This is a genomic window from Pseudomonas putida (assembly GCF_050990305.1).
In the GTDB taxonomy this organism is placed as follows: domain Bacteria; phylum Pseudomonadota; class Gammaproteobacteria; order Pseudomonadales; family Pseudomonadaceae; genus Aquipseudomonas; species Aquipseudomonas putida_AH.
The window spans coordinates 1,149,806-1,604,930 of record NZ_CP158817.1 but is presented as its reverse complement, the minus strand read 5'-3'; the positions used below and the strand labels follow the sequence as shown (position 1 = coordinate 1,604,930).

Annotated in this window: 436 protein-coding genes, 8 tRNA genes, 6 pseudogenes and 1 riboswitch (2 of these 451 cut by a window edge); of the genes and pseudogenes, 190 read left to right on the top strand and 260 right to left on the bottom strand. The window is 59.4% G+C overall.

Annotation, left to right across the window (positions count from 1 at the left end; all coding sequences use genetic code 11):
- A protein-coding gene (locus ABTV22_RS07450; RefSeq protein ID WP_433739252.1) for a DNA internalization-related competence protein ComEC/Rec2 crosses the window boundary here: on the bottom strand, positions 1-1,695 show its 5' portion. 540 nt of this gene lie to the left of the window's left edge; only the first 1,695 of its 2,235 coding nucleotides appear in the window; its start codon is at positions 1,693-1,695; its stop codon lies beyond the left edge, outside the window.
- A gap of 136 nt (positions 1,696-1,831) precedes the next feature.
- On the opposite strand from ABTV22_RS07450, the gene ABTV22_RS07445 reads away from it, so the two are divergent.
- Positions 1,832-2,347, top strand: coding sequence for a DUF2062 domain-containing protein (locus ABTV22_RS07445; protein ID WP_433739251.1), 516 nt, complete (start codon positions 1,832-1,834; stop codon positions 2,345-2,347).
- Positions 2,348-2,510: 163 nt separating this feature from the next.
- On the opposite strand, the gene ABTV22_RS07440 is transcribed toward ABTV22_RS07445, so the two are convergent.
- The 4 genes from ABTV22_RS07440 to ABTV22_RS07425 all read right to left on the bottom strand — a co-directional run bounded on the left by ABTV22_RS07440 (position 2,511) and on the right by ABTV22_RS07425 (position 5,679).
- Positions 2,511-3,290, bottom strand: coding sequence for an ABC transporter permease (locus tag ABTV22_RS07440; RefSeq protein WP_433739250.1), 780 nt, complete (start codon positions 3,288-3,290; stop codon positions 2,511-2,513).
- Positions 3,287-4,219 (bottom strand): ABC transporter ATP-binding protein, encoded by a 933-nt coding sequence (locus ABTV22_RS07435; RefSeq protein ID WP_433739249.1) that lies wholly within the window; start codon positions 4,217-4,219, stop codon positions 3,287-3,289. The genes ABTV22_RS07440 and ABTV22_RS07435 overlap by 4 nt, the downstream gene beginning before the upstream one ends.
- A gap of 133 nt (positions 4,220-4,352) precedes the next feature.
- Positions 4,353-4,976, bottom strand: coding sequence for a glutathione S-transferase family protein (locus ABTV22_RS07430; protein WP_433739248.1), 624 nt, complete (start codon positions 4,974-4,976; stop codon positions 4,353-4,355).
- 43 nt (positions 4,977-5,019) lie between these two features.
- Positions 5,020-5,679, bottom strand: a complete 660-nt coding sequence (locus ABTV22_RS07425; protein ID WP_433739247.1) for a transglutaminase-like domain-containing protein — start codon at positions 5,677-5,679, stop codon at positions 5,020-5,022.
- Between the two features lie 262 nt (positions 5,680-5,941).
- Between ABTV22_RS07425 and ABTV22_RS07420 the strand changes: the two genes are divergently transcribed.
- Together ABTV22_RS07420 and ABTV22_RS07415 are read left to right on the top strand one after the other, a co-directional pair.
- Positions 5,942-8,389 carry an acyl-CoA dehydrogenase gene (locus tag ABTV22_RS07420; RefSeq protein WP_433739246.1) on the top strand — a complete coding sequence of 816 codons (2,448 nt, stop codon included), beginning with the start codon at positions 5,942-5,944 and terminating at the stop codon, positions 8,387-8,389.
- An 83-nt stretch (positions 8,390-8,472) separates the two neighbouring features.
- Complete coding sequence (locus tag ABTV22_RS07415) at positions 8,473-8,880, top strand: PA2817 family protein (protein ID WP_433739245.1); 408 nt, start codon at positions 8,473-8,475, stop codon at positions 8,878-8,880.
- A 169-nt stretch (positions 8,881-9,049) separates the two neighbouring features.
- Here the strand turns inward: ABTV22_RS07415 and ABTV22_RS07410 are convergent, their stop codons facing one another.
- Positions 9,050-10,048 carry a LysR substrate-binding domain-containing protein gene (locus ABTV22_RS07410; protein ID WP_433739244.1) on the bottom strand — a complete coding sequence of 333 codons (999 nt, stop codon included), beginning with the start codon at positions 10,046-10,048 and terminating at the stop codon, positions 9,050-9,052.
- 91 nt (positions 10,049-10,139) lie between these two features.
- On the opposite strand from ABTV22_RS07410, the gene ABTV22_RS07405 reads away from it, so the two are divergent.
- The 3 genes from ABTV22_RS07405 to ABTV22_RS07395 all read left to right on the top strand — a co-directional run bounded on the left by ABTV22_RS07405 (position 10,140) and on the right by ABTV22_RS07395 (position 12,270).
- The gene (locus ABTV22_RS07405; protein ID WP_433739243.1) at positions 10,140-10,766 is read left to right on the top strand and encodes an alanyl-tRNA editing protein; all 627 of its coding nucleotides are present in this window, start codon (positions 10,140-10,142) and stop codon (positions 10,764-10,766) included.
- Positions 10,767-10,859: 93 nt separating this feature from the next.
- Entirely contained in the window at positions 10,860-11,630 is a 771-nt protein-coding gene (locus tag ABTV22_RS07400; RefSeq protein WP_433739242.1) for a 2OG-Fe(II) oxygenase, read from the top strand.
- 1 nt (position 11,631) lies between these two features.
- Positions 11,632-12,270 carry a LysE family translocator gene (locus ABTV22_RS07395; RefSeq protein ID WP_433739241.1) on the top strand — a complete coding sequence of 213 codons (639 nt, stop codon included), beginning with the start codon at positions 11,632-11,634 and terminating at the stop codon, positions 12,268-12,270.
- Between the two features lie 117 nt (positions 12,271-12,387).
- Here ABTV22_RS07395 and ABTV22_RS07390 read toward each other — a convergent pair.
- From ABTV22_RS07390 to ABTV22_RS07375, 4 genes are all read right to left on the bottom strand, one after another.
- Positions 12,388-12,463, bottom strand: a tRNA-Gly gene (locus tag ABTV22_RS07390).
- A gap of 3 nt (positions 12,464-12,466) precedes the next feature.
- Positions 12,467-12,542: transfer RNA gene (locus tag ABTV22_RS07385), tRNA-Glu, on the bottom strand.
- Between the two features lie 104 nt (positions 12,543-12,646).
- Positions 12,647-12,722, bottom strand: a tRNA-Gly gene (locus ABTV22_RS07380).
- Positions 12,723-12,724: 2 nt separating this feature from the next.
- Positions 12,725-12,800, bottom strand: a tRNA-Glu gene (locus ABTV22_RS07375).
- A gap of 385 nt (positions 12,801-13,185) precedes the next feature.
- Here ABTV22_RS07375 and ABTV22_RS07370 point away from each other — a divergent pair.
- Positions 13,186-13,944: a hypothetical protein gene (locus tag ABTV22_RS07370; RefSeq protein ID WP_433739240.1), complete on the top strand. Its 759-nt coding sequence runs from the start codon at positions 13,186-13,188 to the stop codon at positions 13,942-13,944.
- 142 nt (positions 13,945-14,086) lie between these two features.
- Here the strand turns inward: ABTV22_RS07370 and ABTV22_RS07365 are convergent, their stop codons facing one another.
- The 4 genes and pseudogenes from ABTV22_RS07365 to ABTV22_RS07350 all read right to left on the bottom strand — a co-directional run bounded on the left by ABTV22_RS07365 (position 14,087) and on the right by ABTV22_RS07350 (position 18,536).
- A complete protein-coding gene (locus ABTV22_RS07365; protein WP_433741329.1) occupies positions 14,087-14,791 on the bottom strand; it encodes a methyl-accepting chemotaxis protein in 705 nt (234 codons plus the stop codon).
- Positions 14,792-14,995: 204 nt separating this feature from the next.
- A pseudogene (locus ABTV22_RS07360) lies at positions 14,996-15,172 on the bottom strand (HAMP domain-containing protein); the annotation flags it as partial.
- 970 nt (positions 15,173-16,142) lie between these two features.
- Positions 16,143-17,510, bottom strand: coding sequence for a PLP-dependent aminotransferase family protein (locus tag ABTV22_RS07355; protein WP_433739239.1), 1,368 nt, complete (start codon positions 17,508-17,510; stop codon positions 16,143-16,145).
- Positions 17,511-17,774: 264 nt separating this feature from the next.
- Positions 17,775-18,536: an SDR family oxidoreductase gene (locus ABTV22_RS07350; protein WP_433739238.1), complete on the bottom strand. Its 762-nt coding sequence runs from the start codon at positions 18,534-18,536 to the stop codon at positions 17,775-17,777.
- Between the two features lie 236 nt (positions 18,537-18,772).
- Between ABTV22_RS07350 and ABTV22_RS07345 the strand changes: the two genes are divergently transcribed.
- The gene (locus ABTV22_RS07345) at positions 18,773-19,777 is read left to right on the top strand and encodes an NADP-dependent oxidoreductase (protein ID WP_433739237.1); all 1,005 of its coding nucleotides are present in this window, start codon (positions 18,773-18,775) and stop codon (positions 19,775-19,777) included.
- Positions 19,778-19,873: 96 nt separating this feature from the next.
- On the opposite strand, the gene pyrF is transcribed toward ABTV22_RS07345, so the two are convergent.
- The gene (gene pyrF, locus ABTV22_RS07340) at positions 19,874-20,572 is read right to left on the bottom strand and encodes an orotidine-5'-phosphate decarboxylase (protein WP_162279042.1); all 699 of its coding nucleotides are present in this window, start codon (positions 20,570-20,572) and stop codon (positions 19,874-19,876) included.
- Between the two features lie 293 nt (positions 20,573-20,865).
- Here pyrF and ABTV22_RS07335 point away from each other — a divergent pair, with 293 nt between their 5' ends.
- From ABTV22_RS07335 to xopAW, 3 genes are all read left to right on the top strand, one after another.
- Positions 20,866-21,624 (top strand): response regulator, encoded by a 759-nt coding sequence (locus tag ABTV22_RS07335; RefSeq protein ID WP_433739236.1) that lies wholly within the window; start codon positions 20,866-20,868, stop codon positions 21,622-21,624.
- Complete coding sequence (locus ABTV22_RS07330; RefSeq protein WP_433739235.1) at positions 21,624-22,682, top strand: sensor histidine kinase; 1,059 nt, start codon at positions 21,624-21,626, stop codon at positions 22,680-22,682. Before ABTV22_RS07335 ends, ABTV22_RS07330 begins: the two co-directional genes overlap by 1 nt.
- A gap of 138 nt (positions 22,683-22,820) precedes the next feature.
- On the top strand, positions 22,821-23,489 hold the full coding sequence (xopAW, locus tag ABTV22_RS07325) for a XopAW family type III secretion system calcium-binding effector (protein WP_433739234.1): 669 nt from the start codon (positions 22,821-22,823) through the stop codon (positions 23,487-23,489).
- Between the two features lie 149 nt (positions 23,490-23,638).
- On the opposite strand, the gene ABTV22_RS07320 is transcribed toward xopAW, so the two are convergent.
- The 3 genes from ABTV22_RS07320 to aceK all read right to left on the bottom strand — a co-directional run bounded on the left by ABTV22_RS07320 (position 23,639) and on the right by aceK (position 30,871).
- On the bottom strand, positions 23,639-24,760 hold the full coding sequence (locus ABTV22_RS07320) for a beta-ketoacyl-ACP synthase III (RefSeq protein WP_433739233.1): 1,122 nt from the start codon (positions 24,758-24,760) through the stop codon (positions 23,639-23,641).
- A gap of 323 nt (positions 24,761-25,083) precedes the next feature.
- Positions 25,084-28,995, bottom strand: coding sequence for an ATP-dependent RNA helicase HrpA (gene hrpA, locus ABTV22_RS07315; protein ID WP_433741327.1), 3,912 nt, complete (start codon positions 28,993-28,995; stop codon positions 25,084-25,086).
- Positions 28,996-29,161: 166 nt separating this feature from the next.
- Positions 29,162-30,871: a bifunctional isocitrate dehydrogenase kinase/phosphatase gene (aceK, locus tag ABTV22_RS07310; RefSeq protein ID WP_433739232.1), complete on the bottom strand. Its 1,710-nt coding sequence runs from the start codon at positions 30,869-30,871 to the stop codon at positions 29,162-29,164.
- A 179-nt stretch (positions 30,872-31,050) separates the two neighbouring features.
- Here aceK and ABTV22_RS07305 point away from each other — a divergent pair, with 179 nt between their 5' ends.
- On the top strand, positions 31,051-31,938 hold the full coding sequence (locus tag ABTV22_RS07305; protein ID WP_433739231.1) for a DMT family transporter: 888 nt from the start codon (positions 31,051-31,053) through the stop codon (positions 31,936-31,938).
- 131 nt (positions 31,939-32,069) lie between these two features.
- Here ABTV22_RS07305 and ABTV22_RS07300 read toward each other — a convergent pair whose 3' ends face one another.
- From ABTV22_RS07300 to ABTV22_RS07270, 7 genes are all read right to left on the bottom strand, one after another.
- Positions 32,070-33,650 carry an aldehyde dehydrogenase (NADP(+)) gene (locus ABTV22_RS07300; protein WP_433739230.1) on the bottom strand — a complete coding sequence of 527 codons (1,581 nt, stop codon included), beginning with the start codon at positions 33,648-33,650 and terminating at the stop codon, positions 32,070-32,072.
- 127 nt (positions 33,651-33,777) lie between these two features.
- A complete protein-coding gene (gene araD1, locus ABTV22_RS07295) occupies positions 33,778-34,773 on the bottom strand; it encodes an AraD1 family protein (RefSeq protein WP_433739229.1) in 996 nt (331 codons plus the stop codon).
- A gap of 191 nt (positions 34,774-34,964) precedes the next feature.
- On the bottom strand, positions 34,965-36,140 hold the full coding sequence (locus tag ABTV22_RS07290; RefSeq protein ID WP_015096352.1) for an L-rhamnonate dehydratase: 1,176 nt from the start codon (positions 36,138-36,140) through the stop codon (positions 34,965-34,967).
- Positions 36,141-36,173: 33 nt separating this feature from the next.
- Positions 36,174-37,493, bottom strand: coding sequence for an MFS transporter (locus ABTV22_RS07285; protein ID WP_433739228.1), 1,320 nt, complete (start codon positions 37,491-37,493; stop codon positions 36,174-36,176).
- A gap of 1,645 nt (positions 37,494-39,138) precedes the next feature.
- Complete coding sequence (locus ABTV22_RS07280; protein WP_433739227.1) at positions 39,139-40,143, bottom strand: 4-hydroxythreonine-4-phosphate dehydrogenase PdxA; 1,005 nt, start codon at positions 40,141-40,143, stop codon at positions 39,139-39,141.
- On the bottom strand, positions 40,140-41,096 hold the full coding sequence (locus tag ABTV22_RS07275; RefSeq protein ID WP_433739226.1) for an amidohydrolase family protein: 957 nt from the start codon (positions 41,094-41,096) through the stop codon (positions 40,140-40,142). Before ABTV22_RS07275 ends, ABTV22_RS07280 begins: the two co-directional genes overlap by 4 nt.
- A complete protein-coding gene (locus ABTV22_RS07270; RefSeq protein ID WP_433739225.1) occupies positions 41,089-42,429 on the bottom strand; it encodes an MFS transporter in 1,341 nt (446 codons plus the stop codon). The genes ABTV22_RS07275 and ABTV22_RS07270 overlap by 8 nt, the downstream gene beginning before the upstream one ends.
- Before the next feature lie 489 nt (positions 42,430-42,918).
- Between ABTV22_RS07270 and ABTV22_RS07265 the strand changes: the two genes are divergently transcribed.
- From ABTV22_RS07265 to ABTV22_RS07250, 4 genes are all read left to right on the top strand, one after another.
- The gene (locus tag ABTV22_RS07265) at positions 42,919-43,935 is read left to right on the top strand and encodes a Bug family tripartite tricarboxylate transporter substrate binding protein (protein ID WP_433739224.1); all 1,017 of its coding nucleotides are present in this window, start codon (positions 42,919-42,921) and stop codon (positions 43,933-43,935) included.
- A gap of 53 nt (positions 43,936-43,988) precedes the next feature.
- On the top strand, positions 43,989-44,522 hold the full coding sequence (locus ABTV22_RS07260) for a tripartite tricarboxylate transporter TctB family protein (RefSeq protein WP_433739223.1): 534 nt from the start codon (positions 43,989-43,991) through the stop codon (positions 44,520-44,522).
- Positions 44,519-46,048, top strand: a complete 1,530-nt coding sequence (locus ABTV22_RS07255; RefSeq protein ID WP_433739222.1) for a tripartite tricarboxylate transporter permease — start codon at positions 44,519-44,521, stop codon at positions 46,046-46,048. Before ABTV22_RS07260 ends, ABTV22_RS07255 begins: the two co-directional genes overlap by 4 nt.
- A 69-nt stretch (positions 46,049-46,117) precedes the next feature.
- The gene (locus ABTV22_RS07250; protein WP_433739221.1) at positions 46,118-47,074 is read left to right on the top strand and encodes a LysR family transcriptional regulator; all 957 of its coding nucleotides are present in this window, start codon (positions 46,118-46,120) and stop codon (positions 47,072-47,074) included.
- 114 nt (positions 47,075-47,188) lie between these two features.
- Here ABTV22_RS07250 and ABTV22_RS07245 read toward each other — a convergent pair whose 3' ends face one another.
- The 3 genes from ABTV22_RS07245 to cysK all read right to left on the bottom strand — a co-directional run bounded on the left by ABTV22_RS07245 (position 47,189) and on the right by cysK (position 50,669).
- The gene (locus tag ABTV22_RS07245) at positions 47,189-48,052 is read right to left on the bottom strand and encodes a DMT family transporter (protein ID WP_433739220.1); all 864 of its coding nucleotides are present in this window, start codon (positions 48,050-48,052) and stop codon (positions 47,189-47,191) included.
- A gap of 476 nt (positions 48,053-48,528) precedes the next feature.
- Complete coding sequence (locus ABTV22_RS07240) at positions 48,529-49,467, bottom strand: aspartyl/asparaginyl beta-hydroxylase domain-containing protein (protein ID WP_433739219.1); 939 nt, start codon at positions 49,465-49,467, stop codon at positions 48,529-48,531.
- 227 nt (positions 49,468-49,694) lie between these two features.
- Positions 49,695-50,669 carry a cysteine synthase A gene (gene cysK / locus ABTV22_RS07235; RefSeq protein WP_433739218.1) on the bottom strand — a complete coding sequence of 325 codons (975 nt, stop codon included), beginning with the start codon at positions 50,667-50,669 and terminating at the stop codon, positions 49,695-49,697.
- Between the two features lie 128 nt (positions 50,670-50,797).
- On the opposite strand from cysK, the gene ABTV22_RS07230 reads away from it, so the two are divergent.
- A complete protein-coding gene (locus tag ABTV22_RS07230) occupies positions 50,798-51,874 on the top strand; it encodes a DUF748 domain-containing protein (RefSeq protein ID WP_433739217.1) in 1,077 nt (358 codons plus the stop codon).
- Here ABTV22_RS07230 and ABTV22_RS07225 read toward each other — a convergent pair.
- Both ABTV22_RS07225 and ABTV22_RS07220 read right to left on the bottom strand, forming a co-directional pair.
- Positions 51,871-52,371 carry a DUF2442 domain-containing protein gene (locus ABTV22_RS07225; protein WP_433739216.1) on the bottom strand — a complete coding sequence of 167 codons (501 nt, stop codon included), beginning with the start codon at positions 52,369-52,371 and terminating at the stop codon, positions 51,871-51,873. The genes ABTV22_RS07230 and ABTV22_RS07225 overlap by 4 nt on opposite strands.
- Positions 52,359-52,589, bottom strand: a complete 231-nt coding sequence (locus ABTV22_RS07220; protein ID WP_433739215.1) for a DUF4160 domain-containing protein — start codon at positions 52,587-52,589, stop codon at positions 52,359-52,361. Before ABTV22_RS07220 ends, ABTV22_RS07225 begins: the two co-directional genes overlap by 13 nt.
- A 203-nt stretch (positions 52,590-52,792) precedes the next feature.
- Between ABTV22_RS07220 and ABTV22_RS07215 the strand changes: the two genes are divergently transcribed.
- Positions 52,793-53,638 (top strand): AAA family ATPase, encoded by an 846-nt coding sequence (locus ABTV22_RS07215; RefSeq protein WP_433739214.1) that lies wholly within the window; start codon positions 52,793-52,795, stop codon positions 53,636-53,638.
- A gap of 13 nt (positions 53,639-53,651) precedes the next feature.
- Complete coding sequence (locus tag ABTV22_RS07210) at positions 53,652-54,830, top strand: vWA domain-containing protein (RefSeq protein ID WP_433739213.1); 1,179 nt, start codon at positions 53,652-53,654, stop codon at positions 54,828-54,830.
- A 101-nt stretch (positions 54,831-54,931) separates the two neighbouring features.
- Here ABTV22_RS07210 and ABTV22_RS07205 read toward each other — a convergent pair.
- The 5 genes and pseudogenes from ABTV22_RS07205 to ABTV22_RS07185 all read right to left on the bottom strand — a co-directional run.
- Positions 54,932-55,084: pseudogene (locus ABTV22_RS07205) on the bottom strand (biotin-dependent carboxyltransferase family protein); the annotation flags it as partial.
- Positions 55,085-55,157: 73 nt separating this feature from the next.
- On the bottom strand, positions 55,158-56,084 hold the full coding sequence (locus ABTV22_RS07200) for a biotin-dependent carboxyltransferase family protein (RefSeq protein ID WP_433739212.1): 927 nt from the start codon (positions 56,082-56,084) through the stop codon (positions 55,158-55,160).
- Positions 56,081-56,785: a 5-oxoprolinase subunit PxpB gene (gene pxpB / locus ABTV22_RS07195; protein ID WP_433739211.1), complete on the bottom strand. Its 705-nt coding sequence runs from the start codon at positions 56,783-56,785 to the stop codon at positions 56,081-56,083. Before pxpB ends, ABTV22_RS07200 begins: the two co-directional genes overlap by 4 nt.
- Positions 56,782-57,534 carry a 5-oxoprolinase subunit PxpA gene (locus ABTV22_RS07190; protein WP_433739210.1) on the bottom strand — a complete coding sequence of 251 codons (753 nt, stop codon included), beginning with the start codon at positions 57,532-57,534 and terminating at the stop codon, positions 56,782-56,784. Before ABTV22_RS07190 ends, pxpB begins: the two co-directional genes overlap by 4 nt.
- 74 nt (positions 57,535-57,608) lie before the next feature.
- A complete protein-coding gene (locus ABTV22_RS07185; RefSeq protein WP_433739209.1) occupies positions 57,609-58,895 on the bottom strand; it encodes an MFS transporter in 1,287 nt (428 codons plus the stop codon).
- 146 nt (positions 58,896-59,041) lie between these two features.
- Between ABTV22_RS07185 and ABTV22_RS07180 the strand changes: the two genes are divergently transcribed.
- The gene (locus ABTV22_RS07180) at positions 59,042-59,956 is read left to right on the top strand and encodes a LysR family transcriptional regulator (RefSeq protein ID WP_433739208.1); all 915 of its coding nucleotides are present in this window, start codon (positions 59,042-59,044) and stop codon (positions 59,954-59,956) included.
- Positions 59,957-60,040: 84 nt separating this feature from the next.
- Here ABTV22_RS07180 and ABTV22_RS07175 read toward each other — a convergent pair whose 3' ends face one another.
- The 3 genes from ABTV22_RS07175 to ABTV22_RS07165 are packed head-to-tail and all read right to left on the bottom strand — an operon-like array spanning position 60,041 to position 61,903.
- A complete protein-coding gene (locus tag ABTV22_RS07175) occupies positions 60,041-60,583 on the bottom strand; it encodes a DUF2937 family protein (protein ID WP_433739207.1) in 543 nt (180 codons plus the stop codon).
- Positions 60,584-60,596: 13 nt separating this feature from the next.
- Entirely contained in the window at positions 60,597-61,373 is a 777-nt protein-coding gene (locus ABTV22_RS07170; RefSeq protein WP_433739206.1) for a class II glutamine amidotransferase, read from the bottom strand.
- Positions 61,374-61,405: 32 nt separating this feature from the next.
- Positions 61,406-61,903, bottom strand: coding sequence for an MFS transporter (locus ABTV22_RS07165; protein WP_433739205.1), 498 nt, complete (start codon positions 61,901-61,903; stop codon positions 61,406-61,408).
- Positions 61,904-62,107: 204 nt separating this feature from the next.
- Here ABTV22_RS07165 and ABTV22_RS07160 point away from each other — a divergent pair, with 204 nt between their 5' ends.
- Complete coding sequence (locus ABTV22_RS07160; RefSeq protein ID WP_433739204.1) at positions 62,108-64,162, top strand: S9 family peptidase; 2,055 nt, start codon at positions 62,108-62,110, stop codon at positions 64,160-64,162.
- A 189-nt stretch (positions 64,163-64,351) separates the two neighbouring features.
- Complete coding sequence (locus ABTV22_RS07155) at positions 64,352-64,825, top strand: cyclic nucleotide-binding domain-containing protein (protein WP_433739203.1); 474 nt, start codon at positions 64,352-64,354, stop codon at positions 64,823-64,825.
- On the opposite strand, the gene ABTV22_RS07150 is transcribed toward ABTV22_RS07155, so the two are convergent.
- Positions 64,822-65,112, bottom strand: a complete 291-nt coding sequence (locus tag ABTV22_RS07150) for a hypothetical protein (RefSeq protein WP_433739202.1) — start codon at positions 65,110-65,112, stop codon at positions 64,822-64,824. The genes ABTV22_RS07155 and ABTV22_RS07150 overlap by 4 nt on opposite strands.
- Before the next feature lie 95 nt (positions 65,113-65,207).
- On the opposite strand from ABTV22_RS07150, the gene ABTV22_RS07145 reads away from it, so the two are divergent.
- From ABTV22_RS07145 to ABTV22_RS07130, 4 genes are all read left to right on the top strand, one after another.
- Positions 65,208-65,894 carry a spermidine synthase gene (locus ABTV22_RS07145; RefSeq protein ID WP_433739201.1) on the top strand — a complete coding sequence of 229 codons (687 nt, stop codon included), beginning with the start codon at positions 65,208-65,210 and terminating at the stop codon, positions 65,892-65,894.
- A gap of 49 nt (positions 65,895-65,943) precedes the next feature.
- A complete protein-coding gene (locus ABTV22_RS07140; RefSeq protein WP_007944009.1) occupies positions 65,944-66,315 on the top strand; it encodes a YajD family HNH nuclease in 372 nt (123 codons plus the stop codon).
- Between the two features lie 183 nt (positions 66,316-66,498).
- Positions 66,499-66,969 (top strand): RNA methyltransferase, encoded by a 471-nt coding sequence (locus ABTV22_RS07135; RefSeq protein ID WP_046816778.1) that lies wholly within the window; start codon positions 66,499-66,501, stop codon positions 66,967-66,969.
- 84 nt (positions 66,970-67,053) lie between these two features.
- Positions 67,054-67,431: a YgaP family membrane protein gene (locus ABTV22_RS07130; protein WP_433739200.1), complete on the top strand. Its 378-nt coding sequence runs from the start codon at positions 67,054-67,056 to the stop codon at positions 67,429-67,431.
- A gap of 121 nt (positions 67,432-67,552) precedes the next feature.
- Here ABTV22_RS07130 and ABTV22_RS07125 read toward each other — a convergent pair whose 3' ends face one another.
- Together ABTV22_RS07125 and ABTV22_RS07120 are read right to left on the bottom strand one after the other, a co-directional pair.
- On the bottom strand, positions 67,553-68,782 hold the full coding sequence (locus tag ABTV22_RS07125; RefSeq protein WP_433739199.1) for a hypothetical protein: 1,230 nt from the start codon (positions 68,780-68,782) through the stop codon (positions 67,553-67,555).
- A 143-nt stretch (positions 68,783-68,925) separates the two neighbouring features.
- Entirely contained in the window at positions 68,926-69,375 is a 450-nt protein-coding gene (locus tag ABTV22_RS07120) for a YcgN family cysteine cluster protein (protein ID WP_433739198.1), read from the bottom strand.
- Positions 69,376-69,655: 280 nt separating this feature from the next.
- Here ABTV22_RS07120 and ABTV22_RS07115 point away from each other — a divergent pair, with 280 nt between their 5' ends.
- The gene (locus ABTV22_RS07115; RefSeq protein ID WP_433739197.1) at positions 69,656-70,249 is read left to right on the top strand and encodes a nitroreductase family protein; all 594 of its coding nucleotides are present in this window, start codon (positions 69,656-69,658) and stop codon (positions 70,247-70,249) included.
- Positions 70,250-70,360: 111 nt separating this feature from the next.
- On the opposite strand, the gene ABTV22_RS07110 is transcribed toward ABTV22_RS07115, so the two are convergent.
- The 13 genes from ABTV22_RS07110 to dapA form a co-directional block, all read right to left on the bottom strand.
- A complete protein-coding gene (locus ABTV22_RS07110; protein WP_433739196.1) occupies positions 70,361-71,293 on the bottom strand; it encodes a D-2-hydroxyacid dehydrogenase in 933 nt (310 codons plus the stop codon).
- 120 nt (positions 71,294-71,413) lie between these two features.
- On the bottom strand, positions 71,414-71,707 hold the full coding sequence (locus ABTV22_RS07105; RefSeq protein WP_433739195.1) for a YcgL domain-containing protein: 294 nt from the start codon (positions 71,705-71,707) through the stop codon (positions 71,414-71,416).
- Complete coding sequence (gene rnd, locus ABTV22_RS07100) at positions 71,704-72,837, bottom strand: ribonuclease D (RefSeq protein WP_433739194.1); 1,134 nt, start codon at positions 72,835-72,837, stop codon at positions 71,704-71,706. The genes ABTV22_RS07105 and rnd overlap by 4 nt, the downstream gene beginning before the upstream one ends.
- Positions 72,838-72,960: 123 nt before the next feature.
- Entirely contained in the window at positions 72,961-73,623 is a 663-nt protein-coding gene (locus ABTV22_RS07095; RefSeq protein WP_433739193.1) for a class I SAM-dependent methyltransferase, read from the bottom strand.
- 72 nt (positions 73,624-73,695) lie between these two features.
- On the bottom strand, positions 73,696-75,345 hold the full coding sequence (locus ABTV22_RS07090; RefSeq protein ID WP_433739192.1) for a phosphoethanolamine transferase: 1,650 nt from the start codon (positions 75,343-75,345) through the stop codon (positions 73,696-73,698).
- 223 nt (positions 75,346-75,568) lie between these two features.
- On the bottom strand, positions 75,569-75,934 hold the full coding sequence (locus tag ABTV22_RS07085; RefSeq protein ID WP_433739191.1) for a 5-carboxymethyl-2-hydroxymuconate Delta-isomerase: 366 nt from the start codon (positions 75,932-75,934) through the stop codon (positions 75,569-75,571).
- Between the two features lie 57 nt (positions 75,935-75,991).
- Positions 75,992-76,918 (bottom strand): LysR substrate-binding domain-containing protein, encoded by a 927-nt coding sequence (locus ABTV22_RS07080; RefSeq protein WP_433739190.1) that lies wholly within the window; start codon positions 76,916-76,918, stop codon positions 75,992-75,994.
- Between the two features lie 179 nt (positions 76,919-77,097).
- Entirely contained in the window at positions 77,098-77,289 is a 192-nt protein-coding gene (locus tag ABTV22_RS07075; protein ID WP_433739189.1) for a YegP family protein, read from the bottom strand.
- A gap of 398 nt (positions 77,290-77,687) precedes the next feature.
- A tRNA-Ser gene (locus ABTV22_RS07070) sits at positions 77,688-77,777 on the bottom strand.
- An 84-nt stretch (positions 77,778-77,861) separates the two neighbouring features.
- The gene (gene purC, locus ABTV22_RS07065) at positions 77,862-78,575 is read right to left on the bottom strand and encodes a phosphoribosylaminoimidazolesuccinocarboxamide synthase (RefSeq protein ID WP_433739188.1); all 714 of its coding nucleotides are present in this window, start codon (positions 78,573-78,575) and stop codon (positions 77,862-77,864) included.
- 28 nt (positions 78,576-78,603) lie between these two features.
- Positions 78,604-79,362 (bottom strand): MBL fold metallo-hydrolase, encoded by a 759-nt coding sequence (locus ABTV22_RS07060; RefSeq protein ID WP_433739187.1) that lies wholly within the window; start codon positions 79,360-79,362, stop codon positions 78,604-78,606.
- 4 nt (positions 79,363-79,366) lie between these two features.
- A complete protein-coding gene (bamC, locus tag ABTV22_RS07055) occupies positions 79,367-80,482 on the bottom strand; it encodes an outer membrane protein assembly factor BamC (protein WP_433739186.1) in 1,116 nt (371 codons plus the stop codon).
- Positions 80,483-80,499: 17 nt separating this feature from the next.
- Complete coding sequence (dapA, locus tag ABTV22_RS07050) at positions 80,500-81,378, bottom strand: 4-hydroxy-tetrahydrodipicolinate synthase (RefSeq protein ID WP_433739185.1); 879 nt, start codon at positions 81,376-81,378, stop codon at positions 80,500-80,502.
- A 327-nt stretch (positions 81,379-81,705) separates the two neighbouring features.
- Here dapA and ABTV22_RS07045 point away from each other — a divergent pair, with 327 nt between their 5' ends.
- Positions 81,706-82,266 (top strand): glycine cleavage system protein R, encoded by a 561-nt coding sequence (locus ABTV22_RS07045; RefSeq protein ID WP_056856013.1) that lies wholly within the window; start codon positions 81,706-81,708, stop codon positions 82,264-82,266.
- A gap of 10 nt (positions 82,267-82,276) precedes the next feature.
- A complete protein-coding gene (locus tag ABTV22_RS07040; protein ID WP_433739184.1) occupies positions 82,277-82,750 on the top strand; it encodes a peroxiredoxin in 474 nt (157 codons plus the stop codon).
- A gap of 120 nt (positions 82,751-82,870) precedes the next feature.
- On the opposite strand, the gene ABTV22_RS07035 is transcribed toward ABTV22_RS07040, so the two are convergent.
- Positions 82,871-83,941, bottom strand: a complete 1,071-nt coding sequence (locus ABTV22_RS07035; protein WP_433739183.1) for an AI-2E family transporter — start codon at positions 83,939-83,941, stop codon at positions 82,871-82,873.
- A 31-nt stretch (positions 83,942-83,972) separates the two neighbouring features.
- Positions 83,973-84,212 (bottom strand): sulfurtransferase TusA family protein, encoded by a 240-nt coding sequence (locus tag ABTV22_RS07030; protein ID WP_433739182.1) that lies wholly within the window; start codon positions 84,210-84,212, stop codon positions 83,973-83,975.
- 100 nt (positions 84,213-84,312) lie between these two features.
- Here ABTV22_RS07030 and ABTV22_RS07025 point away from each other — a divergent pair, with 100 nt between their 5' ends.
- Positions 84,313-85,746 (top strand): M48 family metalloprotease, encoded by a 1,434-nt coding sequence (locus tag ABTV22_RS07025; protein ID WP_433739181.1) that lies wholly within the window; start codon positions 84,313-84,315, stop codon positions 85,744-85,746.
- Positions 85,747-85,815: 69 nt separating this feature from the next.
- On the opposite strand, the gene ABTV22_RS07020 is transcribed toward ABTV22_RS07025, so the two are convergent.
- The 4 genes from ABTV22_RS07020 to rpoE all read right to left on the bottom strand — a co-directional run bounded on the left by ABTV22_RS07020 (position 85,816) and on the right by rpoE (position 89,593).
- Positions 85,816-87,243, bottom strand: a complete 1,428-nt coding sequence (locus ABTV22_RS07020; RefSeq protein WP_433739180.1) for a DegQ family serine endoprotease — start codon at positions 87,241-87,243, stop codon at positions 85,816-85,818.
- 178 nt (positions 87,244-87,421) lie between these two features.
- Positions 87,422-88,384, bottom strand: coding sequence for a MucB/RseB C-terminal domain-containing protein (locus ABTV22_RS07015; protein ID WP_433739179.1), 963 nt, complete (start codon positions 88,382-88,384; stop codon positions 87,422-87,424).
- A gap of 8 nt (positions 88,385-88,392) precedes the next feature.
- A complete protein-coding gene (locus ABTV22_RS07010) occupies positions 88,393-88,980 on the bottom strand; it encodes a sigma-E factor negative regulatory protein (protein WP_433739178.1) in 588 nt (195 codons plus the stop codon).
- 31 nt (positions 88,981-89,011) lie between these two features.
- Positions 89,012-89,593, bottom strand: a complete 582-nt coding sequence (gene rpoE / locus ABTV22_RS07005) for an RNA polymerase sigma factor RpoE (protein WP_003172477.1) — start codon at positions 89,591-89,593, stop codon at positions 89,012-89,014.
- 557 nt (positions 89,594-90,150) lie between these two features.
- Between rpoE and nadB the strand changes: the two genes are divergently transcribed.
- Complete coding sequence (gene nadB, locus ABTV22_RS07000; protein ID WP_433739177.1) at positions 90,151-91,767, top strand: L-aspartate oxidase; 1,617 nt, start codon at positions 90,151-90,153, stop codon at positions 91,765-91,767.
- Here nadB and ABTV22_RS06995 read toward each other — a convergent pair.
- Both ABTV22_RS06995 and ABTV22_RS06990 read right to left on the bottom strand, forming a co-directional pair.
- Positions 91,736-92,188 (bottom strand): protein YgfX, encoded by a 453-nt coding sequence (locus ABTV22_RS06995; RefSeq protein ID WP_433739176.1) that lies wholly within the window; start codon positions 92,186-92,188, stop codon positions 91,736-91,738. The two genes, nadB and ABTV22_RS06995, sit on opposite strands and share 32 nt — an antisense overlap.
- The gene (locus tag ABTV22_RS06990; protein ID WP_007930227.1) at positions 92,172-92,426 is read right to left on the bottom strand and encodes a succinate dehydrogenase assembly factor 2; all 255 of its coding nucleotides are present in this window, start codon (positions 92,424-92,426) and stop codon (positions 92,172-92,174) included. The genes ABTV22_RS06995 and ABTV22_RS06990 overlap by 17 nt, the downstream gene beginning before the upstream one ends.
- A 149-nt stretch (positions 92,427-92,575) precedes the next feature.
- On the opposite strand from ABTV22_RS06990, the gene ABTV22_RS06985 reads away from it, so the two are divergent.
- Together ABTV22_RS06985 and ABTV22_RS06980 are read left to right on the top strand one after the other, a co-directional pair.
- On the top strand, positions 92,576-93,517 hold the full coding sequence (locus ABTV22_RS06985; protein ID WP_433739175.1) for a YgfZ/GcvT domain-containing protein: 942 nt from the start codon (positions 92,576-92,578) through the stop codon (positions 93,515-93,517).
- Between the two features lie 36 nt (positions 93,518-93,553).
- The gene (locus ABTV22_RS06980) at positions 93,554-94,375 is read left to right on the top strand and encodes an HDOD domain-containing protein (protein ID WP_433739174.1); all 822 of its coding nucleotides are present in this window, start codon (positions 93,554-93,556) and stop codon (positions 94,373-94,375) included.
- Positions 94,376-94,518: 143 nt separating this feature from the next.
- Here ABTV22_RS06980 and ABTV22_RS06975 read toward each other — a convergent pair whose 3' ends face one another.
- Positions 94,519-95,907, bottom strand: a complete 1,389-nt coding sequence (locus tag ABTV22_RS06975; RefSeq protein WP_433739173.1) for a sensor histidine kinase — start codon at positions 95,905-95,907, stop codon at positions 94,519-94,521.
- Positions 95,900-96,571, bottom strand: coding sequence for a response regulator (locus ABTV22_RS06970; protein WP_175390297.1), 672 nt, complete (start codon positions 96,569-96,571; stop codon positions 95,900-95,902). The genes ABTV22_RS06975 and ABTV22_RS06970 overlap by 8 nt, the downstream gene beginning before the upstream one ends.
- Positions 96,572-96,809: 238 nt before the next feature.
- Between ABTV22_RS06970 and ABTV22_RS06965 the strand changes: the two genes are divergently transcribed.
- The 5 genes from ABTV22_RS06965 to ABTV22_RS06945 are packed head-to-tail and all read left to right on the top strand — an operon-like array spanning position 96,810 to position 102,182.
- Complete coding sequence (locus ABTV22_RS06965) at positions 96,810-98,102, top strand: OprD family porin (RefSeq protein ID WP_433739172.1); 1,293 nt, start codon at positions 96,810-96,812, stop codon at positions 98,100-98,102.
- A 39-nt stretch (positions 98,103-98,141) separates the two neighbouring features.
- Positions 98,142-99,122: a Bug family tripartite tricarboxylate transporter substrate binding protein gene (locus tag ABTV22_RS06960; RefSeq protein WP_433739171.1), complete on the top strand. Its 981-nt coding sequence runs from the start codon at positions 98,142-98,144 to the stop codon at positions 99,120-99,122.
- Positions 99,123-99,180: 58 nt separating this feature from the next.
- Positions 99,181-99,639, top strand: a complete 459-nt coding sequence (locus ABTV22_RS06955; RefSeq protein WP_433739170.1) for a tripartite tricarboxylate transporter TctB family protein — start codon at positions 99,181-99,183, stop codon at positions 99,637-99,639.
- 1 nt (position 99,640) lies between these two features.
- Positions 99,641-101,155 (top strand): tripartite tricarboxylate transporter permease, encoded by a 1,515-nt coding sequence (locus ABTV22_RS06950; protein WP_433739169.1) that lies wholly within the window; start codon positions 99,641-99,643, stop codon positions 101,153-101,155.
- Positions 101,148-102,182 (top strand): AbrB family transcriptional regulator, encoded by a 1,035-nt coding sequence (locus ABTV22_RS06945; RefSeq protein ID WP_433739168.1) that lies wholly within the window; start codon positions 101,148-101,150, stop codon positions 102,180-102,182. Before ABTV22_RS06950 ends, ABTV22_RS06945 begins: the two co-directional genes overlap by 8 nt.
- Before the next feature lie 102 nt (positions 102,183-102,284).
- On the opposite strand, the gene ung is transcribed toward ABTV22_RS06945, so the two are convergent.
- Entirely contained in the window at positions 102,285-102,977 is a 693-nt protein-coding gene (gene ung / locus ABTV22_RS06940; RefSeq protein ID WP_433739167.1) for a uracil-DNA glycosylase, read from the bottom strand.
- 132 nt (positions 102,978-103,109) lie between these two features.
- Between ung and ABTV22_RS06935 the strand changes: the two genes are divergently transcribed.
- The gene (locus ABTV22_RS06935) at positions 103,110-104,222 is read left to right on the top strand and encodes an enoyl-CoA hydratase/isomerase family protein (RefSeq protein ID WP_433739166.1); all 1,113 of its coding nucleotides are present in this window, start codon (positions 103,110-103,112) and stop codon (positions 104,220-104,222) included.
- A gap of 56 nt (positions 104,223-104,278) precedes the next feature.
- Here the strand turns inward: ABTV22_RS06935 and ABTV22_RS06930 are convergent, their stop codons facing one another.
- Positions 104,279-104,740, bottom strand: coding sequence for a hypothetical protein (locus ABTV22_RS06930; protein ID WP_433741325.1), 462 nt, complete (start codon positions 104,738-104,740; stop codon positions 104,279-104,281).
- A 167-nt stretch (positions 104,741-104,907) separates the two neighbouring features.
- Complete coding sequence (locus ABTV22_RS06925; RefSeq protein WP_433739165.1) at positions 104,908-105,156, bottom strand: hypothetical protein; 249 nt, start codon at positions 105,154-105,156, stop codon at positions 104,908-104,910.
- Between the two features lie 277 nt (positions 105,157-105,433).
- A riboswitch (guanidine-I (ykkC/yxkD leader) is annotated at positions 105,434-105,534 on the top strand.
- Positions 105,535-105,595: 61 nt separating this feature from the next.
- On the opposite strand from ABTV22_RS06925, the gene ABTV22_RS06920 reads away from it, so the two are divergent.
- The 15 genes from ABTV22_RS06920 (at position 105,596) to ABTV22_RS06850 (ending at position 121,273) form a co-directional block, all read left to right on the top strand.
- Positions 105,596-106,663: a putative urea ABC transporter substrate-binding protein gene (locus ABTV22_RS06920; protein ID WP_433739164.1), complete on the top strand. Its 1,068-nt coding sequence runs from the start codon at positions 105,596-105,598 to the stop codon at positions 106,661-106,663.
- A gap of 15 nt (positions 106,664-106,678) precedes the next feature.
- A complete protein-coding gene (locus tag ABTV22_RS06915) occupies positions 106,679-107,494 on the top strand; it encodes an ABC transporter permease (protein ID WP_433739163.1) in 816 nt (271 codons plus the stop codon).
- The gene (locus ABTV22_RS06910) at positions 107,491-108,279 is read left to right on the top strand and encodes an ABC transporter ATP-binding protein (RefSeq protein ID WP_433739162.1); all 789 of its coding nucleotides are present in this window, start codon (positions 107,491-107,493) and stop codon (positions 108,277-108,279) included. The genes ABTV22_RS06915 and ABTV22_RS06910 overlap by 4 nt, the downstream gene beginning before the upstream one ends.
- A gap of 12 nt (positions 108,280-108,291) precedes the next feature.
- Positions 108,292-109,017 carry an urea amidolyase associated protein UAAP1 gene (locus ABTV22_RS06905; protein WP_433739161.1) on the top strand — a complete coding sequence of 242 codons (726 nt, stop codon included), beginning with the start codon at positions 108,292-108,294 and terminating at the stop codon, positions 109,015-109,017.
- A gap of 11 nt (positions 109,018-109,028) precedes the next feature.
- Positions 109,029-109,670 carry an urea amidolyase associated protein UAAP2 gene (locus ABTV22_RS06900; protein WP_433739160.1) on the top strand — a complete coding sequence of 214 codons (642 nt, stop codon included), beginning with the start codon at positions 109,029-109,031 and terminating at the stop codon, positions 109,668-109,670.
- Between the two features lie 268 nt (positions 109,671-109,938).
- Positions 109,939-113,571, top strand: coding sequence for an urea carboxylase (uca, locus tag ABTV22_RS06895; RefSeq protein ID WP_433739159.1), 3,633 nt, complete (start codon positions 109,939-109,941; stop codon positions 113,569-113,571).
- A gap of 24 nt (positions 113,572-113,595) precedes the next feature.
- Positions 113,596-115,368, top strand: a complete 1,773-nt coding sequence (gene atzF, locus ABTV22_RS06890; protein ID WP_433739158.1) for an allophanate hydrolase — start codon at positions 113,596-113,598, stop codon at positions 115,366-115,368.
- A gap of 194 nt (positions 115,369-115,562) precedes the next feature.
- Positions 115,563-117,068, top strand: coding sequence for a sensor domain-containing diguanylate cyclase (locus ABTV22_RS06885; RefSeq protein WP_433739157.1), 1,506 nt, complete (start codon positions 115,563-115,565; stop codon positions 117,066-117,068).
- Positions 117,055-117,273 (top strand): cysteine-rich CWC family protein, encoded by a 219-nt coding sequence (locus ABTV22_RS06880; protein ID WP_433739156.1) that lies wholly within the window; start codon positions 117,055-117,057, stop codon positions 117,271-117,273. Before ABTV22_RS06885 ends, ABTV22_RS06880 begins: the two co-directional genes overlap by 14 nt.
- A 34-nt stretch (positions 117,274-117,307) precedes the next feature.
- Positions 117,308-118,000 carry a pseudouridine synthase gene (locus tag ABTV22_RS06875; RefSeq protein WP_433739155.1) on the top strand — a complete coding sequence of 231 codons (693 nt, stop codon included), beginning with the start codon at positions 117,308-117,310 and terminating at the stop codon, positions 117,998-118,000.
- A gap of 313 nt (positions 118,001-118,313) precedes the next feature.
- The gene (locus tag ABTV22_RS06870) at positions 118,314-119,198 is read left to right on the top strand and encodes an alpha/beta fold hydrolase (RefSeq protein WP_433739154.1); all 885 of its coding nucleotides are present in this window, start codon (positions 118,314-118,316) and stop codon (positions 119,196-119,198) included.
- 179 nt (positions 119,199-119,377) lie between these two features.
- Positions 119,378-119,451 (top strand) — tRNA-Gly (locus ABTV22_RS06865).
- A gap of 432 nt (positions 119,452-119,883) precedes the next feature.
- On the top strand, positions 119,884-120,063 hold the full coding sequence (locus ABTV22_RS06860) for a type II toxin-antitoxin system HicA family toxin (protein WP_433739153.1): 180 nt from the start codon (positions 119,884-119,886) through the stop codon (positions 120,061-120,063).
- A gap of 37 nt (positions 120,064-120,100) precedes the next feature.
- Positions 120,101-120,508, top strand: a complete 408-nt coding sequence (locus ABTV22_RS06855) for a type II toxin-antitoxin system HicB family antitoxin (protein WP_433739152.1) — start codon at positions 120,101-120,103, stop codon at positions 120,506-120,508.
- 36 nt (positions 120,509-120,544) lie between these two features.
- Complete coding sequence (locus tag ABTV22_RS06850) at positions 120,545-121,273, top strand: class I SAM-dependent methyltransferase (RefSeq protein WP_433739151.1); 729 nt, start codon at positions 120,545-120,547, stop codon at positions 121,271-121,273.
- 15 nt (positions 121,274-121,288) lie between these two features.
- Here ABTV22_RS06850 and tam read toward each other — a convergent pair whose 3' ends face one another.
- The gene (tam, locus tag ABTV22_RS06845) at positions 121,289-122,059 is read right to left on the bottom strand and encodes a trans-aconitate 2-methyltransferase (RefSeq protein WP_433739150.1); all 771 of its coding nucleotides are present in this window, start codon (positions 122,057-122,059) and stop codon (positions 121,289-121,291) included.
- Positions 122,060-122,188: 129 nt separating this feature from the next.
- Between tam and ABTV22_RS06840 the strand changes: the two genes are divergently transcribed.
- On the top strand, positions 122,189-122,599 hold the full coding sequence (locus ABTV22_RS06840; RefSeq protein WP_433739149.1) for a low affinity iron permease family protein: 411 nt from the start codon (positions 122,189-122,191) through the stop codon (positions 122,597-122,599).
- 45 nt (positions 122,600-122,644) lie between these two features.
- On the opposite strand, the gene ABTV22_RS06835 is transcribed toward ABTV22_RS06840, so the two are convergent.
- The 5 genes from ABTV22_RS06835 to ABTV22_RS06815 form a co-directional block, all read right to left on the bottom strand.
- Positions 122,645-123,148 (bottom strand): DUF4142 domain-containing protein, encoded by a 504-nt coding sequence (locus tag ABTV22_RS06835; protein ID WP_433739148.1) that lies wholly within the window; start codon positions 123,146-123,148, stop codon positions 122,645-122,647.
- Between the two features lie 199 nt (positions 123,149-123,347).
- Entirely contained in the window at positions 123,348-123,512 is a 165-nt protein-coding gene (locus tag ABTV22_RS06830) for a KGG domain-containing protein (protein WP_433739147.1), read from the bottom strand.
- A gap of 117 nt (positions 123,513-123,629) precedes the next feature.
- Positions 123,630-124,976 (bottom strand): diguanylate cyclase domain-containing protein, encoded by a 1,347-nt coding sequence (locus ABTV22_RS06825; protein ID WP_433739146.1) that lies wholly within the window; start codon positions 124,974-124,976, stop codon positions 123,630-123,632.
- Positions 124,977-125,063: 87 nt separating this feature from the next.
- Positions 125,064-125,702, bottom strand: a complete 639-nt coding sequence (locus ABTV22_RS06820) for a LysE family translocator (RefSeq protein WP_433739145.1) — start codon at positions 125,700-125,702, stop codon at positions 125,064-125,066.
- Between the two features lie 87 nt (positions 125,703-125,789).
- Positions 125,790-126,692: a LysR family transcriptional regulator gene (locus ABTV22_RS06815; RefSeq protein WP_433739144.1), complete on the bottom strand. Its 903-nt coding sequence runs from the start codon at positions 126,690-126,692 to the stop codon at positions 125,790-125,792.
- Positions 126,693-126,769: 77 nt separating this feature from the next.
- Here ABTV22_RS06815 and ABTV22_RS06810 point away from each other — a divergent pair, with 77 nt between their 5' ends.
- Complete coding sequence (locus ABTV22_RS06810; RefSeq protein WP_433739143.1) at positions 126,770-127,258, top strand: DMT family transporter; 489 nt, start codon at positions 126,770-126,772, stop codon at positions 127,256-127,258.
- A gap of 78 nt (positions 127,259-127,336) precedes the next feature.
- Here ABTV22_RS06810 and ABTV22_RS06805 read toward each other — a convergent pair whose 3' ends face one another.
- From ABTV22_RS06805 to ABTV22_RS06790, 4 genes are all read right to left on the bottom strand, one after another.
- Entirely contained in the window at positions 127,337-128,668 is a 1,332-nt protein-coding gene (locus ABTV22_RS06805) for an MFS transporter (protein ID WP_433739142.1), read from the bottom strand.
- Between the two features lie 176 nt (positions 128,669-128,844).
- Positions 128,845-129,771 (bottom strand): hydroxymethylglutaryl-CoA lyase, encoded by a 927-nt coding sequence (locus ABTV22_RS06800; protein ID WP_433739141.1) that lies wholly within the window; start codon positions 129,769-129,771, stop codon positions 128,845-128,847.
- Positions 129,768-130,961 (bottom strand): CaiB/BaiF CoA transferase family protein, encoded by a 1,194-nt coding sequence (locus tag ABTV22_RS06795; protein WP_433739140.1) that lies wholly within the window; start codon positions 130,959-130,961, stop codon positions 129,768-129,770. The genes ABTV22_RS06800 and ABTV22_RS06795 overlap by 4 nt, the downstream gene beginning before the upstream one ends.
- 229 nt (positions 130,962-131,190) lie before the next feature.
- Complete coding sequence (locus tag ABTV22_RS06790) at positions 131,191-132,099, bottom strand: LysR family transcriptional regulator (RefSeq protein WP_433739139.1); 909 nt, start codon at positions 132,097-132,099, stop codon at positions 131,191-131,193.
- A 133-nt stretch (positions 132,100-132,232) separates the two neighbouring features.
- Between ABTV22_RS06790 and ABTV22_RS06785 the strand changes: the two genes are divergently transcribed.
- A complete protein-coding gene (locus tag ABTV22_RS06785; RefSeq protein ID WP_433739138.1) occupies positions 132,233-133,252 on the top strand; it encodes a DUF4917 family protein in 1,020 nt (339 codons plus the stop codon).
- Positions 133,253-133,367: 115 nt separating this feature from the next.
- On the opposite strand, the gene ABTV22_RS06780 is transcribed toward ABTV22_RS06785, so the two are convergent.
- The 3 genes from ABTV22_RS06780 to ABTV22_RS06770 all read right to left on the bottom strand — a co-directional run bounded on the left by ABTV22_RS06780 (position 133,368) and on the right by ABTV22_RS06770 (position 134,782).
- Complete coding sequence (locus tag ABTV22_RS06780; protein ID WP_433739137.1) at positions 133,368-133,712, bottom strand: YegP family protein; 345 nt, start codon at positions 133,710-133,712, stop codon at positions 133,368-133,370.
- Positions 133,713-133,880: 168 nt separating this feature from the next.
- Complete coding sequence (locus ABTV22_RS06775; RefSeq protein ID WP_433739136.1) at positions 133,881-134,186, bottom strand: ribbon-helix-helix domain-containing protein; 306 nt, start codon at positions 134,184-134,186, stop codon at positions 133,881-133,883.
- A 14-nt stretch (positions 134,187-134,200) separates the two neighbouring features.
- A complete protein-coding gene (locus ABTV22_RS06770) occupies positions 134,201-134,782 on the bottom strand; it encodes a DJ-1/PfpI family protein (RefSeq protein WP_433739135.1) in 582 nt (193 codons plus the stop codon).
- A 273-nt stretch (positions 134,783-135,055) separates the two neighbouring features.
- Here ABTV22_RS06770 and ABTV22_RS06765 point away from each other — a divergent pair, with 273 nt between their 5' ends.
- On the top strand, positions 135,056-135,946 hold the full coding sequence (locus tag ABTV22_RS06765) for a DMT family transporter (protein WP_433739134.1): 891 nt from the start codon (positions 135,056-135,058) through the stop codon (positions 135,944-135,946).
- Between the two features lie 78 nt (positions 135,947-136,024).
- Here ABTV22_RS06765 and ABTV22_RS06760 read toward each other — a convergent pair whose 3' ends face one another.
- The 4 genes from ABTV22_RS06760 to ABTV22_RS06745 all read right to left on the bottom strand — a co-directional run bounded on the left by ABTV22_RS06760 (position 136,025) and on the right by ABTV22_RS06745 (position 139,561).
- Positions 136,025-137,239, bottom strand: a complete 1,215-nt coding sequence (locus ABTV22_RS06760; RefSeq protein WP_433739133.1) for a class I SAM-dependent methyltransferase — start codon at positions 137,237-137,239, stop codon at positions 136,025-136,027.
- 201 nt (positions 137,240-137,440) lie between these two features.
- A complete protein-coding gene (locus tag ABTV22_RS06755) occupies positions 137,441-138,058 on the bottom strand; it encodes a TPM domain-containing protein (RefSeq protein WP_433739132.1) in 618 nt (205 codons plus the stop codon).
- Positions 138,059-138,088: 30 nt separating this feature from the next.
- On the bottom strand, positions 138,089-138,850 hold the full coding sequence (locus ABTV22_RS06750) for a TPM domain-containing protein (RefSeq protein WP_433739131.1): 762 nt from the start codon (positions 138,848-138,850) through the stop codon (positions 138,089-138,091).
- Positions 138,851-138,955: 105 nt separating this feature from the next.
- Positions 138,956-139,561 carry a LemA family protein gene (locus ABTV22_RS06745; RefSeq protein WP_433739130.1) on the bottom strand — a complete coding sequence of 202 codons (606 nt, stop codon included), beginning with the start codon at positions 139,559-139,561 and terminating at the stop codon, positions 138,956-138,958.
- Positions 139,562-139,808: 247 nt separating this feature from the next.
- Here ABTV22_RS06745 and bglX point away from each other — a divergent pair, with 247 nt between their 5' ends.
- Positions 139,809-142,100: a beta-glucosidase BglX gene (gene bglX / locus ABTV22_RS06740; protein WP_433739129.1), complete on the top strand. Its 2,292-nt coding sequence runs from the start codon at positions 139,809-139,811 to the stop codon at positions 142,098-142,100.
- Positions 142,101-142,239: 139 nt separating this feature from the next.
- On the opposite strand, the gene ABTV22_RS06735 is transcribed toward bglX, so the two are convergent.
- The 9 genes from ABTV22_RS06735 to ABTV22_RS06695 all read right to left on the bottom strand — a co-directional run bounded on the left by ABTV22_RS06735 (position 142,240) and on the right by ABTV22_RS06695 (position 151,824).
- A complete protein-coding gene (locus tag ABTV22_RS06735; protein ID WP_433739128.1) occupies positions 142,240-143,397 on the bottom strand; it encodes a phospholipase D-like domain-containing protein in 1,158 nt (385 codons plus the stop codon).
- Between the two features lies 1 nt (position 143,398).
- The gene (locus ABTV22_RS06730; RefSeq protein WP_433739127.1) at positions 143,399-143,989 is read right to left on the bottom strand and encodes a YceI family protein; all 591 of its coding nucleotides are present in this window, start codon (positions 143,987-143,989) and stop codon (positions 143,399-143,401) included.
- 238 nt (positions 143,990-144,227) lie between these two features.
- Entirely contained in the window at positions 144,228-144,998 is a 771-nt protein-coding gene (locus ABTV22_RS06725) for an IclR family transcriptional regulator (protein WP_433739126.1), read from the bottom strand.
- Between the two features lie 81 nt (positions 144,999-145,079).
- Positions 145,080-146,504, bottom strand: a complete 1,425-nt coding sequence (locus ABTV22_RS06720) for an amidase (protein WP_433741323.1) — start codon at positions 146,502-146,504, stop codon at positions 145,080-145,082.
- A 20-nt stretch (positions 146,505-146,524) separates the two neighbouring features.
- On the bottom strand, positions 146,525-147,835 hold the full coding sequence (locus ABTV22_RS06715; protein ID WP_433739125.1) for a citrate-proton symporter: 1,311 nt from the start codon (positions 147,833-147,835) through the stop codon (positions 146,525-146,527).
- Between the two features lie 81 nt (positions 147,836-147,916).
- Positions 147,917-149,092, bottom strand: coding sequence for a M20 aminoacylase family protein (locus tag ABTV22_RS06710; protein WP_433739124.1), 1,176 nt, complete (start codon positions 149,090-149,092; stop codon positions 147,917-147,919).
- Positions 149,093-149,375: 283 nt separating this feature from the next.
- Positions 149,376-149,687, bottom strand: a complete 312-nt coding sequence (locus ABTV22_RS06705) for an amidase (protein ID WP_433739123.1) — start codon at positions 149,685-149,687, stop codon at positions 149,376-149,378.
- Entirely contained in the window at positions 149,684-150,778 is a 1,095-nt protein-coding gene (locus ABTV22_RS06700) for a serine hydrolase domain-containing protein (protein ID WP_433739122.1), read from the bottom strand. The genes ABTV22_RS06705 and ABTV22_RS06700 overlap by 4 nt, the downstream gene beginning before the upstream one ends.
- A 167-nt stretch (positions 150,779-150,945) precedes the next feature.
- Entirely contained in the window at positions 150,946-151,824 is an 879-nt protein-coding gene (locus ABTV22_RS06695; RefSeq protein WP_433739121.1) for an acyl-CoA dehydrogenase, read from the bottom strand.
- Positions 151,825-151,979: 155 nt separating this feature from the next.
- Between ABTV22_RS06695 and olsB the strand changes: the two genes are divergently transcribed.
- Together olsB and ABTV22_RS06685 are read left to right on the top strand one after the other, a co-directional pair.
- Positions 151,980-152,735: an L-ornithine N(alpha)-acyltransferase gene (gene olsB / locus ABTV22_RS06690; protein ID WP_433739120.1), complete on the top strand. Its 756-nt coding sequence runs from the start codon at positions 151,980-151,982 to the stop codon at positions 152,733-152,735.
- Positions 152,735-153,529, top strand: a complete 795-nt coding sequence (locus ABTV22_RS06685; protein ID WP_433739119.1) for a lysophospholipid acyltransferase family protein — start codon at positions 152,735-152,737, stop codon at positions 153,527-153,529. Before olsB ends, ABTV22_RS06685 begins: the two co-directional genes overlap by 1 nt.
- Positions 153,530-153,661: 132 nt before the next feature.
- On the opposite strand, the gene ABTV22_RS06680 is transcribed toward ABTV22_RS06685, so the two are convergent.
- Positions 153,662-154,249, bottom strand: a complete 588-nt coding sequence (locus tag ABTV22_RS06680; RefSeq protein WP_433739118.1) for an ACP phosphodiesterase — start codon at positions 154,247-154,249, stop codon at positions 153,662-153,664.
- Between the two features lie 171 nt (positions 154,250-154,420).
- Between ABTV22_RS06680 and ABTV22_RS06675 the strand changes: the two genes are divergently transcribed.
- The 3 genes from ABTV22_RS06675 to ABTV22_RS06665 are packed head-to-tail and all read left to right on the top strand — an operon-like array spanning position 154,421 to position 156,995.
- The gene (locus ABTV22_RS06675) at positions 154,421-154,723 is read left to right on the top strand and encodes an ArsR/SmtB family transcription factor (RefSeq protein ID WP_046029399.1); all 303 of its coding nucleotides are present in this window, start codon (positions 154,421-154,423) and stop codon (positions 154,721-154,723) included.
- Between the two features lie 34 nt (positions 154,724-154,757).
- Positions 154,758-155,924, top strand: coding sequence for an MFS transporter (locus tag ABTV22_RS06670; RefSeq protein ID WP_433739117.1), 1,167 nt, complete (start codon positions 154,758-154,760; stop codon positions 155,922-155,924).
- A gap of 21 nt (positions 155,925-155,945) precedes the next feature.
- Positions 155,946-156,995, top strand: a complete 1,050-nt coding sequence (locus ABTV22_RS06665; RefSeq protein WP_433739116.1) for an alkene reductase — start codon at positions 155,946-155,948, stop codon at positions 156,993-156,995.
- 819 nt (positions 156,996-157,814) lie between these two features.
- Here the strand turns inward: ABTV22_RS06665 and ABTV22_RS06660 are convergent.
- Positions 157,815-158,447 (bottom strand): TetR family transcriptional regulator, encoded by a 633-nt coding sequence (locus tag ABTV22_RS06660; RefSeq protein WP_433739115.1) that lies wholly within the window; start codon positions 158,445-158,447, stop codon positions 157,815-157,817.
- A 267-nt stretch (positions 158,448-158,714) separates the two neighbouring features.
- Between ABTV22_RS06660 and ABTV22_RS06655 the strand changes: the two genes are divergently transcribed.
- The 4 genes from ABTV22_RS06655 (at position 158,715) to ABTV22_RS06640 (ending at position 166,186) form a co-directional block, all read left to right on the top strand.
- Entirely contained in the window at positions 158,715-159,872 is a 1,158-nt protein-coding gene (locus tag ABTV22_RS06655) for an efflux RND transporter periplasmic adaptor subunit (RefSeq protein WP_433739114.1), read from the top strand.
- A gap of 3 nt (positions 159,873-159,875) precedes the next feature.
- Entirely contained in the window at positions 159,876-163,037 is a 3,162-nt protein-coding gene (gene emhB, locus ABTV22_RS06650; RefSeq protein WP_433739113.1) for an efflux RND transporter permease subunit EmhB, read from the top strand.
- The gene (emhC, locus tag ABTV22_RS06645; protein ID WP_433739112.1) at positions 163,037-164,497 is read left to right on the top strand and encodes an efflux RND transporter outer membrane subunit EmhC; all 1,461 of its coding nucleotides are present in this window, start codon (positions 163,037-163,039) and stop codon (positions 164,495-164,497) included. The genes emhB and emhC overlap by 1 nt, the downstream gene beginning before the upstream one ends.
- Before the next feature lie 429 nt (positions 164,498-164,926).
- Positions 164,927-166,186: an OprD family porin gene (locus tag ABTV22_RS06640; RefSeq protein WP_433739111.1), complete on the top strand. Its 1,260-nt coding sequence runs from the start codon at positions 164,927-164,929 to the stop codon at positions 166,184-166,186.
- Positions 166,187-166,426: 240 nt separating this feature from the next.
- Here the strand turns inward: ABTV22_RS06640 and pcaC are convergent, their stop codons facing one another.
- The 9 genes from pcaC to pcaR form a co-directional block, all read right to left on the bottom strand.
- Positions 166,427-166,819: a 4-carboxymuconolactone decarboxylase gene (gene pcaC / locus ABTV22_RS06635; RefSeq protein WP_110966777.1), complete on the bottom strand. Its 393-nt coding sequence runs from the start codon at positions 166,817-166,819 to the stop codon at positions 166,427-166,429.
- Positions 166,820-166,829: 10 nt separating this feature from the next.
- Positions 166,830-167,621 carry a 3-oxoadipate enol-lactonase gene (pcaD, locus tag ABTV22_RS06630; RefSeq protein WP_433739110.1) on the bottom strand — a complete coding sequence of 264 codons (792 nt, stop codon included), beginning with the start codon at positions 167,619-167,621 and terminating at the stop codon, positions 166,830-166,832.
- A gap of 11 nt (positions 167,622-167,632) precedes the next feature.
- Positions 167,633-168,997: a 3-carboxy-cis,cis-muconate cycloisomerase gene (locus ABTV22_RS06625; protein ID WP_433739109.1), complete on the bottom strand. Its 1,365-nt coding sequence runs from the start codon at positions 168,995-168,997 to the stop codon at positions 167,633-167,635.
- Positions 168,998-169,041: 44 nt separating this feature from the next.
- The gene (locus ABTV22_RS06620) at positions 169,042-170,346 is read right to left on the bottom strand and encodes an MFS family transporter (protein WP_433739108.1); all 1,305 of its coding nucleotides are present in this window, start codon (positions 170,344-170,346) and stop codon (positions 169,042-169,044) included.
- A 223-nt stretch (positions 170,347-170,569) separates the two neighbouring features.
- Positions 170,570-171,775, bottom strand: coding sequence for a 3-oxoadipyl-CoA thiolase (gene pcaF, locus ABTV22_RS06615; RefSeq protein ID WP_433739107.1), 1,206 nt, complete (start codon positions 171,773-171,775; stop codon positions 170,570-170,572).
- The gene (locus tag ABTV22_RS06610) at positions 171,772-172,551 is read right to left on the bottom strand and encodes a CoA-transferase subunit beta (RefSeq protein ID WP_433739106.1); all 780 of its coding nucleotides are present in this window, start codon (positions 172,549-172,551) and stop codon (positions 171,772-171,774) included. Before ABTV22_RS06610 ends, pcaF begins: the two co-directional genes overlap by 4 nt.
- A complete protein-coding gene (locus ABTV22_RS06605) occupies positions 172,551-173,408 on the bottom strand; it encodes a CoA transferase subunit A (protein ID WP_433739105.1) in 858 nt (285 codons plus the stop codon). The genes ABTV22_RS06610 and ABTV22_RS06605 overlap by 1 nt, the downstream gene beginning before the upstream one ends.
- Positions 173,409-173,702: 294 nt before the next feature.
- Complete coding sequence (locus tag ABTV22_RS06600) at positions 173,703-175,049, bottom strand: MFS transporter (RefSeq protein ID WP_433739104.1); 1,347 nt, start codon at positions 175,047-175,049, stop codon at positions 173,703-173,705.
- 124 nt (positions 175,050-175,173) lie between these two features.
- Positions 175,174-176,016, bottom strand: a complete 843-nt coding sequence (pcaR, locus tag ABTV22_RS06595) for a pca regulon transcriptional regulator PcaR (RefSeq protein ID WP_338585136.1) — start codon at positions 176,014-176,016, stop codon at positions 175,174-175,176.
- A gap of 699 nt (positions 176,017-176,715) precedes the next feature.
- Between pcaR and ABTV22_RS06590 the strand changes: the two genes are divergently transcribed.
- Both ABTV22_RS06590 and ABTV22_RS06585 read left to right on the top strand, forming a co-directional pair.
- Positions 176,716-176,916, top strand: coding sequence for a hypothetical protein (locus ABTV22_RS06590; RefSeq protein WP_008056863.1), 201 nt, complete (start codon positions 176,716-176,718; stop codon positions 176,914-176,916).
- 378 nt (positions 176,917-177,294) lie between these two features.
- Positions 177,295-178,770: an inorganic phosphate transporter gene (locus ABTV22_RS06585; protein ID WP_433739103.1), complete on the top strand. Its 1,476-nt coding sequence runs from the start codon at positions 177,295-177,297 to the stop codon at positions 178,768-178,770.
- A 272-nt stretch (positions 178,771-179,042) separates the two neighbouring features.
- Here the strand turns inward: ABTV22_RS06585 and ccoM are convergent, their stop codons facing one another.
- The 3 genes from ccoM to ABTV22_RS06570 all read right to left on the bottom strand — a co-directional run bounded on the left by ccoM (position 179,043) and on the right by ABTV22_RS06570 (position 179,914).
- Positions 179,043-179,153 (bottom strand): cytochrome c oxidase subunit CcoM, encoded by a 111-nt coding sequence (ccoM, locus tag ABTV22_RS06580; protein WP_433739102.1) that lies wholly within the window; start codon positions 179,151-179,153, stop codon positions 179,043-179,045.
- A 157-nt stretch (positions 179,154-179,310) separates the two neighbouring features.
- Positions 179,311-179,472: a hypothetical protein gene (locus tag ABTV22_RS06575; RefSeq protein ID WP_008016476.1), complete on the bottom strand. Its 162-nt coding sequence runs from the start codon at positions 179,470-179,472 to the stop codon at positions 179,311-179,313.
- 100 nt (positions 179,473-179,572) lie between these two features.
- Complete coding sequence (locus ABTV22_RS06570; RefSeq protein ID WP_433739101.1) at positions 179,573-179,914, bottom strand: aspartate-semialdehyde dehydrogenase; 342 nt, start codon at positions 179,912-179,914, stop codon at positions 179,573-179,575.
- A gap of 218 nt (positions 179,915-180,132) precedes the next feature.
- Here ABTV22_RS06570 and rapA point away from each other — a divergent pair, with 218 nt between their 5' ends.
- Entirely contained in the window at positions 180,133-182,979 is a 2,847-nt protein-coding gene (gene rapA, locus ABTV22_RS06565) for an RNA polymerase-associated protein RapA (protein WP_433739100.1), read from the top strand.
- Positions 182,980-183,114: 135 nt separating this feature from the next.
- Here rapA and ABTV22_RS06560 read toward each other — a convergent pair whose 3' ends face one another.
- Positions 183,115-184,464 (bottom strand): spinster family MFS transporter, encoded by a 1,350-nt coding sequence (locus tag ABTV22_RS06560; RefSeq protein WP_433739099.1) that lies wholly within the window; start codon positions 184,462-184,464, stop codon positions 183,115-183,117.
- 290 nt (positions 184,465-184,754) lie between these two features.
- Between ABTV22_RS06560 and ABTV22_RS06555 the strand changes: the two genes are divergently transcribed.
- Together ABTV22_RS06555 and ABTV22_RS06550 are read left to right on the top strand one after the other, a co-directional pair.
- Positions 184,755-185,120 carry a YkgJ family cysteine cluster protein gene (locus tag ABTV22_RS06555; protein WP_433739098.1) on the top strand — a complete coding sequence of 122 codons (366 nt, stop codon included), beginning with the start codon at positions 184,755-184,757 and terminating at the stop codon, positions 185,118-185,120.
- Between the two features lie 146 nt (positions 185,121-185,266).
- On the top strand, positions 185,267-187,483 hold the full coding sequence (locus tag ABTV22_RS06550) for a putative bifunctional diguanylate cyclase/phosphodiesterase (protein ID WP_433741321.1): 2,217 nt from the start codon (positions 185,267-185,269) through the stop codon (positions 187,481-187,483).
- Here ABTV22_RS06550 and ABTV22_RS06545 read toward each other — a convergent pair.
- Positions 187,440-188,336 (bottom strand): NAD(P)-dependent oxidoreductase, encoded by an 897-nt coding sequence (locus ABTV22_RS06545; protein WP_433739097.1) that lies wholly within the window; start codon positions 188,334-188,336, stop codon positions 187,440-187,442. The two genes, ABTV22_RS06550 and ABTV22_RS06545, sit on opposite strands and share 44 nt — an antisense overlap.
- 197 nt (positions 188,337-188,533) lie before the next feature.
- On the opposite strand from ABTV22_RS06545, the gene ABTV22_RS06540 reads away from it, so the two are divergent.
- A complete protein-coding gene (locus ABTV22_RS06540; protein ID WP_433739096.1) occupies positions 188,534-190,729 on the top strand; it encodes a hypothetical protein in 2,196 nt (731 codons plus the stop codon).
- Positions 190,730-191,039: 310 nt separating this feature from the next.
- On the opposite strand, the gene ABTV22_RS06535 is transcribed toward ABTV22_RS06540, so the two are convergent.
- Positions 191,040-191,345 (bottom strand): DUF2288 domain-containing protein, encoded by a 306-nt coding sequence (locus ABTV22_RS06535; RefSeq protein WP_433739095.1) that lies wholly within the window; start codon positions 191,343-191,345, stop codon positions 191,040-191,042.
- 349 nt (positions 191,346-191,694) lie between these two features.
- Between ABTV22_RS06535 and ABTV22_RS06530 the strand changes: the two genes are divergently transcribed.
- The 5 genes from ABTV22_RS06530 to ABTV22_RS06510 all read left to right on the top strand — a co-directional run bounded on the left by ABTV22_RS06530 (position 191,695) and on the right by ABTV22_RS06510 (position 196,698).
- Entirely contained in the window at positions 191,695-192,822 is a 1,128-nt protein-coding gene (locus tag ABTV22_RS06530; RefSeq protein WP_433739094.1) for a branched-chain amino acid ABC transporter substrate-binding protein, read from the top strand.
- A 233-nt stretch (positions 192,823-193,055) separates the two neighbouring features.
- Entirely contained in the window at positions 193,056-193,979 is a 924-nt protein-coding gene (livH, locus tag ABTV22_RS06525; RefSeq protein ID WP_175390687.1) for a high-affinity branched-chain amino acid ABC transporter permease LivH, read from the top strand.
- Positions 193,976-195,232 carry a high-affinity branched-chain amino acid ABC transporter permease LivM gene (locus ABTV22_RS06520; RefSeq protein WP_433739093.1) on the top strand — a complete coding sequence of 419 codons (1,257 nt, stop codon included), beginning with the start codon at positions 193,976-193,978 and terminating at the stop codon, positions 195,230-195,232. The genes livH and ABTV22_RS06520 overlap by 4 nt, the downstream gene beginning before the upstream one ends.
- Positions 195,229-195,996 (top strand): high-affinity branched-chain amino acid ABC transporter ATP-binding protein LivG, encoded by a 768-nt coding sequence (livG, locus tag ABTV22_RS06515; protein WP_433739092.1) that lies wholly within the window; start codon positions 195,229-195,231, stop codon positions 195,994-195,996. Before ABTV22_RS06520 ends, livG begins: the two co-directional genes overlap by 4 nt.
- Positions 195,997-196,698, top strand: coding sequence for an ABC transporter ATP-binding protein (locus ABTV22_RS06510; RefSeq protein WP_015093834.1), 702 nt, complete (start codon positions 195,997-195,999; stop codon positions 196,696-196,698). It abuts the gene before it with no gap.
- Between the two features lie 161 nt (positions 196,699-196,859).
- Here ABTV22_RS06510 and ABTV22_RS06505 read toward each other — a convergent pair whose 3' ends face one another.
- Positions 196,860-197,768 (bottom strand): LysR family transcriptional regulator, encoded by a 909-nt coding sequence (locus ABTV22_RS06505; RefSeq protein WP_433739091.1) that lies wholly within the window; start codon positions 197,766-197,768, stop codon positions 196,860-196,862.
- 105 nt (positions 197,769-197,873) lie between these two features.
- Here ABTV22_RS06505 and ABTV22_RS06500 point away from each other — a divergent pair, with 105 nt between their 5' ends.
- The 3 genes from ABTV22_RS06500 (at position 197,874) to ABTV22_RS06490 (ending at position 201,181) form a co-directional block, all read left to right on the top strand.
- Entirely contained in the window at positions 197,874-198,473 is a 600-nt protein-coding gene (locus ABTV22_RS06500; RefSeq protein ID WP_433739090.1) for a short chain dehydrogenase, read from the top strand.
- Positions 198,474-198,806: 333 nt separating this feature from the next.
- On the top strand, positions 198,807-199,472 hold the full coding sequence (locus tag ABTV22_RS06495) for a COG3650 family protein (RefSeq protein WP_433739089.1): 666 nt from the start codon (positions 198,807-198,809) through the stop codon (positions 199,470-199,472).
- A 95-nt stretch (positions 199,473-199,567) separates the two neighbouring features.
- The gene (locus ABTV22_RS06490; protein WP_433739088.1) at positions 199,568-201,181 is read left to right on the top strand and encodes an NAD(P)/FAD-dependent oxidoreductase; all 1,614 of its coding nucleotides are present in this window, start codon (positions 199,568-199,570) and stop codon (positions 201,179-201,181) included.
- Between the two features lie 132 nt (positions 201,182-201,313).
- On the opposite strand, the gene ABTV22_RS06485 is transcribed toward ABTV22_RS06490, so the two are convergent.
- Positions 201,314-202,408 (bottom strand): PLP-dependent cysteine synthase family protein, encoded by a 1,095-nt coding sequence (locus ABTV22_RS06485; protein WP_433739087.1) that lies wholly within the window; start codon positions 202,406-202,408, stop codon positions 201,314-201,316.
- A gap of 235 nt (positions 202,409-202,643) precedes the next feature.
- Here ABTV22_RS06485 and nhaA point away from each other — a divergent pair, with 235 nt between their 5' ends.
- The 3 genes from nhaA (at position 202,644) to ABTV22_RS06470 (ending at position 205,356) form a co-directional block, all read left to right on the top strand.
- Positions 202,644-203,846, top strand: a complete 1,203-nt coding sequence (gene nhaA / locus ABTV22_RS06480) for a Na+/H+ antiporter NhaA (RefSeq protein ID WP_433739086.1) — start codon at positions 202,644-202,646, stop codon at positions 203,844-203,846.
- Between the two features lie 101 nt (positions 203,847-203,947).
- Entirely contained in the window at positions 203,948-205,129 is a 1,182-nt protein-coding gene (locus ABTV22_RS06475; protein WP_433739085.1) for a colicin E3/pyocin S6 family cytotoxin, read from the top strand.
- The gene (locus ABTV22_RS06470; RefSeq protein ID WP_433739084.1) at positions 205,126-205,356 is read left to right on the top strand and encodes a DUF7683 domain-containing protein; all 231 of its coding nucleotides are present in this window, start codon (positions 205,126-205,128) and stop codon (positions 205,354-205,356) included. The genes ABTV22_RS06475 and ABTV22_RS06470 overlap by 4 nt, the downstream gene beginning before the upstream one ends.
- Positions 205,357-205,431: 75 nt before the next feature.
- Here ABTV22_RS06470 and ABTV22_RS06465 read toward each other — a convergent pair whose 3' ends face one another.
- Positions 205,432-205,896 carry a glycine zipper 2TM domain-containing protein gene (locus ABTV22_RS06465; RefSeq protein WP_433739083.1) on the bottom strand — a complete coding sequence of 155 codons (465 nt, stop codon included), beginning with the start codon at positions 205,894-205,896 and terminating at the stop codon, positions 205,432-205,434.
- Positions 205,897-206,063: 167 nt separating this feature from the next.
- Between ABTV22_RS06465 and ABTV22_RS06460 the strand changes: the two genes are divergently transcribed.
- Positions 206,064-206,300, top strand: a complete 237-nt coding sequence (locus tag ABTV22_RS06460; RefSeq protein WP_433739082.1) for a hypothetical protein — start codon at positions 206,064-206,066, stop codon at positions 206,298-206,300.
- 5 nt (positions 206,301-206,305) lie between these two features.
- On the opposite strand, the gene pdxH is transcribed toward ABTV22_RS06460, so the two are convergent.
- The 5 genes from pdxH to dinG all read right to left on the bottom strand — a co-directional run bounded on the left by pdxH (position 206,306) and on the right by dinG (position 214,206).
- Positions 206,306-206,953 (bottom strand): pyridoxamine 5'-phosphate oxidase, encoded by a 648-nt coding sequence (gene pdxH / locus ABTV22_RS06455; protein WP_433739081.1) that lies wholly within the window; start codon positions 206,951-206,953, stop codon positions 206,306-206,308.
- Between the two features lie 24 nt (positions 206,954-206,977).
- Positions 206,978-207,970, bottom strand: coding sequence for an OmpA family protein (locus ABTV22_RS06450; protein ID WP_433739080.1), 993 nt, complete (start codon positions 207,968-207,970; stop codon positions 206,978-206,980).
- A 114-nt stretch (positions 207,971-208,084) separates the two neighbouring features.
- Positions 208,085-209,230, bottom strand: a complete 1,146-nt coding sequence (locus tag ABTV22_RS06445; protein ID WP_433739079.1) for a serine hydrolase domain-containing protein — start codon at positions 209,228-209,230, stop codon at positions 208,085-208,087.
- Between the two features lie 225 nt (positions 209,231-209,455).
- Positions 209,456-211,966, bottom strand: coding sequence for a beta-agarase (locus tag ABTV22_RS06440; RefSeq protein WP_433739078.1), 2,511 nt, complete (start codon positions 211,964-211,966; stop codon positions 209,456-209,458).
- Between the two features lie 95 nt (positions 211,967-212,061).
- Positions 212,062-214,206 (bottom strand): ATP-dependent DNA helicase DinG, encoded by a 2,145-nt coding sequence (dinG, locus tag ABTV22_RS06435; RefSeq protein WP_433739077.1) that lies wholly within the window; start codon positions 214,204-214,206, stop codon positions 212,062-212,064.
- Positions 214,207-214,305: 99 nt separating this feature from the next.
- Here dinG and ABTV22_RS06430 point away from each other — a divergent pair, with 99 nt between their 5' ends.
- Positions 214,306-214,770, top strand: a complete 465-nt coding sequence (locus tag ABTV22_RS06430; RefSeq protein ID WP_433739076.1) for a CopD family protein — start codon at positions 214,306-214,308, stop codon at positions 214,768-214,770.
- A 149-nt stretch (positions 214,771-214,919) separates the two neighbouring features.
- On the opposite strand, the gene ABTV22_RS06425 is transcribed toward ABTV22_RS06430, so the two are convergent.
- The 4 genes from ABTV22_RS06425 to ABTV22_RS06410 form a co-directional block, all read right to left on the bottom strand.
- Entirely contained in the window at positions 214,920-215,678 is a 759-nt protein-coding gene (locus ABTV22_RS06425; RefSeq protein WP_433739075.1) for a collagen-like triple helix repeat-containing protein, read from the bottom strand.
- Positions 215,671-215,949: a DUF1145 domain-containing protein gene (locus tag ABTV22_RS06420; protein ID WP_433739074.1), complete on the bottom strand. Its 279-nt coding sequence runs from the start codon at positions 215,947-215,949 to the stop codon at positions 215,671-215,673. Before ABTV22_RS06420 ends, ABTV22_RS06425 begins: the two co-directional genes overlap by 8 nt.
- 147 nt (positions 215,950-216,096) lie before the next feature.
- Positions 216,097-216,810 (bottom strand): OmpA family protein, encoded by a 714-nt coding sequence (locus tag ABTV22_RS06415; RefSeq protein WP_433739073.1) that lies wholly within the window; start codon positions 216,808-216,810, stop codon positions 216,097-216,099.
- A 90-nt stretch (positions 216,811-216,900) separates the two neighbouring features.
- A complete protein-coding gene (locus ABTV22_RS06410) occupies positions 216,901-217,596 on the bottom strand; it encodes an OmpA family protein (protein ID WP_433739072.1) in 696 nt (231 codons plus the stop codon).
- Positions 217,597-217,786: 190 nt separating this feature from the next.
- On the opposite strand from ABTV22_RS06410, the gene ABTV22_RS06405 reads away from it, so the two are divergent.
- The 4 genes from ABTV22_RS06405 (at position 217,787) to ABTV22_RS06390 (ending at position 219,568) form a co-directional block, all read left to right on the top strand.
- The gene (locus tag ABTV22_RS06405; RefSeq protein WP_433739071.1) at positions 217,787-218,284 is read left to right on the top strand and encodes a DUF6231 family protein; all 498 of its coding nucleotides are present in this window, start codon (positions 217,787-217,789) and stop codon (positions 218,282-218,284) included.
- Between the two features lie 4 nt (positions 218,285-218,288).
- Positions 218,289-218,765, top strand: a complete 477-nt coding sequence (locus ABTV22_RS06400; protein ID WP_433739070.1) for a YchJ family protein — start codon at positions 218,289-218,291, stop codon at positions 218,763-218,765.
- Positions 218,766-218,876: 111 nt separating this feature from the next.
- Positions 218,877-219,362 (top strand): LEA type 2 family protein, encoded by a 486-nt coding sequence (locus ABTV22_RS06395; protein WP_433739069.1) that lies wholly within the window; start codon positions 218,877-218,879, stop codon positions 219,360-219,362.
- A gap of 5 nt (positions 219,363-219,367) precedes the next feature.
- Positions 219,368-219,568: an SEC-C metal-binding domain-containing protein gene (locus ABTV22_RS06390; RefSeq protein WP_175379911.1), complete on the top strand. Its 201-nt coding sequence runs from the start codon at positions 219,368-219,370 to the stop codon at positions 219,566-219,568.
- Between the two features lie 132 nt (positions 219,569-219,700).
- Here ABTV22_RS06390 and ABTV22_RS06385 read toward each other — a convergent pair whose 3' ends face one another.
- The gene (locus ABTV22_RS06385; protein ID WP_433739068.1) at positions 219,701-220,252 is read right to left on the bottom strand and encodes a cysteine hydrolase family protein; all 552 of its coding nucleotides are present in this window, start codon (positions 220,250-220,252) and stop codon (positions 219,701-219,703) included.
- Positions 220,253-220,475: 223 nt separating this feature from the next.
- Here ABTV22_RS06385 and ABTV22_RS06380 point away from each other — a divergent pair, with 223 nt between their 5' ends.
- The 6 genes from ABTV22_RS06380 to ABTV22_RS06355 all read left to right on the top strand — a co-directional run bounded on the left by ABTV22_RS06380 (position 220,476) and on the right by ABTV22_RS06355 (position 227,410).
- Positions 220,476-222,926, top strand: a complete 2,451-nt coding sequence (locus ABTV22_RS06380) for a penicillin acylase family protein (protein WP_433739067.1) — start codon at positions 220,476-220,478, stop codon at positions 222,924-222,926.
- A gap of 282 nt (positions 222,927-223,208) precedes the next feature.
- Positions 223,209-223,991, top strand: coding sequence for a transporter substrate-binding domain-containing protein (locus ABTV22_RS06375; RefSeq protein WP_110966728.1), 783 nt, complete (start codon positions 223,209-223,211; stop codon positions 223,989-223,991).
- A gap of 56 nt (positions 223,992-224,047) precedes the next feature.
- Complete coding sequence (locus ABTV22_RS06370; RefSeq protein ID WP_433739066.1) at positions 224,048-224,776, top strand: ABC transporter permease; 729 nt, start codon at positions 224,048-224,050, stop codon at positions 224,774-224,776.
- Positions 224,773-225,483, top strand: a complete 711-nt coding sequence (locus ABTV22_RS06365) for an ABC transporter permease (protein WP_433739065.1) — start codon at positions 224,773-224,775, stop codon at positions 225,481-225,483. The genes ABTV22_RS06370 and ABTV22_RS06365 overlap by 4 nt, the downstream gene beginning before the upstream one ends.
- Positions 225,484-225,495: 12 nt before the next feature.
- Positions 225,496-226,632 (top strand): succinylglutamate desuccinylase/aspartoacylase family protein, encoded by a 1,137-nt coding sequence (locus ABTV22_RS06360; protein WP_433739064.1) that lies wholly within the window; start codon positions 225,496-225,498, stop codon positions 226,630-226,632.
- A gap of 13 nt (positions 226,633-226,645) precedes the next feature.
- The gene (locus tag ABTV22_RS06355) at positions 226,646-227,410 is read left to right on the top strand and encodes an ABC transporter ATP-binding protein (protein ID WP_433739063.1); all 765 of its coding nucleotides are present in this window, start codon (positions 226,646-226,648) and stop codon (positions 227,408-227,410) included.
- A gap of 116 nt (positions 227,411-227,526) precedes the next feature.
- Here the strand turns inward: ABTV22_RS06355 and ABTV22_RS06350 are convergent, their stop codons facing one another.
- Positions 227,527-227,736 (bottom strand): hypothetical protein, encoded by a 210-nt coding sequence (locus ABTV22_RS06350; protein ID WP_033058968.1) that lies wholly within the window; start codon positions 227,734-227,736, stop codon positions 227,527-227,529.
- A gap of 107 nt (positions 227,737-227,843) precedes the next feature.
- The gene (gene dcd, locus ABTV22_RS06345; RefSeq protein ID WP_007940589.1) at positions 227,844-228,410 is read right to left on the bottom strand and encodes a dCTP deaminase; all 567 of its coding nucleotides are present in this window, start codon (positions 228,408-228,410) and stop codon (positions 227,844-227,846) included.
- A gap of 353 nt (positions 228,411-228,763) precedes the next feature.
- Here dcd and ABTV22_RS06340 point away from each other — a divergent pair, with 353 nt between their 5' ends.
- Positions 228,764-228,973 carry a cold-shock protein gene (locus ABTV22_RS06340; protein WP_002554837.1) on the top strand — a complete coding sequence of 70 codons (210 nt, stop codon included), beginning with the start codon at positions 228,764-228,766 and terminating at the stop codon, positions 228,971-228,973.
- A 211-nt stretch (positions 228,974-229,184) separates the two neighbouring features.
- On the opposite strand, the gene ABTV22_RS06335 is transcribed toward ABTV22_RS06340, so the two are convergent.
- Positions 229,185-230,192 carry a DUF481 domain-containing protein gene (locus ABTV22_RS06335; RefSeq protein WP_433739062.1) on the bottom strand — a complete coding sequence of 336 codons (1,008 nt, stop codon included), beginning with the start codon at positions 230,190-230,192 and terminating at the stop codon, positions 229,185-229,187.
- Between the two features lie 177 nt (positions 230,193-230,369).
- On the opposite strand from ABTV22_RS06335, the gene ABTV22_RS06330 reads away from it, so the two are divergent.
- From ABTV22_RS06330 to ABTV22_RS06315, 4 genes are all read left to right on the top strand, one after another.
- Positions 230,370-230,723: an MGMT family protein gene (locus tag ABTV22_RS06330; RefSeq protein ID WP_433739061.1), complete on the top strand. Its 354-nt coding sequence runs from the start codon at positions 230,370-230,372 to the stop codon at positions 230,721-230,723.
- Between the two features lie 44 nt (positions 230,724-230,767).
- Complete coding sequence (locus ABTV22_RS06325) at positions 230,768-232,327, top strand: AmpG family muropeptide MFS transporter (RefSeq protein ID WP_433739060.1); 1,560 nt, start codon at positions 230,768-230,770, stop codon at positions 232,325-232,327.
- 142 nt (positions 232,328-232,469) lie between these two features.
- Entirely contained in the window at positions 232,470-234,185 is a 1,716-nt protein-coding gene (locus ABTV22_RS06320) for a proline--tRNA ligase (RefSeq protein WP_433739059.1), read from the top strand.
- Between the two features lie 17 nt (positions 234,186-234,202).
- Positions 234,203-235,156 (top strand): hypothetical protein, encoded by a 954-nt coding sequence (locus ABTV22_RS06315; RefSeq protein ID WP_433739058.1) that lies wholly within the window; start codon positions 234,203-234,205, stop codon positions 235,154-235,156.
- A gap of 94 nt (positions 235,157-235,250) precedes the next feature.
- Here the strand turns inward: ABTV22_RS06315 and dinB are convergent, their stop codons facing one another.
- Complete coding sequence (gene dinB / locus ABTV22_RS06310; protein WP_433739057.1) at positions 235,251-236,312, bottom strand: DNA polymerase IV; 1,062 nt, start codon at positions 236,310-236,312, stop codon at positions 235,251-235,253.
- 300 nt (positions 236,313-236,612) lie between these two features.
- Here dinB and ABTV22_RS06305 point away from each other — a divergent pair.
- The 4 genes from ABTV22_RS06305 to ABTV22_RS06290 all read left to right on the top strand — a co-directional run bounded on the left by ABTV22_RS06305 (position 236,613) and on the right by ABTV22_RS06290 (position 241,182).
- Positions 236,613-236,689 (top strand) — tRNA-Met (locus ABTV22_RS06305).
- Between the two features lie 218 nt (positions 236,690-236,907).
- Positions 236,908-236,984: transfer RNA gene (locus tag ABTV22_RS06300), tRNA-Met, on the top strand.
- Between the two features lie 257 nt (positions 236,985-237,241).
- A complete protein-coding gene (mprF, locus tag ABTV22_RS06295; protein WP_433739056.1) occupies positions 237,242-239,884 on the top strand; it encodes a bifunctional lysylphosphatidylglycerol flippase/synthetase MprF in 2,643 nt (880 codons plus the stop codon).
- Positions 239,884-241,182 carry an AcvB/VirJ family lysyl-phosphatidylglycerol hydrolase gene (locus ABTV22_RS06290; protein ID WP_433739055.1) on the top strand — a complete coding sequence of 433 codons (1,299 nt, stop codon included), beginning with the start codon at positions 239,884-239,886 and terminating at the stop codon, positions 241,180-241,182. Before mprF ends, ABTV22_RS06290 begins: the two co-directional genes overlap by 1 nt.
- A 181-nt stretch (positions 241,183-241,363) precedes the next feature.
- Here the strand turns inward: ABTV22_RS06290 and ABTV22_RS06285 are convergent, their stop codons facing one another.
- Positions 241,364-243,265, bottom strand: a complete 1,902-nt coding sequence (locus ABTV22_RS06285) for a potassium transporter Kup (RefSeq protein ID WP_433739054.1) — start codon at positions 243,263-243,265, stop codon at positions 241,364-241,366.
- Between the two features lie 288 nt (positions 243,266-243,553).
- Between ABTV22_RS06285 and rimO the strand changes: the two genes are divergently transcribed.
- The 6 genes from rimO to tsaA all read left to right on the top strand — a co-directional run bounded on the left by rimO (position 243,554) and on the right by tsaA (position 248,718).
- On the top strand, positions 243,554-244,891 hold the full coding sequence (gene rimO, locus ABTV22_RS06280) for a 30S ribosomal protein S12 methylthiotransferase RimO (RefSeq protein WP_110966713.1): 1,338 nt from the start codon (positions 243,554-243,556) through the stop codon (positions 244,889-244,891).
- 112 nt (positions 244,892-245,003) lie between these two features.
- Positions 245,004-245,477: a GNAT family N-acetyltransferase gene (locus tag ABTV22_RS06275; protein WP_433739053.1), complete on the top strand. Its 474-nt coding sequence runs from the start codon at positions 245,004-245,006 to the stop codon at positions 245,475-245,477.
- A gap of 155 nt (positions 245,478-245,632) precedes the next feature.
- Entirely contained in the window at positions 245,633-246,343 is a 711-nt protein-coding gene (locus tag ABTV22_RS06270; protein ID WP_433739052.1) for an rRNA pseudouridine synthase, read from the top strand.
- A gap of 75 nt (positions 246,344-246,418) precedes the next feature.
- Positions 246,419-246,889, top strand: coding sequence for a DUF1456 family protein (locus ABTV22_RS06265; RefSeq protein ID WP_433739051.1), 471 nt, complete (start codon positions 246,419-246,421; stop codon positions 246,887-246,889).
- A 189-nt stretch (positions 246,890-247,078) separates the two neighbouring features.
- Positions 247,079-247,849: an SDR family oxidoreductase gene (locus ABTV22_RS06260; protein ID WP_433739050.1), complete on the top strand. Its 771-nt coding sequence runs from the start codon at positions 247,079-247,081 to the stop codon at positions 247,847-247,849.
- A gap of 167 nt (positions 247,850-248,016) precedes the next feature.
- Positions 248,017-248,718: a tRNA (N6-threonylcarbamoyladenosine(37)-N6)-methyltransferase TrmO gene (tsaA, locus tag ABTV22_RS06255; RefSeq protein WP_433739049.1), complete on the top strand. Its 702-nt coding sequence runs from the start codon at positions 248,017-248,019 to the stop codon at positions 248,716-248,718.
- A gap of 158 nt (positions 248,719-248,876) precedes the next feature.
- On the opposite strand, the gene fpr is transcribed toward tsaA, so the two are convergent.
- Complete coding sequence (gene fpr, locus ABTV22_RS06250) at positions 248,877-249,656, bottom strand: ferredoxin-NADP reductase (RefSeq protein ID WP_003443014.1); 780 nt, start codon at positions 249,654-249,656, stop codon at positions 248,877-248,879.
- Positions 249,657-249,789: 133 nt separating this feature from the next.
- Between fpr and ABTV22_RS06245 the strand changes: the two genes are divergently transcribed.
- Entirely contained in the window at positions 249,790-250,716 is a 927-nt protein-coding gene (locus tag ABTV22_RS06245) for a LysR family transcriptional regulator (protein WP_433739048.1), read from the top strand.
- Here ABTV22_RS06245 and ABTV22_RS06240 read toward each other — a convergent pair.
- From ABTV22_RS06240 to ABTV22_RS06230, 3 genes are all read right to left on the bottom strand, one after another.
- Complete coding sequence (locus ABTV22_RS06240; RefSeq protein ID WP_095197038.1) at positions 250,713-251,075, bottom strand: diacylglycerol kinase; 363 nt, start codon at positions 251,073-251,075, stop codon at positions 250,713-250,715. The genes ABTV22_RS06245 and ABTV22_RS06240 overlap by 4 nt on opposite strands.
- Positions 251,076-251,151: 76 nt before the next feature.
- Positions 251,152-251,802: a response regulator transcription factor ErdR gene (erdR, locus tag ABTV22_RS06235; protein WP_433739047.1), complete on the bottom strand. Its 651-nt coding sequence runs from the start codon at positions 251,800-251,802 to the stop codon at positions 251,152-251,154.
- Positions 251,803-251,992: 190 nt separating this feature from the next.
- Complete coding sequence (locus ABTV22_RS06230) at positions 251,993-252,736, bottom strand: tRNA-uridine aminocarboxypropyltransferase (RefSeq protein ID WP_433739046.1); 744 nt, start codon at positions 252,734-252,736, stop codon at positions 251,993-251,995.
- A 186-nt stretch (positions 252,737-252,922) separates the two neighbouring features.
- Between ABTV22_RS06230 and ABTV22_RS06225 the strand changes: the two genes are divergently transcribed.
- Positions 252,923-253,348, top strand: a complete 426-nt coding sequence (locus ABTV22_RS06225) for a PA3611 family quorum-sensing-regulated virulence factor (protein ID WP_433739045.1) — start codon at positions 252,923-252,925, stop codon at positions 253,346-253,348.
- Here the strand turns inward: ABTV22_RS06225 and ABTV22_RS06220 are convergent, their stop codons facing one another.
- Positions 253,349-253,549, bottom strand: a complete 201-nt coding sequence (locus ABTV22_RS06220) for a hypothetical protein (RefSeq protein WP_433739044.1) — start codon at positions 253,547-253,549, stop codon at positions 253,349-253,351. It abuts the gene before it with no gap.
- Positions 253,550-254,030: 481 nt separating this feature from the next.
- Between ABTV22_RS06220 and ABTV22_RS06215 the strand changes: the two genes are divergently transcribed.
- Positions 254,031-255,149: a TIGR00730 family Rossman fold protein gene (locus ABTV22_RS06215; RefSeq protein ID WP_433739043.1), complete on the top strand. Its 1,119-nt coding sequence runs from the start codon at positions 254,031-254,033 to the stop codon at positions 255,147-255,149.
- Between the two features lie 44 nt (positions 255,150-255,193).
- Here the strand turns inward: ABTV22_RS06215 and recX are convergent, their stop codons facing one another.
- From recX to ABTV22_RS06185, 6 genes are all read right to left on the bottom strand, one after another.
- Positions 255,194-255,661, bottom strand: a complete 468-nt coding sequence (recX, locus tag ABTV22_RS06210; protein WP_433739042.1) for a recombination regulator RecX — start codon at positions 255,659-255,661, stop codon at positions 255,194-255,196.
- An 8-nt stretch (positions 255,662-255,669) separates the two neighbouring features.
- Complete coding sequence (gene recA, locus ABTV22_RS06205) at positions 255,670-256,728, bottom strand: recombinase RecA (protein ID WP_433739041.1); 1,059 nt, start codon at positions 256,726-256,728, stop codon at positions 255,670-255,672.
- Positions 256,729-256,811: 83 nt separating this feature from the next.
- On the bottom strand, positions 256,812-257,312 hold the full coding sequence (locus tag ABTV22_RS06200) for a CinA family protein (protein ID WP_433739040.1): 501 nt from the start codon (positions 257,310-257,312) through the stop codon (positions 256,812-256,814).
- Positions 257,313-257,504: 192 nt separating this feature from the next.
- Positions 257,505-258,068: a glycoside hydrolase family 19 protein gene (locus ABTV22_RS06195; RefSeq protein ID WP_433739039.1), complete on the bottom strand. Its 564-nt coding sequence runs from the start codon at positions 258,066-258,068 to the stop codon at positions 257,505-257,507.
- A 149-nt stretch (positions 258,069-258,217) separates the two neighbouring features.
- Positions 258,218-258,565: a phage holin family protein gene (locus tag ABTV22_RS06190; RefSeq protein WP_433739038.1), complete on the bottom strand. Its 348-nt coding sequence runs from the start codon at positions 258,563-258,565 to the stop codon at positions 258,218-258,220.
- Between the two features lie 519 nt (positions 258,566-259,084).
- Positions 259,085-259,819 (bottom strand): LexA family transcriptional regulator, encoded by a 735-nt coding sequence (locus ABTV22_RS06185; protein ID WP_433741319.1) that lies wholly within the window; start codon positions 259,817-259,819, stop codon positions 259,085-259,087.
- Between the two features lie 199 nt (positions 259,820-260,018).
- Here ABTV22_RS06185 and mutS point away from each other — a divergent pair, with 199 nt between their 5' ends.
- Both mutS and fdxA read left to right on the top strand, forming a co-directional pair.
- Positions 260,019-262,598 (top strand): DNA mismatch repair protein MutS, encoded by a 2,580-nt coding sequence (mutS, locus tag ABTV22_RS06180; RefSeq protein ID WP_433739037.1) that lies wholly within the window; start codon positions 260,019-260,021, stop codon positions 262,596-262,598.
- A 142-nt stretch (positions 262,599-262,740) separates the two neighbouring features.
- Positions 262,741-263,064 carry a ferredoxin FdxA gene (fdxA, locus tag ABTV22_RS06175; protein WP_433739036.1) on the top strand — a complete coding sequence of 108 codons (324 nt, stop codon included), beginning with the start codon at positions 262,741-262,743 and terminating at the stop codon, positions 263,062-263,064.
- A gap of 570 nt (positions 263,065-263,634) precedes the next feature.
- Here the strand turns inward: fdxA and rpoS are convergent.
- From rpoS to ABTV22_RS06135, 8 genes are all read right to left on the bottom strand, one after another.
- Complete coding sequence (gene rpoS, locus ABTV22_RS06170) at positions 263,635-264,642, bottom strand: RNA polymerase sigma factor RpoS (protein WP_175389008.1); 1,008 nt, start codon at positions 264,640-264,642, stop codon at positions 263,635-263,637.
- Positions 264,643-264,746: 104 nt separating this feature from the next.
- The gene (locus ABTV22_RS06165; RefSeq protein WP_433739035.1) at positions 264,747-265,604 is read right to left on the bottom strand and encodes a peptidoglycan DD-metalloendopeptidase family protein; all 858 of its coding nucleotides are present in this window, start codon (positions 265,602-265,604) and stop codon (positions 264,747-264,749) included.
- Between the two features lie 211 nt (positions 265,605-265,815).
- Positions 265,816-266,451 carry a protein-L-isoaspartate(D-aspartate) O-methyltransferase gene (locus ABTV22_RS06160; RefSeq protein WP_433741317.1) on the bottom strand — a complete coding sequence of 212 codons (636 nt, stop codon included), beginning with the start codon at positions 266,449-266,451 and terminating at the stop codon, positions 265,816-265,818.
- Positions 266,452-266,492: 41 nt separating this feature from the next.
- The gene (gene surE / locus ABTV22_RS06155) at positions 266,493-267,242 is read right to left on the bottom strand and encodes a 5'/3'-nucleotidase SurE (RefSeq protein WP_175389006.1); all 750 of its coding nucleotides are present in this window, start codon (positions 267,240-267,242) and stop codon (positions 266,493-266,495) included.
- On the bottom strand, positions 267,230-268,288 hold the full coding sequence (truD, locus tag ABTV22_RS06150) for a tRNA pseudouridine(13) synthase TruD (RefSeq protein WP_433739034.1): 1,059 nt from the start codon (positions 268,286-268,288) through the stop codon (positions 267,230-267,232). The genes surE and truD overlap by 13 nt, the downstream gene beginning before the upstream one ends.
- Positions 268,285-268,758, bottom strand: coding sequence for a 2-C-methyl-D-erythritol 2,4-cyclodiphosphate synthase (gene ispF / locus ABTV22_RS06145; RefSeq protein ID WP_111281392.1), 474 nt, complete (start codon positions 268,756-268,758; stop codon positions 268,285-268,287). The genes truD and ispF overlap by 4 nt, the downstream gene beginning before the upstream one ends.
- A gap of 43 nt (positions 268,759-268,801) precedes the next feature.
- Positions 268,802-269,647 (bottom strand): S-formylglutathione hydrolase, encoded by an 846-nt coding sequence (gene fghA / locus ABTV22_RS06140; protein ID WP_433739033.1) that lies wholly within the window; start codon positions 269,645-269,647, stop codon positions 268,802-268,804.
- Between the two features lie 8 nt (positions 269,648-269,655).
- Positions 269,656-270,768 carry an S-(hydroxymethyl)glutathione dehydrogenase/class III alcohol dehydrogenase gene (locus ABTV22_RS06135; protein ID WP_096513151.1) on the bottom strand — a complete coding sequence of 371 codons (1,113 nt, stop codon included), beginning with the start codon at positions 270,766-270,768 and terminating at the stop codon, positions 269,656-269,658.
- A gap of 107 nt (positions 270,769-270,875) precedes the next feature.
- On the opposite strand from ABTV22_RS06135, the gene ABTV22_RS06130 reads away from it, so the two are divergent.
- Positions 270,876-271,772 (top strand): LysR substrate-binding domain-containing protein, encoded by an 897-nt coding sequence (locus ABTV22_RS06130; RefSeq protein ID WP_433739032.1) that lies wholly within the window; start codon positions 270,876-270,878, stop codon positions 271,770-271,772.
- Between the two features lie 78 nt (positions 271,773-271,850).
- On the opposite strand, the gene ispD is transcribed toward ABTV22_RS06130, so the two are convergent.
- The 23 genes from ispD to rpsB all read right to left on the bottom strand — a co-directional run bounded on the left by ispD (position 271,851) and on the right by rpsB (position 297,953).
- Positions 271,851-272,558 (bottom strand): 2-C-methyl-D-erythritol 4-phosphate cytidylyltransferase, encoded by a 708-nt coding sequence (gene ispD / locus ABTV22_RS06125; RefSeq protein WP_433739031.1) that lies wholly within the window; start codon positions 272,556-272,558, stop codon positions 271,851-271,853.
- On the bottom strand, positions 272,555-272,833 hold the full coding sequence (gene ftsB / locus ABTV22_RS06120) for a cell division protein FtsB (RefSeq protein ID WP_007996937.1): 279 nt from the start codon (positions 272,831-272,833) through the stop codon (positions 272,555-272,557). The genes ispD and ftsB overlap by 4 nt, the downstream gene beginning before the upstream one ends.
- A 171-nt stretch (positions 272,834-273,004) precedes the next feature.
- On the bottom strand, positions 273,005-274,294 hold the full coding sequence (gene eno / locus ABTV22_RS06115) for a phosphopyruvate hydratase (protein ID WP_095197077.1): 1,290 nt from the start codon (positions 274,292-274,294) through the stop codon (positions 273,005-273,007).
- A 163-nt stretch (positions 274,295-274,457) separates the two neighbouring features.
- Positions 274,458-275,303 carry a 3-deoxy-8-phosphooctulonate synthase gene (kdsA, locus tag ABTV22_RS06110; RefSeq protein ID WP_433739030.1) on the bottom strand — a complete coding sequence of 282 codons (846 nt, stop codon included), beginning with the start codon at positions 275,301-275,303 and terminating at the stop codon, positions 274,458-274,460.
- Positions 275,304-275,308: 5 nt separating this feature from the next.
- Entirely contained in the window at positions 275,309-276,940 is a 1,632-nt protein-coding gene (locus ABTV22_RS06105) for a CTP synthase (protein WP_110966666.1), read from the bottom strand.
- Positions 276,941-277,214: 274 nt separating this feature from the next.
- A complete protein-coding gene (gene tilS, locus ABTV22_RS06100; protein WP_433739029.1) occupies positions 277,215-278,528 on the bottom strand; it encodes a tRNA lysidine(34) synthetase TilS in 1,314 nt (437 codons plus the stop codon).
- Between the two features lie 124 nt (positions 278,529-278,652).
- Positions 278,653-279,600: an acetyl-CoA carboxylase carboxyltransferase subunit alpha gene (locus tag ABTV22_RS06095; protein WP_433739028.1), complete on the bottom strand. Its 948-nt coding sequence runs from the start codon at positions 279,598-279,600 to the stop codon at positions 278,653-278,655.
- A gap of 139 nt (positions 279,601-279,739) precedes the next feature.
- A complete protein-coding gene (gene dnaE / locus ABTV22_RS06090; RefSeq protein ID WP_433739027.1) occupies positions 279,740-283,261 on the bottom strand; it encodes a DNA polymerase III subunit alpha in 3,522 nt (1,173 codons plus the stop codon).
- Between the two features lie 74 nt (positions 283,262-283,335).
- Positions 283,336-283,962 (bottom strand): ribonuclease HII, encoded by a 627-nt coding sequence (gene rnhB, locus ABTV22_RS06085; RefSeq protein ID WP_433741315.1) that lies wholly within the window; start codon positions 283,960-283,962, stop codon positions 283,336-283,338.
- Positions 283,963-283,973: 11 nt separating this feature from the next.
- Entirely contained in the window at positions 283,974-285,104 is a 1,131-nt protein-coding gene (gene lpxB, locus ABTV22_RS06080; protein ID WP_433739026.1) for a lipid-A-disaccharide synthase, read from the bottom strand.
- Positions 285,105-285,106: 2 nt separating this feature from the next.
- Positions 285,107-285,883 (bottom strand): acyl-ACP--UDP-N-acetylglucosamine O-acyltransferase, encoded by a 777-nt coding sequence (gene lpxA, locus ABTV22_RS06075; protein ID WP_433739025.1) that lies wholly within the window; start codon positions 285,881-285,883, stop codon positions 285,107-285,109.
- Complete coding sequence (gene fabZ, locus ABTV22_RS06070; protein ID WP_110966659.1) at positions 285,880-286,320, bottom strand: 3-hydroxyacyl-ACP dehydratase FabZ; 441 nt, start codon at positions 286,318-286,320, stop codon at positions 285,880-285,882. The genes lpxA and fabZ overlap by 4 nt, the downstream gene beginning before the upstream one ends.
- A 108-nt stretch (positions 286,321-286,428) precedes the next feature.
- Positions 286,429-287,484: a UDP-3-O-(3-hydroxymyristoyl)glucosamine N-acyltransferase gene (gene lpxD, locus ABTV22_RS06065; protein WP_433739024.1), complete on the bottom strand. Its 1,056-nt coding sequence runs from the start codon at positions 287,482-287,484 to the stop codon at positions 286,429-286,431.
- 3 nt (positions 287,485-287,487) lie between these two features.
- A complete protein-coding gene (locus ABTV22_RS06060) occupies positions 287,488-287,991 on the bottom strand; it encodes an OmpH family outer membrane protein (protein WP_433739023.1) in 504 nt (167 codons plus the stop codon).
- A gap of 45 nt (positions 287,992-288,036) precedes the next feature.
- Entirely contained in the window at positions 288,037-290,412 is a 2,376-nt protein-coding gene (gene bamA, locus ABTV22_RS06055; RefSeq protein WP_433739022.1) for an outer membrane protein assembly factor BamA, read from the bottom strand.
- Between the two features lie 72 nt (positions 290,413-290,484).
- Positions 290,485-291,837, bottom strand: a complete 1,353-nt coding sequence (rseP, locus tag ABTV22_RS06050) for a sigma E protease regulator RseP (protein WP_433739021.1) — start codon at positions 291,835-291,837, stop codon at positions 290,485-290,487.
- Between the two features lie 52 nt (positions 291,838-291,889).
- Positions 291,890-293,080: a 1-deoxy-D-xylulose-5-phosphate reductoisomerase gene (ispC, locus tag ABTV22_RS06045; RefSeq protein ID WP_433739020.1), complete on the bottom strand. Its 1,191-nt coding sequence runs from the start codon at positions 293,078-293,080 to the stop codon at positions 291,890-291,892.
- Positions 293,077-293,883, bottom strand: coding sequence for a phosphatidate cytidylyltransferase (locus tag ABTV22_RS06040; protein WP_433739019.1), 807 nt, complete (start codon positions 293,881-293,883; stop codon positions 293,077-293,079). The genes ispC and ABTV22_RS06040 overlap by 4 nt, the downstream gene beginning before the upstream one ends.
- Positions 293,883-294,638 (bottom strand): polyprenyl diphosphate synthase, encoded by a 756-nt coding sequence (gene uppS / locus ABTV22_RS06035; protein WP_433739018.1) that lies wholly within the window; start codon positions 294,636-294,638, stop codon positions 293,883-293,885. The genes ABTV22_RS06040 and uppS overlap by 1 nt, the downstream gene beginning before the upstream one ends.
- Before the next feature lie 13 nt (positions 294,639-294,651).
- Positions 294,652-295,209: a ribosome recycling factor gene (gene frr, locus ABTV22_RS06030; protein ID WP_433739017.1), complete on the bottom strand. Its 558-nt coding sequence runs from the start codon at positions 295,207-295,209 to the stop codon at positions 294,652-294,654.
- On the bottom strand, positions 295,206-295,949 hold the full coding sequence (gene pyrH / locus ABTV22_RS06025) for a UMP kinase (RefSeq protein ID WP_003222124.1): 744 nt from the start codon (positions 295,947-295,949) through the stop codon (positions 295,206-295,208). Before pyrH ends, frr begins: the two co-directional genes overlap by 4 nt.
- 212 nt (positions 295,950-296,161) lie before the next feature.
- Positions 296,162-297,025 carry a translation elongation factor Ts gene (gene tsf / locus ABTV22_RS06020; RefSeq protein ID WP_433739016.1) on the bottom strand — a complete coding sequence of 288 codons (864 nt, stop codon included), beginning with the start codon at positions 297,023-297,025 and terminating at the stop codon, positions 296,162-296,164.
- Between the two features lie 190 nt (positions 297,026-297,215).
- Positions 297,216-297,953, bottom strand: coding sequence for a 30S ribosomal protein S2 (rpsB, locus tag ABTV22_RS06015; protein ID WP_433739015.1), 738 nt, complete (start codon positions 297,951-297,953; stop codon positions 297,216-297,218).
- Positions 297,954-298,324: 371 nt separating this feature from the next.
- Here rpsB and map point away from each other — a divergent pair, with 371 nt between their 5' ends.
- The 3 genes from map to dapC all read left to right on the top strand — a co-directional run bounded on the left by map (position 298,325) and on the right by dapC (position 303,213).
- A complete protein-coding gene (gene map, locus ABTV22_RS06010) occupies positions 298,325-299,107 on the top strand; it encodes a type I methionyl aminopeptidase (RefSeq protein WP_433739014.1) in 783 nt (260 codons plus the stop codon).
- Positions 299,108-299,152: 45 nt separating this feature from the next.
- Positions 299,153-301,855, top strand: coding sequence for a [protein-PII] uridylyltransferase (locus ABTV22_RS06005; protein WP_433739013.1), 2,703 nt, complete (start codon positions 299,153-299,155; stop codon positions 301,853-301,855).
- 158 nt (positions 301,856-302,013) lie between these two features.
- A complete protein-coding gene (dapC, locus tag ABTV22_RS06000) occupies positions 302,014-303,213 on the top strand; it encodes a succinyldiaminopimelate transaminase (protein WP_433739012.1) in 1,200 nt (399 codons plus the stop codon).
- Positions 303,214-303,311: 98 nt separating this feature from the next.
- Here dapC and ABTV22_RS05995 read toward each other — a convergent pair whose 3' ends face one another.
- Positions 303,312-304,943: a Na+/H+ antiporter gene (locus ABTV22_RS05995; protein WP_433739011.1), complete on the bottom strand. Its 1,632-nt coding sequence runs from the start codon at positions 304,941-304,943 to the stop codon at positions 303,312-303,314.
- 758 nt (positions 304,944-305,701) lie between these two features.
- On the opposite strand from ABTV22_RS05995, the gene ABTV22_RS05990 reads away from it, so the two are divergent.
- Positions 305,702-306,046: a hypothetical protein gene (locus ABTV22_RS05990; RefSeq protein ID WP_433739010.1), complete on the top strand. Its 345-nt coding sequence runs from the start codon at positions 305,702-305,704 to the stop codon at positions 306,044-306,046.
- A 9-nt stretch (positions 306,047-306,055) separates the two neighbouring features.
- Here ABTV22_RS05990 and ABTV22_RS05985 read toward each other — a convergent pair whose 3' ends face one another.
- From ABTV22_RS05985 to ABTV22_RS05800, 38 genes are all read right to left on the bottom strand, one after another.
- Positions 306,056-306,607, bottom strand: a complete 552-nt coding sequence (locus tag ABTV22_RS05985) for a glycoside hydrolase family 19 protein (protein ID WP_433739009.1) — start codon at positions 306,605-306,607, stop codon at positions 306,056-306,058.
- A 57-nt stretch (positions 306,608-306,664) separates the two neighbouring features.
- Entirely contained in the window at positions 306,665-306,994 is a 330-nt protein-coding gene (locus tag ABTV22_RS05980; protein ID WP_433741313.1) for a phage tail protein, read from the bottom strand.
- 386 nt (positions 306,995-307,380) lie between these two features.
- Positions 307,381-308,331, bottom strand: a complete 951-nt coding sequence (locus ABTV22_RS05975) for a phage tail protein (RefSeq protein ID WP_433739008.1) — start codon at positions 308,329-308,331, stop codon at positions 307,381-307,383.
- Positions 308,332-308,355: 24 nt separating this feature from the next.
- Positions 308,356-309,015, bottom strand: a complete 660-nt coding sequence (locus tag ABTV22_RS05970; protein WP_433739007.1) for a hypothetical protein — start codon at positions 309,013-309,015, stop codon at positions 308,356-308,358.
- Positions 309,012-309,365, bottom strand: a complete 354-nt coding sequence (locus ABTV22_RS05965; RefSeq protein WP_433739006.1) for a hypothetical protein — start codon at positions 309,363-309,365, stop codon at positions 309,012-309,014. Before ABTV22_RS05965 ends, ABTV22_RS05970 begins: the two co-directional genes overlap by 4 nt.
- The gene (locus ABTV22_RS05960; protein WP_433739005.1) at positions 309,362-312,928 is read right to left on the bottom strand and encodes a host specificity protein J; all 3,567 of its coding nucleotides are present in this window, start codon (positions 312,926-312,928) and stop codon (positions 309,362-309,364) included. The genes ABTV22_RS05965 and ABTV22_RS05960 overlap by 4 nt, the downstream gene beginning before the upstream one ends.
- A gap of 57 nt (positions 312,929-312,985) precedes the next feature.
- A complete protein-coding gene (locus ABTV22_RS05955; protein ID WP_433739004.1) occupies positions 312,986-313,588 on the bottom strand; it encodes a tail assembly protein in 603 nt (200 codons plus the stop codon).
- Between the two features lie 52 nt (positions 313,589-313,640).
- Positions 313,641-314,063 carry a hypothetical protein gene (locus tag ABTV22_RS05950; RefSeq protein ID WP_433739003.1) on the bottom strand — a complete coding sequence of 141 codons (423 nt, stop codon included), beginning with the start codon at positions 314,061-314,063 and terminating at the stop codon, positions 313,641-313,643.
- Between the two features lie 33 nt (positions 314,064-314,096).
- Positions 314,097-314,852 (bottom strand): C40 family peptidase, encoded by a 756-nt coding sequence (locus ABTV22_RS05945; RefSeq protein ID WP_433739002.1) that lies wholly within the window; start codon positions 314,850-314,852, stop codon positions 314,097-314,099.
- A 2-nt stretch (positions 314,853-314,854) separates the two neighbouring features.
- The gene (locus ABTV22_RS05940; protein ID WP_433739001.1) at positions 314,855-315,604 is read right to left on the bottom strand and encodes a phage minor tail protein L; all 750 of its coding nucleotides are present in this window, start codon (positions 315,602-315,604) and stop codon (positions 314,855-314,857) included.
- A 9-nt stretch (positions 315,605-315,613) separates the two neighbouring features.
- Positions 315,614-315,952 (bottom strand): phage tail protein, encoded by a 339-nt coding sequence (locus ABTV22_RS05935; protein WP_433739000.1) that lies wholly within the window; start codon positions 315,950-315,952, stop codon positions 315,614-315,616.
- A complete protein-coding gene (locus ABTV22_RS05930; RefSeq protein WP_433738999.1) occupies positions 315,942-318,632 on the bottom strand; it encodes a phage tail tape measure protein in 2,691 nt (896 codons plus the stop codon). The genes ABTV22_RS05935 and ABTV22_RS05930 overlap by 11 nt, the downstream gene beginning before the upstream one ends.
- Positions 318,633-318,657: 25 nt before the next feature.
- Positions 318,658-318,912 carry a phage tail assembly protein T gene (locus ABTV22_RS05925; protein WP_433738998.1) on the bottom strand — a complete coding sequence of 85 codons (255 nt, stop codon included), beginning with the start codon at positions 318,910-318,912 and terminating at the stop codon, positions 318,658-318,660.
- Between the two features lie 29 nt (positions 318,913-318,941).
- The gene (locus ABTV22_RS05920; RefSeq protein WP_433738997.1) at positions 318,942-319,289 is read right to left on the bottom strand and encodes a phage tail assembly chaperone family protein, TAC; all 348 of its coding nucleotides are present in this window, start codon (positions 319,287-319,289) and stop codon (positions 318,942-318,944) included.
- 9 nt (positions 319,290-319,298) lie between these two features.
- Complete coding sequence (locus tag ABTV22_RS05915) at positions 319,299-319,790, bottom strand: phage tail tube protein (RefSeq protein ID WP_433738996.1); 492 nt, start codon at positions 319,788-319,790, stop codon at positions 319,299-319,301.
- Between the two features lie 57 nt (positions 319,791-319,847).
- Entirely contained in the window at positions 319,848-320,216 is a 369-nt protein-coding gene (locus ABTV22_RS05910; RefSeq protein ID WP_433738995.1) for a DUF3168 domain-containing protein, read from the bottom strand.
- Positions 320,216-320,710, bottom strand: coding sequence for an HK97-gp10 family putative phage morphogenesis protein (locus ABTV22_RS05905; RefSeq protein WP_433738994.1), 495 nt, complete (start codon positions 320,708-320,710; stop codon positions 320,216-320,218). Before ABTV22_RS05905 ends, ABTV22_RS05910 begins: the two co-directional genes overlap by 1 nt.
- Positions 320,703-321,041, bottom strand: coding sequence for a phage head closure protein (locus ABTV22_RS05900; RefSeq protein WP_433738993.1), 339 nt, complete (start codon positions 321,039-321,041; stop codon positions 320,703-320,705). Before ABTV22_RS05900 ends, ABTV22_RS05905 begins: the two co-directional genes overlap by 8 nt.
- The gene (locus ABTV22_RS05895; protein WP_433738992.1) at positions 321,038-321,370 is read right to left on the bottom strand and encodes a head-tail connector protein; all 333 of its coding nucleotides are present in this window, start codon (positions 321,368-321,370) and stop codon (positions 321,038-321,040) included. Before ABTV22_RS05895 ends, ABTV22_RS05900 begins: the two co-directional genes overlap by 4 nt.
- Positions 321,367-321,759: a hypothetical protein gene (locus tag ABTV22_RS05890; protein WP_433738991.1), complete on the bottom strand. Its 393-nt coding sequence runs from the start codon at positions 321,757-321,759 to the stop codon at positions 321,367-321,369. The genes ABTV22_RS05895 and ABTV22_RS05890 overlap by 4 nt, the downstream gene beginning before the upstream one ends.
- Positions 321,760-321,796: 37 nt before the next feature.
- Positions 321,797-322,963 carry a phage major capsid protein gene (locus ABTV22_RS05885; protein WP_433738990.1) on the bottom strand — a complete coding sequence of 389 codons (1,167 nt, stop codon included), beginning with the start codon at positions 322,961-322,963 and terminating at the stop codon, positions 321,797-321,799.
- 3 nt (positions 322,964-322,966) lie between these two features.
- Entirely contained in the window at positions 322,967-323,629 is a 663-nt protein-coding gene (locus ABTV22_RS05880; protein ID WP_433738989.1) for an HK97 family phage prohead protease, read from the bottom strand.
- An 18-nt stretch (positions 323,630-323,647) separates the two neighbouring features.
- Positions 323,648-324,919, bottom strand: a complete 1,272-nt coding sequence (locus tag ABTV22_RS05875; protein ID WP_433738988.1) for a phage portal protein — start codon at positions 324,917-324,919, stop codon at positions 323,648-323,650.
- Positions 324,919-326,640 (bottom strand): terminase large subunit, encoded by a 1,722-nt coding sequence (locus tag ABTV22_RS05870; RefSeq protein ID WP_433738987.1) that lies wholly within the window; start codon positions 326,638-326,640, stop codon positions 324,919-324,921. Before ABTV22_RS05870 ends, ABTV22_RS05875 begins: the two co-directional genes overlap by 1 nt.
- Positions 326,641-327,126 carry a phage terminase small subunit P27 family gene (locus ABTV22_RS05865; RefSeq protein WP_433738986.1) on the bottom strand — a complete coding sequence of 162 codons (486 nt, stop codon included), beginning with the start codon at positions 327,124-327,126 and terminating at the stop codon, positions 326,641-326,643. It abuts the gene before it with no gap.
- Between the two features lie 142 nt (positions 327,127-327,268).
- On the bottom strand, positions 327,269-327,661 hold the full coding sequence (locus ABTV22_RS05860; RefSeq protein ID WP_433738985.1) for an HNH endonuclease: 393 nt from the start codon (positions 327,659-327,661) through the stop codon (positions 327,269-327,271).
- Positions 327,652-327,831 (bottom strand): hypothetical protein, encoded by a 180-nt coding sequence (locus ABTV22_RS05855; RefSeq protein WP_433738984.1) that lies wholly within the window; start codon positions 327,829-327,831, stop codon positions 327,652-327,654. Before ABTV22_RS05855 ends, ABTV22_RS05860 begins: the two co-directional genes overlap by 10 nt.
- Before the next feature lie 71 nt (positions 327,832-327,902).
- Positions 327,903-328,145, bottom strand: coding sequence for an Rz1-like lysis system protein LysC (lysC, locus tag ABTV22_RS05850; protein WP_433738983.1), 243 nt, complete (start codon positions 328,143-328,145; stop codon positions 327,903-327,905).
- Positions 328,051-328,440, bottom strand: coding sequence for a hypothetical protein (locus tag ABTV22_RS05845; protein ID WP_433738982.1), 390 nt, complete (start codon positions 328,438-328,440; stop codon positions 328,051-328,053). The genes lysC and ABTV22_RS05845 overlap by 95 nt, the downstream gene beginning before the upstream one ends.
- Positions 328,437-328,754 carry a phage holin, lambda family gene (locus tag ABTV22_RS05840; RefSeq protein ID WP_433738981.1) on the bottom strand — a complete coding sequence of 106 codons (318 nt, stop codon included), beginning with the start codon at positions 328,752-328,754 and terminating at the stop codon, positions 328,437-328,439. Before ABTV22_RS05840 ends, ABTV22_RS05845 begins: the two co-directional genes overlap by 4 nt.
- A 173-nt stretch (positions 328,755-328,927) precedes the next feature.
- Positions 328,928-329,491 carry a hypothetical protein gene (locus tag ABTV22_RS05835; protein ID WP_433738980.1) on the bottom strand — a complete coding sequence of 188 codons (564 nt, stop codon included), beginning with the start codon at positions 329,489-329,491 and terminating at the stop codon, positions 328,928-328,930.
- 3 nt (positions 329,492-329,494) lie between these two features.
- Positions 329,495-329,716 carry a hypothetical protein gene (locus ABTV22_RS05830; protein WP_433738979.1) on the bottom strand — a complete coding sequence of 74 codons (222 nt, stop codon included), beginning with the start codon at positions 329,714-329,716 and terminating at the stop codon, positions 329,495-329,497.
- Between the two features lie 95 nt (positions 329,717-329,811).
- Positions 329,812-331,092, bottom strand: coding sequence for a tyrosine-type recombinase/integrase (locus tag ABTV22_RS05825; RefSeq protein ID WP_433738978.1), 1,281 nt, complete (start codon positions 331,090-331,092; stop codon positions 329,812-329,814).
- A complete protein-coding gene (locus ABTV22_RS05820) occupies positions 331,089-331,520 on the bottom strand; it encodes a VRR-NUC domain-containing protein (RefSeq protein WP_433738977.1) in 432 nt (143 codons plus the stop codon). Before ABTV22_RS05820 ends, ABTV22_RS05825 begins: the two co-directional genes overlap by 4 nt.
- Before the next feature lie 192 nt (positions 331,521-331,712).
- Positions 331,713-332,516 carry a replication protein P gene (locus ABTV22_RS05815; RefSeq protein WP_433738976.1) on the bottom strand — a complete coding sequence of 268 codons (804 nt, stop codon included), beginning with the start codon at positions 332,514-332,516 and terminating at the stop codon, positions 331,713-331,715.
- The gene (locus tag ABTV22_RS05810; RefSeq protein WP_433738975.1) at positions 332,513-333,262 is read right to left on the bottom strand and encodes a DnaT-like ssDNA-binding domain-containing protein; all 750 of its coding nucleotides are present in this window, start codon (positions 333,260-333,262) and stop codon (positions 332,513-332,515) included. Before ABTV22_RS05810 ends, ABTV22_RS05815 begins: the two co-directional genes overlap by 4 nt.
- Positions 333,262-333,969, bottom strand: a complete 708-nt coding sequence (locus ABTV22_RS05805; protein ID WP_433738974.1) for a phage antirepressor KilAC domain-containing protein — start codon at positions 333,967-333,969, stop codon at positions 333,262-333,264. The genes ABTV22_RS05810 and ABTV22_RS05805 overlap by 1 nt, the downstream gene beginning before the upstream one ends.
- A gap of 406 nt (positions 333,970-334,375) precedes the next feature.
- Entirely contained in the window at positions 334,376-334,636 is a 261-nt protein-coding gene (locus ABTV22_RS05800) for a hypothetical protein (protein ID WP_433738973.1), read from the bottom strand.
- 112 nt (positions 334,637-334,748) lie between these two features.
- Between ABTV22_RS05800 and ABTV22_RS05795 the strand changes: the two genes are divergently transcribed.
- A complete protein-coding gene (locus ABTV22_RS05795; protein WP_433741311.1) occupies positions 334,749-335,597 on the top strand; it encodes a S24 family peptidase in 849 nt (282 codons plus the stop codon).
- 51 nt (positions 335,598-335,648) lie between these two features.
- Here the strand turns inward: ABTV22_RS05795 and ABTV22_RS05790 are convergent, their stop codons facing one another.
- Positions 335,649-335,969, bottom strand: a complete 321-nt coding sequence (locus tag ABTV22_RS05790; RefSeq protein ID WP_433738972.1) for a DUF1654 domain-containing protein — start codon at positions 335,967-335,969, stop codon at positions 335,649-335,651.
- A gap of 473 nt (positions 335,970-336,442) precedes the next feature.
- On the opposite strand from ABTV22_RS05790, the gene ABTV22_RS05785 reads away from it, so the two are divergent.
- The 8 genes from ABTV22_RS05785 to ABTV22_RS05750 all read left to right on the top strand — a co-directional run bounded on the left by ABTV22_RS05785 (position 336,443) and on the right by ABTV22_RS05750 (position 340,431).
- A complete protein-coding gene (locus ABTV22_RS05785; RefSeq protein WP_093219601.1) occupies positions 336,443-336,826 on the top strand; it encodes a response regulator transcription factor in 384 nt (127 codons plus the stop codon).
- A gap of 314 nt (positions 336,827-337,140) precedes the next feature.
- Complete coding sequence (locus tag ABTV22_RS05780) at positions 337,141-337,422, top strand: hypothetical protein (RefSeq protein WP_433738971.1); 282 nt, start codon at positions 337,141-337,143, stop codon at positions 337,420-337,422.
- On the top strand, positions 337,419-337,652 hold the full coding sequence (locus tag ABTV22_RS05775) for a hypothetical protein (protein ID WP_433738970.1): 234 nt from the start codon (positions 337,419-337,421) through the stop codon (positions 337,650-337,652). The genes ABTV22_RS05780 and ABTV22_RS05775 overlap by 4 nt, the downstream gene beginning before the upstream one ends.
- Positions 337,649-338,110: a hypothetical protein gene (locus tag ABTV22_RS05770; protein WP_433738969.1), complete on the top strand. Its 462-nt coding sequence runs from the start codon at positions 337,649-337,651 to the stop codon at positions 338,108-338,110. Before ABTV22_RS05775 ends, ABTV22_RS05770 begins: the two co-directional genes overlap by 4 nt.
- Positions 338,111-338,191: 81 nt before the next feature.
- Positions 338,192-338,509, top strand: a complete 318-nt coding sequence (locus ABTV22_RS05765; RefSeq protein WP_433738968.1) for a hypothetical protein — start codon at positions 338,192-338,194, stop codon at positions 338,507-338,509.
- A complete protein-coding gene (locus ABTV22_RS05760; protein ID WP_433738967.1) occupies positions 338,499-338,717 on the top strand; it encodes a LexA family protein in 219 nt (72 codons plus the stop codon). Before ABTV22_RS05765 ends, ABTV22_RS05760 begins: the two co-directional genes overlap by 11 nt.
- Positions 338,718-338,774: 57 nt before the next feature.
- Positions 338,775-339,782 carry a nucleoid-associated protein YejK gene (gene yejK, locus ABTV22_RS05755; protein ID WP_433738966.1) on the top strand — a complete coding sequence of 336 codons (1,008 nt, stop codon included), beginning with the start codon at positions 338,775-338,777 and terminating at the stop codon, positions 339,780-339,782.
- A gap of 55 nt (positions 339,783-339,837) precedes the next feature.
- The gene (locus ABTV22_RS05750) at positions 339,838-340,431 is read left to right on the top strand and encodes a hypothetical protein (RefSeq protein WP_433738965.1); all 594 of its coding nucleotides are present in this window, start codon (positions 339,838-339,840) and stop codon (positions 340,429-340,431) included.
- A gap of 54 nt (positions 340,432-340,485) precedes the next feature.
- Here the strand turns inward: ABTV22_RS05750 and ABTV22_RS05745 are convergent, their stop codons facing one another.
- On the bottom strand, positions 340,486-341,247 hold the full coding sequence (locus tag ABTV22_RS05745; protein ID WP_433738964.1) for a hypothetical protein: 762 nt from the start codon (positions 341,245-341,247) through the stop codon (positions 340,486-340,488).
- A 106-nt stretch (positions 341,248-341,353) separates the two neighbouring features.
- On the opposite strand from ABTV22_RS05745, the gene ABTV22_RS05740 reads away from it, so the two are divergent.
- The 13 genes from ABTV22_RS05740 (at position 341,354) to ABTV22_RS05680 (ending at position 348,954) form a co-directional block, all read left to right on the top strand.
- The gene (locus ABTV22_RS05740; RefSeq protein WP_433738963.1) at positions 341,354-341,674 is read left to right on the top strand and encodes a hypothetical protein; all 321 of its coding nucleotides are present in this window, start codon (positions 341,354-341,356) and stop codon (positions 341,672-341,674) included.
- The gene (locus ABTV22_RS05735) at positions 341,671-342,069 is read left to right on the top strand and encodes a hypothetical protein (protein WP_433738962.1); all 399 of its coding nucleotides are present in this window, start codon (positions 341,671-341,673) and stop codon (positions 342,067-342,069) included. Before ABTV22_RS05740 ends, ABTV22_RS05735 begins: the two co-directional genes overlap by 4 nt.
- Positions 342,066-342,362 carry a hypothetical protein gene (locus ABTV22_RS05730; protein WP_433738961.1) on the top strand — a complete coding sequence of 99 codons (297 nt, stop codon included), beginning with the start codon at positions 342,066-342,068 and terminating at the stop codon, positions 342,360-342,362. Before ABTV22_RS05735 ends, ABTV22_RS05730 begins: the two co-directional genes overlap by 4 nt.
- Positions 342,363-342,448: 86 nt before the next feature.
- Positions 342,449-343,105, top strand: a complete 657-nt coding sequence (locus tag ABTV22_RS05725; protein WP_433738960.1) for a hypothetical protein — start codon at positions 342,449-342,451, stop codon at positions 343,103-343,105.
- Positions 343,102-343,329, top strand: a complete 228-nt coding sequence (locus ABTV22_RS05720; protein WP_433738959.1) for a hypothetical protein — start codon at positions 343,102-343,104, stop codon at positions 343,327-343,329. The genes ABTV22_RS05725 and ABTV22_RS05720 overlap by 4 nt, the downstream gene beginning before the upstream one ends.
- Before the next feature lie 49 nt (positions 343,330-343,378).
- On the top strand, positions 343,379-343,624 hold the full coding sequence (locus tag ABTV22_RS05715; RefSeq protein ID WP_433738958.1) for a hypothetical protein: 246 nt from the start codon (positions 343,379-343,381) through the stop codon (positions 343,622-343,624).
- Positions 343,621-344,346, top strand: a complete 726-nt coding sequence (locus ABTV22_RS05710; RefSeq protein ID WP_433738957.1) for a hypothetical protein — start codon at positions 343,621-343,623, stop codon at positions 344,344-344,346. Before ABTV22_RS05715 ends, ABTV22_RS05710 begins: the two co-directional genes overlap by 4 nt.
- Positions 344,347-344,384: 38 nt before the next feature.
- Positions 344,385-344,627 carry an excisionase gene (locus ABTV22_RS05705; protein ID WP_057975987.1) on the top strand — a complete coding sequence of 81 codons (243 nt, stop codon included), beginning with the start codon at positions 344,385-344,387 and terminating at the stop codon, positions 344,625-344,627.
- Positions 344,608-345,711: a phage integrase Arm DNA-binding domain-containing protein gene (locus ABTV22_RS05700; protein WP_433738956.1), complete on the top strand. Its 1,104-nt coding sequence runs from the start codon at positions 344,608-344,610 to the stop codon at positions 345,709-345,711. The genes ABTV22_RS05705 and ABTV22_RS05700 overlap by 20 nt, the downstream gene beginning before the upstream one ends.
- A 50-nt stretch (positions 345,712-345,761) precedes the next feature.
- The gene (locus ABTV22_RS05695; protein ID WP_433738955.1) at positions 345,762-346,124 is read left to right on the top strand and encodes an ArsC family reductase; all 363 of its coding nucleotides are present in this window, start codon (positions 345,762-345,764) and stop codon (positions 346,122-346,124) included.
- 32 nt (positions 346,125-346,156) lie between these two features.
- On the top strand, positions 346,157-347,191 hold the full coding sequence (dapD, locus tag ABTV22_RS05690) for a 2,3,4,5-tetrahydropyridine-2,6-dicarboxylate N-succinyltransferase (protein WP_433738954.1): 1,035 nt from the start codon (positions 346,157-346,159) through the stop codon (positions 347,189-347,191).
- 156 nt (positions 347,192-347,347) lie between these two features.
- A complete protein-coding gene (locus ABTV22_RS05685; protein WP_433738953.1) occupies positions 347,348-348,553 on the top strand; it encodes an aminotransferase class V-fold PLP-dependent enzyme in 1,206 nt (401 codons plus the stop codon).
- Entirely contained in the window at positions 348,550-348,954 is a 405-nt protein-coding gene (locus tag ABTV22_RS05680) for a SufE family protein (RefSeq protein ID WP_433738952.1), read from the top strand. Before ABTV22_RS05685 ends, ABTV22_RS05680 begins: the two co-directional genes overlap by 4 nt.
- A gap of 90 nt (positions 348,955-349,044) precedes the next feature.
- On the opposite strand, the gene tcdA is transcribed toward ABTV22_RS05680, so the two are convergent.
- Positions 349,045-349,857, bottom strand: coding sequence for a tRNA cyclic N6-threonylcarbamoyladenosine(37) synthase TcdA (gene tcdA / locus ABTV22_RS05675; protein ID WP_433738951.1), 813 nt, complete (start codon positions 349,855-349,857; stop codon positions 349,045-349,047).
- Positions 349,858-350,234: 377 nt separating this feature from the next.
- Between tcdA and ABTV22_RS05670 the strand changes: the two genes are divergently transcribed.
- From ABTV22_RS05670 to ABTV22_RS05655, 4 genes are all read left to right on the top strand, one after another.
- Entirely contained in the window at positions 350,235-352,826 is a 2,592-nt protein-coding gene (locus ABTV22_RS05670) for a glycosyltransferase (RefSeq protein WP_433738950.1), read from the top strand.
- 201 nt (positions 352,827-353,027) lie between these two features.
- Entirely contained in the window at positions 353,028-354,179 is a 1,152-nt protein-coding gene (gene dapE / locus ABTV22_RS05665; protein ID WP_433738949.1) for a succinyl-diaminopimelate desuccinylase, read from the top strand.
- Positions 354,179-354,988 (top strand): putative RNA methyltransferase, encoded by an 810-nt coding sequence (locus tag ABTV22_RS05660; protein WP_433738948.1) that lies wholly within the window; start codon positions 354,179-354,181, stop codon positions 354,986-354,988. Before dapE ends, ABTV22_RS05660 begins: the two co-directional genes overlap by 1 nt.
- A gap of 84 nt (positions 354,989-355,072) precedes the next feature.
- Positions 355,073-355,450 carry a hypothetical protein gene (locus ABTV22_RS05655; protein ID WP_433738947.1) on the top strand — a complete coding sequence of 126 codons (378 nt, stop codon included), beginning with the start codon at positions 355,073-355,075 and terminating at the stop codon, positions 355,448-355,450.
- Positions 355,451-355,487: 37 nt separating this feature from the next.
- On the opposite strand, the gene ABTV22_RS05650 is transcribed toward ABTV22_RS05655, so the two are convergent.
- Positions 355,488-355,697: a cold shock domain-containing protein gene (locus tag ABTV22_RS05650; protein ID WP_110966634.1), complete on the bottom strand. Its 210-nt coding sequence runs from the start codon at positions 355,695-355,697 to the stop codon at positions 355,488-355,490.
- 234 nt (positions 355,698-355,931) lie between these two features.
- Here ABTV22_RS05650 and plsB point away from each other — a divergent pair, with 234 nt between their 5' ends.
- The 3 genes from plsB (at position 355,932) to ABTV22_RS05635 (ending at position 359,664) form a co-directional block, all read left to right on the top strand.
- Positions 355,932-358,433, top strand: coding sequence for a glycerol-3-phosphate 1-O-acyltransferase PlsB (gene plsB / locus ABTV22_RS05645; RefSeq protein ID WP_433738946.1), 2,502 nt, complete (start codon positions 355,932-355,934; stop codon positions 358,431-358,433).
- A gap of 120 nt (positions 358,434-358,553) precedes the next feature.
- Positions 358,554-358,952 carry a YbaY family lipoprotein gene (locus tag ABTV22_RS05640; RefSeq protein ID WP_433738945.1) on the top strand — a complete coding sequence of 133 codons (399 nt, stop codon included), beginning with the start codon at positions 358,554-358,556 and terminating at the stop codon, positions 358,950-358,952.
- 22 nt (positions 358,953-358,974) lie between these two features.
- Positions 358,975-359,664, top strand: coding sequence for a DUF4197 domain-containing protein (locus ABTV22_RS05635; protein WP_433738944.1), 690 nt, complete (start codon positions 358,975-358,977; stop codon positions 359,662-359,664).
- Between the two features lie 137 nt (positions 359,665-359,801).
- Here ABTV22_RS05635 and ABTV22_RS05630 read toward each other — a convergent pair.
- The 3 genes and pseudogenes from ABTV22_RS05630 to ABTV22_RS05620 form a co-directional block, all read right to left on the bottom strand.
- Positions 359,802-359,942: pseudogene (locus ABTV22_RS05630) on the bottom strand (DUF6124 family protein); the annotation flags it as partial.
- A gap of 820 nt (positions 359,943-360,762) precedes the next feature.
- On the bottom strand, positions 360,763-363,828 hold the full coding sequence (locus ABTV22_RS05625; RefSeq protein ID WP_433738943.1) for an efflux RND transporter permease subunit: 3,066 nt from the start codon (positions 363,826-363,828) through the stop codon (positions 360,763-360,765).
- A gap of 6 nt (positions 363,829-363,834) precedes the next feature.
- Complete coding sequence (locus tag ABTV22_RS05620) at positions 363,835-364,935, bottom strand: efflux RND transporter periplasmic adaptor subunit (protein ID WP_433738942.1); 1,101 nt, start codon at positions 364,933-364,935, stop codon at positions 363,835-363,837.
- A gap of 93 nt (positions 364,936-365,028) precedes the next feature.
- Here ABTV22_RS05620 and ABTV22_RS05615 point away from each other — a divergent pair, with 93 nt between their 5' ends.
- The gene (locus ABTV22_RS05615; protein WP_433738941.1) at positions 365,029-365,664 is read left to right on the top strand and encodes a TetR/AcrR family transcriptional regulator; all 636 of its coding nucleotides are present in this window, start codon (positions 365,029-365,031) and stop codon (positions 365,662-365,664) included.
- Between the two features lie 93 nt (positions 365,665-365,757).
- On the opposite strand, the gene ABTV22_RS05610 is transcribed toward ABTV22_RS05615, so the two are convergent.
- Complete coding sequence (locus ABTV22_RS05610) at positions 365,758-366,540, bottom strand: class I SAM-dependent methyltransferase (RefSeq protein ID WP_433738940.1); 783 nt, start codon at positions 366,538-366,540, stop codon at positions 365,758-365,760.
- Positions 366,541-366,633: 93 nt separating this feature from the next.
- Here ABTV22_RS05610 and ABTV22_RS05605 point away from each other — a divergent pair, with 93 nt between their 5' ends.
- Positions 366,634-367,254, top strand: coding sequence for an energy transducer TonB (locus ABTV22_RS05605; RefSeq protein ID WP_433738939.1), 621 nt, complete (start codon positions 366,634-366,636; stop codon positions 367,252-367,254).
- Between the two features lie 18 nt (positions 367,255-367,272).
- Here the strand turns inward: ABTV22_RS05605 and ABTV22_RS05600 are convergent, their stop codons facing one another.
- The 6 genes from ABTV22_RS05600 to ppc form a co-directional block, all read right to left on the bottom strand.
- A complete protein-coding gene (locus ABTV22_RS05600) occupies positions 367,273-368,094 on the bottom strand; it encodes an isocitrate lyase/PEP mutase family protein (protein ID WP_433738938.1) in 822 nt (273 codons plus the stop codon).
- A 35-nt stretch (positions 368,095-368,129) separates the two neighbouring features.
- Positions 368,130-368,990 carry a DUF72 domain-containing protein gene (locus ABTV22_RS05595; RefSeq protein WP_433738937.1) on the bottom strand — a complete coding sequence of 287 codons (861 nt, stop codon included), beginning with the start codon at positions 368,988-368,990 and terminating at the stop codon, positions 368,130-368,132.
- The gene (locus ABTV22_RS05590; protein ID WP_433738936.1) at positions 368,990-369,298 is read right to left on the bottom strand and encodes a hypothetical protein; all 309 of its coding nucleotides are present in this window, start codon (positions 369,296-369,298) and stop codon (positions 368,990-368,992) included. The genes ABTV22_RS05595 and ABTV22_RS05590 overlap by 1 nt, the downstream gene beginning before the upstream one ends.
- A gap of 252 nt (positions 369,299-369,550) precedes the next feature.
- Positions 369,551-370,225, bottom strand: coding sequence for a tRNA (adenosine(37)-N6)-threonylcarbamoyltransferase complex dimerization subunit type 1 TsaB (gene tsaB / locus ABTV22_RS05585; protein WP_433738935.1), 675 nt, complete (start codon positions 370,223-370,225; stop codon positions 369,551-369,553).
- A gap of 108 nt (positions 370,226-370,333) precedes the next feature.
- Positions 370,334-370,981 (bottom strand): adenylate kinase, encoded by a 648-nt coding sequence (gene adk / locus ABTV22_RS05580; RefSeq protein ID WP_433738934.1) that lies wholly within the window; start codon positions 370,979-370,981, stop codon positions 370,334-370,336.
- A 287-nt stretch (positions 370,982-371,268) separates the two neighbouring features.
- The gene (ppc, locus tag ABTV22_RS05575; protein WP_433738933.1) at positions 371,269-373,905 is read right to left on the bottom strand and encodes a phosphoenolpyruvate carboxylase; all 2,637 of its coding nucleotides are present in this window, start codon (positions 373,903-373,905) and stop codon (positions 371,269-371,271) included.
- Positions 373,906-374,119: 214 nt separating this feature from the next.
- On the opposite strand from ppc, the gene ABTV22_RS05570 reads away from it, so the two are divergent.
- The 3 genes from ABTV22_RS05570 to ABTV22_RS05560 all read left to right on the top strand — a co-directional run bounded on the left by ABTV22_RS05570 (position 374,120) and on the right by ABTV22_RS05560 (position 376,037).
- Positions 374,120-374,464 (top strand): pilin assembly protein, encoded by a 345-nt coding sequence (locus ABTV22_RS05570; protein WP_433738932.1) that lies wholly within the window; start codon positions 374,120-374,122, stop codon positions 374,462-374,464.
- Between the two features lie 316 nt (positions 374,465-374,780).
- A complete protein-coding gene (locus tag ABTV22_RS05565; protein WP_433738931.1) occupies positions 374,781-375,194 on the top strand; it encodes a DUF4398 domain-containing protein in 414 nt (137 codons plus the stop codon).
- A 48-nt stretch (positions 375,195-375,242) separates the two neighbouring features.
- Positions 375,243-376,037: an OmpA family protein gene (locus ABTV22_RS05560; RefSeq protein WP_433741309.1), complete on the top strand. Its 795-nt coding sequence runs from the start codon at positions 375,243-375,245 to the stop codon at positions 376,035-376,037.
- Between the two features lie 111 nt (positions 376,038-376,148).
- Here the strand turns inward: ABTV22_RS05560 and ABTV22_RS05555 are convergent, their stop codons facing one another.
- The 16 genes from ABTV22_RS05555 to ABTV22_RS05480 all read right to left on the bottom strand — a co-directional run bounded on the left by ABTV22_RS05555 (position 376,149) and on the right by ABTV22_RS05480 (position 392,748).
- Complete coding sequence (locus ABTV22_RS05555) at positions 376,149-376,478, bottom strand: hypothetical protein (protein ID WP_433738930.1); 330 nt, start codon at positions 376,476-376,478, stop codon at positions 376,149-376,151.
- On the bottom strand, positions 376,475-377,389 hold the full coding sequence (locus ABTV22_RS05550; protein ID WP_433738929.1) for an alpha/beta hydrolase: 915 nt from the start codon (positions 377,387-377,389) through the stop codon (positions 376,475-376,477). Before ABTV22_RS05550 ends, ABTV22_RS05555 begins: the two co-directional genes overlap by 4 nt.
- A gap of 147 nt (positions 377,390-377,536) precedes the next feature.
- Complete coding sequence (locus ABTV22_RS05545; protein WP_433738928.1) at positions 377,537-378,814, bottom strand: flavohemoglobin expression-modulating QEGLA motif protein; 1,278 nt, start codon at positions 378,812-378,814, stop codon at positions 377,537-377,539.
- A 25-nt stretch (positions 378,815-378,839) separates the two neighbouring features.
- Positions 378,840-379,394, bottom strand: a complete 555-nt coding sequence (locus ABTV22_RS05540) for a hypothetical protein (protein WP_433738927.1) — start codon at positions 379,392-379,394, stop codon at positions 378,840-378,842.
- 131 nt (positions 379,395-379,525) lie between these two features.
- Positions 379,526-380,230 (bottom strand): TetR/AcrR family transcriptional regulator, encoded by a 705-nt coding sequence (locus ABTV22_RS05535; protein ID WP_433741307.1) that lies wholly within the window; start codon positions 380,228-380,230, stop codon positions 379,526-379,528.
- A gap of 115 nt (positions 380,231-380,345) precedes the next feature.
- Entirely contained in the window at positions 380,346-381,848 is a 1,503-nt protein-coding gene (gene lysS, locus ABTV22_RS05530) for a lysine--tRNA ligase (RefSeq protein ID WP_433738926.1), read from the bottom strand.
- A gap of 95 nt (positions 381,849-381,943) precedes the next feature.
- A protein-coding gene (gene prfB / locus ABTV22_RS05525) for a peptide chain release factor 2 (RefSeq protein ID WP_109790603.1) occupies positions 381,944-383,039 on the bottom strand; the annotation gives its coding sequence in 2 pieces (ribosomal slippage) (positions 381,944-382,966 and positions 382,968-383,039; 1,095 coding nt in all).
- Complete coding sequence (locus ABTV22_RS05520; protein WP_433741552.1) at positions 382,965-383,207, bottom strand: hypothetical protein; 243 nt, start codon at positions 383,205-383,207, stop codon at positions 382,965-382,967. Before ABTV22_RS05520 ends, prfB begins: the two co-directional genes overlap by 75 nt.
- Before the next feature lie 45 nt (positions 383,208-383,252).
- Complete coding sequence (locus tag ABTV22_RS05515) at positions 383,253-384,254, bottom strand: diguanylate cyclase (protein WP_433738925.1); 1,002 nt, start codon at positions 384,252-384,254, stop codon at positions 383,253-383,255.
- 47 nt (positions 384,255-384,301) lie between these two features.
- Positions 384,302-385,312, bottom strand: coding sequence for a chemotaxis response regulator protein-glutamate methylesterase (locus tag ABTV22_RS05510; protein ID WP_433738924.1), 1,011 nt, complete (start codon positions 385,310-385,312; stop codon positions 384,302-384,304).
- Entirely contained in the window at positions 385,309-387,627 is a 2,319-nt protein-coding gene (locus ABTV22_RS05505; RefSeq protein WP_433738923.1) for a hybrid sensor histidine kinase/response regulator, read from the bottom strand. The genes ABTV22_RS05510 and ABTV22_RS05505 overlap by 4 nt, the downstream gene beginning before the upstream one ends.
- The gene (locus ABTV22_RS05500) at positions 387,624-388,307 is read right to left on the bottom strand and encodes a chemotaxis protein CheW (protein WP_433738922.1); all 684 of its coding nucleotides are present in this window, start codon (positions 388,305-388,307) and stop codon (positions 387,624-387,626) included. The genes ABTV22_RS05505 and ABTV22_RS05500 overlap by 4 nt, the downstream gene beginning before the upstream one ends.
- On the bottom strand, positions 388,304-389,581 hold the full coding sequence (locus ABTV22_RS05495) for a CheR family methyltransferase (RefSeq protein ID WP_433738921.1): 1,278 nt from the start codon (positions 389,579-389,581) through the stop codon (positions 388,304-388,306). Before ABTV22_RS05495 ends, ABTV22_RS05500 begins: the two co-directional genes overlap by 4 nt.
- The gene (locus ABTV22_RS05490; protein WP_433738920.1) at positions 389,578-390,114 is read right to left on the bottom strand and encodes a chemotaxis protein CheW; all 537 of its coding nucleotides are present in this window, start codon (positions 390,112-390,114) and stop codon (positions 389,578-389,580) included. The genes ABTV22_RS05495 and ABTV22_RS05490 overlap by 4 nt, the downstream gene beginning before the upstream one ends.
- Positions 390,114-391,736, bottom strand: a complete 1,623-nt coding sequence (locus tag ABTV22_RS05485) for a methyl-accepting chemotaxis protein (protein WP_433738919.1) — start codon at positions 391,734-391,736, stop codon at positions 390,114-390,116. Before ABTV22_RS05485 ends, ABTV22_RS05490 begins: the two co-directional genes overlap by 1 nt.
- Positions 391,737-392,067: 331 nt before the next feature.
- On the bottom strand, positions 392,068-392,748 hold the full coding sequence (locus ABTV22_RS05480; RefSeq protein WP_433738918.1) for a tellurite resistance TerB family protein: 681 nt from the start codon (positions 392,746-392,748) through the stop codon (positions 392,068-392,070).
- 205 nt (positions 392,749-392,953) lie between these two features.
- Here ABTV22_RS05480 and ABTV22_RS05475 point away from each other — a divergent pair, with 205 nt between their 5' ends.
- The 8 genes from ABTV22_RS05475 (at position 392,954) to ABTV22_RS05440 (ending at position 402,955) form a co-directional block, all read left to right on the top strand.
- Positions 392,954-393,868, top strand: a complete 915-nt coding sequence (locus ABTV22_RS05475; RefSeq protein WP_433738917.1) for a LysR family transcriptional regulator — start codon at positions 392,954-392,956, stop codon at positions 393,866-393,868.
- Positions 393,869-393,969: 101 nt separating this feature from the next.
- On the top strand, positions 393,970-395,457 hold the full coding sequence (locus tag ABTV22_RS05470; RefSeq protein ID WP_433738916.1) for a gamma-aminobutyraldehyde dehydrogenase: 1,488 nt from the start codon (positions 393,970-393,972) through the stop codon (positions 395,455-395,457).
- 83 nt (positions 395,458-395,540) lie between these two features.
- Entirely contained in the window at positions 395,541-396,692 is a 1,152-nt protein-coding gene (gene ydcS, locus ABTV22_RS05465) for a putative ABC transporter substrate-binding protein YdcS (RefSeq protein WP_433738915.1), read from the top strand.
- Positions 396,693-396,862: 170 nt separating this feature from the next.
- On the top strand, positions 396,863-397,900 hold the full coding sequence (locus tag ABTV22_RS05460; protein ID WP_433738914.1) for an ABC transporter ATP-binding protein: 1,038 nt from the start codon (positions 396,863-396,865) through the stop codon (positions 397,898-397,900).
- 1 nt (position 397,901) lies between these two features.
- Positions 397,902-398,849, top strand: a complete 948-nt coding sequence (locus ABTV22_RS05455; RefSeq protein ID WP_433738913.1) for an ABC transporter permease — start codon at positions 397,902-397,904, stop codon at positions 398,847-398,849.
- Positions 398,839-399,648, top strand: coding sequence for an ABC transporter permease (locus tag ABTV22_RS05450; RefSeq protein WP_110966596.1), 810 nt, complete (start codon positions 398,839-398,841; stop codon positions 399,646-399,648). The genes ABTV22_RS05455 and ABTV22_RS05450 overlap by 11 nt, the downstream gene beginning before the upstream one ends.
- A 163-nt stretch (positions 399,649-399,811) precedes the next feature.
- Positions 399,812-401,236 carry a gamma-aminobutyraldehyde dehydrogenase gene (locus ABTV22_RS05445; protein WP_433738912.1) on the top strand — a complete coding sequence of 475 codons (1,425 nt, stop codon included), beginning with the start codon at positions 399,812-399,814 and terminating at the stop codon, positions 401,234-401,236.
- Between the two features lie 234 nt (positions 401,237-401,470).
- Entirely contained in the window at positions 401,471-402,955 is a 1,485-nt protein-coding gene (locus tag ABTV22_RS05440) for an APC family permease (protein ID WP_433738911.1), read from the top strand.
- A 220-nt stretch (positions 402,956-403,175) separates the two neighbouring features.
- Here ABTV22_RS05440 and ABTV22_RS05435 read toward each other — a convergent pair whose 3' ends face one another.
- Both ABTV22_RS05435 and ABTV22_RS05430 read right to left on the bottom strand, forming a co-directional pair.
- Positions 403,176-403,577: a type II toxin-antitoxin system VapC family toxin gene (locus ABTV22_RS05435; protein ID WP_433738910.1), complete on the bottom strand. Its 402-nt coding sequence runs from the start codon at positions 403,575-403,577 to the stop codon at positions 403,176-403,178.
- Positions 403,577-403,819: an AbrB/MazE/SpoVT family DNA-binding domain-containing protein gene (locus ABTV22_RS05430; RefSeq protein WP_433738909.1), complete on the bottom strand. Its 243-nt coding sequence runs from the start codon at positions 403,817-403,819 to the stop codon at positions 403,577-403,579. The genes ABTV22_RS05435 and ABTV22_RS05430 overlap by 1 nt, the downstream gene beginning before the upstream one ends.
- A gap of 510 nt (positions 403,820-404,329) precedes the next feature.
- Between ABTV22_RS05430 and ABTV22_RS05425 the strand changes: the two genes are divergently transcribed.
- Positions 404,330-404,842 carry a BRO-N domain-containing protein gene (locus ABTV22_RS05425; protein WP_433738908.1) on the top strand — a complete coding sequence of 171 codons (513 nt, stop codon included), beginning with the start codon at positions 404,330-404,332 and terminating at the stop codon, positions 404,840-404,842.
- A gap of 128 nt (positions 404,843-404,970) precedes the next feature.
- Here ABTV22_RS05425 and ABTV22_RS05420 read toward each other — a convergent pair whose 3' ends face one another.
- Positions 404,971-405,156: a hypothetical protein gene (locus tag ABTV22_RS05420; protein WP_433738907.1), complete on the bottom strand. Its 186-nt coding sequence runs from the start codon at positions 405,154-405,156 to the stop codon at positions 404,971-404,973.
- A gap of 414 nt (positions 405,157-405,570) precedes the next feature.
- Between ABTV22_RS05420 and ABTV22_RS05415 the strand changes: the two genes are divergently transcribed.
- From ABTV22_RS05415 to ABTV22_RS05380, 8 genes and pseudogenes are all read left to right on the top strand, one after another.
- A complete protein-coding gene (locus ABTV22_RS05415) occupies positions 405,571-407,196 on the top strand; it encodes a glucan biosynthesis protein D (RefSeq protein WP_433738906.1) in 1,626 nt (541 codons plus the stop codon).
- Positions 407,197-407,472: 276 nt separating this feature from the next.
- Complete coding sequence (locus ABTV22_RS05410) at positions 407,473-408,387, top strand: glutamate/aspartate ABC transporter substrate-binding protein (RefSeq protein WP_433738905.1); 915 nt, start codon at positions 407,473-407,475, stop codon at positions 408,385-408,387.
- Between the two features lie 188 nt (positions 408,388-408,575).
- The gene (locus ABTV22_RS05405; protein ID WP_433738904.1) at positions 408,576-409,322 is read left to right on the top strand and encodes an amino acid ABC transporter permease; all 747 of its coding nucleotides are present in this window, start codon (positions 408,576-408,578) and stop codon (positions 409,320-409,322) included.
- Positions 409,322-409,993 carry an amino acid ABC transporter permease gene (locus ABTV22_RS05400; protein WP_433741306.1) on the top strand — a complete coding sequence of 224 codons (672 nt, stop codon included), beginning with the start codon at positions 409,322-409,324 and terminating at the stop codon, positions 409,991-409,993. The genes ABTV22_RS05405 and ABTV22_RS05400 overlap by 1 nt, the downstream gene beginning before the upstream one ends.
- Positions 409,990-410,724: an amino acid ABC transporter ATP-binding protein gene (locus ABTV22_RS05395; RefSeq protein ID WP_433738903.1), complete on the top strand. Its 735-nt coding sequence runs from the start codon at positions 409,990-409,992 to the stop codon at positions 410,722-410,724. Before ABTV22_RS05400 ends, ABTV22_RS05395 begins: the two co-directional genes overlap by 4 nt.
- 149 nt (positions 410,725-410,873) lie before the next feature.
- Positions 410,874-412,775: a sensor histidine kinase gene (locus ABTV22_RS05390; RefSeq protein ID WP_433738902.1), complete on the top strand. Its 1,902-nt coding sequence runs from the start codon at positions 410,874-410,876 to the stop codon at positions 412,773-412,775.
- Between the two features lie 44 nt (positions 412,776-412,819).
- Positions 412,820-414,100 carry a sigma-54-dependent transcriptional regulator gene (locus ABTV22_RS05385; protein ID WP_433741304.1) on the top strand — a complete coding sequence of 427 codons (1,281 nt, stop codon included), beginning with the start codon at positions 412,820-412,822 and terminating at the stop codon, positions 414,098-414,100.
- A gap of 8 nt (positions 414,101-414,108) precedes the next feature.
- Positions 414,109-414,437, top strand: a pseudogene (locus ABTV22_RS05380) (GlpM family protein).
- 93 nt (positions 414,438-414,530) lie between these two features.
- Here the strand turns inward: ABTV22_RS05380 and ABTV22_RS05375 are convergent.
- The 5 genes from ABTV22_RS05375 to metE all read right to left on the bottom strand — a co-directional run bounded on the left by ABTV22_RS05375 (position 414,531) and on the right by metE (position 420,605).
- On the bottom strand, positions 414,531-415,436 hold the full coding sequence (locus ABTV22_RS05375; protein WP_433738901.1) for a hypothetical protein: 906 nt from the start codon (positions 415,434-415,436) through the stop codon (positions 414,531-414,533).
- A complete protein-coding gene (locus ABTV22_RS05370; RefSeq protein ID WP_433738900.1) occupies positions 415,433-416,128 on the bottom strand; it encodes a hypothetical protein in 696 nt (231 codons plus the stop codon). The genes ABTV22_RS05375 and ABTV22_RS05370 overlap by 4 nt, the downstream gene beginning before the upstream one ends.
- Before the next feature lie 99 nt (positions 416,129-416,227).
- A complete protein-coding gene (locus ABTV22_RS05365) occupies positions 416,228-416,893 on the bottom strand; it encodes a DsbA family oxidoreductase (protein ID WP_433738899.1) in 666 nt (221 codons plus the stop codon).
- Between the two features lie 156 nt (positions 416,894-417,049).
- Entirely contained in the window at positions 417,050-418,081 is a 1,032-nt protein-coding gene (locus ABTV22_RS05360) for an alpha/beta fold hydrolase (protein WP_433738898.1), read from the bottom strand.
- Between the two features lie 211 nt (positions 418,082-418,292).
- Positions 418,293-420,605 (bottom strand): 5-methyltetrahydropteroyltriglutamate--homocysteine S-methyltransferase, encoded by a 2,313-nt coding sequence (gene metE / locus ABTV22_RS05355; protein WP_433738897.1) that lies wholly within the window; start codon positions 420,603-420,605, stop codon positions 418,293-418,295.
- 110 nt (positions 420,606-420,715) lie between these two features.
- On the opposite strand from metE, the gene metR reads away from it, so the two are divergent.
- Positions 420,716-421,633 carry a transcriptional regulator MetR gene (gene metR, locus ABTV22_RS05350; protein WP_433738896.1) on the top strand — a complete coding sequence of 306 codons (918 nt, stop codon included), beginning with the start codon at positions 420,716-420,718 and terminating at the stop codon, positions 421,631-421,633.
- Between the two features lie 120 nt (positions 421,634-421,753).
- On the opposite strand, the gene ABTV22_RS05345 is transcribed toward metR, so the two are convergent.
- From ABTV22_RS05345 to ABTV22_RS05335, 3 genes are read right to left on the bottom strand one after another with little or no spacing between them, the layout of a single operon-like run.
- Positions 421,754-422,251 (bottom strand): N-acetyltransferase family protein, encoded by a 498-nt coding sequence (locus ABTV22_RS05345; protein ID WP_433738895.1) that lies wholly within the window; start codon positions 422,249-422,251, stop codon positions 421,754-421,756.
- Between the two features lie 2 nt (positions 422,252-422,253).
- Positions 422,254-422,892: a LysE family translocator gene (locus ABTV22_RS05340; protein WP_433738894.1), complete on the bottom strand. Its 639-nt coding sequence runs from the start codon at positions 422,890-422,892 to the stop codon at positions 422,254-422,256.
- Between the two features lie 37 nt (positions 422,893-422,929).
- On the bottom strand, positions 422,930-423,355 hold the full coding sequence (locus tag ABTV22_RS05335) for an NUDIX hydrolase (protein ID WP_433738893.1): 426 nt from the start codon (positions 423,353-423,355) through the stop codon (positions 422,930-422,932).
- A 186-nt stretch (positions 423,356-423,541) separates the two neighbouring features.
- On the opposite strand from ABTV22_RS05335, the pseudogene ABTV22_RS05330 reads away from it, so the two are divergent.
- Both ABTV22_RS05330 and ABTV22_RS05325 read left to right on the top strand, forming a co-directional pair.
- A pseudogene (locus ABTV22_RS05330) lies at positions 423,542-423,685 on the top strand (helix-turn-helix transcriptional regulator); the annotation flags it as partial.
- Between the two features lie 170 nt (positions 423,686-423,855).
- Positions 423,856-425,475: an FMN-binding glutamate synthase family protein gene (locus ABTV22_RS05325; RefSeq protein ID WP_433738892.1), complete on the top strand. Its 1,620-nt coding sequence runs from the start codon at positions 423,856-423,858 to the stop codon at positions 425,473-425,475.
- A gap of 68 nt (positions 425,476-425,543) precedes the next feature.
- Here the strand turns inward: ABTV22_RS05325 and ABTV22_RS05320 are convergent, their stop codons facing one another.
- From ABTV22_RS05320 to ABTV22_RS05310, 3 genes are read right to left on the bottom strand one after another with little or no spacing between them, the layout of a single operon-like run.
- On the bottom strand, positions 425,544-427,052 hold the full coding sequence (locus ABTV22_RS05320) for a glucosyltransferase domain-containing protein (protein WP_433738891.1): 1,509 nt from the start codon (positions 427,050-427,052) through the stop codon (positions 425,544-425,546).
- A 1-nt stretch (position 427,053) separates the two neighbouring features.
- On the bottom strand, positions 427,054-427,995 hold the full coding sequence (locus ABTV22_RS05315; RefSeq protein ID WP_433738890.1) for a glycosyltransferase family 2 protein: 942 nt from the start codon (positions 427,993-427,995) through the stop codon (positions 427,054-427,056).
- Positions 427,992-428,366 carry a GtrA family protein gene (locus tag ABTV22_RS05310; protein ID WP_433738889.1) on the bottom strand — a complete coding sequence of 125 codons (375 nt, stop codon included), beginning with the start codon at positions 428,364-428,366 and terminating at the stop codon, positions 427,992-427,994. Before ABTV22_RS05310 ends, ABTV22_RS05315 begins: the two co-directional genes overlap by 4 nt.
- A gap of 243 nt (positions 428,367-428,609) precedes the next feature.
- Between ABTV22_RS05310 and ABTV22_RS05305 the strand changes: the two genes are divergently transcribed.
- The 3 genes and pseudogenes from ABTV22_RS05305 (at position 428,610) to ABTV22_RS05295 (ending at position 433,966) form a co-directional block, all read left to right on the top strand.
- Entirely contained in the window at positions 428,610-429,734 is a 1,125-nt protein-coding gene (locus ABTV22_RS05305; protein ID WP_433738888.1) for an OpgC family protein, read from the top strand.
- Between the two features lie 306 nt (positions 429,735-430,040).
- Positions 430,041-430,499, top strand: a pseudogene (locus tag ABTV22_RS05300) (REP-associated tyrosine transposase).
- Between the two features lie 353 nt (positions 430,500-430,852).
- Complete coding sequence (locus tag ABTV22_RS05295) at positions 430,853-433,966, top strand: transglycosylase domain-containing protein (protein WP_433738887.1); 3,114 nt, start codon at positions 430,853-430,855, stop codon at positions 433,964-433,966.
- Between the two features lie 43 nt (positions 433,967-434,009).
- On the opposite strand, the gene ABTV22_RS05290 is transcribed toward ABTV22_RS05295, so the two are convergent.
- From ABTV22_RS05290 to ABTV22_RS05270, 5 genes are all read right to left on the bottom strand, one after another.
- Positions 434,010-435,254, bottom strand: coding sequence for a hypothetical protein (locus tag ABTV22_RS05290; protein WP_433738886.1), 1,245 nt, complete (start codon positions 435,252-435,254; stop codon positions 434,010-434,012).
- A gap of 104 nt (positions 435,255-435,358) precedes the next feature.
- Complete coding sequence (locus tag ABTV22_RS05285) at positions 435,359-435,847, bottom strand: CS1 type fimbrial major subunit (protein ID WP_433738885.1); 489 nt, start codon at positions 435,845-435,847, stop codon at positions 435,359-435,361.
- A gap of 53 nt (positions 435,848-435,900) precedes the next feature.
- Entirely contained in the window at positions 435,901-436,641 is a 741-nt protein-coding gene (locus ABTV22_RS05280) for a molecular chaperone (RefSeq protein ID WP_433738884.1), read from the bottom strand.
- Positions 436,642-436,711: 70 nt separating this feature from the next.
- Complete coding sequence (locus ABTV22_RS05275; protein WP_433738883.1) at positions 436,712-439,234, bottom strand: CS1-pili formation C-terminal domain-containing protein; 2,523 nt, start codon at positions 439,232-439,234, stop codon at positions 436,712-436,714.
- Between the two features lie 119 nt (positions 439,235-439,353).
- A complete protein-coding gene (locus ABTV22_RS05270) occupies positions 439,354-439,857 on the bottom strand; it encodes a CS1 type fimbrial major subunit (RefSeq protein WP_433738882.1) in 504 nt (167 codons plus the stop codon).
- 513 nt (positions 439,858-440,370) lie between these two features.
- Between ABTV22_RS05270 and ABTV22_RS05265 the strand changes: the two genes are divergently transcribed.
- Both ABTV22_RS05265 and ABTV22_RS05260 read left to right on the top strand, forming a co-directional pair.
- Entirely contained in the window at positions 440,371-440,946 is a 576-nt protein-coding gene (locus tag ABTV22_RS05265) for a PadR family transcriptional regulator (RefSeq protein WP_433738881.1), read from the top strand.
- Complete coding sequence (locus ABTV22_RS05260) at positions 440,943-441,734, top strand: siderophore-interacting protein (RefSeq protein WP_433738880.1); 792 nt, start codon at positions 440,943-440,945, stop codon at positions 441,732-441,734. Before ABTV22_RS05265 ends, ABTV22_RS05260 begins: the two co-directional genes overlap by 4 nt.
- Positions 441,735-441,817: 83 nt before the next feature.
- On the opposite strand, the gene ABTV22_RS05255 is transcribed toward ABTV22_RS05260, so the two are convergent.
- Both ABTV22_RS05255 and ABTV22_RS05250 read right to left on the bottom strand, forming a co-directional pair.
- Positions 441,818-442,453: a Pr6Pr family membrane protein gene (locus tag ABTV22_RS05255; RefSeq protein WP_433738879.1), complete on the bottom strand. Its 636-nt coding sequence runs from the start codon at positions 442,451-442,453 to the stop codon at positions 441,818-441,820.
- A gap of 2 nt (positions 442,454-442,455) precedes the next feature.
- Positions 442,456-442,686 carry a VF530 family DNA-binding protein gene (locus tag ABTV22_RS05250; protein ID WP_433738878.1) on the bottom strand — a complete coding sequence of 77 codons (231 nt, stop codon included), beginning with the start codon at positions 442,684-442,686 and terminating at the stop codon, positions 442,456-442,458.
- Between the two features lie 356 nt (positions 442,687-443,042).
- On the opposite strand from ABTV22_RS05250, the gene ABTV22_RS05245 reads away from it, so the two are divergent.
- The 9 genes from ABTV22_RS05245 to cmoA form a co-directional block, all read left to right on the top strand.
- On the top strand, positions 443,043-444,425 hold the full coding sequence (locus ABTV22_RS05245) for a carbohydrate porin (protein WP_433738877.1): 1,383 nt from the start codon (positions 443,043-443,045) through the stop codon (positions 444,423-444,425).
- A gap of 204 nt (positions 444,426-444,629) precedes the next feature.
- Positions 444,630-447,038: a glucose/quinate/shikimate family membrane-bound PQQ-dependent dehydrogenase gene (locus ABTV22_RS05240; RefSeq protein WP_433738876.1), complete on the top strand. Its 2,409-nt coding sequence runs from the start codon at positions 444,630-444,632 to the stop codon at positions 447,036-447,038.
- Between the two features lie 214 nt (positions 447,039-447,252).
- Positions 447,253-448,479 carry a hydroxymethylglutaryl-CoA reductase gene (locus ABTV22_RS05235; protein WP_433738875.1) on the top strand — a complete coding sequence of 409 codons (1,227 nt, stop codon included), beginning with the start codon at positions 447,253-447,255 and terminating at the stop codon, positions 448,477-448,479.
- 45 nt (positions 448,480-448,524) lie between these two features.
- The gene (locus ABTV22_RS05230) at positions 448,525-449,541 is read left to right on the top strand and encodes a mevalonate kinase family protein (RefSeq protein ID WP_433738874.1); all 1,017 of its coding nucleotides are present in this window, start codon (positions 448,525-448,527) and stop codon (positions 449,539-449,541) included.
- Positions 449,538-450,539: a diphosphomevalonate decarboxylase gene (mvaD, locus tag ABTV22_RS05225; RefSeq protein ID WP_433738873.1), complete on the top strand. Its 1,002-nt coding sequence runs from the start codon at positions 449,538-449,540 to the stop codon at positions 450,537-450,539. Before ABTV22_RS05230 ends, mvaD begins: the two co-directional genes overlap by 4 nt.
- Before the next feature lie 161 nt (positions 450,540-450,700).
- A complete protein-coding gene (lon, locus tag ABTV22_RS05220; RefSeq protein ID WP_433738872.1) occupies positions 450,701-453,118 on the top strand; it encodes an endopeptidase La in 2,418 nt (805 codons plus the stop codon).
- A 199-nt stretch (positions 453,119-453,317) separates the two neighbouring features.
- On the top strand, positions 453,318-453,710 hold the full coding sequence (locus ABTV22_RS05215) for a protease inhibitor I42 family protein (RefSeq protein ID WP_433738871.1): 393 nt from the start codon (positions 453,318-453,320) through the stop codon (positions 453,708-453,710).
- A gap of 2 nt (positions 453,711-453,712) precedes the next feature.
- Positions 453,713-454,354 (top strand): lysoplasmalogenase, encoded by a 642-nt coding sequence (locus tag ABTV22_RS05210; protein WP_433738870.1) that lies wholly within the window; start codon positions 453,713-453,715, stop codon positions 454,352-454,354.
- Between the two features lie 163 nt (positions 454,355-454,517).
- On the top strand, positions 454,518-455,125 hold the 5' portion of the coding sequence (gene cmoA, locus ABTV22_RS05205; protein ID WP_433738869.1) for a carboxy-S-adenosyl-L-methionine synthase CmoA. Its footprint extends 136 nt past the window's final position; 608 of the gene's 744 nt are visible here — the first part of the coding sequence; its start codon is at positions 454,518-454,520; its stop codon lies off the right edge, out of view.

Below are 455,125 nucleotides of genomic sequence, written 5' to 3'. Positions count from 1 at the left end.
TTTGGCCACCGATCGAGCCCCGCCGGCATGATCGGCATGGGCATGACTGATCAGCATAAGGTCCAGATCTTTCACGCCCAGTTTGCGCAAGGTCGGCAGCACCACGCGCTCACCAAGGTCAATTTCGCCAAAACGCGGGCCAGTGTCATACAACAGCGTGTGATGACGCGTTCGCACCAGGATCGCCAGGCCTTGGCCGACATCCAGCTGCCAAATATCGGCGACCCCTTGCGGCACCTCGCAGCGCGGTGGAAAAACCAGCAACAGCAGCATCGGCCATCCCAGCGGGCGCAATGGCACGCCTCGCGGCAGCAAAAGCAGAAAGGCTCCCAGGGCGCCGAAACCCCATACCCACAGCGGGATCGCCACGGGCACCCACGCCGGAACCCGGCCAGCCGCCCATCCCAGCACCTTGAACAGTCCATCGATCAAGCCGCCCGCCAGCCACAGCAAACCTTCGCCGATGTCAGGCACCGGCAACAAAAGTGTCCCGAGCAACGCGGGTGGCAGCACCGCCAGGCTGATCCAGGGCACAGCCAGCAAGTTGACGAGTGGCCCACTGACACTGATCGGCAGCCCCAAGACCAGCAATATTGGCCCCAGACCAATTGCGATCAACCACTGTGCGCGGGTCCAGGTTTGCCACCATCGCCAGGGACCCAATCGACCACTGAAGGTAAAAATCAGCACCGCCACAGCAGCAAAGGACAACCAGAACCCCGGTTGCAGGCTGGCCAGCGGATCCAGTAACAAAACGCCATTAAGCGCCAGCAGCAGCGGCCACCAGGCGCCAAGATGACGAAATCGCAGGCGCCATAACAGCACCAGGCCGATCATCAGGCAGGCGCGCCGCACCGGCACCTCGAAGCCGGCCAATAACCCGTAACCGAGAGCAGCGGCGAACGCCAGGCCGCAGGCCCATGGGAGCCAGGGCAAACGGCTTGGCCAGAGGCCATACCGGGCAAGGCCGGCGATCAGCATGTACACCAATCCCGCCAGCAAGCCGACGTGCTGTCCGGAAATTACCAACAGATGCACGGTGCCGGTGTCCTGCAACACCTGCCAGTCTTCGCGGCTGAGCCCGGCACCGTCGCCGAGCACCAACGCCGCCAGTGCGCCCGATCGCCCCTGTGCATCCACGGCCAGCAACGTCTGGCGAATGCCGTCACGCCAAGCCCCGCTTGCCTCGGAAAGCCGCTCGCCATGCTTGACGGTCCCGGTCGCACCAATGCGCTGCGCGAGCAACCAGGCGTCGTAATCAAAGGCATGGGGATTGAGCAACCCTGAGGGACGCTTCAACTTGACCGCCAGTCGCCAACGCTCACCGCTGTTCACCGACGGTCCGTCGTACCAGGCCAGGCGCATGAGGCGTGGCACCTTTGCGTGCCGCGACCCACCATCTGCCAATTCGAATCGCACCACGGCTTCGCCCTGCTGGGGCAGTCCCGTTACCCGCCCCTCGATCCAACGCGTCTCGCCATCCAGGCCTGGCGCCAACCGATCATCCAGCGCCCACTGCGCCTGCAGGCAGGCCCAACTCAAACCGAACAGAAAAAACGCCACCGGGTACGTCTTGAATGGCAGCAACAGCACACCCACGACCGGCAACAATAACCACAATCCGACCGGCGGCAACGCCGGTAAAAAACGCAGGGTCAGCAAACCCAGCGCCAATGCCACCATCCCTGTGCGCATACGCCCGTCCTTGAGAGTTCCGTCTCTAGGAGTAGCCGGTCGATCGCACGAGCGCCGTTAACAATTGTCACAAAGTCTGAATGGGCGCTTCATGGAATCCAGACATACTTGCCGCCTTGACCGACCGAGAAGCCTTATGCCCCGGCGCTTATTCAAACGTTACATGCCAGACCCGACCAGTATCAGGGAACACAAATCCTTACGATTCCTCGGCACGCTGCTGCATGACCCAAACCTTTGGCACCTCAACCGTCACTCGGTCGCCCGCGCCATGGCCGTTGGCCTGTTCGCGGCATTCCTGCCGATTCCGATGCAAATGCTGGTCGCCGCTTTCCTCGCCATCGTCGTGCGCGGCAACATGCCGATTGCTGTCAGCCTGGTCTGGCTGACCAACCCGATCACCATGCCCGCCGTGTTCTTTTGCACTTATCAGGCGGGCGCCTGGTTAATGGACGTTCCCGCTCGCCAATTGCCGGACGAGTTGACCTGGGAATGGATCAGCGGCGAGCTGTCGACCTTGTGGCAGCCGTTTTTGCTGGGGTCCGTGGTGACCGGGCTGGCGCTAGGCGCATTAGCCTATTGCCTGGTGATGATGTATTGGCGCTGGTGGGTTGCTCGGCAATGGAAGCGGCGCAAGCAGCGCCGGATGTGAGCATGCAAAACGGCCTCCGATTGGAGGCCGTTTTTTATGGTACATGCACACCTGTAGGAGCAAAGCTTGCTCGCGATTGCGGTGTATCAGGCGACATCATTGAAGACTGGACTGCCGTCATCGCGAGCAAGCTTTGCTCCTACAGGGCAATGCAACAGTGATCTTATGTGCGCATCCCCCGCCCACTCACCAGCAACCGTGCGCAACCGAAGTACAGAATCACCGTCGCCACCAACATGAACGTAATCGCAATGCTGATGCGGATATCCGACACGCCAAGGATCCCGTAACGAAACGCATTGACCATGTGCAGCACCGGGTTGGCCAGCGAGACGGTCTGCCAGAACGGCGGCAGCAACGTAATCGAGTAAAACACCCCGCCCAGGTAGGTCAACGGTGTGAGCACGAAAGTCGGAATGATCGAGATGTCATCGAAGTTGCGCGCGAACACCGCGTTGATGAAGCCCAGCAGCGAGAAGATCGTCGCCGTCAGCACCACCACCAGCAGGGTCACGCCCAGGTGATGCACCTGCAAATGGGTGAAGAACAGCGACAGCAGGGTCACGATGATCCCGACCATCAATCCGCGCAGCACACCACCCAAGGTGTAGCCGATCAGAATGGTGTGCGGCGAGACCGGCGACACCATCAGCTCTTCGATGGAACGCTGAAATTTGCTGCCGAAGAAACTCGACACCACGTTGCCGTAGGAGTTGGTGATCACCGACATCATGATCAACCCTGGCACGATGTATTCCATGTAGGTGAAGCCACCCATGTCACCGATCTGCCGACCGATCAGGTTACCGAAGATCACGAAATACAGAACCATGGTGATGGCCGGCGGCAGCAGGGTCTGCGGCCAGATCCGGGTAAAGCGCCGGATTTCACGGTAAACGATGGTGTTCAGGGCGACAAGGTTGGGGCGAAACTCGGAACTCATACCGCCACCTTCGACAGATTTTTCTCCACCAGGGACACGAACAACTCCTCGAGGCGATTGGTTTTGTTGCGCAGGCTCAGCACTTCGATGTTCTGCTGGGCAAGCTGAGTGAAGAGCGCGGTGATGCCCATGCTTTTGTCTACCTGGACTTCCAGGGTGTGAGCATCGAGCAATCGCGAGGGATAGCCGATCAGTTGCGGCGGTACGCTCAGGCTGTTTTTCAGATCCAGCAGGAAGGTCTCGACATGCAACTGGCTGAGCAACTGCTTCATGCTGGTGTTTTCGACGATGGTGCCGTGGTCGATGATGCCGATGTTGCGGCACAACTGTTCAGCCTCTTCCAGGTAATGCGTGGTGAGGATGATGGTGATGCCTTTCTGGTTCAGCTCGGTAAGGAAGGTCCACATCGAGCGACGCAGTTCGATGTCCACACCGGCAGTCGGCTCGTCGAGGATCAGCAGGCGCGGTTGGTGAACCAGCGCACGGGCGATCATCAGTCGGCGCTTCATGCCGCCGGACAACGAACGTGACGGTACATCACGCTTGTCCCACAGCCCTAGCTGGGTCAGGTATTGCTCGGCGCGTTCCTTGGCGACTTTCGCCGGAATGCCGTAGTAACCGGCTTGGGTCACGACGATGTCGAAAGTCTTTTCAAACTGGTTGAAGTTGAATTCCTGGGGCACCACGCCGATGGAGCGCTTGAGCGCCGCCGGGTTCTTGTCCAGGTCGTGACCGAAGATATTCACCGTGCCGCTGGTCTTGTTCACCAGGGTCGAAAGAATGCCGATGGTCGTGGATTTGCCGGCGCCGTTCGGGCCGAGCAAGGCGAAAAAGTCACCTTCGGCGACGTCCAGATCGATACCACTCAAGGCCTGGAAACCGTTGCCGTAGGTTTTGGTTAGCTGCCGGATGGACAGAGCGGAACTCATATCGGATTTACGCACCAAGAAGGAAAGAAAAAGATAGATAAGGGCGGGCGGCGAGCAACACAACCACAGCGCGCTGGCACAATGGTGCTTGTCGCCGCCACACAAGTACAGTCAAGTGTGTCGATAGTGAGTATTAAGTCAACGCGGTCATGACCGCCTTGCGATACGCCGGACGCTGTTTCAGTCGTGCATACCAGGCCTCAAGATGAGGCTGCGATGCGCGCTCGATCGGCATCTCGAACCAGGCATAAATGAAACTGCCCAAGGGAATGTCGCCCATGCCGATTTGATCCCCGGACAGGTACGGCTGTGTCGCCAACGCTTGATCGGCCATGGCCAGCAGCGCCTCACACTCTTTGATCGCCGCCTTGATGGCGGGCCAGTCCTGCTGCTCTGCCGGGGTACGCAAGACGCCCCAGAACACGGTGCGGAAAGGACCGGCAAAACTGGAAGTGGTCCAGTCCATCCACTTGTCAGCGCTGGCTCGTGCGTGCAAATCCGACGGATACCAAGTGCTATCCGCAGCATGTTTGGTCAGCAGGTAGCGAACGATGGCGTTGGATTCCCACAACACGAAACCGTCGTCTTCAATCACCGGCACACGACCATTAGGGTTCATGGCCCGGTATTCGGGCGTATCGACGACACCAAATGCACCACCGGCATCGATGGCTTCATAGGCCAAGCCAAGTTCCTCGGCGGCCCACAACGGCTTTCTGACATTCGATGAATTCTTCCGACCCCAGATCCTCAGCATGACCGCCTCTCGATTGATGAATGCGCAGGCAGCATACGCCGGATCAGGCGCGACTCAAATCGCTCTGCATGTCCCCCAGCAGCGGTTGCTGATGCTCGCCGAACAGATGCGGATAGCACTTGCGCAGGTGCTCGAAGAAGAACGCTTCGGGTACATCGGTGAACTGCCCGTGATCGATCAGGTACTCCATCAATTTCTCGCCGTCGCGATTGAAGGAATGGAAAACGCTGTCGTTGATCCCGTCGAACTCCAGGGGCGCGACATTGAACAAATCGCACAAGCCCTGGTTGAACGCCGGCGTGGCTTTGACCCAGCGACCGTTCAGATACAACTCGGTGTAACCGTGCATGGCGAACACGTCGCTCTTGAGCAATTCAAGCAATCGCGGCGTCGACAAATGATTGCGCACATCCGCCAGGCCGATCCGCGCCGGGATCCCGCAATGCCGTGCCGCACCAGCCAGCAACGTGGACTTTGGCACGCAATAACTCTCCCCGGCCGCCAGCGCATAACTGCCGCGCAAGGTCTGCGGATCCAGGCTGAAGGTATACGGGTTGTAGCGCACCGCCTCGCGCACGGCGTAATAAAGATGGACCGCCTGCTCGATCGGCTCGCGGCGACTGCCACGATGCTTTTCGGCGAACTCCACCACCGAGGGATGGTCACTATCGATGAAGCGGCCGGGGCTCAGATACTCGTGCATGCGAGCAATCTCCATGCTGGTAATGTTCAGGGCAAGCCCCGAGTCTAGCGAGAGGTTCAGCACAGAGTTAACGACGTTTCGGCCAAACATGGGCGCTTTGTCGCCCGCTCAATGAACGATTCTTCACGGTCTGTCGCGCTTGAGGCCTACAAAATCATCCAGGGTCTCCCACGATTCGAGCACACCGCTCTGACCCGCCTGTTTCGCGGATGCCGTCTAAGCTCTGTGGGTTGGTTCGCCCTGGTTTCACGGAGGATTAAATATGCTGCTGTTGTGGATACTGGTTCTGGTTGTCGGGATAGCTTATTTAGCCCACCGTCGCATCGCGCCACTGCCCGCCCTGGGCATTGTGGCTGTCTACCTGCTGGCAATGGGTGCCTTCGGTCACGCACCGGGTGGGTTGTTGTTGATTTTCTGGGTGTTGGTCGCCGCCGTGGCTGCACCGTTGCTATTGCCTGATCTGCGTCGCAAATTTTTCAGCGCGCCAATGTTCAACTGGTTCCAGAAAACCCTGCCACCCATGTCGCAAACCGAACGCGACGCCATCGAAGCCGGCACCGTGTGGTGGGACGGCGAACTATTCAGTGGCCGTCCGGACTGGAACAAACTGCTGTCCTACCCCAAGGCGCAATTGAGTGAAGAGGAACAGGCCTTCATCGACGGCCCCACCGAAGAACTCTGTGCGATGGTCAGCGACTGGCAACTCGGTCAGACCATGGATTTACCGGCCGAGGCCTGGACGTATATCAAGGACAACGGCTTCTTCGCCCTGATCATTCCCAAGGAGTTTGGCGGCAAAGGCTTCTCGGCCTACGCCCACTCGCAAGTGGCGATGAAACTGGCGAGCCACAGCGGCGACCTCGCCTCCACCGTGATGGTCCCCAACTCCCTGGGCCCCGCCGAACTGCTGCTGCACTACGGCACCGATGAACAACGCAATCATTACTTGCCGCGCCTGGCGCGAGGCGACGATATCCCTTGCTTCGCCCTGACCGGTCCACTGGCCGGCTCCGACGCCGGCGGCATGCCAGACACGGGGGTGATCTGCAAAGGTCAATGGGAAGGCCAGGAAACCCTCGGCCTGCGCCTGAATTGGGAAAAGCGTTACATCACCCTGGGTCCAGTCGCCACCCTGCTCGGCCTGGCGTTCAAGGCCTACGACCCGGACCATCTGCTGGGCGAACAGGAAGACCTGGGCATCAGCCTGGCACTGGTTCCAACCGATACCCCCGGCGTGGTCATCGGTCGACGCCACCTGCCTCTGGGCGCGGCATTCATGAACGGCCCGAACTCAGGCAAGGACGTATTCATTCCGCTGGAGTTCTTGATCGGCGGACAGGAAATGCTCGGTAAGGGCTGGATGATGCTGATGAATTGCCTGTCGGTGGGTCGTTCGATCTCCCTCCCGGCGGTGGGCACCGGCATGGCCAAGTTCACCAGCCTGGTGACTGGCCAGTACGCGCAGATCCGCGAGCAGTTCAACGTGCCGATTGCAGCCTTCGAAGGCATTCAGGAAGCCATGGCCCGCATCGGTGGCAACGCCTGGATGATGGACGCCGCACGGATGTTGACCGCCAACGCGGTGGACCTCGGAGAAAAACCTTCGGTGCTGTCAGCGATTTTGAAGTATCAGCTCACCGAACGCGGCCGCGAGTGCATCAGTCATGCGATGGATGTGCATGGTGGCAAGGCGATCATCATGGGGCCGAAAAACTATCTCGGGCGCATGTGGCAAGGCGCGCCCATCTGCATCACCGTGGAAGGCGCGAACATTCTCTCGCGCAACCTGATGATCTTCGGCCAGGGCGCGATTCGCTGCCATCCCTTCGTACTCAAGGAAATGGCACTGGCCACCCGCGAGGACAAGGACCAGGCTTTGGCCGAGTTTGACACTCTGTTGCTCAAGCACATCGGTTTTGCCGTCGGCAATGCCGCCAGCACACTGGTGCTGAACCTTGGTTTCGGTCATTTGGAACACGAGCCGGGCGACAAGCTCAGCCAGGGTTATTTCCGCGCACTCAACCGTCAGGCGGCCGCGTTCGCACTGCTGGCCGACCTCAGCATGATGCTGCTGGGCGGTGAGCTGAAACGTCGCGAACGCCTGTCGGCACGATTGGGTGATGTGCTGAGCAACATGTACCTGGCCAGCGCCGCGCTCAAACGCTACAACGACCTCGATGCCCCGGAGCACATGGAACCGCTGTTTACCTGGGCCATGGAGGAAAGCCTCGGCCAGGCCGAACGGGCCATGGATGAACTGCTGAACAACTTCCCGAACAAGGTGCTGGGGTGCCTGTTGCGGGTGATCGTGTTCCCGTTCGGTCGCAGGCACAAAGGGCCGTCGGACAAGCTTGGCGCCGAAGTCGCCAAGGTGATCGGCCGTGCGAAAGGCGATCCGGCGCTCGAGGAAGTGCTGCTGGGGTGCTACCGCCCGCAATCGAACGAAGACCCGGTCGGCGTCCTGCAACATGCCTGCAACCTGTTGAACGCTGCACAACCGCTGCAGAAAAAGCTTCATGTGGCGCTCAAGAGTGGCCAGGTCAAACCGGCCGCCGGCGAGCCTGTCATCGATGCCGCATTGGAAGCCGGCGTGTTGCAACCTGTGGAGGCTCAAACCCTGCGTGAGGCAGAAGCGGCACGGCGCAAGGTGATCGACGTCGATGATTTCGACAAAGAAGCGATCGCTCTGACCGATGGCAAGGTCCGCTGATCCAACCAATCCCGTCCAGCATGTAAAAAAGGGCGCAGGGGCTTTATACTCCCGCGCCCGTTTTGCTCTTGAGGACTTATCTCGTGTCCAACATCGTTGCCGATCATCTCGTTTTGCTCGACCACCTGCGCAGCATCCTGGTCGCCGTAGGTGAGGCCGACCAGGTTCCCGAAGAAAGCCATGCCTTGTTCCTGGAGCGCTTTGACGAACTGCGTGCCCTGCTGCCGGTCGATCCGATCGAAAGCCAATACCTGGGCCAGGACATCCTGTGCCAGGTGATCACCCGCTACCCGCAAATCGCCCACCTGGTCCCACGCGACTTGCTGTGGTACTTCGCCGGCGACTGCCTGCACTACATGCCCGATGACGAAATCAACCTGTATCAGGCGCTGGAAGAACGTCGCTTCGAAGCCGAACAGAACGACGAACCTTTCGACTGGAATCAGGAAAAGCAATTGCTGGCGTTGTCGGATCAGGACAGCAAGCACTGATCCACGATCTGTAATGCAAAAGGCCCGCCTGGTAATCCAGGCGGGCCTTTTTGTTGAAGACGCCTTCGCGGGCAAGTCGGGTCGCCGCATCGCTCGCTCCTACAAAAAACACTCCCGGACCTGTAGGAGCGAGCGATGCGGCGACCCGACTTGCCCGCGATGAGGCCCGTCAGAACAACCCATCACTCTCGGGCAGCTCATACTCCGAAACGGCAATATTCACAGCGCTCGACTTGCCTGGCCGGCCCAACGTCGGCTCCTTCTCCAGACACGCCACCAGGTAATCGATCAACACCCGAATCTTGGGGGGCAGGTATCGGGTGGGCGAATGCAGCAACCAAGCGCCTCCGTGGTACGACGCCAGAAAGGTCCAGTCCGGCAGTACTTGCACCATCAACCCCTTCTCCAGGGCCCGACGCGCCGTGAAATACGGCAGGCTGCCAATGCCGATGTGCTGCAAAACGGCGCCGAAACGCACGCCCGTATGATTGGCGGCATATCGCCCGCGTACACCCACCGTGACGGTTTTATTGCCCTTCTTGAACTTCCAGCGCGCATCGCTCGGCGTTTCCCCCAAGTAGATGCAACTGTGATTGAGCAAATCATGGGGATGAGTCGGCGTTCCGTGCTCGGCCAGATACTGCGGTGTCGCGCAGAGCAAATGATCGATGGTCAGCAATTGCCGCCCCACCAGCCCCGGTGGCGGCCGATCGGTAATACGAATCGCCAGATCGACCTGATCGTCGATCAGATCCACCTGACGATCCTCCAGCAACAGCTCCACATCCACTTTCGGATAACGACGCAGAAACTCCGGCATATGCGGGTGAATCACGATTCGGCCTACCGCTTTCGGCACGCTGATTCGCACCACACCCTCGGGTTCATCGGTGAACTGACCACTGATTTCCATCACCGACCGGGCAGCACTGACCATGTCCTGACAGCGCTTGAAGACTTCCTCGCCACCGTCGCTCAAACGCAATTTGCGTGTGGTGCGTTGCAGCAAGCGTATGGCGAGGGCCTTCTCCAGTCGCGAAATGCTGCGGCTGACCGCCGAGGGTGAAGAGCCCAACTGGCGAGCCGCTTCGGAGAAGCTGCCGGTCTCGACAACCTTGACGAATATCGCCATCTCACCCAGCAGCGGCAGTGGTAGATTTATGCTCACAACGCAACAGTCCTTTGAGGTTTGAACGGATTATCACGTAATTCCACGCTCCATATAATAAAAAATGGAAACATCAATACGAGCATGGAATATGACGCTTCGCCTCTTTTTCCATAGTGATGACCTCAAGGCCGATGTGGAAGTCCTGGAATGCACACCCCACGAGAACGAATTCGCCGTGGTGTTGCGCGCAACATTGTTTCACCCTCAGGGTGGAGGGCAGCCCTGTGATACCGGCTGGATCGGCGACAGCCAAGTCATGCGGGTTGTCCAGGATCCAGATCGGATCGTCCACTTTGTCGACCGCCCGATAGCACTCGGCATGACACGGATCCGGGTCGATGAACCGCGTCGCCATTTCAATACACGCATGCATTCCGCCGGCCACCTGATCGGACACTTCGTTCAGGCCATGGGCTGGATGCCGATCAAGGCCCATCACTGGCCGGGCGAAGGACGCGTGCAATTCAAACCTGCGGATTCAGCGCAGGATGTCGAGGCGCACACCCTGCAACACGGCATTCAACAGTGGATTGCCCATGACCTGCCACGCCTGACTTCACTGCGTGAAGGTGCGCGGGAAATTGGTTTCGGCGAGCTGCCCGCTTACGGTTGCGGCGGCACCCATGTACGTAGCCTGAAGGATCTGGGCGCGGTCACGATCGAATCCCTTTCGCACAAAAAAGGGACGCTATCCGTTCACTACCACGTGGACTGAGCACCTTGGGCGATGCCGCCAACGACATCGCCTGACGCGGCAGGCGCCTGCCTTCGCAGGCTTCAATGACTCTCTGACAGATGGACCTGAGACATGATGCTAGACGTCGAGCGTCTCGATGAGACGTGCATAAGAAAGCTGGCCAACGAAGAAGTCCTCGCCATCCGCATCAAAGGCTGGCTGCCTGCGCCTCTGGCGATTCAGATCGGTGACAAGATTCTCGCACCGGGATTCGAAGGCTACATCAATGCGCCCAGTATCGGTCGCATCGGCATGGCGTTTTATGAGGCGGAAAACCAGCCGCTACTGGTCGAAGATTACTTCGAACGTGCCACCCGCAATATCGCGGAACTGCGCAACCGCTGCGCCCCCTATTCGTCGCCGATCGACACTTTGCGTTGCATGCTTGATGAGTCCTGGCCGGCAGGGGCACACCTGGAAATTCTCGACGGTCGCAAGATGTACGTCGGACTGTCCCGGGTGGTAAAGCCCGGCGTGTGCTTTCTCGCCCATCACGACATATTCGCCAAGGATGCGCCGGACAGCCTGCGGGCACGCAGCCTGAATGCACAGTTCGCCTGCAATGTTTACCTGAACATGCCCACTGAAGGCGGCGCCTTGCAGATCTGGGACCACGACATTTCCCCGGAACGGTTCGATGAGATGCGTGGCGACAGCTACGGCATCGAACCCGCCCTGCTCGGCAAGCCAAGCCTGGAGGTTCGCCCGGAGCCCGGCGACTTCATCATGTTCAATTCGCGCCGAATGCACGCAGTGACACCGGGCGTTGCCGATCCACGCTTGAGCCTTTCCTTCTTTGTCGGCTACCGCGACACGGCTTCCCCCCTGACTTTCTGGAGTTAAGATGCTTTCGAATTACCTGGGCGAGTTTCTTGCGCTGGCGACCATCCACTTCCTGGCCGTGGTCGCCCCCGGACCGGACTTCGCCGTGACGATCCGCCAAAGCGTTCGTTTTGGTCGATGGGTGGGAATCTGCACAGCACTGGGAATCGGCGCCGGCATTTCCGTGCATGTGCTGTACACCTTATTAGGCGTCGGTGCGTTGATGCACACGACGCCTTGGCTACTGACCGCAGCCAAGGTGATCGGGGGGGCTTACATCCTGTACCTCGGCATCAGCCTGTTACGCAGCAAACCCAAGCCTGTGCTTGAAGGCGAAAAAGATGTAGATGAACCGAATGGGGAACAAACCCTGATGAAGGCGTTCACCACAGGTTTTTTGACCAATGCCACCAACCCCAAGGCCACCCTGTTTTTTCTGGCGATTTTCACCACACTCATCAGCGCCACCACACCACTCCAGATACAGGCGCTGTACGGCGTTTGGATGTGCTGTGTGAACGCCCTGTGGTTTGTAGTCGTTGCACTGTTCTTTTCAAGCCATAAAGTTCGACTGCTATTCCTGCGCATGGGTCATTGGTTCGAACGCACCATGGGCGTGATCCTGATTCTGTTCGCCGGCCGGTTGATGCTGTCGATGTAAAAACGCCGATCATGCAAAAGGCCCGCTCAGTCTGACTGGCGGGCCTTTTTTCTAATATGGATACAAATCGTGCACAAACAAAAACGCCGCTCTATTGAGCGGCGTTTTCGTTAAATATGGAGCGGGAAACGAGACTCGAACTCGCGACCCCGACCTTGGCAAGGTCGTGCTCTACCAACTGAGCTATTCCCGCAAATGGCGTCCCCTAGGGGACTCGAACCCCTGTTACCGCCGTGAAAGGGCGGTGTCCTAGGCCACTAGACGAAGGGGACACGCTACCCGGAACACATGGTGTGTGTTTCGGTGTCCAGACCCTCATCCGAAGACTTGGTTCTGGTTTCACTCAGCCCTGCCCGAAAGCAACGCTGTTTAAAATTGGAGCGGGAAACGAGACTCGAACTCGCGACCCCGACCTTGGCAAGGTCGTGCTCTACCAACTGAGCTATTCCCGCATTGGCGTCCCCTAGGGGACTCGAACCCCTGTTACCGCCGTGAAAGGGCGGTGTCCTAGGCCACTAGACGAAGGGGACACGCTACAACATTCACTCCCTGCTTCGTTTCGCTGTGTGCTTTACGCTGCAAGTGGCGCGCATTCTATGGATGGTTTGAGAGGTCGTCAACCCCCTGTTATAAATTTTTTTAAATCAATGACTTGGCCCTGCTTTCAGCCCCCATCCGGTTTTTCCGTTGACCGGTGTTTGGCGCCTATATTCTGACGCTCATCAAAACGCTATAGTCCATGCTTTAAATGATGGCCATTTGCTTTGCTGGTGCCAGCATTTATAAAGCAGGGCCGTGGCCGATACAGGCAGTGCCTTGTCGAACCAACCCGTCGAGCAGTGCTAGGCGCCTAAATGCCGGGCCACTACACTCGCACGCGAACCCTATAAAGAGGTCTTACCGGTGACACCACTCATGATCACCCTGCTCGTCGTAGTCGGGATCGCCTTATTGATCGCCATTGGCTACATCAACCATGTGGTGGAGAACAATAAGCTGGAAAGGGCCCGAACCAAGGTTGAACTCAACGATCGCCTGCGTCGTTGCGGAGAGATCACCGAGACCTTCCCCGGCCAATTGATGACACCGGCGCTCAAGCTGTTACTGGCCCGCCTGGAGTTGAACGTCTGCCAGCGCCTGTTGAATCTGGAAAAAACCAGCGCCAACCTCAAGGCACGGATCGCCGAACTGGAAACCCTGGTTGCCCAAGGCGAATCGATCCCGGTCAACAACCCACCCGCGCCAATCCAGACCGAAGCCAAGGCCAAGGACGTGCGCTTTCTGCTCGAAGCCATGCATGGCCAGATCACCCGTGCAGCCCAGGACGGTTTCCTGCCACCCAACGAAGCCAAGCGCTGGATCCGCGAAGTCCGGCATATCCTGGTGCTGCTGCACATCGAATTTTTCAACAACCTCGGCCAGCACTCCCTGCAACAGAACCAGCCAGGCCAGGCACGCCTGGCATTCGAACGCGGCGTGCAATACCTGCGCAAACAGCAGGAGCCACAGGTTTACGCAGAACAGCTCGAATACCTGGAAAAGCTCCTGGCTCGTGCCGACGCACAAGTCATGGACCGCATCGCCCCGGTAGAAGGCGAAATGAATCAATTGACCGAAGGTCTCAAGGACGTCGAGGCGGATGCGGACTGGAAGAAGAAAGTGATCTACGACTGATCACCGGAGCGGTAACGGAAAAGCCACCGAGACCGGTGGTTTTTTTTGACGATTCAAGATCAAAAGATCGCAGCCTTCGGCAGCTCCTACATTGAAATGCGTCCCTGTAGGAGCTGCCGAAGGCTGCGATCTTTTACGGTCACTAAAGCCTGAAATGCCCCACCATCCCCTTCAACTCAACGCCCAACTGTGCCAATTCGATACTCGACGCCGCATTCCCCTGCATCGCCAGGGATGACTGATCGGCGCTGGCACGAATGCTGGTGACACTGCGATTGATCTCCTCGGCCACCGAACTCTGCTCCTCGGCAGCCGCCGCGATCTGCTGGTTCATCTGCTGGATCAACGACACCGCCGCCGCAATACTTCCCAATGCACTTTCGGTTTGCAGGGCGTCGCTGACCGCCAACTTCACCAGTTCGCCACTGTTCTGAATCTGCTGTACCGATGTTTGCGCCGCCGAACGCAAGGCGCTGACCAATCGTTCAATCTCCTCGGTCGACTGCTGGGTCCGCTTGGCCAGCGCACGCACCTCATCGGCCACCACCGCAAACCCCCTGCCCTGCTCGCCCGCCCGTGCAGCCTCGATAGCTGCGTTCAGCGCCAGCAGGTTGGTCTGTTCGGCCACACTTTTAATGACGCTGAGCACGGTGCCGATGTTCTGGATTTCCGCGCTCAGGCTCTCGATGCTCGAACTGGCTGAAGTGGCCGAGTCCGCCAGCTGTTCGATCCGCGCCATGCTTTGGCGCACTACGAGTTGACCGCTTTCCACCTTGCCGTCAGCCGTTTGCGCGGCCACGGCAGCCTCCTCGGCGTTACGCGCGACATCGTGCACGGTGGCGGTCATCTGATTCATCGCCGTGGCGACTTGCTCGGTTTCCTCCTTCTGGCTGCTAACCTCAAGGTTGGTCTGTTCTGTCACCGCCGACAGCGATTGCGCTGAAGTCGCCAGTTGTTCGATGCCCGCCTGCAAACCGCTGACAATATGGCTCAGCCCCGCCCCCATCTGCTGCATGGCCTGCATCAATTGCCCGATCTCGTCTCGACGGGTGACGTCGACCGTTCCGCTCAAATCCCCCGAGGCAATCTGTTGCGCCACGCGAATCACACGGCGCAACGGCCCCACGATCAAACGGGTAATGACCCAGGACGCAATCAATCCGACCAGCAATGCCAGTGCCGAAGAGCCGATGATCAACAACGAGTTCTTTTTCAGTTCTGCCTGCATCGATTGGTCTTCGGCGACATAGGCCTGATCCACCCGCTCCACCACCTGGGCTGCGCGTTGATGCAACTGCTGATAAACGGTTTTTTCCTGCTCCAGAAGACCGGTGTACTCAGCGAGTTTGTCGCTGAAACTGGCGATATGACCCATCACTTCATTGAGGACAGTCTGGTAGCCCTCATCCTTGACGGTGGTTTTCAGCTGCTGTGCCATGTCCAAAGCCTGACTGGCCTGTTCGATCTTGCCCTGTCCAGCGCTGTCGTCGCCCTTGCGGCTCTGATCCAGGCGTACGCGGGCTTCGTTCATCGCCTGCAACATCAAGCGGGACACCTGGCTGACCTGATTGGCCTGCTCGACAAATTGCGCACCGTCCTTGCCCTCGGAATCCTTCAAGGTGTAGGTACCGTCATCGGCAAGACCGGACTGCAGTACATCAAGGTTGTTGGCCACGCTGGACACCGACCAACTGGCCATTTCCAGCGCCAGATCCTTGGCCTGACTGAGCGAGACAAACTCGTCGAACGCTTTGCGATACGCACCGAGAGACTGCTCGACGTCATTCATCACCGGCACGTTGGCCGCCGACTCAGTCTTGAGCCGGTTGGCCAGGGCGATCAGGCCATCCACCCCTTCATGCAGGGCATCGGCAGTTTTCGGATTACCGTGCAAGGCATATTCCTGCTCCAACAAGCGTACCTTCAGTAACCCGCTGTTGAGCGATGACATTTGCTTGAGCCCATCGAAACGATGGCTGATGGTTTGCAGGGACCAGACTCCGATGGCCGCCACCAGGGCAGTCAACAACAGCACCAGCACAAACCCGATACCCAGTTTTTTTGCCATACCGAGGTTGGCGAAACGTCCTTGCACGGCCGAAATCATTGCACTCAGTCCCCTGCCATTGTCTATAGGCGCAGATTCGCAACGGGCCCGTGGCAACACAAGACTCTGGCGCCGGAATAATGGCAAAAAGCTACGTCTGCGTCGTTTTCAGAACGCTTGAGGTCGATTCGCAAGCGGTAGCCTGGAAAAAGGCCCGGGCTCGCGAATCACACGCATAGGCCACATTGATACGCAGCCAATCAGTGGTCGCGCCGGTTGGGCTGAAGACCGTCATTGATGGCAGCGAGACGCCAAAACGCCGAGCCTGTGCTCGCACTTCAGCACAGTCCTGGATCCGCGATCGCGCCCAGAGAAACAAGCCTCCCGCAGTTGTGCCGAACACCTCCCACCCGGCATCTTCGAGCCGCTGCAATACCACCAGGCGATTACGGCTCAAGCGCTGCCGCTGACGTTGCACCATTTGACGGTAGGTGCCATTGGCCAATAGACAAGCCACCACCGCCTCGCAAAATCGCGAGGCGCCCAGGCTGCTGATCATCTTGACCTCAGCCAATCGCGCAATCATCTCGACACTGGCAACGACAAAACCGACCCGCAAAGAGCTACTGAGGGTTTTCGAATAGCTGCCGACATAAATCACCTCCTCATCCAGTGCGGCGAGGCGTTTGCCGGGCCCGTTGTGCAGGTCTGCATAAACATCGTCTTCGATCACCAGCACACCCTGTTCTTTTGCCAGTTGCAGCATCCGCTGCGCCACCTCGGGCACCAGGCTGCAGCCAGTCGGATTGTGGTGGAAGCTGTTGATGAACAATCCTCGAGGACGGTGCTTCAGCAGCAGCGCCTCCAAAGCGGCGAGGTCCGGCCCGCGCGGGGTTCGCGGGACCCCAAGCATTTTGACGCCATGCAGGCTGAGCAGATCGAACAACGCCGGATAACCGGGGCTTTCCACCACCACGCAATCTCCCGGCTTGAACAACGTCCGCACGATCAGGTCCAGCCCCTGACTGGCCCCCGCCGTCGTCAGGATTTGGCAGTCCTCGACGACGATATCCAGCTGTTTCAGGCTCTTGAGGATCTGCTGGCGCAAAGCGGGCAGACCCAACGGCGAGCTGTAGTTGAACAGGCCAGCCATGTCGGTGCGACTGACCTCTCGGATTGCGTACGCCAGATCGTCCGTCTCGCGCCAGCTTTCGGGCAAGCCACCATCACCCAATGGCAACTGATACAAGGCAACGTCCTGTTGCTCAGTGGAGCTCGAAGCCGGGTTGGCCACGACGTAACCGGCGGCATGACGCGACGCCAGCACCCCTTGTGCAACCAGTCGCTCGCAGGCTTCGACGACACAAGACTGACTGAGCAAATTGATGTGCGCGATCTTGCGCACGGAAAGCAAACGCGTGCCGGGGGCTACGTCGTTGCAACGGATCCAGCAGGTTAACGCGTCAACGATTTGTTGTACGACCGGCACCAGGGCCCGTCGATCAATTCTCAATTCCATGAGCAAGCAACTCCTGTTGGTTAGCGCAAACCAGTTAATCACAGGAGCGTTCACCGGGATGTGCGACAACGCCGTCAGGATCCGCGGTTTCAATCGTTTGAAACACAGTGCCAGGCCCCATATCCAGGGCGACAAAAAACCTGTGGGAGCGGGCTTGCTCGCGAAAGCGGAGTATCAGACAACATTGATGTCGACTGACACTCGCACTTCGCGAGCAAGCCCGCTCCCACAGGTTCGGTGTTGTTTACAGATCAGTGGCTAATCTCAGAACGCGGTCACACCGCCATCCACCGCCAGCGAATGCCCGGTGGTAAACGCTGCCCCGTCGCTGCACAGATACAGCACCGCGCTGGCGATTTCCTCGACCTTGCCGATGCGCCCCACTGGGTGCATGGCATTGGCGAATTCACCTTTCTTCGGGTCCGCTTCATAGGCGCGGCGGAACATGTCGGTGTCGATCACCGCCGGGCAAACCGCATTGACCCGGATCTTTTTCTTGGCGTATTCAATGGCCGCCGATTTGGTCAGGCCGATCACCGCATGCTTGGAAGCGGCGTAGATGCTCATTTTCGGCGCAGCGCCGAGACCGGCCACGGAAGCAGTGTTAACGATCGCTCCGCCGCCCTGGGCCAGCAGTAAAGGTAACTGGTACTTCATGCACAGCCAGACGCCTTTGACGTTGACGCCCATGATCGCGTCGAATTCGTCGACAGTGCCTTCGGCCAGCTTGCCTTTCTCGATCTCGATGCCGGCATTGTTGAAGGCATAGTCGAGGCGACCGTAGGTATTGATCACCTCGTCCATCAGGTTTTTCACTTCGTTTTCCACGGTGACGTTGCAGCGTACGAAGGTCGCTTCGCCGCCCGCCGTACGAATCAGCGCCACGGTCCCCTCACCACCCGCCGTGTCCAGGTCGGCCACCACCACCTTCAGGCCTTCGGCGGCGAACGCCTGGGCCGTTGCGCGACCGATACCATTGGCAGCGCCCGTCACTACGGCGACCTGTCCGGAAAACGTCATGCTCATTGTTATGTCCTCAAAGAGAAGATTGCGGGGATGGCTTTTCCCGCAGTCTAGGCACAGCGCCCCATGACACGGCAGCACTATCAGAAGGCCAGTTGGGTGCCCATGAGTTGCAGTGATGGAACTGCCGTACCAACTATCACTGCACTGGATCAACCTGCATTCGCCGCATCAGCCAAACTTGCGGCCTCGTTCATGAAGGTCTATCAACAAGGCTTCATTCATCTTGAGTGCCTGTCATGACTGCCCAGACCAATCGCCAATTCCTGCTCGCCAAACGTCCCATCGGCGCGGCAACCCGCGAGACCTTCACCTATCAGCAAGTACCGGTCGGCGAGCCGGCGGCGGGTCAGATCCTGGTCAAAAATGAATACCTTTCGCTGGACCCGGCCATGCGTGGCTGGATGAACGAGGGCAAGTCCTACATCCCGCCGGTCGGCTTGGGCGAAGTGATGCGCGCCTTGGGCGTGGGAAAAGTCGTGGCGTCGAACAACCCCGGGTTCGCAGTGGGGGACTACGTCAACGGCGCACTGGGCGTGCAGGACTATTTCCTCGGTGAGCCGCGAGGCTTCTACAAGGTCGATCCGAAACTCGCTCCTCTGCCGCGTTACCTCTCCGCATTGGGCATGACCGGCATGACGGCCTACTTCGCCCTGCTCGATGTCGGCGCCCCCAAGGCAGGCGAAACCGTGGTGCTGTCGGGCGCGGCCGGCGCGGTGGGCAGCATTGCCGGGCAGATCGCCAAGATCAAGGGTTGCCGCGTAGTGGGCATTGCCGGGGGCGCCGACAAGTGCAAGTTCCTGATCGATGAGCTGGGTTTCGACGGTGTCATCGACTACAAGAACGAAGACGTCATCGCCGGCCTCAAGCGTGAATGCCCGAAAGGCGTCGATGTGTACTTCGATAACGTCGGTGGCGACATTCTCGACGCGGTGCTCAGCCGCCTGAACATGAAGGCCCGGGTGGTGATTTGCGGCGCCATCAGCCAGTACAACAACAAGGAAGCGGTCAAGGGCCCGGCCAACTATCTGGCGTTGCTGGTCAACCGCGCGCGGATGGAAGGCTTTGTGGTGATGGACTACGCCGCACAATTCGCCGCTGCCGGGCAGGAAATGGCCGGATGGATGGCCAAGGGGCAGCTCAAGAGCAAGGAAGATATCGTCGAAGGGCTGGAGACGTTCCCGGAGACGCTGATGAAGTTGTTCAGCGGGGAAAATTTCGGGAAGTTGGTGTTGAAGGTTTAACGTCGACCTGTAGGAGCCGGCTTGCTGGCGATCACTTCACCTCGGTCTATTTGAAATACCTCGGTGACTGCATCGCCAGCAAGCCGGCTCCTACGTTCAGGCCAGTTCGGCCACTACCGAAGCCAACGCCTGCGCCGGATCGGCCGCCTGGCTGATCGGACGGCCGATCACCAGGTAATCGGAACCGGCATCCAGCGCCTGACGCGGGGTCAGGATACGGCGCTGATCGTCTTGGGCGCTGCCCGCCGGGCGAATCCCCGGGGTCACCAGTTGCAGCGACGGGTGCGCCGATTTCAGGGCCTGGGCTTCCAGTGCCGAGCACACCAAGCCGTCCATCCCGGCTTTTTCCGCCAGGGCTGCCAGGCGCAGCACTTGCTCCTGCGGTTCGATATCCAGACCGATACCGGCCAGATCTTCACGCTCCATGCTAGTCAGCACGGTCACGCCGATCAGCAGCGGTTGCGGGCCGCTACGCTTGTCCAGCACTTCACGGCACGCGGCCATCATGCGCAGGCCACCGGAACAATGCACGTTGACCATCCACACACCCATTTCCGCGGCGGCTTTAACGGCCATGGCGGTGGTATTGGGAATGTCGTGGAACTTGAGGTCCAGGAACACTTCGAAACCTTTGTCGCGCAAGGTGCCGACAATTTCCGACGCACAGCTGGTGAACAGTTCTTTACCGACTTTGACCCGGCACAGCTTCGGGTCCAACTGATCGGCCAGCTTCAGTGCGGCGTCACGGGTGGGGAAATCCAGGGCGACGATGATAGGAGTCTGGCAGGCGGACATGAGTGGGCTCTCAGGCAAGTCGAAATCGGCGCGCATTGTAGCGGAACCGGCGCCGCTGCGGGACCCGATGATCGGTAAATCGTCGAGAACGCTCAGGCAAGCCTAGCTTTTGCGGCCATTGTGTCGAATTCGGTACATTCCCGACACGTCCACAACACCCCTGGCCGCTACCCTCCCCAGCCGCAACATGTCCTTACAGCACTTCCCGCCTCAGGGCCGGACGCCTATGCTGAAGCCACAACCTCGCCGCCTATCTTTGTGGTTGGCAGCCTATACGGCAGATGAACGCACGCATGCACACGACCCACGCACCTCTTAACGACGATCAAAAAGCGCCCGGCGACGACAAGCGCTGGAGCATTCGCGCCCTGATCGTCGACGATGACGTCCCGATCCGCGAATTGATGATCGACTACCTGGCCCGGTTCAACATCCACGCCAGCGGTGTCACCGATGGCGCCGCCATGCGCCTGGCCATGCAGGCAGAGCATTTCGACGTGGTGGTGCTGGACCTGATGCTGCCCGGCGAAGACGGGCTATCGCTGTGCCGCTGGCTGCGCGCCGAATCGGACATCCCGATCCTGATGCTCACCGCCCGCTGCGAACCCACCGACCGGATCATCGGCCTGGAACTGGGTGCCGACGATTACATGGCCAAGCCATTCGAACCCCGAGAGCTGGTGGCGCGCATCCAGACCATTCTGCGTCGAGTCCGCGACGACCGCACCGAACAGCGGGCGAACATCCGCTTTGACAACTGGCGTCTGAACAGCGTGCTGCGCCAGTTGATCGCCGCCGATGGCCTGGTGGTGCCGCTGTCCAACGCCGAATTCCGCCTGCTGTGGGTGTTCATCGAACGGCCGCGACGGGTCCTGAGCCGCGAACAATTGCTAGACGCCGCCCGTGGCCGATCGATCGAAGCCTTTGATCGCAGCATCGACCTGCTGGTGTCGCGCCTGCGGCAGAAACTGGGCGATGACCCCAAAGCTCCCCAACTGATCAAGACCGTGCGCGGTGAAGGCTACCTGTTCGACGCCCGAGATATCGGCTGATGCGCGGGCGCTTCGATACGCTGTTCGGCCGCCTGTTTGGCGTGCTGTTAGTGGCGATTATCCTGGCGCACCTGCTGGCCTTTGCCTGGTTTCATTATTACGGTCCGCCTCCACCGCCACCTCCGCCACCTCCGTCAGGGTTCTCCGAAGGGGTCGACGGTCAACGCCCGCGACCGGATCCGCGCCTGGAAAAACGGCCACCCCGGCCATGGTTCAGCGGACCGCTGGTACCCCTGACCTTTCAATTCATCTCGCTGATCATCGCCGCCTGGTACGGTGCCAAATTGCTGAGCCGGCCTATCCAGCGTCTGAGCGCCGCCGCCGAGCGCCTGAGCGAGAACCTCGACAGCCCGCCGCTGGATGAGTCCGGGCCTCAGGAAGCGCGGATGGCCGCACACACCTTCAATCAAATGCAGCGACGGATCATAGAGCAAGTCAAGCAACGCTCACGGATGCTCGGCGCGGTGTCACACGACCTGCGCACGCCCCTGTCGCGGCTCAAGCTGCGGCTGGAACAGATCGACGACGACAAGTTGCAGGGCCAGATGCGCCAGGATCTGGACGACATGATCAGCATGCTCGACGCCACCCTCACCTACCTGCACGAACAGCGCACCAGTGAGGCACCGCAGTGGATGGATGTGCAGGCGCTGGTGGAGTCCTTGAGCGAAAACGCCCAGGATCAAGGCGCCGATGTCCAGACCCAGGGGCACTGTGCGCCGCTGCAAGTGCAACCGATGGCCTTGCGTTCCTGCATCAATAACCTGCTGGACAATGCCTTGCGGTATGCCGGCCAGGCATCGATCACTCTGGACGACCGGCGCGATCATCTGTTGATCAGGGTCATCGACCGTGGGCTCGGCATCGCGCCGGAGCAACGCGAAGCAGTGTTTGAACCCTTCTTCCGCGTGGAAGGTTCGCGCAATCGCAATTCCGGCGGGGTCGGCCTGGGCATGACCATTGCCCGCGAAGCAGCGGAGCGTATGGGCGGGCAATTGAGCCTGGAAGAAACCCCCGGCGGCGGGTTGACCGCCATCATCCGCCTGCCGCGTACCTGAATGTCCCTCAGGGCACTTGGTTGACCTGATGAAGATGTATTCCAACCGCTACAAAGCCCACATACCCACGACACCTTATCCATTGAGGCTGCATCAGCCGGTACACCCACCGGTTTTGCCTTCCAAGGAGTGAACCCAATGATAGGTAGCGTCAGCAACTATACGAGCTACACCAGCACCAGCAGTGCCACCGCCAATAGCGCCCGTTCGCAGCAGTTTCAGAAAGAACTGCTCGCCAAACTGGACACCAATTCCGACGGCGCGGTGGATCAGGATGAACTCAAGAGTGCGCTGTCGCAGAAAAACGACGACGGCCTGCTGGTCAGCCTGAGCAAGAATTTCACCGACCTGGACAGTGACGGCAGTGGCAGCCTGAGCAGCGACGAGATGGCTGCAATGGCACCCCCGCCGCCACCGCCACAGGATCAGGCGCCGAACACCGAACTTGCTGACACGTTGATCAGCGCTCTGGACGCCGACGGTGATGGCGCCATCAGCAATGATGAGCTGAGCAGCGGCCTGACCAGCGCAGGCAGCAGCGCTAACAGCACGGAAATATTCTCTGCGCTGGACAAAAACCAGGACGGTCTGGTCAGCCAGGACGAACTCGCCGCCAGCCTTGCGCCACCACCACCGCCACAAGGGCCAGGCAACGAACAGTTCAGCAGCCTCGACGCCGGTACCGCGCAGACTTCGGCTCAATCGGTCACAAGCGAAGCCCTGAACAAAATGATCGCCAACCTGAGCAAGCAGTATTCGCTCGACAGCGTGGCAAGCGTGGGCAAGTACTTGAACGTGGCGACCTGACTCCAAAGCTTCGCGCTTACCGATGCTTCAGAAAAATGTGGGAGCGGGCTTGCTCGCGAAGGCGGTGGATCAGTCAATATCGATGTCGACTGATACACCGCCTTCGCGAGCAAGCCCGCTCCCACATGGGTTTTGCGTAAACCTCAGAATTAGCGTTTGCGCAGAATCACGCTGCCAATCGAGTAACCGGCACCGAACGAGCTGAGCACCGCCAGTGAACCGGCTGGCAGGTCATCCTGATTCTTGTGGAAAGCGATTACGGAACCGGCGGAGCTGGTGTTGGCGTAGGTGTCGAGAATCACCGGTGCTTCTTGCTCGGTGGCGTCGCGACCCAGCAGTTTCTTGACGATCAGGTGGTTCATGCTGAGGTTGGCCTGGTGCAGCCAGAAGCGCTTCACATCGCTGACGTTAAGCTGGTTCTCTTCCAAATGCGCACCGATCAGCTCGGCCACCATCGGGCAGACTTCCTTGAATACCTTGCGACCTTCCTGCACGAACAGTTTGTCCCTGGCGCCAATGCCCTCCTCCGCAGCGCGGTTGAGGAAGCCGAAGTTGTTGCGGATGTTGTTGGAAAACTTGGTCAGCAACTTGGTGCTGACGATATCGAACTGATACTTGGACGTGGCTTGGTCAGCGCGTTCGATGATCACCGCGGTGGCGGCATCGCCGAAGATGAAGTGGCTGTCGCGGTCGCGGAAGTTCAGGTGACCGGTGCAGACTTCCGGGTTGACCATCAAGATCGCCCGGGCCTGGCCCAGCTGGACGCTGTTGGCAGCGGCCTGGATGCCGAAGGTCGCCGAAGAACAGGCCACGTTCATGTCGAAACCGAAACCCTGAATGCCCAACGCTTCCTGAACTTCGATGGCAATGGCCGGGTAGGCGCGTTGCAGGTTGGAGCAAGCGACGATCACGCCATCGATATCCGCGGCAGTCCTGCCGGCACGCTGCAACGCTTGTTCAGCGGCGCCAATGGCCATCTGGCAGAGCACCGACCACTCGTCGTTGGAGCGCTCAGGCAGGCGTGGCGCCATGCGTTGCGGGTCGAGGATGCCGTCCTTGTCCATGACAAAGCGGCTCTTGATGCCGGAGGCTTTTTCGATGAACGCTGCGCTGGACTCCGTCAATGCCTCGACTTCACCGCGGGCAATGGCGTCGGCGTTGTCGGCATTGAATTGCGCCACATAGGTATTGAAAGACTGCACCAGCTCTTCGTTGGAAATGCTGTTGGCCGGGGTGTAGAGGCCGGTGCCGCTGATGACGACGTTATGCATGGTCGTGTCTCTAATCTGTTCAGGCAGAAAGCATTGGCACTGTCGTACCAACACGCAAAGGGTCTATTCCCATCCTGGGGACGCAAACCTGGCATCGCTGTAGTCCGACAAGCACCCCGGCCGAAGGCTCTGGGTCGCGAAACCGGCATTTATGGTCGCGAAGTTTGCCATAAACGTTAACTTTTGGCGCCTTTTGCACGATAAGGCGGCCCAACACGATTCCTGTAGGAGCTGCCGAAGGCTGCGATCTTTTGATCTTCATCGTCGAAGCACAGAAAGATCAAAAGATCGCAGCATTCGGCAGCTCCTACATTGGATCGAATTCAGGGCTCTACCTGGCTCCACTGCTTGCTCAGGCGCTTGTCGGAGATCGGCACCTTGGTCCCCAGCTGCTGTGCAAACAGCGACACCCGGTACTCCTCCAGCCACCAGCGATACAGCTCCAGCTGTGGATCGCGCTTGCCTTCCTGAGCGTGTTTGTTGGCGCGGGTCTGGTACTGAGTCCAGAGATTGGCCAATTCGCCACTCCAGACCCGATCCTTCTGCACCTGAGATCCGAGCTTTTCAAAACGCTGCTCGATCGCCTTGAGGTAACGCGGCAGTTCCTTGAACCATTGCATCGGTGTTTCCCGGACAAAGCCCGGATACACCAGTTGGCTGAGCTGCTGCTTGATGTCGTTCAGGGCCACGGCTTGCGCCAGATCGATCTTGCCCTTGAAGCGCTTTTGCAGGCCGTGCCACAGCTTGAGGATTTCCAGGGTCAGCCTGGCCACGCGTTCGGCGTGCTCGGTCCAGGCACCGCGCTTGCGCTCGGCCAGGGACGCCAGCGCGGCGCCGTCACGGGGCAACGGGTCTTCGCCCTCGAGAATGCAGCTGTCGAGGCTGGCCAGCAGAATGTCCTCCACCAGCGCATCGACGCGCCCCATGTCGCGGTACAGCAGGCCCAACTCGGTCAGCCCCGGCAGTTTGCCGCGCAAGAACTTCGCCGACTCCGCCAATTGTTGCATCAGCAAGCGCTGCAAGGCCCGGCGATGCTGGAACTCGGCTTCGGCCGGCGTCGAGAAACGCCCTTCCTTGACCGTGCCGCCCTCCTCCACCAGCGCCGGATAGACAGTCATCGACAGCCCGGCAATCTTCTGCTGGGTTTTCTCGGCCACCGCGGCGAAGACTTTCGGCTCCACCGGTTGCTGGCTTTTCGCGGTTTGCGGCACGGCCAACGCCGCCTGGCTGGCCTCGGCGAAACGCGCCGTCAGTTCAGCCAGATCACGACCTTCACCAAGGAACTTGCCCTGGGCGTCGACGATTTCCAGGTTCATGCGCAGATGGTTTTCCACCTGCTGCGCAGCTTCCGCCCAAGCCTCATCGCTGACCCGTGCACCGGTCATGCGCAGCAACTCACGACCCAACGCCTGGGGCAACGAACCCTCGGCAAACGTCATGCGCTGCAAGGCGGCTTTGACGAAGTCCGGCACCGGCACGAAATTCTTGCGCAAGGCCTTGGGCAGGTTGCGCACCAGGGCAACGCATTTAGCTTCAATGACACCCGGCACCAGCCATTCCAGGCGCTCTGGCGGCAGCATCGGCAACAGCGGCGCCGGCACGCGCAGGGTCACGCCGTCGCGGGGGTGGTTGGGTTCGAAGTGGTAGCTCAGCGCCAGCTCCAGGTCCCCGATGTGCAGGGTGTCAGGGTAATGCTGAGCGGTGACTTCGCTGGCCTCGCGGGCCAGCACGTCTTCTTCACGCATGATCAACAGCCGCGGATCTTTCTGGCTGTTGACCCGATACCAACTGTCGAAGGTCGCGGTCTGATGAATCTCCGCCGGCAGTCGCGCATCGTAGAAGGCGAACAAGGTTTCTTCGTCGGCGAGAATGTCGCGGCGACGGGCCTTGGCTTCCAGCTCATCGAGCTGTTCCAGCAACTGCTTGTTCGCGGTCAGGCATTTGGCCTTGGACTGGATTTCGCCGCGCACCAGCCCTTCGCGGATAAACAGTTCGCGGGAGACCACCGGGTCCACCGGGCCGTAATGCACCGGACGGCGACCAACCACAATCAGCCCGAACAAGGTGATCTGCTCGTAGGCCACCACTTGGCCGCGCTTCTTCTCCCAATGGGGTTCGAAGTGGTTTTTCTTGATCAGGTGCCCGGCCAGCGGTTCGATCCAATCGGCATCGATCTTCGCCACCATGCGCGCATAGAGCTTGGTGGTTTCCACCAGTTCGGCGGTCATCAGCCATTGCGGGCGTTTCTTGCCGATGCCCGACGACGGGTGAATCCAGAAACGCCGCTGACGGGCACCGAGGTAGTCACCCTCTTCGGTCTTCTGGCCGATCTGGCTGAGCAGCCCCACCAGCACCGCCTTGTGCAGTTTCGGGTAATCCGCCGGCTCTTTGTTGAGGCTCAGCTGCATGTCGCGGCAGATCAGGCTCAACTGACGATGGGAGTCACGCCATTCGCGCAGGCGCAGGTAGTTGAGGAAATTCTTGCGGCACCAATTACGCAGCGGATTGGCGGTCAGCGCCTGGCGCTGCTCTTCGAAACCGCGCCACAGATTGACCAGCCCGGCGAAGTCCGAATCGACGTCTTTCCACTGAGCGTGCGCCTGGTCCGCCGCTTGTTTACGCTCCGGCGGACGCTCGCGCGGGTCCTGGATCGACATGGCACTGGCGACGATCAGCACTTCTTGCAAGCTGCCCAACTTCGCCGCTTCCAGCAACATGCGGCCCATGCGCGGGTCCACCGGCAAGCGCGCCAGTTGCCGACCGAGTGGGGTCAGTTGGCTGTTGCGGTCCACTGCCGAGAGTTCTTGCAGCAGGTTGTAACCGTCGCTGATGGCCTTGCCATCCGGCGGCTCGATAAACGGGAACGCGGTGACTTCGCCGAGACGCAGATGCAGCATCTGCAGAATTACTGCCGCGAGGTTGGTGCGCAGAATTTCCGGATCGGTGAATTCCGGGCGGCCAAGAAAATCTTCTTCGCTGTACAGGCGCACGCAAATGCCCGGCTCGACCCGCCCGCATCGACCTTTACGCTGGTTGGCGCTGGCCTGGGAAATCGCTTCGATGGGCAGGCGCTGGACCTTGGCGCGGTAGCTATAGCGACTGATGCGCGCGGTGCCGCTGTCGATCACGTAGCGAATGCCCGGCACGGTCAGCGAGGTTTCCGCGACGTTGGTCGCCAGCACCACGCGACGGCCTGGGTGCGACTGGAAAATCCGTTGCTGTTCGGCCGGCGACAATCGCGCGTACAACGGCAGAATCTCGGTGTGCTTGAGCTGGGCTTTGCGCAGCATCTCGGCGGCGTCGCGGATCTCCCGCTCGCCTGGCAGGAACACCAGCACATCACCAGGGCTGCGGCGTTCGCTGCGTTCATAGGCGGCGATCTCATCGAGGGTGGCGAGAATCGCCTGATCCACGGTCAGGTCGTCTTCGACGCGGTTGCCCTCTTCGTCCTGCTCCAGAGTCAGCGGGCGATACCAGGTCTCCACCGGGAAGGTGCGGCCGGAGACTTCGACAATCGGCGCATCGTCGAAATGTTTGGAGAAGCGCTCCAGATCGATGGTGGCCGAGGTGATGATGACTTTCAGGTCCGGACGACGCGGCAGCAGGGTTTTCAAATAACCCAGCAGAAAATCGATGTTGAGGCTGCGCTCGTGGGCTTCGTCGACGATGATCGTGTCGTAGCGTTCCAGGTAACGGTCGTTCTGGGTTTCCGCCAGCAGGATGCCGTCGGTCATCAACTTGATCAGGGTGTTGGCGTCGCTCTGGTCCTCGAAACGCACCTGATAGCCGACCAGCGCGCCCAATGGCGTGCCCAATTCCTCGGCAACCCGACTCGCCACGCTGCGCGCGGCAATACGGCGCGGCTGGGTGTGGCCGATCAGGCCGTGCTGGCCGCGACCGATTTCCAGGCAGATTTTCGGCAACTGGGTGGTTTTACCCGAGCCAGTCTCGCCAGCGATGATCAGCACCTGATGCTTTTCCAGCGCCTTCTTGATTTCGTCGCGCTTGGCGGCAATCGGCAGGCTGTCGTCGTAACGAATCACTGGCAGGCTGGCCTTGCGCGCCAGCACCTGATCGCAGGACGCCTGCATCCGCGTCACCCACTGGGCAAGCTTGGCCTCGTCGGGCTTCTTGCGCAGCTCAAGCAATTGCCGCCGTAGTCGGTGGCGGTCGGCGAGCATGGCGTGATCGAGGTTTTTCAGCAGTTTGTCGATGGAGGGCGATTCGTCGGTCATCGGGTAGGCAATTCGGTCGTGTAGTGGCGCAAAGGGGCCGATTGTCGCAGATTTGAAGGGCAAACGAGATCCCTTGTAGGAGCCGGCTTGCTGGCGATAGCGGTATGACCGTCAGATTGTCGGTGCCTGTCAGACGGCTATCGCCAGCAAGCCGGCTCCTACGGGCTTACAGCTGCTTCCTCCGATACGGGAATACATCAATCACCTTCCCCGCCCGGATCGCCTCTTGCAAACCCTTCCAGTAATCGGCGTTGTACAGCTCGCCATGCAGCTTATCGAACAACTTGCGTTGCCCGGCATCGGCAAACAGGAACGGCGGAAACTCCTCCGGAAACACGTCCAGCGGCCCGATCGAGTACCAGGGCTCGGAGGCCATTTCGTCCTCGGGGGTACGCGGTGCCGGGATGTGGCGGAAGTTGGCTTCGGTCAGGAAGCAGATTTCGTCGTAGTCGTAGAACACCACGCGCCCGTGGCGGGTGACGCCGAAGTTTTTCAACAGCATGTCGCCGGGAAAGATGTTCGCCGCCGCCAATTGCTTGATCGCCAGGCCGTAATCTTCCAGCGCCTCGTGCACCTGCGCCTCGCTGGCGTTTTCCAGGTACAGGTTCAGCGGCGTCATCCGCCGCTCGGTCCAGCAGTGGCGAATCAGCACTGTGTCGCCTTCCACTGACACGGTCGACGGCGCTACCTCCAGCAGCTCTTCCAGGCACGCCGGGTCGAATTTACCCAGCGGGAAACGGAAGTCGGCGAACTCCTGGGTATCGGCCATGCGCCCGACGCGGTCGACGCTTTTCACCAGGCGATACTTTTCGATCACCGTGGCACGGTCGACGTTTTTCGACGGCGAGAAACGGTCCTTGATGATCTTGAATACGGTGTTGAAGCCCGGCAGGGTGAACACGCTCATCACCATGCCCCGCACGCCGGGGGCCATGATGAACTGGTCGTCGGTGTTGGCCAGGTGATTGATCAGCGCCCGGTAGAACTCGGACTTGCCGTGTTTGTAGAAACCGATCGAGGTGTACAACTCGGCGATGTGCTTGGCCGGCAGGATGCGTTTGAGGAAGCCGATGAACTCCGCCGGCACCGGTACATCCACCATGAAATATGAACGGGTGAACGAGAAGATGATCGACACGTCGGCTTCGTCGGTGATCAGCGCATCGATCTGGATGCCATGACCTTCAAGGTGCAGCAGTGGAATCGCCAGCGGCCACTGCTCATCGGCGGTGTAGATGCGCCCCACCAGGTACGCACCCTTGTTGCGGTAGAGCACCGAGGAAAACAGCTCGACACTCAACTCCGGGTCCTTGCACACCCAATCCGGCAGGTTTTCGCGCAACTGTGCTTCGAGGCGCAGCAGGTCACCGGGCAGGTCGGCGTAGTCCTCGCTGAAACGATAGTCGGCAAAGATGCTCGCCAGCATGCCCGACAACTGGCCCTGGGGTTTGTAGGTACGGGTTTGCGCTGCCCTCGCCCGGCGCAGGCTCGGCCGGGTGGTGTGGATGAACATGCAGCCGTCGCTGATCAGATCGTGGCTGAACAGCCCGCAGAAAATCGAGTTGTACCAGGTCTCGGACAACTCATCGTCGAAGCGCAGGTCGATCAAGGTGATATAGGCGCTCTTGACCAGCGGCCAGCAGCTGACGTCCAGGGTGTCGGCGTCAAACGCCGTGCGCAGGCGCTCCACCGTTTCGCTGACCTTTTCTTCGTACAGATTGATCCGTGCCGCCGACGCCGATTGCGTCTCCTGCCACTTGGCCTGCTCGAATCGGGCTCGGGCACCGTCCGTGATCTGCCGGAAATGCTCGCGGTAATCGTCAAAGCCATCGAGGATCAAGCGGGCGATATCGGCGGCTGGCCATTGCTGCGGCATGGTGAGACCTCTGCGGGAATTCGTGAGCCTTGAGCTTAGCCAGTGAAGCCGGTGCAGGAGAAGCGTAATTTTCCGGACGCCGGGTCAGCGAAGCCGTAAAGGATTAAATGCCCGTTTTTCGGTTGCCATCAATCAGGCGCTCGGCAACACTCTCGTCCCGATCATGCCTGGAGCGCGCCGTGAACCCCGTCGATCTATTCCGATTACTGTCGCTGGCGGCCATTTGGGGAGCGAGTTTCCTGTTCATGCGCATTATCGCCCCGGTGATTGGCACGATCCCCACCGCGTTTTTTCGCGTGTCCATCGCCGCCGTCGGCCTGCTGGTGATTCTCGGGCTGATGCGCGTGCGCTGGGATTTCAAGGGCAAGCTGAAAACCGTGATGCTGTTGGGGGTGATCAACTCAGGGGCTCCCGCGACCCTGTATTCGGTGGCGGCACAGGTGCTGCCGGCCGGTTACTCGGCGATATTCAACGCCACCACGCCCTTGATGGGCGTATTGATCGGCGGCCTGTTCTTCCACGAACGGCTCTCCCCCGCCAAGCTCGGCGGGGTGTTTCTCGGATTGTTCGGCGTCGGCATCCTGACCCGCGCCGGTCCGGTGGCCTTCGACATGGAACTGCTGATGGGCGCCCTCGCCTGCCTGCTCGCCACCACCTGCTACGGTTTCGCCGGCTTCCTTGCTCGCCGCTGGCTGGATCAGGCCGGTGGGCTGGACAGTCGTTTGTCGGCACTGGGCAGCATGCTCGGGGCGACCCTGTTCGTATTGCCATTGTTCGGCTACAGCGTTATCACCCAGCCACCGGCGAGTTGGGGCGGCTGGAACGTCTGGCTGTCGTTGCTGGGGTTGGGCCTGGTGTGCACGGCGTTTGCGTACATCATCTACTTCCGCCTGCTCACCTCGGTCGGGCCGGTGAAATCAATGACCACGACCTTCCTGATTCCGCCATTCGGGGTGTTGTGGGGGGCGTTGTTTCTGGATGAGCCGCTGTCGATGGCGCACATTTATGGCGGGGTGTTGATTGCAGCGGCGTTGTGGTTGGTGTTGAAGCCCGGGGCGGCCAAATAATTTTTGCTAAGGCTGCTGACGCCTTCGCGGGCAAGCCTTGCTCCTACAGGGTTTGTGTCGTTCGCAACAATCGCACACGACACCAAATCCTATAGGAGCAAGGCTTGCCCGCGATGGCGTCAGCTCAAACGCTACAAGGCTGAATCACTCACCTCCCCATCCACCAACCGCCGAATCCCCAGCGGGTTCGCATCCTGCAACGCCTCGGGCAGCAGCGCATCCGGATAGTTCTGGAAGCACACCGGCCGCAGGAAGCGGTCGATGGCCAGGGTGCCAACCGATGTGCCACGCGAATCCGAAGTCGCCGGGTACGGCCCGCCGTGCACCATTGCCTCGCACACTTCGACCCCGGTCGGATAACCGTTGAGCAAAATCCGCCCGACCTTTTCCTGCAGCACCTCCGCCAGCCAGCGGTGCTCAAGTAACTCCTCGGGTTCGCCGATCAGCGTCGCGGTCAATTGCCCACGCAGGCCGTGCAATGCTTCTGCGAGCTGCACCCGATCCTCGACTTCGATGACGATGGTGGTCGGCCCGAACACTTCTTCCTGAAGCAATTCATCGCCCTTGAGCAACAGGCTGACGTCCGCCTTGAACACCTGCGGCTGCGCCTGAGTGCCTTGCTGCGGTTTGCCCGCCAAGTGTGTCAGGCCCGGATGCTCATGCAGTTCACTCAACCCCCGGCTGTAGCTGGCCAGGGCGCCGGCATTGAGCATGGTCTGCGCCGGTTGCTCGTTCATGTTGGCGCAAAACGCTTGGAGAAACTGGCTGAACTGCGGCGAACGCAGACCGATAACCAACCCCGGATTGGTGCAGAACTGACCGCATCCCAGCGTCACCGAACCGGCCAGTTGCGTTGCGATCTGTTCGCCGCGCACCTTCAACGCCTCGGGCAGCAGGAACACGGGGTTGATGCTCGACATCTCGGCGAACACCGGAATCGGCTGGGGCCGGGTCGCGGCCATATGGCTAAGGGCATTCCCACCCTTGAGCGACCCAGTGAAGCCCACGGCCTGAATCGCCGGATGCTTGACCAGCCATTCTCCCACACCACCGCCGAAGATCATGTTGAACACGCCAGCGGGCATTTGCGTACGTTCGGCGGCGCGGATGATCGCGTCCGCCACCCATTCCGCAGTAGCCATATGCCCGCTGTGGGCCTTGAACACCACCGGGCATCCGGCGGCCAGCGCCGACGCTGTATCGCCGCCAGCAGTGGAAAATGCCAGCGGGAAGTTACTGGCGCCGAACACGGCGACAGGTCCCAGCGCGATGCGGTACTGACGTAAATCAGGGCGTGGCAACGGCTGGCGTTCGGGCAAGGCGCGGTCGATCCGAGCACCGTAGAAGTCACCCCGACGCAGCACCTTGGCAAACAGCCGCAACTGACCGCTGGTACGACCGCGCTCACCTTGAATGCGCCCGGCCGGCAACGCGGTTTCACGGCACACGGTGGCGACGAAATCATCGCCCAGCGCGTCGATCTCATCGGCAATAGCATCAAGGAAAGTCGCGCGTTTTTCCGCACTCAGGTTGCGAAAGATCGGGTAGGCCACGGCGGCGGCCTTGGCAGCGGCATCCACTTCGGCTTCGCTGGCCTGGAAGAACCGGGCCGGCAAGGGCTCACCGGTGGTGGCGTCGAGGCTTTGCAGTTGCACGGTGCCGTTGGCGCTGCGACGTCCGCCGATGTAGTTGTGTCCAGGAAATTGAGTCATGGGAGTTCCTTGATTAATTGCCAACCGGGTAGGAGTCGGCTTGCTGGCGATGGCGATTGGGTGCGCGACCTTGATATTGAGGGTGCTATCGCCATTGCAATCGCCAGTAAACCGGCTCCTACAGGGATCACAGTGCACGCACCTGGCCGATGGGCAATGGCTGGGCACTTTCACCGATACCGTTGACCAGCGGCGCACCGAACTCTTCGAGGCTGATCTGGAAGTGATCCCCCGGCTGGGTCCTCACACCGTCGGCAAACGACAGTGTGGCGGTGCCGAAGTAATGCACGTGGACATCGCCGGGGCGCAAAAACTGCGTGTACTTGAAGTGGTGGAATTCGAGGTTGGCGAGGCTGTGACACATGTTGTCTTCGCCGCTGAGAAACTCCTGCTCCCAGATCGTTTCGCCGTTGCGCTTGATGCGGCTGGTGCCCACCAGGTGACTGGGTAACTCACCGACGCGCAACTCCGGGCCGTAGCTGCAACTGCGCAGTTTCGAATGAGCCAGGTACAGGTAGTTGCGACGCTCCATGACATGGTCGGAGAACTCGTTACCCAAGGCAAAGCCAACTCGATACGGCAACCCATCGTCGCCGATCACGTAGAGCCCGGTCAGCTCCGGTTCTTCACCGGCGTCTTCGGCGAACGGGGGCACCGGGAAGTCCGCGCCGGGACGCACGACGATGCTGCCATCACCCTTGTAGAACCACTCCGGTTGCGCACCGACCTGCCCTTGTGCCGGTTTGCCGCCCTCCAGGCCCCATTTGAAAATGCGCATGGTGTCGGTCATGCCGGCTTCGACCGCACCGTCCTGCTGGTGCATCTTGTCCCGGGCCGAGGCACTGCCCAGATGGGTCAGGCCAGTGCCGCTGATCAGGCAATGGGCCGGGTCTTCATGGTCCAGCGGCGGCAGGACCCGACGTTCTTGCAACAATTGCGCATAATCGAGGCTGGCATCGGCGCCACGCTGCGCCACCTCGTCCTGCAGGCTGCGCTTGGCGCGGATCGCTGCCAGTGCCAGTTCGCGGGTGCTGCGGGTGTCATTGAGCACCCGTACCTGCGAGCCATCGACAACGCCCACCTGGCGCTGACCGTTAGTGTTTTCGAATTGAATCAGGCGCATGTCGGCCTCCGCAAAGTCATGGACACAGGGCATTTGGAAAGCACGCGTACCTGTAGGAGCCGGCTTGCTGGCGATTGCGCCAAGTCAGGCCCTGCTCGATTGACTGGACTGGCATGATCGCCAGCAAGCCGGCTCCTACAGGAGTAAGCCTTTCCATCTGGTGTTAAGCGCCCGTAAGCGGCGCTTGCGGGTCACTCGATAATGTTGAAATCGCTCAGGTACTCATCGGAGATTTCCAAGCCCAGACCCGGCTTGTTGTCGTCGAGCTGGATGTAGCCGTTGACCGGCTGCGGCTCGCCCTTGAACACGTAGTAGAAGAGTTCGTTGCCGACCTCGACATCGAACACCGGGAAGAACTCGGCCATCGGCGAAGCGGTGGTGGACATGGTCAGGTGGTAGTTGTGCATCTGTCCGGCATGGGGGATCACCGGCACCGACCAGGCTTCGGCCATGGCGTTGATCTTGCGCGCCGCGGTGATGCCGCCCACGCGGTTGGTGTCGTACTGGATCACGTCGACGGCGCGGCGCTCCAGCAGGTCCTTGAAGCCGTACGAGGTGAATTCGTGCTCGCCGCCGGAGATCGGCATGATCCCCATTTTTTTCAGCTCGATGTAGCCCTCGATGTCATCGGCGATCACCGGCTCTTCCAGCCAGCGCGGTTCGAACTCGGCCAGTTTCGGCAACATGCGCCGGGCGTATTCCAGGGTCCAGCCCATGTAGCATTCGAGCATGATGTCGACGTCGGGGCCGGCCAGTTCACGCAGGGCACGCACTTGTTCGATGTTGCGACGCATGCCCGCCGGGCCGTCCTTCGGACCGTAGCCGAAGCGCATTTTCAGCGCAGTGAAACCCTGGCTCAGATAGCCCTGGGCTTCTTCGAGGAACAGGTCGAGGTTGTCGTTGGCGTAGAGCTTGGAGGCGTAGGTCCAGATCTTTTCCTTGGTGCGTCCGCCCAGCAGCTTGAACACCGGCTTGTTCACGGCCTTGCCCATGATGTCCCAGATCGCGATGTCGATCGCCGAGATCGCCGCCATGCCGATACCTTTGCGGCCCCAGGCATGGCTCTGGCGGTACATTTTCTGCCAGATGTATTCGTTGTCGAACGGGTCTTCGCCGATGGCGATGGGGGCTAGGTAGGTGTCGATGATTTCCTTGGCCACACGGGGCGCCAGCGCGCAGTTACCGATACCGACCAGACCGGTGTCGGTCTCGACTTCCACCACCAGCCAACCGTGGAAACGGAACGAGCCCATGGCGTCGCCGCGTTCGAACAGGATGTCGCTGGCGTTGGTGCAGAAGTGCGCTTGAGGCGGAACGACCTTGCCTTTCCATTCGAAAACGCGGGTACGGATTGCTTTGATTTTCATGAATACAGTTCCTTGCTAACGCTTGGGTAGTGATCAGCCAACCTGAGCCGGTGTGAGCTGCGAGGGGGATGTGTGGGTGGTGCGAAGTCGGGCCAGCAGGATGGCACCCAGGATGCCGACCATGGCCAGGGCGAACATGCCGGCACGGGGGTCTGCGAACGAGGTTTCCATCACGGTTTTCAGGTTTGGCGCAACGAAGCCGCCGAGGTTGCCGAGGGAGTTGATCAGGGCGATCCCGCCGGCTGCGGCGGCACCGCTGAGGTAGCTGGTGGGGATGGTCCAGAACAGTGGCTGCACCGAGACGAAACCGGCAGCGGCGAAGCAGAACGCGAGGACCACCGGCACCATGCTGGTGCCCAGCGCCGACGCGGCGATGCCCAGGGCGGCCATGGTCAGCATGCACACGGCAAGGCGACGGTGCTGGCCAGTGCGGTCGGCATAACGGGTGACGATGCGGGTCACGATCAGCGCACAGATCCACGGGATCGCCGTGATTAGGCCGACGTTTAGACCGACGTGCCCGTCGAGCAAACCGGCAATGCGCGTCGGCAGGTAGAACACCACGCCGTACACACTCATTTGAATCGTGAAATAAGCCACGCAGAATTGCAGCACCCGAGGGTTGCGCAAAGCACTGAGGAAGCCGTGGGGGCTGCTGTGTTTTTTCTGTGCGTCTTCATCCGCCAGGGCTTTTTCCAGCGCCAGCTTTTCTTCGTCGCTCAGCCAGGTGGCCTGGGCCGGACGGTTAACCAGATAGAAGTACGCGGCGATGCCGACCACCGACGCCATCAGACCTTCGACGACGAACAGCCACTGCCAGTTGGTCAGGCCGAATACACCATGGAAATCCAGCAACCAGCCCGACAACGGACTGCCCAACACCAACGCCAGCGGCAGGCCGAAATAGAACAGGCCGAGGGCCTGGCCACGGCTCTGCGCCGGGAACCAGTAGGTGAGATAGAGGATGATCCCCGGGAAGAACCCGGCTTCGGCCACACCGAGCAGGAAGCGCAGCACGTAGAAGGTTTCGGCGTTGTGGGCAAACATCATCGCTGCCGACACCAGCCCCCAGGTGACCATGATCCGGCACAGCCAGACCTTGGCACCGAGGCGGTGCAGCATGTAGTTGCTCGGCACTTCGAAGAACGCGTAGCCGATAAAGAAGATGCTCGCGCCGAAGGCGAAAGCGGCATCGCCCAGCCCGGTGTCGGCCTGCAAGGCGGCCTTGGCGAAGCCGACGTTAGAGCGGTCGATGAAGGCCAGGATGTACATCAGGATCAGGAACGGCAGCAAACGCAGCCGGCTTTTTGAGATGGCACTGGACAGAACCAGGGCGGAATCTGGACGGGTCATGGGTGTGTTCCTTTGCTGCCGGTCTATGCCTTGCGGAAGTGACAAGGCGGGCTTTTTGTAGTTGTCATTCGCCTGATCGCAGCGGCCCGAAGTGGCCGGTTGCGTTCATTCGATGGAGCGACTTTAGCCAGCGCAAAAGGGTCCGGATAATCACTTATGCACATCCATCGATAACCTGGGGTGATAGCAAAATCCGGATATTGGGTAGATCGAGTTATCAGCCACCACCCCTGTAGGAGCCGGCTTGCTGGCGATAACGGTCTACCGGCCACCATAGGGGTGTCTGTCAGCCCGCAATCGCTAGCAAGCCAGCTCCTACAGGGGGGATGTGCGATGGATGTCAGTAGTGGTTGCCACACCACACGTAGGAGCCGGCTTGCTGGCGATAACGGTCTACCGGCCACCATAGGGGTGTCTGTCAGCCCGCAATCGCTAACAAGCCAGCTACAGGGGTGATGTGCAATGGATGTCAGTAGTGGTTGCCACACCACACGTAGGAGCCGGCTTGCTGGCGATAACGGTCTACCGGCCACCATAGGGGTGTCTGTCAGACCGCAATCGCTAACAAGCCAGCTACAGGGGGGATGTGCGATGGATGTCAGTAGTGGTTGCCACACCACACGTAGGAGCCGGCTTGCTGGCGATAACGGTCTACCAGCCACCATAGGGGTGTCTGTCAGACCGCAATCGCTAGCAAGCCAGCTCCTACAGGGGGGATGTGCGATGGATGTCAGTAGTGGTTGCCACACCACACAGTAGGAGCCGACTTGCTGGCGATAACGGTCTACCGGCCACCATATGGGTGTCTGTCAGACCGCAATCGCTAACAAGCCAGCTCCAGGGGGATGTGCGATGGATGTCAGTAGTGGTTGCCACACCACACGTAGGAGCCGGCTTGCTGGCGATAACGGTCTACCGGCCACCATAGGGGTGTCTGTCAGACCGCAATCGCTAACAAGCCAGCTACAGGGGGGATGTGCGATGGATGTCAGTAGTGGTTGCCACACCACACGTAGGAGCCGGCTTGCTGGCGATAACGGTCTACCGGCCACCATAGGGGTGTCTGTCAGACCGCAATCGCCAGCAAGCCAGCTCCTACAGGGGGGATGTGCGATGGGTGTCAGTAGTGATTGCCACACCACACAGTAGGAGCCGGCTTGCTGGCGATAACGGTCTACCGGCCACCATAGGGGTGTCTGTCAGACCGCAATCGCTAACAAGCCAGCTCCAGGGGGATGTGCGATGGATGTCAGTAGTGGTTGCCACACCACACAGTAGGAGCCGGCTTGCTGGCGATAACGGTCTACCGGCCACCATAGGGGTGTCTGTCAGACCGCAATCGCTAACAAGCCAGCTACAGGGGGGATGTGCGATGGATGTCAGTAGTGGTTGCCACACCACACGTAGGAGCCGGCTTGCTGGCGATAACGGTCTACCAGCCACCATAGGGGTGTCTGTCAGACCGCTATCGCTAGCAAGCCAGCTCCTACAGAGGGGATGTGCGATGGATGTCAGTAGTGGTTGCCACACCACACAGTAGGAGCCGGCTTGCTGGCGATAACGGTCTACCGGCCACCATATGGGTGTCTGTCAGACCGCAATCGCCAGCAAGCCAGCTCCTACAGGGGGTGATGTGCGATGGGTGTCAGTAGCTGTTGGCGCCCATCCGGCAGGCGATTTCGAAGGCCTGGCGCGTCGCGCCGACATTGGCCTTGCCCTGCCCCGCAATGTCGAAGGCAGTGCCGTGGGCCGGGGTGGTGATCGGGATCGGCAGGCCGCCCTGTACGGTGACGCCACGGGAGAAGCCCATCAGCTTGATCGCGATCTGCCCCTGGTCGTGATACATAGTCACCACCGCGTCGAAGGCGCTGGCATCGCCCTGGACCTTGAGGAAAATCGTGTCCCCCGGATATGGTCCTTCCGCAGCAATCCCCAGCCCCTGAGCCGTACGCACCGCCGGGCCGATGATGTCCAGCTCCTCACGACCGAACGAGCCGTTATCGCCGTTATGCGGGTTGAGCCCGCAGACACCAATGCGCGGCTTTTCCAGGCCGCTGCGTTTGAGGGCGGTGTCGATCAGTTGAATTGCTTCCACCACACGTTTCTCACTCAACAGGCCCGACACTTCGGACAGCGCCACATGAGAGGTCACCCGCGAAGTCCAGAGGTTGTCGAGTACGTTGAACTCACAGAACGGCCCGTGGAAATCCAGCAGCTCGGCGAACCAATGCAACTCGTCGTTATGGGCCATGCCGGCCATGTGCAGCGAGGTCTTGTTCAGCGGGCCGAACAGCACCGCGTCGGTGGTGCCGGCCTCGGTCAGGCGCAGGGCTTTTTCCAGGGTATCAAGGCTGTAGCGACCGCCAATTACGCTGGCCTCGCTGCGTGGGAATTCACCGATCGCGTCACCGCGAAAATCGTAGAACAACGGCGTGTCATCGGCGAACGACAACTGCTCCAGCGACTCCACCCGGCGATAGGGAAATTCAACCCCGGCAATGCGCATGCCGCGACGCATTTCCGCCTCGTCGGCGATCAGGATCACCTGCGCCTTGCTGCGCACCTCGGGTTCGCCGAGCAGCCGCGCGATCAGTTCCGGGCCGATACCTGCCGGGTCACCCAGGACCATGGCGATGGTGGTTTTTTTCATGCTTCACTCCTCAAGGGTTCAAGCCACGCCCGGTCAATGGCGCAAGGCTCGCAGCGATAGATGCGCTGCGCGTTGCTGTAGAACAGTCGCTCCTGATCGGCCACGGGCAGATCGGCGACGATGGATTTGAAACCGCTGTAGATGTCGTTGAACGAACCGCACAGGCTGTCCACCGGAAAGTTGCTGGCGAACATCGCCCGATGGCTGCCGAACATCGCAATGATCTCGCGCACGATCCAGGCGTTGTCGATGGCACGCCAAGCCCGCCCCGCCTGGCCCAGGCCAGAAATTTTCACCTGCACGTTCGGCCACTGGGCCAGCCGCGCCATTGCCGAGCGCCAGCCGGCCAGGCCCTCGGCGCTGCGGTCGTTGGGCAAACCGGCGTGGTTCAGGATCAGGGTGATACCGGGAAAGTCCCGGGCCAGCCGTTCAGCCTCGGGCAGGTTCCACCAGGGCGTCTGCAAATCGAAATGCAGACCCAGGCCTTCGAGCGCGGCGTAACTGCGCCGCCAGTGCTCGTCGCTCATCAGGCTGCGCACGCGACCGAACTGCTCGGGCGACGTCGCGCCGCCGGGTTTGTGCCGCACGCTGCGCACGCACTTGAAACTCGCCTGCTCGGTCAGCACGGCGATGGCGTCCGGATGATCCAGCCAGGCCTGCGCGACGATTGCATTGGGCACGCCGTAGCGGGCAGCCAATTGCTCGATGAAACGGGTTTCGCCAATTGGGTCCTGCGGGTTCCATTCGGTCTCGACGTACACCGTTTGCACCACTCGATGCTCACCGGCGTCGGCGAAGTAATCCTCGGGAAAATAGCGGCGCTTGATCGCGCTGTAATCACCATAGCGAAACGGGATGTTCGCCTTTGGCGCAAGCCAGGGGTGATCGTTGACGGTCGGGTCCCAGAAGTGATGATGGGCGTCGATGATCGGCCCGCTCCAATGATTACCCATGGCGCACCTCATCAAGACTGATAAACAAGGTTGCAAAGACGAACACCGCCGAGCACGCCGCAAAGAACCCGAGCACCGGGGCAAACCCACCGGACATTTGCAGAATCACGCCAACCAGAATCGGCACCGCGATGCCGCCAGTGCTGCCGGCCATGTTCATTACGCCGCCGATCAGGCCGACCCGCGCCGGGGCCGCCAGCAGCGCCGGGAAACTCCAGTAGAGGCTGCCCCACATCAGGAAAAACGCGGTCATGGCCAACAACGCCACCGCCGCAAAAGGATCGCTCAGGGTCGGCAACAGCAGGAACGCGCCGAGGGCCACCAGGCCGGAAAACGCCAGCAGGCTCTTGACCGCTACACCGCGACTGACGCCCTTGCGAATCAAACCGTCGCAAAGGAAGCCACCGGTCAACGACCCCAGCGCGCCGCAGATGAAAATCACGAAGGTCGCCGCACCTATACCTTTGATATCAAAGCCTCGGGCCTGGGACAGGTAGCTCGGCCCCCAGGTCAGCAGACCGAAGTACACCATCGCCCAACTGGCGCGGCCGATCAGCAAGCCACTGAGCGAACGGGCGGCGATGCCCAAGCCTTTGACCGGTGCACGGGCGGCTTCGGCGGTTGGCGTGGCGCGGCCGGCGTTGATCTTTTCCAGCTCCAGGTCATTGACCTGCGGGTGGCTGGCGGGATCGTCGCGCAGGTAACGCCGCGCCAGCCAGGCCAGGGCCAGCGTTGCGACACCGGCAATCACGAACGCCAGACGCCAGGAATCCAGGGACGCAATCAAGTAGGCGATGATCAACCCGCCCAGCGCCACGCCCAACGGGCTGCCGCTGTCCATCAGTACCGCACCGCGACTGCGTTCGCCGGGCGCCAGCCACAGGGAAATCAGCTTGCCGCCAGACGGGAACAAAGGGGCTTCCGAGGCCCCCAGCGCCACGCGGGCAAACAACAGCGACAAGCCACCGGTGGCAAACGCCGCCAGCACCTGGAACGTGCCCCACAACCCGGTGGACCATCCGATTACCCGGTGCGGGCCGAAGCGATCGATCAGCCAGCCGCCGGGAATCTGCAACAGCGCATAGGCCCAGAAAAAACTGCTGAGGATCAGCCCTTGCAGGCTCGGCGACAGTGAAAACTCATGGGCGATGGTCGGCATGGCGATGGACAGCGACACCCGATCGATCAGGTTGACCATGGTCAGCGCGAAGATGATCGCGAAGATCCGCCAGCGCACATTGCTGGCCTTGAGGGGGGTGGCCTGCGGGATTGCAACGGCGGCGGATGGAGCGTCGGCGCCGGGCAATTGCAGGGAAGCACTGGGACGAGCCATGGTGCGTACCTCTTTTATTATTTTTGTGTAGTTGCAAACGATTAACTGTAGGAGCCGGTTTGCTGGCGATGGCGGTGTGTCAATCAACTTTGAGGGTGCCTGATACACCGCCATCGCCAGCAAACCGGCTCCTACAGGATTGGCGTTTTGCCGCGTTGTTTGCGGCGTCTCTGAGCACTATCGAAGCCCCAGCGATAACCGTCTAATCAAACCTGGAAATAAGGCGATAGCCTCGGGTTATGGCATATCCTGCTTTCAATGGGCTTTCAGCCCGCAAGCACTGTTTCTGCTTGTTACAGCAACGGCTCTATTCCGGGTCATTGCGCTAGCGCTTCAAGCTTCGCATCAAGCAGCTATAACCCCAGGCTATCGGTGTATGTATTGTTTTGACTAGACGCGGCGACGCGGCGTTCCCACACTCGGCCCAGGCTTGCGGCTTTACCGCGCAGACAAGCCACTCATAACAACTACAAAAAACGAGGCCCTTCCATGCGAAATGCATTCGTCCGTCGCACATCCCGTCTGTTTCTTGGTTGCACCCTGCTCACCGCAGGCGCCCTCCCTACCCTCGCGCAGGCTGCCTGGCAGCCTGACAAGAACGTCGAAATCGTCGTCGCCGGTGGTCCTGGCGGTGGCACCGACCAGCTCGGTCGCCTGATCCAGTCGATCATCACCACCCACAAGCTGCTGGACGTCAACACCATCGTCCTCAACAAGGGCGGCGGCAACGGTGCCGAAGCCTTCCTCGACATGAAGATGAACAAGGGCGATGCCGAGAAGCTGGTGATCGGCACCAACAACATCTACCTGCTGCCACTGGTATCCAAACTCGGTTACCAATGGCAGGAACTGACGCCGATTGCCGCCGTGGCCGAGGATGACTTCATTCTCTGGAGCTACAAGGGTGCGCCGTGGAAAGACGCCAAGGGCTTCTATGACGCGGTCAAGGCCGACCCGTCGAACCTGCGCATGGGCGGCAGCCAGTCCAAGGACGTCGACCAGACTCTGACCCTGCTACTGAACCAGACCAACAACAGCAAACTGGTGTACATCCCCTTCAAGAGCGGCAGCGAAGCCGCGACCCAACTGGCCGGCAAGCACATCGCCGCCAACGTCAACAACCCCAGCGAGAGCATCAGCCAGTGGCGTGGCGATCAGGTCGAACCGCTCTGTGTGTTCAGCAAGGAGCGCATGGCCTACACCGAAAAAGTCGCCGGCGACAAAGCCTGGGCCGACGTTCCCACCTGCCACGAACAGGGCCTGGGTATCGATCAATACCGCTTCCCGCGCACCGTGTTCATGCCCGGCGACGTCAGCGCCGAGCAGCGCGCGTTCTACGTCGAGCTGATGCGCAAAGTCACCCAGACCGATGAGTTCAAGGCCTACGTGAAACAGAACGCGCTGGTACCGACCTTCCTCGAAGGTGAGCCGCTGACCGCCTACATCGAGCAGGACACCGCCCGTGTCACGCCGGTGTTCAAGGAAGCCGGCTGGCTGAAAAACTGACGCTGCCACGGCCGCTCGCTCGCGGGCGGCCGTCACCTGCTGGAGATTTTTTCATGTCCCATTCTTCGGATTCACCGGCGCTGGTCGGTACCCGTTGGGTCGAGCTTGGCCTGACGCTGTTCACCACTCTGATCGGCGTGGTGGTGATGTTCGGCAGCCTCGAACAAGGTATCGGCTGGGGCGATGCCGGCCCCGAGCCGGGCTACTTCCCCTTCTACATCGGCCTGTTGTTGAGTGCCGCGAGCGTAGCCAACGGCGTGCTGGCGTTGGTGCGCTGGCAAGCCTTGAGCGTTGCCTTCGTCAGTCGCAGTGCGTTCCGGCAAGTGATGTCGGTGTTCGTACCCATTGCGCTGTTCGTCGGCGCCATGCCGTTCACCGGCATCTACCTCGCCTCGGCAGCGTTCATCGCCTGGTTCATGTGGCGTGACCGGGTGCGAGCCAAACCTTATGGCAAGTGGATGATCGCCAGCGTGTCCTTCGGCGCGGTGCTCGCCAGTTACCTGATTTTCGCGCTGTGGTTCAAGGTCCCACTGGATGCAGGCCCCCTGGGCGACTGGATTGCCCTGGCCGGGAGGCACTTCAAATGAGCGAATTCGATTCCCTGCTGCAAGGCATGAACCTGATCCTTACTCCAGGCCATATCGGCCTGATGGTGGTCGGCGTGCTGCTGGGCATTCTGGTCGGCGTGTTACCCGGCCTCGGCGCCCCCAACGGCGTGGCGTTGCTGTTACCGCTGACGTTCACCATGTCACCGGTGTCGGCGATCATCTTACTGTCGTGCATGTATTGGGGGGCGTTGTTCGGCGGTTCGATCACCTCGATTCTGTTCAACATTCCCGGTGAACCCTCATCGGTGGCAACCACCTTCGACGGCTACCCGATGGCCCGCGAAGGCCGCGCCGCCGAAGCGCTGACTGCCGCGTTCAGTTCGGCGTTGATTGGTGCCCTGTGCGGCGTATTACTGCTGACATTCCTGTCGACCCGCATCGCCGAGTTCGCCATGTCCTTCAGTTCGCCGGAGTTCTTTGCGGTGTACCTGTTGGCGTTTTGTACCTTCATCGGCATGAGCAAGAACCCGCCGCTGAAAACCGTGGTGGCGATGATGATCGGTTTCGCCATGGCGGCGGTGGGCATGGACACGGTGTCCGGCAACCTGCGCCTGACCTTCGACCAGCCGATCCTGATGACGGGCATCAGCTTCGAAGTGGCGGTGATCGGTTTGTTCGGCATCGGCGAAATCCTCTGCACCGTCGAAGAAGGTCTGGTGTTCCGTGGCGAACATGCACGCATTACACCGATGGTGATCTTGCGGACCTGGGCCAAGCTGCCCCGCTACTGGTGGACCATTGTGCGTAGCACCCTGGTGGGCTGCTGGATGGGCATTACCCCCGGCGGGCCGACGGCGGCCTCGTTCATGAGCTACAGCCTGGCCCGTCGCTTCTCGAAGAACCGCGACAACTTCGGCAAGGGCGAAGTCGAAGGCGTGATCGCCCCGGAAACCGCCGACCACGCCGCCGGCACCAGCGCCCTGCTGCCGATGCTGACCCTGGGCATTCCCGGTTCGGCCACGGCGGCGGTGATGCTCGGCGGCCTGATGATCTGGGGCTTGCATCCCGGCCCGACGCTGTTCGTCGAGCAGCATGACTTTGTCTGGGGGCTGATTGCGAGCATGTACCTGGGCAACGTGGTGAGTCTGATCGTGGTGCTGGCCACCGTGCCGCTGTTCGCCTCGATCCTGCGCATTCCGTTCTCGATCATCGCGCCGATCATCATCATGGTCTGTGCCATCGGTGCGTACTCAGTGCACAACTCGTTCTTCGACGTGGTGCTGATGCTGGGCTTCGGTGCGCTGGGCTACCTGTTCAAAAAGCTCGGCTACCCCATCGCACCACTGGTATTGGCGGCGGTGTTGGGCGACAAGGCGGAAGATGCATTCCGTCAGTCGATGCTGTTTTCTGACGGGCACATCGGGATTTTCTGGTCCAACCCACTGGTGGGTAGCCTGACCACGGCGGCACTGCTGATGCTGTTCTGGCCGCTGATTTCCAAAGCCCTGCAATCACTGATGGGGCTGCGCAAATCCCCCGTCGCCAAAGCAAAATCGGTGCTGTGACACAGCAATGCTGGCAACGCCTGACATTTATTGTCAGGCTTGCCGCAGTCTTTCTTGCGAGCGCGGCCCATGACCCGAATTCCTGATGCCCGGATTCCTGATGCTAATGTGATCCACAGTCGCCTGCGTCTGCGCCAACTGCGGCTGATGCTGGCGTTGCAGGAATTCGGCTCGTTGCGCCGCGCTGCCGACCACATCGGCATGACGCAACCGGCGGCCACCAAAATGCTGCATGAGGCCGAGGACTTGCTCGGTGTCGAACTCTTCGAACGCCTGCCCCGGGGCATGCGTTCGACCCCGTTCGGGGAAACCGTCATCTACTACGCGCGCATGGTGTTTGCCGAACTCAGCGGCATGCGTGAGGAGCTGGTGGCGCTGGAGTCCGGCAACCTTGGCCGGGTCGCCGTCGGGGCCATTCCGGCGCTGGCGTCGGGCTTGTTGACCCGCACCATCGCCACTTTGAAACAGAGCCACCCACGCTTGTCCATGAGCATTCAGGTCGATACCAGCGACGTGCTGGTGCAGGCATTGTTGCAGGATCAACTGGATGTGGTGCTCGGGCGAATCCCGGTCGGGGCGCGGGCCGAAGAGTTGCTCTTCGACAGCCTCGGTGAAGAGGCCTTGTGCGTGATTTGTGGTGCGCAGAACCCATTGGCAAATGAAACACAACTGACCTGGGCTGAATTGCAGAATCAGACGTGGGTGCTGCAACAACACCCGAGCCCGATGCGCGCAATCATCAATCAGGTATTCCACAATGCGCGGGTCGATATCCCCAGCAGCATCGTCGAAACCACCTCGATCATGACCTTGCTCTCGTTGATCCAGCAGACCGACATGCTTGGCGTGACGCCGGTGTCGGTGGTCGAGGATTACCCGGGGCGTGATCTATTGGCGGTACTGCCGATCAAGTTTGAAGCACGACTGCCGCCGTACGGGTTGATCACCCGCCGTCATCGCATTCAATCGTCGGCGATGCAGGCGTTCATGAATTCGGTGCGGGCCGAGCATGCGCTAGCCAAATGAAAAAATCCTGTAGGAGCTGTCGAGTGCAACGAGGCTGCGATCTTTTGATTGTTAAATGCAAGATCAAAAGATCGCAGCCTCGTTGCACTCGACAGCTCCTACAGGGGGAAGCGTTTAGGCTGTTTTACGGAATACGAAGACCAAGCCGACGATGATCAACAACATGCCAAGCATGCTCAAGGTCGCCAATCGATTCCCGAAAATCAGGTAGTCCATCACCGCCGTCACCGCCGGCACCAGGTAGAACAGACTGGTGACATTCACCAGATTGCCCCGGGCGATCAAGCGATACAACAGCAAGGTCGCCAGCACCGACACCACCAGCCCCATCCACAACACCGGCAGAATAAAACCGCTGCTGTGCTCGAAATGAAATGGCTGGAACGGCACGAAGATCCCGCAAAGCAACAGTCCGGCCAGGTACTGCACCGGCAGCGTCCCGAGCGGATTGTCGGTGATGCGCTTCTGCATGATCGAGCCGAACGTCATGCTCGCCAGCGCCAGCAAACCGAAAAGCATCCCGGCCAGCGACATTCCGGCCAGGCCGATGCCCTGATAAACCACCATGATCAACCCGGCCAACCCCAGCGTCAGGCCAAACATCCGGCTGGCCGAGCGCTGCCGCTCCATAATCACCACCGTGAGAATCGGCTGCACGCCCATGATGGTCGCCATGACCCCCGGCGTAACTTTCAGGTCCAGGGCCAGCAGATAGAAAATCTGATAAGCCCCCAGCAACACCACCCCGGTGGCCATCGCGTACAGCATCGGTTTACCGCCCTTTGGCAACTTCAGCTTGAGCAACGGCACCAGCAACAACAAACCGCACAAGGCGATGACAAAGCGAATCAGCAGAAAGGCAAAGGGCGCCGCATGGGCCAACCCCCATTTGGAGAAAATCGCCCCGCTGCTCCACAGCAGGACGAACAGGCTCGTGGAAGCCGCCGCGAGCGCGGACTTTTGAGTAAGGACAAACATGAATACCACCTGTAGTCAGGCAAAGAGCCAACTCAGCCGAAGCTGAAATTCAGTAGTTTTTTCAGGCGGGTGCAGGAAATCAGCAGAAAAACGCTGATCAGCCCCGAACGCCAACGCCCGGCGGTGATACGACTGCGTACACCGACGTGCTACTGACAGGTGGAGGGTAATGACTGATCTGCACAGGCTGCTGATTCCCGCACGGCACGACGCCAGCGTTGACCGCTGAATCGACTACCGCGTTGATGTGGGATGCAGGCATGGGCTGATCTTTTGTAGAGGGATGAAAAAGTAAGTTCTGAGACTCACGGTGCGCCGACTATAACCAGCGTTCGACATGGATTGCAATAAGTTGAACGGCCTCCTGTAGGAGCGAGCCTGCTCGCGATGGTCTCAAGGATGCCGCGTTCACCCAGCACGTACGCGTTATCGTTAACGTCCATCGCGAGCAGGCTCGCTCCTACAGAGAATTTGCTTCAACCGAATAGCCAGTAGCCCAATAACGTCAGCACCGCCACTGCCAAAACCGGGCGCATTACACGGTAGGCTTTAGGGTTGCGCCGCTTCCATTGCTTGACCACACCACTGAACTTGTCACTGGAATTCTTGCTCCAGGCATAGGCCCGGTTGATCCCGCCCACCCTTTCCTCATCAAGGTTTTGTGGCGCGGTGGCGCGGCCTAGAAAAGCACTGATCGAGCGGTTGAGGCGAGTCATCAGGCGATTGTTCAGCGGCCGCTCGATATCGCAAAACAGGATAACCCTGGTTTTGTCGGTTTCGTTCTTGACCCAGTGCACATAGGTTTCATCGAACATGACATCTTCACCGTCACGCCAGGCGTAGACCTGACCATCGACGAAGATGCGGCAATCGTCGGAGTTAGGTGTGGACAAACCCAAGTGGTAACGCAGGGAGCCACCAAACGGATCACGGTGCGGATTGAGGTGGCTGCCACCCGGCAACAGCGCAAACATGGCGCCTTTGACATTGGGAATGCTGCTGACCAACTCTACGGTTTTCGGGCACAGAAGTTCGGCCGAAGGCAGCGGTTTGTCGTACCACTTGAGATAGAAACGCTTCCAGCCTTTCTTGAAGAACGAGCCAAATCCGGCATCGTTGTTCTTCTCCGCTGCGCGGATATAACCCTCGTCAAACAGGTGCATCGCTTCGTCGCGAATGACTTGCCAGTTGTCCTTGAGCACGTCCAGTTCGGGGAATTTGCTGCGGTCCAGATAGGGTTTGGAGGGTACACCGGAAAACAGGTACATCAATGCGTTGTAGGGTGCGAACAGGGCCGAATGGTTGACGAACTGCCGCAGGACCGGCAACCGCGCCTTGCCGCGTAAATGCACGTACAGCGTACTGCCGAGAAACAGCAGCAATAGCGAGGCTTTTGCGACAAAGGAAAACGTCATCAACAACTCCTTGGTAATAGACAGTTTGCACAACGCCATCATCCCGACGTCGTTTTCTGCATGATACCCACTGCCAACCCGGGGAAAAACCCGCCTGTCGCAACATTCAGTATTAAAGATTGCGTAATAAAACGCTTCTTAACATGCAATGCCTGAACGCAGGCTGACATGAATCAGCCCGGATGAAGAAGGCATCGCCTTCTCCACCTCCCTCTGTCTGCAAATCGTTACTGCTGATTCTCCTGTTCGGTGAACAGATCGCTGAACAGCATGCTCGACAGGTAACGCTCCCCGGAGTCCGGCAGAATCACCACAATTGTCTTGCCCTGCATTTCCGGGGTTTCGGCCAACCGGGCCGCCACCGCCATCGCCGCACCACAGGAGATGCCGCACAAAATCCCTTCTTCCTGCATCAGACGCAGGGCCATGGCCTTGGATTCCTCGTCGCTGACCAGTTCCACCCGGTCAACCATCGACAGATCCAGGTTCTTCGGTACAAAACCCGCGCCTATACCCTGGATCTTGTGCGGGCTCGGCTTGATCTCCTGACCAGCCAATGCCTGGGTGATTACCGGCGACACCGCCGGTTCCACCGCCACGGAGAGAATCGGTTTGCCCTGGGTATTCTTGATATACCGCGAAACGCCAGTGATGGTTCCACCGGTTCCGACGCCGGCCACCAGCACATCGATAGCGCCGTCGGTGTCGTTCCAGATTTCCGGGCCGGTGGTTTTTTCATGGATGGCAGGGTTGGCCGGGTTATCGAACTGCGCTGGCATGAAGTATCTGGACGGGTCGCTGGCGACGATTTCACCTGCCTTTTCGATCGCGCCCTTCATGCCCTTGGCCGGCTCGGTCAACACCAGTTCTGCCCCCAATGCCTTGAGCACTTTGCGTCGTTCGATGCTCATGGACGACGGCATGGTCAGCATCAGCTTATAGCCCCGGGCGGCAGCGACGAAGGCCAGACCGATACCGGTATTACCAGAGGTCGGCTCGACAATGGTCATGCCAGGCTTGAGTTTGCCGGTGCTTTCGGCGTCCCAGATCATGTTTGCGCCGATGCGGCATTTGACCGAATAACCTGGGTTGCGCCCTTCGATCTTGGCCAGGATGGTCACACCGCGCGGGGCGATACGGTTGATCTGCACCAGCGGCGTGTTGCCGATGGAGTGGGCGTTGTCAGCAAAAATACGACTCATGGCTGGGTCCTTGATACAGCATTCAATAAGCGCACAAAGGTAAGCCTGTTGCCCGTGGGCGTCCAGTCAGGTCGAACGTCCAGTTATCAGCGCAGTCAATGGCTTTAGATTGCCAGAGATTTGCCGCCATGAAACGTCGATACAGCTGGCCGTTATGGACCTTCGCCGGCCTCGTTGCACTGCTGATTGCCTTGCACTTAGCCCTGCCCTGGCTGGTGCGTGACTACCTCAATGACAAATTGGCGAACATGGGTGACTACCGCGGCCAGATCGCGGACGTGGACCTGGCCCTGTGGCGCGGCGCCTACAAAATCAACGGTCTGAAAATCGTCAAGGTCGATGGCAAGGTACCGGTACCTTTCGTCAATGCGCCGTTGATCGACCTTTCAGTCAGTTGGCACTCCCTCTGGCACGACCACGCAGTGGTGGCCAAGGTGCAGTTCATCAATCCCGAAATCAATTTCGTCGACGGCGGCGCCAATAAAAAGAACTCCCAGACAGGCGAAGGCACTGATTGGCGCGCCCAATTGGGAAAACTACTGCCCATCACTTTGAACGAAGTGCGGATCGATGACGGCAAGATCAGCTTTCGCAACTTCAATTCCAATCCCCCCGTGAACATGAATGCCACAAAAATCGACGCCAGCATTTACAACCTGACCAATGTGGTCGACAAAAAAGGCAAACGCGACGCTCGTTTCGAAGGCAAGGCGCTTCTACTGGGGCATGCACCACTTGAAACCAGCGCCACGTTCGACCCGCTGAGCAACTTCGAAGACTTCCAGTTTCGCCTAAGAGCCAGGGACATCGAGCTCAAACGCATGAACGACTTCGCGTCGGCCTATGGCAAGTTCGATTTCAATGCCGGCCATGGTGATGTGGTGATCGAAGCGCAAGCGCAAAAGGCCAAACTGACCGGTTACATCAAACCGCTACTGAGGGACGTCGACGTCTTCAATTGGCAACAGGACGTGGAAAACAAGGACAAGGGAATTTTCCGATCTATTTGGGAAGCCATCGTCGGCGGCTCCGAAACCGTGCTGAAAAACCAGGGCAAAAACCAGTTTGCCACTCGTGTCGAACTCAATGGCAACGTACACCGACAAGATATCAGCGCGTTCCAGGCGTTTTTGCAGATTTTGCGCAATGGTTTCATCGAGGCCTTCAATGCCCGCTATGAACAGCCGAAGCCGGATGCCGGTTAACGTTTGCGCGTGACGGTGTAGCGGCCGGTCTCTTCAGCTGCCCGTGGCGTTCTGGATTGCTGCTGCAGGAAGTCCCAGCCCAAGCAAGCCAGGGCCAGTGAGCGCGGCACGGCTTCTCGACCGCTGCTGTATCGGCTGATGCTACGGGCGCTCACTCCAAGCGCCTCTGCGGCCTGATTCAATGGCAATCCGGTACGAGCGCGCCAGTCGATGAAAATCCGGGTATTTTCGTCCGACGCGTTTTGCGCCAGCGCATCCAGATACAGGGTGTCGGCGCCGATCTGGATATCCTGTTCAGGCCATTCGACACTCCAGCCATCATCGCCCAGTACCGCGCCGTCAAAGGCACTACCCAGGAGTGGTTGTAACCCTGGAAAGGCCAACAGGTCGCGGCTCAGGTCAAGGGTCAGCTGTTGACCATCGATAAACGTCAACGCCAAGTGATAGTCCGGTAACACCCGCACTGCCGATAGCCGCGGTCGCTTCATGGGTAACATCGTTTCCACTCCTCCAGCAATTGCGCCTGATGGGCCCTTACCCATTCCAACGCTTCCCTGATAATCAACGGTGGTGCCTTGCCCACCATCACCTCGATGGTTTCAAGGCTGAGCATGACATCCAGCCCACCACCGGTCAGGTGAACATGGGGTGGCGGATGATCTTTCTCACGCAACTGAATGCGATATGTATCTCGAAATCGATATTTAGTAGACATGCCTCGCAAGCTATCGCCAATATGGCGATAGCTCAATGCTGGCCCAGCGCCGAGACTGAGTCAAGATGTGACGCTCCATTCAGAGACTGAATAAGCCGTCTGCGTTCACAGTCGACCGGGCAGCGCGTTATAGTCGAGGCTGACCATTTATTGCGCCCCGCCCTGCCTCGTTCAGGTCGGCATTTTCGTTCGAGGATTAGCAAATGAAGTTCGAAGGCACCCAGGCCTACGTCGCCACCGATGACCTGAAGCTGGCGGTCAACGCCGCCATCACCCTGGAGCGGCCGTTGCTGGTCAAGGGCGAACCGGGCACCGGCAAGACCATGCTCGCCGAGCAACTGGCCGAATCCTTTGGCGCCAAGCTGATCACCTGGCACATCAAATCCACCACCAAGGCCCATCAAGGCCTCTACGAGTACGACGCCGTCAGCCGTCTGCGCGATTCGCAACTGGGCGTGGACAAGGTCCATGACGTGCGCAACTACCTGAAGAAAGGCAAGCTTTGGGAAGCCTTCGAGTCCGACGAGCGGGTCATTCTGCTGATCGATGAAATCGACAAGGCCGACATCGAGTTCCCCAACGACCTGCTGCAAGAACTCGACAAGATGGAGTTCTACGTTTACGAGATCGACGAGACGATCAAGGCCAAGAAACGCCCGATCATCATCATTACCTCGAACAACGAAAAAGAACTGCCGGACGCCTTCCTGCGCCGCTGCTTCTTCCACTACATCGCCTTCCCCGATCGCACTACCCTGCAGAAAATCGTCGACGTCCACTACCCGGACATCAAGAAAGACCTGGTCAGTGAAGCGCTGGACGTGTTCTTCGACGTGCGCAAGGTGCCGGGCCTGAAGAAGAAGCCCTCGACCTCCGAGCTGGTGGACTGGTTGAAGCTGTTGATGGCCGACAATATTGGCGAAGCGGTGCTGCGTGAACGCGATCCGACCAAGGCCATCCCACCGCTGGCGGGTGCTCTGGTGAAGAACGAACAGGACGTGCAATTGCTCGAGCGTCTGGCATTCATGAGCCGTCGCGGTACTCGCTAAGAGGCTGATCGCCATGTTGCTCAACCTGTTCAATGAAATGCGCGCCGCCAAGGTCCCGGTCTCGGTGCGCGAGCTGCTGGACCTGATCAACGCGCTGAAACAGCGCGTGACCTTCGCCGACATGGACGAGTTTTACTACTTGTCCCGGGCGATCCTGGTGAAGGACGAACGGCATTTCGATAAGTTCGACCGGGCGTTTGGGGCCTACTTCAATGGCCTGGAAAAACTCGACGACCATTTGCAGGCGCTGATTCCGGAAGACTGGCTGCGCAAGGAATTCGAACGCTCCCTGACCGATGAAGAGCGGGCAGCGATCCAGTCCCTCGGTGGCCTGGACAAGCTGATCGAAGAGTTCAAGAAACGCCTGGAAGAACAGAAGGAACGCCACGCCGGCGGTAACAAGTGGATCGGCACTGGTGGTACCAGCCCGTTCGGTTCCGGCGGTTTCAATCCCGAAGGGATTCGAGTCGGCGATGCCGGCAAACGCCAGGGCAGAGCGGTCAAGGTGTGGGACCAGCGCGAGTACAAGAACCTCGATGACTCCGTGGAGCTGGGCACGCGCAACATCAAGGTCGCCCTGCGCCGTCTGCGCAAGTTCGCCCGCCAAGGTGCGGCGGAGGAGCTGGACATCGATGGCACCATCGACCACACCGCCAAGGATGCCGGGCTGCTGAATATCCAAATGCGACCGGAGCGGCGCAACACCGTGAAGTTGTTGCTGCTGTTCGACATCGGCGGCTCGATGGATGCTCATGTGAAAATCTGCGAGGAACTGTTCTCGGCCTGCAAGACCGAGTTCAAGCACCTGGAGTACTTCTACTTCCACAACTTCATTTATGAGTCGGTGTGGAAGAACAACATGCGCCGCACGTCCGAGCGCACCTCAACCATGGACCTGCTGCACAAGTACGGTGCTGACTACAAAGTGATCTTCATCGGTGACGCCGCCATGGCGCCCTACGAAATCACCCAGCCGGGCGGCAGCGTCGAGCATTGGAACGAAGAAGCCGGTTACGTGTGGATGCAGCGTTTCAAGGAGAAGTACAAGAAACTCATCTGGATCAACCCGTACCCGAAAGACACCTGGGGCTATACCTCGTCGACCAACATTGTTCGGGATTTGATCGAGGATCAGATGTATCCGCTGACATTGCGGGGATTAGAGGAAGGGATGCGGTTTCTGTCCAAATAGTCCTCATTGACTGGACTGACGCCATCGCGGGCAAGCCTCGCTCCTACGGGTCGTGTGTAAACCCTGTAGGAGCGAGGCTTGCCCGCGATGCTTTTAACGGTTCAAAACCGCTGCAAATACTCGACCTGCTCCCGATGCGCCACTTCCTGCACCACCGGCCGCAACCGCACCTGCGTCCCCGGCAGGCACTGTGCCAACCGGGCCAGCGCCAACGGCGTCAACGCCCCCAAGCGCGGATAACCGCCAATGCTGACGCCATCGCGGGCAAGCCTCGCTCCTACGGGTCGTGTGTAAATCCTGTAGGAGCGAGGCTTGCCCGCGATGCTTTTAGCGGTTTAAAAACCGCTGCAAATACTCGACCTGCTCCTGATGCGCCACTTCCTGCACCACCGGCCGCAACCGCACCTGCGTCCCCGGCAAGCACTGCGCCAACCGGGCCAGCGCCAACGGCGTCAACGCCCCCAAGCGCGGATAACCGCCAATGGTCTGCCGGTCATTGAGCAACACAATCGGCTGCCCATCCGGTGGCACCTGGACCGCGCCCAGCGGGATACCTTCGGAAATCATCGGCTTGCCCAGGTACTGCAACGCCGTACCCAGCAGGCGAATACCCATCCGGTCGGCGCGACTGTCGAGGCTCCACACGCTGTTGAACGCATCGAACAGGCTTTGCCCGCTGAACTCGCCGATTTGGGCACCCAGCACCAGGTCCAAAGGTGCATTGAGGCTCAAGTCCGGTCGCTGTTGCGCCGTCAACTCTCGCAGCAAAATCACGCAATTGCCCGAATAGCTCAAGCAGGCACCTTTACTCAACGCACGCCCCATGCCATCCAGCCCGCCCAGTTCTTCACGAACCACCGTCGCGCTGCTGCCCAATACCTTGGGTGCATCAAACCCGCCCGGTGCGGCCAGGTAAGCGCGAGCGCCGAGTATCGGCTGGGTGAATTGCAGACGTTGACCTTTGCGCAGCCGGAAACTGCGCCACGGTGCCAGCGCCTCGCCGTCCACCTGTGCGCCCAGATCCGCCCCAGACAGCGCCAGCACGCAATCCTCGTCAGCCACCACGGTGAAACCGCCCAGGGTGATTTCGACGACAGGCGCATCCAGCCCGTTACCCAGCAACCAGTTGGCCCAGGACATCGACCGCCAATCCAGTCCGCCGCCCTGGGTCACACCCAGATGGCGCACGCCGAATCGACCGGCGTCCTGCAACAGGCACAGCGGTGTACTGGCTTCAATCGTCAGTCGGCTCATGCCAGGGCCTCCAGAGGTGTGTCGTCACCGCCCAAATTGATGAACTCGGCATGACCGACCGCTTCGAAACGCACGGTGTCGCCCGGTTGCATCAGGCTGTAGCCATCACGGTTGCGGTCGAACAATTTGGCCGGGGTGCGGCCGATCAGGTTCCAGCCACCCGGCGATACCACCGGATAAGCCGCCGTCTGCCGTTCGGCAATGCCGACACTGCCGGCGGCGACTTTCTTGCGCGGCGTGCTCAGCCGCGGCGCGGCGAGCACTTCTTCCACCAGTCCCATAAAAGCGAATCCTGGGGCGAAGCCCAAGGCGAATACTTGATATTCACGCTCGCTGTGACGGCGGATCACCTCTTCCACCGCCAGTCCACTGCGCTGCGATAGCAGGGTCAACTCCGGGCCGACACTCAAGTCATACCACACCGGCAACACATGACAGGTGCCGCGAGTACGTGCGTTAGGGGACAGGTCAATCAACGCTTCGGCGATCAATTCCCGGGCCTGGGCCGGGTTCAACGCAATCAGGTCGTAATGCACCATCAAGGTCGTGTAGGACGGCACCAGGTCGATCAGGTGTTCGCCGAACGCTGCCCGCAGGCTTTCGCTGGCCGCCAGCATCCAAGGCATGTTGGCCTCGGCGATTTCATCGAACAGGCGCACCATCAGGCAATCGAGCGCCACCACTTCCACCCGCAGCTTCATGACGCGCCCTGCTCATTCAAGGCTTGGCGGATACGTTGCACGGCCGCCACCGAACTGGCGTTATCGCCGTGCACGCACAGGGTGTTGGCCTGCAAATGCAAGGCACTGCCGTCGCTGGCCGTCAGGTGATCACCACGGGCGATGATCAACGCCTGCTCAATGATTTTCTCCGGTTCGTGATGCACCGCCCCCGGCAGGCTTCGCGAAACCAGCCGGCCGGCGCTGTCGTAGGCACGATCGGCAAAAGCTTCGAACCACAGGGTCACGCCGTACTCAGCGCCTAATTGCTGTGCGGCGCTGTTGTCGCGGGTGGCCATCAACATCAACGGCAAGCTACGGTCGTAGGCGGCCACGGCCTGCAGCACCGCACGCAACTGCGCCGGATTGGCCATCATGTCGTTGTACATCGCGCCGTGGGGTTTGACGTAACTGACCCGACCGCCCTGAGCCCGGCAGATGCCGTCGAGGGCGCCGATCTGGTAATGCAGGATGTCCTGGAGTTCCTGGGCGGCGTAGGTCATGGAACGACGGCCGAACCCCACCAAGTCCTGATAGGCCGGATGCGCGCCGATTTGCACGCCGTGACTGAGGGCCAGGCTGACGGTCTTGCGCATGATGCTCGGGTCGCCGGCATGGAAACCGCAGGCGATGTTGGCGCAATCGATAAAGGGCATGACCTCAGCGTCCAGACCCATGTTCCAGTTGCCGAAACTCTCGCCGATGTCGCAGTTCAATAGCAGGCGGCTCACGATGAACACTCCTGTAGGTTTTATTCTTTTTTTGCTGCGGGACATATCCGTAGGACACTCCCGCAGGTTATCAGTTACTGGGCGTCGAGTTGTTTGCCGCGGGTTTCCGGCAGGCTCAGGGCGGCGAGGATAACCACGCCGTAGGACACCGCCGCAAAGGAACCGATACCCACGCTAAGCGGCACGGTCTGGCTGAGCAGGCCGATCAACAGCGGGAACAAGGCCGCCAGCGCCCGACCGATGTTGTAGCAAAAGCCCTGGCCCGAACCGCGAATGCGCGTGGGGAACAACTCCGTCAGGAACGCGCCCATGCCACTGAAAATTCCCGAGGAGAAGAAGCCCAGTGGAAAGCCCAGCCACAGCATCACATCATTACTGACCGGCATCTGGGTGTAGAGCAAGACGATAGTGAACGAACCCACCGCGAACAGGATGAAGTTCTTTTTTCGGCCGAGGATGTCGGTCAAATAAGCGCTGATGACGTAGCCGACGTAGGAACCGATGATCACCATCGCCAGATAACCGCCGGTGCCCAGTACGCTCAATCCGCGCTCGTTCTTCAGGAAGGTCGGCAGCCAGGAGGTGATCGCGTAATAACCACCCAGCGCCCCGGTGGTCAGCAACGAAGCGCGAATCGTGGTGAAGAGCATGCCAGGAGCGAAAATCTCGTAGAACTTCGAGGGATTGCTGGGCGCTTCCTTGGCTTTGGCTTGACGGTAGATTTCCGGGTCTTTGACCAGACGACGGACGAAGATGACGAAAATCGCCGGCACGATGCCGAGAATGAACAGTGCGCGCCAAGCGTCTTCCGGTGGCAGCACCGAGAACAGCAACGCATAGAGGATCGCCGTCAGACCCCAGCCCAATGCCCAGCCGGACTGGACCATGCCCACCGCCTTGCCGCGGTCCTTGGCCCGAATCACTTCACCGATCAGCACTGCACCAGCGGTCCACTCGCCACCAAAGCCGAAACCCATCAGGGTGCGCGCGATCAGCAGTTGTTCGTAGCTCTGGGCAAAACCGCAGAGAAAGGTGAAGAAGGCAAACCACAGCACTGTCAGTTGCAGCGTACGAACGCGGCCGATGCGATCAGAGAGAATTCCTGCGACCCAGCCACCAATGGCCGAGGCGATCAGCGTGCTGGTGTGAATCAGTCCGGCCTGGCCGGTGGTGATGCCCCACATGGCAATCAGGGTCGGCACCACGAAGCTGAGCATCTGGGTATCCATGCCGTCCAGGCCATAGCCAATCTTGCAGCTCCAGAAGGTGCGGCGTTCCTGTTGATTGATGTTGCGATACCAGTCGAAAGGTCCCGGGCGAGCCGTGGCTTTCGGAATGGCGGTCGTGTCGGGCGCACTCATGGCAAATCTCCGCGCTGATTTTATTGGTATTGTTCTGAGCCCCGACGACGCCTATCGTGGGAACCGGATGGCCTGATTCTTGGGCGCACCGCCCTGTCGCGTCCAACTAATAAAACCCCGCCTTAGGCATAAGAAATTTTTATCCCATGAACCTGAAGTTTCTCGAGACCTTTGTCTGGGTCGCCCGACTCAAGAGTTTTCGTCTCACCGCCGACAAGCTTTTCACCACCCAGGCATCGATTTCCAGCCGCATCGCCGTGCTCGAAGGCGAGCTCGGCGTGAAGCTGTTTCTGCGCGACTCCCGAGGCGTGAGCCTGACGCCCGAAGGCTTGAAGGTGCTCGATTACGCCGAGCAGATGATGGACACCATGCAGGCGCTCAAGCAGTCGATCGAAACCCGTTCGAGCAAGGCCGGACGCGTGCGCATTGGCGTGATGGATACGGTCATCCACACCTGGCTGAGCCCGTTGGTCGCGCAGATGACCGATCACTACCCCTTGGTGGAGATCGAGCTGGTTGCCGATACCTCGCTGAACCTCTGCGATCAGCTGCAAAAAGGCTTTCTCGATGTGATCTTGCAAACCGATCTGTTGCGCCAGGAAAGTGTGCGCAGCCTGGAACTGGCCAGCCACCCCATGGGCTGGATCGTCGCCAGCAATTCCCTGTACAACCGTGAGTATTCAGGTGTTGCCGATCTGGCGAACGAGCGGATCATTACCTATTCGAAAAACTCCCATCCGCACCAGGAAGTGCTCGCCCTGATGCAGGCCAACGGCGTGATGGCGCCCAGGCTCAACTGCGTGAATTCAGTGTCGGCGATTACTCGATTGTTACGCGACGGGTTCGGCATCGGAGCCCTGCCGCCAGTGCTGGTGGCCGAGGAGTTGGCGCGCGGAGAATTGACGTTGCTGGCCATCGACCAACGCCCACCGAACCTGCAAGTGGTGGTGTCGTGGCGGGTGGGTGTGGAATGGGTCGAGGAGATTGTGGCGTTGTGTCAGCAGGTGCTGGAGGGGTATGCGCGTCAGGTGGGTGAGCACTACATCGTTTTAAATCGCTGAAAATCAAAAGATCGCAGCCTGCGGCAGCTCCTACATTGGAATGCGATTTCCTGTAGGAGCTGCCGAAGGCTGCGATCTTTTTTCTTAAAGCCCGCGCAAATCCCGCTCTTCGATCGGCCGGCTCTGGCGCAGGCGTTTGCCGCCCAGTACCACCCAGTCGATCAATCGGAACAGGCATTCCAGGCCAAACGACAGCAGCATCGCACCGCTCATGCCCCAGATCATCGCCTCTGGCGTCAACAGGATCTGGTAGCTGTAGCCATTCCAGGTTTCCTTGCGAATGTCCGGATCGGCGGCCAGCACCACTTGCAGGAAGCGGATGTACCACGGGCCCTGCATGGCCTGAAACTGCTTGTCCAACGCCAGTTGACGGGTCAACAGGTTGTTCAGGCTCTCGGCGTCGCTGCGAAAGATCGGGTCTTCGCTGGCTCGGTAGTGGGCCACCAATGCCTGCATGTCACCTTTGAAGAACTGATTGGCCGTGCCTTGAAACCCACTCAACCCGGCCTGCGCTTCAATCAGGTGCGCTTCAACCCGCTTGGCGTAATCGTTGATGAACCCGGGCACCTGGACACCGATCAACAGGCCCGCCGCAAACAACACCAGCCGTAGATAACTGAGCAACATGGGGAATAGATCCTTATTCGGTCCTGCCCTGACTGACGCATTCACCGCGCCGCCACAGGCTCCATTGGCCCGGCTCGTAGCGGGTCCAGGTTTCGTTTTCGGTCAAGGGTTCGGTGGCGATCACCGTGACCACGTCGTTGGGCGTGGTTTCAGCCTGGAAATCGACGATCACATCGACGTCCTTCAAGCGCGCCGGGCCGAAGGGAGCACGACGGGTAATCTGCGCCAGCTTGGTCGAGCAATAGCAGAACAGCCAGTCGCCATCACTGAGCAGGCAGTTGAACACGCCTTTGCTGCGATATTCGGCGCAGGCAGCCACCAGATCTGGCAGCAGTTCTTCGACCTCCACCGGCTCGGGGAACGCTGCACGAACACGGTTGAGCAAATCGCAGAACGCCGCTTCGCTGTCGGTATCTCCAACGGGACGGTAAAAGCTGGCGGTTGGCTGGAAGTTCGCCAATTGGCCGTTATGGGCGAAACACCAGTTGCGGCCCCACAACTCACGGACGAACGGATGGGTGTTGGATAAACAGACTTTGCCGACGTTGGCCTGGCGTATGTGGCCGATCACCACTTCGCTCTTGATCGGGTAGCGTTGCACCAGGTTCGCGACTTCCGACTCGCAACTCGCCGCCGGGTCCTGAAACAGGCGCAAGCCCCGGCCTTCGTAGAACGCGATGCCCCACCCGTCCCGGTGCGGACCGGTGCGCCCGCCACGCTGCATCAGACCAGTGAAGCTGAACACGATATCGGTCGGGACATTGGCGCTCATGCCCAATAACTCACACATGCTTGGACTCTCGCTCGATGGCAGCGGCCAGGTTACAGGCGGGGCTCGACCCGCATACGCTGAGGATTGCTCGGTACAGGCGGACGGCCATAACGATCGTCCCCGGCACCGCCGAACGTATGCACTTCATCCGGTTCGTCAGCAAGGGCCGCGGCTTTCGCGGCGGCGGCTTTTTCCTTGCGCGCCTTGGAAGCACGTTCGATGGGAAAGCGGATCGCCACGAACACCAGATAGATGCCGAAGGCGATCATGCCGTACATGAACAGGTCGGAAATCGCCCGCCATGCGTTATTACCGACCTTGAACAACAGGTCCAGGGCCGTAATGGCGATGGCCGGGGCAACCTTTTCCTTTACCGGGTCGATAATGGTCGGGCTAAACAGCAAAACCGCCATCAGCAACCGCAACGGCTCACGCAGCCAGCGCCACATCCAGCGGGTAATGCGCATCCACACCAACAGGCAGCCCAAAGCGGCAAAGGCGTAGAGGCCCCAAGCGATCAGATAGTCGTTCTCGGTCATGGTGTCCATGGCAAGGCAGGCAAAGAGGCGCTTATGATAACGGCTTTTCGCCCGTCAGGCTGCATCAATGCCTGTGTAGGAGCCGAGCTTGCTCGCGATGAGGCCATAACAGTCAACATTGATGTTGCCTGCCCCGACGCTATCGCGAGCAAGCTCGGCTCCTACAATGACCTCTGTAATGCCCTTATTCCGTACATTGTTCGAGAACCATTCATGTCCTTATCAGCGAACGCCACCCTCCCCCCGATCGCCCAAAAGGCTGAAGGCGCCGACCCGTATGCCTGGCTGCAGGAGCGCGATACCGCTGCCGTGCTCGATTACCTCAAGGCCGAAAACAGCTATCAGGAGGCGCAAACCGCCGATCAGGCCGACTTGCGCGAAACCCTGTTCGAGGAGATCAAGGGCCGGATACTCGAAACCGACCTGTCCCTGCCCTCACCGTGGGGGCCCTACCTGTACTACACCCGCACCACGGCGGGTGATGAATACGCCCGGCACTACCGCTGCCCCCGTCCGGCCGACGACAGCCTGCAACTCGATGAAAGCCGGGAGCAACTGCTGCTCGACCCGAACGTGTTGGCCAACGGCGGTTTCTTTTCCCTCGGCGCCTTCAGCATCAGCCCGGACCACCAGCGCCTGGCCTACAGCATCGACTCCACGGGCGATGAGATCTACACCCTGTTCGTGAAGGAATTGTCCGACGGACGCGTCAGCGAGTTGGAGTTTCAGGACTGCGACGGCAGCATGACCTGGGCCAACGACAGCCTGACCCTGTTTTTCGGCGAGCTGGATGACACCCATCGCCCGCACAAGCTGTTCCGCTATCGCCTGGATGGCACCGCGGCCGAAGAAGTGTTCCATGAGCCGGACGGCCGCTTCTTCATGCATTGCTACCGTTCCAGTTCCGAACAGCAATTGTTGCTGTCCCTGGGCAGCAAGACCACCAGCGAAGTCTGGGTGCTGGATGCCAATCAGCCGCAGCAGGCCTTTACCTGCATCGCGCCCCGGGTCGAGGACCATGAGTACGACGTCGACCACGGCGCGCTCGATGGCCAATGGACCTGGTTCATTCGCACCAACCGCGACGGCATCAATTTCGCCCTGTACACCGCAGCCGATATTGGAGAGGCACCGACCGAGGCCGCCTGGCAGAACCTGATTCCCCATAGCGATACGGTCATGATCGACGGCATGAGTCTGAACGCCGGCGCCATGACCTTGAGCCTGCGTGAAGGCGGTTTGCCGATCATCGAGGTCCATCCACAGGATTTGCCAAGCTACCGGGTGCAACTGCCGGACGCTGCCTACAGCCTGCACGTGCAGAACAGCCTTGAGTTCGTCAGCGAACGGATTCGCCTGCGCTACGAAGCGTTGAACCGTCCGGCGCAGATCCGCCAGCTAGAGTTGGTCAATGGCGAGCAGAAAGTTCTCAAGGAAACCCCGGTACTCGGCCCGTTCGACGCCGATGCCTACATCAGCCAGCGCCTGTGGGCGACCGCGCCTGACGGTACGCAAGTGCCGATCAGCCTTGTCGTCAAACGCGAAGCCATGGGCAAGCCGACGCCCCTGTATTTGTACGGCTACGGTGCCTATGGCGAAAGCCTCGACCCTTGGTTTTCCCACGCACGCCTGAGCCTGCTCGATCGCGGCATGGCGTTCGCCATTGCTCACGTGCGCGGCGGCGGCGAGCTGGGTGAAGCCTGGTATCGCGCTGGCAAGCAGGCGCATAAACACAACACCTTCAGCGACTTCATTGCCTGCGCCGAGCATCTGATCGCCAATGGCTTCACCACCGCGCCACAACTGGCGATCAGCGGTGGCAGTGCCGGTGGCCTGTTGATCGGTGCAGTGCTCAACCAACGACCAGAGCTGTTCGGCGCTGCAATTGCCGAAGTGCCATTCGTCGATGTGCTTAACACCATGCTCGACCCGGATTTGCCACTGACCGTCACCGAATACGACGAATGGGGCAACCCCGAAGAGCCGGACGTCTACGATCGGATCAAGGCTTACGCCCCGTACGAAAACGTCTGCGCACAGGCGTACCCCGCGACACTGGTGATCGCCGGCTACAACGACAGCCGCGTGCAGTACTGGGAGGCGGCCAAGTGGGTGGCCAAATTGCGTGCGACCAAAACCGACAGCAATCCTCTGCTGCTCAAGACCGAACTGGGCGCGGGACATGGCGGAATGAGCGGCCGATATCAGGGATTGCGTGACGTAGCGCTCGAATACGCATTTTTGTTCAAGGTTTTGGGCATTGCGTGAGGAACTTGGCCTGATGTGCAAGTCTTACAACTCACCACAATAACCTTGTAGGAGCGAGGCTTGCCCGCGAAGAGGTCGCAGCATTCAACATCAATGCTGGCTGAGAAATTGCCTTCGCGGGCAAGCCTCGCTCCTACAGGGGCAATGTCAAACCTGCAAAATCAGACACAACAATAAAGATCGCCCGACATGTCAGAACCCACTTATCTGAACAACGAAATTCGCGACTGGCTGATGGATTGCGGCCTGTTCAATCAAATGCTGCCAGCGGACTTCGCCGCAGCCTCGGGCTATTTCAGTATCAGCACCATTGCCCAGGGCGAAGAGATTTTCCATGAGGGCGATGCCGGCAGCTTCATGTGCATCATCCACACCGGTCAGGTGGCCGTGCAAAAGACCACCAGCGATGGCCAGCTGGTGACCATTGCCACCTTGCGCAGTGGCCGCTCCTTCGGGGAGATGGCTGTGCTCGATGGCGAACGCCGTTCGGCCAGTTGCGTGGCGGCGAGCAACTGCCAGTTGCTCAATCTGGGCAAGGACTCGCTGGAAAAGATGCTCAACGACGCGCCGAAAATCGCCGCCAAGATCATCCGAGCACTCGCCGTTTCCCTCTCCAAGCGCCTGCGCATGGCCGACGGGCAACTGTTATCGCAGCAGGTCTAACCGCCGGGCGACTTGACCTTGGGCGGGTTCTGCTCGATCCCCGGCACCGGTTGATCCTTGCTCGGCGGGCTCGGCCTCTCGATAGGAACCAACGGTGGACCGCCGCTGCCGGGCCCGACTTTCGGCAGTGGCGCGGGTGTGATTTGTGGATACGGCGTGGGTGTCGCGGTGCCAGGCGAACCGGGCATCGGTGCGGGACTGACGGGCATGGCCTGCAACTGTTGGGCCTGCACTGCAGTAATCGAGAGCGCGGCCAGGGCAATGACCGTTAGAATGGTGCGCTTCATCAATGGCTCCGTTGGCCTTGTTGTCATTTGCAGGCTACTCCCAACTGTGGGTGTTTGCCTTCCCCCTGCTGCCATTTTCTCCTCAAGTGAGCCCCATGAAACGTTTCGTTCTGCTCGACACCACGCCTATTCCCGAGAACGGCGGTGCCCTGTGCCTGTTCGAATACGGCGAGGATTTCGTCATCAAGATTCAGGGCGGTGACGGAGGGCAACTGATGAATACGCGCATGCACGGCTCCGAAGATGCCCTGGCCGAAATCCCTTGCCGCAAGGTGGCCGGCCGCCCCGGCTCGCGGGTACTGATTGGTGGACTGGGCATGGGCTTCACCCTGGCCTCGGCGCTCAAGCACTTGGGCAAGCAGGCTGAAGTGGTGGTCGCCGAACTGGTTCCGGGCGTGGTTGAGTGGAATCGTGGACCTTTGGGTGAAAAAGCCGGCAACCCATTGCAGGACCCGCGCACCGTCATCCGCCTGGAAGACGTGGCCAACGTGCTACAAGCCGAGCCACAGGGTTTCGACGCGATCATGCTCGATGTCGACAACGGCCCCGAAGGCCTGACCCAGAAGGCCAACAGCTGGCTTTACTCCGCTGGCGGCCTGAGTGCCTGCGCCAAGGCCCTGCGATCAAAAGGCGTGTTGGCGGTCTGGTCAGCCAGCGCAGACAGGCATTTTTCCGACAAACTGAAAAAAGCTGGCTTCAAGGCCGAGGAAGTACAGGTCTTCGCCCACGGCAACAAGGGCACCCGCCACACCATCTGGATTGCCGAGAAGCTCAAGGGCTGAGCTAAACTCTGTTGTAGAACCGTCATTAGTCTTTTACAAAGGTGAACCCATGAGTTCGTCCACCCCAACCAACACGTCGAAGCTGGACCGCATCCTGGCCGACAACCAGCGCGACAAAGAAATGGGCTACCGCGACAAGGCCCTGAAAATGTACCCGCACGTCTGCGGTCGCTGTGCCCGTGAATTCTCCGGCAAGCGCCTGAGCGAACTGACCGTGCACCACCGCGACCACAACCATGACAACAACCCGCAGGACGGTTCGAACTGGGAGCTGTTGTGCCTGTACTGCCATGACAACGAACACTCGCGCTACACCGACCAGCAGTATTTCGGCGAAGGCTCGCTGAGCACGCCGAAGATTGCCAAGGCGACGCATAACCCATTTGCCGCGTTGGCCGGGTTGATGAAGAAAGAAGACTGAAGATTTTCGCTGGACATGCAGGCCTCTTCGCGGGCAAGCCTCGCTCCTACAGGGATTGCGCAAAACCTGTAGGAGCGAGGCTTGCCCGCGATTGCAATCGGCTGAAGACCACCAATCTCAAACTGAACACCCCTCCCCCAATCCCCGTATAATCGCGCTTTTTTCCCGAAAGGCACCCCGCTCGTGGCAGACAAACGGTACAGCTGCATTGGTTTGTATAACCCCAAATCACCGGAGAATGTCGGTTCGGTGATGCGCGCCGCTGGCTGCTATGGCGTGGCGTCGGTGTTCTACACCGGCAAACGCTACGAACGCGCCGCCGACTTCGTCACCGATACCAAGCGCGTCCATTACGATATCCCGCTGATCGGCATCGACGACCTGAAGAAAATCCTGCCCCTGAACTGCGTTCCGGTCGCCGTGGAGCTGGTCGATGGCGCTCGCCCGTTGCCCGAGTACACCCATCCGGACCGTGCGCTGTACATCTTCGGCCCGGAAGACGGCTCGCTGGATAAAGAGATTCGCGATTGGTGCGAAGACGTGGTCTACATTCCGACCACCGGCTGCATGAACCTGGCCGCCACCGTCAATGTGGTGCTGTACGACCGCATGGCCAAGGGCCTCAATACCCGTTCGGGGCCGAAATTCCGCTGAGTTGCGACACATTCAGTGGAACCCGCTGACTGTCCCGGCAGTCAGCTGACTATCCATGACAGAACCGACGCCTGGAGACAGATCATGAGCGAACTCAAACGTGTAGAACGCATCGAATCCACCCCGTTCCAGACTCATGACAACCACAACGTTCAGGGCTGGGAGCGCATAGGCTCACTGGCCGGTGGAGCGGTGATGGTGGGCAAAGGCCTGCGTCGTGGTGGCCTCTTCGGCTTGATTCAAGTGGCCATCGGCGGCGTAGCGCTGGCGCGCGGTATCACGGGCCATAGCTCGGCGAAAAGCCTGCTGGAAAAGAGCCGCCAGGACATGGATAACGTGCGGGCGAAAATCCAGCGCGCCGCTGAAGATTTGAATCGCTTGAAGGCCAATGCTGAAGCGGCGACCAAAACCGCGACGGTCACCGGTAATGACTCGTTGGAATCGCCGAAAGCCGGGGTTTGAGCCGGATAGTTCAGAGGGGCCTCTTCGCGGGCAAGCCTCGCTCCTACAGACGTTGTGTCGACTGCAATATTTGTGAACAACACAACGCCTGTAGGAGCGAGGCTTGCCCGCGAAGGCGATATTACTGAAGCAACTCGGTATCAAGCACTTTGGAGGAATCGCCAATCACGCTTTCCGAGAGCTGCACAAACTCCTTGGTATCCACGCTCCCCAACCGCATCGCCCCGCGTAACACGTCATCCAGCGAACGCTTGTTGCGGGTCTTCAGGCGAATCTCGCGATCCAGCTCCTGCAACAACACCACCGCTTTCGAAATCTGCGCCGGGTTGAGTTGCTCGCCGCGCAAGGTGGTGACTTTCTGCCCTTCCTTCACCAAACGCCCCTGCAAGTTCTGGAAGCGCTCGTCACTCATGCCGCCGGCGCGGCGTATCAGTTCGATGGCGTAATACTGGGCAAAGCCTTCGCTGATCCAGTCACTGCGCTGCCGGTCATTGATCTGCCCGAACAGCTGCGCCAACTCGCGTACCACCGCACTGGTGCCGCTTTCGCTGACCAGCGGCAAGCGGCTGTTCAGGTAAATGGACTCGTGCGCTGCCAGGCTGCCGCGCCACATGGGATCGTTGGCGCCGACGATCAACAGCTTGGTGGGATGGCGAGGAAACACGGCTTGCACTTGCGGCCAGACAAAGGTCAGCAGCGTCAGCACATCCATGCGCCGCATACCTTGGCCCTGAGGCGAGGCCACGGTGACTTCGGTTTCTCCCAGGCGGGTACGACGACTGCCAAGTTGGCCTGCGAGCATCCAGCCAGTGGGCCGATCGAACAATCGGGAGACGTTGTCGATGCGAAACTTGTTCTTGCCGATTCGCGGCCAGGCGGTTTCGACGCTTTTCCAGCCGCTGGGCAATTCGAACTCGAGGCGCGATACCAGCTCGGTGCCGTCCTGTTGGTCAATTTTGGCGGGCGGCACCAGATCGTCACCGCGCAACAACGCCCAAGTCGGGGTCATGCGCGTATCGAAGCTGCCGCTCTTGCGGCCGTGACTGATGCGTACGCGATAGGTCAGGCTGGCCTTGTCGGCGGCTGGGTGCCAGACACCACGGGCCTGTTTGCCCGGTGTCAGTTGCCACTGGCCGTCGGCCTTGAAATCGCTGTAATGGCTGCCGTCGCCAAGGTCGAAATCCAGATAACGAACTGCCGAGCCTTGCGCCAGGGTCAGGCGTACTTCAGCCTGGTCGCTTTGCGGCAACAGCCGCACGTGATAATCCAGATCGACCTTCTTCGCCGCCCACACAGGCGAACTCAGGGTCAGCAATCCTACGACCAACGCTCGCCGCCATCCCACAGCCATACACACTCCTAGTGTGGCGAGCGAGCTTGCTCGCGCTGGGCTGCGTAGCAGCCCCAAATTATTGTGATCACTTGCGACTTTGTGAGTGCTCCGCACTCAAGCGGGAGCGAGCTCCCTCGCCACATAGTCAATAGCAATGACAATTAGCCCGCCCGGAAAATCAGATGATCCTCCCAATCCTCTTCCGACACGCTGCCTTCGGCGAGCATGCGCCCAGACTGGGAAATACGCTCATGATGCACCGCCTCGCGATCACCGCACACCAAGTGATGCCACAGGGGCAGGTCCTTGCCCTCGCTGACCAGACGATAACCGCAGGTCGGCGGCAGCCATTTGAACTCGTCAGCCTTGCCCGGCGTGAGTTGGATGCAGTCCGGCACCGACGCGCGACGGTTCGCGTAATCGCTGCACTGGCAGGTTTTCAGGTCCAGCAACTTACAGGCGATACGGGTGTAATAGACGCTGTTATCGTCTTCATCTTCAAGCTTTTGCAGGCAGCACAGGCCACAACCGTCGCACAGCGATTCCCATTCCTCCTGATCGAGTTGATCGAGGGATTTGCGTATCCAGAACGGTTCGACTTTAGCGGCCATGGTTCAAACATCTGCATCAGGTGGTGAAAAGGCCGCCAGTCTAGTGCCAGCGGCTCTGTGGGCCAAGCACTGGCGACTGCCGGTAGATCGGGGCTTGTCAGTTTTTGCATCGCCAAGTAGCTTTGCCAGTCGCAAGGAGCCAAACCTGCATGCCATTAACGCTCGACCGCGTTGCATTGCGGTGAATCGCCACGGCTCTCGACAAACCTTATCGCCCAGCTCAACTGTGCCCGCAGGTTTCTGACGTCCCTCACGTTCAAACGTAGCAAGGAATCTCTTGATGAGTGCAAATCCACGCATTGCCGATTACGCCATCCACCCTCAGTTCACCGATCGCTGGTCACCTCGCGCCTTCACGGGCGAAAGCATCCCCGAAGAAACCCTGCTGAGCTTCTTCGAAGCCGCGCGCTGGGCACCGTCGGCGTATAACTCGCAGCCATGGCGCTTTCTCTACGCGCGCCGCGACACGCCGAACTGGGAGCGTTACCTGGGCCTGCTGAACGAATTCAACCGCAGCTGGGCGCAACATGCCTCGGCCCTGGTGATCGTAATCTCGAAAACCACCTTCACGGCGCCCGGCGCCAGCGAAGAAACTCCGGCTCTTTGGCACACCTTCGACACCGGTTCGGCCTGGGGTCACTTGGCACTTCAAGCGAGCATCAGCGGCTGGCACACCCATGGCATGGCCGGCTTCGATCAGGAACTGACCCGCAAGACCCTGAATATTCCAGAGGGCTATGCCCTGCACGCCGCCGTGGCGATCGGCAAACTGGGTGACAAGGCGAGCCTGGCCGAGTACCTGCAAGCCCGTGAAGAACCAAGCACGCGTCGTCCATTGAGCGAGTTGGCTACCGAGGGTGATTTCACCCTCTAAACCACTGTAGGAGCCGAGCTTGCTCGCGATGGCGGTGTAACAGTCAACAATGATGTTGAATGTGATGGCCCTATCGCGAGCGAGCTCGGCTCCTACGGGTTCAGCGTAGGTTCAATACCCGCGCTTGAAATCCACTTCCCCGCGCAACCCCTCTCCCGCCTGATACGCCCGCAGGTTCTCGACAAACAGTTTCACCATGAGTGATGGCGAAGTCGGTGCCGAACTGTGGCCGGTCAGCAGCAGCCCCCAGGCGGTCCAGAACGGGTGACGCTGCGGCAATGGCTCCTGACGGCAGACGTCAATCACCGCCCCCGCCAGATGCCCTTCTTTCAGGGCTTCCACCAGATCCGCATCGACCACCGCCACACCGCGACCGACGTTGATGAACAACCCGGTCGGTTTGAACTGCCTGAACAGCGGTGCATTGTAAATATCGTGGGTGTGCGGGGTATTTGGCAGCAGATTGACTACGTAATCCACGTGACCAACCAAACGCGGCAAATCAGCCAGCGAGCCGACTTCGACAAACGGCGCCTGCTCCCGTGATTCACTGGCAATGCCATACAACTCGACACCGAAGGGGGCAAGGAACTGCGCCACCGTCTGGCCGATGTCACCGGTACCGACGATCAGCACCTTGCGACCCGCCAGGCTCTGGCCATGGCGACTGTCCCATTTGCGCTCGACCTGGCTGACCAGCCGCGCCAGCACTTCGCGTTCGTGTCCGAGCATGTAGGTGAGCACGTATTCGGCCATGACCTGACCGAAAATCCCCACCGCGCGGGTCAAGCGATAGTTGCGCGCAAGACCATCGGCAAGCAGCGGTGTGATGCCTGCCCAGGTCGATTGCAGCCACTGTGGCTGGTGGCCCTGTCGAAGCAGGGTCGCCAGCAAGTCGGGTTGGCCGAGCCAGACCGAACATTCGGCGGCCTGACGAGCCAATTCGGCGGAGTCACCGCTGGTCAGCACATCCAGCTCTGGCGCAGCCTCGCGCAGCAGTTGGGCGTACACAGGGTGGTCGTGTTCAGCAATCAGAACGCGCATGCTTCAACCTTTCAAAAAACGCTGCAGACGACCGCCGACGCAAGACTGTTGCATCGGTGCGGCCACCGCCAAAATCATTCCAGTGTTTTCACGAAGGCTCTGAACAGAGCCTGCCTGGCATCAGACCGGGTCGTTGCGTCGCAGCAACTCTTCCGGCAAGTGCTCGATGTACTCTTCTTCGGCCGGCGGCATTTGCAGGTGGTAACCCTGCTTGTCGAGGTTTTCCAGCACGACGGTGATGTCCTCGCGCGACAGCTTGCGCTCGGGGGTGAGCACCAGGTCGAAAGCGTGGATGGCCTTGCCGAAGGCAGCCATCAGCGGCTCCGGCACACGCTCCAGTGCGTCGCTTTTGAGCACATAGAGGTACATCTCGTTTTTCTTCGAACTGCGATAAATGGAGCAAATACGTTTCAAGGCTGTTCTCCGGCGGTGGCCAGGCTGTCGAGCAGTGCCTGGCCCATCAATTCGCGGCGCCAGCCACGCAGCGAATCAGGCAATAGGTAAGGACCATTGGGGAAGCCGCTCTTGAGCAGCGCTTCCAGGGTTTTCTTGCGTAGCATCAGTTCGGGCGCAATGTTCAGGCGCTCAGCCTCGCTCTGGCCAATGGCCTTCATCTGTTTGAGCAAGGCAGCGGCATCCACTGGCAGTGGCTCCGGCACGGCGGGCGGCCATTGATCAGGAGGCACATTGCCCGAGCGCTTGATCAGATCAAGCAGAAATTCACCGTCCTGGCGCACGGTACGCGGGTGCATGTCTTCGATTTTCGCCAATGCTCCGAGATTATCCGGTTGCGTGCGCGCCAGTGGCCACAGCGAATGTTCACGGATGATCCGATTGCGCGGCAGATCACGAGCACGGGCCTGTGTCTCGCGCCAGGCACAGAGCTCACGCAAAACAGCGAGTTGGGCACGGGACAGCTTCCAGGCGAGCTTGGCGTCGCGATAGACCTCATACGGGTCAGTCTCGCGGCGCAGGTTGGCGACCAGCTCGGCGCCGTCTTCCAGCACCCAGGCGTATTTGTCATCGGATAGCTTCGGACGAAGCGCTACGAAAACCTCCGCCAGGTGCACGGCATCTTCGGCGGCATAGCTGATTTGCGTGTCGGAAAGCGGACGTTGCAGCCAGTCGGAACGGGTTTCGCCTTTGGGCAAGTCGATACCGAGCACCTCCTGCACGAGTCGCGAATAGCCCATGGAAAATCCCAGGTTCAGGTAAGCGGCAGCCAGTTGTGTGTCGAACAACGGCGCGGGCAGGCTGCCGGTCAGGCGCAGCAGGACCTCCAGGTCTTCGCTGCAGGCATGGAGGACCTTGACCACCGCCGGGTTTTCCAGCAACGCCGCAAGGGGTTGCCAGTTGTCGATCGTCAGAGGGTCAATCAGGTAGGCGCGCGAGCCATCGCCCACCTGTAGCAGGCCGGCAATCGGATAGAAGGTGTCGACCCGCATGAATTCGGTGTCGAGGGCAACGTATGGCAGCTGCCGCCACTCGGCGCAAAACCGAGCGAGGCTATCGTTGTCGCGAATCCAGTGAATATCGATGGCCACACGGCTCTCCCTTGAAGAATGGCGCGCAGTATATATCGCTACCGGCGATTTCCGCGCATCCACTGAACAAGAGCTTTAGCGAAAATACCTTCTAAACAAAAAGAATAGTCCGACAAATCTGAGTTAACCGACCTTACGCAGCACGTAAACCCGCATTGGCGCGAAGACGGGGAAAAACTCCTGGTGACTGATCACTTGAAAGCCAGCCCGCTTGAACTCGGTTTCCACTTCACACTTGCTCGCCATGGGGCGGCCTGCAAGCCCTTCCGCCTCTGCTTGCCGGGCTTTGAAACGACGTCCGGCCCGTACCGCCACGATCACCGTATCGCGACTGACGCGGTGGAACTCGTCGAGCAACGCCAAACGATGCTCAGGATTGGCGATATGCTGAAACAGTTGCATGCAAAAAATGCAATCCACCGCATTTTCCGGAAGGCCAATGTTGAAGGCTGAACCTTGAAAGGTTCTGATCCGTTTCAACAAATTCTGTGGATGATGGGTTCGGGCATGGTCGAGCATGTCCTGGGAGGGGTCGGACGCCAGAATCACCCGATTCCCATACTCGGCCAGCATTGGCCAGAAACGCCCAACACCGCAGGCGACATCGAGGATCAACCCCGGCTCACCCGCGACCTTGAGCGCATGGCGTACCAGTTGCTCCTCACGCCAAAGTGCCAAACGCCCGGCCAGGTTCTGCTGCCGCGGCTGTAAACAGACGCGGGCGTGTTCCTGCTCGTAGCGCCGAGCAAACTCAAGCTCAACGGCGGTCGGGGACTGGGCAGACATGTTCAATCGCTCTTTGAGATCGCTTGACAGGCCGCAGGTCGGCGGCCGCTGCGTGAAAGAAAATCAGGCACATCATTCCTTGGCCAACACGCCGTCATTCGCCGCGCCACGGCATCCGGCAAACATATCCAGATCCTGGTTGTAGACCTTGCTGTTGACCTCCAGCAGACCCAACATCGAATGGAACAGGTTGTCCTGGCTCAGGGGTTTTTCACGGCTCAGTTGCAGGCAATGGGTGTCCACCGAAAACGACTTCTGATAGCTGTCGGAGAACCAGGCCAGCATCGCCACATGTTTCTGTTGCTCCGGCGCCAGCATGTAAGGCGTGCCATGCAGGAACAGGTTGTATTCGCCCAGGGATTCGCCGTGGTCCGACAGATACAGCATCGCGGTATCAACTTTGTTCTGGTTATTACGCAACAGATCGATCAGTGTCGACAGCACATGGTCGGTATAGACCAGCGTGTTGTCATAACCATTGACGATACTTTCGCGACTGCAATTGTTCAGCGCGTTGCTTTCACATACCGGCGTAAAGCGTTCGTACTCTTTTGGGTAACGCTTGAAGTACTCAGGGCCATGGCTGCCCATCTGGTGCAACACCAGAACCGTGTCTTTATCCAGGTTATCGATAAAGTGCTGCAGGCCTTGCAACAGGATTTCATCGCGGCATTCACTATTGGCGCACAACGCCGGGTCTTTCAAATCACTGACATCGTCAAGGGTCACCCGGTCGCAAGTGCCTTTGCACCCGGACTGGTTGTCACGCCAGATAACATCAAGACCCGCACGCTTGAGCACGTCCAACAGGCCTTCTTCATTTTTTGCCTTACTGGCGTTGTAATCCTTGCGACCCATATTGGAGAACATGCAAGGCACCGATACGGCGGTTTCCGTACCGCAGGAATGCACATTGGTAAATGCGATCAAACCTGCCTCTTTACTGAGCTTTGGCGTGGTATCGCGATCGTAGCCAAGAATGCCGAAGTTCTCGGCCCGGGCACTTTCACCCACCACCAACACGGTCAGGGACTTGCGGCCATGGTTTTGCCAGGCAGGATTTCGCTGAGCGTCCTCACCGACTTTGACAAAGGGTTGGTGCACAGAGGCGACTTGTTCACGCAAGTAACCGAAGGAGGCACCGATGTAGTTGCTCGGCACGACCATCAAGCGCAATTCATGGTGATTGCGAAACAACGACGAAAGCCCTTGATAGTTAACTAGCGCTACGCCGCCAATGACCGCAGCCGACGCCACGCCCACCAGAACTTTACTTAATAGTTCGCGATGCCAGCGACGATAGTTGATCGGAGTTTTCCACAACAACCACGACGGCAAGACGCCCAACAACACAATATAAATAAACAACTTAATCGACAGCAATCCACGCACTTCCGTGGCATTGGTCTCAGCAAAGTTGCGCAGCATCCCGGCATCGATCAACACGCCGTATTGGCTCATGAAGTACGCCACGCCAGCGCTGACCATGAACAAAAGCGTCAGGAGAGGCTTCATCACGGGACGGAACGCCAACAAGGTAAGCACGATGTTGAAGGCCGCCAGGATCATCGCTCCGAATGCCAAGCGCATGACGATGCCTTGGCCATCTGCCGCGGTAATTTCAAACAGGTGTTGCCACAACACTAGATTGAAGGCGGTCAATAGAAAGGCGCTGGCAATCAGTGTCACCCATTCCGGGCGCACGGCTTTAATCTTCAACATTGTGATCGGCTGGTCCTGAAAAGAAGTGCCATCGGCAAATGTGAAAATTTCATTTACCCGTGGCAACACTCACTGTAGGCAGCCGACCATCAATTTTTTGTGAAAAAGAAGCCAACGATTGGTTGGCCTAGTAGATTTCGGTCAAAGCGCCAGATTATTTGACAATGATTCAGCTCGGGTTCAGGACACCGCGACTGATACTCCATCGCGAGCAGGTTCGCTCCTACACACCGATGGCCGTCTTGGTGTAGGACTCACGATCGATGTCGAGGAGCTCTACACACAGTTGGACTTCAACGCCCGCCGGCCATTCACACAGTTCCTTCACTACCGCCAGCAGGCTTTCGGACAGCTGCCGTTTGATCTGCGGCGAACGCCCACTCAACAGCGCCAACTTCACATGCACGAACGCCCGCTCTGCCAATGCAGTGCCGACCTTGAATGTCTCGATCTTCACCGCGCGACTCTTGATATCGAATTCGGCGCCGAACTGGCCAGAACCCACCAACGTGTTATTGAGCCGCATCAACGCCACATCGGCATTCAGACCAGGCAAGTTAGCGGTGTACTCCAGGTGCAGGTGAGGCATGGCATTACTCCTGTGGGTCGGTAAAAAAACTCGTCTATAAACAAAGCGCAGCCCCGCTCATTGGGGCAGCGACAGCAGATTGCGCTCTCCCATGAACGCCTCAAGTCGTGAACGCAACCAGCGCTCGGCGGGATCACTGTCGACATGACTGAGCCAGACCATGGAAAGCTCAAGCGTCGGGGTCTTGAAGGGAAAAGGTTCCTTGTACAAATGCCCGGACGCCGCCATGGCCTCGGCCGTGTAATCCGGCAGGCTGGCAATCAGGTCGGTCCCGGCGAGCAACGCCGGCAACGAACTGTATTGCGGCACCGAAAGCACCACCTGACGCGAACGGCCGATCTGCGCCAGCCATTCATCGGCAAACCCACTGACATTGGCGATATGAGACACCAACACATGGGGCCGCGAACAATACTCGTCGATGGTCAGCGGCGTATCGGATGCATCGGCACGCAGCACACTGGGATAGATATGGCGCAATAATTTGCGCTTGGCATTGGCCGGCAGGCCACGGCTCTGGGAAATACCTACCGTTATATCGCCGGACGCCAACAGATCGGAAATCCGCCAGTGGTCGACATTCTGCACCACGAATACCACCTTCGGTGCTTCCTGGCGCAGCGCGTGCAACAACGGCGGCAGCAGTCCGTACTCGACATCGTCAGACATACCGATGCGAAAGGTCATGGTGCTGCTGCTCGGATCAAAGTCATGGGTCAGGCTCAACGCCACCGACAAGGAGTCCAGCGCTGGCGACAAATGCCGAAAGATCTCTTCGGCCCGCGCTGTCGGCTCCATGCGATGACCGACGCGAATGAACAACGGATCGTTGAACATCGTACGCAAGCGATTGAGCGCCGAACTGATGGTGGGCTGACCAAGAAACAGCTTCTTCGCCACCTTGGTGACATTACGCTCAAGCATCAGCGCTTCAAACACCACCATCAGATTGATGTCGGCCTTGCGTAGTTCGTTGCGATTCATCCATTGCCCCCGCGCCCGTTCACTACCGACAGTTTAGGGACGTGTCGCAATCGACGTCTATGCGACTGAAGGAATGCCTCAAGCATTTTGCGTTTAATGCAAATGCGATCACACGAGGGCTCCCAAAAGACTTCTATGACTAGAAGCTGCTCTGAGCGAGCAGCTTCATCGCTCAAAACCTAGATTTCCTTGATCGGCGTCTGATCGCCAGTTCCTTTGATCAAACTGATTGCATGTACACAATCAGACCTGTTGACGTAAGCCTCGCCACTGGCAATCGTTTCATGATTCCCCGCGCGTAAACGCCAACGCCACTGACCTTTACCGGTCAGAAGGGTGCCACGGGTTTGCCTGTATATCTCAAAATACATTGTTCGCTCCTTGCGATTGCGGGTGATGGCAGATCAGTGATCGGCGAAAAACAGGGTAGTAGAGGATTTTCGTAGCTGGAGTGTTTGAGTGTCAGGGGGTATTTCACCAGGGAAAAACCTGGATCGCCGGGTGCCCAATGGATTCGGGGGTGGTAAATCGCACGACTGGGATCAGTAACTTTTCTTCTGTATTGGCATACTTTTCTTACGCGAGGAGACTGCTGATCCGACATTGCTCGATACAGTATCCCGCTCAAGAACAAAAGCAAAAGATCGCAGCCTTCGGCAGCTCCTACACCGGTTCCTGTAGGAGCTGCCGAAGGCTGCGATCTTTTATTTTCGGGGTGCAAACAAAAAAGCCCCGAAGCTTATTCAGCTACGGGGCTTTTTCTATGTAATGGCGGAGAGATAGGGATTCGAACCCTAGGTACCCGCGAAGGTACAACGGATTTCGAATCCGTCCCATTCGGCCACTCTGGCATCTCTCCAACGGCGCGCATCATAACAACACTTTCGCCGGAAGCGAACCCCCTTTCGCGAAATATTTCTGTGCTATCAGATGCTTGCGTCGATTAAAGCGGTACACCCAGGCGATTGGCCACTTCTTCATAGGCTTCGATGACGTCACCGAGGCCCTGACGGAAGCGGTCCTTGTCCATCTTCTTCTTGGTGTCCTTGTCCCAGAGGCGGCAGCCGTCCGGGCTGAATTCGTCGCCCAGGACGATGGAGCCGTCGCTGAATACGCCGAATTCCAGCTTGAAGTCGACCAGCAGCAAGCCAGCGTCGTCAAACAGTTTGGTCAGCACTTCATTGACCTTGAGCGACAGTTCTTTCATGCGAGCAAGTTGCTCTACGGTGCCCCAACCGAACGCCACAACGTGGGATTCGTTGATGAACGGGTCGCCCTTGGCATCGTCCTTCAGGAACAGCTCGAAGGTGTAAGGGTTGAGCTTCATCCCCTCTTCAACGCCCAAGCGCTTGACCAGGCTACCGGCGGCGTAGTTACGCACGACGCACTCGACCGGGATCATGTCCAGCTTCTTGACCAGGCACTCGTTGTCGCCCAGCAGCTTATCGAATTGGGTCGGTACACCGGCCGCTTCGAGTTTCTGCATGATGAAGGCGTTGAACTTGTTGTTCACCATGCCTTTGCGATCGAGCTGTTCGATACGCTTGCCGTCGAACGCCGAGGTGTCGTTGCGAAACAGCAGGATCAAGCGGTCAGCGTCATCGGTCTTGTAAACCGACTTGGCTTTGCCGCGGTAGAGTTCTTCACGTTTTTCCATGATGGGCTCCGCTTGCTAAGTTGATGGGCTAGGCGATGTGTCGCCAGTCGAGCCCTGAATCTTGATCGGCCAATTGCAGCCAGTCCGGGTCGCACCCAAGGGTGTCGACAAAACATTGCCGGGCCAGCTGCGGCAGGTTGTTCTTGCTGCTCAGATGGGCCAGGACCAGGTGTTGCAGGCCTTGCCAGCCCAACTCGGCCACCAGGAATGCCGCCTGGTGGTTGTTCAAATGTCCCAGTTCGCCGCCTACCCGCTGCTTGAGAAAGTATGGGTAGTGACCACGAGCCAGCATGTCACGGCAATGGTTGGCCTCGATCATCAATGCATCGAGATCCCGATAGCCGTCCAGCACCTTGTTGCAATACGACCCCAGGTCGGTCAGAAGGCCAAAACGCCGCTCACCGTCACTGAACACATATTGCGTCGGCTCCTGCGCATCATGGGCCACGGCAATGACGCCAACGCTCAAATCGCCGATCTGCAGTTGCTCACCGCCCGCCAGAAAGCCTGCGGGTTCGATGGGCTTGCGCATGCCACGCAAGGTCCCGCGACTGAGGTAGACAGGCAGATTGTAGCGCCGAGACAGCAAACCCACGCCATGCACGTGGTCGGCATGTTCGTGGGTTACGAGTATCGCGCTCAGCTGCGCAGGGTCGACACCCAGGCGAAGCAGGCGTTTTTCGGTTTCCCGCAGGGAGAAACCACAATCCACCAATACAAACGTATCAGCGCTGGCTATCAGCGTGCCGTTCCCTTGGCTACCGCTGCCGAGAACGGCAAAACGCATGTGATCAGCCCAGATTGTCCTGAATCACAGCCAACACTTTACGCGCCACGTCAGCCGGCGCCACGGTGTTGATGTTTTTCTCCACGGTCACCTGGACGCTATCACCCACCTTGCTCAGGCGAACCTGATAACGCTCGGCGCGGGCTTCAAGCTCTTCCTTGTTCGGCTTGCTGCCAAACAGGCTGCTGAAGAAACCTGGCTTGTCGTCCTTCTTCTCGGCCTTTTCGGCCAGGTTGATGTAGTACAGGCCCAGGCTGCGGTTGATGTCCTCAACTCGCCATTCGCCCTGTTCCAGCGCACGACCGACGCTCGACCAGGCACGATCCAGGTCGGAACCGACGTTCAGGACAGGGTTACCGCTGCCGTCCACGCTCAGGCTGACACGGCTTGGGGTGTCGAAATCACGGGAAGCCAGCATGGAAACTGAACCGCCCTTCTCCGAGATACGGCTCATGCTCGCGAGCATGTCGTCAACCAGAGCGGCGTCCAGGCCAGTGTTGACCGAACGATTGGCGAAGGCGACGTCATCGGTGCTTCCCGCAGGGCGCTCGGCGCTGACCACATAGACTTCACTGGTGTTGCGCTGCACGCCAGGCTCGATACGTACCCGTACACGAGTCTCGCTATCGGTGCCGACGCCCGCCGCGCTCAGGCGCTTGGCCATGGCTGCCGACAGTTCATCGGAATGCTGCCAGGTCGTGGTGAACTCGCCGGTCTGCGGGCGCTGTTCATCCAGGCGGAAACCGTTGTCCTGGAAGAACTGCACAGCCACGGGCCAGACTTGAGCCGGAGGGTTTTGCGCAAGGATCGAACGCGAATCGCCGCTCTTTTGCAAGGAGTAGGCGCTGGCATCGGCAGCCGCCGTCAGTGGCAGCGGCCGAGGGACAACGTACTCACCCTTCACCGTGTCATCGGCCACGTTGCGCGGGATCGGCAATAGCGGGTCCAGACGCTTTGAGGTCTGGACATCCGGTGGCAGTTGCATCGGTGCAGTTTGTTGCGCGTCCAGGTAATCGCTACCACGGTCACGGAAATAACCTTCCGGGCCCCAGATCCATCCGCAGCCACTGGTGCTGGAGATAATCAAGGCAAGTGCGGAAAGTCCGGCCATTCGCTTCATGCGTTGTACTTCCTCAATTAAACCAGGACGCCGGACAGGCGCATGGCCTGGCGCAGCGGTTCGTGACATTCGGCGCTGAGCCAGGTGAGCGGCAGACGGATACCGTCCGGCATCAAGCCCATTTCGTGCAGCGCAAATTTCACGGGAATAGGGTTGGATTCGATAAACAGGGTTTTATTGAGTGGCATCAGCTTTTCATGAATGGCACGCGCCTTCTCGGCGTCACCGTTCAGGGCAGCGATGCACAGGTCGGCCATCTCGCGCGGAGCGACGTTGGCGGTAACCGAAATATTGCCCTTGCCGCCCAGCAGGATCAGTTCGACTGCGGTGGCGTCGTCACCGGAGATTACCAGGAAGTCGCTGCTGACACCGTCGATGATGGCTTTGGCACGCGACAAGTCGCCGGTGGCTTCCTTGATACCGATGATGTTCTTGACGGTCGACAGACGGATCACAGTCTCAGCCTGCATGTCGCACGCGGTGCGACCTGGCACGTTGTAAAGGATCTGCGGGATGTCGACGGCTTCGGCGATGGCCTTGAAGTGCTGGTACAAGCCTTCCTGGGTCGGCTTGTTGTAGTACGGAGTGACCAGCAGGCACGCATCGGCACCGGCGGTCTTCGCATTGGTCGTCAGCTCGATGGCTTCGCGGGTCGAATTGGCGCCAGTACCGGCGATGACCGGAATGCGGCCATTGACCTGCTTCACTACGCGACGGATGACTTCGATGTGTTCGTTCACATCAAGGGTGGCCGATTCACCTGTGGTGCCGACCGCCACGATGGCGTGGGTGCCGTTTTGCAGGTGAAAGTCCACCAGTTTGCTCAAGCTATCCCAGTCGAGACGACCTTGTGCATCCATGGGAGTGACCAGTGCCACCATACTGCCCGCAATCATGCAACCGCTCCTGCCGGAAAAAGAGAGCCGTAATGGTACTGGCGCCAAGATGCTTGCACAAGCGAAGTACTGCGCTGCCGCCATTCCCCTTGGCGCCGCTTTTCGCTACCCTTCAGACTTTGATCGTTACCGAAAGGCTCGTACATCGGGTTTCAGCCTCCATTTTCGACCTCATAAGCCCATTCCAGCGTTGCCACCGCTTGCTCCTGCCATACTGGAGTACGTTGCAACCTGCGCCTGACGCTTTGCGAGTTCGCATCCGCAGGTTTTCCCCCGGTAAATCGAGCCGACAGAAGTACCGACCGCTCATCGCTTTAGGAATGCTGCATGTCCACCCCCACAGTTCGCGAACAATTCCTTGTCATCAGTGCCCTCGGCGCCAACCCCATGGAGCTGACTAACGTTCTGTGCCGCGCCAGCCATGAAAACCGCTGCGCCGTGGTTACTTCTCGCCTGACCCGTCATGGCGAGTGCAGCGCGCTGGTCCTTGAAGTATCTGGTAGCTGGGACGCCCTGGCGCGCCTGGAAGGCAGCCTGCCCGTATTGGCAAAGCGGCACGCTTTCACCGTCAATGTGGTGCGCAGCGCCGCCCTGGAAAACCGTCCACAGGCGCTGCCTTACGTTGCCTACGTCAGTTCGGCCTACCGCTCGGACATCATCAACGAGCTGTGTCAGTTTTTCATGGACCACAACGTCGAGCTGGAAAACCTGACTTGCGACACGTATCAGGCACCGCAAACCGGCGGCACCATGCTCAATGCCACGTTTACCGTAACCTTGCCTGCCGGCGTACAAATCAGCTGGTTGCGCGATCAGTTCCTCGACTTCGCCGATGCGCTGAACCTGGATGCCCTGATCGAGCCGTGGCGCCCTCAAAACCCAATGTAAGGAAACTTTCATGGCCGTTGCCATCGACCAACCGGTTGCCGACTTCGAAGCTCCCGCCACCAGCGGGCAAACCGTCAACCTGGCGGCGCTCAAGGGCAAACAGGTGGTGATCTACTTCTATCCGAAGGACAGCACGCCAGGCTGCACGACTCAGGGCCAGGGCTTTCGCGATCAGCTTGAAGCCTTTAAAGCAGCCAATACAGAAGTGTTCGGCGTTTCACGGGACAGCCTGAAGTCCCATGAAAACTTCAAAGCCAAGCAAGCGTTCACTTTCGAGCTGATCAGCGACAAGGAAGAAGCGCTTTGCCAACTGTTCGATGTCATCAAGCTGAAGAAGCTTTACGGCAAGGAATACATGGGAGTGGACCGCAGCACGTTCCTGATCGACAAGAATGGCGTGCTGCGCCAGGAATGGCGCGGCGTGAAGGTGCCTGGGCATGTTGATGCAGTTTTGGCAGCTGCTCAGGCCCTGAACAAGGCCTGACCCCAAATTGTAGGAGCCGAGCTTGCTCGCGATGAGGTCCTCACATTCAACATCATTGTTGACTACAAGACCGCCATCGCGAGCAAGCTCGGCTCCTACAGAAGGATGCGATTTTTTTATCTAAAGCAGCGGCGCCACGATCGGTTCCTTGCGCGGCCACGCGTCCAGCACGGCTTTGAACAGGGTCGCCAGGGGAATCGCAAAGAATACACCCCAGAACCCCCACAATCCGCCGAACAACAGCACCGCGCAGATGATCGCTACCGGATGCAGATTGACTGCTTCCGAGAACAGCAACGGCACCAGCACGTTACCGTCCAGGGTCTGGATGATTCCGTACACCGCCATCAAATAGATGAACTGATCGCTCCATCCCCACTGGAACAACGCGATCAGCAGTACCGGCACGGTCACCACCACGGCCCCGACATAGGGCACAACCACCGATACGCCCACCAGCAACGCCAGCAGCGCCGCGTAATTGAGCTCCAGGACGACGAAAGCGACGTAGGTCACCCCGCCGCAAATGAAGATCTCGATGACCTTGCCACGAATGTAGTTGGCGATCTGCCGGTTCATTTCATGGGCGACACGAGTAATCAACGCTCGCTCGCGCGGCAGGTAACCACGCACCCACTGACCGATCATTGCCCGGTCCTTCAAGAAGAAGAACACCAGAATCGGCACCAACACCAGATAGATCATGATGTTGACCAACAGCGGCAGGCTCGACAGCGAGAACGTCAGCGCCCACTGCCCGAATTTGCCGATCTCGCCTCGCGCGACCTCAATGGCCTGCAACACCTGTTCGTCGGACACCAGATGTGGATAGCGCTCCGGTAGCAGTAACAACAGCGATTGCCACTTGGCGAGCATGCCGGGCAACTCGTTGAACAAGGTGATCAACTGATGCCAAAGCAGCGGTACCACGACCACCATGAACACCAGCAACACACCCATGAACAGTGCAAATACCAATCCCACCACTGCCCCGCCAGGCACACGCAGCCGCTCGAGGGTGAGCACCAATCCCTGCATCAGGTACGCCAACACCATCCCGGCCAGCACCGGCGCCAGCATACCGCCCAGCGTCAGCACAGCGGTGAACGCCAGAAATAGCAAAACAGCCAGAACCACAGCTTCTTCATCCGAGAAGTAGCGCTGAATCCAGTCGCGTAACACTTTGAACATCAATAATCCTTAAGAACAAACGCCGCAGGTTTCAGGCTTTTTTCAACCAATAGCGGTACACACCCGCCTCATCTTCTTCACGAAGCAGCGTATGACCGGCCAATCGGGCAAAGGTGCGAAAGTCGCGCTGAGAACCCGCATCGGTGGCGACCACCTTGAGTATCGCGCCACTGGCCATCCGGTTGAGTTCCATCTTGGCCTTGAGCAACGGCAACGGGCAATTCAAGCCACTGGCGTCCAGTTCAACGTCATGGGCTACAGCGTCGGTCATTGCATCACTCCGGTTCAGGTGGTTGAGAGTTGCCTAGAATATCTGGTCGCAAGGCTGGTGTCCGGCTACAGTAAGGTCTTTGTCGACTAAGGCTCTGTGCATGACTTTTTTGCGCCCTACCCTGCTGACGCTCGCTTGCCTGCTCGCCTCACCGGGCTTCGCCGACGACTTGCCGTCACTCGGCGACGCCAGTTCTGCCATTGTCTCGCCGCAACAGGAATATCAGTTGGGCCGCGCGTGGCTGGCGCTCTTGCGCAGCCAGGTGTCGCAGCTCAACGATCCGCAGCTCAAGGATTATGTCGAATCCAGCGTTTACCGACTGGTGGAGACCAGCCAGGTCAATGATCGGCGCCTGGAGTTCATCTTGATCAACAGCCCGCAACTCAACGCCTTCGCAGCGCCGGGCGGAATTGTCGGGGTCAACGGTGGCTTGTTCCTTAACGCCCAGACCGAAGGCGAGTATGCCTCGGTACTGGCTCACGAATTGGCTCACTTGTCACAACGCCACTTCGCCCGTGGCGTCGAAGCCCAGCAGCGCATGCAAGTACCCATGATGGCCGCATTGCTGGCCGGGATTGTGATTGCCGCGGCGGGTGCCGGCGATGCCGGGATCGCGGCCATTGCGGGTACCCAGGCAGCGGCGATCCAGGAACAACGGCGCTTCTCGCGCCAGAACGAACAGGAAGCGGACCGCATCGGCATTCTCAATCTGGAAAAGGCCGGTTACGACCCACGCTCGATGCCCACCATGTTCGAGCGCTTGGGGCGTCAATACCGCTTCGATGCCAAGCCACCGGAGTTCCTGCTGACTCACCCGGTGACTGAATCGCGGATTGCCGACACCCGCAACCGCGCAGAACAAGCTCCACAGGGCGGCATTGAAGACTCGCTGCGTTATCAATTGATTCGCGCACGGGTACAACTGATCTATGAGGAAACCCCTGGATTGGGCGCCAAGCGCTTCCGGGCGCAACTTGATGAGAACCCGAAAAGCGATGTCGCCCGATATGGCCTGGCGATCGCCCAGGTCAAGGGCGGCCAACTGAACGAGGCACGGGAAAATCTCAAGCTACTGCTGGCCAAATCGCCAAACGAGATCATTTACAACCTCGCGCAAATCGATCTGGATATCACCAACAATCGCCTGCCGGACGCACAGTCCCGGGTGGACCGGATGCTGACTCAGTACCCCGGCAACTATCCACTTAACCAGGTACGCGTCGATCTGTTGCTGAAACAGAATCGCACCGCCGATGCCGAAAAAGCACTTGAAGGCTTGCTCAAATCGCGCCCGGACGATCCAGACGTGTGGTATCAGGTGGCTGAAACTCGCGGCCTGTCGGGCAACATCATTGGTTTGCACCAGGCACGCGCAGAGTACTTCGCGTTGGTCGGCGATTATCGCCAGGCCATCCAGCAACTGGATTTCGCCAAGCGGAAGGCTGGCAGCAACTTCCCGCTGTCGTCACGCATCGATGCCCGTCAGCGAGAACTGATGGAACAGGAACGCATGATCAAGGACATGATGGGCTGACCGTTTCATATTTCAGGCACAAAAAAACCGCCTCTTGCGAGGCGGTTTTTTATTGGCCCAACAACTGGATCATTCAGCCAGTTTGAACGTGATGAAGCTGGCACGACCCTGGCGTAGAACCCGCATCGATACCGAACGATTCTTCGGTAGCGCCTTGGCAATGTCAGTGAATTGCTTGGTGGACTCGATGGCCTGATTGTTCAGGTGGGTAATGATGTCACCCGGTTGCAGGCCGATCATCGCAGCAGGTCCGTCTTGAACCTCTTTGATCAGTACGCCGCCTTTGAGGTCGTAGGTTTTCTTCTGTTCGGCAGTCAGCTCAACGACCGAAACTCCGAGACGATTGCTGCTGCTCTCGATGCTCGATTTCGGCAGTGCATCCAGCTCCTGGTCTTCGTCAGGAATGGCTCCAACTGTCAGTTCGACGTTCTTGCGCTTGCCCTCACGGATCACTTCCAGATTGGCCTTGGAGCCAGCTTTCAGCGCACCAACCAGGTGTGGCAGGTCGGCGGACATGACGATCGGTTGACCATTCATGCTCAGGATTACGTCACCCACTTGCAGGCCCCCCTTGGCTGCCGGGCCGTCATCCTGGATCTGGGCGACCAGCGCACCAGCTGGTTTCTCAAGACCGAACGATTCGGCCAGATCCTTGTTCACTTCCTGGATCACCACGCCCAACCAGCCACGACTCACTTTGCCACCGCTTTTCAGCTGGTTCGAAACATCCATGGCCACATCGATCGGAATTGCGAAGGACACGCCCATGAAGCCGCCGGAGCGGGTGTAAATCTGCGAGTTTATCCCGACCACCTCGCCGTTCAGGTTGAACAGCGGTCCACCGGAGTTACCCGGGTTGATCGGCACGTCGGTCTGGATGAACGGCACATAGTTTTCGTTCGGCAGACTGCGACCGACTGCGCTGACGATGCCTTGGGTCACCGTGTGGTCAAAGCCAAAGGGTGAACCGATTGCCACGACCCACTGGCCGGCTTTCAGATCCTGAGACTTGCCGAGCTTCAGGACCGGCAGGTCCTTGCCTTCGATTTTCAGCAACGCCACGTCAGAACGTGGATCGGTACCGATCAGCTTGGCCTTCATTTCACTGCGGTCGGCAAGGCGTACGAGAATCTCGTCGGCATCGGCGATCACGTGATTGTTAGTCAGGATGTAACCATCCGAAGAAATGATGAAACCCGACCCAAGGGATTGAGCTTCACGCTGGCGATCACCGCGAGGCGAGCGAGGTTGTGGCGGCATCCCTCGTTCGAAAAATTCGCGCAGCATCGGCGGCAAGCCTTCGAGATCAGGCATCTGCTGGTTTACTTTACGATCCGGCAGTTTCTGGGTGGTACTGATATTCACCACCGCAGGTGAGGCCTGCTCGACCAGCTGCGTGAAGTCAGGCAACTCGGCCGCTTGTGCAGAGACAGCCTGACCGAGCACCAGCACAGTGGCAAAGATGGAGAGATAGGACTTTAAACGTGGTATCGACATACGGCTCCCGTTACGACGAGCATGGTTAAGCGATATGGATCAAGGAACACCGGGAAAGATACGCCGGTATTTTTGTTCCGGAAACAAAAAACAAGGCCAGAGCCGAGGGGCTCTGACCTATAAAAAATTCCGAGGGTATTTGCAAATTGAAATGTTCACGAAACATTTCGATCTCGGCTCACTGCTTGGTGGCAGCAGCGGCATCCGTTCGCATGGATAACGCTATCCGCTCAGCGGTGCCTGCCGGAATCTCGCCGACCACAGTCACCATCATCTCGCCTTGTGGTGTCGTCAGGCGCCGGGAAACAGCAACGGTTGGTCCAAGCTGAGTGCGGGTATCGGTGAATGCAGCACCATTCAATTGCTCGAGGAATACCGAAAAACGCGCCAAGCCATCGTCATACAGCAAGCTGTTGACTTGGGTTTTTGTCTCGGGATCCTTGCGAGCGGTACTGCTGGTGAGCTCAAAGCCCGGCGGCAGCCAGTCTGAGTGCCAAACCTGTGCCGTTTTGACTGCCGAAGCCTTGTCACTTTCGAGGTTGACTACTTTGCAATCGGCGCCAGGCTGCAAATCCGTGTCGGAAGGCGTATCCACGGTATCGAGTTGCGTGAACTGGAATCGCTCAAGCAGTCGCCCTTTGTCATCGAGCAACAGTGATTTGAGCGGCAAGCCGGTTTCTTTATCCAGATGCAGTTCAAACCCATAGCGGTGTTGATCGCGAGGCGTCAGTGAAACAATCACTGCCGCACGGCCGGCCACACGCGACTTGCCAATAACGGCAAGGTCATACCAATTCTTGAGTTTTTGAGGATCGAGTGGACGAGCTGCAGAGTTCGGAGAGTCGCCCAACCCTGCGATCAGGGTGCCGCTGACGCATTGAGTATGCCCATCAATGCGTACAACCTCCTGCGCCGAACCATCGAGCTGGAGTAGACGCTCGCGGACCTTACCATCCTGGACGCGGTGCCAGATGTTGTGGGTAGAAAAACTACCGTTACGCTCGTAGACGAAAGTACCGCGAAAGCTTTGCTGCTGCTCGGCCTGACCAAGACGGGTCAACCAGTCCTGAGCTTCATCGGCGTGGGCTGGAACAATAATCCAGCCACCAAGCAGAAGCGTAAGTAGAGGTATGGCGCGCATGATCCTCCTTAGCGGTTTTCCAGGCTTGCTGCACGAGCGTAAGGCAGAGCGCTCTCAGAACCTTTCAGTGCAGCCTGCTGAGCATGTTGGCGCAAGTAGCCTGGCAGACGTTGATCGTGCCAGCCTGGCTGACCTTGCAATACGCCGCTGGCCATGGGACCGGTGGCTTCCGAACTCTCATTGTAGCCTGCCAGAACAGCCGGACCCTTTATTTGAGGAGCGACCAGATTCTGCTGGCTGGACTGCTGCGCCAATTCGACACCAGCGATTTCGTCTTGGTTGTACAGACGAACACCCGCCAGCACAGCAACGGTAACCGAAGCAGCAACAGCCAGTCGGCCCAGGCTGCGCCATGGTCCACGGGAGGCCTTTGCCGGCACGGCTTCGTCAGCCAGCGCTGCAGAGACGGCTGCCGCGATATCCAGACGTGGAAGCAGCAGGTCCTTGTGCATCGCTGCCCGAGCGATCTGATAACGAGCCCAGGTTTCACGGGTTTCAACATCGTCGCAGGCACTGAGTACCCGACGCAATTCCAATTCGTCCGCTTCGTTATCCATCACTGCGGACAGCGATTCCTGCAGGGCTTCACGACTCATGGCGTTCCTCTCTTGGCTGTCGCCGCTGTCTTTAGTTTTCCTGCAACAACGGCTGCAGGGCTTTATCGATGGCCTCCCGGGCGCGGAAGATCCGGGAGCGCACGGTGCCCACCGGACATTGCATGACGCTCGCAATGTCCTCGTAACTCAGACCATCGAATTCACGTAAAGTTAACGCCGTACGCAAATCTTCCGGTAGTTGCTGAATGGTTCGATGGACGGTGCCCTCGATCTCATCCCGCAGCAAAGCCCGTTCTGGCGACTCGAGATCCTTGAGGCCATGATCGCCATCGTAGAACTCTGCATCCTCGGAACTGACATCGCTATCCGGCGGCCGACGGCCGCGTGAAACCAGATAGTTTTTCGCCGTATTGATGGCGATGCGGTAAAGCCACGTGTAAAACGCACTATCTCCGCGAAAATTTCCAAGCGCCCGGTACGCCTTGATAAAGGCTTCCTGCGCCACATCCTGGGCTTCATGGGTGTCGTGCACGAAACGCACGATCAACCCGAGAATTTTGTGCTGGTATTTCAGCACTAGCAGATCGAAAGCACGCTTGTCGCCGCGTTGAACGCGTTCGACCAGCTGCTGATCCTCTTCCTGGGTTAGCATGAACACTCCTCGATAAGCTCGGAGGAGGCTTGCATCACTAAACGACCGGGCTTGCAAACATAGACTCGGGCTTTTCGCAAAAGTTCTCCCCCTCCAGGCAAGTTTCCTGCGGGCTCTGATTCGGCACGCACGAAAAGCGCAGCGCGAGATTCCCCGGCTGCGCGAATAATCTTGTCATCGGATTCGCCGACAAGGATCCAATCTCAAATCCTGCTCTGAAGCCGACACTGTCCTTTTAATCAGGCAACCGTCTATTGATCTTGGGCCTTTGGCAAAAGTTCCAAATATTTATAGCTGCGCGAAACCGACATTGTGCAACCGTGAAGGGAAAAAGACTGTTAAATCCGAGATAAAGTGCTGTTGTCACCCTTTCGGTGAAAAAAACATCCGACGAAGCGTCAAGTCTTTTCAGTCACAGTAGTTTCACAATGCCATATAGGCCCGGCTATTGTGCCGCTCCCCCCCTCTATATACTAGTGGGCTGTGCAGTTGCCGACCTTGCCTTCCAGATGTCCAGCGCCTACCCCGACCCGGGTCGCTTTGAGCGGAATCCTGAAATGAGCCAACAGTTTCAACACGATGTTCTGGTAATTGGCAGCGGTGCTGCCGGCTTGAGCCTTGCGCTGACCTTGCCCGATCATTTGCGCATTGCCGTACTGAGCAAAGGCGATCTCGCCAATGGCTCAACTTTCTGGGCCCAGGGGGGAGTTGCTGCCGTCCTGGATGATACCGACACCGTAGAATCCCACGTCGATGACACCCTCAATGCCGGTGGCGGGTTGTGCCATGAAGACGCCGTACGCTTTACCGTCGAGCACAGCAAAGAAGCGATTCAATGGCTGATCGACCAGGGGGTTCCCTTCACCCGTGACGAACAATCCGGCAGCGAAGATGGTGGTTTCGAATTTCACCTGACCCGCGAAGGCGGTCACAGTCATCGCCGCATCATCCATGCTGCCGATGCCACCGGTGCAGCCATTTTCAGAACCCTGCTCACCCAGGCCAAACAACGTCCGAACATCGAGTTGTTGGAACAACGGGTGGCCATCGACCTGATCACGACAAAGCGCCTGGGCCTTGAGGGTGATCGCTGCCTGGGAGCCTATGTACTCAATCGCGGCACTGGCGAAGTCGACACCTATGGCGCCCGCTTCGTGATCCTCGCCTCCGGTGGCGCAGCCAAGGTCTATCTCTACACCAGCAACCCCGATGGCGCCTGCGGTGATGGCATCGCCATGGCCTGGCGTTCCGGCTGCCGGGTGGCAAACCTGGAATTCAACCAGTTTCACCCCACCTGCCTGTATCACCCGCAAGCCAAGAGCTTCCTGATCACCGAAGCCCTGCGCGGCGAAGGTGCACACCTGAAGCTGCCCAACGGCGAACGTTTCATGCCGCGCTTTGACCCAAGGGCCGAACTGGCACCGCGGGATATCGTCGCCCGCGCCATCGACCATGAAATGAAGCGCCTGGGTGTCGACTGCGTTTATCTGGACATCAGCCACAAGTCCGAAGATTTCATCAAGACGCACTTCCCGACTGTGTACGAGCGCTGCCTCGAGTTTTCCATCGACATCACCAAGCAACCGATTCCGGTGGTTCCGGCGGCGCACTACACCTGTGGCGGCGTCATGGTCGACCAGCAGGGTCGCACTGACGTACCCGGGCTCTACGCGATCGGCGAAACCAGTTTCACCGGCCTGCATGGTGCCAATCGCATGGCCAGCAACTCACTGCTGGAGTGTTTTGTTTATGCCCGTTCGGCAGCGACAGACATCATGGAGCAGTTGTCACAGGTTGCAGCGCCCGTCGCCCTGCCCGCCTGGGATGCGAGCCAGGTGACTGACTCCGATGAAGACGTGATCATTGCGCACAACTGGGATGAGTTGCGGCGTTTCATGTGGGACTACGTCGGCATCGTGCGCACCAACAAGCGCCTGCAGCGGGCTCAACACCGGGTTCGCTTGCTGCTTGATGAAATCGATGAGTTCTACAGTAATTACAAGGTCAGCCGGGACTTGATCGAACTGCGCAACCTGGCCCAGGTGGCCGAGCTGATGATCCTGTCAGCCATGGAACGCAAGGAGAGTCGTGGCCTGCATTACACCCTCGATTACCCGAACATGCTGCCGATCGCCCTGGACACTATTCTGGTGCCGCCCACCTACGCCGACTGAACTTGAGCCGGACCCGCAAGCGTCGGTGCAGATCCGCCGCTTGCGAATCCCGGGGCACGCAAACCGCCCTGACCCGTCGCTCACCGCGCATTCGAAAGCGCAGCACCACGACCAATGGCAGCGCCAGGCTGTCCGGCATCAGTTGCACGGGCTGCCATCCCATTGACTGACTCCACAACTGCCAGCCCTCGACATTGCGCCGCAAGCCGCGAAATGCCTGCGGATGGGTCAGCAGTATCTGACGCGGCAGCGCCCAGACGGTATGTAGCAGGCAGCACAAAACACCGAGCACAATGGCCCAGATCGGTAGATTGAGTAAAAACAGCGAACCCAGCGCAAGCACCTGGGCGAAAAGGTACGCCGCCAGCAACAGCCCTGAGGCCTGCCAGCGGCATTCAAACGAATCACTTGGGCTGGACACGATCCAGAATCATGCGAACCATGCGCTGAAGCTCCGGATCTTCCGACTCGGAACGCTCCATGAACCAGCCGAACATGTCCTGATCTTCGCATTCGAGCAGCCTGACATAGCAGGCGCGATCCACATCGTTGAGGTGCGGATAGACCTCTTTCACAAACGGCACCAGCAACACGTCAAGCTCAAGCATGCCCCGGCGGCTGTGCCAGTAGAGGCGATTCAGTTCAACATCTTCGACCATGGAGCGCTCCTCAAATAGGCCGCAAGTATACAGCCCCTCGCCTTATCGAACAGTCGGCTTTGGTCGGTCACCGACGATCCTTTGTGAACTACCCATTTCATGGGCGCCCCCTTATCATGTCCGCCAGACTCTTTACCCTGCGATGACCCATGGCCGATTCTGCTTTTTTCTGCACGCTGTCTCATGAAGGTGTTCTGGCGGTCCGCGGCGCGGACGCCAGCAAGTTCCTGCAAGGACAATTGACCTGCAACCTCAACTACCTGAGCGATTCCCAGGCCAGTCTTGGCGCGCGCTGCACGCAGAAAGGCCGGATGCAATCGAGTTTCCGCATCCTGCTCGAAGGTGACGGTGTGCTCATGGCCATGGCCACCGAGTTGCTGGAACCGCAATTGGCTGACCTGAAAAAGTACGCGGTGTTCTCCAAGTCCAAACTGACCGATGAAAGCGCCGCCTGGGTCCGCTTTGGCGTCGAGCATGGCGATACCGCGCTCGATAGCCTCGGACTTGCATTGCCGGCAGACACCGACAGCGTCGTGCGCCATGAGGGACTGATCGCCGTTCGCGTTTCGCCGGGCCGCGCCGAAATCTGGGTCACTGCCGATCAATCCGCCAACATCAAGGGCAAGCTGTCCGCCCTGCTGGCTGAAGGCGACCTGAATCAATGGCTACTGGGCCAGATCCGTGCAGGGATCGGCCAGGTGATGCCGAACACCCGCGAATTGTTCATTCCGCAAATGCTCAATCTGCAAGCCGTAGGCGGTGTCAGCTTCAAAAAAGGCTGCTATACCGGTCAGGAAATCGTCGCGCGGATGCAGTATCTGGGCAAACTCAAGCGCCGCCTGTATCGCGTGCAACTGGATGCCAGCGAACTGCCTGAACCCGGCACCCAACTGTTTTCCCCAAGCCATGGCAGCTCAATCGGTGAAGTGGTGCTCGCCGCCCGTGCCGAACAGAACATTGAACTGCTGGCGGTGTTGCAAGCCGAAGCGGCGGAGGCCGGTGACATCCATGTCGGCGCGCTCGACGGCCCTGCCCTGTGCTTGCTCGACCTGCCCTATTCACTGGACCGCGACCGCGAAATCCAGCGTTAATCGCTGTATTTTTTTTGCGACACCTAGAGAAACGAAATGAGCGAGCTGGCGGAAAAGGTCCAAAAGGATTTGGTTGAGGCCATCGATAACGATGACCTGGTTCTGCCGACACTACCGGAAGTGGCGTTGCAGATTCGCAAGGCCGCTGAAGACCCTGACATCGGTATCAGTGATCTGAGCAAAGTGATCGGTCGCGATGCGGCGCTGTCGGCGCGGCTGATCAAAGTGGTCAACAGCCCGCTGCTGCGCGCCACCCAGGAAGTCACTGACCTGCATACGGCGATCACACGCCTGGGCATCAATTACAGCAGCAACCTGGCTATCGGCCTGGTGATGGAACAGATTTTCCATGCCCGCTCCGAAGTAGTGGAGCAGAAAATGCGCGATGTATGGCGTAGAAGCCTGGAAATCGCCGGCGTCAGCTATGCGTTGTGCCGTAGCTACACCAAGCTCAAGCCTGATCAGGCAGCCCTTGGTGGATTGGTGCATCAGATCGGTGTCCTGCCGATCCTGACCTACGCCGAAGATCACTATGAATTGCTGTCCGACCCGGTCAGCCTGAACCATGTGATCGAGCACATTCATCCACTGCTGGGCGACAAATTGCTCAGGGTCTGGGAATTTCCGGACATGCTGGTGCAAGTGCCGTTGCTGTATCAAAACTTCAAGCGCCAATCCGAACAGCTCGATTATGTCGATCTGGTGCAGGTGGCCAGCCTGTATTGCCATAAAGACACCGATCACCCGCTCTCGCGCATCGACGCCTCCAGTGTGCCGTCCTTTATCAAGCTCGGGATCGATCCCGACAACAAGGCGATGTGCGCTGACCTGGAGGAAACGCGGTCGATGTTTTATTGATCATTGTGGCGAGGGGATTTAGCGAAACGTCGCACCGCCCCGTTCGGCTGCGAAGCAGTCGTAAATCCAGGCAAATCGGCCTGTCTGCTGGGGCCGCTTCGCAGCCCAACGGGGATAAATCCCCTCGCCACAGGGTGCAGTAGTCACTCCCCGGCAACAAAACTCACCCGCACCTTCAACCCGGCCCGCTCGCCATCGTGCAGGCTGATCTGAGCCAGGTGCGCACGGCAGATCTCGCCGACAATCGCCAGGCCCAAGCCCGACCCCGCCACTTGCTGGTTGCGCCGATAAAAACGCTCGAACACCCGTTCACGTTCGTCGAGGGGAATGCCCGGCCCGTCATCCTCAACTTCCAGCACCGCCGGTGCCGACACCCGCAGAATGACATTGCCGCCCGGTGGCGTGTGGGCCAGGGCGTTATCGACCAGATTGCTCAACAGCTCGTTCAATAAGGTCGGCTCCCCCCGTAGCCAGACCGGCTCGTCGGCCTCCAGCGCCAAAGCCACCCCGCGCTTATAGGCCAGCGGCGCCATCGCCATACCCAGCTCCCGCGCCAACTGACTCAGATCGAGCAACTGCGCACCACCCTCGGCAATCGCCCGCGCGCCATTTTCGACCCGCGCCAGCGAGAGCAATTGATTGGCCAGATGGGTCAGGCGATCAGTGCCCTGAGCCGCGGTTTCCAGGGTGTCGCGCCAAGTCTGCGGCTCGGTCGAGCGCAAGCCCAGTTCCAGTCGCGCTTTGAGTGCCGCCAACGGCGTACGCAGCTCATGGGCGGCATCGGCAATGAACTGCGCCTGACGCTCGAACTGACCGCGCAGGCGCTCGGTAAAGTGATTGAGCGCGCGCACCAGCGGCCACAATTCGTGCTGCACTTCCACCAACGGCAATGCACGCAAATCATCCGGCTGGCGCTCTTCCACCGCCGTGCGCAAGCGCTCCAGCGGGCGCAAGGCCGCACTCACTGCAAACCACACGATCATCAGCGCCCCGACCGCGAGCATTCCCAGACGCAGCAACGTATCTGCCGCCAGGCTGCGGGCCATTCGGACGCGGGCCTCATCGGTTTCTGCTACGCGGATTTCCGCCATGCCATTCATGTTTGGCTCACTGACGGGTTTGAGCAGGCTGACCACGCGAACATTCTGTCCTTGATAGGTCGCGTTGTAGAAACGCGCCAGCGCCGGATAGTCATCGGTACGCGGTGTACCCGGCGGTGGTGGTGGCAGGTTTTCGTACCCGGAAATCAGTTTCTGGTTGATGTCGTTGACCAGATAGAAAATCCGCCCGGCGCTGTCGTAGGCAAAGGTATCGAGCGCAACATAAGGCACATCGGCGCTCAGCGTACCGTCGCGCTGGGTAACGCCAGCGGCGATTGTCCGCGCCGACGCAAGCAAGGTTCGGTCATATGCGGTGTCCGCCGCTTCGCGACCGTTCCAATAAGCACTCAAGCCACTGGCCAACATCAACACCACCAGCAACAGCGCCAGGTTCCACAGCAAGCGCCAGCGCAGGCTGCTGGGCTTATGCATCACGGCTTTCCAGCAAATAACCGAGGCCACGGAAGGTCACGATGGCGACCGGTTGTCCGTCGAGCTTCTTGCGCAAGCGGTGCACGTAGATTTCGATGGCATCGGGGCTGGCCTCTTCGTCGAGACCGAAAACCTGGGAGGCCAGTTGCTCCTTGCTCATCACTCGGCCGGGACGGGCGATCAGGGCTTCGAGCACGGCCTGCTCGCGGGAGGTCAGGGTCAGCAACTCTTCGCCGAGGGTGAAGCGTCGGGTGTCGAGGTCATAGGCCAATACGCCGCAGCGCTGTACACGTTCGCCACCCAGCACGCTGCGGCGCAGCAAGGCCTTGACCCGGGCTTCGAGCTCGGTCAGCTCGAAAGGCTTGGCCAGGTAATCGTCGGCGCCGAGGTTCAGCCCGTGGACCCGATCCTTGACGTCGCTGCGGGCAGTCAGCATCAACACCGGCAGGTTCTTGCCCCGCGCTCGCAGACGCGCCAGCACTTCGAAACCATCCATGCGCGGCAGGCCGACATCGAGTATCGCCATGGCGTACTCCTCACTGCCCAACGCGAGGTCGGCAGCCACGCCATCGTGCAACACGTCCACGGTCAACCCGGTGCTCTTGAGCGCCTGGGCAACACTTTCGGCGAGCTGCAGATGGTCTTCGACGAGCAGAACACGCATGGATCTTTACCTCATTCAGGGATGGTCGACGCCATTCTTTGGCGCGGAGTTTACAGCGGCATCCGCCGCTGTGAAGCCCGAAAAACCGTGAAAGCCCGATGAAAGGTTAGCGAAAGGTTAGCCCGTTACAGTCCTGCCACGGACAGTTTCGACTGCCGTCGCTGCTGCCAGACAGCGATCCGAAAAACGCCTCGAAGCGTTTTCGACCAATAAGAACAATAAACGGAGTAAGTCATCCATGCAGTCCTTGCAGACCCAGGCTATCGCGCCTGCTCGCCTCTCCCGTTTCAGCTACACCGCCCTTGCCAGTGCCACCGCGCTTGCCGGTTTTTCGCCGTTGAGCCAGGCCGATTTCATCAAAGACAGCTCCGCCACTTTCGAAACCCGCAACATGTATTTCAATCGCGACTTTCGCGACGGTACCAGTGCCCAACAATCCAAGCGTGACGAGTGGGCCCAGGGGTTCATGCTCAATCTGAAATCAGGCTACACCGACGGCACCGTGGGGTTCGGTATCGATGCGTTGGGCATGATGGGGGTCAAGCTCGATTCTAGCCCTGACCGCACCGGTACAGGGCTGCTGCCAACCCATGACGACGGACGCGCGGCTGACGAATACTCCAAGCTCGGCCTGACCGGCAAAGTGAAGATCTCCGCCAGCGAATTGAAAATCGGCAGCCTGATTCCGGAACTGCCGATCCTCAAGCCCAACGACGGGCGCATCCTGCCGCAGACCTTTGAAGGCGGCATGCTGACCTCCAAAGAGATCAAGAACCTGACCTTCACCGGCGGGCGCCTGGACAAGGCCAAGGATCGCGACAGCACCGACTTCGAGGACGTTGCCCTCAACAACAAGAACAGCCGCTTCGCCGGAACGGTGGCCGGCGAACACTTCGATTTTGGCGGCGTGGACTACAAGTTCACCGACAAGATCACCGGCAGTTACCACTTTGCGCAGCTCGATGAAGTCTACAACCAGCACTATCTCGGGCTGATAGCTTCGCAGCCGTTCGGCCCCGGCACCTTTGCCAGCGACCTGCGGTTTGCCATCAGTGATGACCAGGGCGAGGCCCGTGGCGGCAAGATCGACAACAAGTCCCTCAACGGTCTAGTGAGTTACGCCTTGAGCGGACACAAGTTCAGCGCCGGCTACCAGCACATGTCCGGCGACAGCGCATTCCCGTATGTGGATGGCACCGACCCGTATCTGGTGAACTTCGTGCAAATCAACGACTTTGCCGGCGCTCAAGAGCGCTCCTGGCAAGCACGTTATGACTTCGACTTCGTCACCCTTGGTGTCCCCGGTTTGAGCTTCATGAGCCGTTACGTAAGCGGTGACAATATCAAGCTCAAGAACGGTGACGAAGGCAAAGAGTGGGAACGCAACACCGAAATCAAATACGTCGTACAAAGCGGTGCCCTCAAGGACGTCGCCGTACGCCTGCGCAATGCCACTTACCGTTCCAATTATTCTGCTCGCGATGCCGATGAAGTGCGTCTGCTGGTGAGCTATAGCGTTGCCCTTTGGTAATTCAGTACGTCCATAACAACAACTCCCAAGGAGACTTGAATGAACCTGTCAATGCGTAAAAAAGTAGTGCTCGCCGCCAGTTGCATGCTGTTTGCGGGTCAATTGATGGCCGAGCCAAAACGCCCCGAATGCATCGCTCCTGCGTCGCCCGGTGGCGGCTTCGACCTGACCTGCAAACTGGCGCAAAGCGCACTGGTCAACGAAAAACTGCTGACCAAACCCATGCGTGTGACCTACATGCCCGGCGGTGTCGGGGCGGTGGCCTACAACGCAGTGGTCGCCCAGCGCCCGGCGGATGCCGGCACTCTCGTGGCTTGGTCCAGCGGCTCGCTGTTGAACCTGGCGCAGGGCAAGTTCGGTCGCTTCGATGAAAACAACGTGCGCTGGCTTGCCGCTGTCGGCACCAGCTATGGCGCTATCGCGGTGAAAAGCGATTCGCCCTACAAGACCCTGGACGATCTGGTACAGGCCCTGAAGAAAGATCCGAGCAAAGTGGTGATCGGTTCCGGCGGCACCGTCGGCAGCCAGGACTGGATGCAGACCGCGTTGATCGCCAAGGCTGCCGGTATCAATCCGCGCGACCTGCGTTACGTAGCCCTCGAAGGTGGCGGTGAAATCGCCACGGCCCTGCTCGGCGGCCACATCCAGGTTGGCAGCACCGACATCTCCGACTCCATGCCGCACATCCAGAGCGGTGACATGCGCCTGCTGGCGGTGTTCTCCGACAAGCGCCTGGACGAGCCGGAAATGAAAGACATTCCAACCGCCAAGGAGCAAGGCTACGACATCGTCTGGCCAGTGGTTCGCGGCTTCTACCTCGGGCCGAAAGTGAGTGACGAAGACTACGCCTGGTGGAAAGACGCCTTCGACAAACTGCTGGCGTCCGAAGACTTCGCCAAGTTGCGCGACCAGCGTGAACTGTTCCCGTTCGCCATGACTGGCCAGGAACTGGACACCTACGTGAAGAAACAAGTCGCCGACTACAAGGTGCTGGCCAAAGAGTTCGGCCTGATTCAGTGATCGCCTCTGTCTAGCGGCCACGGTCCCGTTTCGCGGGACCGTGGCACAGGAGTTCCTCATGCTCTTACAACGCATTTTTGCTTCGGTGCTGCTGCTCGTCTGCCTGGGGCTCGCCCTGATGGCATGGCCGTATCAGGCGGCATTTTCCTACGAACCGGTGGGTCCCAGGGCCTTTCCCCTGCTGATGCTCGGCCTGATGGGCCTGGCGCTGCTGTATATGGTGTTTCGCCCTGCACCGCTCAAACACAGTGAAGATGAACCGCCGCTGGACCGAGAAACCCTGACCAAGATTGGCCTCTGTATCGTGCTGTTGCTGGTGTTCGCCGGCACGTTCGAGCCCCTTGGTTTCATCGCAGCCAGCATCATCACCGGCGTACCGATGGCACGTCTCTATGGTGGCCGCTGGCTCCCAAGTCTGGTGATCATCAGCCTGATGGCTGTCGGTCTCTACCTGCTGTTCGACAAGTTGATGGACGTGCCGCTGCCCCTGGGCCTGCTCGACGTTCTGGAGAACTGATATGGATACGCTTGGCTATTTGGGTCAGGGTTTCGGCGTCGCGCTGAGCCCGTATAACCTGGTGACCGCCTTGTGCGGCACTTTGATCGGCACCGTCGTCGGCCTGTTGCCGGGCCTGGGGCCAATCAACGGCGTGGCATTGCTGATTCCGATTGCTTTCGCACTGGGCCTGCCACCGGAGTCGGCATTGATCCTGCTGGCGGCCGTTTATCTGGGTTGCGAATACGGCGGCCGCATCAGCTCGATTCTGCTGAACATCCCGGGCGAAGCCTCTACCGTTATGACCACCCTCGACGGTTACCCGATGGCCCGCAAAGGCCTGGCCGGTGTCGCGTTGTCACTGTCGGCCTGGAGCTCGTTCATCGGTGCCTTCATCGCCACCTGCGGCATGGTGCTGTTCGCCCCGCTGCTAGCGAAATGGGCAATTGCCTTCGGCCCGGCGGAATACTTCGTGTTGATGGTGTTCGCGATTGTCTGCCTGGGCGGCATGGCCGGTGATCGTCCGCTGAAGACTTTCATTGCCGCACTGATCGGCCTGTTCCTGTCCAGCGTCGGCATTGACGCCAACAGCGGCGTGTACCGCTTCACCGGGGACAACATTCACCTGACCGACGGCATTCAGTTCGTGGTGCTGGTGCTGGGCCTGTTCTCCATCAGCGAGATCCTGCTGTTGCTGGAAAAAACCCATCACGGCCAGGAAGCCGTGAAAGCCACCGGGCGCATGATGTTCAACTTCAAGGAAGCGGCTTCGGTCTTCGTCGTCAACATCCGCTGCGGTGTGCTGGGTTTCATCATGGGCGTATTGCCGGGTGCCGGCGCGACACTCGCCAGTGCCGTGGCCTACATGACTGAAAAACGCATCGCTGGTGCCAGTGGCACGTTCGGTCAAGGCGACAAGCGTGGCCTCGCTGCACCGGAAACCGCCATCGGCGGCGCTGCCTGTGGAGCGCTGGTGCCGATGCTGACCCTCGGCGTTCCAGGCTCGGGCACCACGGCGGTAATGATCGGCGCATTGTCGCTGTACAACATCACTCCCGGCCCACTGCTGTTCCAGGAACAACCGGACATCGTCTGGGGGCTGATCGCTTCGTTGTTCATCGCCAACGTCATGCTGGTGATCCTCAACATTCCGATGATCCGTGTCTTCACCCGCATCCTCGCCGTGCCGAACTGGGCACTGGTGCCGGTGATCGCGATCATTACCGGGATCGGTGTCTACGCCGTGCACGCCACGACGTTCGACCTGTTCCTGATGATCGGTATCGGCATCTTCGGCTACATCCTGCGCAAGCTGGATTTCCCGTTGTCGCCACTGCTGCTGGGCTTCATCCTTGGTGGCCTGATGGAGCAAAACCTGCGTCGCGCGCTGTCGATTTCCAACGGCGCGCTGGAAATCCTGTGGTCGAGCCCGATCACCTTCGGTTGCTGGGTACTGACTGCGATCATGCTGTTGATGCCGATCATCCGCATCTGGCGCAAACGTTCGGTTGCCCGGCGCGCTGTCGCCGATGTCTGATCGAACACCCTTCAAAGCCTGGTGGGGCACCCCCCTGGTCGGCCTGCTGGGCGGTTACCTCGCCAGCCAGGTCGGCTGGCCGCTGCCATGGATGGTCGGCTCGTTACTTGCGATCATCCTGGTGCGCTGCCTGACACCCTGGCAATTGGCGGAAATCCCTGGCGGCCGCAAGTGCGGCCAGTGGATCGTCGGTATCGGTATCGGCCTGCACTTCACTCCAGTAGTGATGGAACAGGTGCTCAGTCACTTCGGTCTGATTTTCTTCGGTGCTTTGGTCACCAGCCTGTCCGCAGTGGTCGGGGTCTGGCTGATGCGACGTACCGGGGAGGATCGAGCCACAGCATTCTTCTCCAGCATGCCTGGCGGCTCCGGGGAGATGGTCAACCTTGGCGCCCGCAATGGCGCGGTGCTCAGCCGTGTCGCGGCGGGGCAAAGCCTGCGAGTGCTGGTGGTGGTGCTCTGTGTGCCGGCAGCCTTCAAGTACCTGTTGGGCGACGGTACGCCAATTTCCCATGCCAGCAGCATCGATTGGCGTTGGCTGGTTATCCTGTTTCCCGCCGGTGCGTTGGCGGCCTGGATCTGGGAACGCCTGCGCCAACCTAACCCTTGGTTGTTCGGGCCGTTGCTGGTCAGTGCGGCAGTGAGCATTGGTTGGGACCTGCACATCGGATTGCCCAACGGTGGCAGCCAGATCGGCCAATGGCTGATCGGCAGCGGTTTGGGCTGCCATTTCAATCGGCAGTTTTTCCGTCGCGCGCCGTCGTTCATGGGCCGGACCTTGATTGGTACGGTGCTGACCATGTTGATTGCGACGGTGGCGGCACTGGGCTTGAGTGCCCTGACCCATCTGGATTTGCGCTCACTGACCTTGGGCATGATGCCCGGTGGTATTGCAGAGATGAGCCTGACGGCGGAAACCCTGCAACTGTCGGTGCCGTTGGTGACAGCGATGCAGGTGATGCGGCTGTTGTTTGTGCTGTTTCTCGCGGAGCCGTTGTTCAAGTACTGGAATCGTAGTCCAGAGTAGGACCGAGTCGACTTCATCGCGGGCAAGCCTCGCTCCTACGGGACATGTGTAATCAACAAACAACACAAATCCCGTAGGAGCGAGGCTCGCCCGCGAAGCTTTTCAGAGAGACGGCAACCGCCACTCGATCGGCGTCTCGCCATTCTGTTCCAGAAACTTGTTGGTCCGGCTGAAATGCCCGCAACCGAGGAAGCCGCGATAAGCCGACAGCGGTGACGGATGCACCGACGTCAGTACCAAATGCTTGGTGGCGTCGATCAGCTTCTGTTTGCTCTGGGCATGGGCGCCCCACAGCATGAACACCAGATGCGGTTGCCGTTGGCTGACCACTTCAATGATCCGGTCCGTGAAAAACTGCCAGCCTTTATCCTTGTGCGCATTGGCGTTGGCGCGCTCGACAGTCATGGTGGTGTTGAGCATCAATACGCCCTGCTCGGCCCAACTCTGCAGGTAGCCGTGGTTGGGAATGTCGATGTTCAGGTCGCGCTTGAGCTCTTTATAGATGTTCACCAGCGACGGCGGTGCCGGCACTCCCGGTTGTACCGAGAAGCACAAGCCATGGGCCTGGCCCGGACCGTGATACGGGTCCTGACCGAGGATGACCACCTTGACCTTGTCCAGTGGCGTGGAGTTGAGAGCGTTGAAGATCATCGGCCCCGGTGGATAGATTTCCTTGCCGGCCGCCCGCTCCTGTTGCAGAAAGTTTCGCAACTCTGCCATGTAGGGCTGGTCGAACTCGGCACGCAGTGCCTCCTTCCAGCTCGGTTCGAGTTTGATACGGTCGTCAGCAGTCATGGTCACATCCGGCAAAAACAATGGGGCGAACCCTAAGAAGGTGCTCCACGCTTGTCAATTGATCTGACACGGATCCGGCACTTTCCCACACAGCGATCATACTTAATCCTCAATTTCCCGAGCGAGGTCACGATGAATCTGCACTTCGAAGAACTCACCGGTACGGACGGTGCCCGCATCGGCATTGCCACCCTGGATGCCGAAAAGTCGCTCAACGCCCTGTCCCTGCCGATGATCAACGCCCTGCGAGACCGACTGGACGCCTGGGCCAAGGAGCCGCAAATCGTCTGCGTCCTGCTGCGCGGCAACGGCGCCAAGGCGTTTTGCGCCGGCGGCGAAGTGCGCAGCCTGGTGCAAGCCTGTCGCGCCCATCCCGGCGAAGTCCCCCCCTTGGCCGCGCACTTTTTCAATTCGGAATATCGTCTGGACTTTCGCCTGCACACCTACCCCAAACCGCTGATCTGCTGGGGCCACGGCTATGTGCTCGGCGGTGGTATGGGCCTGCTGCAAGGGGCAAGCATTCGGATTGTCACACCCAGCAGCCGACTGGCCATGCCGGAGATCAGCATCGGCCTGTACCCGGACGTCGGCGCCAGTTGGTTCCTGTCGCGTCTGCCCGGCAAGCTCGGGTTGTTCCTCGGTTTGACCGGCGCCCATATGAACGGGCGCGACGCCATTGATCTGGATCTGGCGGACCGTTTCCTGCTCGACGAGCAGCAGGAACAGCTGATCGAGGGTCTGTTGCAGTTGAACTGGCAGGAGCAAACGCCGATGCAGCTCAACAGCCTACTCAAGGCCCTGCAGCAGGAAGCCGTCGCGCAGCTGCCTGAAGCCCAGTGGCTGCCACGGCGCCAGCACATCGATGAGCTGCTGGACGTCAGCGATGTGCGCTGTGCCTGGAAAGCAATCAGCGCGCTGCGCGATCACACCGACCTGCTGTTCAGCCGCGCTGCACGAACCCTGAGCGAAGGCTCGCCGCTGACGGCTCATCTGGTGTGGGAGCAAATCATCCGCGCCCGGCACATGTCGCTGGCGCAGGTTTTCCAGATGGAGTACACCCTGAGCCTCAATTGCTGTCGCCATCCGGAGTTCAGCGAAGGGGTGCGGGCGCGATTGATCGATAAGGATCAAAAACCGCACTGGCACTGGCCGGATGTGAACACTGTGCCGGATGCGGTGGTGGAGGCGCATTTCAAAAAGGTTTGGGAAGGCCGGCACCCGCTGGCAGACCTGACGGAATACTGAAAACAACTGTAGGAGCGAGCATGCTCGCTCCTACAGGAAATGGCATTCAGGCCGGGTTAGCGGTGATTACCCTGGCCATTATGATTTCCGTGCCCATTACCGTCGCCTCGACGCTCGTGATTGTCGTTGTGTCCATCTCGATGATCATTGTCCCAGTTGCCACGGTTGTGACCGTCCCAACCATGGTTCTGATGCGCCCGGTAATCGGGCCGTGTTTGATAGTAACGGGACGACGGCTGGTAATAGTGTGGTGTCGGCTGATAAACCCGTGGCTGGTAGTAATACCGCGGCGTCGGTTGGTAATACCTGGCGGGCGGTGAGTAATACCGGCGAGGCGGCGAGTAGTAACTGTCGTTCGTGTAATAACCGCCGCTGGAGTAATAAGCCGGTGCTGGCGAGGTATAGACCTCGGAGCCGTAATAACTGCCGCCTCCCTCGTAATAAGGCTCGCACCCACCCAGGGACAATCCCAACACAGCCATCATTAGAAATCGTCGGAAACTCTTTCGACAGAGCATGGCGGCCTCCTGGACCGCGAGTGAGCCATACCAGCGACGCTGGCAGGCGACAGCTGATAATTCATCGGCTGTCGAAACATCTGACATCAAATTCAGAATCCGGTGCGTCCTGGTAACAAGTTGAAACATCTCGCCGATGAAAGGTTTTTCATCCATTCAACCGCCAATTAATGGTGATACCCCCGATATCCACCGCCGTGATAATGCGAGTGCCCGCTCCAGTGGTAGTAACGATAACCGCCATAAAAGCGCGGGCCGCCGTAGTAATAGCCCGGACCGTAATAGTAGGAATAAGGCGAATAACCGGGATAGGGATAGTAATAAGGCGAGGAATACACATCGTAGCCACCGTCGTAGTAATAGCAGCCGGACAATCCCAAGCCGAGCACAACACCGAACAACAATCGACGAAGCATGGCGGCCTCCTGAAAGACCTACAGCCGACACGGGCCGGCTGATACCACTTTTGACTCGCAATCGGCGATCAAGTGCGACCCAGCGCCAACCTTCGGATCAGCGGCCAACACGGTCCATCGAGGTGCACCCACGCACCATCACGAGGCAAGACAACGTCCGTCTCAAATCCCATCATTCGCGCAACGCCCCAAGCCAGAGCGCTTCGCTCGACTTGGCACGGCTCTCGCTTTAGCAAAGCCGTGCAGGAGTCATCACAGGTTCGCGGCACCACAATTTGCAATGGCTGACTAGGGTTCCGGCGCGCTACGGCGTGCGACTGGTCCGAGAGTTGGCGACCTCCAGTTGAGGTTACACGGCGGGACAAAAGCCCGGGAGACAAGCCACCGTTCGCGGTGCCGCATTGCCTTCTGCCCGCCCTTGATCAACTGGAGAACCACCATGTCCCAGCTTCGTTTACCCGCCCTGGTCGCCGCTGCACTGGCAGCCCTTGTGAGCCTCTCTTCCCACGCCGCACAAAAAGACCATTTCAGCGTCTGCTGGACGATTTATGCCGGCTGGATGCCCTGGGAATATGCTGGCAGCCAGGGCATCGTCGACAAATGGGCGAAGAAGTACGGCATCAAGATCGATGTGGTGCAGCTCAACGACTATGTCGAATCCATCAACCAGTACACCGCCGGCCAGTTCGACGGCTGCACCATGACCAACATGGACGCGCTGACCATTCCGGCAGCCGGTGGCGTCGACAGCACCGCGCTGATCGTCAGCGATTTCTCCAACGGCAACGACGGCATCGTGCTCAAGGGCGAAGGCAAGAAAGTCGCCGACCTCAAGGGCATGGACGTCAATCTGGTGGAGCTGTCGGTCTCCCACTACCTGCTGGCCCGGGCACTGGATTCGGTTGACCTCACCGAGAAAGACCTGAAGGTGGTCAACACCTCCGACGCTGACATCTCGGCGGCCTTCAACACCGATCAGGTCAACGCCGTCACCACCTGGAACCCGATGCTCTCGGACATCAAGGCCAAGCCTGCAGTGACTGAAGTCTTCAACTCCAGCCAGATCCCCGGCGAAATCATGGACATGATGGTGGTCAACTCCCAAACCCTCAAAGACAACCCGGCCCTGGGCAAGGCGCTGACCGGTGCCTGGTTCGAAGTGGTCGAGTTGATGAACGCGAAAAACGCCGCCAGCCAATCCGCGCTGGAACACATGGCCAAGGCTTCGGGCACCGATCTGGCGGGCTTCCAGGCGCAACTGGATACCACCAAGTTGTTTGCCACGCCCAAGGAAGCCCTGGCGTTCAGCACCAGCAAGCAACTGCCGGAAACCATGCGCCGGGTCGCCGAGTTTTCGTTCCAGCACGGCTTGCTCGGTGAAGGCGCCAAGGACACCAGCGCAGTCGGCATGGCCTTCGCCAACGGCGTGACCAGCGGCGACAAGGGCAACCTCAAGCTGCGCTTTGACCCCAGCTACGTGCAAATGGCCGCCGACGCCCAGTTGTAAGAAGAGGACTTGGCCATGCGCCTGATCAATCGCCACCCGGATCGACCGAGTCGCCTGCTACTGGTGATCCTGCCGTTCGCCCTGGTGTTGCTCGCTTACTTCCTGGGCTCGGCCGAGCGGCTGATGGACAACCCCAACGACAAACTTTTGCCCAGTGCCGTGCAGATGACCGATGCGGTGAAACGCCTGGCCTTCGTCGCGGATACCCGCACCGGTGAATACGTGTTGTGGCAAGACACCGCTTCCAGTCTGCAACGCCTGGCCATTGGCCTGGGCATCAGCGCATTGGTCGGGCTGTGCCTGGGCATGGCCGCCGGTACTCTGCCGCTGTTCGGCGCACCGTTGTCGCCCTTGCTCACGGTGCTGTCGATGGTGCCGCCACTGGCGATCTTGCCGATCCTGTTCATCGTGTTCGGTCTCGGTGAGCTATCGAAAGTGATGCTGATCGTGATCGGCATCACTCCGGCGCTCGCTCGTGACCTGGAACAGCGCGCCCGAGAAATTCCCGTGGAGCTACTGATCAAGGCCCAAACCCTCGGTGCCTCGACCTGGACCCTGATGCTGCGGGTGGTGCTGCCGCAATTGCTGCCACGCCTGTTGATCTCGCTTCGGCTGATGCTCGGCTCGGCGTGGTTGTTCCTGATTGCCGCCGAAGCCATCGCCTCTATTGACGGCCTCGGCTACCGGATTTTCCTTGTGCGCCGCTACCTGGCGATGGACGTCATCCTGCCCTACGTGGTGTGGATCACCCTGCTGGCCTGGCTGATGGATTGGGGCCTCAAATACCTGATCCGCCGAGCGTTCCCCTGGTATGAGGGGGCCGCCAAATGAGCTTCATTTGCGTAAAGAACGTCTGGCAGCAATACGCCGATCAGGTGGTACTCGAAGGCCTGAACCTGAGCGTCAATGAAGGTGAGTTCTGCACACTCGTCGGTGCCTCCGGTTGCGGCAAGTCGACCTTCCTGCGCTTGCTGCTCGGCCAGGAAAAAGCCAGTCGCGGCGAGATCCTGCTCGACGGCCAGCCGCTGGCCGGCGAACCGGACGCCAGCCGTGGCGTGGTGTTTCAACGCTACTCGGTGTTCCCGCACCTGAGCGTGCTGGACAACGTCGCCTTGGGCCTCGAATTGCCGCGCTCACCGCTGCTCGGACGTCTGTTTGGCAGCGCAAAAAAAGAGGCCCGCGAACAGGCCTCGATGCTGCTGCACAAAGTCGGCCTCGGTCACTCGCTGGACAAGTACCCGGCGCAGTTGTCCGGCGGCATGCAGCAGCGGCTGGCCATCGCCCAGGCGCTGATCATGAAACCTCGCGTGCTGCTGCTCGACGAACCGTTCGGCGCCCTCGACCCTGGCATCCGCAAGGACATGCACGCCTTGCTGCTGGAACTGTGGCGCGAGACGCAACTGACAGTGTTCATGGTTACCCATGACCTGTCCGAAGGTTTCAGCCTCGGCACTCGCCTGCTGGTGTTCGACAAGGTTCGCCTCGACCCGCACGCCCCCGGCGCTTACGGCGCGCGCATCACCTATGACATCCCCTTGAACAGCGACCGCCGCGTCCAGCGCGCCGCCGTCGACACCCTGCCGGCCCCACTGGCAGGCACGCTTCGTATCGCTTAGAGGAATCTGCACATGACTGATTCGACCCAACTGTTCCCACCCTTCGCCGAAGAAATGCTCCCCGGTGGCGGCCATCGTTCATTCGTGCTCAAGCGCGGCCAGTTGCTGCGCCTGACCGATATCCGTGGCGGCGCCAACGTCAGCTTGACGCTACTCAATGCCAACGAAAAAACCGAACGCCTGAACCTGCCCGACAGCCTCAAGTGCCAGCACACCGCCAAGCTCACAACGGGCCATTGCCTGTATTCGGACATGGGCCGTGTGCTGGCGGCGATCACCGCTGACACCTGCGGCTGGAGCGACAGCCTGGGCGGTGTTCTTTGCGCCGAGGAAGTCGCGGAAAAATACGGCGCCGGGCGTTATCAGGAACTGCGCAACGGTTTTTTCCGCAATGGCACCGACAACCTGCTGGTTGAACTGGGCAAGTGGGGCCTGGGCCTGTCGGACTTACTGATGACCCTCAATCTGTTCAGCCGGGTGAACGTCGACGAGACAGGACGCTTCCACTTCGTTGAAGGCAACTCCAAGGCCGGCGACTACATCGAGCTGTACGCGCCGATGGACACCTTGGTGGTGCTCACCGCCCTGCAACATCCGATGGACCCGGCGCCGGACTATGCGCCGAAACCCTTGAAGCTCAGTTGGATGAACGCCGACCCCAGCGTCGCCGAACACTGCCGCACTTCGCGCCCGGAAAACGAGCGCGGCTTTATCAACACCGACCGTCTGTTCGCCTGAGGATCGCTGCCATGTCACTTGCACTCGCTACCGCTGCCAAGCAACCCGAAGCCGCGATCTACCGCGCCACCATCCCCGCCGGCGAGCCCTGGCTGATGGAGGTCAAGGCCGGCCAGACCCTGCGCATTCTCGATCTGGAAGGCAATCAGGCGGTCGATACGCTGTTCTACAACGTCGCCAACCCGAAGGAACGCTACGACGTGCAGCGCACCCTGCGCCGGCAGAACAGCGTGTACCTGAGCACCGGCAGCGTGCTGTATTCCAACCTCGGCAAGCCGATGCTGACCATCGTCGCCGACACCTGCGGTCGTCACGACACCCTGGGTGGCGCCTGCGCGCAAGAGAGCAATACCGTGCGCTACGCCCTGGAGAAACGCTACATGCACAGCTGCCGCGACAACTACCTGCGCGCCTGCGTCCACGATGGTCGGCTCGGCAAAGGCGACATCGGGCCGAATATCAATTTCTTCATGAACGTGCCGGTCACCGCCGACGGCGGACTGACGTTCGAAGACGGGATTTCCGCGCCGGGCAAATACGTCGATCTGCGCGCCGAGATGGATGTGATCGTGTTGATCTCCAACTGCCCGCAACTGAACAACCCGTGCAACGCCTACAACCCGACCCCTGCGGAGCTTTTGGTATGGAACTGAAAATGAGCCGTTTGCGCCGCTGGTTGTTTGCCCTGTGCCAGGCCCGATCCGGGCAGTGCATTAAATAACCGCCCCTGTAGGAGCTGCCGAAGGCTGCGATCTTTTGATCTTGATCTCCAAAAGATCAATGAAGATCACAAGCAAGGTCAAAAGATCGCAGCCTTCGGCAGCTCCTACAGGAGATCGGTGTCATTTTGTGCACCCGGGACGGCCCAGGTGCAGATCGAAAAACTGCGGGACGGCCCGCATCCCCTTCAGGGGTCATGCCATGTTCGAAAAAGTCCTGATTGCCAACCGTGGGGCCATTGCCTGCCGCATCCTGCGCACCTTGCGTGAACTGCACGTCCAGGGTGTTGCCGTTTACTCCGAAGCCGATGCCGCCAGCCTGCACATCCTGCAAGCCGACGAGGCTCACAGCCTTGGTGAAGGCGCGGCCGCCGGTACTTATCTGGCGGTAGAAAAGATACTCGCCATCGCCAAGTCCAGCGGCGCCACGGCGATCCACCCCGGCTACGGGTTTCTCTCGGAAAACGCCGAGTTTGCCCAAGCCTGTGAAGCAGCGGGTATTGCTTTCATCGGCCCAACGCCGGAGCAACTGCGCGTATTCGGCCTCAAGCACACCGCCCGCGCCTTGGCCAAGCAACACGGCGTGCCGATGCTCGAAGGCACCGAGTTGCTCGACAGTCTCGATGCAGCGTTGATAGCCGGCGAACACGTCGGCTACCCGGTCATGCTCAAAAGCACCGCTGGCGGCGGTGGCATCGGCATGCGCGCGTGCCGCAGCGCAGAGGAGTTGAGTGAGTCCTTCGAAGCGGTCAAACGTCTGGGCCAGAACAACTTCAGCGACGCCGGGGTGTTCATCGAGAAATACATCCAGCGTGCCCGGCATCTGGAAGTCCAGGTGTTCGGCGACGGTCGGGGGGACGTGATCGCCCTCGGCGTGCGCGACTGCTCGGTACAACGGCGCAACCAGAAAGTCCTCGAAGAAACCCCGGCCCCCAACCTGCCAGACGGCATGGCCGATGAGTTGTGCGCAGCGGCGATCAAGTTGGCCAAGGCCGTGAACTATCGCAGCGCCGGCACCGTGGAATTCGTTTTCGACAGCGAAGGTCAGCGCTTCTACTTCCTTGAAGTGAACACCCGTTTGCAGGTGGAGCACGGCGTCACCGAACAGGTGTGGGGCGTAGACCTAGTGCGTTGGATGGTCGAACTGGCGGCCGGCGATCTGCCGCCGTTGAACGCACTGAGCCAGAGCTTGAAAGCCAGCGGCCATGCGATTCAGGCGCGGCTGTATGCCGAAGATCCGGGCCGGGATTTCCAACCGAGCCCCGGCCTGCTCACCGCCGTGAATTTTCCCCTCGCCGATGGCAAGCAGCTGCGCATCGACACCTGGGTCGAAGCCGGTTGCGAGATCCCGCCCTACTTTGACCCGATGATCGCCAAGGTCATCAGTTGGGCACCAACCCGCGAAGCAGCTCGCGCCGATCTGCATCAGGCACTGGGCGACAGCCTGCTTTATGGCGTGGAAACCAACCGTGATTACTTGCGGCAGATTCTGCTGGATACACCGTTCGCCAGCGGCCAGCCGTGGACCCGTTGCCTCGAAAATCTGGTCTATCAGGCCAACACCATTGAAGTGCTCAGTGCGGGCACCCAAACCAGCGTCCAGGACTATCCCGGCCGCCTCGGCTACTGGGCCGTCGGTGTACCGCCTTCCGGGCCAATGGACAGTCGCGCCTTGCGTCTGGGCAATCTTTTACTCGGCAACGAAGAAGGTGCCGCCGCGCTGGAAATCACCATGAGCGGGCCGATGCTGCGCTTCAATTGCGATGGGGTGGTTGCTGTAACGGGCGCAGAAATCCCACTGACGCTCAACGGCGAAACCGTACCGATGAATACGTCTTTGCGGGTGCCGGCAGGCGCAACGTTTAACCTCGGCACAATCGCCGGTGCGGGCGCGCGCAGTTACCTATGCCTGCGCGGCGGCTTGCAAGTGCCGAATTATTTGGGCAGTAAAAGCACCTTCACCCTGGGTCAGTTCGGTGGCCACGGCGGTCGCGCCTTGCGATCCGGCGATGTACTGCATGTGCCGGCCTTGAGCGACCACAGCACAGGTGCGCAACTGCCGCAAACCCAGGCCACCGAACTGCCCGCCGTACGACAAATCCGGGTGATTTATGGCCCCCACGGCGCGCCGGAATACTTCACGGAAAACTACATCGCCACCTTCTTCGCCACGCAATGGGAGGTGCATTTCAACTCCAGCCGCACCGGCGTGCGCCTTATCGGACCGAAGCCGGAATGGGTGCGTGCCGACGGTGGCGAGGCCGGGCTGCATCCGTCGAACATTCACGACAATCCCTACGCGATCGGCGCGGTGGATTTCACTGGGGACATGCCGGTAATCCTCGGCCCGGATGGCCCGAGCCTGGGCGGGTTCGTGTGCCCGGTGACGGTGATCGAAGCGGACCTTTGGCAGCTGGGGCAGCTCAAGGCTGGCGATAAGGTGCAGTTCCACCCCGTCGACCTCAAGACCGCCCGCGCCCTCGCCTGCAAATGGGATACCTGTGGGAGCTGGCTTGCCAGCGATGAGGCCCGACCAGGCACCGCATCACCTTCATCGCTGGCAAGCCAGCTCCCACAGGATCTCATCTCGCCTGTTGTTTTAGAGTTAGGTCAGGGAGACACACATCTGGTGGCGAGGCTTTCGGGCGACACCCACCTGCTCCTCGAAATCGGCGCCCCCGAACTCGATCTCGTCCTGCGCTTCCGCGCCCACGCCCTCATGCAAGCCTTGGAAAGCCAACACCTGCACGGTGTAATCGACCTGACCCCGGGCATCCGTTCGCTGCAAGTGCACTACCAACCCGAGCAACTGCCGCTGGCGGATCTACTGGGCATCGTCGCCGGCCAATGGGACGCCGTGTGCGCCGCCAAAGACCTGCAAGTGCCGTCGCGCATCGTCCATCTGCCGCTGTCCTGGGACGATCCGGCGTGCCAGTTGGCCATCGAGAAGTACATGACCACCGTACGCAAGGACGCGCCCTGGTGCCCGAGTAATCTGGAGTTCATCCGCCGCATCAACGACCTGCCGAACCTCGATGAAGTGCAGCGCACGGTGTTCGACGCCAGCTACCTGGTGATGGGTCTGGGTGACGTCTACCTTGGCGCACCGGTGGCCACGCCTCTCGATCCGCGTCATCGACTGGTCACCACCAAATACAACCCGGCCCGCACCTGGACCGCGGAAAACTCGGTGGGCATTGGTGGCGCCTACATGTGCGTCTACGGCATGGAAGGCCCCGGCGGTTATCAGTTCGTCGGGCGCACCTTGCAGATGTGGAACCGCTATCGCGAGGTCGCGGCGTTCGAGGGCAAACCCTGGCTGCTGCGCTTCTTCGACCAGATCCGTTTCTACCCGGTGAGTGCCGATGAACTGCTGCGCATTCGCCGGGATTTCCCCCTCGGGCGCTTCGAACTGGGCATCGAACACAGTCAGCTTAACCTGGCGGATTACCAGGCGTTTCTGGCAAAGGAAGCCGAGACCATCGCAGCATTTCGCGACCAGCAACAAAGTGCGTTCAACGCCGAGCGCGAGCGCTGGATTGCCAGCGGCCAGGCGCATTTCGACAGTGAGGAACCGACGCCGCAAGCGACTGATGACGCGCCTTTGACGAGTGGTCATCAGAGCATCGACAGCCACATCGCCGGTAACCTCTGGCAGGTCCAGGTGGACGCCGGCGACCGGGTCGAGGCCGGCGATGTGCTGGTGATTCTGGAGTCGATGAAGATGGAAATTCCGCTGCTCGCGCCTCTGGCTGGCGTAGTGCGCGAGATTCGCGTGCAACCGGGCTCATCGGTGCGCGCCGGACAGCGCGTCGTGGTGCTGGAACTCGACTGAACCCATTGGAAAAGGATTAACGCCATGAATCTGCAACTCGATACCCTGCGTGCGGCCTACCGCACCGGCGAGACCACGCCACGCAAACTGCTGCTCGCCTTACGGGAAAAAGCCGCCGCGCTGAATCCGGACTATCACCTATTCATCCATTTGCTCAGCGTCCAGGAACTGGAGCCCTATCTGGCTGCACTCGAGGAGCGCGACATCGACAGCCTGCCGCTGTACGGCGTGCCGTTCGCGATCAAGGACAACATCGACCTGGAGGGCATTCCTACCACCGCGGCCTGCCCGGCATTTGCCTCCATCCCCCAGCGCTCGGCCACAATCGTCGAGCAACTGCTGGCCCTCGGCGCGATTCCATTGGGCAAGACCAACCTCGACCAATTCGCCACCGGTCTCAATGGCAGCCGCTCGCCCTACGGCGCCTGCCCTAACAGCGTGCTGCCGGAATACCCGTCGGGCGGTTCCAGCGCCGGTTCTTCGTTGGCCGTCGCATTGGGCGTGGCAAGTTTTTCATTAGGCACCGATACAGCGGGTTCCGGGCGGGTGCCGGCAGCGTTGAACAATCTGGTCGGGATGAAAGCCACCAAAGGGTTGATCTCCACGGCCGGCGTCATACCGGCCTGCCGCACGCTCGATTGCGTGACCACCTTTACCGCCACCGCCCGGGAGGCCAGTCAGCTGCTCGCGCTCACGGCGCAACTCGATCCGCGGGATGAATACAGCCGTAGCAATCCACTGTGGAATGACGGTTCGGCGTTCGGCGCCGTGCGCTCGTTCCGTTTTGGTGTGCCACGACCGCAAGACCTGGAATTCTTCGGCTGCCCTCAAGGCCCGCTGTTGTTCGCTGACGCCATCGAACACCTGAAAGCGCTGGGCGGCGAAGCGGTGGAGTTGGATCTGTCGCCGTTTCTCGAAGCGGCGCGCTTGTTGTACGAAGGGCCGTGGGTGGCGGAGCGTTACAGCGTGGCCGGCGAATTGATGGAGAAAAACCCCGACGCCGTGTTGCCGGTGATTCGCGCGGTGCTGGCCAAAGCCCCGGCGGTCAGCGGTGTGCAAACCTTCCGCGCCCAATATCGGCTGCAAGCGTTGAAAGCCCTGTGTGATAAATCGCTGGAGAACCTGGACTGTGTGATCACACCGACTATCGGCCGCCCGGTCACGTTGGCTGAGCTGGAGGCTGAACCGGTGCTGCGCAACTCCGAGCTGGGTTACTACACCAACTTCATGAACCTGCTCGACTACGCCGCCATTGCGGTGCCTAGCGGCTTCATGGACAACGGCTTGCCCTGGGGCGTGACGCTGTTTGGCCGGGCGTTCACCGATCAGTATCTGTTGAGCGTGGCCGACCGCTTGCAGCGCCAGCAAGGGTTGACCTCGCCTGCGCCTACGGCGGTCGCTCGCAACGATCGTGCGCGGCTGGTGGTCTGCGGTGCGCATCTGGACGGCCTGGCGCTGAACTGGCAGCTCAAGCAACGCGGCGCCAAGCTCGTGGAAACGACGTTCAGCTCACCCGACTACCAGCTGTATGCCCTGGCCGGTGGCCCGCCGTTTCGTCCGGGCATGGTACGAGTGAAAGATGGCGGCGTGGCCATTGCCGTGGAAGTGTGGGAACTGCCGAGCAGCGAGTTGGGCTCCTTCTTGACCGGCATCCCGGCGCCGCTGGGACTGGGCAAGGTGCAACTGGCGGACGGGCACTGGGAGTGCGGGTTTATTTGTGAGGCGTATGGCTTGGACAACGCCGTCAATATCAGCCATCTCGGGGGCTGGCGGGCCTACCTGAAGTCTCTGGGTTGATCTCACGATTCGCGGGCAAGCCTCACTCCTACGGACTTGCACAGTCCCCGTAGGAGCGAGGCTTGCCCGCGAAGGCGTCACCCCATGTGCCATGCGACCCCTGATCCTTGCCGATTCATCCTACAAATCCCGCAGTTATTTCCTCGCCATAACACTAGAATGCCTGCCATCGGATCATTGCCAATGGAATTGCCATGCCGCTTCGCTCGCCGCTGTACTCTCAACGCTCGTTGGTACTCACGCTGGTTGCATTGCTGGGCGCAGGTTTCCTGGCCACCTCCCTCCTCAGTTACTACGCCTCGCGGGCGTCGATCCGCGACAACATCGTCAACACCGAACTGCCGCTGACATCGGACACCGTCTACTCGGAAATCCAGAAGGACCTGGTCAGACCGATCCTGATTTCCTCGATGATGGCCCGCGATACCTTCATGCGCGACTGGGTGGTCAACGGCGAACGCGACTCCGACCAGATGACCCGCTACCTCAATGAGGTCATGACCCACTACGGCGCCTACACCGCGTTCTTCGTTTCCAACCAGAGCCTGACCTACTACCACGCCAAGGGCGTGCTCAAGCAGGTCAAGGCCACGGAACCGCGGGATACCTGGTACTTTCGCGTGCGCGACATGAAAGATCCCTACGAGATCAACGTTGATCCGGACCTGGCCAACAAAGACAACCTGACCGTCTTCATCAATTACAAGGTCTATGACTACAACGACCGCTTCATCGGTGCGGCAGGCGTCGGGCTGACGGTCGACGCCGTGATCAAACTCATCGACAAATACCAGCAGCGCTACCAGCGCAGCGTGTACTTCGTCGACACCTTCGGGCGCCTGGTGCTGACCGGCGCCGAAGGCGGGCCGGACGGCGCAATGGCCGGGCAAACCCTGGGTGAACTGACTTCCATGAAAAGCCTGGTCAGCCAATTACCCAAACCCCACAGCGGCAGCTACGAATATTCCGGCGAGGGCCAGGGACACTTCCTCAACGTGCGCTTCATTCCGGAATTGAACTGGTACTTGTTCGTCGACAAGCGCGAAGACGGCGACCTCAGTGACATCCGCCGCTCGCTCTACCTCAATCTGCTGATTTGCCTGGTGGTCACCCTGACCGTGCTGGCCCTGCTCAAGCGGGTGATCAACCGCTATCAGAGCCAGATCCAGGCCCAAGCCACTCTCGACAGTCTGACCGAGCTACCCAACCGTCGCGGCTTCGACCTGCTGGCCGCGCAGGCCATGCACGAGGCTCAGCGCGAGCCCAAGCCACTGACCGCGTTGTTGCTGGATCTGGACCACTTCAAGGCCCTGAACGACACCTACGGTCACCTGGCTGGCGATCAGGTGCTGATCGGTTTCGCCCGGGACCTGGAAAGCTGCCTGCGTCATTCCGACATCGTCTGCCGCTGGGGCGGTGAAGAGTTCATCGTACTGCTCAAGGACACCGACGGTGAAACGGGGCTGATGATTGCGGAGAAAATTCGCCAGCATGTGCAAGGGCAGCGTTATGCCTACAACGGCAGCCACTTGCACCTGACGGTCAGCATCGGCCTGACCACCCTGCAAGCCGACGACACCTTGCATACCCTACTGTCGCGGGCCGATCATGCGATGTATCGAGCCAAACAAAGTGGCCGCAACCGAACCTGCGTGGAAATGCCTCACTCCAGTTATGCCTATCCAATTGAGCCAGCCTGACCTCTGCCCAGCCTGCGGCGCACCCAACGACTGCGCCCTGGCCGACCCGCGAACCGCCGACCGGGCGTGCTGGTGCTACGGCGTCAGCATCGATCCCACTGTGCTCGAAGCGTTGCCAGCCGAGCTGCGCAACGCTGCCTGCCTGTGTCCGCGCTGCGCCGAAGTCGAGGCCCAGTTGCAAGCAGCGCCCAAGCCGATCAAGTAAGATGCGCGCCCCTTTCCCCACCGATACTTGAGTCATGCGCGTCGACCGTTTCCTCAGCAACCTGACCCGCTTCAACCGCAAGCAGGTGCGCCTGTTGCTGGTGGAAAAGCGCATAAGGGTTGACGGCAAAGTCGTCAGCGACCCGCATACCGAAGTCCGCGAGTTCAGTCGCGTCGAAGTCGATGATGAGGTCCTGCAGGCCGGCAAGCCACTGCGCCACTTCATGCTGCACAAACCCGCCGGTTGCGTCAGTGCCACCCGCGACCCGCACCACCCCACCGTACTCGACCTGATCCATGAACCGGACAAGGACGAACTGCACATCGCCGGTCGCCTGGATTTCAACACCACCGGGCTGATGCTGATCACCAACGACGGCAGCTGGTCACGTCGCCTGACTCAGCCGCAGACCAAATTGCCGAAGGTCTATTACGTCGAAACCGAGCAGGACATCGGCCCCGAGTACGCCATCAAATTCACCGAAGGCCTGTACTTCGCGTTCGAAGACCTGACCACCCAACCGGCCGGGCTAGAGCTGCTGGGGCCGAAATCGGCGCGCCTGAGCATCGTCGAGGGTCGTTACCACCAGGTGAAGCGCATGTTCGGCTACTTCGACAACAAGGTACTGCGCCTGCACCGCGAGCGCATGGGTCCATTGGTGCTCGACGAAACGTTGAAACCGGGCGAATACCGCCCCCTCAGCGATGAAGAGATCGCCCTGATCTAAGCCGGCGACCGCTCAGCAGAAAGTTGTCGAACAATTTACCAACGGCACTTGCGCAATGATGTGACCCCTGCTTGAATCAGGACGTCGGCCGAAATGTGACCGACGAGTCACAACATACTTCTAAGAAACTTTTTGCCGGTAGGAACCCTTGGGTTCCGGCCTCACCCGGCAAACTGCCCGCCAATAACAATACCCGTCGACCGGACTGCATTGGATCGACATGGGCCAGCAAATTCCCAGGCATATGCCTACCTGTCACAAAGCTCGTGCAATCTCTTTTGCGCGCATACCCGCTTGCCAGGAGTCTTATGACATGAGGCCAGAAATCGCTGTGCTGGATATACAAGGTCAGTACCGGGTTTACACGGAGTTCTATCGCGCAGACGCCGCAGAGAAGACCATTATCTTGGTCAACGGCTCGATGGCCACGACTGCGTCGTTTGCCCAAACCGTGAAAAACCTCTACCCGCATTTCAACGTGGTCTGCTACGACCAGCCCTACGCGGGCAAGTCAAAAGCCCACAACCTGCATGAGAAAATGCTGACCAAGGAAATCGAAGGGCAGATCCTGCTGGAGCTGATCGACCACTTCGCCGCCGAACACGTGCTGTCGTTTTCCTGGGGTGGCGCCGCGACCATGGTCGCGCTGTCGCAACGGCCACGACGCATCGAAAAAGCCGTGGTCAGCTCGTTCTCTCCAGTCATCAACGCCCACATGCTCGATTACCTGGAGCGCGGCGTGGATTACCTCGGCAGCCGTGACGGCGACCGGGTTGGGCATCTGGTCAACGACACCATCGGCAAACACTTGCCGTCGTTGTTCAAGCGTTTCAACTACCGGCATGTCAGCTCGTTGGCCGAGCACGAGTACGGGCAGATGCACTTCCACATCAACGATGTGCTGCACAGCGATCGGCAGTGCTACCTGAACGCGGCGAAGAAAATCAACGTTCCGGTGCTGTTCATGAACGGCGAATGGGACGAGTACACCGCAGCCGAAGACGCCCGGCTGTTCGCCAACCATGTGCAACACGGCACGTTCAGTACCCTGCAAGCCACCGGCCACTTTCTCGACCTGGAGCACAAAGCTGCCTGCCGAGACAGCCGCAACGCACTGATGGGGTTCCTGAAACCGGCACAGCATGCAAGCCGACCGCGTTTTAACTACGTCCAGGACCACCATGCATTGGCCATCTGAAACAGCGTCATCGCGAGCAAGCCCTGCCCTACGGTTGAAACGAATACCTGTAGGCGCGAGGCTTGCCCGCGAACGACCGCAACTCGGTCCATGCTTTGTTTCACCCGCGCCAAAGCCCTCCAGCGCAAAGAAAAACTTCATTTCCATGCGCACATCTGGTACAAAGTCAGCCGCTCCAGGCGGGTGTCGTATAATGGCATTACTCCAGCTTCCCAAGCTGATAACGAGGGTTCGATTCCCTTCACCCGCTCCAATCGAATTTCAGTCTCACGTTGGTTTTTGACGGGGGATGCAGGTAAAGAAAAAACCGGCCTTGATGGCCGGTTTTTTTGTGTCTGGGGGTTTGTCTCCTGGCAGGTAGCGGTAACCTGAAGTTCGTTAGCGTTTTTGTTGAAAACCACGAATTTATTATCAAATTTCATCCCGCATTAGCATTTTCATACCTTCCAGTGCGTAAAAGATGTTGGCCATCTTCGGCTGAGATCTGAGCTATTTCCCCCTTCGTAATCACTCGCAACACACAAGACACCTCAATTCCGCCCTGCGTGAAGCCATCGCTACGGTGCCTTCTAGACTCGATCCCTACACCTAGTGTCATCAAAGCCAGGACGGCATTGGTGGTTATGGTGTTGATTGGAAAATATCAGTAGGTATAGTAACCACAAGCACACCACATGGAGGTGATGTGAATAGCCGATTTTTGATAAGCCAGCTCGTTGCGGACGGTTGGTATCTGGTACGAATCAGAGGCAGCCATCATCACTTCAAGCATCCGACCAAGCCAGGGCTGGTGACTGTCCCTCATCCAAAGAAGGATCTTCGTAAGAAAACGGCAATTAGTATTTTGCAACAGGCGCTGCTCTAACGAGCCAGACGTGCCGAGTCCTCGGAGGACAAAGAACATGCTTTACCCAATTGCGATTTCAATGGGCGACGACGAACACGCCTGGGGTGTGGAAGTCCCCGACATTCCAGGATGCTTTTCCGCAGGAGATGATCTGGATGACGCTATGGCCATGGCCCGAGAAGCTATCGAGGGTCACTTCGAGATTTTGGCCGAAGATGGTTCGCCAATCCCCCCCGCGAATAAAGTGACTCTGCATGCAGCCAACCCCAAGTACGAGGGATGTGCATGGGCACTGGTGGATATCGACGTTACCAAATACTTGGGCAAAGCCCAGAAGCTGAACATCACATTGCCTGGCTACCTGCTGAATCGGATAGATGAGTACGTACTTCACCACCCGGAGGAGAAAAGCCGTTCGGGTTTTCTGGCATCGGCAGCGCTGAAGGTGTTGCAACAGGGCTGATGTCACCTGTAACCCTATTCGATGGATGTCTTCCCTATGTCTCAAAACATCTACGACGACCCCGCATTCTTCCAACGCTACAGCCTGATGGCCCGCTCCATTAATGGCCTCGACGCCGCACCGGAATGGCCCGCATTGAAGGCAATGCTGCCGCCCATGCAAGGTTTGACGGTCGTGGATCTAGGCTGCGGCTACGGCTGGTTTTGCCGCTGGGCCAGTGAACAAGGTGCTCAAAGCGTGCTCGGCCTGGACGTGTCGAAAAAGATGCTCGAGCAGGCGCGCAGTACCACCTCAAATAGAAACATCCGCTACAGACGCGCCGACCTGGAACACCTCGACCTGCCAGCCGACAGTTTCGATCTGGCCTACAGCTCCCTGGCCCTGCACTACATCAAGGACTTGCCAGGGCTCTTCGCCAACCTTCACGCCGCCCTGAAACCCGGCTCGCACTTTGTGTTTTCCATTGAGCACCCGATCTTCATGGCACCGCGCACTCCTGGCTGGATCACCGATGCCGAAGGCCGCAAGAGCTGGCCCGTAGACAGTTATCAACTGGAAGGCGAACGCGTGACCCACTGGTTGGCGGACGGCGTGATCAAGCAACACCGCACCCTTGGCACCTTGCTCAACACCTTGATTGCCACCGGTTTCAGCATCCGGCATGTCAACGAATGGGGTCCAACCGATGCCGAGGTCACGGCGCAGCCGGCGCTGGCCGAAGAGTGGGAGCGACCGATGATGCTGCTGATCAGCGTCCAGCGCTGAGTGTTTCTTTGCGCATCAACGCGTCGCCACCAGAAACAACCGCGGAAACGGCAACAACACCGAACCATCGGCCAACGCCGGATAAGCTTTCTCGATGGCTGCCAAATACTGCTTCAGGTACTGCGCCCGTTCCGCCTCATCCAACGGATCGAGAAACGGCCGCAGTCCGCTGCCCTTGAACCACTCGACCACACCCGACGCACCACCCGCCAACGGATGATGGTAAGTCGTGCGCCACACATCGACGCGGGTGCAGCAAGCCTTGAGGATCGAGTAGTAACCGCTGGCGCTTTCCATTTCAGTTCGCTGGCCGGCAGCGCCAGTCAGTTTGCTCGCCCACGGACCGTCAGCGGCCACGTCACGCATCAACCGGTGCGAAGGCTCATTAAGGTTGTCCGGCATCTGGATCGCCAGGCTGCCACCGGGCGCCAGCTTGTTCACCAGTGACGGCAGCAACGTGGCGTGGTCGGGCACCCACTGCAACACCGCGTTGGCGAAGATCACGTCGAACGGCCCATTGTCGTTCCAGGTGTCGATGTCGGCGATATCGAATTGCACCCCAGGCAAGCGCTTACGTGCGGCGTCGATCATGTCGGCCGAACTGTCCAGCCCTCGCACCGTCGCACCGGCAAAGCGCTCCACCAGCAGCTCGGTTGAGTTACCGGGACCACAACCGATGTCGACCGCCGAGCGCACATCCCCAGCGGGAACAGCCGCCAGCAGATCACGAGCGGGACGGGTGCGTTCATCTTCAAAAGCGACGTATTGCTTGGCGGACCAGCTCATTGCGTTCTCCTGTCATGGATGCGCCAGCATCTTAACCCATGGCCGACAGGTGCTTTTCTCAGAGAAGTAGAATTTTCAACCGTCCGCCATTGTCTGAAATTCAGGCGCCCTCTCATAAGGAACACGGCCATGAAGTTCGCAAAAATCGCACAGAAACTCGCCCTGTGGGCCGGTAGTCCCAAGACGTTCCTGGGGGCGATCCTGCTGATTTTCCTGTGGGGCTTGAGCGGGCCGATTTTCAAGTTCAACGACACCTGGCAACTGATCATCAACACCTCGACCACCATCATCACCTTTCTGATGGTGTTCCTGATCCAGAACACGCAGAACCGCGATACCGACATTTTGCATTTGAAGGTCGATGAATTGCTGCGGGTGACGAAGGATGCACAGAACGCGATGCTGGGGCTGGAGGCGTTGGACCTCAAGGAGCTGGAGGCGCTGAGAAAGCACTATCGTAGCCTGGGCGAGGGCCAGACCATTTCGATTGATGGCACCGTCGTTCAGGAAAAAGGTAAGCACGATTTGAATGAGTGTTGATGGGTACTGCGCAGGTGACCGAAGGTCGCCCGCGCATGCAAACGGCTAGCGACTGGCCTGCAACGCCCTGGCCATTTGCAGGTGATGCTGCAGCTTGGGCAGGGTTTCTTCGGCGAATGCCTTGATTTGCGGCACATCGGTGGTTTGCGCCGTTTGCTCAAGTTGCTCGATGGCCTCCTGAGTGGTTTTGACCTGACTGGCCGCGTAGGCCTCGTCGAAGTTCGCGCCATCCATGACCTCTGGCATCAGGGCCTTGGCTTTATTTTCCACCTCTTCGCGTGGAGCCACCGGCAGATCCAGTTGCTTGGCGATTTTGGCCAAATGCTGATTGGCCGTCGTACGGTCATTGATCACCACGATGGTGTAATCCTTGACCTCCTTGGATTCGGATTTCTGGTGTGCCAGCCGACTGGTTTCAATTTCGGCGACACCCTGGGCCGACGCATCGTTGATGAATTCAACAGGTGTCTGGGCGAAAGCGCTGCCGGCACACAGGCCCAGTAAGGTGACAAAAACGCTGTTGCGAAAACGGGTGGCCACAGGGTTCATGGTCGCGCCCTCCTCTAAAAATTCAAACGGGAGCTTTCACCCCCGCGCTTATATCAAAACCACCGGCTCCGTCATGTTGTGTAGGAGCGAGCTCGCTCGCGATGATCACAAGGGCGCCGCGTTTAGCCAGTCAACACGCGTAATCGTTAACGTCCATCGCGAGCATGCTCGCTCCTACAACAGTTGAGCATTGCATCCATTAGCGGGATTTTTGCCCGCCCTGTCCGCCCTTACGGCTCATATCGGGTTTTGGCTCTTTGTCGACAGTCATGGTGGTGGTTTTCCCACCTTTGCGACCGGCTTCAGACGCCTTGGTTCGATCGTTGGCGAAGTTTCCCGAGTTCGAGTTTCTTGAGTTAGGCATGATTCTCTACCTCTTGGTGATGTTCGCGGCGAGCTGGCGCCCGCATAGTTTCTGAATTTACGCGTGCCAAAAGGTTTAGAAAAATCCGAGCATGCCGCGACGAACGGCAACCGCCATTCAGACCAGACGCAGGTGTTGTGCGCGTTTGGCGGTGTACATCGCCTCGTCGGCGTGCCTGAACAGCTGCTTTTCTTCCGTGCCGTTTTCAGGGTATTGCGCCACGCCGATGCTGGGCTGGATGTGCAGATTGTGCCCATCCAAGCGCAACGGCTGGGCCAGGACCTGACGGATTTTGCCGGCCACCGTGTCGGCATCGCCCGAAGCGTGGATGCTGTGCAACAACACCACGAACTCATCACCGCCAATACGCGCCACCGTGTCGGTTTCGCGCACGCAGCCTTTGAGCCGGTTGGCAACGGTCTGCAACAGCATGTCGCCCACCGCATGTCCGTGGGTGTCGTTGACTTGCTTGAAGCGGTCGAGGTCGACATACAGCAGTGCCATGCGCCCGCCCGCTTCTTGTGCCGATTCCAGCGCAATCTTGAGCCGCTCACGCAGCAATTCGCGGTTGGGCAATTGGGTCAGCTGGTCGTACTGGGCCATGCGTTGCAATCGCGCGTGCAACTGCTTGCGCTCAATCGCCGTCGCAACCTGTGCGCAGACATACTGCAACAGCTCTTTATCCTGCTCGGTGTAGCGCTCACCACCTGGGATGCTTTTGACGATCAGCGCACCGATGGTGCCGTTTTGCGAATTCAGCGGCACACCCAGCCAACAGGGCGAATTCTGCCCTGTCACCAACGCCTCGAATCCGACACAGGGTTGCGTCTGCTCTGGCGTCAACAGAATAGGCATGCCGCTGCGAATGACCTCGGCACACAAGCGCTCGGTCATCGTTCCCGGTTGCTCGGGTTGCTGCTCGTGGTCATCGACGTGATAAGGAAAATTCAGCTGCGCGCAGTGTTCGTCATACAACGCCACGGAAAAATTCAGCGCCGGCAGCCATTCGCCGATGATCAGGTGAACGCGCTTGAACAGCGCCAGCAAGTCTTCAGCCGCATGGGCTGCTTCGGAAATCGCGTACAGCGCCGCCTGGCGGGATTCGGCCTGCTTGCGCTCGGTGATGTCACGGGCCACGGCGATGCGCAATTGGTCGACCTCCGACCAACGTGCAGACCACAGGATGTGTACCACCCGACCATCTTTTCGCAGGTAACGGTTTTCGAAGTTCAGCTTGGGTTCGCCACCCATGATTTCCCGGGCGGCATCGAGGGTGCGCTGACGGTCAGCCGGGTGCACCAGATCGATCATCGGTTGGCCGATCAGTTCGCAAGGGGTGTAACCGAAAATGCGTTCGCAAGCGGCACTGACAAACACGAAGCGACCTTGTTTATCGACCGCACAAACGGCGTCCAGCAAAAGGTCGATGTAGCTCGCCAATGGGGCGGAATTTCTGGTGGTCATGGTGCCGAGAACGTATCCGAACGAAACCGCAATAAGTAACCATCCCTGACCGAAACGTTTGCCACTGATGCAGTCCCGCGATCAGCTTCAAGCCTTGTTCGTCACCAGCCCCGGCAAGGCATGCGCCAGGGCGTTGATGGCGAAACCGATAAACATCACCCCACACAACCGGGTAATCGCCAGCTCATGACGTTGGTACAAGGTGCGCACTCGGCGTGCCCCGACAATGCCGATGAGGATAGCGTAGGCGAAAAGCCCCCCGACGAAACTCAGGAAAATCAGCCACGGCAACATCGACCAGGTCAGCAACTCCGCGCGGCTGGACAATAAGGCTGTGAAGGTAGCCACCGCCACCGGATAAGCCTTCGGGTTGGTCAGGCCAAACAGGATGCCATGCCAGAACGGCTGACGCGCCGGCCCTTGCGGCGCTTCAACACCGCTGCGTCGCGCCCGCACCGCACGCCAACCGAGCCAAAACAGATACAGGCCACTGAGCACGCCCAGCACATCGAACGCGGTGCTGCCGATTTCCCGCGCACCGACAATCACCACCAGCGCCGTGCTGCACCAGATCACATCGCCCAGCAAATGCCCGCAAAGAAAGCCCGCGCCTGCCCGCCGTCCATGGGCCGCGCCAATCCCGAACACCGCCAGCACACCCGGCCCCGGGGTGATGCCATAAATGAAACCCGAGGCTAGAACGGCCATTAGCAGCGATGGGGTCATGAGAAGTCCTTTTGAACCGTTTGGTGAATGGTGGCCAGTCTATATCAGGTTATTGGGCGTTGAATGACTGATCGTCGAAGAACTTCATCAATGCCTTATCCCCTCGCCAATCTTCTGATTCAACCAATTCAACGCCTGATCCCCACCCCGCCGCGTGTGCCACACCAGCACAAAGCTGAACGAGGGAATGTGAAACGGTGGCGGGACAACGATCAGTGACGACTCATCGACATCGCGCAAGGCCCGGGATGCGACGGTGAGGATCAAGTCAGTGCCGCTGATGAGGTCCGGGGCAACATTCCAGTGCGGCAGGCTGATCGCCACTCGACGACGTTCACGCAGAGCGGTTAAAGCGCGTTCGATTTCCGGGGTGCCGCTGCCGCGCATTTCCAGCAGCACGTGGGGGCGGCTCAGGTAAGCGGGCAGATCGAGGTCACCATTGAGCGTGTTGCGGTCCAGCAAACACGCATAGTGCTCCTCGAACAGCGGCGTGCTGCGTAACTCGTTGGGCATTTCCGGAAACACGCCAACGGCAACATCGATGTCACCATTGAGCACGCCTTCGAGCATGCCTTCGCGGCTGGCATGACTGATTTGCAGATCGATACCCGGTGCTTCGCGGCGCAGCTGGCGACTCAAACCCGGCAGGACGATGGCGGCACCGTAGTCGGACATCGCCAGGCGAAAAGTGCGCTTGGCGGTGGCCGGATCAAAGGCGTTTGGCGCCAGCAGCGATTGCACCTGAGCCAGCGCGTCGGCCAGCGGTGCCTTCAGTTCCAGCGCTCGCGGAGTCGGCACCAGGCCGGCGCCGGCTCGCACCAGCAACGGATCACCCAGCAGATCACGCAACCGCGCCAGGGCATGGCTGACCGCCGGCTGACTCAGGTGCAGACGCTCAGCTGCGCGGGTCACGTGCTGTTCACTGAGCAAGGCGTCGAGGATCACCAGCAGGTTGAGGTCGATGCGGCGCAGATCATTCATTTGATGCATGTTCTGGATTACAAAACGGAATTTAAATCTGCGCGATGAATACCCTAGAGTCCAGCAAAACCTGCTGGAGCATGAACATGAATACGCTGCACGGAATCGGTCTTCTTTTACTCGCCGTGTTTGCCGGGGCGGTGGTGCCTTTGCAAAGTGCGATCAACTTCAACCTTGGGCGTGGCTTGGGTCACCCGCTGTGGGCGACGTTGGCGTCGTTGCTGGTGAGCATTGGGGTGTTGCTGCCGATCGTATTGGCGATGCGCTTGCCATTGCCTTCAATGGCATTCATCACCAAGGCCCCTCTGTGGATGTGGGCCGGTGGCGCATTCGGGGTGTGTTTTATTTCATTGGCGGTGGTGCTGCTGCCCAGGCTGGGGGCTTCCGGGTTCCTGGCCCTGTCGCTGGCGGGGCAAGTGGTGGCGTCGCTGGTGCTGGATCACTTTGGATGGTTTGGGCTACTGGAACGGCAAGTCAGCTTGCCGCGAATGGCCGGGGCGTTGTTGTTGGTTGGCGGGGTGGTGTTGATTCAGTTTGGCGACGCGGTGGGGAAAGCGGTGACTGCGACTTCTTGAAGATCAAAAGATCGCAGCCTTCGGCAGCGCCTACAGGGATGCGTGGTCACTATGGGAACTGCCGGGGTCTGCGAAACCTTAAATCTTGTCGAGGGTCCGCAGCTTTTGCGGTAATCCCCACATCAACAGCGCCACGGCGATCAGTGCGCAAACGCCGATGACGTACAGCGCCGGGGTGGTGCTGCCGGTCAGGTCCTTGATCCGTCCGACCATGACCGGGCTGACGATGCCGCCGAACTGGCCCAGAGTGTTGATCACCGCGATCCCGCCCGCCGCACCTGCACCGGCACCAGCAAGCAGTTTTGGCGGTAGGGTCCAGAAGCTCGGGATCGAGGCGATGATGCCGGCGCCGAGCAAGCCCAGGGCTACGATCAAAAAGGTCGTGTGATTGGCAAAGATCCCCGCGCAGAAGAAGCCGATGGCGCCCACCGCGACCAGCCCGGCGACAAACTTGCGTCGCTCGCCCGAAGCATCGGACAAGCGCCCGATCACCACCATGCTGATGGCACCGCAGATGTACGGGATGGCGGTCAGCAGACCGATCATCACCGGGCTTTCGGTACCGGCGCTGCGGATCAGTTGTGGTGCCCAGAAGTTCAGGCCGTAGGACGCTACCTGGATCAGGAAGTAGATCAGACCCAGGGTCAGAAACCCCGGAATCTTCAGCGCCGCGAGCAATGAACCGCCGGATTTGTGTGGTTCATGGTGAGCGATGCGACTGGCCAGCAGCGTCTTCTCCGAGGCGGTCAACCAATGGGCATCTTCGATACGGTCCTTGAGCAGGGTCAGTACCAGCAAACCCAGGCCAATGCACGGCACGCCGCCCAGCAGGAACAACCAGTGCCAACCGCGCATGTCCAGAACACCGTCGAGATGTTGCAACACCAGCCCGGAGAACGGTGCGCCCACCAGACCGGCAAAGGCCGACGATAGGAACAGCATCGAAGTGATGCGCCCGCGATAGTGCTGCGGGAACCACAGCGTCAGGTAGTAGAGCACGCCCGGCGCAAAACCCGCCTCCATCGCACCAATCACGAAGCGCAACACGTAGAACTGCCATTCGCTGTTGACGAAGACCATCAACGCCGTGGCCAGGCCCCAGGACATCATGATCCGGGCGATCCAGCGGCGCGCGCCGACCTTGTACAGCATCATGTTGCTGGGCACTTCGAAGATCACGTAACCGACCACGAACAACCCGGCACCGAGGCCGTAGGCGGTGTCGCTCAGGCTCAGGTCCGTCTGCAGCTGGAACTTGGCGAAGCTGATGTTGATGCGGTCGAAGAACGCGAACAGGTAGCAGACCATGATCAGCGGCATCAGCCGCCAGGCGACCTTGCTGACCAGAGCTTTTTCTTCGTCGTGGCTGACGGCCGGGCTCGCCCCGGCCTCCATTGCATTGAGGCTCATTGCGTTTCTCCAGGCGGACTTCCCTTGGGGTGTCCGATTGTTTTTGTTGTCTGGTTAAGAAGTGCTTTCCTGTAGGAGCCGAGCTTGCTCGCGATGACTGCGTCACATCCGACATAAATATCGACTGGTACACCGCTATCGCGAGCAAGCTCAGCTCCTACAAGGGAGATGTGTGGTCAGGACGGCACGGGGTGCAAATCGCAATTGCGCCCGGCCTTGGCCAGTTGGCCGGGGACTTCGTGACCGAGCAGCGCCGGCAGTCCTCGGGACAATTTCAGCAACAGCGGCAAATCGATGCCGGTGTGAATACCGACTTCATCGCACAGGTTGACCAGGTCTTCGCTGCAGATGTTTCCCGAGGCCCCCGGCGCGAACGGGCAACCACCGAGCCCACCAAGCGCCGCGTCGAAACGCCGTGCACCGGCCTCGTAGGCCGACAGCACATTGCACAGGCCCAGGCCCCGGGTGTTGTGAAAATGCAGGGTCAGGTTCGCCGGCGATACCCGCTGCAAGACTCGCCGCACCAGGCGATCCACCTGACGTGGGTTGGCCATGCCAGTGGTGTCGGCCAGGGTGATGCCCTGGATACCGAGTTCCTGATAAGCCTCGACAATCTCCAGCACGCGGTCCTCATCGATCCTGCCTTCGAATGGGCAGCCAAAGGTGGTGGCGATGCTGGCGTTGAGGCGCACCGTCGAGCCCTGCACGAATTGGACGATTTCGCCGAACGCGGCCAGCGAGTCCTCACAGCGCATGCGCATATTGGCCAGGTTGTGAGTCTGGCTGGCGGACATCACCAGGTTCAACTCATCGGCATTACTATCCAGCGCCCGTTGTGCGCCCTTGAGGTTGGGGATCAATGCGACATAGATCACCCCCGGTTGGCGGTTGATACCCTTGAACACCGACTCGCCATCGCGCAATGCTGGAATGGCCTTGGGCGACACGAACGAGCCGGCTTCGATGCGACTGAATCCAGCCAGGGACAGTTGATCGATCAGGGCGATCTTGTCGACGGTCTCGACCCAGGTCGGCTCTATCTGCAAGCCGTCGCGAGGGGAGACTTCCTGCACGATCAGGCTGCCTGCGTAATCAGTGATCATTGCACCACTCCTTCGACTTTCAGGCGATCGATGTCGGCCTCGGTCAGGCCCAGTTGCGCGAGGATGCCGTCGGTGTGCTGGCCCAGTCCGGGGCCCGACCAGTTCACGCCGCCGGGAGTTTCCGAGAGTTTCGGCACGATGCCGGGCATCTTCACCGTGGCACCGCCCGGCAACTGGGCGTTGAGCAACATGTCACGCGCCTGATAGTGCGGATCGGTAACGATGTCGGCCACCGAATAGATGCGCCCGGCCGGGACTTCGGCGGCTTCCAGGGCCGTCAGCACCTCATCGATCGGCAGGCTGCTGGTCCAGTGGGTGATGGCGGCGTCGAGCAGGTTGCTCTTGGCCGCACGTCCGTCGTTATGGGCGAATTCGGGTGCCTCGGCCAGATCCGACCGGCCGATGGTGTTCATCAAACGACGGTAAATCGGGTCGCTGTTGCCGGCAATGACCACGTAAGCGCCGTCCGCCGTGAGGTAGGTGTTGGACGGTGCGATACCCGGCAAGGCACCGCCGCTGCGTTCACGGACATGACCGAGCATGTCGTACTCCGGCACCAGGCTTTCCATGACGTTGAACACACTTTCGGCCAGCGATACATCGACGATTTGCCCACCGCCTTGCCCGGTCTTGACGCGCAGAAGCGACATCAACGCCCCGATCACCGCGTGCAATGACGCCAGCGAGTCGCCAAGGCTGACCCCCACCCGTGCCGGCGGCGAACCTGGGGTGCCCGTGGTGTAGCGGATGCCGCCCATGGCCTCGCCAATGGCGCCGAACCCCGGACGATCACGGTAAGGGCCGGTCTGGCCATAGCCAGAGATGCGCACCAGGGTCAGGTTAGGGTTGAGGGCGTGCAGCACGTCCCAGCCCAGGCCGAGCTTTTCCAGCGCGCCGGGGCGCAGGTTTTCGATCAGTACATCGGCGCTGGTCGCCAGCTGCTTGACCAGTTCAATGCCTTCAGGGGATTTGAGGTTCAGTGCCAGGGACTTCTTGTTGCGCGATTGCAGGTACCACCACAACGAGGTGCCTTCATGCAGCTTTCGCCATTTGCGCAGGGGATCACCCTGGCCCATGGCTTCGATCTTGATCACCTCGGCGCCGAACTCGGCGAGCATGCGCGCGGCGAATGGCGCTGCGATCAGCGTGCCGATCTCGATCACTTTGATTGCACTCAAGGGGGCAGTCATCGCGGGGTACCTCTTGTTCTTGGAATATGGAGCCAAGGCTAGAGGACGACGGGGAACGGAATCCAACCTTCAGTTGGCAACAAGCGTTCGCGAAATGCGAACGCCCGGCGGGGAAACAGTCGCGACCTCAAGGCCGCCTTCGCGGGCAAGCCTCGCTCCTACAGGCTCAACGTGATCCCTGTAGGAGCGAGGCTTGCCCGCGAAGAGGCCGGCCCGAACAACGAAAATCTCAAACCTGCCCACGCAAATGCTCAAACAACATCCGGCTCACCGGCGACAGCAGTGCCTCATCGCGCACCACCAGAATCAACGCCCGATCCGACCAGTCATCGATCAACGGCACCGCATGCAGCCCCAGCGCCCGACCAAACAACTCATAAGCCCGTTGCGGCAAGACGCCAATGCCCATGTTGGCCTGGATCATCCGACACATGGCATCGAAGCCCGGCACATGGATGCGCACCCGCAATACCCTGCCCGCCTCCCGTGCCGCCGCATGGGTGCGCATGTTGATCGAACTGGCCGCGTGCAGGCCGACGTAATCGCTGTCCAGCGTCTCGGCGAAGGCCAGGCTCGGACGGCTGGCCAACGGATGGTCCGGCAGCATCAGCACCATCAATTTGTCCTGACGGTAGACCACGCTGTGCAGTCCCTTGATGTCGCTGTCGACGGAGCAAATCCCGAGGTCGGCCACCCCATCGAGTACCCCCTGAATCACCCCGGCACTGGGGCGTTCTTCCAGGTCTGTCTTGACCTGCGGATGGCGCTCGGAAAAGTCCCGCAAGTCCTCCGGCAGAAACTGGATGATCGCCGACAGGTTCGCCAGCATCCGCACGTACCCACGCACACCGTGACTGTGCTCGCCCAGCTCCAGGCCCATTTTCTCGACGTTGAACAACATCTGCCGGGCATGGTGCAGTAAGGTTTCACCGGCCGGCGTCAGCGTCATGCCCTTGGCCTGGCGCACAAACAGGCTGATCCCCAACGCCTCTTCCAGCTCCATCAAGCGCTTGCTCGCCGCCGACACCGCAATCGCCTCACGCGAGGCGGCACGGGTCAGGGTGCCTTCTTCGTGGACGGCGACGAACAGTTGCAGGGTGATCAGGTCGAGGCGGCGGATCAGGCTTTTTTGCAGCATCAGGGACTCGGCGATGTCAGTTCGGGCGAAGCCGCAGCATAACGCCCTTCGTCCGGGCTGTGCCGTGGTCCGGGCACTCGGTCGTGATAAAGTCGCCGCCCATCAGACCTTTTGCCTTGAGACCTTAACAGCAATGACCGATTTCCTGGATGTCGACGCCCACCTTGAAGACTGGAACACCTTGCGCAGCAGCGCTGCGTTCGCCGGCCTGCTGGTGGGCAACGGCGCCAGCCGCGCGGTGTGGGACGATTTTGGCTACGACTCGCTGTTCGAAAACGCCCGCACCGTTGAAGAAAAGCCCCTGAGCCCTTCCGAACTGGCCGTGTTCGATGCGATGCAGACACGCAGTATCGAGCAAGTACTGAGCGCTTTGAAGACCACCAGCCGGGTCAACAAGGCCCTGGCCGTCAGCTCCGCCGCCCCGCGCAATCGCTACTACGCGATCAAGGAAGCGCTGATCAATACCGTGCACGCGGTGCACATTCCGTGGCGTCTGGTAGAGGCGTCGACCCTGGCGACGATCAATCGGGAACTGGCCAGTTATCGCACGGTGTTCACCACCAACTACGACCTGCTCAACCACTGGGCGATTCAGCATCAGGCGGACACGATCAGCGACCTGTTCGAGGGCGCCGAACCGTCCTTCGATTTGAGCGCCACCGCCACCGACAAGACCCGCCTACTGTATTTGCACGGCGGGCTGCATCTGGTACGCAACCAGGACGGTACGGCGCGCCGGTTGATGTCGACCGAAGGCACGCTGCTGGGCAATTTCGCCATCAACAACACGATCAAGACCCTCGATGACGTGCCGCTGTTCGTCAACGAAGGGCCGAGTGCGGACAAGCTCAAGACCATCCGCAGCTCGGATTACCTGTCGTTCTGCTACGCGCAGTTGCTAAGCCATGGCGACGGTTTGTGCATTTTTGGCCATGCGTTGGGTGAGCAGGACAGCCATATCGTGCAGGCCTTGCGCCAGGCGCGACCGAAGGTTGTGGCGATCTCGATTTATCCGCGCAGCAAGGCGTTCATTCAACATCAGAAGCGGTTTTACGCGAAGGTGTTCGAGGGGACGGGGGTTGAGTTGCGGTTTTTTGATTCCAAGACCCATGCGTTGGGGAGCACAAAGCTCGCGGTGCCGGTCGAGGTTTAAGGTGCCTCCTGTAGGAGCGAGCATGCTCGCGATGAGGCCATGACATTCCACGCAGATGTTGACTGTCAGACCGCCATCGCGAGCATGCTCGCTCCTACAGGGATAGGTGTTGAGTTCAGAGGACTGGCAGGGTCTTGTCCTTGATCACCTTGGTCGGGCCATTGGCCTTCACGGCGGCAATCCCCTTTTCCATCGCAGCCGCCGAGGAATAGGCCTCGCTGCTGCCAATGATCTCGTGGTTGCCGGCCTTGAGATTGAAATACGGATGGCCATCCTTGGTGGTCTTTCTCTCGTAGCGCTCATCCAGCGGGCTGTTGACCTGAACCGACGCAATGCCTTTGTCGGCCGCGGCGTGGGTGGTATACAGCTCACTGGTCAGAATGGTTTCGGCGTTCGCCGCCTTCAGCACGAACCTGAACTGACCGCTGCTGCTTTTGCTCACTTCATACCATCCGGACATGCTCTTTCTCCTTGGCGATTGAGAGGTTGCGCGCTTCAGAGTAAAGACCAGCCCAGGATTTTTGTCGCCTGTACCGGCCCCATCGCGGGCAAGCCTTGCTCCTACAGTTCAGCGTCGTATGGCCTGTAGGAGCGAGGCTTGCCCGCGATGAAGTCACCACAGTCCCGTCTACTTCACCACTGCCCGCACCACCGCCAGCTCCGGCACCGCCACCCGCCGCTGACTCAGATACCGCGTACAACTCACCCGCAAGAACGAGGCGAAGTTCACCACTTCGCCACGGTAGTCCATGACCTCTTCATACAGCTTGGCGATCAACTGGTTGGTGGTCATGCCATCAACCTCGGCGATTTCGCTGAGGATGTCCCAGAACTGATTCTCCAGCCGCAAGGTGGTTACCACCCCACAGATACGCAGCGAGCGGGAGCGCGATTCGTAGAGGATCGGGTCGGCTTTGACGTAGAGCTCGCACATGGACAGGTTCCTTGTTACAGCGTGATTTTCGTACCCAGCAACCCAAGGAAACCGGCGAGCCAGCTCGGGTGGGCAGGCCAGGCCGGTGCCGTGGCCAGATTGCCTTGTACGTGACCGTCCGTCACCGGAATGTCGATAAACGTCCCGCCGGCCAGACGTACTTCCGGCGCGCAGGCCGGGTAAGCGCTGCACTCGCGGCCTTCCAGAACCTCGGCCGCCGCGAGCAACTGCGCACCGTGGCAGACGGCGGCGATCGGCTTGCCGGCCTTGTCGAAGGCGCGCACCAGCTCCAGGACATTTTCATTCAGGCGCAGGTACTCCGGTGCACGACCGCCGGGAATCAGCACGGCGTCATAATCCTCGGCCTTGACCTTGGCGAAATCGAAGTTAAGGGCGAACAGGTGGCCGGGCTTTTCGCTGTAGGTCTGGTCGCCTTCGAAGTCGTGGATGGCCGTACGCACGGTCTGGCCGGCGCTCTTGTCCGGGCAGACGGCGTGCACCGTATGGCCGACCATCAACAGCGCCTGGAATGGCACCATCACTTCATAGTCTTCGACGTAATCGCCAACCAGCATCAGAATTTTTTTCGCGGCCATGGGTAGGACTCCTCCGGGAAATGCGTAGGCATGCAGGAGTATTCAAGGTAGTCCTTATCCGGAAAGTCGGGTAACAGCCGGCTATTACGGTGTCATCGTTCTTCGCGGGCAAGCCTCGCTCCTACAGGTTCAATTTCCCCGTAGGAGCGAGGCTTGCCCGCGATAGCGTCCTTGAACTGTACGCCTAACTCTTTGCCTAGCTGTAACAGCGCGAAACCTGCGGATTATGGCTAGATGAAGGCTCTTCCAATCACAACAATTCCGGTTGCCATCATGTCCTCCCGCGAAAACACCGGCATGGCCCTGGGCCTGCTCGGCGTCGTCATTTTCAGCCTCACCCTGCCCTTCACGCGCATCGTCGTGCAGGAGCTTCATCCACTGCTCAATGGCCTGGGACGAGCCTTGTTCGCGGCCGTGCCGGCGGCAATTTTGTTGCTGTGGCAGCGTGAAAAATGGCCGAGCTGGAAACAGGTCAAAGGCCTGGCACTGGTGGCGGCTGGGGTGATTCTTGGTTTTCCGGTGTTGTCCGCCTGGGCGATGCAAACCTTGCCGGCGTCCCACGGCGCGCTGGTCAATGGCCTGCAACCGCTGTGCGTGGCCCTGTACGCCGCCTGGCTGTCCCATGAACGCCCATCGAAAGCCTTCTGGGCCTGCGCCGCGCTGGGCAGTGCGCTGGTGCTCGGTTATGCGCTGATCAGCGGCGCCGGCAGCATTCAGGCCGGGGACTTGCTGATGCTCGGGGCGATTGCCGTGGGCGGTCTGGGCTATGCCGAAGGCGGCCGGTTGGCCAAGGAGATGGGCGGCTGGCAAGTCATCTGCTGGGCGCTGGTGCTGTCGACGCCGCTGCTGATCGGCCCGGTGCTGTACCTCGCACTGCAACATCAGGGCGAAGTCTCGGCCAAAACCTGGTGGGCGTTTGGCTACGTCTCGCTGTTTTCGCAGTTCATTGGTTTCTTTGCCTGGTACGCCGGGCTGGCCATGGGCGGCATTGCCCGGGTCAGTCAGATTCAGTTGCTGCAGATCTTCTTCACCATCGCCTTTTCAGCGCTGTTCTTTGGTGAGCACGTCGAGCCGATCACCTGGCTGTTCGCGGCCGGGGTCATCGTGACGGTGATGCTCGGACGCAAGACCGCCGTTCAACCCGCGCGCGTTGCCACGACATGAATCTGTAGGAGCCGGCTTGCTGGCGATAGCGATTGTGAAAACGCAAATCGCCAGCAAGCCGGCTCCTACAGAAGAGGGTTAGAGGTAGCCATCGGAACGCAACAGGGTTTCCAGGCAATGCTCGGTGATGCGGTAGAAATCCTTCAGCTCCTGGATCTTCGCCAACAGCTGAGTCGGATCGACCGGCTCGGCGCGTTTGACCGCCAGGATCATCTTGTTCTTGTTGGTGTGGTCCAGTGAAATGAACTCGAACACTTTGGTCTCGTAACCACAAGCCTCAAGAAACAGCGCGCGCAAACTGTCGGTGACCATTTCCGCCTGCTGGCCCAGGTGCAGGCCGTATTGCAGCATCGGCTTGAGCAGCGCCGGGCTCTGGATTTGCAGGCGGATCTGCTTGTGGCAGCACGGCGAGCACATGATGATCGACGCCCCGGAGCGGATGCCGGTGTGAATGGCGTAGTCGGTGGCGATGTCGCAGGCATGCAGCGCGATCATCACGTCCAGTTCGCTCGGAGCCACACTGCGCACGTCACCACACTTGAACACCAGCCCAGGATGCTCAAGCTTGGCCGCTGCGGCATTGCACAGGCTGACCATGTCTTCACGCAGCTCGACACCGGTCACTTCGCCTTCGGCCTTCAGGGTGTTGCGCAGGTAGTCATGGATGGCGAACGTCAGGTAGCCCTTGCCCGATCCGAAGTCCGCCACCCGCACCGGTTTGTCCAGCGCCAGCGGTGATGACGTCAGCGCATGACTAAACACCTCGATGAACTTATTGATCTGCTTCCACTTGCGCGACATCGCCGGGATCAGCTCATGCTGCTTGTTGGTCACGCCAAGGTCGGCGAGAAACGGCCGACTCAAGTCCAGAAAGCGGTTTTTCTCGCGGTTGTGCTCGGCCGATGGCGCTTCACGCAATTGCTGGGGTTTGCTCTTGAACAGTGAAGACTTGCCCTTTTTGCTGTATTCGAGCTGGGCTTCGTCGGTCAACGACAACAAATGCGCATTTTTGAATGCCGCCGGCAACAGCCCGGCGATGGTCGCCACGCCTTCGGTAACGGGCAGGTTCTTGGTGATATCGCGGGTTTTATAGCGATAAACGAAGGACAGGCATGGCTGCGCCTTGACCGTCACCGGCTTGATGATGATCCGCTGCAGGTCCGCTTCTTCGCCGACGTATTTGGCCAGCACCAGTTTGATGAACGCGCTGCCATCGAGGCTGGTTTGCAGCAGATCGATGAATTGGGCGTGATGATCCGGCGCGGGGCTGGCGGAAGTGGCGGTGACAGACATGGAAAAAACGGCCTCAGGGCGGGGCGGATCGGGAGTGGCGGGTATTTTAGGGGGGATGGCGTTTCAGGACACGCAGTTATTTACGAACGGCGCCATCCCCTGTAGGAGCGAGCCTGCTCGCGATTACGATCTCACATTCGACATCTCTGTTGCCTGACACTCCGCCATCGCGAGCAGGCTCGCTCCTACAGGGGATCAGCATCAGCCCAGGACCACCAACCGATTCGGCAATTCATTGCGCACTTGGGTCACCGGCACATGCACCTTGAGCAATTCGCCACAGGCCTCGACGCAACTGACGAAGCCTTGCAACGTCTGCCCTTGCCGCACTTGCTGGGTAAACGCTGCAACTATCGCGTCCCAGCTCTTGTTGTCGAGTCGACTGGAAATCCCCTCGTCCACCAGAATTTCCACATAGCGCTCCGCCTCGGACACGAAAATCAGGATGCCGGTGCTGCCCACGGTGTGATGCAGGTTTTGCTCGAGGAATTGCCGACGCGCCAGGTTCGAGGCGCGCCAGTGGCGCACCGAGCGCGGGATCAGGTGAGTAGTGATTTTCGGCAGCCGGAACACCAGGCACAGCACAATGAAGCTGATCCATTGCACCAGCAGCAGGCTGTGCAGGGTCAACCAGCCTGTCAGGTAATGCACGATACCCGGCACCACCAGCGCCAGCAGGCTGGCCCACAGCAGCGGGATGTACGCATAGTCGTCGGCGCGAGCTGCGAGCACGGTCACAAGCTCGGCGTCGGTGTCACGCTCAACCCGGGCAATTGCCTCGGCGACTTTGCGTTGTTCGTGTTCAGTCAGTAATGCCATGTCTTGAAATGCCCGTTCATTATTGTTGTATCACCAGCCGCCCGACGAACCGCCGCCCCCGAAACTGCCCCCTCCTCCGCCGAAGCCCCCGCCGCCACCGCCGCCAAAACCTCCACCGCCCAGGCCCCCGCCAAAACCGCCTGAGCCGCCCGATCCGCCACGGCCGGCGGGAAGGATACCGAGCATCTGGCAGACAAACACCGTCAGGATGAATAACAACACCAGAAACACGAACAACGTCGGATGCCGCGAGACGAAATCGGCATTCGGATCACCGCTGGACTCAAACACCGTCGACGGCTCGTCCAGGGGATTACCACCCAACACCACCAGCATCGCTGCCACGCCGTCGCTGATGCCTTTGCTGTAATTGCCCGCCTTAAAGGCCGGGGTGATGACCTGGTGAATGATCACCGAACTCTGGGCGTCGGTCAGTCGATCCTCAAGGCCATAGCCGACTTCAATGCGCAATTTGCGCTCATCACGGGCGACGATCAGCAACGCACCGTTGTTTTTGTCTTTCTGGCCGATGCCCCAGTAGCGCCCCAGTTGATAGCCGAAGTCGGCAATGTCGGTGCCCTGCAAGTCCGGCAAAGTGACCACCACCAACTGTTCACCGGTGGCTTTCTCATGGGCCTGAAGCTGTTGCGTAAGCTGATCGCGCACCGAGGGCTCGATCATCTGGGCGTTATCCACGACCCGCCCGGTCAATGCCGGGAACTTCAATTCGGCATGGACCGCCAGGGCGAACACCCACAGTAACAGCACCAGGCCCAGCTTCATCGCGCGCATGAGCAACCTCATTTATGCGCCGTGTAGGAGCCGGCTCGCTGGCGATTTGCGTTTTCACAATCGCTATCGCCAGCAAGCCGGCTCCTACAGGCGTTTTCATCCAGATCAGAATTTGACCTCGGGTGCCTTTTCCGACCCCGGCGTGGCCTCGAAGGTCTCGCGCATCGGCAGGTTGCTGTACATCACGCTGTGCCACAGGCGACCAGGGAACGTGCGGATCTCGGTGTTGTACTTTTGCACCGCAAGGATGAAATCGCGCCGAGCCACGCTGATCCGGTTTTCGGTGCCTTCAAGCTGCGATTGCAGGGCGAGGAAGTTCTGGTTGGCCTTGAGGTCCGGATAGCGTTCGGACACCACCATCAAGCGGCTCAAGGCGCCACTGAGCTGATCCTGGGCCTGCTGGTACTGCTTGAGCTTCTCCGGATTGTCCAGGGTGGACGCATCGACCTGGATCGACGTGGCCTTGGCCCGGGCCTCGATGACAGCGGTCAGGGTGTCTTGTTCATGGGCGGCATAGCCCTTGACGGTCTCCACCAGGTTGGGAATCAGATCGGCGCGGCGTTGATACTGATTCTGTACCTGCCCCCAAGCGGCCTTGGCCTGTTCATCGAGAGTCGGGATGTTGTTGATGCCACAGGCGGTCAGCAACGTGGCCATCACCAGCAACGTGGCGACTTGCAGCCGCGACCGGTAAGACTGTCTTACATTCATCACAGTGATGCTCCCTTCACATTTCATGGAAAAAACAACCGGCGACCCTCTCGGCTGGCTCTTGGGGCATAATCGGCCGCGCCACTGGATTGCATCGGGGCAATGGGCTAAAAGATGCCCTGCGCAAAAAACGCATCGGGTATTTGGCTGCCGTTTTTCGCAGCAGCCCCCGAACAACAATAGTCGCTCCCTAAATTTTGGCTGGCCGGCATTTGCATCGCCGCTTGGGCCCTTGAGAAAACTATTCATGAAGAAGCTGTGTTTGCTGGGCCTGCTCGTCAGCCTGGCCAGTCATAACGTATTGGCCGCCACGACACCCCCGCCGCTGGAAAACAAGGACGCCTTCATCAGCAACCTGATGAAGCAGATGACCCTCGAAGAAAAAATCGGCCAGTTGCGCCTGATCAGCATTGGCCCGGAAATGCCTCGGGAGCTGATTCGCAAGGAAATCGCGGCCGGTAACATCGGCGGTACGTTCAACTCGATCACCCGCCCGGAAAACCGTCCGATGCAGGACGCGGCCATGCGCAGCCGGCTGAAGATCCCGATGTTCTTCGCCTATGACGTGATCCACGGCCACCGCACCATTTTCCCGATCCCCCTGGCTCTGGCATCGAGCTGGGACATGGACGCCATCGGCCTGTCCGGGCGCATCGCCGCCAAGGAAGCCGCAGCTGACAGTCTCGACCTCACCTTCGCGCCGATGGTCGACATCTCCCGTGACCCACGCTGGGGCCGCACGTCCGAAGGCTTCGGCGAAGACACCTATCTGGTGTCGCGCATTGCCGGAGTGATGGTCAAGGCGTTCCAGGGTACCGGCGCCAACGCCGCCGACAGCATCATGGCCAGCGTCAAGCACTTCGCCCTGTACGGTGCGGTCGAGGGCGGTCGCGACTACAACGTGGTCGACATGAGCCCGGTCAAGATGTACCAGGACTACCTGCCACCGTACCGCGCGGCGATTGACGCCGGTGCCGGTGGGGTGATGGTTGCGCTGAACTCGATCAACGGCGTGCCGGCCACCGCCAACACCTGGCTGATGAACGACCTGCTGCGCAAGGAATGGGGCTTCAAGGGCTTGGCCGTCAGCGATCACGGGGCAATTTTCGAGCTGATCAAGCACGGCGTCGCCTCCGACGGTCGCGAAGCAGCGAAGCTGGCGATCAAGGCCGGTATCCACATGAGCATGAACGACACCTTGTACGGCAAAGAGCTGCCAGGGCTGTTGAAGTCCGGCGAAATCCAGCAGAGCGACATCGACAATGCGGTGCGCGCGGTACTGGACGCCAAGTACGACATGGGCCTGTTCAAGGACCCGTACCTGCGCATCGGCAAGGCCGAGGATGATCCGGCCGACACCTATGCCGATAGCCGCCTGCACCGCACCGAAGCCCGTGACGTGGCACGTCGCGGCCAGGTGTTGCTGAAAAACCAGAACGAAACCCTGCCGCTGAAGAAAACCGCGAAGATCGCCCTGGTCGGCCCGCTGGCCAAGGCGCCGATCGACATGATGGGCAGTTGGGCCGCCGCCGGCAAACCGGCGCAATCGGTGACGCTGTTCGATGGCATGAGCAATGTGATCGGTGACAAGTCGAACCTGATCTATGCCCGTGGCGCCAACATCACCAGTGACAAGCAGATCCTCGGTTACCTCAACTTCCTCAACTTCGATGCCCCGGAAGTGGTGGATGACCCACGTCCGGCCAACGTACTGATCGATGAAGCGGTGAAAGCCGCCAAGGACGCTGACGTGGTGGTCGCTGCCGTGGGCGAGTCCCGTGGCATGTCCCACGAATCGTCGAGCCGTACCGACATCAATATCCCGGAAAACCAGCGTGAGCTGATCCGCGCCCTCAAAGCCACCGGCAAACCGCTGGTGCTGGTGTTGATGAACGGCCGCCCGCTGACCCTGCTCGAAGAGAAAGAACAGGCTGACGCGATCCTGGAGACCTGGTTCACCGGCACCGAAGGCGGCAACGCCATCGCCGACGTGCTGTTCGGCGACTACAACCCATCGGGCAAGCTGCCGATCAGCTTCCCGCGTTCGGTGGGGCAGATTCCGACCTACTACAACCACCTGACCATTGGCCGGCCGTTCACGCCGGGCAAACCGGGCAACTACACCTCGCAGTACTTCGATGACACCACCGGTCCCCTGTTCCCGTTCGGCTACGGCCTGAGCTATACCGACTTCAGCCTGAGCGACATGGCGCTATCGGCGACCACGCTGAACAAGACCGGCAAGCTCGACGCCAGTGTCACCGTGAAGAACACCGGCAAGCGTGACGGTGAAACCGTAGTGCAGTTGTACATCCAGGACGTGGCCGGTTCGATGATCCGCCCGATCAAGGAATTGAAGAACTTCCAGAAAGTGATGCTCAAGGCCGGCGAACAGAAAGTCGTGCACTTCACCATCACCGAGGATGACCTGAAGTTCTACAATGCCCAGCTCAAGTACGCGGCGGAACCGGGCAAGTTCAACGTGCAGATCGGCCTGGACTCCCAGGATGTGACGCAGCAGAGCTTTGAATTGCTGTAACCGTTCAAACACCGCAAAACCTGTGGGAGCGAGCCTGCTCGCGAAGGCGGCCTGACATTCAACAAAGATGTTGAATGTGATGGCCTCTTCGCGAGCAGGCTCGCTCCCACAGTGGTTTGTGGTCTTCAGACGATCGAGATCAGCCGCGCTTATCCAGCAGATTCACCACCAACCGATCCACCCATCCCCAGACCCGCTGCTTGACCCGCTTCCACAGCGGACGGCGGCGCCATTCCTCCAGGCTGACCTCCTGACTCAACGCAAAGTCCCGCTCGAAACTCGCCGCCACTGCCCGGGTCAGTCCAGGGTCCAGCGCTTCGAGATTCGCCTCCAGATTGAACCGCAGGTTCCAGTGATCGAAATTGCACGAGCCGATGCTCACCCAGTCATCGATCAGCACCATCTTCAGATGCAGGAAGCACGGCTGATACTCGAAAATCTGCACCCCGGCCTTGAGCAGGCGCGGGTAGTAGCGATGCCCGGCGTAGCGCACTGAAGGGTGATCAGTGCGTGGCCCGGTCAGCAGCAAGCGCACATCGACGCCTCGGGACGCTGCGCGGCGCAGTGAGCGGCGTACTTTCCAGGTCGGCAGAAAGTACGGCGTGGCCAGCCAGATGCGCCGCTGGCCGCTGTTCAACGCACGCGTCAGCGATTGCAGGATGTCCCGGTGCTGGCGGGCGTCGGCATAGGCCACGCGCCCCATGCCCTCGCCGGTAGAGGGCACGCGGGGCAGGCGCGGCAGGCCGAAATGCGAGGCGGGTTTCCAGGCGCGGCGATGGCGGTTGGCGATCCATTGGCGGTCGAACAGCAGTTGCCAGTCAGTCACCAGCGGGCCGGTGATCTCCACCATCACCTCATGCCACTCGCTGACGTCCTCCCCCGGTGTCCAGAACTCATCGGTGACACCGGTGCCGCCGACCACCGCCATGGTCTGATCCACCAGCAACAGCTTGCGGTGATCACGATAAAAGTTGCCGACCCAGCGCCGCCAACTCAGGCGGTTGTAGAAACGCAGCTCGACCCCGGCGGCCATCAGGCGCTGGCGCAAGGTCAGTGTGAAAGCGAGGCTGCCGTAATCGTCGAACAGGCAACGCACGCGCACACCGCGCTCGGCGGCCTGGACCAGCGCTTGCACCATCGCCTCCGCACAGGCCCCCGCCTCCACCAGATACAGCTCCAGCTCGACTTGCTCCTCGGCGCGGGCAATCGCCACCAGCATGCGTGGGAAAAACTGCGGACCGTCGATTAATAGTTCGAAGTGGTTGCCTTCACGCCAGGGAAAGATCGGGCCGGCCATGTCAGCGCGCCGTGAAGATCAGCACGGCGCCCACGGGCACCGACAGGCTGATGGCCGTCAGACCGGCGACCTTTCGCAGTGCTTCAAGCCCCGGTGCCAGGTCGAAATCTTCGGCATTGATCACCACCGGTTCCAGGGTCACTACTTGAAAGCGCCGGTCATCCAGGCGCGTGGCCAGCAATTGGGCGTTGTAGGTGTGTTGTTTGCCATGCAAGTCGACGGTCAGCGGCAGGCGCAATTCCAGTTGCGCACCAGGGGCGAGGTCGTTGATCGGGCGCAGATCGATTTGCGTGGTGATCAAGGCTTCGGGAAATTTCTCGATCTCGAACAGATCCTTGCGCATGCGCTCATCACGCAAGGGAATGCCGCTGTTGATCGACTCGAGCTCGACTTCCACCTGCGCAAGGCCTTTGGGATCGACCTTGCCATGCAGCACCAAAAAGCGCTGCACTTCGGAAATATTGGCGTTTTTGGTGCTGACCAACGACAGCCGCGAGGACTCGCCGTCCAGATACCAATCGGCCCGGGCCGACAGGCTTGCGCCGGCCAACAGGAGGATGGCGAGGGTTTGAGTGACAGACCGCTTGAACATAAAGACTCTGGGGGCAGATAAACCTGTGCTGAACCTTAACTGGCTTGTCACAAGTTGCAAACTTTCCGTTCCTCCCAACCGGCCTTTGTGGCGAGGGAATTTATCCCCGTTGCGCTGCGAAGCAGTGCTAAAACCTGTAAATGCAGTCTGTCTGTTAAAACTCGTTGCGTGGTTTTGGGAGTGCTTCGCACTCCAGCGGGGATAAATCCCCTCGCCACAAAAGCGCTCATACCACAGATCAGGCCATCACCCGCTGCACATCGCTAATGGTGGCCGCCAGGCTATTGAGATGCAGGCTCAGCACCCGCTCCACCGGCGCCTCGTCCATCGGCCAGTGCAGCGCCATGCTGTCGACCAGACGGCCGTCGGCACGAATCGGCAATGCCACCGCGCGGATCAGGAAGGGCAGGCGCACCGGGTATTCCCAGTGGCCTTCGGTACGCTGGCCGAAGCCCTGATGCAGTGATTGCCCGGTGACGCGATACAGCGATTCATCGCTGATCCGCTCACGGGCCGCCAGGCGCGCGACTTCATGGCTTTGCAGCTCGCCCAGGCAGGCACGGCCCATGGCGGAATGAAACAGGCTGGCATTGTGACCGACGATCTGGCAGTTGTTCGGATAGCGTTTGCGCAACGCCGAAGGGATCGAGCTCTCCATGACCTCGACCCGTTCGCCATCAAAGCACGACAGGTCCGCCACCAGCCCGGTGCGCTCGCTCAGCTCCACCAGCAAGGGCGCTGCGCTTTCCACCAGGCGCCGCTTGAAGCGTTGTTGACTGTCACCAAACAGGCGCTTGGCGCACAGTCGGTATTGCCGGTCGCTCAAGCCGCGATAAACCCAGCCCTGCTCCTGTAAGGTCAGCAACATGCGCGACACCGTGGCTTTGGGCAGGGCAGTCAGATAGTGCAACTGCTCAAGACCCAGCGCCTGATGCTCGCCGAGCAATTCGACGATCGCCAGGGCGCGCTCCACGGATCGTACGCTGCCGGTTTCTGCCTTGCTGTCCATGTGTTCGATCTCCCAATCAGCTCTTGACCAACATAGGCTCCTTTCACAAGTTACAGCAAGTTACAGGCCCATCCCGAACGCTCAAGTCAGTTGCAGACAAGCGGGCGGCCGACGCTTGACCCATTGCGTCAACTGCTCATGGGCATAAGCCAATTGCAACACCGCACGGTCGGCCTGGGCCGGGCCAATGATTTGCAGGCCCATCGGCAGGCCGGCCGGGTTGAATCCCACGGGCACGTTCATCGCCGGCAGACCGGCCAGGGTCGGGCCGATCACCACTTCCATCCAGCGGTGATAGGTGTCCATGTCCCGCCCACCGACGGCACGCGGCCACGGGGTCTGTGCATCAAAAGGGAACACTTGGGCGGTGGGCAGCAGCAGGAAGTCGTAACGCTCGAACAACTCGTTCAAGGCCCGGTACCACTCGCTGCGACTGACCGAAGCCTGATAAACGTCCGCCGCACTCAGGTGCAAGCCGCCCTCGATTTCCCACTGGGCTTCGGGCTTGAGCTGCTGGCGTTTCCGGGGATCGGCATACAACCCGCCCAGGCTCCCTTGCACCAGCCAATGCCGATGTACCAGCCAGGTTTGCCACAAGCGCTCCATCGAAAAATCCGGCTGACAGGCTTCGACCTTGCAACCCAGCGCGGCGAAATCCTGCAGCGACGACTCGCACAGGCTCATCACGCCGGGCTCCATCGGCAGGTAGCCGTTGTAATCGCCGAGCCAGCCGAGCCGGACATCGCTGAAATCCTGCGCCAGCGACTGCTGGAAAATCTCCGGACTGCCGGTCAGCGACAGCGGCACGCGCGGATCGTAGCCGGCCTGGGTGCCAAGCAAACGGGCGACGTCGGTGACGGTGCGGCCCATCGGCCCTTCGGTGGCCAGTTGCTGGACGAACACTTCCGGCGCCGGTCCGTGAGGCACGCGGCCCAGGGACGGACGAAAACCGAAGACATTGTTGAAGGCCGCCGGATTGCGCAGCGAACCCATCATGTCGCTGCCGTCGGCCACCGGCAGCATGCGCAAGGCCAGCGCCACCGCTGCCCCGCCGCTGCTGCCACCGGCAACCCGCGAGTGATCGTAGGCATTGGTGGTGGTGCCGAACACGCTGTTGTAGGTCTGCGAGCCGAGGCCAAACTCCGGGACGTTAGTCTTGCCGATGATGATCGCCCCGCTCTGGCGGACACGCGACACACTGATCGCATCCTGTGCCGGCACTTGTTCGGCGAACAGCGGCGAGCCCATGCTCGTGCGCAAGCCGGCGGTGGCCGCCAGATCCTTGATCGCCTGCGGCATGCCGTGCATCCAGCCGCGGGACTGGCCCTGATCCAGCTGTCGGTCGCAGGCATCGGCCTCGGCCAGCAGTTCCTCTTCCGAACGCAGGGACACCAGCGCATTGACCTGCGGATTGAAGCGCTCGATCTGCGCCAGATACGCCTGCATCACTTCACGGCATGACACGTCCCTGGCGTGAATGGCCCGGGACAACGCAGCGGCGTCCATTTCAACGATCGGATGGATGCTCAAGATTTCACCTCAAGGTTCAGTGCGACAGAGTTTGTTGCTCGCGGCTTCTCCTGCATGCAGTAGGTACCCAACAGCGTCAGCAGGCAAGTGAACAACACGTAGAAGGAAGGGGCCACCGGTGTCGCCAGTACCTTGCTCAGCCAGGTGACGATCAACGGGGCAAAACCGCCGAAGATCATGACCGCAACGTTATAGGCCACCGAGACGCCGGTGGAGCGCACTTCGACCGGGAACTGCTCGGCCAGCGCCGTCGGTGCCGGGCCGAAGAAGCCGCCGATCGCGCTGCACAACAGCAATTGCATCACCAGCAGGCGCTCCACCGATGGAGCTGCCGCGACCCACACGTACAACGGATAGACCATCAGGAAAAACGCCAGGGTGAACGCCATCAGTACCGGGCGGCGGCCAAGTCGATCAGACAGCGCGCCGGACAACGGGATCACCACGGTCATCACCGCCACCGCGAGCATCTGCACCAGCAATACCTGATCCAGCGGCAGGCCGAGGTTCTTGTGGGCAAAGGTCGGCATGTTCACCAGCACCACGTAGAACGACACGGTCGCGCCACAGGCCAGGCCCATGGACACCAGGATCGCCCGCCGATGTTCGCGGATCACTTGCAGCAAACCGGGGCCTGCACCTTTTGCCTGTTTGCGCGCTTGCAGGAACTCCTCCGGCTCTTCCATGTGTTTGCGAATCCACAGACCCACCGGGCCGATCAGCAGACCGATCATGAACGGAACCCGCCAGCCCCAACTGTCCAGCGCCTCGGGCGACAGCAGATGGGTGAACAACGCCACCATTGCCGCACCGGAAAACACCGCCAGGCATTGCCCGACCAATTGCCACGAGCCGTACAGCCCTTTGCGGTGCGCCGGTGCGCTTTCCACCAGGAACGCTGTGGCGCTGGCGTACTCGCCGCCAGTGGCGAAGCCTTGCAGCATCCGCGCGACCACGATCAACAGCGGCGCGCCCATGCCGATGGCCGCGTAATTGGGCGCGAAGGCGATCAAAGCGATGGACACCGTCATCAGGCGAATAATCAGCTGCATCGCGGCCTTGCGCCCTTTTCGGTCCGAATACATGCCCAACAGGATGCCGCCCACCGGGCGCATGAAGAAGCCGACGCCGAAGGTCGCCAGGGCCATCAACAGCGAGGCGTAGTCGTCGTCGGAGGGGAAAAATTGCCGGGCGATAATGCTGGCCAGAAAGCCGTAAACGATGAAGTCATACCACTCCAGCGCATTGCCGATAACGGCGGCGACCACCTGCCGGGTACGCGAAACGCCAGTGCTTGAACTGTGCATGGGGAACTCTCCAGAAACCTGTTGGGTTTTAACGGGCGCGAAGAGGCGCGCCCGGTCCAGCGGCAGTAGAAAGTGGAAAGGTCAGGCCGGCTTGAGCCAGCTCTCGGCCAACGCGCCCCAATACGCAGCGCCGGTCAGCAGGATGTCGTCGTTAAAGTCGTAGGCGGGGTTGTGCACCATCGGCCGCGACACGCCGTTGCCGATGAACAGGTAGGCGCCGGGGCAGCGTTGCAACATCCAGGCGAAGTCTTCGCTGCCCATGAGTTTGGCGGTGTTGCCATCCACGGCGTCTTCGCCAACCAACTCGACCCCGACCTGGCGGGCGAACTCGGTTTCGGCGGCGTGGTTGACCAACACCGGATAGGCCGGGCGGTGTTCGATGCGAGAGGTGCAGCCGAAACTGGTGGCCTGGGTTTCGATGATTGCGCGCACGCGTTCGAGGGTCTGTTCGCGCACTTGGGCATTCAGCGCCCGCAAGCTCAAGCGCAGGATCGCCTGCTGCGGGATGACGTTGGCCGCTTCGCCAGCCTGCAACGCACCGACGGTCACCACCGCCGCCTGCTGCGCATCGATGTTGCGCGCGACCACGGTTTGCAAGGCCATGACTATACTGGCCGCCGCCACCAACGGGTCCACCGCCAGATGCGGCATCGAGCCGTGGCCGCCGACGCCTTCGATCGTGACGTTCAGCAGGTCCTGCGAAGCCATCATCGGCCCTACGCGAAAGCCCAGGTGCCCCGCCGGCAGGCCCGGCATGTTGTGCATGCCGAACAGCGCATCGCAGGGGAAACGTTCGAGCAACCCATCGGCGAGCATCGCCTCGGCACCGCCCTGGCCTTCTTCGGCGGGTTGGAAAATCAGGGTCAGGGTGCCGTCGAACTGGCGGGTCGCCGCCAAATAGCGCGCAGCGCCCAGCAGCATGGTGGTGTGGCCGTCATGCCCGCAGGCGTGCATGCAGCCTTGATGCTGGCTACTGTAGGCCACGCCGGTGTTTTCGATGATCGGCAGTGCATCCATGTCCGCCCGAATCCCCAGCTTGCGCGAACTGCTGCCGTTGCGCAGCACGCCGACCACACCGGTCTTGCCGATGCCGGTGTGCACTTCGTAACCCCATTCTTCAAGCGACTGGGCGACCAGCGCCGAGGTGCGGTTTTCCTCGAAGCCGAGTTCAGGATGAGCATGGATGTCTTGGCGGGTGGCGTGCAGGTCGCTGGCGACGTCGTTGAGCCAGGCAAGAATGTGCTGATGTCGGGTCATGACGATTGTCCTCGGGCCGGGTGTATTCCCGTTCTTTTTGTTCGTGGTGATTTCGCGACACATCAAGGCAGGTCGCGCTCACCGCCAGATAACCGCGAGTCGCGGGCGAGGACAATCGAATCTGGTTCCACGGTGTGGAACCATAGAGCCAGAGGCACCGAAATACCTGTAGGAGCGAGCATGCTCGCGATGGTCGCCAACGATAACGCTGGCGGCCTGACACCCAACGGAGTTGTCGGATTCATCGCGAGCATGCTCGCTCCTACAGGTGTTGTGTGTGGATTCAGGGGTTCAGGCGACAGCCCTGGCGTTCGCCAACCCACACAGCGCTGTTGCTGCGCCCCATGCCGCTGACGGTGATGCGCTTGCTGGCGGTGTCATCGGTAAAGCTGCTGGTGGGCAGCCACTGTTTCACGTAGCTGTGGCAATACCCGGCGTCGTTGTTCATCACATAGCGGCACGAACAATATTCCTTGGCGGTGTAGGCGCTGATGATGTCCGGGAATGCCCACAACGCGACGCGTTCGTGCCAGATCCAGCCGAGCAAGGCGACCAGCAGCAACAGCAAAACTCGACCCAACCATCGACGCATCATGGCTGCACCGTCCCGGCAAACGCCTGGCGCACGAGTTTGAGCAATTCGTTGTGCCCGTAGCTGCCATCGCGATCATCGGCATAACGGACGATCACCAGCTTTTCGCTGGGGATCACGTACATCGCCTGCCCCCAATGGCCCAACGCGGCAAAGGTGTCGGCAGGAGCATCGGGCCAGGGTTGGGCCGCTCCATCCGCAGCGCGATTGAGCCACCAATGGCCGCCTGGCACCGCTTCATCCTGATGGGCCCGGTAATACGCGAACGGCTCGCGGTTGAAGGCGATCCAATCCCTGGGCAGCAACTGCCGCTCGCCCCAGCGACCGTCGCGGGCCATCAACAAGCCGATGCGGGCCAGATCGCGAGCGGTGAGGTAAGCGTAAGACGAGGCGACGAAGGTGCCCGTGGCGTCGGTTTCCCAAGTCGCATGACGAATGCCCAGCGGCTCGAACAACGCAGTCCACGGATAGTCCCCGTAGCGCTGCGGCCCGACGATGTTTTTCAGCGCAGCGGATAATAGATTGCTGTCACCGCTGGAATAACGAAACGCCTGTCCCGGCGCCGCGTAGCTGTCATGGCCGGCGGTGAACGCGGCCATGTCCGTGTGACCGCGGGTATAGAGCATGGCCACCACAGAGGATTTCAGTGGGGCGTATTCATAGTCTTCTTGCCAGTCCAGACCCGAGGCCCAATGCAGCAGATCGGCCACGGTCAGATTCGGGTGTTTTTGCAGCGGTGAATAGTATTTGGCGACCGGGTCCTCAAGCTTGAAACGGCCTTCGCCGTAAGCCACACCGAGCACCGTGGCCAGCAGGCTCTTGCTGATCGACCAGGTCAGGTGTGGGGTGTCGGCGGTGGTCGGACCGGCGTAGCGTTCGTAGATCAACTGGCCGTCGCGGATGACCAGCAAGGCGTCGGTGCGGATGCCCTTGTGAGTGCTGTCATCGCGGGGTGGGAAGGCGTAGGCCTCCAGTGCCTGGAGCGCCGGACCGGTGGTGGCCGGGCCGGTCGACCATTGTTCGGCGGGCCAGTTTTCAGCGTGTGCCGTGAGGCTGAGCAGCAGGATGAAAAGCAGGGACAAGCCTTTGGACATGGCGGGGGCTCTTGGGGATAAACCTGATGAGCCTAGTCGAGGTTGATGACAGTTCCGGGATTTGTGTTGTCTGTGTGGCCGCCTTCGCGGGCGAGCCTCGCTCCTACGGACTCAGCGTCGGTCGGCACTAAACCTGTAGGAGCGAGGCTTGCCCGCGAAGAGGCCCTTCAGATTGCCGCCAGTGCCTTGGCCAACCGTTTGCCCCGCGCGCCCGCCGCCAGGTCCATCACCGCCTGATCGCGCTGCCACATCGCTGCCCACTGTGGCGGACCATCGGCCAGTGCTTGGTTGATCTCAGCCTTGAGCGCCTCGAACTGCGCAAACAACCCACCCAGCAACACATGTCCCGCCGGATTACTCGGCGCCTGCCGGCTGACTTCCGCGCAACCGGCCAGCAGTGCCAACAAGCGCAATTGCAAGGATTGCGGCCAGTCGCAGTCCTGACCGACGCCATACAGCCACGCCGTCATCGCGCTGAGTACACAGGTGTCTTCCAGGGTGCGGAACGGTTTGACGTACGCGTCCCAACCATCCCCCGCCAGCAATTCGCACAGTGCGTTATCCAATAACAATCGGCCGTGGCTGATGTCCGGCATCAACGGGATCGCCGGGAGTTTTTCCACGCGCACGCCCGGTTCACCGGGATAGACCACCGTCAGGCTCAGGCGCGGATCGTCGCCGGGTTGCTCACTGCGGGCAGCCACCAGCAACCAGTCGGCAGCGTCGCCCGCCGTGACGAAATCCTTGCGCCCGCTCAGGCGCAACCCAGTCAGGCGGGTCTGCATGTCGGCCGGTCGCAGGCTGCGCTTTTCGGTCGCGCACAAGGCGCCAAGGCTCGGCGGCGCACTCGGCCACAACATGCGCAACGCCGCCTGGTAGCCCACCAGAAATGCCAGGCCGGGTGTCGCCATCAGACGTCCGCCGGCCACGGCCAACTCGAATGGAGTGACGTTGCCCAACAACTGCAACAGCGTCACGAACCCCTCGCCCAGGTCCGGGTTGGCGGGCAAGCGATCGCGGCGATTCAACAGGGTTTGCCAGGGCATAAGAGGCTCCTTGTGGGCTGTCATACAAGCATCACCAAAGCTTAACGGCGATGACACCGGGGCTACATAGCCTGACTTTGCACAACACGGCTAGACAAAGAAAGTCGATTCGCTGTAGCCCAAAGACGGGTGAGCAGCCCGCACGGAGATTCGCCATGACTCAGATCGCCCGCATCAGCGACACCGGCAACGAACGCCGCCTGCAAGCCGAACGCCTGGTGGGCGCCGAGGCTTTGCAAGAAGCACAGGCCTTGCGTTTCAACGTATTCAGCGGCGAATTCAACGCCAAGCTGAAGGGCGCGGAGTTGGGTCTGGACATGGATGACTATGACATTCACTGCTTCCACATCGGCGTGCGCGACTTGAACACCGGGCGCCTGGTGGCAACCACCCGCCTGCTTGACCACACCGCCGCCAGCAGCCTGGGCAAATTCTACAGCGAAGAAGAATTCAGCCTGCACGGTTTGGTTCACCTGCAAGGCCCGATCCTGGAAATCGGCCGCACCTGCGTCGACCCGGCCTACCGCAACGGCGGCACTATCGCGGTGCTCTGGGGCGAATTGGCGGAAGTGCTGAACCAGGGTGGCTACAGCTACTTGATGGGCTGCGCGAGCATTCCGATGCAGGACGGCGGCATCCAGGCTCACGCGATCATGCAGCGCCTGCGCGAACGCTACCTGTGCACCGAACACCTGCGGGCCGAACCGAAAAAGCCCCTGCCGACCCTGGATATCCCGTCGAACGTCATCGCCGAAATGCCGCCGCTGCTCAAGGCGTATATGCGTCTCGGAGCGAAAATTTGTGGTGAGCCGTGCTGGGACGAAGACTTCCAGGTCGCCGACGTGTTCATCCTGCTCAAGCGCGACGAACTCTGCCCGCGCTACGCCAAGCACTTCAAGGCGGCCGTGTAATGAGTCGGTTGCGCGTGTACGCGCGAATCACACGGGTGTTGCTGGTGGTCGCGCTGGGCCTGTGCATGGCCAGCGTGTTCGGTGTGTTTGAACGCTTGGGTCTTGCTCATTCGATGGTGCGTCGCCAGCGCTGGTCGCGGTTTTTCATGGCACGCCTGAGCAACGCCCTGCCCTTCGACGTGACCGTTCACGGTGAACTGCCGAAGACGCCGATGCTCTGGGTCAGCAACCACGTGTCCTGGACCGACATCCCGCTGCTGGGGATGCTCACGCCGCTGTCATTCCTGTCCAAGGCCGAAGTTCGCACCTGGCCCGTGGCGGGCTGGTTGGCGGCCAAGGCTGGCAGCCTATTTATCCGTCGTGGTTCGGGCGACAGCCAGTTGATCCGCAAACAGATGACCCGCCACCTGCAACAGGAACATCCGCTGCTGATGTTTCCCGAAGGTACCACTACCGACGGTCGCTCGCTGCGTACCTTTCACGGCCGCCTGCTGTCAGCGGCGATTGATTCCGAGGTCAAGCTGCAACCGGTGGCCATCCGTTATGTCCGTGATGGCGAGCCTTGCGCGCTGGCGCCGTTCATTGGTGATGACGATTTGCTGTCGCACTTGATGCGGTTGTTTGCCAATGATCGCGGCGATGTGGAAATTCACCTGCTCAAGCCGATTGCCTGCGAAGGCCGTGAGCGCGCGGCACTGGCGTTCGAAGCGCAGCAGGCGGTGCAGAAGGCGTTGTTTGGTGATGTGGTCAAACCTGCAGAACCACGTCGCGCCGGCGAACTGATCGCCGCCTGACCCCCGTAGGAGCCGGCTTGCTGGCGATCACATCCGTCCAGCCAACGTTGTAGGAGCCGGCTTGCTGGCGATGGCATCCGTCCAGTCAATATTGCAGCGCCTAACCCTTCGCCATCGCCAGCAAGCCGGCTCCTACGGGTTTATGGGGTTTGCTCGGTTCTGTGCGAACGCCTGAAGCTGCGGATAGAACAACCGGAAATCCTCGCTCAACGGCTCATACAACACCCGCAACTCCTGCATCGCGGCCGCCAGTTCCTCTGGTCGGGTCAAGCGCCGCGAAATCCCTCGCAGCACCTGCTCCAGCACTTCGAACTCCCGATAAGAACCCAACCAGTCATTGGCCACCATGTGCGGCGCAATCCTGGCCAGGCGTTCCGGCAATTGTTGTTGGCTAGACAGTACCCGGTACACGTCCGAGGTGAACAGCTCCAATGGCCGGTCCGCGTACAACCGCCAGTCCCGCGCCAGGCAATGGTCGAAAAACACGTCGAGAACGATCCCCGCATAGCGCCTGCGCGTCAGGGAAAACCGCGACAACGAGGCATCTACCAGCGGATGGCGGTCAGTGAATACATCGATGCTGCGATGCAGCTGAATGGCGGTTTCGATCTCCGGCTCGAACTGCCCTTGCAGCCGTCCCTTGACGAAATCGCCATACAGGCTGCCAAGCAATTGACCGGGGCGCTGGCCACCGAGGTGAAGATGTGCGAGATAGTTCATGGGCGCAGCTTAGCACTGCCCCTTCGCATTGTTACACTCAACGTATCGTTATAACTCGATATACCGATTTACTCGGTCATCAGAGCAAAATCATATTGGTATATCGCGAAATACCGATTTAAAGTTCGCTTCATCGCGATATAGCGTTTTACACATCACGAGCCCTCAACCATGAACCTAGACCTCGACGAAATTATAAAAGCCCTGGCACACCCGGTACGGCGAGAAATCCTGCACTGGCTGAAAGACCCGACCGTCGAATTTCCCGATCAGTCTCACAGCAACGAGCACGGCGTTTGCGCCGGGCAGATCGATCAACGTTGCGGCCTATCGCAGTCCACGGTCTCCGCGCACTTGGCGACGCTGCAACGCGCCGGCCTGATCAGCAGCCGCAAAGTCGGCCAGTGGCATTTTTTCAAACGCAACGAGGAAACCATTCAGGAGTTCCTCAAAACATTCAGTAAAGAGCTCTGACCCTTCAAGTCAGCCAGCCGACAAGGAATCAACCATGCCCCTCTCGCTACTTATACTGGCGTTAAGCGCCTTCGCCATCGGCACTACCGAGTTCGTCATCATGGGCCTGCTGCCCAACGTGGCGGCCGACCTCGGTGTGTCGATCCCCGGTGCCGGCTGGCTGGTTACCGGTTATGCGTTGGGCGTGGCCATCGGTGCGCCGTTCATGGCGCTGGCCACCGCCAAACTGCCGCGCAAGGCAGCGTTGGTAACGTTGATGGGCATCTTTATTGTCGGCAACCTGCTCTGTGCGGTGGCCAGTGACTACAACGTGCTGATGTTTGCCCGTGTGGTCACCGCCCTTTGCCACGGTGCCTTCTTTGGTATCGGTTCGGTAGTGGCAGCCGGCCTGGTGCCCGCCAACAAACGAGCCTCGGCCGTGGCCCTGATGTTCACCGGCCTGACCCTGGCCAACGTTCTCGGCGTACCGCTGGGCACCGCGCTCGGTCAAGAAGCCGGCTGGCGCTCAACCTTCTGGGCGGTGACCGTGATCGGCGTGATCGCCCTGTTCGGCCTGATCCGCTTCCTGCCGGCCAAGCGCGATGAAGAAAAACTCAATATGCGCGCTGAACTGCGTGCCCTCAAAGGCGCCGGTATCTGGCTGTCCCTGAGCATGACCGCGATGTTCGCCGCCTCCGTATTCACGTTGTTCACCTACGTTGCGCCGCTGCTGGGTGACGTCACCGGCGTGTCCCCTCGCGGTGTGACCTGGAGCTTGATGCTCATCGGCCTGGGCCTGACCGTCGGCAACATCATCGGCGGCAAGCTGGCCGACAAAGGCCTGGCCGCGACGCTGATCGGTGTGTTCATCGCAATGGCCGTGGTGTCCACGGTGCTGACCTGGACCAGCGTGGCGCTGATCCCGACCGAAATCACCCTGTTCCTCTGGGCCACCGCGTGTTTCGCCGCCGTGCCTGCCCTGCAAGTCAACGTGGTGACCTACGGTAAGGCTGCGCCGAACCTGGTCTCGACCCTGAACATCGGCGCCTTCAACGTCGGCAACGCCCTGGGCGCCTGGGTCGGCGGCAGCGTCATCGCAAACGGCTACGGCCTGACCAGCGTGCCCCTGGCGGCCGCTGCACTGGCGGTCTTCGCCCTGGTCCTGACCCTGATCACTTTCCGTCAGAGCGGTAACCCCGAACTGGCACCTGTTACTAACTGATCTTCACAAGAGAGCTATTTCATGACGACTATTTTCGATCCGATCAAACTGGGCGACCTCGAACTGGCCAACCGCATCATCATGGCCCCGCTGACCCGCTGCCGCGCCGACGAAGGTCGCGTGCCCAACGCGCTGATGGCCGAGTACTACGTGCAACGCGCCTCCGCCGGCCTGATCCTCAGCGAAGCCACCTCGGTCACCCCGATGGGCGTCGGCTACCCGGACACCCCAGGCATCTGGTCCAACGACCAGGTGCGCGGCTGGACAAACGTGACCAAGGCGATCCACGGCGCGGGCGGCAAGATCTTCCTGCAACTGTGGCACGTCGGCCGTGTCTCCCATGAGTCGTACCTGAACGGCGAAAAACCGGTCGCCCCGAGCGCCATCCAGCCTAAAGGTCACGTCAGCCTGGTGCGTCCGCTGTCCGACTTCCCGACGCCACGTGCACTGGAAACCGCTGAAATCGCCGACATCGTCGACGCCTACCGCGTCGGCGCGGAAAACGCCAAGGCCGCCGGCTTCGACGGCGTGGAAATCCACGGCGCCAACGGCTACCTGCTCGACCAATTCCTGCAAAGCAGCACCAACCAGCGCACCGACCAATACGGCGGCTCCCTGGAAAACCGTGCTCGCCTGCTGCTGGAAGTGACCGACGCCGCCATCGAAGTCTGGGGCGCCGGCCGTGTCGGCGTGCACCTGGCACCGCGTGCCGACGCCCATGACATGGGCGACGACAACCTGGCCGAAACCTTCACCTACGTCGCTCGCGAACTGGGCAAACGTGGCATCGCCTTCATCTGCTCGCGCGAGAAAGAAGCCGATGACAGCCTTGGCCCACAGATCAAGGAAGCCTTCGGCGGCCCGTACATCATCAACGAACGCTTCACCAAGGACAGCGCCAACGCCTGGCTGTCGGCTGGCAAGGCTGATGCAGTGGCTTTCGGTATTCCGTTCATTGCCAACCCGGACTTGCCGGCTCGCTTGAAGGCCGATGCGCCGTTGAATGAAGCGCGCCCAGAGTTGTTTTATGGCAAGGGGCCGGTGGGTTACATCGACTATCCGACGTTGTAATCGTTAGCGGTTGAAATGCGAAAGCCCCGGACTCGGAAGAGCCGGGGCTTTTTATTTATCGTGGGCTTGACGCAACTCTTGTAGGAGCGAGCCTGCTCGCGATGGACGACAGAACACCACGGGGTGTCAGGCTGCCAGCGTTATCGTTGACGACCATCGCGAGCAGGCTCGCTCCTACAGTGGATTGAGGTACATCAGCAAGAAATGGGTTGGCTGTCAGGCCGCCATCGCTGGCAAGCCAGCTCCTATAGGGGATGCTGTACACCCGACTGGCTCTTCACCACTCAACAGGCCGAGCGTTAGCTCGCCTGCGAGCTTCTGATTTTGATCTGCCCGCCCCTTCGGGAGGCTGAGTGGAGGCATTTATTCGGGGGAAAGGCGCGTAGCGCCGTGCGGCGAAGCCGCACACATCGAGAGGAGGTGCAGCGAAGCAAACCGGAGGCGATGCCCCCGGATGAATGCCGGAGCGAAGGGACGCCGAGCCTTGGCGAGAGGCCGGACGCCGGGGCGAGACCTTTGCTTCCTTTGGGTCGTTTGCCAAAGGGAGTCGGCCGCCAGGGCGAAACCACCAGCAGCCGTTACCGCAGCAATGGATATGTACTCGGTCAGCAAGAGACAGGTTGGCTGGTAGGCCGCCTTCGCGGGCAAGCCTCGCTCCTACAGAGGGCGACACAAATTCCCTACAAATTACTGAGCTTACTAACTGTCAACATGCCAATCGTAAGTATATAAAAGCACCCTTCTGCGTCCGTGCCTGTGAATAACTGTTCATTTACGGTTTGAGCGATTGACCACGGCAAGCCGATTACGCATGTTGCTTCACTTACGCAGGGCGGGGCTCAGGCGCAGCATGTCCAGCGCGATATCGACCCAATGCTCGGCCTCGGTGTGCAACTGGAAACTGTCGGGGGCAAGCAACCATTGGTACAACAGGCCGTCTATATAAGCATGGATACTGATAGCGGCGCGGTTGGTGTCGAGGTCTTCCGGCAGCTGCCCACGATTCACGGCATTGCGCAGGGTCAGGCCGATGCGCATGTTGCAGTCGAGGCTGGCGGTCTGGCGCTGCTGGCGCAGGTCGCACATTTCATCGGTGAGTTCGCACTTATGAAACAGAATCTCGTTGATGCGCCGGGTCTTGGGATCCAGCGCAACCTCATGAAACAAATGAATCAGCAGACGGCGCATGCACCCCAGCGGGTCGAGTTCGTCTTCGCTCTCGGCAGCTTTGGCCAGTTCATCCAGAGGCTCTTGCAAGGTGTCGAGCATCGCCTGCAACAGATCGGCCTTATTGCTGAAATGCCAGTAGATGGCGCCGCGAGTGACGCCGGCCAGGGTCGCGATGTCCGCCAGCGTGGTACGGGCCACACCCCGCTCGAAAAAGGCTTTTTCAGCCGCTTCGAGAATCTGGTTGCGGGTTTCCTGGGCTTCCTCTTTGGTGCGACGGACCATGGCAGTACAACCTCAATCAGGATGCTTCAGCGATGTCTGAATATCAGCTGAATAAAAGCGGGGCGAGCGTTCTTGGGGCTCGTCCCCGAGCCTACAATTCCAACCTTGCGACGGCATCTGTAACGGCGGGGATACACAGCCAAGGTATTTACAAACAACCGTGAATGTAAGTATATTCCTTAGCAAGCTACTTATCCACCCGATACTCATTTTTTAACTTTCCATCTTTTCTTGTGCGTTTCATGCGCGCCTGACCCGAGGATTTTCATGCAATTCAAGCCAGCTGTTACCGCTCTGGTCGCCGCCGTCGCCCTTGCTGCACTGCTCAGCGGATGCAAAAAGGAAGAAGCGGCACCGGCCGCACCACCGCCTCAGGTCGGCGTCGTCACCCTGCAGCCGCAAACGTTTACGTTGACTTCCGAGCTGCCGGGCCGCACCAGCGCATTCCGCATTGCCGAAGTGCGTCCGCAGGTCAATGGCATCATTCTCAAGCGTCTGTTCAAGGAAGGCGGCGATGTCAAAGCCGGCCAGCAGCTGTACCAGATCGATCCGGCGGTCTATGAAGCGACCCTGAAAAGCGCCGAGGCCAACCTGCGCTCGACCAAATCGATCTCCGACCGCTACCAGCAACTGGTCAACGAGCAGGCCGTGAGCCGCCAGGAATACGACACCGCCGTGGCCAACCGCCTGCAATCGGAAGCCGCACTGCAATCGGCCCAGATCAACGTGCGTTACACCAAGGTCTACGCACCGCTGACCGGCCGCATCGGTCGTTCTTCGGTGACTGAAGGCGCCTTGGTCGCCAACGGCCAGACCGAAGCGATGGCAGTCATTCAGCAACTTGATCCGATCTACGTCGATGTCACGCAGTCCTCCGTGGAACTGCTGCAATTGCGCCGCGAACTGGAAAGCGGTCGCCTGCAAAAGGCCGGCGACAACACCGCAGCGGTCAAGCTGACCCTCGAAGACGGCAGCCCATACAAGCAGGAAGGCAAGCTGGAGTTCTCCGAAGTCTCGGTTGACCAGACCACCGGTTCCGTGACCCTGCGCGCCGTGTTCCCGAACCCTGATCACACCCTGCTGCCGGGCATGTTCGTTCACGCCCAGTTGAAGGCCGGGGTGAACAGCGCCGCGATTCTGGCCCCGCAACAAGGCGTGACTCGCGACCTCAAAGGCTCCCCGACCGCACTGGTCGTCGGTCCCGACAACAAGGTCGAACTGCGCCAGCTCAAGGCCAGTCGCACCGTTGGCAACCAATGGCTGATCGAAGACGGCCTGAAGGCTGGCGACCGCCTGATCACCGAAGGACTGCAATTCGTCAAACCTGGCGTCGAAGTTAACGCCAGAGAGGCGACCAACGTTGACGTTAAGAACCCGGCCCCCGCGAAAGACGCTGCACAGGCTTCCGTAGGCAAAGGGGAGTAAACCATGTCGAAATTCTTTATCGACCGTCCGATTTTCGCCTGGGTAATCGCCCTGGTGATCATGCTGGTCGGGGCACTGTCGATCCTCAGACTGCCAATCAACCAATACCCGAGCATTGCGCCACCAGCGATCGCCATCTCCGTGACCTACCCGGGCGCTTCCGCGCAGACCGTGCAGGACACCGTGGTCCAGGTGATCGAGCAACAACTCAACGGTATCGACAACCTGCGTTATGTGTCTTCGGAAAGTAACTCCGACGGCACCATGACCATCACGGCGACCTTCGAGCAAGGCACCAACTCCGACACCGCGCAGGTCCAGGTACAGAACAAGCTGAACCTGGCCACCCCGCTGCTGCCGCAAGAAGTACAGCAGCAGGGTATCCGCGTGACCAAGGCAGTGAAGAACTTCCTGTTGGTGATCGGCGTCGTATCCCGCGACGGCAGCATGACCAAGGACGACCTGTCCAACTACATCGTGTCCAACATGCAGGACCCGATCTCGCGTACCGCCGGTGTGGGTGACTTCCAGGTGTTCGGTTCCCAGTACGCCATGCGTATCTGGCTCGACCCTGCCAAGTTGAACAACTTCAACCTGACCCCGATCGACGTCAAAACCGCCGTCGCCGCGCAAAACGTGCAGATCTCCTCCGGCCAGCTCGGCGGCCTGCCGGCCCTGCCTGGTACGCAGCTGAACGCGACGATCATCGGCAAGACCCGTCTGCAGACCGCCGAGCAGTTCGACAAGATCCTGCTCAAGGTCAACAAGGACGGTTCCCAGGTTCGCTTGAGCGATGTCGCCAGCGTCGGCCTGGGCGGCGAGAACTACAGCATCAACGCCCAGTTCAACGGCGCACCGGCTTCGGGCCTTGCGGTGAAGCTGGCTAACGGTGCCAACGCACTGGATACCGCCAAAGCCCTGCGCAAGACCATCGAAAGCCTCCAGCCGTTCTTCCCGGAAGGGATGGAAGTGGTGTTCCCGTATGACACCACCCCGGTGGTGACCGAGTCGATCAAGGGTGTAGTTGAAACCCTGGTCGAAGCGATCGTGCTGGTGTTCCTGGTGATGTTCCTGTTCCTGCAAAACTTCCGCGCTACCGTCATCACCACGATGACCGTGCCCGTGGTATTGCTCGGTACGTTCGGCATCCTCGCGGCAGCCGGCTTCAGCATCAACACCCTGACCATGTTCGGTATGGTACTGGCCATCGGCTTGCTGGTGGACGACGCCATCGTTGTGGTGGAAAACGTCGAACGGGTGATGAGCGAGGAAGGCCTGTCACCCAAGGAAGCCACCAAGAAATCCATGGGGCAGATCCAGGGCGCCCTGGTCGGTATCGCTCTGGTGCTTTCGGCGGTATTGCTGCCGATGGCGTTCTTCAGCGGTTCCACCGGTGTGATCTACAAGCAATTCTCGATCACCATCGTCTCGGCCATGGCCCTGTCGGTACTGGTCGCCCTGATCTTCACCCCGGCGCTGTGCGCCACCATGCTCAAGGCGATTCCGAAAGGCGAGCACGGCACACCGAAACGCGGTTTCTTCGGCTGGTTCAACCGCAACTTTGACCGTGGCGTTCGCAGCTACGAGCGTGGCGTGGGCAATATCCTTGCGCGCAAGGCGCCGTACCTGCTGGCGTACATCATCATCATTGTCGGCATGATCTGGCTGTTCACCCGCATTCCAACGGCGTTCCTGCCTGAAGAGGACCAGGGCGTACTGTTCGCCCAAGTGCAAACTCCGGCCGGTTCGACCTCCCAGCGTACCCAAGTGGTCGTGGACGAGATGCGTGAATTCCTGCTGCGCCCAGGCAAGGATGGCGGTGAAGGCGATGCGGTGAACTCGGTGTTTACCGTGACCGGCTTCAACTTCGCCGGCCGTGGCCAAAGCTCCGGTATGGCGTTCATCATGCTCAAGCCATGGCACGAACGGAACGCTGACAACAGCGTGTTCAAAGTGGTGGCCCGTGCGCAGCAGCACTTCTTCACCTTCCGCGATGCGATGGTGTTCGCCTTCGCACCACCGGCGGTACTGGAACTGGGTAACGCCACCGGTTTCGACGTGTTCCTGCAAGACCGCGCCGGTATCGGCCACGAAAAACTGATGCAAGCGCGCAACCAGTTCCTCGGCATGGCCGCACAAAGCAAAGTGCTGTCGCAGGTCCGTCCGAACGGCCTGAACGATGAACCGCAGTTCCAGTTGGAAGTCGATGACGAGAAGGCCAGCGCCCTGGGCGTTACCATCGCCGACATCAACAACACCCTGTCGATTGCCCTGGGCAGTAGCTATGTCAACGACTTCATCGACCGCGGTCGGGTGAAGAAGGTGTATATCCAGGGTCAGCCAGCCTCGCGCATGAGCCCTGAAGACCTGCAAAAGTGGTACGTGCGCAACAGCGCCGGCACCATGGTTCCGTTCTCGGCCTTTGCCAAGGGTGAGTGGATCTACGGCTCGCCGAAACTGGCTCGCTACAACGGCGTAGAAGCGATGGAAATCCTCGGTGCCCCGGCGCCGGGCTACTCCACCGGTGAAGCCATGGCCGAAGTCGAAGCCCTGGCCAAGAAGCTGCCGGCCGGTGTCGGTATTTCCTGGACCGGCCTGTCCTACGAGGAACGTTTGTCCGGCTCCCAGGCGCCTGCGTTGTACGCCCTGTCGCTGCTGATGGTGTTCCTGTGCCTGGCGGCGCTGTATGAAAGCTGGTCGATTCCGATTGCGGTGATGTTGGTGGTGCCGCTGGGGATCATCGGTGCACTGATGGCCACCAGCCTGCGCGGTCTGTCCAACGACGTGTACTTCCAGGTGGGCTTGTTGACGACCATCGGCCTGGCGGCGAAAAACGCCATTCTGATTGTCGAATTTGCAAAGGAGTTGCATGAACAAGGGCGTAGCCTGCGCGACGCGGCGATCGAAGCCTGCCGTATGCGTCTGCGACCGATCATCATGACCTCGCTCGCGTTCGTCCTCGGTGTGGTCCCTCTGGCTATTTCCACCGGCGCAGGTTCGGGTAGCCAGCATGCAATCGGTACCGGTGTGATTGGCGGTATGATCACCGCCACCGTATTGGCGATCTTCTGGGTCCCACTGTTCTTCGTCACCGTATCGTCCATGGGCCAGCGCAAGGTCGCCGACCAGGACGCTGCTTTTGAACCTTCTAAAGAGGCTGGCTAATGAGCAAGTCGCTACTCTCCCTGGCAGTCGCCGCCTTCGTGCTCGGTGGTTGCTCGCTGATACCTGATTATCAGCGACCGGACGCGCCGGTGGCAGATCAATACCCGCAGGGCCTGGCGTATTCGCCGGCCCAGGCGCCGGCTCAGGCCGCCGCAGAGCAAGGCTGGAAGCAGTTTTTCCATGACCCGGCGCTGCAACAGCTGATCCAGGTTGCGTTGGAAAACAACCGTGACCTGCGTGTCGCGGCCCTGAACATCGACGCCTTTGCGGCTCAATACCGCATCCAGCGTGCCGACCTGTACCCGGCCATTTCGGCCAATGGCAGCGGCAGCCGCCAGCGGGTTCCGGATAACTCGTCGCAAAACGGTCAGTCGGGCATCGTCAGCTCCTACTCGGCCACCGTCGGCATCAGCGCCTATGAACTGGACATGTTTGGTCGGGTTCGCAGCCTGAGCGAAGAAGCCCTGCAGAAGTACTTCGCCACCGAAGAAGGCCGGCGCAGCACCCAGATCAGCCTGGTGGCCAGCGTGGCCAATGCCTACCTGACCTGGCAGGCCGACAAGGAACTGTACAAGCTGACCCAGGACACCCTTGCCGCGTTCGAGGAGAGCTACAGGCTCACCTCCCGCAGCAACGAAGTGGGGGTTGCCTCGGCCCTGGACCTGGCGCAGTCGCGCACCTCGGTAGAAAACGCCCGTGCGCAACTGGCCCGCTACACCCGCCAGGTCGCCCAGGATGAAAACAGCCTGGTGCTGTTGCTCGGCACCGGTATCCCGGCCAACTTGCAAGCGGCCCAGCCGCTCAACGATGACTTGCTGAGCGATGTTCCGCCTGGCCTGCCGTCGGACTTGCTGCAGCGTCGTCCGGACATTCTGCAAGCCGAGTACAACCTCAAGGCCGCCAACGCCAACATCGGCGCGGCGCGGGCGGCGTTCTTCCCGAGCATCAGCCTGACCGCCAACGCCGGGACCCTGAGCCCGGACCTGTCGGGCCTGTTCAAGGGCGGTTCGGGCACCTGGCTGTTCCAGCCGCAGATCAACTTGCCTATCTTTAACGCCGGCAGCCTGCGCGCCAGCCTGGATTACTCGAAAATCCAGAAAGACATTGGCGTGGCGAACTACGAGAAGTCCATTCAAACGGCCTTCCAGGAAGTCGCCGACGGCCTGGCCGCCCGCGAGACCTACACCCACCAGTTGCAGGCGCAGCGTGATTTCGTCAGCGCCAACCAGGACTACTACCGCCTGGCCGAACGTCGCTACCGCATCGGTGTCGACAGCAACCTGACCTTCCTCGACGCCCAGCGTCAGTTGTTCAGTGCCCAACAGGCATTGATCACCGACCGTTTGGCTCAGCTGGTCAGCGCGGTGAACCTGTACAAGGCTCTCGGTGGTGGCTGGAACGAACAGACGGCAAAAAACGAGCCGTTGAAAGAAGAAGCGCCGAAGATGCGGTTGTTCTGATAGCGCTGTGAAATCAAAGAGCCCACCGATTGGTGGGCTTTTTGTTGCCAACTGGAAAGGTGTGGTGGCAGGCCTGGCCCCTTCGCGAGCAGGCTCGCTCTCACAACGAACCGCATTCTTCCTGAAGGAACTCAATCAACTGTGGGAGCGAGCCTGCTCGCGAAAAGGCCGCCCCAAACAACATAAAATTCAATCAATCTTATGTTCGATAATCGCCCAAAACCCGCTTTTCTCGATTGAACCATCTAGTACATTCACATCACCATTCGATCCACAAAACCAATAACAACAGGTTCGACACCATGCCCCCGCGCCCTGCCCTGTCCGGCTGATCCCCAGGCTTCATCCAAACCTGTCGACTGCATGTCTGCGCCCTCCCGGCTGCGGCACTACCCCGTTTCACCCCCAAGAATTAGAGAGACCGAGCCCATGACGCCTTCCACCGCACCGTATTTCGTTCCCAGTCTGATCGCCCTGGCCCTGGCAAGCGCAGCTCTGCCCGCCCAAGCCGAGGACTCAGGCTTTGTCGAAGGCGCCAAGGTCAACCTGAACCTGCGCAACTTCTACATCAACCGCAACTTCACCAACCCGACCAAGGCTCAGGGCAAGGCCGAGGAATGGACACAGAGCTTCATCCTCGACGCCAAGTCCGGCTTCACTCAAGGCACCGTCGGCTTCGGTATGGATGTGCTGGGGTTGTACTCGGTGAAACTCGATGGCGGCAAAGGCACCGGCGGGACGCAACTGCTACCGCTGGACAGCGACGGTCGCCCGGCGGACAACTTCGGTCGCACCAACGTGGCGTTCAAGGCGAAGTTGTCGCAGACCGAAGTGAAGGTTGGCGAATGGATGCCGGTGCTGCCGATCCTGCGCTCGGACGATGGCCGTTCCCTGCCGCAAACCTTCCGCGGCGGTCAGATCACTTCGAAAGAGATCAATGGCCTGACGCTTTACGGCGGCCAGTTCCGCCAGAACAGCCCGCGTGACGACAGCAGCATGGATGACATGTCGATGACCGGCAAAGCCGCGTTCACTTCGGACCGCTTCAACTTCCAGGGCGGCGAATACCTGTTCAACGAAAAACGCACTCAGATCGGCCTGTGGAATGCCGAACTCAAGGACATCTACAGCCAGCAGTTCATCAACCTGACCCACAGCCAGCCAATAGGTGACTGGACCTTGGGGGCCAACCTCGGTTTCTTCTATGGCAAGGATGACGGCAGCGCTCGCGCAGGCGATCTGGACAACAAGACGATGTACGGCTTGTTTTCGGCGAAATACGGCGGCAACACCTTTTACGTCGGCCTGCAAAAACTCACCGGCGACAGCCCGTGGATGCGGGTCAACGGCACCAGTGGCGGTACCCTGGCCAACGACAGCTACAACTCCAGCTACGACAATGCCCGGGAAAAATCCTGGCAGGTGCGCCACGACTACAACTTCGTCGCTCTCGGCGTGCCGGGCCTGACCCTGATGAACCGCTACATCAGTGGCGACAACGTACACACCGGCAGCATCACCGACGGCAAGGAATGGGGACGGGAAAGTGAACTGGGCTACACCGTACAAAGCGGTGCGCTGAAGGACCTGAACGTGAAATGGCGCAACTCGACCATGCGTCGGGACTACAGCAACAACGAGTTCGATGAGAACCGGCTGATCATCAGCTACCCGATCAGCCTGTTGTAAACCTCGTCGCCCTCCTGTAGGAGCAAGGCTTGCCCGCGATGGCGTCCGTGTGATCGCCATCGCGGGCAAGCCTTGCTCCTACAGGGATTGTCGGTGAACACAAAACTGATGTTCACACCGAAAACGGTGGGAGCGGCCTTGCTCGCGAAAGCGGCGGGTCAGCCAACCTCGATGTCGACTGATACGACGCCTTCGCGAGCAAGCCCGCTCCCACATTGGATCTTCGGTGTACGCGAAATATCACTCCCGCGACTCAACCCCCAACTCATCCCACACCGATTCCGCCAGGTGGAACGTGGCGTTGGCCGCCGGAATCCCGCAATAAATCGCGCTCTGCATGATCACTTCCTTGATCTCGCCACGGCTAACGCCATTGTTGGCAGCGGCGCGCAGGTGCAGTTTCAGTTCGCCTTCGCGGTTCATGCCGATCAGCATGGCGATGGTGATCAGGCTGCGGGTGTGACGTGGCAGACCCGGACGGGTCCAGATGTCGCCCCAGGCGTGACGCGTGATCATCTCCTGGAACTCGGAGTTGAACTCGGTCAGGGTGCTCAAACTGCGGTCGACGTGAGCATCGCCCAGCACCGCGCGACGGACGTTCATGCCCTCGTCGTAACGTTGTTTCTCGTCCACGGGATTTTCCTCAACGAGCCGTCAAAAAGGCCACTACACGTTCGCTGAAATCAGCGCCGGCCTGGACGTTGGACAGGTGCGCGGCATAGAACTCGGCGTACTCGGCGCCCGGCACATGCTCCTGAATGAAATGCCCACCGGACGGTGGTGTGACCGCGTCTTGAGTCCCGGCGATAACCAGCAGCGGCGCCTTGATCGAGGACAATTGATCACGGAAGTCGGCGTCGCGCACCGCCGCGCAGTTGGCCGCGTAGCCTTCTGGCGAGGTGGCCGCCAGCATGTCGGTGATTTGCTTGGCCGCCGCCGGATTGGCTTCAGAGAAGTCTGGGGTGAACCAGCGGGCAATCGATGCATCGCGCAGGGCGACCATGGCCGCCGGACCGTCGCGCAGCACGGTTTCGATACGTGGGTTCCAGATCGACGGATCGCCGATTTTCGCCGCGGTGTTGCACACGATCAGTTTGTTCAGGCGCTCGCCGGCATTGATGCCCAGCCATTGCCCGATCAGCCCGCCCATGGACAGCCCGCAGAAATGCGCACGTTCGATGTGCAGCGCATCCAGCAGAGCCAGCACGTCGCGGCCCAGTTGTTCGATGCTGTACGGCCCCGGTGTCACCAGCGATTGGCCGTGGCCACGGGTGTCGAAACGCAGCACACGAAAATGCTCGCTGAATGCGGCGATTTGCGCGTCCCACATGTGCAGGTCGGTACCCAGGGAGTTGGACAGCACCAGCACCGGCGCATCCACCGGGCCATCGAGTTGGTAATGCAGTTCGCCATCGGCGAGTTGTACGAAAGCCACAGCAATCTCCTTCAAGCAGTCAATGCAGAATGTTCAGCCACCGCTCGCTCGACCCAGGTACGGGCCTGGCCGAGGTAATGCGCGGGGTCCAGCAGATGATCGAGTTCTTGTGCCGACAGTTCGGCGGTCACTTGTGGCTCGTCGCCGAGCACCGCGCGCAGATGACGCTGCTGCGCCACGGCGCGTTTGCAGCATTGCTCCAGCAGATGATGCGCGGTGTCGCGCCCTACCCGCTGAGCCAGAACAATGCTTACCGCTTCGGCGAGCACCAGGCCCTGAGTCAAATCGAGGTTGCGTGCCATGCGCTCGGCATCCACTTCCAATCCGCCGGCGACCAACAAGGCTTGCTTCAGGCTGCCGGACACCAGGCAACAAATCTCCGGCAGGGTCTCCCATTCGGCATGCCACAAGCCCAAGCTGCGCTCGTGCTCCTGGGGCATGGCACTGAACAGGGTCGAGAGCAGGCCGGGTACGCGGGTCGCCGCGCCGATCAGCACCGCCGCGCCCACCGGGTTGCGCTTGTGCGGCATGGTCGATGACCCGCCCTTGCCCGGCGCCGAGGGTTCGAACACTTCGCCCGCTTCGGTCTGCATCAACAGGCTGATGTCACGGCCGAGTTTGCCAAGACTGCCGGCGATCAACCCCAGAACAGAGCCGAACTCCACCAAACGATCACGCTGGGTGTGCCACGGTTGATCGGGCAACGCCAGCTGCAACTCTTCGGCCAATGCCTGGGCAATCGGCATCGCCTTGTCACCGAGGGCCGCGAGGGTCCCGGAGGCGCCGCCGAATTGCAGCACCAACAGGCGCGGCTTGAGCTCTTGCAAGCGCTGGCGGCTGCGGGTCACCGCACCCAGCCAACCGGCGATCTTCATGCCCAACGTCACCGGTGTCGCATGTTGCAGCCAGGTACGCCCGGCCAGTGGCGTGGCCACATAGCGTTGGGCCTGGGCGGCGAGGGTTTGACCCAACTGCGCCAGATCGTTGTCGATCAGTTTCAGCGCCCGGCGCAATTGCAGCACCAGACCGCTGTCCATCACGTCCTGGCTGGTCGCGCCCAGATGCACATACCGTTCGGCCTCGGCATCGGTTGCCGTGATTTGCTTGCCCAGCGCCTTGACCAGCGGAATCGCCGAATTGCCGGCAATGGCAATCGCCTCACCGAGGGCGGCGAAATCAAAATGCCCGGCCTGACAGGCGGCTTCGATGGGGGCCACGGCGCTCTGCGGAATCAATCCGACCCGCGCCTCGGCCCGGGCCAGCGCCGCTTCGAAGTCGAGCATGGCCTGGACCCGGCCCTGATCGCAGAACACCTCACGCATATCGCGGGCAGTGAAATAGACATCGAACAATTGATTGCCCGGTCGCTGGTTCATAAAAAGTCCCTGGAGACGCGGGCCACTCAGGGCCCGCGTATGGATCAAAGGTCGTGGTGCAGGTATTTGGCTTGTTTCGGCAGGCGCAGGCTGAACAGGAAGGCAATCGCCATCATCACCGTCACGTACCAGTAGAAGGAGTTTTCCATGCCGCCGGCCTTGAGGCTCAGGGCCACGTATTCCGCCGAGCCACCGAAAATCGCGTTCGCCACCGCATACGCCAGGCCGACGCCCAGTGCGCGCACTTCCGGCGGGAACATTTCGGCTTTTACCAGGCCGCTGATCGAGGTGTAGAAACTGACGATCGCCAGGGCCAGGGTGATCAGCACAAAGGCCACAAACGGGCTGCCGACACTTTTCAGGCTCAACAGGATCGGCACGGTGCACAACGTCCCGAGGGCGCCAAACCAGAGCATAGAATTACGCCGGCCGATCTTGTCGGCGAGCATGCCGAACAACGGCTGCATGCACATATAGAGAAAGAGCGCGCCGGTCATGATGTAGCTGGCGGTCTTGGCGGGCATGCCGGCAGTGTTCACCAGGTACTTCTGCATGTACGTGGTGAAGGTGTAGAAAATCAGCGAGCCACCGGCGGTGTAGCCGAGCACCGTGATGAAGGCGGCTTTGTGGTCGCGGAACAACGCGCCGATGCTGCCGGCGTCCTTGTTTTCGCGCATTTCCTTGCTGGTGGTTTCTTTCAGCGAACGACGCAGGTACAGCGAAACCAACGCCGCACACGCACCGACCACGAACGGAATCCGCCAGCCGTAGGCACGCAATTCCTCTTCGGACAGGAACTGCTGCAGGATCACCACCACCAGCACCGCCAGCAATTGTCCACCAATCAGCGTCACGTACTGGAACGAGGCGAAGAAACCGCGCTGGCCCTTGAGGGCAACCTCACTCATATAAGTGGCCGTGGTGCCGTACTCCCCGCCCACGGACAAGCCCTGGAGCAAACGGGCGAACAGCAACAGGATCGGTGCCCAGATGCCGATGCTGCTGTAAGTCGGCAGGCAAGCGATCAGCAACGAGCCGAAGCACATCATCAAGATCGAAATCAGCATCGAGTTCTTACGCCCGTGCCGATCCGCGACACGACCAAAGATCCAGCCGCCGATCGGGCGCATCAGGAACCCGGCGGCAAACACACCCGCCGTATTTACCAACTGAACGGTGGGGTTGTCGGAGGGGAAAAAGGCCGGCGCGAAATAGAGCGCACTGAAGGCGTAGACGTAGAAGTCAAACCACTCGACCAGGTTGCCGGATGAGGCACCGACAATGGCAAAAATCCGTTTTCTGCGCTCTTCGCCGGTATACAGCGCGGGTGTAGCTGTTGGTGTTGTCATTGTTTTTCACTCAATGGGGACAGTGAGAGTCTAGACATACTTTGCAACAGTCCCGTTCCGCAGATGAATCTCAAACACCTATCCCCTGTGGGAGCGGGCTTGCTCGCGAAGGCGGTGTGTCAGCAACATTAATAGCGGCTGACACGCCCTCTTCGCGAGCAAGCCCGCTCCGACAGGAATTGTGGTGTTCTCAATATTCATAGAACACCACCTTCAAACAAGGTCAGACGCGCTCGATCGCCAAAGCCAGACCCTGACCGACACCGACGCACATGGTCGCCAGCCCTTTCTTGCCACCGGTTTTCTCAAGCTGATGCAGCGCGGTCAGGACCAGACGCGCACCGCTCATGCCCAACGGATGGCCCAAGGCAATGGCGCCACCGTTCGGGTTGACCTGAGGCGCATCGTCCGCGATGCCCAGTTCACGCAGCACCGCCAAGCCTTGGCTGGCGAAGGCTTCGTTGAGTTCGATCACGTCGAAATCGCTGACCGCCACACCCAGGCGTTCGGTCAACTTGCGCACCGCAGGGACCGGACCGATGCCCATTACCCGTGGCGCAACACCGGCGCTGGCCATGCCCAGCACTTTGGCACGAGCGGTCAGACCGTGTTTTTTCACCGCTTCGGCCGAAGCCAGGATCAAGGCGGCCGCACCGTCGTTCACGCCCGACGCGTTGCCGGCGGTGACGGTTTTGTCCGGGCCGTTGACCGGTTTGAGTTTGGTCAGGGCTTCCAGGGTGGTGTCGGCGCGCGGATGTTCGTCCTGGCTGACCACAGTCTCACCCTTTTTATGGGCAATGCGCACTTCGACGATTTCCTCGGCGAAGAAGCCGGCGGCCTGGGCGACGGCGGTGCGTTGCTGGCTGCGCAGGGCGAAGGCGTCCTGGTCAGCGCGGGAGACCTTGTAGTCATCGGCCACGTTGTCGGCGGTTTGCGGCATCGCATCCACGCCGTACTGGGCTTTCATCAACGGGTTGATGAAGCGCCAGCCGATGGTGGTGTCTTCCAGCTTCATATTGCGCGAGAACGCAGCATCAGCCTTGCCCATCACGAACGGCGCGCGGGACATCGACTCGACGCCGCCGGCAATCGCCAACTCCATCTCGCCACTGGCGATGGCGCGGAACGCGGTGCCAATGGCATCCATGCCCGAAGCGCAGAGGCGATTGAGGGTCACGCCCGGAATGGTGTCCGGCAGACCGGCCAGCAGCAGCGCCATGCGCGCCACGTTGCGGTTGTCTTCACCGGCCTGGTTTGCGCAGCCGAGGAACACCTCGTCCACGGCTGCCCAGTCCACGCTCGGGTTGCGCTCCATCAGCGCCTTGATTGGCACGGCGGCCAAGTCGTCGGCACGCACCGTCGAAAGGCCGCCGCCGAAGCGGCCGATGGGGGTGCGAATCGCGTCGCAGATATAAACGTCACGCATCACGCTTCTCCAGGGGCTTGGCCGTGGGCTGCAGCGGTACGGGCTTCCAGATCACGCAGCGCGGTCAGCTCGACCTCAGTCGGCTCGGCGGTGACGGCAACACTGTCGGCAAAGCGGATCGGCCAACCGGTGGCAGCGACCACTTGCTCGCGGGTCACGCCCGGGTGCAGTGCGGTGACAACGAATTCGTTGGTGCCGGCTTCTGGTTCCATGGTGCACAGGTCGGTGATGATCCCCACCGGACCTGCGCCTGGCAGACCGAGACGCTTGCGCGAATCGCCGCCTTCACCGTGGCCAACCGAGGTAATGAAGTCGAGCTTGTCGACGAACGAACGCGCCGATTGCTTGAGGATGATCAGCACGCTCTTGGCGGAACCGGCAATCTCCGGTGCACCGCCGGCGCCCGGCAGACGGACTTTCGGCGCGTGATAATCACCGACCACAGTGGTGTTGATGTTGCCGAAACGGTCGACTTGGGCAGCGCCGAGGAAACCGACGTCAATACGACCGCCCTGCAGCCAGTAGCGGAAAATCTCACCGGTTGGCACTACGGTGTCAGCGGTTTCCGCCAGCTCGCCGTCGCCGATCGACAGTGGCAATACGCTCGGCTTGGCACCGATCGGGCCCGACTCGTAGATCAGCACGACATCCGGCGAGGACGTCAGGCGCGCCAGGTTGGCCGCTTTCGATGGCAGGCCAATGCCCACGAAGCACACCGAGCCGTTCTTCAGGCGACGGGCAGCGGCGACGGTCATCATTTCATTGGTGGTGTAAGTCATTACTTCGCCTCCGAAGCGGCGGCCAGTTTGGCCTGGAACTCGCTGAAGTCAGCGCTGCCATGGATGTATTCGTTGATCCACGCGGTGAAGGTGTCACGGTCGCGGGCAATCGGGTCCCAGGCCTGGTAGAAACGGTTGTCACGTTCGGTGTAACCGTGGGCGTAGGACGGATGCGCACCGCCCGGTACATGGCAGACCGCGCTCAAGGCCCAGGTCGGCAGGACGCAAGCGTTCATCGGTGCCTTTAGGTCATCGACGATTTCTTCGACGGTGACGATGCAACGCTTGGCAGCCAGCGCGGCTTCTTTCTGCACACCAAGGATGCCCCACAGCAGCACGTTGCCCTTGCGGTCGGCTTTCTGGGCGTGGATCACGGTGACGTCCGGGCGTACCGAAGGCACGGCGGCCAGCACTTCGCCGGTGAATGGGCAGGTCACGGATTTGATCAGTGGGTTGACCTTCGGCAGGTCGGAACCGGCGTAGGCACGCAGCACCGCGAACGGCAAGCCGGAAGCGCCTGCGACGTAGGCGTTGGCCAGGTCGGCGTGGCTGTGTTCTTCGATTTCCATCGCGTGAGGCCACTGCTTCTCGACTGCATCGCGCAGACGGTGCAGCGAACCAACGCCTGGGTTACCGCCCCAGGAGAAAATCAACTTGCGTGCACAACCGGCACCGATCAACTGGTCGTAGATCAGGTCAGGCGTCATCCGTACCAGGGTCAGGTCTTTTTTACCCTGACGAATGATTTCGTGACCCGCCGCCGTCGGGATCAGGTGAGTGAAGCCTTCGAGCGCAACGGTATCGCCGTCATTCACGAATTGCTTCACCGCGTCGTGCAGCGAAAGAATCTCAGCCATTTGGGGCAGGCTCCCATTTGTTATTAACCAACGTGGTCGAAAAAGGCGCCGATGCGCAGCGCCGGAATGACTGAAGATTAAGCCTGTGAAAAACGCCAAACAATCCGATAATCGACTGAGTGTTCGTTTATCGAACACATTGTTACTTACCTATCGACCCAAAAAGCTTCGCGGGCAAGCCTCGCTCCTACAGGTTTTTTGACGATCGCTCACATGGGAAACGACGAAAAACCGTAGGAGCGTGGCTTGCCCGCGATGAGGCCATCAAACACGCCGATGATTCTGAATTAACTGTCAGGTCGCATCCGCATGACTGACCACACCCTTGATCACCACCGCCGTGGTCGCCAGCGCTGCGGGAATCACCAGCGCCGTCAGCACCTGCTCGAAATTCCAGCCCAACCCCAGCAGGGTTGCGCCCATCCAGGCGCCGAGGATGGCGCCGAAACGGCCGATCCCGAGCATCCACGACACACCCGTGGCACGCCCCTGGGTCGGATAAAACCGCGCGGCCAGCGAGGGCATTGCCGATTGCGCGCCGTTAACACACATGCCGGCCACCAGCACCAACGTCGCGAGCAGTGTGATGCTGCCCAGGCTTTGTCCCACCGCGTAGGCAAACACCCCGGCCAGCAGGTAGAAAATACCGATCACCTTGTGCGGATTGAACCGATCCATGGCCCAACCTACACCCACCGCACTCAACACTCCGCCGAACTGGAACAGCGCGCCGATGAACGCGGCCTGCTCCATGCTCGCGCCACTGTCGCGCATCAGGGTCGGCAGCCAACTGGTCAGCAGGTAAACAATCACCAGGCCCATGAAATAGGTCAGCCACAGCAATAAGGTGCCGACGCTGTAGGTGCCGGAGAAAATCACCGCAAACACGTTGCGCGCCTTCACGGTTTTCTGTTCCGGCACGCTGAAACTGGCGGCCTGGGCAACCATTACCGGGTCGATGGGCGCCAGGGTCTTGCGCACTTTGTCGGTGCCACGGTTACGGACGACAAGGTAGCGCGCCGATTCAGGCAGCCAAAGCAGCAAAACGACGGCCAGGATCAACGGCAAAACCCCGCCGATCAGCAACAGGCTGTGCCAGCCGAATGCCGGAATCAGCTTGGCCGAAATGAATCCGCCACCGGCCATGCCCAGGTTGAAACCGCAAAACATGCTGGTCACCAGCAGGGATTTCTTGCGTTCCGGGGTGTATTCCGACAACAGCGTGGTGGCATTCGGCATCCCGGCGCCCAACCCCAGGCCTGTGAGGAAGCGCAGCACCAGCAACTGTTCGACGTTGGTGCTGTAGGCCGAGGCCAGGCTGAACGCACCAAACAAAAATACGGCCCCGACCAACACGACTTTTCGCCCGAAGCGGTCAGCCAAAGGACCGGAACCCAGGGCGCCGAAGACCATGCCGATCAACGCCGCACTCATCACTGGCCCCAGGCTGGCGCGGTCGATGCCCCAGTCTTGTGACAAAGCCGGGGCGATAAACCCCATGGCTGCGGTGTCGAGGCCATCAAGAAAGACAATCAGGAAGCACAGAATCACTACGCGCCACTGGTAGCGCGAAATGGGTTGAGCATTGATAAAGGACTGCACATCGAGGCAGTTGCCTACTGCGGACTGGGGCTGGTTCATTATTTTTATTCCATGGATCACAGTCGAACGGGGGCCGGCCAACGCCGGCGCAGCCGCGACAGTAATGATCCGGAGGAAACAGCGTCAATTCACCAGAAACGACTCTGTGCGATTATCGAACAGCTTAGGCAAACAGTTGAGCACTGAGGTCGCGACTGGCACTTAACAGGCCAGGCAGGAAGCGCTGCTCCAATTCGTTGCGACTGACCCGCCCTGCATGGGTGCTGACGTTGAGCGCCGCGACCACCTGACCGGAAGCGTCGTACACCGGGACGGCTATGGAACGCAGACCCTGCTCCAGTTCCTGATCGACAATGCACCAGCCTTGTTGACGCACCTCTTGCAGGCATTCGAGCAACGCCTCGGGCGTATGGATAGTGCGACTGGTCTTGGCCTGCAGGTCGGCGTGATCGAGGTATTCGCCCAATGACGTGTCATCCAGGGCGGCCAGCAGAATTCTGCCCATCGACGTGCAATAGGCCGGCAGGCGACCGCCCACCGAGAGGTCGACCGAAATCAGGCGCTGGGTGGTCGCCGAACGGGCGATGTACAAGATGTCATCCCCTTCCAGCGTGGCCATGTTGCAGGCCTCATGCAGTTGCTCACTCATGCGGTCCAGATACGGCTGGGCGGAAACCGCCAGCGGTGTCGACGAGACATAGGCATGGCCGAGGGTCAGGACTTTGGGCAGCAATGAATAGGTGCGACCGTCCGTGGTGGCGTAGCCGAGCTTGATCAGGGTATGCAGGCAACGTCTGACGGCGGCGCGGGGAATTTCCGTACGATGGCTGATTTGCGCGATGGTCAGGTGTCGCTTGCGCTCCTGGAACGCTTGCACGACAGCCAGGCCCCGGGCCAGCGAGGTCATGAAGTCGGGATCACCGGTCATGGCCTGAATCCGCTTGGCGGGCGAAGCGACGATCGGCGGAGCCACGGAGGCGAAGGAGTTGCGCAGTTGATCGTTCATATAAGGCCCTTTTTCCCACACGGATCAGCGACTATTACAAGCGGCATGGGGCCGGCAAACAAGCCCGAGCCACCAGGATCGGGCGATTATCGAACCATTGATCGATAATCGCAATCCACTGCCTGTACCTTCCTGCACGCGCCCTGCGCGCCAAAAAATCGGGCCAAGCCTCCCTCCTTATATGTATTCGCACAGGCCTGAATGCAGATTTAAGGATGGATGTAGTTGACCTAAGTTGTTCGACTTAATGACGCCAGAAAGGCATCGCTGCTAAGTGACATCCAGCAATGCGTTAGTTGACAGTAAAAGTTACGAGTAACAAAACAATCACACACCAATATCTACTTTTAGCCCTTCAACGATAGTGTTCTCTGATTCGCTCGCTATAATACAAATCAGTAGCCAGGCGGTTTTATAGCTGCCGATCCCGCTACCCGGTGGCACGAGACTTCATCGCCATCGCCCTAGGCAAGCGTGCGACGCGGACTGCATTTACATCGCCAACGCGCTCGCCGAAACAGGAATTTGATGCTACGTCAGCTATTGACCTCTGGTGCCGTAGCCGCCTGCAACATGGACGTACTGATCACTCTGCCGTAAACGATGCCTTCATGGGCCTTGTCCTTTCGACGAGCGTGGTCAATACATTGAACGCAGCGCGATTCACCAGAATTTACCTCAACTCAAACAGGTAGCACTGTGACGAAAGACGAACTGCGCGCGGAACTTGAGCGCCAGGAACAACGTTACAAGGAAGTTTACGGCGGGGAAGTCACCACCTACGCCGCCCAACCCGAACCGGAACGTAAACCCTGGCGTAAACGCGCCACCGTTCAGGACCAGGTTTTCAAGCAAGAACTGGAAAAAATGGAAAAGGAACTCAAAGCCGAAGAGCCTTGACCGCTTCGGCTTGCCTTCCTTAAAGGGACTGTGGTTACACCCGTTAAAAGCGGGATGTATCAATGTTGCCTTCTGCGCCCGCTATCAGCGGGCAGCGGCCACCTTGCCCATCTGACAGGGTAAAAAGGCTCATATCTGACTCCCCTTTCAGAAATTTCATACAAGCATTCAGATCGTACCGCCAAACGACTGAAACCCTTGTGGCATCAGTGTTTTCAATGAAATTCAATGACTTGCGCTCCCCGAAAAATCACCGGGGCTGAGGGTACGGCCGCAAAATATTTCATTGAAGAATGTTACCGATGAGCAGCAAGTGCATCGATTGACAGTCTTTTCTGGCATAATCGCGCCCCCTTATGACCGGGTCAGAAAACCTTCATGATCGATTTATTCAGCGGACTGGATGCTTGGGTGCTTGTGAGCCTCTTGCTCGCCCTGGCTTTTGTCCTCGCCTTCGAGTTCATCAATGGATTTCATGACACCGCTAACGCGGTAGCCACTGTTATCTACACCAAAGCGATGCCCCCTCATCTGGCGGTGTTCTTTTCCGGTGTGTTCAATTTCCTCGGCGTGTTGCTCGGTGGCGTTGGCGTGGCGTACGCCATTGTCCACCTGCTGCCGGTAGAGCTGCTGATCAACGTGAATACCGGCCATGGCCTGGCGATGGTGTTCTCGTTGCTCGCTGCAGCCATCACCTGGAACCTGGGCACCTGGTACTTCGGTATCCCCGCCTCCAGCTCCCACACCCTGATCGGCTCGATCCTCGGCGTGGGCCTGGCCAATGCCCTGATCAACGAAATTCCGTTGGCCGATGGGGTGAACTGGCAAAAGGCGATCGATATCGCCGCTTCGCTGGTGTTCTCGCCCATGGCAGGTTTTCTGATTGCCGCACTTATATTGATCGGCCTTAAATGGTGGCGTCCGCTGTCAAAGATGCACAAGACCCCGGAAGAGCGCCGCAAGATCGACGACAAGAAACACCCCCCGTTCTGGAACCGTCTGGTGCTGGTGATCTCGGCCATGGCCGTGAGCTTCGTGCACGGGTCCAACGACGGTCAGAAAGGTATCGGCCTGATCATGCTGGTGCTGATCGGTATCGTGCCGGCGCAGTTCGTTCTCGATTTGAACAGCACCACCTACCAGATCGAGCGTACCCGCGATGCCACCCTGCACTTGAGCCAGTTCTACAAGCGCAATGCCGATTCCCTGGGTGAGTTCCTGGCCCTGGGCAAAAGCGTCGAAGGCGATCTGCCGGAGAAATTCCGTTGCAACCCGCAACAGACCGAACCGACCATCAATGCCTTGCTCGGCACCCTGAAAGGCGTTGCCGATTACCACTCGCTGTCATCGGAAAGCCGCATCGAAGTACGCCGTTACCTGCTGTGCCTGGACGACACGGCGAAGAAAGTCAGCAAATTGCCAATCCTGAGCGCCCGCGAAAAGGCTGACCTGGACAAGCTGCGCAAAGATCTGACCACCACCACCGAATACGCCCCGTTCTGGGTGATTCTGGCGGTCGCCCTGGCTCTCGGCCTGGGTACCATGGTGGGTTGGAAGCGCGTGGTGCTGACCATCGGTGAGAAGATTGGCAAGCAAGGCATGACGTACTCCCAGGGCATGTCGGCCCAGATCACCACCGCCAGCCTGATCGGCATGGCCAACATCTTCAGCCTGCCGGTATCCACCACCCACGTCCTGTCTTCGGGTGTGGCGGGGACCATGGTGGCGAACAAAAGCGGTCTGCAAGGTGGCACCGTCAAAACCATCCTGCTGGCCTGGGTCTTGACCCTGCCCGCCACGGTTGCCCTGTCGGCCGGCCTGTTCTGGCTGGCATCGAAGGCACTGGGTAGCTGATACGCAGTCAAACGAAAAAGGCGCGCTCCGTGAGGACCGCGCCTTTTTTATTGCCGCAATAACCGACGATATCCTCAAACCTGTAGGAGCCGAGCTTGCTCGCGATAGCGGTTTACCATTCGGCATTGATGCTGAACTTTAAATCGCTATCGCGAGCAAGCTCGGCTCCTACAGGTATTTTGTTTACCCAACAAAAATCGCAGGCAAAAAAAAAGGCAACCGAAGTTGCCTAAAATGCCTTGCGTGCTCATTACATCTCGAAGGAACTACGGTTATTTCCGCTTGTGCGAATCCTTCCAGATAAAAAATCCAAACCCGGCGAAGAATACAAACATGAGGCTGACGGTCAGCACTCCGGCGATCACTACGTTGTCGAGAAACATGACGCGTCTCCTGCAGTTGCCTTGTTGCGATGGAGCTAAGTTAACCAATCAGACAGGAGAAAATATTGACCGGGATCAATATTGCCGGGGGTGAGGCGCCGGAATCGGGCACTAAGGAAGGGGAAAACTGACCTGCATCAGTCGATGCAGGTGGGGGTCAACGTTTCTTGGGTTTGTTCTTCGGCTTTTTCTTTGCCTTACCCAACGGCATGGCCTGTTCGAACGCCTGACGCACTTCGTTCAGGCGCTTGTCGTTAAGGTCATGAACACGCTTGGCGCGTTCGGCGTTGAGGTCTATCAGCTTGTCGTCTTGGCTCATGGCGTTCAGTGCATCGTTCGAAAGGAGATTCAGCTGCCGTATCAACCGGCAGGATTGCACTCATAATGCGGTCTGGAGGCGGCGCTGACCAGCCGCGCCCTCAAATCTGGATATCGACCCACAAACCCTGGCGAGGCTGGTCTTCCATCAGCGGCGCCACCGGCACGGTGTTATCGGCATTGAGTTCGGTGCCGGGAATCGCCAGGTGGGCTTCGGGATCTTCATCGGCTTCGCGACGGCGACGCTCGCGCTCCTGCTTTTTGCGTTGTTCCTCACGCAACAGTAGAACGGCCTCTTCGGGGTCGCGATTTTTCAGGTCGATGGTGCTGTCGGTTGAACTCTCCTGCATCGGCACCACCGGCGTGATGTCCGGACGCGGACGGACCGGGTCATGCTGGGAAGTGATGGGCACGGCACTCAAGGGGAGCATCGGTGGCAGCATATTTATTAGTCTCCTGTCTTCAGGCTGTCGGCTGCGGTAATGGCGACTTGAGCCATCGGTCGCAAACTGTGACTCAATTGACACTCGAGGGTGCCGTTGCCCGCGCGCCGTGCATTAGTGGGCTAACGTAAAGCCGAGAGTTTTTCTGAGAGTCTTTTGGCCCTCAAGCCCTCATTCCGTTAAGATAGCCCGCTTTTTCAAGGTGGGAGTCAGGCAGCATGGCGCAGCAGTATCAACCGGGGCAACGCTGGATCAGTGACAGCGAAGCCGAGCTGGGATTGGGCACCGTTCTGGCACAGGACGGCCGCTTGTTGACCGTGCTCTACCCGGCCACTGGCGACACTCGCCAGTACGCGCTACGGAATGCGCCCCTCACCCGTGTGCGATTTTCGCCGGGTGACACCATCACTCACTTCGAAGGCTGGAAGCTGACCGTTCGCGAAGTTGACGACATGGATGGCCTGCTGGTCTACCACGGCCTCAACGCACAAAACGAAGTGGTCACCCTGCCGGAAACTCAACTGTCGAACTTCATCCAGTTCCGCCTGGCCAGCGACCGTCTGTTCGCCGGCCAGATCGACCCGCTGGCCTGGTTCTCCCTGCGCTACCACACTCTGGAACACACCAGCCGCCAGTTGCAGTCCTCGCTCTGGGGCCTGGGTGGCGTACGTGCACAACCGATCGCGCACCAGTTGCACATCGCCCGCGAAGTGGCCGACCGTATCGCGCCACGGGTTCTGCTGGCGGACGAAGTGGGCCTGGGTAAAACCATCGAAGCCGGTCTGGTCATCCATCGCCAGTTGCTCTCAGGCCGCGCCAATCGCGTATTGATCCTGGTACCGGAAAACCTCCAGCACCAGTGGCTGGTGGAGATGCGTCGCCGTTTCAACCTGCAAGTCGCGCTGTTCGACGAAGAACGCTTCATCGAAAGCGATGCCTCCAACCCGTTCGAAGACACCCAGCTCGCACTGGTTGCCCTGGAGTGGCTGGTGGACGACGAAAAAGCCCAGGACGCGCTGTTCGCAGCCGGTTGGGACTTGCTGGTGGTCGACGAAGCGCACCACCTGGTGTGGCACGAAGATCAAGTCAGCCCTGAATACTCGCTGGTCGAACAACTCGCCGAAACCATTCCGGGCGTGCTGTTGTTGACCGCAACCCCGGAACAACTGGGCCAGGACAGCCACTTTGCCCGTCTGCGCCTGCTCGACCCGAACCGTTTTCATGACCTGCACGCCTTCCGCGCCGAAAGCGAAAACTATCGCCCGGTGGCCGAGGCCGTTCAGGAGTTGCTGGATCAAGGGCGCCTGTCGCCACAAGCGCACAAAACCATTCATGGTTTCCTGGGTGACGAAGGCGAAGCCCTACTGACGGCGGTCAACGACGGTGACACCGAAGCCAGCGCTCGCTTGGTGCGTGAACTGCTGGACCGCCACGGCACCGGCCGCGTGCTGTTCCGTAATACCCGTGCTGCCGTGCAAGGTTTCCCGGAGCGTAAACTGCATCCATACCCGCTGCCGTGCCCGGATGAATACCTCGAACTGCCGTTGGGCGACCATGCCGAGCTGTACCCGGAAGTCAGCTTCCAGGCCCAGCCGGACGCCAACGAAGAAGAGCGCTGGTGGAAATTCGACCCTCGCGTCGAATGGCTGATCGACCAGCTGAAAATGCTCAAGCGCACCAAAGTGCTGGTGATCTGCGCCCACGCCGAAACCGCCATGGACCTGGAAGACGCCTTGCGCGTGCGTTCCGGCATTCCGGCCACGGTGTTCCACGAGGGCATGAATATCCTTGAGCGTGACCGCGCTGCCGCCTACTTCGCCGACGAAGAGTTCGGCGCGCAAGTGCTGATCTGCTCGGAAATCGGCAGTGAAGGCCGCAACTTCCAGTTCGCTCATCATCTGGTGCTGTTCGACCTGCCGTCCCACCCGGACCTGCTGGAACAACGTATCGGCCGTCTGGACCGGATCGGCCAGAAGCACACCATCGAATTGCACGTACCGTACCTGGAAACCAGTCCGCAAGAGCGCCTGTTCCAGTGGTACCACGAAGCGTTGAACGCGTTCCTCAACACCTGCCCGACCGGCAACGCCTTGCAGCATCAGTTCGGCCCGCGCCTGCTGCCGCTGCTGGAAGAGGCCGACGACACTGAATGGCAGACGCTGATCGACGAAGCGCGCACCGAGCGTGAGCGCCTGGAAGCCGAACTGCACACCGGCCGCGACCGCTTGCTGGAACTCAACTCCGGCGGCGCCGGCGAAGGCGAAGCCCTGGTTGAAGCGATTCTGGAGCAAGACGACCAGTTCGCCCTGCCGATCTACATGGAAACCCTGTTCGACGCTTTTGGCATCGACAGCGAAGACCATTCGGAAAACGCCCTGATCCTCAAGCCGAGCGAAAAAATGCTCGACGCCAGCTTCCCGCTGGGCGACGACGAAGGCGTGACCATCACCTACGACCGTAACCAGGCGCTGTCGCGTGAAGACATGCAGTTCATTACCTGGGAGCACCCGATGGTACAAGGCGGCATGGACCTGGTGCTGTCCGGTTCCATGGGCAACACCGCCGTGGCGCTGATCAAGAATAAAGCGCTGAAACCTGGCACCGTGTTGCTGGAATTGCTCTACGTCAGCGAAGTGGTCGCGCCGCGCTCGCTGCAACTGGGCCGTTACCTGCCCCCAGCCGCCCTGCGCTGCCTGCTCGACACCAATGGCAATGACCTGTCCGCGCGGGTTGCGTTCGAGACGTTGAACGATCAACTCGAAAGCGTACCGCGCGCCAGCGCCAACAAGTTCATCCAGGCCCAGCGCGATCAGCTGACGCCACGGATCAACGCCGGCGAAGACAAGATCTACCCGCGTCATGCCGAGCGTGTTGCCGAGGCGCAACGTCGCCTGGCGGCCGATACCGATGAAGAACTGGCACGCCTGACCGCATTGCAAGCGGTCAACCCGACCGTACGCGACAGCGAACTGGTGGCCCTGCGTAAACAACGCGAACAAGGCCTGGCAATGCTCGACAAGGCGGCACTGCGACTGGAAGCGATTCGGGTGTTGGTAGCAGGTTAAGTCCCCTGCTCCACCGCTAATAAGAAGGCCCGCGCAATGCGGGCCTTTTTGTTTAAAAAGATCGCAGCCTTCGGCAGCTCCTACAGGTGTGCACAAACCTATGTAGGAGCTGCCGAAGGCTGCGATCTTTTGAAGTTAAGCAGTCACACCCTCAACCTGCGGCTCAACCACAGCCACCAACCCCTCCCTCATCCGCTTCGCATCGCGCACAAAACACCGCGAAGCCAACACCAGAAACACCATGGTGAAAAACAGCGCCACCGGGATCAGGTACATCGCGTCATGCAGGCCCACCGCCTTGAACGCTTCGGTCATCTGCTCCGCCCCTGCCGACAGCATGGCCGTGTGCGCAAAGTGATCGGACAAGGCACCGACCACTACCGGGCCCAGACCACCCCCCAGCAAATATAACCCGGCAAAGAACAGCGCCATGGCCGTCGCCCGCAGGCGCGGTTCGACCACGTCCTGGATCGCTGTGTAAACGCAGGTATAAAAGTTGTAAGCAAACAGCCAGCCCACACTGAACACGGCCACGAACACCCCGATCTCGATCCGCCCCGAATGCAGCGCCCACGCCGTACACACAGTGGAAATGATCAGGCTGAACGCGGCGAACAGCAGGCGACCGTTGGCAACGCGCTGGTGAATCTTGTCCGCGACCCAGCCACCCAGTGTCAAACCGACCAGTCCGGTGACACCCACGATGATCCCGGTGGCCACCGCCGCTTCCTGCAACGGCATCAGGAAATAGCGTTGCAGCATCGGTACCAGGAATGAATTGCAGGCATAGGTGGCGAAGTTGAAACACAAACCGGCCAGCACCAGCCACAGGAAGGTCGGCACCGCCAGGACACGGCGGATCGGCCGGTCGATCTGCTCCTGCGACACCTGCACGCTTTCAGCCGCACCGCGCTTGGGCTCCTTGATGTAGAACATGAAGATCGCCAGGATCAGCCCCGGCACCGCAGCGATGAAGAACGGCGCACGCCAGCTGTCGAACGCCTTGACCATCGCGCCAATGGTGAAGAACGCCAGCAACAGCCCCAGTGGCAGCCCGAGCATGAAGATCCCCATGGCCCGCGCCCGACGGTGAGCCGGAAACAGATCACCGATCAAGGAGTTGGCAGCCGGCGCGTAGCTGGCCTCACCGATGCCGATACCCATGCGCACGATCAGGAAGCTCCAGAAACTGCCCACCATGCCATTGACGGCGGTCAGCCCGCTCCAGGCCGCCAGGCCCCAGCCCATCAGTTTGCTGCGCGAACCGGTATCGGCCATCCGCCCAAGGGGCAGGCCGGCGATCGCGTAGACAATGGTGAATGCGGTACCAATGATCCCCAGCTGAAAGTCGCTCAGATGCCACTCCATGCGGATTGGCTCGATGATGATGGCGGGGATGGTGCGGTCGAAAAAGTTGAACAGATTGGCCAGGAACAACAGGAACAGAATGCGCCAGGCATTCGCCGCTTGGGTCGAGTTCTGCATGGGTCCGTCTCTTTTATTGTTATTGGGGCGTCACTGCCCCCGGAAACGTCAATCTAGACAGGCCCGTCACTGCTGTCTGTAATTATTCGTAAGGCTGATGTCAGCCCATGGCGACGCCTCGCCCTGAGAACTGACAAGAGCCAATATTCATAGGCTCGAGGCGATTGTTTGCACCGCACGTCAACCCGCTGAAAAATACCCTTCGCCCCCCCTTCCCAAGCCGCTGGCGAAGCCTAGAATAGCGGCCTTGTCCTCCCCCTGCTTCCTCACCTTTCCTTAGATAATCGCCCATGTCCGAAGCCAGTCCGTGTCTGAATTGCGGTGCCTGCTGTTCCCATTTTCGCGTGTCGTTTTTTTGGGGTGAATGCGCTTCATCCGGCGGGACAGTGCCCGACGAGTTGGTCGAACAGATTACCCCCAGTCGTGTGGCCATGCTGGGAACCGACCGCAAAAAACCACGCTGTGTCAGCCTGGAGGGGGAAGTAGGCAGCACCGTGAAATGCACGATTTACGACAAGCGTTCGAGCCCCTGCCGAGAATTCGAAGCCTCCTGGGTCGACGGCCAGCACAATTCCGATTGCGATATGGCGCGGGCCGCTTTCGGCTTGGCGCCCCTGGAACCTGCGCCTCAAATGCTTGAGCTGCAAAGCGCCTGATCATTAGCACTATTCGCTATTAGCCTCATGCCAAAATCATTGGGGCTAATGTGCCACTACTCCTTGCACGCCATGCATGCCCTCTATACTCCAAGACATTCAACGGCGCTCCTTGCACCGGTCAGAAACACAACATGGGGCATGCTATGGAGTGGCTTGGTCTGCATTTCATTACCGAGCTTCCAGAGAGTGGGCAGGTCATACTCAACTGCATCCATGACCCTTTTCTGGTGCTACTCGCTTATCTGGTCGCCTGTGCCGGCTGTTTCGCCACACTGGACATGGCCGAGCGGGTAGCGCATGCGGAAAAAACGGTTTCGCGCCGGCTCTGGTGCTGGGTCGGTGCCGGTTGCCTGGCCGGGGGCATCTGGGCCATGCACTTCATCGGCATGTTGGCGTTTCAAGCGCCGATCAATGTGCATTATCATTTGCCGATTACCTTCGTCTCACTATTGATCGTACTGCTCGCATCATGGCTGGCGATGCAGACTCTGAGTCGGCCTACCTTGGACTTTTGGGATTGTTTCAAGGCCTCGATCACGGTCGGCCTGGGCGTTGCCACCATGCATTACGTTGGCATGTCCGCCCTGCGCTCGCAGGCCGTGGTTTTTTACCAACCCTCACTGTTTGCCCTTTCCATCCTGGTTGCGATTGCCGCCAGCCTGGCGACATTGCTGTTGGCCAGCTACCTGCGCAACGGCGCCGGCATGTTCCATCAACTGCTCAAATACAGTGCCAGCCTGGTCTTGGGAACAGGCATCTTCAGCATGCACTTCACCGGCATGGCCGCCTTCAATCTGGTGCTGCCCAACGGCAGTCTCCTGACCCAACCCGGGGAAAACAACCACCTGCAACTGGGCCTGATGGTGGCGATCATGACGCTGCTGATCATCGGCAGCAGCATCAGCGCGGCGCTGGCGGACAAGAAGCTGCAACATAAGGAGCATGACCTGCAGCGGGTCAACTCACTGCTCAGTCAGCTGGATCAGGCTCGCATGTCCCTGCAGCAAGTAGCGCACTTTGATCCGTTGACCAACTTGACCAATCGCCGTGGTTTCAACCAACTGTTCGCCGAAAAACTCATCGAAAAAACCCACTCAGGCGGCATGCTGGCCGTGCTGTTCCTCGATATCGACCACTTCAAGCGCATCAATGACAGTCTCGGTCACGACGCCGGCGACGAATTGCTCAAAGTACTTGCCAACCACATCAAAGGTTCGGTGCGCAGTCACGAAGATGTGGTGGCGCGTTTCGGTGGCGATGAGTTCTGCATGCTCATCAACCTCAACGATCGCGAGGAAGCGCGGCACCTGGCGCAGAGCATCATGTCGAAAATGAAGGAGCCCATAGAACTGGCAGGGCGACGCATGGTCATGACGACCAGCATTGGCATCAGCCTGTTTCCCGAGGACGGCAAAACCTGTGACGAGCTACTGAAAAATGCTGACCTGGCGCTGTATCAGTCCAAGGGCACCGGCCGAAATGGCCTGAACTTCTTCAGTGCCAACCTCAAGGCCCGGGCCACGCTCGAACTGCAACTGGAAGAAGAACTGCGTTACGCACTGCGCGAAGACACCGGTTTGGCGCTCCATTACCAGCCGATCTACGACCTGAAAACCGGTCGGGTCAGCAAACTTGAAGCGTTGATTCGCTGGCAACACCCGGTACATGGACTCCTCGCCCCAGACCGTTTCATCTCCCTCGCCGAGGCCAATGGCCTGATCACTGAACTGGACAACTGGGTATTGCGCAAAGCCTGTGAGGACCTCGGTGAGTTGTCGCGCCAAGGCTACGAAGCGCTGAAGATCGCCGTGAACTGCTCCCCCCTGAGCCTGGCGCGTGCAGAACTGGCCGGTCAAATTGAACAGGCACTACGCAGCACCGGGGTCGCGCCACAACGACTGGAGCTGGAGGTAACCGAGAACGCACTGATGGGCAATATCGCCGAGACGCTGGAACTGCTGCGACAGATTCGGGCCTTGGGCGTGTCGCTGTCGGTCGATGACTTCGGCACCGGTTACTCGTCCTTGGCCTACCTCAAACGCTTGCCGCTCAACACGCTGAAAATAGACCGATCGTTCATTCAGGACATCCCCAACTCCACCCAGGACATGGAAATCGTCCAGGCGATCATCGCCATGGCCCATACCCTGCACCTGGAGGTCGTCACCCAAGGCGTCGAAACCTTCGAGCAATACCAGTTTCTGGAATGCTACGGCTGCGACTTCGTTCAGGGTTACCTGCTCAGCCGTCCGGTACCACTGGATGAACTATGTCCGGTGCTGAACGACATCAACCAGCACAAGCACGCATACCCCCTTACCTCGTTGAGTCTGGTTCACGGTACATCTGCACTAATGTAGACGGGTCTTTTTCCAGAAACCCCTGGGCGCCATGCAGCCGCATCAGCTGTGCCGCCAGCCCACTGATCGGTGTCGCCGAACCCTGCTCGCGGGAAAACTTCACCGCTGTATCCAGATCCTTGAGCAACGTGCGCACATGCCATTTCACCGGTTCGAAGCAGCTTTCGGCCATTTGCGGGGCAAGGATCTGCAAGGGCTTCGAATCGGCAAAGCCGCCCGCCAGCGCCTCGGCGATCAAGCTCGCATCAACTCCGGAACGCTCTGCCAACGCGATCACTTCGGCAATCACCAAAGCATTACAGGCTACGATCATCTGATTGCAGGCCTTGGTTACCTGCCCCGCACCGACAGCGCCCATGTGCGTCACACGCTGGCCAAGGTTGAGCAATATCGGTTTGACGCGCTCAAGATGTGCCGCGTCGCCACCGACCATGATTGCCAGGCTGCCAGCCTGCGCCCCCACCACACCACCGGAAACCGGCGCATCGAGCCAGCCCATGCCAGTTTTTCCGGCAAGCTCTGCCGACATTTCCCGCGTCGCGGTGGGTTCCAGGCTGGAAAAATCCACCAGCAACTGTCCGCTTCTCGCGCCTTCGACCACCCCTTGCGTGCCAAACACTACCTCGCGCACCACCGAGGTATCCGCCAGGCACAACATCACCACGTCGGCGTGCCCGCACAATTGTGCCGGGGTGGTGACCTGGCGGGCACCGGCCTCGACCAGCGGCGCACATTTGGCCGGATTGCGGTTCCACACCGTCAGTGGATAACCCGCCGCCAGCAGGCGCCGACACATCGGCAATCCCATCAGACCAATTCCGGCAAACCCCAACGAAGGTAGCGTTGACATCATTTCGCCTCTTTTTGATTAAAGATCGCCAAATATTGGCCGATTCATCATGACTTAGGAAAGGATTCCCCTGAGTACGTTCAGGCCACGGCGCTGACGCTCGGGCCAAATACGCGCTAATAAAAGACGCGAGTTCTATTCCGTGACGGTTCGACGACAGCGTGTCGCCCGAACAAAACAGCCCAGGTAGATGGCAAACAATGACTTCTAAAAACAATCCGGCCCCTGCGGTATCCGACCTGACCTTGAGCCCTGCGGCCAACAGCCCGGTCTCGTCGAAGCCATTGCTTGCACCACGCCCGCTGGCAACCCAGCAATACCTGTACTTCACAGAAACCAACACCGACCGCATCCTCGACAACCTCGACGGCCTGCGCGACATGGTGTTTCCGCGCCCGCCGCACCTGGAGGGCGACAACGAACAGCACAACGACCAGCAGTTCCCGTCGGTATGCCTGATCGGCCTGGGCCGCTGCGGTTCGAACATCGCCCTGGACGTGGCGGAACTGGTGTACAACGCACGCAAGTTCTACCTCAACGAATTCAACAACGAAGACCGTGTGTCTGCGGACAAGCGCTTTGCCGAAAAAGGCTACAGCCCGGCCCAGTGGATTCGCACCAACTTGCGCCTGATGCCGAACAAGGCCACCAAACCGGTGTTCCTGGTAGAACCGCTGGTGATGCTCGGTGACTTGGACAAAGACATTGCCGGTCGTATCCGCTTCTCGCGCAAGGGTGAAAAAAGCGGTTTCCTGCGCGACTACAGCAAAATGAAAATCATGGACTTGTCAGAAGTCCACGCCGGTGGTGCCGGTAACGCGCCGATTCTCGGCCAATACCTGGCCAAGATCATCCTGAACAAGGACACCCAGCGCTTCTCCAGCCCTGACTGGAAGATGATTCACTCGTACCTGATCGACAGCTGCGGCATCAAGGCCAACCAATCGCGCCTGTACTTCTCGATCTTCAGCGCCGGCGGCGGTACCGGTTCGGGCATGGCGTCGGAGTTTGGCCTGGCGCAACAGCACTCTTACATGAACAAAACGTTCGACACCAAGCCGGTGGACGAGCACGACAGCAAGAGCGGTCATTCCTTCGTCTTCGAACCGATTTTCACCAGCGGCATCTGCGTACTGCCGAACATTTCCGATCACCGCAGTGAAATGTCCGAAGCGCTGCACATCAACGCCGGACGACTGCTGTGTAAATACCTGTCGGAAGAATGGGATTTCTCCTACAACTTCGCCAACGAAGACAGCAGCGAAGCCAGCGTCATGGGGCGAATCCGCCCGTGGAACGCGATGATGCTGATCTCCAACGACATCATGCGTTACGCCGAAGAGAGCGACGACGGCAACATCCAGAACATTGATGTCAATGCCATGGAAAAGCATGCCAACCAGTACATCTCGCAGCAGATCTTCAACATTCTGACGGCGCAGGCGGTCACCACCGACTACGACCAGAACTATTTCCGTCGCGCCGGCATCGACATCGGCGAAACCATTCGCTTGGACGCCAACGACCTGTTCATGAGCCTGGCCGGCCCGGTGGCGATTGCCTACGCCGAATCCGTGGTTCCGGAATCCCCGGTGCCCACCAGCGACAAGTTCAAAGTGTTCGAAAAAGAGCCACAGCGCTTGAACATCGACGACCTGTTCTTCCGCTCCATCGACCTGCCGCACTTCAACAAGGTCACCCAGGCCATCGAGGGCATCAGCCTGCTGCCGATCGAGTCCAAGCGCTATCGCGCGTCGCTGGAGCAGTACAAGAACTCCGGGTTCGACGCGGCGGCCCTGCACGACCTGCACTTCTTCAAGAACTGCTCGTCGGTGGTGTCGATCGTTTCCCTACCGAAGGACTACAAACTGTCCTACATGGACTTGAACCGGTTGAAGACACACCTCAACAACCTGTTCCCCAACACCACGCTCAAGCGCTATGCGCTGGTGATCGGGGCCTCCGCCAACCTGTCGCTGACTACTCTGATCGCCAAGAGTCCGTGCCTGTCGGACGACTTCCTGACGCTGATCGTGGCCTTCATCAAACGCTGTTTCGCCCGCAGCCCTTACCGCTTTGACGAGACCCTGGACAACTCGATGCTGGACTTCATCATCAACGAAGAGTTTGACGAAGACCGGATCGACGACCTGCTCAACGAGTTCGAGAATCCGGCGAAGATCCTCGATACCAACTGGTACGCGATCAAACCGATGTACGAGAAGAAGTACCGCGAGCTGATCAACGACAAGGAAAAATTCGTCTCGATCAACGACATTCGCCTGTCCCGGGATTGCGTGAAGAAAGCGATCAAGTACCTGCGCGAGATCTACCGTCACCGCATTGGCAAGACCAAGGTCATTTCGTTGAATAACCACACGGGCAAGACGTACTAAGGCCGGCGCAAAACCGGGTCGCCGCCAATCGCGAGCAAGCTCGGCTCCTACAGGTTCGGTAGTGCACACAGCATTTGTGTGCGGCACCGCCCCTTGTAGGAGCCGAGCTTGCTCGCGATGGCGCCTGTACATTCAACACAAATCTCAACCCCCAGAAACAATCAAGCAGCCCTCAGGCTGCTCGCTCAACTGTTCCCGTTACGTTTACGTCACCGTGAGGCTGTGGCCTTTCTCTACGGCAACCTGCCATCACGCTACTCGGCTACACACTTTGATCGGACAGCACCGCGCACCAAACAGGTGCGCGCATTCAGACTGCCGCTCTTTCCTGGATCAGGATCCACGGCGAAACGACCACCGCCCACAACTCGGGATCACGTTCGAACAGATCCAGCGCCCGCGTTTCAGACAGCTTGGAGACCTTGTCGGCGGCCAGCCAGGCGGCCACTTTCTCACCTTCGTCGGTAGCCACGGCCTCGGCGACAGCGATCAAATCCAGGCCGGGATCGACCCACAATAGGGCACCCTTGGCGAAGAACGGTTCCAGCTCCTTCCAAGTAATAGATGCGGTTTCTCCAAGCAGCTTGGCATAGAGGGTGCTAGGTTCTTCAGTCATGGGTCCGGTCCGGAAAAGAAATCGACGCAATCATAACGTCGGTGGTCGGGCAGAAAAACCCAGAAGCAATTTGTATAACTGAACGAAAAGCGCAGGAAGGCCAAGGAATGCACGGAGTCCAGCTGTAAGCCCGTCAAAACCACGCCGCAATTCTGTCTTTTTATTTCATAAAAGCGACACCCCTAAGTTTTGCCCCCCGGCGCCAGCTTCACAGGCTGACAATCGGCGCTCTACACTGTACCGGTACAGTTGCCGAGGGGCTTTTCCGGGGAATGTCGTAGATACTGACCCGGTTCTGCTGCCTACGGCGCCAGGACTATAAAAACTACAACAGTAAGAGTGGAGCACTATGACTAAGGCTACTAAGCAGATTTCCAAACTGTTTGCCGCTATGGTTCTGGCCGGGGTTGCCAGCCATTCGTTCGCAGCTGACACCATCAAGATCGGCATCGCCGGCCCTAAAACCGGCCCTGTAGCCCAATACGGCGACATGCAGTTCAGTGGCGCCAAAATGGCCATCGAACAAATCAACGCCAAAGGCGGCGTAGACGGCAAGAAACTCGAAGCCGTTGAATACGATGACGCCTGTGATCCAAAACAAGCGGTAGCGGTCGCGAACAAAGTCGTCAACGACGGCGTCAAGTTCGTGGTCGGCCACCTGTGCTCCAGCTCCACTCAACCGGCTTCGGACATTTACGAAGACGAAGGCGTGATCATGATCACCCCGGCTGCCACCAGCCCGGACATCACCAACCGTGGTTACAAAATGGTGTTCCGCACCATCGGCCTGGACAGCGCCCAAGGCCCTGCCGCCGGTAACTACATTGCCGATCACGTAAAACCAAAAATCGTTGCTGTCCTGCACGACAAGCAGCAATACGGTGAAGGCATCGCCACCGCCGTTAAATCGACTCTTGAGAAGAAAGGCGTGAAAGTCGCCGTGTTCGAAGGCGTCAACGCCGGTGACAAGGACTTCTCCTCGATCATCGCCAAGCTCAAGCAAGCCAACGTCGACTTCGTCTACTACGGCGGCTACCACCCGGAGCTGGGCTTGATCCTGCGTCAATCCCAGGAAAAAGGCCTGAAAGCCAAGTTCATGGGTCCGGAAGGCGTGGGTAACGACTCCATCTCGCAAATCGCCAAGGACGCTTCCGAAGGCCTGCTGGTGACCCTGCCGAAATCCTTCGACCAGGATCCGGCCAACCAAAAACTGGCTGAAGACTTCAAAGCCAAGAAAGAAGACCCAAGCGGCCCGTTCGTGTTCCCGGCCTACTCGGCTGTGGAAGTGATCGCTGAAGGCATCAAGGCTGCCAAGTCTGAAGACACCGCCAAAGTGGCTGAAGCCATCCACGCAGGTACCTTCAAGACGCCTACCGGCGACCTGAGCTTCGACACCAAGGGCGACCTGAAAGACTTCAAGTTCGTGGTTTACGAGTGGCACTTCGGCAAACCAAAAACTGAAGCTTCGCCTCAGTAAGGCGCTGCCTGACTGACTGCCAACAAAGCCCACGGCGTGCCGTGGGCTTTGTTTTACGAACGTATTTGGGCCGCGCTGGCGTGATCCGCTAGTCTCCCCACCTGAAAATCTCAAAACCGTCATCAGCGGTTCGCTGGCAAACCCCGAATTCGAAGTGGATGCAGATCCACGGGGCTCGGGCGGGAAAATGACTCCACCAGTGAAATGCGTATCAGGTTTTTAGGAGCGCTGTAATGCCTGACATCTATCACTTTTTCCAACAGCTGGTTAATGGCATGACCATTGGCAGCACGTATGCCCTGATCGCCATCGGCTATACGATGGTTTACGGCATCATTGGAATGATCAACTTCGCCCACGGCGAGGTGTACATGATCGGCTCCTATGTGGCGTTCATCGCCATTGCCGGGCTGGCCATGCTGGGACTCGACAGTGTTCCGCTGTTGATGACCGCCGCTTTTCTGGCGACCATCGTCGTCACCAGTGCCTACGGCTACAGCATCGAACGGATCGCTTACCGCCCCCTGCGCGGCAGCAACCGTCTGATCCCGCTGATTTCCGCCATCGGCATGTCGATCTTCCTGCAGAACACGGTTCTGCTGGCGCAAGACTCCAAGGACAAATCCATCCCCAACCTGATTCCGGGCAACTTTGCCTTCGGGCCAGGTGGCGCACATGAAGTGCTGATTTCCTACATGCAAATCGTGGTGTTCGTGGTGACCCTGGTCGCCATGCTCGGCCTGACCCTGTTCATCTCCCGCTCTCGCTTGGGTCGCGCCTGCCGCGCCTGCGCCGAAGACATCAAGATGGCCAACCTGCTGGGTATCAACACCAACAACATCATCGCCCTCACCTTCGTCATCGGTGCTGCGCTGGCGGCCATCGCGGCCGTGCTGCTGAGCATGCAATACGGCGTGATCAACCCGAACGCCGGCTTCCTGGTCGGCCTCAAGGCCTTCACCGCAGCGGTACTGGGCGGTATCGGCAGCATCCCGGGTGCCATGCTCGGCGGGCTGGTACTGGGTGTGGCAGAAGCCTTCGGTGCCGATATCTTCGGCGACCAGTACAAGGACGTCGTGGCCTTCGGTCTCTTGGTTTTGGTGTTGTTGTTCCGGCCAACCGGCCTGCTGGGTCGCCCGGAGGTTGAGAAAGTATGACTAGGAATCTTAAACAGGCGTTTTTCAGCGCCTTGCTGGTTTGGGCCGTGGCCTACCCGGTATTGGGTCTGAAGCTGACCATCGTCGGCATCAACCTCGAAGTACACGGCACCAGCACCGCCACCTTGATCACCATCGCCGTGTGTTCGGTGCTGATGTTCCTGCGTGTCCTGTTCGACCAGCAAATCAGTTCGGCCTGGCACTCCTCGCCGCGCATGCCGCTGGTTCCGGCCAAGGCCAGCAACTTCCTGACCCTGCCGACCACCCAGCGCTGGTTGATCATTGCCCTGATCGCGGGTGCCCTGGTATGGCCGTTCTTCGGCTCCCGTGGCGCGGTCGACATCGCGACACTGGTGTTGATCTACGTGATGCTCGGTCTGGGCCTGAACATCGTGGTCGGCCTGGCGGGCCTGCTCGACCTGGGTTATGTCGGCTTCTACGCCGTCGGCGCCTACAGCTACGCGCTGTTGTCGCACTACTACGGTTTGAGTTTCTGGATCTGCCTGCCGATTGCCGGTCTGATGTCGGCCACCTTCGGCTTCCTGCTCGGTTTCCCGGTGCTGCGCCTGCGCGGTGACTACCTGGCGATCGTGACCTTGGGCTTCGGTGAAATCATCCGTCTGTTCCTGCGTAACCTGACCGGCCTTACCGGCGGTCCGAACGGTATCAGCAACATCGAGAAGCCGACGTTCTTCGGTCTGACGTTCGAGCGCAAGGCCGCTGAAGGCATGCAAACGTTCCACGAGTACTTCGGCCTGGAATACAACTCGATCAACAAGGTGATCTTTCTGTACCTGGTTGCATTGCTCCTGGCGCTGCTTGCACTGTTCGTCATCAACCGCCTGCTGCGTATGCCTCTGGGTCGTGCCTGGGAAGCCCTGCGCGAAGACGAGATCGCCTGCCGCGCACTGGGTCTCAACCCGACCGTGATCAAGTTGTCGGCCTTTACCCTGGGCGCCAGCTTCGCCGGTTTCGCCGGCAGCTTCTTTGCCGCCCGCCAGGGCCTGATCACGCCGGAGTCCTTCACCTTCATCGAGTCGGCGATCATCCTCGCCATCGTCGTACTAGGTGGCATGGGCTCGCAACTGGGTGTGATCCTGGCGGCCGTGGTGATGATCCTGCTGCCGGAAATGATGCGTGAGTTCAGTGAGTACCGCATGTTGATGTTCGGTGCCTTGATGGTACTGATGATGATCTGGCGACCTCAGGGTCTGCTGCCCATGCAACGTCCTCACATGGAGCTGCGCAAATGAGCCGCGAGATCCTTAAAGTAGAAAACCTGAGCATGCGCTTCGGCGGCTTGCTGGCGGTCAATGGCGTTGCCTTGAGCGTGAAAGAGAAACAAGTGGTTGCGCTGATCGGCCCCAACGGCGCCGGCAAGACCACCGTGTTCAACTGCCTGACCGGCTTCTACAAGCCGAGCGGCGGCAGCATCAAGCTGGACGGCGAGTCGATCGAAGGCCTGCCAGGGCACAAGATCGCCCTCAAAGGCGTGGTGCGTACCTTCCAGAACGTGCGGTTGTTCAAGGACATGACAGCGGTCGAGAACCTCTTGATCGCCCAGCATCGCCACCTGAACACCAACTTCCTGTCCGGCCTGTTCAAGACCCCGTCGTTCCGTCGAAGCGAGCGCGAGGCCATGGAGTACGCCGAGTACTGGCTGGATAAGGTTCGCCTCAAGGAGTTTGCCAACCGCCCGGCCGGTACCCTGGCCTACGGCCAGCAACGGCGCCTGGAAATTGCTCGCTGCATGATGACCCGTCCGCGGATCCTCATGCTCGACGAACCAGCTGCCGGCCTGAACCCCAAGGAAACCGAAGATCTGAAAGCGCTGATCAGCGTGTTGCGTGAGGAGCACAACGTCACCGTTCTGCTGATCGAACACGACATGAAACTGGTCATGAGCATTTCCGACCACATCGTCGTGATCAACCAGGGCACGCCTCTGGCCGACGGCACGCCGGAACAGATCCGCGACAATCCTGAAGTGATCAAAGCCTACCTGGGGGAAGCGTAAATGCTGCAGTTCGAAAACGTTTCCACCTTCTATGGCAAGATCCAGGCCTTGCACAGCGTCAACGTCGAAGTCCGCCAGGGCGAAATCGTGACCCTGATCGGCGCCAACGGTGCCGGCAAGTCCACGTTGCTGATGACCCTGTGCGGCTCGCCTCGCGCTCACAGCGGCAGCATCCGCTACATGGGTGAGGAACTGGTCGGCCAGGATTCTTCGCAGATCATGCGCAAGAGCATCGCCGTGGTTCCGGAAGGTCGTCGGGTGTTTTCCCGTCTGACCGTGGAAGAAAACCTCTCCATGGGCGGGTTCTTCACCGCGAAGGGCGACTACCAGGAACAGATGGACAAGGTCCTCGGACTTTTCCCACGCCTGAAAGAACGCTTCAACCAGCGCGGCGGCACCATGTCCGGCGGCGAACAGCAAATGCTCGCCATCGGCCGTGCGCTGATGAGCAAGCCCAAGCTGCTGCTGCTCGACGAGCCGTCGCTGGGCCTGGCACCGATCATCATCCAGCAGATCTTCGACATCATCGAACAGCTGCGCAAGGACGGTGTAACGGTGTTCCTGGTCGAACAGAACGCCAACCAGGCGCTAAAAATCGCTGACCGTGCTTACGTACTGGAAAACGGCCGGGTGGTGATGCAAGGCACTGGTGAAGCCCTGCTGACCGACCCGAAAGTACGCGAAGCGTACCTCGGCGGCTAAGCCATTGCGGTAAACAAAAAACGGCCTACGGGCCGTTTTTTGTTTTTAACACCCTCCCCTGTAGGAGCTGCCGCAGGCTGCGATCTTTTGACCTTGCTCTTGAAAATCAAAATCAAAAGATCGCAGCCTGCGGCAGCTCCTACACAGGGGACGGTGTTTCGTTAGAGCCGATCCAGTGCCTCCCCACTGTGCTTGAACCACCCCATCAAATAATCCGCCAACACCTGCGTGCGTTTCGGCAATCCGCCCTGATACGGATGCACCAGGTACATCGGCATGCTCCGGGTCTGATAGTCACGCAGGAGCCAGCGCAATCGTCCGTCGGCTAATTCCGCCGGCAGCAGGTAGGACGGCAAACGGGCAATGCCGGCGCCGGCCAGCGCGGCCTTCTTCAACAGACTGTAATGGTTGCTGGCAAACGGTCCGGAAACTCGCACTCGCAACAATTCATGCTGCTGGTGATACAGCCATTCCTCGCGGCCACTGTAGTGACTGTTGAGCAGGCATCGGTGCTCGGCCAGCGCCTGAGGTGTCTGCGGTTCACCGTATTGCTCTAGATACGCCGGGCTTGCACAGGTCATTTCGTGCCAAGCCAACAGCGGGCGCGCCACCAGTCGCTGATCCATGGACACGTCAGAGCGGATCGCCAAATCGAAACCGTCGCGGGACAGTTCGCGGTATTGGTTGTTGAGCTCCAGCTCAATCTGCACCTCGGGGTACTTGGCGGAGAACTCCAACAGCAAGCCATCGAAGAACGTTTCCCCCAATGACACCGGAACCGTCATACGCACCGGACCGGCCATGTCGTCCTTCAAGCGCGCCAGGGCCTGACGCGCTCGCTCGACTTGTACGACGAGCGCCTGGGCTTGCGGTAACAAGGCTGCGCCCGCCGCAGTCAGGCTCAAGCGTCGCGTGGTGCGCTGCAGCAACACCACGCAAAACTGCGTTTCCAATTGGCTGATGCGCTTGGACAGTTGGCCCTTGCTACAACCGAGCTGCTGCGCCGCCAGGGTAAAACTGCCCGCCTCCACCAATACTGCAAACGCTGCCAGATCATCCATTTCGCTCATGGATTGTTTCCAATAGAAAACCAAAGGTTGCCTATTAGTGCGCTTATCACCAGAAAAAATCACTCTAAACTGAAGCCACATTCAACCCACGGGAGGCACGGCAACATGAAAATTCTTCTGATTGGCGCAGGCGGCACCATTGGTTCAGCCATCGACAAAGAACTGTCCCAACGCCACGAAATCGTCCGCATCGGCCGCAACAGCGGTGATTATCAGGTCGACATCAGCGACAGCGACTCGATTCGCAAACTGTTTGAGCAAACCGGCAAGTTCGATGCGCTGATCTGCGCCGCTGGCAACGTGACCTTCGCCCCCTTGGCTGAAATGACCGAAGAAAGTTTTGCCCTGGGCCTGAAGGACAAGCTGATGGGCCAGGTCAATCTGGTGCTGATCGGTCGCGAATTCGCCAACGATGGCGCATCGTTCACCCTGACCACCGGCGTGCTCAGCCATGACCCGATCCGCAGCGGCGCCTCGGCAGCGTTGGTCAACGGCGCCCTGGACAGCTTCGTCCGTGCCGCGGCCATCGAACTGCCGCGCGGTCTGCGGGTGAACTCGATCAGCCCGAACGTGCTGGTCGAAGCCATGGGTAAATACGCACCGTACTTCCGAGGTTTCAAACCGGTTCCGGCGGCTGATGTGGCATTGGCCTACGCCAAAAGTGTCGAAGGCCTTCAGACGGGTCAGACCTTCCACGTCGGCTAAACCCGAGCCGAACCCCGTAGGAGCAAAGCTTGCTCGCGATGGCGTCCTTGAAATTGCCATCGCGAGCAAGCTTCGCTCCTACGGGTATGTGTGTTTGCCAAAACAGATATGAACACCGTAACCGCTGTCCGGGATGACTTGTTGGCAACAAATACCCCGACATGTAGGAGCGAAGCTTGCTCGCGAAGACGGCAGCCCCGTCGAACATAGTCTGCATGACACACCGCCATCGCGAGCAAGCTTCGCGCCTACGGGGTAATTGACAATAATCTTCAGGGTTGTGATGAACAGTCAGGCTGCGTAACGTGGCGGCACTTGTCAGGAGACCCCAAGATGCGTGTTGCCCGTTCCCTAGTCCTTGTTGCCCTACTCCCCCTGTTCGCGGCCTGCCAATTATTCGACACCTCACGTGAAAGTGCCTCCCACGTGGGTCAGACCCGCATGCAGGGCCAATTGAGTGCTGCCGAAGGCAAGCTGATGTTCCAACCCTGCGGTCAGCAGCAACGTTATGTGGTCAACGACACGGGCGGCACTAGCATCCTGCAGCAGGCCGCGAGCCTGGCCGATGTCCAGGGCAAACTGTTCGCAGACGTGCGCGGCCGGATTGTTTCCGGCGCAGGCGATGGGCAACTCGACCTCGAACAGCTGTACCGCCTCGAGCATTCGGGCAACGCCTGTAACGATCCCGATTTCAAAAAGCTGATCCTGCGTGCGACTGGTCATGAGCCCGAGTGGAGCGTGAGAGTCAGCGGTAAAGGCATGATCATCGACCGCGTCGCCCAACCACCCTTGGCCGTGCCCTATGTCGAAGAGCAACTGGGCGATGGCCGCTTCAACCTCAGCACCGAAGCCAACAATCAACACATCGAACTGTGGGTCGCACCGCAGCGCTGTATCGACAGCAGCACCGGTAGCGTCCAGCACATGAGCGCCGAACTGCGTATCGACGGCCAGGTGCAACGCGGTTGCGGGTATTTCGGCGGTTCGCGCGACGACTGATCGTTTAAGCCTCACGGGACCCGGCCTTTGCGGCTTATAATCGCCGCCTTCAAACGCCCTGGCGCAGTTGTGCGCCCCGCGAACCGGATCCCGTCATGTTACGAATCACCGAACTCAAGCTGCCGATCGACCATCCCGATGAAGACCTGCGCCCTGCCATCGTGCAGCGGCTGGGCATTGCCAGCGATGATCTGCTCGACTTCACCCTGTTCAAGCGCAGCTACGATGCGCGCAAAAAGTCTTCTGAACTGTGCTTCATCTACACCATCGACCTCAGTGTTCGCGACGAGGCCTCGGTGCTGCACAGGTTTGCCGAAGACCGTAACATCAACGTGGCACCGGATGTCAGCTACAAAATGGTTGGCCAGGCGCCAACGGACCTGAGCGCACGGCCGGTTGTCGTCGGTTTTGGCCCGTGCGGCATTTTCGCCGGGCTGCTGCTGGCGCAAATGGGCTTCAAGCCGATCATTCTCGAGCGCGGCCCGGATGTGCGCCAGCGCACCAAGGACACCTGGGGCTTGTGGCGCAAAAGCGTGCTTAATCCCGAGTCCAACGTGCAGTTCGGCGAAGGCGGTGCAGGAACCTTCTCCGACGGCAAGCTCTACAGCCAGATCAAGGACCCGAAATTCCTGGGTCGCAAAGTTCTGCATGAGTTCGTCAAGGCCGGTGCACCGGAAGAAATCCTCTACGTCAGCAAGCCGCACATCGGTACGTTCCGCCTGACCGGCGTCGTGGAAAACATGCGTGAGGAGATTCGCGCCCTGGGCGGTGAAGTGCGCTTCCAGCAGCGGGTCACCGACGTGCTGATCGACGACGGGCAACTGGTCGGCGTCGAACTCCACGGCGGCGAGCAGATCCACTCCAAACACGTGATCCTGGCGCTCGGCCACAGCGCCCGTGACACCTTCCGCATGCTCCACGGCCGTGGTGTGTACATGGAAGCCAAGCCGTTCTCGGTGGGTTTCCGCATCGAGCACCCGCAGTCGCTGATCGACCGCGCGCGCCTGGGCAAGTACGCTGGCCACCCGAAACTGGGCGCCGCCGACTACAAACTGGTGCACCACGCCAAGAACGGCCGCTCGGTGTACAGCTTCTGCATGTGCCCAGGCGGCACCGTGGTGGCGGCGACCTCCGAGCCGAATCGCGTGGTCACCAATGGCATGAGCCAGTACTCGCGTAACGAACGCAACGCCAACTCCGGCATCGTCGTCGGCATTACCCCGGAAGTCGACTATCCGGGCGGCCCGCTGGCCGGTATCGAGTTGCAGGAGCGTCTCGAATCCCACGCCTACGTGCTGGGTGGCAGCAACTATGAGGCGCCGGCGCAACTGGTTGGCGACTTTATCGCTGGCAAGCCGTCCACCGAGTTGGGCAGCGTTGAACCGTCCTACAAGCCAGGTGTTGCCTTGGGTGACCTGGCGCTGGCCTTGCCGGCCTTCGCCATCGAAGCCATTCGCGAAGCCTTGCCGGCATTCGAGAAGCAGATTCGCGGCTACTCGCTGCACGACGCGGTATTGACCGGAATCGAGACCCGCACCTCCTCGCCATTGCGGATCACCCGCAACGAGTCGATGCAGAGCCTGAACGTAAAGGGCCTGTTCCCGGCCGGTGAAGGCGCGGGTTATGCCGGTGGGATTTTGTCGGCGGGTGTCGACGGGATTCGCATAGCCGAGGCCGTGGCACGGGATATCCTGGGCCTGGAAGCCTGACACGCATTCTTTGACTAAACAAAATCCCGTAGGAGCGAGGCTTGCCCGCGAAAAACGATAACGAGGCCATTCAGGCAAATCTCGTCATCGTTTTTCGCGGGCAAGCCTCGCTCCTACGGGGCGTCTTCGACTTCAGATATTGGCCCGCAACACGCTCGCTGGCAGCGCCACGCCTTGCTCGACACTGGCCGCGACTACCGCCATCAACCCGCTCAACTCATACCCCTCGGCCTTGAGCCATTTCTGGTCGTAATACGTCGTGGCATAGCGCTCGCCGCTGTCACACAAGATCGCAACGATCGACCCCGTTTCCCCCGCTTGCGCCATGTGCTGCGCCGCCATCAATGCACCGATCAGGTTAGTCCCGCTCGATCCACCGACATGCCGCCCCAATCGCTCGGCCAAGTAATGCATGGCCGCCAGCGACAAGGCGTCCGGCACTTTGACCATCGCGTCGATGACCTTGGGCAGGAACGATGCCTCCACCCGTGGCCGACCAATGCCCTCGATTCGGGAACCGTGATCCAGACGCAGGCTGGCATCGCCGGTCTGGTAATAATCGAAGAACACCGAACGCTCAGCATCGGCGCACAGCACACGGGTGCAATGCTGGCGATAGCGCACGTAACGCCCCAGGGTGGCCGTGGTACCACCCGTGCCGGGGCTGGAGATCAGCCAGCTCGGCTCCGGGTGTTTTTCGAAACGCATCTGCTGGAAAATCGATTCGGCAATGTTGTTGTTCGCCCGCCAGTCAGTGGCACGTTCGGCGTAGGTGAACTGGTCGATGTAATGCCCGTCGTGCTCCCGCGCCAGGCGCTCGGACTCGGCGTAGATCTGCGTTGGATCATTTACCAGATGAGTCTGGCCACCGTAGAAAGCAATCTGCGCGATCTTCTCTTTGGAGGTACTGGCCGGTATCACGGCAATGAACGGCACCCCCAGCAACCGGGCGAAGTACGCCTCGGAAATTGCCGTCGAACCGCTGGAGGCTTCAATCACCGGAGCACCGGGCTTGAGCCAGCCGTTACACAGCGCGTACAGAAACAATGAACGGGCCAGGCGATGCTTGAGACTGCCGGTGGGGTGGCTGGACTCATCCTTGAAGTACAACTCGATGCCTGGAAAACCCGGCAGCGGCAATGGAATCAAGTGGGTGTCGGCACTGCGCTGGAAGTCCGCTTCGATGATCCGGATGGCTTCGCGGGCCCACTGTCGGTTGTCGCTCATGGTGGTGTTCTCGTTGGATCGGGCAGGAGACGGCTAATCGACAAGCTTAGGAAAAAACCTACATCCCGCACAGGTACAGCTGAGGTTCAATACACCGGACAACTGCTAGGCTCAGGTCCATACGGAAATCGGCTTGTAACGACATATAACAAAAAAGAATATAACTTTTGTTTTAACTTCTAAGGGTACGGGTTAGGGTGTCCGACCTTTTTGAACTCATCGATGGAGAGCGACATTGCCTCTGCGTAGCACTTTCACGCGTTTCTTTCAGTTGGAAGCTGCCAGCGGTCTGTTATTGATCGCCGCGGCCATTCTGGCTTTGATCATCAACAACTCCTCGCTGTCATGGCTGTACAACGGCCTGCTGGACACCCCCGTGGTGGCTCAGGTCGGCGCATTGAAAATCGCCAAGCCGCTGCTGCTGTGGATCAACGACGGCCTGATGGCCCTGTTTTTCCTGCTGATCGGTCTGGAGGTAAAGCGCGAAGTCCTCGACGGACAGTTGTCCAAGCCATCGCAAATCGTCCTGCCCGGTGCGGCGGCCATTGGTGGCATGGTAGTTCCGGCGCTGATCTATTGGTTCCTCAACCGTGACAACCCGCCAGCCCTCAGCGGCTGGGCGATCCCCACCGCCACCGACATCGCTTTCGCGCTGGGTGTATTGGCCCTGCTGGGCAAACGGGTGCCGGTGTCGCTGAAACTGTTCCTGATGACCCTGGCGATCATCGACGACCTCGGCGCGATCATCATCATTGCGATCTTCTACTCCGGCGCGCTGTCGACTCTGTCCCTGGCGCTGGCCGCCGCCTGCATCGCAGCGCTGATCGGAATGAACCGCCTCGGTGTGGTCAAGCTCGGGCCGTACATGATCATCGGCTTGATCCTCTGGGTCTGCGTACTCAAGAGTGGTGTCCACGCCACGCTAGCCGGTGTCACCCTGGCATTCTGCATTCCCTTGCGTACGAAAAACGCCGAACCATCACCGCTGCTGACCCTGGAGCACGCGCTGCATCCTTGGGTGGCCTACGGCATCCTGCCATTGTTCGCCTTCGCCAACGCGGGTCTGTCCCTGAGCGGTGTAACTGTCGAGAGCTTCACCCATTACGTCCCCATGGGCATCGCAGTCGGCCTGCTGCTGGGCAAGACCATCGGTGTGTTCGGTCTGACCTGGCTGGCGGTAAAGTCCGGCATCGCAGCCCTGCCCCAAGGCGCCAACTGGGGCCAGGTGCTGGGCGTGGCAATCCTCTGCGGCATCGGCTTCACCATGAGCCTGTTTGTCGGCTCCCTGGCCTTCGTACCCGGAGACAGCGAATACGCCGGGATGGACCGGATGGGGATTTTGACGGGTTCGATATTGGCGGCACTGATCGGTTATGCGGTGACGGCGGCGGCGAGTCGCAAGAACACGGCCCTGTTGACCATCAGAGAAAACTCCTAGGGTCATTACCGATCCATCCTACAGCCACAAACCGTCCCGCTCGTTAACGTCGCGCAGCCCTGATCCGGGGCTGCCGATGGACGAACTCACAAGGACAGTCAGTGGCTCGCAACAAGCACCTCCCCCTGATTCAAACCCCGCCCTCCGGCGATGGCCATCACGTCAGCTACCGCGCCATGACGGCCGATGAAATGGCCGTGTTCGACGCCCTGCAAGCTGACTACGACGCCATGCTCGCCAGGCAAGAAGCCTTCATGCGCCGTCGTGACGTGGTCGAGGAAAAACAAACCATCACGCCTCACGGTTGCGTCTTCGCCAAGTCCTGCAAGCTGCCGGACGCGATTATCAGCTATGCCAGTCCCTCGGGCATGGTGCCCACCGACAGCCTCAGTGACTACGGCGAAATCGCCTGGCTCGGTGCTCGCGAGGTCGACGATGAAGGGCTGCTGAATCTGCAAACGATCAGCGGCTCGACTGTTGCACTGGGTGTTGGCCGGCTTGCACTGCGCGCTCCGACCCTTGGCGCCGCCGCTGCGCTCGGTACTGCGACAACGGCTGCATTGGCCGGCTTGGTCGCCGTGTTCTGGACGCCCAGCCTCGGTGACAGCGCCCTCTACACCGAAGAGCAACTCCGTGCCCTCAAGCAGGCCCGCTCGCGCATGCGCCTGCAGGTCGAACAACAAGCCGACGGCAGCCTCAAGGGCTACGCGTTCTACACCGGCAAGAACCTTGACTGGGAAATGGTCGATGTCGTGCAGATCGCGAGCCGCGGAAGCCAGTACGTCGCCGATCTCGGTGAAGGTATCGAACTGATCTGGACCCCGGCCGTCGACGGCGCCGACATCCTCGGCATTCCGAAACTGGAAGCCGCTCCGCAAGCGCCGCACATATGGGTTTTCCCGCCGAACAAACACGCTGACGCGATCATCGTGAACCCGATCTACCCGCCGGAGTACAAGGATTTCATTCTGGTGTTTCCGGTGGGGTCGGGGGTTAGGCCGGTTTATGTGGTGGTGAGTGTTTCTGACCACAAATACCATCCAGCACCAGAGGGACTTATTGCTTTCCCCGACGCGACAAAAGCAAAGCGTAAGACCGCAGCGCAAGGTGGCGGGGCCCTAAGAAAGCGATGGAAAAACCCAAGGGGGATAATTTTTGAATGGGATTCTCAGCACGGAACTGTCGAAATGTATAACAAGCGAGGTCACCATCTCGGTGAATATGATCCGAAAACCGGTGAGCAAACCAAATCCGCGGACAGTACTAGAAAGGTGGAACCATGATTTATGTTATTGAGGCTTTCGATAAACAAAGCGAACTCCTCGTATTCGAAGAAGTACTTCCAAACGGGCACGATCAGGAGCTAAAAGAAATCATGGGATGGACAGACATTCAACAAGGATGGGAAGGATATAACCTTACCGCCAAGCAGCTTGAAGCCCTCGAGGGAGTACTGGGAAAGCAAATTCACAACTCGGCCTATTCATTCCAACTCAGTTGTAATGAGTAGATACAGAAACATTTTCATCACAAAAAAACCCCGACCAGTCACCCGGTCGGGGTTTTCTTTTACCCGTATTCCCGCTTAGTGCGAAACGCGGCTCGTACCATCAACCGTGGCAATTCGCACACGCTCGCCAACACGGAACACTTCGTTTTCCTGAACCTGTTGCACGTAGGCGCGCATGCTGCCGTCGTCTTCGCGCACGGTGATTTCGACACCTTGCGTACGGGTCAGGCCTTCTTCGGCCGCCGAGCCTACCAGGCCGCCCGCCACTGCACCGATGACGGCAGCAACGATGCTGCCTTTACCGCCACCGATGGCGCTGCCGCCAACGCCACCCACCGCTGCACCGGCGACACTACCGATCGGGGTCTTGGTGCCTTCGATTTTCACCGGGCGCAATGCTTCGATGGTACCCATGCGGATCGTCTGCACGCGACGCGCTTCGTCACGGGAGTAGGAGTCACCGGTCAAGCTCGATTGGCAGCCAGTGAGCAACATCGCCATCGTGGAAAAGGAAGCAACCAGCAAAACAGACTTACGCATAGCATCAACTCCAAAAGACAGGTAATCATTAAACTGCGCAGCTTGACGCGTGTCACGGCACAGCCGGGATAAATTTGCTTTGATTCAGGCCCTATACAGGGACATCTACGAACTCACCACACCGTAGTGGCAAATGGCGCGATCTGCCTTACTGAGACAGGATTTTCATGGATTATTTTATCATTGCCGTCACTACCGCTGCCGGTCTGTATTTCCACTGGTGGCTATACGTAAGGATCAGGCGCTGGATGGACCGCGATCTGGCGTTAGCGCTGGCGGGGAACGACGAACGCAAAAAAGCGTACATGCTCCAGCAACTGGCGAACGCTCAAGCGCAAAAGATCAAGCGTCGAGACTTGCCGCAATGGCTGGAGGCCGCAGCGGCAAGCTATCTCGAGCGGTAGACTGCTCAGGGTGCCAGACGTTCAAGAATCCAGTCAGCGCCCTGCAAACGATAGTTGAGGCGATCGTGCAGGCGGCTCGAACGGCCCTGCCAGAACTCGATGCGCTCCGGTAGCAAACGATAGCCACCCCAGTGCTCAGGGCAATGTGGCTGACTGTCGCTGAAACGTTGCTCGGTGTCCTTGAGCAGCGCTTCCAGTTCGGCGCGATCGGCGATCACCCGGCTTTGCGGCGATGCCCAGGCCCCCAGGCGGCTGCCCAGCGGGCGAACTTGATAGTAAGCGTCGGACTCTTCAGGGGTGACTTTCACCACCCGCCCTTCGATACGCACCTGGCGCTCCAGGGTGGGCCAGAAGAAGGTCATGGCCGCGCACGGGTTCGCAATCAGCTGCTGGCCCTTGGCACTGTCATAGTTGGTGAAGAACGTGAAACCCGCTGCATCCAGCCCCTTGAGCAGCAGGATGCGGCAATGCGGTCGACCCTCCTGGTCAACCGTGGCCAAGGTCATGGCGTTGGCTTCCACCGGTGCCTGCTCGGTTTTCACCGCATCGGCGAACCATTGATGGAACAGCGCGAATGGCTCGGCCGGGGCTTGCGCCTCGGTCAGGCCATCACGGGTGTAATCGCGACGCATATCAGCCAGAGCCTTGGTCATGGCACATTCCTTTTAGTCAGCAAATCACTTCTTTGTGGTATCGGCGGCGACATTCTTGTCCGCCGCCGCAGCAGCTTTGGCCGGTGCAGTCTTTTTCGCTGGAGTCGCAGTCTTGGCCGGTGCCTTTTTGGCAGGGGCCTTGGCGGCTTTCTTCGCGGGTGCTTGTTTGGCCACCGGCGCGGCGGCCTTCTTCGCGTCGGCTGGCGCTGGAGTCACAGGCTTGGCCGTCGGCTTGACGTCCTGGGCTGCGACCATGTGCACCGGCGCCGGGGCTGGCATGTTGTATTTGCTCAGCAGCGCGACCATGGTGTCTTGCGGCGTCACCAGCAATTCTACCCGGCGGTTCAGTGCGCGCCCTTCGACGCTGTCGTTGGCCGCACGCGGAGCGTCACCGCCCAAACCGCGCAGCATCAGACGATCACGTTGCAGACCGCTGAGACGGAAGATCGCCGCCACGGCCTGTGCACGCTCCTGGCTCAACTTCACGTTGGCCGCTGCGGCGCCCGAGGTATCGCTATGGCCGAGCACCAGCACGGCAGTCTTAGGGTCCGCTTCAAGGATTTTCGCCACCCGGGTGAACGGGCCGAGGGTCACTGGCAGCAGCATGGCCGGACGGTCCGGGTTGAACGAGCCTTCAACTGGCGCAATAACCACCAGCACGTTTTCACGACGTTCCAGTTGCAGATTGCTGTCCTTGATCGCAGTGCGCAAGCGCGGTTCGTAGTCATCGAGCCAGGCCTGGGTCACTTTCGGGTCCGGCATCGGTACGGCCTTGGCAGCGGCTTTGTCGTTGCCGCCGAACGGCCACCACCACTTGCCACCGGACTCGGCATCCGCCTTGGCCACCGGGGCCGTCGTTGCTGGTTTCAAGGGTGCCGGAGCGGGCTCTTTGGCCGCGACTTTGTCGGAGGAACTGAACGGCCACCAGCTGCCGCCGTCCGTATCACTTTTCGGATTCTGTGCGCAACCGGTGATTGCGAAGCACAGTGCCAAGGCGAGGGTTGGTTTGGTTGACATTGGATATCCACAAAAATGAAGTCGAAAAAATATCAGGCCGGTATGCCCGTATAAGCAGATGATTTGAAACTGAAAAGGCTTTCGGGTTCCGGACCTGGGACCTTCGAGCGGGGTTTACAGACAAGTGGCCAGTGCCCGCACAAGCCCTTGTGCGCGCGGATCCATCAAGACGTACGGCCCCAGTGTATTTGTCACAAAACCGAAAGCCACATCATACTCCGGGTCAGCAAAACCGATGGAACCACCGGCACCCGGATGGCCGAACGCTCGCGAGCCAAGACCGTATGTGGCATTAGGCACGTCTGGCTGATCGAGCATGCAGCCCAGGCCGAAACGAGTCCGGGTCAACAAGGTCTTGTCCTCGCCGACACTGTGCTCTCTGGTCAGCTCGTCGAGCATTTCGCTTTCCAGCAGACTGCCATCGAGCAACCCTGCGTAAAACCCGGCCAGGCTGCGGGCGTTGCCGTGGCCATTGGCCGCCGGTTGCTGCATACGCCGCCATTCCGGCTTGTTGGTGCTGGTCAGAACCGACGGCGGGTTGGTAAAGGCGCGGGTGGTCATGGCCGTCGGTTCACGCATGGTCACTTGCAGCAGGCGCTGGGCCGCAGCGTCGCCGACGTTGCCTTTGCCACGGGCGATATGCGCCACGCGATGGAACTCCTCATCGGCCAGGCCGACGTGGAAATCCAGGCCCAAAGGCTTGGCGACCCGGGCCACGATGGATTCACCCGGCCCACGACCGTCGGCCCGACGCAGCAACTCGCCAATCAGCCAGCCATAGGTGATCGCCGCATAGCCGTGGCCTTCACCCGGTGTCCACCAAGGGGCTTCGGCCGCCAAGGCGTTGACCATCGTTTGCCAGTCGTACAGCGCTTCGGGGGCTAGCAATTCACGCAGCGCTGGCAGACCAGCCCGATGGCTGAGCAATTGGCGCAGGGTCACGGACTCTTTGCCGGCCGCCGCGAATTCCGGCCAATAGCGGGCAACCGGGGCATCCAGTTGCAGCTTGCCTTCGGCTACCAGTTGCAGGGCCGTCACGGCAGTGAAGGTTTTGGTGCAGGAGAACAGGTTGGCGATGGTGTCGCTGTGCCAGGCCTCAGCGCCGTCCTTATCGGCGGTGCCGGACCACAGATCAAGCACGGTTTCGCCGCCGATGCGAATGCACAGCGCCGCGCCACGCTCCTGAGGATCGTCGAACAGTGCCGCGAACGCTTCACGCACTGCCTCGAACTTAAGCTCGTAATGACCCTGAATCTGCACCCGCAACTCCCCGGATAAACGCTCTAAAAAGTGGTCCGCATTGTTCCAGCCCTTGAGGAATTTGGGAACAGGGGCGGGCTGGGCGGTCGACCGCCCTCACAATTGATCAGAATTTTTTTGGTGACTGTACAGACGCCTTCGCGGGCAAGCCTCGCTCCCACAAAACTCTACCGAACCTGTAGGAGCGAGGCTTGCCCGCGAAGAACGATGACGCAGTGCTAGATCTTAATGGCCATTACCTGAATGCCCACCCGCATGTCCTGCGCCCTTCCCCGGGCCTTTACCGGCTTCGCCCTGGCGTCCACCTTCGGCGTCATGGCTGGCTTTATCGGCCTCGGCGCTGGCGCTTTTCGCTTCTTTGGCCAATTGATCGACGGTCGCCAGGTTGCTCTTGCGCACGCTGTCGACGAACCCCTGGAAGGGCAGATCGGTAATGCCCACCAAACCGAAATGCCCATTCTCACCATCCAGCAGTCGTCCCGTTACCGGCTGATCGAGGTACTGGAACCAATGCACACCCACTATCGACGGCTCGCTCAGCGCTTGCTTGAGGAAATTTGCGTAGGCCGGGCCTCGGTCTTCCTCCTTCGCCAGTTGCGTCACACCGCCCCAGAAGGGGCCGCGATCGGTCGAGCCGAAGTTGAACTCAGTAATCAGGATTGGCTTGTCGAGGCTGCGCAGTTTGGCGAAGTCATAGCCATCCTGCGGTTGCAGGGTGTACAGGTTAAAACTCAATACATCGCAATACCGGGCGCAGGACTCAACGGCTTCCGGGGTGCTGATGGCAAAGCGACCACCCAGCAACAAATGATTCGGCGCGTGCCACTTGAGCGAGTCGGAAATGGTTTTGAAATAAGTGTCGGCGAAGACTTTCTGGAAGTATTTGAAGTCAGCCTCGATTTCCGGGTGCTCCGCGCTGGGTAGCGGCGGCACGAAGCCCGGATCTTCCATCAACTCCCAGGCTGGCAAATCAATACCCCAGGCTTTGGACAAGCCCTCCTGATTACGGTACTTATCGCGCAGTTGCTTGAGGAAGGCACGTTTGGCCGGTACATCGGTGGTCATTTTCAAGGTGCCGTAGGCCAAGGCATAGCGCGCCTTCGGGTCGTCACCCGGACCGGCCCAGGCCAGCTCGTTATCGGCGTAATAACCGATCAGCCATGGATCGTCACGGTGGTCGCGGGCGGCGATGGCCACGGCGCGTTCGGTGGCCATGGCAAAACGCGGGTCGAACGGGTCTGGCATGCCGCCCCACCAGTCATTACCGGTGCTGATACTGGTGTAGTCGCCGACGATCGACAGCGGCAAGGTGTACGGCATGCGCTCCGAGTCCCCCAACACCGGCGCGCTCCAGTTGCCCAGCGTGTTGAAACCCCAGGCTTGCAGGCGATCAAGGGTCTGGCTGGCCCAGCGTTTTTCATCGAACGGCGCTTTGCAGGGTTCGGCCGATGCTGGCTCGATCGCTTGCGTCGCCGATGCTTGTTCGGCACCCGCCCTGGCCGCTTCGGCGACACCGGATTCGACGGTCGATGGAGCAACCGGCAGTTCGGCCGCCTTCTCTGCCGTTGTCTCTACCGCATCGGCTTTGGCTGCTGCCGCAACGCCGGCCTTGGTTTCGCGGCCCGGCGCACAAGGGTCGCCGTACAGGCGCTGCAGATTAGCGCCGTAGAAGTCATACCAGCGCCCGAAATTGAAGCCGCGTCCTTGGTCGACGCCGTTGCCACCACGGTGATCACCTTCACCGAAATGATTGGCCAGCGGCTCGCCAGCCTTGGGCAGGGATTCGAACATCCATTCGCGACCGGCGATGTAGGTCTGATTGACGTCTGCGGCGACCGTATTGACCCCCAATGAGTAGAACGGATACCCCTGCGGCGTTACCAGGTACCAGCGACCATCGCGTTTTTCCGTGCGAAAAAAACCGCTGCCTTTGAATGCCGGGCCCTGGGTCCAGCCACCGAACTTGTCCAGCGACGACTTCTCGCGCTCGACTAGCCAGGTTTTCAGCTGTGGCTGTTCCTTGGCGGCAGCGGATTTCAATTGTTCGTCATTGGCGATCTTTTCCGGCCATTTGCCCCGAGTCGACTGGCCGTAGGCGTCCACCAGATTGCCGTATACGGCGTGGGTGATCGCTTCGCCGTCCTGTACGCCAAAGCGCTCAAGCAGAATGCTTTGGGCTGCCTTGGGTTGATCCATCCACAGGCTGACCGACACCACCTGGCCACGATCCAGCTCACCGCTGCTGCTGGCCAACAAGACACGCTGGCCATCAACCGTTGTCGGCATCGGCGGCCCGGCCTTCATGCCCTGGCTCAGCGGCGAAGTCGCAACCAGCGGCACCAACAATGTCTGCGCCGGACCTGCCGGCAAGTCGATACGGCTAATCAAGGTCTTGCCGTCGTTACTCTGGATTTGCACATAGAGCGTGATCGCCCAGTTCATCGCGCTCTGAATGCGCAGGCTCATCATGCCGGACTGCGACCAGTCCCAGGCGCCGGTTTGCGGGGTCAGGCGCAAGGTCGGGCGGGCCACCGGATTGAAGGTCACCCGCCGCAGCACTTCGCCTTCAGGCGTTTGCTCGGCGTTGGCTTGCGGCAGGTCGGCGTTCTCGGTGACCACCCGAACCACATCGGCGGGCCGGACAAAATTGAACAGCGTCTGCTGGCCGGCGGGCGCTGCCAGCAACGGGCCAGCGAAGATCAAGGCAAATACGGCAGGCAACGAACGGCGAATCATGAGAACGAAATTCTCCCTAACGACCTCAATGGGCCAGTGGAAAAGCGGTGGCAGAGAGATAGACAACGCGGTGGGCAAATTTGCCCACCGGTACATCAGGAAATTTCACGACGGAAGGGAGGCAACGCATTGAGGATCGCCTTGCCATAGCGCTGGGTCACCAGGCGCCGGTCGAGCAAGGTGATGGTGCCGCGGTCTTCTTCGGTACGCAGCAAGCGCCCGCACGCCTGGACCAGTTTCAGCGAGGCGTCGGGCACGGAGATTTCCATAAATGGATTGCCGCCCCGGGCTTCGATCCACTCCGACAGCGCGGCTTCGACTGGATCATCGGGCACCGAGAAGGGAATCTTGGCGATGACCACGTGCTCGCAATAGGCACCGGGCAAGTCGACCCCTTCGGCGAAGCTCGCCAGGCCGAACAACACGCTCGAATCCCCGCCATCGACCCGCGCCTTGTGCTTGTTCAGGGTTTCCTGCTTCGACAGGTTGCCCTGAATAAACACCTGCTTGCGCCAATCGCGGTCCAGACCATCGAACACGTCCTGCATCTGTTTGCGTGAAGAGAACAACACCAGCGTGCCCCGAGAGCCCTCGACCAGTTCCGGCAGATCGCGAATGATCGCTGCGGTGTGTGCCGCAGCATCGCGGGGATCCGCATTGAGATTCGGCACCCGCAACACACCCGCGTCGGCGTGATGGAACGGGCTTGGCACCACGGCGGTCACGGCTTTTTTCGGCAGACCGGCGCGCATACGGAAACGGTCGAAGGTGCCCAGTGCGGTCAATGTCGCCGAGGTCACCAGGCAGCCATACGCGACGTTCCACAAGTTGCGCCGCAGCATTTCTGCCGCAAGGATCGGGCTGGCATTGACCTCGATATCGAACAGCGAACCGCTTTCGGCCAGGGTCAACCAGCGCGCCATGGGCGGGTTGTCTTCCGGGTCTTCGACGGTGAAGGCGGTCCACAACTCCCAGTTGCCCGAAGAACGGGACAACAGGCTGCCAAACAACGGATACCACTCTTCGGCCTGATTGCTGGCGATACCGATGTTGACCTCGCCATCCATGCCTTCCTTGAGCAAATCGGTCAGGCGGGTGAACAGATCGGTCAGGCGGGCAAAGCCTTTCTTCAGTTCGATACCCATCTCGCGCATGTGCTCGGGGATTACTCCGCCGACGAAACGGTGACGCGGTCGCTCGCGGCCCTCGACGTCTTCGCCAGGTTTGAAATCGGCGATCTGTTCACAAGCGGTAAACATGAACTGCTGCTGGGTCTTGATCTCCCGCGCCAGCTCCGGCACCTGCTCGATCAGCTTGCCCAAATCGCCCGGCAGCGGGTGCTGGGCCAGCAGTTTGGTAAGGTTCTTGGCCGTGGTTTCCAGCCAGTCGGCGGTGGAGCGCAAACGCGTGTAATGAGCGAAGTGGCCGATGGCCTTGTCTGGCAGGTGATGGCCTTCGTCGAACACGTAGATGGTGTCCCGCGGGTCCGGCAGTACCGCGCCGCCGCCCAGCGCCAGATCAGCCAGCACCATGTCGTGGTTGGTGACGATTACGTCGACCTTGCCCATCCCTTCACGAGCCTTGTAGAAGGCGCACTGGCCGAAGTTCGGACAATGGCGGTTGGTGCACTGGCTGTGATCAGTGGTCAAACGTGCCCAGTCGGCATCTTCCAGGGCGTTCGGCCAACTGTCGCGGTCACCGTCCCACTTATTACCGGCGAGTTTCTCGATCATGCTGGTAAACAGCTTCTGACTGGCTTCATCGACCTCGATCTTGAAGCCTTCCTCTTCGAACAGCTGGGCGGTGGCGGTTTGCGCGTGCCCTTCCTGAAGCAACATGTCGAGCTTGGACAGGCACATGTAGCGGCCGCGGCCCTTGGCCAGGGCGAAACTGAAATTCAGCCCGCTGTTGCGCATCAGATCGGGTAAATCCTTGTAGACGATCTGCTCTTGCAAAGCCACGGTGGCCGTGGCGATCACCAGTCGTTTGCCGGCGGCCTTGGCCGTGGGGATCGCCGCCAGGCTATAGGCTACGGTCTTGCCGGTACCGGTACCGGCCTCCACTGCAACAATAGCGGGCTCGCCGCTGCGCCGGCCTTCGTCGTCAGTATCGATGTCACCGAGGACCTTGGCGACTTCGGCGATCATCAGGCGTTGACCGTAGCGCGGCTTGAGGCTCTTGGCTTCGAGAAAACGCGAGTAAGCGCCCTGGATCGTGGTTTTGAGTTCAGTGCTGATCATGGATTGTCGGACGCAAAAAACGCTGGATAAATTTTCAGTAGTTCGGTTCGGCCGCTATCATACCCCGCTAATGAATCCCGCGCAGAACGGAGTACCCCAATGACCGCTTTTAGCCTTGTTTATAGCCTGCATATCCTCGCCGCGCTGGTGTGGGTAGGGGGCATGTTTTTCGCCTGGATGGTCTTGCGCCCCGCGGCGATCAAGGCATTGGAGGGCCCTGCCCGGTTGAAGCTGTGGCTGGAAGTGTTTCAAGGTTTTTTCCGCTGGGTGTGGGGGGCGGTGGTGCTTTTGCCCGTCAGCGGCGTGGTCATGCTGAATTTGCACTTCGCCGGTTTTGAACAGGCACCGCGTTATGTACAAGTGATGATGGGCTTATACGTGGTGATGACCGCGCTGTTTATCCGGATTCAGGCGTTGATGCTGCCCGAATTGCGCACTGCAGTAGAAGCGCAGGATTGGCCAGCGGGGGCTGCGGTGCTGGGACGGATTCGCAAGGTGGTGGGGATTAATTTGCTGGTGGGGTTAGTGGTTGTGGCAATTGCTTCGGTTCGACCAACATTTTAAGGCGCTTGAGCTGACGTCATCGCGGGCAAGCCTTGCTCCTACAAGGTCCATCGTCCGCGATCGACGTAAATCCCGTAGGAGCGTGCGATGCGGCGACCCGACTTGCCCGCGAAAGCAATGGATCAGGCCACACACATTTCATAAACGGCTTACAACCGCTGCACCACCACCGAACCCTCGGCTCCCGCGAGCCCTGGCTGTCCGTCAGCCCCTGGCTTGCCGCTCTTGCCGCCTTCCGTTGTATAAATCAGGCAACCCTTGGCTTTACCCCCCGCTCCCGGCTTGCCACCTGACCCGGCCAGACCTCCGGCTCCACCTGCGACCTGAACCTTGATCTGCTCTGCCGGGTAATCACGCGGCACTGCCAATTTGACCAACGCCCCCGGTGCGCCAGGCTGACCGTCAGTACCGTCGCTGCCATCGGCACCTCGGCCCGCCTGGCCCCAGGTGCAGCCCGGAGCCTGACCATTGGCCCCATCGAGCCCGACAAAACCCGGCGCGCCCGCGCCGCCGCGAGCATCCACCAGCAATTGCGGTGCGCTCAGGGCCTTGATCTGCAGGTTCAGATTGCGCCCGGAGCGGGCGGCTTTCTGGTAAGTGCCCGGCGCGCCGCGGGATGTAATCTGGCTGCCTTGCGACAACTCGGCGCGACTGACCTTCAGCTCCAGCACCTGTTCGCTGGGCACGATCGCGATCCGCGCATCACGTCCCAGGTGCAGTTCGCCCACGGTGACTTCGGTCACGTTCGAAGGAATCAGCAGCGTACCGTAGTCGGCCACCTCAAGGCGCTCCAGTTGCAAGGTACTGGCGGTGTTGGGCAGGCGCATCAGCGAATTGGATTCAACGCTTACCACCTGGGCGCAAGCCAATGGACTGATGAGTGCGGCGAGCAGACAGAATTTACGCATGGGAAGCCTTAGGTGCGGTGGCAGCCGGAATGGTTTGCAGGTGGAAAACGCCGAAAACGATAATCTTCAAGCGATCGAGCCACGGATGGGCGCGACCTCTGAGGCTGCGATAGCACAGCAGCGCTTCGAGAAGATGGAGGGTCGCCAGCAGGCCGCCGGCCAGGTTGACCAGCAGGTGCAGCGGATAGACGAACGGCATGAGCAGATTGGCCAGCACCACCAGCCAGAACAGCAGGGTCAACAGCTTCCCCAGCCCCCATATCACCTTCATACGCCCCCCGATGAGAATTATTCTTTGGGCGCACAGTAACGGCTTCCACGCGGGATATGCCAGAGGGTGGACGAAAATTCTTCATGAAGATCGCCGAATGGCCGTCGAAACGCTGCGAAATTTCGCTCGACGGCTCTATTTCGGGGCTCAGTGATTGATGTGCAATTCCACGCGACGATTTTTCGCGCGCCCTTCCTCTGTTTCGTTGTCGGCCACTGGCTGGGTTTCGCCCCTGCCTTCACTGGTGAGCTTGCTCGGCGCCACGCCCTGGCTCAGCAGGTACTGCGCTACGCTGCTGGCACGTCGTTCCGACAATGCCTGATTGTAGGCATCGGCCCCGACACTGTCGGTATGCCCCACCACCTTGATGCTCGACACGCTGGCGTCCAGCAGCTTGCTCATGATCGAGTCAAGCTGGCTCTGCGCGGCGGGAGTCAGGTCGGATTGATTGAAGCCAAACAGCACGTCATTACTCAACGTGATGACTTCTGGCGCTGCAGGTTCCGCAGGTTTCTCGCTGGCCGGGTATTGCGGCAGCGGGCAGCCATGATGTTCAACTGGAGTGTTGGCCGGGGTGCCGGGGCAACGATCACGACGGTCGAAAACGCCATCGCCGTCTTCATCACCGTCCTGGGCGTAACAAATCAAACCACCGGTCAAAATACCGAGCGCCGCTCCACCGGCCGCCCAACCGCCACTTTCGATAGCGCCCAGGCCTCCGCCGACCAGTCCGCCAATGACGCTGCAGATCGGCCAGTTACTTTGATTGAGGGGGGCAGTGCCATCACTGTGAGTAGCGCAACCGGTCAACAGGCTGCCTAGCAGCAGAACCGGCAAGACGGTCCGTGTGAGATTGCTCATTTTTGAAAGCTCCTGTGTCACCGGCCAATGCCGGTTACACAGGAGTAAAGACCCGCATCCGCGACTGCACAAGCCGCGGACGCGAGGGACTCAGCGCTCGATTTTGATTTCCGTACGACGGTTTTGTGCACGGCCGTCGGCGGTTTTGTTGTCGGCAACCGGCTGGCTTTCACCGGCACCGGAAACAGACACGAAGTTACTGCGCGGCACACCTTGCTGGATGAGGTACTCAACCACAGAGTGAGCGCGTTTATCCGACAGTTTCTGGTTGTAAGTATCACTGCCCACGCTGTCGGTATGACCGGTCACTGTCATCCGAGCGGTTGGGGCTTCCGCTTTCAAGCGAGTGGCAATCTTATCCAGGACCTGTTTGTCAGACGCGGTGAGTGTCGCTTTATCGAACTGGAAGTGAACATCGCGGATGACAATGGTTTCTTCCTTGACTACCGCCGCTTCTTCAACCACAGGAGCAGGTGCTGGTGGTGGGCAACCATCGGCATCGACCCTCACGCCGTGAGGTGTGCCCGGGCACTTGTCACGGCTGTCCGGCACGCCGTCGCCGTCTTCATCGCCATCGCCATGAACCCAGCAATACGCCGCCGCCGTACCGCCTACAAGCAGTGCACCATACCCTGCCCATGACGAACTCTCGGTGGCTCCGAGACCCGCGCCTACGACACCGCCGACCGCTGCACAGGTCGGCCAGTCGGTTTTCTGCAAACCTGCGCAACCAGTCAACACACTGGTTAGCAGAACCAGGGGTAATGCTGTCCGAACTATGCTCATCTAGTTTTCTCCTGAAGGATCGGCTTAGAACCGATTCAGGGAGTAAAGACCGGAGTTTAAAACTCCGCCAGCAATAGGCCATTGCTGTTTTGTCCAGCATGCAGACGCGATCACCACTTTAACGATCAAGCCGCTCTAGGCTCGAAGTTGCAGGCAGGCTAGTCTTGGCACATCTGAGTGAGGATCATCGATGACTGCAGGTATTTCTTCGCGCACGCCACAACAGGCGCTGGCCGCTTTACTGGATCGTTACGCCCCTTCGCGCCTTTTGCTGATTGGCGCGAGTGAGTTCCCCGCGCTTGAGGCCTTCAAGCTCGCGCACCCGGACAGCTGCGTGGCTCACGCCGCCCCCGGGCCGCTGCCTGCCGAACTGGCGGCGCAACGTTTTGATCTCGCGCTGGCGGTCGATTGCCTTGAACATTTGCCCAAGCGCGACGGCCTGAATTTGCTGGGCGGCATCCGCAACCTCAACGCCAGTCGCATCGCAGTACTGGCTGATCTGCCGGCCAGCGGTTGGCAGGAGACGGATTTTTTCTCTCTGGCCCTGCAAGCCAGCGAGCGCTTCCAGCGCGATGACCAGGTATTGACACTGTTTACCTATGATTTGCTTGACTACAAGCAGGTGCCCGACTGGCTCAACTCGCGCTTCTGGGCCAATCCGGAAAACTTCGGGAAATATTGGTGGTAATGCCATGAGTACATCCATTTGCCCTTGCGGCAGCGGCACCCTCCTCGACGCCTGCTGCGGTCATTACCACGCCGGGCACCCGGCCCCTTGTGCCGAAGCCTTGATGCGCTCGCGCTACAGCGCCTACGTGCTCGGCCTGATCGATTATCTGGTGGCGACCACCCTGCCCGCCCAGCAGGCCGGCCTCGATCGCCAGTCGATCAGCGACTGGAGCGCCCAAAGCACCTGGCTGGGTCTTGAGGTGGAGAGCTCTGAAGTGCTGGGTGGGCAGCCTGAGCATGCCTTTGTCACCTTCACTGCGCGTTGGCACGACGGCAGCGGCGAGCACAGCCACCGCGAGCGCTCGTCATTTGTGCAGAATGCCGGTCGCTGGTATTTCATCGACCCCACCGTGCCACTGGATGTAGGGCGCAACGACGCCTGCCCTTGCGCCAGCGGACAGAAGTTCAAGAAGTGCTGTTCGGGGTATTTCGGCAGTTGAGCCAGGGTAAAAAGATCGCAGCCTGCACAGGGGAATACATACACCTGTAGGAGCTGCCGAAGGCTGCGATCTTTTAACGGCTAGACTGGGGTTCAAGGGAGAACCACGACCATGATCATCCGCCGACTCGCATGCTGTTTTATTACGTTGACCTTTTGCCTTGGGCTCGGCGGTTGCGCGTCCTGGTTCAGCAGTGATGAGCCGGACCCGGAAGTCCATCTGGTCAAGGTGGAAGTGGTGCGAGCCAAGCTGTTGGAGCAGCGGTTCGTGCTGCACTTTCGCATCGACAATCGAAGAGACAGTGACCTGACCGTGCGCGGCCTGGAATATCGCATTCACCTGGGTGACATCCTGCTGGCCGAAGGCGAGCATGAACACTGGATCACCGTCGACCCCAAGAGCAGCCGTTTTTACAAGGTACCGATCCGCACCAACCTATGGCCCAAGGTCAAGGGTCTGATCAAACAGCTCAAAGAATCCAAGGATGGCATCCCCTATCGTCTGGAAGGTGAGATGGAAACCGGTTTATTCATCGCGCACTACGTGCACCTGGCGCGTAATGGCGTGATAATCCCCGCCGATCTAATTCCGGAGTAACCCCGATGACCCAGCAACCCCATGTCCATGGCCCAGACTGCAACCACGATCATGACCACCATGATCACGACCATGGCCATGTCCACGGCCCGCACTGCAACCACGCCCCTCAGGAACCGGTGCGCAACGCCCTGAAAGACGTCGGCCGCAACGACCCGTGCCCATGTGGCAACGGCAAGAAATTCAAGAAGTGTCACGGCGCTTGAGGCTTCGGGCTGAAATCATTTTCGCCTGATAGACCGACTTCGCGAGCAAGCCCGCTCCCACATTGGTTTTGTGCACGACACCAACCAAATGTGGGAGCGGGCTTGCTCGCGAAGAGGCCCTCAAAATCACCATCAATTCAGAATCTGCGCCGTACTGACTACCGTCGCATACTCCCCCTGCAGATTCCCCAGCGACATCCCATGAACCTCCTCGGCTGAACGGGCATTTCCAAAGAAATCAGCCTTGTCGAAGGTGAAACAGGCATCCTCCACCACCCAGGTATCAAACCCCAAATTGCCCGCCGTTCGCGCCGTGGACTCCACCGAGTTGTGGGTGGCCACGCCAACGATGATCAACTGCTCGATCCCCGCCCCGCGCAAACGTGCCTCCAGCGTTGTGGAACAAAACGCATCCGGTACCTGTTTTTGAATCAGTTGCTCGCCAGGCAAAGGCTCAAACCGCTCCTGAAACTCCACCCCCGATTGCTGCGGCCAGAACACGGAAGTCTCTGAGCGAGACAAGTGCTGCACATGAAAGATCGGGCGTGCGCTGCGACGCCAATGGCTCAGTAATTCCAGCATTCGCTCCTCGGCCTGAGGATTATTCCGGCGACCGAGTTTGGGGTGCAGGATGCCTTTTTGTTGATCAATGATGATCAGTGCTGCGTTTTGTTTGAGCACCATGCCTGAGTTTCTCCACCAGCCGTGATTGAACATTGAAAAGATCGCAGCCTTCGGCAGCTCCTACATTCGATCGGCGAACTACTTGTAGGAGCTGCCGAAGGCTGCGATCTTTTTCAATTCTCAGACAAATCCTGAAATAACCCCATACCCCGCTTGCACGGCCACCTCCTGCTCACTAACGTAGCGACTTTATCGCGCCACCACCCCCCGCAGGAGCTTTGCCATGGCCTCGCCAGCCCTTACACATTTTCTACCCCGGTTCGGCGTTGCCGCAGCAGTGGCGGGGGTTTTGAGCCTGACCGGCTGTCAGAGCTTCAATGCCCAAGACACCCTCCCGCCGGTTTCCGGCGTGCAGCCGCTCAAGGGGTTGGCACAGAACGTTTCGGTGCGCCGCAATGCGATGGGCATGCCGTTGATCGAAAGCAGCACGTTCCACGACGCGTTGTTCACCCTCGGCTACGTGCATGCCAGCGACCGCATCACACAAATGGTCACCCTGCGCTTGCTAGCCGAGGGACGCCTGGCCGAGATGCACGGTTCAGACCTGCTGGATGCGGACCGCTACATGCGTGCCGTCAATCTGAAGAAAAGTGCCGGCGAACTCTACAAAGCCTCTTCACCACGCCTCAAACGGTTCTTCGAGGTTTATGCCCGCGGGGTCAACGCCTACCTGTTCCGCTATCGCGACAAACTGCCGGCCGACCTCGCGGCCAGTGGCTACAAGCCTGAATACTGGAAACCGGAAGACTCGGCGCTGATTTTCTGCCTGCTGAACTTCAGTCAGTCGGCCAACCTGCCCGAGGAAATTTCCTCACTGGTGCTGGCCCAGACAGTCACTACCGACAAACTCCCGTGGCTGACCCCTTCCGCCCCGGATGAAAAACTGCCGCTGGCCGAAAGCGAAAAGCTGCAGGGCATCAAGCTCACAGGGCAAATACCGGGGCTGACTGAGATCAGCAAGGCCACAGGACAACTCTCTGACCTGAATTTGCTGGGCGCCACGTCGTCGAACAACTGGGCCATCGGTCCGCAGCGCAGCCGCAGCGGCAAAAGCCTGTTGGCCAGCGACAGCCATGGCCCGATGGGTGTGCCGTCAATATTCAGCTATGTGCAGATTCGCACCACGAAATATCAGGCATCCGGCGTGACCATCGCCGGATTGCCAATGATCCTTGGCGGTTTCAACGGCAAAGTTGCCTGGAGCACCACCACGGTCATGGGCGACAACCAGGACCTGTTCCTGGAAAAAATCAAACGCCAGGGTAACGGCCTCGCCTACGAATCCAATGGCAAATGGACGCCTGCGATCGTGCGCAACGAAACCTATTTCGTCAAAGGCCAGCGGCCGATTCGCGAAGCCGTGTACGAAACCCGTCATGGGCCACTGCTCAATAGCGCCCAAGGCCTGGCCCAAGGCAGCGGTTTCGGCCTTGCCTTGCAGACGCCGAACTTCACCGATGACAAAACCCTGGACGCCTTTTTCGACCTGTCCCGCGCGCAGAACGTAGAAAGGGCGTCGGACGCCAGTCGCGAGATCCGCGCCATCGCTTTGAACCTGGTGTTTGCCGATGCCAGCAACATCGGCTGGCAGGTCACCGGTCGCTACCCGAACCGCCGCGAAGGCGAAGGTTTGTTGCCTTCGCCAGGTTGGGACGGTCGCTACGATTGGGACGGTTACGCCGACCCAATGCTGCACCCTTACGATCAGGACCCGGCGCAAGGTTGGCTCGGCACCGCCAACCAGCGTGTCATTCCCCATGGCTACGGCATGCAACTGTCCAACTCCTGGTCGGCGCCGGAACGCGGCGAGCGCCTGGCTGAACTGGCCGGAGCGGGTAAACACGACACCCGCAGCCTGATCGCCATGCAGTACGACCAGACCACCACGTTCGCCGCCAAACTGAAGAAAATGTTCGAAGCTCCGGGCATGGCCCAGCCACTCAAGCAGGCCATCGATGCCTTGCCAGCGGCCGATCGCGACAAGGCACGCGAAGCCTTTACCCGCCTGATGGCATTCGACGGCAAACTCAGCCCGACGTCCGCCGATGCCGCGATCTACGAGCTGTTCCTGCAAGAAAGCACCAAGCAGATATTCCTCGACGAACTGGGCCCGGAAAGCAGTCCGGCGTGGAAAGCCTTTATCGCCAACGGCAAGCTGTCGTACGCCGCACAGGCCGATCATCTGCTGGGTCGCGAAGACAGTCCGTTCTGGGATGACACGCGCACCGCGCAGAAAGAGGACAAACCGACCATCCTCGCCCGCAGCCTGGCCGCGGCGATCAGCGCTGGCGACAGTCAGCTGGGCGGCAGCCACAACACTTGGCAGTGGGGCAAGTTGCACCGCTACGAATGGAAGAACAGCAACGGCCAGACCGTGCGCGGACCGCTGCCGGCCGGTGGCGATCACACCACGCTCAACACCGCGGCGTTCGCCTGGGGCCAGGACTTCAACACGACGCTGGCGCCCGCCATGCGCTTTATCGTCGACTTCGGCCAGGCAGAACCGCTGACAGGGCAACTCGCCACGGGCCAGTCCGGCAACCCGGCCAGCCCGAACTACCTGAACAGCATCGATCCGTGGTTGAAGGGGCAATACATGAGCCTGCCGATGCAACCACAGAACTTTGACAGGGTTTACGGCACCCAGCGCCTGACTCTGACACCGGGTAAATAAGATCAAAAGATCGCAGCCTGCGGCAGCTCCTACATCAACCTCTGTAGGAGCTGCCGCAGGCTGCGATCTTTTAGATTTTCACATCAACCCGATCCACAACAGTGCAGGCTTTTCACGCCGCCCATTTTCGTGCACTAATCGCTTCCGGCAATTTCCCCGACACCATTTAAACGCTTGTTCGTCACTCTGGTTCGGAAATTGCTACTTTCATTAAGTCTTACGCGTACCAGTAACAATAATTCTGCGCCACAAGCGCCCATATTGGTTCTTAGGGATTGAATAATGAAAAAAGCATTGCTGACCCTGTCTGCACTGGCATTGTGCGTAGCTGCTGGCTCTGCGCTGGCGAAGGAATACAAGGAATTGCGTTTCGGCGTTGACCCTTCCTACGCCCCGTTCGAGTCGAAAGCGGCCGACGGCAGCCTGGTAGGCTTCGATATCGATCTGGGCAACGCAATCTGCGCCGAGCTGAAGGTCAAGTGCAAATGGGTCGAAAGCGATTTCGACGGCATGATTCCTGGCCTCAAGGCCAATAAATTCGACGGTGTTATCTCTTCGATGACCGTCACCGAAGCCCGCGAAAAAGTCATCGACTTCTCCAGTGAGCTGTTCTCCGGCCCAACCGCTCTCGTGTACAAGAAAGGCTCCGGCATCACGACCGACACCGCTTCCCTCAAAGGCAAAACCGTCGGTTACGAGCAAGGCACCATTCAGGAAGCCTACGCCAAGGCCATTCTGGACAAGGCCGGTGTGAAAACCCAGGCCTACGCTAACCAGGACCAGGTTTACGCCGACCTGACTTCCGGTCGTCTCGACGCGGGCATCCAAGACATGCTGCAAGCCGAACTGGGCTTCCTGAAGTCGCCACAGGGTGCCGACTTCGAAGTCAGCAAGCCGGTTGATGACCCTCTGTTGCCAGCCAAAACCGCAGTTGGCATTAAGAAAGGTAACACCGAGCTGAAAGCCCTTTTGGATAAAGGTATCAAAGCGTTACACGATGATGGCACCTACGCCACCATTCAGAAGAAGCACTTTGGCGACCTGAACCTGTACAGCGGCAAATAATGCCCGGCGCCCATCTCGCGATGGGCGCTTTTTTCTTCCGATCAGGCTGCTGATTTATGTTCGAAAACCTATTACAAAATCTGGGGCTCTCAGCCTTCAGCCTCAAGGGCTTCGGTCCTTTGCTGATGCAAGGCACCTGGATGACCATCAAATTATCGGCGATGTCGCTGCTGGTGGCCGTGTTGCTCGGTCTGCTCGGTGCCAGTGCCAAGCTGTCAAAAGCCAAACTGCTGCGCGTGCCTGCCCTGTGCTACACCACGCTAATTCGCGGGGTGCCGGACCTGGTTCTGATGCTGCTGATCTTCTACAGCCTGCAAACCTGGCTGACGTCGCTGACTGACTATATGGAATGGGAATACATCGAAATTAACCCATTCAGCGCCGGGGTCATTACCCTGGGCTTCATTTATGGCGCTTATTTCACCGAAACCTTCCGTGGCGCGATTCTCGCGGTACCACGGGGCCAGGTCGAAGCGGCCACCGCCTATGGCCTCAAACGTGGCCAGCGCTTCTGGATCGTGGTGTTCCCACAAATGATGCGTTTTGCCCTGCCAGGTATCGGCAACAACTGGATGGTCATGCTCAAGGCTACCGCGCTGGTATCGATCATCGGTCTCGCCGATCTGGTCAAGGCCGCGCAGGACGCCGGTAAAAGCAGCTATCAACTGTTCTACTTCCTGGTACTCGCCGCCTTGATCTACCTGGTGATCACCAGTGTCTCCAACTTCATCCTGCGCCGACTCGAACGCCGCTACGCCGCCGGCACACGGGAGGCCGTACGATGATCGAACTCCTGCAGGAATACTGGAAACCTTTTCTATACAGCGACGGCCAGAACATCACCGGCCTGGCCATGACCATGTGGCTGCTCAGCGCGTCGATTTTCTTCGGTTTCATTGTCTCGATTCCGCTGTCCATCGCCCGGGTTTCGCCGCACTTCTACATTCGCTGGCCGGTGCAGTTCTACACGTACCTGTTCCGTGGCACACCGCTCTATATCCAGTTGCTGATCTGTTACACCGGGATCTACAGCCTGGCAGCGGTGCGCGCACAACCACTGCTCGACAGTTTTTTCCGCGACGCGATGAACTGCACGATCCTGGCGTTCGCCCTGAATACCTGCGCCTACACCACGGAGATTTTCGCCGGGGCGATCCGCAGCATGGCCCACGGTGAAGTCGAAGCGGCCAAGGCTTACGGCCTGACAGGCTGGAAGCTGTATGCCTACGTGATCATGCCTTCGGCCCTGCGCCGTTCGTTGCCCTACTACAGCAACGAAGTGATTCTGATGCTGCACTCGACCACCGTGGCGTTCACCGCAACTATTCCGGACATTCTGAAAGTCGCTCGGGACGCCAACTCGGCAACCTTCCTGACCTTTCAGTCGTTCGGCATCGCCGCGCTGATCTACCTGACCGTCACCTTTGCGCTAGTCGGCCTGTTCCGTCTTGCCGAACGCCGATGGCTGGCCTTCCTCGGGCCGACCCACTAGGACTTCATACACATGCGCCACCAGATACATGACTTGCTGGCCCCACTGCCGGGGACCGCACGGCAGATCCACAGTTTCCACTTCGGGCCTGCAACAGCGCCTACCGTTACAAGCGCCCGAGGCAAGATCTACATCCAGGCGTCCCTGCATGCCGATGAAATGCCCGGCATGTTGGTGGCCTGGCATCTCAAGCAACGCCTGGCCGAGCTGGAGGTCGCTGGCCGCCTGCGCAGCGAAATCGTCCTGGTCCCGGTCGCCAACCCGGTCGGTCTGGAACAAATACTGATGGACGTGCCACTGGGCCGCTACGAGCTGGAAAGCGGGCAGAACTTCAACCGCTGGTTTGTTGACTTGAGCGAAGAGGTCGGCAACGACATCGAAGGCCAACTCGGCGACGACCCGCAATACAACCTGCAATTGGTCCGCAACAGCTTGCGCCAGGCACTGGCACGACAGACTGCCAGCACCCAGCTGCAATCCCAGCGCCTGACCTTGCAACGGTTGGCCTGCGATGCCGATATGGTGCTGGACCTGCATTGCGACTTCGAAGCAGTTGCGCACTTGTACACCACGCCAGAAGCCTGGCCGCAGGTCGAGCCGCTGGCACGTTACATTGGTGCCGAAGCCAGCCTGCTAGCCACCGATTCCGGTGGTCAATCGTTCGATGAGTGCTTCACCCTGCTCTGGTGGCAATTGAAGGAGCGTTTCGGTGAGCACTTCGATATTCCGCTGGGCAGTTTTTCGGTCACCGTCGAGCTGCGCGGACAGGGCGACGTCAATCACCCGCTGGCCAGCCTCGACTGCCAGGCACTGATCGATTTCCTGATTCACTTTGGCGCGATAGCTGGCGAACCGGCACCTCTGCCCGACCTGCCCTACCCGGCCACGCCGTTGGCCGGCGTCGAACCTGTGGCCACCCCGGTCGGCGGGCTGCTGGTGTTCACAGCGCTACCGGGAGAATACCTGGAGGCCGGGCAACTGATCGCCGAAATCATCGATCCGATCTCTGACCGAGTCACACCGGTCCACTGCACCGCCGCCGGGTTGATGTACGCCCGTTCGCTGCGCCGCATGGCCACTGCTGGCATGGTGATCGCCCACGTCGCGGGCGCCGAAGCCTATCGCAGCGGCTACCTACTTTCGCCTTGAGGATGCTTGTTTCATGTACAAACTGACCATTGAAGGCCTGCATAAAAGCTATGGCGATCATGAGGTGCTCAAAGGCGTTTCGCTCAAGGCCAATACCGGCGACGTCATCAGCCTGATCGGCGCCAGCGGCTCGGGTAAAAGTACCTTTCTGCGCTGCATCAACTTTCTCGAACAACCCAATGACGGCGCCATGAGCCTCGATGGTCAGGCGATCCGCATGGTCAAGGATCGCCACGGCATGCATGTCGCCGATCCCAACGAACTGCAACGGATCCGTACCCGCCTGGCCATGGTGTTCCAGCACTTCAACCTGTGGAGCCACATGACCGTGCTGGAAAACATCACCATGGCACCCATCCGTGTTCTCGGTTGCAGCAAGCAGGAAGCCACGGAGCGTGCCCGCCGCTACCTGGACAAGGTTGGATTGCCCGCGCGAGTGGCCGATCAATACCCGGCCTTCCTCTCCGGCGGTCAGCAACAGCGCGTAGCGATTGCACGGGCGCTGGCCATGGAACCGGAAGTCATGTTGTTCGACGAACCGACTTCGGCGCTGGACCCGGAGCTGGTAGGCGAAGTGCTGAAGGTGATCCAGGGCCTGGCCGAAGAAGGCCGGACCATGATCATGGTGACCCATGAAATGAGCTTCGCCCGCAAAGTGTCGAGCCAGGTGCTGTTCCTGCATCAAGGCCTGGTAGAGGAAGAAGGCGCGCCGGAAGACGTGCTGGGCAATCCGAAGAGTGAGCGTTTGAAGCAGTTCCTGAGCGGTAACCTCAAGTAACACCCAAATATTGTAGGAGCAGAGCTTGCTCGCGATAGCGGAGTGTCAGACACAACGATGTTGAATGTGCCGACATCGCGAGCAAGCTCTGCTCCTACAAAGCCAAATCTCCACTCTCAGGCCACAGGCGCGGGAGGCGGTTCATCCGGCAAAGTCGGCTCACCGGGTTCGCTGGGTTGTTCGTTGGGAGTATCGGGATCAGGCTGGCCAGGGATGCCCCCGGCCATGCTGATGGGCGGGTGTGCCAGCAACGACCAGGCTAAAACGCCAACCTGATTGGGCTCAAGCCTTGCCAGTTCGGCACTTATTCGCGGGTCGATCTTCATAAAGCACTCCTGAGCGATGGCCCGATCCGCCTTGCGCGAATCGGGGCGGTACACTCCATAGAGTGTACGCTCGCCCAGGAATTCCCACGTTTTGTCAGACGGCTGACTCAGGTCCGTGGCAGGGTTACGCCGCGTTGGCCCTGGTACTTGCCGCCGCGATCCTTGTAGGAAACTTCACACTCCTCGTCGGACTCGAGGAACAGCATCTGCGCCACGCCTTCGTTGGCGTAGATCTTCGCTGGCAGGTTGGTGGTGTTGGAAAATTCCAGGGTCACGTGGCCTTCCCACTCCGGCTCGAGCGGGGTGACGTTGACGATGATGCCGCAGCGAGCGTAGGTGCTCTTGCCCAGGCAAATGGTCAATACGTTACGCGGAATACGGAAGTATTCGACGGTGCTGGCCAGGGCGAAGGAGTTCGGCGGGATGATGCAGACGTCGCTGTGGATATCGACGAAACTGCCGGCATCGAAGTTCTTCGGGTCGACGATCGCCGAATTGATGTTGGTGAACACCTTGAAATGATTGGTGCAGCGAACGTCGTAGCCGTAGCTCGACACGCCGTAGGAGATCACACGGCTATCGTCGCTGCCACGCATCTGACGCTCGACGAACGGCTCGATCATGCCGTGTTCCTGCGCCATGCGGCGAATCCACTTGTCCGATTTGATGCTCATGGCGGGTGTCCTGAATAGCGAGGTGGAAAAATCTGTCCGGCATCTTACCGGGGCGCGCTGCCGGGTTCAAAGCGCTGGGCACATTTCTCGACGATCCTGCGAGATTTCTGGACCATCGGAGCAATACGCTGCACCGTCGATCATGAAAACCCAGAAACCTTCGCAAGAAGCATTGGCACGTTTCCGAAAAAGGGTTAAGGTGGCGCCACTGTGCTGCTTGTGTCACTGAGAATCTCTACACGATATGTTGAATTTCGATCCAACCGTCTACAAGAATTTTTCCTGCTCTTTGCACTCAGTCTCGGCCAGGGTTCTTCCTGAGTCGCAGTTATCTTTGTTCAAGGAGTTACACCATGTCTAATCGCCAAACCGGTACCGTTAAGTGGTTCAACGATGAAAAAGGCTTCGGCTTCATCACTCCACAATCCGGTGACGACCTGTTCGTTCACTTCAAAGCTATCCAATCCGACGGCTTCAAAAGCCTGAAAGAAGGCCAACAGGTTTCTTTCATCGCTACCCGCGGTCAGAAAGGCATGCAAGCTGAAGAAGTTCAAGTTATCTAACTTGCACTTGCTTTAGTAAAAAGCCCCGCCCTCAACAGCGGGGCTTTTTTGTGCCTGTGTGTTTTTTGCCGATCGATCATTATCGATTGTGCTGACGCCTTCGCGGGCAAGCCTCGCTCCTACAGTGTTGTGTCGTGCGCGATACCGCGTCTCACACGATACTGTAGGAGCGCGGCTTGCCCGCGAAAGCGATCTTATAGAAGAGCGAGCTTTACCAAGTCACACCAAACCCCGCGGTGTACCGTGTCTTGTCCAGATCCGAATCATCAGTGCCACTGATAATGTCCCGTTCCGCCTTCAGATTGAGCGAAGCCCAGTCCGTCACCTTGTAGCGCAAGCCCATCTCCGCATCCAGCGCGTAATCAGCCACGCCTGACATCGGCTTGCCCACCTCTCCATTGGTGAAGAACTCGACCTTCTTGCCAACCAAATAACGGTTGTAATCCCACTTCATCGCCACGGAATAGAAGTTTTCCTTGCTGCCATCGGCGAATTCATAGTCCGTGCGGTTGACCAGCGACCCAAGGGAAAACGCCCCCAGCTCATCATCCCAGAACTGATAACCAGGGCCCGTACCCACGGTTCGCTGACGAGACAGATCTTCGACCTTGTCGCGCTTGTAGACCAGGCGACCTTGCCAGAACCATTTATCCGTCAGGAAGCGATCGAGGGAATACTCGGCGCGCCAATTGTCCGTGGTGACCACGTCATCCTGGAACTCGCGGTTGTACTCGCCTTCGGCAATGTGTCGCCAACGCCCATGCCGTGCAGTGGTCTTGAAGTCGATGTTGTAATCGTCGGTATCGTTGTCGGCCCGCTGGTAATCCAGAGCCGCGTCGATATTGCCCTTCCACACCAGGTCCTCGACCACCGGCTTGGGCTTGAGGATCTGTTGGACACTTGTCAGCTCCACGGTCTTGGGCGCCTCGCCGTTGGCCAACGTGACCTTGCCATCTTCTGCGGCATGCAGAGACTTGGCCTTCTCGCCGGTGTAGGCATCTTGCTTGACCAGCAACTCCTGATCGCTTTCCAGGGTTTTGACCTGCTTCCAATCGATAGGTACCGCACCGGCGTACTCGGTCTGGATCAGCAACTTGCCTCCATCGAAAAGAACGATCTTGCCGCTCAGCTTGTCACCGTTCTTCAACCAGACGGTATCGGCGAGCAAAGGTGTGGATACACTGATGACAGCGAGGCACAGCAAGGTTCTGGACAACATAAGCAAAAACAAACTCAAGATTGCGAAAAAAAGTCGGCTTGACCCGATCAAATAAGGCCTTAGCTAGGACTGACCCGACTATTTCTATTGAGTTCATTTCTCAACGGGCAATCCACGATTTACTCTACAGACGGTACTGTGAGTCTTTTCAGGGATACTTTTGCAGGAACACCAGACGTGAATGACCCCATCACTGAACCAGAGAGTGCGGCACAAATCCGACGCACGGCGCTCTACCTGACCCTCGCGCAAGTCCCCGAGGGCAAGGTGGTGAGTTATGGTCAATTGGCCGAGCTCGCCGGTCTGGGTCGCGCCGCCCGCTGGGTGGGACGGACACTGAGCCAACTGCCCGGGGACAGCAAATTACCCTGGCACCGCGTACTAGGCGCCGGCGGGCGCCTCAGCCTGCCTGCGGGCAGTCAATCCGGGGACGAACAACGGGCGCGATTGCGCACGGAGGGCATCAGCATCCTGAACAATCGTGTTGATATTCAGCGCCATGGCTGGCGCCCGGTAGAGCACAGCGGTTAGAGTGCGCGCTTTGTTTCCGTATTTCTTGAGGCAGACTCCAGCCCATGCCCCGTAAAACCTGGCGCGCCGCGCTCGCTGCCTATGCCAGCCCCTCGACGCTTGTACTGCTGTTGCTGGGTTTCGCTGCCGGCCTGCCCTACATGCTGGTGTTCTCGACACTTTCGGTCTGGTTGCGCGAAGCCGGTGTCGCTCGCGAAACCATCGGCTATGCCAGCCTGATCGGCCTGGCCTATGCCTTCAAATGGGTCTGGTCACCGCTGCTCGACCAATGGCGCCTGCCATTGCTCGGTAAACTGGGTCGACGACGTTCCTGGCTGGTGCTTTCCCAAGCGCTGGTGATCCTCGGCCTGATCGGCATGGGCTTCTGCGATCCGCAAAAGCACCTGTCCTGGCTGATTGCAATCGCAGTGGTCGTCGCCTTCGCTTCGGCGACGCAGGACATCGCGGTAGACGCCTATCGCCTGGAAATCGCCGAAGACAATCGTCAAGCCGCCCTGGCCGCCAGTTACATGTCCGGCTATCGAATTGCTGCACTGCTGGCGACCGCCGGCGCGCTGTATTTTGCCGAAGGGTTCGGCTCCACCGGTTTCAACTACCAGCATTCCGCATGGGCTGGCACCTACATACTGTTCGGTGTCCTGATGGTTCCGGCGCTGTTGACCAGCCTGTTCATGCGTGAACCGCCTGTCCCGTTGCGCACGCAACTGCAGGCCGGGCGATACAGCTTTGTGCATCAACTGGCGTCGGTGTTCGTATTGATCGTGCTGCTGGTTTCCGTACCGGCTATGTTCACCCAGCTCTACAACACCGACTTTGCCAGCGTGCTGTTCAATGGCGTGAGCCTGCTCGACCTGCTGCTCGAAGACCGTGCATTCCTTCGCGCCATCCTCTACACCACGCTCACCGCCCTGTGCCTGTCTGCCATTGGCCGTCGTGGCCTGGCGCCGGTGCTGACACCGGTCAATGACTTCATTCTGCGTTACCGCTGGCAAGCGCTGCTGCTACTCGGGCTGATCGCCACCTATCGCATGTCCGATACGGTCATGGGCGTGATGGCCAACGTGTTCTACATCGACCAGGGCTTCACCAAGGACCAGATCGCCAGCGTCAGTAAAATCTTCGGCCTGATCATGACCCTGGTCGGCGCCGGCATGGGCGGCCTGCTGATCGTACGTTTCGGCATCCTGCCGATCCTGTTCATCGGCGGCGCGGCGTCGGCCGCCACCAACATATTGTTCCTGCTGTTGGCGGACATGGGGCCTAACCTGCAGATGCTGATTGTCACCATCTCCCTGGACAACTTCAGTTCAGGGCTGGCGACATCGGCATTCGTGGCTTACCTGTCAAGCCTGACCAACCTCAAGTTCTCCGCCACCCAATACGCCCTGCTCAGCTCGATCATGCTACTGCTGCCACGCCTGATCGGCGGTTATTCCGGGGTCATGGTGGAAAAGTTCGGTTATCACAACTTCTTCCTGATCACCGCCCTGCTGGGCGTTCCGACCCTGGTATTGATTGCCTTGCACTGGTTCCAGGAGAACCGTCGCGAGGGTCCGACACCGACGCCGGAACCCGTACCGACCCAGGTCGCGGAAGAGTCGTAGGAAACACTTTCAGGATATTCGGAGGGGGCGCGACGATTTGCGCCCTCCTGCCACACCGCCGACCGCACGCCTGTACGACAGCGGATCTCGCCCGTACAATGCTGCGTCATTTCTCGTCATCAGCAATCGATAACGGCCAACCATGCGCACCAGTCAATTTTTGCTCGCCACACAGAAAGAAACGCCTTCCGACGCGGTCGTGATCAGCCATCAGCTGATGCTGCGCGCCGGCATGATCCGCAAACTCGCCTCGGGCCTGTACACCTGGCTGCCGATGGGCTTGCGGGTAATGCGCAAGGTCGAAGCCGTCGTTCGCGAAGAAATGAACGCCGCCGGCTCGCTCGAAGTGTTGATGCCAAGCACCCAACCGGCTGAGCTGTGGCAGGAATCCGGTCGCTGGGAAGAGTACGGCCCTGAGCTGCTGCGCTTCAAGGATCGCCACGGTCGCGATTTCTGCGCCGGTCCAACCCACGAAGAAGTCATCACCGATCTGATGCGCAATGAGCTGAGCAGCTACAAACAGCTGCCGATCAACCTGTACCAGATCCAGACCAAGTTCCGTGATGAAATCCGCCCACGCTTCGGCTTGATGCGCGGCCGCGAATTCATCATGAAAGACGCCTATTCCTTCCACGCAGACCAGGCCTCGCTGCAAGTCACCTACGACCGCATGCACCAGGCGTACTGCAACGTATTCACCCGCCTGGGCCTGAAATTCCGTCCGGTTGAAGCCGACAACGGCTCCATCGGTGGCGCCGGCTCCCACGAGTTCCATGTACTGGCCGAATCCGGTGAAGACGATATCGTCTTCAGCAACGGTTCCGACTACGCCGCGAACATCGAGAAGGCCGAAGCCGTACCGCGCGAAACCTCCCGCGCCGCGCCGACCGAAGAGCTGCGCCTGGTTGACACGCCAGACACCAAGACCATCGCCGCGCTGGTGGAGAAATTCAATCTACCGATTGAAAAGACCATCAAGACCCTGATCGTGCACGCCGAAGAAGAAGGCAAGCTGATCGCCCTGATCATCCGCGGCGACCACGAACTGAACGAAATCAAGGCCGCCAACCAGCCTGGCGTTGCCAGCCCACTGGTCATGGCCTCTGACGCCGAACTGCGTGACGCCATCGGCGCCGGCGCCGGCTCCCTCGGCCCGCTGAACCTGCCATTGCCAATCATCATCGACCGTTCCGTCGAGCTGATGAGTGACTTCGGCATCGGTGCCAACATCGACGACAAGCACTACTTCGGCGTGAACTGGGAACGTGACCTGCCGATTCCGACCGTTGCCGACCTGCGCAACGTCGTCAGCGGCGACCCAAGCCCGGATGGCAAGGGCACCCTGGAAATCAAGCGCGGCATCGAAGTCGGGCACATCTTCCAGCTGGGCAACAAGTACAGCAAGGCGATGAAGTGCGAAGTGCTGGGCGAGAACGGCAAGCCAGTCACCCTGGAAATGGGTTGCTACGGCATTGGCGTTTCCCGCGTGGTCGCCGCCGCCATCGAGCAGAACAGCGACGAGAAAGGGATCATCTGGAGCGACACCCTGGCGCCTTTCCAAATCGCCCTGGTACCGCTGCGCTACGAAACCGACCTGGTTCGCGAAGCCACTGACAAGCTGTATGCAGAACTGACCGCTGCCGGCTTCGAAGTCCTGCTGGACGATCGCGACAAGAAGACCAGCCCGGGCATCAAGTTCGCGGACATGGAGCTGATCGGCATTCCACACCGGATCGTGGTCAGCGACCGCGGCCTTGCCGAAGGCAATCTGGAATACAAGAGCCGTACCGAAGCCGAGCCGCAAGCGCTGCCGGTTGCTGACGTGCTGTCGTTCCTTCAGGCCCGTATCCGCCGCTGAAACCAGATAGAGACGTCATGTTCAAGCGAAACACCTTAGGCCTCGGTGGTGCTGCCCTGTGCGGCACCCTGCTGGTCAGCGGCTGTGCCAACCACATGTCACAACGCAGCGAGCACGAGGAACGTGTCGAGCGCAAACTGCTCGATCACAGCCTGCAGATCGATGTTGGTGAGCCCAAGGTGCTTGAGCTGCCGCAACGCCGGGTGAAAATCCACGAGCAAAAGACTTTCGAAGTTACCGAGTTCGAAGTCACGCGCCATTACGATCGCTATACGCCCTACCAACCCTGGCGGGAGATCTACGAGATCCCGCTGGGTGCGGTGGCCGTGGTCGCCGGTGTCGGTGCCAACGTGGCCAATGTGTTCGCGCTGGGCAACCTGCCAGACAGCATGACAAAAGACTGGTTCAGCTATGGTTTCGCCGGGCTGAACCCGTTCATGAACGTACAGTCCCACGGTCGTGCGCAGCAGAACCTGGCGGGGATCGACGAAGTCCAGCGCGACAAGCGCACCGAGTACTCGAGCCTGCCGTGGAGCGAGCGCCCGGTCGAGGTCAAGGCCGGCAAGGAGACGTTCGAGCTGAGCACCGACAAAAACGGTGTCTTGCGCCTGAACCTGCTGGACAGCCCGTTCGCCGAACATGACCTCAATCACCTGAGCAAACTTCAGATCAGTGTCGCGGATGCCAAGGATGACGTGCATAGCGATGCGTCCCTGGCGCTGAGCAACACCTTGCGCGGCAAACTGCTCGAAGCCCACGAACTGATCTACGAGGACCTCGAAGACGACGAAGTGAGCCAGTGGGTCCACCGGGTCAAACGTCTGTCGGAACTGGGCCTGGAAGAAGAAGCTACTGAGCTGGAACAGAGCCTGATCGAACTGACCCGAAACGATCCCGAGCTGCAAACCGAATTCCTCAAGTCCTTGACCAAGGATGCCGGGCGTCTGGTGGCGGATCCGGGGCCGAATTGAATAGCTGAAAGATCGCAGCCTTCGGCAGCTCCTACATGGGAATGCGCTCCTTCTGTAGGAGCTGCCGAAGGCTGCGATCTTTTGCTTTAAGGCGTCAACGCTCAAACAACTCCATCTGCTCAAACCCGCCCCGTAAATCCTCCAGCCTCACCCCCACCCCCAACAACCGCACCGGCTTGCCTGCGCGATTGAACGCCTGGGTCAGCAACAACTGATAACTGCCCAAATCCCGCCCTGCTCCGGCCTGCTCAATGGTGGTCTGGGTGAAATCGTGAAACTTCACTTTGACGAATGGCTTCCCCGGCCTATAGCTGCTATCGATTCGTGCCATGCGACCGGCCAGGGTTTCCAGTAGCTCGGGCAACTTATTCAGGCAGCTCACCAGATCCGGCAGGTCGACGTCATAGGTGTTCTCGACGCTGATCGACTGCCGACGGCTGTCGTTATGCACCTGACGCTCATCGATCCCACGCGCCAGGCTCCAGAGTCGCTCTCCAAAGCTGCCGAACTCACGCACCAGCGCCAACTTGTCCCACTCACGCAATTGCGCGCAATCGAGGATGCCGAGCTTGCCCAGCTTGTCGGCGGTGACTTTACCGACCCCGTGCAACTTGCTAACCGGCAACCCACTGACAAAGTCCTCGACCTGATCGGGTGTAATGACGAATAAACCGTTGGGCTTTTTCCAGTCGCTGGCAATCTTGGCGAGAAACTTGTTGGGCGCCACGCCCGCCGAGACGGTGATGTGCAACTGATTCGATACCCGCCGACGGATGTCTTGGGCGATGCGTGTGGCGCTACCTGCGAAATGGGCGCTGTCCGACACATCAAGGTAAGCCTCATCAAGGGATAGGGGCTCAATGATGTCGGTGTAATCGCGAAAGATCGTGTGAATTTCCTTCGACGCTTCCCTGTAGGCATCCATGCGCGGCTTGACGATGGTCAGGTCCGGGCACAACTTCAACGCATGCCCGGAAGACATGGCCGATCGCACGCCATATGCCCGAGCTTCATAATTGCAGGTAGCAATCACACCACGCCGATCCGCCGCCCCACCCACCGCCAGCGGCTTTCCGGCAAGGCGCGGGTCATCACGCATCTCAATGGCGGCGTAGAAACAGTCACAATCAACGTGGATGATTTTTCGCTGGGTCATGTCAACGTGGTATTCAGAATAAAAAATGGCGGTGCGCCCTGCGGGATAAGCAGTATCTCACCGACACCTGTATATAGCACCAGTAGTCTGAATGTTCTTCGTCGAATGTAGGAAACGTGACTGATAAATTTATTTTTTCAATCACAAAACGCTCACCAATAGAGCTTGAAGCCTTGCCACGCGTGCCTTTCAGACCGATCAGCAGCGTCGTATTCAAGCTAAGCGATTGAACCTGAAGAGATTTTATCGACAATTGCGGTTGACAGCCTGTCGATCCTCTGTAGAATGCCGCCACACAGACGCGGGATGGAGCAGTCTGGTAGCTCGTCGGGCTCATAACCCGAAGGTCGTCGGTTCAAATCCGGCTCCCGCAACCAAACATCAAAAAAGGCTACTCGAAAGAGTGGCCTTTTTTGTGCGCGCGTGTTTTACCCAGCCAGCTATTAACCGTCACAGCGCCGGAATGAGAATTCGTTCAGATTCCGAAACTTAGGCCTGGACTGCGACCGTTTGCCGCGCTTGTACGTTTATTTGACCCGACTGGGGATTATCGGTTGACACACCGGCGTATCTCTATAGAATGCCGCCACACAGACGCGGGATGGAGCAGTCTGGTAGCTCGTCGGGCTCATAACCCGAAGGTCGTCGGTTCAAATCCGGCTCCCGCAACCAAACATCAAAAAAGGCTACTCGAAAGAGTGGCCTTTTTTGTACCTGTTGAAAAAGTCCTTTCGCAACAATGATCTGTCACTGTGTCGCAAGCCATTCGTGGCCACCAAAGCGCTGAGTTCAGACTATGCTGAATTGCAGCCTGAGCCATCGCCGACACCCGGTGAGAGGCGTTAATATTTGTGATTATTTTTTTCTACAGGGATTGGTAACTTGGCTGGATACCTCCATCCTGTCGCGCACAATCCAAGAGGTGATTGATGCGCGCCAACTCGTCTGATTCTCAAGACACCGTCACAGCAACACAACCGATCAAGGCTGAGCGGTTGCGTTTGCTTGATCGCGTCAGCAAATACCGTCAGCCCATAGGCCTGGCGGTCACATTGCTGTTGTTTGCGATCGCACTGATTGCCTGTCGCCACCTGCTGAGCGAACTTGACCTGGATGCCCTGCACGACTCGATCCTCGAGGTGCCCAAGCCCGCGTTGCTTGGCGCGCTGGGCGCGACCGTGGCGGGCTTCATCATTTTACTGGGTTACGAATGGTCGGCCAGCCGCTATGCCGGTGTGAAACTCGCACCGCGAACCCTGGCACTGGGCGGCTTCACCGCGTTCGCCATCGGCAATGCCATTGGCCTTTCGATGCTGTCGGGTGGGTCGGTTCGCTATCGCCTCTATGCGCGTCACGGCTTGGGGGCCACTGAAGTCGCCCACATGACGCTGTTTGCCAGCCTCTCCCTCGGCTGCGCCCTGCCACCGCTTGCCGCGCTGGCAACCCTGAGCAACCTGCCAGGGGCTTCTGCAGCGCTGGGGCTCTCCGAAACCGTGCTGGGCGCCATCGCCGCCGTCGTGTTGTTGCTGTTCACTGTGTTGGCGATTGGCATCTACCGCCGACGCCTGCCGGAACAGCCTTATGCCGATAACCTGCTGGTGCAGGTCGGCCGTCGCACCTTGCGTCTGCCGGGGCGTCGCCTGACCTTCCTGCAACTGGTGATTACCGCACTGGACGTGGCTGCCGCCGCGACCGTGCTTTACCTGTTGTTGCCGGAAGCGCCGCCCTTCGGTGCGTTTCTCCTGGTTTATCTGCTGGCACTGGCCGCCGGCGTGCTTAGCCATGTGCCAGGTGGTGTCGGGGTGTTCGAGGCCATTCTGCTCGCTGCCTTTTCCGACACCCTCGGCGCCGCCCCGCTGGCGGCCGCCTTGCTGCTTTATCGTCTGATTTATGTCGTGCTGCCGATGCTGGTGGCGTGCCTGTTGTTGCTGATCAACGAAGGTCAACGCCTGTTCCAGACGCGCCAGACCTTGCGCGCCGCCTCGGGCCTGGCAGCACCGATACTTGCTGTCCTGGTGTTCCTGTCTGGTGTGGTGCTGCTGTTCTCCGGCGCCACTCCGGAAATCGACACCCGCCTGGAGCACATCGGCTTTCTGATTCCCCATCGCCTGGTCGACGCTTCGCACTTTGGCGCCAGCCTGATTGGCGTACTGTGCCTGCTGCTGGCCCAGGGCCTGCGGCGGCGACTGTCGGCGGCGTGGATGCTGACCACCATTCTGTTGCTGGTGGGCGCCCTGCTCTCCCTGCTCAAGGGTTTCGACTGGGAAGAAGCCACCCTGATGACCCTGACCGCCGCGTTGCTGGGGGTATTCCGCACGTCGTTCTATCGCCCCAGCCGTTTGACCGAACTGCCGTTCTCACCGCTTTATCTGGTGGCCAGCCTTTGCGTACTGGCCGCCTCGATGTGGCTGCTGTTGTTCGCCTACCAAGACGTTCCGTACAGCCACCAGCTCTGGTGGCAATTCACCCTCGACGCCGACGCGCCCCGTGGTTTGCGTTCGCTCCTGGGGGCAGTCGTATTGCTGCTGGTGGTGTCCCTGACCTGGCTGCTGCGCACGGCGCGCCCGGTGATTCACTTGCCGACCCCTGATGAGCTGGAGCGTGCGAGCAAGATCCTCATGGCTTCGGCACAACCGGACGGCGGCCTGGCCCTGACCGGTGACAAGGCGTTGCTGTTTCACCCTAACGATGAAGCCTTCCTGATGTACGCCCGACGTGGCCGCAGCCTGGTGGCGCTGTATGATCCTATCGGTCCGGGCCAGCAACGGGCGGAAATGATCTGGCAATTCCGCGACCTGTGCGACATCCACCACGCCCGCCCTGTGTTCTATCAAGTGCGCGCGGAGAACCTGCCGTATTACATGGACATCGGTCTGACCGCGATCAAGCTCGGCGAAGAAGCCCGGGTCGATCTCAAGCGTTTTGATCTCGAAGCCAAAGGCAAAGAGATGAAAGACCTGCGCTACACTTGGAACCGTGGCACCCGCGATGGCCTGTCGCTGGAGATCCATGAACCAGGCCACGCGCCGATGGATGAGCTCAAGGTGATCTCCGACGCCTGGCTGACCGGCAAGAACGTGCGCGAGAAAGGCTTCTCCCTCGGTCGATTCGGCGATGACTACCTCAAGTATTTCCGCATTGCGGTAATCCGTTTCGAAGGGCGCCCGGTGGCGTTCGCCAACCTGCTCGAGACTTACAGCCATGACCTGGCCAGCCTCGATCTGATGCGCGCGCACCCGGAGGCCCCCAAGCTGACCATGGAGTTCATGATGGTCGGCTTGATTCAACATTATAAAAATCATGGATACGCGCGCTTCAGCCTGGGCATGGTGCCATTGTCGGGGTTACAACCCCGTCGCGGTGCACCCTTGACCCAGCGCCTGGGCTCGATGGTATTCCGCCGTGGTGAGCAGCTCTACAACTTCCAAGGCTTGCGCCGCTTCAAAGACAAATTCCAGCCTGACTGGGAACCCCGTTATATGGCCGTGCCCGCCGGACTGGATCCGCTGGTAGCCCTGGCCGACACTGCCGCCCTGATCGCGGGCGGCTTGACTGGATTGGTGAAACGCTGATGATTCAACGCTCCTTGCGCTACGTACTGGGCACGCTGGTTGTGCTGGCCCTGATACTCGGTGGTGGCTACTGGTACCTCAAACGCCCGGCTCCCGAACCGACTCTGGAACAACTGAAGCCGGCCGACGGCACCGTGATGACCCGCGTCATCCCCGGCAATACGCCACGCGCCCAAGTGCTGGTGGCGGTCAACGAAGACCAGAAACTCAGTGACAAGCAATTGCTGACCCTGAGCCGCAGCGGTTCGGCGCAGATCGTTCAGGTGATCCTGCCCAAGGATTGCCTGCTGCAAAGCCGCGCCCTGCAAACGGGCCTGCGTGAGCTCAAAGGCCCGGCAACGCTGGTCAGCGGTATCGGCCCGGGTGCCGTACTGGCGTGGCGCTGGTTGTCCGAACAGAAGAACGACAAGGCCCAGGCCGTTTCGGTGGACCTGGCGCTGGAAAAACCCGGTTGCACCCACCTGTTGCCGAAAAGCGCCGCCCACGGCCACTGGCTGGTGGCCTGGAACGACAACCCGGACGACACCAGCGCCGGCTTCGTACGCGACCAGCCGAATGCCGAAACCAGCATCAGCGACTACGACATCAACCTGCCGCAAGTGCTGAATAACGAACTGCGCAAGCTCCTCGTCGGTGGCGACAAAGCCGCGGGTGGCCTGCAGATTCCAGTGGTCGAAGTGCCCGCCGGCCAAGCCAAGGACACCGTGACGCTGTTCCTGTCCGGTGATGGCGGCTGGCGCGACCTGGACCGCGATGTCGCGGGCGAAATGGCCAAGATCGGCTATCCGGTAGTCGGCATCGACACCCTGCGCTACTACTGGCAGCACAAGAGCCCCGAGCAAAGCGCCCTGGACCTGACCGAACTGATGCAACACTACCGCCAGAAGTGGGGCACCAAACGCTTCATCCTGACCGGCTACTCGTTCGGTGCCGACGTTCTGCCCGCGATCTACAACCGCCTGCCCGAAGCGGAGCAGCAACGGGTCGACGCGATTATCCTGCTGGCCTTCGCCCGCACCGGCAGCTTCGAAATCGAAGTCGAAGGCTGGCTCGGCAACGCTGGCAAGGAAGCCGCTACCGGCCCGGAAATGGCCAAGCTGCCAGCCGCCAAAGTGGTGTGCATCTACGGTGAAGAAGAAACCGACGAGAGCGGCTGCACCGACAAGACAGCGGTGGGCGAAGCCATCAAGCTGCCAGGCGGCCACCACTTCGACGAGAACTACCCGAAACTGGCCCAACGGCTGGTGGATGTGATCGAGAAGCGTCAGGCCAAGGAAGAGGCGACGGCGCAGGAGTGATCTAAACAGCGCTGAAAAAGAAGCCCCCGCAACCTCTGGCTGCGGGGGCTTTTTCATTCAACACCGCCCCCTGTAGGAGCGAGCATGCTCGCGATGGTCGTCAACGATAACGTTGGCTGCCTGAATGCCCGCGGTGCACTCAGGCTCATCACGAGCATGCTCACTCCTACAGGAAGGCGACTTACATCTCCACCTGCGTCCCCAACTCAATCACCCGGTTCAGCGGCAGATTGAAGAAGCGCAGGTTGCCGTTGGCGTTCTGCAACATGAAGGCGAACAGCGCTTCACGCCAGCGGGACATGCCTTCGAGCTTGGAGGCGATGACCGTCTCGCGACTGAGGAAGTACGTGGTGCGCATCGGGCTGAAATCCAGCTGTTCCAGATGGCACAGTTTCAGCGCCTGCGGCACGTCCGGCTCATCGGTGAAACCGAAATGCAGGATCACCCGGAAGAAGCCTTCACCGTAGGAATCGACCTCGAAGCGCCGACTCGGCGGCACCCGCGGGATGTCTTCGTAAACGACAGTCAGCAGCACCACCTGCTCATGCAAGACCTGATTGTGCAGCAGGTTGTGCAACAGCGCGTGAGGCACGGCATCCGGTCGCGCGGTGAGGAACACGGCGGTGCCTTGCACGCGATGTGGCGGTTGCACGGCGATGCTGCTGATGAAAATCGGCAACGGCAGCCCGCCCTCATCGATTCGGTCCACCAGCAACTGCTTACCACGCTTCCAGGTGGTCATCAGCACGAACAGCGCGAGACCGGCGATCACAGGGAATGCGCCACCCTGGACGATTTTCGGCACGTTGGCAGCGAAGTACACGCCATCGACCAGCAGAAACCCGAGACAGACCGGCACCGCGAGCACCGGCGGCCACTTCCACAACAGCAACATCACTGCCGACACCAGGATGCTGGTCATCAGCATGGTACCGGTCACCGCCACCCCGTAGGCCGAAGCCAGGGCACCGGAGGATTCGAACCCCAGCACCAACAGCACCACGCCGACCATCAGCGACCAGTTCACTGCACCGATGTAGATCTGGCCCTGCTCGGCGCTAGACGTGTGACGAATGTGCATGCGCGGAATGTAACCGAGCTGGATCGCCTGACGTGTCAGCGAGAAGGCACCGGAGATCACTGCCTGGGAGGCGATTACCGTGGCCATGGTCGACAGGCCGACCAGGGGAATCAACGCCCAGTTGGGTGCCAGCAGGTAGAACGGGTTTCGCGCGGCTTCCGGATCACCCAGCAGCAGCGCCCCCTGGCCAAAGTAGTTCAGTACAAGCGCCGGCAGCACCAGGATGAACCAGGCACGGGCGATCGGTTTGCGGCCGAAATGGCCCATGTCGGCGTACAGCGCTTCAGCACCGGTCAAGGCCAGCACCACCGCGCCAAGGATCGCCACGCCCATGCCCGGATGCACGATGAAGAAACGCACACCCCACACGGGGTTCACCGCCTTCAATACTTCCGGATGATCGATGATGCCATGAACACCCAGCGCGCCCAGTACCAAGAACCAGGTGACCATGATCGGCCCGAACAGAATGCCGATGCGTGCGGTGCCGTGGCTCTGGATCAGAAACAGTGCGACCAGCACGATCAGTGAAATAGGCACCACCCAGTGATCGATACCCTCAAAGGCCAGGCCCAAACCTTCAATGGCCGACAGCACGGAAATCGCCGGGGTAATCATGCTGTCGCCATAAAACAGCGCCGCGCCGATCAGGCCGCAAACCACCAGCATGGTGCGTAGTTTGGCGTGCCCCGCCGCCGCTCGCCGGGCCAGCGCGGTCAAGGCCATGATCCCGCCTTCGCCCTGGTTATCGGCGCGCAGCACGAACATCATGTACTTGATCGACACGACCCAGATCAGCGACCAGAAGATCAGCGACAAAATCCCCAACACGCCGTCATGGGTGACCGGCACGCCGTAGCCACCGGAGAACACCTCTTTGAGGGTGTACAACGGGCTGGTGCCGATATCGCCATAAACCACTCCGACCGCCGCGACCAGCATGCCGATCGGCTTCGCCGCCGAATGCCCGGCGTCTGCCGCGTGACTACTTGCCTGACCCATCCAACACTCCTGATTCCCAGACCGGCTTCTTCGAACGAAGCACTATGCTTTGTGATGCAGCATGCGCTGTTTTACCTGTTGTTACAGTCGTTTTGTTGACTGCAAAAAATCGGTAAAGCCCAACGGCGCGAAGCATAGCGCAGCACTCGTCGTATTTCCCTGCATAAAGCTGGTCAAGAGCGCTTACCATCGCTAGAATTGCGCACTTTTTGATCAGAGGCGCGAAAAAGCGTCCGTCTGTCGCCTTGCCGTTATCGGCTGGAGGCGTCACAAATACCGAGGTTAGACATGTCCACCACTCCTGCGCCGGCCAATCCAAAAGTTGGCTTCGTATCCCTGGGTTGCCCCAAAGCACTGGTCGACTCCGAGCGCATCCTGACCCAGCTGCGCATGGAAGGCTATGATGTCGTGTCCACCTACCAGGACGCTGATGTCGTGGTGGTCAACACCTGCGGCTTCATCGATTCGGCCAAGGCAGAATCCCTGGAAGTGATCGGCGAAGCCATCAAGGAAAACGGCAAGGTCATCGTGACCGGTTGCATGGGCGTCGAAGAAGGCAACATCCGCGACGTACACCCAAGCGTGTTGGCCGTGACCGGTCCGCAGCAGTACGAGCAAGTGGTCAACGCCGTGCACGAAGTCGTGCCGCCGAAACAGGATCACAACCCGCTGATCGACCTCGTGCCGCCACAAGGTATCAAGCTGACCCCGCGTCACTACGCCTACCTGAAGATTTCCGAAGGCTGCAACCACAGCTGCAGCTTCTGCATCATCCCGTCGATGCGCGGCAAACTGGTCAGCCGCCCGGTGGGCGACGTGCTCGATGAGGCCCAGCGCCTGGTCAAGTCCGGCGTCAAAGAGCTGCTGGTGATTTCCCAGGACACCAGCGCCTACGGTGTCGACGTGAAATACCGCACTGGTTTCTGGAACGGCGCGCCGGTGAAAACCCGCATGACCGAACTCTGCGAAGCTCTAAGCACCTTGGGTGTCTGGGTGCGTCTGCACTACGTTTACCCGTACCCGCACGTCGACGAGCTGATCCCGCTGATGGCCGCCGGCAAGATCCTGCCGTACCTGGACATCCCGTTCCAACACGCCAGCCCGAAAGTGCTGAAGTCGATGAAACGCCCAGCCTTCGAAGACAAGACCCTGGCGCGCATCAAGAACTGGCGCGAGATCTGCCCGGACCTGATCATCCGCTCGACCTTCATCGTTGGCTTCCCTGGCGAAACTGAAGAAGACTTCCAGTACCTGCTCGATTGGCTGACCGAAGCCCAGCTCGACCGCGTCGGCTGCTTCCAGTACTCGCCGGTTGACGGCGCTCCAGCCAACGACCTGGATCTGGAAGTGGTGCCAGACGACGTCAAGCAGGACCGTTGGGAGCGCTTCATGGCGCACCAGCAGGAAATCAGTTCGGCGCGCCTGCAAATGCGCATCGGCCGTGAAATCGAAGTGCTGGTCGATGAAGTCGACGAGCAAGGCGCGGTCGGCCGTTGCTTCTTCGATGCCCCGGAAATTGACGGCAACGTGTTCATCGACAACGGCAGCAACCTCAAGCCGGGCGACAAGGTCTGGTGCAAAGTGACTGACGCCGACGAGTACGACCTCTGGGCCGAACAGATCTAAACCAAAGAAATATGAAAAGCCCCGCTCTCTTGACGAGATGCGGGGCTTTTTTACGGCTATTGTTTCGTGTGGAATGGATTCTCACCTCTCACTACATAAGGGGCAGACGGGCATGCGCCAACATTCGGTTATCCACACACCGAAACTGAGCGACTACGAAGAACTGACACGGGTCTGGGAAGCGTCAGTGCGCGCCACCCATGACTTTCTGCCGGACAGCTACATCGAACTGTTGAAGAATCTGGTGCTGACCCGCTACCTCGACGCGGTGATGTTGATCTGCACCAAAGACTCACGCCAGCGCATCACCGGGTTCGCCGGGGTCGCGGCAGGCAAGATCGAAATGCTCTTCATCGACCCGGATTATCGCGGCCAGGGCCTGGGCAAACAGTTGTTGCGCTATGCCATGGAACACCTCAACGCCGATGAACTGGACGTCAACGAACAGAACCCTCAAGCCCTGGGGTTTTATTTCAAGCAGGGGTTCGAGGTGATCGGCCGTTCGGAAGTTGATGGCATGGGTCAACCGTATCCGTTGCTGCACATGCGTTTTCGCCAGAACCAGCAGCAAACGCAGCACGGCTGACACAACACTGATACCCGTGTAGGAGCTGCCGAAGGCTGCGATCTTTGTTTTTAAGATCAAAAGATCGCAGCCTTCGGCAGCTCCTACAAATGGTTCCGGGATTAACTGGCGCCACGCAGGTACAATGCCCACCCTTTTTTTGTTACGGCCCTGTCATGACTGACCCGATTCGACTCTCCAAACGCCTCATCGAACTTGTCGGCTGTTCCCGTCGGGAGGCTGAGCTGTTCATCGAGGGCGGCTGGGTCACCGTCGACGGCGAAGTCATCGACGAGCCGCAGTTCAAGGTCGGCGACCAGAAAGTCGTACTCGACAAAGACGCCAAGGCGACCGCGCCAGAGCCGGTGACCCTTCTGCTCAACGTGCCCGCCGGCATGGACACGGACACGGCCATGACAAGCCTGAGCGCCGACACCCTGAGCGAAGAGCACCGCTACGGCAAACGTCCGCTGCGTGGTCACTTCCTGCGCCTGACCGCCAGCACCGATCTGCAACCCAATGCCAGCGGTTTGCTGGTGTTCACTCAGGACTGGAAGATCCTGCGCAAACTCACCGCCGATGCCAGCAAGATCGAACAGGAGTATGTGGTTGAGGTCGAAGGTGACATGGTTGAGCATGGCCTCAACCGTTTGCAGCACGGTTTGACGTACAAGGGCAAGGAACTGCCGCCGGTCAAGGCCAGCTGGCAGAACGAAAACCGCCTGCGCTTTGCCATGAAAAACCCGCAACCAGGCGTGATCGCCCTGTTCTGCCAGGCCGTCGGTCTGAAGGTCGTGGCCATTCGCCGCATCCGCATCGGCGGCGTATCCATTGGCAAAGTGCCCCAGGGGCAATGGCGTTACCTGTCCGGCAAAGAGAAGTTCTAAGGCTTTTCACACCGCCACACATTTTGGCGCCGCGCTTGCCTGCGTCGCCCACAGCTGAATATCAGGACTGCACACATGATTCATAACGACGTACTGCGCAGCGTGCGCTACATGCTCGACATCAGCGATAAGAAACTTGTCGAGATCATCAAGCTCGGCGGCATGGACGTGAGCCTGGCAGATGTTGTGTCTTACCTGGACAAGAAAGAGGAAGACGAGGAAGGCTTCGTACGGTGCCCGGACGAAGTCATGGCGCACTTTCTCGACGGCCTGGTGGTCTTCAAGCGTGGCAAGGACGAAAGTCGTCCGCCGATGCCCATCGAAGTGCCGGTGACCAACAACATCATTCTGAAAAAGCTGCGCGTGGCCTTCGAACTCAAGGAAGACGACATGCACGCCATTCTCAAGGCGGCCGAGTTCCCGGTGTCCAAGCCTGAGTTGAGCGCGCTGTTCCGCAAGTTCGGCCACACCAACTACCGCCCGTGCGGCGACCAGTTGCTGCGCAACTTCCTCAAGGGCCTGACCCTGCGCGTACGCCCGCAGTAACCGCCACCGTCCTGTAGGAGCCGGCTTGCTGACGATGGCGCCCTGAAGATCGCCATCGCCAGCAAGCCGGCTCCTACCAGGGATGGAAACTGACCTGCTGTATGAATCCCCATTCCTCGTAAAAATAGTGGCTCCGCTTCCGGCGGCTGACGACTAGGGTGTAGAGACCCTCAGTTCTCAGGACTCGCCATGCATCCCTACTTTTCCCTGCAAGGCCGCACCGCACTGGTGACCGGCGGCACCCGTGGTATCGGCAAAATGATCGCCAAGGCTTACGTTGAGGCGGGCGCTACCGTGTACGTCTGCGCCCGCGATGCCGAAGCCTGCCAGCAAACCGCTGATGAACTCTCGGAGTTTGGACGTTGCCACGGCGTGGCGGCCAACCTGGCCACCGAAGAAGGCGTGCTGCAATTGGCCGCGCGCCTGGGCGAGCAGATCCCCCATCTCGACATCCTGGTCAACAACGCCGGCACCACGTGGGGCGCGCCCTTGGAGAACTACCCGATCAAGGGGTGGGAAAAGGTTATGCAGCTCAACGTGACGTCTGTCTTCAACTGCATACAACAATTCCTGCCACTGCTGCGCAAGGCCGGCTCTGCGGCGAATCCGGCACGGGTCATCAACATCGGCTCGGTGGCCGGAATTTCATCCTTTGGTGAACAGGCGTATGCCTACGGACCGAGCAAAGCGGCCTTGCATCAACTGTCACGGATTCTGGCGCGGGAACTCGTGAGCCAACACATCAACGTCAACGTGATCGCACCGGGACGCTTTGCGAGCAAAATGACCCAACACATCGGCAATGATGAACAGGCATTGGCGCAGGACACAGCGCTGATCCCGATGAAGCGCTGGGGCCGCGAGGAGGAAATGGCAGCGCTGGCGATCAGCCTGGCGAGTACGGCGGGGGCTTACATGACCGGGAATATCATTCCGCTGGATGGGGGGTTCAGTCTCTGAAATCTGCGGCGCGGCCATCGCGGGCAAGCCACGCTCCCACAGGGATCATCTGAGTTCACACCATATGTGTAGAGCGGGCTTGCCCGCGAAGAGGCCAGCACAGGCACAACTGAACCCGGGTCGATCGGGTTATCATGCCCGCCCCTTACCCGCCTCGACCGCCCACCATGACCTACAGCGTCTCCCCCATCGGCTTCGTACGCTCCTGTTTCAAGGAGAAGTTCGCCATCCCTCGTCAACCGCAACTGGCCCCGGCCGCGCGCGGTGTACTGGAATTGGTGGCACCGTTCGATCAAGGCGATGCCGTGCAGGGGCTGGAGCAGGTCAGTCACGTCTGGCTATTGTTTCTGTTTCACCAGGCCCTGGAAGAAAAACCCCGCCTGAAAGTCCGCCCGCCTCGCCTAGGCGGCAACAAATCCATGGGTGTATTTGCCACCCGCGCCACCCACCGCCCCAACGGTATTGGCCAGTCGGTGGTCAAACTGGACAAGGTCGAAGCCAATCGCCTGTGGATCTCCGGCATCGACTTGCTGGACGGCACGCCGATTCTCGATATCAAACCCTACGTGCCTTACGCCGACATCATCGACAGCGCCTCCAATAGCATCGCCAGCGCCGCGCCGCAGCTGATTCCCGTGCAGTGGACCGACAGCGCCCTGCAACAGGCTCACAGGCACGCTCAGCGCCTTGCAGAGCCGTTGGTTGAGCTGATTGAGCAGTGTTTGGCGCAAGATCCGCGCCCGGCTTATCAGACGCCCGTCCCGGAGCGGGAATATGGCGCGCAATTTTGGGATCTGGATGTGCGCTGGCACTATCCCACGCCACATTCGATCCGAGTCCTCGAAGTCATCCCCGTATCCAACCTGTAGGAGCTGCCGCAGGCTGTGATCTTTTGATCTTGCTTTTAAAAATCAAAAGATCGCAGCCTGCGGCAGCTCCTACAAGGGAACATCTCAGACACAAAAAAGCCCCCATTGCCTGATCAGTCAATGGGGGCTTTTCTTTAATGCGATCAAGTGACCTGCGGTTACTTCTCGACGAACGCACGCTCGATCAGGTAGTCACCCGGCTCACGCATCCGTGGCGAAACTTTCAGACCGAAGCTGTTGAGCACTTCGCTGGTCTCGTCGAGCATGCTCGGGCTGCCGCACAGCATGGCGCGGTCGTCCTGCGGATTGATCGGTGGCAGACCGATGTCGCTGAACAGCTTGCCGCTGCGCATCAGGTCGGTCAGGCGACCTTCGTTCTCGAATGGCTCGCGGGTTACGGTCGGGTAGTAGATCAGCTTGTCACGCAGCGCTTCGCCGAAGAACTCGTTCTGCGGCAGGTGCTCGGTGATGAACTCGCGGTAAGCGACTTCGTTGACGTAACGTACGCCGTGGCACAGGATCACTTTTTCGAAACGCTCGTAGGTTTCTGGATCCTGGATGACGCTCATGAACGGCGCCAGGCCAGTACCGGTGCTGAGCAGGTACAGATGTTTGCCAGGCTTCAAATCATCCAGCACCAGTGTGCCGGTAGGCTTCTTGCTGATGATGATCTCGTCGCCTTCCTTCAGGTGCTGCAACTGGGAAGTCAGGGGACCATCAGGCACTTTGATGCTGAAGAACTCGAGATGCTCTTCCCAGTTCGGGCTGGCAATCGAGTAAGCGCGCATAAGCGGGCGGCCGTTGGGCTGTTGCAGGCCGATCATCACGAACTGACCGTTCTCGAAGCGCAGGCCCGGATCACGGGTGCACTTGAAGCTGAACAGAGTGTCGTTCCAGTGATGAACACTGAGGACACGCTCGTGGTTCATGTTGCTCATGTACGGGGACTCCTGGAGATTGTCTGCGCATGCTCCGCACTCTATGAACGGCGCGCAATTGCATCGCATTCTAATAGCAGTGACAATATCTGTTAAATGGATTATTAAGATAAGGGTTATCGGTTATATCGATATGCGATTTACTCTCCGTCAACTTCAAGTATTCGTCGCCGTCGCCCAGCAGGAAAGCGTCTCACGCGCCGCGGGCCTGCTCAATCTGTCGCAATCGGCGGCGAGCACGTCGATCACCGAACTGGAGCGCCAGTCCAGCTGCCAGCTGTTCGACCGCGCCGGGAAACGGCTGAGCCTCAACGCGCTCGGCAAACAGCTGCTACCGCAAGCGGTGGCCATGCTTGATCAGGCCAAGGAAATCGAAGACCTGCTCAATGGCAAGTCCGGCTTCGGCTCATTGGCCGTTGGCGCGACCCTGACCATCGGCAATTACCTGGCAACCCTGTTGATCGGCGGCTTCATGCAGCGCCACCCGGAAAGCCAGGTAAAGCTCCATGTGCAGAACACTGCCAATATTGTGCAGCAAGTAGCCCACTACGAAATTGATCTAGGTCTGATCGAAGGCGATTGCAGCCACCCGGACATTGAAGTGCAGAGCTGGGTCGAAGATGAGCTGGTGGTGTTTTGCGCCCCCCAGCATCCATTGGCCCGACGCGGCACCGCCACCATGGACGAGTTGAGCCACGAAGCCTGGATTCTGCGTGAACAAGGCTCGGGCACGCGGCTGACGTTCGATCAGGCCATGCGCCATCACCATCGCGCGCTGAACATTCGCCTGGAACTGGAGCACACCGAAGCGATCAAGCGCGCGGTGGAGTCCGGTCTTGGGATTGGTTGTATCTCGAGATTGGCGCTACGCGATGCGTTCCGTCGCGGCAGCCTGGTGCCGGTAGAGACGCCGGATCTGGACCTGGCCCGGCAGTTTTACTTCATCTGGCACAAACAGAAGTACCAGACGTCAGCAATGCGTGAGTTTCTCGATCTGTGCCGCGCTTTCACCGCCGGGGTCCAGCGCAGCGACGAGATCGTATTGCCCGCGATTGCTTAAAGCAGGATCACAGCCCACACCAGCGCGATCATGGTCAATGCCACCAGTTGCGCGGCGCTGCCCATGTCTTTGGCATTTTTCGACAGCGGGTGCCGCTCCAGGGAGATGCGGTCGATGGCCGCTTCCACCGCCGAGTTGAGCAACTCGACAATCAAGGCCAACAGGCAGACCGCAATCAGCAACGCCTGCTCGACACGGCTGACATTCAGGAAGAATGACAAGGGGATCAGGATGACGTTGAGCAACACCAATTGCCGGAAAGCGGCTTCGCCGGTAAAAGCGGCACGCAGGCCATCAAAGGAATAGCCGGAGGCATTGAGGATGCGTTTAAGGCCGGTCTGGCCTTTGAAAGGGGACATAGAGTAGGTAACTGACCAAAAAAGAAGTGGGAAAGCTAGATTAACCAAAGTCAAAAAAGCGTGAAGGTGCCAACCCTCAGTGGCTCGAAATTGACTCAAGTTGTTGCAGGAGCAACGCCGCCTGGGTCCGGGTTCGCACATTCAGTTTACGGAAAATCGCGGTCACGTGCGCCTTGATAGTCGCTTCGGACACACCCAATTCGTAGGCAATCTGCTTGTTCAACAACCCCTCGCAGACCATGGTCAAGACACGGAACTGTTGGGGTGTCAGGCTGGCCAGGCCCTCACTGGCCGCCTTGGCTTCATCGGAAACGCTGACCGCTTCGAATGCCTGCGGTGGCCAGTACACGTCGCCATCCAGAACGGCACGCACGGCTTTCTGGATCACACTCAGGTCGCTGGACTTGGGAATGAAACCGCTGGCGCCGAACTCACGGGACTTGACCATCACCGAGGCTTCTTCCTGGGCCGAGACCATCACCACCGGAATCTGCGGATACTGGCCGCGCAACAGCACCAGCCCGGAAAAACCGTAAGCACCCGGCATGTTCAGATCCAGCAGCACCAGATCCCAGTCGGCCTTTTCAGTCAGGCGGACTTCCAGTTCGGCAATGCTCGCCACTTCGACCAAACGGACATCCGGACCAAGACCCAGGGTCAACGCTTGATGCAAGGCAGAACGAAATAGCGGGTGATCATCGGCAATCAGGATTTCGTATGTGGCCATTTTTCAAATGATCCTGTTCTTCAAACAACTCGAGGTGCAGCCACACAGCGGCACCCACAGGGCACGCTCAACACCAATACACACGGCGTATCAAACTTTGGCCGCGCCCCAATCGGCGCCCAGCATGCCCAGCGGAGCCGGGGTGGTCAAGCCACATGGCCAGCACAGTCTTTTGCAGTATGGGCGACAATCAACCCGTGACAGTGGCGGCGTTCGGCACAAAGGGCAGTAACTCTGCATGTGCCGGGGTTTCAACGTTCATGTCCAACTGCCGCTTGGCGTCAAGGTAGTGCTGGCTGAACACATCGAAATAGGCATCCAGTGCCGTTGCTGCTTGCACATCACCCGCCAGATCAAGGCACAGCGCCGCGACTTCTGCGGTACACAGGTGTTCGCTGCGGGTTGATCGACGCAATTGATAGCGGGAGAGTTTTTCGGGCAGCAGGCTGAGGATCGGCAATCCATCGAAATAAGGGCTTTTGCGGAAAATCTTCCGGGCCTCGGTCCAGGTCGCGTCCAACAGGATGAACAGCGGCCGCCGGGCACTGTCCACGGCGACGCTGTTGGTTACACGCTCAGGCTCGACATATTCGCCGGGAAATACCAGGTAGGGCTGCCATTGCGGATCGGACAACAATGCCAGCAATTGCTGATCAACTTCTGTCCTGGACCAGATGAATGCATGGTTATCACGCACCACGTCGGCGATCAGCCAACCGGTGTTGCTCGGCTTGAACACTTCTTTGCCGGTCATGATCAAGCACACCCCGGAGCGAGTCTCGACCTGTGGGCGCCAGGCGCACAGGCAATGGCTCTCGATCACACGGCAGGCACGGCAACGAGGGGCGCGCCAGCCTCGGGCCTGAATCGGCTTGATGCCCTCATCTTCGCGCTGATCGCGCAGGCGGGCTACGGCGTTGGGAGCATGGTTCATCGTGGACAACACCAGCAGACAGGGAAACTCGACACGAATAGCACTCAGGGCAGTAAAGGCCGGCAGTTTACCAGAGCGATTGGCACAAACCTGTACCGTCCAGTCGGGCTCCCCTATAATTCGCCGCCACTGAACGCACAGTCACGTGACGGGTCGAAGCACCAGTCACTGAACCAGGAGAGTTTCATGCTGCGCCTTATCGTTCCCACCGCTGCCATTCTGCTGGCGTCGTCCTTCACTGCTCAAGCTGCGTCCCTGAGTGAGCAGAATCTGAACAGAGAGCTGCAAAACGTCGCCGCACAAAGCAGTGTCGGTACGCCGCGGGCGATCAATGAAGACATTCTTGACCAGGGCTATACCGTCGAAGGCAAGACATTGATCAACCACCTGAGCGTGCAGAGCAGCCACGCCCAGCAGATGCGGGCCGATCCGAAGGCAGTGTACTTTCAGCTTGGCGCCTCCGTGTGCAGAAACGAGGGCTACCGCAAGCTGATGAAGAAGGGCGCGATCATGCGCTACGACTTCACCGAGGTGAAAACCAATCGCGCAGTCGGCTCGGCCAGCTTCCAGGAATCGGACTGCCCGAAAGCCGCACCGGTGAAGAAGAAGTAACTATCGGGATTTGGCGCGTCGCTGTTCATCCTCGGCGCGCAGATCTGCCAACAATGCCTGCAGGTAACGTGAGCGCAGCTCTGACCCTTCCAGACGTCGGCAGCACTCCTCCTCGAGACTCACATGATTGGTCTCGGCTGATGATTTCAGCAATCGATACAGTTGCGTATCGATCTCTATTTCCAGAATGACTCTGGCCATGACTCCCGCCTCCTTGCACCTCGCTCTTGTTGAGCGATAAATCCTTCTACCGCCGGTACCCTGCGTCCTGCCATTGACGCGAAGTTGTCGTTTGTTGCCTGTAATTTAGTAAATCAGAGTGCAGGACGGGTGGCGTGCGTTCAGACGAGCGGTGAAACCACCTTGCAAATCATCAATAAGCGGTTGCCAGGAAAGACTTTGCGGCGCAATGATCAAGCAAGCGCAAATCACTGCGAGGGTCTAGATTTCAGGGTACCCATGTTCATTTTTCAGGGCAGGAAAGGAGCTGCCCGTTACGTGTTGTGTTATGCGAACGTTTCTTTCACCCAAGGGAAAAGCAGAGCCCGTATGGATGACCCGATGACCATTCGGGTCAAGTGATCGCCCAGGCATGGGCTTGGGCAGACAGCGACACAGGAGTGTCGTGGTGTCGACGCTTGTTTTGTCGGGGCCGAGGGTTCTGTGCAGAAGGAGAAGTTGAATGCCTTACCAACCGAATGATCTCCTGAGCCGTCATTTTCAAGAGAGCGGCCACGACCTCATCAGCAAGGTCGAAGAACAACTCAACCTTGTTTCGCCCAACAGCCCGAATATCCCCATCTACCGTGACATGATCCTGACCGTGCTGCGCATGGCCCAGGAAGACCACAACCGCTGGAATGCCAAGATCACCCTGCAGGCCTTGCGCGAACTGGAGCACGCGTTCCGTGTGCTGGAACAGTTCAAGGGCCGGCGCAAAGTCACGGTGTTCGGCTCCGCCCGCACCCCCATAGAACATCCGCTGTATGCGCTGGCCCGCGAGCTTGGTGCCGCGCTGACACGCTCAGACATGATGGTCATTACCGGTGCCGGTGGTGGCATCATGGCCGCGGCCCACGAAGGTGCCGGACGAGACAACAGCTTGGGCTTCAACATCACTCTGCCGTTCGAGCAGCACGCCAACCCCACCGTCAACGGTACGACCAACCTACTGCCCTTCCACTTCTTCTTTACCCGCAAGCTGTTTTTCGTCAAGGAAGCCGATGCACTGGTACTTTGCCCAGGCGGCTTCGGTACTCTGGATGAGGCGCTGGAGGTGCTGACACTGATCCAGACCGGCAAAAGCCCGCTGGTGCCGGTGGTTCTGCTCGATGCTCCGGGTGGCAAATTCTGGCAAGGGGCGTTGGACTTCATCCATCAGCAACTGGAGGAGAATCGCTACATCCTTCCCACTGACATGAAACTGGTCAGGCTGGTCTACAGCGCCGAGGACGCTGTCGAACACATCAACCAGTTCTACAGCAACTTCCACTCCAGCCGCTGGCTCAAGCATCAGTTCTTGATTCGCATGAACCATAAGCTCAGTGACAAGGCGCTCGAACACATGCAAGAGGCATTCGCCGACCTGTGCCTGAGCGACCAATTTCACCAGCATGCCTACAGCGGAGAGGAACACGATGAAGCGCAGTTCAGTCACCTGGCTAGACTGTCCTTCGCGTTCAACGCCCGCGACCATGGCCGGTTGCGAGAGTTGGTGGACTACATCAACCTGCCGGAAAACTGGGCACACACCCAACCCCAGACGCAGCAACGCACGCGGGAGCCCTCAAAGGTTACGTAAGGCAAAAAAAAACGGCCCGCTATCGAAATAGCGAGCCGTTTCAGTCAATCGTCCATTCCCCGACCACTGAACAAGCGGTTGATCATTTCCATGGAGTATCCCCGATACGCCAGGAACCGGCCTTGCTTGGCACGCTCCCGCGCATCTATCGGTAACTGCCCGGAGAACTTGCGTCGCCAGGTGTCTTCCAATTGGGCCTGCCAGTCGATACCGCTCTCGCGCAAGGCGAACTCGATATCACTGCGCTGCAGTCCGCGCTGACTCAGTTCTTCGCGTATACGCAACGGGCCGTAACCAGAACGGGCACGGTAGGAAACGAAGCTTTCGAGGTAACGGGATTCAGAAAGCAAACCCTCTTCCGCCAATCGGTCGAGTGCTGTTTCGATCATTTCGGGGAGAGCGCCGCGCTGACGCAGTTTACGCGTCAGCTCGACTCGACCATGCTCGCGTCGCGCGAGCAGGTCCATTGCGGTTCGCCGCACCGCGACGAGTGTATCGAGTACGGCGGTCATCGGATCAATCAGATATCAGCGTCGACCAGATCGTCTTCGGTTTCTTTGACCGCAGAAGCCTTGGAGTCTGCTACTGCTGCCGGGGACAGCAATTTGTCGCGCAGTTGCTTCTCGAGTGCTGCGGCAACATCCGGGTTATCCGCCAGGTACTTGGCCGAGTTGGCCTTGCCCTGACCGATCTTGGTGCCGTTGTAGGCATACCATGCACCGGACTTCTCGACAAAGCCGTGCAGAACGCCCAGATCGATCATCTCACCATTGAGGTAGATACCCTTGCCGTAAAGAATCTGGAACTCGGCCTGACGGAACGGCGATGCCACCTTGTTCTTCACAACCTTGACACGGGTTTCGCTACCGACGACTTCATCACCTTCTTTCACCGCGCCAGTACGACGGATGTCCAGACGAACCGAGGCGTAGAACTTCAGCGCGTTACCACCGGTGGTGGTTTCCGGGCTGCCGAACATCACACCGATTTTCATACGGATCTGGTTGATGAAGATCACCAGGCAGTTGGCGTTCTTGATGTTACCGGTGATTTTACGCAGCGCCTGGGACATCAGGCGGGCTTGCAGGCCCACATGCATGTCACCCATTTCGCCTTCGATTTCAGCCTTTGGCACCAGCGCTGCCACGGAGTCGACGATGATCACGTCAACCGCGTTGGAACGCACCAGCATGTCGGTGATTTCCAGGGCTTGTTCGCCGGTGTCCGGCTGGGAAACCAGCAGGTCGTCGACGTTGACGCCCAGCTTGCCGGCGTATTCAGGGTCGAGGGCGTGTTCGGCATCGACGAACGCGCAAGTCGCGCCGGCTTTTTGAGCCTGGGCGATCACGGACAAGGTCAGTGTGGTTTTACCGGAAGATTCAGGACCGTAGATTTCAACAATGCGGCCCTTTGGCAGACCGCCAATGCCCAGTGCGATGTCCAGACCCAGAGAGCCAGTGGAGATGGATGGGATCGCCTGACGGTCCTGATCGCCCATACGCATTACGGCACCCTTGCCGAATTGACGTTCGATCTGACCCAGGGCCGCAGCCAAGGCTTTCTTCTTGTTGTCGTCCATTAAAGTCCTCACGTAATCAATAAGGCCTGACGGCCAACACCTGTATAAGTAGCCAGTATTATTCCACAGCGCTGGAGGCTCGCCTACCCCTGATTTGAGATTTCTGCCGCGGTATAGCGCAGCAACCCCTCTAGCGCGGCCTTCACCGTTTGTCGGCGAACCTCGTCGCGATCACCGGCAAAGTGCTGCAACTCGCTATACACCCGCTCACCCACGCCCCAGGCCAGCCAGACCGTGCCGACCGGTTTGCTCGGCGAGCCGCCATCCGGCCCGGCGATACCACTGACCGCCACGGAAAAAAACGCACGGCTTTTGTCCTGTGCGCCCTTGGCCATGGCCTCGACCACCTCGCGACTGACCGCCCCCACCGTAGTGAACAATTCCACCGGGACATTCAGTTGCAGGTTTTTCTGCAAATTGGAGTACGTGACATAGCCGGCTTCGAACCACGCCGAGCTGCCGGGGATACGGGTAATGGCCTCGGCGATCCCGCCACCGGTACAAGACTCGGCCGTGGAGACATGGGCGTTGAGCATCTGCAATTGCCTGCCAAGGTCAGCGGCCAGTTGGGTGATTACTTTCACGGTCATCTCCTGTCGGGGCGGAATAAGACCTACCGTACACGAGCGCATCGCGCTTGCAAGTTACAGGGTCGATCAAAATGTTAGCGGATCAGCGCCCTCACCTATGCCGGACTGCTCTGCCAGCGCTACCGGACCACCTACTGACACGTCCGGTAATGCAACCGAACACAAAAACCGCTTAAGTCGCCAGGATCAGACCGGAGGCTGGCATAACACCGCCCTCGCCCGCGCCCAGAGTTGCAAGCGATCCTGCAGTCCGTTCAGCCCGCCGTTGATACGGCGGGTGATACTGTTGAATTGATCACGATCAGCCAGTGCATTAAGGCCATTCTGTTCCCAGAACCACGCAGCGGATTCGGCCGCCCACTGCGGTTGCTCCAGCAACTCAGGCAACGTCAACAGACGTTCGTCGCCGAAAAGCCCGAGGCTGCATTGGCGATAGTTGTTACGACCAGTGATCTGGATCAGGCCTCGACCGCAATAGCGCTGGCCGTCGCCGTCGGGTTCCGGTGTATTACCCAGACGCGAAGCGAGCGCACCGGTATCGTATTTGCTCAAATATTGATCGCTGCCCAGCTCACGGACGTATTGCAACTGTCCCGATTCGTGGCCCACCTGGGCGAGGAACGCCGTGATGCGCTTGGGTGTATTGATGTTGTGGTGAGTCATGGCGTCGTTGAGGGCGGAAATGAAGACGCCCGCTTGGGAGCGAGCGTTGGGGAAAATCTTGAGTAACTGCTGCTCGGTGAGATGCATCGCTCGCTCCGGCGATAATTAGGTGAGACGAGACTACAGGCCCAACCTGCGAGGATGAGCCATGTAATTGCATCGTGTTATGTCGCCCCCGAAGGCTGGACTATGTGTCAGATGGAGGCGAAGGAACGACAGAAGAGTTGGCGTACTAGCTATTGATCCGGACGAGAGTCAGGTGGCAACACTTCCCCCACGCCAATTCGCTTGGCCGTCCAACGCTCATAAAGGCCAATGGTGACATCAGCGCCGGCCATTGCAGTCAGACAACCGAACGCGCCGGCCACCCAAATAGACATACCGGCGGCATACAGCAACATGAACGCAGAGATCCCACAAATCATGCAGGCTCCGGAACGTAGAGCCAGGCGCCGCAGCAATGACCAACCGCGAGCACCTTCCTTGTCGGCACGCCACATTTCGCCAGATACCCCACCCATCAAGGCGAGCACGAGAGGTAACCAGATTGGCATGTCCAGTAACGCTTGTTGCTCGCTCGTCATGTCACGTGCCTCCCAGGTGATTGAAGAATGATAGGTGTGATCAAACCTTGTCTCTTGAGGGCCTGACGGTAACCCGACATTCCCAAAAGCCCGGTGCAGGCCCGGCTTTTCAGTAATGCAGCCCTTCGCCCTGGGGCGAAATATGTAGTCGACCTTTCGGTGCTATTGGCGCGGTGGGCTCATTCAAATTGTTCTTCCGACCGCGGCCCCCACCCGCCAAATAACTGCTTGTGGTGCTTTACGCTGCACACCCGGGGCAATTGCCTACCCTCTAAACCGTTGAGGCCGGTTCATCGCTGCCTTTTTGGGTGGGACTAAAGAGCTTCGTTTCGAGCCGCTTTGCTGCGTGGCTTGAAACAAAGAGTATGCATTAACGCATATTTAATCAATGCATTAATGCATTTATATAGTCACACAGAATGCGCTAGCGCATGAAACACTTGTAAACAAAGGCGATGACAGCGTTTGCCAGGCGAAAAAAAACCGCCTGCTGGCGGGTTTTATCTGACAGGGGTGAGGTTAACGGGCGTACATGCCCCACCAGAAGACGTGACCGAGGATGACGATTTGTTCTTCCTGCATTTCCTGGAAGCTGTAGTCCTCGTCCGGATGTTCATCGCGGTTGAAGCTGCGCAAACGAATGCCGGTCGGCAAGCGATAAAGCTGCTTCACTCGCAACTGACCATTGTGGTTGATCGCATAAAGATCGCCATCGATGATGTCGCCAATCCCGCACTTGCCGGCATTGACCCCCACGGTGGCGCCGTCGCGCAGCACCGGCAACATGCTGTTGCCCCGCACGGTCACGCATTTTGCCTGATCGAACTGCACCCCGTTATGGCGCAGACTGCGCTTGCCAAAACGCAGGCTAGAGCGCTCGCTTTCTTCGATGACGAATCTTCCTGATCCCGCAGCCAATTCAACCTCGCGAAGAAAGGGGACTGATACTTCGTCGTCATCGATGGGGGTATCGTCATCCCACAGACTTATGTCCTTGAGTTCAGAATGCACTTGATCGCGCCCGCCACCCGCCGTCGGCGCGACGCCTGCTCGGCCGCGCAACTGGTCAGTACTCACGGCGAAGTACTCTGCAATTTTTGAAATGTGTTTATCCGAAGGATCGACAATCTTGCCGCTGAGGATCCGCGAGAGCGTGGATTGAGGCACGCCCGTGCGACGGTGAAGCTCCGTGGGGGAGATCCCGTGTTGATCGAGCAGCGCTCTTAAGACGGTAGAAACATTGCGTTTTTGCATAACGCGCATAGTGCTTGTTCTTCCCGCAGAAAACAAATGCAGTTATGCATGGAAAGCGCATAAAGCAACACCCGCGGACCATATAGCGTTCATGCCTGCGTCCGGCAGACCGCCCATGTTAATCTTGCGCCCATCGCGGAAAAGCCGGGCCGATGCCCCACCTTTGCCCCACACCTTTCAACGAGTTTTCCGATCCCCAATGAATAAAGCCGTTTCCGACCTCTCCTCCCACACGCCGATGATGCAACAGTACTGGCGCCTGAAGAACCAGCACCCGGACCAGTTGATGTTCTACCGCATGGGTGACTTCTACGAGATCTTCTATGAGGACGCGAAGAAGGCTGCCAAGCTGCTGGACATCACCCTGACTGCTCGCGGGCAGTCGGCCGGCCAGGCGATTCCGATGTGCGGGATTCCTTATCACGCTGCCGAAGGCTATCTGGCAAAACTGGTGAAACTCGGCGAGTCGGTGGTGATCTGCGAGCAGGTCGGCGACCCTGCCACCAGCAAAGGCCCGGTCGAACGCCAGGTGGTTCGGATCATCACGCCGGGAACGGTGAGTGACGAGGCGCTGCTGGATGAGCGTCGGGACAACTTGATCGCAGCCGTGCTGGGTGACGAGCGCCTGTTCGGTCTCGCGGTACTGGACATCACCAGTGGCAACTTCAGCGTGCTGGAAATCAAGGGTTGGGAAAACCTGCTGGCTGAGCTGGGGCGGGTCAATCCGGTGGAACTGCTGATACCGGATGACTGGCCGAAAGACTTGCCGGCAGAAAAACGCCGTGGGGTTCGTCGCCGTGCTCCGTGGGATTTCGAGCGTGATTCGGCGCTGAAAAGTCTTTGCCAGCAATTTTCCACCCAGGACCTCAAAGGTTTCGGCTGCGAAAACCTGACCCTGGCTATTGGCGCCGCCGGTTGCCTGCTGGCCTATGCGAAAGAAACCCAGCGCACCGCCCTTCCGCATTTGCGCAGCCTGCGCCATGAACGCCTGGACGATACGGTGGTACTGGACGGTGCGAGTCGTCGCAACCTGGAACTGGACACCAACCTCTCCGGCGGTCGTGACAATACGCTGCAATCAGTCGTGGACCGTTGCCAGACCGCCATGGGCAGCCGCTTGCTGACTCGCTGGCTCAATCGTCCATTGCGAGACCTGAACGTTTTGCTGGCACGCCAGACCTCAATCTCGTGCCTGCTCGACGGTTATCGATTCGAAAGGCTGCAACCCCAACTCAAGGAAATCGGCGACATCGAGCGGATTCTCGCTCGAATCGGCCTGCGCAATGCGCGTCCACGTGATCTCGCTCGCCTGCGCGATGCCCTCGGCGCCTTGCCTGAACTGCAAGTGGCGATGACTGAGCTTGAAGCTCCACACCTGCAACAACTGGCGGTCACTACCAGCACTTACCCGGAACTGGCCGCGCTGCTGGAAAAAGCCATTATCGACAACCCGCCAGCGGTGATCCGCGACGGTGGAGTGTTGAAAACGGGTTACGACAGCGAACTCGACGAACTTCAATCGCTGAGCGAAAACGCCGGGCAGTTCCTGATCGATCTCGAAGCCCGGGAGAAGGCCCGCACTGGCCTGTCGCACCTGAAGGTCGGCTACAACCGCATCCACGGTTACTTCATCGAGTTGCCAAGCAAGCAAGCAGAGTCGGCACCGGCTGATTACATCCGCCGCCAGACCCTCAAGGGCGCCGAGCGCTTCATCACGCCAGAACTCAAAGCGTTCGAAGACAAGGCGTTGTCGGCCAAGAGCCGTGCCCTGGCCCGGGAGAAGATGCTCTACGAAGCGCTGCTCGAAGACCTGATCGCACAATTGCCACCGCTGCAAGACACCGCGTCCGCATTGGCCGAATTGGACGTACTCAGCAACCTGGCCGAGCGTGCGCTCAACCTCGATTTGAACTGCCCGCGTTTTGTCAGCGAACCGTGCATGCGTATCAGCCAGGGCCGTCACCCTGTGGTTGAGCAGGTGCTGACCACGCCATTCGTGGCCAATGACCTGAGCCTTGATGACAACACCCGCATGTTGGTGATCACCGGTCCGAACATGGGCGGTAAATCCACCTACATGCGCCAGACCGCACTGATCGTACTGCTGGCACACATCGGCAGTTTTGTGCCGGCAGCCAGCTGTGAGTTGTCGCTGGTCGACCGGATCTTCACCCGGATCGGCTCCAGTGATGACCTGGCGGGTGGGCGCTCGACCTTCATGGTTGAAATGAGCGAAACCGCCAACATCCTGCACAACGCCACCGAACGCAGCCTGGTGCTGATGGACGAGGTCGGACGCGGCACCAGCACGTTCGACGGTTTGTCCCTGGCCTGGGCGGCGGCAGAACGATTGGCGCATTTGCGCGCCTATACGCTGTTCGCCACCCACTACTTCGAGCTGACAGTGCTGCCGGAAGCCCAACCGCTGGTAGCCAACGTTCACCTCAACGCCACCGAGCACAACGAACGCATCGTGTTCCTGCACCACGTGCTGCCGGGACCTGCCAGCCAGAGCTACGGCCTGGCAGTGGCACAGTTGGCCGGCGTGCCGAGTGAAGTGATCGTGCGCGCCCGTGAACATTTGAGCCGACTGGAAGACACCGCCCTACCCCATGAGGCGCCCAAACCTGCCAAAGGCAAACCGGCCGCGCCACAACAGAGCGATATGTTCGCCAGCCTGCCGCATCCGGTACTCGATGAACTGGCCAAGCTCAATCTGGACGACATGACACCGCGTCGTGCACTCGAAATGCTCTATACACTAAAGACACGGATCTAACGCATAGGCTTGCAAGCTGTTAGAATCTCGCGCGGTTTGGGATGCTGCTGGCTTTTAGCCTGGCCAGCAGACTATCGCTCCCAAACCTTGCGACCCCTACGTGAAGGGGCGCAGCAAGCCGCGCCTGAGGAGAAAATTAGAAATGACCTTCGTCGTCACCGACAACTGCATCAAGTGCAAGTACACCGACTGCGTAGAAGTCTGTCCGGTGGACTGCTTTTACGAAGGCCCGAACTTCCTGGTGATTCACCCGGATGAGTGCATCGACTGCGCACTGTGCGAACCTGAATGCCCTGCCGTGGCCATCTTCTCCGAAGATGAAGTCCCTGCTGGCATGGAAAACTTCATCGCATTGAACCTGGAACTGGCCGAGGTCTGGCCAAACATCACTGAACGCAAGGATCCCCTGCCGGATTCTGCTGACTGGGACGGCAAGCCAGGCAAGATCGAACACCTCGAACGCTGATCACCCCCGCGTTCCCGAAAAAGGCCCCACAAGGGCCTTTTTGCTTTTCAGGATTAAACTCAAAAGATCGCAGCCTTCGGCAGCTCCTACAAGTACAAAACTGTGTAGGAGCTGCCGAAGGCTGCGATCTTTTGTTCTTCCAAAAAAAAGGGGCGGTTTGACCCGCCCACATTTTTTCCCTATTCCCTGTGTTCCTTTTCATCGTCCTGATGAATCGCTTCCTGCGATGTCCTTTCCCCCTCGTCCTTGAAGGGTGTGTCTATCCGTCGACACAAGCCAGATACTAATGCGATCCCCACGGAGAGCAACTGAGTTTCCGGGGCGGAACTGCCTGTCACATGCTTTTAATCTAAAAAATATTACTTATTTTTCATGTAGTTATAGATTCAATTGAGCACTAACAGCGGACTGCCACCCCGTAAAAATAACGAACACTTACGAAAGAGTAAGCCGAGACTTACAACGCACGACGACAAACCCGAGACCGCCTCGCCATCAGGAGACAGCCTTCTTGCGCGCAATAAAAAGCCCCGAACCAGTCGGGGCTTTGTTGCCTGTTACACGAGTCTGTTACTGAAACAGCGACTCGCTGGAAAGGCCGTTTTTCTCCAGGATTTCTCGAAGGCGCTTCAAGCCTTCAACCTGAATCTGCCGGACCCGTTCCCGGGTCAGGCCAATTTCCAGGCCTACGTCCTCAAGGGTACTGCTCTCGTGACCTCGCAGACCGAAGCGGCGCACAACTACTTCGCGCTGCTTGTCAGTCAACTCCGAGAGCCATTGATCAATGCTCTGGGACAGGTCGTCATCCTGCAACAGTTCGCATGGATCGGTTGGGCGATCATCGGTAAGAGTGTCCAGCAGGGTTTTATCCGAATCCGGCCCCAAGGAGACGTCGACCGAAGAAACACGCTCGTTCAAGCCAAGCATACGCTTGACCTCTCCGACTGGTTTTTCCAGCAGATTGGCGATTTCTTCGGGTGAGGGTTCATGGTCGAGTTTTTGCGTCAGCTCCCGAGCAGCCCGCAAGTACACGTTCAGCTCCTTGACCACGTGAATCGGCAACCGGATGGTCCGGGTCTGATTCATGATCGCGCGCTCGATGGTTTGACGAATCCACCAAGTAGCGTAGGTCGAGAAGCGGAAACCGCGCTCAGGGTCGAACTTCTCTACCGCCCGAATCAAGCCGAGGTTGCCCTCTTCGATCAGATCGAGCAGCGACAAGCCACGGTTGACGTAACGCCGGGCGATTTTCACCACCAGCCGCAGGTTACTTTCAATCATGCGTTTGCGCCCGGCCGGATCGCCACTTTGCGACAGGCGTGCAAAATGGACTTCTTCTTCGGGGGACAACAGAGGGGAAAAGCCGATTTCATTGAGGTACAGCTGCGTAGCGTCGAGTGCCCGCGTGTAGTCAATGTACTTGTGCTGCTTTAACGAAGCGGAGTGTCTGGATTTGGCACGAACGGAAGGTGGAGCTGCCCCTTCATCATTCGACATCGAATCCGTATCGATGCCGGTCTCCATCAGGAGAACCTCATCGTCGATGTCAAACTCCGGCACTTCTTTACTGAGAGCCATTGTTATAGTCCTTTGGTGAGTTCGACCTCAAGCTCAAGCGGCGCCTTTATCCTTGGCAACGCTGGAGCCTGTCCCCCCTACGCGGTGGAACAGGCTGGTAGCGATCAACGACGTGGCAGGAATTGCAGCGGATCTACAGGTTTACCTTGGCGGCGAATCTCAAAATGCAGTTTCACCCGGTCTGTACCCGTTGACCCCATTTCGGCAATTGTCTGTCCGACCTTGACCTGCTGCCCCTCCCGAACCAACAACCTGCGGTTATGTCCGTAGGCACTGACGTAGGTTTCGCTGTGTTTGATGATGACTAATTCGCCGTAGCCCCTTAAGCCACTCCCGGCGTATACCACCGTCCCATCAGACGCAGCTAAAACAGGCTGTCCCAAATCTCCGGCGATATCAATTCCTTTATTCAAACTACCGTTTGAAGAGAATTTTCCAATCAAAATGCCACTAGATGGCCATCCCCAGCCGGTCGGGGCCGGGCCAGGAGGAGGCAATGGGGCGGGCGCCGGCTTGCTGGCGACGGACGGTACAACCGCCGGCGAAGTCGTAGTGGCACCGTCTACCGGACGCCGGATGATCGTGGTTTTACTCGACGACGAAGGCGTGGAATTGGACGAACTGACCACCGTTGTCGACGTTGAACCAGTACGGCCATCGAAACGAATCGTCTGACCCGGATGGATCGTGTAGGGCGCAGGAATGTTGTTGCGGGCCGCAAGGGCCTTGTAGTCCCAGCCATAGCGAAAGGCGATCGAGAACAAGGTGTCTTTCGGTCGGACGACGTACTGCCCCGTCGTCACCGCCGGGCGCTGGGCTACGGCATTGTTGCGGTCAACGACGCGTACGTCGCTGGATTTATTGCTGGAACAACCGACCAGCAAGGTGCTCATGACAAGGCCAGTCACCAGGCGCTGAAAGCTCGTTTTACCCATACGCTGCGCAATGACTGTGAGACTCACCCGCCGCTCCCTATGTGGTGGCTGAAAATGTGATTTACCGTGTTTCGGCACGAAATGTCGCCAGTATAACGGGCCGTGCCGGCTTTACCTTTAATGTAGCGAAATGGCGCCGCGCACACGTTTGCTGTTTGGCAAAGGAAGCCGTTTAACCCATCGATGCCGCTGTAAGACAAAGACCATCGAAGAGAATTCAGCGCGTTTAAACAAATGCTCAGGCCAGTGGCCCATTGAGCAACGGGACGAACCGTACCGCTCCTAAAACGCGCCTGGAAAAGCCGTGTTCCTCGCGAATGATCAGCATCAATTGTTGCACTTCACCAGAACCGACCGGAATCACCAGGCGCCCTCCGGGTGCCAGTTGATCGAGCAACGCCTGAGGGACATCGGTCGCCACCGCCGTCACGATAATGCCGTTGTACGGCGCCAGCGCCGGCCACCCCTCCCAGCCATCGCCCCAGCGAAACACCACGTTGCGCAGATTCAACTCGACCAGGCGCTCCTTGGCCCGGTCCTGTAGCACCTTGATACGCTCGACGGAGAATACCCGCTCGACCAATTGCGACAGCACCGCGGTCTGATAACCCGAACCGGTACCGATCTCCATCACCTTGTCCAGGGGACCTGCCTCCAGCAGCAACTCGCTCATGCGGGCCACCATGTAAGGCTGGGAAATCGTCTGGTTATGCCCGATCGGCAGCGCGGTGTCCTCGTAGGCACGATGCGCCAGCGCTTCATCGACGAACAGGTGGCGTGGAGTAGAACGAATGACTTCCAGCACCTTGGCGTTGGACACCCCTTCCTCATACAACCGCTGAATGAGGCGCTCACGAGTCCGTTGCGAGGTCATGCCGATGCCGCGACGCAGCATATCGTCTTGTTCACGAGACATCAGCGCAGCCCCTCCAGCCAGCCATCAAGACTTCTGAAGGCATCATTGAAGGTTCGATCCAACTGCAGCGGCGTAATGGAGACATAGCCTTGCATCACCGCATGAAAATCAGTGCCCGGGCCGCCGTCTTCAGCATCCCCTGCCGCCGCAATCCAGTAGCCGGATTTGCCACGCGGATCGACCACTTTCACCGGCGCGGCAGCACGGGCGCGATGCCCCAGCCGCGTCAGCTGGACGCCGCGGATGTGCTCGAGTGGCAGATTGGGAATGTTCACGTTCAGTACCGTACGCGGTGGCAGTTCGAGGTCAGCATGAGCCTCGACCAACTTACGTGCAAAGTACGCAGCCGTAGGAAGGTTGTCGACTTGTCGTGAGACCAGCGAAAAGGCAAACGCAGGACGTGTCAGGAAACGTCCTTCGAGCGCCGCCGCCACGGTTCCGGAGTACAGAACATCGTCCCCCAGGTTAGCGCCCAGGTTAATCCCGGAAACCACCATGTCAGCTTCACGTTCCAGCAATCCGTTGAGGCCCAGGTGCACGCAATCGGTTGGTGTGCCATTGACACTGATAAAACCATTGGCCAGCGTCTGAGGGTGCAACGGACGGTCGAGCGTCAGCGAGCTGCTGGCGCCGCTTTTGTCCTGGTCAGGGGCGATAACCACGCATTCGGTGTAATCCGCCAGCGCAGCATAAAGCGCGGCGAGACCGGGTGCGGTTACCCCATCGTCGTTAGAAATCAGAATACGCATGGGCTGTCCGTCTGCCCCACCGGCACCAGATCAACAAGCTCGCGCACCAATACGGTGGCGAAGCATCCGGCCGGCAGGACGAATTCCAGTTGCAGAATGTCAGGCTCGGGATAATGCCACGTCAACCCGGCAATGGGCAGCCGCAGGATGCGACGTTCGTGGCTCATACCGGCGTTGATCAACCAATCGCGAAGGTCCGCTTCGCGCGCGGCGATAGCCTGCTCCAATTCATGGACAGCGCCCGTGGCCGGCGAGTCACCTTCACCCCACTGGGGCCCGGTCGGGTGCAGATCGAGAATCGCCAGGCGCGGGTCGTTGCACTCGGCCTCACCGGCCGCAAAGAAGCTGCGGCTATCGGTGAATGCCAGCAGATCACCAACCAGCGCACGCTGCCAGGTGCCATCGGCGACACGCGCGGCCAACACCTGGTTAAACAGAAAACTGCGGGCGGTCGAAAGCAGACGCGAACGCACATTGCGCTGCTCCGGCAAGGCCTTGCGGGCCGCCCAGGCACGGGCGTCGACCACATTGCCACCGTCATGCCCGAAGCGCTGGGCGCCGAAGTAGTTGGGGATACCTTGCTTGGCGATCAGTTGCAGGCGCGCTTCGATAGCCGCCTTGTCACCGGCGAACTGCGTCAGGCGCAAGGTAAAGCCATTGGCCGAATGGGCACCGCGTTGCAACTTGCGTTTGTGCCGGCTGGTCTTGAGGATTTTCAATGTGTCGTTTTCTGCCGCCGACAAGTCGGGGTCCGCCTTGCCCGGCAGTTGTACGCTGAACCACTGGCGGGTCAACGCCTGACGGTCCTTGAGCCCGGCATAACTGACGGTGCGCAGGGACACGCCAGCCGCCTTGGCGATCCGCCGTGCGGCTTCTTCGGTGTTCAGGCCGCGTTTTTCCACCCAGATCCACAGGTGCTCACCGTCGCCGCTCAAGGGGATATCAAGGACTTCGTCGACCTGAAAATCTTCCGCGATGGCTTTCAGCACCGCCGTCCCGAGGGCTTCACCATAGGCCCGTGGGCCAAGTAACTGCAGTTCGTTCATGCGCGCAGCAACAAGGCAACGGAGTGCACGGCAATGCCCTCTTCGCGACCGACAAAGCCGAGCTTTTCGGTGGTAGTAGCTTTTACGTTCACTTGATCCAACTCAACTTGAAGATCGGCGGCAATCAGCGCACGCATCGATTCGATATGCGGGGCCATTTTCGGCGCCTGAGCGACGATGGTGTTGTCGACGTTGCCGACCTTCCAGCCTTTGGCGTGGACCAGTGCGACGACATGACGCAACAGCACACGGCTGTCGGCGCCCTTGAATTGTGGGTCGGTGTCAGGGAAATGCTTGCCGATATCACCCAGCGCTGCCGCGCCGAGCAAGGCATCGCTCAAGGCATGCAGCAAGACATCACCGTCGGAGTGAGCGAGCAGCCCGAAGCTGTGTGCGATACGCACGCCGCCCAGAGTAATGAAATCGCCTTCAGCGAAACGGTGCACATCATAGCCGTGGCCAATACGCATAAAAAAACGCCCCGATTTTTGTCAGGGCGTGATTCTACCTGCATTAGGCGCTTAGAGCGCGTGCGTGATGCTGTAAGTGATCGTCGATGAAGCTGGCGATGAAGAAATAGCTGTGGTCGTAGCCAGGCTGCAGGCGCAAGGTCAGCGGATGACCGGCCAGTTTGGCCGCCTGTTGCAAGGCTTCAGGCTTGAGCTGGTTGGCCAGGAAGTCGTCGCGATCACCCTGATCGACCAGCAGCGGCAGCTTTTCGTCGGCCTCGGCAATCAACACACAGGCATCCCATTCGCGCCATTTCGAGCGGTCTTCGCCCAGATACCGGGTAAACGCCTTCTGCCCCCACGGACAGTCCATCGGATTGTTGATTGGCGAAAACGCCGACACCGACAGATAACGTCCCGGATTGCGCAGGGCACAGACCAGCGCACCGTGGCCACCCATGGAATGACCGCTGATGCCGCGCTTGTCCGAGGCCGGGAAATGGCTTTCGACCAATGCCGGTAATTCCTGCACGACGTAGTCATGCATCCGATAGTGGCGCGACCAAGGTTCCTGGGTGGCATTCAGGTAAAACCCGGCGCCGAGACCGAAGTCCCAGGCACCATCCGGATCACCTGGCACATCGGCGCCACGAGGGCTGGTGTCGGGCGCGACGATGATCAGCCCCAATTCGGCGGCCATGCGCATGGCGCCAGCCTTCTGCATGAAGTTTTCATCGGTGCAGGTCAGGCCCGATAGCCAGTAGAGCACCGGCAGTTTGTTGCCCTGCTCTGCCTGCGGCGGCAGGTAGACGGCAAACACCATGTCGCAGCCGAGCACATCGGAGCGGTGTCGATAGCGCTTGTGCCAGCCACCAAAACTTTTCTGGCAGGAAATATTTTCAAGGCTCATGGCAGACCTCAGAAATGAATGACAGAGCGAATGCTTTTTCCTTCATGCATCAGGTCGAACGCCTTGTTGATATCTTCCAGGCCCATGGTGTGGGTAATGAACGTGTCCAGCGGAATCTCACCGGTTTCAGCCATTTCCACGTAGCTTGGCAATTCGGTACGACCGCGTACGCCACCAAACGCCGAACCGCGCCAGACGCGCCCGGTCACCAGTTGGAACGGACGGGTAGAGATTTCCTGGCCGGCACCGGCCACGCCGATGATCACCGACTCGCCCCAACCCTTGTGGCAGCACTCAAGTGCGGCGCGCATCAGTTGCACGTTGCCGATGCACTCGAAGGAGAAGTCGACGCCGCCGTCAGTCATGTCGACGATGACTTCCTGGATTGGACGGTCGAAATCTTTCGGGTTGACGCAATCGGTTGCACCCAACTGCTTGGCAATCTCGAATTTTGCCGGGTTGATGTCGATGGCGATGATGCGAGCCGCCTTGGCTTTGACGGCGCCGATGACCGCCGAAAGACCAATGCCGCCGAGGCCGAAAATGGCCACGGTGTCACCGGGTTTCACCTTGGCGGTGTTCAGCACTGCACCGATGCCGGTAGTGACGCCACAACCCAGCAAACAGACTTTTTCCAGCGGCGCTTCCTTGGCGATTTTGGCCACGGAAATTTCCGGCAGCACGGTGTACTCGGAGAAGGTCGAGGTGCCCATGTAGTGGAAAATTGGCTGCCCTTTGTAGGCAAAACGCGTCGTGCCGTCCGGCATCAAACCCTTGCCCTGGGTCGCACGAATGGCCTGGCACAGGTTGGTCTTGCCCGACAGGCAGAACTTGCACTGACGGCATTCCGGGGTGTACAGCGGAATCACATGATCGCCCACGGCAACAGAAGTGACGCCTTCGCCGATTGCCTCGACGATCGCCCCGCCCTCGTGACCGAGAATCGACGGGAAAATGCCTTCCGGGTCAGCCCCGGACAGCGTGTAGGCATCGGTATGGCAAACACCGGAAGCCACCACACGCAGCAACACTTCACCCGCCTTGGGCATGGCAACATCCACCTCAACGATTTCCAGCGGTTTCTTGGCCTCGAAGGCAACGGCGGCGCGTGACTTGATCATGGTGATTCTCCAGTGAATGAAATCGAGACAGGGAGTGTAATACAGCCCATAACGGTGAATAATCCGGACAAAAGCAAAACATTATTGCTATGCAGGGATAATCATTGATGTCCGAGAACCGATGGGAAGGTATCGACGAGTTCGTGGCCGTCGCCGAATGCAGCCAATTCACCGCTGCCGCAGAGCGACTGGGGGTTTCCTCCTCCCACATCAGTCGACAAATCGTACGTCTGGAAGAGCGTCTGCAAACCCGCCTGCTCTATCGCAGTACCCGCCGGGTAACGCTCACCGAGGCCGGACAAACCTTTCTGCAACATTGCCAGCGCCTGCAGGATGGTCGCGAAGAAGCGCTTCGAGCGGTGGGTGATCTGACCAGCGAGCCCAAAGGCATGCTGCGCATGACCTGTGCCGTGGCATACGGCGAACGCTTCATCGTACCGTTGGTGACGCGTTTCATGGGGCTGTATCCACAACTGCGAATCGACATCGAATTGAGCAATCGCCAACTCGATCTGGTGCACGAAGGTCTGGACCTGGCGATCCGCCTGGGACGCTTGCAGGATTCGAGACTGGTCGCTACGCGCCTGGCCCCCCGACGCATGTACCTATGTGCTTCACCGTCCTACCTCGAACGTTATGGTCGCCCACACAGCTTGTCGGAGCTGAGCCGTCACAACTGCCTCATCGGCAGCTCGGATCTTTGGCAACTGGAACAGAATGGGCGGGAATATTCGCAGCGGGTCCAGGGAAACTGGCGTTGCAACAGTGGGCAAGCGGTACTGGACGCGGCGCTACAGGGCGTTGGCTTGTGCCAGTTGCCGGACTACTACGTGCTGGAGCATCTGAAAAGCGGCGCGTTGATTTCGCTGCTGGAAGCGCATCAACCACCCAACACGGCCGTTTGGGCGCTGTACCCACAGCAACGGCATCTGTCGCCGAAGGTGCGCAAGCTGGTGGATTACTTGAAGGAGGGGTTGGCTCAAAGGCCGGAGTATAAAATTTAAGATCAAAAGATCGCAGCCTGCGGCAGCTCCTACATTGGAAGGCGATCGACTGTAGGAGCTGCCGCAGGCTGCGATCTTTTAAGGACGATTAGCCCAACGCTGACGCAACCATTCGAGGTCTTCGGGCCGAGTAACCTTGAGGTTATCGGACCGCCCTTCGATCAGACGCGGCGCCATCCCTGCCCACTCCATGGCCGAAGCTTCATCGGTGATGACGACGTCAGCCACCAGGCTGTCCGCCAACGCCCGATGCAAGGCACCGAGGCGAAACATCTGCGGCGTGTAGGCCTGCCAGATCACGCTGCGGTCCACGGTTTCGACGACACGCCCCTGTTTATCGACCCGTTTGAGCGTATCGCGCGCCGGAACCGCCAGCAGTCCACCTACCGGATCATCCGCCAGTTCGGCCAGCAGGTTATCCAGATCGTCACGCCCCAGATTCGGTCGCGCGGCATCGTGAACCAGCACCCAATCTTCATCGCCAGCGCCTTGCGCGTGCAAATGCAACAGCGCGTTCAGCACCGACCCGGATCGCTCGGCACCGCCTTCGACACGGGCAATGCGCGGATCGCTGGCACAGGCCAGGTTCGGCCAGTAGGGATCATCAATAGCAAGACTGACCACCACGCCTTTGAGGCAAGGGTGATCAAGGAAACAGCCAAGGCTGTGTTCGAGAATTGTGCGCCCACCCAGTTGCAGGTACTGCTTGGGGCGGTCTGCGGCCATACGGGCTCCGACGCCCGCGGCAGGAATCACGGCCCAGAAGGCCGGTAGAGACGGGTTCATTGCGCCAACTGGTAAAGAGTTTCACCATCCTTGACCATGCCCAACTCATGGCGAGCCCGTTCTTCAACGGTCTCCATGCCCTTTTTCAACTCACTGACTTCAGCGTCCATCACCCGGTTGCGCTCCAGCAACGCCTGGTTCTCGGCTTGCTGATCAGCAATCTGCTGAGTCAGCTCGGCCACTTGCGCCAGACTGCCATTACCCACCCACAGGCGGTACTGCAGGCCAGCCAGCAGCAGAAGCAAGACGAGGAACAACCAATTGGGACTGCGCATCGAATATCAGGTATCCAGTGAAAAAAGACAGCCACTGCAAAACATGAAGCGACTGATAGCACGAAGCCTGGAAGAACCAGGCCTGTGCTTACAAGACATCAGATTAGTGGCAAAAACGTCGCTTTAGCGATTTTTCGACACAATCCAGTGTCTTTTTTTATCAGCCAGCAATCAACCGCGGAATTCGCCGCGACCGTTGTACTTGGCTTTGCCGTTCAACTGCTCTTCGATACGCAGCAGTTGGTTGTACTTGGAAACGCGGTCGGAACGGCACAGGGAACCGGTCTTGATCTGGCCAGCCGAGGTGCCCACGGCCAAATCGGCAATGGTCGAATCTTCGGTTTCGCCGGAGCGGTGCGAGATCACGGCGGTGTAACCGGCAGCCTTGGCCATCTGGATGGCTTCCAGGGTTTCGGTCAGGGTGCCGATCTGGTTGAACTTGATCAGGATCGAGTTGGCAATCTTCTTGTCGATGCCTTCTTTCAGGATCTTGGTGTTGGTCACGAACAGGTCGTCGCCCACCAGCTGGGTTTTCTCGCCGATCTTGTCGGTGAGGATTTTCCAGCCAGCCCAGTCGGACTCGTCCAGGCCATCTTCGATGGAGATGATCGGGTAACGCTCGGTCAGACCTTTCAGGTAATCGGCGAAACCTTCAGCAGTGAACACCTGGCCTTCGCCGGACAGGTTGTACTTGCCGTCTTCGTAGAATTCGCTCGCGGCGCAGTCCAGGGCCAGGGTCACGTCGGTGCCCAGCTTGTAACCGGCGTTGGCTACGGCCTCGGAGATCACTTTCAAAGCGTCTTCGTTGGAAGCCAGGTTAGGCGCGAAACCACCTTCGTCACCGACAGCGGTGCTCAGGCCACGGGCCTTCAGTACGGCTTTGAGGTGATGGAAAATTTCGGTGCCCATACGCAGACCTTCCGAGAAGGACTTGGCGCCAACCGGCTGAACCATGAACTCCTGGATGTCGACGTTGTTATCGGCGTGCTCGCCACCGTTGATGATGTTCATCATCGGAACCGGCATCGAGTAGACACCCGGGGTGCCATTCAGGTTGGCGATGTGAGCGTACAGCGGCAGGTCCTGGTCCTGAGCGGCTGCCTTGGCCGCAGCCAGGGAAACGGCCAGAATTGCGTTGGCGCCCAGGGAACCTTTGTTTTCAGTGCCGTCCAGCTTGATCATCGCCAGGTCCAGCGCTTTCTGATCGCTTGGATCGGTACCTTTCAACAGGTCGCGGATCGGACCGTTGATGTTGGCAACGGCTTTGAGTACGCCCTTGCCCAGGTAACGGCTCTTGTCGCCATCACGCAGCTCGAGCGCTTCACGCGAGCCAGTGGAAGCACCGGACGGCGCGCAGGCGCTGCCGATGATGCCGTTATCGAGAAGCACATCCGCTTCCACGGTGGGATTGCCACGGGAGTCGAGAACTTCACGACCTTTGATGTCGACGATTTTAGCCATTGTTGTAAACACTCCAAAGTTGACGAAAACGCTGCAGGAGCGCGGCTTGCAGGCGATGGCCCCCTCAAGGACGCCATCGCTGACAAGCCAAGCTCCTACAAGAGCAGTGCGGCCAGCGGGCCAGAGCGATAAATCGAGCGGTAATTTACAGGAGAATTGAGGATTACGCGGTTTCTACCGTCGGAAAACTCTTAACCAGTTCGTCCAGGGCTTTGAGCTGGGCCAGGAATGGCTCCAGTTTATCCAGACGCAAGGCACAAGGGCCGTCGCATTTGGCGTTGTCCGGATCCGGATGGGCCTCCAGGAACAGGCCGGCCAGGGATTGGCTCATGCCAGCTTTCGCCAGATCAAGGACCTGGGCGCGACGTCCACCTGCGGAATCAGCGCGACCGCCCGGCATTTGCAGGGCGTGGGTCACGTCGAAGAACACCGGGTATTCGAACTGCTTCATGATGCCGAAGCCGAGCATGTCGACGACCAGGTTGTTGTAGCCGAAGCTCGAACCGCGCTCGCAGAGAATCAACTGATCGTTACCCGCTTCCACGCATTTGTTCAGGATGTGTTTCATTTCCTGAGGCGCAAGGAACTGGGCTTTCTTGATGTTGATCACCGCGCCGGTCTTCGCCATCGCGACTACCAGGTCGGTCTGGCGCGACAGGAAGGCTGGCAACTGAATGATGTCGCAGACTTCAGCGACGACCGCAGCCTGCTCAGGCTCATGGACGTCGGTGATGATCGGCACGCCAAAGGCTTGCTTGATGTCCTGGAAGATTCGCATGCCCTCTTCCAGGCCGGGGCCACGGTAAGAGGTCACGGAGGAACGGTTGGCCTTGTCAAAGCTGGCCTTGAACACGTAAGGGATACCCAGTTTCTGGGTAACCTTCACGTACTCTTCACAGACCTGCATTGCCATGTCGCGACTTTCCAGCACGTTCATGCCACCGAACAGCACCATTGGCTTGTCGTTGGCAATCTCGATCTCGCCTACACGGATGATCTTCTGCGCCATAAGGTTCAAGCCTTCTTCTGGTGTTGAGCCAAAGCGGCTTTGACGAAACCGCTGAACAACGGGTGACCGTCACGTGGAGTGGAGGTGAACTCAGGGTGGAACTGGCAGGCGACGAACCATGGATGATCCGGCGCTTCTACCACTTCGACCAAGGCACCATCACCGGAACGACCGGAGATTTTCAGACCGGCTTCCATGATTTGCGGCAGCAGGTTGTTGTTCACTTCGTAGCGGTGACGGTGACGCTCGACGATCACGTCCTTGCCGTAGCAATCGTGCACCTTGGAGCCGGCTTCAAGCAGGCATTCCTGAGCGCCAAGACGCATGGTGCCGCCCAGATCCGAAGCTTCGGTACGGACTTCAACCGCGCCAGTGGCGTCTTCCCATTCGGTGATCAGACCCACGACCGGGTGGCCGCTGGCACGATCGAACTCGGTGGAGTTGGCGTCTTTCCAGCCCATGACGTTACGAGCGAACTCGATGACCGCCACTTGCATGCCCAGGCAGATACCCAGGTAAGGAACCTTGTTTTCACGAGCGTATTGAACGGCAGTGATCTTGCCTTCCACGCCACGCAGACCGAAACCACCAGGGACCAGGATCGCGTCGACGCCTTCCAGCAGCGCGGTGCCCTGGTTTTCGATGTCTTCGGAATCGATGTAGCGCAAGTTGACCTTGGTACGGTTGCTGATGCCGGCGTGACTCATCGCTTCGATCAGCGACTTGTAGGCGTCCAACAGCTCCATGTACTTGCCGACCATGGCGATGGTGACTTCGTGCTCGGGATTGAGCTTGGCATCGACGACCTTGTCCCATTCGGACAGGTCGGCACCGCCACATTGCAGGCCGAAACGCTCGACGACGAAATCGTCCAGACCCTGGGCGTGCAGGATGCCCGGGATCTTGTAGATGGTGTCGGCATCTTCCAGACCGATGACGGCACGCTCTTCAACGTTGGTGAATTGCGCGATCTTGCGACGCGAAGAAACATCGATCGGGTGATCGGAGCGGCAAACCAGCACATCTGGCTGCAGGCCGATGGAGCGCAGCTCCTTGACCGAGTGCTGGGTTGGCTTGGTTTTGGTCTCGCCGGCGGTGGCGATGTACGGCACCAGTGTCAGGTGCATCAGCATCGCGCGCTTGGCGCCGACTTCGAAACGCAACTGACGGATGGCTTCGAGGAACGGTTGCGACTCGATGTCACCCACGGTGCCGCCGATCTCGACCATCGCCACGTCGGCATCGCCGGCGCCCTTGATGATGCGGCGCTTGATTTCGTCGGTGATGTGCGGGATTACCTGGATGGTTGCACCCAGGTAATCACCACGGCGCTCTTTGCGCAGCACATGCTCGTAGACGCGGCCGGTGGTGAAGTTGTTGTTCTGGGTCATGGTCGTGCGGATGAACCGCTCGTAATGGCCCAGGTCCAGGTCGGTCTCGGCGCCGTCGTGGGTGACGAACACTTCACCGTGCTGGAACGGGCTCATGGTGCCCGGGTCGACGTTGATGTACGGGTCCAGTTTCAGCATGGTGACCTTAAGTCCCCGCGCCTCCAGGATGGCCGCCAATGATGCCGATGCAATGCCTTTCCCCAATGAAGAAACAACACCGCCCGTGACGAATATGTAGCGCGTCATGAAAAACCCTAGAAGTCTGCGTTAAAGCGGTCCGAGCCGCCGGGGAAAGCGAAGGAAGGCCGAAGCCCCCGATCACCTGCATTAATCACAGTGCACCTTTCAAAAAAACCGCCGCGTTGGGACAGACCGGAAGATGAAACACCGGTACGTTGCTCGCTACACATTTTTTGGAATCGCCCAGCAAAGACTGCTTGGTAATCGGCAACTCCTGCAATTCAGGCGAATCCACAGAAGTTGTATCAAGAAGGGAGCGTAGTCTACCGGAAAGCCCCTTTCAGCTCAAACCTTGATCTTCGCAAGACGGCTGCCAATGCAAATGCCAGCCACCCACCGCACCGCCATCCAGCCCCGCAAGATTAGCCACCGCCAGCAATCGCTCGCCCTGGAACAGCAGCGGCAATCTGCCGCGCACGAACGACGGCACTGCGCGCTCATTAAGCAAGCGCTTCAAATCGCGATGTCCCCGACCCGGTAAATCCATTATTTCTCCCCCTTCACGATAGCGGATCTGCAAAGGGCCATCGGGGATTTGTCCAGACAGTGTAAGCACACCGTTATCGGGCAATGACAGTGGCAACGAGGGTTGAGTCCATACCTCAACAGGGAGTGGACTGCGTAGCCAATTGCCGGATAACCACCAGATTCTCCCTCCCGCCCGATGCAATTGGCCATCCGCCAGCCCCCAGATCGGCCGGGCATCACCGGTGGCATCGCGTAAACTCTCCCAACCCGACCAATGGTCACTGTCCGGCAGGCGTGTCAGCGGTTCAAGCCAGTGCCTGAGGGCGTTGCGCTGACGCGCAGAGGAAAGACTTTCCAGGGTTGCCAACTCCAGCGACGGCAACCCCAACCAATCGAACTCACTGGCGGAGCGTGCCTGGCTCAAGTCGATTTGTGCCAGCTCATCGAGCAATTCCTGGGCTTCACTCAGATGCGCAGCGCTACGCGCCATGGTTGCCAACGCTTGTGGCCAGCGCGAAGTCAAAACGGGGAAGACCTGTTGTCGCAGGTAGTTACGCGAAAATTGTTGATCCTGATTGGAAGGATCTTCGACCCAGCTCAGCTGATGCTCCGCGGCATAGGCTTCCAGCTCCCTGCGGGCAACGTCGAGCAAGGGTCGCAGCATAGTCCCGCCACCCAGCGGACGATGCCATGGCATTCCTGACAAGCCTCTTACCCCGGCTCCGCGCAACAAGCGAAACAGCAGGGTTTCCGCCTGATCGTCCCGGTGTTGGGCAGTCAGCAATACTTCATTGGTTTGAGTGATTTCGCTAAACGCCGCATAACGCGCATCCCGAGCCGCGCGCTCAAGACTCGCGCCGGACTGAACCCGCACGCGAATAACCCGCAGCGGCACCCCAAGCGCTTCACATTGTGCTCGACAATGCTCCGGCCAAGCGTCAGCCGCGACCTGCAAGCCGTGATGCACATGAATGGCGCTCAACGCCGGCAGGGACTGGTTTTTTGCGAGGTGTGCGAGAAGATGCAGGAGGACGGTGGAGTCAAGACCGCCAGAGAAGGCAATGTGCCAAACCTTTGCATTGCGCCAAGGTGACAGCTGCTTGAGCAGTGTTGCGCTGAGAGTCATGAACACACCAAAAACCTGTAGGAGCCGAGCTTGCTCGCGATGAACGATAACGCGGTCGGTCTATTAAACCGAGGCGTCCCAATCGCGGGCAAGCCTTGCGCCTACAGGATGCAGGAGCGCTCGATCAGAGACCGTAGCTCATCAGGCGCTCGTAACGACGATCCAGCAGCGCCTTGTGGTCGAGTTTCTTCAGCATCGCCAGCTGCGAGCTCAACTCGGCACGGATCGAAGCCGCCGCGGCAGCTGGATCACGGTGTGCGCCGCCCAGCGGCTCGCTGATCACCTTGTCGACGATACCCAGGCCTTTGAGGCGCTCGGCCGTGATGCCCATGGCTTCGGCAGCGTCCGGTGCCTTCTCGGCGGTTTTCCACAGGATCGAAGCGCAACCTTCCGGCGAGATCACCGCGTAGGTCGAGTACTGCAGCATGTTCAACTGGTCGCAAACACCGATCGCCAGTGCACCGCCGGAGCCGCCTTCACCGATCACAGTAGCGATGATCGGGGTTTTCAGGCGAGACATGACGCGCAGGTTCCAGGCGATCGCTTCGCTCTGGTTGCGCTCTTCAGCGTCGATACCCGGGTAGGCACCCGGGGTGTCGATGAAGGTCAGGATCGGCATTTTGAAGCGTTCGGCCATTTCCATCAGGCGGCACGCCTTACGGTAGCCTTCCGGACGCGGCATGCCGAAATTGCGGCGAACCTTTTCGCGCACTTCGCGGCCTTTCTGGTGACCGATGACCATGACAGGCTGGTCGTCCAGACGGGCAATACCGCCCACGATGGCGGCATCGTCGGAGAAGTGACGGTCACCATGCAACTCGTCGAACTCGGTGAAAATGTGTTCGATGTAGTCCAGGGTATAAGGACGTTTCGGGTGACGCGCCAGACGCGCGATCTGCCAGCTGGTCAGCTTGCCGAAGATGTCTTCGGTCAGCGTGCTGCTTTTATCCTGCAGGCGGGAGATCTCATCGCCGATATTCAGCGAATTGTCATTACCGACCAAGCGCAACTCTTCGATCTTGGCTTGCAGGTCGGCGATCGGCTGTTCGAAATCTAGAAAATTCGGGTTCATAGGCGTCCGTCTTGGGTCGACATCCAAAAGAGCTTGGGCCGGCCGGTTGTCTATTCGCGCCCTACCTTAAGGGAGAGGCGCGTTCAGGTCGAGATTAAAAATTCGGGTCAAGATCAGGGCAAACTGATAGCACTGACCGTCAACGGTATTGGAGGAAGACGTTGTCTCGCCCAAACTGGTCACGCAGGGCTTGAATCAACGCATCCGCCGGATCAATTCGCCAGCCCTCGCCGAACTGCAGCAAGGCCTTCGCATCGGGGCTGGTGTAATCCATGGTGATCGGGCACGCACCACGGTGACGCTTCAATAATTCACCCAGCCAGCGTAGCTGATCGCCCTTGAGGTCCTTGGCGTGCAACTTCAAGCGCAGGCTCTCGGCCAGGTTGGTGCGCGCATCTTCCATGCTCATCACCCGTTTGACCCGCAACCTCAGGCCTCCGGAGAAGTCATCGTTGCTGACTTCGCCTTCGACCACCACCATCGCATCGGTCTGCAACAACGCCTGCGCGGAGTGGAACGCATCGGCAAACAGCGACGCCTCGATTCGGCCCGAGCGGTCGTCGAGGGTGATAAACCCCATCTTGTCGCCCTTTTTGTTCTTCATCACCCGCAGGGCGATGATCATGCCCGCCACGGTCTGGGTATCACGCGCAGGTTTCAGGTCAATGATGCGCTGACGGGCAAAACGGCGTATTTCACCTTCGTATTCGTCAATCGGGTGCCCGGTCAGGTACAGGCCCAGGGTGTCTTTTTCGCCTTTCAGGCGTTCTTTGAGCGTCAGCTCCCTGGCTTTGCGGTGATTGGCGTAGACGTCGGCATCTTCTTCAACGAACAAGCCGCCAAACAGGTCGGCATGACCACTGTCATGGGTACGGGCGGTTTGCTCGGCGGCCTTGATCGCCTCTTCCATCGCCGCCAGCAGGACCGCACGGTTGCGGTCGATATTGGCCTGATAGGCTTTCGGTTCGTCGTGGAAATACGGCCCCAGGCGATCCAGCGCACCGCTGCGAATCAAGCCATCAAGGGTACGCTTGTTGATACGCTTGAGATCGACCCGAGCACAGAAGTCGAACAGATCCTTGAACGGACCGTCCACGCGCGCTTCGGTAATCGCCTCGACCGGCCCTTCGCCCACGCCCTTGATCGCACCCAGACCGTAAATGATGCGGCCCTCGTCGTTCACCGTGAATTTGAACTCCGAGGTGTTCACGTCCGGCGCGTCGAGACGCAACTTCATGGTCCGCACTTCTTCGATCAAGGTCACGACCTTGTCGGTGTTGTGCATATCCGCCGATAGCACCGCCGCCATGAACGGCGCCGGGTAGTGCGTTTTCAACCATGCGGTCTGGTACGACACCAGGCCGTAGGCTGCGGAGTGGGATTTGTTGAAGCCATAGCCGGCGAATTTTTCCACCAGGTCAAAAATGTTACCGGCAAGGTCCGCGTCGATGTTGTTGGTGGCGCAACCCTCAATGAAACCGCCACGCTGCTTGGCCATTTCTTCGGGCTTTTTCTTACCCATGGCCCGGCGCAGCATGTCTGCACCACCGAGGGTGTAACCAGCCATGACCTGGGCAATCTGCATCACCTGTTCCTGATACAGGATGATGCCGTATGTCGGTGCCAATACCGGCTTGAGGCCCTCGTACTGGTAATCCGAGTGCGGGTACGCCAGCTCGGCACGGCCGTGCTTGCGGTTGATGAAGTCGTCCACCATGCCTGATTGCAGCGGGCCGGGACGGAACAGTGCCACCAGTGCGATCAAGTCTTCCAGGCAGTCGGGCTTGAGCTTCTTGATCAGCTCCTTCATGCCGCGCGACTCGAGCTGGAACACCGCCGTGGTTTCGGCTTTCTGCAACAGGTCGTAGGTTTTCTTGTCATCGAGCGGGATAAAGTCGATGTTCAAGTCATCCAGGCCTTTCTTGGCCTGTTCGCGGTTGATGGTTTCCATCGCCCACTTGATGATCGTCAGGGTCCGCAGACCCAGGAAGTCAAACTTCACCAGCCCGGCCGCCTCGACGTCATCCTTGTCGAACTGGGTCACCAGCCCCCCGCCCTCTTCATCACAGGCGATAGGCGAAAAGTCGGTGAGTTTGGTCGGGGCAATCACCACGCCACCGGCGTGCTTGCCGGTACCACGGCAGACGCCCTCGAGCTTGCGCGCCATGTCCCAGATTTCCTTGGCGTCTTCGTCCACCTTGAGGAAATCGCGCAGGACCTCTTCCTGCTCGTAGGCCTTCTCCAGGGTCATGCCGACCTCGAAGGGGATCATCTTCGACAGGCGATCGGCCAGGCCATAGGATTTGCCCTGCACCCGCGCCACGTCACGCACCACCGCCTTGGCGGCCATGGTGCCGAACGTGATGATCTGGCTCACCGCGTTGCGCCCGTAGGCGTCGGCCACGTACTCGATCACCCGATCGCGACCGTCCATGCAGAAGTCGACGTCGAAGTCGGGCATGGAGACCCGTTCCGGGTTGAGGAAACGTTCGAACAGCAGGTCGTACGCCAGCGGATCAAGGTCAGTGATCTTCAGTACATAAGCGACCAGAGAACCGGCACCCGACCCCCGACCAGGACCAACCGGCACGCCGTTGTTCTTGGCCCACTTGATGAAGTCCATAACGATCAGGAAGTAACCGGGGAACCCCATCTGGATGATGATATCCAGCTCGAACTTCAGCCGATCCAGGTAGACCTGGCGCTTCTCTTCGTAGTTGGGGGTCGTGTCTTTGGGCCACAACACCGCCAGACGTTCTTCCAGGCCCTCGTGGGAAACATGGCGCAGATAATCATCGATGCCCATGCCATTGGGCGTAGGAAAGTCCGGCAGGAAGTGCTTGCCCAGCTTCACGTCGATATTGCAGCGCTTGGCGATCTCGACCGTGTTTTCCAGCGCCTCAGGGATATCGCCGAACAGCTCGGCCATTTCCTCGGCGCTTTTGAGGTATTGCTGATTGCTGTAATTCTTCGAACGTCGCGGATCGTCGAGAGCCCGCCCCTCGCCGATGCAAACGCGGGTTTCGTGGGCATCGAAGTCTTCCTGTTTGAGGAAGCGCACATCGTTGGTCGCGACCAACGGTGCGCCGAGCTTCTCGGCCAAGGCCACGGCGCCGTGCAATTGCTCTTCATCATTGGGACGGTTAGTTCGCTGGATTTCCAGATAGAAACGGTCCGCAAACACCGCCATCCATTCACGCGCCAGGGTTTCAGCTTCGTCCGGGTTGCCGCTGAGCATGGCCAGGCCGATCTCGCCCTCTTTCGCCGCCGACAGCATGATCAAGCCTTCGTTAGCTTCGGCTACCCACTCGCGCTCGACGATGACCGAGCCATTGCGCTGACCATCGATGAAGCCGCGAGAGATCAATTCGGTGAGGTTGCGATAACCCAGCGGATTCATGACCAACAGGCTGATCCGGCTCAGTGGACCATCCGGATCCTTGTTCGACAACCACAGGTCGGCACCGCAGATCGGTTTGATCCCGGCACCCATGGCGTTTTTATAGAACTTGACCAGGGAACACATGTTGTTCTGATCGGTGACCGCGACAGCAGGCATATTCATGCCGACCAGGGTCTTGACCAGCGGCTTGATCCGCACCAGACCGTCGACCAGGGAATATTCAGTGTGCAGGCGTAGGTGAACGAATGAAGCCGGCATGGTGATCCTGTAAGTCATGAAAACAACAAGGCCCGGATTGTACCGGGCCTTGGTAAAAAAAATCAGCCTTGCGACTAACTCTCGATCAGGCTTTCTCGCGCTTCGTAAGCTAGACGTACAGGGGCAAACGAGCGCCGATGAATCGGCGTTGGCCCAAGACGCACGAGCGCTTCCAGATGAACGGGCGTCGGATAGCCCTTGTGGCCGCCAATGCCGTACCCGGGGTAAATCAGTTCGAAGGCTGCCATCTCGCGATCGCGACTGACCTTCGCCAGAATCGACGCAGCAGCGATGGCCGGAACCTTGCTATCACCTTTGACGACAGCTTCGGCACGCATCGGCAGTTTCGGGCAACGGTTGCCGTCAATCATCGCCAGCTTCGGCTGAATATGCAGGCCAGCCACGGCACGCTGCATGGCCAGCATTGTGGCATGCAGAATGTTCAGTTCGTCGATCTCTTCGACTTCCGCGCGGGCGATGCACCAGCTCAGGGCTTTTTCGCAGATTTCATCGTAGAGCTTTTCGCGACGGGCCTCGGTGAGTTTCTTCGAATCGTTCAGGCCAAGGATCGGGCGCTGTGGATCAAGGATCACTGCTGCGGTCACGACAGCACCACAGAGCGGCCCCCGGCCGACTTCGTCGACGCCGGCCACCAACTCTTCCACTTCGGCCACCAAGGTGAAATCCAGCCCCATTTGCATGCTTGTTTTGCTCATTGTGCTTGGCCGATCAGGTTCAATACCGCATCAGCCGCCTGATTAGAGGCATCGAGACGCAGGGTACGGTGGATTTCGTCGAAACCGCGAGTTTGCTCCTGGCCACCCTCAATCAATGGCGACAGGGTCTGGGCCAGCGCCTCGACCGTCGCATCATCCTGCAGCAGTTCGGGCACCAGCAGGCGCTGGGCCAGCAGGTTCGGCAAGGACACGTAGGGACTCTTCACCATTCGCTTGAGAATCCAGAAGGTCAGCGGTGCCAAACGATAGGCAACCACCATCGGCCGCTTGTACAACAAGGCTTCCAGCGTTGCAGTGCCGGATGCGATCAACACGGCGTCACAGGCTGCCAGGGCCAGATGGGACTTGCCATCCAACAGGGTCAGCGGCAGGTCGCGACCGGCCAGCATCTCTTCCAGTTGCACGCGGCGCTCGGGACTGGCGCAAGGCATGATGAACCGCACGCCAGGTCGCATTGCTCGCAGACGCTGAGCGGTATCGAGAAACAGCGCACCCAGGCGACCCACTTCACCACCACGGCTGCCCGGCATCAACGCAACCAACGGCCCGTCGGGCAAGCCCAGCTCGGCCCGCGCGGCAGCGCGATCGGCTTCCAGTGGAATGGCATCAGCCAGGGAATGCCCGACAAAGCGCACCGGGACACCCTTCTCTTCGTAGAATTTCGCTTCGAACGGGAACAGCGTCAGCATCAGGTCGCAACCTTCGCGAATCTTCAGCACCCGCTTCTGTCGCCAGGCCCAGACCGAAGGGCTGACGTAATGCACGGTCTTGATCCCGGCCTGACGCAGTTTGAGTTCGATATTGAGGTTGAAATCCGGAGCATCGATGCCGATAAACACGTCCGGCTTCGCGGCAATCAGGTCCGCCACCAGCTTTTTGCGACGTGCCAGTAACTCGCGCAGCCGCCCTAAAACCTCCACCAGGCCCATGACCGACAGGCGTTCCATCGGGAAGTAGGAGCTCAGGCCTTCGGCCTGCATCAGCGGACCACCGACACCGATGAACTCGATCGCCGGATGACGGGCCTTGAGTGCGCGCATCAGACCCGCGCCGAGAATGTCGCCGGAAGCCTCACCCGCCACCAGCGCAATACGCAGATTGGCCATGGTTAGCGGGTGATGCCGCGAGTCGAAGACTGGATGGAGTCACGAAACACCGCGACTTCCGGGAACTGGATCGACGGCTCGGCCAGTTCGGCGAGTGCCTGCTCGACTGTCAGCCCTTGGCGGTAAACAACCTTGTAGGCGCGACGCAGGGCGTGAATGGCATCTTCGCTGAAACCACGACGGCGCATGCCCTCGAAGTTCATGCTGCGGGCCTCGGCCGGATTGCCAAAAACGGTGACATAAGCCGGAACGTCCTTGCCGATAGCCGTTCCCATGCCGGAAAAGCTGTGGGCACCGATATGGCAATACTGGTGGACCAGGGTAAAACCGGACAGGATGGCCCAGTCTTCCACGTGCACGTGACCAGCCAGCGCCGTGTTGTTGACCAGAATGCAGTGATTGCCGATAACACTGTCGTGACCGATGTGCGCATAGGCCATGATCAGGTTGTGGTCACCCAAGGTCGTTTCCGAGCGGTCTTGAATCGTCCCACGGTGAATCGTCACGCCTTCGCGGATGACGTTGTGATCGCCAATCACCAAGCGTGTTTCTTCGCCCTTGTATTTCAGGTCCGGCGTGTCCTCGCCTACCGAAGAGAACTGGTAGATGCGATTGTGCTTACCGATTCGGGTCGGGCCTTTGAGAATCACGTGCGGGCCGATTACCGTTCCCTCGCCGATTTCCACACCTGCGCCGATGATCGACCATGGGCCGACCTCGACACCGTCAGCCAGGATGGCTGTCGGATCGATGATTGCGCGAGGGTCAATCAAACTCATAGTTTGCGTTCCGCACAGATGATTTCAGCAGAGCAGACTGGCTTGCCATCAACCGAGGCCTGGCACTCGAACTTCCAGATCTGACGCTTGCAGCTGATGAACTTGGCTTCGAGAATCAACTGATCACCTGGCAATACCGGCTGGCGAAAACGCAGCTTGTCGGAGCCAACGAAGTAGTAAAGGGTGCCATCGGCCGGCTTCACATCGAGCATCTTGAAACCAAGGATCCCGGCGGCCTGAGCCATCGCCTCGATGATCAGCACACCCGGCATGATTGGATGCGCGGGGAAGTGACCATTGAAGAACGGTTCGTTGATGCTGACATTCTTGTAGGCGCGGATGCGCTTCTCTTCCACATCCAGATCCACGACCCGGTCCACCAGCAGGAACGGGTAACGGTGAGGCAGGTATTCGCGAATCTCGTTGATGTCCATCATTTCGGGGGGAAGCCTATGTAAAGATTGGGAGCGCGCGACTGATGCGCACTCCTCTAGCAAATCAAGGACGCAGTCTAGCGGCTGTGCACACTTGATATGGAAATGGTATCAGCCATCTGATGAAGCATTACCGCCAGGGGTCACTTCCCCTGCTTGCTTTTCCAGCTGTCGCAAACGCCGCGCGATGTCATCGAGCTGACGGATACGTGCCGCGCTTTTGCGCCACTCGGCTGCCGGCTGCATCGCCGTACCGGAAGAATAGGCACCCGGCTCCGTGATCGAGTGGGTCACCATGGTCATCCCGGTGATGAAAACGTTGTCGCAAATGTCGATATGCCCCACCAGCCCTACGCCACCGGCGAGCATGCAATGCTTGCCGATTTTGGTGCTGCCGGAAATGCCCACGCACGCCGCCATGGCGGTGTGATCACCCACTTGAACGTTGTGGGCAATTTGAATCTGGTTGTCGAGCTTCACGCCATTACCAATGATGGTATCGGCCAGCGCGCCGCGGTCTATGGCGGTATTCACGCCAATTTCCACATCGTCGCCAATCAGTACACCACCGATCTGGGCAATTTTCTGCCAGATACCTTTCTCGTTGGCAAATCCGAAACCTTCGCCGCCGAGCACTGCACCGGATTGAATCACCACCCGCTTGCCGACACGCACGTCGTGATACAGGGTAACGCGCGGCGCGAGCCAGCCACCTTCGCCGATGACACTCCGGGCGCCGATGAAACAGTGCGCACCAATGGTCGCCCCCGCATCAACCCGTGCCCCGCTTTCGATGACCACGAAGGCACCGATACTCGCTGCGGGATCAACCACTGCATCCGCGGCAATCACCGCAGTCGGGTGTATGCCGGCAGCCGCCTTGGGCTTGGGATCGAACAGGTGAGACACGCGCGCGTAAGCCGCATACGGGTCAGGTACCACCAGCGCATTACCGGCAAAACCTTCAGCGTCAGCGGCTTTGAGCAACAAAGCAGCAGCCTGACTGCTAGCAAGGTATTTTCGGTATTGGGGGTTGGCGAGAAAGCTCAACTGAGCTGGGCCAGCCTCCTGCAAGGTGGCTAGCCCAGTAATTGCTTTCTCCGGGTCGCCACGCAAGGTGGCGCCGAGGAACTCGGCCAACTGGCCGAGCTTAATGGTCGCTGTCATGGATTACTTCAGCTGATTCATGCGCTCGATAACCTGGCGCGTGATGTCGTACTGAGGTTTGACATCAATCACTGCACCACGCTCGAAGACCAGGTCATAAGCACCTTTTTTGATGACTTCCTCCACAGCGCTATCCAGTTTCGGCTTGAGCTGCTTCAGCATTTCGCGGTCGGCGACGGCTTTGGCTTCGTTCAGCTCCTTGGACTGGAACTGGAAGTCACGGGCCTTTTGCTTGAATTCAAGCTCCAGGCGCTCGCGCTCGCCCTGCTGCATTTTGTCGCCACCGGCCACCAGGCGATCCTGGATACCCTTGGCGCTGCTTTCCAGCGCCTTGAGCTTGGTCAGCTGAGGACCGAACTTTTTCTCGGCATCCACGGCATATTTCTTGGCCGCATCGGATTCCAGCAGCGCCATCTGATAGTTCAGAACGGCAATTTTCATGTCGGCAAATGCCGGGCCTGCTACCAGTACGGAAGCCAGGAGAACCAATTGAGTCAACTTACGCACGATGCACTCCTACAAAATCCATTGTCGTTATCTTGGGTCAGACGCTTAGAACGTCTGGCCGAGGGAGAATTGGAAAACTTGAGTCTCAGCGTTATCCGGTTTCTTGACTGGCATGGCCAACGCGAAACTCAGAGGACCCAGTGCGGTGACCCAGGTCACACCCACACCGACGGAACTTGCCATATTGCTCAGGCTGATATCGTTACACTGCGTATTGGACTTTGTGCCATCGGTATTGATGACATCCGAGCATTTGGAGTCGAATACGTTACCCACATCCCAGAATACCGAAGTCCGCAGGGAACGCTGGTCCTTGACGAACGGCAGCGGGAACAGAACTTCTGCACCACCTTGAATCAGGACGTTACCACCGAAAGGCAGTGGGTCCTGGTCCGGGTCGAACTGCGTCCCAGGGTTCTTGCCGGTACTCGGAGTACTGCGAGGACCCAGGGTACTGTCCTTGAAGCCACGCACCGAGTTGAAACCACCTGCAAAGTAGTTTTCGTAGAATGGCAAGCCATCGGTCGAACCGTAACCATCGCCATAACCCAATTCAGTGTGCAGGCGCATGGTGTAATTTTCAGTCAGCGGCTGGAACAACTGGCCACGGTAATCCAGTTTGAAGAACGACAGATCGCTGCCTGGCGTCGTGGCTTCCAGCACCAGACTCTGGGAGTGACCGCGGGTCGCCAGCACACCCTTGTTCAAGGTGGACTCGGACCAACCGGCCGAAGCCTTGAAGTTCAGGTATTGATCGCCTTCCTTGTTAACGAAGTCGAAAATCTCGTCAACGGTGTAAATGCCTGTCTTGATCTTGTCTTGCTGCGCGGTCAAACCGAAGGTCAGACGCGACGTCTCGCTGATCGGATAACCGACGCTGACACCTGCGCCAAAACTGTCTACGGCATAGCTGGCCACATCGACGTCAAGGTCGTTGTAGTCGGTGGTGCGGTAGAACGCGTTGTAACCCAGGCTCACGCCATCGGCGGTCCAGTAGGGGTCAACGAAGCCGAAGTTGTAGCGGGTCTGGTATTGGCTTTTGGTCAAACCGACACTGACCTTGTTACCGGTACCCAGGAAGTTGTTCTGGGTGATCGAACCACCGAGAATCAAGCCCGCACTCTGGGCGAAACCGACACTGGCAGTAATCGAACCGGACGCTTGCTCTTCCACACTGTAGTTGACATCCACCTGGTCGTCGACGCCCGGTACGGCCGGAGTCTCGACGTTGACTTCCTTGAAGAAGCCCAGACGCTCGAGGCGGGTCTTGGATTGGTCGATCAGGTAGGTCGAAGCCCAACCACCTTCCATCTGACGCATTTCACGACGCAGCACTTCGTCTTCCGACTTGGTGTTGCCACGGAAGTTGATGCGGTTGACGTAAGCACGCTTGCCAGGATCGACAGCGAAGGTGATGTCTACGGTGTGATCTTCATCGTGAGGCTGTGGCACGCCGTTGACGTTGGCGAAGGTGTAACCCTCGTTACCCAGGCGACGTGTGATCAGTTCAGAAGTGGTGGTCATCAGCTTGCGCGAGAACACCTGGCCCTTCTGCACCAGCAGCAGGGACTTGACCTGGTCTTCCGGTACCTTCAGGTCACCGCTCAGCTTGACATCACGAACGGTGTACTTTTCGCCTTCGTTGATGTTGACGGTGATGTAGACGTGTTTCTTGTCCGGGGTGATGGAGACCTGGGTCGAAGCGATATCCATGTTGATATAGCCACGGTCCAGGTAGTAGGAACGCAGGCGCTCCAGGTCACCGGAGAGTTTTTCACGAGCATACTTGTCGTCGTTCTTGAAGAACGACAACCAGTTGGTTGTCTTGAGTTCGAACAGGTCGATCAGGTCTTCATCGGGGAAAACCGTGTTACCCACCACGTTGATGTGTTGGATAGCCGCAACGGTGCCTTCGTTGATATTGACCTTCAGGCCTACACGGTTGCGAGGCTGCGGGATCACTTCGGTGTCGACGGTAGCCGAGTAGCGACCCTGAGCGACGTACTGGCGCTGCAACTCGTTACGCACACCTTCGAGGGTGGCACGCTGGAAGATCTCGCCTTCGGCCAGACCGGATTGCTTGAGGCCCTTCATCAGGTCTTCAGTAGAGATCGCCTTGTTACCTTCGATCTCGATACTTGCAACCGATGGGCGCTCGACTACCGTGATGACAAGGACGTTGCCATCGCGGCCCAGCTGGATATCTTGAAAGAACCCGGTTTTGAACAGCGCACGAGTGGATTCCACCAGACGACGATCATCCGCCTGTTCACCGACGTTCAACGGCAAAGCACCAAAGACGCTACCCGCGGAGACCCGCTGGAGGCCATTGACGCGAATATCAGAGATAGTGAAGGACTCGGCGTGAACTTCGGCGATCATCAATACGGTGAGAACCGCAGTTAGCAGCAGACGTTTCATGAAGTCCTTTCTTATTCCAACTGGCAATAAACAAACTGCCGCAAAATGCGGCAGATTCGCAATTCAGCGACGTTACAGACGGCCTAGATCGTTGACCAGAGCGAGCAACATCACTCCGACCACCAAACTGATACCGATCTGAATCCCCCAACCTTGCACCCGATCCGACAAGGGACGACCACGCGCCCACTCAATCAGATAAAACAACAAATGCCCCCCATCCAGCACAGGAATGGGCAGCAAATTCAGAACCCCCAAGCTAATACTCAGATAAGCAAGGAAATTCAGGAAATCAGCGACACCCGACTGGGCCGAAGCGCCCGCCACTTTAGCAATGGTTATCGGTCCACTCAAGTTTTTTACCGAGAGCTCACCGAACAACATTTTCTTCAATGAATCGAGGGTCAGCAGGCTCATGGTCCAGGTACGGCGAGCCCCCTCACCAATCGCAGCCAATGGACCGTAACTGACTTCACGAATCATCTCTGGCGGCCAATCGACTGCCTTCACCCCTGCCCCCAGGTAACCACTTGGTGCCTTTTTCTCGCCGCGCGCGGCCAGTGTGACAGGGACGTCGATTTGAGCACCATCGCGCTCGATCCGCAGCATGATTTTGGTGTCAGGACGCATACGGACGGTATCGACCACTTGCTGCCAGTCATCCAACGACTGACCATCCAGTGCCAACAACCGATCGCCCATCTTCAGGCCCGCAGCCTGCGCCGGACCTTTCGGATCAAGCTCGGCCAGGATCGGCGGCAATGCCGGACGCCAAGGACGAATGCCCAATGAACGAATCGGATCCGGTTCATCAGCGCCCTTGAGCCACTTATCCAGTGCCAGTTCACGCGCAGAATCGACCGTCGACCCCTGCTCACGAACCAGCAGCTGCAGGGAACCACTTTCCCCAAGACGACGGACCAGTTGCAAATTCACCTCGGCCCAGCCGGAAGTCGGCTCGCCGTCGATGGCGATGATTTCCTGCCCAGCGCTCAAACCTGCCTTGGCGGCAATGCTACCGGACTCCACGGCGCCGATGACCGGGCGCACCTGCTCGCTGCCGAGCATGGCCAGCACCCAGAAAAACGCCAACGCCAGTAAAAAGTTGGCAATCGGACCCGCCGCTACGATGGCAATGCGCTGACGAACCGATTTGCGATTGAAGGAATGGTCGAGCTGATCAACAGGCACTTCGCCTTCACGCTCATCGAGCATCTTTACGTAGCCGCCCAGCGGAATAGCAGCGACCACGAACTCAGTACCCTGCTTGTCGTGCCAGCGAAGCAGCGGCATACCGAAGCCTACGGAGAAACGCAGCACCTTGACCCCACAACGACGCGCGACCCAGAAATGGCCGAACTCATGGAAGGTGACCAGCACGCCCAGAGCCACCAGGGTGCCGACAATCATATAGAGCGCGCTCATCTACTTTCTCCGCATTCCTATCAGGTGCTGCTTGGACAACGCCTTGCAGCACTTATCGCCCGTGGCGACTCAGCCATTGTTCGGCCAGCACACGCGCCCTCGCATCCGCCGCGAACACCGCCTCGAGATCACCCACCGCCACCACTGGCTCAAGATTCAACGTTTCTTCGATGATACTCGCGATTTCCGGGTAACGAACCCGTCCGTCGAGAAAGGCCGCCACAGCGACTTCGTTCGCCGCGTTCAGCATGGCTGGAGCGCTATTACCTGCTTCAGCCGCCAGGCGAGCCAGCCGCAGGCACGGAAAGCGCTCTTCATCCGGCGCCTGAAAGTCCAGACGGGCAACGGCAAACAGATCCAGCGGCGGCACCCCCGAATCGATTCGCTCGGGCCACGCCAAGGCATTGGCGATTGGCGTGCGCATGTCTGGATTACCCAACTGGGCCAGGACTGAGCCGTCTATATAGTCGACAAGCGAGTGAATGACGCTCTGCGGATGAATCACCACTTCGACCTGGGAAGGTTTGGCATCGAACAGCCAGCAGGCCTCGATCAACTCGAGCCCTTTATTCATCATGCTGGCCGAATCGACTGAAATCTTGCGCCCCATGGACCAGTTCGGGTGAGCACACGCCTGATCAGGCGTGACATGCGCCAACTCGGCGACTGGCGTCTGCCGGAAAGGACCGCCGGAGGCTGTCAGCAAAATCCGACGCACACCGACCGCGCCCAGACCACGGGCATAATCCTGTGGCATGCACTGGAAGATCGCGTTGTGCTCACTGTCGATCGGCAGCAGTACCGAACCACTTTTGTGCACGGCTTGCATGAACAATGCGCCGGACATCACCAGCGCTTCTTTATTGGCTAGAAGGATTTTCTTGCCGGCCTCCACTGCTGCCAGCGTCGGACGCAATCCCGCCGCTCCGACAATGGCCGCCATGACCGCATCCACTTCAGGATCGGCAGCGACCTGGCACAAACCTTCCACGCCCACTAATACCCGAGTCGAAAGCCCCGCCGCACTCAAGTCATCCTGCAACACTCGAGCGGCGCGAGCCTCAGGCACAACAGCGAACCGCGGAACGTGACGCACGCACAGCGCCAGCAGCTCGCTCAAACGGGAATACCCGCTCAAGGCGAAGACCTGATAGCGCTCAGGATGGCGAGCGATCACATCAAGGGTGCTCAGACCGATCGAGCCGGTTGCCCCCAGAACGGTAATCTGCTGAGGGCGGCTCACGGTGCAGCCATCCACAACAGTACGGCAAACACGGGAATTGCCGCAGTCAAACTATCGATCCGGTCCAGCACACCACCGTGACCAGGCAATAGATTGCTACTGTCCTTGATCCCGGACTGACGCTTGAACATGCTTTCGGTGAGATCACCCACGACAGAGATAAACACGATCACGGCTGCGCCGATCAACCCCTTGAACAGTTCGGCCACGGTCCAGTCACGGAAAAATCCGACGATGACCGTAATGACCAGGCTCAGAACCAAACCACCGTAGACACCTTCCCAACTCTTGCCAGGGCTGACCTGCGGCGCCAGCTTGCGCTTACCGAAGGCCCGACCAGAGAAGTACGCGCCGATATCAGCCCCCCAGACCAGCACCATCACTGCCATGATCAGCCAGTTACCCAGCGGGTACTGCTTGATCTGCACCAGGCCTTGCCAGGCCGGCAGCAGGATCAGCAGACCGATCAGCAGCTTACAGGCGGCACTGGCCCAATGCTCACTGGAACGTGGGTACGTCAGAACAAGCCAGGTCGCAATCCCCCACCACAGCACCGAAGCCCCCAACACCCATGGAGCGAGGCCGGGCAGGATGTGCATGATAAACAGCATCAACGCCACGACTGCGGCATACGCCGTACGCATCGGCTGGGCAGTGAAGCCCGCCAGACGCGCCCATTCCCACGCACCAAGGGTCACGACCAACCCGATGAACAGCGCAAAACCGGACCCTTCAAGCAGGAAAAACCCGCACAAGGCAATCGGCAACAGGATCAGCGCAGTGATGATTCGTTGTTTAAGCATTAAACCCGGGCTCCAGCCTCGACCTGCTCACTTGTTTTACCGAAGCGACGCTGGCGGGATGCGAAATCGGCCAGCGCGTTACGCATGGCGTCGTGTTTGAAGTCCGGCCAGAACAGGTCGGAGAAGTACAACTCGGCATAAGCCAGTTGCCACAGCAGGAAGTTACTGATGCGGTGCTCGCCACCGGTACGGATGCACAAGTCGGGCAATGGCAGGTCACCGGTTGCAAGGCACGTCTGCAGCAGGTCCGGTGTAATGTCTTCCGGACGCAAGTGCCCGGCCTGAACTTCTCGCGCCAAGCGCTGCGCAGCTTGCGCGATATCCCACTGGCCGCCGTAGTTGGCGGCGATCTGCAGCACGAAGCGATTGGTGCCAGCCGTCATCGCCTCGGCCTCACGCATGGCAGCCTGAAGCTCCGGATGAAAACGCGACCGGTCGCCAATGATGCGCAAACTGATGTTGTTGTCATTCAGGCGCTTGGCCTCGCGACGCAGCGCCTTGAAGAACAGGTCCATCAAGGCACTGACCTCATCGGCCGGACGTTGCCAGTTTTCGCTGGAGAACGCGAACAGGGTCAGGACTTCAACCCCGGCTTCGGCACACACCTCGATAACCGCGCGAACTGCATCCACACCCGCTTTATGCCCGGCGACACCCGGCATAAAGCGTTTTTTCGCCCAGCGATTATTACCATCCATGATGATCGCGACATGGCGCGGCACCACGGTCGGCGCTGTCTGCTTGGTCTTGTCCATTAACACGCGACCCTTATACGGCCATCAGGTCTTTTTCTTTCTCTGCCAGCTTCGCGTCGATTTCAGCCACGAATTTCTTGGTCAGGTCGTCGATCTCGCCAGTGGCGCGACGCTCTTCGTCTTCACTGATCTCTTTTTCCTTGACCAGGTCTTTCAAAGAGCTGTTGGCATCACGGCGGATGTTGCGCACAGCAACACGAGCGTCTTCAGCCACATCACGGGCCTGCTTGGTGAAACCGCGGCGGGTTTCTTCGGTCAGGGCCGGCATGCTAATCAGCAGCAGCTCACCCAGGTTGGTTGGGTTCAGGTTCAAACCTGCACTGCCGATCGCCTTGTCGACTGCACCAAGCATGTTGCGCTCGAAGGCAACAACTTGCAGGGTACGAGCGTCCTTGACAGTGATGTTGGCCACTTGCTTGATTGGGGTATCAGCGCCGTAGTACGGCACCATTACGCCTTCGAGGATGCTCGGGTGCGCCTGGCCGGTACGGATGCGACCGAAGTTATGCGACAGGGAGTCAACAGACTTCTGCATGCGCTCTTTAGCGTCTTTCTTGATTTCGTTGATCATTGCTGGCCTTCCTCGATCAGGGTCCCTTCAGCGCCACCATGCACGATGTTCAGCAGGGCGCCGGGCTTGTTCATGTTAAATACGCGCAATGGCATCTTGTGGTCGCGGCACAGGCAAATGGCGGTCAGATCCATCACACCCAGCTTGCGATCCAGCACTTCATCGTAGGTCAGATGATCGAACTTCTCGGCATGCGGGTCTTTGAACGGGTCAGCGGTGTAGACGCCATCGACCTTGGTTGCCTTGAGCACGACATCGGCATCGATTTCAATCGCACGCAGGCAGGCAGCCGAGTCCGTGGTGAAAAACGGGTTGCCGGTACCGGCCGCGAAAATTACCACGTCCTTGGAGTTCAAGTGACGCATGGCTTTGCGGCGATCATAGTGATCGGTCACGCCAACCATGGAGATGGCCGACATCACGATGGCCGAGATATTGGCACGTTCCAGCGCATCGCGCATGGCCAGAGCGTTCATCACAGTGGCCAGCATGCCCATGTGGTCACCGGTAACCCGGTCCATGCCTGCCTTGCTCAGTGCTTCGCCACGGAACAGGTTGCCGCCGCCGATCACCAGACCGACCTGGACACCGATGCCGACCAGTTGGCCAACTTCCAGGGCCATGCGATCCAGAACTTTCGGATCGATCCCGAACTCTTCCGAGCCCATCAGGGCCTCGCCGCTAAGTTTGAGTAGAATGCGTTTATAGCGAGCCTGATAACCACTGCCCTGCTGAGCCATTGCGAATCTCTCCTGCGGCGTATATTAAAAAATTCTTTGCGAGCTGTTTTCAGCAAGCGTTCACTCTAGCGTGGCGCTGCTTCAGCGCCATCGGAACATGGCTTTGTAAGCCAGTTCCAAATGGAAACCAAATAAAAAATTGGTGCCCCATCTGAAAAGAGGCTGCGCGCGTGAGCGGGCAGCCTCTTCAGGGCGACAGTTAAAAAACCGTCTTATTGCTTGGCAGCAGCCAGTTGAGCAGCAACTTCTTCAGCGAAGTTATCAACTGGCTTCTCGATGCCTTCGCCGACCTTGAAGTAGGTGAAGGAAACGATTTCAGCGCCGGCTTTCTTGGCCAGAGCACCCACGGTGATTTCCGGGTTCATCACGAAAGCTTGCTCAACCAGGCTGGCTTCGGCCAGGAACTTGGTGATACGGCCAGCGATCATCTTCTCGACGATTTCAGCTGGCTTGCCTTTCATCTTGTCTTCGTTCAGCTGCAGGAATACAGCCTTCTCGCGCTCGATGGCTTCTGGCGAAACCTGCGATGGCAGCAGGAACTCAGGGTTGCTTGCCGCTACGTGCATAGCGATCTCTTTGGCCAGTTGGACGTCACCGCCCTTCAGGACAACAGCAACACCGATCTTGTTACCGTGCAGGTAGGTACCTACCACGTCGCCTTCAACGCGAACCAGGCGGCGGATGTTGACGTTTTCGCCAACTTTGGCCACCAGGGCTTCACGAGCCGATTCCTGAGCGGCGATCAGCGGAGCTGCGTCGGTCAGTTTTTCGGCAAAGGCTTTTTCTACGCTGGCAGCAACGAAGTTTTTGAAGTCGTCTTGCAGGGCCAGGAAGTCGGTCTGCGAGTTAACTTCCAGCAGGACGGCAGCTTTACCGTCGTCCTTGATGGCGATAGCACCTTCAGCGGCAACGTTGCCAGCTTTCTTGGCAGCCTTGATGGCGCCCGAAGCGCGCATGTCATCAATGGCTTTCTCGATGTCGCCGCCAGCCTTGGTCAAGGCCTTTTTGCAGTCCATCATGCCTTCGCCGGTACGCTCGCGCAGTTCTTTGACCAACGCTGCAGTAATCTCTGCCATTTCAAAATTCCTCTTGGATAGGTTATCAACCATTCCACCCGATCGAACGGGCGTTCAATTCTTCCCGAACCACCTTTGTTAGCTGCCGCAGGTTACAGATAGGCAACCGGGCGCCGACAAATGGTTTTCAAGGTGGCAAAAAGGGGGCCAAGCCCCCTTTTTGCTTACTGAGTCAACGCCAGGGCGTCAATTACTCAGCTGCAGCTGCCGGAGCTTCTTCAACGAAAACTTCGGTGCCGCCAGCAACGTTGTTGCGACCACGGATAACAGCGTCAGCCATCGAACCCATGTACAGCTGGATAGCGCGGATTGCGTCATCGTTGCCTGGGATGATGTAGTCAACGCCTTCCGGGCTGCTGTTGGTATCGACTACGCCGATAACCGGGATGCCCAGCTTGTTGGCTTCGGTGATCGCGATGCGCTCGTGATCAACGTCGATAACGAACAGAGCGTCTGGCAAACCGCCCATGTCCTTGATACCACCCAGGGAACGATCCAGCTTTTCCAGGTCACGAGTGCGCATCAGCGCTTCTTTCTTGGTCAGCTTGGCGAAAGTACCGTCTTCGGCTTGTACTTCAAGGTCACGCAGACGCTTGATGGAAGCACGGATGGTTTTGAAGTTGGTCAGCATGCCGCCCAACCAGCGGTGATCGACGTACGGCGAACCGCAACGTGCTGCTTCTTCAGCAACGATCTTGCCAGCGGAACGCTTGGTGCCGACGAACAGAATCTTGTTTTTGCCCTGGGCCAGACGCTCTACGAAAGTCAGAGCTTCGTTGAACATTGGCAGGGTTTTTTCAAGGTTGATGATGTGAATCTTGTTACGCGCGCCGAAAATGTATTTACCCATTTTCGGGTTCCAGTAACGGGTCTGGTGACCGAAGTGCACACCGGCCTTCAGCATATCGCGCATGTTGACTTGGGACATGATAGTTCCTTAATAAGTCGGGTTTGGCCTCCACGTATCCCAATGACCAACCAGCAGCATCAGCTGAAGGCACCCAGGTCATCGTGTCGACACGTGTGTGGATTTAAGCTTTTCGGGACATCCCCGGAAAGCGGCGCATTTTATACCACAGGGCAGGTAAAAACGGAACCCGGATTCTGAAATCCTGGTGAGCAGGCTGTTCCAGCCCTTGGAATCCGCGCAGATTGCACCATTCTATATAGAGAAGCGATGTACAGAGGCGCGGATTTGCACTGTTCGTCTGATAGAATCGCGTTTTTCAGGGCGGCGAAGTTCGATCACGCAATGCCCATTCCGTTTGTGAAGCGCCGCCGAGCGCAGAGAGAGCCTGTATGACCGTCACCCTCAAAACCGCCGAGGACATCGCCAAAATGCGCATCGCCGGCAAACTGGCCGCCGACGTGCTGGAAATGATTGCCGAATATGTCAAGCCGGGCGTTACCACCGATCAACTGAACCAGATCTGCCACGACTATATCGTCAACGAGCAGAAAGCCATCCCTGCCCCGCTCAACTACAAGGGCTACCCGAAGTCGATTTGCACCTCGATCAATCACGTGGTCTGCCACGGCATCCCGAACGACAAGCCTCTGAAGGATGGCGACACTCTCAATATCGACGTCACCGTCATCAAGGACGGGTACCACGGCGACACCAGCCGCATGTTCCACGTCGGTACCGTGCCAGTCTGGGCCGAACGCCTGTCGCAAGTGACCCAGGAATGCATGTACAAGGCGATTGAAATCGTCAAGCCTGGCTGCCGCCTCGGCGACATTGGCGAGATCATCCAGAAGCATGCCGAAAAGAACGGCTTCTCGGTGGTTCGCGAGTTCTGCGGCCACGGAATCGGCAAAGTCTTCCACGAAGAGCCGCAGATCCTGCATTACGGTCGCGCCGGCACTGGCATGGAACTGAAGGCCGGCATGACCTTCACCATCGAACCGATGATCAACCAGGGTCGCGCCGAGACCAAGGTGCTGGGCGACGGCTGGACCGCCATCACCAAGGACCGCAAGCTCTCGGCGCAGTGGGAACACACCCTGCTGGTCACCGAAACCGGTTACGAGATCTTCACCTTGCGCAGCGATGACACCATCCCTCGCGTTTCGGCCTGATCCGATACGTAAAGCTCCGAGCCCTATAGATAGGAAAGCCAATCGATGCCGCAGGTGGATCCCGAACTCTTCGACCGCGGCCAGTTCCAGGCTGAACTGGCCCTGAAGGCTAGCCCTATCGCGGCCTTCAAGAAGGCGATCCGCCACGCTCGCGAAGTACTCGACGCGCGTTTTCGCAATGGCCGGGACATACGGCGGTTGATCGAGGATCGCGCCTGGTTCATCGACAATATCCTGCAAAAGGCCTGGGACCAGTTCACCTGGAGCGAAGACGCCGATATCGCACTGGTTGCGGTCGGCGGCTACGGTCGCGGAGAGCTGCACCCCTACTCCGACATCGATTTGCTGATCCTGCTGGACAGCGCCGACCATGAAGTTTTCCGCGACTCCATTGAGCGTTTTCTGACGCTGTTGTGGGACATCGGCCTGGAAGTCGGCCAGAGCGTTCGCTCGGTCGAGGAATGCGCCGTCGAGGCCCGCGCCGACCTGACGGTGGTGACCAACTTGATGGAAAGTCGCACCATTACCGGCCCGGAGCACCTGCGCCAGCGCATGTTGGACGTCACCAGCACGGCGCATATGTGGCCCAGCAAAGACTTCTTTCTGGCCAAGCGTGCCGAGCAGAAGGCCCGCCACCACAAGTACAACGATACCGAATACAACCTGGAACCCAACGTCAAAGGCTCGCCGGGCGGTCTGCGGGACATCCAGACGATTTTGTGGGTAGCCCGTCGCGAGTACGGCACGCTGAATCTGCGCGCCCTGGCAGGCGAAGGTTTCCTGGTAGAGAGCGAAAACGCCCTGCTGGCCTCCTCCCAGGAGTTCCTGTGGAAAGTGCGCTATGCCCTGCACATGCTGGCCGGACGCGCCGAAGATCGCTTGCTCTTCGATCACCAGCGCACCATTGCCAAGTTGCTGGGATTCGAAGGTGACGACGTCAAGCAGGCCGTCGAAAACTTCATGCAACAGTATTACCGGGTGGTGATGAGCATTGCCCAGCTCAGTGACCTGATCATCCAGCACTTCGAAGAAGTCATCCTGGCTCCGGAAGATGAGGCACAGCCGCAACCGATCAACTCGCGATTCCAGCTGCACGACGGCTACATCGAGGCGCGCAGCGACAATGTGTTCCGCCGCACCCCCTTCGCCATGCTGGAAATCTTCGTGCTGATGGCCCAACAGCCGGAAATCAAAGGCGTACGCGCCGATACCATTCGTCTGCTACGGGAAAACCGTCACCTGATCGACGACGATTTTCGCAACGACATCCGCAACACCAGCCTGTTCATCGAACTGTTCAAGTGCAAGATCGGCATCCACCGCAACCTGCGCCGGATGAACCGCTACGGCATTCTCGGGCGCTATCTGCCCGAATTCGGCTTTATCGTCGGGCAAATGCAGCATGACCTGTTTCACATTTATACGGTCGATGCACACACCCTTAACCTGATCAAACACCTGCGTAAGTTGCAATACACCCAGGTCTCGGAAAAATTCCCGCTGGCTGCCAAGACCATGGGCAAATTGCCCAAGCCCGAGTTGATCTACCTGGCCGGCCTGTACCACGACATCGGCAAAGGTCGGCATGGCGATCACTCGGAAATTGGTGCAGTGGACGCAGAAGCCTTCTGCCAGCGTCACCAACTCCCCGTATGGGACAGCCGCCTGATCGTCTGGCTGGTGCAGAATCATCTGTTGATGTCGACCACTGCCCAGCGCAAGGACTTGTCCGACCCGCAGGTCATCCATGATTTCGCGCACACGATTGGTGACGAAACGCACCTCGACTACCTGTACGTACTGACCGTCGCCGATATCAACGCCACCAATCCGACGCTGTGGAACTCCTGGCGTGCCAGCCTGCTGCGCCAGCTCTACACCGAGACCAAGCGCGCGCTGCGTCGCGGCCTGGAAAACCCGGTGGACCGCGAAGAACAGATCCGCCAGACCCAAAGCGCCGCCCTGGACATCCTGGTGCGCGGTGGCACCGATCCCGACGATGTCGAGCAATTGTGGGCGCAACTGGGTGATGACTATTTCCTGCGTCACACCGCCGGCGACGTCGCCTGGCACACCGACGCGATCCTCCAGCAGCCGGCAGATGGCGGGCCACTGGTACTGATCAAGGAAACCACCCAGCGAGAATTCGAAGGCGGTACACAGATTTTCATCTATGCGCCGGACCAACACGACTTCTTCGCCGTGACCGTGGCCGCGATGGACCAGCTCAACCTGAACATTCACGACGCCCGGGTCATCACTTCCAGCAGCCAGTTCACCCTCGACACCTACATCGTGCTCGACACCGACGGCGACTCGATTGGCGATAACCCGGCGCGGGTCAAACAGATCCGCGATGGCCTGACCGAAGCCCTGCGTAACCCGGATGACTACCCGACGATCATCCAGCGTCGAGTGCCGCGCCAGCTCAAGCATTTCGCCTTCGCTCCGCAGGTGACGATCCATAACGACGCACAGCGTCCAGTGACCGTGCTGGAACTCACAGCGCCCGACCGCCCGGGCCTGTTGGCGCGGGTCGGCACGATTTTCCTGGAATTCGACCTGTCGTTGCAGAATGCCAAGATCGCCACCTTGGGCGAGCGCGTGGAAGACGTATTCTTCATCACCGACGCCAACAATCAGCCGCTGTCCGATCCGCTGCTGTGCAGCCGCCTGCAAGATGCGATCGTCGAGCAACTGACCGTCAACCAGGAACCCGATATCAAACTGTCGCGCATCAGCATCTGACTTAACAACGGTCTGCTCTTTGTAGGAGCGAGCCTGCTCGCGATGGACTCAAATACGCCGCGCGGTCATGACAAAAACGCGTAATCGTTGACCACCATCGCGAGCAGGCTCGCTCCTACAGGGAACAGCGCCGCTCCTACACCGAACGAGATTTATCGATGAACAACGCTTTGTCCCAGCTCCAGCCCTACCCGTTCGAGAAACTCCGCGCCCTGCTCGGCAGCGTCACGCCCAACCCGGACAAGCGCCCTATCGCATTGTCCATCGGCGAACCAAAACACCGTTCACCAAGCTTCGTCGCCGAGGCCCTGGCCAACAACCTGGAAAAAATGGCGGTGTACCCAACCACCCTCGGTATTCCAGAGCTGCGTGAAGCCATCGGCGCCTGGTGCGAGCGTCGTTTCGGCGTACCCACCGGCTGGATCGATCCGGCGCGCAATGTGCTGCCGGTCAACGGCACTCGCGAGGCGCTGTTCGCCTTCACCCAGACCGTGGTCAATCGTGGTGACGATGCGCTGATCGTCAGCCCGAACCCGTTCTATCAAATCTACGAAGGCGCGGCGTTCCTGGCCGGTGCCCAGCCACACTACTTGCCGTGCCTGGACGAAAACGGCTTCAATCCGGATTTCGACGCGGTTTCGCCGGACATCTGGAAGCGCTGCCAGATCCTGTTCCTGTGCTCGCCCGGCAACCCGACCGGGGCGTTGATCCCGCTCGAAACCCTGAAAAAGCTGATCGCCCTGGCCGACGAACATGACTTCGTAATTGCCGCGGACGAGTGCTACAGCGAACTGTATTTCGACGAACAAACCCCGCCACCCGGCCTGCTCAGCGCCTGCGCGGAACTGGGCCGCAATGACTTCAAGCGTTGCGTGGTGTTCCACAGCCTGTCCAAGCGCTCCAACTTGCCGGGCCTGCGCTCCGGTTTCGTCGCCGGTGATGCGGACATCCTCAAGGGTTTCCTGCTCTACCGCACCTACCACGGCTGCGCGATGCCGGTTCAGACGCAACTGGCCAGCGTGGCCGCCTGGAATGACGAAGTACACGTGCGCGCCAACCGTGCGCTGTACCGTGAAAAGTTCGACGCCGTACTGGAAATCCTCAGCCCGGTACTCGATGTACAGCGTCCCGATGGCAGCTTCTACTTGTGGCCGAATGTGGCAGGCGACGATGCTGCCTTCTGCCGCGACCTGTTCGAGCAGGAGCATGTCACCGTGGTACCGGGCTCCTATCTTTCGCGAGATGTGGATGGTGTAAACCCGGGCGACGGGCGCGTGCGCATGGCCTTGGTCGCGCCATTGGCAGAATGCGTTGAAGCCGCCGAGCGTATCCGCGATTTCATCCAGCGCCGCCGATAACCGCTCTTTGTAGGAGCTGCCGCAGGCTGCGATCTTTTGATCTTAAAAAACAAAATCAAAAGATCGCAGCCTGCGGCAGCTCCTACAGTAGCCGAATTTCATTTCACCTGACCGAGCTTGGCCTCGCTCAAATCCAGTTCCGCCAGCACCTCACGCAACACGTCATCACCAATCTGGTGCTGACGACTGAGGCTGTACAGCTCCAAGCGTTGCGCCCGCAATGCCTTCAAGCGCAAGCGCCGCTCCAGCAAATCCATCTGAAACGCCAGGGCCTGGGCTTCGGCGGAGTCGTTGAACACCTCCAATTGATGGCGATACTCGGACATGATCCGCGCCTTGAGTTCTGCTGCCAGCGCGGCCTCGGCGGCGTCCTGCGGACTGACCTCTTCAGTTTCCAGGGAGTGAATGGCCGCTTCGGCCGTCTTGCGCCACGCGTCGCGTACCTCGTTGCGGCGTTTGTCGTCAGGGCTTTTGTCGATGCCACGCAACAACAACGGCAAGGCAATGCACGCGGCAATCAACGACATCAGAATCACTCCGGCAGCGATGAAGATCAGCAGGTCGCGCTCGGGAAACGCGCTGCTGCCCATGAGCATCGGCACCGACATCACACCCGCCAGGGTCACCGCACCGCGCACACCGCCGACGGTCAGCAACCAACATGAACGCGCGCTCGGCACCCGGGTGATCTCCTCCTTGCCACGCCAGCGCCGCAGAGCAATGGCTAGTCGCCAGGTGCTCTGCACCCAGACAAACCGCAACACCAGCAGCACCAGGAAAATCGCCACCACATCGAAGCAGCGATACAGCAGAGTCGGCCACAACGAAGATTCGTGACTGGCCACCGCCTTGATAATGTCCGGCAATTGCAGGCCCAGCAGCAGGAAAATCAGGCCATTGAAGGCGAACTCCAACAACGACCAGACACTGCGATTGAGCAAGCGGGTATTGGTCTGGCGCGGCAGCAGATCCAGCCAACTCTGCATCATCCCCGCCGCCACCGCGGACAAGATGCCCGACGCCCCCACGCGCTCGGCCAACACGTAAGCGGCAAACGGCAGTAACAGCATGAACACGACATGGGTGGCCGGGTCATCCCAGCCACGGGCAATCATCCACGCGCGCAAGCGCCCGACCAGCCAGCTCAAGGCCACACCAATGGCCAGGCCGCCCACCGCCACCAGGACAAAGGTGACACTGGCGTTGGCCAGTGAAAACACGCCAGTCACCGCCGCTGCCAAGGCAAACTTGAACGTCACCAAGCCCGAGGCATCGTTCATCAAGGCTTCGCCTTGCAGCATGTGCATCAGCGGCGTCGGCAACCGGTTCTGTGAAATCGCTGAAACCGCCACGGCGTCGGTAGGCGACAGTACCGCTGCCAGGGCAAACGCCACCGGCAGCGGGATGCTCGGCAACAACCAGTGGATGAAATACCCGGCGCCGACCACAGTGAACAACACCAACCCCACCGCCAGCGTCAGGATCGGCCCGCGCAAGCGCCAGAACTCGCGCTTGGGCATGCGCCAACCATCGGAAAACAACAGTGGCGGCAGGAACAGAAACAGAAACAATTCGGGGTCCAGCGCCACATGCAGCCCCAGCGTCGGCCAGGCAAGCAAGGCGCCCGCGGCGATTTGCACCAACGGCAACGGCAGCGGGATCACCCGTCCGACCAGGCGCGAAACGCCTACCAGCATGAGCAAGATCAGGACGGTATAAGCGGTTTGCATAAAGCGGGATTCCCGGACAATCGACAGCACTGAGGCGTCATATTAGCCGCTTAAACTGCTGATGACCCTTGCACCTATGTCGCACTCAGACGCCACGACTCCCTGTAGGAGCCGAGCTTGCTCGCGATGGCGTCGGATCACCCAACATCAATGTTGAATGTTAAGTCGCCATCGCGAGCAAGCTCAGCGCCTACAAGCTTTATGCCATGACATACATACAAACCCGACCACAGCCGCCGCGAAACCGTCCGGTCATGGCATAATCCGACACCTTTTTTCTCCAGCACCTGTAAAGGGGGCGATTCCTTGACCGTTTCAAGCAAAACGTTGCACCTTTTCGGCATCAAAGCCTGGGATGCCGCATAGGAATCGACAAAGACCTTTCTAATCAAGGCCTTGAGCTACAAATCAGCCACAAAAATCAGTGCCTTTTGCGACTCTTTAGAACTCAATAAACATTGGTCCAAACGGTTGCGTTTTGGGGAAGAATTCCCCGCAGAAAATCCCACCTCCGGCGCCCTGCCGACAGCTTCATTGCTCAGCTTCTGCAGCTCACCACCAACTGGCGGTTTGAGCCTTACAGTGCCACTGCACATAAAAAATAAAAAATGACTAAGAATAAACTTCTGGTCACACCCAAATGCGGTTTCAGCAGCTTTTCAGCTACCACATCGCTACAGACCACGGATTACAACGACCGACCGGGGGTTTAAATCCCCCGGATGGAAAAAGCACTCATCAATCGAAAGGGAATAGGCATGAAGATTAATTTGGACGGATCGACCATCACCATCGACGGAAAGACGTTTTCAGGGCGATCCGTCAGCATTAGCGGCGACAAGGTAATAATTGACGGGGTTGAGCAGAATGGATCGCTTGCCGGCCCTATCAGTGTCGTCGTAAACGGCAACGCTGAGTCGGTCGAAACAAGTTCTGGCAGGGTTGAAGTCAAGGGCTCTGCCGGATCGGTAAAGACCACCAACGGCAACATATCGTGCGGCGACGTGGCTGGCGATGTAGGCACCGTTAATGGTGACGTGACCTGCGGCAAAGTTTCCGGCGGCGTGAAAACAGTAAACGGCGACATACGCAACAAGCCGTAATCCCGGGGATCAGGCCAGCACCTTCAGCGCTGCCTTATAGAAGGTCTCGCGCTCTGCCAGGCCATTCAGCCCACCATTGATTCGCCGGGTGATCCCTTGCAAGTCACCCTTGTCAGCCAGCGCGTTCAGGTTGCGCGAATTCCAGAACCAGGCCGCCGACTTGCACGCCCACTCGGCCTGCTCCAGGAGCTCAGGCGTGCGCAGTAATCGGTCGTCACCGAAAAGCGCCTTGCTGCACGCGAGATAGTTGTCGTGACCGGTGATCTGGATCAGGCCGCGGCCTCGGTACTTCTGCCCGTCGCCGTCAGCCTCGGGCGTGTTGCCCAGGCGCGCAGCGAGCGGCCCGGTGTCGTACTTGCTAAGGTACTGGTCGCCGCCCAGCTCGCGCACGTAGCGGAACTGGCCGGATTCGTGGCCGACCTGGGCGATGAAGGCGGCCATGCGAAGGCGCGTGTTGATCTGGTACTTGTCCATAGCCAGCGTGAGCGCAGACGCAAAAACGCCGGCTTGTTTGCCGGCGCTCGGGAGGATCTGAAGGAGTTGCTGCGAGGTAGTCGGCATGTTTTCTCCAGGCAAAAAAATACCCGCTCGATGGCGGGTCGGGTCGCGGATTCGCGATCAGACAGCTTCAGGTGACAGCGCGGCTGGATCGGCGGTAATGTCGGGGATTGCCGGGGCAGTCGGCCAGTTCGGCGCCAGGGGCCAAGTCGTCTGCGTGGCGACCTTGCCAAGTGCGAACTTGTAGGCCTTCCAGGCTTTCAGGCTGATGATCAGTGCTGCCTGCTCAGCTTCGTCCTCCGCTGTGGCCTCTCCCGAATCAATGCCATAACCCAGTGTGTCAATTCGATCTTGAATTCGAAGGATCTGCGCTGCGGCTACCGCGTTTCGCCCCGCCAACTCCGCTTTCGCTTCAGCAAGAACCTTCACGGCCTCAGCGGCATCCTTCATTTCCTTGGTGATCAGTTGTGACCAGTCGATAACGCCCGCTTTTTCCGGAATATTCGGCAGCAATATATGTTCTTCGACTGGCGGTTCGCTAGGCAAAGGCTTGGGAAGAACGACCGATCCGTCCGGAACACTTTGTAACGGCACCGGGAAAGCTTGCTCCTGGCTGTAATTCCATGGAAGCGGCAGAAAGAGGGTAAGAACAAGTTCGCCTTCGATACGGCAAACCTTGTCGAGAAACCATGTCGAAGAAATCGCCAGCGCTGGCAGGGTGTCGCCCTCGCCAATCGGAGAGAAATCGAAGTCCTCGCCATTGACGGTTAGAACGTCGCCAGTTTTGATAACTTCCAGGGTATCGTCCCGGCGTAGTGGGGATAACTTGATTAGCATCAGAACCATCTCCCGATAGCGATAATGGTGTAGGTGTAGGTCTGAACGACGCTCCACGCCTGGATAATCTGGTACGTGGTGGCAGTGGTTTGGACTGTTCGACAGCATCCAGAAAAAACGTTGTTGACGTTGATTGCCGACACGTTTGCGACGACGGTGTAAGCACCCACAAAAACAGCCGGAAGCCCGAAGATGGTCGCATAGGCGGTGTTCGCGACGTTCTGGTCTATCGCGCCCGGGGAGCTTCGACAAATCAGTGTGCCGTCCGCGTATTTGGTGTATGTCCCGGCTGCGTTGGTGCCGGTCTCGACAATTGCACCGGTCGGAACGCCGCCTGACTGATACACGGCGCCGACAATTGGCGCCACAGCTGCTGCTCCAAGTCCTAGCCCTGTCCGCGCCGCGGCCTGAGTGGTTCCGCCAGTACCTCCCTTGTCCACAGGAACTGTGCTTTCAGTAGCCACTGAACCGAGCCCAAGCCCCGCTCTCGCGCTCGCCTGGTCAGTCCCGCCCGTACCGCCTTTGATGACAGGGACAACGCTTTCAATTGCTACCGATCCGAGACCAAGGCCTGAGCGAGCACTCGCCTGATCAGTTCCGCCCGTACCACCCTTGTTTACAGGCAATATGTCGTAATTGCCGGTAGTGCCCAGTGCGGCCAACTTGGCCCCGTACTGATTCACCAGTGCCCGCAGAGCATCGGCCGAGTCTTTGACATAGCCCTGCATCGGAGCAAGCGCGTAGGTTCCGGCGGAGACCGTCGCGCCGAGGTAGGCAGGGAGGATCGATAGCACGGTATCGCTCGCGATATTCGCGACCTCATACCATCGCCCATCCGGGCCTAGGAAGGCATCGCCCACCCGAGCATTAGCTGCGAAGGCGGTGCCTGTACCGGTTACCGTCGTCGAATTTAGGGTGCACGCTACCGTTCCTGATTTGTACCAGGGCATTAAGCATCTCCAGAAAGTTGAGTCTTAGGCCAGCAATTTGGCGCAGAGAAATGGCCGGTGGCCTTGATCGGTCCAGGCATTTGTTGCGAGGCTGTACATCATGATGCGAGCGTTGGCGTAATCGACGCCCAGCGCGCAGCCGCCGCCAGTAGAGGCGTTGTGGCAGTTCATGGCGAAGGGGTTGAGCGAAATGTATTCCCCTGCGCCAAGCAGCTTATTGATGGCCCATATGTAACGGCGTCCAACGGACAATTCCTCAGATCCGATGTAGGTCCAGTTTCCTGCGGCGAAGGTCACCACCACTGCCGGCGCCCCGCTGTCGTAAACCAGTTCACCACCCGCCCCCCACAGTCGAAATCCATATGCAGCGGTGCCCATCGAAGCCCAGGCCGCCACGAAATATTGACCGCTCAGCGTTGCCGTGACGTTGGACGCTTTCATGGTGAACCCGGCCCAGTTACCTGGTCCGCCGGTAAACCACACCGATATGGGCACCTGGATTACTCCAGCATCTGGGCGAATGAAAACTAACGGTGGATCTTGGCTAGTAACCGGCCTGGCAAACGTTCCGGAAGCATTGGTAGTTCCTGAGTACGACCCTTTGGTCAGCACGCAAAGCCTGGGCGCCTCGGAGTCGATCTGAACAAGCAAGCCGTCATTGATGCTTAGAAATCCATAGCTCATGTCGAGAACCTTATCGCGTAGCCTTTGGCGACAATCCTTGTCTGAGTGACACCTGCGGAGGCTGATGGATTTTTCGGAAGGACAGTCACCTGCCCTACGGCAGTGGTGACATAGGGGTATGACTTGGTGTTTCCCAGGCCATCGTTCTCCGCCGACTGCACGTCCTGTGCTCTCGTCGGGATGATCATGAACACGCAGTTGGCTGGGTTGAATCCCGGGATACTCAGCGTGTAGCTGGGCGTGGCGCCACTGAAGTCGATCACGCCCTGCCAGAGCACCTGGTAAGTGAATGTCGTGGTGTCCATGGTCAAATTGCCATTTTCATCCCAGACTCTTGCGCCGTAACTCATACGCTCAGATCCCCCCACTGGTAGCGTTTCGTGCCATTGGGATCGAACACCTTGCCGCCGGAGTTGTTGATCAGCTGCCGCCCACCACCACCGAACGCCGAGTTGATCTCAAACGTTCCGTCAAACCACAGCCGCCAGCCTTGAGTGCCCGCCACATAATTGTTCGACTGGATGTAATTGCCGATCTTGGCGTTGGTAATGGTCCCGTCCTGGATGAACGCCGAGTTCATGAACACCTGCCCGCCTTGAACCGCAAACGGAACCGAAACGGTCCCGCCAGCGATGGTATTGACGATGGCGAACCGGTCAGCACTGACCAGGAACTGGCTTTGCAGGCCGGCCCCCGTGTTCTCGATGCCGAGACCAATGCCCGCAGCGACGTACTGCCCGCCAGCGGTGACCTGCATCTTCACCGACCACATCGTGCTCAGCTTGCCGGCAGTGTCGGCGTAGGCCGTCGATGTCTCCTGAATTGCGGCGGTGTTCTGCCCAACAGAGACATTCAGCTGATTGATCTTCGTTGCTGTCGCCGATTCGTTCGTGGCCACCACCTGCTCCAGATCGGTGATGCTGGCCTCGTTCTCACCTACCTTTGCGTCGAGCGTGGTCTGCCGCTGAGCCATTGCAAAGTTTTCAGAGGTCCGGACCTTCTCTTCCGAAGCAATGGCCGCCGTGCTTGTCCATCCTTTCAGCGCATCCGCCAGATCGCCTTCCCCGTTGTCGTCTCTCGACGATGCCCGCAACGTCTGGATTGCCGTCGCTTGAGAGGTGACCACGCCGTCGATCTCGGTGATATCAGCGGTGTTGGTCGCAACCTGTTGCGCCAGACCATTGGCCGTCTCGACTGTCTGACCAACATCGAGCCAGTAGGCCGGGTTCGGTGGTGGCGTGTTGATTGGCACTGCGCCAGTAGCCTGGTAGATCCGTTTGCCCTGCACCACAAGGTCGTATTCCTCGTAGGTGTCCTCAGGGACGTAGCTCTTGAGTCCGTCCAGAGCATCTATCTGTGCCTGAAGCCCTGGGATCTTGTCGATTTCATCAAGAATGTCCTGACCCAACTCCGAGCGACCGACCTGTCCGGCTATCAACTCCAGCACCGGCGCAGCCTCAGAGCTTGATTGTCCTTGCACCCCCATACCTACTGGATGCCAAGGGCCAATGTTGCCGATTCGGTCCACCAGCCGTGCCCAGAAGTAGAACGTGACCCCGGCAGCCAGGCCGAGCATCGAGAAGTCGCTTTGCGGGTATGACAGATCCGTAAGCTTGGTTGCCGCATCCAGGCTGGTTGTCGGGCCGTACCAGATTTCCGTGCGCTGCGTGTCCTCGGCGCCAGCCGGGAAGCCCCACTTCAGATAGATGCCGAACAGCAGCGGCGTGGCCGTCAGGAACGACACGGCAGGCGGAAATCCTTCCTTGCCTTTGAGATTGGTCAGGATCGAGTTGCGCCAGATCGACGAGATGTCGAAGGCGCTCACAGCTCGCACCCGGGCCACATAGGCGCCGGCGTAAATGCCGACGACGTCCACGCTGGTCATGCCGGTGCGCTGCAATTTGATCCAATTGCCGCTGTCCTTCCGCCATTCGACGTCATAGCCGACAGCGCCCGGCACCGCTGGCCAGGTGATGGTCATGGTAGCCACGGCCAACCCCTGCGATACAGCCGAAGTAGAGGTCAGCGTGACACTAGCCGGCGCCGGCACCACGGTGATCGGAATCACGCTGATTGGCCGCTCTTCCAGACGGGCACCGGTATCGATGAAAGCAAACTTGCTTGGCTCGAATTGCAGCGCGCTGATTTCGAAATCGCCTTCTGTCGTGCGCCTGGTACGCAACACGCGATACAGGGGGATAGCCAGATCATCGGCATCGAGCGCCCACTGCAATTGCGGCATCGGTGCTTCGCTGTAGGCCACGGTCACGGTGATGGCCCGGCCGCTCACGCTCTGAACAGTTCGCCCTTCTGCGCGTCCGCCCGGCAGGTTGATGATCAGCCGGTCACCGGCCTTGGCCTGGGTGTCGCGATCGAGCGTCACAACCCGATCAGCCGCCGCCGAGATACGCCCGCCGACCTCACGGCCTGCCAGTAGCGAATCCGCCACCGGAATGATGTGGCCCGGCAGCGGGATCACGCCCTCCATGCCGGTCTTGAACGTAATGGTGCGGTCCTGGTTATTGCTGAGGATCGCCCACTTGCCGCGGCGCTGTGCCTCCGATGCCCGAGTGCAGCCAATGGCGCTCAGCTCGGTGGGCCGGTCGCCGTAACGGCGTTGCAGATCCAGATCGGCGAACGGAATCACGTCGGTGTCGTAGTTGTTGGCCGGGTTGTCGTAACTGACCAGCGCCCGGGTGTATCGGGTTTTCGCCGAAGCGCTGCCGTAGGAGAACTTGCCGTCGATGACGTTGGCCCGGGTGAACACGTAGTCGAAGTCCTGCGCACGCGGCATGTCGGCCTGCATCACCAGCTGGCCTTGAGCCCAGTAGGTCATGCCCCGGTAAATGCCGGCAATGTCACGCAGAAGCGACCAGGCATCAGCCTTGCCCTGCAGGTTCATGTCGCAGAGGAAACGGGGCTCCTGACCGCCGAGACCGTTCGGCACCAGTTGGTCGCAGTATTGGGCAATCCGGTACAACTCCCACTTATCGACCATGAACGACTTGATGCGTTTACCCAGGCCGAAGCGGTCTTCGGTGCATACGCCATAGGTGATCCAGGCCGGGTTGTTGGTCCAGGCCTGTTTCATGGTGCCGTCCCACGTACCGGTATAGGTGCGCAGGATCGGGTCGTAGTTGCTCGGGACCTGCCACTTGCGCGCGCGGCACTTCACGGTGACGGCTGGGATGTTGGTGAACTGTTCAGCATCGAATTCGATGTAGAGCAGCGCTGTGTTCGGGTAGCGCAGCTTGGCGTCAATCACCTCGGTATAACCGGCGATCAGCATCGTGTCGGCGATCTTGTTGCTGTTCTGGTTCGGCGTCAGCCGGCGAACGCGAATCTGCCAGCCGGTGGTAGCGTCCGGCAGGTTGATACGCGGCGAGCGCTCATAGCGCGTGGTGGTCTTGCCGTCCACTGCATCTAGCAGCACCTGCTGATAGGCCCCGCCGTCGGTGGCCACGTCGATGGCGTAGTCGATGCGGTACCCGACGACATTGCCCTCATCGTCCTGTTGTTGGAGTGCAGGCCAGGCGAGGCGCACACGCACGGCCGACAGCTGAATGTTGGTGATCGAGCGCACCCAAGGCGCATCGCTGCGCAGCTCAACGTTGAGCGATGTTTCGTTTTCCACGGACGGAATGCCCGGGATGTAGGCCTGATCGACAGAGCCTGAGCGCCAATCCCACTTCACGTTGGGAAAGTTGACGCTGCCGCTGGCATCGCGGATCGGCGTGTTGTCCAGGTAGATGTCGTAATCCGTCGGGACTTCGTCGAACTCCCCCTCACCCACAGCGATCAGCAGCTTGGCCAGGTTGGTCGAGCGCAGGCTGTCACTGGCTTCGGTCGGAGTCTTGGGCTTGCTGCTACCGCCCTTCTCGCCGTGGATGTCGATCTTCTGTGCTGCGCCCATGCTTTCCTCCAGGCGAAAAAAAACCGCCTCATGGGCGGCCTGCTTGCTACGTGTGGATTACGCTTTGTCCTCGGCGTAGATCGATGCGGAAATGACCATGCCGCCCCACCGGCGCTCGCCGATGCAGATTGGTACCGGGTTGCCGCTGGCCGTGGTGTTCTTGGCGCTACCGAAGGCGTAGGACGGGGCGTTGTCGGGGGAAGCGCTCTGCTTCAGGCCTGACGCCTGGGGGCTGAGCATTTGAATAACGCCGCCGGCGACGAGGCCGATACCCGCACCTATCAAGGGTGCACCAAATGGCGTAGCGGCAAGGAACGTACCAGCCACAATCAAGACTGCACCGACAATGGTTTGAATGAGGCCGTCTCGTTTGCTTCCCTGGATAACCGGGACAATTCGAATCTCGGAAGTGCCACCCAGACCAAATTCAGCCTCACCAACGTTTTTACCGTTACGGAAGATGCCGAATCGCATGCCAAGACGGTCCAGCCGCTGAATCTCTTCCTTGAACCCGCCCAACGTTGCTTTCAGTGCTTTGAATGCCTCCCATGCCTGACCGGAGTCCAACTGGCGCCGATGAACCCTGCCAAATTTTGCAGCGAGTGACCCAAAAAGCTTGATAGTGGTCATGGGCTGATAATGTACGACAGTCGACTGCATGCCTTTCTCCAGCTATAAAAAAACCGCCCGAAGGCGGCTGATTGAAATCCACTTACTGATAATCGACATATGGCCCGATGAAAAAGCCACTCATGTCGCCACTGATTCGGTAAAGGCTCTCTTTGCCATTTTGCACACTGGCTGGGATCGTTCGAATTGCGGCCCCGGCGCACAGTCCAGAACCCGCGAGCCCCACTCCGATGCTGGGTGTCCCCGGCGGCAAGTAGAAAGAGGCGCGTTGACCAGTTCCGATCTTGGCGGCCTTTCGACCGTCGATATAAACGACTATGTCGCAGCCTGAGCCGACCATACCGGTGTCTCTGACAACGGTAATCTTGCCACTCTCTCCAGCGGGCTTTGATTGGAATGCATATAACTCATCCTGCGGTACTGGCTCCGCCTGGTTCACAGGGATTGCAGAAGATGCACACCCCGCCAGCAACGCGATAGCCAATGCTCCTACGATCAACTTCATGCAGGTCACTCCTGTGGGAAAGACTGCAAGATATCACCGAGCATCCCGATGGCGCAGCACAAGACGGGTGCGGTCCAGCCACGGGCCGCCGAACACGATGATCTCACTTGGTCTTCCGTACAGGTGATGCAGCAGGAAAGGCCCGGGGCCGAACGTGGCCGCATCTTCACCTGGCATGGCCGGATCACTGCCAAGGAATATTCCCGCATGGTTCGGGTAAACCGTGCGCCCCACTTCCATCACGATCATGTCGCCGCGTCGAGGTTGGTCGACCCGATAGAAACCTGCGGCCTCATAGTTCGCCTCGTACAGACTGGCGTTATCCTTGCTCTCCCACCAGCCATCGGCACGCTTAAAGGCTTCAAACTCAAGACCCCACTCGCGCTTATACCAGTCGGCACAGACCTGCCAGCAATCCCAGGCACCGTGCACGAATGGGCGCTTCAGCAATTGGACGTCACCGGTTGGCATGACCGTGCGCAAGTCACCCTCGGGCCAGCTGAGGATGTGCCACGGCATCGCCATTGCTTCACACATGGCCAGGTCGCGCGGTGACGGCCGGCTGCTAGCATCCGGGTGCGAGTGAACGATTCCGATCACCTCGCCGACTTCTTCCGCCGCCGCGTACTCTTCCAGGTCTATCCGGAACTCCTCGTTCGGCTCCGAAGCGGTATTTCGGCAGGGGTAATACTGTTGTTTGCGACCGATGCCCAGTAGCAGGCCGCAGCACTCTTTCGGGTACTCGGCCGCCGCATGAGCCTGGATCGCGCTCAAAATGTGCTTGTGCATGGTCAGCTCCGGGCGATCAGGGAAACGGCAGGGAAGCCGCCGAACGGCAGCGGGTTGCCTACGCCGAAGCGAGGCTCGCACCCCTTACCCAGCGTGGCGTCACAGGCATCGAGTTCCGGGTTGTCGGTGACGACGCCATCCTTCGTGACATATGGCCCGGTGTAGCCGCAATTAGGGCCTCTGTATCCACCAGTGAGGCACCAGTGGCACAGTGTCGTGGCCTGCCGACCGATGGACTCGCCGCCGACGTCACCGGGGCTTGCCAGCTCCCAGCTAACCGTCTCCCCGTCCTCGCTCGTCTTCTGGTCGATGTACCAGACCCCGATCGTCTCTTGGGTTGGGTCAGCTGACGGGTTGCCGGCCGGGAAGTTCGCCGCATCGAGGTACGTGCCCAGCGTATGACGCATGGTCAATTTGAACTCGAGCAAATCCTCGAACGCCAGGCAAAGTGCGGTGATGCGTCCGTTGACGTTACCCACCGACAACGTAGGTCGAACTGCGGTACCGTCACCGTTCGCTTCGACCCCATCGACTTGCATCGGCCAGGCGCTGTACCCGTTGCCCTGCCAGTAGATCGCCTTTGCCGGGAGCAGGTCAGCATCGGCGCCAGCGGCGATCAACTCGGCCGGGGTGTGCGGGATCGAATGCCCGTGGAAGCGCAAAACGTCTGCCCCGTATTCCGTGCCGTCCAATTCAAACAGCAGCACTTCGCTCCCAGGCTCAAGAACCTGGATGTCACTGATCAGCGGCATGGATGAACCTTATGGAAGAAATGACTGTGTGAAGGTAGTGGTGAGCGTAAAAATGCCCGCGCCGTTCGGAGTGACGGTTGGTGCTGTTGCCCGGAAAAAGCTCAGCTGACCGAGTGGCGGTTTCCATAGGAAGGACCTGAACCCACCATGCCGATCAAGAAACGCCTTGATTTCAACCGCGACTTCCTCGCCAACAACGAAGGTCAATGGCCAGCCATCAACCTTGTTGTTGATCCCGTCGCCGACGACCTGCTCGTATCCATCGCCAAACTTAGAGGTTCTTACTCGATACTCTGGTGTGCTGGTAGGCTCGACTTTCGGGCACCAGATGAAGGTTTCAACGGCCATTTACCAACCTCCAGATTTGCCCACCGGGTTGTAATTCTTGAGCGATCGCTTGTTGTGCGCCGCGCTTGGCCACGTCGGCATAGACCTGCCCTACAGCTTTCATGTCTTGCTGCGAAGATGCTCCATCTCCGGATCCGGAGACTTCGATGGTCTGCTGGATTAGCACCTGGTTAGCGCTGATCGACCCCCCTTCCGAACCACCTATGGCTTTCACGCCCAATGATCCATCGGCTGTGCGCGTCAAAGGCATAATCGCCTCCGGCCCTGCCTCCCCCATCAACCCGGTACCGCCAGCCATCCCAAATGCGGTGGGCTGGGTGACGACGCTGTTGGTGAATGCTCCACCTTTGGCGAACATCTGAACGCCTGACGCCCAAGCACCACCTTTGGCCTGGATGCTGCCCGGACTGAAGCCGGAGAGATCTCCGCTGTAACCTGCCTGGGTGGAGCCAGCAGATGCCCCCGCTCCTGAGCCAGTAAAGTAGCTGGTGCCCGCCCCGACCAAACTACTCAGCAATGCTGAGCTGGCCTGTCGCGTGGCGATCCTAGCCATATCCGCAAGGATCGACTTCGTGAAGTCGGAGAACGATGCTTTACCCGTAACAGCGAAATCCACGACCGCGTCTTCCATCGAGCTGAAGGCGTTCCCGAAAAGGTTCCGGGTCTGCCCGGCCACATCCTTGGCACTGTCGAGGTAGTCCTGCCATGCACCGCGCGCGCCGTTGGTCCAGTCACTTTGGGCCGCATCCATCTGCGCCCAACCTTCTTTCATAGCCTCAATTTGTTTGGGCAGGTAAGCATTGGTCAGGTCGATCTGGTCTTGCAGGGCCTTACGCTGCTGATCCGTGGTGGCAGTGGCGAGCTCTGTCCGCAGGGACAGAACCTGATCGTTGGTTTGCCGCTCTAACTCCAACCGCTCAAGGTAGCGATCAGATTCCTTGCTCCCCATTCCGACGGCTGCGGCTTGTGCGGCGTACTGCGCCCGCTGATTGTTCAGCTGCCGCTCAAGGTCCATCTGGTATTGGAGCGCCTGGGAAAGGCCGTTCGCGGAGTTGACCGCTTCGTTGAACTGGCTGGCCAGCCACGCCGTGGCCTGGCCATATTGCTGTTTTGTGATTTTTCCATTCTTCAGCAGCAGCTCAACCTGGGCTGTCTGCTTGGCGAACTCACTGGCCGCTGCTCCGACCGGGTCATAGGTTTGTCGGAGTTGGTCAAAAGCGGTGGCAGCCTGTTTCAACTGCTCTTTGAGCTTGTTCTGAGCATCGGTCGCTGACTTGGTCGTGCCGTTTAGCTGTGCTACCTGTTTGTCGATTGCCGCGATTGCACGGGCGTAGCGATCAGCGTTGTCCGGATCCTTGGCCATGGCGGACACCAAGGTGGCGCGATCCTGCTGAAGTTTGTTCAGGCGGTCATAGGAGTCCAGCAACTTCTGGGTCGCGACGTTGTTTCCGGTGCGAGCAGCAGCGACTTTCTGCTCCTGCTGCTCGACCTGTTTATTTCCCTCGACAAGCTTCTGGTCACCCCAGCCGCGTAAATCGGTGTACGCCTTATAACTGGCTAGGCGATCGTCCGATGCCTTCTTCGCAGCCTGCAGGTCCTGGCCGAAAAGGTCACCGACAAACAGCGTCGGATTCGTGGCGAATTTGTTCAGACCGCCTTCGGCTTTGTTGTACGCATCCAACGAACGATTGGTGTTTTCCTCAGTTGCGACACCCGCCAGATGCTGCTTCTTCCTGTCGCCGAAAAAAAAAGAGGTGACCTGCTCGAGGTCGGTCATCATTGAACGAAGGTCGTTCGGTAGCTGGGCCAACCCACTTGCCGCTGCACCGGTCAGCTTTACGACCAGTGCCGCCAGATCGGCCATGCCCTGCTGAAAGCCTGGGTCCTTGACGATATCGCGCAGGCCGTCGAGCGAGTTCTGGAGCGGGCTCATATCGACATTTGCGAGCCCCGAGACGAACTCGTTACGCAGCCCTTCCGCCTGGGCTTGCAGATCCTGAATGATCTCGTTCGCCCGCACCAGGTTGGCGATCTGCTGGGGATCCATGGCGATGCCAAAGTCCTTGGCCTGCGCGAGGTACTTATGCAGGCTTTCGCCGCCCTGATCGAGCAAAGGCAGCAAGCGCGACAAGTCGTTGCCCAGGCTTTCGAGAATGTTGATCTTCTCAGACTGGGTCGAGACGGACTTGAGTCCATCGGCAATGGCCAGCAGTTGCTTGTCCGGCGACAGTGCCGCCAGACTTTCAGCCGACAGGCCGAGTTTGTTCAGCCCGTCGATGGCTTCGCCGCCGCCGGTAATGACCGCATCGCCGATCTTGTCCCCGATATCCTTGAAGATATCGGCCATCTTGTCGCCGCTCAGGCCGGCACGCTCCGCTGCATACTGCCACTGCTGCAGAACAGTCGTGCCAATGCCGAGGGATTTTGCCCAGCGATCCGTCTCGGTGGTTGCCGCGGCGGTGTTCTTGAGCATCACCAGTGACGCGGTACCGACGCCAAGAGTTGCCGTCACGACCGTGGCCAGGGCGCCGCCAATCTTCTTGCCCGCTTCCTCCGCACGGGCCTGCATTTCCTTCATGCGCTTTTCAGTAATGCGGCCGGCCTTGTCCATACCCTGCTCAAACCCGCCGATGCGGGCGATCAGATCCAGCGTCAGGGTGCCAAGAGATCGGGTAGCCATGGGTTATTTCCTGTTAAGAACCGGGTCAAACCCATTCGGCCATTGCCGTTTCGAGGGAGACACCTGCTTTTTCCTGATGCGGCATGAAGTCGATCAATTCGGCTTTTCCCCCACCCATTCGATGCACTTGCAGCGCGACGATCGCACCCATCTGTTCGGCGCGTGAGGCCAAGTTGAAAGAGCCGTATTTGTTTCGATAAGCCACCCAGGCCATCGCCTCTGGATAGCTGATACTCGCCTTTGCCTCAGCCACTGTTCGCCCGCCGACTCCGTTGAGCACCAGTTCGTGCCAAAACTCATCGGCGGCCGTCAGTTTTTTGCGCGGTTGGCCCCGGTGTTGTTCACCTCGTGAACGGCACCGAGCAACGCCCAGCCGAGGCTTGGCTCAAGCCGGTAGGCATCCTCGTAGGAGATTGCCTCCTCCCCTTTCGGACCGAGCGTTACGCAGGCAGCGATGTACTTGGCGTTGCGGCTTTGCTCCGACTCGGTGGAGGAAAACAGCTGCTCGATCATGCCGAACGATTGCGGCATGACATGGATGAAGAACTTATTCTCGATCGGCTTGCCCTTGCTGTCCGTGTGGTTCCAGACAACGGCCTTCTTCACCATGGCGCCGCCGACGATACCGCCGGCTGCTTTCAGTTCACTCAGGTTCATGGGGTGCCCTTACGTGGTTTTCTTGATCCAGGCGGAACCGCCCGAACGCTGAATGGTTGCGGTAGTGGTCACCACGGTGTTGGCTGCGAACGAGAACGGGAAGTCGGAGACGTAACCCTCGAACACGAACCAGGTGCGCGTGGCCGGCAACTCGAAGTCGTCGCCGCCGGTATCCAGCGTCGGGGGTGCAACACCGTCAGACCAACCCACCGCCCACTTCACGCTGGTATCACCATCGGCTTCGGAAAGCTGGTGCAGGCGAATGTGACTGGCGTTGTTCGGATCGGCATTCAGGCCGAGCGAAGCCTGGCCTGGTGTGCGCAGACCCTTTTTATAACTGCGCTCTTTCGCGCTGAGGCAGGTGTCTTCGATCTGGTCAGCCGGCGCACCGCCGGGATCAAAGCTGGTGGCGCATTCGACTTCCATGACGGTCAGGGGGCCGGTACCGGTCAGAGGTGGAACAAGGGCAAAGACTTGCGTGCCCTGGGTGAGAATGGACATAGGTGTCTCCTACGGACAAAAAAAGCCCGCACATGGCGGGCTGGGGATAAGGCTCTGTTACCTAGGCACAAGCCAGTCGACGTCGAAGCTCGACCGGTAGAGATTAGTTGTGGTGTCTTTTTTCTCGCCACCCCAGCTGACAATGTTGGCTTTGAGTTCAATCGCGTGGACGATTGCATCGGTGACCGACCTGGCGGATGCAGCTGTCGTTGCGTATACATCGACTTGCAGCGTGTAGCCGTCAATGTCAGGTCGTCCAGCCAGATAGTTTTCCGGGCTACCAGTGACTAGCTGCCAAACCGCATACGGCTTGGTCACCCCTTCGGGCGCCTCACCAAACGGGTAAAGCCGATGAGGTGTAATGCCGAGCAATGCACGGACGCCAGGATCAGCAGAACACACAGCAAAGATAGGTACGGCCGGCATCAGTCGCTCCCGGCAGCCTTGGCCGCCCGCTTGATTGCACGATCAATGGCTTTTTCGTATTCGGTAGCGAACGTGTTGGTGGCTTCGCTGACATGGTCGGCAAGGGCTTTACGCATAAATGGCTGGGCCTCCATGTTCGCCGTACCGAACTCCAACAGGCGCCAATGTGGAGTAGGTCCGCCGACGGAAACGTCTGGCTGTTGTCCGGCTTTCGCCAACACCGCTCCCTGCATCACACCGACACGAAACCCCAAGTCGCCGGTTCTCTTAAACAGTCGACCGTTCCACCGCAATGCAACGTTGTTGGCTATGGAACGTCCTGTTTCAGCATCATCCAGGGATTGAGCGCCCTCCTTGGCTTTGTCCGCCACCAACTGCGCGGCGCGCCGCAACGCAGAGCGCCCGCCCTTCCGTTTCAAGTCGTACGTGAGGGACTCAAACTTTCCGAGGAGCGAATCCAACCCGGTAATGCTGAACTCCACACCGTCAGCCATCGTTCACCCCCTTCGACACCAGAATGGTGAGGTACTCAAGACCTGAGTCAGGATCTGGAAGCGGAGGCCCCTGAATGTTGTAGATGTCGCCACGGTGCAGAATGCGCATCGTCGGCAGCACACCGGCGCGGTAGCGGATAACCATGCGACCGGAGGCTTCGGACTGGCCCGCCTGTGCTGCGATCAAATCACGGGCGCTGAGCGGCTCAACTGAGGCTGGCACGCTCTCCCACACAGGCACCCAACCTGGAAGCATCTCGCCTGTTTCTGGATCCTGAGTCTGACTCAGTGCCTGGAACGTGATTCGATGCCTCAGTGAACCGGCTCTCATGGCGTCACCACTGGATCTGGCGGACCAGACCAATTTCGAGAAGACCACAGCAGCGATTCAACTGCCATTGGAACTTCGGCAGTGATGGTGCCGACCACGACGGCCTCACGGTTTGCGTACGAATGGCCAATCAGCAACAACAGAGCCGCCTTGAAACTGGCAGGAAAATCGTTGATTTCCAATAGCTTTGGGTTGTCACAAAACCAAAGAGCCCACGCCAGTGCCGACTCGGCGTACAGGACAATGAGGTCATCTTCATCCTCATAATCCAGACGCAAGTGCTTGCGAATCAGCTCGATGGGGAGCAGATCAGCAGCGACTACGGTCATTTTTTGTCGGCCTTTTCCTTCGCCTTGGCGTCTGCTTCGGCTTTCGCCTTGGCATCTGCTTCAGCCTTTTCCTTTTCGAGCGCTTCGGCCTTGGCCTTTTCTTCAGCCTCCGCCAGAGCCTTGGCGTCTGCTTCGGCTTTCGCCTTGGCATCTGCTTCAGCCTTTTCCTTTTCGAGCGCTTCGGCCTTGGCCTTTTCTTCAGCCTCCGCCAGAGCCTTGGCGTCTGCTTCGGCTTTCGCCTTGGCATCCGCTTCATCATCGAGATAGACGGCCAGCTTCATACCGACTAGAGCTTCAGCAATATCGTCAGGCACCGAACGAACTTCATGCTGATCAAAGGTGCCGGCATTGAAATGCGAGAACTGTTGCAACGCGCGAATCTTCTTCATGCTCAACCCGGGGCAGTTTCCTGCCCCGGCCCTATGGTTATGGAGTTGGTACGGTGAAGGTGCCCTTGATGATCGCGGTTGGCCGGTAATGAGTTACCGCCAGGCGCTCTTCACAGAGGATGGTCAGCATGTTCTTCACGAAGTTGTCGCGATCCTGGTTGCTGATTTCAATGGTCGCGTCCATGCGGTCCCAGATCTGCGAGGCCAGGTCGAAACCACCGACGGTGAAGGTACCCTGTGCCTGAGCCTTGGTGGCCACCACCGGCAGGCCCCACATGACCTTGGCGGCAAATGCTGCAGGACCGCCGAAGATGTAGCGGCCTTCTGCGTCCTTCAACAGGGCAATGGCATGCCAGTCACGCGGGTTGAGGATCAGGCCTGAGGCCTCGAATTCGGACTCGCTAGTCTGAAAGATCGCGTGAGCAATCTGGTCGGCGCGGGTATCGCCGGTAGCGTTGAGCCCAGTGTCATATGCACTGGCCACTTTGTTGAGACCGATCAGGTTGTCACCGGTGCCGTCACCATTGAGCAACTGACCTTCTTCTACTAGGTCCAGACCGAACAGCAGGCGACCATTCACGTACGACTCCAGCATCGGCGCGTCGTCCATGATCTGGCGAGAAGCCTGAATCCAGTGCGCGATGGTTCTGACGTTGGCTGTTTCCTTGGTGAAGGTCAGTTGCGACTCAGGTTTTTGCGCACCCTCGGCGACTGGTGCAGCGCTGTTGGTGAATACATTCTCACGCACGTATTCGATGGCGTTCGATGTGGTTCGGCCCTGGGCAAGCAGGTCGCGAATGGTCAAGCGGCGCAGGCCAGGCATCAGAATGCCGGGATTCTGTTGAGGCTGAACCAGAGTGCCAGCTGAAGCCGCACCGGACCCCAGGGCTTTGCTGAAACTTTTTACGTCAACCTTGCCAGTGCTGGAACCGTTCCAACCTTTCTTCAGGTCTTCTGCGGCGCGCTCAGCAAAGGTTTTTTTGGCTTCTGGGTTGTCGAGACCGCCGGTGGCAAGTTTCGATTCCAGGTCAAACAGACGGGTACCGGCTGTCTTCAGTTCGTCCTGTACGGTCTGTAGATCAGACTGCAGCTTTTTGCTGATCTCGCCGGTGCTGCTGATTTCTTTCTTCTGCGCATCGAACAGATCGGTCATGTTCTTTTGCGCGTCTTCGATCGCCTTTTGGATCTGGGCCAATTCGGACATGGTTTATTTTCCTACAGATGGGAAGGACTTGATGCGCTCCAGGAGCGCGGTGATTTCGCCACCTTCGGAATCACTCCGAACTGCGGACTTGAACCGGGCAATAAAGCCCAGTGCTTGCGACTTCGAGAGACCGGCCGAATCCCTCAGCCAGTGCTCTACATCGCGAATGGTGGTGATTGCCTCCATGCTTTTCATGGATTCGATAGTCGCCTGCTCATTGGCAGGGAAGGTGCAGATGCTGATTTCACGAAGCGCGGCGACATTTTTAAAGGCGCGGCCCGTGGCGATGATGTCGAAGTCGTCCTTCATCACAGTGAAACCGACTGACATACCCTCGACCGTCTTATGCTCCATGGCAGCTCGGAGGTCGTTCGAAACAGAAAGCCCAGGGGTTAACTCACCGCGGACTATCAGCCCCTTACTGTCCTCTTCAAGCGACTGCCACTTTCCGACCGGGATTTCCCAGGTCTGGTGGTTGAAGAACATGCCGACCTGTCGACTTTGCGTTGCCAAGGCTTTCTTGTAGGCCCCCGGAAGGATGATGTCGCCATCCGAGTCGATGACGTCAAAGACACTGGCATACCCCTCGAAAACCCCAGCCTTTCCGTCCGAAGAAAACTTAATTTCGGTCTCGGTGAAGGCCAGCGTCTTTTGAATATTTGACATTGGATAGCTCCAGAAAAACTAAACCCCGCTCGGGGCGGGGTTTGGTTTGCCAAGTTGATCAAGCGGCACGTTCTGTGACTGTCGTGTCGCGACATCGCCACCGGGTAGCTTGGGCCGGTTGTTGACTCGACGGCCTTCGTTCGGAGTCAGCAGGCCTGTATCGATCAGAGTTTTCAGGTAGTTCGCACGGGCAGTTGAATCGCCACTCAATAGGCCATCACGATTGTGCTCTGCGTGGATCCGGCCCAGATCTAGGGGCTTCACAAGCCAGCGCAGGATGCACCCCTCCCAAATCTCCAGGTACGGATCAAGCGCGTACTGAAGAAAACCGAGGTTCTGCTGCTCGATGCCGGAACCCCAGCTGGTGGACTTCTCGACATCTCCCACCAGGTGCGGTGGTACACCAAAGAAACGGGCCAACTCACTGACCTGGAACTTTCGGGCTGCCATTGTTTCCGCATCCTGCGGGCTCACGCCGATGGCTTGAGTGGTGAAGCCACCCTCAAGAATCCACAAGCGCTTCTTTACCGGGCCGCCGGATATCTCCTTGAAGTTCTCCTCCACCTGGGCACGTTGCTCCTTGTTTAGGACCTTGCCCTCGCCAGTCATAAGTAACTGGGGAGATTTCGCACCGTTGGCATAGAAGTCGCGCTGCTGGTCTTCCATGGCGACAGCAACGCTCGCTGTTTTAGCAGCGAAGGCGATCGGGGAAAGCCCGACAAGCCCATTGAATCCGAAGCCTTTGAGGTGGAATATTTCGCTTTGCTTAAAATCTGCGTACTCGGTGTCTCGGCGATATCGGTAGATAATTCGCTTCCCTTCGAGGCGAACGTCCATGTTGACCGACATCAGTGGCACAAGACTGATGACATCGCCCGCGCTGTTGCGCTCGATGAGGGCGTAGGCATTTCCGTAGTAACAAAGCTGCATCGTCATCGCAACGCGGAAGTCAAAGGCCGTCATGAAGTCGTTTGGCCGATATTTCAAAAGCCGGGCAAGCGGGTTGTCCAGTCCAACCTTTGACCGGTCCTCACCCTTTGTTTCGAACACGTCCAGTGGCATGCAAGCCGTTACGCTCGAGATAAGCCGCACACAAGCGAACACCGTGGAGATTTGCAATGAGCGCTCGTCTGTTACAACCGAGTCGCCAACCTGGCCGGTGGCGGAGACCGGCCCCGTCTGAGATCCCTTGTTCGGCGTCGACAAGCGTCCGCCGACAAAGAAGCTCGCCATACGCGCCCAGAATGGACTGCGCGTGCGTAGGTCGATGCTGTAGTCGGTATCTGCCATTACATGCTCATCGGTCTGGATAGGAAGTCGTCAACAGAACCTTGCACCTCAGCATTCGCCAGGACTCGGCCTATCGCCATAATCAGCGCAACAGCGCCGTCGATCTTGTTGTCATCGCCCTGCTTGATCGGGCGCACCACGTCATCGTTACCCGGCAAGTTCTTTCCAATCACGTTGCCGATACACCAGGTCATGATTGGATTACCGTCATGATGGAACCGGCCTGCCTCAATGGCAGCCTCGAGCTCTTTCATTGGGTCCGACATGTTGGTGTAGTTTTGCGTGATCGTAATGGGATTGAACCCTTGGTCATCTAGGTCATGACTGAGGCCAGTTGCACCATGGGGGTCAATCGGACACTCGCGCACAGGGGCATGATGGTTCGCCTCCTTAGTGTCTTCGAGGATTTCGCGGTAATCGATCTCAGCACCATCTGTTACTTCCAGGTGCTTGGAGTGAATCCAGGCCTGATACCGATCAGCCATCCGCTTGTTGTCGGTGTTGAAGGCGGTGTCGTATGGCACCCAAAACTTGGGGGCCACGCTGTAGTAATGGATCTTTCCGTCGATCTCACGCCAGAACAGACGAGACCTTGAGTTCATGTCGAGCTTGCGCGCTAAGTCAAAGCCCGCGTTCCACTCTTGGCCTTCGAACTGCTCAAGGGTCAGCGTGGTGTCCTCGCAGGCCTTCCAGCTTTCCATGTTGTAGTAGCCAGACTTGGCACTCACCCACAGATTCAAGTGCTTTGTCTTGAACGTGTTGGTGAACCGCGCCGAACGAATTGCGCGGGCCTGCTGGCTCTCCAGATACTCCTGGAACACCGACACGCCGTGGTTGGGATTGGCCTTGGCCAGCATCTTCGGATCGGTCCAGTCATCGCCCTCGTCGAGCGTCCAGATCCAACCAAAGAGCTCGTCGTCCGGCACCGTGCCCTCGAGCATTTCGATGACCTGGCGACGCTTGTCGTAACACGGCCCCTCGATGTCGGCACCAGCGGTGGTGATGATGAACATCAGCGGCTGCCGCCGGGCACCCATGCCGGTGAGCATGGTGTCGTATTGGGCTGACGTTGGGTGTTCGTGGTATTCGTCGACGATGGCGCAGCTGGGTGAAGCACCGTCACCCGGGTTGCCTATCAGCGGCTCGAAGCGGCTGAAGTCGGACGGTATGTTCATGTTCGAGGCGTTGACCTCGATACCCGCAGCCTGGACCAGCATGGGCGACTTGCTCACCATCAACTTGGCTGGACGGAATACTTCCCACGCCTGCTTCTCGGTGGTCGCTCCTGAGTAGACCTCGGCGCCGAACTCCCCGTCGGCAACGAACATGCTGATGCCAACGCCGCCGGCGACCACAGACTTTCCATTCTTGCGAGGCACTTCCCAGTAGCTTTCGCGGAAGCGGCGGTGGCCACCCTTTTTCTTGACCCAGCCGAAAGTGACTGCCAGACCGAACAACTGCCAAGGCTCCAGGCTTATCAGTTGACGCTTGAACGCCCATTCGCCTTTCGTATGCGGCAAGAGCTGGATCAGCTTGAGCTTTTTCTCAGCCTTCGCCGGATCGAACTTGAACCGGTAACCACGTTTGCGACTGGCTGCCAGGTCGTCGAAGTGACGCTGCACCGCTTGGTGGATGTAACGACATGCCGGGACCTTCCCACGAAGTAATGACCGCCCCCACGCCATCGCCTTGTCGACGTTTGGATGCAGGGATTTGGTCATTTATGAGCTCAGTAGTTGGGCAAATTCATTGGTGGTCTTCTCCTTGTTTCCGCCTATCAACCGGGTTCGGCTCGACGGGTCCAGGCCCAGCAGCGACCCGAAAGTCACCATCTGTCGCATCGTTTCGTTGGCCGCGGTCAGCGCAGGATTTTTCACGGGTCCACCGGTCGCGCCGGCCACAACAATTCCGTTATCCCTTATCGACTCTTGAGCCATCCGCCAGTTGTCATAGGCAGTGCAGAAGGCCTCGACGTTGTGCAGATCGGTGAGAGCTACGACGTTCTCGCGCAGCAACTCGGGAAGAATCATTTTCCACATCACGGCAGCGCGCTCGCTCAACCACTCCGGCGGATCAACGTCGGTGATCTTGGAGAACTCAGGCTCAGCAGTATTGAGCGCTCGCTTACCTGGGTTACCGGCGAGCTGTTTCTTGGCCGTCGGCTTGGGTTTGCGACCACGGCCGGCGACCGTGGCGGTGCCTCCCATCGCGCAACTCCTGAATTTTTAATTTCGCGGGTATGAAAAAACGATTGAGGGCGCGGTCTAGAAGCGAAAAGGCCCAGACTTTCGACCCTCCCCCTCCCTCTGGGTGGGAATTCGTCTCATTTGCCTCATTTTCTCTGTTTTTTCACGGTTTTTCTGATTTTCGCCGACCGGCATTGCCGAATCCGCCGTCCTCTCCCGCAGTCTTGACCGAATGGCAGGGGTGGCACAGGGACTGCCAGTTGGTCCGATCCCAGAACAGGCTCATGTCACCACGATGCGGCTCGATGTGGTCAACGTCGGTGGCCACAACCACCAGGCCGCGCGCTTTGCAGTGTCGGCACAGCGGATGCTTGGCAAGCCAGCCAGCGCGGGCCTGCTGCCACTTGTATCCATAGCCACGGGCAGCGCTGGTCTCGCGAGGCTTCTCTCGCACATGACTCTTGAGCAGATGCGCATGAGCATCACAGTAGCGAGGGTTACGGGTCAGCACGTTGCAGCCTTGGGCATTGCACGGCTTCTGTGGCCTCAACGGCATGGCGTGCCATCCATGTAAGTCAGCGGCGGCGCATCGGGATCCTCTGGTTCATCAGCGGCCATCGCCTGGATCAGTAGGTCCAACCTGCCGGCGATCTGATGCATCGACTGAGCTGTGCTCTCTTGGGCTGCCACCAGTCTTTCCAGTAACGAGATCAATGGATCGCTCATATGCCACCTTGCTCCACTTCTTGATCCACTCGCGCCGGGCGGCGCACCCACTACAAGCCATGGCCCCGCTCCTACTTGCTCTGGCTACGCTTTATTTGGGCGTCCACCTGGTCGGCACAGGTATCGAGCAGGTTGACGGCGCGATCCTTCATGGCCCACAGGTCCCCATTGAGCGAGAGGTCGTCATCGCTGAAGCTGATGCGCTCGCACGGCACAAGCTCAGGGGGCTCGACCCTTACCGTTGTTGTCTTTACTGGCTGTGGCTGCTGGCTTCCCGCGCAGGCCGTCAGGCAAAGGCTGAGCAGCCCAATCACGAACAGCCGGGCTGGTGCGTTTGAGTTGTTCAAAGTCTTTCCTCGCTTGCCGGGCCTTGTCTTCGCTGGCCTTCAGGCGCTTGTTGAGATCGGCCTGATAGTCCTTGTTGCGCTGGGCTTCGGCTCGGAGCGTGGTGATCGTGGCTTGGCTTTCGAGGTTGGCATCGAGTGCCTTCCTCTTCTCGCCAGCCTCGAACGCCACCTCGCCGCGCAGGGCAACCACTCGAGATTGCTGAATGCCAACCAGCAGCAGGCCGACCAGAGCGATGATGATCGCTGTGGCAAAGGCCTTCATGTTGCATCCGCCTTGCGCCCGAGGAACTTGATGATCAGCTCCCGGATCGCGGTCACGCCGATGAACCCGATGGTGCCGCCGGCAGCCACCGATAGGCTAGAGGGCCAGGCCATCCATTCAATGATGCTGCTTGCAGAAAGACTGAGCGCGCCGCAGATGAGCGCCTCAAGGATCACGCGCCATTTATTGGCCTCCTTGCCTTCGTACAGCACGCGTAACAGTGAAATGGTTGCGGCCATGATCGCTCCTTGCCAGAGCGGATTACTGAGGACGAGCCAGACCTGCGCCCAGAAGTCAGGATTTTTCTCAGGCATTTAGTAGATCCGACTGACCTCCCGTTCGGGAGCAGAAATGAAAAAGCCCCGCACATTGGCGAGGCTCGGATTAGAAAGCAAAAAGCCCAGCAATGGGCTGGGCTTTGGTGTCGTCTCTCATAACGCGCAAGATCGACATGATGGGGCTAATTTATGATCATTCCGCCACTACGTCAAGCAGCGTCGATGAAGATTTCTTCCCGGTCGAAAATCTCTGTCGCGTGGATGACTGCGGCCTCTTCAAGCGACTCAAGACGCTTTGCGATGCCGGTCTTCCAGCGCCGGCGCGTCGACTCTGGCTTTCCCTCCACGTCCCAGGTGTTCATGTCGTAGAACTCGGCCGGCAGCACGATCATGTCGGTGGAGCGCTTGCCGTTCTGGACACCCTTGAGCTTCGGGATCGCCCACGCAGTGAGCGCCTTATAGATGAACAGTTGTGGGGCCGGGGAAACCATGCGGGCCACCAACCGGCCAATGGCAGCGACCTTGTTCGCCTTGTGCGTGGAGTATTTGGCGACCAGTACATCCCACTGGGCCGGCTCAAGCTGGCGATGCAGGAGCGCATAGAGACAGCAGTCGTAATCGAACTTGTCGCGCACCGAGAGCGAACTGCCGGTACCACCTGAGCGAAGGTCGGCGTCGATCAGCTTCTGCCACGATTGCTTGGTGCTGTTGTCGATATTGTCGGCGGCCAGTACTCGAACCAGCGTGCTCATCACGTCCTTATAGATACCCATGACTCAATCCCCCTTGTAAGACGAGCGGCCGGCGCCGCGGCTGTTGCTCTGCTGGTACTGCTCAACCGTCCCGCCTGCTACTGGCACTTGCTCCCCAAGTTGACGCACCCGACGAACCATCCGCCCAAGCTGGACCACCAGGTCTTCGATCAACAGCGGCTCCAGGGTCTGGGCATGAACGAAGCCGGATGAATGACAGCCAATGCAATCGAGCTCATGAAACATCCCCTTGATCAGCCCCTTTCCAGCACATGACGGACACTCGGTCATCGGTATCAAACTGCGCACAAGGGCGGGGCCATGCTGCTTTTTCATCATTTTTAAACCTCGCCTATGGTTGATTCTTGAGTGGCCTTGCAGCCCTTGTCCTGCGCGGCTTCCAGCGCATTACCGGAATCTCCGAATCTAAAGCCGGTCAATCCGTGAATCAGGGCAAAACCCTTCTGGTCTAGATGCGCGTGCCACTGCTCCAGGGCATCACGCTTGCGCCCCATCACGTCCGACTGGATGTACACCTTCACGTTGTGACCCATCGCGTGGTTGATCAGCAGCTCGCCGATTAGATGGTCGATGCCGAGGTCTGCCCAACCAGTACGGGCTACCTTGCGCAGGTCATGGCTGGTCCACTCGCCCTGCCCCAACCGGGCGAACACGGCGCTGGCCTGGCCTTCGCTCAGGGCCTTGCCATTGCGTGCCGGGAACAGGAACTGACCGTCGTAGCCCTTGGCGTACTGGCCTTCGCGGTAACTGACGAGCAGTGCGCAAACTTGCTCGGTTAATGGCAGGTGATGCTCAACACCCGTCTTGGTGTGTTCGGCCGGAATGAACCACTCACGCTCGGCCAGGCTGATGTGCGACCAGCGTGCCTGCCGGGTTTCGCCGATGCGCGTACCGTGACAGAGCATCATCAGTGCGAGCATGGCATCCAGTGGCGCCGTCTCCATGACGGGAGCCAACTGCTCCAGCAGCCCCCCAAGCTGCACCCCACGCAGGCGCGACGGCTTGATCCCGACCTTGGCTTTCGAGAAGTCGTTGAACTTGATGGCAGCCATCGGATTGGCCGAGATTAGCCCCAGCTTGAAAGCCTGACGGAAGGCCAGGGCCAGCAGCTGGAACACCGAGCGCACGTAGTCGATGGAAATGTTTTCCTGAAGCGGCCACATGAGCTGGCTGTCGAGGGTCGCCTTGTCGATGCCGGTCAGTGGCAAGTCGCCCAGGCGCGGCATCAGGTGGCATTTGATCGCAGAGGCTCCGGTCTTCTTGCGCTTGCTCGACAGGTTTCGGTCGCGCGACATGCGCTCGGCGTACCAGGTCAGCAACTCGCCAACAGTGACCCACTTCGACAGGTTCGCCCCGGTGCCGGCTTCCAGGCGCAGGCGGATGGCCGGCAGCGCGGCAACGACTTGCTTCGCGTTGAGGTCAGGAAAGGCGCCAATCCGGTTCCATTCGCCCTTCACCACCAGGTACCAGGACGCACGTTCGCGAGCACGGGTGAAGCGCAGGTATAAACCGCGATTTTCGATGTCGCGCAGATCCCGTACGCCCCCGGCAGCCTGACGCTTGATCTCGGCGTCAGTGATCTTCACGGCAGCACTGGTCATGCGGCCACCACGGTAGGCGCCATGCGCAGGTAGGCGCGAATCTGCTCCACCGTGTCGAAGTGCCCGCGGCACACGACTGCCAGGTAACCATGGTCATTAAGCTTGCGAATGCGTTCGTGCTGGCTGGTCGAAATTGCTGCGTCGTTTGGTGGCGTGGCCTTGAATTCGATGTACAGACCGAAGAACCCGCCGCGTGCCATCGGCAGGACCAGATCAGGGATGCCGGCTTTCACGCCCTGAGCCTTCAACTTCGCAGCAACGGCCTTCACGCGATGTCCGCCGTTCGGGACGTGGAAGATCAGGTCAGCAACTTCAGGCATGCGGGCACGTAGCTCTGCCATCAGTGCCGCCTGCTCCAACCCCTCGCGGTCGACCGGCTTGGCGCGTACTGGCTTCTGCTTGAATGCCCTGAGTTTGGCTGGCGTCATACTTGCTCCCCGGTAAATCGATCAATCACTTCAAAGGTCGTAGGCCACATCCGTGCCCCGTAGGTTTTGGCCATCTCAGCGCATCTGAAAACCGCGACAGCGAGGTCTGGCTCATAGGTGAGATCCCACTTGTAACCGCAGCAGTGCACAGCGAATCGGTACTCGGTAGGGTCTGTAGGAGCGAGATACGGGTTAGGCATGCTGAGCAACTCCGACAACTCGCGCCGACGGCTTCAACCCGAAACGGCGCAACAGCTGTTCACGCGCCGACTGACCGTCAGCAGGAATGTCCATCCTCAATACCTGGGCCTGCGCAACGCGCTCGGTCAATTCGGATGCCCATTCAACGGCCGATTTCTGGCTGTCGTGGCCGATTCCGATGGCGATGTCTTCCAGCGGAAGACCGGCGACCAGTCGGCGGATAGTGATTTCGTAGGCCCGGTCAAAGACCTCGCTGGCTTTCTCCGGCTTCAGGTCGCCCAGATTGTGCATCTCGCACTGCAGAGCCGCGTGCCGGATGGCCGGGTGCGACCAGACGCGGGCACCGAAACGGCTAGGGTGCGCATTCTCCAAAGCCTCACGAAACGCCCGATCGCTGGAAGGTATGCCCAACATTTCCGGGGTTGGCATACACAGCTTTATGAATTTGCCCACGCTAGGGATGAAGTCGGTACCCAGCTCGCGGCACCGCTCGACGCCGAACTGGATTTGCTCAAGCTGCGTGATCTTGGCAACGATGAAAGCTTTGACCCAGCTGCGCCGGGCCGCCTGCAGAGAGGGGTCGTCTGGCCAGGCTTGCTTCCAGGCGGGAAAAATACTTCGAAGCTCCTTGAACAATGCGTTAACGACCTCGACCGTGCCGGATGGCAGGGATTCCGGCATAGGCATTGGCGCTGGTGGCTGGTAGTTACCAACGGCAGTACGGAGGTCTTCGGTTGCGCCCGCCAGCTTCAGCAACTGACCTGCGCTGCGCGGAGCCTTTAATTTGGCGCTCATAGACCGCCTCCGAAGTCGTCAGCCCAGGTGGTGTCATCAAAGTCAGGGCCATTGGACTGGCGCGCCGGAAACTGTCGAACGTTCGAAGCGGCAGCTCGGGCATTGTCGTTGAGCACCCACTTGACCAGCATCTGCACCCATTCGGCCTGGGTGTTCACCTGCCCGCGGGATTCGTAGTGCGCGGTGAATGCGCGGCGCATCTCATCGGTGAACATGGTAAGAACCACACCAGAATGGGTGGCATAGGTTTTCAGCAGCTTGGCATCGGGCTGCCAGTCGAGGGTCATCTCGCTTGGCATCCGAGGATCAACAGGCTCGTGCGCAGAGAGAGGTTCTTTATTCTTCTCTTTCTCTTCTTTAGGTAACGCACCGCTAACGTTCGCAGCGTTACTTTTACCGTTACTGGCTTTGTGATTAGCCACCCGCTTTGCCGTGAGAAGCCTGTTTTTAGCGGTCTTTCCGTTGTGACGGTCGAAATGCGGCAGGCTGATAATGCCTTCGGCCTCGATCATCCAGGCGACCGATTTCATGTGTTCACAGAAACCGATAACGCCCACGAGACGATCAAGTAACTTTTTACTAACGCTCGGAGCGTTACCGTTTTCGGTTTGTTGGTCGAACCAGCCCCACACGCGCATCAACTTGCCGACGACCGCATCAGGGTCTATGTCAGCCAGGTCAGCGATCTGGCAAACCTCGGGCTTGTCCAAGGTGGTGAGTTCGAATTTGATCCAGTCGCCGGCCATTACGCGACCCTCTGCATGTTGTAGGTAGCCCACTTGCCGGCAATCCAGTTCACGCCTTTCGGGGTGAATCGGGCTTGGGCGAATGCGTGGCTGTTTCGTTCGGATGTGCCGGTTTTCACGTCAAAGCGGCCGGCGTCGATGTGGGGCTGTTTCGCCATCAGGTCGCCGTTCAGGTAGTACATGACGCCTGTATCGATGAGCATTTGACGAAAGGCCCGCTCGTTTGCCCTGAGGACTTTTGCGACCTGGCGGAAGCCCAGAAGCCCTTTCGTGTCGACATAGCGGTCAACGAACTCAGCTTTCGGTGCAGCGAGCGCGAGAGCTTGTGTTGCTTCCTGGGTGCGCTCGTACTGCTCTGCCCACGCACGGGCAGCAGCGGCAGGACTTGAAAAATCGGGAAGTTCGGTTGTGACTGGGTGTCGCGACACGTTTTCGAGTTCGTTCAAACGTGTCACGACACGGTGCCGTAACTGGATGCTGTAACCGGTCAGGAGGGTTTCGGTGAGGATTCTGTCAAGGAAGAACTCGGTCTGACGCCGGTTCGAGTCATCCATATAGATGCGCTCAAAACTGAGCGCATCTAAGCCAAGCTCCAGAAGCATCTTCTGAGCATCGCGCTTGACGTTTTTGTGTTCTTTTTCGCAGAGCTGGGCGATCTCCCGGCTCGACATTGTGACCGTATTGCTTGGAGCGACGATCGTGTTCATAATGGCCCCTCAGTGTTTTGCGTTTTGAAAGAGCCGGGTTGCAGCCCGGCTTTTTTGTGCCTGTAATTCAGGCGATTACTTTTCCGCAGACGCGACCAATCCCGCCGACATGGCTATCGCCCTCAGCGTTCAGTGTCCCCATACGTCCTGATTTACTGCCGTCCATTTCCTTTCCCCTAATGGTCTTCCTGGTGGATCTTTTCTACTGGATGAATTAACAGCTAACTTCGCGTTCTACCTCGATTCCCAGCTAAACCCGATACTGGTGCTACTCGACCTTCTTGCTATTCCTCAATGCCCTGAAGGTCTTTCCGCAACCGCTCAAGATCTTCCTTGAGCAAATCGAGGTGGTGATCCATGTCTTCCAGTCGCTCCAAAGGACTTTCCGGAGTAGGCATAGCCCCCGCTATGCCACAGCCTTTTTTGGATGGACTTCGGCAACACGAAGCACTTTGTGGGCGAGCTCAACAAGGTCAGGCCGTAAACCAGCGATAGTGATCTCGCCGTCAGAGGCGTCTTGAAGACGCTCGGAAAGCTCGGCAGATGCTTTCCGATGACCGCCAGCAAGCTGCCAGAGATGTCCGACGGTGGTCTTCGCTGCTTTGGCTACCAGCTGACGTCGGTCAGCTGTTGCGCTGGCGAGCCAATCTCGCAAATGGTCATTCATAGGGGTTCTCCTAAAACCTAGGAGAAATTTAGCTTAGGGCTAATATCAGAGCAAGGAATATTTAGCTGTGAGCACATTTAGCATTGAGCTAAAGAATGGCATTCTTGCTCGCATGGATATCTACGCGATTCGCAAACGCCAATTGGTCAATTTGATCGGCGACCAAAAAAAAGGCGCCTGTGCCGAGCGCTGGGGGATGGCGCCTGCGCACTTGAGCCAAATCCTTTCGGAAAAGACCGCCAAGAATTTGGGCGATGACGTAGCTCGCCGGATTGAGGTGGTTGAGAAGCTGCCCAGGGGGTGGTTTGACTCCCTTCCCACCGACGAAGAGTCGGTCGGACTTGGTCCGAAAGAGATCATCACAGCGTCGGCTGTTGAATCGAATTCATCGGCCGCAGACCAAGTAAAGCGAATGCTTGGAAAAGTGAAGGGACTTTCGATTGAGGCACGAGATCGAATTGTCGCCGCTGCCGAAGAACCTGACGATGGGTTGCCCCATCAACTCTCGGTGAGCATCGCAAACCTACGACCGACCAATGACGAGATCGTCATCCCTCAGTACGACATTCGAGCTGCAATGGGTCATGGCCAGGTTCCGCCTGACTACACCGAGGTTGTCCGAAATCTGGTGGTGCGCGAGGAAATCCTGCGCGAGAAGGGCATCACCTACACGTCGAAGACATCTCTGGGAATGATCAACGGATGGGGCCAGAGCATGGAAGGCACCATCAACGACAAGGATTTGGTCATTGTCGATAAAGGCGTGCGGGACTTCATCGGAGAAGGAATTTACGTCTTGACCTGGCATAACGAGCTTTACATCAAGCGGGTCATGCGTCTCGACGAAGATAATTACCGGCTTATATCTGACAACCCACACTATGAAAACCAGACGGCTCGGATCGATGATGTAACCATTCATGCGAAGGTTCTGTTGATCTGGAATGCCAGGAAAGCCTGACCAATCGCAACAAATCAAAGCCCGCCTCTTCAGCGGGCTTTTTTGTGCCTGCTAGAAAGGCGCTGGCTCTTCCACAGCGTCGAATTCTTCATGAGCTTCCGCACGAGGATCTTCATCCGCTGGAGCTTCCCACCGCAACGTAACCGAATCGTCCTCGTCATTGAATGTCATTTCAATGCCGTCGACATCGGATAGCGCGTCCATCACCTCATCCCATTCCCTATCCCCATCAGTGTCGAGCCGATGAATCGTCGCCCACTTCCGATCCTGCGCAATTGGGTGGTTGATCATGTTTGCAACTCTCAGGGTCAATCGCTCCATCCCTGACATCGGCTTCGACTCTTGCGGTTTCTTCTTCTGCGGGCTTGCCATCAGCTACTCCTTGATTACTGTATGCATGTACAGCCTTTCCAAATATTAGCTTGATGCTAATCCCCGCGTAAAGACCGATTTCGATCTGGTGCTTTCGAACCCTTCCAGCATAAAAATTTCACCCAAAGCTAAAATATTTAGCTTGCAGCTATTGACTGATCTTTAGCTCATGGCTAAATTTATCTCAACGCCAGCGACTAAGGCGCCAGAGCAAAACGGCTCGCCGCTCTTTAACAGTCAGCGCAACAAACAACAGACCGCATTGCCTCTACCGGCGACCGGCGAGCAGACAGGCCCGAAAGCCTGCCAACGACAGGACCAGCCTGGACGGTTGCTCGATGGTGAAACGCCAGAACCGTGTGAATGACCCGGCAAGCAATGCGCCCCGCCCCTCCGGCGGCAATAGGACGGAAAGTTTCACTGATGCACCTGGTTTGCCGGGTGCATTGGGAAAACAACCGGGAGTCAAAACGATGGAAACAGAAATCGTAAATGGCACATGGAAGGGTCACCTCGGTCGTGGCCTGGCACCGCGAGAGCTTCAGTTTCTTCTCTGGGTTGCCCTTGGGCTCACCGCAAAGGAAATCGCACGGGAGGTAGGCATCTCGCCGGCCACCGTAGCGAAGCGCCTCACCAACGCAATGTTCAAGCTTGGAGTTACCCGACGCGCCGCACTGGTGGCCGAAGCGATGCGCCGCCAAATCATTTCCCCGATGTGCTTTGTTCTGGCAGCACTGATCGCCATGCACGCAATGCTCGATGGCGACTCAATGCGGCGTGATCGCCGAGTCCCTGAGCGACGTATCGCCCAGGTCAGAACGGCAAAACGCGCTGAGGCATACGACCACCACGCATAAGCAACACTGCTGCACCTTGACGACAGGGTGCAGCGGGATGCGGATGTTTCTGCACCGCGCAACGCGGCCCCCTGCGTCCAACCTATCCGGAAACAAATTGCACCTAACCGGAATAGTTTTTCCACTCCAACAGAGGGCGACAGCCATGAAATAGACCATGACCCGAAAACCACTGCATCTGTGAAAGGCCCGAACGTCCAACGGGTCTTTCTTTTTGCCCGCGTTTATTGCGCCAGCACTCTCCCCAGCGCCCAACGGTAACCAGCAGGAGGACAGAGTGCTGACGAATACACGCACCCCATCGAGGAATCGCCATGCATCCATCAATACAACAGCGAGTCGACGGGGTTGCGGCCCTGAGCATTCGCTCCAGCATCGCCACCGCCGCGTTCTATGCCCTGATCGGCAAGGAGCAGCCAGTGCCAGAGATTCGCTACCAGGTCCAAACCAAGGGCAATGCCTACCATATCGTCGAGCGCTCCACCGGCAAGGTGAAGGGCTTTCGCTGGACATGGAAAGACGCCATCAGCTTCGCCCAGGTACTGGAAGCGCGGGCCGACGGCATCAAGGTCGCGCTGTCGGGTGAACGGAAATGATCGGTCAGCCAATGCCAAATCCGAAGGATGCGATCACGGCTCGCCTGAATCAGCAGATTGACCAGTTCTTCGGCGCCGGCGGCAACGCCCAGGCTGAAACCTGCACTGCGATGAGGCCTCGCCCCGCCCGGTCGGACAAGATCGATCCTGACACCGTCTTGAAGCGCCGTCGCCCTTCTCCATCCCATGCTGAACGCATCGCACTGCGGCGTATCACGGAGGCGCTATGAGCAAGCGCAAACCGAACAATGGATTCGCCCGGGCCGAACGAAGCTGCCGGGCATTGCTCCGAACCAACTATGTCGCGGTCGTGAACATCGACCCAAGTGGCGCCCAGATCATGGCGAACTGGAAGAGCTGCCGGCAGATCCGCAGCCTGGCCATCGCCAATGCCCTGTTCGATTTTTCCTACCGCTGGACGATCTACATCAGCGCCATGTGTCGAGACGAGCGCGGCGGTGAGTACGTCAAGTCGGTGGAGATCTCGCCGGAGGGCATCTACAAGGTCGAGCGCCTGACAGATGCCATCGAGCATTACTACCTGGAGCTAAGAGATAGCTGCAACCCAAACCACCTGGTTGCTTCTGGGTGGATCGCCGTTCCCGCGGAAGTGACGCTCGAAGAGGCGCAGGCCGCGAAGCTGTTCTACGCCGCCGGCGCTTGGCATCAGGTGAAGGTCGCAGCATGAGACGCCTAAGCATCCAGGTGCGCCAGCGCCGACGACAGACATGGCTGGATCTGCCAGCCCACGGAATTGAAGAGACAGGCCATGGCCAAGAGCAACGCGGATATTCAGAGGGACAAGCGCGCCAAGGAGAAAGCCCTGCTCGATCGGATCGGCGCCGAGAAGCGATCGCTGATCGTGTCGAAGTCATTGGATGACGCCCTTAATGTTTTGGGCGAGCGCCACGGCTTCGAGGAATGGCAGGAAACATTGTCGACGCTTCTGATCAACCTGGCCAAAGCGCCAGCCGAAGACACCGCCCGCTTCGCTTCGATGTCGCGACCGGTAATTGTCATCACTGAAAAGCAGTCGCGACAGCTAAAAGCTTTTGCCAATCGCGAGGCCGCTCAACATGTCGAGTAACAACACCCCCATCAGCAAGGTGGAAGCCGAGACCCTGGGCTTTATCAAAGGCTTCATCGAGAAGAACGGCTACTCGCCCACCATTGCTGAACTGGCCACTGCCGCCGGCGTAAACGGAAACGCAGTAGCCGAGCGCGTGGCCCGTCTGCTTCTGAAAGGCGCGATCACCAAGACGCCACGAATCGCACGAAGCATTCGCCTGGCGTAACCACCACCCACAGTCGCATCCGGTCACGGAGGGCGGCGCCTACCTGAGGTAACCGAATTGCCTGTTCTCCACAGCATCATCCACAAGATCGACAAGAAGCCCGACGGCAGCCCGGCGATCCTGCACTACAGCGGCGCTGAATTGGTCGAGAGCCAAGCCCGCGACGAGCTGGTCAACCAGTTCAACGAAAGCTACAACGCTAAGGCCGGCAAGGCCTGGGGCTTCTTTCATGCCGAATCGGGCGCCTTCCCTCTCAGTGGCTGGCTCAGCAAGTACATGGCCGGCACCGAAAACTTTGTGGATTTCAGCGGCGACGCCGTAGAGCACCTCACAAGGCTCATGGAAGAATCCAATCTGACGATCGGTGGTAGCGCCCTCTTCTGCCATTACGTGCAAGGCATGACCGACTATTTGGTCATTGGCCTGCTTCAGGAAACCGAAGCGGTGATCATGACCGAAGGGCTGACGCTGATGCCTATTCGACGCCTGGATCTCGATCATATCCATCTGGCCGCGCGGATCAATCTAAGCGAGTGGAAGAGCAATCCAGCATCCCGTCAGTACATCTCGTTCATCAAGGGCAAGAACGGCCGAAAGGCAAACGATTACTTCCGCGACTTCATTGGCTGTCAGGAAGGTGTCGACGGCCCGGGCGAGACCCGCACTCTGCTCAAGGCGTTCAGCGACTTCGTTGAAAGCGAAGACCTGGCCGAAGATTCCGCCCGCGAGAAGACCAACACGCTGGTGAGTTACGCGATGTCCCAGGCCAAACTTGGCGAGGCGATCACCATCGATGAGTTGTCGGAATTGCTTGATGAAGTCCAGCCGAAGAACTTCGCGGACTTCATCAAGGGCAAAGACTACGGGCTTTCCGCCACTTTGCCGCCGGACAAGAAGACCCTAAACAAATTCCGGCGCTTCACTGGTCGTATCGATGGCTTATCGATCAGCTTCGAGCAGCACCTGCTCGGTTCGAAGGTCGAGTTCGACGAAGCCGGCGGCACCCTGACGCTGCGAAGTCTGCCGACTCAGCTCACAGACCAACTCAAGCGCGCAGCCGCCTGACACTCACCGCAACGCCGCGCTCTGGACGGAGGGCGGTGCCTGACTGGAGAAATCCATGATCGAAGTCACCGAAACGCAGCTTGGGCTGCTCTGGCACACCTTAGGGCTTCGCCCAGATGATGGTCGCCATCGCGAGATCAGCCGAAACTACTTCCTTACCAGCCCGGGCTACGACGACGCGAACAATCTCGACGTGCTGGTTGAAGCCGGCCTGATGCGCCGCGGCAAGGCTCCGGCCTTCTGTGCTGACGATGAGGTGGTCTATCGCGCGACCGACGAGGGCGAGCTGTTTGCTCTGCGAAAAATGCCGCCATTGCCACCTCCGCCCAAACGCACCAAGTTTGATGCATACCTTGATGAGTGCGAGTGCTACGACGGGTTTGCCCACTTCCTCGGCATTAATCAGCCGAAGTTCCAGCAACGTGGCGAGTGGGGGAAGTGGGAATACAGAATGGTGCGCTACCCGCGTGGCAGCGCTTATCGCCATTCCAGATCCTCTTACTGGTCGCCATACGAATCGCTGGAAGTTGCTGGCGAGTGGGCTCCAACCATGAAGGCGGCAAAGGCAAGCTACAAGCTCGCGCTGAAGGAATTCCGCCAGCGTCCGCGCCATCCATTGAGCGACTGCGACCGGGCCTATCTGGCCTGATCTGCCGGCGCCAACCCCGCGCCTCACCACTTCCACAAATCACGCCAGCCGCATTCAAACAGGCATGATCTTGTACTCATGTTGATGCCATGAGCTTTCCATAATCGAATCCACAAACTCTTTGAAGGCGAACTCGAACTCAAGAGACATCCCTCGATCAGACGATGTGCCTTCGATATACGAAAACTTGGTGAGTGCGCTCAATACCATCCCCATAACTGGCAAGGCCCGCTTGAAGTTTTCCATTGAAATTTCTGATCGAACATGGCCGCCAAGATAAATTTGAATCTTGTCAGCTTTGAGGAAGGTGTAATGCATATGGCCTGACAGTGAGGCGAAGTCTCCAACCCAGTCCGCAACTTCCCGCCTACTTGGCTGAATTGGTTTACAAGCGAGATCCGCAAGTCTTTTGAAAGCTTTCTGCCATGAAACAACTTCGAAATGCCCTACTTCGCTGAATCCGAGTGATGGATTCCGATTGTCTGGAAAGATCGCGTCATAAAGTTCGTATCGACGGAAAAACTGGATATTGAGTGAAGACTCAGTCCCGTCCAGCCACTCGTTAAATGACTCGAAATGCATTTTGTGGGTTTGACGTCGTATCGATATCGAAGAGTCGAATGACTGCTTTTGTGCAGCGCTTGCCGCACTCCATGCAGCGAAAGCTGCGAAAGCCGTTGCTACGGCAGAGATGATCGCAAACAGGTCGACGATCTTGAAACCTTCAGATTTTCCTCCTGAAAAGGCATAAGCGAATAATCCACCGGTCAGAAAAAGACCGACGCAACCGCCCCAAATCACTCTGTCCTTAATCACGATCTTGTCCCCCGGGTTGATTCGCGATTATGCCGAACTGCTGAGCCTATCGGGAAATAACCCCTCACCCTCCACCGCCCGGGCATGACCCGGTTTAGGACGCCCCATGCCCACAGAAAACCGGCCAACTGATCCATTCGGCCCGAACGGTCGCACCTTCCATATTCACTTGAGTGTTCGCGGCGCACTGCGAGACTTCAGTAAACGCCAGCTCAAAGGCATGTTCCGCCTTGAAGGTGGCCGGGAGTGCACAGCCGACGAGGCCAAGGATCATCTGCTTGAAGCGCTGGCCCAAGGCAAAGAAGTGCTTCCCTTCGGACCGCCCTGTGATGGATTCGACTTCACCGGAAACGGCTGCCCCGGCCACGACAACCCTCCACCGGTTGTGAATTCCCATGATCTGGTATCGATGGAGATTGCAGGATGAGCGAAGCACAGAAAACCCCAGCCGCGAAATGGCGGGAATCCGGCGAAGATGACCCACACGGTGAGCGCTACAACTGCCAGCGCGCGGCATTGAGCCTGGGCGAATACACGGACGATGAGCTGGCCAACGGTGTATTTCTTCACGGCAACGAACCGCTGAATGTGAATGCGATCCTTCGCAAGACGCCGGGTTATCACTCATCCATCGTCTGGCTCACTGCGGCGAAAGATCGGATCCGCTGGCTGTCCCGGGCGCTTGAGGAATCAGCCGCTCGCGAACAAGCCTTGCACCAGCGCCTGAACGAAGCGGATCAACGGGTTGATGATCTACTGGCGGAAATTGCAACTGTGCGGAAAGGCCCCTGCAAAATGATAGTGGGGGACGAACTGCCATGACCCACAAATGCTACCGGCGCGACCCGGACGTAAAAGCGGTCACCGACCTTGTGACCGACGAGCAAATGCACAGCGTGTTCCAGGGCACCAACTTTGGTCACACTGATTACCGCGGCCTGTTGGCCCAAGGCTGCATCAAAGCGCTGGCAGCCTGGCACCAGGGGCACACGCTCACCACCATCCTTGACGAGCTGCGCTTGATCAGCTGGAACAAGCAGAAGGACAAAATCAAAGTCACCGCCAAAGGCCGCCACTACATCTGGCTGGCTTTCAAAGGCCGCCCGGGCGTTTGATGCCGACAGGAGTACATCTGTACTCCCCCGCCAAAATTACTCCCCCCCCCTTCAAAGTCAGCCGCTATAGCGGCAAAGGAACAGTCATGCCTGAAATAAAGGAACGGCCGATCTTGTTCTCGGCCCCGATGGTGCGCGCCATCTTGGAAGGCCGGAAAACAGTCACGCGGCGAGCTCTCAATGCGCGAGTTCTGCGGGACATCGGCTACGGCGTACAGCTCGGTGAGTGTCACGAACTGCCGGCAGATGGTGCGCTGCATCCGAACAGCATCGGGTACTACACCAGCTTCTGCCCCTACGGGTTTCCGGGCGACCGGTTGTGGGTGCGCGAGAGCCTGGGCTATGACTGCGAATACGGCCACTACTTCGCCGCCGGCGGCGCACACGGAGAGACTGTCTATCTGTGCTCACTGTTCGATGATGACGTAGCCGAGACAGGCTATAGCTACGACGGCCTGCTCCCAGAGCGCTCAGTGCCAAGCATCCATGTTCATCGCCAATACAGTCGCGTCCTGCTGGAAATCACCGACGTGCGCGTTGAGCGGTTGCAGGACGTCAGCGAAGAACAGGCAACTGCCGAAGGGCTTCAAGCCTGGCGCGTGACCGGCGATGGCGGTTATTCCGATGACGGTGAATCAGCTCGCGATCAATTCATCGATCTGTGGCGCGATATCAATGGCGCCAGTGCCTGGGCTGCCAACCCGTGGGTCTGGGTCGTCGAGTTCAAGCAGGTGACGCCATGACGGTATTCATCATGGAGTATCGGAAGATTGGCTACACACTTTCCGATGGCCTCAGGCCAGATCCGAAATGGGGTAAGCGACGGTTTACGGTCGATTCAAAAGATGTCGGAACTGATGACGTCAACGTGGTGCTAGTGGCGGCCAATGCACCAGAGAACACGCCCGACGGCTACAAGCTGTTTTCAGTTCGGGACCGTGACGCAGGTGTTGAGGTACGGCCATGATCGCCCTCGTCTGGTTCGCCTACGTGTACTGCTACAAGGGGCCGCGGTGATGAATACCTATCGACACACCTTCGCAGCTACCTGCCCTAATGATGGCGACTTGATCGTATATCGGCTCGAGATCCGCACCACCGGCATCATATGGGTCGAGCACATCAAAGCTGCTACGGCGCTCATAAAGTCCGGAATTCAAGAGCAGATCGCAGACCTGCTGCACGAAAGCCTTGGCGGTGATCTGACTCTACACGGCGTCCACCAGAGCATCGAGATTGAATCAGTGAGGCCCAGCAGATGATCGCTTATCACGGCACACCAATTGGCGGTACTCGGCAGGACGGCGCCCGCTTCCTCGCCGGGAGGCACGCTCTGGTGCCGTTCCCGCGACAAGACGACATGGGCATTGTCGCTGACGTATGCCAGTCGTTCGTGTTCGACAACGGTGCGTTTTCGGTCTGGAAGAAAGGCGGGATCCTGGACGTTGACGGGTACACCCGCTGGGTCGAGCAATGGCACCGACACCCGGGCTTTGACTGGGCGCTCATCCCCGACGTTATTGATGGTGATGAAGCAGAGAACGACTCGCGTCTGGCGGAATGGCCCTCGGAATTGCGCGGCGTGCCGGTTTGGCATCTGCACGAATCGCTCGAGCGGCTTCAACGACTGGCTGCTGACTGGCCGACGGTGGCCATCGGTAGTTCCGGCCAGTGGGCAAGCCCGGGAACGCCTTCATGGTGGAAGCGGATCAGTTCAGCGATGGACTCCATCTGCGACGACCAGGGCAGGCCAGCATGCAGACTTCACGGCCTGCGCATGCTCGACCCTGCGATCTTCCAGCACCTTCCCTTCGCCTCGGCCGACTCCACAAACGCCGCAGTGAACGGCGGCAGCATCAGCCGCTTCGGTATGTACGCCCCGCCGACTGCCGGCCAGCGCGCCAACGTCATCGCTGATCGCATCGAATCACACAACAGTTCGCCGATTTGGCAACGAGAAACCCAGGCCGAAATGGCCATCTAATATCCATCTTCTGCCGCCACGCGCGGCATGGAGCCTTCATGAGCAAAGTTACCCTGGACGAATGGGCAGCGGCCGAGTTCAAGACGCCCCCCAGTCCCAACACCTTGCGCAAATGGGCGCGAGAAGGCCGGATCGCACCGGTACCGGTCAAGCACGGGCGAAACTACTATGTAGAATCCGACGCCCACTACCAGGAACCTGACCAGCAGCCCGCCCGGATTGTCGGAGGCAGCCTGATCAGCAGAATAGAGAGAGCACGCAATGGCGCCCAGGCCGCGTAACACCGGGTCAAAGGATCTTCCGCCCAATCTCTACCGTAAGACCGACGCCCGCAACGGCGTCACCTATTACACCTACCGCGACCCGATCAGTGGTCGCGTGTTTGGTCTGGGCAAGGATAAGGAGGCGGCCATTCGCGAGGCCGTCGCCGCCAACCACGCCGACACAATCAAGCCCACCCTGACGGAACGCATCAGCACTCCAGCGCCACTACCGGGCAAGCTGTTCTCAGAATGGCTGGTCGAGTACCGCGAGTTGTTCACCGAGCGCAAGCTGTCTGCCAGCAGCAACAAAAACGTGGGCATGCGGATCAACCGCCTTGACGCGGTATTCGGTTCGAAGGGGATCAAGGACATCACAACGATGGATGTGGCCGATTACTTGACAGGTATGGCCAAAGAAGGAAAAGCGCAGATGGCCAGGGCGATGCGCTCACTGTTGCGAGACGTGTTCGTCGAGGCCATGGCCAGGGGATGGGTCGGCGCCAACCCGGTCGAAGTGACCAAGGCAGCACGGGTGAACATCAAGCGCGAGCGGCTGACGCTGGAACTGTGGAAGGCAATCTACGAGGAAGCCGAGAAGCCGTGGCTTCGCAGGGCCATGGAGCTGGCGGTGCTCACGGGGCAACGCCGGGATGATATCGCCTCGATGTTGTTCAAGGATGTGCATGACGGTTTCCTGCACGTCGTGCAGTCCAAGACCGGCGCCAGGCTCCGGATCAGTACCGAGATTCGCCTCGAGTCTGTCGGCCTGGACCTGAACCAAGTGATCAAACAATGCCGTGATCGCGTTCTGTCACAACACCTGGTGCATCATGCCCAGGCACCGGGCCGGGCCAAAGCTGGCCAGCCGGTGGTGCTGGACACCCTGAGCTCGGCTTTTGCTGAGGCTCGGGACAAGGCCGGCGCGAAACTTGGGATAACTTTCGGCCGCCAGCCACCGTCCTTTCACGAGCAGCGATCGTTGGCAGCACGCCTCCATGAGGCCGAAGGCCGGGATGCACAGAAACTGCTCGGTCACCGTTCGGCCACCATGACCGACCTGTACCGCGACAGTCGAGGCGCTGAGTGGATCGACGTGGCATAATCGACGGCTGAATTTTAGGGCGATATTGGGGAAGTTTTGGGGAAGAATTTATGCCCAATAAAATCAAGCACTTAGAGCTTTACGGCATCAAAGCCTGCGACACCATGAAAAAGGCGCGCACCTGGCTCGATGAACACGCTGTCAGCTATGACTTTCATGATTACAAGGCGGTCGGTATCGACCGTGAACACCTGACCCAGTGGTGCAACGAGCACGGCTGGGAAGTGGTGTTGAACCGTGCAGGCACGACCTTTCGCAAGCTCGACGACGAACGCAAAGCCGATCTCGACCAGTCGAAAGCCATCGAACTGATGCTCGCACAACCTTCGATGATCAAGCGCCCGGTGCTCGATCTCGGTGACCGAACCCTGATTGGCTTCAAGCCAGACATCTACGCGGCAGCTCTCAAGTAAGCAGCCCGTTTCAATTTGTTAGAGGTATCAACATGTCCACTACCCTGTTCAGCCTGGCCTTTGGTGTCGGCACTCAAAACCGTGAAGGCGCTTGGCTGGAAGTGTTCTATGCACAGCCATTGCTCAAGCCGTCGGCCGAACTGGTCGCCGCCATTGCACCAGTCCTGGGCTACAGCGAAGGCAACCAGGCTATCGCTTTCACCACCGCTCAAGCCTCGCAACTGGCTGAAGCCGTCAAAGGCGTCGACGCAGCCCAGGCTGCCCTGCTGACCCGTCTGGCCGAGAGCCACAAGCCGCTGGTCGCCACCCTGCTGGCCGAAGATGCCCAGCTGTCGTCCACGCCTGAGGCCTACCTCAAGCTGCACCTGCTGTCCCATCGCCTGGTCAAACCGCACGGCCTGAACCTGGCCGGCATCTTCCCGTTGCTGCCGAACGTGGCCTGGACCAGCCAGGGCGCCATCGACCTGTCGGAACTTGCCGAGCATCAACTCGAAGCCCGTCTGCGCGGCGAGTTGCTGGAAGTATTCTCGGTGGACAAGTTCCCGAAAATGACCGACTACGTGGTGCCGGCCGGCGTGCGTATCGCTGATGCCGCGCGTCTGCGCCTGGGCGCCTACGTGGGCGAAGGCACCACCGTGATGCACGAAGGCTTCATCAACTTCAACGCCGGCACCGAAGGCCCGGGCATGATCGAAGGCCGCGTCTCCGCTGGCGTATTCGTCGGCAAGGGTTCGGACCTGGGCGGCGGCTGCTCGACCATGGGTACCCTGTCGGGTGGCGGCAACATCGTGATCAAGGTCGGCGAAGGCTGCCTGATCGGTGCCAACGCCGGTATCGGTATCCCATTGGGCGACCGCAACACCGTTGAATCGGGCCTGTACGTCACCGCCGGCACCAAAGTGGCGCTGCTGGACGAGAAGAACCAACTGGTCAAAGTGGTGAAAGCCCGTGAACTGGCCGGCCAGACCGACCTGCTGTTCCGTCGCAATTCGGAGACCGGTGCTGTGGAATGCAAAACCCACAAATCGGCCATCGAACTGAACGAAGCGCTGCACGCTCACAACTAATAAGCCACACGCCTTCTGTAGGAGCGAGGCTTGCCCGCGAAGTTTTTGGCGGCCTCAAGGCCCCCTTCGCGAGCAAGCTTCGCTCCTACAGGTTCGGCGTAGACCCGGCCATCAGGTCTGGCGTATATCCGCCCATGGTTATCAGGGCTCGACAACATGATGATTCTCTCCCCCTGGCGCGCCGACTTTCCGGCCATCGCCGCGCTGCAACGGCAAGCCCAGACCTATCTGGACAACGCCGCCACCACACAAAAACCTCAAGCCCTGCTCGATGCCCTGGCGCATTACTACGCCAACGGCGCGGCCAACGTCCATCGGGCGCAGCACCTGCCCGGCGCACACGCCACCCAGGCCTTCGAGGACAGCCGCCGTAAAGCCGCGCAATGGCTCAATGCCGGTGACAGCGGGCAGATCATCTTCACCCACGGCGCAACATCTGCGCTGAACCTCCTGGCCTATGGCCTGGAACCTCTATTCCATCCGGGCGATGAAATTGTCATCAGCGCCTTGGAGCATCACGCCAACCTGCTGCCGTGGCAGCAACTGGCACACCGCCGAGACTTGAAACTGGTCATCCTGCCGCTGGATGCCGACGGCGTGATCGACCTCGAAGCCGCCACACAATTGATCGGCCCACGCACGCGCCTGTTGGCGGTCAGTCAGTTGTCCAACGTGATCGGCGCCTGGCAACCACTGCCCGCGCTGATATCGATGGCCAAGGCGCACAACGCACTGACAGTGATCGACGGTGCCCAAGGCGTGGTCCATGGCCGCCACGACGTTCAAGCACTGGGTTGCGACTTTTATGTGTTTTCCAGCCACAAGCTCTATGGCCCCGATGGCCTGGGCGTGTTGTTCGGGCGCAACGAAGCGCTGCAATGGCTGCAGCCCTGGCAGTTCGGCGGCGAGATGGTGCTGGACGCCAACTACCACGAGGCACGCTTCCGTCCAGCACCGCTGGGTTTTGAGGCGGGTACGCCGCCGATTTCCAGCGTGATCGGCCTGGGGGCGACGCTGGACTACCTCTCAGGGCTCAATCAAGACGCCGTGTCTGCCCATGAAGCGGCGTTGCATGACTATTTGCTCAAAGGACTCCAGGCCCGCAGCGGCGTCCTCCTGCTGGGCAAGCCGCAAGTGGCACTGGCGAGTTTTACCATCGAAGGTGTACATAACTCAGATTTGGCGCACCTGCTGACCGAACAAGGCATTGCGGTGCGCGCCGGTCATCACTGCGCCATGCCGCTGCTCAAAAGCCTTCACCTGGCCGGAGCGATTCGTGTGTCGTTGGCGCTGTACAACGATTCCGAAGACCTGGAGCGGTTCTTTAAAGCGCTGGATCAAGCCTTGGAGCTACTGCGATGAACTTGCCTGCCGAAGCGGCCACAGCGCTGGAAGCCTTCCAGAATTTGCCCGGCTGGGAACAACGGGCGCGCCTGCTGATGCAGTGGGGCGAGCGCCTGCCTGCATTGAGCGATGAGGAAATCTGCGAGGCCAACCGGGTGCACGGCTGTGAAAGCCAGGTGTGGCTGGTGGGAGAGTTGAAGGATGGCCGCTGGCTGTTCAGGGCCAACAGTGATGCACGCTTGATCCGTGGGTTAGTGGCGTTGCTGCTGGCACGGGTCAACGGGTTGTCCGTGGCGCAGCTGAAGCAGTTGGATTTGGCGGACTGGTTCAATCAGTTGGGGCTGGGTCGCCAGTTATCCGAGTCGCGTAGTAATGGCTTGAATGCCGTACTACAACGGATGCGCGATTTAACCCTGTAGGAGCTGCCGAAGGCTGCGATCTTTTGATCTTGATTCAAAAAGACAAAATCAAAAGATCGCAGCCTGCGGCAGCTCCTACAGGGGGCGGTGTCAGGCTTGGGGTTTGATGCGTTCCGCTGGCCGCCGCACACCCGCCACAATCTTGTCCACCGCCTTGGTCGCCGCAACCATGCCGAACGTCGCCGTGACCATCATCACCGCGCCAAAGCCACCGGCGCAGTCCAGCTTCACGCCATCGCCGACAAAACTCTTCTGCAGGCAAATGCTGCCGTCCGGTTTCGGGTAGCGCAGTTGCTCGGTGGAAAACACGCACGGCACGCTGTAATGACGGGTCACAGTGCGCGAAAAGCCGTAGTCGCGGCGCAAGGTGGAGCGCACTTTCGAGGCCAGCGGGTCATTGAAGGTGCGGTTCAGGTCGCAAACCTGGATCAGCGTCGGATCGATTTGCCCGCCCGCGCCGCCGGTGGTGATGATCTGGATCTTGCGGCGCTTGCACCAGGCAATCAGCGCCGCCTTAGCGTTGACGCTGTCGATGCAGTCGATCACGCAGTCGATGTTCGGCGTGATGTACTCGGCCATGGTCTCGCGGGTGACGAAATCCGGCACCGCGTGAACCGTACAGTCCGGGTTGATCCCGCGCAGGCGCTCAGCCATCACCTCGACCTTGGGCTTGCCGACGGTGCTGTCCAGCGCGTGCAGTTGACGGTTGGCGTTGCTGACGCAGACGTCATCAAGGTCAAACAGCGAAATCTCACCGACACCGCACCGGGCCATGGCTTCCGCCGCCCAGGAACCGACGCCACCCACGCCGACGATCGCCACATGCGCCGCGCGCAGACGCTCGAGCCCCTCAATGCCATACAAGCGCGCGATGCCTGCAAACCGCGGATCTTCTGTACTCATGACCATCACCTCAAAAACCGGCGCGCATTATAAAGGGTGTCCTGCCTCACAAGCACTGTTCCTTTTTGACGGCGTCTGTTGCCGTCATGCTGCGTTGCCGCTCCTCGCCATAGCGGGCTATGACTCGTCGCGGCGCCATGCCTGACGACAACAGCCCCTCGTCAAAAGAGGAACGTGCCTGCGAAGCAGGACACCTTCACCGCCACAAGTTTTAAGTTTCAAACTCAAAGTGTAAGAACTTATACGAAAGCCGATTGCCCAATGTCAGGCATTTCCCTGTCCGATAGGCGTTCAGTGAACTGCCGGTGTAGGATGCGCGCCCTTTTGCGGCACCCAACCGTTCCCTCGTTCCACAGCCTTTGGAACCCGAAATAACCATGTCATCCCGTAAATTTGGACTCAACCTGGTCGTGGTGCTCGCCATCGCTGCCTTGTTTACCGGCTTCTGGGCGCTGATCAACCGCCCGGTCACCGCCCCCAACTGGCCTGAACAGATCTCCGGCTTCTCCTATTCGCCGTTTCAGCAGGGTCAATTCCCACAGAAGCAGCAGTATCCGACTGACGATCAGATGCGCCGTGATCTGGAGATCATGAGCAAGCTGACGGACAACATCCGCATTTACTCGGTCGATGGCACGCTGGAAGACATTCCGAAGCTGGCAGAGGAATTCGGCCTGCGGGTGACCCTGGGGATCTGGATCAGCCCGGACCAGGAACGCAACGAGCGGGAAATCGCCCGCGCCATTGAACTGGCCAACTCATCCCGTAGCGTCGTGCGTGTAGTGGTGGGTAACGAAGCGATCTTCCGTAAGGAAATCACCGCCCAGGAACTCAGTGTCCTGCTCGATCGCGTCCGCGCCGCCGTGAAGGTGCCGGTGACCACCTCCGAGCAGTGGCACGTCTGGGAAGAACATCCGGAGCTGGCCAAGCACGTTGACCTGATCGCCGCCCACGTCCTGCCTTACTGGGAATTCATCCCGATGGACAAGGCCGGGCAGTTCGTTCTCGACCGTGCCCGCGACCTGAAAAAGATGTTCCCGAAAAAACCGTTGCTGCTGTCCGAAATCGGCTGGCCGAGCAACGGCCGCATGCGCGGTGGCGCCGATGCGTCGCCGGCAGACCAGGCGATCTACCTGCGTACCCTGGTCAACAAGCTCAACCGCCAGGGCTTCAACTACTTCGTGATCGAAGCCTTCGACCAGCCATGGAAAGCCAGTGACGAAGGTTCGGTGGGCGCTTATTGGGGCGTGTTCAACGCCGCGCGCCAGCAGAAGTTCAACTTCGAAGGCCCGGTGGTGGCGATCCCGCAATGGCGCGTGCTGGCCATCGGTTCGGTGGTGTTGGCACTGCTGTCGCTGACCCTGCTGATGATCGACGGCTCGGCCCTGCGCCAGCGCGGTCGCACCTTCCTGACCTTTATCGCGTTTCTCTGTGGTTCGGTGCTGGTGTGGATCGGCTATGACTACAGCCAGCAATACAGCACCTGGTTCAGCCTGACGGTGGGTTTCCTGCTCGCCCTCGGCGCCCTCGGGGTGTTTATCGTGTTGCTGACCGAGGCCCACGAACTGGCCGAAGCGGTATGGATCCACAAGCGGCGTCGGGAATTCCTACCGGTGGTTGGTGATTCCAGCTACCGCCCGAAAGTGTCGATCCATGTGCCGTGCTACAACGAGCCGCCGGAGATGGTCAAACAGACCCTCAACGCCCTGGCCAACCTCGACTATCCGGACTTCGAAGTCCTGATCATCGACAACAACACCAAGGACCCGGCGGTCTGGGAACCGGTGCGCGATTACTGCGCAACCCTCGGCCCGCGCTTCAAGTTCTTCCACGTTGCGCCACTGGCAGGCTTTAAAGGCGGCGCGCTGAACTACTTGATTCCGCACACCGCCAAGGATGCCGAAGTGATCGCGGTGATCGACTCCGATTATTGCGTGCACCCTAACTGGCTCAAACACATGGTGCCGCACTTCGCCGACCCGAAAATCGCCGTGGTGCAGTCGCCTCAGGACTACCGCGACCAGAACGAAAGCACCTTCAAGAAGCTCTGCTATGCCGAATACAAGGGCTTCTTCCACATCGGCATGGTCACCCGCAACGACCGCGACGCGATCATCCAGCACGGCACCATGACCATGACTCGTCGCTCGGTACTCGAAGAACTGGGCTGGGCCGACTGGTGTATCTGCGAAGACGCCGAACTGGGCCTGCGGGTGTTCGAGAAAGGTCTGTCGGCGGCCTACTACCACGACAGCTACGGCAAAGGCTTGATGCCCGATACCTTTATCGACTTCAAGAAACAGCGGTTCCGCTGGGCCTATGGCGCGATCCAGATCATCAAGCGCCACACCCGCGCCCTGTTGCGCGGCAAGGACACCGAACTGACCCGTGGTCAGCGCTATCACTTCCTTGCAGGCTGGCTGCCGTGGGTGGCGGACGGCATGAACATCTTCTTCACTGTCGGTGCGTTGTTGTGGTCGGCGGCGATGATCATCGTGCCGCAGCGGGTCGATCCGCCGCTGCTGATTTTCGCGATCCCGCCATTGGCGCTGTTCGTGTTCAAGGTCGGCAAGATCATCTTCCTCTACCGTCGCGCCGTGGGCGTGAACCTCAAGGATGCGTTCTGCGCGGCGCTGGCGGGATTGGCCTTGTCGCACACCATCGCCAAAGCGGTGCTGTACGGTTTCTTCACCAGCAGCATTCCGTTTTTCCGCACACCGAAAAATGCCGATAACCACGGCTTCTGGGTGGCGATTTCGGAAGCGCGTGAAGAGCTGTTCATCATGCTGTTGCTGTGGGGCGCGGCACTGGGGATCTTCCTGGTCAACGGCATGCCGAGCAACGACATGCGCTTCTGGGTCACCATGCTGCTGGTGCAGTCGTTGCCGTACCTGGCGGCGCTGATCATGGCGTTCCTGTCGTCGCTGCCAAAACCTGCCGCCGAAGCCGAAACGGCACCAGCGGTCTAAATCTTCACCGATGCACTAAACGGCGGCCTATGGTCGCCGTTTTGCTTTAAGATAACCGCCATTTTGCAGGACCTGCCTCCCAATTCCCGTAGGAGCGAGGCTTGCCCGCGAACGAAGCGACTCGGTGTAACAGATACACCTCATCATCGTTCTTCGCGGGCAAGCCTCGCTCCTACAAGTAATATTTCCGGAGTTTTATCCATGACGGCCCACGCCGACCTTTCGCCGACCCTTCAACTCGCCATCGACCTGATCCGCCGTCCGTCCGTGACGCCGGTCGACGCCGATTGCCAGAAGCAGATGATGCAGCGCCTGGGCGATGCCGGTTTCATGCTGGAACCGATGCGCATCGAAGATGTGGATAACTTCTGGGCCACCCACGGCAAACACGATGGCCCGGTCCTGTGCTTCGCCGGCCACACCGACGTGGTGCCAACCGGTCCGGTGACCGCTTGGCAGATCGACCCGTTCAACGCAGTGATCGATGAACACGGCATGCTTTGCGGCCGTGGCGCGGCGGATATGAAAGGCAGCCTGGCGTCCATGACGGTGGCGGCCGAGCGCTTCGTCGCCGACTACCCGGATCACAAGGGCAAGGTCGCCTTCCTGATCACCAGCGACGAAGAAGGCCCGGCACACCACGGCACCAAGGCTGTGGTTGAACGCCTGGCGGCGCGAAAGGAGCGCCTGGACTGGTGCATCGTCGGCGAACCGTCGAGCACCACCCTGGTGGGTGATGTGGTCAAGAACGGCCGCCGCGGCTCCCTCGGTGCGAAATTGACCGTACGCGGCGTGCAGGGCCATGTGGCCTATCCGCACCTGGCGAAGAACCCGATCCACCTCGCCGCCCCGGCCCTGGCCGAACTTGCCGCCGAGCATTGGGACCATGGCAACGATTTCTTCCCGCCGACCAGCTTCCAGATCTCCAACGTCAATTCCGGCACCGGCGCGACCAACGTGATCCCAGGAGACCTGGTGGCGGTATTCAATTTCCGTTTCTCCACCGAGTCCACCGTCGAAGGTCTGCAAAAGCGCGTCGCCGACATCCTCGACAAGCATGATCTGGACTGGCACATCGACTGGGCCCTGTCCGGCCTGCCGTTCCTCACCGAGCCGGGCGCGCTGCTGGACGCGGTGTCGTCGAGCATCAAGGACATCACCGGTCGCGACACCAAGGCCTCTACCACTGGCGGCACCTCCGACGGGCGCTTCATTGCGACCATGGGCACACAAGTGGTCGAACTGGGTCCGGTCAACGCGACCATCCATCAGGTCAACGAGCGCGTACTGGCGGCTGACCTCGATGTGCTGACCGAGATCTACTACCAGACCCTCGTCAAGTTGCTCGCCTGATGTTGGCTTGCCCGATCTGCAGCGAACCGCTCAACGCGGTAGACAACGGCGTGGTGTGCCCCGCCGGGCACCGATTCGACCGTGCGCGCCAGGGTTACTTGAACCTGCTGCCCGTGCAGCACAAGAACAGCCGTGACCCTGGGGACAACCAGGCGATGGTCGAAGCCCGTCGCGATTTCCTCAACGCCGGGCACTATGCACCGGTGGCCAAACGCCTGGCAGAACTGGCGGCCGGTTATGCGCCGGTGCGCTGGGTCGACATCGGTTGTGGCGAGGGTTACTACACCGCGCAAATAGCCGAGGCCCTGCCGGATGCCGACGGCTATGCGCTGGACATTTCCCGCGAAGCGGTCAAGCGCGCCTGCAAACGCAACCCGAACCTGACTTGGTTGATCGCCAGCATGGCACGGGTGCCGTTGGCGTCGGGCAGCTGTCAGTTTCTGGCCAGCGTGTTCAGTCCGCTGGACTGGCAGGAGGCCAAACGCCTGCTCAGCCCCGGCGGCGGCCTGATGAAAGTCGGACCGACCAGCGGCCACCTGATGGAACTGCGCGAGCGGCTGTACGACGAAGTCCGTGAATACACCGACGACAAGCATCTGGCCCTGGTGCCCGAAGGCATGGCGCTGGCACACAGCGAAACCCTGGCGTTCAAACTGACCCTTGCCAGCGGCCAGGACCGGGCGAACCTGCTGGCCATGACCCCTCATGGTTGGCGCGCCAGTGCCGAGCGACGGGCAGCGGTCATCGAACAGGCAGAGCCGTTCGAGGTCACCGTGTCGATGCGCTACGATTATTTCGTACTTCAATAACCCGAATAATTTTTGGTCTTGGGCAATGACTCAAGACCGGCTAAATCCGCGAATGGATTTTTCAGACACGCAGTGAGGACATCCATGCGCCAGCCCGATATCGAGATTTACCTGAAAGACGCCGACGTCGACCATAAAGCCATTTCAACCTGGCTCGGCGCCGCGCTGGGCCCATGCAGCGACTGGGTGCAGAAAGGCCAGACCTACAAGTGCAAGGCCGGCAACGTGCCGGTGACCTGGTTGCCCAAGGCTGTAGGAAAATGGAACAGCCTGTACCTGGAAAGCGACCAGACGCCGTGGGACGACGACATCGCCTGCGCCCGCGCCGCGTTTGCCGCGCTGAACGTCGAAGTGCGCTGCGCACCAGGCAGTTGGGTCGAAGAAGAAGGCGAGGAGACGGCGGATCGCTGGATTCGCATCAGCGCCGACGGTGAAGAAGAGATCACCTGGAAAACCGCTTAAAGCAAAAAAGAGAGCAGCCTTCGGCAGCTCCTACAGATTAAAGACCTACAACATCCTCAGCCTGCAACCCCTTCTGCCCTTCCACCACCGCGTACTCGACCTGCTGGCCTTCGGTCAGCGAACGGTGGCCTTCGCCGCGAATCGCGCGGTAGTGCACGAACACATCCACCCCGTCCGCGCGTTGAATAAAGCCGTAGCCCTTGGCGTCGTTGAACCACTTAACGCTGCCGGTTTCACGTGTTGCCATCTGTTCATACTCCCTTTTTATTATTGATCGGGCTTTTCGCAGGAAAGCCTCGGAACATCAGCCTGCACTTGCCGTCCCATGAAAGGCTGCGGCGACAGAGCGCCGAGTATATGTCAGACGTTTAATCTCTCAATAGCACTTTGATTGCCGCTTTTTTGCCGATTTTCGATGAATACGGCACACTAACGCCCGCCCGAGCAAACGCTCGGTTTTATTCACTCATGCAGATGCCGTATGACCCGCTCCCCGCTCCGCCGTCTTGTGTTTGGCACCCTGCGCCGACTGTTGTACCTCTGGGTTCGCTCCGAGACGATCAACCAGTCGTCGTTCACCCTCAACCTCGACCGCAGTCGTCCGGTGTTCTACGTCCTGCAAAACCCTTCGCTGACTGACTTGGCCGTTGTCGATACCGAATGCAGCAAGGCCGGCCTGCCACGTCCGGTGCTGCCGGTATCGGTGGGCAACCTGCTGGAACCCGCCGCGTTCTTCTACCTCACGCCAGATCCGGACTGGCTCGGCCGTCAGGACAAGCGCGGCGCACCGCCAACCCTGACCCGTCTGGTCAGCGCCCTGAGCCAGAACGCCGCCGAAGACGCGCAGATCATTCCCGTCAGCGTTTTCTGGGGCCAGTCGCCGGACAGCGAAAACAGCCCATGGAAACTGCTATTCGCCGACAGTTGGGCGGTCACCGGGCGTCTGCGTCGCCTGCTGAGCATCATCGTGCTCGGACGCAAGACCCGCGTGCAGTTTTCCGCGCCGATCCACCTGCGCGAGCTGATTGCACAGGACAAGGGTCACGAACGCACCGTGCGCATGGCCCAGCGCATCCTGCGGGTGCACTTTCGCAATCTCAAAACCGCTGTGATCGGCCCGGATATCTCCCACCGGCGCAACCTGGTCAAGGGCCTGGTCAACCAACCGCAGGTCAAGCAAGCGATCCTCGACGAAGCTGAGCGCGAAAATATCTCGGTGGAAAAAGCCAAGGCCCAAGCCCTGCGTTACGGCAACGAGATCGCCTCGGACTACACCTACACCGCGATCCGCTTTCTGGAAGTGGTGTTGAGTTGGTTCTGGAACAAGATCTATGACGGCATCAAGCTCAACAACATCGAAGGCGTACAGACAGTCGCCCCGGGTCACGAAGTGATCTACGTGCCGTGCCACCGCAGCCACATCGATTACCTGCTGCTGTCTTATCTGCTGTTTCGCAACGGCCTGACTCCGCCGCACATCGCCGCCGGGATCAACCTGAACATGCCGGTGATCGGTGGCCTGCTGCGTCGTGGCGGCGCGTTCTTCATGCGCCGCACGTTCAAGGGCAACCCGCTGTACACCTCGGTGTTCAACGAATACCTGCACACCCTGTTCACCAAGGGGTTCCCGGTGGAGTACTTCGTCGAGGGCGGACGCTCGCGTACCGGGCGCATGCTGCAACCGAAAACCGGGATGCTGGCGATCACCCTGCGCAGTTTCCTGCGTTCGTCGCGCATGCCGATCGTATTCGTGCCGGTATACATCGGCTACGAGCGCGTACTGGAAGGCCGCACCTACCTCGGCGAACTGCGCGGGGCGAGTAAGAAGAAAGAATCGATCTTCGACATTTTCAAAGTCATCGGCGCGCTCAAACAGCGCTTTGGCCAGGTGGCGGTGAACTTCGGCGAGCCAATCAAATTGGCGCAATTCCTCGACAGCGAACAACCGGACTGGCGCCAACAGGAACTCGGCCCGCAGTTCAAACCGGCCTGGCTCAACGAAACCACCAATCGCCTGGGAGAGAAAGTCGCGCAGCATCTGAACGAAGCGGCGGCGATCAACCCCGTCAACCTGGTGGCATTGGCGCTGCTGTCCACCAGCCGCCTGGCCCTGGACGATCGCGCCATGGCGCGGGTCCTCGATCTGTACCTGGCGCTGTTGCGCAAGGTTCCGTATTCGCCGCACACCACCCTGCCGGAAGGTGACGGGCGTGCGCTGATCGAGCATGTCAAGGACATGGATTTGCTCTCGGAACAGAGCGACGCCCTGGGCAAGATTCTGTATCTGGACGAGCAAAACGCCGTCCTGATGACTTACTACCGCAACAACGTGCTGCACATCTTCGCGCTGCCGGCGCTGTTGGCGAGCTTCTTCCAGAGCGCCTCGCGCATGAGCCGCGAACAAATCCTGCGCTACACCCGCGCGCTGTACCCGTACCTGCAAGCCGAACTGTTCATACGCTGGTCGCTGGAGGAGTTGGACGGGGTAATCGATCAATGGCTGGAGGCCTTCGTCGAACAAGGCCTGCTGCGTTTCGAGAACGACGTCTACTTGCGCCCGGCACCGAGCTCGCGGCATTTCGTGCTGCTGACCCTGCTGTCCAAAAGCATCGCCCAGACCCTGCAGCGCTTCTACATGACCGTTTCCCTGCTGCTCAACAGCGGCCAGAACAGCATCAGCGCCGAAGAACTGGAAGACCTGTGCACGGTCATGGCCCAGCGCCTGTCGATCCTGCATGGCCTGAACGCCCCGGAATTCTTCGATAAGAGCCTGTTCCGCCACTTCATCCAGACCCTGCTCGATCTGGACGTGCTCAAGCGTGACGAGGCCGGCAAGCTGGGCTATCACGAATTGCTGGGCGAATTGGCCGAGGGCGCGGCCAAACGGGTGTTGCCGGCGGAGATTCGCTTGTCGATCCGGCAGGTGGCGTTGCATCGCAGCGAAGATGCGGCTGATCAACCTGCCACACCGTCACAGACCTGATGCAAGCACCTGTGGGAGCGAGCCTGCTCGCGAATGCGGTCTAACATTCAACATCACTGTTGACTGACACACCGCTTTCGCGAGCAGGCTCGCTCCCACATTTTTAAATGGAGTTATCCAATGAAAAAACTCTCTCTACTAGCCATGACTGCACTGCTGGGAGCCTGCCATTCAATGCAGCCTGCCCCCAAAGCCAGCCTCGACGGCGAAGTCTTCTACCTGCAACGCATCGCGCTGCCACCGACCGCGATCCTCAGCGTCAGCCTGCAAGACATTTCCCTTGCCGATGCCCCGGCCAAGGTCATCGACGAACAACGTGGCCCGGTCAAAGGCCAGGTGCCGCTGCCGTTCCACCTGAGCTACGACCCTCAGAAGATCGAGCCCAATCACCGTTACTCGATCAACGCGCGCATTGAAGTCGACGGCAAACTGCTGTTCATTACTACCGAGAACCACGCCGTGCGCCTGGACGGTACTGACCCGCAACCCGTGAAGGTCCGCGTTGACGCGGCCCGCTAATTTTTTAAAAAAGGAAGTTGCCATGTTCCGCCCTACCCTTCGCTTTGCTGGCCTGTGCGCAGGCCTGATGATCAGCGCCAGTGCCATGGCACTGTCCCTCAGCGACCTGTCGCAAAAAGACGCCACTGGCGGACTCAAGGACGCCTTGACCCAGGGCGCGCAAATAGCCGTGAAACAATTGGGCACACCGGGCGGCTTCAGCAACAACCCGGACGTAAAAATCGAATTGCCAGGCAAGCTGGGCAAGGTCGCCAGCAAAATGAAACAGTTCGGCATGGGTGATCAGGTCGATCAACTGGAAGCCAGCATGAACAAGGCAGCGGAAACCGCTGTGGTTCAGGCCCAGCCGATCCTGGTCGATGCGGTGAAGAAAATGACCGTCGAAGACGCCAAGGGCATCCTCAGCGGCGGCAACGACTCGGCCACCCAATACCTGAACAAGACCAGCCGCGAACAGATCCGCGCCAAGTTCCTGCCCATCGTCAAGCAAGCCACCGACCAGGTCGGCCTGGCTCAACAATACAACTCGTTCGCCGGCCAGGCCGCAACCATGGGCGTGATCGACGCCAAGAGCGCCAACGTCGAAAACTACGTCACCGAACAGGCGCTGAACGGCTTGTTTGAAATGATCGGCAAGCAGGAAGAAGTCATTCGCAAGGATCCGGCGGCGGCAGCGACCAGCCTGGCGAAGAAGGTTTTCGGCACGCTCTAAGCCTCACCGTCAGAACCCTGTAGGAGCGGGCTTGCCCGCGAAGAGGCCACATCAGCCAACATCAATCCCTGACTGAGTGCCCCACCGAAAAAAGCCCGCTGGCCTCCACAGGTTCAGCGGGCTTTTTCCGTTTGCGATTACTGCGGCTCAATCTGATCCAGCACACGGTTCACCGACAACTGCGCCAGCACAATCATCTGCTGGATGCCCAGCACCAGATTGCACGTCGGGCCGGTGAGGCTGGAGGACAACTCCGTGGCCATGACATTGGCTGATGCAAAGATTTAGAGAGCCATCGCGAGCAGGCTCGCTCCTACAGTCTGGAATGGGAAAAATCCGCAAAATCAGGTCGGCTGTCAGGCCGTCTTCGCGGGCAAGCCTCGCTCCTACAAGGGCATTGGCGGCATCTGCAAAATCAGGTCGGCTGTCAGGCCGCCATCGCGGGCAAGCCTCGCTCCTACAAGGGGATTGGTGGCATCTGCAAAATCAGGTCGGCTGTCAGGCCGCCATCGCGGGCAAGCCTCGCTCCTACAAGGGCATTGGCGGCATCTGCAGAATCAGGTCGGCTGTCAGGCCGTCTTCGTTGGCAAGCCAGCTCCCACAGGTATGTGGTCACCTGTGGACCCGTAGGAGCTGTCGAGTGTAACGAGGCTGCGATCTTTTGATTGTTTAGAAGCAAGATCAAAAGATCGCAGCCTTCGGCAGCTCCTACAGGGGGTCGTGCCGGCAATCAGGTCGAGTGTCAGCTCGCCTCGGCCGCCCTTGATCCACCCGCCCCTTCGGTAGGCTGAGTGGAGGCGTTCATCCGGGGGGTAGGCGCGGAGCGCCGTGCGGCGAAGCCGCACACATCGAGAGGAGGTGCAGCGAAGCAAACCGGAGGCGATGCCCCCGGATGAATGCCGGAGCGAAGGAACCCCGAGCCTTGGCGAGGGGCCGTACGTTCGGGGCGAGCGTTTTTTTGGTTACTTTTTTTAGGCGTTTGTAAAAAAAGTGACTCGCCGTAAGGGCGAAACCATAAGCAGCCGTTACCGCAGCAATGGATCTGCACTCAATCAACCAACGACTTGGTCGGCCCGTAAGCCGCCAAGTCAAACGAACTCAGGCCGACTCTTTCTTGACCCTGAACCACGCCGCATACAACGCAGGCAAGAACAAAAGCGTCAACGCCGTCGCCACAATCAACCCACCCATGATCGCCACCGCCATCGGCCCGAAGAACACACTGCGCGACAACGGAATCATCGCCAACACCGCCGCCAGCGCCGTCAACACAATCGGCCTGAACCTACGCACGGTGGCCTCGATAATCGCCTGCCACGGCTTCAATCCAGCCGCGATGTCCTGCTCGATCTGATCCACCAGAATCACTGAGTTACGCATGATCATCCCCGACAGCGCGATGGTCCCGAGCATGGCGACAAACCCGAACGGTTGGCGGAACACCATCAAGAATAGCGTCACCCCGATCAAGCCCAACGGCGCCGTCAGAAACACCATCGCCGTGCGTGAGAAACTGCGCAGTTGCAGCATCAGCAACGTCAGTACGACCACGATGAACATTGGCACACCGGCATTGACCGACTTCTGCCCACGCTCGGAGTCTTCTACGGTGCCGCCGACATCCAGCAGATAACCGTCGGGCAATTCAGCACGGATCGGATCAAGCGTCGGCATAATCTGTTTCACCAGGGTCGCCGGTTGCTCCTTGCCGTAGATGTCGGCGCGGACCGTCACGTTGGGCAGGCGGTTACGGTGCCAGATCACACCTTCTTCAAAACCGTATTCCAGGGTGGCGATCTGCGACAGGGCGACACTGCGCCCGTTGTCCGTCGGCACCGCCAGGCTTGGCAGCAACGACAGCTCGGTACGTTCATGCACAGTGCCGCGCAGCAGGATCTCGATCAGTTCGTTGTCTTCGCGATACTGGCTGACGCTGGAGCCGGTCAGCGAGCTCTGCAAGAACTTCGACAGGTTCGCCGTGCTCACGCCCAGCGCCCGCGCACGGTCCTGATCGATATTCAAGTACACGACTTTGCTCGGTTCTTCCCAATCCAGATGGACGTTGGCCACATGGGGATTTTCCCGCACCTTGGCCGCGACCTTGCGGGCCAGCGCGCGAACTTCCTCGATGTGCTCGCCGGTCACCCGGAACTGCACCGGATAGCCAACCGGCGGGCCGTTTTCCAGGCGTGTGACCCGCGATCGCAGGGCCGGGAATTGCTCGTTAAGCGTGGTGATCAACCAGCTGCGCAGGGTTTCACGTTCCTCGATGGTTTTGGCCAGTACGACAAACTGAGCGAAACTCGCCGCCGGCAGTTGCTGATCCAGCGGCAGGTAAAAACGTGGTGAACCCGTGCCGACGTAGGCCACGTAGTTGTCGATTCCGGCCTTGTCCTTGAGCAAGGCTTCGAGGCGTTTGACCTCGTCGGTGGTATTGCTCAGGGAAGCACCTTCGGCCAGTTTCAGATCGACCATCAATTCCAGTCGCCCCGATGCAGGGAAGAATTGCTGCGGCACAAAACGAAACAGGAATACCGAAGCGATGAACAGAATCACCGTCGCCGCGATCACCGTCTTGCGCCGACGCACGCACCACTCCACCACACCTCGGACTCTCTGATAAAACGACGTGCCGTAAGGGTCAGGCTGATCGGGACCGTGTTTGGCTGCATGAATTTTCGCCAGATCCGGCAGGAGTTTTTCCCCCAGATACGGCACGAACACCACGGCCGCCACCCACGACGCCAACAATGCGATGGTCACCACCTGGAAAATCGAGCGGGTGTATTCGCCGGTGCCCGATTGCGCAGTGGCAATCGGCAAGAACCCGGCGGCGGTGATCAGCGTACCGGTGAGCATCGGGAACGCAGTGCTGGTCCAGGCATAGCTCGCCGCTTTGATCCGGTCGAAGCCCTGCTCCATTTTGATCGCCATCATTTCCACGGCGATGATCGCGTCGTCCACCAACAAACCCAACGCCAGCACTAACGCACCGAGGGATATCTTGTGCAGGCCGATGCCAAGGTAATACATGGTGGCGAAGGTCATCGCCAGCACCAGCGGAATCGCCAGCGCGACCACCATGCCGGTGCGCACGCCGAGGGAGAAAAAACTCACCAGCAATACAATGGCCAGCGCTTCTACCAGCACCTGAACGAACTCACCGACCCCGGTTTTCACTGCTGCAGGTTGATCGGATACCTTACGCAGCTGCATACCGGCGGGGAGGTTCTTCTGGATGCGGGCGAACTCGACTTCCAGCGCCTTGCCCAGCACCAGAATGTCGCCGCCGTCCTTCATGGCCACGGCCAGGCCGATGGCGTCCTCGGCCATGAAGCGCATGCGCGGCGCCGGTGGATCGTTGAATCCACGGCGCACGTCAGCCACATCGGAGATGCGGAAGGTGCGATCCCCTACCCGAATCGGAAAGTTTTTTATCTCATCGACGGTCTGAAAATTCCCTGAAACCCGTAGCTGCAATCGCTCGCTGCTGGTTTCGAAGAAGCCGGCGGTGGACACCGCGTTCTGTTCCTCAAGCGCCTGCTGCACCGCTGCCAACGGCAAGCCAAGGGTGGCGAGTTTGACGTTGGACAGTTCGATCCAGATCTTTTCGTCTTGCAAGCCGAGCAACTCAACCTTGCCCACGTCCTTCACCCGTTGCAGCTGGATCTGGATGCGGTCGGCATAATCCTTGAGCACGGCGTAATCGAATCCGTCGCCGGTCAGCGCGTAGATGTTGCCGAAGGTGGTGCCGAATTCATCGTTGAAGAACGGTCCCTGAATACCTGGTGGCAAGGTGTGGCGAATGTCACTGACCTTCTTGCGCACCTGATACCAGAGCTCCGGAATCTCCACCGAGTGCATGGAGTCGCGGGCAATGAATGTCACCTGGGATTCACCCGGACGGGAGAACGACACGATGCGTTCGTACTCGCCGGTTTCCATCAGCTTCTTTTCGATGCGCTCGGTCACCTGGCGCGAGACTTCCTGCGCGGTGGCGCCCGGCCAGTTGGTGCGAATTACCATGGCCTTGAAGGTAAAGGGCGGGTCTTCGCTCTGGCCGAGCTTTGTGTAGGACAACGCACCGACGATGGCCAGCAAAAGCATCAGGAACAGTACGATCTGGCGGTTACGCAACGCCCATTCGGAGAGATTGAAGCCCATCGGGGATTACTCCTTGTCCGCCAGATTGACCACGCGGTTGGAGCGATCCACCGGGCGCACTTGCTGCCCGTCCAGAAGCACATGGACGCCTGCAGCCACCACCCAGTCGCTAGCGTTGAGTCCTTCGAGCACCGGCACGGTTTTCTCGCCGAAGGCACCGACCCGCACCGGCGTTTTTTTCAGGGTGTTGTTGGCGCTGACGACCCAGACGTAGGTCACACCGTTTTCTGCGGTCAGTGCTGACAACGGCACGGAGAGTGGCACGGTCTCGGCGGTTTGCACGAATACCCGGGCACTCTGGCCCAATTCCACCGGTACCTTGCCGGCATTGAAAGTGATGCGCGCGGCGAAGGTGCGGGACTTGGGATCGGCCGCGGGAGACAGTTCGCGGATATGCCCGGCAAAGCGCTGATCCGGTTGCGTCCACAGCTCCACCGACACAGGCTGGCCGACCTTGAAGCGGCCAAAGCTCTGTTCCGGCAGGCTGATCAACACTTCGCGCTCGCCATCGGTGGCCAGGGTGAACACGGTTTGACCGGCGGCCACCACTTGCCCCACTTCCAGCGCTCGCTTGGCCACGACACCATCCTGGGGCGCGCGCAATACGGCGTAGCTGGCCTGGTTGGTCGAGACATTGAATTCGGCTTTGATCTGTTTGAGGCGGGCCTCGCCGGAGCGATAGAGGTTTTCCGCGTTGTCGTACTGCGAACGACTGACCATCTGGCGGTCCATCAGGGTCTTGTAGCGATCACGTTCGGCGCGCACCAGATTGAGATTGGCCTCGGCGGCGGCGACTTGGGCGCGGGTGGCTTCCAGTTGCAAGCGCACGTCTTGCGGGTCGAGCTCCGCCAGCGGCTGATCGGCCTTGACCCGCTGCCCCTCTTCTACCAGTCGTCGGCTGACTTTACCGCCAATGCGAAACGCCAGGTCCGGCTCAAAACGAGCCCGGACTTCACCGGGATAACTTTCCATTGCCTGGGACGAAGGCTCTGGCTGGACCACCATGGCCGGGCGAACACTGACTTGGGGCGCCTCTTCGTGACCACACGCTGTCAAAAAAAACGCCAGACTGACTGGCAACGCGAGGGGCAAGGCATAGCGGAACATGGTGGAGGACCTTTCGCTAATGGTGCTTGGAATAATTATACTGACCAGTATGTTATTAATAGCAAACTCACCAGTCCAGTAATAAAAGCGCATATGCCGAACAATCCTTCAGTACCCAACGGCCCAGGCCGCCCCAAGGATCTGGCCAAGCGCCAGGCGATCCTCGACGCGGCGAAAACGCTGTTTTTGACCAAGGGATATGCCAACACCAGCATGGATGCTGTCGCCGCCGAAGCAGGCGTTTCGAAGCTGACGGTCTACAGCCATTTCAATGACAAGGAGACGTTGTTCTCCGCCGCCGTCGTGGCCAAGTGCGAGGAACAGTTACCGACGCTGTTTTTCGAATTGCCCGAAGGCGTGGCGGTGGACGCCGTACTGCTGAACATCGCCCGTGGCTTTCATGTGCTGATCAACAGCGACGAATCAGTGAACCTGCATCGCTTGATCATGACCCTGGGCAGCCAGGACCCGAGCCTGTCGCTGATCTTCTTTGAAGCCGGTCCCGAGCGCATGCTGCACGGCATGGAGCGGCTGCTGAGCAAGATCGACCAGAGTGGTGCGTTGCGTATCGAAAAACCGCGCAGTGCGGCGGAACACTTCTTCTGCCTGCTCAAGGGCGCGGCGAACTTTCGGCTGCTGTATGGCTGCGGCGAACCGTTGACCGAGGACGCGGCGGAGAGCCATGTACGGGAAGTGGTGGAGTTGTTTATGCGGGCTTATCGGCCCTGATTCAGACATCGAAAAAGATCGCAGCCTTCGGCAGCTCCTACATCGGGCGATGTAAACCCGGTCCTGTAGGAGCTGCCGCAGGCTGCGATCTTTTCAGGGCTTCAATGCTTTCTTGGGATAGATGTCATACCGACTGGATTTGCCATCCAGCGCATGACTCGGCTTTGGCCCTTCGATGCACGGCGCCTTGCGCGGGCGCTTGACCACCACACGGTGGGTGGCCAACGCCAATGCGGCTTCGAGCAATGCCGGTGCATCCGGGTCATCGCCCACCAGTGGCCGGAACAGGCGCATTTCCTTCTTCACCAGCGCGGTTTTCTCACGGTGCGGGAACATCGGGTCGAGGTAGATCACCTGCGGCGGCTCGCCTTCCCAATTACGCATCACCTCGATCGAATTGCCCTTGAGCAAGCGCATGCGCGCCACGATGGGCGCCACGTCGAAATCTTCCGCGCCACGGGCCAAGCCATCTTCGAGCAAGGCACCGATCAGTGGCTGACGCTCGATCAGACTCATCTCGCAACCCAGACTGGCCAGTACGAACGCATCCTTGCCCAGTCCCGCCGTGGCATCCAGCACCCGAGGACGCACGCCCTGGGCAATACCGACGGCCTTGGCGATCATCTGCCCGCTGCCACCGCCGTATAACCGCCGATGCGCCGCGCCGCCCTCAACGAAGTCCACCCGCACCGGCCCTGGCGCGTCCGGGCCGAGCTGTTGCAGCTGCAAACCCTGATCGCCCACCTGCAATGCGAATTCGCCGTCATCCACCTGCAGCGGCAGGCCCAGGCGCTCGGCCCAGTGCTCGGCCTGTGGCTGAAAAGTCTCGCCCAGGGCCTGGACATGGATGCGGCACGCGGCCGGTTGCTCAATCATGGGAAAACACGCTCAAAAAATTAATGATCGGCAAAAACTGCCGATAACAAAACTATCGAGCATTTTGCCAGAGCTGAGCGTCGACCGAGAGAAATGTCAGACATTCAACCCACAATCACAGGTTTTATCTCGCCCTACGGCGATTACAACCTGCGAAACACCCAGGCACTGAGCGGCGTCAGCCACATCTGGCAGGATTTCTTTGCCCGAGCGCTGGCCGAACAGTCGGGTGAGGTGCTGCCGCAATCGCTGAACTTTCCACCGGTCGATCTCGAAAGCCCGGTCGAACCCACCGTTGGCAGCGACTTGCTGGCACACATCATTTCCCAGCGCGAATGCGACGTGAAGGACACCGAAGTCCGCCCGCCCGAGCCGCTGTTCCTGCCGATTGCCGAATTCGAAATGGACCTGGCCGACAAGCCATTCCCTCCGTTCCCGCCGGAAGAAATCGTCGCCCAGCAGAAACAACAGAACTTCGAAAGTGGCTGGGTGCGTCCGATCGTATTGACCGCAGGCCAACCGGTACCCGAAGCCGGCCCGGCACCTCAACCGCGTCCGCTGCACCTGCCAATCGCCGAATTCGAACTCGACCTTTTGGACAAGCCCTTCCCGCCGTTCTCGCCGGAAGAAATCGTGGAACAACAGAAACAACTCGATTTCGATAACGGCTGGGCGCGCCCGATCATTCTGCAGAACCTGCGCCTGGCCGCCTGATCCCCAGCGCCCCCGCGCTCAACCTTTGAACAGTGAGTTGGCCTGCTGATAAGGCATGGATCGCGACGTGAACCCGAACGTACCCGACGCCTTGATCTCCTGAGCCGCGCGGTAGAACTCGCCCAGTGCCGCCAGCGCCAGCGCCGAGCCGACACTGATGCGCTTGACGCCCATTTCACCCAGCTCTTGCACCGTCAGCTTCAAGCCACCGGACATCAACACGTTGACCGGTTTCGGCGCCACGGCACGGACCACGGCCAGGACCTCTTCAGCGCTGCGCAACCCTGGTGCGTACAACACATCCGCACCGGCCTCGGCGAACGCCTTCAAACGGCGAATCGTGTCCTCAATGTCCGGATTGCCATGCAGGAAATTCTCGGCGCGGGCCGTCAGCATGAAAGGGAAAGGCAAGCTGCGAGCGGCGGCGACAGCGGCCTTGATACGCGCCACAGCATGTTCGAAGCAATAGATTGGCGTCTCTGGTCGGCCCGTGGCGTCTTCGATCGAGCCACCGACGGCACCCGCCTCGGCTGCCCGCAAGATGCTTTTAGCGCATTCGGCAGGATCATCGGCAAAACCGTTTTCCAGATCGACGGCTACCGGCAAGTCGGTGGCGGCGACAATCGCCCGAACATTGACCAGGGTCTCGTCCAGGTTCAGCCCGCCATCGGGTTGAGCCTGAGAAAAAGCGTAACCGGCACTGGTGGTCGCCAGTGCCTCGAAGCCCAGGCTGGCAAGCATTTTTGCTGAACCGGCATCCCATGGGTTGGGGATCACAAAAACGCCGTCGCGTTCGTGTAAGGCTTTGAAGGCTTGGGCTCGAAGGGTTTGCGCGTCCATTGGCAGGCTCCTGCAAAAGGGGAACGTATCCGCCTTCAGAGCAAGCCAAGTTGCTCGGCGGCGGGTTCTCTGTATAGCTCAGGCAACGCTGGCAAGCCAGGCAAACGCAGCATCAAGCGGGCGTGGAAACGCTGCGCCAGTTTCGCCGCCAGTACGTTGTCGGCGGTGTGCAGGAAGATATAGGGCGTGCGGCCCTCTTCGATCCACAGAGCGATTTTCTCCACCCAGGGCGACAGGAACGTATCGTTGGCTTCCAGTTGGGGATGACCGATGAAACGCACTTGCGGGAACTGGGTGAAAGCAGCCGGGCGCGGCGGCACCCTGGGCTTTTTCGACTGAGCGTGGAGCACTGAAGGATCGGTCGAGGTGCAACTGAACAGCGCGCGCGGATCGAGGCAAATGCGCTCGACGCCTCGATCAAGCAACAGACGATTGAGCAGTCGCTCACTGTCGCCCTTGGCGAAGAAATCGTCATGGCGCACTTCCACCGCCAAGGGGCGCTGCAAGGCGTCGATAAATCCGGCCAGTTCGGGCAAGCGCTGTGGCGTGAAACTCTTCGACAGCTGCAGCCACAGTGGCGACACCCGTTCACCGAGCGGGCTGAGCAATTGGGTGAAAGTTTCGGCGGCGGTCAGTTGTTCGCGCAGGTCACCGCCATGACTGATGTCGCCGGGGAACTTGGCGGTGAAACGAAAATGTTCGGGCATCGTTTCGGCCCAACGCTGCACGGTGCTGGCAGCCGGGCTCGCATAGAAGGTCGTGTTGCCTTCCACGGCATTGAAAACGTGGGAATAGAGATCGAGAAACTCGGCGGGTTTGGCGTCTTGCGGATAGAGGTAATCGCGCCAGGCGTTTTCACTCCAGGACGGGCAACCGAGGTAGTAAGGCAGCAACATCAGATGTACAGGTCAAGCCCCAGCACTTCCCCTTCCCACTCAACGAAACCGGCGGTGCTCAGGTAACTGGCCAGGGCCATCGCCACGCTCTTGCTCATGGCGCGGTGGTAAAGCATGTCTTGCTGACGGGCGGGAAGATTGCTCAGGCGTTGTGCTGCGGCTTTGGCGGCACGGGCGGCCAATTGCTCTTCGGACGGAAATTCCAGCTCGCCGTCGATATCGACGACTGACTCGTCTTCCACCACATGGCCTTTGCGGGGCTTGCGCTTGATGGGGTAGGACTGAGAGGAAAGGCCGTCTATACGCATAAGTGTATGCTCGGTATCAGTGATGGCAGTCTAGTGGCACACATTCCACTTCGCAAACCGCCGAGTGATAACTAGAACACATAAAGAGCAAAAGGTTTAAAAGCTGGGGTTAGAAAGCGATGATTGGCTGTGTTCGTCAGATTGCCTTCGCGGGCAAGCCTCGCTCCTACGGGGTTTGTGTCGCTCCCCTGTACGACACAAACCCCGTAGGAGCGAGGCTTGCCCGCGAATGGGCCAACTCGATCTCCAGGATTACCGCGCCTTGGGCGTCGCCACCTTGTCCCGAAGATAAACCGGCTGCGCCTCATCGGCCACGATCGCTTCGCCGCGTTCCCAGGCAAAACGCGCGAGCGTCAGCAGATCTTCGGCATGGGGCAGCATGCCCGCATCCTGGCCGCTCAGGTTGACGGCGATACGCTCGCCATAACCCCAACCGGTGCCAGCGCCGAACCACTCACCGCTGGCATCGACCGGCAATGCAGCGGCTTCCGGCGGCAATACCGCCTCAGCGCCAACCAGTCGCATCTCCCCCGCCGTCTCGCGGTAGCAGCCCCAATACACTTCATCCATGCGCGCATCGATGGCGGCCGCGACCTGGCTGGCGCCGTGCTCGCGATAGGCGCGCTGGGCCAAAACGGCGAGGTTCGACACCGGCAACACCGGACGATCCAGGGCAAAGGCCAATCCCTGCACCACGCCGATGGCAATTCGCACACCAGTGAATGCACCCGGCCCGCGTCCGAAGGCGATGGCATCGACAGCCTGCAAGGTGGTCCCGGCATCGGCCAGCAATTGCTGGATCATCGGCAGCAGCTTTTGCGCATGCAGGCGCGGGATCACCTCGTAATGGCTCGTGACCTTGCCGTCATGCAGCAAGGCAACGGAGCAAGCTTCAGTCGCGGTGTCCAGGGCCAGCAAGGTGCTCATCGATGTTTCCACAAGAGGGTTGGTAAAAAGAGGAATCAGAAAAAGGGCGACAGTATAAACAACTACGGCCCGCAAGCGGGCCGTGGATGATGCAGCGGATCAGGTTTTTCAGCTCAGGGCTGCAAGCACCTTGGCGGTGATCGCTTCAACCGAACCGACACCTTCGATGTGGCTGTACTTCGGCTTGCCATTGGCAGCCGACAGCTTCTGGTAGAAATCCACCAGCGGCTTGGTCTGGGAGTGGTAGACCGACAGGCGATGACGCACGGTTTCTTCGGTATCGTCCTTGCGCTGCACCAGGTTTTCACCGGTGACGTCGTCCTTGCCGGCCACTTTCGGCGGGTTGTAGACGATGTGGTACACACGGCCGCTGGCCTCGTGAACGCGGCGACCAGCGATACGCTGGACGATTTCTTCGTCTTCAACGGCGATTTCAACGACTGCGTCCAGCTCGATGCCAGCGGTCACCAGGGCCTCGGCCTGAGGAATGGTGCGCGGGAAACCGTCGAACAGGAAACCGTTGGCGCAATCGGACTGGGAGATACGATCTTTTACCAGCGCGATGATCAGGTCATCGGAAACCAGGCCACCAGCATCCATGATGCCCTTGGCCTTGAGGCCCAGCTCGGTGCCAGCCTTGACCGCTGCACGCAGCATGTCGCCGGTGGAGATTTGCGGAATACCGAATTTCTCGGTGATGAACTGTGCCTGAGTACCTTTACCGGCCCCGGGAGCTCCCAGCAGAATGACGCGCATCGATGTGCTCCTCAATTTTTTATATGGATAACGTCAGATTCGCCTCGTGGGGCCAATCTCAAAAAAGGGTCGTGACCGCCCAAACGGCCAAAGGCTGATCAAGATACACAGCAGGCTGCGCCCACACAAGCCGCCAAAAGTCGGAGAAACCGCAGGGGCTTTTGACCCTTTGGCGCGGTTCCCCAAGTCGCAACCCCATCATTTACTGTCGCCTGCCCGCACTTTTTTGTCAGCCATCAAGGGGCATCCGACGCCTGTGCCGGATGCCCGTCCCCACGGCAAAAACCTTAGCCGGTATTTCGCAAACCGGCGGCAATCCCCGCCACAGACACCAGCAGCGCCTGTTCTACAGGGCTATCCTGGGCCACTTCCTGTTGCCGCGAACGGGCCAGCAACTCTGCTTGTAATAGATGCAGCGGGTCGAGGTAGGTGTTGCGCAAGCGGATGAACTCCAGGGTGTCTGGGCTATGTGCCAGTAGCTGCGACTGACCGGTCATCCCCAAGACGATCGAGCACGCCTGCGACAATAGGTCGCGTAAGTGCGCACCCAAAGGCAGCAACTCAGGCTCCACCAAACGCTCATCGTAGGACCGGGCGATGTCCGCGTCGGCCTTGGCCAGCACCATCTCCAGCATGTCGATGCGGGTGCGGAAGAACGGCCATTGCTCGCGCATCTGCCCCAGCAACTCGCCCTCGCCGCGCTCCAGTGCCTTGCTCAATGCCGCTTCCCAACCGAGCCAGGCCGGCAGCATCAGGCGGGTCTGGGTCCAGCCGAAGATCCACGGAATCGCCCGCAGGCTTTCGATCCCGCCAGCGCGGCGCTTGGCCGGGCGACTGCCCAGCGGCAGGCGGCCAAGCTCCTGTTCAGGAGTCGACTGACGGAAATACTCGACGAATTGCGGGTTTTCCCGCACCACGGCGCGATAAGCGCTGACACCGTCGGCCGCCAACTCATCCATCAGATGGCGCCACTCCGGCGTCGGTGGTGGCGGTGGCGGTGGCAGCAGGGTCGCTTCGAGTACCGCCGCCAGATACAGATTGAGGTTTTGCTCGGCGATGTCCGGCAGGCCAAATTTGAATCGGATCATTTCCCCTTGTTCGGTGGTGCGGAAACGCCCCGCGACCGAACCTGGTGGCTGCGACAGGATCGCCGCGTGGGCCGGGCCACCACCACGGCCCACGGTACCGCCGCGACCGTGGAACAACAGCAGTTCCACTTGTTGTTCGCGGCAGATGTCCACCAAACGCTCCTGCGCCCGATATTGCGCCCAAGCCGCCGCTGTGGTGCCAGCATCCTTGGCCGAGTCCGAGTAGCCAATCATCACTTCCTGCGGCCCTTGCAGACGCGAGCGGTAGCCCGGCAGCAGCAACAGCTTTTCGATCACAGGCCCCGCGTTATCCAGGTCAGCGAGGGTTTCGAATAGCGGCACCACGCGCATCGGCCGCAACACGCCCGACTCTTTGAGCAGCAATTGCACCGCCAATACATCGGAAGCGGCACCGGCCATGGAGATCACATAGGAGCCCAGGGACGCCGCCGGCGCAGCGGCGATTTCCCGGCAGGTGGCCAACACTTCAGCGGTGTCGGCGGACGGTTTGTAGTGAGGCGGCAGCAAGGGCCGACGGTTGTTCAGTTCGCGGGTCAGAAATGCAATGCGATCGTCTTCGCTCCAGTCTTCGTAGCGACCCAGGCCGAGGTAGTCGGTGATTTCGGTCATGGCTGCGCTGTGCCGCGACGAGTCCTGACGGACATCCAGGCGCACCAGGAACAAGCCAAACGTGACTGCCCGGCGCAGGCAATCGAGCAGCGGACCATCGGCAATCACGCCCATGCCGCACTCATGCAACGACTGGTAGCACAGCTCCAGCGGATCGAGCAGGTCGCGGTTATTTTGCAGCACATCGGCGGATGCCGGTGTGGGCGTCGACAACGCGGTGTGCGCCCAATTACGTGTGGCACGCAGACGGTCGCGCAGCTGCTTGAGCACGGCACGGTAGGGTTCCGCGCTGTTACCGGCCTTGGCGCGCAGCTCTTCACTGGCCTGCTGCATCGACAAATCGGCGGCCAGTTGGTCGACATCGCGTAAGTACAAATCAGCCGCCATCCAGCGCGCGAGCAGCAGCACTTCACGGGTCACGGTGGCGGTTACATTGGGGTTGCCATCACGGTCGCCGCCCATCCAGGAGGCGAAGCGGATCGGCGCAGCTTCCAGCGGCAGGCGCAGGCCGGTGGCGGCATGCAGCGCCTGGTCGGCCTTGCGCAGGTAATTGGGAATTGCCTGCCACAGCGAGTGTTCGATCACCGCGAAGCCCCATTTGGCTTCGTCGACCGGTGTCGGGCGGGTGCGGCGGATTTCTTCGGTGTGCCAGGCTTCGGCAATCAGGCGCTGCAGCGTCGACTTGATCTGATTGCGCTCTAAGGGGGTCAGATCGCGGTGATCCTGGGCGGCAAGTTGTGCAGCGATGGCGTCGTACTTCTGGATCAGCGTGCGGCGCGCGACTTCGGTCGGGTGCGCTGTGAGCACAAGCTCGATTTCCAGTCGGCCCAGTTGGCGGGCCAGGGACTCGGCGCCATGCCCTTCTGCGAGCAGGCGAGCGAGCAATTCGGGCAGGACTCGCGCTTCGAACGGCGCGGGCTGCGACGCTTCGCGACGGTGAATCAGCTGATATTGCTCGGCGATGTTGGCCAGGTTGAGAAACTGGTTGAACGCCCGCGCCACCGGCAGCAATTCGTCTTCGGTCAATTGGTTGAGGCTGGCGCTCAGCTCGGCGTCCATGGAGCCGCGACGATCCGCCTTGGCACCCTTGCGGATTTGCTCGATCTTGTCGAGGAAGCCGTCCCCGTACTGTTCACGAATGGTATTGCCCAACAGCTCACCCAACAGGTGAACGTCCTCGCGCAAGCGTGCATCAATATCGGTCATCAGCAGTTCTCCAGCAAAGAATCCGGGCGGCCAAGTCACTCATTTCCTGACTAGAGAGTGCCGTTCCAGGCCGGTTCTTACAACCCGGACGACGAAGGGACTTTAAACCTCTTGCGCAGAAGCTAGTCTGAACAATAAGCCGTACAACGGCTTTCGCCGGCCACCACCGGACACTCCCCCGACCTGCCACGAGCAGGCCTGCCATGAGGTCATTATGAAAATCCGCGAGCTTGCCCGTCACTGGGAAGAAAACGCCAAGGGTCGACTGACCGATACCGGCTACTCGATTCATCTGGACGTCGAAGCGGCTGCCAGGCTGGCAGCCATCATCGACATGTACCCCAAACGCCACCCCGAAGAATTGCTCGGTGAACTGATCGGCGCAGCCCTGGAAGAACTGGAAAAAAGCTTTCCCTACGTGAAGGGCTCGACAGTGGTCGCCACCGACGAAGAAGGCGATCCGCTGTACGAAGACATCGGCCCGACGCCTCGTTTCCTGGCGTTGTCCCGCCGTCATCTACATGACCTGTCGGCCGGTCACGACAAACAGAAACACTGAATATCTCCTGTCCCCCCTGTAGGAGCGAGCATGCTCGCGATGGTCGTCAACGATAACGCGTGATGCCTGAATCAACGCGGTGTATCGAAGTCCATCGCGAGCATGCTCGCTCCTACATTGGTTTTCCCCTCGCTCCAAAACCCCGCCCATTCGGTCAAAGGTTTTCCAACCCCCGGCCAATTTCTCTGAACTTTTAAAAAACGCCCCGGGTCAACCCCAGTATCCACGCCTGGGATGGCCGTTGCAAAACGCCCCGAAAACGAAGGTTGCGGCTCCATGCCCAGGATGGATTTTTTGTTGTTCAGGAGTAAGCCCAATGGAGTTGAAAACCATGAAAACCCGCACAGGCAAATCCTCGTTCTCTTCGCTGCACGACCTGACAATGGCGGCCCTGGCCATCGGCGGCAGCTTCGTGCTGGCCGGTTGTGCCGGCAACCCTCCCACCGAACAGTTCGCCGTGAGTGAATCAGCGGTTAATACCGCCGTGAGCGCCGGCGGCACCGAATTCGCCGCGGTGGAAATGAAAGCCGCTCAGGACAAACTCAAGCAAGCCGAAATTGCCATGCACGACAAACAGTACGACCAGGCCCGGACCCTCGCCGAACAGGCTGAGTGGGACGCTCGCGTGGCCGAACGCAAGGCTCAGGCGATGAAAGCCAAACAGACTGTGAAGGACTCTCGCCAAGGGGTTCAAGAACTGCGTCAGGAAAGCCAGCGCACCGTTCAGTAACGGCGCGGCACGACGTATTTCTTACTCGATTAAAAGGACGAAGCCATGATTTCCAAACAACTGATGTTCCCTGCCCTGCTGGCCGCCAGCGTTACATTGGCGGCGTGCTCGACGCCACCGAACCCCAGCCTTGAACAGGCCCGCACAAACTACAGTGCCCTGCAAGCCGATCCGCAAGCGAGCAAAGTCGCGGCACTGGAAACCAAGGACGCCAGCGACTACCTGGACAAGGCCGATAAGGCGTATCTGGATAAAGAAGATCCGGCCAAGGTCGATCAGCTGGCGTATCTGACCAACCAGCGGGTGGAAGTGGCCAAACAGACCATCGCCCTGCGCACCGCCGAGGCCCAGATGAAAAATGCCTCCGCGCAACGAGCCCAGGCACGTCTGGATTCGCGTGACCAGCAGATCAAACAACTGCAGAACAGCCTCAACGCCAAGCAGACCGATCGCGGCACGCTGGTGACCTTTGGTGATGTGCTGTTCGCCACCGACAAGGCCGAACTGAAATCCAACGGCCTGATGAACATCAACAAACTGGCGCAGTACCTCCAGGAAAACCCCGATCGCAAAGTCAGTGTCGAGGGCTACACCGACAGCACCGGTACGGCGTCACACAACCAGTCACTGTCCGAACGCCGCGCCAGCTCCGTGCGCATGGCGCTGGTGAAAATGGGCGTCGATCCGACGCGCATCGTCGCCCAGGGTTATGGCAAGGAATACCCGGTGGCGGATAACACCAGCGTCTCGGGTCGCGCGCAGAACCGTCGGGTGGAAGTGACGATTTCCAATGATAATCAGCCGGTGATTCCGCGGTCGGCGGTGAGTGCCAATAGCCAATAGGTGGCTTTGCGCTCTTGTGTAGGAGCGAAGCTTGCTCGCGAAGAAGGTAATTCGAGCTTCCAGACTTTTCGCGTTATCGTTCTTCGCGGGCAAGCCTCGCTCCTACAGAATCTACTCCTCGAGTTTTTGTGGGGTTTCCTGCCCCATGCACCGCACGGCTTTCTTGCGGTCGTTGACCAGCACCCCGGTCAACCCTTTCTGTTCAGTGTCGAACAACACCAACACCCCATCAATGCACTGCGCCACTTGCGCCGCCGGCTCCAGCGACACTTTGTAGTCTTCGCCCGGCACGGTCTTGAGCATGGTGAATTCGTTGAGCAGCAACGCATCCTCAGGCTTGGCGAAATGCAGGTAGCCGTACCACCACAGGGCACCGACGGTGCCGAGGATGCTGCAGATACCGGTGATGATCAGCGGGATGGCGTTACGTTCTTCACTCATTGCGGGCTCTCTGATGGTTCATCTTCTGAATTCTTGGGTGCTGGGTAATTGGGTACTTCGCCCAAGCGGCGCAGACCGTCGAAATGCTGCGGGTCTTCAAGGTAACGCAGCATGACCTTGCGCCAGGTCGGGTCGGCAAACGTCTGCACATGGCCGCCACGGGTCAGTTGCAGGACGCGCGGCGGCGGCGCAGCTTGATACAGACGGATGCCGTTGGAAAGGGGCACGATCGGATCGTCGATGCTGTGGTAGATCAGTTTCGGTACGCCATTGAGCTGCGCCATGGAGTTGATCGCGCTATCGCCGTCCGGCACCAGCCAGGACAGCGGCACCTGGAACGTCCAGAACACCCAAGAGTTATTCAGGGCAAAACGCCCGACATCGCGATAGCTGGCAGGCGCGCCATCAAGGACCAAAGCCTTGAGTTGTTTCTGCCGTTCGGGGTGCTGAACGAGGTAGTGCACGGCCATCGAACCGCCAAGGCTCTGGCCTAGCAGGATCAGCGGCTTGCCCTTGACCTCGGGGGCCTGGTCGAGCCATTTGAAGGCAGCGTCGATGTCTTGGTAGATCTCCGGCAGGCTGGGTTTGCCTTCGGACAATCCATAGCCGCGATAGTCCACCAGCAGCACTTGATAACCCTGCTTGGGCAGCCACCAACTGCCCCCAAGGTGCATGGGCAGGTTGCCGCCGTTGCCATGCAGGTGCAGCACTGTGCCTTTGACCTCGACGCCTTTTTTCGCCGGCAACCACCAACCATGCAGCCTGACGCCGTCGGCGGTGGTCAGGGTGACATCGCGGTATTCGAGATGGGCTTTTTCCGGGGTGAATAGCTGACCAGGTTCGGGGTAGAACAACAAGGAACTGCAACCGTTCAAGGCCAAGAGCAGGCAAAGAATGCCGAGGATTCTCATCCGTTGAAACCTCGCAAGAAATGGGGCTGAAACACTGCCCCTGTAGGAGCCGAGCTTGCTCGCGATGGCGGCGTGTCAGGCGATGCACATGTTGAATGTGATACCGCTATCGCGAGCAAGCTCAGCTCCTACAGGGGGAGGTGTCGATTACAAAATGTTGGAGTAATCCGCCTCGATCCGATCCAGGCTCAGGTGATTGAGGAAGTTGGAGAAGCACATCCACGCCGACAGTGCGTTCATGTCGCGGAACTGTTCCGGCAAGTACTTGGGTGGCACCACCAGGCCTTCATCCACCAACTGACGCAAGGTACGCATGTCCTCAAGCGTGGTCTTGCCGCAGAACAACAGCGGTATCTGTTCCAGCTTGCCCTTACGCACAGCCAGTTGAATGTAGTTGTAAATCATGATGAAGCCCTTGAGGTAGGACAAGTCTTTGGTAAAGGGCAGACCTGTCGGCACCGAGCCACGGAACACGCGGCTGGCGTTGCTGTAACTCTCGGGCATTTCGAAGCCTTGCTCGCGGAAGAACTCGAACACCTGCAGGAAGTCCGCCCCCTCCTCCACCATATGGATCGCGCGGGTACGGTTGGTCAGTTTGCGCAGACGGCTCGGATAAGAGGCGAAGGTGATGATTTCCATCAGGATCGCCAAGCCTTCCTGGGTCACCGTCGACGAGGGCGGGCCCTTGGCCAGGAAGGTGCAGATCGGCTGGTTCAGACCATTGAGGGTGGTGCCGACGTGCACCAGCCCTTCATGGACCTCCAGGGCACGCACATCGCGCTGGTTGAACATCGCGTCGGTGCGAATCTTGATGTAGTCCGCGCCCGCCGCCGCATCCGCGACGATCCCGTCGGACTCGAACACCCGAATGGTTTCTTCCGCCTCGCCGAACACCTTGTTCAAGCGATGTTGCAGCATTTCGACGGCTTCCTTGGCGGTCAGCGTCTTCGGTTCATCCTTCAGATCGCCACGGCCATCGATGTTGTTCAGGTACTCGGACAGCATCATGCCCAAGTCCGACAGTGTCGGGTCGCCGGCATGGAATGCATCGGAAGCGGCGCCGTACAATTCCTGGGAAATCAGGCCAAAGTCCTCGGTGCCGCGCGCTTCGAGCATGCGCACCACCATCCGGTATTCCTTGCACATGCGGCGCATGATCTGGCCAACCGGGTTGAACTGGCCGAGCTGACGGGTGATGTCGCGCTCGATGTTCTGAAATTCCAGCTTCACTTTGCTGGAATCGAACGACAGCGGTCGGTTGAGGTAGTAGTCACGGTCCACCGCCGGCATTTCCTTGCCCTTGGCCTTGAGGAAACCCTTGCGGATGTTGTCGTCCCACTTGACCGCATCGAGAACGCGGATCGGCGTCTGCGCCAGCACAATGCGATCGGACAATACGCGTATCGACTGCTGGTAATCGTCCACCGGAAACTCCTGAAAAACATACTGATTATTTGGCTTTGGCCTGGCGCTGATAGCGTACCGCTTCGACGAACACATCGGAATTGGCCGGATCGTCGAGATACGCGGACACCTGATCCATATGACTATCGATCAATACGCCCTCGCCGTCGTCGGTCTGCAAGCTTTCGCCCTTGAGCGCTTTCTGCCCCAGGGCCTGTTTGATTTGCTCAAGGTCGAGGTTGTACACCACCAGTTCATGCTTGTCGGTGAGTTCGAACCCGGCAATGGTGAAATGCCCGCCGAGTTGTGCCGGCACCTTGGCCGATAGATACCAGCGACTGCCGTGGCGCGACACCGTGAAGGGATAGGCTTCACGCTCCCCGGGCTTGGCCCTGAAGTAGCTGACGGCCTGATAGCGATTGTCGCCGACGCGGGTCAGTTCCAGGTTGACCGGCTCACCCCAGGCGTTGGTGCTGGTCCATTTGCCCAGCAACCCCTTGGGCGCGGGTTCGCTCGAAGGCAACGGCTCCATGAAGGTCACCAGGCAGCCACTGAGCAGCAGGAACGACAAGGCGATCACAACGACACGCCAGGCTTTCATTCAACACTCCCTTGAAGATCACACTGCCTTTTCATGTAGGAGCTGCCGCAGGCTGCGATCTTTTGATCTTTCCTATAAAAAACAAAATCAAAAGATCGCAGCCTGCGGCAGCTCCTACACGGGGTCTCGCGTTACACCGATGCGAGTACCAAATGCATATAACGCGTCAGGATCCCGAGCATTTCCGCTTCGGCGACCGGCTCGGCGTCGTTGAGCAGGCCCTGATATTCCATCCGTCCGATTATAGCCGTCAACACTTTGGCATCCTGTTGTGGCTCGCGCGAACCCAATACCTGGAAAAGCTGGCAGGACCCCTGAAGAAGGATCTGCTGATGCGAGCGCACCAATTTGGCCAGGCGCGGGTTCAGCAGCGCTTCCTGGCGGAACGCCTGCTCTGCCATCAAATGTTCGCGACGGGTGACCAATTGCCGGTGAACATAATCGGCCATCAGCCGGGCAATTTCGTCCGCCAGTCGTTTGCGCGCCGGCGGACTGCCATCGCCGCTGGCGATCATCTCGCGCAACAAGCCCTGGTTGTTATCCCAAAGCTTGGCCATGTAGGCCGCGCTGCGCTCCACATATTGAGCGAAGGTATCGGTGAGCAGGTCATCGATGTCTTTGAAATAGTAAGTGGTGGCCGACAGCGGCACGTTGGCCTCCGCCGCCACCGCTCGGTGACGTACCGCGCGTACGCCATCACGCACGACAATGCGCATCGCCGCATCGAGAATGTCCTGTCGACGCTGCTCACTGCCCTGCCGGCTGGCCTTGCGGCCCTGGTACTGAACACTTTCAGCGACCGCAGTAGCAACGCCCGCTGCACCTTCTTGAGTCAATGCATGGATCACGACCGGAATTCCTCCCTCGACGTCAAAAGTAACCATTTGATACGTTTGTACCAGACAGGCAATAAAAAGCCGCCCATTTCAGGCGGCTTTTTAATTGAAACACTTACGCTTGTGGCCGCATGTGCGGGAACAGGATCACGTCGCGGATCGACGGTGAGTTGGTCAACAACATCACCAGACGGTCGATGCCGATGCCTTCACCCGCCGTTGGCGGCATGCCGTACTCCAGCGCGCGAACGAAGTCGGCGTCGTAGTGCATGGCTTCGTCGTCGCCCGCGTCCTTGTCGGCCACCTGGGCCATGAAACGCTCGGCCTGGTCTTCCGCGTCGTTCAACTCGGAGTAGGCGTTGGCGATTTCACGACCACCGATGAACAGCTCGAAGCGGTCGGTGACGTTCGGGTTTTCGTCGTTGCGACGGGCCAGCGGCGACACTTCGAACGGGTACTGAGTGATGAAGTGCGGTTGCTCCAGCTTGTGCTCGACCAGCTCTTCGAAAATCATCACTTGCAGCTTGCCCAGACCTTCGAAGCCCAGCACCTTGGCACCCGCCTTCTTGGCGATGTCACGGGCTTTGTCGATGTCGTTCAGGTCGTCAGCGGTCAGCTCTGGGTTGTATTTGAGGATCGAGTCGAACACCGACAGGCGCACGAACGGCTCGCCGAAGTGGAACACCTTGTCGCCGTACGGCACGTCGGTGCTGCCCAGAACCAGCTGTGCCAGTTCACGGAACAGTTCTTCGGTCAGGTCCATGTTGTCTTCGTAGTCGGCGTAAGCCTGGTAGAACTCCAACATGGTGAATTCAGGGTTGTGACGAGTCGAAACGCCTTCGTTACGGAAGTTGCGGTTGATCTCGAACACCTTTTCAAAGCCACCGACCACCAAGCGCTTCAGATACAGCTCTGGCGCGATACGCAGGAACATTTCCATGTCCAGCGCGTTGTGATGGGTTTCGAACGGCTTGGCTGCCGCGCCGCCCGGGATGGTTTGCAGCATCGGCGTTTCCACTTCCAGGAAGTCACGCTTCATCAGGAAGCTGCGGATGTGGGCGATGACTTGCGAACGCACACGGAAGGTCTGGCGCACGTCTTCGTTGACGATCAGGTCAACGTAACGCTGACGGTAGCGCTGCTCGGTGTCGGTCAGGCCGTGGTGCTTGTCCGGCAGCGGACGTAGGGATTTGGTCAGCAGGCGCACGTGGGTCATTTCGACGTACAGGTCGCCCTTGCCGGAACGGGCCAGAGTGCCTTCGGCGGCAATGATGTCGCCCATGTCCCAGGTTTTCACCGCGGCCAGGGTTTCTTCGGACAGGGTTTTACGGTTGACGTAGACCTGAATGCGTCCGGTCATGTCCTGGATCACCATGAACGAGCCACGGTTGAGCATGATGCGACCGGCAACCTTGACCGGGATTGCAGCCTCTGCCAGCTCTTCCTTGGTCTTGTCCGCGTACTGTTTCTGCAGTGCATCGCAGTAGTTTTCGCGGCGGAAGTCGTTGGGGAAGGCATTGCCCTTGGCGCGCTCGGCAGCAAGCTTTTCCTTGCGCAGGGCGATCAGGGAGTTTTCTTCCTGTTGCAGGGCTTGCGGGTCGAGTTCTAGGTCGCTCATGTCTTTAAAAATTCCATCACGGGTTTGTTGTCCCCGGCCTGCGGCCGGGGATCGCCAGCAAGCCGGCTCCTACGGGGGATCGGACCGATCCCGTTTTACAGGCCTGATTTCAGGCTGGCTTCCAGGTATTCGTCGATATCGCCGTCGAGTACCTTGTCGCAGTCGCTGCGTTCGATGTTGGTGCGCAGATCCTTGATCCGCGACGCATCGAGTACGTACGAACGGATCTGATGACCCCAGCCGATATCCGACTTGGTGTCTTCCAGCGCCTGGGAAGCGGCGTTGCGCTTCTGCATTTCCTGCTCGTACAACTTGGCCCGCAGCATTTTCATGGCGGTGTCCTTGTTGGCGTGCTGGGAACGTTCGTTCTGGCAGCTGACCACGGTGTTGGTCGGTACGTGGGTGATACGTACGGCCGAGTCGGTGGTGTTTACGTGCTGACCACCGGCACCGGAGGAACGATAGGTGTCGATCCGCAGGTCTGCCGGGTTGATTTCGATTTCCACCTTGTCATCGATCTCTGGCGAGACGAAAACAGCGGAGAACGAGGTGTGACGACGGTTGCCGGAGTCGAACGGGCTCTTGCGCACCAGACGGTGCACGCCGATCTCGGTACGCAGCCAGCCAAAGGCGTATTCGCCCTTGATGTGCACGGTAGCGCCCTTGATCCCGGCGACTTCACCGGCCGACAGTTCCATGATGGTCGCGTCGAAACCGCGTTTGTCGGCCCAGCGCAGGTACATGCGCAGCAGGATGTTGGCCCAGTCCTGGGCTTCGGTACCGCCGGAGCCAGCCTGGATGTCCAGGTAGGCGTTGTTCGGGTCCATTTCGTGGCTGAACATGCGGCGGAATTCCAGCTTGGCCAGACTTTCCTCGAGACGGGCCAGCTCGGCGACGACATCGCCCACTGCGCCTTCGTCGTTTTCTTCGACGGCCATGTCCAGCAGGTCGCGGCAATCGGCCAGACCGGTGTTCAGCTCATCCAGGGTATCGACGATTTGCGCCAGCGCAGCGCGCTCGCGGCCCAACTCCTGGGCGTATTCAGGTTTGTTCCAGACACTCGGATCTTCAAGCTCGCGATTGACTTCGGTCAGACGCTCATGCTTTTGATCGTAGTCAAAGATACCCCCGAATAGTTTCGGAGCGCTCGGACAGGTCCTTGATGGTGTTCAGGATCGGGTTGATTTCCATGGCGGGCAGCACTCGTAGGCGAACTTTTGAAAGCCGGCGAGTATAACGCCAAACGACTGCAAACGGCAGTCCGCCTGGCGGCTTTAGCGGCGAATGGTTTTGGCGAAACCTGTAGGAGCTGCCGAAGGCTGCGATCTTTTGATCTTGTTTTTTAATACCCAAAGTCAAAAGATCGCAGCCTTCGGCAGCTCCTACAAAATGTTATCCAGCGCCTTACCCAATCCCCACCTGATTGCGCCCATTGTTCTTCGCCAGGTACAACCCCTTGTCCGCCGCTGAGATCAGTTCCCGGCAATGGCTGCCCGCCGTCGGGGTGATGGTCGACAGGCCGATGCTGATGGTCAGGTTCGATCCTTCCTTCGGCGAGCTGTGAGGAATCTTCAGGGCTTCCACGGTCATGCGCAGTTTCTCTGCCACCAACCGCGCCCCGCCTTGAGAGGTATTGGGCAGTACCAGGGCGAATTCTTCACCGCCGTAGCGGGCCGGCAGGTCAGACGGCCGGGCACTGGCGTCCTTGATCGCCGCGGCGACCTTGCGCAGGGCTTCGTCGCCTTCCAGGTGGCCGAAGGTGTCGTTGTAGGTCTTGAAGTAGTCGACATCGATCATCAACAGCGACAACTGGCTTTGTTCGCGCAACGAACGTCGCCATTCCAGCTCCATGTACTCGTCGAAATGCCGGCGATTGGACAGCCCGGTCAGGCCGTCGGAGTTCATCAGGCGTTGCAGCACCAAATTGGTGTCAAGCAACTGCTGCTGGCTGACCCGCAACGCGCGATAGGCCGCATCACGCTGCAACAGGGTCATGTAGGAGCGCGAGTGATAACGAATTCGTGCTACCAGCTCGATGTTGTCCGGCAGCTTGACCAGATAATCGTTGGCCCCGGCTGCGAATGCTGCACTTTTGATCAGCGGGTCTTCCTTGGTCGACAGGACGATGATCGGAATGTCCCGGGTCGCCGGGTGATTGCGGTACTCGCGCACCAGGCTCAGGCCATCGAGGCCTGGCATGACCAGGTCCTGCAAAATGACCGTCGGCTTGATGCGCACCGCATGGGCAACAGCCTGGTGCGGATCGGCACAGAAGTGGAAGTCGATGTTTTCTTCGTTCGACAACCCGCGCCGAACCGCCTCGCCGATCATCGCCTGATCGTCCACCAGCAACACCATGGCGGCATTTTCGTCAGTTTTGAAGTCGTCGAGCTGTAATTCGTTCATGTGTGTTCCCTGAGTACTGCCTGGGCCAGGATTGCTGCTATTGGTCGTCATTTTGGGAAAATCTCCAGCAATCGTGGCGCGATCTTGTCCAACGGGCGTATTTCCACGGCGGCATCGATAGCCGCGGCCGCCTTCGGCATGCCATACACCGCACTGCTGTTTTGGTCTTGTGCAATGGTCAGGTAGCCCTGCTGGCGCATGAGTTTAAGCCCCTGAGCGCCATCACGTCCCATGCCGGTGAGCAAAACGCCTACCGCGTCACCGTTCCAGTAACTGGCCACGCTCTCGAAAAACACATCGATCGAGGGCCGATAAATTTCGTTGACCGGTTCGGCGGTGTAGGCCAGCGTGCCATTTTTCAACAGCCGAATATGGTGGTTGGTACCGGCCAGCAATACCGTGCCGCTTTGTGGCGTTTCACCTTCCCGGGCCAGGCGAACCTTGAGCCCGCTGGCGCTGGCGAGCCATTCGGCCATGCCGGCGGCGAACACTTGGTCGACGTGCTGCACCAATACGATGGCGGCGGCAAAGTCCCGCGGCAGGCCCTTGAGCAAGACTTCCAGCGCCGCCGGACCGCCCGCGGAAGAACCGATGGCGATCAGGCGCTGACGGGAGGGGGAACTGCGCAGGGAACTCGGCGCGCTCGGTGCTTGTTTACTTTTCTCGCCGATCAGCCAGCCGATGTTCATGATCTTGCGCAGCAATGGTGCCGCCGCCTCCTGGGCATTGCCGGCGCCCAAGGCCGGGGTGTCGACCACATCGAGCGCGCCATGCCCCATGGCTTCGAACACCCGGTGCACGTTCTGCTCGCGATCCACGGTCACAATGACGATGGCGCACGGCGTCTCGGCCATGATTCGGCGAGTGGCCTCCACCCCGTCCATCACGGGCATGATCAGGTCCATCAAAATCAGGTCAGGCGTGTGTTCGGCACACTTTTGCACCGCCTCCTTGCCATTGGCCGCGACCCAGATCACCTGGTGCGCCGGCTCGAAGGCCAGCGCCCGGCGCAAGGCCTCCACCGCCATGGGCATGTCGTTGACGATTGCGATTTTCATGCCCGTGCTCCTCCTATGAGCTCCACCACTGCATCGAGCAGGGCGTCGTCATGAAAACTGGCTTTGGCTAGATAATAGTCGGCGCCGGCATCCAGTCCACGGCGACGATCCTCCTCACGATCCTTATAGGACACCACCATCACTGGCAACGATTGCAGGCGGTTGTCCCGGCGCAACAGCGACACCAGCTCGATGCCGTCCATGCGCGGCATATCGATGTCGGTGATCAGCAGATCGAAATCCTCCGAACGCAGGGCGTTCCAGCCATCCATGCCATCGACCGCCACCGCCACGTCATAGCCACGATTGAGCAACAGCTTGCGTTGCAACTCGCGCACGGTCAGGGAATCGTCGACTACCAAAATCCGCTTGCGGGCCGCTTCAGTGGCCTGATTGCTCTGGCGCGCGATGCGTTCCAGCCGACCGGTGTTGAGCAGTTTGTCCACTGAACGCAGCATGTCTTCGACGTCGACGATCAACACCACTGAACCGTCGTCGAGCAAAGCGCCGGCGGAGATGTCCTGAATCTTGCCCAGGCGCTCGTCCAGCGGCAGCACCACCAGGGTCCGCTCGCCAATGAAACGCTCCACCGCCACGCCATACATCGTATCGCGCTCGCGGATCACCACGACTTTCAGGGTTTGTTGAGCGCTCTGACTCGCCGGGCGTTGCAGCAGCTGACTGGCGGCGACCAGCCCGACGTGCCGGCCCTCATGCCAGAAATGTTGCCGGCCCTCGACTTGCACGATGTCCTCAGGTTCCAGGTCGCACATGCGTTCGATATGGGCCAGCGGGAAAGCGTAGGCCTCATCGCCGACGTCCACTACCAGGCTGCGCACCACCGACAATGTCAACGGCACTTCGAGGTGAAAGCGACTGCCCTGCCCCGCCGTCTGCTCCAGCACCACCGCGCCGCGCAATTGCCGGACCATGTGCTGCACCGCGTCGAGACCGACGCCACGTCCGGAAACCTCGGTCACGGTATCGCGCAGGCTAAAGCCCGGCAGGAACAAAAACGTCAACAGTTCCTCTTCGCTCAACTGCGCAGCAGTCTCAGCCGGGGACAATTGGCGTTCGACGATGCTGCGGCGAACCTTTTCCAGGTCGATGCCGTTGCCATCATCGCTGAGTTCCAGCACCAGTAATCCGGCCTGATGGGAGGCGCGCAAACGAATCAGGCCTTCCTCCGGCTTGCCCGCCAACAGCCGTTGTTCCGGGGTCTCGATGCCGTGATCGACCGCATTGCGCAACAGGTGCGTCAACGGTGCTTCGAGCTTTTCCAGCACGTCGCGATCGACCTGGGTTTTCTCGCCCTCGATCTCCAGCCGAACCTGTTTGCCCAGGCTGCGTCCCAGATCGCGGACCATGCGCACCTGGCCGGTCAGTACATCGGCGAATGGCCGCATCCGACACGCCAAGGCCGTGTCGTACAGCACCTGCGCGCGCTGACTGGCCTGCCAGGCAAACTCGTCCAGCTCAGCGTTTTTTTCCACCAGCAATTGCTGGGACTCCGCCAGCAACCGGAGCGCGTCATCAAGGGCTTCCCTGGCTTCGAGGCTCAGTTCTTGGTCATTGAGATGGGCGTTGAGGCTTTCCAACGCTCGCAGGCTGTTGCTCTGCATGCGCTTGAGACGCTGCATCGTGGCCAGGTGCGGTTTGAGCCGCTGGGTTTCCACCAGGGACTTGCTCGACAGATCGAGCAGGCTGTTCAGGCGCTCGGCGGTGACGCGCAGCACCCGCTCGCCATTTTCGGTGGTGCGCTTGGTCTTTTTCGGCGCAAGCACAGGCTCAGCCGCAATCGGCTCGGCAATTGGCGAAGGCTCTTCGATTTTGGCGGCCGGCGCTTCGATTTTGGCGGCAGGCGCTTCGAGTTGCAGCTCCGCCATCACCGGCGCGACAACGGTGTCGACGGCTATGGCAGGCGCTGTCGGGTCAAGTAAACGCGCCATCAAGGCCACATAGGCCTCGATATCGGCAGGCCCCGGAGCGTTGTTCGGTGTAGCGATGCGCATCAGCAGGTCGGTGCCTTGCAGCAAGGCATCGATGTGCTCGGGACGCAGGTACAAGCGCCCTTCCTGGGCGCTGACCAGGCAATCTTCCATGACATGCGCGACGCTGACGCCGGCATCGACGCCAACGATCCGCGCCGCGCCCTTGAGCGAGTGCGCCGCACGCATACACGATTCGAGTTGATCGGCCTGGGTCGGGTTGCGCTCCAGTGCCAGCAGACCGGCGCTCAGCACCTGGGTCTGGGCTTCCGCCTCCAGGCTGAACAGTTCCAGCAAAGAGGCATCGCGCATTTGCTCAGGGGTCATGAAAGGCTCCTGGTCACGGCGGACAACAGTTGTTCTTCATCCAGCCAGCGCAGGCTGCGACCTTTGAATTGCAACACGCCACGGGTGTATTTGGCGCTGGCCTGACTGCCCGCGCGGGAGGCGGCATCGAGGATGCGTTCTTCAATGGCGTGGATGCCGTCCACTTCGTCCACCGGCACCACCACCGGCCCGCCGTTGGCAGCAATGATCAACATCCGCGGCATGACCCGCGTGCCGGAGGCTACGTTGTTGACGCTGTCCAACCCCAGCAACTCGACCAGCGACAGACATGCCACCAGCGCCCCGCGTACGTTCGCCACACCGAGCAAGGCCCGGGAGCGCTGGTGCGGCAGTGAATGAATGGTTTGTTGCGGCGCCACTTCCACCAGACTGCGGGTGGCCAGGCCCAGCCATTCTTCACCCAGGCGGAACATCAGCAGCGAGCGGGTTTTTACCTCGCTCTCCAGCACATCGGACAGCTGTTCGCGCTCTTGCTGCTGCAACGCATATCGATCCAGCAGGCGCGTCGCGGCAGCCGAGTACACCGCGCAGTTGCGACAGTGAATATGTTCGATCAGCAGCGGGCAGGACTTGTCGCCACGGATACCGATGCGGTTCCAGCAATCATCGATGGCCTGGGCATCTTCTCGGGTGACGTTAAAGGTGTCGGGGACGATCATCGTTTACGCTCACTGTCGGCGGCACGCTCGCTGCGAGCGGCGCGGTCCTGCAATCGTCTGGCGCCCACGGTGTCGCCCTGGGATTGCAACAAGGCTGCCAGGTGCATCAACGCGTCGGGATGTTGCGGTTCAAGGTACAACGCCTTGCGATAAAAACCCTGGGCTTCCAGGACGCTACCAGCGACATCGCTGAGCAGCCCCAGCCAGTAGAACACCTGGGCCACCGGCTCATGGCTGCGCAGGTAACGTTCGCAGGCGGCGCGGGCTTCGGCACTTTTGCCTTCGTTGGCCAGCGCGGCGATGTTCGCCAGCAACGTGGCGGCATCGACATTGCCCGGTGTTGCTGCCTGCGGGACTTGTGCAGCGCGGGTAAAGGGCCGTCGGGTTACCGGCGGCGGGACGACGTTGCGCACCGGCTGCGGAACCGGTAAAGGCAGGGGTATAGCCGCGAATGCCGGCAGCGGCTCAGGCTCCGCCCTGCTTTGGCGGCTGAAGGCAAAAGATTGCGCGATACCGATCGAACGCATGCCCAAACGTCCCAGCAGACTGCCCTCGGCCGGGCCGATGAACAGCACGCCGTCGACATGGGTCAGGCGTTTGAGAACTTCGAACACCTGCTTTTGCGTGGGCTGATCGAAATAGATCAGCAGATTGCGGCAAAACACGAAGTCATAGGGCGGCTCGTTGGCCAGCAAGGCCGGATCGAGCAGATTGCCGACCTGCAAGCGCACCTGTTCCACAACCCGATCGCTCAGACGGTAGCTCTCGTTTTCGGCGGTGAAATGCCGGTCTCGAAAAGCAATGTCCTGGCCGCGAAACGAGTTCTTGCCATACAGCGCACGCCGGGCTTTTTCCACCGACAGCGGACTGACATCCATGCCGTCGACTTTGAACTGGTGTGGTTTGAACCCGGCATCCAGCAGCGCCATGGCAATCGAGTAAGGCTCCTCGCCGGTCGAACATGGCAGGCTGAGTATCCGCAGGGCGCGCAGGCTATTGATGTCGGCCAGGCGTTTGCTCGCCAGTTTCGCCAGGGTGGCAAAGGATTCCGGGTAACGGAAAAACCAGGTTTCCGGGACGATCACCGCTTCGATCAGTGCCTGTTGCTCGTCGCTTGAACCCTGCAGGGTGCGCCAGTATTCGTCAGCCGTGTGCACCTGGGACGCCATGCTGCGTTGACGCACCGCGCGCTCAATGATCGCAGGCCCCACCGAGGCGACATCAAGGCCGATGCGCTCTTTGAGAAAATCGAAAAAACGCTGATCACTGCTCATGGCCGCGCCTCAAGCAACGCCAGGTCCAGCGGCGGCGAAGGGAACAACAGTGCGCGAACCCGCTCATCCAGCAAGTCGGCGACTCGCACCCATTGCAGCAGGCCCTGCTCATCCTTGCGAACCGGCCCCAGATACGGGGCTTGGCGATTGTCCAGGCCATAGGGCTGAAAGTCCGCCGGATTGCAGCGCAAGGTGTCGGTGGCCTGCTCCAGAATCAGCCCAAGCAACTGCGCCTGTGCGCTTTCATCCGGCCGGTAATGCACCAGCACCAACCGCGTGCTCGTACGTGCCTGGGCCGGTGTACCGAAGGTCAGCGCACTGAGGTCGATCACCGGCACCACGGCACCGCGCCAAGCGAATACCCCGGCCACCCAGTGTGGCGCATGGGCGATCGGTTTCAACGGGACGCGCGGCAGCACCTCCGCCACCTCGATCGCCTGCAAGGCATAGCGTTCGCTGCCAATGCGAAAGACCAGGAACAATGCGTGCAACGCCTGCTTGGGCGCCGTGCGTTTGGCCGTCAGTTCGCTCATCAGACTTTGAATCGCGAAACGCCGCTGCGCAGCCCGACGGCCACCTGGCTCAGTTCGTCGATGGCGAAACTGGCCTGGCGCAGGGACTCAACGGTCTGGCTGCTGGCATCGCCCAATTGCACCAACGCGTGGTTGATCTGCTCGGCACCGGTGGCCTGGGCCTGCATGCCCTCGTTGACCATCAGCACCCGTGGCGCCAGCGCCTGCACCTGATGGATGATCTGCGACAGCTGCTCGCCGACCTGCTGCACCTCGGACATGCCACGACGCACCTCTTCGGAGAACTTGTCCATGCCCATCACCCCGGCCGACACCGCCGACTGGATCTCGCGCACCATCTGCTCGATGTCGTAGGTGGCGACGGCGGTCTGATCCGCCAGACGCCGTACTTCGGTGGCGACCACGGCGAAACCGCGACCGTACTCACCGGCCTTTTCGGCCTCGATGGCAGCGTTGAGCGACAGCAGGTTGGTCTGGTCGGCGACCTTGACGATGGTCACCACCACCTGATTGATGTTGCCGGCCTTCTCGTTGAGGATCGCCAGCTTGGCGTTGACCAGATCGGCCGCGCCCATCACCGAGTGCATGGTTTCTTCCATGCGGGCCAGGCCCTGTTGCCCGGAGCCGGCGGCCACCGACGCCTGGTCGGCAGCGGTGGAGACTTCGGTCATGGTGCGCACCAGATCCCGCGAGGTCGCGGCGATTTCCCGGGACGTCGCACCGATCTCGGTGGTGGTGGCGGCAGTTTCGGTGGCGGTGGCTTGCTGCTGCTTGGAAGTGGCGGCGATTTCGGTGACCGAGGTGGTGACTTGCACCGAGGAGCGCTGGGCCTGGGACACCAGCGAGGTCAGCTCGGCCATCATGTCGTTGAAGCCGGTTTCCACGGCGCCGAATTCGTCCTTGCGCTCCAGGTTCAGGCGACCGCTCAGATCGCCCGTGCGCATCACTTCAAGGATCTGCACGATGCGGTTCATCGGCGCCATGATCGCGCGCATCAGCAGCAGGCCGCACAAGCCGGCGGCCAGTACCGCGATCACAAGGGAAATGCCCATGATGATCTTGGCGGTGAGCACAGCGTCGTCAATGGCGGCGATATCTTTGTCTGCCACCACCTTGTTTTCGCGGATGATGTCGTTGAGTTTCATCCTTCCTGCGACCCAGGCCGGGGTCATTTGCTCATTGAACAACTGGATCGCTTCGGCGTCCTGATTGCGCTTGTGCAGATCGAGCACGGTCGCGAGGATTTTGTCGTAGTCATCGTGAAGCTTTTCAAAGGCCGCGTATTCGACCTTGTCTTCATCGGTAGTGATGGTGTCGCGATAGGCCTTCATCTGTTCCTCCAGGCGCGCCTGGAAGTTCTTGAAGCTTTCCATCTGCTCGGCGCTCAACCCCTGCCCCGCCTTGAAGCCGAGCATTTCCTGGGCCCGCAGGTAAGTGTCGACCCAGGCGCTGCGCACCATGGAGCTGTAGTACACCCCGGGCAACGCATCCTCACGCACACTGGCTTCACTGCTTTCAATCTTCAACAGCCGTGAATACGAGACGACCACCATCAACAGCATGATGGCGATGATGACTGCAAAACTCGCCAAAATGCGTTGGCGCAACGTCCAGTTCTTCACAGGCTGTCCTCGGGTTGTTTCCAAATGTTGGGGAGTATAGCCGAGGGCGGTGTTCCATTTATAAGACAGTTGCTCGCCACGGCTCATCCTGCCCGCATAAAACAGGGATTGGCTTGGGGTGCGGAATGTCGGCTATCGCGGGGGATCTGTGCCAGTGGTGATTTGGCACAAAGGGGCGGTGGAATGGTCATTGAGCGATGTGGCGTGAGTGAAATTATCCTGTGGGAGCCGGCTTGCTGGCGATAGCGGTGTGTCAGGCACCATTCATGCTGACTAATGCGCCGCCATCGCCAGCAAGCCGGCGCCTACAGATCGATGGCGGTTTCAAGACTTACACAGCAGCCAGCCGCACTTGCTTCTCCAACTCGGCCTTCAACCCCGGCTCCAGCTTGAGCTGACGCGCCAGCTCATCGAGGTAGGACTTCTCCATGAAGCTCTCCTCGTCCACCAGCATCACACTGGCGATGTACATCTCGGCCGCCATTTCCGGCGTGCGGGCAGCACGGGCGACATCGCTCGGGTCCAAAGGTTTGTTGAGCTCGGCGTGGAGCCAGTGTCGTAGCTCCTGGTCGTTGTCGAGTCGGGTGAATTCGCCTTCGATCAGCTCGCGCTCACGCTCGTCGATGTGACCGTCCGCCTTGGCCGCCGCCACCAAGGCCTTGAGGATCGCCTGGCTGTGTTGCTCGGCTTGCGCCATCGGTACGCGATCAAGGGTCTGCGGCTCGGCCTTCGGCGCACCGCCCTGTTGTGCCTGCCAGTTTCCATACGCCTTGTAGGCCAGAACGCCCAATGCCGCGAGACCGCCATAGACCGCGACCTTGCCGCCGACTTTGCGCGCCTTCTTGTTGCCCAACAGCAACCCCATCGCGCCAGCCGCCAAAGCGCCGCCGCCCGCCCCTGAAAGCAGGCTGCCGAGGCCGCCGGCGCTCTTGCTCTGTGTGCCACCGGCCTTGTTCTGCAATAGCTCCTGCCCTGATTTCAACAGCTGATCGAGCAATCCACGGGTGTTCATTCTTCACCTCCGTAACAAGATTTATCCGGCTGATAAGGCCCCCAGCCTAGATCGAAAGTGCCCGACGCCCGCCCGTGAGAGTGCTTCCAGATGTTGCTTGCTGCGCTTTTCACTTGCCGCCGAAGCTTGCGGTCCGCAGCTGCTTTCAGAAAATTCGATATACACTCGACAAAATCGATAAAAATAGCCCACCGGGTACCCTTCCATGATGACCTTGCGTCAGATCCGACACTTCATCGCCGTGGCCGAGACCGGCTCGATCTCCGCCGCCGCGCAAGCCGCGTTCATTTCCCAGTCCACCCTGACCCTGGCGATCCAGCAACTGGAAGAAGAGATTGGCGTCAGCCTGTTCAGCCGCCATGCCAAGGGCATGACCCTGACCCACCAGGGGCATCAGTTCCTGCGCCAGGCGCACCTGATTCTCGCCACCGTCGATAACGCCAAGCGCAGCTTGCAACAGAGCACCGATCAGGTAGCCGGGCAGTTGACCGTCGGGGTGACCAGCCTGGTGGCCGGCTATTACTTGGCGGACTTGCTCACCCGTTTCCAGCGCGCCTACCCCAACGTCGAAATCCGCGTGATGGAGGATGAACGTCCTTACATCGAGCATTTGCTGGTCAGCGGCGAGATCGATGTCGGTGTACTGATCCTGTCCAACCTCGAAGATCGCCACGCCTTGCAGACTGAAGTGCTGACCCATTCGCCCCATCGGCTGTGGCTGCCGGCCCAGCATCCATTGCTCGAGCACGACAGCATCAACCTCGCCGATGTGGCCCGCGAGCCATTGATCCAGTTGAACGTCGATGAAATGGACCGCAACGCCCAGCGCATGTGGACGGCGGCCTCTCTGCAACCGCGAATCACCTTGCGCACCGCCTCGACCGAAGCGGTGCGAAGCCTGGTGGCGGCGGGCCTCGGGGTATCGATTCAGCCCGACATGACCTACCGCCCATGGTCCCTGGAGGGCGACATTATCGAAGCGCGGCCGATCGCCGACCTGAGCCAGACCCTCGACGTCGGCCTGGCCTGGCGTCGCGGTACCGCACGCCCGGCGCTGGTGGACCCATTCCTGACGGTGGCCCGAGAGCAACCCCACGGCGGGCGTAAGCCATCTATTTAATCGAACGCCACCTTCAGTATTTAGAATTTGTAGACCTCGGGCCCGCGCACTAGTCTTGATTCAACTAATAAAGACGGCCGGCCCCAGTCACAGGGAGCAGCATGGCCTTACAAGAAAAGAGAACCCGAAAGATGGCTGGCGCACAGACCCCGCTGTTCACCGCGTTGTTGATCGATGGCGAATTGGTCGCGGGCCAGGGTTTTGTCGAACCAATCCTCAACCCGGCCACCGGCGAAGTCCTCACGCAGATCGCCGAAGCCAGCACCGAACAAGTCGAAGCCGCCATCCTTGCCGCCCACCGCGCGTTTGCAGGCTGGTCGCGGACCACGCCGCAGCAACGCTCGAACCTGTTGCTGGACATCGCCAACGCCATCGAAAAAAACGCCGACCTGCTGGCCCGCCTCGAAGCCCTGAACTGCGGCAAGCCGTTGCACCTGGCCCGTCAGGATGACCTGACGGCCACCGTCGACGTGTTCCGCTTCTTCGCCGGTGCCGTGCGTTGCCAGACCGGCCAGCTCAGCGGCGAATACCTGCCGGGTTACACCAGCATGGTGCGCCGCGACCCGATTGGCGTGGTGGCTTCGATTGCGCCGTGGAACTACCCGATCATGATGGCCGCGTGGAAAATCGCTCCGGCCCTGGCCGCCGGCAACACCCTGGTGTTCAAGCCATCGGAGCACACGCCGCTGTCGATCCTGGCGTTGGCCCCGGCGTTAGCCGAAATCCTGCCGCGCGGTGTAATCAACATCGTGTGCGGTGGCGGTGAAGGCGTCGGCAGCCATCTGGTCAGTCATCCCAAAGTGCGCATGGTGTCGCTGACCGGCGATATCGTCACCGGGCAGAAAATCCTCCAGGCGGCAGCAAAAACCCTCAAGCGCACCCACCTTGAACTGGGCGGCAAGGCCCCGGTGATCGTCTGCAACGATGCCGACATCCAGGCCGTGGTCGAAGGCGTGCGCACTTACGGTTACTACAACGCCGGCCAGGATTGCACCGCTGCGTGCCGGGTGTATGCCCAGGCAGGCATTCACGACCGCCTGGTAGCGGAACTTGGCGCAGCGGTGAGCAGCCTGCGCTTCGCCGGCAAGCGCGATGGCGATAACGAAATCGGCCCGTTGATCAGCACCCGTCAGCGCGACCGCGTGGCCAGCTTCGTCGAGCGCGCCCTGGGCCAGCCGCACATCGAGCGAGTCACTGGTGCAGCGGTGCATTCCGGCGCCGGTTTCTTTTACCAACCGACCTTGCTGGCCGGTTGCAAACAAAGTGACGAAATCGTCCAGCGCGAAGTGTTCGGGCCAGTGGTGACCGTGACTCGTTTCGACGAACTGGAACAAGCCGTGGACTGGGCCAACGATTCGGAATACGGCCTGGCGTCCTCGGTCTGGACCCAGAACCTGGACAAGGCGATGCAGGTCGCTGCGCGCTTGCAGTACGGCTGCACCTGGATCAACAGCCATTTCATGTTGGTCAGCGAAATGCCCCACGGCGGCCTCAAGCGCTCGGGCTACGGCAAGGACCTGTCCAGCGATTCGCTTCAGGATTACAGCGTGGTGCGGCACATCATGGCGCGCCACGGGCAACATCTCTGACTACGCTAATAACGAGCCGTCAACGGCATGCTTCACCACGTTCAAAACTGCCCCGACCATAATTTAAAGAAGAGGGAAACCCCATGTTCGTGCACAAGACCGCACTGCTCAGTGCAATCACCACAGCGCTGCTGGCCAGTGCCGGCGTTCAGGCCGCCGAGCCGCTCAAAGCTGTCGGCGCTGGCGAAGGCCAGCTGGATATTGTGGCGTGGCCCGGCTACATCGAACGTGGCGAAAGCGACAAGGCCTATGACTGGGTCACCGGCTTCGAGAAGGAAACCGGCTGCAAGGTCAACGTAAAGACCGCCGCCACCTCCGATGAGATGGTCAGCCTGATGGCCAAGGGCGGCTACGACCTGGTCACGGCGTCCGGCGACGCCTCCCTGCGCCTGATCGTCGGCAAGCGTGTGCAGCCGATCAACACCGCGCTGATCCCGAACTGGAAGAACCTCGACCCACGCCTCAAAGATGCGCCGTGGTACGTGGTCAACAAGCAGGTCTATGGCACCCCGTACCAGTGGGGCCCGAACGTGTTGATGTACAACACCAACGTATTCAAGACCGCGCCGGACAGCTGGGGCGTGGTGTTCAACGCCGAAAACCTGCCGGATGGCAAAGCGAACAAGGGCCGCGTTCAAGCCTATGACGGCCCGATCTACATCGCCGACGCGGCGCTGTACCTCAAAACCGCCAAGCCGGAACTGGGGATCAAGAACCCCTACGAACTGACTGAAGAGCAATACAAGGCGGTACTCGATCTGTTGCGCGCCCAGCAGCCGCTGATCCACCGCTACTGGCACGACACCACCGTGCAAATGAGCGACTTCAAGAACGAAGGCGTGGTCGCGTCCGGCGCCTGGCCGTATCAGGTCAACGGCCTGGTGAACGAGAAACAGCCGATCGCCTCGACCATCCCCAAAGAAGGCGCCACCGGGTGGGCCGACACCACCATGATGCACACCGATGCCAAGCACCCCAACTGCGCCTACAAGTGGATGGACTGGTCGCTGCAACCGAAAGTCCAGGGTGACGTAGCGGCCTGGTTCGGCTCGTTGCCAGCGGTTCCGGCGGCGTGCAAGGAGAGCGAACTGCTCGGCGCCGAAGGTTGCAAGACCAACGGTTTCGACAATTTCGACAAGATCGCCTTCTGGAAAACCCCGCAGGCCGAAGGCGGCAAGTTCGTGCCGTACAGCCGCTGGACCCAGGATTACATCGCGATCATGGGCGGTCGCTGAGCCCTTTAAGATCAAGAGATCGCAGCCTGCGGCAGCTCCTACACCGACCGCAGGCACCGCAAATTCGGCGTCTTCTGCAAATCCTGTAGGAGCTGCCGAAGGCTGCGATCTTTTCAACGCCACATCGGATTCAGATTTTTAGAAAGCGCGCCTTTTCGGAGCACCGCACCATGACGCTTGCAGTCCAGTTCACCAACGTTTCCCGTCAGTTCGGCGAAGTGAAGGCCGTTGACCGGGTTTCCATCGACATCCAGGACGGCGAGTTTTTCTCCATGCTGGGCCCTTCGGGCTCGGGCAAAACCACCTGTTTGCGCCTGATCGCCGGTTTTGAACAACCGAGCGCGGGCTCGATCCGTATTCATGGCGAAGAAGCCGCCGGGCTGCCGCCGTATCAGCGTGACGTGAACACCGTGTTCCAGGATTACGCGCTGTTCCCGCACATGAACGTACGCGACAACGTCGCCTACGGTTTGAAAGTCAAAGGCGTGGCCAAGGGCGAACGCCTCAAGCGCGCCGAAGAAGCCCTCGATATGGTCGCCCTCGGCGGCTACGGCGAGCGCAAGCCGGTGCAGCTTTCCGGCGGCCAGCGCCAACGTGTGGCCCTGGCCCGAGCCCTGGTCAACCGCCCGCGGGTACTACTGCTCGACGAACCACTCGGCGCCCTGGACCTGAAGCTGCGCGAGCAAATGCAGGGCGAACTGAAGAAGCTGCAGCGCCAGCTCGGCATCACCTTCATTTTCGTCACCCACGACCAGACCGAAGCGCTGTCGATGTCCGACCGCGTCGCGGTGTTCAACAAGGGCCGCATCGAACAAGTCGATTCGCCGCGCAACCTGTACATGAAACCTTCAACCACGTTCGTCGCCGAATTCGTCGGCACCTCCAACGTGATTCGCGGCGACCTGGCCCGTGAGTTGAGCGGCAATCCACAGCCATTTTCGATTCGCCCCGAACACGTGCGTTTCGCCAATGGCCCGCTGGCCAGCCACGAGATCGAAGTCAGCGGCTTGCTGCACGACATCCAGTACCAGGGCAGCGCCACCCGCTATGAACTGAAGCTGGATAACGGCCAGACCCTGAACATCAGCCAGGCCAATAACCAATGGCTCGACACCAGCGCCCAGCACCAGACCGGGCAACGCATGACCGCGCGCTGGGCCCGTGAGGCCATGATCCCGCTGCACGACACCCTGGCGAGCGGGATGTGAGATGAACACCATGACTATCTCTCAAACGACAGCGGGCGGCTCCGCACTACGCAGGTTTTCCAACCTGCTGTATCGCCGGCCGAACCTGTACCTGTCGATGCTGCTGGTGCCGCCGCTACTGTGGTTCGGCGCGATCTACCTGGGCTCGTTGCTGACGTTGTTGTGGCAGGGTTTCTACACCTTCGACGACTTCACCATGGCGGTCACGCCGGAACTGACCCTGGCGAACTTCACCGCACTGTTCCAGCCCTCGAACTTCGACATCATCCTGCGCACCTTGAGCATGGCCATCGTCGTGTCCATCGCCAGCGCCATCGTCGCGTTCCCGATTGCCTACTACATGGCGCGCTACACCACTGGCAAAACCAAGGCGTTTTTCTACATCGCGGTGATGATGCCGATGTGGGCCAGTTACATCGTCAAGGCCTATGCCTGGACCTTGCTGCTGGCCAAGGGCGGCGTGGCACAGTGGTTCGTCCAGCACATGGGGCTGGAATCGCTGTTGCACTTCGTGCTGGGCATTCCGGGAGTGGGCGGCAGCACCTTGTCGACCTCGCACCTGGGGCGCTTCATGGTGTTCGTGTACATCTGGCTGCCGTTCATGATCCTGCCGATCCAGGCCTCGCTGGAACGCCTGCCGCCGTCGCTGCTGCAAGCGTCCGCCGACCTCGGCGCCAAGCCACGCCAGACCTTCATGCAGGTGATCCTGCCGCTGTCGGTGCCGGGGATTGCCGCCGGTTCCATCTTCACCTTTTCGCTGACCCTGGGCGATTTCATCGTGCCGCAACTGGTGGGTCCGCCGGGCTATTTCGTAGGCAGCATGGTGTATGCCCAGCAGGGCGCGATCGGCAACATGCCGATGGCCGCCGCCTTCACGCTGGTGCCGATCGTGCTGATCGCCATCTACCTGTCCATCGTTAAACGTCTGGGGGCCTTCGATGCACTCTGAGAAAGCCTCTTTAGGCCTGAAAATCGCAGCCTGGGGCGGGTTGGTGTTCCTGCACTTCCCGATCCTGATCATCTTCATGTACGCCTTCAACACCGAAGACGCGGCGTTCAGCTTTCCGCCCAAGGGCTTCACCCTGAAGTGGATCGGCGTGGCGTTCGCGCGGCCCGACGTGCTGGAAGCGATCAAGCTGTCGCTGCAAATCGCCTCGATCGCCACGCTGATCGCTCTGGTGCTGGGCACCCTGGCGTCGGCGGCGTTGTACCGCCGGGACTTCTTCGGCAAGCAAGGCATCTCGCTGATGCTGATCCTGCCGATTGCCCTGCCGGGGATCATCACCGGGATCGCGCTGCTGGCGACCTTCAAGACGCTGGGGATCGAGCCGGGGATGTTCACCATCATCGTCGGCCACGCAACCTTCTGCGTGGTGATCGTCTACAACAACGTCATTGCCCGGTTGCGCCGCACTTCTCACAGTCTGATCGAGGCGTCGATGGACCTCGGCGCCGACGGTTGGCAGACCTTTCGCTACATCATCCTGCCGAACCTCGGCTCGGCGTTGCTGGCCGGCGGCATGCTCGCGTTCGCACTGTCGTTCGACGAAATCATCGTCACCACCTTCACCGCAGGTCACGAACGGACCCTGCCGCTGTGGCTGCTCAACCAGCTCAGCCGCCCACGGGATGTGCCGGTGACCAACGTCGTGGCGATGCTGGTAATGATGGTGACCATGCTGCCGATTCTCGGCGCCTATTACCTGACCCGTGGCGGTGAAAGCGTTGCGGGGAGTGGTGGGAAGTAACAGATCACTCAATACCCATTGAAAGAACTCAATCCTGTAGGAGCGAGGCTTGCCCGCGAAGGCGGTGTATCAGCCACCATCCATGTCGAATGTGATGGCCTGTTCGCGGGCAAGCCTCGCTCCTACAGGGAACAATAACAACAGTTCTGAAGAGGACAATGCCATGCAAACCCAACTCTTGATCAACGGCCAACTGGTCAACGGCGAAGGTCCCGCGCAGCCGGTGTTCAACCCGGCGCAGGGCCGTGTGCTGGTGGAAATCAACGAAGCCAGCGAAGCCCAGGTCGATGCCGCCGTGCGTGCCGCCGATGCTGCGTTCGACAGCTGGTCCCACACCCCACCCAAAGAACGCTCGCTGCTGCTGCTCAAGCTCGCCGACGCCATCGAAACCCATGGCGAAGAACTGGCGAAGCTGGAATCGGACAACTGCGGCAAACCCTACAGCGCAGCGCTAAACGACGAGATTCCGGCGATTGCCGACGTGTTCCGTTTCTTCGCCGGCGCCAGCCGTTGCATGAGCGGTTCGGCCGGTGGCGAATACCTGCCCGGCCACACCTCGATGATCCGCCGCGACCCGGTGGGTGTGATCGCTTCCATCGCGCCGTGGAACTACCCGCTGATGATGGTCGCCTGGAAAATCGCCCCTGCCCTCGCTGCCGGCAACACCGTAGTGCTCAAGCCGTCGGAGCAAACGCCATTGACCGCTCTGCGCCTGGCGCAGCTGGCGTCGGAGATTTTCCCGGCTGGCGTACTCAACCTGGTGTTTGGCCGCGGTCCTACCGTGGGCAGCCCGCTGGTCACCCACCCGAAAGTGCGCATGGTGTCGCTGACCGGCTCGATCGCCACCGGCTCGCACATCATTTCCAGCACCGCCGACAGCGTCAAACGCATGCACATGGAACTGGGCGGCAAGGCGCCGGTGATCATCTTCGACGACGCCGACATCGACGCCGCCGTCGAAGGTATCCGCACCTTCGGTTTCTACAACGCAGGGCAAGACTGCACCGCCGCCTGCCGCATTTACGCGCAAGAAGGCATCTACGAGAAGTTCGTCGAGAAGCTCGGCGCCGCCGTGAGCAGCATCAAGTACGGCGTGCAGGATGATCCTTCGACTGAACTCGGCCCGCTGATCACCGCGCAACACCGCGACCGCGTCACAGGCTTCGTCGAACGTGCGATTGCGCAACCGCATATTCGCCTGATCACCGGCGGCAAACCCGTCGACGGCAATGGTTACTTCTTCGAACCGACAGTGCTGGCGGACGCTCAGCAGGACGACGAGATCGTGCGCCGCGAAGTGTTCGGGCCGGTGGTGTCCGTGACCAAATTCAGTGACGAGGCACAAGTGCTGGCGTGGGCCAACGATTCGGACTACGGCCTGGCGTCCTCAGTGTGGACCGCCGACGTGGGTCGCGCCCATCGTCTGTCGGCCCGTTTGCAGTACGGCTGCACCTGGGTCAACACGCACTTCATGCTGGTCAGCGAAATGCCTCACGGCGGTCAGAAGCTGTCCGGTTATGGCAAGGACATGTCGATGTATGGGTTGGAGGACTACACCGTCGTTCGCCATGTGATGTTCAAGCACTAGCCCTGTAGGAGCTGGCTTGCCAGCGATGACGGTGTATCTGACACACCGCGTTGCTCTATCGCCAGCAAGCCGGCGCCTACAAGTGATGGCGTCACCTCGGTTTCAAGGCCGAAACCGGCATTACGCACCACCAGGTTTCAAACACAACAATAACCACCGATCCTGGCGGCGTCCTCAAGACTGCGCCACGGTTTCGGACATCCGAAATCTGCCGATTTTCCGGAGAAAACACACATGAGTTCATCATCCGATCTCACTGCAGCCATTGTCGACAGCGATGCCGAGCAACTACGCAAACTGGGTTACACCTCCAACTTCAACCGCAGCATGAGCCTGTGGGAAAACTTCGCCCTGGGCTTCACCTATCTCTCGCCGGTCGTTGGGGTGTATACCCTCTTCGGCCTGTGCCTCGCCGCTGGCGGTCCACCGATGTTCTGGGCCTATCTGCTGGTCGGTTGCGGCCAGTTGCTGGTGTGCCTGATCTTCGGTGAGGTGGTTTCGCAGTTCCCGATTTCCGGTGGCGTGTACCCGTGGGCCCGTCGCCTGGTGGGCAAGCGCTGGGCGTGGATGGTTGGCTGGATCTACTCCATTGCCCTGTGCGTGACCATCGCTGCGGTCGCGGTTGGCGCCGGCCCCTATCTGGCGGCAATGCTGGGTTTTGAGCCGAGCAACAACACCAACATCGTCATCGCCCTGGTGCTGACGCTGTTCGCCACCCTGGTCAACCTCAGCGGCACCAAGGTGCTGGCGCGCATTGCCATGTTCGGCTTCCTCTGCGAACTGGTGGGCGCGGTGATCGTTGGCGTTTACCTGCTGATCTTCGAGCGTCATCAGTCGATCGGCGTGCTGTTCGACACCTTCAACATCAGTGTCAACGGTTCGTACCTGCCCGCCTTCCTCACCGCCTCGCTGGCGGGGATGTTCCTGTACTACGGCTTCGAGGCCTGCGGTGACGTGGCCGAAGAAACCCCGAACCCGAGCAAGAAAATCCCGGTGGCCATGCGCATGACCATCTACATCGGCGGTATCGCGGCCATGTTCGCCTGCCTGGCGTTGATCCTCGCCGTGCCAGACATGAATGCAGTGATCGACGGCACCGACAAGGACCCGGTGGGCACCATCCTCAACAACGCCTTCGGCCCGGTCGGTTCGAAAATGGTAATGGGCGTGGTGATGATTTCCTTCATCTCCTGCGTTATCAGCCTGCAAGCGGCAGCCAGTCGCCTGCTGTACTCCTACGCTCGGGATGAAATGGTGATCGGCAGCCGGTTGCTGAAGAAGATTTCGCCTCACACCCAGGTGCCGGTTGCCGCTCTGTTCGTGTCTGGCATCCTGCCAGCGCTGATCATCGTCCTCGGCTTCTTCCTGCAGGATGCCGTCGCCACCATCGTCAGCTTCGCTGCCATCGGCATCTACCTGGCCTTCCAGATGATCGTGCTCGGCGCGCTGTACGCACGCATGAAAGGCTGGAAACCGAGCGGCAAATTTACCCTCGGCGCCTGGGGCTGGCTGGTCAACATCGGCGCGCTGGCCTACGGCATCGGCGCCATCATCAACATGGCCTGGCCACGTACTCCGGACGCGGCGTGGTACATCAACTACGCCATGGTTCTGAGTACTGCGATCGTGATTGGTCTGGGGCTGCTGTACATGTGGATTGCCAAACCGTATGACCACGGATCGGCGCCTGCGGGGGATGCGTGGAAGGTGAGTCGCTAATAGTTCTTCGCTCGGACACCTTGCCTGCAGCGATGCAGGCAAGGTTCAGTTGCTAAAGCGTCTTATCGAGCATTTGGATAGACATAAAAAAACCGCCCCTAAAGGCGGTTTTACTTTCACAGAAAAGGGTATTAACCCTGTCACCCGGGTAGAGTTCTGCTCTCTTTGCCAGACCATGTCAGCCCACACGACTCAATTTATTACCGAGATTTATTTCAGTTCAGTTAGGAACAATCAAATTAACTGAAGGGAAATAGCTGCGATATCGCCTGGCATCTCGCGTAAGCAGTGGAAGCTTTTTCACGGCCGCATGGGCGCCAATGAAAAAATCTGCCAACACATTGTGCTTGCTACCACCCAGCTTCCGATATCGAACGAATGCTTTACCAGCCAGAAATAACGCTGGGCGTGGGACCTCCTGCATCACCACTCCGAGTTGATTCACCACTTCATCCAACGCTTCAAATGTTGAGAACGTCTGAGACAGCTCGGCATAGATAATTGGGTTGATCGCTAGTTCATGAACCCGGGATTGGGCGCGGAGCTGCTGGATAGACCATTCGGCCCAATCCGGATCGTCTTCCAGCACATCGATCAGAACATTCGTATCAACCAACACCATCAATCGTCCCCACGAAGTAAAGCCATCAGTTCATCTGTTCGCCATTTGATGTCCGCTTTGCCTCGCACCGCATCAAATCTATCCGGAGCATTCGCCTTGCCGTGTTTGACCCTGGCACTGTGCAGCACCACTTCGCCTCGTTCATTGACACTGAATTCAATGTCCGACCCCGGCGTCAGATGCAATGCATCTCGAATAGGCTTAGGAATGGTTACCTGGCCTTTGCTGGTCATAGTCGACATATTTTTCCCCACGAGTATTACTAGTCAAAACAAAGTAATACCCAGCCTAAACATCTGCAACCGCCATCTATCGAGAAGAGTTGCGCGTCATCATTTATTGAACAGATAACGGAAAAATTCACTTTAGGTACTGTTTGCCTACGCTCGATGCAAAAACAGGAAATTCCTACAGACCTTGCCTGCTTGCGAAGACTCTCATTCCTACGAGCAGCGTCCCCGGAGTAGACTTGGCGCCGCGAGCGCCTGACCGATAGGCTTTGTCCCCTTCGCTGCCAAATCAGCGATCCGGAGTCGAAGCCGGTAACTCATCAACATGGCGCATCCGCGCCCCCATATGAACTGGGGCATTTTTTTGCCTTTCAGTTTCACTCTATGGTGGGCCGTGTGGCGCGGGCCTCTCATGGCTTCCATGTTGAACGAGAATGTCCCGACTTCGAACGCCACACGGTCCGCCACCCAAATCTGTCGAAGGATTTAGTGGCGGCTCCTTTTTCAACATGGAGTCGTAACATGCTTAACCACACATCAAATCCATCTGAAACACATCCCTGCTTCACCCCCACCGCTTTCACCCGCCACAACCGCTTCCTCCATACCTTCATGCAGGACCATCAAGCCTGGTTCTGCGTCCAGGATCTGGGTCGCCTAATGGGCAAACCGCTGAATGAACGACTGATCCAAAAGCTCGATCCCGATCAGCGTCGCCATGTCTTGTTGCTCAAAGGAGGCAAAACCCTAGAGTCACTGATGGTCAGCGAGTCGGGGGCGTACGCTTTGCTGGTTCACCACTTCATTCCGGAAAACCGCAACTTGAGGCAATGGTTGAGTCACGAGGTTGTGCCGATGCTGCGAAATGCACAGACAACGGCGGTGGAAAACTTGCCGAGCCTGAGTGCCTTGAATTGGGCCGGCGTCACGGTGCCATTGCTGCATTACCAGCATCACGCGTGGATCAAATGGCGGGACATGCCTGATTTGATGCAGGTACAGCGACCGTTTCCAGTTGTGGGTACTTGCAACTGAAGAAAGAAACCCGGTCCCCTGTAGGAGCGAGCATGCTCGCGATGGATTCAAGAACGCCGCGTACATCCAGAAAGTACGCGTCATCGTTGACGACCATCGCGAGCATGCTCGCTCCTACAGAGGTTCACTCAAAACCGCGAAACACTGCGCATCGCATCCACCAGATACCGCATCGCGATCCGGTCGCTCTCCGACAGCTCCCGATAGCGCTCCACCAGTTTCATTTCCTCGCTGTTGAGACGACGTCTTCGCCGGCCACTGCTCAGGCACGGAAAGATACCCAGTATTTCGGTGATGCCTTGTACTTTCGACATGGACGATGTCCTTCTCTACGTCAAAGAAAACTTCAGAAACCGCATCGCCCTCATCCCTTTTTCGGCAGCACCTCATGGCCACTGAACCGCACCGGCCCGAAGGGCATAAACCGGTCATGAGCACAGAATAGAAATATTCCCGGCGCTGAAAAGCTGTTTTTAGAGTAATTAGTCAAAAAAAGCAGAAATGCCCTGTAAATCAGAAACCGCTGTCGGAAATGTTTCCCGACATGTCTTGTTTCACTCCCCGCCAGCGTCGTGCCATCAATCAATTTTGCCCTTCGATCGAACGGTTTATGCTATCGGGCATCTGTTTAAAGTCCGTTGCGTTTGGCCGAAGGCATGTCCGAACCGTTTTTTCAGATCCAGAGCGTGCCAGGAACGGCGCGGGATTGTTCACGACAGGTTGAATTTATGCACCGCAGGAATTTGCTCAAAGCCTCCATGGCCATTGCGGCCTACACCGGTTTGTCCGCCACCGGCCTGCTCGCCGCCCGTGCCTGGGCCGCCCCAGGGACCGCCGATGGTGAGGCCAAGGCCTTCGACTTCGAAGCACTTAAGATCCAGGCCAAGCAACTCGCCAGCAACCGTTATCAGGACACCAAGCAAGTGTTGCCGCCCACCCTGGCAACCATGACCCCGCAGAATTTCAACGCCATCCGTTACGACGCCGATCATTCGCTGTGGAAAGACAACAAGGGCCAGTTGGACGTGCAGTTTTTCCACGTCGGCATGGGCTTCAAGCAGCCGGTGCGCATGTACAGCGTCGACCCGGCGACCCGCATGGCCCGCGAGGTGCATTTCCGCCCGTCGTTGTTCAACTATGAAAACACCACGGTGGAGACCAAACAGCTCACCGGCGACCTGGGTTTTTCCGGGTTCAAACTGTTCAAGGCGCCAGAGCTGGACAAGCACGACGTGGTGTCTTTCCTCGGCGCCAGCTATTTCCGTGCGGTAGATGCCACTGGCCAATATGGCCTCTCGGCTCGCGGCCTGGCCATCGACACCTACGCGAAAAAGCGCGAAGAGTTTCCCGACTTCACCAAGTTCTGGTTCGAGACCCCAGACAAGGACAGTACTCGCTTCGTGGTCTATGCCCTGCTTGACTCCCCGAGCGCGACCGGCGCCTACCGCTTCGACATCGACTGCCAGGCCGAGCGCGTGGTGATGGAAGTCGACGCCCACGTCAACGCCCGCACCGCCATCGATCAACTGGGCATCGCACCAATGACCAGCATGTTCAGCTGCGGCACCCATGAGCGCCGGATGTGCGACACCATCCACCCGCAAATCCATGACTCGGATCGCCTGGCCATGTGGCGCGGCAACGGCGAGTGGATCTGCCGCCCGCTGAACAACCCGGCCACCCTGCAATTCAATGCCTTCGCCGACAACAATCCGAAAGGCTTCGGCCTGGTGCAGACCGACCACGAGTTCGCCAGCTATCAGGACACCGTCGACTGGTACAGCCGTCGCCCGAGCCTGTGGGTCGAACCGACCACCCAGTGGGGCGAAGGCTCGGTCGACCTGCTGGAAATCCCCACCACCGGCGAAACCATGGACAACATCGTCGCCTTCTGGACCCCGAAAAAACCAGTGGCCGCCGGCGACTCGCTGAACTACGGCTACAAGCTCTACTGGAGCGCCTTGCCACCCGTCGGCACGCCTTTGGCTCGGGTACATGCCACTCGTTCCGGGATGGGCGGTTTCACCGAGGGCTGGGCGCCGGGCGAACACTACCCGCCAGTCTGGGCACGCCGATTTGCCGTGGACTTCACCGGAGGAGGCCTGGATCGCCTGCCGCAGGGCACCGGAATCGAACCGGTGGTCACCTGCTCCAATGGCGAGGTGAAGGACTTCAGCGTGCTGGTGCTCGATGACATCAAGGGCTACCGGATCCTGTTCGACTGGTACCCGACCAATGACAGCGTGGACCCGGTCGAGCTGCGACTTTTCATCCGCACCAATGAACGCACGCTGAGTGAAACCTGGTTGTACCAGTACTTCCCGCCGGCACCGGACAAGCGCAAATACACCTGATTCGCGGTTGCGCCCCGCTGCCATTCGGTTTTCCGAACGCGACCTATCGGTCGGTTCGGTAAACCGGATTTTTTCGCGTTAAAAACTCCGCCACAAATATTTATTTGCCTTATAAATCAATAAGTTGATCCGTTCATCCTGGCCTGGCACGGGTCATGCTCTACACTTCTTCGACGAATGCCTGTTGCGCCAACACTTCAGGAGCCGTCAGGCATTCGAAGCACAAAAGGGCCGATGAACTGGCTCCATAAAAAAAACAATGTCGAGGAAAATTTGATGCGCATCGTTCCCCATATCCTGGGCGCAGCCATTGCTGCCGCTCTGATCAGCACACCAGTTTTCGCAGCCGAACTCACCGGCACCCTTAAGAAGATCAAAGAGTCCGGCGTTATCACCCTGGGCCACCGTGACGCTTCCATTCCTTTCTCCTACATCGCGGATGCGTCCGGCAAACCGATGGGCTACTCCCACGACCTGCAACTGAAAGTCGTCGAGGCCCTGAAAAAGGACCTGGACCTGCCAAACCTTCAGGTCAAGTACAACCTGGTGACCTCGCAGACCCGTATCCCACTGGTGCAGAACGGCACTGTGGACCTGGAATGTGGTTCCACCACCAACAACGTCGAACGTCAGCAACAGGTTGACTTCTCCGTCGGTATCTTCGAAGTCGGCACCCGCCTGCTGGCCAAGAAAGACTCCGCCTACAAGGATTTCGACGACCTCAAAGGCAAGAACGTCGTGACCACCGCAGGCACCACGTCCGAGCGCATCCTCAAGGCGATGAACGCCGACAAGCAGATGGGCATGAACGTCATCTCCGCCAAAGACCACGGCGAATCCTTCCAGATGCTGGAGAGCGGCCGTGCAGTAGCGTTCATGATGGACGACGTATTGCTCGCTGGCGAAATGGCCAAGGCCAAGAAGCCGTCCGACTGGGCCGTGACCGGCACTCCACAGTCCTACGAAATCTACGGCTGCATGGTTCGCAAGGGCGATGAGGCATTCAAGAAGGTCGTGGATGACGCCATCAAGGCCACCTACGCATCGGGCGAGATCAACAAGATCTACGACAAATGGTTCCAGCAGCCTGTCCCGCCTAAAGGCGTAAACCTGCAATTCCCGATGAGCAACGAGCTCAAGGCCCTGATCGCCACGCCGACCGATAAAGCGGCTGACGACAAGAAATCCTGATTTCTGACTAACCTTATCTCCTGAGAGGGCCACCGCCCTCTTGGGAGGTTGTCATTCCCTGCTGGCATTTTTTGGAAACACTCGAACCGGTGGCTGTCGAGCCGGTGGCGTGTGCCCGATCACCAGATCGGGCGGGAACGGAGCTTCCCCCAAGCGGGTACATCGATTGATCTCAAGGGGAGACCCTAATGAATTACAACTGGGACTGGGGCGTGTTCTTCAAGTCCACCGGCGTGGGCAGCGAGACGTATCTCGACTGGTACATCTCGGGACTTGGCTGGACCATTGCCATCGCCGTCGCGGCCTGGATCATCGCCCTGACACTGGGCTCGATCCTGGGCGTCATGCGTACCGTGCCGAACCGCCTCGTATCGGGCATCGCCACCTGCTACGTCGAACTCTTTCGTAACGTGCCGCTGCTGGTTCAGCTGTTCATCTGGTACTTCCTGGTGCCCGACCTGCTGCCCGAGAACCTGCAAGAGTGGTTCAAGCAGGACCTGCACCCGACCACCTCGGCCTTCATCAGCGTCGTCGTGTGCCTGGGCCTGTTCACCACCGCCCGGGTTTGCGAACAAGTGCGCACCGGTATCCAGGCGCTGCCCAAAGGCCAGGAATCCGCTGCCCGCGCCATGGGCTTCAAGCTGCCGCAGATCTACTGGAACGTGCTGCTGCCCCAGGCCTACCGGATCATCATTCCGCCGCTCACCTCGGAATTCCTCAACGTCTTCAAGAACTCGTCCGTGGCCTCGCTGATCGGCCTGATGGAGCTGCTTGCGCAGACCAAACAGACCGCCGAGTTCTCGGCCAACCTGTTCGAAGCGTTCACCCTGGCCACGCTGATCTACTTCACCCTGAACATGAGCCTGATGTTGCTGATGCGCATGGTCGAGAAGAAGGTCGCGGTACCGGGCCTGATTTCCGTAGGGGGTAAATGATGGAATTCGATTTCTCGGGCATCGTCCCGTCCCTGCCGGGTCTTTGGAACGGCATGGTCATGACCCTCAAGTTGATGGCTATGGGTGTGGTCGGTGGGATCATCCTCGGCACCATCCTGGCACTGTGCCGTCTGTCCCACAACAAACTGCTGTCGAACCTGGCCGGCGCCTACGTTAACTACTTCCGTTCGATTCCACTGCTGCTGGTCATCACCTGGTTCTACCTGGCGGTACCGTTCGTGCTGCGCTGGATCACCGGCGAAGACACCCCGATCGGTGCGTTCACCTCGTGCATCGTGGCATTCATGATGTTCGAAGCGGCGTACTTCTGCGAAATCGTCCGGGCTGGCGTGCAGTCGATTCCCAAGGGGCAAATGGGCGCGGCAAAGGCGCTGGGCATGACCTACGGCCAGATGATGCGCCTGATCATCCTGCCCCAAGCGTTCCGCAAGATGACGCCACTGCTGCTGCAACAGAGCATCATCCTGTTCCAGGACACTTCGCTGGTGTACGCCGTCGGTCTGGTGGACTTCCTCAACGCTTCGCGCGCCAGTGGCGACATCATTGGCCGCTCCAATGAGTTCCTGATCTTCGCAGGTCTCGTGTACTTCATCATCAGCTTTGCCGCCTCGCAGCTGGTCAAGCGTCTGCAAAAAAGGTTCGCCGTATGATCTCTATCAAAAACATCAACAAGTGGTATGGGGACTTCCAGGTGCTGACTGATTGCAGCACCGAGGTCAAAAAAGGTGAAGTGATCGTGGTGTGCGGACCGTCCGGCTCCGGCAAATCGACCCTGATCAAGTGCGTCAACGCTCTGGAACCGTTCCAGAAAGGCGACATCGTGGTCGATGGCACGTCCATCGCCGACCCGAAGACCGACCTGCCGAAACTGCGTTCCCGCGTGGGCATGGTGTTCCAGCATTTCGAACTGTTCCCGCACCTGTCCATCACCGAAAACCTGACCATCGCGCAGATCAAGGTACTGGGTCGCAGCAAGGCAGAAGCCACCAAGAAAGGCCTGCAACTGCTCGAGCGCGTCGGTCTCTCGGCCCACGCCCACAAGCACCCTGGCCAACTGTCCGGCGGCCAGCAGCAGCGCGTGGCGATTGCCCGCGCGCTCGCAATGGACCCGATCGTCATGCTGTTCGACGAACCGACCTCGGCGCTGGACCCGGAGATGGTCAACGAAGTGCTCGACGTGATGGTGCAGCTGGCCCACGAAGGCATGACCATGATGTGCGTGACCCACGAAATGGGCTTCGCCCGTAAAGTGGCCGACCGCGTGATCTTCATGGACGCCGGCAAGATCATCGAAGACTGCAAGAAAGAGGAGTTCTTCGGCGACATCAACGCCCGGGCCGAGCGTACACAGCACTTCCTCAACAAGATACTGCAGCACTAAGAAAGACACCGCTCCCCTCGTAGGAGCCGGCTTGCTGGCGATCCAGACAACGCGGTCTGCCTGTCAGATCGCTTCGCCAGCAAGCCGGCTCCTACAGGAAGCACTGCAAGACTTGAGATTTGTGTTGTGGTTGACCCAAGGCATCTGTGATGAAATGCGACCCCAATTCCTATCGCGACACATCGCCATCACTCGCCGTGAAACCCCGTCTGATTCGCCATCTATTCCTGCCGCCGCTGATCATCGCGTTGATGATCGGATTGGGTTACATCGGCTTCTGGGTCAGTGAACACTACGGTATCCGCAGCCTGAGCGAGAGCGGCCAGCGCCAGCTGGAACTGCACGCCCGCGCCGTCGAGAGCGAAATCAGCAAGTACACCTACCTGCCCAGCCTGCTGGAACTGGAAACCAGTGTTTCACAGCTGCTGGCCGACCCGACACCGGAGCACCGGAAAACGGTCAACGATTACCTTGAAGGCCTGAACCGGCGCAGCCGCAGTCGGGCCATTTACGTGATGGACACCACCGGTCGCGTCATGGCCACCAGCAACTGGCGCGATGTCGACAGTTACCTGGGCGAGGACCTGTCCTTCCGCGCCTATTTCCAGAACGCCGTGCGCGGCCAACCGGGGCGGTTCTATGGCATCGGCAGTACCAACGGCGAACCCGGTTACTACTTGGCCCATGGCCTGGAGGAACACGGCAAGATCATCGGCGTCGCGGTGGTCAAGGTCCGCCTCGAAGCCATGGAGGAGCGCTGGCAGCGGGCGCGCCTGGAGGCCTTCGTCAGCGACGAAAACGGCATCATCATTCTGTCCAGCGACCCTTCGCGACGCCTGAAATCCGTGGTGCCACTGAGTGAGCAGACCAAGGAAAAACTGGCCCGCAGCCTGCAGTATTACTGGTTCCCACTCAACGAATTGCAACCGCTGGCCCGAGAGACCCTGTCCGAAGGCGTGGAAAAACTGACCTTTCCAGCCAACAGTGAACTGGTCTCCGACGAAGAAAACATCAGTTATCTGTCGCAGACCCGTCCCTTGAGCGACACACCGTGGAATTTCACCCTGCTGACGCCGCTGCAGGATCTGCGCCGCGAAGCGATCAATCAGGGGATTCTGGTGGCGGTAGCCTTTGGCCTCGTGGCGTTCCTGCTGATTGCCTGGAACGAGCGACGCAAGGTGATCGCCACCCGCCTCGCCGCCCGGGAAGCCTTGCAGGAAGCCAACAATCAACTGGAGCGTCGGATTACCGAACGCACCGTCGATCTGCGCGCCAGCAACGAACGGCTCAAGGGTCAGATCCGCGAAAGGCGTCACGCCGAAGAGACCTTGCGCCGTGCTCAGGATGAACTGGTACAGGCCGGGAAACTCGCGGCCATCGGCCAGATGTCCACCAGCATCGCCCACGAACTGAACCAGCCGCTGGCCGCGCTACGCACCTTGTCCGGCAACACGGTGCGCTTCCTGGAGCGCGGTCAACTGGACGTGGCCAGCACCAATCTCAAGACCATCAACGAATTGATCGACCGAATGGGCCGGATTACCGCCAGCCTGCGTTCATTCGCCCGACGCGGTGACGACAAGGGCCAGGCCTGCCTTGGCAAGGCCGTGGACGCCGCCTTGCAGTTACTCGGTGCCCGCGTGGAAAACGCCCGGTTGCAACTGCATCGCGACTTCGAGGCGGTGCAGGTGCAGATCGACCAGACCCGCCTGGAGCAGATTCTGGTCAACCTCATCGGCAATGCCCTCGATGCCATGCAGGCGCAGCCACAGCCGGCATTATGGCTCGAAGGCGACACCGCCGATGGCAAGTACCGGCTGCGCGTTCGGGACAACGGCCATGGCATCGACGCCGAAGCGCGCAAGCACCTGTTCGAACCGTTCTTCACCACCAAACCCGGTGAACAGGGCCTGGGTCTGGGCCTGACCCTCTCCGCGAGCCTGGCCGCCGCCACCGGTGGTCACCTGGGTGTCGAGCACCCGGTCAGCGGTGGCACCGCGTTCGTCCTCAGTTTACCGTTGGTAAGCCCCACTCCCGCCGAGCCCGTATGAACAACGACCTTAGTGTATTGATCGTCGAAGACGACCCCCATGTGCTGCTCGGCTGCCAGCAGGCGCTGTCCCTGGAAGACATTCCCTGTGTGGGGGTGGGCAGTGCCGAAGAGGCCCTGGAGCGTGTTGGCGACAACTTTGCCGGCATCGTCATCAGCGACATTCGCCTGCCGGGCATCGATGGCCTGGAGCTGCTGACCCGGCTCAAGGCCCGCGACCGCAGCCTGCCGGTGGTGCTGATCACCGGTCACGGCGACATTTCCATGGCCGTTGGCGCGATGCAGAAAGGCGCCTATGACTTCATGGAGAAACCCTTCTCGCCGGAACGCCTGGTGGACGTTGCCCGCCGAGCCCTGGAACAACGCAGCCTGGCGCGGGAAGTCGTGTCGCTGCGCCGGCAACTGGCGGAACGGGACTCCCTCGAAGGCCGGATCATCGGCCGCTCGCCGGCCATGCAGCACTTGCGCGAACTGATCGCAAACGTCGCGGACACTTCGGCCAACGTGTTGATCGAAGGCGAAACCGGCACCGGCAAGGAACTGGTCGCGCGGTGCCTGCATGACTTCAGTCGCCGGCACACGCGGCCATTCGTGGCGCTCAACTGCGGCGGCCTGCCGGAGAACCTGTTCGAGAGCGAAATCTTCGGCCATGAAGCCAATGCCTTCACCGGCGCCGGCAAACGGCGCATCGGCAAGATCGAACACGCCGACGGTGGCACACTGTTCCTCGATGAAGTGGAAAGCATGCCCCTGCCCTTGCAGATCAAACTGCTGCGAGTGTTGCAGGAACGCACCCTCGAGCGCCTGGGGTCCAACCAGAGCGTGGCGGTGGATTGCCGGGTGATCGCCGCGACCAAGTCCGACCTCGACGAGTCGAGCAAGGCCGGCGAATTCCGTAGCGACCTGTACTACCGCCTCAACGTGGTCACCCTGGAGCTGCCGCCGCTGCGCGAACGCCGCGAGGACATCCTGCAACTGTTCGAATATTTCCTGCAGCAGTCGTCCCTGCGCTTCGACCGCACCGCGCCGGAACTGGACAACCAGACCCTGTCGCACTTGATGAGCCACGACTGGCCGGGCAACGTTCGCGAGCTGCGCAACGTCGCCGAACGTTTTGCCCTCGGTCTTCCGGCGTTCAAAAAACCTGGCGCGGGCGGTAATACCCAAGGCCTGGCCTTCGCCGAGGCGGTGGAAGCCTTCGAACGCAATCTGCTCAACGATGCCCTGCAACGCAGCGGCGGCAACCTGACCCAAGCCAGCCAGGAACTGGGCATGGCCAAGACCACCCTATTCGACAAAGTGAAGAAGTACGGGCTTAACCACTGATGGACCTGATTCTCAAGGCAACCCTGGGCGCGGCGGTGGTGGTGATCCTCGCCGCCCTGGCCAAGACCAAAAATTATTACATCGCAGGGCTAGTACCACTGTTTCCCACCTTTGCGCTGATCGCCCATTACATCGTCGGCAAAGGCCGTTCGATTGACGACCTGAAGACCACCATCGTGTTTGGCATGTGGTCGATCATTCCGTATTTCGTCTACCTGGCGACCTTGTATGTGATGGTCGACCGGATGCGGCTGGAAGCTTCACTCGCCGTGGCGGCGGTGGCCTGGTTGATGGCGGCGACGTGCTGGTTTCGATCTGGGTCCGCATTCACGCCTGATACCCTGTAGGAGCTGCCGAAGGCTGCGATCTTTTGATCTTGATTTTTAAAAACACAATCAAAAGATCGCAGCCTTCGGCAGCTCCTACAGAGTCAGTGCGCGTAAACCTGCTGCAACTGCACCTGGGTCATCGCATCCTCAAACGGCACCGGCACCGACTTCACCGCGCCAAAGAGGTTGCGATAGCGCCAGTAGCTACCGTTGTTGGCCAACTGATAACCGCGTTCGACTACCCGCTGGCCATCCAGCACATAACGCAAGGTTTCCTGGGCGGCCGCAGGCGCGGGGGGCTGCATCAGGTCGGTGGCCAATACCTGCATGGATTCGTCGATGCATTCATCGAGCGCAGCGGTGACTTTCGCCAGGTCAAGACTGCCATCGTCGATGCACTGCTTACCGCATTGGCGAATCGGCTGGCTGGCCACCTCGATGCGCATGCGGTATAGCGGCGAACCGGCAATGTCCTGCACCTGCACTCGATTGACCAGGATAAAACTGCCACGATCGGCGGTCAGCATCAGTTTGGGCTCGATCATCAGGCGAGCCGTCACCTGCCCCTCGCCCTGCTTGAACCCGGCCCCTTTCGACGCATCCTGAAAACGCTGTTGCAGACGCTCCTGCAACGGCACCCCGGCGAGCAGATCAGCCATCGGTCGCGAGTCCTTGAGCGCGGCTTTTTCCGCATCGCGTTGCAAGCTGCCACTGCCCATCTGCGTATTGACCAGGCTGGCCACCATGATCCCGGCCAGCCCGGCGCTTTGCCCCGAACTGGATACCAGGTTGTAACTCGATGAAGCGGCTTTGAGGGCCCCCTCGGAATCGATCACGGTGCTGGCACCGACAAACACTTGTGGTAGCTGCACATCGACTTTGAGCCCGTGTTTCTGAACATAGCTCAAAGCCGTCTGGTCCTTGAAACCGGCCTCGGGAGCCGGTTTCTGTGCGCAGCCAGCCAGCGTCAGCAGTAGCACAGCTGTCGCTACGGCTCGACGTTTCATTGCGCGAACGGGGTGATCATTTGCTGGCGGCTGTTATCCACGGCCTGGTAGAAGGCATTGGACAGGTTGCTGTAGGTCGGCTCGTCCCACTCGCCCTGAGCGGCCTGGGTCACGACAAATGGCTTGAACCACAGCAATTTATTGTCCGCCAGATCCACCACCATGCCCTGACCGCCCACCTGAGCCATCGGTGCACTGGTCGGCACGATGCTGTAGTAGCTGCGGGTCGCGCCGGTACCGGTGACATACACCAGCAGCAGGCGATCGACGCCATACTTGGCCTTGATCGGGGTCAGGTCCTTGGTGGTGTAGCCTTCGCGGAACTTGATTTCTTTATACGTCGCGAGGTCGACCTTTTCGTCGATGCGCTTGGCTTTGTAGCCCTTGGCCTGCAACTTGGCGACAATCACCTCCGGCAAGGTCTCGAAATCCCGCACCTGCCAGGTTTTGACGTTGTCACTGAGCTTGCTGTTGACGCCCGAGTTGATGGCGTAATCGAGAATGCCCTGATTGCCGGTCAGTGCCAGCACCGGTGGCGGTACGACGGTGATGGCCACGCCAATGGTCGGCTCCTTGGCATCCCAGAATTGATGGTCCAGCGGCACAGGAGGTTGAACGTTGGCGCAGCCGGTGAGTGTGAGGCAGGCAAGCAGAGTCAGCACCGCCCAGGTGCGTAAAGCGCGGAAAGTCATGGATCAAGTCCCTATGATTGAAAAACATCACTGCCTTCATCGGCAGCAACGACCCCAACAATAGTGGCACATTGATATCTTTTTGACGACAGCAAACTGTCACCTGATCGTTCCCCCCTTCGCTTCGCTCATGATTTGGCGAATCGCTGCGACAAAAGCCTCTACCGGTTGCCCACCCGTAACGGCGTATTGGCCGTTGAAAACCACGGTCGGCACCGAACTGACGCCGCGTGACAGCCACAGCTGTTCTTCCTGACGAACTTCTGTGGCGAACTCATCCGACGCCAGTATCGCTTCGGCTCGTAGTCGATCCAGCCCGACGCCTTGCGCGATCTGCGCCAGTTGAGCAGGGTCGGAGGGGTTGCCGCTGTCAGTGAAGTACGCCTTGAACAAGGCTTCCTTGAGCGGCAGCTGCCGCCCTTCCAATTCCGCCCAATGCAACAAGCGGTGGGCATCGAAGGTGTTGTAGATGCGGCTGTTGTCATCGGTACGAAATGCAAAACCGAGCTCGGCGCCACGGGCACGGATCATCTCGCGATTTTTTTGCGACTGCTCCGGCGTCGAGCCGTATTTCTCGGTGATGTGCTCGGTGATGTTCTGTCCTTCGGGTCCCATTTTCGGATTCAACTCGAAGGGCTGGAAATGGATCTCGGCACGCACTTCATCACGCAGAATGTCCAGGGCCCGGGTCAGGCCGTACAAACCGACGACGCACCAGGGGCAAGACACATCGCTGACGAAATCGATTTTCAATGGAGCACTCATTGCGCACCTCGCTGGCTGTATCGCATGGGAAAGTTCGACGATACACCCGCCTACATCGATTTTGTGTAGGAGCTGCCGCAGGCTGCGATCTTTTGATCTTGGTCCTGCAAATCAAAAGATCGCAGCCTTCGGCAGCTCCTACAGAGGGCGCGGTGGTTACAGGAGGTTTGGTTCAGTTACAGGGTCGATCTGCGCCCAGTGCGAGGTGTCTTCACGATGAGCCCGTAAGTACGGCAACACCGCTGCCAGCAACGGCGCCTTGAACGCTTCCTGAAAACGATGGGCCAAGCCCGGAATCAGCTTCAACTGACTGCCACGCAAATGCGCCGCCAGATGAACGCCGTGCATCACCGGTAGCAGCGGATCGGCCGTGCCATGGACTACCAGTGCCGGCACCCGCAATTGATTGAGCAGCGCCACACGGCTCGGCTCGGCGAGGATCGCCATGATCTGGCGCTTCACGCCTTCTGGATTGAACGCGCGGTCATAGGACAGCGCCGCCTGATGCAGCAATGCCTGTCGATCATCGATGACTGTCGGGCTGCCCAGTGCAGCCAGCAGATCGGCTTGCTGCTCCAACGCCACTTCACGACTGGGCGCGCCACGGCGGGAGAGCAATTGCACCAGCGCCGCACTCGGTGCTGGCAAGCCTTCGGCGCCTGAGCTTGTCATGATCAGGGTCAGGCTCTCGACCCGCTGTGGCGCCATGGCCGCCATGTGCTGCGCGATCATCCCGCCCATGCTTGCGCCCAACACGTGGAACTGCTCAATGTGCAAAGCGTCCATCAAACCCAGGCCATCGTCCGCCATATCAGTCAGCGAGTACGGCGCCGACACTGGCAATCCCAGCTTGTAGCGCAACACTTCAAACGCCAGGTTGGCCTCGGCAGGTGCCTGCCGCCAGGTCGACAAACCGACATCGCGATTGTCATAGCGAATCACCCGGAACCCTTGCTGACACAACGCGACGACCACCTCGTCAGGCCAGTGAATCAACTGTCCGCCCAAGCCCATCACCAGCAGCAACGCCGGGTCCGAGGCACGGCCAATGCTCTGGTACGCCAGGCTCACCTGCGCCAGATCGACGTGTTCGGTCGGAACATTCACATCGCAACGGGACGCTGCCATCGAGGGCAGGCTGAACAATGAGGCCAGAAAAATGGCCGCCGATAAAAACAAAGCACGCATGAAAAAACACCAAAACGCAGAACCCCAGTAGAGCGCGAGTCTGATGATGTTTGTTCAAGCGCGCTGCCACAGTTCCATGACAGTTTGATGAAGAGTGCCGAGCGGTCATTTTCAAGACCGCGTTATCGTTCTTCGCGAGCAGGCTCGCTCCCACAGATGTTGAGTACGACACCGATCCATTGTGGGAGCGAGCCTGCTCGCGATAGCGTCCTTAAGCCAATTGACTGCGCAACTGCCGCGCCGCCGCCACCATGTTCACCAACGCCGCTTCGGTCTCCGGCCACGCCCGGGTTTTCAACCCGCAATCAGGATTGACCCACAGGCGCTCGGCCGGTATCCGCTGCACGGCCTTGCTCATCAATTTCACCATCTCGGCCGTGTCCGGCACCCGTGGCGAGTGGATGTCGTAGACGCCCGGACCGATGTCGTTCGGGTAATCGAACGCCTTGAAGGCTTCCAGCAATTCCATGTCCGAACGCGAGGTTTCGAGGGTGATCACGTCGGCATCCATCGCCGCGATGGCTTCGATCACGTCATTGAATTCGCTGTAGCACATGTGGGTGTGGATCTGGGTCTCGTCACGCACGCCGCTGGCGCTCAAGCGGAAGGCTTCCACCGCCCAGTCCAGATACTCCTTCCATTGTTCCCGGCGCAGTGGCAGGCCTTCGCGGAACGCGGCTTCGTCGATCTGCACGATCTTGATGCCGGCGGCTTCCAGGTCCAGCACCTCGTCACGCAGGGCCAGCGCCAATTGCTGTGCCTGCACCTTGCGCGACACGTCTTCACGGGGGAACGACCACATCAGCATGGTCACGGGACCGGTGAGCATGCCTTTCATGACCTTGTCGGTCTGACTCTGGGCATAGGTGATCCAGTCCACGGTCATGGCGTTCGGACGGCTCAGGTCGCCGTAGATGATCGCCGGTTTCACACAGCGCGAACCGTAGCTCTGCACCCAGCCGAAACGGGTGAAGGCATACCCATCGAGCTGCTCGGCGAAGTACTCGACCATGTCGTTGCGCTCGGCTTCACCGTGTACCAGCACGTCCAGTCCCAGGCACTCCTGAACCTGTACCGCATGGCGGATTTCATGGCGCATGGCGTCGTTGTAATCGTTGGCCGACAGCTTGCCTTGCTTGTAGGCCTGGCGCGCCAGGCGAATCGACCCAGTCTGCGGGAACGAGCCGATGGTGGTGGTCGGGAACGTTGGCAGTTTCAGACGTGCGCGCTGTTGCTCGATGCGTTTGGCGAACGGCGAATGGCGCTGGCTATCGGTTGTCTTGATGGCGTTGATTCGAGCCTGTACTTCGGCCTTGTGGATACGTGGCGATTCGGCACGGCTGACGGCGATGGCTCGGCTTTCGGCCAGTGCGGCTCGCACTGTCGGCGCTTGTGGATCATTAAGGGCATCGCGCAGCACGGCAATTTCGCCACACTTTTGCACGGCAAACGCCAGCCAGCTTTTCAGCTCCGGGTCGAGTTTGTCTTCGCGCTCCAGGTCCACCGGGCTGTGTAGCAGCGAGCAGGAACTGCCGACCCACAGGTTATCGCCAAAACGTTCCTGGGCAAATTGCAGTTGTTCGAGGACAGGCTCCAACTCGCAACGCCAGACGTTACGGCCATTGACCAGACCCACCGAAAGAATCTTGTAGGTCGGCAGACGATCGAGCACGTGCAGCAGTTGATCCGGAGCGCGCACGGCGTCGATGTGCAGGCCTTGCACTGGCAGGCCGACGGCCAGGCCGAGGTTGTCTTGCAGGCCGCTGAAGTAAGTCGCCACGAGTTTTTTCAACGGCGAGTACTGCAGGATGTGATAAGCGCGTTCGAAGGCGTTTTTCCATTCCTGAGGCAAGTCGAGGGTCAGGATCGGCTCATCGATCTGCACCCACTCCACGCCCTGGGCCGCAAGGCGCCCGAGGATTTCGCCGTAGATCGGCAGCAGGCGCTCCAGCAGGTCGAGCTTGTCGAAGTCGTTGCCTTTCGCCTTGCCCAGCCACAGGTAGGTCAGCGGGCCAATGATCACCGGTTTGACGTTGTGGCCCAGGGCCTTGGCTTCTTCGACTTCATGGAACAGTTGTTCCCAGCTCAGCTTGAATTGTTGGTCAGCGGTGAATTCCGGGACCAGATAGTGGTAGTTGGTGTCGAACCATTTGGTCAGTTCCTGGGCGTATTGCGCCTGGCCATGCTCGCCACCGCAGCAGGACGTCGTGGCGCCACGGGCCATGGCGAACAAGGTGTCGAGGGTCGGCAAGCCGCGTTCGTCCTGGGTGCTGGCGAAACGCTCGGGGATCACGCCGAAGGCCAGGGAATGGGTCAACACCTGGTCGTACCAGGCGAAGTCGCCCACCGGCAGCAGGTCGATGCCGGCGTCTTTCTGCAATTGCCAGTGGGTGGCGCGCAATTGGCGGCCAACGCTTTTCAGCGTGTCCTGGTCCAGATCACCCTTCCAGTAGGATTCCAGGGCCTTTTTCAGTTCGCGGTCGGCGCCAATGCGCGGGAAACCCAGGGTGTGTGCCACGGCCATGTTGAAGGTGCTCCTGTGTAAAAGATGGCGCTATTGTCGACAGCCAACCCAACATGAGACAAACTCAACCTTTTCGTGTTGATCACAAGTTTTCCTCATGGAGCCCTCCGGTGCTTGAACTCCGTCACCTCAAGACCCTGCACGCCTTGCGCGAAGCCGATAGCCTGGTGGATGCCGCCGACCGCCTGCACCTGACCCAGTCGGCGCTGTCGCACCAGTTCAAGGAGCTTGAAGAACGGCTGGGGATGCCACTGTTCGTGCGCAAGACCAAACCGGTGCGCTTCACCAGCGCAGGTTTACGCCTGCTGCAATTGGCCGACGCCACCCTGCCGCTGTTGCGTGCTGCCGAGCGTGATATCGCGCGTTTGGCCGGTGGCACCGCCGGGCGTTTGCACATGGCCATCGAGTGCCACAGTTGCTTCCAGTGGCTGATGCCGACCATCGACCAGTTCCGCGATGCCTGGCCGGAAGTCGAGTTGGACCTGGCCTCGGGCTTCTCCTTCGCCCCGCTGCCGGCCCTGGCGCGTGGCGACCTGGACCTGGTGGTGACGTCCGACCCGGTGGACTTGGTCGGGATCACCTATGTGCCGCTGTTTACCTACGAAGCGATGCTCGCGGTAGCCAATCAGCACCGCTTGGCCAGCAAGGCCTACATCGTGCCGGAAGACTTGCTCACGGAGACCCTGATCACCTACCCGGTGGAACGCGATCGACTGGACATCTTCACCCGCTTCCTGGAGCCCGCCGACGTCGAACCGGCGCAGGTGCGCACCTCGGAACTGACGGTGATGATGATGCAACTGGTGGCCAGCGGACGTGGTGTGTGCGGCATGCCCCATTGGGCGCTGCATGAATACAGCTCACGGGGTTACGTGAAGGCCAAGCGCTTGGGCGAGAAAGGGTTGTTTGCGACGCTGTACGCGGCGATTCGGGCGGACATGCTGGATGCGCCGTACATGCGCGATTTTCTGTTGACGGCCAAGGACACGTCGTTTTCGACACTCGACGGTGTCAGCGCGGTTCGCTAGAAACACACATCTCCCTGTAGGAGCCGGCTTGCTGGCGAAGGCGGCGGTATTGTCGCCATCATCGTCGCCTGTCATATCGATATCGCCAGCGAGCCGGCTCCAACGGGGGCTGGTGTGATCTCAGATTTCGCGCCACATGTGGATTTTGTCGAGGTACTCCTCGCCCACCCGCACCGCCATCGGTTCCAGGCCGTACTGGACGAAGCCGCAACGCCGGTACAGGTTGAACGCGGCCTCATTGCCGGCAGTGACGGTCAACTTGATCAGGCGCAGTCCCTGATGAGTTCTGGCCTCATCCAGCACCGCCTGCACCAGTTGCTGTCCAAGCCCTTGCTGGCGTACGCCGGCTGACACATACATGCCAAACAACGTCGCCTTGTGCCGAGCCTTTTCACGGGCCTCGAAGGCCAGCCCGACAATGCCCGCCAACTTGCCCTCCACGAACGCACCGAACACCACTTCAAGCTTGCCCGTCAGGCGCGATTCCCACCAACTCAGCGGCATCGACGCACGCTCGCGCACGCTGGAGGTGAACGCCTGTGGATGGCGGTCGTAGGCTTCAAGCATCAGTGCCCGGTAATCGAGAGCATGGCTGGCGCCCAGTCGCTCGATCCACATGCTCAGGCCATCCGGCGTTGTTCAAGCATCAACCGCAGCGCCAGCCCCGACAGTACGAAGCCCATGAAATAACGCTGCATGGCCAGCCAGGTCGGGTTGTTGACGAACCACGAAGCGATCCCCGCGGCAAACAGGGCGATGAGCAGGTTGACGCAGAAACTGACGCTGATCTGGGTCAGGCCCAGGACGATGCTTTGGGTGAACACCGAACCGTGTTCGGGCGTAATGAACTGCGGAAACACCGACAGGTAGAACACGGCGATCTTGGGGTTCAGGGCGCTGGTGAGAAAGCCCATGGTGATCAGTTTGCGCGACGAATCAGGCGGCAGTTGCTGCGCTTGGAACGGCGAACGTGCGCCGGGTTTGACCGCCTGCCAAGCCAGCCACAACAAGTACAAGGCACCCGCCCACTTCAGCACTTCATAGGCCATTGGCACCGCCAGGAACACCGCCGTCAGACCGACAGCAGCGGCAAATACGTGGACGAAAAACCCGGCCACCACACCCAGCAACGAAGTCACGCCGGCCCTGCGGCCCTGGCAGATCGAACGGGAAATCAGGTAGATCATGTTCGGCCCCGGCGTCAGTACCAGTAGCAACGCGGTGGCGGCGAAAATCAGCAAATCCTGGAGCGGGATCATGGCGGGTCCTTCTTTTTGCAAAAGCAGGCGTGAAAGATCAGGCGGTCGCGGTCAGCGAAGCCCGATAAAACGGCAGGATGAGGTCCTGTGTCAATGGCGCCAGGACGAGATCGCCATCCACGGTCGGGTCGATCCAGATCACCTCTTCGATCTCGGCGGCCGGAGTGACATCCGCCTCGATATTCAGCAGAAAAATCTCGGCCTTCACAACAAAGCCCGGTTCGTTGGCGGCGGGCGCCGAGAACTGGCCGAGAAAGGATGCCTGCGCGGGATCGATGACCAGCCCCAGCTCTTCTTCCAGCTCGCGGGCCAAGGCGTTGACCGGTTGTTCATGGGCTTCGATCTTGCCACCCGGCTGCATGAACGCCTCGGTGCCGCGCTTGCGTACCAGCAGGGTTCGGCCGTCGGGGCCGATCAGCAGGGCGGCGGCGATGTGGATAAGTGCGGTGGTGGGCGTCGACATGAACAAAAGACCTTTGACTCAAAAACGCCAAGGATCCCATGTCCACCGCAGTCACGCAAAAGCCCCGAATCCCCTGTAGGAGTGAAGCTTGCTCGCGATGAGCGTCCAGACAACGCGATCATTCAGACAGCATGCGTTATCGTTGACGTCCATCGCGAGCAAGCTTCACTCCTACAGGGGACTGGCGGTTGCTCTAGCAAGGAGATTGCCCGCAAACTGGAAATCTCCATCGAAACCGTGAAAGTCCATAAGAAACACATGTACAGCAAGCAGGGGATCACATCCCAATCCGAGCTGTTTACGATTTTTCTCCAGGCACAAAATGCCTGACATAACACCGAACTGCTTTTCTGTAGGAGCGAGCCTGCTCGCGAAAAACGCAAGGACAACGCGGCCATTCAGACAGCACGCGTTATCGTTAAAGTCCATCGCGAGCAGGCTCGCTCCTACAGTGGTGGGTGTGTAGCCAAAAAATTTGAGTCCGAACCCAAGGAAACCGTATGAGCCTGTCACTCCTGAGCCGCTACGCCTTCTTTGCCGTCTGCGTGATGTTCACCCTCGCCAGCCTGCCCTTCCTCGAATATGACTGGCTCTGGCCAATCACCGCCGTCACCGGTGTGCTGAGCCTGATCGGCATAGGCGACTTGCTCCAAAGCCCCCACGCGGTGCGGCGTAATTACCCGATCCTGGGCAACATCCGCTACCTCGTCGAAGGCATTCGCCCGGAAATCCGCCAGTACCTGCTCGAATCCGACAGCGATGCCCTGCCCTTCTCCCGGGCCCAGCGCTCGCTGGTCTATTCCCGGGCCAAGAACGAAAGCGCCGATAAACCTTTCGGGACCTTGATCGACGTGTACCAATCGGGTTTCGAGTTCATCGGCCATTCCATGCGCCCGGCGCCGTTGAGCGATCCGAACGGTTTTCGGGTCACAGTCGGCGGCCCGCAGTGCACCCAGCCGTATTCGGCGTCGGTATTCAACATCTCGGCCATGAGCTTCGGCTCGCTCAGTGCCAACGCCATTCGCGCGTTGAACCAGGGCGCCAAACTTGGCAATTTTGCCCATGACACCGGCGAAGGCAGCATCAGCCCGTATCACCGCGAACACGGTGGCGACCTGACTTGGGAGCTGGGCAGCGGCTATTTCGGTTGCCGCACCAGCGACGGTCGCTTCGACCCGGAACGCTTCGCCGCCCAGGCGCAAACACCGCAAGTGCGAATGATCGAAATCAAGTTGAGCCAGGGTGCCAAACCCGGCCACGGCGGGATCTTGCCCAAGCACAAGGTCACCCAGGAAATCGCCGACACCCGTGGCGTTCCGATGGGCCAGGACTGCATCTCGCCGTCGCGACACAGCGCTTTCTCCACGCCGATCGAGATGATGCATTTCATCGCGCAACTGCGTGAACTGTCTGGAGGCAAACCGGTTGGCTTCAAGTTCTGCCTGGGTCATCCATGGGAATTCATGGGCATCGCCAAGGCCATGCTGGAAACCGGCATCCTCCCCGATTTCATCGTGATCGACGGCAAGGAAGGCGGCACCGGCGCCGCACCGCTGGAGTTCACCGACCACATCGGCGTACCGATGCGCGAAGGCCTGCTGTTCGTGCACAACACGTTGGTGGGCTTGAACCTGCGGGACAAAATCAAACTCGGCGCCAGCGGCAAGATCGTCAGTGCGTTCGACATCGCCAGCGTCCTGGCCATCGGCGCCGACTGGGCCAACTCGGCACGCGGCTTCATGTTCGCCATCGGCTGCATCCAGTCGCAAAGCTGCCACACCAACAAATGCCCGACCGGTGTCGCCACCCAGGACACCCTGCGCCAGCGCGCGCTGGTGGTGCCGGACAAGGCCCAGCGCGTCTACAACTTCCACCGCAACACCCTCAAGGGCTTGGCCGAAATGCTCGCCGCCGCCGGCCTGGAGCATCCATCACAGCTCTCAGCCAAGCACCTGGTGCGACGCATGTCGGCGACCGAAATCAAACTGTTCTCGCAACTGCATGTGTTCCTCAAACCCGGTGAGTTGCTGACCGGGGAAGTGAACGGCGAGTTTTATTCGCGGATGTGGCAGATGGCGCGGGCAGACAGTTTCGAGCCCAACGAAATCGCGGCCGCCTGACACAGCCCCTGTAGGAGCTGCCGCAGGCGGCGATCTTTTGATCTTCAACCTGCCCCGATCAACGCTGCTCACCAACGCAGTGCCTTGATTGGGGCCGGTTCTTTCATGACGATAAAACCGTAATCGCCGATCAGGTAGATCCGGTAATACGGCCCCTCCACCAACGGCGCAAAATGCTGATACCCCACCCGTGTAGCGTTACGCCGCTCCCGCTCGGCGACCACGTTGCTGATGCCCACCTTGGGCAGGTTTTCCGCCAGCATGTAAAAGTCGATGTTCAGCAGATAGTGCAGCACCGGCATCTGCTTGAACGAGCCGGCGGCCCCCAACAACCAGTGATCAGAGTACGTCACCGACAGGTAAATACGCTTGGCCTCGTGCAGGGCCGGATGGCTGCTGATATCGCGTTCAAGACTGAACAGCGCGCGGGTGGCGAAGGTTTTTTGCACCGTCAGCACCCGGCCATAGGCAAACGACAGCGACAGCATCGCCAGTAGCGGCACCAGCAACAGCAGCGGCATTCGTTCATGCACCGTCGCCAGTGCCAGATGACTCAAATAGAACAGCAGCACCAGCAGCACCGCAAAACCCATCAGGGTTCTGGCGCCTTCGTTGAAGTCGCGAAACAACAGTGCAACACCTGAGACCAACAGCAGCACTATCGGAACAGTCAGCACACACAGTAAACCGATCAATAACCGCCTCGGCCCGCTCTCTTTGCGCTCAACAATGTTCTTTGCCAAAAGAACCGCCCCGGCAATGGCGCACAACGACAGCGCGGCAAATACCCAGGCGAATCCGCCATGAAACAGCAGTACGACTTTTTCCAGCACTCGACCGATGTTGACGTCGATTTGCTGCAAAGGCTGGGCCGACAGGTTGAGCAGCAAGGTGCGATTGTTCCCCATGAACGGATAAGCCGTGACGCCGTAAATCAGCCAGCCCAGCAGCACTTGGGCACCTTTCCAGCCGATCAAGGCGCCCCACTGTGGCCAGGGTATTTTGTCGTTGGCAGCCCTGAGCAATTCCAGGCAGCACAGCCCGAGAAACACATTCAAACTGATCTGATACAGCCCCAGCGCCAGCGCAATCAAAAACGAAGGCACCAGCCATTGCACACTGCGCGAAGGATGGCGAAAGGTGATGGCGTAGATCACCACCACCAGACTCAAGGCCATGGGTGCGCCGTCGTATTGATAGGAGAGGTTTTGCAGCAAGAACGGGTTGTACCAGAGCGGCAGCACCACCAGGCAACACGCGATGGTCGGCTGACGGAAGTAATGAAGGGTCAGGCTCGACAGTGCCGAAGACATCGCCAGAACAGCGATCAACAATGGCAACGGAAAGATGTTCGGCGCCGCATCGGTGAAGGTCAATGCGTTGTAGAACAACTGCGTGAACAAGCGCCCCTGCTCCGCCCAGGCCATGCCGGCCGAGAGTGAGCGCCAGTTGTCATCGATGTAGGGATAGTCCGCAAGGATCAGCGGCAGGACATACACACCTGTCGCCAGCAGGAAAAACAGCCAGATTTGACGATGGCCAAGTTCCTTGATGAAGAAATCGCTGAGCCTGCCCATGCTATCGCTCGCGCCGGGGGATACCGCCGACAATGTCTTTGATCACGTAGCGCGGTCGGTGCTTGGCCTCGATATAGATCCGCCCGATGTACTCCCCGAGGATGCCGATGCCGATCAATTGCACGCCGCCCAGAAACAGAATGGCAGTCATCAAAGATGGGTAACCGGGCACGCTGTTACCGTTGAAAATCTTGTCCAGCACCATGTATACCGCGTACAGCACGGCGAAAATCGAAATACCGCCCCCTACATAGGTCCACAAACGCAACGGCACGGTGCTGAACGACGTCACGCCTTCGAGCGCCAGGTTCCACAGTTTCCAGCCGTTGAACTTGCTTGTGCCCGCGATGCGCCGGGCCCGTTCGTATTCCACCACCACGGTGTTGAACCCGGCCCAGGACAACACGCCTTTCATGAACAATTGATGCTCGGGTAGCGTGCGAATCACGTCGACGACCTTGCGGTCCATGAGACGGAAATCCCCAACGTTTTCTTCGATGCGGGTGTACGAAATGCGATTCAACAGGTGGTAGAACAACGAGGCACTGTGGCGTTTCAGATAGCTGTCGGTATGACGGTCCCGGCGCTTGGCCAACACGACATCGGCGCCCTTCTGCCATTGTTCGACCAGTTGCGGGATGACGCTGATCGGATCCTGCAGGTCGACGTCCATCGGGATCACAGCATCGCCACAGGCATGTTCCAGGCCGGCAAACAGCGCCGGCTCCTTGCCGAAGTTGCGGGAGAAATTGATCAGCATGACCTGCTCGTCCACCCGCGCCAGGGCGGTGGCCCGTTCGGCCGTCAGGTCCGTGCTGCCATCGTTGATGAAGACGATTTCCACGTCGGCCTCGGCGAGCTTCAGCTCACGCCGTACGGCTTGATAAAACACCTCGATTGCCTGTTCCTCATTGAACACCGGAACGATCAGCGAGATTTTCATGTTTCACGCTCGCGAAACACCACGTACTTGGAGAACAGAAAACCCAATACCAGGCTCAAGGCCGAGAACAGCGCGACCGTCAGCAAGCCGTGTAACCGCCATAGGTCACCGGCGTAACCGACGCCATAGCTCAACGCCCCCATTGCCGCCATAAACAGCAGATAGCCGCCGACCGACATCCTGCTGTCAAAGGTGTAGAGCCCATTCATGTAGAAGGAAAACGAAGCGGCCACGCAGAACGCCAGCAGATTGCTGACCGCCTGACGCAGGCCCGCTGCCACGCTCAGCAGGAAGAAGATCTGCCAGTGAATGAGGGTGTTGGCGATACCGATCACCGAGTAACTGGAAAAGCCTTTCCATAACCGTCTCATGGTGAAGTCCCGAACTGAGCACGCTTCACGCTCCCCCATGTATTTGAGTCTGTCTACTGTCAGAAATCGCAGGTGACACCACCTTTCAGACTAGCGGCTAAACACCACGTCAACATCCCGAAATACCCCGACTTTGCAATTACCGGCGAATCGGTCCACCCTGCGCGCCGCCGATGTGCGGCGCGCAACCTTTCGCGCCGTCGGCTACTCCTTTGTTCAACACCTGTTTACGAGCCTGCCGTCATGACGCTAGCGCGCGATCACCGGATCGATTTTTTTCGCGGTCTGGCACTGATCTTCATCTTTTGGGATCACGTGCCTCACAACCCCCTGGGCCAAATCACCCTGCGCAACTTCGGCTTCAGCGATGCCGCCGAAGTCTTCGTGTTTCTGGCCGGTTACGCGGCCGTGCTGGCCTACGGAAAAGTGCTGGCGCGCGAAGGCTTCCTGATCGCCTGTGTAAAAATCCTGCGACGCGCCTGGGTGCTGTATGTGGTGCACATATTCTTGCTGGCGATGCTCATGGGCATCGTGTTCTTCGCCAACAGCCACGTGGAAACCCGAGATCTGGTGGAAGAAATGGGCATGCACCATTTCATCAGCGACCCGCAGCAAGCCCTGATCGATGAACTGCTGCTGCGCTTCAAACCGAACCTGATGGACCCTTTGCCGCTGTACATCGTGTTGCTGGCGGGCTTGCCACTGGTGCTGCCAATGCTGGTGCGTAAAACCTGGGTGGTAGTCGCGCTGTCAGTGGCGCTGTACCTGATGGTGCCACTGGCCGGCTGGAACCTGGCCGCGATCAAAGATGGCGTGTGGTACTTCAACCCCGTCGCCTGGCAGTTGCTGTTTGTCCTGGGCGGTGCCGCCGCGATTCATGCACAACGCCCACGCGCGCCCGATCCCCGTCCATTGCGGCGCCAGCCGTTGTTCATGACCGCTGCGGTGTACGTGATCGCCGCTGGTGTGCTGACCCTCTCGTGGCGCTGGCCGCACATTCACGATGCGCTGATGCCCGCCAGCCTGAGCAATCTGCTGTACCCGATCAGCAAGACCAACCTGTCACCGGTGCGCTTGCTGCACTTCCTGGCGCTGGCCTACGTCACGGCGAAACTGCTGCCCGACACCGGCTGGACACAAAACTGGCTGGCCCGGCAAAGCTGCCGAATGGGGCGTTTTTCCCTGGAAATCTTCTGCCTTGGCGTATTGCTGGCGCCGTTGGCGGACATGATCAACGCCATGACCGAGGATGCCTTCGCCATGCAAATCTTCACCGCACTGGTGGGCGCCGGGTTGATGATGTTGCTGGGGGCTTGGCTGGAGTTCAACAAGCGGTTGAATCAACCTCCCCGCTTGGCCACAGCCTAAGAAAACCCTGAGTACAGTGGACTGGTGGATAGAGGATTTATCTGTGGCGAGGGGATTTATCCCCGTCGGGTGGCGCAGCCACCCTCAAAACAGTAAGTCTGTATTTAAAGGATTTGGGACTGCTGCGCAGTCCAGCGGGGATAAATCCCCTCACCACAAAGGCCCTATGCCACAGATAAGTGCCATCGGGGCCGGAAATCCTTCAAAAACATCAGATTTTTCACGCAACCAATAGAGATTCGACTCGGATAGCAGTGCACTAGCCTCAAGGAGCTGAACCAAACCAACTCCCCAGGAGGCAATGGATTGCCTGCTCATCCAAACTCTCACCGTTTGCGTTTCGGCCGATGCTCGGAAATTGGCCGGGCCTATCTAGTCACAGCCGTTACCCACAAGCGCCAGCCTGTCTTTTCAGATTGGCGTATAGGGCGCCTCCTTGTCACAGAGCTGCGACGAGCCCACGAAATGGCTCATGTCGATTCGCTCGCCTGGGTAGTGATGCCTGACCATTTCCACTGGCTGTTGCAAATGCAAGACAACACCTTGAGCAATGTCATCGGCGCTGCCAAAGCACGCTGCACCCACGCGGTGAACAACATGACCGGGCGGCGCGGTCCGCTGTAGCAAACCGGCTTCCATGATCGGGCCATCCGGGACGGAGAAGATCTTTTGCCGTTCGCTCGTTACATAGTTGCTAACCCATTGCGCGCAGGACTGGTCGAGAAAATCGGCGACTACCCGCTCTGGGACGCCTGTTGGATCTAATGTCGGAACAACATATAGGCTGTCGGGGATTCATTTGTGGCGAGGGGATTTATCCCCGTTCGGCTAAGAAGCAGTCGTAAACCGGTTGAACCCGTTCTTTTTGAAAGGTCGTGGTTGAATGGTTTTGGGGTGGCTGCGCCACCCAACGGGGATAAATCCCCTCGCCACAAATATTCCCCACAACTCAGATCAATCCCACACGCCACAAGTGCATCGCCTTGCCACACAAGCCCATTTGGCACGAATCAGAATGGATCCACGATATTTGGAGCTCCACAATTTTTTCACCTTTGCCAACCACCGTCTAAGCTTCAGTCAAGTCCGATCAATCTGCGTGAATGGATCAATCGACTATGGGCGCTTTGTGGCAAACCGATTCGAGTGAAACCGTGGTCCCGACTGAACGTGTGGATGCAGAAGCGCCTTTACCTGAAAAACCCCGTCGCAACCGGCACGGCTGGAAGGCGTTCTGGTTACTGATGCTGATTATCGCGATTGTCGTGGGGCTGGCGGCTGCCAAGGAGATGCGCACGTCGAGGTATCAGGCCCGGGAGGTCAGCAAATTCGCCAAGACCCTGAGTTACGAGCTCAAGCCGGGGCCCAGCGATGCCATTCATTATCCAGGCGCTGGCCCGTTCGATTTGCGCTTGGGCTACAGCTCGCTGGGAGAGTTCCTGCCTCGGCTGATCAAGCGTGATTATGTGATTTCAGCCCAGACCCGCTTTTCTCCGGCGTTGATGAATTACACGGACAAAGGCTTGTTCGTGCCCTATTCGGAAAAAATCCAGGCGGGCCTGTCGATCACTGACTGCAAGGCAGCGCCGCTGTATCAGTACAACTACCCGCAACAGCTCTATTCCAGCTTCGAATCAATCCCACCGGTGGTCGTCAGCAGCTTGCTGTTCATCGAAAACCGATTCCTGCTCGACCCCAACCAACCCTTGGCCAACCCGGCAGTCGACTGGCCGCGGTTCGGCATGGCGGCGTATACCCAGGTCGCCAAGATGCTGCACTTGCCCGGTCAATCGGCGGGTGGCAGTACCTTGGCCACGCAACTGGAGAAATACCGGCATTCGCCCGACGGCTTGACGGTGTCGGGTGGGGAGAAAATCCGCCAGATGATCTCTGCCAGCGTGCGCGCCTATCAGGACGGGCCAGAAACCCTCAAGGCCCGGCAAAACGTAGTGCGCGATTACCTCAACAGCGTGCCGCTGTCGGCGGTGCCTGGCCATGGTGAAGTGCACGGCATGGCCGAAGGCTTGCGGGTGTGGTACGGCGCCGACTTCAACGAGGCCAACGCAACCCTCGCCAGTGACGCGACGGATCCAAAAACCCTGGCGGACAAAGGCCTGGCCCTGCGCGAGATGCTGTCGCTGATGATTGCCCAGCGTCGCCCTTCCCATTACCTGACCAAGGGGCGCGACGAACTGGCCGACCTCACCGACAGCCATATTCGTTTGCTGGCACAAAATGGTGTGATCGATAAGCCTTTCGCCGATGCGGCGCTCGCCAGCAAGGTAACCTATCGCGACTGGGCGACCCAGCCGACCATCCAGCCGATCGAAACCAACAAAGGCATCAGCGTGGCGCGCAGCCGGCTGGCCGGTTTGCTCAATCGTCCGCTGTATGACCTCGACCGCCTCGACCTCTCGGCCACCAGCACCCTTCAAGGAGACCTGCAAACCCAGGCCACCGCCTACCTGAAAAGGCTTGCCGACCCGGAATATGCCAAGGAAATCGGTCTGATGGGCGAGCGCTTGCTGACACCCACCAGTACCTCCCAGGTGCGTTACAGTTTCACCCTGTTCGAGCTGACCCCGGACGGTTCGCGAGTAAGGGTGCAAACCGACAGCACCGATCAACCGTTCGACATCAACGAAGGCAGCAAACTGGAACTGGGCTCCACGGCGAAAATGCGCGTGCTGACCACCTACCTGCAAATCATTTCCGAGCTGCACGACAAATACGCCGGCATGAGCGTCCCGGAACTGAAGAAAGTCGAGGTGCCGGAGCTCGATCGCCTGAGCCAGTGGGTCATCGAGTACCTGACCCAGAACAAGGACCGCAGCCTGCCGCCGATGCTCAGCGCCGCGCTGGACCGCAAGTACTCGGCCAGCCCCGGCGAAGCGTTTTTCACCGGTGGTGGGTTGCATGTGTTCCATAACTTCCGCAAGGAAGACAACGGCCGCATGCCGACCCTGCGCGACGCCATCCGCGAGTCGATCAACCTGCCGTTCATTCGCCTGATGCGTGACATCGTGCGCTACACCACCTATTCCGGCCCCAACAGCAGCGCCGAATTGCTCAAGGATGACCGCGACCCGCGCCGTCAGGAGTACCTGGCCGAGTTCGCCGACCGCGAAGGCACTTCGTTCCTGCTCAAATTCTGGAAAAAGTACCGCAACAAGGACACTCAGGAACGGCTGGAAACCTTCCTCGACAGCATGCACCCTACACCCATCCGCCTGGCTGCCGTGCACCGTTATCTGCTGCCTAGAGCCCGCCAGGAGAGCTTCAACACCTTCGTGCGTTCGCACCTGGCCGGTACCAAGCTGACCGAAAAACTGACCGACGAACGTCTCGTGCGTCTCTATGAGGCCTATGGCCCCGGCATCTACGACCTGCCGGACCAGGGCTTCATCGCCAAGGTCCACCCGCTGGACCTGTGGATGATGGGCTACTTGCTCAACCATCCGGACGCTACGTTCAAGGACATCGTCAAGGCCAGCCAGTTCGAGCGCCAGGAAGTCTACAGCTGGCTGTTCAAGAGCCGGCACAAAGGCGCCCGCGACAATCGCATCCGCACCATGCTGGAGATCGAGGCGTTCCTCGACATTCACGCGCGCTGGCAGAAGCTCGGCTACCCGTTCGACCATCTGGTGCCATCGCTGGCCACCGCCATCGGCAGCTCCGGCGACCGTCCGGCGGCGCTGGCAGAGTTGATCGGCACCATCCTCAACGATGGCGTGCGCATGCCGACGCTGCGCATCGACAGCCTGCACTTTGCCGCCAACACGCCTTATGAAACCAAACTGATCAATGACCCGGACGTCGGCAAACGGGTGATGCCGTCCGAAGTCGCCACGGCCATGCGCGAAGCGCTGTCACAAGTGGTAGATGCCGGTACCGCCAAACGGGTGGCCGGGACCTTCAAAACGGACAATGGCACCCCATTGGCCATGGGCGGCAAGACCGGTACCGGGGATAACCGCATTGAAGCGTTTGGCTCCGGTGGACGGATTCTGAGTTCGAAGTCGCTCAACCGCACGGCGACCTTCGTGTTCTACATCGGTGATACTCACTTCGGCACCCTCACCGCCTTCGTGCCGGGCCGTAGCGCCGAGAGCTTCACCTTTACCTCGGCATTGCCTGTGCAGGTGCTCAAGGGCATGGCGCCGATCCTCAACCCTTATCTGCAACCGGGTACGCATACGCAATGTCTGCCGATTGAGATGGTGCGGCGCTGAAGGAAATTAACCTGCAGCGCCGTCTGTTCTCAGGATCCGCCCCCTACACCTCGGAATCCCAGACCACCGTGACATTGCCAGAATAGGTCTTGCCGACACCGGTCAACATCTGCTCGACCTGGTCCCTGGCGATCTCGAAATGCAGTGTTCCGGGTTTGCGATCGACGTAAAAACCGGGCTGGAACAACTCGGTACCGCTGCCATCACGCAGCAACGGTCGACGATTGACCGGTTGCCCGGCAGCGTCCACCAAACCGTTGGGCAAGCTGACGCTGACATTAAGTGGCACGTCATGACCCGACTTTGGCTCCAACAGCGAACAGGTATTGCCACCGTTCGTGTACTGACACTCAAGGCGCATCTTGAAACGACTCGATGATGAGATGTTGAAGGTCTGGTCGCGAAACAAGCGTGTCGGTTTGCGTCCCTGGTTCAGCCAGGCTTGCCAGCCGCCCTGGGGTAGCAACTCCACATGGTGCCCGCCCGGTGGGACTTCGACCTTCAGGGCGTGCTGCACGTCGAGGGTAAAGTTGAAGGTGAAGAGATTGTCATTTGGAATCATGACGTCGCCGAAATCAAAATCCGCTCCAGGTCCCATCGTGTAGTTGATGCTGCCGGTGTATTGGCCGCTGGACATTTTCAGGGGATTGGGAGTTTTGATCGCGTAGGCGTATTCGATATTGCTATACCAAAAACTGGAAATATCCGAGCCCGGTTGCCGACTGCAAACACCTGCCCCCTCTGGGACGAGCCAGAAAAATAGCGCGAGGTTGGTCGCTGCAGCGATGTAACCCGTGCCTGTGCAGGGGGCAGGTGCCTGGCGCCACTGATTACTCCAGGAGATCACACCTGGTTTCTCCCATGCACTAACACCCGGCCTGATGTCCCAACGATGCCCGATACCGGCAATACGAACTTGCACCGTTTCCACTTCCCCGGTGGCCGTGTGGGTGACTTGCAAGTCCCGCCACTCCGACGGCACTTTCCACATGGCTCCCTGACGCGGATCTGTGTGATTAGCCAGAATGGGGCTTATAGCGTCCGCTCTAAACGGAGCACGAATAGTAAAAATGTTCATCTGCTTGCAAATAGCAGGAATGTGAAATGTACAGACACCACTTTCGGGGGTGGTATTGACGAACTCGTTCTTCAGCGGATTCGTCGGATCTGGAGTGAACGTCGCGGTAATTTCCTGAACAAGCGCGTTGGTACTGCTGGAAATCAATAAAAGAAGGGTGCTACCCAAAAAACGTAATCGCCCAAAGTAAGCGCATTTTGAAATACCCATGAAACTGTCCTTCTGTAGTAATTCTATGCTTGGTATCCACGACACCATTCGAGGATGACGACAGATAAAAACTGAGATCCCGACTGGGGCATGACCGACCTTTTTCAAGGTGCAACCGCTTCAAAAATCATGTGCACACTGCCGTAATAATCACCGGGCTTATAACCACCACCCGGCTTTACAGCGGCGATTTCCAGGCCGACGCGCTTACCGGTCCTGCCATCCGTTTCCGAGATAACTTCATCAGGATCGAGGGTGAGCCTTTTATTGTTGAACATGACTTTCAAAGGAATGTCTTCGCCATCCCTGCCATTGCTCAGGTAGGGTTCGAATCGCAGGCGAGCCGCTATCGCACCATTTTCGTTTTTGACGTCGAAGTATTTACGCAGCGGGCTGAGCTCTGAAGTTACGGGATTCCAGGGCAAACGTTGTTCCCGGTGAATCCAGTCGGGATCAGAGGGAATGACATGAAATGCCGCAGTAGGAATAGTGACCGACACTTCAAAGGTTTCACTTATTCTAATGGCGAATACGCAGGTGCTGACCAAAGTCAGGAGCACCATTGAGGTCGCCGTCATTATTGACTTAAACATGTTTGACACCTGTTACTTTCACGTGGATGCACGGAACAAGAAATGAAACGGCGTTATCCCTTTACTTCGAGCTTCTTCGTCGCTGAACCTTCGATCAAAGTGAACCGGTATTCACGGCCGGACTGCTTGTCGAACTGAAAAGTCTTGCCCGCCATGATGTGATGTTTGGTGGTCGGCTGACATTCCGTCTCTTTTTTAACCGAGCAGTCCTTGAACTCATCGATCACCACGACGGTATTGCCGTTGTTACGAACTTCGTATTTGCCAGGGGCGTCGTTGATCACACTGTCGTAGCGTGTGTCTTTGGGTCGCACAAAGAAGATCGTTCCATACCCGGCCAGTACGTTCACCCCGGCCGATAGGCCTTTTTTGTAGTCTTCCCGCTCCTCGGCGGTCACCGCGAACTCATCTTCCTTTTCCGGCACCACCGGCACGAAGCGCACACGGAAATAGCGCTCTTTTTCCCGTTCGCCCATATACAACAAGCGTGTGCCCTGCATACCGTTGGCCGGTACGATCAGTCTGGCCGGGCTCGCCATCAAGCCATCGCGAGCGCTGGCATCAGCTTGCGTGCTGAGCGGAATTTCCCGCGACGTTCCATCAGCGTCATAGACAATTTCGAGAATATTGACCTTCACGAATGCCGTGCTGTCGCCGCCATTGAAGACCCGTTTCAAGAATGTGCTCTTGTCGCCATCTAGATAGTCGTAGACAACTCCGACATTGATCTGCGGCCCTGCAAACACAACATTGGAGAACAGAGTAAATCCAAACACCGTCAGTAAACGCTTCATAAATTCAAACCCTGAAAGATGAACTGAAAATAAAATCGGCTTTTAACGCCTGCAATTAATCAACTGCCGTTCAACCCGCGCTTCCATCTTTTAAAGTCGTGCCCGCCAAGGTTTCTGGCGTACAACGCAAATCCCCGATCATCAACACGTTGTTTTCACTGCGTGCATTGCTCGTATCGAGACGGAACTGGCACAACAACTGATTGCCGTGACGCACTTCCAGGGTCGGGGAGCCGGCGTTCATTTCCATGGAGAAGAACCCGTCGACTTCGCTGACGCCACGGCTGGCGTGGTTGATGACGTGATGGCCCTTGAGCGGTTTGCCTTGGGGGTCGACCAGGCGACCTAGGACGGTCAGGGTCTTACTGACGGTGATCTTGCGGTAGTCCACACCACCCTTGTTCAAGTGATAGCGGGTGCGTGGCGGCTGGATGCTGGCAGCTGGCGGGTGGTTGCCCTCGAAATCGAAACTCACCGAGCTGCTCTTGTAGGCAGTGATCGGGATAAAGTTGCGCCCTGGTCGCAGGCTGGCGCTGCCGCCGCTCAAGTCGTCGGCACGCAAGGCAATGTCCTCAAGGTCGGACTCGACGTCGACGATCATCCCGGCGCCGGAGCCTTGATGCTGACTTGTCATGACCCATTGCTGGTCGCCAATGGCAACGGTGCTGTCAAAGTTCAAACCACCGGTAAGGTTGTCATTGAAGGAGGAGCGCTGGACGAAAGCATCGCCATTGATGGCGTCATTGCGAAAATTGGCGGTGCCGGAAAGACCTACACCGTAGGTATCGGTAATCGCTGTGGCAGAGACGTTTTGCAGTACATGATCCTGCAAGTCCTTGCGATAGGTGAGCGAGGCGTTATTGTCGCGGCCACCGTCACGGGAGGTGCGTGTGCCGATGCTGCCGGACCACTGCTCACCCGGCCCGCCCAGCGCCAGGCTAACGCTTAAGTCGACGCCGCGATTGCGTTGATCGCCACTGCTGAAACTACCGGGGCGATCGAAGACCGAGAAGCGCCAATTGGCATCGCTGCCGAACAAGTTGCCGCGCTGAGTCCAGCCCAGGTCAACGCCTACGCCTTCGGTGTTGCCATCACTGTGGGAAACGCGTCCATTGATCGAATTCCTGCTGTTCACCCGGTGATTGACCGACAACGACGACGAGCTGGTCTGGCCGATAAATACATTGCGCTGACGCACCCGTGTGCCATCAGGCAGGGTTTCATAGGTATTGGTGGTGTCTAGCCAACTGCGGTTGTGGGTGGCAAATACGCTGCCGTCGCCATAGTTGTACATCGCCTGCAGGTCCATGCCAGTGCCATGGTCTTCGGTCTCATAGACGTTGGCGAACAAACTGGTGTTGTTGGCCAGGGTCCAGTCGACCGAGGTGCCGTATTGCATCTTGTCCCGTACCTGCCGTCCCGAGACCCCGAGAATCACCCGGGGGTGCAGCAGGAAATTGACGGCGGCACCGGCAGTCATGTCGCCATAGGCCTGCTCATCCCAGTTGCTGAGCAACTTGCTTTCCTGTCCGGCGAACAGGTTGTAGCGCCAGCGGCTGTCGTGGCCCCGCCAGTTGGTCGGTTTGTACACCAGCTCCTGTGTGGTGGAGGTGATCTGGCCATCTTCGATCAGGCGCACTTCCACTTCGTAGATACCACCGGGCAAAGGTCGGGTGTCCAGGGTTTGCATCCCGGCATCGACCGGCTGACTATTGATCAGCAAGCCGTTGCGAAAAATCTCGACCGATGCCTGACGGTTGGCGGTGACATAGATGGGGTAAACACTGGGTTTTGGGCTGTTGATGGCCAGGCTGTCGGAGCTGCCGTACATCACGCCTGCCGCCGTGTCGGGGCTAGCGCCGAACGAGCGCGGTTGCCGACTCAGGCCTTCGGAGTTGGGGGTGAAGTAGCCAAGGCGCAAGAAGTTGCCTTCAAGTTCGCGCTGGGTATAAAGCTCGTGCACGGCGTGATAGAGCGTGTCGTCCGGGCCACCCAGGCGGGCGAGTTGCATGTTCAGACTCTGGGTCCAGTTGCCCAGGCTGCTGCTGGCCTCAAGGCCATAACGTCCGCCAAGGTCCTGTTCCTGGCCACCATTGAGATTGAGCTGATTGCGTACGATCAAGCCAGTGCTGCCGTCCTCCGGCAAATCGTAGTACCGCTTGGTTTCGGTATTGCGTTCGGCGTTTTCGGTGACTATCGAGACCAATGAGTTCTGCAGGTTGTAGTGCACGGCCAACATCTGTTCCGGGCAACTGCCCTGGCACGCGCCAAGGGCCACACCTTTCTTTAAATAGGTGGCCCATATTTCCCGTTCGCCACTAGAAATATTACTGTCGCCCACGTCGGAAAATTCCAGCAGGGTAATTCGATCATCGCGCGTCAGCACGATCATCGCCTCACCCAAAAGTTGTTGATCCAGTTCCACCCGAACAGCCAATGGCACATCGAAGAAGTGTTCTTCGAAGTCCGCCGGTAAACCTTTGGCCTGGGCCAGCAAACCTCGAGGTGTCGTGCCATTGTTAGTTGGCGCAGCCAGTGCGTTTGCGCAAATAAAAAGTGCAAGCGCAGCCGCGATGGGAGTCATCGGGAACATGAACGAAATACTCTGAGTTTTAACAATCGAGACTGTAAAGAACCCGGTCGACAGGCATTAACCTGTCGACCGGTCATGAATACCCGATGAGACTTGCTCTCATCGGGCTTCAAGCAACATCAAGGAGTAGGAAGCATCGCATCGAAGCGCATGGCGACGACACCGGTGTACTCACCTGCCTTGTAGCCACCGGACGTTGGCTTGGTGGGAGCGACCAACAGTTCGACACGCTTGCCTGGGATGGACTCCGCGTCACCGACCACTTCCACCGCCGTGGAGTTGTTCAGCGCCTTGCCATTGAACGTCACGGACAATGGAATCTTGTCTGTGAGGACGCCATTGGACAGGTAGGCCTCTTCCTCGAGCATTGCGTGAATCGAACCGTTGGTATTTTTTGTATCGAACTGCGCACGCAAAGTGCTCAGTTGATCGGCAATCGGGTCGTAGCTCAAGCGTTGATCCTTGACGATCAAATCAGGGTCCACTGGCAATACATGGAAAACATTCGTAGGAATCGAAGCGACCAGATTGATGGCGTGACGCGCTTCGCCTTCTGCAAAAGCCATCGAAGAGTTAAGAGCCAGAACAGCCAGTGGAGCAGCGATTGCGAATTTCTTGAACATTATTCAGTTCCTGTTTTCTTGAAAGGATCGATTCATTAAAAGTTCAAACAACGCTTACTTGCTAAGGGTTGTATTGGTTTGGACTTTCAACGCCGGCGCATGATCGACTGTTCATTCTGGAAAGTAAGCAGGAAAACTCACCTGACTGTGTAGTTCAAAAGGCACATGACAAGTACGAAAAAACAACAAAGAACAAACAAGTAAGTTTGTAACTGTAAGCTTCACCCTACACACAATTACAAGATAAAAACCATACAGCAATATCGAGCAATGAATCCGGGAACATCGCTTTACTTTAGGACATAAGCCTAATCATTTAGAGTAATCGCTTTAACCTTGAAGATATCCCACCTGAAAAAACTCGGAAATGAAAAATCGTTGACCGACTCATGATTTTCGTCACCCTGCCGACCGCCATTCGTCGAGCGATGAAAGTCATTCTCAACAAAAGCCTTGCTTTCATCACAAGATATATCTTACGTTGTATCTAAACGTGACGAGAGAAAGCAAAAAATGAGAGACCATCATTCCCCCCACCGAGAACACGGTGACGGCCGCGACGGCTTCGAAAGGCGGCCCGGTCGCGAGCGCGGCGGCCGCGGGCCCCGTGTTTTCGCCCCCGGTGACCTGAAATTGCTGCTGCTGGCGCTGATCGCCGAGCAGCCCTGCCATGGCTACGACCTGATTCGTCAGATCGAAGGCATGTTCGACGGCGCCTACAGCCCCAGCCCCGGCGTGATCTACCCGACCCTGACGTTCCTTGAAGAAAGCGAAATGATTACGGGTGATGCCGAAGGCGGGAAAAAACGCTACAGCGTGACTGACGCCGGACGCCTTTCGCTGAGCGAACAGGCGATTGCATTGGATGGCGTGCGCATGCGCATCGAGGTCAGCAAGCGCTCGCTACGTGGCCATGACCGTCCACCCGAAATCCATGAGGCGGTGCATAACCTGCGACACGCCTTGCAAATGCACCACGGCCGCTGGAGCCCCGAAGAAATCCTGCGGGTGCGCGACCTGCTCAATAACACCGCCAAAGCCATCGTCGACGGCCCCGCCGTTCAATCTGCCCAGGAGACCGACGAATGACCGACGTTATCGATCCTTCCCAAACCATTCACCGTGTCATGCACGAGATCAAACGCCGCCGCCTGCAAGTGCTGCGGGTGGTCGACCTGACCCCGCGCATGCGCCGCATTACCCTGGGCGGGCCTGAACTGGCGGGCTTCATCAGCCTCGGCACCGACGACCACGTCAAATTGCTGTTCCCGCAAAACGCGGCGGAACAGGCAGCGCTGGAAAACCTGGTACTTGGGGCCGGCAAAAACGAGGGGCCGATGCCTGCAATGCGTGACTACACGCCTCGTCGCTACGACCTGAACACGCTGGAGCTGGACATCGATTTCGTCCTTCACGGTGACGGCCCTGCTTCGACTTGGGCCGAACAGGCTCAACCCGGACAATTCCTGCACATTGGCGGTCCCCGGGGCTCAATGATCGTGCCGGACATCTTCGACAGCTACCTGCTGATCGGCGACGAAACCGCCCTGCCCGCCATCGCTCGGCGCCTCGAAGGCCTGGCGGCCAACCGGCGTGCCTTGGTGGTTATCGAAGTGGAGAACGGCAAGGAGCAGCAAGTGCTGGAGAGTGCAGCCCAGGTGAATGTGATCTGGGTGCTGCGCGAAGGGGGCAAGGATCATTTGCTGACGACCGTGCGTCAGATCCAGGTGCCCGACGGCAGCCTATATGCCTGGGTGGCGACCGAGAGCAAGGTGTCTCGGCAGATTCGCCGGGTGTTGCTGGATGAGCACGGGCTGGATGATCAGTTCGTCAAGGCGGTGGGCTACTGGCGGCTGGGTGACAGCGACGAAGAATAAGCACTAAAAGATCGCAGCCTGCGGCAGCTCCTACAGGGTACGCATTCCTAGGTAGGAGCTGCCGCAGGCTGCGATCTTTTCAATCAGCGCCGCCACCGATCCAGTCCGATCACCCCAAGTGCAATCCCCACAAACCCCATCAACAACCCGGCTGCATTGATAAACACCTGTGGATAACCCAGCTTATCCACATCAATGAACGGATACGGGTACGTGGCCAGCAAATGCCCGCGCAACAGCACATAGGCGAAGTACACCAGCGGATAAATCGCCCACAACGGGATATGCCTTAGCCGCAATGTGCCCTTGGGCACCCAGCACCACCAATAGACCAGAAACAGCAGCGGCACAATGTCGTGCAGCAGTTCATCGGCCAGCCACTGCCAGCCTTCGGGGTGCCATAAATGGCGCAGCAACAAGTTGTACGCCAGGCCGACCAGCGCGATGCTCACGGCAATCCCGCTGCTGACCCACGGCTGCAAGAACCAGCGCCGTGCGGCAGATTCCCGGGACGTCAGTTCACAGGTCAACACCGTTGCCACCAGCGTGTTGCTCAGTACGGTGAAATAGCTGAAAAAGCTCACCAACCCGCCCAACAGACTGGCCGCCAGTGTCCACCGAGAATGAAAAATCAGGTACATCTGAATGCTCAATCCGGCCCAGCCGAGGACGGCAGCCACGGCCACAAAACGACGCCGTGCGACTGATTGTTTGACCATGTTCAGAGCGGACGCTTGGTGCGCATCAACTTCACGTACAAGCGTTCGACCTTCTCCCGCGCCCACGGGGTTTTGCGCAGGAACGTCAGGCTCGACTTAATGCTCGGGTCACTCTTGAAGCAGCGGATATCGATGCGCTCGGCCAGCCCCGACCATTCGTAATGCTCAACCAGAGCACGGAGGATTTGCTCCAGGGTGACGCCGTGCAGCGGGTCGTGGTTGTGTTCGGTCATGCCGGGCCTTCAGCGTTGTAGGGATAGGAAGCCGCGCACCTTAGCCGAGGGGGTGATGAGGTGGAAGGGCTATGCAATAAATGTAGGTGAACTGATAGCTATCCGTAGGAGCGAGCAATGCGGCGACCCGACTTGCCCGCGAAAGCGATCTCGAGAATGCCTTCGCGGGCAAGCCTCGCTCCTACGACAAACAGGCACTGTTACCAAATCCGAAAGGATGCATGTCAGTAAAAGCCCTTCCTCTATTTGTAACAGAACATTATCCTTACGCACGCACCTTGCTGAAACGCTTCTGCAACCTCTTCCGCCTTTCGTTTCCGTTTACCTCCCAGAAAAAGATCAAGAATTTCCTCTCTATGCCTGATTTTCGATTGTCGCAAGACAGCGCTGTCTTACTGCCTGTCACTCGCCGTAACTCCCTGAGCCTGCTTGGTGGGTTCACCCTGTTCAGCCTCGCCACCTGCGTCCACGCCGCCCCGGCCTTCGATAGCGAATCACCCTGGATGCTCGGCGACTGGAACGGCACGCGCACTGAGCTCGCGGAAAAAGGCTACGACTTCAAGGTCGACTACACCGGCGAGATGGGCAGCAATCTGCACGGTGGCTACGACCACGACCGCACCGCCCGCTACAGCGACCAGTTCGGCTTCGGCACCCACATGGACTTGCAGAAGATCCTCGGCTGGGACGACGCGGAATTTCAGTTGACCGTCACTGAGCGCAGCGGCAACAACATCAGCAATGACCGCATCAATGATCCGCGTGTCGGCGGCTTCACTTCGGCCCAGGAAGTCTGGGGTCGTGGCCAGACCTGGCGCCTGACGCAGATGTGGTACCAGCAGAAATTCTTTGATCAGAAGCTGGACATCAAGGCCGGCCGTTTCGGTGAAGGCGAAGATTTCAACAGCTTCCCCTGCGACTTCCAGAACCTGGCGTTCTGTGGCTCCCAGGTCGGTAACTGGGCGGGCGACATCTGGTACAACTGGCCAGTCAGCCAGTGGGCGCTGCGGGTCAAATATCACCTGACGCCTGAGCTTTACGCACAGGTTGGCGCCTACGAGCAGAACCCTTCTAACCTCGATCGCAACAATGGTTTCAAGCTCAGCGGTAGCGGCACCCAGGGCGCGATCCTGCCGGTGGAACTGGTGTGGACGCCCAAGCTCAATGGCCTGCCGGGCGAGTATCGCGCCGGTTACTACTACAGCACTGCCAACGCCACCGATGTCTACAAGGACAGCAATGGCCAGCCCGCCGCCCTGAGCGGTGAGGCGTACCGCAGTGCCTCGAGCAAGCACGGTATGTGGCTCGGCCTCCAGCAACAAGTGAGCAGCGTTGCCAGCGATCACAGCCGGGGCTTGAGCCTGTTCGCCAACGGCACGATGCACGACAAGAAGACCAACGCCATCGACAACTACGTCCAGGCCGGCATGGTCTACAAGGGCCTGTTCGACGCCCGTGCCAAGGACGACATCGGCTTTGCCATGGCTCGTGTGCACGTCAACCCGGCGTATCGCAAGAATGCCGAGGCGATCAATCAGGCCCACGGGGTATTCGACTACGACGATCCCTCGTTCCTGCCACCCCAGGACACCGAATACAGCGCCGAACTCTATTACGGCGTGCACGTCACGAACTGGCTGACCGTGCGCCCGAACCTGCAATACATCCGCCACCCCGGTGGTGTGGACGACGTCGACGATGCGTTGATTGGTGGGATCAAGATCCAGTCACAGTTCTAAAGAAAACCGCAAAACCCGTAGGAGCCGGCTTGCTGGCGATAGCGGTGCATCAGCAGGCATTTACGCTAGCTGACATACCGCTATCGCCAGCAAGCCGGCTCCTACAGGGACTGCACCAGCTTTTATCTGAACCATGCCCGCTCAGGATCATCATCTACAGTGAACTTGCGCGGGACTACTTGAAACGTCACGGAGAACCACACTATGAGCACTGATGGTGCTTTGAGTCGAAGCCGTCTGCTGCCGAGCCTGCTCGGCATCCTGCTTCTGCTAATGGGCCTGGCCATGCTGGCCGGGGGGATCAAGCTGAGCCTGCTCGGCGGCTCGCTGTATTACCTGCTGGCCGGTATCGGTCTGGCGCTGACCGGCATCCTGCTGATCGCCGCCCGCCGCGCTGCGCTGGGCCTGTACGCGCTGGTGCTGTTCGCCAGCACCGTGTGGGCCTTGTGGGAAGTCGGCCTCGATTGGTGGCAACTGGTGCCGCGCCTGGCGATGCTGTTCGCCCTGGGCATCGTCATGCTGCTGCCGTGGTTCCGTCGTCCGTTGTTGCGCGCAGGCGCTGCACCACTGGGCACCGGCGCCCTGAGCGTGGCCGTGGTGGTCGCGGGTGCCGCGGCACTGGCCAGCCAATTCACCAACCCTGGTGAAATCAAGGGTCAACTGGACCGCGACAGCGTCCCTGGCATGACCAACACCGCACCGGCCATGCCGGACGGCGACTGGAACTCCTACGGCCGCAGCGCTCACGGTGATCGTTACTCGCCACTGGCGCAGATCACCCCGCAGAACGTGCACAAACTGGTGCCGGCCTGGACCTACCGCACGGGCGACCTGCCAGGGCCGAACGACCCGGGCGAAACCACTGCCGAAAACACCCCGCTGAAAGTCAACGGCATGCTCTACGTGTGCACCCCGCACAGCCAGGTGATTGCACTGGACCCGGACACCGGCAAGGAAATCTGGCGATTCGATCCGAAGCTCTCCACGCAGAACGCGGCGAACTTCAAGGGCTGGGCGCACATGACCTGCCGTGGCGTGACCTATCACGATGACGCCGTGTATGCCTCCGAGCAAAGCCCGACCGGTAGCGCCAGCGCACCGGTGGCCAGCCTCTGCCCGCGTCGCATCTTCCTGCCGACCGCCGACACCCGCCTGATCGCCCTCAATGCCGACACCGGCAAGATGTGCGAAGACTTCGGCGACAAGGGCCAGGTCGACCTGCGCGCCAACATCGGCGGCTTCACGGCCGGTGGTTACTACTCCACCTCGCCGCCCGCAGTCACCAAGGACCTGGTGGTGATTGGCGGCCACGTCACCGACAACGTCTCCACCGACGAGCCAAGCGGCGTGATCCGCGCGTTCGACGTGCACACCGGCAAACTGGTGTGGAACTGGGACAGCGGCAACCCGGACGAAACAACACCGATTGCCGAAGGCAAGACCTACACCCGCAACTCGCCGAACATGTGGTCCCTGTTCGCCGTCGATGAAAAACTCGGCCTGCTCTACCTGCCGATGGGCAACCAGACGCCAGACCAGTTTGGTGGTGCACGCACCCCTGAATCGGAACTGCACGCCGCCGGCCTGACTGCCCTGGACATCGCCACCGGTAAAGTGCGCTGGCACTTCCAGTTCACCCACCACGACCTGTGGGACATGGACGTCGGCGGCCAGCCGACCCTGATGGACCTCAAAACCGCGGATGGCGTGAAGCAAGCGGTACTCGCCTCCACCAAGCAAGGCAGCATCTACGTGCTGGACCGCAACACCGGCCAGGCTATCGTGCCGATCAATGAAGTGCCGGTGCCGCAAGGCGCGGTGGAAGGCGACCACACCTCGCCGACCCAACCAAAATCCGACCTCAACTTCATGCCACCGCCGCTGAAAGAACGCGACATGTGGGGTGTTACGCCGTTCGACCAACTGGTGTGCCGGATCACCTTCAAATCCATGCGCTACGACGGCCCGTTCACCCCGCCATCGCTGCAAGGTTCGATCGTGTACCCAGGCAATTTCGGTGTGTTCGACTGGGGCGGCATCTCGGTTGATCCGGTGCGTCAGATCGCATTCGTGAACCCGGACTGGATGGCGTTCAAATCGAAAATGATCCCGGCAGCAGAAATCGCCGCCCAGGGTCCGCGTAAAAGTGAAACTGAAGGCGTCCAGCCAAACAAAGGCGCGCCGTACGGCGTGGTACTCGAGCCGTTGTTGTCGCCCATGGGCCTGCCGTGCCAGGCACCGGCCTGGGGCTACGTGGCCGCGGTCGACCTGACCACCCATAAAACCATCTGGATGCACAAGAACGGCACCGTGCGCGACAGCTCGCCGGTTCCAATTCCCCTGAGCATGGGCGTGCCAAGCCTGGGCGGCACCTCCACCACCGCCGGTGGCGTCGGCTTCCTCAGCGGCACCCTCGACCAGTTCCTGCGCGCCTATGACGTGAAAAACGGCAAGCAACTGTGGGAAGGCCGCCTGCCGGCCGGCGCGCAAACCACGCCAATGACCTACACAGGCAAGGACGGCAAGCAATACGTGCTGGTCGTGGCCGGCGGTCACGGCTCGCTGGGCACCAAGCAGGGTGACTATGTGATTGCGTACAAACTGTCCGAGTAAGTTGTAACGGCAGTAAAACCAAAGGCGACGCCCTCACAGGCGTCGCCTTTTTTCGTCTGTGCCGCCTGGAATCGAGAACATTTGCCGACAGCGCCTCAATCGCCAAATGATCTAAAAACCTGTCAACTCTGACAGTAGCTGCCTGACCCCTTTCTGCTCATCCTCGATCGTACGCACAACACCGTGCTTACTGACTCGAACTGAGGTGCAAAGGATGCTTCCCCCCCGAAATGCCCCTGACTGGATCGAGGCGCTGGCAGAAGGTGAAATAAGACTCCACCAGCTGCCAAAGGCGTTCTCCCGCGATGAAGCCGCCTTCATCCGGCGTGAGGCCCTGCAGCGCATCAGCGGAACGACTCTGGAGACCATCGGCAGCTACACCTTCGATGCGAAACCCGCCAAATGCGAGAACTTCATCGGGGCCATTCAGGTCCCGGTGGGGGTCGTCGGGCCGCTGCAAGTCAATGGACAAGCGATCACGGCCTGCGAACAGGTATTTGCACCGCTGGCCACCACCGAAGGGGCGTTGATCGCCAGTGTCTCCCGCGGGTGCAGTGCCGTGCGTGCCGCCGGTGGCGCCATGGTTCGGGTGGAGGAGATCGGCATCACCCGGGCACCGGTGTTTTGTTCCAATGGAATTGTGCAAACCCAAGCATTCCTGGCCTGGATCCGCGACCACTACAAGGAAATCAAGCAGCTCTGCGAAGAGGACAGCGTCCATCTTTGCTTGCAAGACATTGAACCCGCCGTGGTCGGGACCTCGATTTACCTGCGCTTTCGCTTCCACACCGGCGATGCCATGGGTATGAACATGGCGAGCATCGCCTGTGACCGTGCTGTCACTCAACTGATCAGTCCGGCGACGGGCGTGCGCTGCATCAGCATTTCCGGAAATTACTGCACCGATAAAAAGCCGACTGCGGTCAATTTCCTCAACGGTCGCGGCAAGCGCATTTATGCCGAAGCACTCCTGAGTGCCGATATTCTGCGCGATATTTTGAAAACCGACGCACCCGCGCTGTGTGAGCTTCAATACCGGAAAAACCTGCTGGGCTCGGCCATGGCCGGGGCGATTGGTTGCAACGCCCACCATGCCAACATTCTTGCCGCGTTTTTCATCGCTACCGGCCAGGACGTTGCCCAGGTGGCTGAAAGTGCCATCGGCATCACCTGCGTCGAAGCCCGCGAGCATGGTGCCGTTTACGCCTCGGTTTTATTGCCGGACACGCCCTTGGGCACGATCGGTGGTGGCACAGGTCTGGGCACGCAATCGGAAGCCTTGGCGTTGATGGGCATTGTTCCTGGCGAGAAAAACGCCGGGACGGATACACGGCGCCTGGCGGAAATACTCGGCGCCCTGGTTCTGGCGGGTGAGCTGTCCATCATGGCGGCGCAGGCTTCTCATCAACTGGTCGATGCTCACGTGAAACTGGGGCGTTGAAGGGTGATTGCCATTCAAGCGAGCGCACCGGGAAAAATCATTTTGATGGGTGAGCACGCCGCATTGCATGGATGCCCCGTAATCGCCAGTTCCGTGGGGTTGTATTGCAATGTGCGGGTACATCCACGTCGCGACAGACAGATTGAACTGAAATTACCCGACCTGGCGATCCAGCGGGTTTACGACCCTCTCCAACTGGTCGACTACACCCAGCAGGTGCGTCAGGCGTGGCAGCGCTATAGGGGCGACCCGACGTCCGAGACTTTTGCTCAGGTCAAAGGCAGCGACCTTGATCACCCGATCAAATGCGCCATTGGAGAAATCCTGCTCAGGTTGGAACCGCAAGACTGGCGCGGTTTCTCCCTGCGGGTGCACTCGCAGATTCCTGTCGATGCAGGATTCGGCAGCTCCGGCGCTCTGGCCGTTACGTTGGCCGCGGCACTGCTGCGATTCTTTCGGCTGCCAACGATGGAAAATACAGTGCAATCCCTGGCGCAAACCCTTGAACGCTACGTACATGGCCAGCCTTCGGGTATCGACCACAACACCAGTTTGCATGGCTCAGTGCTCGAGGGGCGTGCCAACGGGGAAGGTGGTTTCAATCTCCTGCCATGGCCCGACGAAAGCCTGAGCGTACTGCATGGGTTGCAGATCTATCACACGGGTCCCGCCCGCGAGAGTACCGGGCAAGTCATCGCCGCCACCCGGCACAAACTGGCAGGCGATGGCAACCCTCTGCTGGCGAGCATGCGTCGCAACACTGAGCGCTTTTGCTCGTTGATGCAGCAAACACGTCCGTTGCCTGAAACACTCAAGACCGTGTTACGCGACTATGAAGCCGATCTGGAAAAGCTTGGCGTCGTACCGCCAGCCGTTGCCGACGTGATACGCGCCATCGAAAAGGCCGGCGGCGCGGCAAAGGTCTGTGGGGCCGGAGCGTTGTGCGGAAAGAGTGCCGGTGCGCTGCTGGTAGTGGGCGCACCGGGGTTGCCGGCACTTGAGCGTTACCAAAGGATCGATGCAGCACTGGCCGTCAGTGGCCTGCAGGTCAGCGAGCAATGAACCCTGTCAGCGTCTCCTCGCCCAGCAACATTGCGTTGATCAAGTACTGGGGCATGAGCGATGAACAACGGACGCTGCCCAACAATGCTTCGTTGTCGATGACACTGAGCCAATGCGTCAGTCTGTGCACAATCGAATCGCTGAGCGCAGGCACAACCGATGAGATCCTGTGGAGAACCCGCGAAGGCAAGCTGGTGCCCGCCAATGCCTCACTGCGTTTCGGTATCGAATATCACGTGGGGCAACTGCGCCAGCACTTCGATCACTGGCAACCACTGCGCATCGCTACCAGCAACAGCTTTCCGACCGGTGTTGGAATCGCATCGTCGGCAGCAGGCTTCAGTGCCTTGGCCATGGCTTTTGCGCTGCACTGCGATCAAGCGTTCGACGGCACTCGCATCAGTGAACTGGCACGCCTGTCCGGCTCCGGTTCGGCGGCGAGGTCAACGTTCGGTGGATTTGTGCAATGGCCCGGCGATGCCCGGCAACTCGCCGGACCGGCGCAACAATTCGCACCGGCGCATCACTGGTCACTGCATGACCTGATTGCCGTGGTCGACACCAGGCACAAGAAAGTCAGTTCCCGTCAGGGTCATCACCTCGCCGCCAGCAGCGCTTTTTACCCGACTCGTCTGGACCTGTTGCCGCAGCGTCTGAACACCGTGCGCCGGGCCATCCTCAACCGTGACTTCAATGCATTGGCCGACGCGGTAGAACGCGAAGCCATTGAGCTGCACATGATCGCCATGACGTCCCAACCACCGGTGTTCTATTGGCAACCGACAACACTGGCGATCCTGGAGCGGGTACGACAACTGCGTGGCGAAGGATTGCAGGTGTGCGCCACGATGGACGCTGGCCCCAATGTCCACGTGCTGTGTACAGAGCAACATCGGTCCCTGGTTTTCGCAGCCCTGAGCAACCTGCCAGGCATCGTCCGCTGGATCTTCGATCAGGTTGGCGACGGCCCCCGCCAACTGGATCATCATCTGTTTTAAGTGACCACCGGGACCTCTCGAGGTCAGGTATCGCGTCAAAATCCAGCTAACCTGAATTCCTGCTGGACACACCTTCGAAACACCACTTCGCAGAAAATGACCGTTGAAACCACCGCCAACCTGCCCCATCTAAGACCCATACCCATTGCGCAGGTGCCCAAATGAGCGACCAGCAGGAATTCCCCGAAGACCCGAGTGAATACGCCGATCCGGAAAACACCCCGCATCACACCACCGGCAAAGGCCTGGCCCTGCCCGGCCAGAATCTGCCGGACAAGGTCTATATCATCCCGATCCACAACCGACCGTTCTTCCCGGCCCAGGTGCTGCCGGTCATCGTCAATGAAGAGCCCTGGGCGGAAACGTTGGATCTGGTGGCCAAGTCCGAACACCACTCCCTGGCCCTGTTCTACATGGACACGCCCCAGGAAGACCCGCGCCACTTCGACACCTCGGCCCTGCCGCTGTACGGCACGCTGGTCAAGGTGCACCACGCCAGCCGTGAGAACGGAAAACTGCAATTCGTCGCCCAGGGCCTGACCCGCGTACGCCTCAAGACCTGGCTCAAGCACCATCGCCCACCGTATCTGGTGGAAGTCGAATACCCGCACCAGCCCACCGAGCCGACTGATGAGGTCAAGGCCTACGGCATGGCGCTGATCAACGCGATCAAGGAACTGCTGCCGCTCAATCCGCTGTACAGCGAAGAGCTGAAGAATTACCTCAACCGCTTCAGCCCCAACGATCCGTCGCCGCTGACCGACTTCGCTGCCGCGCTCACCTCGGCCACCGGCAATGATCTTCAGGAAGTGCTCGACTGCGTGCCAATGCTCAAGCGCATGGAAAAAGTCTTGCCGATGCTGCGCAAGGAAGTCGAAGTCGCGCGCCTGCAGAAAGAAATCTCCGCCGAAGTGAACCGCAAGATCGGCGAACATCAGCGCGAATTTTTCCTCAAGGAACAGCTCAAGGTCATCCAGCAGGAGCTCGGTCTTACGAAGGACGACCGCAGCGCCGACCTCGAACAGTTCGAACAGCGGTTGACCGGCAAGGTGCTGTCGTCGCAGGCGCAGAAGCGCATCGAAGAAGAGATGAACAAGCTGTCGATCCTCGAGACCGGCTCGCCCGAATACGCAGTCACCCGCAACTACCTCGACTGGGCGACCTCGGTGCCGTGGGGCGTGTACGGCGAGGACAAACTCGACCTCAAACACGCACGCAAGGTGCTGGATAAACACCACGCGGGCCTCGATGACATCAAGGATCGCATCCTCGAATTCCTCGCGGTGGGCGCTTACAAGGGCGAAATCAGCGGCTCCATCGTGTTGCTGGTGGGACCACCAGGCGTGGGCAAGACCAGCGTTGGCAAGTCCATCGCCGAATCCCTGGGGCGGCCGTTCTATCGCTTCAGCCTCGGGGGCATGCGCGACGAGGCCGAAATCAAGGGGCATCGCCGCACCTACATCGGCGCACAGCCGGGCAAACTGGTGCAGGCGCTCAAAGACGTCGAAGTGATGAACCCGGTGATCATGCTCGACGAGATCGACAAGATGGGCCAAAGCTACCAGGGCGACCCGGCCTCGGCGCTGCTGGAAACCCTCGATCCGGAGCAGAACGTCGAATTCCTCGATCACTACCTCGACTTGCGGATGGACCTGTCGAAAGTGCTGTTTGTTTGCACCGCCAACACCCTGGATTCGATTCCCGGCCCGCTGCTGGATCGGATGGAAGTGATTCGCCTGTCGGGCTACATCACTGAAGAAAAAGTCGCTATCGCCAAGCGTCACCTGTGGCCCAAGTTGCTGGAAAAGGCCGGGGTGTCCAAGGGAAGCCTTTCCATCAGTGACACCGCCTTGAAGGCTCTGATTGACGGCTACGCCCGTGAAGCCGGTGTGCGTCAGCTGGAAAAACAGATGGGCAAACTGGTGCGCAAGGCCGTGATGAAGCTGATCGACGACCCCAATGCCGTCATCAAGCTTGGCCCCAAAGACCTGGAAGCCTCCCTCGGCCATCCGGTGTTCCGCAACGAGCAGGTGCTGTCCGGTATCGGCGTCATCACAGGGCTTGCCTGGACCAGCATGGGCGGCGCCACCTTGCCGATCGAAGCGACACGTATTCATACCCTCAACCGCGGCTTCAAACTCACCGGGCAATTGGGCGATGTGATGAAGGAGTCGGCGGAGATCGCCTACAGCTACGTCAGCTCGCACCTGAAGTCGTTCGGCGGCGATCCGAAGTTCTTCGACGAAGCTTTCGTGCACCTGCACGTGCCGGAAGGTGCGACGCCAAAAGACGGCCCGAGCGCTGGCGTGACCATGGCCAGTGCCTTGCTGTCGCTCGCCCGCAACCAGCCGCCGAAAAAAGGGGTGGCGATGACTGGCGAATTGACCCTGACCGGGCATGTACTGCCCATTGGCGGTGTGCGCGAGAAGGTGATTGCGGCGCGGCGGCAGAAGATTTTCGAGCTGATTTTGCCGGAGGCCAATCGTGGGAATTTCGAGGAGTTGCCGGAGTATCTGAAGGAAGGGATTACCGTGCATTTCGCCAAGCGGTTTGCCGATGTGGCGAAGGTGTTGTTCTGACAGTTCTCTAGCGCCTGCTCTATCGCCATCGCCGGCAAGCCAGCTCCTACAGGTTTTGTATGAACGCACAAAATTTGTAGGAGCCGGCTTGCTGGCGAAGGCGTCGGCACTGACGACGCCGATACCTGGCTGCTGTCACATTTTGTCTCATCTTAAGTTATGCTCGCCGTTCGTCGTGAACGCTGGAGCCCCTGACCTTATGTCCCCCACTCGCCTGTTCGTCCCACTCGCCTTCGCGCTGCTGGCCGCCTGCGCCACGCAACCGAAACACAACGTGACCGTGGAAAAACAAAGCGAATGCCCGGTGAAACTCACCAGTGGGCAAAACCTGATTCTGACCCTACCGAGCAACCCGACCACGGGCTACCGTTGGGCCATTCAGGATTCGGCCGGTGGCGTATTACGTTCGTTGGGCCCTGAGGTGTATCGCAACCCCGAAGATGCCGGAGTAGTCGGCGCCGCCGGCGTTTCCACCTGGCGTTTCCAGGCATTCGCCCCCGGCACCGGACGTTTGCGCCTGACCTCGCAACAGCCCTGGGCGCCCGAAGTACTGCCGGTGGAGTCCTTCGACTGCGCGATCTCGGTTAACTGATCGTGGGCTGGCTGATCCTGGCGCTGATGGGCGCGGTGACCTTCCTCTACGGCCTCAGCGTGCACGCTTCGCTGCTCTGTCTGCTGGTCAAACCGATGCCCGTCCTGGCCCTGCTCGGCTGGCTGCATGACGCACCGCCCAGCGACTATCGCCACTGGATCAGCCTCGGCTTGATCTTCTCCCTGATCGGCGATGTGTTGCTGGCGTGGCCGGGGGACTTGTTCGTGTTTGGCTTGGGCGCGTTTCTAGTGGCGCATCTGGCTTATCTGAAAGCCTATTTAAGCGATTGCCGGCGGTTGGCGCTGCTGCCGTTGCTCATCGCCTTGAGTGTGGGCGTCGTGCTGCTGGGGATTCTGATTTCCCACGGGTTGGGGCCACTGCTGATCCCGGTGATCGTCTACGGTTTGGCCATCAGCGCCATGCTCTGGCGAGCCCTGGCGCGGCTCGGCACCGATGTGCCCCGGCGTTCGGCGCTGCTGGCGGCGGCGGGTGCGGTGGGCTTTGTGTTCTCGGACAGCGTGATTGGTATCAGCCGTTTTGTGGTGCCGTTCGATGCCGCGCCCTATGTGATCATCCTCAGTTACTGGCTGGGGCAATGGGGGATTACCGCGTCGGCGTTCACCCGGGAATCGCATTCAGTCTGAGAAAAGATCGCAGCCTTCGGCAGCTCCTACAGAGACCGCGCTCCAATGTAGGAGCTGCCGAAGGCTGCGATCTTTTGATTTTGCGGTTTATCAGACAACCCGCGCATCCCCTCGCCAACTTGGCTAAAATGCCGGCCTTTTCATCGACACCGCCGGAACCGCCGTGAGCAAAGAATCCGATCGCCTTTTCGCCCAGCCATTGGCCCAGGTGCCTGACTTCGCCTTTAACGAGGACGTGGTGCGGGTGTTTCCGGACATGATCAAGCGCTCGGTGCCAGGTTATCCGACCATCGTGGAAAACCTCGGCGTGCTTGCCGCGCAATTCGCCCAGCCGGGCAGCGTGCTCTACGACCTCGGTTCGTCCCTGGGCGCGGTGACTCAGGCACTGCGTCGACATGTGCGCACCGATGGCTGCCGCGTCATCGCTGTGGATAACTCTGCCGCCATGGTCGAGCGCTGCCGCGAATACCTCAACGGTCAGGATTCGATGTTCCAGGAGCTGCTGCCGGTGGACGTGATCGAGGGCGACATCCTCGCACTCGATTTTCAGCCCGCCTCGGTGGTGGCGTTGAACTTCACCCTGCAATTCATTGCCCCGGACCAGCGCCTGGCGTTGCTCGGCCGCATCCGCCAATCGCTGCTGCCCGGCGGTGCGCTGATTCTCTCGGAAAAGCTGCGTTTTGAAGACGAACAGGAACATGCGCTACTCACCGACCTGCACATCGCCTTCAAGCGCGCCAACGGCTACAGCGAACTGGAAATCGCCCAGAA

Coding starts and splice junctions, on each gene's coding strand:
- ABTV22_RS07355 (WP_433739239.1), bottom strand. CDS start 17,510: ATGGAATTGAGAATTGATCGACGGGCCCTGGTGCCGGTCGTACAACAA.
- ABTV22_RS05935 (WP_433739000.1), bottom strand. CDS start 315,952: ATGGCCGTTGAAACCTTCATCTGGTGCCCGAAAGTCGAGCCTACCAGC.
- ABTV22_RS05875 (WP_433738988.1), bottom strand. CDS start 324,919: ATGGCAGATACCGACTACAGCATCGACCTACGCACGCGCAGTCCATTC.
- ABTV22_RS05635 (WP_433738944.1), top strand. CDS start 358,975: ATGTTCCGCCCTACCCTTCGCTTTGCTGGCCTGTGCGCAGGCCTGATG.
- ABTV22_RS05825 (WP_433738978.1), bottom strand. CDS start 331,092: ATGACCAGTGCTGCCGTGAAGATCACTGACGCCGAGATCAAGCGTCAG.
- ABTV22_RS06905 (WP_433739161.1), top strand. CDS start 108,292: ATGACTGATTCGACCCAACTGTTCCCACCCTTCGCCGAAGAAATGCTC.
- metE (WP_433738897.1), bottom strand. CDS start 420,605: ATGGCCGTGGCACACACCCTGGGTTTCCCGCGCATTGGCGCCGACCGC.
- ABTV22_RS06380 (WP_433739067.1), top strand. CDS start 220,476: ATGGCCTCGCCAGCCCTTACACATTTTCTACCCCGGTTCGGCGTTGCC.
- ABTV22_RS06160 (WP_433741317.1), bottom strand. CDS start 266,451: ATGACCTCGCAACGGACTCGTGAGCGCCTCATTCAGCGGTTGTATGAG.
- bamC (WP_433739186.1), bottom strand. CDS start 80,482: ATGAAGCGAATGGCCGGACTTTCCGCACTTGCCTTGATTATCTCCAGC.
- ABTV22_RS05280 (WP_433738884.1), bottom strand. CDS start 436,641: ATGAAGCGTTTACTGACGGTGTTTGGATTTACTCTGTTCTCCAATGTT.
- ABTV22_RS05790 (WP_433738972.1), bottom strand. CDS start 335,969: ATGGCAAGCCCGCAGAAGAAGAAACCGCAAGAGTCGAAGCCGATGTCA.
- pyrF (WP_162279042.1), bottom strand. CDS start 20,572: ATGTCCGCCTGCCAGACTCCTATCATCGTCGCCCTGGATTTCCCCACC.
- ABTV22_RS05820 (WP_433738977.1), bottom strand. CDS start 331,520: ATGACGCCAGCCAAACTCAGGGCATTCAAGCAGAAGCCAGTACGCGCC.
- ABTV22_RS06700 (WP_433739122.1), bottom strand. CDS start 150,778: ATGTCCAAAGGCTTGTCCCTGCTTTTCATCCTGCTGCTCAGCCTCACG.
- ispD (WP_433739031.1), bottom strand. CDS start 272,558: ATGAACCCGTCTCTACCGGCCTTCTGGGCCGTGATTCCTGCCGCGGGC.
- ABTV22_RS05440 (WP_433738911.1), top strand. CDS start 401,471: ATGAGTTCATCATCCGATCTCACTGCAGCCATTGTCGACAGCGATGCC.
- ABTV22_RS06040 (WP_433739019.1), bottom strand. CDS start 293,883: ATGCTTAAACAACGAATCATCACTGCGCTGATCCTGTTGCCGATTGCC.
- ABTV22_RS06710 (WP_433739124.1), bottom strand. CDS start 149,092: ATGACCCGACATCAGCACATTCTTGCCTGGCTCAACGACGTCGCCAGC.
- xopAW (WP_433739234.1), top strand. CDS start 22,821: ATGATAGGTAGCGTCAGCAACTATACGAGCTACACCAGCACCAGCAGT.
- ABTV22_RS05475 (WP_433738917.1), top strand. CDS start 392,954: ATGATGACCTTGCGTCAGATCCGACACTTCATCGCCGTGGCCGAGACC.
- ABTV22_RS06770 (WP_433739135.1), bottom strand. CDS start 134,782: ATGGCCGCGAAAAAAATTCTGATGCTGGTTGGCGATTACGTCGAAGAC.
- ABTV22_RS07020 (WP_433739180.1), bottom strand. CDS start 87,243: ATGTCGATACCACGTTTAAAGTCCTATCTCTCCATCTTTGCCACTGTG.
- ABTV22_RS05425 (WP_433738908.1), top strand. CDS start 404,330: ATGCTTAACCACACATCAAATCCATCTGAAACACATCCCTGCTTCACC.
- ABTV22_RS06185 (WP_433741319.1), bottom strand. CDS start 259,819: ATGCAAAAACGCAATGTTTCTACCGTCTTAAGAGCGCTGCTCGATCAA.
- ispF (WP_111281392.1), bottom strand. CDS start 268,758: ATGCGTATTGGCCACGGCTATGATGTGCACCGTTTCGCTGAAGGCGAT.
- ABTV22_RS05895 (WP_433738992.1), bottom strand. CDS start 321,370: ATGACCGTAGTCGCTGCTGATCTGCTCCCCATCGAGCTGATTCGCAAG.
- nadB (WP_433739177.1), top strand. CDS start 90,151: ATGAGCCAACAGTTTCAACACGATGTTCTGGTAATTGGCAGCGGTGCT.
- fdxA (WP_433739036.1), top strand. CDS start 262,741: ATGACCTTCGTCGTCACCGACAACTGCATCAAGTGCAAGTACACCGAC.
- ABTV22_RS05625 (WP_433738943.1), bottom strand. CDS start 363,828: ATGGGCTTCAATCTCTCCGAATGGGCGTTGCGTAACCGCCAGATCGTA.
- ABTV22_RS05415 (WP_433738906.1), top strand. CDS start 405,571: ATGCACCGCAGGAATTTGCTCAAAGCCTCCATGGCCATTGCGGCCTAC.
- ABTV22_RS05500 (WP_433738922.1), bottom strand. CDS start 388,307: ATGATCGTCCCCGACACCTTTAACGTCACCCGAGAAGATGCCCAGGCC.
- ABTV22_RS06355 (WP_433739063.1), top strand. CDS start 226,646: ATGTACAAACTGACCATTGAAGGCCTGCATAAAAGCTATGGCGATCAT.
- ABTV22_RS06785 (WP_433739138.1), top strand. CDS start 132,233: ATGACCGATTTCCTGGATGTCGACGCCCACCTTGAAGACTGGAACACC.
- ABTV22_RS05285 (WP_433738885.1), bottom strand. CDS start 435,847: ATGTTTAAGTCAATAATGACGGCGACCTCAATGGTGCTCCTGACTTTG.
- ABTV22_RS05655 (WP_433738947.1), top strand. CDS start 355,073: ATGCGCCAGCCCGATATCGAGATTTACCTGAAAGACGCCGACGTCGAC.
- ABTV22_RS07335 (WP_433739236.1), top strand. CDS start 20,866: ATGCACACGACCCACGCACCTCTTAACGACGATCAAAAAGCGCCCGGC.
- ABTV22_RS06285 (WP_433739054.1), bottom strand. CDS start 243,265: ATGGGTCAGGCAAGTAGTCACGCGGCAGACGCCGGGCATTCGGCGGCG.
- ABTV22_RS06780 (WP_433739137.1), bottom strand. CDS start 133,712: ATGTCCGGATGGTATGAAGTGAGCAAAAGCAGCAGCGGTCAGTTCAGG.
- ABTV22_RS05980 (WP_433741313.1), bottom strand. CDS start 306,994: ATGAAGGATGCCGCTGAGGCCGTGAAGGTTCTTGCTGAAGCGAAAGCG.
- ABTV22_RS07080 (WP_433739190.1), bottom strand. CDS start 76,918: ATGAATCGCAACGAACTACGCAAGGCCGACATCAATCTGATGGTGGTG.
- ABTV22_RS05340 (WP_433738894.1), bottom strand. CDS start 422,892: ATGATCCCGCTCCAGGATTTGCTGATTTTCGCCGCCACCGCGTTGCTA.
- ABTV22_RS06900 (WP_433739160.1), top strand. CDS start 109,029: ATGTCACTTGCACTCGCTACCGCTGCCAAGCAACCCGAAGCCGCGATC.
- dapA (WP_433739185.1), bottom strand. CDS start 81,378: ATGATTGCGGGCAGTATGGTGGCACTGGTCACTCCCATGGATGCACAA.
- ABTV22_RS07350 (WP_433739238.1), bottom strand. CDS start 18,536: ATGAGCATGACGTTTTCCGGACAGGTCGCCGTAGTGACGGGCGCTGCC.
- ABTV22_RS07045 (WP_056856013.1), top strand. CDS start 81,706: ATGTCCACCCCCACAGTTCGCGAACAATTCCTTGTCATCAGTGCCCTC.
- ABTV22_RS06360 (WP_433739064.1), top strand. CDS start 225,496: ATGCGCCACCAGATACATGACTTGCTGGCCCCACTGCCGGGGACCGCA.
- erdR (WP_433739047.1), bottom strand. CDS start 251,802: ATGGCCACATACGAAATCCTGATTGCCGATGATCACCCGCTATTTCGT.
- livG (WP_433739092.1), top strand. CDS start 195,229: ATGAGCCGCGAGATCCTTAAAGTAGAAAACCTGAGCATGCGCTTCGGC.
- ftsB (WP_007996937.1), bottom strand. CDS start 272,833: ATGCGCAGTCCCAATTGGTTGTTCCTCGTCTTGCTTCTGCTGCTGGCT.
- adk (WP_433738934.1), bottom strand. CDS start 370,981: ATGCGCGTCATTCTGCTGGGAGCTCCCGGGGCCGGTAAAGGTACTCAG.
- ABTV22_RS06520 (WP_433739093.1), top strand. CDS start 193,976: ATGACTAGGAATCTTAAACAGGCGTTTTTCAGCGCCTTGCTGGTTTGG.
- ABTV22_RS06730 (WP_433739127.1), bottom strand. CDS start 143,989: ATGTTCAAGCGGTCTGTCACTCAAACCCTCGCCATCCTCCTGTTGGCC.
- ABTV22_RS06230 (WP_433739046.1), bottom strand. CDS start 252,736: ATGAACCATGCTCCCAACGCCGTAGCCCGCCTGCGCGATCAGCGCGAA.
- ABTV22_RS06440 (WP_433739078.1), bottom strand. CDS start 211,966: ATGATTCGCCGTTCGTTGCCTGCCGTATTTGCCTTGATCTTCGCTGGC.
- ABTV22_RS06550 (WP_433741321.1), top strand. CDS start 185,267: ATGGAGTGGCTTGGTCTGCATTTCATTACCGAGCTTCCAGAGAGTGGG.
- ABTV22_RS07150 (WP_433739202.1), bottom strand. CDS start 65,112: ATGAAGCGCACCATTCTAACGGTCATTGCCCTGGCCGCGCTCTCGATT.
- ung (WP_433739167.1), bottom strand. CDS start 102,977: ATGACTGCTGACGACCGTATCAAACTCGAACCGAGCTGGAAGGAGGCA.
- ABTV22_RS06335 (WP_433739062.1), bottom strand. CDS start 230,192: ATGTTGTCCAGAACCTTGCTGTGCCTCGCTGTCATCAGTGTATCCACA.
- ABTV22_RS05780 (WP_433738971.1), top strand. CDS start 337,141: ATGCATCCATCAATACAACAGCGAGTCGACGGGGTTGCGGCCCTGAGC.
- recX (WP_433739042.1), bottom strand. CDS start 255,661: ATGACCGCCGTACTCGATACACTCGTCGCGGTGCGGCGAACCGCAATG.
- ABTV22_RS07015 (WP_433739179.1), bottom strand. CDS start 88,384: ATGCGCGCCATACCTCTACTTACGCTTCTGCTTGGTGGCTGGATTATT.
- ABTV22_RS06095 (WP_433739028.1), bottom strand. CDS start 279,600: ATGAACCCGAATTTTCTAGATTTCGAACAGCCGATCGCCGACCTGCAA.
- pxpB (WP_433739211.1), bottom strand. CDS start 56,785: ATGAAGCTGCGGGTGGAAGTGGTGGCGCTCGATTGCCTGATGGTGCGC.
- ABTV22_RS07155 (WP_433739203.1), top strand. CDS start 64,352: ATGTCAGAACCCACTTATCTGAACAACGAAATTCGCGACTGGCTGATG.
- ABTV22_RS05255 (WP_433738879.1), bottom strand. CDS start 442,453: ATGGTCAAACAATCAGTCGCACGGCGTCGTTTTGTGGCCGTGGCTGCC.
- ABTV22_RS06505 (WP_433739091.1), bottom strand. CDS start 197,768: ATGAGCGAAATGGATGATCTGGCAGCGTTTGCAGTATTGGTGGAGGCG.
- ABTV22_RS05855 (WP_433738984.1), bottom strand. CDS start 327,831: ATGAGCGATCCATTGATCTCGTTACTGGAAAGACTGGTGGCAGCCCAA.
- dapD (WP_433738954.1), top strand. CDS start 346,157: ATGTCCACTACCCTGTTCAGCCTGGCCTTTGGTGTCGGCACTCAAAAC.
- ABTV22_RS07145 (WP_433739201.1), top strand. CDS start 65,208: ATGAAACGTTTCGTTCTGCTCGACACCACGCCTATTCCCGAGAACGGC.
- ABTV22_RS06415 (WP_433739073.1), bottom strand. CDS start 216,810: ATGAGCAATCTCACACGGACCGTCTTGCCGGTTCTGCTGCTAGGCAGC.
- ABTV22_RS05890 (WP_433738991.1), bottom strand. CDS start 321,759: ATGAAGAAGATTCGCGCGTTGCAACAGTTCTCGCATTTCAATGCCGGC.
- ABTV22_RS05290 (WP_433738886.1), bottom strand. CDS start 435,254: ATGGGTATTTCAAAATGCGCTTACTTTGGGCGATTACGTTTTTTGGGT.
- ABTV22_RS07290 (WP_015096352.1), bottom strand. CDS start 36,140: ATGAAAATCAAAGCAATCCGTACCCGCGTTTTCGAATGGAAAGGCAAG.
- ABTV22_RS05375 (WP_433738901.1), bottom strand. CDS start 415,436: ATGAAACGTCGAGCCGTAGCGACAGCTGTGCTACTGCTGACGCTGGCT.
- ABTV22_RS05600 (WP_433738938.1), bottom strand. CDS start 368,094: ATGGACGCGCAAACCCTTCGAGCCCAAGCCTTCAAAGCCTTACACGAA.
- pcaR (WP_338585136.1), bottom strand. CDS start 176,016: ATGAACGATCAACTGCGCAACTCCTTCGCCTCCGTGGCTCCGCCGATC.
- ABTV22_RS07430 (WP_433739248.1), bottom strand. CDS start 4,976: ATGCTGAGGATCTGGGGTCGGAAGAATTCATCGAATGTCAGAAAGCCG.
- bamA (WP_433739022.1), bottom strand. CDS start 290,412: ATGAAACGTCTGCTGCTAACTGCGGTTCTCACCGTATTGATGATCGCC.
- ABTV22_RS05620 (WP_433738942.1), bottom strand. CDS start 364,935: ATGTTCCGCTATGCCTTGCCCCTCGCGTTGCCAGTCAGTCTGGCGTTT.
- ABTV22_RS06990 (WP_007930227.1), bottom strand. CDS start 92,426: ATGGTCGAAGATGTTGAACTGAATCGCCTCTACTGGCACAGCCGCCGG.
- ABTV22_RS06695 (WP_433739121.1), bottom strand. CDS start 151,824: ATGCCCTGGCAAACCCTGTTGAATCGCCGCGATCGCTTGCCCGCCAAC.
- ABTV22_RS06955 (WP_433739170.1), top strand. CDS start 99,181: ATGCTCTTACAACGCATTTTTGCTTCGGTGCTGCTGCTCGTCTGCCTG.
- ABTV22_RS06925 (WP_433739165.1), bottom strand. CDS start 105,156: ATGCTTCGTCGATTGTTGTTCGGTGTTGTGCTCGGCTTGGGATTGTCC.
- araD1 (WP_433739229.1), bottom strand. CDS start 34,773: ATGCGCCTGATTCAATTCGAAAACACTAACGGTCAGCGCCAGGTGGGC.
- ABTV22_RS06840 (WP_433739149.1), top strand. CDS start 122,189: ATGAAGTTCGCAAAAATCGCACAGAAACTCGCCCTGTGGGCCGGTAGT.
- ABTV22_RS06240 (WP_095197038.1), bottom strand. CDS start 251,075: ATGTCCCCTTTCAAAGGCCAGACCGGCCTTAAACGCATCCTCAATGCC.
- tcdA (WP_433738951.1), bottom strand. CDS start 349,857: ATGAGTACAGAAGATCCGCGGTTTGCAGGCATCGCGCGCTTGTATGGC.
- ABTV22_RS06465 (WP_433739083.1), bottom strand. CDS start 205,896: ATGCGTAAGTCTGTTTTGCTGGTTGCTTCCTTTTCCACGATGGCGATG.
- ABTV22_RS05245 (WP_433738877.1), top strand. CDS start 443,043: ATGCCTGATTTTCGATTGTCGCAAGACAGCGCTGTCTTACTGCCTGTC.
- atzF (WP_433739158.1), top strand. CDS start 113,596: ATGAATCTGCAACTCGATACCCTGCGTGCGGCCTACCGCACCGGCGAG.
- ABTV22_RS06810 (WP_433739143.1), top strand. CDS start 126,770: ATGAATACGCTGCACGGAATCGGTCTTCTTTTACTCGCCGTGTTTGCC.
- ABTV22_RS06490 (WP_433739088.1), top strand. CDS start 199,568: ATGTTACGAATCACCGAACTCAAGCTGCCGATCGACCATCCCGATGAA.
- fabZ (WP_110966659.1), bottom strand. CDS start 286,320: ATGATGGACATCAACGAGATTCGCGAATACCTGCCTCACCGTTACCCG.
- ABTV22_RS07230 (WP_433739217.1), top strand. CDS start 50,798: ATGAAACGTCGATACAGCTGGCCGTTATGGACCTTCGCCGGCCTCGTT.
- surE (WP_175389006.1), bottom strand. CDS start 267,242: ATGCGTATTCTGATTTCTAACGACGATGGGGTAACCGCACCCGGTCTC.
- plsB (WP_433738946.1), top strand. CDS start 355,932: ATGACCCGCTCCCCGCTCCGCCGTCTTGTGTTTGGCACCCTGCGCCGA.
- ABTV22_RS05950 (WP_433739003.1), bottom strand. CDS start 314,063: ATGAAGTTGATCGTAGGAGCATTGGCTATCGCGTTGCTGGCGGGGTGT.
- tsaA (WP_433739049.1), top strand. CDS start 248,017: ATGACCTACAGCGTCTCCCCCATCGGCTTCGTACGCTCCTGTTTCAAG.
- ABTV22_RS05420 (WP_433738907.1), bottom strand. CDS start 405,156: ATGTCGAAAGTACAAGGCATCACCGAAATACTGGGTATCTTTCCGTGC.
- ABTV22_RS05240 (WP_433738876.1), top strand. CDS start 444,630: ATGAGCACTGATGGTGCTTTGAGTCGAAGCCGTCTGCTGCCGAGCCTG.
- ABTV22_RS06350 (WP_033058968.1), bottom strand. CDS start 227,736: ATGAAGATCGACCCGCGAATAAGTGCCGAACTGGCAAGGCTTGAGCCC.
- ABTV22_RS07330 (WP_433739235.1), top strand. CDS start 21,624: ATGCGCGGGCGCTTCGATACGCTGTTCGGCCGCCTGTTTGGCGTGCTG.
- lon (WP_433738872.1), top strand. CDS start 450,701: ATGAGCGACCAGCAGGAATTCCCCGAAGACCCGAGTGAATACGCCGAT.
- ABTV22_RS06450 (WP_433739080.1), bottom strand. CDS start 207,970: ATGTCAACCAAACCAACCCTCGCCTTGGCACTGTGCTTCGCAATCACC.
- kdsA (WP_433739030.1), bottom strand. CDS start 275,303: ATGGCGCAGAAGATCATCCGTGTAGGCGAGATCGAGATTGCCAACGAC.
- ABTV22_RS05555 (WP_433738930.1), bottom strand. CDS start 376,478: ATGAGTGAAGAACGTAACGCCATCCCGCTGATCATCACCGGTATCTGC.
- ABTV22_RS06735 (WP_433739128.1), bottom strand. CDS start 143,397: ATGGCCGGCCCGATCTTTCCCTGGCGTGAAGGCAACCACTTCGAACTA.
- ABTV22_RS06680 (WP_433739118.1), bottom strand. CDS start 154,249: ATGAACTATCTCGCACATCTTCACCTCGGTGGCCAGCGCCCCGGTCAA.
- ABTV22_RS05705 (WP_057975987.1), top strand. CDS start 344,385: ATGAGCAAAGTTACCCTGGACGAATGGGCAGCGGCCGAGTTCAAGACG.
- map (WP_433739014.1), top strand. CDS start 298,325: ATGACCGTCACCCTCAAAACCGCCGAGGACATCGCCAAAATGCGCATC.
- ABTV22_RS05865 (WP_433738986.1), bottom strand. CDS start 327,126: ATGGGAGGCACCGCCACGGTCGCCGGCCGTGGTCGCAAACCCAAGCCG.
- tam (WP_433739150.1), bottom strand. CDS start 122,059: ATGAGCTGGTCCGCCAAGCAATACGTCGCTTTTGAAGATGAACGCACC.
- ABTV22_RS05605 (WP_433738939.1), top strand. CDS start 366,634: ATGTCAGACATTCAACCCACAATCACAGGTTTTATCTCGCCCTACGGC.
- ABTV22_RS06500 (WP_433739090.1), top strand. CDS start 197,874: ATGAAAATTCTTCTGATTGGCGCAGGCGGCACCATTGGTTCAGCCATC.
- ABTV22_RS06540 (WP_433739096.1), top strand. CDS start 188,534: ATGACTTCTAAAAACAATCCGGCCCCTGCGGTATCCGACCTGACCTTG.
- ABTV22_RS05775 (WP_433738970.1), top strand. CDS start 337,419: ATGATCGGTCAGCCAATGCCAAATCCGAAGGATGCGATCACGGCTCGC.
- ABTV22_RS05320 (WP_433738891.1), bottom strand. CDS start 427,052: ATGGGCAGGCTCAGCGATTTCTTCATCAAGGAACTTGGCCATCGTCAA.
- ABTV22_RS05455 (WP_433738913.1), top strand. CDS start 397,902: ATGAACACCATGACTATCTCTCAAACGACAGCGGGCGGCTCCGCACTA.
- ABTV22_RS06685 (WP_433739119.1), top strand. CDS start 152,735: ATGAGTCGGTTGCGCGTGTACGCGCGAATCACACGGGTGTTGCTGGTG.
- ABTV22_RS06320 (WP_433739059.1), top strand. CDS start 232,470: ATGCGCACCAGTCAATTTTTGCTCGCCACACAGAAAGAAACGCCTTCC.
- lpxB (WP_433739026.1), bottom strand. CDS start 285,104: ATGGCCAATCTGCGTATTGCGCTGGTGGCGGGTGAGGCTTCCGGCGAC.
- ABTV22_RS06260 (WP_433739050.1), top strand. CDS start 247,079: ATGCATCCCTACTTTTCCCTGCAAGGCCGCACCGCACTGGTGACCGGC.
- lpxA (WP_433739025.1), bottom strand. CDS start 285,883: ATGAGTTTGATTGACCCTCGCGCAATCATCGATCCGACAGCCATCCTG.
- ABTV22_RS06405 (WP_433739071.1), top strand. CDS start 217,787: ATGACTGCAGGTATTTCTTCGCGCACGCCACAACAGGCGCTGGCCGCT.
- ABTV22_RS06315 (WP_433739058.1), top strand. CDS start 234,203: ATGTTCAAGCGAAACACCTTAGGCCTCGGTGGTGCTGCCCTGTGCGGC.
- ABTV22_RS05835 (WP_433738980.1), bottom strand. CDS start 329,491: ATGGGTATCTATAAGGACGTGATGAGCACGCTGGTTCGAGTACTGGCC.
- ABTV22_RS05770 (WP_433738969.1), top strand. CDS start 337,649: ATGAGCAAGCGCAAACCGAACAATGGATTCGCCCGGGCCGAACGAAGC.
- ABTV22_RS05400 (WP_433741306.1), top strand. CDS start 409,322: ATGGAATTCGATTTCTCGGGCATCGTCCCGTCCCTGCCGGGTCTTTGG.
- tsf (WP_433739016.1), bottom strand. CDS start 297,025: ATGGCAGAGATTACTGCAGCGTTGGTCAAAGAACTGCGCGAGCGTACC.
- ABTV22_RS05335 (WP_433738893.1), bottom strand. CDS start 423,355: ATGTCGACGCCCACCACCGCACTTATCCACATCGCCGCCGCCCTGCTG.
- ABTV22_RS06985 (WP_433739175.1), top strand. CDS start 92,576: ATGGCCGATTCTGCTTTTTTCTGCACGCTGTCTCATGAAGGTGTTCTG.
- ABTV22_RS07090 (WP_433739192.1), bottom strand. CDS start 75,345: ATGTTGAAGATTAAAGCCGTGCGCCCGGAATGGGTGACACTGATTGCC.
- ABTV22_RS06365 (WP_433739065.1), top strand. CDS start 224,773: ATGATCGAACTCCTGCAGGAATACTGGAAACCTTTTCTATACAGCGAC.
- ABTV22_RS06485 (WP_433739087.1), bottom strand. CDS start 202,408: ATGAGCGACAACCGACAGTGGGCCCGCGAAGCCATCCGGATCATCGAA.
- ABTV22_RS06135 (WP_096513151.1), bottom strand. CDS start 270,768: ATGATCAAGTCACGCGCCGCCGTTGCCTTCGAGGCCAAGAAACCGCTG.
- ABTV22_RS05765 (WP_433738968.1), top strand. CDS start 338,192: ATGGCCAAGAGCAACGCGGATATTCAGAGGGACAAGCGCGCCAAGGAG.
- frr (WP_433739017.1), bottom strand. CDS start 295,209: ATGATCAACGAAATCAAGAAAGACGCTAAAGAGCGCATGCAGAAGTCT.
- ABTV22_RS07240 (WP_433739219.1), bottom strand. CDS start 49,467: ATGACGTTTTCCTTTGTCGCAAAAGCCTCGCTATTGCTGCTGTTTCTC.
- ABTV22_RS06130 (WP_433739032.1), top strand. CDS start 270,876: ATGTCCGAGAACCGATGGGAAGGTATCGACGAGTTCGTGGCCGTCGCC.
- ABTV22_RS06395 (WP_433739069.1), top strand. CDS start 218,877: ATGATCATCCGCCGACTCGCATGCTGTTTTATTACGTTGACCTTTTGC.
- ABTV22_RS06775 (WP_433739136.1), bottom strand. CDS start 134,186: ATGTGCGAGCTCTACGTCAAAGCCGACCCGATCCTCTACGAATCGCGC.
- ABTV22_RS07010 (WP_433739178.1), bottom strand. CDS start 88,980: ATGAGTCGTGAAGCCCTGCAGGAATCGCTGTCCGCAGTGATGGATAAC.
- ABTV22_RS05740 (WP_433738963.1), top strand. CDS start 341,354: ATGCCCACAGAAAACCGGCCAACTGATCCATTCGGCCCGAACGGTCGC.
- ABTV22_RS05720 (WP_433738959.1), top strand. CDS start 343,102: ATGACGGTATTCATCATGGAGTATCGGAAGATTGGCTACACACTTTCC.
- ABTV22_RS07095 (WP_433739193.1), bottom strand. CDS start 73,623: ATGTCTGCCCAGTCCCCGACCGCCGTTGAGCTTGAGTTTGCTCGGCGC.
- tilS (WP_433739029.1), bottom strand. CDS start 278,528: ATGACTCTCAGCGCAACACTGCTCAAGCAGCTGTCACCTTGGCGCAAT.
- ABTV22_RS07210 (WP_433739213.1), top strand. CDS start 53,652: ATGTTGCTCAACCTGTTCAATGAAATGCGCGCCGCCAAGGTCCCGGTC.
- ABTV22_RS05900 (WP_433738993.1), bottom strand. CDS start 321,041: ATGAGAGCCGGTTCACTGAGGCATCGAATCACGTTCCAGGCACTGAGT.
- ABTV22_RS06460 (WP_433739082.1), top strand. CDS start 206,064: ATGGATTATTTTATCATTGCCGTCACTACCGCTGCCGGTCTGTATTTC.
- ABTV22_RS07115 (WP_433739197.1), top strand. CDS start 69,656: ATGAGTGCAAATCCACGCATTGCCGATTACGCCATCCACCCTCAGTTC.
- dcd (WP_007940589.1), bottom strand. CDS start 228,410: ATGAGCATCAAATCGGACAAGTGGATTCGCCGCATGGCGCAGGAACAC.
- ABTV22_RS07125 (WP_433739199.1), bottom strand. CDS start 68,782: ATGGCTGTGGGATGGCGGCGAGCGTTGGTCGTAGGATTGCTGACCCTG.
- fpr (WP_003443014.1), bottom strand. CDS start 249,656: ATGAGCAACATGAACCACGAGCGTGTCCTCAGTGTTCATCACTGGAAC.
- ABTV22_RS07175 (WP_433739207.1), bottom strand. CDS start 60,583: ATGTTGCTCAGTTATCTACGGCTGGTGTTGTTTGCGGCGGGCCTGTTG.
- ABTV22_RS05405 (WP_433738904.1), top strand. CDS start 408,576: ATGAATTACAACTGGGACTGGGGCGTGTTCTTCAAGTCCACCGGCGTG.
- ABTV22_RS05370 (WP_433738900.1), bottom strand. CDS start 416,128: ATGACTTTCCGCGCTTTACGCACCTGGGCGGTGCTGACTCTGCTTGCC.
- ABTV22_RS06835 (WP_433739148.1), bottom strand. CDS start 123,148: ATGAACCCTGTGGCCACCCGTTTTCGCAACAGCGTTTTTGTCACCTTA.
- ABTV22_RS06640 (WP_433739111.1), top strand. CDS start 164,927: ATGACGCCTTCCACCGCACCGTATTTCGTTCCCAGTCTGATCGCCCTG.
- ABTV22_RS05845 (WP_433738982.1), bottom strand. CDS start 328,440: ATGAAGGCCTTTGCCACAGCGATCATCATCGCTCTGGTCGGCCTGCTG.
- ABTV22_RS07270 (WP_433739225.1), bottom strand. CDS start 42,429: ATGGCTCGTCCCAGTGCTTCCCTGCAATTGCCCGGCGCCGACGCTCCA.
- ABTV22_RS05710 (WP_433738957.1), top strand. CDS start 343,621: ATGATCGCTTATCACGGCACACCAATTGGCGGTACTCGGCAGGACGGC.
- ABTV22_RS06720 (WP_433741323.1), bottom strand. CDS start 146,504: ATGGACGCCGCTGCGTTGTCCCGGGCCATTCACGCCAGGGACGTGTCA.
- ABTV22_RS06220 (WP_433739044.1), bottom strand. CDS start 253,549: ATGGCCAGAGTCATTCTGGAAATAGAGATCGATACGCAACTGTATCGA.
- ABTV22_RS06605 (WP_433739105.1), bottom strand. CDS start 173,408: ATGGCTGAGATTCTTTCGCTGCACGACGCGGTGAAGCAATTCGTGAAT.
- ABTV22_RS07165 (WP_433739205.1), bottom strand. CDS start 61,903: ATGGACACCATGACCGAGAACGACTATCTGATCGCTTGGGGCCTCTAC.
- ccoM (WP_433739102.1), bottom strand. CDS start 179,153: ATGTTTCTCGACAACGTAGTGATCGCCGGAGTGCTGACCGTCAGCCTC.
- ABTV22_RS06745 (WP_433739130.1), bottom strand. CDS start 139,561: ATGAATGTAAGACAGTCTTACCGGTCGCGGCTGCAAGTCGCCACGTTG.
- ABTV22_RS07420 (WP_433739246.1), top strand. CDS start 5,942: ATGCTGCTGTTGTGGATACTGGTTCTGGTTGTCGGGATAGCTTATTTA.
- ABTV22_RS06420 (WP_433739074.1), bottom strand. CDS start 215,949: ATGAAGGTGATATGGGGGCTGGGGAAGCTGTTGACCCTGCTGTTCTGG.
- ABTV22_RS07170 (WP_433739206.1), bottom strand. CDS start 61,373: ATGTGTGAGTTATTGGGCATGAGCGCCAATGTCCCGACCGATATCGTG.
- rimO (WP_110966713.1), top strand. CDS start 243,554: ATGTCCACCACTCCTGCGCCGGCCAATCCAAAAGTTGGCTTCGTATCC.
- ABTV22_RS05395 (WP_433738903.1), top strand. CDS start 409,990: ATGATCTCTATCAAAAACATCAACAAGTGGTATGGGGACTTCCAGGTG.
- ABTV22_RS07075 (WP_433739189.1), bottom strand. CDS start 77,289: ATGTATTTTGAGATATACAGGCAAACCCGTGGCACCCTTCTGACCGGT.
- ABTV22_RS06870 (WP_433739154.1), top strand. CDS start 118,314: ATGAGGCCAGAAATCGCTGTGCTGGATATACAAGGTCAGTACCGGGTT.
- ABTV22_RS06950 (WP_433739169.1), top strand. CDS start 99,641: ATGGATACGCTTGGCTATTTGGGTCAGGGTTTCGGCGTCGCGCTGAGC.
- ABTV22_RS06530 (WP_433739094.1), top strand. CDS start 191,695: ATGACTAAGGCTACTAAGCAGATTTCCAAACTGTTTGCCGCTATGGTT.
- ABTV22_RS06495 (WP_433739089.1), top strand. CDS start 198,807: ATGCGTGTTGCCCGTTCCCTAGTCCTTGTTGCCCTACTCCCCCTGTTC.
- dapE (WP_433738949.1), top strand. CDS start 353,028: ATGACGGCCCACGCCGACCTTTCGCCGACCCTTCAACTCGCCATCGAC.
- ABTV22_RS05215 (WP_433738871.1), top strand. CDS start 453,318: ATGTCCCCCACTCGCCTGTTCGTCCCACTCGCCTTCGCGCTGCTGGCC.
- ABTV22_RS06930 (WP_433741325.1), bottom strand. CDS start 104,740: ATGCTCTGTCGAAAGAGTTTCCGACGATTTCTAATGATGGCTGTGTTG.
- rseP (WP_433739021.1), bottom strand. CDS start 291,837: ATGAGCGCGCTCTATATGATTGTCGGCACCCTGGTGGCTCTGGGCGTG.
- ABTV22_RS05450 (WP_110966596.1), top strand. CDS start 398,839: ATGCACTCTGAGAAAGCCTCTTTAGGCCTGAAAATCGCAGCCTGGGGC.
- ABTV22_RS06760 (WP_433739133.1), bottom strand. CDS start 137,239: ATGTCTGTCACCGCCACTTCCGCCAGCCCCGCGCCGGATCATCACGCC.
- ABTV22_RS06975 (WP_433739173.1), bottom strand. CDS start 95,907: ATGCATAAGCCCAGCAGCCTGCGCTGGCGCTTGCTGTGGAACCTGGCG.
- ABTV22_RS07400 (WP_433739242.1), top strand. CDS start 10,860: ATGATGCTAGACGTCGAGCGTCTCGATGAGACGTGCATAAGAAAGCTG.
- ABTV22_RS05975 (WP_433739008.1), bottom strand. CDS start 308,331: ATGCCCTGGTACAAATCAGGAACGGTAGCGTGCACCCTAAATTCGACG.
- ABTV22_RS05495 (WP_433738921.1), bottom strand. CDS start 389,581: ATGAGCAGTGATCAGCGTTTTTTCGATTTTCTCAAAGAGCGCATCGGC.
- ABTV22_RS07425 (WP_433739247.1), bottom strand. CDS start 5,679: ATGCACGAGTATCTGAGCCCCGGCCGCTTCATCGATAGTGACCATCCC.
- uppS (WP_433739018.1), bottom strand. CDS start 294,638: ATGGACAAGACCAAGCAGACAGCGCCGACCGTGGTGCCGCGCCATGTC.
- ABTV22_RS06535 (WP_433739095.1), bottom strand. CDS start 191,345: ATGACTGAAGAACCTAGCACCCTCTATGCCAAGCTGCTTGGAGAAACC.
- ABTV22_RS07030 (WP_433739182.1), bottom strand. CDS start 84,212: ATGACCGACGCTGTAGCCCATGACGTTGAACTGGACGCCAGTGGCTTG.
- ABTV22_RS05640 (WP_433738945.1), top strand. CDS start 358,554: ATGAAAAAACTCTCTCTACTAGCCATGACTGCACTGCTGGGAGCCTGC.
- ABTV22_RS05870 (WP_433738987.1), bottom strand. CDS start 326,640: ATGACCAAATCCCTGCATCCAAACGTCGACAAGGCGATGGCGTGGGGG.
- ABTV22_RS07275 (WP_433739226.1), bottom strand. CDS start 41,096: ATGGGTAATCATTGGAGCGGGCCGATCATCGACGCCCATCATCACTTC.
- ABTV22_RS05830 (WP_433738979.1), bottom strand. CDS start 329,716: ATGTTTCATGAGCTCGATTGCATTGGCTGTCATTCATCCGGCTTCGTT.
- ABTV22_RS06545 (WP_433739097.1), bottom strand. CDS start 188,336: ATGATGTCAACGCTACCTTCGTTGGGGTTTGCCGGAATTGGTCTGATG.
- ABTV22_RS06575 (WP_008016476.1), bottom strand. CDS start 179,472: ATGAGCCAAGACGACAAGCTGATAGACCTCAACGCCGAACGCGCCAAG.
- dapC (WP_433739012.1), top strand. CDS start 302,014: ATGAACAACGCTTTGTCCCAGCTCCAGCCCTACCCGTTCGAGAAACTC.
- ABTV22_RS06410 (WP_433739072.1), bottom strand. CDS start 217,596: ATGAGCATAGTTCGGACAGCATTACCCCTGGTTCTGCTAACCAGTGTG.
- ABTV22_RS05260 (WP_433738880.1), top strand. CDS start 440,943: ATGACCGACGTTATCGATCCTTCCCAAACCATTCACCGTGTCATGCAC.
- ABTV22_RS06005 (WP_433739013.1), top strand. CDS start 299,153: ATGCCGCAGGTGGATCCCGAACTCTTCGACCGCGGCCAGTTCCAGGCT.
- ABTV22_RS06400 (WP_433739070.1), top strand. CDS start 218,289: ATGAGTACATCCATTTGCCCTTGCGGCAGCGGCACCCTCCTCGACGCC.
- ABTV22_RS07370 (WP_433739240.1), top strand. CDS start 13,186: ATGATCACCCTGCTCGTCGTAGTCGGGATCGCCTTATTGATCGCCATT.
- ABTV22_RS07040 (WP_433739184.1), top strand. CDS start 82,277: ATGGCCGTTGCCATCGACCAACCGGTTGCCGACTTCGAAGCTCCCGCC.
- ABTV22_RS05945 (WP_433739002.1), bottom strand. CDS start 314,852: ATGCACAAGCACATTTTGAGCGCGATCCAGGCTCATGCGGCGGCCGAG.
- ABTV22_RS05515 (WP_433738925.1), bottom strand. CDS start 384,254: ATGAACGAATTACAGCTCGACGACTTCAAAACTGACGAAAATGCCGCC.
- ABTV22_RS07140 (WP_007944009.1), top strand. CDS start 65,944: ATGAGTTCGTCCACCCCAACCAACACGTCGAAGCTGGACCGCATCCTG.
- hrpA (WP_433741327.1), bottom strand. CDS start 28,995: ATGACCGACGAATCGCCCTCCATCGACAAACTGCTGAAAAACCTCGAT.
- ABTV22_RS05435 (WP_433738910.1), bottom strand. CDS start 403,577: ATGGTGTTGGTTGATACGAATGTTCTGATCGATGTGCTGGAAGACGAT.
- ABTV22_RS07250 (WP_433739221.1), top strand. CDS start 46,118: ATGACCCGAATTCCTGATGCCCGGATTCCTGATGCTAATGTGATCCAC.
- ABTV22_RS05610 (WP_433738940.1), bottom strand. CDS start 366,540: ATGATTGAGCAACCGGCCGCGTGCCGCATCCATGTCCAGGCCCTGGGC.
- dinG (WP_433739077.1), bottom strand. CDS start 214,206: ATGATCAGCACTGAACTCAAAACCACGATCCAGGGCGCTTACTCGCGT.
- olsB (WP_433739120.1), top strand. CDS start 151,980: ATGACTCAGATCGCCCGCATCAGCGACACCGGCAACGAACGCCGCCTG.
- ABTV22_RS05345 (WP_433738895.1), bottom strand. CDS start 422,251: ATGTGGATCGAGCGACTGGGCGCCAGCCATGCTCTCGATTACCGGGCA.
- ABTV22_RS05390 (WP_433738902.1), top strand. CDS start 410,874: ATGAAATGCGACCCCAATTCCTATCGCGACACATCGCCATCACTCGCC.
- ABTV22_RS07435 (WP_433739249.1), bottom strand. CDS start 4,219: ATGAGTTCCGCTCTGTCCATCCGGCAGCTAACCAAAACCTACGGCAAC.
- ABTV22_RS05505 (WP_433738923.1), bottom strand. CDS start 387,627: ATGACCCCTGAGCAAATGCGCGATGCCTCTTTGCTGGAACTGTTCAGC.
- livH (WP_175390687.1), top strand. CDS start 193,056: ATGCCTGACATCTATCACTTTTTCCAACAGCTGGTTAATGGCATGACC.
- ABTV22_RS06765 (WP_433739134.1), top strand. CDS start 135,056: ATGTCCTCCCGCGAAAACACCGGCATGGCCCTGGGCCTGCTCGGCGTC.
- ABTV22_RS07260 (WP_433739223.1), top strand. CDS start 43,989: ATGTCCCATTCTTCGGATTCACCGGCGCTGGTCGGTACCCGTTGGGTC.
- emhB (WP_433739113.1), top strand. CDS start 159,876: ATGTCGAAATTCTTTATCGACCGTCCGATTTTCGCCTGGGTAATCGCC.
- ABTV22_RS05295 (WP_433738887.1), top strand. CDS start 430,853: ATGGGCGCTTTGTGGCAAACCGATTCGAGTGAAACCGTGGTCCCGACT.
- ABTV22_RS06945 (WP_433739168.1), top strand. CDS start 101,148: ATGTCTGATCGAACACCCTTCAAAGCCTGGTGGGGCACCCCCCTGGTC.
- ABTV22_RS05680 (WP_433738952.1), top strand. CDS start 348,550: ATGAACTTGCCTGCCGAAGCGGCCACAGCGCTGGAAGCCTTCCAGAAT.
- ABTV22_RS06805 (WP_433739142.1), bottom strand. CDS start 128,668: ATGAGCCTCAATGCAATGGAGGCCGGGGCGAGCCCGGCCGTCAGCCAC.
- ABTV22_RS05785 (WP_093219601.1), top strand. CDS start 336,443: ATGGAAACAGAAATCGTAAATGGCACATGGAAGGGTCACCTCGGTCGT.
- lysS (WP_433738926.1), bottom strand. CDS start 381,848: ATGAGCGACCTAGAACTCGACCCGCAAGCCCTGCAACAGGAAGAAAAC.
- ABTV22_RS05445 (WP_433738912.1), top strand. CDS start 399,812: ATGCAAACCCAACTCTTGATCAACGGCCAACTGGTCAACGGCGAAGGT.
- ABTV22_RS07225 (WP_433739216.1), bottom strand. CDS start 52,371: ATGTTACCCATGAAGCGACCGCGGCTATCGGCAGTGCGGGTGTTACCG.
- ABTV22_RS05360 (WP_433738898.1), bottom strand. CDS start 418,081: ATGCGTGCTTTGTTTTTATCGGCGGCCATTTTTCTGGCCTCATTGTTC.
- ABTV22_RS06105 (WP_110966666.1), bottom strand. CDS start 276,940: ATGACGCGCTACATATTCGTCACGGGCGGTGTTGTTTCTTCATTGGGG.
- ABTV22_RS07345 (WP_433739237.1), top strand. CDS start 18,773: ATGACTGCCCAGACCAATCGCCAATTCCTGCTCGCCAAACGTCCCATC.
- ABTV22_RS05430 (WP_433738909.1), bottom strand. CDS start 403,819: ATGTCGACTATGACCAGCAAAGGCCAGGTAACCATTCCTAAGCCTATT.
- ABTV22_RS06325 (WP_433739060.1), top strand. CDS start 230,768: ATGCCCCGTAAAACCTGGCGCGCCGCGCTCGCTGCCTATGCCAGCCCC.
- ABTV22_RS05940 (WP_433739001.1), bottom strand. CDS start 315,604: ATGCCGCTGATCAGTGACATCCAGGTTCTTGAGCCTGGGAGCGAAGTG.
- ABTV22_RS06670 (WP_433739117.1), top strand. CDS start 154,758: ATGCCCCTCTCGCTACTTATACTGGCGTTAAGCGCCTTCGCCATCGGC.
- ABTV22_RS05795 (WP_433741311.1), top strand. CDS start 334,749: ATGGATATCTACGCGATTCGCAAACGCCAATTGGTCAATTTGATCGGC.
- ABTV22_RS05570 (WP_433738932.1), top strand. CDS start 374,120: ATGAAAATCCGCGAGCTTGCCCGTCACTGGGAAGAAAACGCCAAGGGT.
- ABTV22_RS06915 (WP_433739163.1), top strand. CDS start 106,679: ATGCGCCTGATCAATCGCCACCCGGATCGACCGAGTCGCCTGCTACTG.
- ABTV22_RS07060 (WP_433739187.1), bottom strand. CDS start 79,362: ATGCGTTTTGCCGTTCTCGGCAGCGGTAGCCAAGGGAACGGCACGCTG.
- ABTV22_RS07035 (WP_433739183.1), bottom strand. CDS start 83,941: ATGTTCAAAGTGTTACGCGACTGGATTCAGCGCTACTTCTCGGATGAA.
- ABTV22_RS05550 (WP_433738929.1), bottom strand. CDS start 377,389: ATGAGAATCCTCGGCATTCTTTGCCTGCTCTTGGCCTTGAACGGTTGC.
- ABTV22_RS05265 (WP_433738881.1), top strand. CDS start 440,371: ATGAGAGACCATCATTCCCCCCACCGAGAACACGGTGACGGCCGCGAC.
- ABTV22_RS06555 (WP_433739098.1), top strand. CDS start 184,755: ATGTCCGAAGCCAGTCCGTGTCTGAATTGCGGTGCCTGCTGTTCCCAT.
- ABTV22_RS05670 (WP_433738950.1), top strand. CDS start 350,235: ATGTCATCCCGTAAATTTGGACTCAACCTGGTCGTGGTGCTCGCCATC.
- ABTV22_RS05660 (WP_433738948.1), top strand. CDS start 354,179: ATGTTGGCTTGCCCGATCTGCAGCGAACCGCTCAACGCGGTAGACAAC.
- ABTV22_RS05590 (WP_433738936.1), bottom strand. CDS start 369,298: ATGCGTATAGACGGCCTTTCCTCTCAGTCCTACCCCATCAAGCGCAAG.
- ABTV22_RS07180 (WP_433739208.1), top strand. CDS start 59,042: ATGAACCTGAAGTTTCTCGAGACCTTTGTCTGGGTCGCCCGACTCAAG.
- ABTV22_RS07395 (WP_433739241.1), top strand. CDS start 11,632: ATGCTTTCGAATTACCTGGGCGAGTTTCTTGCGCTGGCGACCATCCAC.
- ABTV22_RS06935 (WP_433739166.1), top strand. CDS start 103,110: ATGAATCTGCACTTCGAAGAACTCACCGGTACGGACGGTGCCCGCATC.
- ABTV22_RS06715 (WP_433739125.1), bottom strand. CDS start 147,835: ATGCACAGTTCAAGCACTGGCGTTTCGCGTACCCGGCAGGTGGTCGCC.
- ABTV22_RS05695 (WP_433738955.1), top strand. CDS start 345,762: ATGCCCAATAAAATCAAGCACTTAGAGCTTTACGGCATCAAAGCCTGC.
- ABTV22_RS05955 (WP_433739004.1), bottom strand. CDS start 313,588: ATGCAGTCGACTGTCGTACATTATCAGCCCATGACCACTATCAAGCTT.
- ABTV22_RS05885 (WP_433738990.1), bottom strand. CDS start 322,963: ATGTCCGAATTGGCCCAGATCCAAAAGGCGATCGAAGACGCGCAAAAG.
- ABTV22_RS05840 (WP_433738981.1), bottom strand. CDS start 328,754: ATGCCTGAGAAAAATCCTGACTTCTGGGCGCAGGTCTGGCTCGTCCTC.
- ABTV22_RS06790 (WP_433739139.1), bottom strand. CDS start 132,099: ATGCTGCAAAAAAGCCTGATCCGCCGCCTCGACCTGATCACCCTGCAA.
- ABTV22_RS05970 (WP_433739007.1), bottom strand. CDS start 309,015: ATGAGCTATGGATTTCTAAGCATCAATGACGGCTTGCTTGTTCAGATC.
- ABTV22_RS06600 (WP_433739104.1), bottom strand. CDS start 175,049: ATGAACCAGCCCCAGTCCGCAGTAGGCAACTGCCTCGATGTGCAGTCC.
- ABTV22_RS05235 (WP_433738875.1), top strand. CDS start 447,253: ATGCTTCCCCCCCGAAATGCCCCTGACTGGATCGAGGCGCTGGCAGAA.
- ABTV22_RS05595 (WP_433738937.1), bottom strand. CDS start 368,990: ATGTTGCTGCCTTACTACCTCGGTTGCCCGTCCTGGAGTGAAAACGCC.
- ABTV22_RS05910 (WP_433738995.1), bottom strand. CDS start 320,216: ATGCCGGCCGTACCTATCTTTGCTGTGTGTTCTGCTGATCCTGGCGTC.
- aceK (WP_433739232.1), bottom strand. CDS start 30,871: ATGCCGCAGCAATGGCCAGCCGCCGATATCGCCCGCTTGATCCTCGAT.
- ydcS (WP_433738915.1), top strand. CDS start 395,541: ATGTTCGTGCACAAGACCGCACTGCTCAGTGCAATCACCACAGCGCTG.
- ABTV22_RS05920 (WP_433738997.1), bottom strand. CDS start 319,289: ATGAACCTGAGTGAACTGAAAGCAGCCGGCGGTATCGTCGGCGGCGCC.
- ABTV22_RS06390 (WP_175379911.1), top strand. CDS start 219,368: ATGACCCAGCAACCCCATGTCCATGGCCCAGACTGCAACCACGATCAT.
- ABTV22_RS06510 (WP_015093834.1), top strand. CDS start 195,997: ATGCTGCAGTTCGAAAACGTTTCCACCTTCTATGGCAAGATCCAGGCC.
- ABTV22_RS05810 (WP_433738975.1), bottom strand. CDS start 333,262: ATGGCCGGCGACTGGATCAAATTCGAACTCACCACCTTGGACAAGCCC.
- ABTV22_RS07440 (WP_433739250.1), bottom strand. CDS start 3,290: ATGAGTTCCGAGTTTCGCCCCAACCTTGTCGCCCTGAACACCATCGTT.
- ABTV22_RS06190 (WP_433739038.1), bottom strand. CDS start 258,565: ATGACGAGCGAGCAACAAGCGTTACTGGACATGCCAATCTGGTTACCT.
- ABTV22_RS05305 (WP_433738888.1), top strand. CDS start 428,610: ATGACGCTAGCGCGCGATCACCGGATCGATTTTTTTCGCGGTCTGGCA.
- ABTV22_RS05725 (WP_433738960.1), top strand. CDS start 342,449: ATGCCTGAAATAAAGGAACGGCCGATCTTGTTCTCGGCCCCGATGGTG.
- rpoS (WP_175389008.1), bottom strand. CDS start 264,642: ATGGCTCTCAGTAAAGAAGTGCCGGAGTTTGACATCGACGATGAGGTT.
- ABTV22_RS06855 (WP_433739152.1), top strand. CDS start 120,101: ATGCTTTACCCAATTGCGATTTCAATGGGCGACGACGAACACGCCTGG.
- ABTV22_RS05270 (WP_433738882.1), bottom strand. CDS start 439,857: ATGTTCAAGAAATTCGCAATCGCTGCTCCACTGGCTGTTCTGGCTCTT.
- ABTV22_RS06560 (WP_433739099.1), bottom strand. CDS start 184,464: ATGCAGAACTCGACCCAAGCGGCGAATGCCTGGCGCATTCTGTTCCTG.
- rnhB (WP_433741315.1), bottom strand. CDS start 283,962: ATGCAAATGGGGCTGGATTTCACCTTGGTGGCCGAAGTGGAAGAGTTG.
- ABTV22_RS06705 (WP_433739123.1), bottom strand. CDS start 149,687: ATGATGCGTCGATGGTTGGGTCGAGTTTTGCTGTTGCTGCTGGTCGCC.
- eno (WP_095197077.1), bottom strand. CDS start 274,294: ATGGCTAAAATCGTCGACATCAAAGGTCGTGAAGTTCTCGACTCCCGT.
- ABTV22_RS06215 (WP_433739043.1), top strand. CDS start 254,031: ATGCCTTACCAACCGAATGATCTCCTGAGCCGTCATTTTCAAGAGAGC.
- ABTV22_RS06755 (WP_433739132.1), bottom strand. CDS start 138,058: ATGGCATTACTGACTGAACACGAACAACGCAAAGTCGCCGAGGCAATT.
- dinB (WP_433739057.1), bottom strand. CDS start 236,312: ATGACCCAGCGAAAAATCATCCACGTTGATTGTGACTGTTTCTACGCC.
- ABTV22_RS06375 (WP_110966728.1), top strand. CDS start 223,209: ATGAAAAAAGCATTGCTGACCCTGTCTGCACTGGCATTGTGCGTAGCT.
- mvaD (WP_433738873.1), top strand. CDS start 449,538: ATGAACCCTGTCAGCGTCTCCTCGCCCAGCAACATTGCGTTGATCAAG.
- ABTV22_RS07110 (WP_433739196.1), bottom strand. CDS start 71,293: ATGCGCGTTCTGATTGCTGAACACGACCACCCTGTGTACGCCCAACTG.
- rapA (WP_433739100.1), top strand. CDS start 180,133: ATGGCGCAGCAGTATCAACCGGGGCAACGCTGGATCAGTGACAGCGAA.
- ABTV22_RS05995 (WP_433739011.1), bottom strand. CDS start 304,943: ATGCAAACCGCTTATACCGTCCTGATCTTGCTCATGCTGGTAGGCGTT.
- ABTV22_RS05760 (WP_433738967.1), top strand. CDS start 338,499: ATGTCGAGTAACAACACCCCCATCAGCAAGGTGGAAGCCGAGACCCTG.
- pyrH (WP_003222124.1), bottom strand. CDS start 295,949: ATGGCTCAGCAGGGCAGTGGTTATCAGGCTCGCTATAAACGCATTCTA.
- ABTV22_RS07280 (WP_433739227.1), bottom strand. CDS start 40,143: ATGAAAAAAACCACCATCGCCATGGTCCTGGGTGACCCGGCAGGTATC.
- ABTV22_RS06965 (WP_433739172.1), top strand. CDS start 96,810: ATGCAGTCCTTGCAGACCCAGGCTATCGCGCCTGCTCGCCTCTCCCGT.
- ABTV22_RS06850 (WP_433739151.1), top strand. CDS start 120,545: ATGTCTCAAAACATCTACGACGACCCCGCATTCTTCCAACGCTACAGC.
- ABTV22_RS06830 (WP_433739147.1), bottom strand. CDS start 123,512: ATGCCTAACTCAAGAAACTCGAACTCGGGAAACTTCGCCAACGATCGA.
- ABTV22_RS05815 (WP_433738976.1), bottom strand. CDS start 332,516: ATGAGCGCCAAATTAAAGGCTCCGCGCAGCGCAGGTCAGTTGCTGAAG.
- ABTV22_RS06660 (WP_433739115.1), bottom strand. CDS start 158,447: ATGGTCCGTCGCACCAAAGAGGAAGCCCAGGAAACCCGCAACCAGATT.
- recA (WP_433739041.1), bottom strand. CDS start 256,728: ATGGACGACAACAAGAAGAAAGCCTTGGCTGCGGCCCTGGGTCAGATC.
- ABTV22_RS06270 (WP_433739052.1), top strand. CDS start 245,633: ATGACTGACCCGATTCGACTCTCCAAACGCCTCATCGAACTTGTCGGC.
- ABTV22_RS05750 (WP_433738965.1), top strand. CDS start 339,838: ATGATCGAAGTCACCGAAACGCAGCTTGGGCTGCTCTGGCACACCTTA.
- mutS (WP_433739037.1), top strand. CDS start 260,019: ATGAATAAAGCCGTTTCCGACCTCTCCTCCCACACGCCGATGATGCAA.
- ABTV22_RS07085 (WP_433739191.1), bottom strand. CDS start 75,934: ATGCCTCACCTGCACCTGGAGTACACCGCTAACTTGCCTGGTCTGAAT.
- ABTV22_RS06610 (WP_433739106.1), bottom strand. CDS start 172,551: ATGACTTACACCACCAATGAAATGATGACCGTCGCCGCTGCCCGTCGC.
- ABTV22_RS06340 (WP_002554837.1), top strand. CDS start 228,764: ATGTCTAATCGCCAAACCGGTACCGTTAAGTGGTTCAACGATGAAAAA.
- ABTV22_RS06265 (WP_433739051.1), top strand. CDS start 246,419: ATGATTCATAACGACGTACTGCGCAGCGTGCGCTACATGCTCGACATC.
- ABTV22_RS06290 (WP_433739055.1), top strand. CDS start 239,884: ATGATTCAACGCTCCTTGCGCTACGTACTGGGCACGCTGGTTGTGCTG.
- ABTV22_RS05965 (WP_433739006.1), bottom strand. CDS start 309,365: ATGAGTTACGGCGCAAGAGTCTGGGATGAAAATGGCAATTTGACCATG.
- ABTV22_RS07255 (WP_433739222.1), top strand. CDS start 44,519: ATGAGCGAATTCGATTCCCTGCTGCAAGGCATGAACCTGATCCTTACT.
- ABTV22_RS05715 (WP_433738958.1), top strand. CDS start 343,379: ATGAATACCTATCGACACACCTTCGCAGCTACCTGCCCTAATGATGGC.
- ABTV22_RS07300 (WP_433739230.1), bottom strand. CDS start 33,650: ATGACTCAATTTCCTGGACACAACTACATCGGCGGACGTCGCAGCGCC.
- ABTV22_RS06815 (WP_433739144.1), bottom strand. CDS start 126,692: ATGCATCAAATGAATGATCTGCGCCGCATCGACCTCAACCTGCTGGTG.
- rpoE (WP_003172477.1), bottom strand. CDS start 89,593: ATGCTAACCCAGGAAGAGGATCAGCAGCTGGTCGAACGCGTTCAACGC.
- ABTV22_RS05800 (WP_433738973.1), bottom strand. CDS start 334,636: ATGAATGACCATTTGCGAGATTGGCTCGCCAGCGCAACAGCTGACCGA.
- ABTV22_RS05230 (WP_433738874.1), top strand. CDS start 448,525: ATGGGTGAGCACGCCGCATTGCATGGATGCCCCGTAATCGCCAGTTCC.
- ABTV22_RS06385 (WP_433739068.1), bottom strand. CDS start 220,252: ATGGTGCTCAAACAAAACGCAGCACTGATCATCATTGATCAACAAAAA.
- ABTV22_RS06820 (WP_433739145.1), bottom strand. CDS start 125,702: ATGACCCCATCGCTGCTAATGGCCGTTCTAGCCTCGGGTTTCATTTAT.
- ABTV22_RS07285 (WP_433739228.1), bottom strand. CDS start 37,493: ATGACCCGTCCAGATTCCGCCCTGGTTCTGTCCAGTGCCATCTCAAAA.
- ABTV22_RS05325 (WP_433738892.1), top strand. CDS start 423,856: ATGAGCCTGTCACTCCTGAGCCGCTACGCCTTCTTTGCCGTCTGCGTG.
- ABTV22_RS06980 (WP_433739174.1), top strand. CDS start 93,554: ATGAGCGAGCTGGCGGAAAAGGTCCAAAAGGATTTGGTTGAGGCCATC.
- ABTV22_RS07445 (WP_433739251.1), top strand. CDS start 1,832: ATGCCCCGGCGCTTATTCAAACGTTACATGCCAGACCCGACCAGTATC.
- ABTV22_RS05985 (WP_433739009.1), bottom strand. CDS start 306,607: ATGCCGACTACCTCGCAGCAACTCCTTCAGATCCTCCCGAGCGCCGGC.
- ABTV22_RS07160 (WP_433739204.1), top strand. CDS start 62,108: ATGTCCTTATCAGCGAACGCCACCCTCCCCCCGATCGCCCAAAAGGCT.
- ABTV22_RS07365 (WP_433741329.1), bottom strand. CDS start 14,791: ATGACCGCCACCGTGCACGATGTCGCGCGTAACGCCGAGGAGGCTGCC.
- ABTV22_RS06960 (WP_433739171.1), top strand. CDS start 98,142: ATGAACCTGTCAATGCGTAAAAAAGTAGTGCTCGCCGCCAGTTGCATG.
- ABTV22_RS07185 (WP_433739209.1), bottom strand. CDS start 58,895: ATGAGTGCGCCCGACACGACCGCCATTCCGAAAGCCACGGCTCGCCCG.
- ABTV22_RS05700 (WP_433738956.1), top strand. CDS start 344,608: ATGGCGCCCAGGCCGCGTAACACCGGGTCAAAGGATCTTCCGCCCAAT.
- ABTV22_RS05460 (WP_433738914.1), top strand. CDS start 396,863: ATGACGCTTGCAGTCCAGTTCACCAACGTTTCCCGTCAGTTCGGCGAA.
- ABTV22_RS06245 (WP_433739048.1), top strand. CDS start 249,790: ATGCGATTTACTCTCCGTCAACTTCAAGTATTCGTCGCCGTCGCCCAG.
- ABTV22_RS06910 (WP_433739162.1), top strand. CDS start 107,491: ATGAGCTTCATTTGCGTAAAGAACGTCTGGCAGCAATACGCCGATCAG.
- ABTV22_RS05685 (WP_433738953.1), top strand. CDS start 347,348: ATGATGATTCTCTCCCCCTGGCGCGCCGACTTTCCGGCCATCGCCGCG.
- ABTV22_RS06470 (WP_433739084.1), top strand. CDS start 205,126: ATGATTTATGTTATTGAGGCTTTCGATAAACAAAGCGAACTCCTCGTA.
- ABTV22_RS05565 (WP_433738931.1), top strand. CDS start 374,781: ATGGAGTTGAAAACCATGAAAACCCGCACAGGCAAATCCTCGTTCTCT.
- ABTV22_RS05930 (WP_433738999.1), bottom strand. CDS start 318,632: ATGGCTACCCGATCTCTTGGCACCCTGACGCTGGATCTGATCGCCCGC.
- ABTV22_RS07200 (WP_433739212.1), bottom strand. CDS start 56,084: ATGAGCCGACTGACGATTGAAGCCAGTACACCGCTGTGCCTGTTGCAG.
- purC (WP_433739188.1), bottom strand. CDS start 78,575: ATGGAAAAACGTGAAGAACTCTACCGCGGCAAAGCCAAGTCGGTTTAC.
- uca (WP_433739159.1), top strand. CDS start 109,939: ATGTTCGAAAAAGTCCTGATTGCCAACCGTGGGGCCATTGCCTGCCGC.
- ABTV22_RS06655 (WP_433739114.1), top strand. CDS start 158,715: ATGCAATTCAAGCCAGCTGTTACCGCTCTGGTCGCCGCCGTCGCCCTT.
- pdxH (WP_433739081.1), bottom strand. CDS start 206,953: ATGACCAAGGCTCTGGCTGATATGCGTCGCGATTACACCCGTGATGGC.
- ppc (WP_433738933.1), bottom strand. CDS start 373,905: ATGACCGATATTGATGCACGCTTGCGCGAGGACGTTCACCTGTTGGGT.
- tsaB (WP_433738935.1), bottom strand. CDS start 370,225: ATGAGCACCTTGCTGGCCCTGGACACCGCGACTGAAGCTTGCTCCGTT.
- ABTV22_RS06585 (WP_433739103.1), top strand. CDS start 177,295: ATGATCGATTTATTCAGCGGACTGGATGCTTGGGTGCTTGTGAGCCTC.
- ABTV22_RS06425 (WP_433739075.1), bottom strand. CDS start 215,678: ATGCGTAAATTCTGTCTGCTCGCCGCACTCATCAGTCCATTGGCTTGC.
- ABTV22_RS05490 (WP_433738920.1), bottom strand. CDS start 390,114: ATGAGCGAACTGACGGCCAAACGCACGGCGCCCAAGCAGGCGTTGCAC.
- ABTV22_RS05410 (WP_433738905.1), top strand. CDS start 407,473: ATGCGCATCGTTCCCCATATCCTGGGCGCAGCCATTGCTGCCGCTCTG.
- ABTV22_RS06825 (WP_433739146.1), bottom strand. CDS start 124,976: ATGACCACCAGAAATTCCGCCCCATTGGCGAGCTACATCGACCTTTTG.
- ABTV22_RS07130 (WP_433739200.1), top strand. CDS start 67,054: ATGAGCGAACTCAAACGTGTAGAACGCATCGAATCCACCCCGTTCCAG.
- ABTV22_RS05480 (WP_433738918.1), bottom strand. CDS start 392,748: ATGAACACCCGTGGATTGCTCGATCAGCTGTTGAAATCAGGGCAGGAG.
- ABTV22_RS06970 (WP_175390297.1), bottom strand. CDS start 96,571: ATGCGTGTTCTGCTCGTCGAAGACCATCTGCAGCTCGCCGAAAGTGTT.
- ABTV22_RS05905 (WP_433738994.1), bottom strand. CDS start 320,710: ATGGCTGACGGTGTGGAGTTCAGCATTACCGGGTTGGATTCGCTCCTC.
- ABTV22_RS05365 (WP_433738899.1), bottom strand. CDS start 416,893: ATGAGTGCTCCATTGAAAATCGATTTCGTCAGCGATGTGTCTTGCCCC.
- ABTV22_RS07025 (WP_433739181.1), top strand. CDS start 84,313: ATGACTTTTTTGCGCCCTACCCTGCTGACGCTCGCTTGCCTGCTCGCC.
- ABTV22_RS06225 (WP_433739045.1), top strand. CDS start 252,923: ATGCTGCGCCTTATCGTTCCCACCGCTGCCATTCTGCTGGCGTCGTCC.
- ABTV22_RS05315 (WP_433738890.1), bottom strand. CDS start 427,995: ATGAAAATCTCGCTGATCGTTCCGGTGTTCAATGAGGAACAGGCAATC.
- ABTV22_RS05860 (WP_433738985.1), bottom strand. CDS start 327,661: ATGCCGTTGAGGCCACAGAAGCCGTGCAATGCCCAAGGCTGCAACGTG.
- ABTV22_RS06430 (WP_433739076.1), top strand. CDS start 214,306: ATGACCGCTTTTAGCCTTGTTTATAGCCTGCATATCCTCGCCGCGCTG.
- ABTV22_RS06675 (WP_046029399.1), top strand. CDS start 154,421: ATGAACCTAGACCTCGACGAAATTATAAAAGCCCTGGCACACCCGGTA.
- ABTV22_RS05250 (WP_433738878.1), bottom strand. CDS start 442,686: ATGACCGAACACAACCACGACCCGCTGCACGGCGTCACCCTGGAGCAA.
- ABTV22_RS05990 (WP_433739010.1), top strand. CDS start 305,702: ATGAAGATTAATTTGGACGGATCGACCATCACCATCGACGGAAAGACG.
- ABTV22_RS07265 (WP_433739224.1), top strand. CDS start 42,919: ATGCGAAATGCATTCGTCCGTCGCACATCCCGTCTGTTTCTTGGTTGC.
- ABTV22_RS06195 (WP_433739039.1), bottom strand. CDS start 258,068: ATGCATCTCACCGAGCAGCAGTTACTCAAGATTTTCCCCAACGCTCGC.
- ABTV22_RS05310 (WP_433738889.1), bottom strand. CDS start 428,366: ATGAGACGGTTATGGAAAGGCTTTTCCAGTTACTCGGTGATCGGTATC.
- ABTV22_RS05615 (WP_433738941.1), top strand. CDS start 365,029: ATGCCGAACAATCCTTCAGTACCCAACGGCCCAGGCCGCCCCAAGGAT.
- lpxD (WP_433739024.1), bottom strand. CDS start 287,484: ATGACAGCGACCATTAAGCTCGGCCAGTTGGCCGAGTTCCTCGGCGCC.
- ABTV22_RS07320 (WP_433739233.1), bottom strand. CDS start 24,760: ATGCATAACGTCGTCATCAGCGGCACCGGCCTCTACACCCCGGCCAAC.
- ABTV22_RS06795 (WP_433739140.1), bottom strand. CDS start 130,961: ATGACTGCCCCCTTGAGTGCAATCAAAGTGATCGAGATCGGCACGCTG.
- ABTV22_RS05730 (WP_433738961.1), top strand. CDS start 342,066: ATGACCCACAAATGCTACCGGCGCGACCCGGACGTAAAAGCGGTCACC.
- bglX (WP_433739129.1), top strand. CDS start 139,809: ATGAAGAAGCTGTGTTTGCTGGGCCTGCTCGTCAGCCTGGCCAGTCAT.
- ABTV22_RS07405 (WP_433739243.1), top strand. CDS start 10,140: ATGACGCTTCGCCTCTTTTTCCATAGTGATGACCTCAAGGCCGATGTG.
- ABTV22_RS07215 (WP_433739214.1), top strand. CDS start 52,793: ATGAAGTTCGAAGGCACCCAGGCCTACGTCGCCACCGATGACCTGAAG.
- ABTV22_RS07220 (WP_433739215.1), bottom strand. CDS start 52,589: ATGTCTACTAAATATCGATTTCGAGATACATATCGCATTCAGTTGCGT.
- fghA (WP_433739033.1), bottom strand. CDS start 269,647: ATGAGCCTTGAAAATATTTCCTGCCAGAAAAGTTTTGGTGGCTGGCAC.
- ABTV22_RS07245 (WP_433739220.1), bottom strand. CDS start 48,052: ATGTTTGTCCTTACTCAAAAGTCCGCGCTCGCGGCGGCTTCCACGAGC.
- emhC (WP_433739112.1), top strand. CDS start 163,037: ATGAGCAAGTCGCTACTCTCCCTGGCAGTCGCCGCCTTCGTGCTCGGT.
- mprF (WP_433739056.1), top strand. CDS start 237,242: ATGCGCGCCAACTCGTCTGATTCTCAAGACACCGTCACAGCAACACAA.
- ABTV22_RS06570 (WP_433739101.1), bottom strand. CDS start 179,914: ATGCTGCCACCGATGCTCCCCTTGAGTGCCGTGCCCATCACTTCCCAG.
- ABTV22_RS06370 (WP_433739066.1), top strand. CDS start 224,048: ATGTTCGAAAACCTATTACAAAATCTGGGGCTCTCAGCCTTCAGCCTC.
- rpsB (WP_433739015.1), bottom strand. CDS start 297,953: ATGTCCCAAGTCAACATGCGCGATATGCTGAAGGCCGGTGTGCACTTC.
- ABTV22_RS06875 (WP_433739155.1), top strand. CDS start 117,308: ATGCGCGTCGACCGTTTCCTCAGCAACCTGACCCGCTTCAACCGCAAG.
- ABTV22_RS05735 (WP_433738962.1), top strand. CDS start 341,671: ATGAGCGAAGCACAGAAAACCCCAGCCGCGAAATGGCGGGAATCCGGC.
- ABTV22_RS06275 (WP_433739053.1), top strand. CDS start 245,004: ATGCGCCAACATTCGGTTATCCACACACCGAAACTGAGCGACTACGAA.
- cysK (WP_433739218.1), bottom strand. CDS start 50,669: ATGAGTCGTATTTTTGCTGACAACGCCCACTCCATCGGCAACACGCCG.
- ABTV22_RS05915 (WP_433738996.1), bottom strand. CDS start 319,790: ATGTCCATTCTCACCCAGGGCACGCAAGTCTTTGCCCTTGTTCCACCT.
- ABTV22_RS05470 (WP_433738916.1), top strand. CDS start 393,970: ATGGCCTTACAAGAAAAGAGAACCCGAAAGATGGCTGGCGCACAGACC.
- ABTV22_RS06665 (WP_433739116.1), top strand. CDS start 155,946: ATGACGACTATTTTCGATCCGATCAAACTGGGCGACCTCGAACTGGCC.
- ABTV22_RS06725 (WP_433739126.1), bottom strand. CDS start 144,998: ATGGACAGCAAGGCAGAAACCGGCAGCGTACGATCCGTGGAGCGCGCC.
- ABTV22_RS05510 (WP_433738924.1), bottom strand. CDS start 385,312: ATGAAAATCGCAATCGTCAACGACATGCCCATGGCGGTGGAGGCCTTG.
- ABTV22_RS06620 (WP_433739108.1), bottom strand. CDS start 170,346: ATGACAACACCAACAGCTACACCCGCGCTGTATACCGGCGAAGAGCGC.
- ABTV22_RS05540 (WP_433738927.1), bottom strand. CDS start 379,394: ATGAAAGCCTGGCGTGTCGTTGTGATCGCCTTGTCGTTCCTGCTGCTC.
- ABTV22_RS05880 (WP_433738989.1), bottom strand. CDS start 323,629: ATGTCAAATATTCAAAAGACGCTGGCCTTCACCGAGACCGAAATTAAG.
- dnaE (WP_433739027.1), bottom strand. CDS start 283,261: ATGCCGGCTTCATTCGTTCACCTACGCCTGCACACTGAATATTCCCTG.
- ABTV22_RS05650 (WP_110966634.1), bottom strand. CDS start 355,697: ATGGCAACACGTGAAACCGGCAGCGTTAAGTGGTTCAACGACGCCAAG.
- ABTV22_RS06750 (WP_433739131.1), bottom strand. CDS start 138,850: ATGCGCGCGATGAAGCTGGGCCTGGTGCTGTTACTGTGGGTGTTCGCC.
- ABTV22_RS05805 (WP_433738974.1), bottom strand. CDS start 333,969: ATGAACACGATCGTCGCTCCAAGCAATACGGTCACAATGTCGAGCCGG.
- ABTV22_RS06885 (WP_433739157.1), top strand. CDS start 115,563: ATGCCGCTTCGCTCGCCGCTGTACTCTCAACGCTCGTTGGTACTCACG.
- ABTV22_RS06920 (WP_433739164.1), top strand. CDS start 105,596: ATGTCCCAGCTTCGTTTACCCGCCCTGGTCGCCGCTGCACTGGCAGCC.
- ABTV22_RS05275 (WP_433738883.1), bottom strand. CDS start 439,234: ATGTTCCCGATGACTCCCATCGCGGCTGCGCTTGCACTTTTTATTTGC.
- ABTV22_RS06800 (WP_433739141.1), bottom strand. CDS start 129,771: ATGATCACTGATTACGCAGGCAGCCTGATCGTGCAGGAAGTCTCCCCT.
- ABTV22_RS06625 (WP_433739109.1), bottom strand. CDS start 168,997: ATGAACCAGCGACCGGGCAATCAATTGTTCGATGTCTATTTCACTGCC.
- ABTV22_RS07120 (WP_433739198.1), bottom strand. CDS start 69,375: ATGGCCGCTAAAGTCGAACCGTTCTGGATACGCAAATCCCTCGATCAA.
- truD (WP_433739034.1), bottom strand. CDS start 268,288: ATGAACGAACTGCAGTTACTTGGCCCACGGGCCTATGGTGAAGCCCTC.
- ABTV22_RS05960 (WP_433739005.1), bottom strand. CDS start 312,928: ATGGGCGCAGCACAGAAGATCGACATCCACGGCGAGAAGGGCGGTAGC.